320 protein-coding genes, 10 tRNA genes and 5 pseudogenes are annotated in these 348,246 nt (G+C 66.1%); 160 read left to right on the top strand and 175 right to left on the bottom strand.

The genetic code is table 11. From position 1 onward, the window contains the following. The 3 genes from ACXJJ9_RS12630 to ACXJJ9_RS12620 all read right to left on the bottom strand — a co-directional run. Window positions 1–197: hypothetical protein (locus ACXJJ9_RS12630; protein ID WP_457097489.1), on the bottom strand; the 197-nt coding region annotated here is incomplete at its 3' end. Window positions 198–369: 172 nt separating this feature from the next. After that, window positions 370–458 (bottom strand) — tRNA-OTHER (locus ACXJJ9_RS12625). Window positions 459–1,556: 1,098 nt separating this feature from the next. Beyond that, window positions 1,557–2,675, bottom strand: a complete 1,119-nt coding sequence (locus ACXJJ9_RS12620; protein ID WP_457097488.1) for a hypothetical protein — start codon at window positions 2,673–2,675, stop codon at window positions 1,557–1,559. Between the two features lie 525 nt (window positions 2,676–3,200). Between ACXJJ9_RS12620 and ACXJJ9_RS12615 the strand changes: the two genes are divergently transcribed. Further along, window positions 3,201–4,004, top strand: a complete 804-nt coding sequence (locus tag ACXJJ9_RS12615) for a hypothetical protein (RefSeq protein WP_457097487.1) — start codon at window positions 3,201–3,203, stop codon at window positions 4,002–4,004. An 899-nt stretch (window positions 4,005–4,903) separates the two neighbouring features. Here ACXJJ9_RS12615 and ACXJJ9_RS12610 read toward each other — a convergent pair. From ACXJJ9_RS12610 to ACXJJ9_RS12595, 4 genes are all read right to left on the bottom strand, one after another. Further along, window positions 4,904–5,362 (bottom strand): hypothetical protein, encoded by a 459-nt coding sequence (locus ACXJJ9_RS12610; protein ID WP_457097486.1) that lies wholly within the window; start codon window positions 5,360–5,362, stop codon window positions 4,904–4,906. A gap of 311 nt (window positions 5,363–5,673) precedes the next feature. After that, the gene (locus ACXJJ9_RS12605) at window positions 5,674–6,276 is read right to left on the bottom strand and encodes an HNH endonuclease (protein WP_457097485.1); all 603 of its coding nucleotides are present in this window, start codon (window positions 6,274–6,276) and stop codon (window positions 5,674–5,676) included. Further along, window positions 6,276–6,485: a hypothetical protein gene (locus tag ACXJJ9_RS12600; RefSeq protein ID WP_457097484.1), complete on the bottom strand. Its 210-nt coding sequence runs from the start codon at window positions 6,483–6,485 to the stop codon at window positions 6,276–6,278. Before ACXJJ9_RS12600 ends, ACXJJ9_RS12605 begins: the two co-directional genes overlap by 1 nt. A 158-nt stretch (window positions 6,486–6,643) precedes the next feature. After that, window positions 6,644–7,366, bottom strand: a complete 723-nt coding sequence (locus ACXJJ9_RS12595) for a hypothetical protein (protein ID WP_457097483.1) — start codon at window positions 7,364–7,366, stop codon at window positions 6,644–6,646. Window positions 7,367–7,587: 221 nt separating this feature from the next. On the opposite strand from ACXJJ9_RS12595, the gene ACXJJ9_RS12590 reads away from it, so the two are divergent. Both ACXJJ9_RS12590 and ACXJJ9_RS12585 read left to right on the top strand, forming a co-directional pair. Then, entirely contained in the window at window positions 7,588–7,725 is a 138-nt protein-coding gene (locus tag ACXJJ9_RS12590) for a hypothetical protein (RefSeq protein ID WP_457097508.1), read from the top strand. A 74-nt stretch (window positions 7,726–7,799) separates the two neighbouring features. Further along, a complete protein-coding gene (locus ACXJJ9_RS12585) occupies window positions 7,800–9,614 on the top strand; it encodes a hypothetical protein (RefSeq protein WP_457097482.1) in 1,815 nt (604 codons plus the stop codon). 5 nt (window positions 9,615–9,619) lie between these two features. Here the strand turns inward: ACXJJ9_RS12585 and ACXJJ9_RS12580 are convergent, their stop codons facing one another. Beyond that, the gene (locus tag ACXJJ9_RS12580) at window positions 9,620–10,852 is read right to left on the bottom strand and encodes a phage integrase (RefSeq protein WP_457097481.1); all 1,233 of its coding nucleotides are present in this window, start codon (window positions 10,850–10,852) and stop codon (window positions 9,620–9,622) included. A 64-nt stretch (window positions 10,853–10,916) separates the two neighbouring features. On the opposite strand from ACXJJ9_RS12580, the gene ACXJJ9_RS12575 reads away from it, so the two are divergent. Both ACXJJ9_RS12575 and ACXJJ9_RS12570 read left to right on the top strand, forming a co-directional pair. Beyond that, window positions 10,917–11,023: transfer RNA gene (locus tag ACXJJ9_RS12575), tRNA-OTHER, on the top strand. Window positions 11,024–11,439: 416 nt separating this feature from the next. Further along, complete coding sequence (locus tag ACXJJ9_RS12570; protein WP_457097480.1) at window positions 11,440–13,674, top strand: patatin-like phospholipase family protein; 2,235 nt, start codon at window positions 11,440–11,442, stop codon at window positions 13,672–13,674. Here the strand turns inward: ACXJJ9_RS12570 and argH are convergent. The 8 genes from argH to ACXJJ9_RS12530 form a co-directional block, all read right to left on the bottom strand. Next, window positions 13,671–14,963 (bottom strand): argininosuccinate lyase, encoded by a 1,293-nt coding sequence (gene argH, locus ACXJJ9_RS12565; protein WP_457097479.1) that lies wholly within the window; start codon window positions 14,961–14,963, stop codon window positions 13,671–13,673. The genes ACXJJ9_RS12570 and argH overlap by 4 nt on opposite strands. Before the next feature lie 9 nt (window positions 14,964–14,972). Further along, the gene (gene argC / locus ACXJJ9_RS12560; RefSeq protein WP_457097478.1) at window positions 14,973–15,932 is read right to left on the bottom strand and encodes an N-acetyl-gamma-glutamyl-phosphate reductase; all 960 of its coding nucleotides are present in this window, start codon (window positions 15,930–15,932) and stop codon (window positions 14,973–14,975) included. Then, window positions 15,925–16,494, bottom strand: a complete 570-nt coding sequence (locus ACXJJ9_RS12555; protein ID WP_457097507.1) for a GNAT family N-acetyltransferase — start codon at window positions 16,492–16,494, stop codon at window positions 15,925–15,927. Before ACXJJ9_RS12555 ends, argC begins: the two co-directional genes overlap by 8 nt. A gap of 43 nt (window positions 16,495–16,537) precedes the next feature. After that, entirely contained in the window at window positions 16,538–17,869 is a 1,332-nt protein-coding gene (locus ACXJJ9_RS12550; protein WP_457097477.1) for an acetylglutamate kinase, read from the bottom strand. Next, on the bottom strand, window positions 17,866–18,951 hold the full coding sequence (locus ACXJJ9_RS12545) for an acetylornithine deacetylase (RefSeq protein WP_457097476.1): 1,086 nt from the start codon (window positions 18,949–18,951) through the stop codon (window positions 17,866–17,868). Before ACXJJ9_RS12545 ends, ACXJJ9_RS12550 begins: the two co-directional genes overlap by 4 nt. 15 nt (window positions 18,952–18,966) lie before the next feature. Next, the gene (locus ACXJJ9_RS12540; RefSeq protein ID WP_457097475.1) at window positions 18,967–20,163 is read right to left on the bottom strand and encodes an argininosuccinate synthase; all 1,197 of its coding nucleotides are present in this window, start codon (window positions 20,161–20,163) and stop codon (window positions 18,967–18,969) included. A 298-nt stretch (window positions 20,164–20,461) separates the two neighbouring features. Next, window positions 20,462–21,478 (bottom strand): N-acetylornithine carbamoyltransferase, encoded by a 1,017-nt coding sequence (locus ACXJJ9_RS12535; protein ID WP_457097474.1) that lies wholly within the window; start codon window positions 21,476–21,478, stop codon window positions 20,462–20,464. Window positions 21,479–21,768: 290 nt separating this feature from the next. After that, window positions 21,769–22,212 carry a hypothetical protein gene (locus tag ACXJJ9_RS12530; RefSeq protein ID WP_457097473.1) on the bottom strand — a complete coding sequence of 148 codons (444 nt, stop codon included), beginning with the start codon at window positions 22,210–22,212 and terminating at the stop codon, window positions 21,769–21,771. A gap of 108 nt (window positions 22,213–22,320) precedes the next feature. Between ACXJJ9_RS12530 and cysS the strand changes: the two genes are divergently transcribed. From cysS to ACXJJ9_RS12515, 3 genes are all read left to right on the top strand, one after another. Next, window positions 22,321–23,688: a cysteine--tRNA ligase gene (gene cysS / locus ACXJJ9_RS12525; RefSeq protein WP_457097472.1), complete on the top strand. Its 1,368-nt coding sequence runs from the start codon at window positions 22,321–22,323 to the stop codon at window positions 23,686–23,688. Between the two features lie 80 nt (window positions 23,689–23,768). Further along, a complete protein-coding gene (locus ACXJJ9_RS12520; protein WP_457097471.1) occupies window positions 23,769–24,206 on the top strand; it encodes a SufE family protein in 438 nt (145 codons plus the stop codon). Continuing rightward, window positions 24,203–25,465: an MFS transporter gene (locus ACXJJ9_RS12515; protein WP_457097470.1), complete on the top strand. Its 1,263-nt coding sequence runs from the start codon at window positions 24,203–24,205 to the stop codon at window positions 25,463–25,465. The genes ACXJJ9_RS12520 and ACXJJ9_RS12515 overlap by 4 nt, the downstream gene beginning before the upstream one ends. Window positions 25,466–25,537: 72 nt before the next feature. Here ACXJJ9_RS12515 and dksA read toward each other — a convergent pair whose 3' ends face one another. Further along, window positions 25,538–26,620, bottom strand: a complete 1,083-nt coding sequence (gene dksA, locus ACXJJ9_RS12510) for an RNA polymerase-binding protein DksA (RefSeq protein ID WP_457097469.1) — start codon at window positions 26,618–26,620, stop codon at window positions 25,538–25,540. Between the two features lie 250 nt (window positions 26,621–26,870). Between dksA and yidD the strand changes: the two genes are divergently transcribed. The 3 genes from yidD to ACXJJ9_RS12495 all read left to right on the top strand — a co-directional run bounded on the left by yidD (window position 26,871) and on the right by ACXJJ9_RS12495 (window position 29,358). After that, a complete protein-coding gene (gene yidD / locus ACXJJ9_RS12505; protein ID WP_457097468.1) occupies window positions 26,871–27,179 on the top strand; it encodes a membrane protein insertion efficiency factor YidD in 309 nt (102 codons plus the stop codon). Further along, the gene (locus ACXJJ9_RS12500) at window positions 27,164–28,495 is read left to right on the top strand and encodes a dihydroorotase (RefSeq protein ID WP_457097467.1); all 1,332 of its coding nucleotides are present in this window, start codon (window positions 27,164–27,166) and stop codon (window positions 28,493–28,495) included. The genes yidD and ACXJJ9_RS12500 overlap by 16 nt, the downstream gene beginning before the upstream one ends. Before the next feature lie 71 nt (window positions 28,496–28,566). Then, entirely contained in the window at window positions 28,567–29,358 is a 792-nt protein-coding gene (locus ACXJJ9_RS12495; protein WP_457097466.1) for a M23 family metallopeptidase, read from the top strand. 91 nt (window positions 29,359–29,449) lie between these two features. On the opposite strand, the gene folE2 is transcribed toward ACXJJ9_RS12495, so the two are convergent. The 6 genes from folE2 to efp form a co-directional block, all read right to left on the bottom strand. Next, complete coding sequence (gene folE2 / locus ACXJJ9_RS12490; protein WP_457097465.1) at window positions 29,450–30,373, bottom strand: GTP cyclohydrolase FolE2; 924 nt, start codon at window positions 30,371–30,373, stop codon at window positions 29,450–29,452. Window positions 30,374–30,511: 138 nt separating this feature from the next. Beyond that, window positions 30,512–31,207 (bottom strand): phytoene/squalene synthase family protein, encoded by a 696-nt coding sequence (locus tag ACXJJ9_RS12485; protein ID WP_457097464.1) that lies wholly within the window; start codon window positions 31,205–31,207, stop codon window positions 30,512–30,514. A 7-nt stretch (window positions 31,208–31,214) separates the two neighbouring features. Further along, the gene (locus ACXJJ9_RS12480) at window positions 31,215–31,892 is read right to left on the bottom strand and encodes a phosphoglycolate phosphatase (RefSeq protein ID WP_457097463.1); all 678 of its coding nucleotides are present in this window, start codon (window positions 31,890–31,892) and stop codon (window positions 31,215–31,217) included. A 65-nt stretch (window positions 31,893–31,957) separates the two neighbouring features. Then, window positions 31,958–32,680: a bifunctional 2-polyprenyl-6-hydroxyphenol methylase/3-demethylubiquinol 3-O-methyltransferase UbiG gene (ubiG, locus tag ACXJJ9_RS12475; RefSeq protein ID WP_457097462.1), complete on the bottom strand. Its 723-nt coding sequence runs from the start codon at window positions 32,678–32,680 to the stop codon at window positions 31,958–31,960. Window positions 32,681–32,734: 54 nt separating this feature from the next. Next, entirely contained in the window at window positions 32,735–34,072 is a 1,338-nt protein-coding gene (locus tag ACXJJ9_RS12470) for a TRZ/ATZ family hydrolase (RefSeq protein ID WP_457097461.1), read from the bottom strand. Between the two features lie 73 nt (window positions 34,073–34,145). Next, window positions 34,146–34,712, bottom strand: coding sequence for an elongation factor P (gene efp / locus ACXJJ9_RS12465; protein ID WP_056130307.1), 567 nt, complete (start codon window positions 34,710–34,712; stop codon window positions 34,146–34,148). Between the two features lie 115 nt (window positions 34,713–34,827). Here efp and epmB point away from each other — a divergent pair, with 115 nt between their 5' ends. Beyond that, a complete protein-coding gene (gene epmB / locus ACXJJ9_RS12460) occupies window positions 34,828–35,847 on the top strand; it encodes an EF-P beta-lysylation protein EpmB (protein ID WP_457097506.1) in 1,020 nt (339 codons plus the stop codon). A 202-nt stretch (window positions 35,848–36,049) separates the two neighbouring features. Further along, on the top strand, window positions 36,050–38,134 hold the full coding sequence (locus ACXJJ9_RS12455) for an EAL domain-containing response regulator (RefSeq protein WP_457097460.1): 2,085 nt from the start codon (window positions 36,050–36,052) through the stop codon (window positions 38,132–38,134). A gap of 72 nt (window positions 38,135–38,206) precedes the next feature. Here the strand turns inward: ACXJJ9_RS12455 and htpX are convergent, their stop codons facing one another. Then, window positions 38,207–39,085 (bottom strand): protease HtpX, encoded by an 879-nt coding sequence (gene htpX, locus ACXJJ9_RS12450; RefSeq protein ID WP_457097459.1) that lies wholly within the window; start codon window positions 39,083–39,085, stop codon window positions 38,207–38,209. Window positions 39,086–39,203: 118 nt separating this feature from the next. On the opposite strand from htpX, the gene gluQRS reads away from it, so the two are divergent. From gluQRS to phaR, 3 genes are all read left to right on the top strand, one after another. Then, window positions 39,204–40,121 (top strand): tRNA glutamyl-Q(34) synthetase GluQRS, encoded by a 918-nt coding sequence (gene gluQRS / locus ACXJJ9_RS12445; protein WP_457097458.1) that lies wholly within the window; start codon window positions 39,204–39,206, stop codon window positions 40,119–40,121. A 38-nt stretch (window positions 40,122–40,159) separates the two neighbouring features. Continuing rightward, the gene (gene phbB / locus ACXJJ9_RS12440; RefSeq protein ID WP_457097457.1) at window positions 40,160–40,900 is read left to right on the top strand and encodes an acetoacetyl-CoA reductase; all 741 of its coding nucleotides are present in this window, start codon (window positions 40,160–40,162) and stop codon (window positions 40,898–40,900) included. A gap of 172 nt (window positions 40,901–41,072) precedes the next feature. Then, window positions 41,073–41,570 carry a polyhydroxyalkanoate synthesis repressor PhaR gene (gene phaR / locus ACXJJ9_RS12435; protein WP_310053061.1) on the top strand — a complete coding sequence of 166 codons (498 nt, stop codon included), beginning with the start codon at window positions 41,073–41,075 and terminating at the stop codon, window positions 41,568–41,570. Window positions 41,571–41,639: 69 nt separating this feature from the next. Here the strand turns inward: phaR and ACXJJ9_RS12430 are convergent, their stop codons facing one another. Both ACXJJ9_RS12430 and ACXJJ9_RS12425 read right to left on the bottom strand, forming a co-directional pair. Next, entirely contained in the window at window positions 41,640–42,572 is a 933-nt protein-coding gene (locus tag ACXJJ9_RS12430) for a M48 family metallopeptidase (protein ID WP_457097456.1), read from the bottom strand. An 80-nt stretch (window positions 42,573–42,652) separates the two neighbouring features. Beyond that, the gene (locus tag ACXJJ9_RS12425) at window positions 42,653–44,494 is read right to left on the bottom strand and encodes an SUMF1/EgtB/PvdO family nonheme iron enzyme (RefSeq protein ID WP_457097455.1); all 1,842 of its coding nucleotides are present in this window, start codon (window positions 44,492–44,494) and stop codon (window positions 42,653–42,655) included. Window positions 44,495–44,661: 167 nt separating this feature from the next. Between ACXJJ9_RS12425 and rnd the strand changes: the two genes are divergently transcribed. Continuing rightward, window positions 44,662–45,762, top strand: coding sequence for a ribonuclease D (rnd, locus tag ACXJJ9_RS12420; protein ID WP_457097454.1), 1,101 nt, complete (start codon window positions 44,662–44,664; stop codon window positions 45,760–45,762). Between the two features lie 39 nt (window positions 45,763–45,801). Continuing rightward, window positions 45,802–45,877, top strand: a tRNA-Ala gene (locus ACXJJ9_RS12415). Between the two features lie 203 nt (window positions 45,878–46,080). Here ACXJJ9_RS12415 and ACXJJ9_RS12410 read toward each other — a convergent pair. Both ACXJJ9_RS12410 and ACXJJ9_RS12405 read right to left on the bottom strand, forming a co-directional pair. Beyond that, the gene (locus tag ACXJJ9_RS12410; protein WP_457097453.1) at window positions 46,081–47,970 is read right to left on the bottom strand and encodes a S8 family peptidase; all 1,890 of its coding nucleotides are present in this window, start codon (window positions 47,968–47,970) and stop codon (window positions 46,081–46,083) included. 91 nt (window positions 47,971–48,061) lie between these two features. Then, window positions 48,062–50,140 carry a YadA-like family protein gene (locus ACXJJ9_RS12405; protein ID WP_457097452.1) on the bottom strand — a complete coding sequence of 693 codons (2,079 nt, stop codon included), beginning with the start codon at window positions 50,138–50,140 and terminating at the stop codon, window positions 48,062–48,064. Window positions 50,141–50,667: 527 nt separating this feature from the next. On the opposite strand from ACXJJ9_RS12405, the gene ACXJJ9_RS12400 reads away from it, so the two are divergent. Then, window positions 50,668–52,029: a sensor histidine kinase gene (locus ACXJJ9_RS12400; protein WP_457097451.1), complete on the top strand. Its 1,362-nt coding sequence runs from the start codon at window positions 50,668–50,670 to the stop codon at window positions 52,027–52,029. On the opposite strand, the gene ACXJJ9_RS12395 is transcribed toward ACXJJ9_RS12400, so the two are convergent. Both ACXJJ9_RS12395 and ACXJJ9_RS12390 read right to left on the bottom strand, forming a co-directional pair. Beyond that, window positions 52,026–52,733, bottom strand: coding sequence for a response regulator transcription factor (locus ACXJJ9_RS12395; RefSeq protein WP_457097450.1), 708 nt, complete (start codon window positions 52,731–52,733; stop codon window positions 52,026–52,028). The two genes, ACXJJ9_RS12400 and ACXJJ9_RS12395, sit on opposite strands and share 4 nt — an antisense overlap. Before the next feature lie 499 nt (window positions 52,734–53,232). Next, complete coding sequence (locus ACXJJ9_RS12390; protein WP_457097449.1) at window positions 53,233–58,620, bottom strand: amino acid adenylation domain-containing protein; 5,388 nt, start codon at window positions 58,618–58,620, stop codon at window positions 53,233–53,235. A gap of 488 nt (window positions 58,621–59,108) precedes the next feature. Here ACXJJ9_RS12390 and ACXJJ9_RS12385 point away from each other — a divergent pair, with 488 nt between their 5' ends. Then, window positions 59,109–60,215 (top strand): AI-2E family transporter, encoded by a 1,107-nt coding sequence (locus ACXJJ9_RS12385; RefSeq protein WP_457097448.1) that lies wholly within the window; start codon window positions 59,109–59,111, stop codon window positions 60,213–60,215. A 31-nt stretch (window positions 60,216–60,246) separates the two neighbouring features. Here the strand turns inward: ACXJJ9_RS12385 and ACXJJ9_RS12380 are convergent, their stop codons facing one another. Beyond that, a complete protein-coding gene (locus tag ACXJJ9_RS12380) occupies window positions 60,247–60,696 on the bottom strand; it encodes an ion channel (RefSeq protein WP_457097447.1) in 450 nt (149 codons plus the stop codon). 72 nt (window positions 60,697–60,768) lie between these two features. Between ACXJJ9_RS12380 and ACXJJ9_RS12375 the strand changes: the two genes are divergently transcribed. Next, window positions 60,769–62,841, top strand: a complete 2,073-nt coding sequence (locus tag ACXJJ9_RS12375) for a mechanosensitive ion channel domain-containing protein (RefSeq protein WP_457097446.1) — start codon at window positions 60,769–60,771, stop codon at window positions 62,839–62,841. Window positions 62,842–62,881: 40 nt separating this feature from the next. Here the strand turns inward: ACXJJ9_RS12375 and ACXJJ9_RS12370 are convergent, their stop codons facing one another. The 4 genes from ACXJJ9_RS12370 to ACXJJ9_RS12355 all read right to left on the bottom strand — a co-directional run bounded on the left by ACXJJ9_RS12370 (window position 62,882) and on the right by ACXJJ9_RS12355 (window position 67,571). Continuing rightward, window positions 62,882–63,898: a copper resistance protein B gene (locus ACXJJ9_RS12370; protein WP_457097445.1), complete on the bottom strand. Its 1,017-nt coding sequence runs from the start codon at window positions 63,896–63,898 to the stop codon at window positions 62,882–62,884. Then, on the bottom strand, window positions 63,895–65,769 hold the full coding sequence (locus tag ACXJJ9_RS12365; RefSeq protein ID WP_457097444.1) for a copper resistance system multicopper oxidase: 1,875 nt from the start codon (window positions 65,767–65,769) through the stop codon (window positions 63,895–63,897). Before ACXJJ9_RS12365 ends, ACXJJ9_RS12370 begins: the two co-directional genes overlap by 4 nt. A 123-nt stretch (window positions 65,770–65,892) precedes the next feature. Further along, a complete protein-coding gene (locus ACXJJ9_RS12360) occupies window positions 65,893–66,318 on the bottom strand; it encodes a CopL family metal-binding regulatory protein (protein WP_457097443.1) in 426 nt (141 codons plus the stop codon). A gap of 206 nt (window positions 66,319–66,524) precedes the next feature. Next, on the bottom strand, window positions 66,525–67,571 hold the full coding sequence (locus tag ACXJJ9_RS12355; protein WP_457097442.1) for a BON domain-containing protein: 1,047 nt from the start codon (window positions 67,569–67,571) through the stop codon (window positions 66,525–66,527). Between ACXJJ9_RS12355 and ACXJJ9_RS12350 the strand changes: the two genes are divergently transcribed. After that, the gene (locus ACXJJ9_RS12350; protein ID WP_457097441.1) at window positions 67,548–67,769 is read left to right on the top strand and encodes a hypothetical protein; all 222 of its coding nucleotides are present in this window, start codon (window positions 67,548–67,550) and stop codon (window positions 67,767–67,769) included. The genes ACXJJ9_RS12355 and ACXJJ9_RS12350 overlap by 24 nt on opposite strands. Before the next feature lie 159 nt (window positions 67,770–67,928). Here the strand turns inward: ACXJJ9_RS12350 and ACXJJ9_RS12345 are convergent, their stop codons facing one another. After that, window positions 67,929–68,834: a diguanylate cyclase domain-containing protein gene (locus ACXJJ9_RS12345; RefSeq protein WP_457097440.1), complete on the bottom strand. Its 906-nt coding sequence runs from the start codon at window positions 68,832–68,834 to the stop codon at window positions 67,929–67,931. A 193-nt stretch (window positions 68,835–69,027) separates the two neighbouring features. Then, window positions 69,028–70,020, bottom strand: coding sequence for an aldo/keto reductase (locus ACXJJ9_RS12340; RefSeq protein ID WP_457097439.1), 993 nt, complete (start codon window positions 70,018–70,020; stop codon window positions 69,028–69,030). A 259-nt stretch (window positions 70,021–70,279) separates the two neighbouring features. Here ACXJJ9_RS12340 and ACXJJ9_RS12335 point away from each other — a divergent pair, with 259 nt between their 5' ends. Further along, the gene (locus ACXJJ9_RS12335) at window positions 70,280–70,627 is read left to right on the top strand and encodes a hypothetical protein (RefSeq protein WP_457097438.1); all 348 of its coding nucleotides are present in this window, start codon (window positions 70,280–70,282) and stop codon (window positions 70,625–70,627) included. Window positions 70,628–70,775: 148 nt separating this feature from the next. Continuing rightward, window positions 70,776–71,219: an FHA domain-containing protein gene (locus tag ACXJJ9_RS12330; protein ID WP_457097437.1), complete on the top strand. Its 444-nt coding sequence runs from the start codon at window positions 70,776–70,778 to the stop codon at window positions 71,217–71,219. 28 nt (window positions 71,220–71,247) lie between these two features. Here the strand turns inward: ACXJJ9_RS12330 and ACXJJ9_RS12325 are convergent, their stop codons facing one another. Further along, complete coding sequence (locus ACXJJ9_RS12325) at window positions 71,248–72,657, bottom strand: aminotransferase-like domain-containing protein (RefSeq protein WP_457097436.1); 1,410 nt, start codon at window positions 72,655–72,657, stop codon at window positions 71,248–71,250. A 134-nt stretch (window positions 72,658–72,791) separates the two neighbouring features. Between ACXJJ9_RS12325 and ACXJJ9_RS12320 the strand changes: the two genes are divergently transcribed. From ACXJJ9_RS12320 to ACXJJ9_RS12275, 10 genes are all read left to right on the top strand, one after another. Beyond that, window positions 72,792–73,154, top strand: a complete 363-nt coding sequence (locus ACXJJ9_RS12320; protein ID WP_457097435.1) for a hypothetical protein — start codon at window positions 72,792–72,794, stop codon at window positions 73,152–73,154. Then, window positions 73,151–73,357 (top strand): twin transmembrane helix small protein, encoded by a 207-nt coding sequence (locus tag ACXJJ9_RS12315; protein ID WP_310053147.1) that lies wholly within the window; start codon window positions 73,151–73,153, stop codon window positions 73,355–73,357. Before ACXJJ9_RS12320 ends, ACXJJ9_RS12315 begins: the two co-directional genes overlap by 4 nt. A gap of 88 nt (window positions 73,358–73,445) precedes the next feature. Next, window positions 73,446–74,846: an oxygen-independent coproporphyrinogen III oxidase gene (hemN, locus tag ACXJJ9_RS12310; RefSeq protein WP_457097434.1), complete on the top strand. Its 1,401-nt coding sequence runs from the start codon at window positions 73,446–73,448 to the stop codon at window positions 74,844–74,846. Window positions 74,847–74,868: 22 nt separating this feature from the next. Then, window positions 74,869–75,633: a helix-turn-helix domain-containing protein gene (locus tag ACXJJ9_RS12305; protein ID WP_457097433.1), complete on the top strand. Its 765-nt coding sequence runs from the start codon at window positions 74,869–74,871 to the stop codon at window positions 75,631–75,633. 210 nt (window positions 75,634–75,843) lie between these two features. Next, entirely contained in the window at window positions 75,844–78,171 is a 2,328-nt protein-coding gene (locus tag ACXJJ9_RS12300; RefSeq protein WP_457097432.1) for a nitric-oxide reductase large subunit, read from the top strand. Window positions 78,172–78,282: 111 nt separating this feature from the next. Then, window positions 78,283–79,515: an NnrS family protein gene (locus ACXJJ9_RS12295; RefSeq protein ID WP_457097431.1), complete on the top strand. Its 1,233-nt coding sequence runs from the start codon at window positions 78,283–78,285 to the stop codon at window positions 79,513–79,515. Beyond that, a complete protein-coding gene (locus tag ACXJJ9_RS12290) occupies window positions 79,512–79,913 on the top strand; it encodes a SirB2 family protein (RefSeq protein ID WP_457097430.1) in 402 nt (133 codons plus the stop codon). The genes ACXJJ9_RS12295 and ACXJJ9_RS12290 overlap by 4 nt, the downstream gene beginning before the upstream one ends. 114 nt (window positions 79,914–80,027) lie before the next feature. Next, complete coding sequence (locus ACXJJ9_RS12285) at window positions 80,028–80,714, top strand: alternative oxidase (protein WP_457097429.1); 687 nt, start codon at window positions 80,028–80,030, stop codon at window positions 80,712–80,714. 5 nt (window positions 80,715–80,719) lie between these two features. Next, window positions 80,720–82,705 carry a pyridoxal phosphate-dependent decarboxylase family protein gene (locus tag ACXJJ9_RS12280; protein ID WP_457097428.1) on the top strand — a complete coding sequence of 662 codons (1,986 nt, stop codon included), beginning with the start codon at window positions 80,720–80,722 and terminating at the stop codon, window positions 82,703–82,705. Window positions 82,706–82,715: 10 nt separating this feature from the next. Continuing rightward, window positions 82,716–83,807: a PLP-dependent cysteine synthase family protein gene (locus ACXJJ9_RS12275; RefSeq protein WP_457097427.1), complete on the top strand. Its 1,092-nt coding sequence runs from the start codon at window positions 82,716–82,718 to the stop codon at window positions 83,805–83,807. Between the two features lie 68 nt (window positions 83,808–83,875). Here ACXJJ9_RS12275 and ACXJJ9_RS12270 read toward each other — a convergent pair whose 3' ends face one another. The 6 genes from ACXJJ9_RS12270 to ACXJJ9_RS12245 all read right to left on the bottom strand — a co-directional run bounded on the left by ACXJJ9_RS12270 (window position 83,876) and on the right by ACXJJ9_RS12245 (window position 87,065). Continuing rightward, a complete protein-coding gene (locus tag ACXJJ9_RS12270) occupies window positions 83,876–84,178 on the bottom strand; it encodes a DUF2249 domain-containing protein (protein WP_457097426.1) in 303 nt (100 codons plus the stop codon). Window positions 84,179–84,334: 156 nt separating this feature from the next. Beyond that, complete coding sequence (locus tag ACXJJ9_RS12265) at window positions 84,335–85,003, bottom strand: DsbA family oxidoreductase (protein ID WP_457097425.1); 669 nt, start codon at window positions 85,001–85,003, stop codon at window positions 84,335–84,337. A gap of 137 nt (window positions 85,004–85,140) precedes the next feature. Then, window positions 85,141–85,371, bottom strand: a complete 231-nt coding sequence (locus ACXJJ9_RS12260; protein ID WP_457097505.1) for a tautomerase family protein — start codon at window positions 85,369–85,371, stop codon at window positions 85,141–85,143. A 193-nt stretch (window positions 85,372–85,564) separates the two neighbouring features. Further along, window positions 85,565–86,476: a LysR family transcriptional regulator gene (locus ACXJJ9_RS12255; protein ID WP_457097424.1), complete on the bottom strand. Its 912-nt coding sequence runs from the start codon at window positions 86,474–86,476 to the stop codon at window positions 85,565–85,567. A gap of 141 nt (window positions 86,477–86,617) precedes the next feature. Then, complete coding sequence (locus ACXJJ9_RS12250; RefSeq protein WP_457097423.1) at window positions 86,618–86,806, bottom strand: tautomerase family protein; 189 nt, start codon at window positions 86,804–86,806, stop codon at window positions 86,618–86,620. 22 nt (window positions 86,807–86,828) lie between these two features. Continuing rightward, window positions 86,829–87,065 (bottom strand): tautomerase family protein, encoded by a 237-nt coding sequence (locus ACXJJ9_RS12245; protein WP_457097422.1) that lies wholly within the window; start codon window positions 87,063–87,065, stop codon window positions 86,829–86,831. A 569-nt stretch (window positions 87,066–87,634) separates the two neighbouring features. Here ACXJJ9_RS12245 and ACXJJ9_RS12240 point away from each other — a divergent pair. After that, a complete protein-coding gene (locus tag ACXJJ9_RS12240; RefSeq protein ID WP_457097421.1) occupies window positions 87,635–88,585 on the top strand; it encodes an enoyl-CoA hydratase/isomerase family protein in 951 nt (316 codons plus the stop codon). A 154-nt stretch (window positions 88,586–88,739) separates the two neighbouring features. On the opposite strand, the gene fabB is transcribed toward ACXJJ9_RS12240, so the two are convergent. From fabB to ACXJJ9_RS12220, 4 genes are all read right to left on the bottom strand, one after another. Further along, on the bottom strand, window positions 88,740–89,960 hold the full coding sequence (gene fabB / locus ACXJJ9_RS12235; protein WP_457097420.1) for a beta-ketoacyl-ACP synthase I: 1,221 nt from the start codon (window positions 89,958–89,960) through the stop codon (window positions 88,740–88,742). Continuing rightward, entirely contained in the window at window positions 89,960–90,475 is a 516-nt protein-coding gene (gene fabA / locus ACXJJ9_RS12230) for a 3-hydroxyacyl-[acyl-carrier-protein] dehydratase FabA (protein ID WP_457097419.1), read from the bottom strand. The genes fabB and fabA overlap by 1 nt, the downstream gene beginning before the upstream one ends. 208 nt (window positions 90,476–90,683) lie before the next feature. Continuing rightward, window positions 90,684–91,115 (bottom strand): putative zinc-binding protein, encoded by a 432-nt coding sequence (locus tag ACXJJ9_RS12225; protein ID WP_457097418.1) that lies wholly within the window; start codon window positions 91,113–91,115, stop codon window positions 90,684–90,686. Window positions 91,116–91,135: 20 nt separating this feature from the next. Beyond that, window positions 91,136–92,383 carry an alginate export family protein gene (locus tag ACXJJ9_RS12220; protein WP_457097417.1) on the bottom strand — a complete coding sequence of 416 codons (1,248 nt, stop codon included), beginning with the start codon at window positions 92,381–92,383 and terminating at the stop codon, window positions 91,136–91,138. A 194-nt stretch (window positions 92,384–92,577) separates the two neighbouring features. Here ACXJJ9_RS12220 and ACXJJ9_RS12215 point away from each other — a divergent pair, with 194 nt between their 5' ends. The 5 genes from ACXJJ9_RS12215 to azu all read left to right on the top strand — a co-directional run bounded on the left by ACXJJ9_RS12215 (window position 92,578) and on the right by azu (window position 96,221). Continuing rightward, window positions 92,578–92,742 carry a hypothetical protein gene (locus ACXJJ9_RS12215; RefSeq protein WP_457097416.1) on the top strand — a complete coding sequence of 55 codons (165 nt, stop codon included), beginning with the start codon at window positions 92,578–92,580 and terminating at the stop codon, window positions 92,740–92,742. Window positions 92,743–92,759: 17 nt separating this feature from the next. Continuing rightward, window positions 92,760–94,295: a copper-containing nitrite reductase gene (gene nirK / locus ACXJJ9_RS12210; RefSeq protein ID WP_457097415.1), complete on the top strand. Its 1,536-nt coding sequence runs from the start codon at window positions 92,760–92,762 to the stop codon at window positions 94,293–94,295. Between the two features lie 3 nt (window positions 94,296–94,298). Continuing rightward, window positions 94,299–95,072, top strand: coding sequence for a formylglycine-generating enzyme family protein (locus ACXJJ9_RS12205; RefSeq protein WP_457097414.1), 774 nt, complete (start codon window positions 94,299–94,301; stop codon window positions 95,070–95,072). Continuing rightward, on the top strand, window positions 95,069–95,668 hold the full coding sequence (locus tag ACXJJ9_RS12200; protein WP_457097413.1) for an SCO family protein: 600 nt from the start codon (window positions 95,069–95,071) through the stop codon (window positions 95,666–95,668). The genes ACXJJ9_RS12205 and ACXJJ9_RS12200 overlap by 4 nt, the downstream gene beginning before the upstream one ends. Before the next feature lie 94 nt (window positions 95,669–95,762). Continuing rightward, complete coding sequence (gene azu, locus ACXJJ9_RS12195; protein ID WP_457097412.1) at window positions 95,763–96,221, top strand: azurin; 459 nt, start codon at window positions 95,763–95,765, stop codon at window positions 96,219–96,221. A 165-nt stretch (window positions 96,222–96,386) separates the two neighbouring features. On the opposite strand, the gene ACXJJ9_RS12190 is transcribed toward azu, so the two are convergent. Beyond that, window positions 96,387–97,202 (bottom strand): universal stress protein, encoded by an 816-nt coding sequence (locus ACXJJ9_RS12190; protein WP_457097411.1) that lies wholly within the window; start codon window positions 97,200–97,202, stop codon window positions 96,387–96,389. 275 nt (window positions 97,203–97,477) lie between these two features. On the opposite strand from ACXJJ9_RS12190, the gene ccoN reads away from it, so the two are divergent. Genes ccoN through ACXJJ9_RS12140 form a run of 10 tightly spaced genes read left to right on the top strand, consistent with a single transcriptional unit; the run spans window position 97,478 to window position 106,549 of the window. Then, a complete protein-coding gene (gene ccoN, locus ACXJJ9_RS12185) occupies window positions 97,478–98,989 on the top strand; it encodes a cytochrome-c oxidase, cbb3-type subunit I (protein ID WP_457097410.1) in 1,512 nt (503 codons plus the stop codon). A gap of 9 nt (window positions 98,990–98,998) precedes the next feature. Next, window positions 98,999–99,634, top strand: a complete 636-nt coding sequence (gene ccoO / locus ACXJJ9_RS12180; RefSeq protein WP_457097409.1) for a cytochrome-c oxidase, cbb3-type subunit II — start codon at window positions 98,999–99,001, stop codon at window positions 99,632–99,634. Window positions 99,635–99,637: 3 nt separating this feature from the next. Beyond that, complete coding sequence (locus ACXJJ9_RS12175) at window positions 99,638–99,796, top strand: cbb3-type cytochrome oxidase subunit 3 (protein ID WP_457097408.1); 159 nt, start codon at window positions 99,638–99,640, stop codon at window positions 99,794–99,796. Further along, window positions 99,793–100,743 (top strand): cytochrome-c oxidase, cbb3-type subunit III, encoded by a 951-nt coding sequence (gene ccoP, locus ACXJJ9_RS12170; protein ID WP_457097407.1) that lies wholly within the window; start codon window positions 99,793–99,795, stop codon window positions 100,741–100,743. The genes ACXJJ9_RS12175 and ccoP overlap by 4 nt, the downstream gene beginning before the upstream one ends. A gap of 22 nt (window positions 100,744–100,765) precedes the next feature. Beyond that, window positions 100,766–101,086 (top strand): hypothetical protein, encoded by a 321-nt coding sequence (locus tag ACXJJ9_RS12165; protein ID WP_457097406.1) that lies wholly within the window; start codon window positions 100,766–100,768, stop codon window positions 101,084–101,086. Window positions 101,087–101,123: 37 nt separating this feature from the next. Next, window positions 101,124–102,665, top strand: coding sequence for a 4Fe-4S dicluster domain-containing protein (locus ACXJJ9_RS12160; RefSeq protein WP_457097405.1), 1,542 nt, complete (start codon window positions 101,124–101,126; stop codon window positions 102,663–102,665). Beyond that, the gene (locus ACXJJ9_RS12155) at window positions 102,662–103,177 is read left to right on the top strand and encodes a FixH family protein (protein WP_457097404.1); all 516 of its coding nucleotides are present in this window, start codon (window positions 102,662–102,664) and stop codon (window positions 103,175–103,177) included. The genes ACXJJ9_RS12160 and ACXJJ9_RS12155 overlap by 4 nt, the downstream gene beginning before the upstream one ends. A 6-nt stretch (window positions 103,178–103,183) precedes the next feature. Then, complete coding sequence (locus tag ACXJJ9_RS12150) at window positions 103,184–105,661, top strand: heavy metal translocating P-type ATPase (protein ID WP_457097403.1); 2,478 nt, start codon at window positions 103,184–103,186, stop codon at window positions 105,659–105,661. Continuing rightward, complete coding sequence (gene ccoS / locus ACXJJ9_RS12145) at window positions 105,658–105,837, top strand: cbb3-type cytochrome oxidase assembly protein CcoS (RefSeq protein ID WP_457097402.1); 180 nt, start codon at window positions 105,658–105,660, stop codon at window positions 105,835–105,837. The genes ACXJJ9_RS12150 and ccoS overlap by 4 nt, the downstream gene beginning before the upstream one ends. Then, window positions 105,827–106,549 (top strand): sulfite exporter TauE/SafE family protein, encoded by a 723-nt coding sequence (locus ACXJJ9_RS12140; RefSeq protein WP_457097401.1) that lies wholly within the window; start codon window positions 105,827–105,829, stop codon window positions 106,547–106,549. Before ccoS ends, ACXJJ9_RS12140 begins: the two co-directional genes overlap by 11 nt. 5 nt (window positions 106,550–106,554) lie before the next feature. On the opposite strand, the gene fnr is transcribed toward ACXJJ9_RS12140, so the two are convergent. The 26 genes from fnr to tpiA all read right to left on the bottom strand — a co-directional run bounded on the left by fnr (window position 106,555) and on the right by tpiA (window position 133,540). Further along, window positions 106,555–107,316: a fumarate/nitrate reduction transcriptional regulator Fnr gene (gene fnr / locus ACXJJ9_RS12135; RefSeq protein ID WP_457097400.1), complete on the bottom strand. Its 762-nt coding sequence runs from the start codon at window positions 107,314–107,316 to the stop codon at window positions 106,555–106,557. A 113-nt stretch (window positions 107,317–107,429) separates the two neighbouring features. Next, the gene (pnp, locus tag ACXJJ9_RS12130) at window positions 107,430–109,538 is read right to left on the bottom strand and encodes a polyribonucleotide nucleotidyltransferase (RefSeq protein ID WP_457097399.1); all 2,109 of its coding nucleotides are present in this window, start codon (window positions 109,536–109,538) and stop codon (window positions 107,430–107,432) included. Window positions 109,539–109,829: 291 nt separating this feature from the next. Continuing rightward, window positions 109,830–110,090, bottom strand: coding sequence for a 30S ribosomal protein S15 (gene rpsO / locus ACXJJ9_RS12125; protein ID WP_310053205.1), 261 nt, complete (start codon window positions 110,088–110,090; stop codon window positions 109,830–109,832). 223 nt (window positions 110,091–110,313) lie between these two features. After that, window positions 110,314–111,246: a tRNA pseudouridine(55) synthase TruB gene (gene truB / locus ACXJJ9_RS12120; protein ID WP_457097504.1), complete on the bottom strand. Its 933-nt coding sequence runs from the start codon at window positions 111,244–111,246 to the stop codon at window positions 110,314–110,316. A 141-nt stretch (window positions 111,247–111,387) separates the two neighbouring features. Beyond that, window positions 111,388–111,759, bottom strand: a complete 372-nt coding sequence (gene rbfA, locus ACXJJ9_RS12115) for a 30S ribosome-binding factor RbfA (RefSeq protein WP_457097398.1) — start codon at window positions 111,757–111,759, stop codon at window positions 111,388–111,390. A gap of 12 nt (window positions 111,760–111,771) precedes the next feature. Then, on the bottom strand, window positions 111,772–114,375 hold the full coding sequence (gene infB, locus ACXJJ9_RS12110) for a translation initiation factor IF-2 (protein ID WP_457097397.1): 2,604 nt from the start codon (window positions 114,373–114,375) through the stop codon (window positions 111,772–111,774). Between the two features lie 106 nt (window positions 114,376–114,481). Then, window positions 114,482–115,969 (bottom strand): transcription termination factor NusA, encoded by a 1,488-nt coding sequence (nusA, locus tag ACXJJ9_RS12105; RefSeq protein WP_457097396.1) that lies wholly within the window; start codon window positions 115,967–115,969, stop codon window positions 114,482–114,484. 6 nt (window positions 115,970–115,975) lie between these two features. Next, window positions 115,976–116,566: a ribosome maturation factor RimP gene (rimP, locus tag ACXJJ9_RS12100; RefSeq protein WP_457097395.1), complete on the bottom strand. Its 591-nt coding sequence runs from the start codon at window positions 116,564–116,566 to the stop codon at window positions 115,976–115,978. 243 nt (window positions 116,567–116,809) lie between these two features. Continuing rightward, window positions 116,810–116,886 (bottom strand) — tRNA-Met (locus ACXJJ9_RS12095). A 97-nt stretch (window positions 116,887–116,983) separates the two neighbouring features. Beyond that, window positions 116,984–118,429, bottom strand: a complete 1,446-nt coding sequence (gene nuoN, locus ACXJJ9_RS12090) for an NADH-quinone oxidoreductase subunit NuoN (protein ID WP_457097394.1) — start codon at window positions 118,427–118,429, stop codon at window positions 116,984–116,986. Window positions 118,430–118,463: 34 nt separating this feature from the next. Beyond that, the gene (locus ACXJJ9_RS12085) at window positions 118,464–119,975 is read right to left on the bottom strand and encodes an NADH-quinone oxidoreductase subunit M (protein WP_457097393.1); all 1,512 of its coding nucleotides are present in this window, start codon (window positions 119,973–119,975) and stop codon (window positions 118,464–118,466) included. A 16-nt stretch (window positions 119,976–119,991) separates the two neighbouring features. Then, complete coding sequence (gene nuoL, locus ACXJJ9_RS12080; protein ID WP_457097392.1) at window positions 119,992–122,151, bottom strand: NADH-quinone oxidoreductase subunit L; 2,160 nt, start codon at window positions 122,149–122,151, stop codon at window positions 119,992–119,994. A 177-nt stretch (window positions 122,152–122,328) separates the two neighbouring features. Next, a complete protein-coding gene (gene nuoK, locus ACXJJ9_RS12075) occupies window positions 122,329–122,652 on the bottom strand; it encodes an NADH-quinone oxidoreductase subunit NuoK (RefSeq protein WP_310053218.1) in 324 nt (107 codons plus the stop codon). Beyond that, on the bottom strand, window positions 122,649–123,275 hold the full coding sequence (locus ACXJJ9_RS12070; RefSeq protein WP_457097391.1) for an NADH-quinone oxidoreductase subunit J: 627 nt from the start codon (window positions 123,273–123,275) through the stop codon (window positions 122,649–122,651). The genes nuoK and ACXJJ9_RS12070 overlap by 4 nt, the downstream gene beginning before the upstream one ends. Before the next feature lie 7 nt (window positions 123,276–123,282). After that, window positions 123,283–123,771, bottom strand: coding sequence for a NuoI/complex I 23 kDa subunit family protein (nuoI, locus tag ACXJJ9_RS12065; protein ID WP_457097390.1), 489 nt, complete (start codon window positions 123,769–123,771; stop codon window positions 123,283–123,285). 7 nt (window positions 123,772–123,778) lie between these two features. After that, window positions 123,779–124,870, bottom strand: a complete 1,092-nt coding sequence (gene nuoH, locus ACXJJ9_RS12060) for an NADH-quinone oxidoreductase subunit NuoH (RefSeq protein WP_457097389.1) — start codon at window positions 124,868–124,870, stop codon at window positions 123,779–123,781. Continuing rightward, on the bottom strand, window positions 124,870–127,101 hold the full coding sequence (gene nuoG, locus ACXJJ9_RS12055; RefSeq protein ID WP_457097388.1) for an NADH-quinone oxidoreductase subunit NuoG: 2,232 nt from the start codon (window positions 127,099–127,101) through the stop codon (window positions 124,870–124,872). The genes nuoH and nuoG overlap by 1 nt, the downstream gene beginning before the upstream one ends. Beyond that, window positions 127,098–128,465: an NADH-quinone oxidoreductase subunit NuoF gene (gene nuoF, locus ACXJJ9_RS12050; protein ID WP_457097387.1), complete on the bottom strand. Its 1,368-nt coding sequence runs from the start codon at window positions 128,463–128,465 to the stop codon at window positions 127,098–127,100. Before nuoF ends, nuoG begins: the two co-directional genes overlap by 4 nt. An 11-nt stretch (window positions 128,466–128,476) precedes the next feature. Then, complete coding sequence (gene nuoE, locus ACXJJ9_RS12045) at window positions 128,477–129,004, bottom strand: NADH-quinone oxidoreductase subunit NuoE (protein WP_457097386.1); 528 nt, start codon at window positions 129,002–129,004, stop codon at window positions 128,477–128,479. Next, the gene (locus ACXJJ9_RS12040; protein WP_457097385.1) at window positions 129,001–130,296 is read right to left on the bottom strand and encodes an NADH-quinone oxidoreductase subunit D; all 1,296 of its coding nucleotides are present in this window, start codon (window positions 130,294–130,296) and stop codon (window positions 129,001–129,003) included. Before ACXJJ9_RS12040 ends, nuoE begins: the two co-directional genes overlap by 4 nt. Continuing rightward, entirely contained in the window at window positions 130,293–131,021 is a 729-nt protein-coding gene (locus ACXJJ9_RS12035) for an NADH-quinone oxidoreductase subunit C (protein WP_457097384.1), read from the bottom strand. The genes ACXJJ9_RS12040 and ACXJJ9_RS12035 overlap by 4 nt, the downstream gene beginning before the upstream one ends. 1 nt (window position 131,022) lies before the next feature. Further along, window positions 131,023–131,595 (bottom strand): NuoB/complex I 20 kDa subunit family protein, encoded by a 573-nt coding sequence (locus tag ACXJJ9_RS12030; RefSeq protein ID WP_310053230.1) that lies wholly within the window; start codon window positions 131,593–131,595, stop codon window positions 131,023–131,025. Beyond that, window positions 131,586–131,942 carry an NADH-quinone oxidoreductase subunit A gene (locus ACXJJ9_RS12025; RefSeq protein ID WP_457097503.1) on the bottom strand — a complete coding sequence of 119 codons (357 nt, stop codon included), beginning with the start codon at window positions 131,940–131,942 and terminating at the stop codon, window positions 131,586–131,588. Before ACXJJ9_RS12025 ends, ACXJJ9_RS12030 begins: the two co-directional genes overlap by 10 nt. 111 nt (window positions 131,943–132,053) lie before the next feature. Beyond that, window positions 132,054–132,138: transfer RNA gene (locus ACXJJ9_RS12020), tRNA-Leu, on the bottom strand. A gap of 141 nt (window positions 132,139–132,279) precedes the next feature. Then, complete coding sequence (gene secG, locus ACXJJ9_RS12015) at window positions 132,280–132,762, bottom strand: preprotein translocase subunit SecG (RefSeq protein ID WP_457097383.1); 483 nt, start codon at window positions 132,760–132,762, stop codon at window positions 132,280–132,282. A 31-nt stretch (window positions 132,763–132,793) separates the two neighbouring features. Beyond that, window positions 132,794–133,540 carry a triose-phosphate isomerase gene (gene tpiA, locus ACXJJ9_RS12010; RefSeq protein WP_457097382.1) on the bottom strand — a complete coding sequence of 249 codons (747 nt, stop codon included), beginning with the start codon at window positions 133,538–133,540 and terminating at the stop codon, window positions 132,794–132,796. A gap of 96 nt (window positions 133,541–133,636) precedes the next feature. On the opposite strand from tpiA, the gene ACXJJ9_RS12005 reads away from it, so the two are divergent. After that, window positions 133,637–134,317, top strand: a complete 681-nt coding sequence (locus tag ACXJJ9_RS12005; protein WP_457097381.1) for a DUF6445 family protein — start codon at window positions 133,637–133,639, stop codon at window positions 134,315–134,317. Window positions 134,318–134,381: 64 nt separating this feature from the next. On the opposite strand, the gene ACXJJ9_RS12000 is transcribed toward ACXJJ9_RS12005, so the two are convergent. From ACXJJ9_RS12000 to prmB, 11 genes are all read right to left on the bottom strand, one after another. Further along, complete coding sequence (locus ACXJJ9_RS12000) at window positions 134,382–135,335, bottom strand: isopenicillin N synthase family dioxygenase (RefSeq protein WP_457097380.1); 954 nt, start codon at window positions 135,333–135,335, stop codon at window positions 134,382–134,384. Between the two features lie 24 nt (window positions 135,336–135,359). Beyond that, the gene (gene glmM, locus ACXJJ9_RS11995) at window positions 135,360–136,721 is read right to left on the bottom strand and encodes a phosphoglucosamine mutase (protein WP_457097379.1); all 1,362 of its coding nucleotides are present in this window, start codon (window positions 136,719–136,721) and stop codon (window positions 135,360–135,362) included. Beyond that, window positions 136,718–137,608: an acetyl-CoA carboxylase, carboxyltransferase subunit beta gene (gene accD / locus ACXJJ9_RS11990; RefSeq protein ID WP_310053235.1), complete on the bottom strand. Its 891-nt coding sequence runs from the start codon at window positions 137,606–137,608 to the stop codon at window positions 136,718–136,720. Before accD ends, glmM begins: the two co-directional genes overlap by 4 nt. A gap of 135 nt (window positions 137,609–137,743) precedes the next feature. Further along, window positions 137,744–138,535: a tryptophan synthase subunit alpha gene (trpA, locus tag ACXJJ9_RS11985; protein WP_457097378.1), complete on the bottom strand. Its 792-nt coding sequence runs from the start codon at window positions 138,533–138,535 to the stop codon at window positions 137,744–137,746. Window positions 138,536–138,577: 42 nt separating this feature from the next. Further along, window positions 138,578–139,810, bottom strand: coding sequence for a tryptophan synthase subunit beta (trpB, locus tag ACXJJ9_RS11980; RefSeq protein WP_457097377.1), 1,233 nt, complete (start codon window positions 139,808–139,810; stop codon window positions 138,578–138,580). A gap of 79 nt (window positions 139,811–139,889) precedes the next feature. Then, on the bottom strand, window positions 139,890–140,546 hold the full coding sequence (locus ACXJJ9_RS11975) for a phosphoribosylanthranilate isomerase (RefSeq protein WP_457097376.1): 657 nt from the start codon (window positions 140,544–140,546) through the stop codon (window positions 139,890–139,892). Between the two features lie 37 nt (window positions 140,547–140,583). Further along, the gene (truA, locus tag ACXJJ9_RS11970) at window positions 140,584–141,435 is read right to left on the bottom strand and encodes a tRNA pseudouridine(38-40) synthase TruA (protein ID WP_457097375.1); all 852 of its coding nucleotides are present in this window, start codon (window positions 141,433–141,435) and stop codon (window positions 140,584–140,586) included. A gap of 122 nt (window positions 141,436–141,557) precedes the next feature. Next, window positions 141,558–143,333 (bottom strand): FimV/HubP family polar landmark protein, encoded by a 1,776-nt coding sequence (locus ACXJJ9_RS11965; protein ID WP_457097374.1) that lies wholly within the window; start codon window positions 143,331–143,333, stop codon window positions 141,558–141,560. Between the two features lie 145 nt (window positions 143,334–143,478). Beyond that, the gene (locus ACXJJ9_RS11960) at window positions 143,479–144,498 is read right to left on the bottom strand and encodes an aspartate-semialdehyde dehydrogenase (protein ID WP_457097373.1); all 1,020 of its coding nucleotides are present in this window, start codon (window positions 144,496–144,498) and stop codon (window positions 143,479–143,481) included. Between the two features lie 155 nt (window positions 144,499–144,653). Further along, window positions 144,654–145,826, bottom strand: coding sequence for a chorismate synthase (aroC, locus tag ACXJJ9_RS11955; RefSeq protein ID WP_457097372.1), 1,173 nt, complete (start codon window positions 145,824–145,826; stop codon window positions 144,654–144,656). A gap of 144 nt (window positions 145,827–145,970) precedes the next feature. Then, on the bottom strand, window positions 145,971–146,900 hold the full coding sequence (gene prmB, locus ACXJJ9_RS11950; RefSeq protein WP_457097371.1) for a 50S ribosomal protein L3 N(5)-glutamine methyltransferase: 930 nt from the start codon (window positions 146,898–146,900) through the stop codon (window positions 145,971–145,973). Between the two features lie 200 nt (window positions 146,901–147,100). Between prmB and ACXJJ9_RS11945 the strand changes: the two genes are divergently transcribed. The 3 genes from ACXJJ9_RS11945 (at window position 147,101) to ACXJJ9_RS11935 (ending at window position 149,144) form a co-directional block, all read left to right on the top strand. Then, a complete protein-coding gene (locus ACXJJ9_RS11945; RefSeq protein ID WP_310053247.1) occupies window positions 147,101–147,745 on the top strand; it encodes an SCO family protein in 645 nt (214 codons plus the stop codon). Beyond that, window positions 147,742–148,614, top strand: a complete 873-nt coding sequence (gene asd / locus ACXJJ9_RS11940) for an archaetidylserine decarboxylase (RefSeq protein WP_457097370.1) — start codon at window positions 147,742–147,744, stop codon at window positions 148,612–148,614. Before ACXJJ9_RS11945 ends, asd begins: the two co-directional genes overlap by 4 nt. Before the next feature lie 128 nt (window positions 148,615–148,742). After that, complete coding sequence (locus tag ACXJJ9_RS11935; RefSeq protein ID WP_457097369.1) at window positions 148,743–149,144, top strand: hypothetical protein; 402 nt, start codon at window positions 148,743–148,745, stop codon at window positions 149,142–149,144. Window positions 149,145–149,203: 59 nt separating this feature from the next. Here ACXJJ9_RS11935 and ACXJJ9_RS11930 read toward each other — a convergent pair whose 3' ends face one another. Together ACXJJ9_RS11930 and ACXJJ9_RS11925 are read right to left on the bottom strand one after the other, a co-directional pair. Continuing rightward, window positions 149,204–149,848, bottom strand: a complete 645-nt coding sequence (locus ACXJJ9_RS11930; RefSeq protein WP_457097368.1) for a lysoplasmalogenase — start codon at window positions 149,846–149,848, stop codon at window positions 149,204–149,206. Between the two features lie 79 nt (window positions 149,849–149,927). Beyond that, complete coding sequence (locus tag ACXJJ9_RS11925; protein ID WP_457097367.1) at window positions 149,928–151,481, bottom strand: transglycosylase SLT domain-containing protein; 1,554 nt, start codon at window positions 151,479–151,481, stop codon at window positions 149,928–149,930. 209 nt (window positions 151,482–151,690) lie between these two features. Between ACXJJ9_RS11925 and ACXJJ9_RS11920 the strand changes: the two genes are divergently transcribed. Continuing rightward, the gene (locus ACXJJ9_RS11920; protein ID WP_457097366.1) at window positions 151,691–153,238 is read left to right on the top strand and encodes a helicase HerA-like domain-containing protein; all 1,548 of its coding nucleotides are present in this window, start codon (window positions 151,691–151,693) and stop codon (window positions 153,236–153,238) included. 112 nt (window positions 153,239–153,350) lie between these two features. Further along, window positions 153,351–153,857: a copper resistance protein NlpE gene (locus ACXJJ9_RS11915; RefSeq protein WP_457097365.1), complete on the top strand. Its 507-nt coding sequence runs from the start codon at window positions 153,351–153,353 to the stop codon at window positions 153,855–153,857. A gap of 75 nt (window positions 153,858–153,932) precedes the next feature. On the opposite strand, the gene ACXJJ9_RS11910 is transcribed toward ACXJJ9_RS11915, so the two are convergent. Beyond that, a complete protein-coding gene (locus tag ACXJJ9_RS11910) occupies window positions 153,933–155,633 on the bottom strand; it encodes a transglycosylase SLT domain-containing protein (RefSeq protein WP_457097364.1) in 1,701 nt (566 codons plus the stop codon). Window positions 155,634–155,767: 134 nt separating this feature from the next. Here ACXJJ9_RS11910 and greB point away from each other — a divergent pair, with 134 nt between their 5' ends. Beyond that, entirely contained in the window at window positions 155,768–156,274 is a 507-nt protein-coding gene (gene greB, locus ACXJJ9_RS11905) for a transcription elongation factor GreB (protein ID WP_310053258.1), read from the top strand. Between the two features lie 144 nt (window positions 156,275–156,418). Here greB and ACXJJ9_RS11900 read toward each other — a convergent pair whose 3' ends face one another. Further along, window positions 156,419–156,805, bottom strand: coding sequence for a low affinity iron permease family protein (locus ACXJJ9_RS11900; RefSeq protein ID WP_457097363.1), 387 nt, complete (start codon window positions 156,803–156,805; stop codon window positions 156,419–156,421). Between the two features lie 229 nt (window positions 156,806–157,034). On the opposite strand from ACXJJ9_RS11900, the gene ACXJJ9_RS11895 reads away from it, so the two are divergent. Continuing rightward, window positions 157,035–157,463 carry a hypothetical protein gene (locus ACXJJ9_RS11895; protein WP_457097362.1) on the top strand — a complete coding sequence of 143 codons (429 nt, stop codon included), beginning with the start codon at window positions 157,035–157,037 and terminating at the stop codon, window positions 157,461–157,463. 73 nt (window positions 157,464–157,536) lie between these two features. Here ACXJJ9_RS11895 and ACXJJ9_RS11890 read toward each other — a convergent pair whose 3' ends face one another. Both ACXJJ9_RS11890 and rimO read right to left on the bottom strand, forming a co-directional pair. Beyond that, entirely contained in the window at window positions 157,537–158,052 is a 516-nt protein-coding gene (locus ACXJJ9_RS11890; RefSeq protein ID WP_457097361.1) for a hypothetical protein, read from the bottom strand. A 142-nt stretch (window positions 158,053–158,194) separates the two neighbouring features. Next, the gene (gene rimO, locus ACXJJ9_RS11885) at window positions 158,195–159,547 is read right to left on the bottom strand and encodes a 30S ribosomal protein S12 methylthiotransferase RimO (protein WP_457097360.1); all 1,353 of its coding nucleotides are present in this window, start codon (window positions 159,545–159,547) and stop codon (window positions 158,195–158,197) included. 126 nt (window positions 159,548–159,673) lie between these two features. Here rimO and ACXJJ9_RS11880 point away from each other — a divergent pair, with 126 nt between their 5' ends. Genes ACXJJ9_RS11880 through ACXJJ9_RS11835 form a run of 10 tightly spaced genes read left to right on the top strand, consistent with a single transcriptional unit; the run spans window position 159,674 to window position 165,947 of the window. Beyond that, window positions 159,674–160,342 carry a dienelactone hydrolase family protein gene (locus ACXJJ9_RS11880; RefSeq protein ID WP_457097359.1) on the top strand — a complete coding sequence of 223 codons (669 nt, stop codon included), beginning with the start codon at window positions 159,674–159,676 and terminating at the stop codon, window positions 160,340–160,342. Continuing rightward, complete coding sequence (locus ACXJJ9_RS11875) at window positions 160,339–160,764, top strand: HIT family protein (RefSeq protein WP_310053265.1); 426 nt, start codon at window positions 160,339–160,341, stop codon at window positions 160,762–160,764. Before ACXJJ9_RS11880 ends, ACXJJ9_RS11875 begins: the two co-directional genes overlap by 4 nt. Continuing rightward, window positions 160,761–161,450 carry a 5-oxoprolinase subunit PxpB gene (gene pxpB, locus ACXJJ9_RS11870; RefSeq protein WP_457097358.1) on the top strand — a complete coding sequence of 230 codons (690 nt, stop codon included), beginning with the start codon at window positions 160,761–160,763 and terminating at the stop codon, window positions 161,448–161,450. The genes ACXJJ9_RS11875 and pxpB overlap by 4 nt, the downstream gene beginning before the upstream one ends. Next, the gene (locus ACXJJ9_RS11865) at window positions 161,450–162,409 is read left to right on the top strand and encodes a 5-oxoprolinase subunit C family protein (RefSeq protein ID WP_457097357.1); all 960 of its coding nucleotides are present in this window, start codon (window positions 161,450–161,452) and stop codon (window positions 162,407–162,409) included. Before pxpB ends, ACXJJ9_RS11865 begins: the two co-directional genes overlap by 1 nt. Continuing rightward, window positions 162,406–162,570, top strand: coding sequence for a LiaI-LiaF-like domain-containing protein (locus ACXJJ9_RS11860; protein WP_457097356.1), 165 nt, complete (start codon window positions 162,406–162,408; stop codon window positions 162,568–162,570). Before ACXJJ9_RS11865 ends, ACXJJ9_RS11860 begins: the two co-directional genes overlap by 4 nt. A gap of 12 nt (window positions 162,571–162,582) precedes the next feature. Continuing rightward, a complete protein-coding gene (locus ACXJJ9_RS11855; RefSeq protein WP_457097355.1) occupies window positions 162,583–163,332 on the top strand; it encodes a 5-oxoprolinase subunit PxpA in 750 nt (249 codons plus the stop codon). Continuing rightward, window positions 163,329–164,027, top strand: coding sequence for a DUF969 domain-containing protein (locus tag ACXJJ9_RS11850; RefSeq protein ID WP_457097354.1), 699 nt, complete (start codon window positions 163,329–163,331; stop codon window positions 164,025–164,027). Before ACXJJ9_RS11855 ends, ACXJJ9_RS11850 begins: the two co-directional genes overlap by 4 nt. Further along, window positions 164,014–164,979 (top strand): DUF979 domain-containing protein, encoded by a 966-nt coding sequence (locus tag ACXJJ9_RS11845; protein WP_457097353.1) that lies wholly within the window; start codon window positions 164,014–164,016, stop codon window positions 164,977–164,979. The genes ACXJJ9_RS11850 and ACXJJ9_RS11845 overlap by 14 nt, the downstream gene beginning before the upstream one ends. After that, window positions 164,976–165,632, top strand: coding sequence for a pyroglutamyl-peptidase I (gene pcp, locus ACXJJ9_RS11840; protein WP_457097352.1), 657 nt, complete (start codon window positions 164,976–164,978; stop codon window positions 165,630–165,632). Before ACXJJ9_RS11845 ends, pcp begins: the two co-directional genes overlap by 4 nt. An 18-nt stretch (window positions 165,633–165,650) precedes the next feature. Continuing rightward, on the top strand, window positions 165,651–165,947 hold the full coding sequence (locus ACXJJ9_RS11835) for a hypothetical protein (RefSeq protein ID WP_457097351.1): 297 nt from the start codon (window positions 165,651–165,653) through the stop codon (window positions 165,945–165,947). 60 nt (window positions 165,948–166,007) lie between these two features. Here the strand turns inward: ACXJJ9_RS11835 and dcd are convergent, their stop codons facing one another. From dcd to ACXJJ9_RS11815, 4 genes are all read right to left on the bottom strand, one after another. Beyond that, complete coding sequence (gene dcd / locus ACXJJ9_RS11830) at window positions 166,008–166,577, bottom strand: dCTP deaminase (protein ID WP_310053276.1); 570 nt, start codon at window positions 166,575–166,577, stop codon at window positions 166,008–166,010. A 131-nt stretch (window positions 166,578–166,708) separates the two neighbouring features. Then, a complete protein-coding gene (locus ACXJJ9_RS11825; protein ID WP_457097350.1) occupies window positions 166,709–168,082 on the bottom strand; it encodes a S8 family peptidase in 1,374 nt (457 codons plus the stop codon). 145 nt (window positions 168,083–168,227) lie between these two features. Beyond that, the gene (gene apbC / locus ACXJJ9_RS11820) at window positions 168,228–169,241 is read right to left on the bottom strand and encodes an iron-sulfur cluster carrier protein ApbC (RefSeq protein ID WP_457097502.1); all 1,014 of its coding nucleotides are present in this window, start codon (window positions 169,239–169,241) and stop codon (window positions 168,228–168,230) included. Window positions 169,242–169,379: 138 nt separating this feature from the next. Continuing rightward, complete coding sequence (locus ACXJJ9_RS11815; protein ID WP_457097511.1) at window positions 169,380–169,721, bottom strand: hypothetical protein; 342 nt, start codon at window positions 169,719–169,721, stop codon at window positions 169,380–169,382. Between ACXJJ9_RS11815 and ACXJJ9_RS11810 the strand changes: the two are divergent. The 8 genes and pseudogenes from ACXJJ9_RS11810 to rnfB form a co-directional block, all read left to right on the top strand. After that, window positions 169,609–169,896, top strand: a pseudogene (locus ACXJJ9_RS11810) (TonB-dependent receptor plug domain-containing protein); the annotation flags it as partial. The gene ACXJJ9_RS11815 and the pseudogene ACXJJ9_RS11810 overlap by 113 nt on opposite strands. Window positions 169,897–169,963: 67 nt before the next feature. Further along, entirely contained in the window at window positions 169,964–170,242 is a 279-nt protein-coding gene (locus ACXJJ9_RS11805; RefSeq protein ID WP_457097510.1) for a hypothetical protein, read from the top strand. Next, window positions 170,239–170,772, top strand: a complete 534-nt coding sequence (locus ACXJJ9_RS11800; RefSeq protein ID WP_457097509.1) for a hypothetical protein — start codon at window positions 170,239–170,241, stop codon at window positions 170,770–170,772. Before ACXJJ9_RS11805 ends, ACXJJ9_RS11800 begins: the two co-directional genes overlap by 4 nt. Window positions 170,773–170,926: 154 nt before the next feature. Beyond that, window positions 170,927–171,451 carry an alpha/beta hydrolase family protein gene (locus ACXJJ9_RS11795; RefSeq protein WP_457097349.1) on the top strand — a complete coding sequence of 175 codons (525 nt, stop codon included), beginning with the start codon at window positions 170,927–170,929 and terminating at the stop codon, window positions 171,449–171,451. A gap of 171 nt (window positions 171,452–171,622) precedes the next feature. Continuing rightward, window positions 171,623–172,075 (top strand): DUF2147 domain-containing protein, encoded by a 453-nt coding sequence (locus tag ACXJJ9_RS11790; protein WP_310053280.1) that lies wholly within the window; start codon window positions 171,623–171,625, stop codon window positions 172,073–172,075. Between the two features lie 123 nt (window positions 172,076–172,198). After that, complete coding sequence (locus tag ACXJJ9_RS11785; protein WP_457097348.1) at window positions 172,199–172,633, top strand: DUF2147 domain-containing protein; 435 nt, start codon at window positions 172,199–172,201, stop codon at window positions 172,631–172,633. 57 nt (window positions 172,634–172,690) lie between these two features. Continuing rightward, window positions 172,691–174,775, top strand: a complete 2,085-nt coding sequence (gene metG / locus ACXJJ9_RS11780) for a methionine--tRNA ligase (protein WP_457097347.1) — start codon at window positions 172,691–172,693, stop codon at window positions 174,773–174,775. Between the two features lie 38 nt (window positions 174,776–174,813). Beyond that, entirely contained in the window at window positions 174,814–175,224 is a 411-nt protein-coding gene (rnfB, locus tag ACXJJ9_RS11775; RefSeq protein ID WP_457097346.1) for an Rnf electron transport complex subunit RnfB, read from the top strand. A 66-nt stretch (window positions 175,225–175,290) separates the two neighbouring features. On the opposite strand, the gene ACXJJ9_RS11770 is transcribed toward rnfB, so the two are convergent. The 6 genes from ACXJJ9_RS11770 to ACXJJ9_RS11745 form a co-directional block, all read right to left on the bottom strand. Further along, window positions 175,291–176,247 carry a TraB/GumN family protein gene (locus ACXJJ9_RS11770; RefSeq protein ID WP_457097345.1) on the bottom strand — a complete coding sequence of 319 codons (957 nt, stop codon included), beginning with the start codon at window positions 176,245–176,247 and terminating at the stop codon, window positions 175,291–175,293. After that, window positions 176,244–177,191, bottom strand: coding sequence for a DUF1684 domain-containing protein (locus tag ACXJJ9_RS11765; protein ID WP_457097344.1), 948 nt, complete (start codon window positions 177,189–177,191; stop codon window positions 176,244–176,246). Before ACXJJ9_RS11765 ends, ACXJJ9_RS11770 begins: the two co-directional genes overlap by 4 nt. Beyond that, window positions 177,191–178,990 carry a DNA mismatch repair endonuclease MutL gene (gene mutL, locus ACXJJ9_RS11760; protein ID WP_457097501.1) on the bottom strand — a complete coding sequence of 600 codons (1,800 nt, stop codon included), beginning with the start codon at window positions 178,988–178,990 and terminating at the stop codon, window positions 177,191–177,193. The genes ACXJJ9_RS11765 and mutL overlap by 1 nt, the downstream gene beginning before the upstream one ends. Before the next feature lie 102 nt (window positions 178,991–179,092). Then, the gene (locus ACXJJ9_RS11755) at window positions 179,093–180,640 is read right to left on the bottom strand and encodes an N-acetylmuramoyl-L-alanine amidase (protein ID WP_457097343.1); all 1,548 of its coding nucleotides are present in this window, start codon (window positions 180,638–180,640) and stop codon (window positions 179,093–179,095) included. Between the two features lie 130 nt (window positions 180,641–180,770). Further along, on the bottom strand, window positions 180,771–181,244 hold the full coding sequence (gene tsaE, locus ACXJJ9_RS11750) for a tRNA (adenosine(37)-N6)-threonylcarbamoyltransferase complex ATPase subunit type 1 TsaE (RefSeq protein WP_457097500.1): 474 nt from the start codon (window positions 181,242–181,244) through the stop codon (window positions 180,771–180,773). A gap of 38 nt (window positions 181,245–181,282) precedes the next feature. Further along, window positions 181,283–182,767: an NAD(P)H-hydrate dehydratase gene (locus ACXJJ9_RS11745; protein WP_457097342.1), complete on the bottom strand. Its 1,485-nt coding sequence runs from the start codon at window positions 182,765–182,767 to the stop codon at window positions 181,283–181,285. 22 nt (window positions 182,768–182,789) lie between these two features. Between ACXJJ9_RS11745 and queG the strand changes: the two genes are divergently transcribed. Continuing rightward, complete coding sequence (gene queG, locus ACXJJ9_RS11740) at window positions 182,790–183,866, top strand: tRNA epoxyqueuosine(34) reductase QueG (RefSeq protein ID WP_457097341.1); 1,077 nt, start codon at window positions 182,790–182,792, stop codon at window positions 183,864–183,866. Window positions 183,867–183,886: 20 nt separating this feature from the next. Here queG and pgi read toward each other — a convergent pair whose 3' ends face one another. The 6 genes and pseudogenes from pgi to pcnB all read right to left on the bottom strand — a co-directional run. Further along, window positions 183,887–185,398 (bottom strand): glucose-6-phosphate isomerase, encoded by a 1,512-nt coding sequence (pgi, locus tag ACXJJ9_RS11735; protein ID WP_457097340.1) that lies wholly within the window; start codon window positions 185,396–185,398, stop codon window positions 183,887–183,889. A gap of 10 nt (window positions 185,399–185,408) precedes the next feature. After that, entirely contained in the window at window positions 185,409–185,792 is a 384-nt protein-coding gene (gene panD, locus ACXJJ9_RS11730; RefSeq protein ID WP_056130033.1) for an aspartate 1-decarboxylase, read from the bottom strand. A 121-nt stretch (window positions 185,793–185,913) separates the two neighbouring features. Beyond that, entirely contained in the window at window positions 185,914–186,759 is an 846-nt protein-coding gene (gene panC / locus ACXJJ9_RS11725) for a pantoate--beta-alanine ligase (protein ID WP_457097339.1), read from the bottom strand. Window positions 186,760–186,793: 34 nt separating this feature from the next. Then, entirely contained in the window at window positions 186,794–187,609 is an 816-nt protein-coding gene (gene panB / locus ACXJJ9_RS11720) for a 3-methyl-2-oxobutanoate hydroxymethyltransferase (protein WP_457097338.1), read from the bottom strand. 4 nt (window positions 187,610–187,613) lie between these two features. Then, entirely contained in the window at window positions 187,614–188,108 is a 495-nt protein-coding gene (gene folK, locus ACXJJ9_RS11715; RefSeq protein WP_457097337.1) for a 2-amino-4-hydroxy-6-hydroxymethyldihydropteridine diphosphokinase, read from the bottom strand. After that, window positions 188,105–189,412, bottom strand: a pseudogene (gene pcnB / locus ACXJJ9_RS11710) (polynucleotide adenylyltransferase PcnB); the annotation flags it as partial. The pseudogene pcnB and the gene folK, both read right to left, overlap by 4 nt. 156 nt (window positions 189,413–189,568) lie before the next feature. On the opposite strand from pcnB, the gene ACXJJ9_RS11705 reads away from it, so the two are divergent. Together ACXJJ9_RS11705 and fdxA are read left to right on the top strand one after the other, a co-directional pair. Continuing rightward, window positions 189,569–189,644 (top strand) — tRNA-Glu (locus ACXJJ9_RS11705). 230 nt (window positions 189,645–189,874) lie between these two features. Next, on the top strand, window positions 189,875–190,198 hold the full coding sequence (gene fdxA, locus ACXJJ9_RS11700; protein ID WP_310053300.1) for a ferredoxin FdxA: 324 nt from the start codon (window positions 189,875–189,877) through the stop codon (window positions 190,196–190,198). Between the two features lie 85 nt (window positions 190,199–190,283). Here the strand turns inward: fdxA and ACXJJ9_RS11695 are convergent, their stop codons facing one another. Next, window positions 190,284–190,790: a hypothetical protein gene (locus tag ACXJJ9_RS11695; RefSeq protein ID WP_457097336.1), complete on the bottom strand. Its 507-nt coding sequence runs from the start codon at window positions 190,788–190,790 to the stop codon at window positions 190,284–190,286. Between the two features lie 25 nt (window positions 190,791–190,815). Next, on the bottom strand, window positions 190,816–191,715 hold the full coding sequence (gene dapA / locus ACXJJ9_RS11690; RefSeq protein WP_457097335.1) for a 4-hydroxy-tetrahydrodipicolinate synthase: 900 nt from the start codon (window positions 191,713–191,715) through the stop codon (window positions 190,816–190,818). A 137-nt stretch (window positions 191,716–191,852) separates the two neighbouring features. Between dapA and ACXJJ9_RS11685 the strand changes: the two genes are divergently transcribed. From ACXJJ9_RS11685 to ACXJJ9_RS11660, 6 genes are all read left to right on the top strand, one after another. Continuing rightward, window positions 191,853–192,491 (top strand): glycine cleavage system protein R, encoded by a 639-nt coding sequence (locus tag ACXJJ9_RS11685; RefSeq protein ID WP_457097499.1) that lies wholly within the window; start codon window positions 191,853–191,855, stop codon window positions 192,489–192,491. Window positions 192,492–192,553: 62 nt separating this feature from the next. Continuing rightward, the gene (locus tag ACXJJ9_RS11680; RefSeq protein ID WP_457097334.1) at window positions 192,554–193,024 is read left to right on the top strand and encodes a peroxiredoxin; all 471 of its coding nucleotides are present in this window, start codon (window positions 192,554–192,556) and stop codon (window positions 193,022–193,024) included. A 97-nt stretch (window positions 193,025–193,121) separates the two neighbouring features. Next, window positions 193,122–194,519: a PhoH family protein gene (locus ACXJJ9_RS11675; protein ID WP_457097333.1), complete on the top strand. Its 1,398-nt coding sequence runs from the start codon at window positions 193,122–193,124 to the stop codon at window positions 194,517–194,519. 5 nt (window positions 194,520–194,524) lie between these two features. Continuing rightward, window positions 194,525–195,205 carry a YoaK family protein gene (locus ACXJJ9_RS11670; RefSeq protein ID WP_457097332.1) on the top strand — a complete coding sequence of 227 codons (681 nt, stop codon included), beginning with the start codon at window positions 194,525–194,527 and terminating at the stop codon, window positions 195,203–195,205. Further along, window positions 195,172–195,999 (top strand): bifunctional hydroxymethylpyrimidine kinase/phosphomethylpyrimidine kinase, encoded by an 828-nt coding sequence (thiD, locus tag ACXJJ9_RS11665; RefSeq protein WP_457097331.1) that lies wholly within the window; start codon window positions 195,172–195,174, stop codon window positions 195,997–195,999. Before ACXJJ9_RS11670 ends, thiD begins: the two co-directional genes overlap by 34 nt. After that, window positions 195,992–196,837 carry an alpha/beta hydrolase family protein gene (locus ACXJJ9_RS11660; protein ID WP_457097330.1) on the top strand — a complete coding sequence of 282 codons (846 nt, stop codon included), beginning with the start codon at window positions 195,992–195,994 and terminating at the stop codon, window positions 196,835–196,837. Before thiD ends, ACXJJ9_RS11660 begins: the two co-directional genes overlap by 8 nt. A 34-nt stretch (window positions 196,838–196,871) precedes the next feature. Here ACXJJ9_RS11660 and ACXJJ9_RS11655 read toward each other — a convergent pair whose 3' ends face one another. The 9 genes from ACXJJ9_RS11655 to ACXJJ9_RS11615 all read right to left on the bottom strand — a co-directional run bounded on the left by ACXJJ9_RS11655 (window position 196,872) and on the right by ACXJJ9_RS11615 (window position 204,336). Next, on the bottom strand, window positions 196,872–197,813 hold the full coding sequence (locus ACXJJ9_RS11655) for a ribokinase (RefSeq protein WP_457097329.1): 942 nt from the start codon (window positions 197,811–197,813) through the stop codon (window positions 196,872–196,874). A 140-nt stretch (window positions 197,814–197,953) separates the two neighbouring features. Then, a tRNA-Arg gene (locus tag ACXJJ9_RS11650) sits at window positions 197,954–198,030 on the bottom strand. Between the two features lie 64 nt (window positions 198,031–198,094). Further along, window positions 198,095–198,187 (bottom strand) — tRNA-Ser (locus ACXJJ9_RS11645). Between the two features lie 57 nt (window positions 198,188–198,244). Continuing rightward, entirely contained in the window at window positions 198,245–198,448 is a 204-nt protein-coding gene (gene csrA, locus ACXJJ9_RS11640) for a carbon storage regulator CsrA (RefSeq protein ID WP_310053316.1), read from the bottom strand. Window positions 198,449–198,598: 150 nt separating this feature from the next. After that, window positions 198,599–201,262 (bottom strand): alanine--tRNA ligase, encoded by a 2,664-nt coding sequence (gene alaS, locus ACXJJ9_RS11635; protein WP_457097328.1) that lies wholly within the window; start codon window positions 201,260–201,262, stop codon window positions 198,599–198,601. A gap of 164 nt (window positions 201,263–201,426) precedes the next feature. Then, complete coding sequence (gene recX, locus ACXJJ9_RS11630; RefSeq protein ID WP_457097327.1) at window positions 201,427–201,921, bottom strand: recombination regulator RecX; 495 nt, start codon at window positions 201,919–201,921, stop codon at window positions 201,427–201,429. A gap of 19 nt (window positions 201,922–201,940) precedes the next feature. Continuing rightward, window positions 201,941–202,978, bottom strand: a complete 1,038-nt coding sequence (recA, locus tag ACXJJ9_RS11625; protein ID WP_457097326.1) for a recombinase RecA — start codon at window positions 202,976–202,978, stop codon at window positions 201,941–201,943. Between the two features lie 174 nt (window positions 202,979–203,152). Beyond that, window positions 203,153–203,779 (bottom strand): transcriptional repressor LexA, encoded by a 627-nt coding sequence (gene lexA / locus ACXJJ9_RS11620; protein WP_457097325.1) that lies wholly within the window; start codon window positions 203,777–203,779, stop codon window positions 203,153–203,155. Window positions 203,780–203,835: 56 nt separating this feature from the next. Then, on the bottom strand, window positions 203,836–204,336 hold the full coding sequence (locus ACXJJ9_RS11615; RefSeq protein WP_457097324.1) for a CinA family protein: 501 nt from the start codon (window positions 204,334–204,336) through the stop codon (window positions 203,836–203,838). A gap of 169 nt (window positions 204,337–204,505) precedes the next feature. On the opposite strand from ACXJJ9_RS11615, the gene mutS reads away from it, so the two are divergent. From mutS to ACXJJ9_RS11600, 3 genes are all read left to right on the top strand, one after another. Beyond that, window positions 204,506–207,106: a DNA mismatch repair protein MutS gene (gene mutS, locus ACXJJ9_RS11610; protein WP_457097323.1), complete on the top strand. Its 2,601-nt coding sequence runs from the start codon at window positions 204,506–204,508 to the stop codon at window positions 207,104–207,106. A gap of 106 nt (window positions 207,107–207,212) precedes the next feature. Then, a complete protein-coding gene (locus tag ACXJJ9_RS11605; protein ID WP_457097322.1) occupies window positions 207,213–208,715 on the top strand; it encodes a catalase in 1,503 nt (500 codons plus the stop codon). A gap of 146 nt (window positions 208,716–208,861) precedes the next feature. Then, a complete protein-coding gene (locus tag ACXJJ9_RS11600) occupies window positions 208,862–209,464 on the top strand; it encodes a DUF937 domain-containing protein (RefSeq protein ID WP_457097321.1) in 603 nt (200 codons plus the stop codon). Window positions 209,465–209,504: 40 nt separating this feature from the next. On the opposite strand, the gene ACXJJ9_RS11595 is transcribed toward ACXJJ9_RS11600, so the two are convergent. The 9 genes from ACXJJ9_RS11595 to ffh form a co-directional block, all read right to left on the bottom strand. Further along, the gene (locus ACXJJ9_RS11595) at window positions 209,505–209,924 is read right to left on the bottom strand and encodes an RNA-binding S4 domain-containing protein (protein ID WP_457097320.1); all 420 of its coding nucleotides are present in this window, start codon (window positions 209,922–209,924) and stop codon (window positions 209,505–209,507) included. A 25-nt stretch (window positions 209,925–209,949) separates the two neighbouring features. Beyond that, window positions 209,950–210,705 carry a Mut7-C RNAse domain-containing protein gene (locus ACXJJ9_RS11590; RefSeq protein WP_457097319.1) on the bottom strand — a complete coding sequence of 252 codons (756 nt, stop codon included), beginning with the start codon at window positions 210,703–210,705 and terminating at the stop codon, window positions 209,950–209,952. 165 nt (window positions 210,706–210,870) lie between these two features. Further along, complete coding sequence (gene rplS / locus ACXJJ9_RS11585) at window positions 210,871–211,257, bottom strand: 50S ribosomal protein L19 (protein ID WP_310053330.1); 387 nt, start codon at window positions 211,255–211,257, stop codon at window positions 210,871–210,873. Window positions 211,258–211,485: 228 nt separating this feature from the next. Continuing rightward, a complete protein-coding gene (trmD, locus tag ACXJJ9_RS11580; protein WP_457097318.1) occupies window positions 211,486–212,247 on the bottom strand; it encodes a tRNA (guanosine(37)-N1)-methyltransferase TrmD in 762 nt (253 codons plus the stop codon). Window positions 212,248–212,301: 54 nt separating this feature from the next. Beyond that, a complete protein-coding gene (gene rimM, locus ACXJJ9_RS11575) occupies window positions 212,302–212,820 on the bottom strand; it encodes a ribosome maturation factor RimM (protein WP_457097317.1) in 519 nt (172 codons plus the stop codon). Window positions 212,821–212,874: 54 nt separating this feature from the next. Further along, on the bottom strand, window positions 212,875–213,129 hold the full coding sequence (gene rpsP, locus ACXJJ9_RS11570; RefSeq protein ID WP_457097316.1) for a 30S ribosomal protein S16: 255 nt from the start codon (window positions 213,127–213,129) through the stop codon (window positions 212,875–212,877). Between the two features lie 199 nt (window positions 213,130–213,328). Beyond that, window positions 213,329–213,694 carry an NAD(P)H-dependent oxidoreductase gene (locus ACXJJ9_RS11565; protein ID WP_457097315.1) on the bottom strand — a complete coding sequence of 122 codons (366 nt, stop codon included), beginning with the start codon at window positions 213,692–213,694 and terminating at the stop codon, window positions 213,329–213,331. Then, complete coding sequence (locus tag ACXJJ9_RS11560; RefSeq protein WP_457097314.1) at window positions 213,655–213,873, bottom strand: hypothetical protein; 219 nt, start codon at window positions 213,871–213,873, stop codon at window positions 213,655–213,657. The genes ACXJJ9_RS11565 and ACXJJ9_RS11560 overlap by 40 nt, the downstream gene beginning before the upstream one ends. A gap of 139 nt (window positions 213,874–214,012) precedes the next feature. Then, entirely contained in the window at window positions 214,013–215,380 is a 1,368-nt protein-coding gene (gene ffh / locus ACXJJ9_RS11555) for a signal recognition particle protein (protein WP_457097313.1), read from the bottom strand. A 119-nt stretch (window positions 215,381–215,499) separates the two neighbouring features. Here ffh and ACXJJ9_RS11550 point away from each other — a divergent pair, with 119 nt between their 5' ends. The 5 genes from ACXJJ9_RS11550 (at window position 215,500) to ACXJJ9_RS11530 (ending at window position 221,196) form a co-directional block, all read left to right on the top strand. After that, window positions 215,500–216,285, top strand: a complete 786-nt coding sequence (locus tag ACXJJ9_RS11550) for a cytochrome C assembly family protein (protein WP_457097312.1) — start codon at window positions 215,500–215,502, stop codon at window positions 216,283–216,285. 145 nt (window positions 216,286–216,430) lie between these two features. Beyond that, window positions 216,431–216,892, top strand: coding sequence for a MarR family winged helix-turn-helix transcriptional regulator (locus tag ACXJJ9_RS11545; RefSeq protein ID WP_457097311.1), 462 nt, complete (start codon window positions 216,431–216,433; stop codon window positions 216,890–216,892). A 1-nt stretch (window position 216,893) separates the two neighbouring features. Further along, complete coding sequence (locus tag ACXJJ9_RS11540) at window positions 216,894–218,378, top strand: efflux transporter outer membrane subunit (protein ID WP_457097310.1); 1,485 nt, start codon at window positions 216,894–216,896, stop codon at window positions 218,376–218,378. After that, window positions 218,375–219,556, top strand: coding sequence for an efflux RND transporter periplasmic adaptor subunit (locus ACXJJ9_RS11535; RefSeq protein ID WP_457097309.1), 1,182 nt, complete (start codon window positions 218,375–218,377; stop codon window positions 219,554–219,556). Before ACXJJ9_RS11540 ends, ACXJJ9_RS11535 begins: the two co-directional genes overlap by 4 nt. Before the next feature lie 80 nt (window positions 219,557–219,636). Further along, entirely contained in the window at window positions 219,637–221,196 is a 1,560-nt protein-coding gene (locus ACXJJ9_RS11530; protein ID WP_310053344.1) for a DHA2 family efflux MFS transporter permease subunit, read from the top strand. A 76-nt stretch (window positions 221,197–221,272) separates the two neighbouring features. Here the strand turns inward: ACXJJ9_RS11530 and radA are convergent, their stop codons facing one another. The 8 genes from radA to murJ all read right to left on the bottom strand — a co-directional run bounded on the left by radA (window position 221,273) and on the right by murJ (window position 230,312). Next, window positions 221,273–222,664 (bottom strand): DNA repair protein RadA, encoded by a 1,392-nt coding sequence (radA, locus tag ACXJJ9_RS11525; RefSeq protein ID WP_457097308.1) that lies wholly within the window; start codon window positions 222,662–222,664, stop codon window positions 221,273–221,275. A 77-nt stretch (window positions 222,665–222,741) separates the two neighbouring features. After that, entirely contained in the window at window positions 222,742–223,002 is a 261-nt protein-coding gene (locus tag ACXJJ9_RS11520) for a hypothetical protein (RefSeq protein WP_457097307.1), read from the bottom strand. Between the two features lie 53 nt (window positions 223,003–223,055). Next, window positions 223,056–223,131, bottom strand: a tRNA-Thr gene (locus ACXJJ9_RS11515). 37 nt (window positions 223,132–223,168) lie between these two features. Further along, window positions 223,169–224,119, bottom strand: a complete 951-nt coding sequence (gene ispH / locus ACXJJ9_RS11510; protein WP_457097306.1) for a 4-hydroxy-3-methylbut-2-enyl diphosphate reductase — start codon at window positions 224,117–224,119, stop codon at window positions 223,169–223,171. Window positions 224,120–224,128: 9 nt separating this feature from the next. Continuing rightward, complete coding sequence (lspA, locus tag ACXJJ9_RS11505; RefSeq protein ID WP_457097305.1) at window positions 224,129–224,641, bottom strand: signal peptidase II; 513 nt, start codon at window positions 224,639–224,641, stop codon at window positions 224,129–224,131. A gap of 80 nt (window positions 224,642–224,721) precedes the next feature. Beyond that, window positions 224,722–227,550: an isoleucine--tRNA ligase gene (ileS, locus tag ACXJJ9_RS11500; protein WP_457097498.1), complete on the bottom strand. Its 2,829-nt coding sequence runs from the start codon at window positions 227,548–227,550 to the stop codon at window positions 224,722–224,724. A 71-nt stretch (window positions 227,551–227,621) separates the two neighbouring features. After that, the gene (locus ACXJJ9_RS11495) at window positions 227,622–228,599 is read right to left on the bottom strand and encodes a bifunctional riboflavin kinase/FAD synthetase (protein WP_457097304.1); all 978 of its coding nucleotides are present in this window, start codon (window positions 228,597–228,599) and stop codon (window positions 227,622–227,624) included. A 123-nt stretch (window positions 228,600–228,722) separates the two neighbouring features. Then, entirely contained in the window at window positions 228,723–230,312 is a 1,590-nt protein-coding gene (murJ, locus tag ACXJJ9_RS11490) for a murein biosynthesis integral membrane protein MurJ (protein WP_457097497.1), read from the bottom strand. 143 nt (window positions 230,313–230,455) lie between these two features. Between murJ and rpsT the strand changes: the two genes are divergently transcribed. Then, a complete protein-coding gene (rpsT, locus tag ACXJJ9_RS11485) occupies window positions 230,456–230,725 on the top strand; it encodes a 30S ribosomal protein S20 (protein WP_187711742.1) in 270 nt (89 codons plus the stop codon). A gap of 106 nt (window positions 230,726–230,831) precedes the next feature. Here rpsT and obgE read toward each other — a convergent pair whose 3' ends face one another. The 3 genes from obgE to rplU all read right to left on the bottom strand — a co-directional run bounded on the left by obgE (window position 230,832) and on the right by rplU (window position 232,649). Beyond that, window positions 230,832–231,929 carry a GTPase ObgE gene (obgE, locus tag ACXJJ9_RS11480; RefSeq protein WP_457097303.1) on the bottom strand — a complete coding sequence of 366 codons (1,098 nt, stop codon included), beginning with the start codon at window positions 231,927–231,929 and terminating at the stop codon, window positions 230,832–230,834. 135 nt (window positions 231,930–232,064) lie between these two features. After that, window positions 232,065–232,325, bottom strand: a complete 261-nt coding sequence (gene rpmA, locus ACXJJ9_RS11475; protein WP_310053372.1) for a 50S ribosomal protein L27 — start codon at window positions 232,323–232,325, stop codon at window positions 232,065–232,067. 15 nt (window positions 232,326–232,340) lie between these two features. Further along, entirely contained in the window at window positions 232,341–232,649 is a 309-nt protein-coding gene (rplU, locus tag ACXJJ9_RS11470; protein ID WP_386748936.1) for a 50S ribosomal protein L21, read from the bottom strand. Window positions 232,650–232,836: 187 nt separating this feature from the next. On the opposite strand from rplU, the gene ACXJJ9_RS11465 reads away from it, so the two are divergent. From ACXJJ9_RS11465 to ACXJJ9_RS11455, 3 genes and pseudogenes are all read left to right on the top strand, one after another. Further along, window positions 232,837–233,892, top strand: coding sequence for an OmpA family protein (locus ACXJJ9_RS11465; RefSeq protein ID WP_457097302.1), 1,056 nt, complete (start codon window positions 232,837–232,839; stop codon window positions 233,890–233,892). A gap of 176 nt (window positions 233,893–234,068) precedes the next feature. Continuing rightward, window positions 234,069–236,930: pseudogene (uvrA, locus tag ACXJJ9_RS11460) on the top strand (excinuclease ABC subunit UvrA); the annotation flags it as partial. 20 nt (window positions 236,931–236,950) lie between these two features. After that, window positions 236,951–237,358 (top strand): acyl-CoA thioesterase, encoded by a 408-nt coding sequence (locus tag ACXJJ9_RS11455; protein WP_457097301.1) that lies wholly within the window; start codon window positions 236,951–236,953, stop codon window positions 237,356–237,358. Window positions 237,359–237,387: 29 nt separating this feature from the next. Here ACXJJ9_RS11455 and ACXJJ9_RS11450 read toward each other — a convergent pair whose 3' ends face one another. Further along, window positions 237,388–237,819: a copper chaperone PCu(A)C gene (locus tag ACXJJ9_RS11450; protein WP_457097300.1), complete on the bottom strand. Its 432-nt coding sequence runs from the start codon at window positions 237,817–237,819 to the stop codon at window positions 237,388–237,390. 51 nt (window positions 237,820–237,870) lie between these two features. On the opposite strand from ACXJJ9_RS11450, the gene ACXJJ9_RS11445 reads away from it, so the two are divergent. After that, on the top strand, window positions 237,871–238,644 hold the full coding sequence (locus tag ACXJJ9_RS11445) for an enoyl-CoA hydratase/isomerase family protein (RefSeq protein ID WP_457097299.1): 774 nt from the start codon (window positions 237,871–237,873) through the stop codon (window positions 238,642–238,644). A gap of 39 nt (window positions 238,645–238,683) precedes the next feature. Here the strand turns inward: ACXJJ9_RS11445 and ACXJJ9_RS11440 are convergent, their stop codons facing one another. The 3 genes and pseudogenes from ACXJJ9_RS11440 to ACXJJ9_RS11430 form a co-directional block, all read right to left on the bottom strand. Then, on the bottom strand, window positions 238,684–239,529 hold the full coding sequence (locus ACXJJ9_RS11440; protein ID WP_457097298.1) for a sulfurtransferase: 846 nt from the start codon (window positions 239,527–239,529) through the stop codon (window positions 238,684–238,686). A gap of 60 nt (window positions 239,530–239,589) precedes the next feature. Further along, window positions 239,590–240,395, bottom strand: a pseudogene (locus ACXJJ9_RS11435) (CoA pyrophosphatase). Between the two features lie 126 nt (window positions 240,396–240,521). Further along, window positions 240,522–241,205: an FKBP-type peptidyl-prolyl cis-trans isomerase N-terminal domain-containing protein gene (locus ACXJJ9_RS11430; protein ID WP_457097297.1), complete on the bottom strand. Its 684-nt coding sequence runs from the start codon at window positions 241,203–241,205 to the stop codon at window positions 240,522–240,524. 201 nt (window positions 241,206–241,406) lie between these two features. Between ACXJJ9_RS11430 and ACXJJ9_RS11425 the strand changes: the two genes are divergently transcribed. From ACXJJ9_RS11425 to rnt, 13 genes are all read left to right on the top strand, one after another. Next, a complete protein-coding gene (locus ACXJJ9_RS11425) occupies window positions 241,407–242,213 on the top strand; it encodes an enoyl-CoA hydratase/isomerase family protein (protein WP_457097296.1) in 807 nt (268 codons plus the stop codon). Window positions 242,214–242,240: 27 nt separating this feature from the next. Then, window positions 242,241–242,627 carry a hypothetical protein gene (locus tag ACXJJ9_RS11420; RefSeq protein ID WP_457097295.1) on the top strand — a complete coding sequence of 129 codons (387 nt, stop codon included), beginning with the start codon at window positions 242,241–242,243 and terminating at the stop codon, window positions 242,625–242,627. A 98-nt stretch (window positions 242,628–242,725) separates the two neighbouring features. Then, complete coding sequence (gene nth / locus ACXJJ9_RS11415; RefSeq protein ID WP_457097496.1) at window positions 242,726–243,358, top strand: endonuclease III; 633 nt, start codon at window positions 242,726–242,728, stop codon at window positions 243,356–243,358. 176 nt (window positions 243,359–243,534) lie between these two features. Then, a complete protein-coding gene (locus ACXJJ9_RS11410; protein ID WP_457097294.1) occupies window positions 243,535–244,833 on the top strand; it encodes an OprO/OprP family phosphate-selective porin in 1,299 nt (432 codons plus the stop codon). A gap of 144 nt (window positions 244,834–244,977) precedes the next feature. Next, a complete protein-coding gene (gene pstS / locus ACXJJ9_RS11405) occupies window positions 244,978–246,054 on the top strand; it encodes a phosphate ABC transporter substrate-binding protein PstS (protein ID WP_457097293.1) in 1,077 nt (358 codons plus the stop codon). 276 nt (window positions 246,055–246,330) lie between these two features. Next, entirely contained in the window at window positions 246,331–247,299 is a 969-nt protein-coding gene (gene pstC / locus ACXJJ9_RS11400; protein ID WP_310053390.1) for a phosphate ABC transporter permease subunit PstC, read from the top strand. Continuing rightward, window positions 247,299–248,162 carry a phosphate ABC transporter permease PstA gene (pstA, locus tag ACXJJ9_RS11395; protein WP_457097292.1) on the top strand — a complete coding sequence of 288 codons (864 nt, stop codon included), beginning with the start codon at window positions 247,299–247,301 and terminating at the stop codon, window positions 248,160–248,162. Before pstC ends, pstA begins: the two co-directional genes overlap by 1 nt. Before the next feature lie 73 nt (window positions 248,163–248,235). After that, window positions 248,236–249,045 carry a phosphate ABC transporter ATP-binding protein PstB gene (gene pstB, locus ACXJJ9_RS11390; protein WP_457097495.1) on the top strand — a complete coding sequence of 270 codons (810 nt, stop codon included), beginning with the start codon at window positions 248,236–248,238 and terminating at the stop codon, window positions 249,043–249,045. Between the two features lie 154 nt (window positions 249,046–249,199). Next, window positions 249,200–249,904, top strand: a complete 705-nt coding sequence (gene phoU, locus ACXJJ9_RS11385) for a phosphate signaling complex protein PhoU (RefSeq protein WP_457097494.1) — start codon at window positions 249,200–249,202, stop codon at window positions 249,902–249,904. A 363-nt stretch (window positions 249,905–250,267) separates the two neighbouring features. Continuing rightward, entirely contained in the window at window positions 250,268–250,768 is a 501-nt protein-coding gene (locus ACXJJ9_RS11380; protein WP_457097291.1) for an HvfA family oxazolone/thioamide-modified RiPP metallophore, read from the top strand. 57 nt (window positions 250,769–250,825) lie between these two features. Further along, window positions 250,826–251,689 (top strand): HvfB family MNIO-type RiPP peptide maturase, encoded by an 864-nt coding sequence (locus ACXJJ9_RS11375; RefSeq protein ID WP_457097290.1) that lies wholly within the window; start codon window positions 250,826–250,828, stop codon window positions 251,687–251,689. Next, entirely contained in the window at window positions 251,676–252,455 is a 780-nt protein-coding gene (locus ACXJJ9_RS11370; protein WP_457097289.1) for an HvfC family RiPP maturation protein, read from the top strand. The genes ACXJJ9_RS11375 and ACXJJ9_RS11370 overlap by 14 nt, the downstream gene beginning before the upstream one ends. A gap of 45 nt (window positions 252,456–252,500) precedes the next feature. Next, a complete protein-coding gene (rnt, locus tag ACXJJ9_RS11365) occupies window positions 252,501–253,181 on the top strand; it encodes a ribonuclease T (RefSeq protein WP_457097288.1) in 681 nt (226 codons plus the stop codon). Between the two features lie 34 nt (window positions 253,182–253,215). Here rnt and sugE read toward each other — a convergent pair whose 3' ends face one another. The 3 genes from sugE to rnr form a co-directional block, all read right to left on the bottom strand. Next, window positions 253,216–253,533 (bottom strand): quaternary ammonium compound efflux SMR transporter SugE, encoded by a 318-nt coding sequence (gene sugE, locus ACXJJ9_RS11360; protein WP_457097287.1) that lies wholly within the window; start codon window positions 253,531–253,533, stop codon window positions 253,216–253,218. A 148-nt stretch (window positions 253,534–253,681) separates the two neighbouring features. Beyond that, a complete protein-coding gene (rlmB, locus tag ACXJJ9_RS11355; RefSeq protein ID WP_457097286.1) occupies window positions 253,682–254,431 on the bottom strand; it encodes a 23S rRNA (guanosine(2251)-2'-O)-methyltransferase RlmB in 750 nt (249 codons plus the stop codon). A 96-nt stretch (window positions 254,432–254,527) separates the two neighbouring features. Then, window positions 254,528–257,020, bottom strand: a complete 2,493-nt coding sequence (rnr, locus tag ACXJJ9_RS11350) for a ribonuclease R (protein WP_457097285.1) — start codon at window positions 257,018–257,020, stop codon at window positions 254,528–254,530. 147 nt (window positions 257,021–257,167) lie between these two features. Between rnr and ACXJJ9_RS11345 the strand changes: the two genes are divergently transcribed. Continuing rightward, a tRNA-Leu gene (locus tag ACXJJ9_RS11345) sits at window positions 257,168–257,252 on the top strand. A gap of 136 nt (window positions 257,253–257,388) precedes the next feature. Here ACXJJ9_RS11345 and ACXJJ9_RS11340 read toward each other — a convergent pair. Then, a complete protein-coding gene (locus ACXJJ9_RS11340; protein WP_457097284.1) occupies window positions 257,389–258,000 on the bottom strand; it encodes a carbonic anhydrase in 612 nt (203 codons plus the stop codon). Window positions 258,001–258,353: 353 nt separating this feature from the next. Here ACXJJ9_RS11340 and rnk point away from each other — a divergent pair, with 353 nt between their 5' ends. Continuing rightward, a complete protein-coding gene (rnk, locus tag ACXJJ9_RS11335; protein WP_457097283.1) occupies window positions 258,354–258,800 on the top strand; it encodes a nucleoside diphosphate kinase regulator in 447 nt (148 codons plus the stop codon). A gap of 30 nt (window positions 258,801–258,830) precedes the next feature. On the opposite strand, the gene ACXJJ9_RS11330 is transcribed toward rnk, so the two are convergent. Beyond that, window positions 258,831–260,081, bottom strand: coding sequence for a carboxylate--amine ligase (locus tag ACXJJ9_RS11330; RefSeq protein WP_457097282.1), 1,251 nt, complete (start codon window positions 260,079–260,081; stop codon window positions 258,831–258,833). A gap of 392 nt (window positions 260,082–260,473) precedes the next feature. On the opposite strand from ACXJJ9_RS11330, the gene parC reads away from it, so the two are divergent. Beyond that, on the top strand, window positions 260,474–262,717 hold the full coding sequence (gene parC, locus ACXJJ9_RS11325) for a DNA topoisomerase IV subunit A (RefSeq protein WP_457097281.1): 2,244 nt from the start codon (window positions 260,474–260,476) through the stop codon (window positions 262,715–262,717). 48 nt (window positions 262,718–262,765) lie between these two features. Beyond that, window positions 262,766–263,422: a thiopurine S-methyltransferase gene (locus ACXJJ9_RS11320; RefSeq protein WP_457097280.1), complete on the top strand. Its 657-nt coding sequence runs from the start codon at window positions 262,766–262,768 to the stop codon at window positions 263,420–263,422. 22 nt (window positions 263,423–263,444) lie between these two features. Here the strand turns inward: ACXJJ9_RS11320 and ACXJJ9_RS11315 are convergent, their stop codons facing one another. Then, a complete protein-coding gene (locus tag ACXJJ9_RS11315) occupies window positions 263,445–266,423 on the bottom strand; it encodes an EAL domain-containing protein (RefSeq protein ID WP_457097279.1) in 2,979 nt (992 codons plus the stop codon). An 82-nt stretch (window positions 266,424–266,505) separates the two neighbouring features. Beyond that, window positions 266,506–268,215, bottom strand: coding sequence for an asparagine synthase B (gene asnB / locus ACXJJ9_RS11310; protein WP_457097278.1), 1,710 nt, complete (start codon window positions 268,213–268,215; stop codon window positions 266,506–266,508). A gap of 322 nt (window positions 268,216–268,537) precedes the next feature. Between asnB and ACXJJ9_RS11305 the strand changes: the two genes are divergently transcribed. After that, window positions 268,538–270,907, top strand: a complete 2,370-nt coding sequence (locus ACXJJ9_RS11305) for a penicillin acylase family protein (protein ID WP_457097277.1) — start codon at window positions 268,538–268,540, stop codon at window positions 270,905–270,907. Window positions 270,908–271,034: 127 nt separating this feature from the next. Here ACXJJ9_RS11305 and dapE read toward each other — a convergent pair whose 3' ends face one another. Genes dapE through map form a run of 6 tightly spaced genes read right to left on the bottom strand, consistent with a single transcriptional unit; the run spans window position 271,035 to window position 277,301 of the window. Further along, window positions 271,035–272,162, bottom strand: a complete 1,128-nt coding sequence (gene dapE / locus ACXJJ9_RS11300) for a succinyl-diaminopimelate desuccinylase (RefSeq protein WP_457097276.1) — start codon at window positions 272,160–272,162, stop codon at window positions 271,035–271,037. An 11-nt stretch (window positions 272,163–272,173) separates the two neighbouring features. Next, window positions 272,174–272,548 carry a Spx/MgsR family RNA polymerase-binding regulatory protein gene (locus ACXJJ9_RS11295; protein ID WP_457097275.1) on the bottom strand — a complete coding sequence of 125 codons (375 nt, stop codon included), beginning with the start codon at window positions 272,546–272,548 and terminating at the stop codon, window positions 272,174–272,176. A 7-nt stretch (window positions 272,549–272,555) separates the two neighbouring features. Further along, window positions 272,556–273,017 carry a hypothetical protein gene (locus ACXJJ9_RS11290; RefSeq protein ID WP_457097274.1) on the bottom strand — a complete coding sequence of 154 codons (462 nt, stop codon included), beginning with the start codon at window positions 273,015–273,017 and terminating at the stop codon, window positions 272,556–272,558. A gap of 8 nt (window positions 273,018–273,025) precedes the next feature. Continuing rightward, window positions 273,026–274,012, bottom strand: coding sequence for a 2,3,4,5-tetrahydropyridine-2,6-dicarboxylate N-succinyltransferase (gene dapD, locus ACXJJ9_RS11285; RefSeq protein ID WP_457097493.1), 987 nt, complete (start codon window positions 274,010–274,012; stop codon window positions 273,026–273,028). Further along, window positions 273,913–276,528 (bottom strand): [protein-PII] uridylyltransferase, encoded by a 2,616-nt coding sequence (gene glnD, locus ACXJJ9_RS11280; protein WP_457097273.1) that lies wholly within the window; start codon window positions 276,526–276,528, stop codon window positions 273,913–273,915. The genes dapD and glnD overlap by 100 nt, the downstream gene beginning before the upstream one ends. After that, window positions 276,525–277,301, bottom strand: coding sequence for a type I methionyl aminopeptidase (gene map, locus ACXJJ9_RS11275; RefSeq protein ID WP_457097272.1), 777 nt, complete (start codon window positions 277,299–277,301; stop codon window positions 276,525–276,527). The genes glnD and map overlap by 4 nt, the downstream gene beginning before the upstream one ends. A gap of 389 nt (window positions 277,302–277,690) precedes the next feature. Between map and rpsB the strand changes: the two genes are divergently transcribed. The 15 genes from rpsB (at window position 277,691) to ACXJJ9_RS11200 (ending at window position 293,501) form a co-directional block, all read left to right on the top strand. Continuing rightward, window positions 277,691–278,500, top strand: a complete 810-nt coding sequence (gene rpsB, locus ACXJJ9_RS11270) for a 30S ribosomal protein S2 (RefSeq protein WP_457097271.1) — start codon at window positions 277,691–277,693, stop codon at window positions 278,498–278,500. A gap of 144 nt (window positions 278,501–278,644) precedes the next feature. Further along, a complete protein-coding gene (tsf, locus tag ACXJJ9_RS11265) occupies window positions 278,645–279,523 on the top strand; it encodes a translation elongation factor Ts (protein ID WP_457097270.1) in 879 nt (292 codons plus the stop codon). A 289-nt stretch (window positions 279,524–279,812) separates the two neighbouring features. Then, the gene (gene pyrH, locus ACXJJ9_RS11260) at window positions 279,813–280,544 is read left to right on the top strand and encodes a UMP kinase (RefSeq protein ID WP_310053418.1); all 732 of its coding nucleotides are present in this window, start codon (window positions 279,813–279,815) and stop codon (window positions 280,542–280,544) included. Between the two features lie 83 nt (window positions 280,545–280,627). Next, window positions 280,628–281,560, top strand: a complete 933-nt coding sequence (locus ACXJJ9_RS11255) for a cation diffusion facilitator family transporter (protein WP_457097269.1) — start codon at window positions 280,628–280,630, stop codon at window positions 281,558–281,560. A gap of 118 nt (window positions 281,561–281,678) precedes the next feature. Beyond that, window positions 281,679–282,236, top strand: a complete 558-nt coding sequence (gene frr, locus ACXJJ9_RS11250) for a ribosome recycling factor (RefSeq protein WP_310053421.1) — start codon at window positions 281,679–281,681, stop codon at window positions 282,234–282,236. Window positions 282,237–282,336: 100 nt separating this feature from the next. Beyond that, window positions 282,337–283,080, top strand: coding sequence for a polyprenyl diphosphate synthase (gene uppS, locus ACXJJ9_RS11245; protein ID WP_457097268.1), 744 nt, complete (start codon window positions 282,337–282,339; stop codon window positions 283,078–283,080). After that, window positions 283,077–283,949: a CDP-archaeol synthase gene (locus ACXJJ9_RS11240; protein WP_457097267.1), complete on the top strand. Its 873-nt coding sequence runs from the start codon at window positions 283,077–283,079 to the stop codon at window positions 283,947–283,949. The genes uppS and ACXJJ9_RS11240 overlap by 4 nt, the downstream gene beginning before the upstream one ends. A gap of 43 nt (window positions 283,950–283,992) precedes the next feature. Next, complete coding sequence (locus ACXJJ9_RS11235; RefSeq protein WP_457097266.1) at window positions 283,993–285,165, top strand: 1-deoxy-D-xylulose-5-phosphate reductoisomerase; 1,173 nt, start codon at window positions 283,993–283,995, stop codon at window positions 285,163–285,165. 34 nt (window positions 285,166–285,199) lie between these two features. Continuing rightward, entirely contained in the window at window positions 285,200–286,564 is a 1,365-nt protein-coding gene (gene rseP / locus ACXJJ9_RS11230; RefSeq protein WP_457097265.1) for an RIP metalloprotease RseP, read from the top strand. Window positions 286,565–286,709: 145 nt separating this feature from the next. Further along, complete coding sequence (gene bamA, locus ACXJJ9_RS11225) at window positions 286,710–289,226, top strand: outer membrane protein assembly factor BamA (RefSeq protein ID WP_457097264.1); 2,517 nt, start codon at window positions 286,710–286,712, stop codon at window positions 289,224–289,226. A gap of 16 nt (window positions 289,227–289,242) precedes the next feature. Beyond that, the gene (lpxD, locus tag ACXJJ9_RS11220; protein ID WP_457097263.1) at window positions 289,243–290,292 is read left to right on the top strand and encodes a UDP-3-O-(3-hydroxymyristoyl)glucosamine N-acyltransferase; all 1,050 of its coding nucleotides are present in this window, start codon (window positions 289,243–289,245) and stop codon (window positions 290,290–290,292) included. 86 nt (window positions 290,293–290,378) lie between these two features. Then, window positions 290,379–290,837: a 3-hydroxyacyl-ACP dehydratase FabZ gene (gene fabZ / locus ACXJJ9_RS11215; protein ID WP_457097262.1), complete on the top strand. Its 459-nt coding sequence runs from the start codon at window positions 290,379–290,381 to the stop codon at window positions 290,835–290,837. Next, entirely contained in the window at window positions 290,834–291,628 is a 795-nt protein-coding gene (gene lpxA / locus ACXJJ9_RS11210) for an acyl-ACP--UDP-N-acetylglucosamine O-acyltransferase (RefSeq protein ID WP_457097261.1), read from the top strand. Before fabZ ends, lpxA begins: the two co-directional genes overlap by 4 nt. A 14-nt stretch (window positions 291,629–291,642) precedes the next feature. Beyond that, window positions 291,643–292,812, top strand: a complete 1,170-nt coding sequence (gene lpxB / locus ACXJJ9_RS11205) for a lipid-A-disaccharide synthase (RefSeq protein ID WP_457097260.1) — start codon at window positions 291,643–291,645, stop codon at window positions 292,810–292,812. A 47-nt stretch (window positions 292,813–292,859) separates the two neighbouring features. After that, entirely contained in the window at window positions 292,860–293,501 is a 642-nt protein-coding gene (locus tag ACXJJ9_RS11200; protein WP_457097259.1) for a ribonuclease HII, read from the top strand. A gap of 36 nt (window positions 293,502–293,537) precedes the next feature. Here ACXJJ9_RS11200 and ACXJJ9_RS11195 read toward each other — a convergent pair whose 3' ends face one another. Next, the gene (locus ACXJJ9_RS11195) at window positions 293,538–293,855 is read right to left on the bottom strand and encodes a hypothetical protein (RefSeq protein WP_457097258.1); all 318 of its coding nucleotides are present in this window, start codon (window positions 293,853–293,855) and stop codon (window positions 293,538–293,540) included. A 40-nt stretch (window positions 293,856–293,895) separates the two neighbouring features. After that, window positions 293,896–296,127 (bottom strand): winged helix-turn-helix domain-containing protein, encoded by a 2,232-nt coding sequence (locus tag ACXJJ9_RS11190; protein WP_457097257.1) that lies wholly within the window; start codon window positions 296,125–296,127, stop codon window positions 293,896–293,898. Between the two features lie 144 nt (window positions 296,128–296,271). Between ACXJJ9_RS11190 and ACXJJ9_RS11185 the strand changes: the two genes are divergently transcribed. From ACXJJ9_RS11185 to ACXJJ9_RS11170, 4 genes are all read left to right on the top strand, one after another. Then, window positions 296,272–296,919, top strand: coding sequence for a hypothetical protein (locus ACXJJ9_RS11185; RefSeq protein ID WP_457097256.1), 648 nt, complete (start codon window positions 296,272–296,274; stop codon window positions 296,917–296,919). A 248-nt stretch (window positions 296,920–297,167) separates the two neighbouring features. Continuing rightward, window positions 297,168–297,827, top strand: a complete 660-nt coding sequence (locus ACXJJ9_RS11180; RefSeq protein WP_457097255.1) for a hypothetical protein — start codon at window positions 297,168–297,170, stop codon at window positions 297,825–297,827. 167 nt (window positions 297,828–297,994) lie between these two features. Further along, window positions 297,995–301,525 (top strand): DNA polymerase III subunit alpha, encoded by a 3,531-nt coding sequence (gene dnaE / locus ACXJJ9_RS11175; RefSeq protein WP_457097254.1) that lies wholly within the window; start codon window positions 297,995–297,997, stop codon window positions 301,523–301,525. 135 nt (window positions 301,526–301,660) lie between these two features. Next, on the top strand, window positions 301,661–302,620 hold the full coding sequence (locus ACXJJ9_RS11170; protein WP_457097253.1) for an acetyl-CoA carboxylase carboxyltransferase subunit alpha: 960 nt from the start codon (window positions 301,661–301,663) through the stop codon (window positions 302,618–302,620). 63 nt (window positions 302,621–302,683) lie between these two features. Here the strand turns inward: ACXJJ9_RS11170 and ACXJJ9_RS11165 are convergent, their stop codons facing one another. After that, window positions 302,684–303,838 carry an alpha/beta fold hydrolase gene (locus ACXJJ9_RS11165; protein WP_457097252.1) on the bottom strand — a complete coding sequence of 385 codons (1,155 nt, stop codon included), beginning with the start codon at window positions 303,836–303,838 and terminating at the stop codon, window positions 302,684–302,686. Between the two features lie 132 nt (window positions 303,839–303,970). Here ACXJJ9_RS11165 and tilS point away from each other — a divergent pair, with 132 nt between their 5' ends. The 5 genes from tilS to ACXJJ9_RS11140 all read left to right on the top strand — a co-directional run bounded on the left by tilS (window position 303,971) and on the right by ACXJJ9_RS11140 (window position 309,700). Further along, complete coding sequence (gene tilS / locus ACXJJ9_RS11160; protein ID WP_457097251.1) at window positions 303,971–305,272, top strand: tRNA lysidine(34) synthetase TilS; 1,302 nt, start codon at window positions 303,971–303,973, stop codon at window positions 305,270–305,272. A gap of 31 nt (window positions 305,273–305,303) precedes the next feature. Then, window positions 305,304–305,582 carry an exodeoxyribonuclease VII small subunit gene (locus tag ACXJJ9_RS11155; RefSeq protein ID WP_457097250.1) on the top strand — a complete coding sequence of 93 codons (279 nt, stop codon included), beginning with the start codon at window positions 305,304–305,306 and terminating at the stop codon, window positions 305,580–305,582. Further along, window positions 305,575–306,456, top strand: a complete 882-nt coding sequence (locus ACXJJ9_RS11150) for a polyprenyl synthetase family protein (RefSeq protein ID WP_457097249.1) — start codon at window positions 305,575–305,577, stop codon at window positions 306,454–306,456. The genes ACXJJ9_RS11155 and ACXJJ9_RS11150 overlap by 8 nt, the downstream gene beginning before the upstream one ends. Window positions 306,457–306,528: 72 nt before the next feature. Beyond that, complete coding sequence (locus ACXJJ9_RS11145) at window positions 306,529–308,340, top strand: CHASE2 domain-containing protein (protein ID WP_457097248.1); 1,812 nt, start codon at window positions 306,529–306,531, stop codon at window positions 308,338–308,340. Window positions 308,341–308,359: 19 nt separating this feature from the next. Then, a complete protein-coding gene (locus ACXJJ9_RS11140; protein ID WP_457097247.1) occupies window positions 308,360–309,700 on the top strand; it encodes a M48 family metalloprotease in 1,341 nt (446 codons plus the stop codon). An 84-nt stretch (window positions 309,701–309,784) separates the two neighbouring features. On the opposite strand, the gene ACXJJ9_RS11135 is transcribed toward ACXJJ9_RS11140, so the two are convergent. Continuing rightward, on the bottom strand, window positions 309,785–310,132 hold the full coding sequence (locus ACXJJ9_RS11135; protein ID WP_310053453.1) for a DUF4870 domain-containing protein: 348 nt from the start codon (window positions 310,130–310,132) through the stop codon (window positions 309,785–309,787). Between the two features lie 95 nt (window positions 310,133–310,227). After that, the gene (gene pmbA, locus ACXJJ9_RS11130; RefSeq protein ID WP_457097492.1) at window positions 310,228–311,595 is read right to left on the bottom strand and encodes a metalloprotease PmbA; all 1,368 of its coding nucleotides are present in this window, start codon (window positions 311,593–311,595) and stop codon (window positions 310,228–310,230) included. A 96-nt stretch (window positions 311,596–311,691) separates the two neighbouring features. On the opposite strand from pmbA, the gene yjgA reads away from it, so the two are divergent. Beyond that, window positions 311,692–312,288: a ribosome biogenesis factor YjgA gene (gene yjgA, locus ACXJJ9_RS11125; protein WP_457097246.1), complete on the top strand. Its 597-nt coding sequence runs from the start codon at window positions 311,692–311,694 to the stop codon at window positions 312,286–312,288. 7 nt (window positions 312,289–312,295) lie between these two features. Here the strand turns inward: yjgA and tldD are convergent, their stop codons facing one another. The 4 genes from tldD to ACXJJ9_RS11105 all read right to left on the bottom strand — a co-directional run bounded on the left by tldD (window position 312,296) and on the right by ACXJJ9_RS11105 (window position 319,947). Further along, entirely contained in the window at window positions 312,296–313,741 is a 1,446-nt protein-coding gene (gene tldD, locus ACXJJ9_RS11120; RefSeq protein ID WP_457097245.1) for a metalloprotease TldD, read from the bottom strand. Window positions 313,742–313,933: 192 nt separating this feature from the next. Next, window positions 313,934–317,776, bottom strand: coding sequence for a YhdP family protein (locus ACXJJ9_RS11115; RefSeq protein ID WP_457097244.1), 3,843 nt, complete (start codon window positions 317,774–317,776; stop codon window positions 313,934–313,936). Window positions 317,777–317,866: 90 nt separating this feature from the next. After that, complete coding sequence (rng, locus tag ACXJJ9_RS11110) at window positions 317,867–319,360, bottom strand: ribonuclease G (protein WP_457097243.1); 1,494 nt, start codon at window positions 319,358–319,360, stop codon at window positions 317,867–317,869. Then, window positions 319,357–319,947 carry a Maf family protein gene (locus ACXJJ9_RS11105; RefSeq protein WP_457097242.1) on the bottom strand — a complete coding sequence of 197 codons (591 nt, stop codon included), beginning with the start codon at window positions 319,945–319,947 and terminating at the stop codon, window positions 319,357–319,359. Before ACXJJ9_RS11105 ends, rng begins: the two co-directional genes overlap by 4 nt. Before the next feature lie 229 nt (window positions 319,948–320,176). Between ACXJJ9_RS11105 and ACXJJ9_RS11100 the strand changes: the two genes are divergently transcribed. Together ACXJJ9_RS11100 and ACXJJ9_RS11095 are read left to right on the top strand one after the other, a co-directional pair. Continuing rightward, the gene (locus ACXJJ9_RS11100; RefSeq protein WP_310053463.1) at window positions 320,177–320,917 is read left to right on the top strand and encodes an SIMPL domain-containing protein; all 741 of its coding nucleotides are present in this window, start codon (window positions 320,177–320,179) and stop codon (window positions 320,915–320,917) included. 138 nt (window positions 320,918–321,055) lie between these two features. Then, window positions 321,056–321,745, top strand: coding sequence for an energy transducer TonB (locus ACXJJ9_RS11095; RefSeq protein WP_457097241.1), 690 nt, complete (start codon window positions 321,056–321,058; stop codon window positions 321,743–321,745). Window positions 321,746–321,784: 39 nt separating this feature from the next. Here ACXJJ9_RS11095 and rlmH read toward each other — a convergent pair whose 3' ends face one another. From rlmH to leuS, 8 genes are all read right to left on the bottom strand, one after another. After that, window positions 321,785–322,255, bottom strand: coding sequence for a 23S rRNA (pseudouridine(1915)-N(3))-methyltransferase RlmH (gene rlmH, locus ACXJJ9_RS11090; protein ID WP_310053465.1), 471 nt, complete (start codon window positions 322,253–322,255; stop codon window positions 321,785–321,787). Between the two features lie 46 nt (window positions 322,256–322,301). Beyond that, window positions 322,302–322,865 (bottom strand): hypothetical protein, encoded by a 564-nt coding sequence (locus ACXJJ9_RS11085; protein ID WP_457097240.1) that lies wholly within the window; start codon window positions 322,863–322,865, stop codon window positions 322,302–322,304. Window positions 322,866–323,032: 167 nt separating this feature from the next. Then, window positions 323,033–324,613: an alkaline phosphatase gene (locus ACXJJ9_RS11080; protein WP_457097239.1), complete on the bottom strand. Its 1,581-nt coding sequence runs from the start codon at window positions 324,611–324,613 to the stop codon at window positions 323,033–323,035. Between the two features lie 158 nt (window positions 324,614–324,771). Next, complete coding sequence (gene rsfS / locus ACXJJ9_RS11075) at window positions 324,772–325,203, bottom strand: ribosome silencing factor (protein ID WP_457097238.1); 432 nt, start codon at window positions 325,201–325,203, stop codon at window positions 324,772–324,774. Between the two features lie 29 nt (window positions 325,204–325,232). After that, complete coding sequence (gene nadD, locus ACXJJ9_RS11070; protein WP_457097491.1) at window positions 325,233–325,916, bottom strand: nicotinate-nucleotide adenylyltransferase; 684 nt, start codon at window positions 325,914–325,916, stop codon at window positions 325,233–325,235. Window positions 325,917–325,940: 24 nt separating this feature from the next. Next, window positions 325,941–326,987 carry a DNA polymerase III subunit delta gene (holA, locus tag ACXJJ9_RS11065; protein WP_457097237.1) on the bottom strand — a complete coding sequence of 349 codons (1,047 nt, stop codon included), beginning with the start codon at window positions 326,985–326,987 and terminating at the stop codon, window positions 325,941–325,943. Window positions 326,988–327,013: 26 nt separating this feature from the next. Next, window positions 327,014–327,664, bottom strand: coding sequence for an LPS-assembly lipoprotein LptE (locus tag ACXJJ9_RS11060; RefSeq protein WP_457097236.1), 651 nt, complete (start codon window positions 327,662–327,664; stop codon window positions 327,014–327,016). A gap of 105 nt (window positions 327,665–327,769) precedes the next feature. Next, window positions 327,770–330,538, bottom strand: coding sequence for a leucine--tRNA ligase (leuS, locus tag ACXJJ9_RS11055; RefSeq protein ID WP_457097235.1), 2,769 nt, complete (start codon window positions 330,536–330,538; stop codon window positions 327,770–327,772). Between the two features lie 271 nt (window positions 330,539–330,809). Here leuS and ACXJJ9_RS11050 point away from each other — a divergent pair, with 271 nt between their 5' ends. Together ACXJJ9_RS11050 and ACXJJ9_RS11045 are read left to right on the top strand one after the other, a co-directional pair. Further along, window positions 330,810–332,120 carry an amidohydrolase family protein gene (locus tag ACXJJ9_RS11050; protein WP_457097234.1) on the top strand — a complete coding sequence of 437 codons (1,311 nt, stop codon included), beginning with the start codon at window positions 330,810–330,812 and terminating at the stop codon, window positions 332,118–332,120. Then, the gene (locus tag ACXJJ9_RS11045) at window positions 332,117–332,368 is read left to right on the top strand and encodes a SemiSWEET transporter (RefSeq protein ID WP_457097233.1); all 252 of its coding nucleotides are present in this window, start codon (window positions 332,117–332,119) and stop codon (window positions 332,366–332,368) included. The genes ACXJJ9_RS11050 and ACXJJ9_RS11045 overlap by 4 nt, the downstream gene beginning before the upstream one ends. On the opposite strand, the gene ACXJJ9_RS11040 is transcribed toward ACXJJ9_RS11045, so the two are convergent. Beyond that, window positions 332,359–332,994, bottom strand: coding sequence for a DUF998 domain-containing protein (locus ACXJJ9_RS11040; protein ID WP_457097232.1), 636 nt, complete (start codon window positions 332,992–332,994; stop codon window positions 332,359–332,361). The genes ACXJJ9_RS11045 and ACXJJ9_RS11040 overlap by 10 nt on opposite strands. A gap of 89 nt (window positions 332,995–333,083) precedes the next feature. Between ACXJJ9_RS11040 and trxA the strand changes: the two genes are divergently transcribed. The 6 genes from trxA (at window position 333,084) to ACXJJ9_RS11010 (ending at window position 340,490) form a co-directional block, all read left to right on the top strand. Continuing rightward, entirely contained in the window at window positions 333,084–333,956 is an 873-nt protein-coding gene (trxA, locus tag ACXJJ9_RS11035; RefSeq protein WP_457097231.1) for a thioredoxin, read from the top strand. A 96-nt stretch (window positions 333,957–334,052) separates the two neighbouring features. Then, on the top strand, window positions 334,053–334,547 hold the full coding sequence (locus ACXJJ9_RS11030; protein WP_457097230.1) for a DUF4442 domain-containing protein: 495 nt from the start codon (window positions 334,053–334,055) through the stop codon (window positions 334,545–334,547). 213 nt (window positions 334,548–334,760) lie between these two features. Beyond that, window positions 334,761–336,767, top strand: a complete 2,007-nt coding sequence (locus tag ACXJJ9_RS11025; protein ID WP_457097229.1) for a bifunctional serine/threonine-protein kinase/formylglycine-generating enzyme family protein — start codon at window positions 334,761–334,763, stop codon at window positions 336,765–336,767. Between the two features lie 69 nt (window positions 336,768–336,836). Further along, a complete protein-coding gene (locus ACXJJ9_RS11020) occupies window positions 336,837–337,520 on the top strand; it encodes a DUF502 domain-containing protein (protein WP_457097228.1) in 684 nt (227 codons plus the stop codon). 154 nt (window positions 337,521–337,674) lie between these two features. Next, window positions 337,675–338,409, top strand: a complete 735-nt coding sequence (locus tag ACXJJ9_RS11015; RefSeq protein ID WP_457097490.1) for a queuosine precursor transporter — start codon at window positions 337,675–337,677, stop codon at window positions 338,407–338,409. Window positions 338,410–338,672: 263 nt separating this feature from the next. Beyond that, window positions 338,673–340,490: a DUF885 domain-containing protein gene (locus tag ACXJJ9_RS11010; protein WP_457097227.1), complete on the top strand. Its 1,818-nt coding sequence runs from the start codon at window positions 338,673–338,675 to the stop codon at window positions 340,488–340,490. Window positions 340,491–340,571: 81 nt separating this feature from the next. Here ACXJJ9_RS11010 and ACXJJ9_RS11005 read toward each other — a convergent pair. Continuing rightward, window positions 340,572–341,577, bottom strand: a pseudogene (locus tag ACXJJ9_RS11005) (integron integrase). Between the two features lie 564 nt (window positions 341,578–342,141). On the opposite strand from ACXJJ9_RS11005, the gene ACXJJ9_RS11000 reads away from it, so the two are divergent. From ACXJJ9_RS11000 to ACXJJ9_RS10960, 9 genes are all read left to right on the top strand, one after another. After that, window positions 342,142–342,504 carry a hypothetical protein gene (locus tag ACXJJ9_RS11000; protein WP_457097226.1) on the top strand — a complete coding sequence of 121 codons (363 nt, stop codon included), beginning with the start codon at window positions 342,142–342,144 and terminating at the stop codon, window positions 342,502–342,504. A gap of 74 nt (window positions 342,505–342,578) precedes the next feature. After that, window positions 342,579–342,878: a hypothetical protein gene (locus tag ACXJJ9_RS10995; RefSeq protein ID WP_457097225.1), complete on the top strand. Its 300-nt coding sequence runs from the start codon at window positions 342,579–342,581 to the stop codon at window positions 342,876–342,878. A 71-nt stretch (window positions 342,879–342,949) separates the two neighbouring features. After that, window positions 342,950–343,570 carry a hypothetical protein gene (locus ACXJJ9_RS10990; RefSeq protein ID WP_457097224.1) on the top strand — a complete coding sequence of 207 codons (621 nt, stop codon included), beginning with the start codon at window positions 342,950–342,952 and terminating at the stop codon, window positions 343,568–343,570. Window positions 343,571–344,005: 435 nt separating this feature from the next. Continuing rightward, window positions 344,006–344,389, top strand: a complete 384-nt coding sequence (locus ACXJJ9_RS10985) for a YbjQ family protein (protein WP_457097223.1) — start codon at window positions 344,006–344,008, stop codon at window positions 344,387–344,389. Between the two features lie 545 nt (window positions 344,390–344,934). Then, complete coding sequence (locus tag ACXJJ9_RS10980; RefSeq protein ID WP_457097222.1) at window positions 344,935–345,600, top strand: hypothetical protein; 666 nt, start codon at window positions 344,935–344,937, stop codon at window positions 345,598–345,600. A 557-nt stretch (window positions 345,601–346,157) separates the two neighbouring features. Beyond that, entirely contained in the window at window positions 346,158–346,382 is a 225-nt protein-coding gene (locus ACXJJ9_RS10975; RefSeq protein WP_457097221.1) for a DUF7661 family protein, read from the top strand. A gap of 457 nt (window positions 346,383–346,839) precedes the next feature. Then, complete coding sequence (locus ACXJJ9_RS10970) at window positions 346,840–347,244, top strand: DUF6896 domain-containing protein (protein WP_457097220.1); 405 nt, start codon at window positions 346,840–346,842, stop codon at window positions 347,242–347,244. 399 nt (window positions 347,245–347,643) lie between these two features. Next, entirely contained in the window at window positions 347,644–347,991 is a 348-nt protein-coding gene (locus ACXJJ9_RS10965; RefSeq protein ID WP_457097219.1) for a hypothetical protein, read from the top strand. A 69-nt stretch (window positions 347,992–348,060) separates the two neighbouring features. Next, window positions 348,061–348,246: hypothetical protein (locus tag ACXJJ9_RS10960; RefSeq protein WP_457097218.1), on the top strand; the 186-nt coding region annotated here is incomplete at its 3' end.

Genomic DNA, 348,246 nt, shown 5'->3' with positions numbered 1-348,246 from the left:
ACCTCTGCGGTTATCGAAATGATGCCAGTGTCCACAGGTTCAATCACCGCACCGACATCCTCGAAGTAGCTTCCGATCTCTGCAAAGAAAAGATCGAGACGCCGGCCAGCCTCCTCGGGAGAAAGTTCGTCGCGCAAAGGTTGGGAATGGGTTTGACCGTTGTACTGATAATAGGGTTGGTACTGATAGTTGGGCATGCAAGTTCCTATGTAGCGCTAACGCCTGAATTAAGCCGAGCCGCGAAGCGGCTTCGGCTTGAATGAATTGTTAGGCGCAATGTACTGACCGAAGCCCGGCCCGGGCAAGGAAGGGCGGCCAGGATCTTCCGACTTGCAGGGAGGCCAGAAAGCAGGCGCGGGTGCTTGAGGGCGCCGACGGCAGGGATTGAACCTGCGCCTGCACGGGGAAACCCGTAAGGACTGCTGTGGCAGTACGTCTACCAATTCCGTCACGTCGGCAAAAAGCTGGGTTGCGCCCAACGCCTGAATTAAGCCGAGCCGCGAAGCGGCTTCGGCTTGAATGAATTGTTAGGCCTCTGGCGACGATGTGCTAGAGCCCGGCTTTGGGCGGAAGGCTACATGGAGAAGTAGCGCAAGACCGATTAGCCCAGGCAGTACGGCTTCTGACCGCTCCCGGCCTGCAGCGGAGAACTTGCCGGCGAGCCAGGACACCTCGGTGCCCATGACTGCCAAGACGGACCAACCAAGCAGAGCGAGGCCAGCGAGGGTCATTGCAAAGCTCACGACGTGTCGCAACACAACCTCCTGAGGCCTAACTACTGATTAGACGGACCGCGAGGTCCGGTTATACATTTGTGGCAGCGCAATGAACCACCCCGTGCAACCCCTTGATCAGACGGCAGATTAGCGACGCGACATCCGGCTAACAAGCTGGCGTATAGCCGGACCAAGCGGGACGGTCCAAGCGTCCGCCCTTGGGTCGGAAGCGGTCACTGAGGGCGCCCCCAACGGCTGCTCCATCTGCGCGCATTGAAGCGATAGGACCCGGGTGCTGGCGCGAGCGTCCCTGTCCACGTAGCTGTTTGATTGCCGTTGATTGTTTTTCTATCCGGCTCTGTTTTAGACGCTGCTAACCGGAATTGCTCCTCCCTAAACAATTCCCAAAAATCAATAATTGTTGCGATTTTGAACAGCGCTGCGGGACGAGCGGTCATAGGGCGAGAGCTCCAGACTTTTGCCCCCTCCCCGGGGGCTCAATTCCACGAATTTCTCACGTTGCTCAGCGTATGGTTTTGGTTCCGGCAACAGGTCGGATCTCGAAGAGGGGCGACACCATGTGCTATCGGCAGACTCCATCGCAGCACGCCCAAGATGCGGAACGCACCCCTCGCCAACAGGCTAAGGTGGACACAGAGCGCAAAGAGCGCACCGATCTTCAAGAGCAGCGGCAGACAGATACGAAACGCCATGTGGAGCAGGTCGAAGAGGCAGAAGTAGGCTAGCCCACACCACCAAGAAAAATGGCCGCTTCCGAGGCGGCCGTTTTTGTTCCCGCATTGCTTCCAGCACAGGGCCGTACTAAGGCGGCCCCTCCAGTTAACGCATCAAGTTCAGCATTGACTGGCGGAAGCCCTCGGTCCCGAATGTAAGGGACGGGTCGACCTCACTTGCGGCTATCGGGAAATCCAATTCAAGCCGCAGTTCATCGCCTTGCGCGAGTTGCAGCAGCTCCGTGGGAATCGCTGTGTAGGCGCCTTGCAGCACCCCATCCTGCCACTCCCATTGGGGCCCCTGCCGGAGTAGCGCGCAATGCACATTGCTGCACAGCCTCCCAAACGCCCCGGGCAGAGGAAGCATCGACGTCAGTGCCTGCACGTCGATGCTGTCCGGGACGTTCTCAAGTCTCACTAGCACCAGCGCCACAGTTGGTTGGTCTGGGGCGAGGCCAATCCCTACAACCTCTACCTTATCGCCGCCTGGTATTTGCTGGCGAACGCCAACAACAGACTGGCCATCCTCTAGTGCCCGTACTTCCCACCTAGCCAAAGGCGCAAGAGTGTTATCCAGCCGATATTGGATGGCACGGCTTCGAGGGACCTCGGTTATGCCATCAGCGGACGTGAGGCTTGCAACGTCCAGAAGCTCGCGATCGACCCCCATTTCCTTCATGTACTGGGAAATCATTGCCACCGCGACTTGGGTATCCGCCTGCGATGTTTCTGATTGACCCCCAAAGAACTGATGGACCCCGTAGCGACCTTCCTCCTCAAGAGTTCGCGACACTCCGCCCATGAATGCATACGCGCAAGCTGAAAAGCACACGGCATCCTTGGCAACCACGCGAAATTCAGTTGACGCCCCGTCAGTCGCAAACGCCTCTTCTTCATAGCTACTGGCAATGCGCGTATTGAGTCCCATGGCCCGAATCAATCGGCCAATTGCCAACCCCGACGTTAGGCTTCCACCGGGGCTGTCAAACGCGACGGTCCTGGCCGCTGGCTCTGCAACTAGAAGCTGCAGTAGTCGAATTGCCGCTTCATCATCAAACGTTCCCCGAGCAAGAATCTGGGGCGCGCAAAAAGTAGCCGTTCCAAGGCACGGCTGGAACACCTCAAATTGCATCGTCTCGGGGTAGTCTGCAGCCGCTGCCGCGCCAGCGAATACGTACAGGGCCAAAGTGGCGATGCCCCTTTTCACAGTTAGCAGCATCCCCATGTCGCTAGCCTCTCCCCGCTGAGCCTTCGAAAGGCTCGCCCAAGTTGAGGTGCGATGCAAGTCACGCTACCGGCTATAGTCCTGACACGAAGCGTCAGGGGGATGCGATGGGGACTGGGACGATGGGCTTGTGGATGATTTTGCTTTGCTTCTCGCTGTCCGGCTGTTGCCAAGATCCGAACGCAAAGCCGGAATATGGGGAAGACACTGGCCTACCTAAGAACTGCCGGGCGATTGTGCAAGCAAACATCGACGGGTACCGATCGCAGCAGTACACGGCTGATGAAGTGATGGACTCACTTGAGAGGAATTGCGGGGCGAACGGCCATAGCTGGGGGCAATGAATTGGACCGGGGCAGCACTACCAATCTTTGCTTCTGAAATCGGGCTGAGCGGCCCGGATAGGAGACCTATGCGTTACGGAACTGTGTTGCTACTGCTTGTAGCTGGAACTGCACTTGCTCCGACGGCAATTAAAGCCGCGATCATATCGGCGCCCGCGGCCCGAGCAAGGGAACGCTCACCATGGGCGCGGAATCGAGGCAAGGTGGTACGGTCCGCCTATTCCCTGGCGACAAATACTCCATTACCGCCGCCGAGTTCGCATTGGATGCCGAACTGTTTAAGGGCCAAATGGGCGCGGCTATCACCAATGAAATGAAGGACAGCCTTTTTGACCTAAGCATTCGGATCTTGTCGCAGCAACGACCTGGACAACTGACGCTCAACATGGGCATCAGATCCGCTGCGATCACAGGACGTCCAATCCAACAGCTTGATGCCCTCCGGCCTATTGGCACATGGGCCGAGCAAGTGGCGATGCAGCAATCCATATTCATGGAGCTGGATTTCATGGGGTCGCGTGCGCCAGCATCTGCGTCCGGCTTGGACTCGTTACGCCAATTCCTGCACTTTGCTCGCACAGTAAGCAGGCTCCACCTTGTTACCAGATCAATGAACTCGGCCTTCACCTTCCCCGCGGACTTTGAGATGTCGGCAGCGGATGTGGCCGATGTCGATCTGGCCTATGTCCTGCTGAAAGGTGAGAGGCACCCCGTCAAGCTTGGGCCGATCGAGTTTGAGCCTAGTCAGCCACTCATAGACGTAACCGGCCACAGCCTCTATTGCACCACGACGCTGTCGCTGGCGATTCTTGATCAGCCGCTTGGCGACATCCCGGTCGCAATCGAGTTTTCTGACTATGTTCTCGATGCGGTGCCAGGCACCAGCAAGATGCGGCTATCTGATGGCGGAACTGGACAAGCTTGGATTTCCTATGCCGAGCACGGAGACGAGGGAGTCTGCATTCGGCCAGCGAAGGACAAGTAGAACTGCCCAGCAGCCCCTGAAGGCCAGGGCTTGGCCTGGCTCGGCCGAAGCACTACCTTGACATGGTAGGAGACGGGCAACTTGCGTCGCCTTGGTTCAGATCTGCCAGGAACCGTTCCGCTCCATCGGCCAGCCAGCGCGCAAGCATGTCCTCAGCCAGCGCCCTGACCCTTGCGTAATTGTCCTTACGCGCGCGCAAGGACTTTGCCCTGGCGTCCACGGGCATAACTGGCTTGCGCCACATGATCCGGTGCATGGCATCCGTCACGGCTTCGTGGCCGTGCGGATGCCGCAGGGCTGCCATCGCATAGCGACGCACTTCAGGCCACCGCCCCAAGTCCTCGCAGCACACGAGCATTAGAAGGGGCTCCAAAGGCCCTTCCAGCTTTGCCATGGCCAGCGCCGCGCTTACGTCACAGCTTGTGCGGTGGCAGGGAAGCACGGCCGCCTTAGCCGACCTCACCCACGTACGCTGCTGCCGGACCCGAGAGCTGCCGCGAATGGACCTAGCTGCGCCGTCCTCAAGCTGGCCGCGCCACGCCACTGGCAGCCGGTCATTGGCCGCGTTCTGGGCGTCCTCTGGCGTTGTCCATTCGACCTCGGCGTTCCAAGCCATGCCTGTGCCCCGCCAGCGACAAAGATGGCGCGCCGCCTCCTCGACAACAGGGTTCAAGCCGACACCCCGTTACGAGTAACGCACGTGTAACGCTGCGAGCGTGACTCAGCGCGCGAGGGCCTCCGTACTTCAACAGCCCCTAAGAGCCATGGGCAGGCAGAGCAACAGCTCCCAAGTGCTCCGCCCTTGGTAGAAATAGAAAGGAGGCCCGTTATGGGGCAAGAGAAAGCGCCGTTTGGGGCGTGACTGGCCCTGTAGTGGGGCCAATGGCGACTGAAAAACATCATTGCTTGCCCTGCCACGGGGCCAAGTTGGCCCCATCAGAGGGCAACCCTTCCCGCGTCTCCCACAGTCGCGACGCCTTGTGCTCGGGGCGATACATCACGCCCTTGCCTACGTCGTCTATCGGCTCCCAGGTGATCGCGTAGAGGTTGCAGACGTTGCGGCTACCGTGCCGGGTAACCAGTGCGAACCCTGCTTCGACGGCTTCGGCCGCAGCTCGGTCACGCGTGCCGCCGCTCTTCCAGCCGCGCTCGATCGCTTGCCCGCGAGTGAAGGACAGGTCTCCGTTGTTGGAGCCATCGTAGGCTGCCGCCAACTCCACGAGGAACCTAACCGCATTGCCACTCAGCGCGCGCCATTGAGGAGACTTGATCACGTAGTGCGGCAACCGTAGGAACGTGTGCTCCGTTCGCCGCCCGCGATACTTCTCCCGCTTCCACTCGGGAATCTTCTTAGCCATTCCGCCCCCCGGCGCTCAGACGTGCTGGGAACCGCTGTCAGGCGGCCCCACAGACGATGGAGGTGCATGGGTGGCGGCCAGTCCCTCGGACACCCCTAGAACGCCCGCTCCGGCGCGTCTGGCGTCGGGTTGCAGCCAGAACCTACGGGCATCGCGGACCCAGCCAGCGGCAGTCAGTTCCTCGGCAGTCTGGCAGCGGCGGCCGGACGTGCCGATCTCACCTATCCGATGACGGTCGAATCCCCTATCGCTGCCGAAGTAGTCCAGACATACCGTGCATTGGCACCGACCGCCCGTAAGGCGCGGGGCGTTCATCGGCGCCTCCGGTTGCGGCTGGTAGTGCGCCTACTCCGCCCCGCAGACGTCCCGGTACTCGCGGCTGCCTTGGCACGTCCTCGCATCGGCACATGTCGCCAGGTCTTTCCCATGCGCGCATGGCGGATGGTCGTCTTCTCCACGCCGAGACGCCTTGCCCACTCGGCGTTCGTGACCACTCCTGCCGTGCTACGGATCTGCTGCACTAGCTCTTCAGTTAGCTTCGCCTCTGGACGCTGCGAGCCAACCGGCGCCAGGCCCTTCTTGATGGCCCGCCGCACGTTTTCGGACTTGGTGACGGCCTCAAGGTTGCGGGCACGGTTGTCTGCCTTGTCCCCGTTGAGGTGATCGATTTCGAGGCCATCGGGAATCGGCCCGTTGACGGTCTCCCACACCAGCCGGTGGGCGTACAGGTAGGTCTTGTCCCGGTAGCCGCCCAAGCGGACATACCCATCAGCGCATACGCCGCCGATTGCGCGCCCCAGCACCCCGTAAACAACGCCTGCCTTGGGGTCCACCAGGAGGCCGGACTGCTCGTGACGGATGACGCCCTTTATCCACGGGGTGTTAGGCGATACCCCAACGCCGAAGGGCAGCATCAGCGCACCGCCTTGGACTTGGCGGTGGCAAGCCCCAGTCGGGAGGGCAGCGTTTTGAGGCTGCCCAGGAGGACGTATCGCCTGGCGCCAATCTTGAAAGTATCTAGCTGGCCGTTAGCTGCCAGTTCGAACGCCACCGTACGGCTGATGCCGTGCTTTTCGCACTCTTCTACCAAAGGCCCGAAGGCCGGTTCTGCTTTGGTTCCCACTTGTCGCCCCGGTACCACACGAATGCGTGCGGCTTCGGAGAGCCATTCTTGGAATATGCGGCAGCAGGAATAGCCGCAGTGCGCTGCCCCCTAGTGGGCCAAGAACCCCGCACCTACTGCCGAAACGCAACGCCAGTAAGGCTTTGAGTTGGCGCGAGCTACTTTTTTCGCCGGGGACCTTTCGGGAGATTTTCGGCGCGCAGAATCGTGTCGATGTACTCGGCCGTACGCTCTGGAACATCGCGCGCCATCAGCCATTTCACGACTTCTACTTTGGTCTCAGCCGTATCGGGTTCGGCTGGGTCGTAGTTCTTCCAGAAGCGGTCCGCCGCGGCCGCAAGGTGGCGTAGCAATGAAGTCTCGTAGTCACCCCACGGCCAAGATCTGGGGCGCTCAGTCGCCGCGTCTGCCTTGAAGTGGTAGCCCACGGCTCGCTCGAGCTGGCGCCTAGACACTAGCGCAGCCTCCATGGGAAGCGAATAGCGATTGCCAATTTCCGGCCGGTCAAACCAGGCAATTCGGTCTGTTTGCGTATTGAGTGGGCGGTCAAAAAAGGTTCCGACCTTGCACGGCCCGTCGCCACAGTCTGTGTGATCGCGCACCCAAACTCTGTCGATAGTCGCCGACCCAGTGGTGAACACAAAAGGCCATTGCCTCCACGAAATCGGAAAGTGGCCGGTTAGCACTCGAGGAGGAAACGATTGCCACTCTTCGTCGGTTGGGGGTTTGGTCTGACCTAAAGGAGCAACTCTTACCGACTCACTGCTTAGGCGAGCAAAAACCATCAAGTCGCGCGCTAGCGCGATTTCAGTCAAAAGGTCGAAGTCACCTCCGAAATACTCATCGGCAGCTTGCGTGACCCGCAGGTACTTTGACTTCATTTCGTCTCGCCTTTCTTGAAGGCCGCGCCCAATGTTCGGATGGCCATCCTAGGCGCGGCTTAGTGATCCTATGCTGCCTGCTTCAGTGTTGCAGCAAAACCCCGCAGCCGCTGAATCTCTGCCTCAAGGGATCCCACCTCGGCTTGGTGGGGATCGAAAGCCCCCCTCCTCACGCGCGGCCATAAGGCCGAGGACGGCGTCCCGAAGTACTACAGTTCCGCCTGAGCAAGGGAGAGCGGAAGGATATGGAAGATGGAGCCGCAGCCTCAGGCGAGCAACTGACCGAGTTCGTCCGGGGGGCAGCACTGCAAAAGGCCGAACGCCTCAAAGGGAAGAGGGCCAAACAGCACAAGCCGTAGGCCAGGCATTTCTGGCCGCTTCCCGGCGTCGCTGACGTAGTCCAGAGCGAGCAACTGGACCTCGGAGAAGGCGGATGGGAATCGCCAATCGACACGCTGCGGCGTACTTCTTAGCTCTTTCCGCGTCTTTTGCATCGGCAGCAGTTTTGGCGGAGGACGCAGACGTACAAATTTCAGGACGTCTCTTTTGCACGGATGGCGACAACTTCATGCAACCGCTGGCATTCACCGTCGTCTCGATGTGGGACTCCGACTGCGACGGAAGCACGATTTGCGATGAATTTATGGCTCGGTCCCGGACCGATGCTGATGGGAACTTTTTCCTTTCGGGGCGGGAGGGCGATGTGGGCTCGAAACCCGACCCGTACATTCGCATCACCTATTCCGGCAATGGCGATGCGCCGGTAGGGACTGGGCCGTACGTCCTACTAAAGGACGATGTCGACCAGACTTGGTCGTACAACATTGACCCGCATGGCCATAACAATTCATCAGGCCATATTGACCTTGGCGGAAGGGTCGTCGGCACGAACCTGGATCCCGGCCAAGCTTCGAAATGCTCTGTATATCTTGGCGCCATGCGTGAGATGCACGCTCACCGCTCCAATAACATCGGCCTTCCGCAGCCGATCTATGTTAACTATCCGGCCTACCTGCCCGTCTACACGACCGAAACACCTTGGACCACTCGCAATACGATTCACTGGCGAACGTTCTACGACTGGCGCTGGACGATTGGACACGAGTTTGGCCACCTCGCTCGCCACTACAACGACGGCTCTGACGACCATTTCAGCTGGGACGCCACTAGATTCCGTTACGGACGGGGTCACGAGTACTGCAACAGCAAACACATGGCTGAGACCGATTACAACCGGCGCGCCTATGCCTTTAACGAAGGATGGGCTCACTTCAGCCAAGGATCCACGTGGGGCTGTGGAGTCTGCACAAACGCGGGCGCGCCATCGATTGACAACTGCTACCGCGCTAGCGATTGCAACAGTGCACCGGGCGTGTTCGATGGGGTTTGCGACGTTTCAGATACGAGCGTCGAAGGGAATGTTGGCCGCCTACTTTTCGATTTGAGCCAGTGCAGCGCCCTGCCTCCTTCTCAAGGCTACTGCGTGAATGACACCAAGCGGCAGCAACTTTGCAGCACCCATTCCAGTTGCAACAACACATCCCCAGCGGAATCGGGCACATGCGCGACTGGTACCTGGATCTTGGCCAAGCTGCTCATGGAAGAAGAAGAGAGCATCCACACATTTGAGGAGTTCGAGTCGAAGTTCAATGCAGAAACTGGCTGCGGTCTGGCCAGTCGCACTCTCCCTCTGTCTACCTCACCACCTCAGGTTCGCGTAATGGCGGCCAGCGTCCGCCCTACTTCCCCCAAAACACCCAAAGACTGGTACGCCAACGCTGCTAGCCAGTTGCAGGCGAGAGAACGCGCCGCCAGGATTGCGGCGGCTGGCATTAGGGTGTGCGAACACCCTGAGGACTGCGAAACTGCTGTGCAGACCCTGACTCGGCCGATTCTAATTCACGCGGAAATTGAGCTGCTAAGTCTCCGCGCCCAATTGGCAAGCGAGGCGGCGAGTTGGCCACGATCTGGCAAGGAAATGGTCGCCTACGAGAAAAGATCGCGCAGACGCGAAGCACGCTTCCGTCACGAAGCCGCGAAGGTTTACGGGCGCGCGCTGTTAACGGCTGCCAAAACGGTGCAACTGCTTGCAGAGCGTGACCGAACGGCGATCCCTTACGCCGAGGAGTTGATGGAGAAGGGCAAAGCCCTCCTGCAAAATGCCCCCCGCCCGGCGGACAATTCCGAGCTTCAAATACCTATCGGACTGGATCCCGAGGGGGCACCGGCAACGCCAACAAAGGGGTGACACCCTCAGTTTTGAGTTCTCCCGTGCCCTCCTGGGATTCTCCTTGCTACCAGGGCTGCGACCGCTTCAGCCTTGTGTTCTGGCGCCAGGTGGGCATAGCGGAGAGTCATCTTGATATCGCCGTGCCCCATCAACTCTCGCACGGTGTTGAGGTCGATACCGGCCATCACGAGATTGCTTGCAAAGGTATGCCGCAGGTCGTGGAAGCGGAAGTCCTCGATCTTGGCCTCTGCCGTGATGGCGTTCCATGCCTTGCTTACGGAAACCACGCCAAACAGGCTCCCCTTACCGCTGTGCTGCTTGCGGTAGGCCTTCAGCACGGCCATGGCCTCTAGGTTGAGCGGAATATGGCGAGCCTTGCCCGATTTTGCGTAGCCAGCGCGCACGGTCAGGATCTTCGCAGGGAGGTTGATGTCGTCCCAGGTTAGCTGGGTCAACTCCCCACGCCGCATTCCGGTGTTCAACGCCAGGAGCGTCATCGGCATGAGGTGATCTGAGTAGCCGGTGATGGCCTTTAGCAGCGCCTTGCCGCGAGCGGCCCTCCATTTGTTGCCACTCCCTCGGCGGGCCTTGGCCCTCGCCTCCCGCTCGCTCAAGGCCTTACGCAGTGCCTTTTCCTCTCTGGCCGTCAGATAGCGCACCCGATCCTCGATGCCCCGGGTGATGCGCTTCATTCCTCGCAAGGGATTGTCGGTCATCAACTCCCATTCGACTGCTTGCGAGAACGCCGCTTTGACTCGGTCCATGTCTCGATTGACCGTGGACGGGTGGATTCCGTCCTTCAACCGCTGCGCCTTAAAAGCGTCGAAGTCCGCCTTGGAGATGTCGGATAGCTGCCTGCTGTTCCAGGCTTCGAACTGTGCCTTGAGGGCGGCCACCGTTGCCGCACCTGCCTTGTTTACGGCACCGACGTGCGGGCCGTACTTCTTGGAGATGAAGTCGCCAAATGTGATTGGGCCGCGATGGGTCTTGTCCGCCAATGGCATGCCATGTTCGGCCACCTCGCCGAGGACGCGCCTCGCTGCCGTCCTGGCACCTTCCAGCGTCATGGCCCCATTCGTGCCGAGTGCGGTGGATTTGTTCCGGTCCCAATGCAGCTCATAGGTGCTTCGGCCGCTGGGAAGCACTCGCAGGGCCAGCCCGGGGACTTTGGCGTCCCACAGGCGGTACGGTCGGGCCTTGGGCCTCACCCCTTCGACCATGAGCTTGGTAAGGGTCTGGCGCTTGATTACCGGCATTGTGGCTACCCTGTCAGCACGCTGTCAGCAAACGCGAGCATACCGGGGAACTCCCAAGGACGCCTGGGGACGGTATTTCTAGGGGTCCCTAAAAATCCCCTTTCGCGACTATACGCCGTTTCTACGTTCGGGACGTAGAAGTCGCAGGTTCAAATCCTGTCTCCCCGACCAATCGATTCAGCAAAAGGCCGCCTTCGGGCGGCCTTTTTGTTACTGCGACAAGCGCGCAGTGGCCTGGCGCAAAGCCGTCTCACAGCAACGCCGCGGCGAGCTTGAACGCGCCCGGTCAGTGGCATCTGCACGATGACATGCGGCACATCGGTGCGCGCCTGATCGGGCAGCCCGCCGCCACTATCGCCCAAGCCTGCACCGCAACTGCGATTGTCTTGCGCGGGTCGCCTGGTGGTTCAGTCGATCCACTGAGCAGGGCACTCGCGGCGATGGCCGTTCCAGTGCTGGTTTCGCCGTATACCGAGGTGATGCCGGTCCGCGCCGTTCGGGGCGCGCTTTGCCGCCGCTGGGCCTGCAAACGCTGATGGCCGCGGTTTCCCGGGCCAACGCAGCCGGATGACATGGGAGGGGCGGTGATGCTGAAGCGTGCGGCGATCGGGGCCTTGGCGGTGTGGGCCAGCCTTCTGGCCCCCACAGCATCAGCCGCCGAACGCTCCAGCTGCGGCCTACGCACCCCGGATGATCATCGGCCACGCATCGGACTTGCGCTGGGCGGCGGCGGCGCACGCGGCATCGCCCACGTCAGCGTGCTGAAGGAAATCGAGCGCGCGGGCATCAAGGTCGACTGCATCGCCGGCACCAGCATGGGCTCGCTGGTCGGGGCCATGTATGCCTCCGGCATGACACCAGCCGAAATCGAGAAGATGGTCCTCTCGCTCGATTGGGACCAGTTGTTCGACGACTCGCTCGAACGCCAGAAGCGGAGCTACCGCCGCAAGGAAGAAGACCGCCAGGCGTTGACGCCGATCGGTGTCGGCTTCACGCGGGGAAGACTTCGGGTTGCGACCGGCGTGCTTGCCGGGCAGCGCATCCTGCTGCTGTTCGAGCGCGAAACCCTCCCGGTCAGTTCCATCAGCGACTTCGACCAGCTTCCGATTCCCTTTCGCGCGGTTGCCACCGACCTCAATACCGGTGAACCCGTCGTCATCGACCATGGCAATCTCGGCATGGCGATGCGTGCCAGCATGTCGTTGCCGGGCATCTTCGATCCGACCGAAATGAACGGCAAAGTGCTGCTCGACGGCGGATTGTCGAACCAGGTTCCGATCGACGTCGTGCGTGCGATGGGCGCGGACGTGGTGATTGCCGTCGATGTCGGCACGCCGTTGGAAACGCTCGGCCGTGACGCCAGCCTGGTCGAGGTCCTGGGGCAGATGACCGGAATGATGACCGTGGGCAATACCCGCGCGGCAATGCGCACCCTGGGCGAGCAGGACCTGCTGATCGTGCCGGCGCTCGGCAAGGAGGTCGGCAGCGGCGACTTCGACAAGGGCAAGGTAGCCCTCAAGATCGGCGACGCATCGGCATTGGCTGCGCGTGGACGGATCGAGGCGATCGCCGCCGCGAACGCGCGGCCTGCGGGCCAGCCGCCGTCGCCTGTCGCCGTGCGGTCGCTGGAGCCGCCGATCATCGACTTCTACCGGCTCGACAACCAGACCCAATACAGCGATGCGTACTTCGAAGCCCGGATCAACGTGCCGCTGGGTAAGCCGCTCGACGTCAAGGCCGTGGAAGAACAGGTCCAAGGGGTCTATGGCATCGAGAATTTCTCGCTCGTCAACTACGAGGTGGTGGAGGAAGGCGGGCGCACCGGTGTCCTCGTGCATGTCCTGCCAAACCCCACCGGGCCGAACTACCTGCTGGGAGGACTGCAGGCCAGTGACGATTTCCAGGGCGGCTTCGACGCCAACCTGCGCGTGGGAGTGAGAACGGCCCCACTTTCCCCCAATGGTGCCGAGGCCCGTCTCATCGTCCAGCTCGGCAGCGAGCCAAACCTGTCGGGCGAGTACTACCAACCCTTGGATCCTGGCAATCACAATGTGCTGTGGGCGCGCGGAACCATCGGGAAGAGTAACGTTCCCCTCTACGACACCGATGGCAACAACCTGGCCGACTACGGCGTCTATCTGGGAGCGATCCAGGGAGGCTGGGTCCGCCAGTTCGGCGAATACGGTGCCTTGGGAATCGGACTACGACGCGGCAAAGGGCATGCCGAATTGCAAACCGGCGATCCGGCCGCCCTGCCCGACTTCGACGTCGATGTCGGCGAAGCGCTCGCGATCCTGACCCTGGACCGTCTCGACAACCTCTACTTCCCGCGCGATGGCTATATCGCCCAGCTGGGCTACACGATGTCCAGGGAGTCGTTGGGTGCGGACGCCCAGTTCGACCAGGTGGATTTCGATGCGTTGTTCGCGAAAAGTTTCGGAAAGCACAGCGTGCAGGGGGGCCTTCGCTACCACAGCACGATCGATGGCACGGCCCCGGTGCAGAGCCTCTATCGCCTGGGCGGTCGCACCAAGCTGGCGGGCTTCCGGCACAACGAACTGACCGGCCAGGGCTATGTCGTGCTGATCGGCGGCTATCTCTATCAACTCGGAAGCGTGCTGGGTCGCAGCGCGTTCCTGGGCGGCACGCTCGAATACGGCAATGTCTGGCAGGAGCGCGACGACATGGATCTCGGCGACGGCATCGTGAACGGCAGCGTCTACTTCGGCTTCGATTCCTGGGTGGGCCCGCTGCTCTTCGGCTTCGGCCTGCGCGAGGGTGGCGAAGGCAACATGTTCCTGGAGATCAGCCAGCAGTTCTAGTCGCCCAGTGCCGCGAGCCGCTCGCGCAGCACGTGCAGGCGCGGGTCTGCAGCCGCGCCCGGGGAGACGCGCGCCGCAAGACTGCGCTGCGGATCGCCCTGCCCCCACAGCGCCGGATCGGCGGCCTGCTTGTAGGCGTCACGGAACGGGACGCCCTGGCGCGCCAGGTCGACCGCGAGATCGGTGGCATACATCGACGGATCGAGCGCGGCGCGCATCGCATCCGGCTTCCACTCGAGGTTGCGCAGCAGGTCGGGGAGCAGTTCCAGCGCGCCCAAGCCACGACCGAAGGCGTGGAAGATCGCGCCCTTGGAAAACTGCAGGTCGCGGTGGTAGCCGGACGGCAGCGACAACAGCTGCTCGATCTCGGTCCGCGCCGCTGCGGCAGCGGAATAACTGGCGCGCATCAGTTCGATCACGTCCGGATTGCGCTTGTTCGGCATGATCGAACTGCCGGTGGTGTATTCGGCCGGCAAGGCGACGAAACCGAATTCGGCGCTGGTGAACAGACTCAGGTCCCAGGCGAGGCGGCGCAGGTCCAACAGCGCCGAGGACAGCGCCTCGATCGCCGCCATCTCGAACTTGCCGCGCGAAAGCTGCGCGTACGCCGCCGAAACCTGCATGCGACCGAAGCCAAGCGCCCGGGTGGTGTGATCGCGCGCCAGCGGCAGGTTGACGCCATAGCCGGCAGCGCTGCCGAGCGGGTTGGCGTCGACCCAGGCGAGCGTCTGCCGCGCACGCAGCGCATCGTCGATGAACCCTTCCGCCCACGCCGCCCACCACATACCTGCCGAGGACACGACCGCACGTTGCAGGTGCGTGTAACCCGGCAGTGGCAGTGTGCTCTCGGCTTCGGCGCGTGCCAGCGCGACCTCCGCCGATTCGCGGCACAGCACTGCGACGCGGGCGAGCCGGTCCTTCAGCCACAGGCGCGTGGCGACGAGGATCTGGTCGTTGCGGCTGCGGCCGGTATGGATCCTGCGTCCGGCATCGCCGAGGCGTTCGATCAGGCGCGCCTCGATGGCGGAATGGCCGTCCTCAAAGCGCTCGTCGAGCACGAAGGCGCCGCTGCGGAAGTCGTCGGCGAGCGCCGCCAGTTCGCGCGTGAGCCCTTCGAGCTCCTGCGCATCGAGGATGCCGATCTGCTGCAGGCCCTCGGCATGCGCACGGCTGGCCTCGATGTCGAACAGGAAGAATTCGCGATCGAGGATCACATCCTCGCCGGCGAGGAATGCCTGGATGCGGGCATCGACCTTGACGCCGGGTTTTTGCCAGAGCAGATCGGACATGGGGCTTCCTTAAAGTGGGATCCCGGCGGTTTCTTCGAGATCGAACGCCAGGTTGAGGTTCTGCAGCGCCTGCGTCGCAGCGCCCTTGAGCAGGTTGTCTTCGGTCGAGACGACCACGAGGCGGCGGCCATCGTCGGAGATCGCGAAACCGCCGATATCGACGTGGTGCGCGTTCGCGATGGCGCTGACCCACGGGGCCTCGTCGGCGACCCGCACCAGCGGCTCGCGCGCGTAGCGCTCGCGATAGCATGCAACCGCTTCCTCACGCGTAACTGCACGGGCCAGGTGGAGGTTGGCGGTGATGGTCAATCCGCGGAAATGCGGGGCGACGTGCGGCATGAATTCCACCGCATGGCCGAGCTGGCGTGTCACTTCGCGCTCGTGCACATGGCCGGTGAGCGCGTAGGGCATCAGGTTGTCGCGCAGCTTGTCCGGATCGTTCTTGTCGGACGGCGTGGTGCCGGCGCCGGAATAGCCCGACACCCCGAAGCATTGCACCGCGCCTTCGAGCACGTCGCGCATCGGCGCGATCGCCAGCTGCATCGCCGTGGCATAGCAACCCGGATTGCTGATACGGCGCTGCGCTCGATAGTTGCCGCGCGTCAATTCGGGCAGGCCGTAATACCAGCTGTCGTCGAAGCGGTAGTCCGCGGACAAGTCGATCACCAGCGTCTGCGGCGTGATCGCATCCATGGCCGCAACGAAGGGCGCCGCCTTGCCGTTGGGCAAGGCCAGTACCAGTGCATCGACACCCTGCCCTGCCGCGGCTTCGGGACCATGGGCAACGTAGGCCAGGTCGCCGGCGTAGCCGGATTCGTGGTCTCGCAACCGTTCGCCCTCGCGCTCACGCGAGGAGACGAATGCCAGTTCGAAGTGCGGATGCGCGGCGACCAGGCGGATCAGCTCGGAGCCGACGTAGCCGCGGGCGCCGACGATGCCGATGCGTTTCCGTGCGGATGCGTCAGTCATGGCGCGCCAGCTTCCCTTGCAGGTTGACCTTCACCGCCGGCCATTCGTTGGCGAGGATGGAGAACACCACCGTGTCGCGCAGGGTGCCGTCGCGATGACGCATGTGGTTGCGCAGCACGCCGTCCTGCCTGGCTCCCAGGCGCGCGATGGCCGCACGCGATGCCAGGTTGAACCAGCTGGTCTCGAAACCGACGGCCGCGCATTGCATGGCCTCGAACGCATGCGCCAGCAGCAGGAGCTTCGCCTCGGTGTTGAGCCCGGTCCTTTGTACGCGCGTCGCGTACCAGGTGTAGCCGATTGCGAGTCGTGGCACGTTGCGGTCCAGCTGGTAATAACGCGTGGTTCCGACGACCGCACCCGCGGCATCGAGCACGGCGAAGACCAGTGCATCGCCCCTGGTCTGGGCGGCGAGTGCCGTGTCGATGTAGTCCTCGATCGCCTCGGGACGCGGCACGCTCGTGTACCAGAGCTCCCACAGGCGACCCTCGCCCAGTGCGTTGCGCAATCCGTCCGCGTGTTCGCGCCGCAAGGGCTCCAGTGACACGTGCGTGCCACGCAGCATGGGCGGCTGCTGCCAGGGGTCGATAGAATGCTCTGCGTTCACGTCAGTCCTTCAAGGTAGCCGGGCGCGTGCGGCAATGCTCGACGCAGTGCGCGATCTCGTCAAAATTCTGCAGGCCGTACCAGAACACCTTCCACTTCGGTTCCTTGATGCAGCCGTCGCTTTCGGAGAAATAGAACGTATTGACCGGATTGCCCCGGCGCGAGCGCCAGAACAGGCGCGGGTTCTCGTCGCGCATGACCTGCCACACGGCACGGCCGAGGCCCTCACCCTGCGCCTCGTCTAGCACGGCGAACTTGTCCAGGTAAGTGAACCCACCCTCGTCCGTGAGGATCACCGCCGCACGGTAGTTTTCGCTGACGTAGGCGCGATGCAGCTTCGTGCGCTCGAAGTAATCCGGCAGCAGCATGCGGCCGAAGGCGGATTCGATCAGGCTGCGCAGGCGCGCGAGGTCGAGCTGGTCCCAGCGCTCGACACTCAGCACGCGTTCGCCGCGGCGCACCAGCGTACCGGAACCGCGATGGGTGAACAGTTCCTTCGCCAGTTCCGCCGGCCGGGTGATCGACACCGACGACGACAGCGGCAGCACGTCCAGCAGGTCCTTGATCTGCTCGATCTTGACCTTCATGCCACCGTGGATCCAGGGCTGGGCAACCAGGTGCTCGTACTCGGTGGACAGGTTGATCGAATCGATCACCTTGCCGTTCTCGTCCAGCAGGCCGCCGGTGCCGGTGAGGAACACGATCTTGTACGGCTGCAGCGTCTTGATCAGCTCGTTCGCGGCCCAGTCCGCATTGACGTTGACGATCTGGCCGTCGGCGGTCTCCGCCAGGGACGCGATCACGGGAATCGATTCGACCTTGATTGCAGCCTGGATGCCGTCGGTGTCGACGCGCGTGACCTTGCCAACCAGCTCATAGACGTTGCGGTCGAGGAATTCGGCTTCGAATACACCCGACTGTATCGACGTCGCGCGCACGCCCTGCGCCTGCAGCGCCTCGACCAGCTTGAGGTTCTCCTCGCGCATCACCCGGCGCACGACCGACAGGACCGGACCATCGGTCACGCGCAGGTTGTTGACCGTGCGCTTCTCGATGCCCGCGCGCTTCATTTCCTCGTCGAGCTGCGGACCGGCGCCGTGCACGACGATGGGTGTCAGGCCCACCTGCTGCAGGAAAGCGAGCGACGACACCAGCGCGTCGATGTCGTCGCGCAGCACCGCGCCGCCGACCTTCACCACCGCGAAGCGGGATGCGTCGACCTGCGAGAAACGCTTGAGGTATTGCTGGATCTCCTTCGCGCTGGCCATGTTGGACAGTAGGCGGACGATCGTGTTGCGCATATCGGTCATTGTCGGTTGGAGCTCAGCGTTCATTGCGCCAATAGGCGCTGGTAGGTGGAAGCAGCGGTGGAAAGCTGGTCGAGTGCGACCCATTCGTCGGCGGTGTGGGCCTGGGCGATGTCGCCGGGACCGTAGACCATCGCAGTCAGTCCCGCCGCGGAGAACAGCGAAGCCTCGGTCCAGAAATCCACCGCGTTGCCGATGGGCAGTTCGAGCGCATCGGCGAGGTCGCGTGCCTCGAGGCGACGCTGCTCCGCACCGGCGATGTTGCCGCTGGGCAGCGAGGGGCCGTGGAAGGTTTCCTGGTAGGACTCGATCGCCGCCGAGCCGTGCAACGAGCGGAAATGCTCGTGCAACGCATCCATCGGCATCGAAGGCAGCGGCCGGAAACCGAAGCGCACCTCGGCACTGGGCGCGATCATGTTCGCCTTGATCCCGCCTTCGACGCGGCCGATGTTGAAGCGCAGGCCAGTGAGGCCGCCAAAGCGCTGGTGCGACTGCGACTCGACGAACTCCAGCGCGGCACCGCCCCAGCGCATGGCGTTGTGCAGCGCGCTGGCGTGGAGCGCGTCGGCGCCGGAGGCATGGCCGGCATGGCCGCGGAACTTCATCAGCACCGAAGCGATGCCACGGTGCGCCAGCACGGCTTCGCACTTCGTCGGCTCCGCGACGATGGCTTCGCGGAAGCCATGGTCCTTGCCCAGGAAGGCGGCGATGCAACGGGCGTCGTTGGCTTCCTCGTCGGTGCTGAAGAGGAATGCGGCGTCACCGCCGGTCCCCGCCGCGGCCGCGAGCAGCCCCGCCGCCGCGCCCTTGATGTCGCACGCGCCCAGTCCGATCGCGCGATCGCCGGTGAGGCGCAGCTTCAACGGATTCGCCGACCATGCCTCCGACGACGGCACCGTATCCAGGTGGACGTTGAACAACCGCGTCGGATTACCGCGCACGGCAAGCATCGACACCGCGCCCGCGCCGTGGTCGGTCACTTCGACCCGGAAGCCTTCGAGCTGCGAGCGCAGGTAGTCGAAGATGCCGCCGGTGCCGATGTCGCGCGGCGGATTGCGGGTGTCGAAGGACACCAGTGCTTCCAGGTGTTTGAGGACTTGATCGAGCATGTGCGTTCTGCCGGATCAGTTGCGGTTGACTTCGGCCCAGAGCGTGCTGCTCATGCCGAACAGCTTGATGAAGCCCTCGGCCTCGGCCACGCCCCAGTCCGCCGCCTGCGCGTAGGTCGCGCCCTTGGCGTTGAGGATGTGTTTCGACTCGATCGCGATTGCATTCACCGTGCCGCCCTGCGTCTCCAGTACGACGTCGCCGGTGACGGTGGATTGGCTCGAGGCCAGGAACGCTTCCAGGTCGGTCTTGAGCGGATCGTGGAAGAAGCCTTCGTAGACCAGCTCCACCCACTTGCGGGCAACTTCGGGCTTGAAGCGGTTCTGCTGCTTGCTCAGCACCGCTTCCTCCAGCGCGCGATGCGCGGCCAGCAGGGCGATCAGGCCCGGCGCTTCGAAGATGATGCGACCCTTGAGCCCGATCGTGGTGTCGCCGGTGTAGATGCCACGGCCGACGCCGTACTGGGCGAACAGGCCATTGAGCCGTGCCAGCAGCTTGTGTCCTTCAATCTTCTGGCCATCGATCGCAACCGCCTCGCCGTCGACGAAGCTGAGCCTGACCTGCAACGCCTGCGCCGGCCACTCCGCGCGCGGCTTGCACCAGCCTCTCGCGCCTTCGCCCGGCGCCTGCCAGCGATCGATCTCGCCGCCCGACATGGTCAGGCCGAGCAGGTTCTCGTTGATCGTGTAGGCCTTCTGCTTGGCGCGCACGCCAAAACCGCGCTCTTCCAGGTATTTCTGTTCGTAGGCGCGGACTTCGGTGTGTTCCTTCTGGATTTCGCGGATCGGCGCGACGATTTCATAGTCGCCCAAGGCCTTCACCGCCAGGTCGAAGCGCACCTGGTCGTTGCCCATGCCGGTGCAGCCGTGCGCAATGGCCTTCGTGCCCAACTCGTCGCAGCGCTTGAGCGCGGCATCGACGATCAGGTAACGGTCGGAGACCAGCAGCGGGTACTGGCCCTGGTAGCCCTCGCCCGCCCAGACGAACGGCTTGACGAAGCCTTCCCATATCGCCGGGCCGCCATCGACGGTGACATGCGAAGCCACGCCGAGTTCGGCGGCACGCTGTTCGATGAAGGCGCGCTCCTCGGCGTCGACGCCGCCGGTGTCGGCGAACACGGTGTGCACGTTCCAGCCACGCTCCTGCAGGTAAGGAACGCAGAAGCTGGTGTCGAGGCCGCCGGAAAAGGCGAGGACGATGTCTTTGGTGCTCATTCGAATCTCTCTCTGATCTAACCCCTCCCCCGCTTGCGGGGGAGGGTTGGGGTGGGGGGGAGGATGCGAGGCGCTGCTGCCCCCATCCCGACCTTCCCCCGCAAGCGGGGGAAGGAGAAAATCCTCAGGTGTCGAGGCCGCCGGAAAAGGCGAGGACGATGTCTCTACTGTTCATTCGAATCTCTCTCTGATCTAACCCCTCCCCCGCTTGCGGGGGAGGGTTGGGGTGGGGGTGAGGATGCGGGGCGCTGCTGCCCCCATCCCGACCTTCCCCCGCAAGCGGGGGAAGGAGAAATCCTCAGCTGACCAATGCCGACATGATCGCCTTCTGCACGTGCAGGCGATTCTCGGCTTCGTTGATGGCGATGCATCGCGGCGAATCCATCACCGCATCGGTGGCCTTGACGTTGCGGCGCAGCGGCAGGCAATGGCTGAAGACGCCGTCGTTGGTCATGGCCATCTTGGCTTCGTCGACGATGAAGTGCCTGTACTGGTCACGGATCGGCTTTTCCGGCGCCCAGTTGCCGAAGAACGGCAGCGCACCCCAGCTCTTGGCGTAAACCACGTCGGCGCCGCGGTAGGCGCTTTCGATGTCGTGGCTGACGATGAGCGAACCGCCGCTCTCGGCGACGTTCTGCTCCGCCCAGCCCATGTAGCGTTCATCCAGGATGTAGTCCGGCGTCGGGCACAGCAGCGTGACGTCCATGCCCATGCGCGTGGCGATGGTCAGTGCCGAGTTCGCCACCGCGGTGTTGAGCGGCTTGGGGTGGTAGGTCCAGGTCAACACGTACTTCTTGCCGCGCAGGTTGGTGGTGCCGAAGTGCTCCTGCAACGCGAGGATGTGCGCCAGCTCCTGGCACGGGTGGGTGATCGTTTCCATGTTGATCACCGGCACCGGCGAATATTTCGCGAAGCCGTTGAGCACGCGGTCCTGGCGATCCAGCGTCCAGTCGACGAACTTCGGGAAGGCGCGCACGCCAATCAGGTCAACGTAGCGTCCCAGCACCTGCGCCACTTCGGCGATGTGCTCCTCGGTCTCGCCATCCATCACCGTGCCCAGGTCGAATTCGATCGGCCATGCGTCCTTGCCCGGCTGCAGCACGATGGCGTGGCCGCCGAGCTGGAACGCGCCCAGTTCGAAGCTGGTCCGCGTGCGCAGCGAGGAATTGAAGAACACCAGGGCGATCGACTTGCCCTTGAGTTCGTCGCCGAACTTGCTGCGCTTGAAGATCGCGGCCTGCGTCAGCAGGGCGTCGAGGTCCGGGCGGGACCAGTCCTGGGTGTTGAGGAAGTGTCGGTTTGCAGCAGGCTTCATCGCGGTCTCCAAGAAACGAATCGGAAGATGTCGCTGGGCCGGAAAAGCAGAAAAGCCCAGCGCACAGGCTGGGCTTTTCGAGTGTCATGCCATCGTTGGAACGAAGGCGTGTACGCCGTTACCCAGCCAGAAGTGGCGGCAACGGTCGGCGCGCGCGCGAAGTCATGCCCGCCGCCATCCAGGCGGAGGTCATCACATCGGCGTCGGCGCGCAGGGGCTTCATGAGGGCGCGAATGCTCGCACGTGGGGGCCGCGGGCGCAACCGGCAGGCCGCGATCGGCCGGAATGGGTCAAGGCGTAGCGGCGCCGGGCACGGCCGGGGTGATGGCGATGCGGATGCGCAGGCGGTTGCCCGGGTCCTCGGGCAGGCGCGAGCGGAACTTGGCGCCCTTGTAGACGTAATCGACGTCGTAGGCGATGGGGCGGCGGAACTCGCGCTCCACGGACACCGACTTGCAGTTGGTCGCCTTGTCGTCCTCGCGGCGCAGGGCGTCCTTGATCGCCACGACGGCACGCGAGATGCGCGAATCCTTCTTCGCATCGGCCACGGGCTCGCAGCGCTGTTCGGTGCGGGAAGCCGTCAGGGTCTGGTAAACCGGGGTCACGCGAAGCACCTGCGCATAGTCGTAGCGCACGTTCTCCTGCTGGATGACCGTGTGCTGCGCAGCTACCGGACCGGCCGCGATGGCCTGGCAGATCAGCAGGAGGGGCAGCAACAGACGAAGACGGATCATCGCACTCGGGTTCGCGGGGACCGGGGGATTGTAGGCGACAGACGCCCCAAGGCCCTGAATCCCGGCTTTAGGCAGCTAGAATTGTCCGCAATCCCCGCGACATCCCCCATGAGCCTGCACCTCTTCAACAGCCTGACGCGCCGCGTCGAACTCTTCGCGCCGCTCGACCCCGCCCGCGTGACCATGTACGTGTGCGGGCCGACGGTCTACAACTACGTGCACATCGGCAATGCGCGCGGACCCGTGGTGTTCGGCGTACTGGCCGACGTGCTGCGCCGCCGCTATGGCGGGCTGGCCTACGCCCGCAACATCACCGACATCGACGACAAGATCAACAACGCCGCCGGCGAACAGGGCGTGCCGATCTCGGTCATCACCGACAAGTTCGCCGCCGCCTACCGCGAGGACATGGGCGCGCTGGGCGTGCGTGCGCCGGACCTGGAGCCCACGGCGACGGGCCATGTCGCCCAGATCATCGACATGATCGAGCGCCTGATCGACCACGGGCATGCCTATGCCGCGGAAGGCCATGTGCTGTTCGCCGTGGCCAGCTTCGAGGGCTACGGCAAGCTGTCGCGCCGCGATACCGAGGAGATGCTCGCCGGTGCGCGCGTGGAAGTGGCGCCGTACAAGCGCGATCCGGGCGATTTCGTGCTGTGGAAGCCGTCCACCGGCGACCTGCCGGGTTGGGATTCCCCGTGGAGCTACGGGCGCCCCGGCTGGCACATCGAATGCTCGGCGATGGCCGAGGCGCACCTCGGCGACACCATCGACATCCACGCCGGTGGCGTCGACCTGCAGTTCCCCCACCACGAGAACGAAATCGCGCAGAGCGAATGCGCGCATGGCGGCAGGCCATTCGCGCGCTGGTGGCTGCACAACGGCATGCTGAATTTCGGTGGTGCCAAGATGGCGAAGTCGGTCGGCAACATCCAGCGCGTGCACGACCTGGTGCGCGAGCACCCGCCTGAAGCGCTGCGCTTCTCCCTCCTGTCGGCGCACTACCGGCAGCCGCTGGAGTGGTCGGACGGGCTGATCGAACAGAGCATCCGCACGCTGGACCGCCTGTACGGGACCCTGCGCGACCTGGCGGATGTCGAAGCCGACGCCCGGATTCCCGCCAGCGTGGAGGCCGCCCTCGACGACGACCTCAACACCCCGTCCGTGCTGGCTGAAATCGCCCGGATCGCCGGCGAAGCGCGCAAAACTGAATCGGCGGGCGACCGGCAGCGCCTGAAATCCGAGCTGCTGGGCGCGGGACTGGCACTGGGCCTGCTGCAGCAGGATCCCGCGGCATGGTTCGCGCGCGGGACGTCCGGCGACGACGATGCGCGCATCCAGATGCTGATCGACGAGCGCAATGCCGCGAAGAAGTCCCGCGATTTCGCCCGCGCCGACGCCATCCGCGACCAGCTCGCCGGCGAAGGCATCGTGCTGGAAGACACCGCGCAGGGCGTGCGCTGGAAGCGTGGATGACCCGTGCAGGCGCAGGGGGCTTGCCCCTTCGTAGTGATCGCGCAAAGAAGTCGCGCGATCACACGCGGTAAAATCGCCCCATGGATGCCTCGACCTTCCCCCTCGAATCCAGCGCCATCGAAGCACAGGGCGCGATCCGCGACGAATTCGCCTTCTTCGGCGACTGGTCGGAACGCTACCAGTACCTCATCGACCTCGGCCGCAAGCTGCCCGCCTTCCCGGACGCATGGAAGACCGAGGAACACCGCCTGCTCGGTTGCCAGTCCATGGTCTGGATCGTGCCTTCGGGCAACGCAGAACGGCTCGATTTCCAGGCGATCAGCGACTCGGCCATCGTTTCGGGACTGGTCTACCTGGCGCTGCGCGTGTATTCGGGCCGCAGCGCGCAGGAGATCCTCTCTACCGAACCCGATTACATCGCCGACATCGGGCTTGCGAAGCACCTCTCGCCCACGCGCAGCAATGGCCTGGTCGCCCTGCTCGGCTTCATCCACGATCACGCGCGCAAGGCGCTGTGAGCGACACGGCAGCGGCCGGACCGGCTGGCATCTCGGCGCTGCTGGGCAATCGCGGCTTCACGGGCCTGCTCGGCTATCGCCTGCTGGCGCTGCTGTCCTACCAGATCGTCGCCGTAACCGTCGGCTGGCACGTCTACGAAATCACGCATGATGCCTTCGCCCTGGGCCTGATCGGCCTGGCCGAAGTCATCCCCTACTTCTGCTTCGCCCTGTTCGCCGGCTATGCGGTGGACCACCTGCCGCGCCGCAAGCTGGGCATGGCGGCCTGCACCGGCCTGCTGGCCACCACGCTGGCCCTGGCGGGCATTGCCGGCGGCGTGCTGCCCGCCGGCATCGGACGTTTCGGAACACTCGCCATCTATGCGGCGATCGCCGTCAACGGCGTGGTACGTGCCTTCCTGGCGCCGGTGTACATGTCGCTGTTCGCACGCGTGCTCAAGCGCGAGCAGTTTCCACGCGGCGCGGGCATCAGCAGCGTGGTCATGCAGACGGGGCTGGTGCTCGGCCCGGCGCTGGGCGGCATCCTGGTGGCCTGGGGCGGCAAGACCACGGCCTATCTGGTGGCGGCGGCCTTCGCTGCCGCCGCCGCCATAGCCGTCGCCACCCTGCGTGTCTCCGAGCCCCCGCTGCCCGCCGAGCGCGCGCCGGTGTTCAAGAGCATCGGCGAGGGCCTGCGCTTCGTCTTCAACACGCAGGTGGTGCTGGGGGCGCAGGCGCTGGACATGTTCTCGGTGTTGTTCGGCGGCGCGGTGGCTCTGCTGCCGGCCTTCATCAACGAGATCCTGCACCTGGGACCGGAAGCCCTGGGGCTGTTGCGCGCCTCGCCCGCGGCCGGCGCGGTGCTGATGGGACTCTACCTGGCCCGGCATCCCCTGCAACGACACGCAGGCCGTGTGCTCCTGCTCGCGGTGGCGGGTTTCGGGCTGTGCATCATCGGATTCGCACTGTCGCGGCATCTGTGGCTTGCAGCGTTGATGCTGATGCTGTCCGGGATGTGCGACGGCGTTTCCGTGGTCCTGCGTTCGACCATCCTGCAGTTGGCGACGCCAGACCACATGCGCGGCCGGGTGTCGTCGATCAACGGCATCTTCATCGGATCCTCCAACGAACTGGGGGCGTTCGAATCCGGCGTGGCCGCACGACTGCTGGGCCTGGTGCCCTCCATCGTTTTCGGCGGCTGCATGACGCTGCTCGTGGTTGCGGCGACATCCAGGCTGGCGCCGCGTTTGCGACGGCTGGACCTGCGCGAATTGCATTAGCGCATCCACTCTGCCGCACAAACGAAAAAGCCCCGCCGGAAGCGGGGCTTTTGCATGCGCAAGCCAGGGAAACTAGTCGCCCATCTGCTTCTGCATATGCTCCCAGCGCTCCTGCGCATCGATGGTGCGCTCGGCGGTGAGACGGGCTTCCAGGCGCTCCAGTCCGATTTCCTCGCCGGTGTCGACGCAGAAACCGTAGTCGCCCGAATCCACGCGCTTGAGCGTGCTGTCGATCTTGCTGATCAGCTTGCGGTAGCGGTCGCGCGTGCGCAGTTCCAGCGAGTTCTCGGTTTCGCGGGTGGCGCGTTCGGCTTCGTCGCCGACGTCGCGCACTTCGTCCTTGAGGTTCTCGATGGTCTGCTTGGATTCCTCGACCAAGTCACCGCGCCACTTGAGCAGGCGTTGACGGAAGTACTCGAGTTGCAGCGGGCTCATGTATTCCTCGTCCGCCGAAGGCAGGTAGCCCTTGGGGACGATCGGGCGGCCAGTGGCCTCATCAGTCTTGTATTCCACGATCTTGACCTTGCCGCGCGGAGCCGGGGCCTTGTCCTTGCTAGCGGCGACGGCAACGGCAACCTTGCCAGCCGGGCGTTGCGGCGGTGCGGGGCGCGCCGGGATTTCCGGCGAGCGAGTGGATGCGGATTTCACGGTATCGGTGGCCTTGGCCGCGGGTTTGGCAGGAGCGGCCGGCTTTGCGGGAGCGGCTGCCACGGGGACCGGGGCGGTCTTGGTCGCCGGACGCGGTGCCGGCTTCTTCACCACCGTGGCGGGCTTGGGGGCGGATGCCGGCGCAGCCTTGGCGGGGGCGGGCTTGGTGTTCTTGGCGGGGGCGGTCTTGACCGGAGCGGTCTTGACCGGAGCGGGCTTGGCCGTGGTCTTGGCGGGCGCCTTGCTGGTCTTGGCCGGCATAGCCTTCTTCGCAGCGGGCGCGGCCTTCTTGGCGGCGACCTTGGCGACCGGCTTCTTGACCGGGGCTGCCTTCTTCGCCACGACCTTCTTCGCGGCAGGCTTGCTCGTGGGCTTCTTGGCGGGAGCGGCCTTATTCGCCGCGGGCTTCGCGACAGGCTTTTTCGCCGCGGACTTCTTCGGGGCGGCCTTGGCAGCCGGCTTCTTGGTGGCCTTGGCGGCCTTCTTCGCGGGTTTCTTTGCTGCCACGAGCGGCGTGTCCTCTGTTCCTTCGAATGAACGCTCGAACATCCTGCAAGGTTGCTTAAACACCCATTGCACTTGGTCCGGACGGCCAGAGTTGGGGGCCAGGCTGGAAAAAGCAATCGCCTTTCGTCAGCCCCTACAGCGTGCCCCTGTATCTGGAAAGCGCGCTGTTATACCCTGCCCCGGCTACCGCGGCAACCGCGCACCACCGCGGTTTTCTGCACTTGAAGAATTACGAAACCGGCGCAAACCAATGCTCCCGGTGCATTGCCGCCAAGTAACTGCCTGCTGGCATGAAGGAATCGTGATAGATCGCCTCCTTATCCTGATGCTGCGAGGCTACAAACGCTGGCTCAGCCCCTTGCTGGGACCCGCCTGCCGCTTCCATCCCACCTGCTCGGTTTACGCGATGGAAGCCATTTCGCGCTTCGGCGCGATCAAGGGCAGCTGGCTTGCCGCGCGCCGGGTGCTGCGCTGCCATCCCCTGCACCCTGGCGGCCTGGATCCGGTGCCGCCGGCCAAACCATCACCTGACAGGAACGCCGAATGTCATCGACACTGATCGTCAACGCCCGCCTGGTCAACGAGGGTCGCGAATTCGACGGCGACCTGCGCATCGAGGGCGGTCGAATCGCCGAGATCGGCACAGGCCTGCGCGTACGCGGCAACGAAACCGTGGTGGATGCCAACGGCCGCCGCCTCCTGCCGGGCATGATCGACGACCAGGTCCACTTCCGCGAACCGGGACTCGAATACAAGGCCGACATCGCCACGGAATCCGCAGCGGCCGTGGCCGGTGGCCTGACCACCTTCATGGACATGCCCAACACGTCGCCACCGACACTCGATTCGGCGGCGCTGGAGGACAAGTACCGTCGCGCAAATGGACGGGCCTGGGGCAACTACGGGTTCTACATGGGCGCCAGCAACGACAACCTCGAGGCGATCCGGCGCCTGGATCCACGCAAGGCGCCGGGCATCAAGGTGTTCATGGGCGCCTCGACCGGCAACATGCTGGTCGACAACCCGCAGGTGCTCGACGCAATCTTCCGCGACGCACCGACGCCGATCATCACGCATTGCGAAGACACCCCGATGATCGAAGCCGAACTGGCCCGCTACAAGGCCAAGTACGGCGACGACATCCCGGTGGCCTGCCATCCGGACATCCGTTCCCGCGAGGCCTGCAAGAAGTCGACCGAACTCGCCATTTCGCTCGCGCGCAGGCACGGCACCCGCCTGCATGTACTGCATATCAGCACCGCCGACGAACTCGCGCTGTTCGACGCCGGCCCGATCGAAGGCAAGCGCATCACCGCGGAAACCTGCATCCATTTCCTGCGCTTCGATCGCTCCGACTACGAACGCCTCGGCAATTTGATCAAGTGCAACCCGGCGATCAAGGACGCCTCGGACCGCGAGGCGCTGGTCGCGGCGCTGGCGAGCGACGTGATCGACGTGCTTGCGACCGACCACGCCCCGCATACGCTCGAAGAGAAGGCGAAGCCCTACCTGCAAGCGCCATCCGGACTGCCGCTGGTGCAATACGCCCTGGTCGCCGCGCTGGAACTGGTGCACGAAGGCAAGCTCACTACCGCGCAGGTCGTGCAGAAGTTCGCGCACGCGCCCGCGCAGCTGTTCAACGTCAAGAATCGCGGCTTCCTGCGCGAAGGCTATGCCGCCGACCTGGTGCTCGTCGACGACACGCCGATGACCGTGCAAACCGACGACATATTGTCCAAATGTGGCTGGTCGCCGTTCGATGGCATGACCTTCCATTCACGCATCGCCTCGACCTGGGTGAACGGCGTGCTCGCCTGGGACGGCCGCCAGTTGCTCGGCGATGCGATGGGGCAGCGGCTGGAGTTCGATCGTTGAGGAGATTCGCGTCGGCGGCGCTCCTCGCGTCGCTTGCCGCGTGCGCAAACGGCGCGAACGTGAAAGCGCCTATGCGAGCTCCCGAACCGGCGCCGCCCACCGCTTCGGACCAGCGCGTGGTGTTTCCGGCCATCGTCTCGCAGGGAGCCTTGGTATTCGGCAAGGTACCGGCGGGCAGCACGGTGCTGTTCGGCGGACACACACTGCGTCCGACGCCCTACGGCACGGTGGTATTCGGCATCGGTCGCGATGCCACCGGCCCGCTGCAGATCGATGTGAGGCGCAGCGACGGCAGCCGTGAAACCGCGACGATCTCCGTGGCGCCCCGCGACTGGCCCATCGAACGCATCGATGGAGTCCCGCCGGACACGGTGAATCCACCGCCCGAAATCGCGGCACGCATCGAAAGCGAACAGGCACTCGTGTCGGCAGCCCGCGTCCGCGACGACGATCGTGCGGACTTCGCGCAGCCCTTCATCTGGCCGGTACAGGGTCGCGTCAGCGGTCGCTTCGGCAACCAGCGCATCTACAACGGCACGCCGAAGCCTCCGCATTCGGGCATGGACATCGCCGCCGCGCAGGGCACACCGGTACTGGCGCCCGCGGCGGGGATCATCACCTTTGCGAATCCCGGTCTCTATCTCACCGGGGGAACTGTCCTGCTGGACCACGGCCACGGCGTTAGCTCGAACTTCCTGCACCTGTCGCGCATCGACGTGAAGGTGGGCGACCGCGTTGCGCAGGGCCAGGTGATCGGCGCCGTCGGTGCAACGGGGCGCGCTACGGGGCCGCATCTGCATTGGGGGATGAACTGGTTCGACGTGCGTATCGATCCGCTGCTGGTGCTCGAACGCAAAAAATAAGTTGCTAGGCGTAGTTCGCCGGCACCGCGCCAGATGGAAATGCAATTGCCGTGATGATGAACGCGCCGCCGCGCGCGGCCCAACGCTCGCGTTACGCGCGACCTTCGCCTGAAACCCGGGCCACCGCGTCGTGTGCGTGCAGGCTCTCGAAATGCGACACCTGCGCGTCATAGCGTTCAACGCGCGAATCCGCCGACAGCGCGGCCGCGACGCGGCGCGCGGCGTCCTCGCAGAACATCAGGTTCTCGGCATTGAGACGGGCGAAGGCCTGTTCGTCCTCGCGCTTGACCGCGGTCTGCACCGGAGTACCGAGGGCGGCCTCGATCGCATCGACCAGCGAGGTCAGCGGCAATTCGTCGAAGGCGTGGCGTAACTCGACGTGCACATCGGCTCGGCTTCGCTGCGCGTGCGGCGTGGCCGCGAGCCCACGTTCGGACGCAAGCCATTCGTGGATCGCGGACGACAGCGGCCGTGCATCGGCAAAGTCTTCGGCGAAGCGCTCGGCATTGAGCTGGCGCGACAGTGCGGCGGAAGCCGGACAGGTGCTGGAGTATTCGACCGAAAACCGCAGACCCAAGCGCAGGTGGCCATCGATCAGCGATGCGTCGATCTCGACCGGATAGCGCTTCCAGCCCGAATGCTCGCTGGCCAGTGCGGGACGCAGCATGAGGTGCTCGTACCGCAGGACCAGGCGCGCCCGCGTGGACAGTCCACCTTGGGTGTCCACCAGCGTCTGCAGCACGCGGCGCAGACCGGCCGGGGTGACGGTTTCGCTGGCGAAAGCATGCTGCAGCTCGAGGTACAGCCGCGACATGTGGATGCCGCGTGCATTCGCGTCGCGCAGGTCGACGGAAACATCGACGGCAGCCGGCACCGTGATCGTCTCACCCGCCGACGCCACGCGCAGCGGCAGCGCAATGTTCGACATGCCGACCCAGTCCAGCGGACGCGCCAGGGCCGCGGCGTCGAAGGCCACGTCGGGAAGGCGTCGGGAGGGGTCTATGCGCGAAGTCACGGGGCTTGATGTGGGGTCTGGGGCGGGGATCGCAATGTGCGGCATTCTACCGGGCCTGCGCCCCCCGGCCTTCATGCAGGCGGAACGGACCGGTCCAGCGAGCGCCCATTGATCAGCACACTGGTTCAGCACGCTGATTCATTCGCGCGCGGCGCGCCATGAGGCCCAAAGGGCCTGCAGGGCCGGCACGGGTTGCACGGCTTCACCGCGACGCAATCTTGCACGCGCCAGGCCTGCCAAGAGGCGGCGGGGCCTCGTCGCGCCATGCGTGGGGATGCGCACGGCAAGCTGGCGGGTCCATTCCGCGATCGCGCCGCCCTCCCCGGCCATGGCCAGCACCTGCAGCGGCGCGGCATCGCCCGGGTGATGCGCGAGGCGCAGCTGCAGGAGGTTTGCAGCGATGACTTCGCGTGCCCCCGGACCTGCACCAAACAATCCCTGCTCGATCACGGCCACGGCTTCCACCACGGTGCCAAGTTGCGCAAACGCGTCTTCTGCATCCACGGGCCGCTCACGACTGCCGCGCAACGACGGCAGCGATGCCGCCAGCTGCATCCAGGGAGCGGGCGATTTCTGCAGCACCTGCCCCAGCGGATGCCGGCGGATACCGCGCGACCAGCCCTGCAGCTCCTCGACCCACCAGCCCAGCTTCGCTTCGCCGGGTCGCGGATCGCTGCCACCCCAGGCGGCATCGGTGAGTTCCTGCAACAAGGCCATCCACGCCAGCACGGGTTCGCGCTGTTCGCGTGGCACGAAGACTTCCGCGACCGACCACTCCGGCCAGCGCGCGCGCCACTTGTCGATGAAACTGTCGAGGGCTTCCTGGTCGCTCATGCGGTGACTAAGCGACGCCCGGCCAGGCAGCGGCCTCGCACAACTCGCCCGGTTCGTGGATCAGGACGTCGCCCTGCCAGGCAAACGGGTCGTCTTCATGCAGGCGGTAGCCCCACAGCGCCACCACCGACGGCATGCCCGCGGCGCGCGCGGCGACGATGTCGCGTTCGTCGTCGCCGACGTATGCGCATGCCTCGGCCGGGACCCCGATCACCTGCGCCGCGTGCAACAACGGCAAGGGATCGGGCTTGCGTACCGGCAGCGTGTCGCCACCGACCAGCACGGCGCAACGCGTCTGCCAGCCGAGCAGCGGCATCAGCTTTTTCGCGAGGTATTCGGGTTTGTTGGTGACGATGCCCCAGGTGGAACCGTTTGCCTCGAGCGCGGCGAGCATCGCTTCGATTCCATCGAACGGCTTGCCGTGCAGGCCAAGCTCGAGTTCGTAGAGATCGAGGAACTCCTGCACCCAGCGCTCACGTTCACTCGCTTCGACGTCGGGAAAACCTGCGCGGAGCATCGCCCGGGCGCCTTTCGAGACAACCGGACGCAGATCGTCCAGCGCCATTGCACCGCGACCACGATCGCTGCGCATGCGATTTATCACCGCGATGAAATCCGGCGCGCTGTCGACCAGGGTGCCGTCGAGGTCGAAGAGGACGGCTTTGGGGAAGCGGGATGGCTGCATGCGAATAGGCGGGGAAGTGATTTCTATCAGCGGCGCGCGCGGCGCAGACCCTGTCGGGTTTTGGGTTAATCGAGGGCGGGCTTTTGCGCGCACGCCAGGTAATTGACGTCGGTGCGCGAGACCACGCGTGCCGAATTGCGCCAGGGCTCGTACATCAGGCCGCTGACATTTTCGAGCTGCAGCCCGGCGGCGCGCAGCCACGCGGCGAGTTCGGACGGCTTGATGAAGTCACGGTACTGGTGCGTGCCCTTGGGAAGAACGCGTGCGATGTACTCGGCACCCACGATCGCCAGCGCGAATGCGGCCGGGGTGCGGTTGAGCGTGGACAGGAACAGGCGGCCACCGGGCTTCAGCATCGTCGCGCAGGCCTGGACGATCGCGGCCGGATCGGGGACGTGCTCCAGCATCTCCATGCAGGTGATCGCGTCGAATTTCCCGGGCATTTCCCCGGCCAGCGCTTCGGCGGACTGCAGGCGATAGTCGACGTCGATGCCGCTTTCCAGGCGATGGAGCTTGGCGACCTTGATCAACTCGGGGGCGAGGTCAAGCGCCGTCACCTGCGCGCCATTGCGTGCGAGCGCTTCGCTGAGCAGGCCCGCTCCACAACCCACGTCGAGTACGGCGGCGCCCTGCAACTTCACGCGATCGGCCACGTAACCCAGGCGTGCCGGGTTGAGCGCGTGCAACGCCTTCTGCGGGCCTTCCGGGTCCCACCAGCGCTGCGCCAGCGCACCGAACTTGTCGAGTTCGGCCTGGCTGAAGTTGTCGTTGGATGTAGTCGTGTTCATCCCAGGATTCTCTCAGTCCGTCATCCCGGCTTTCGCCGGGACGACGAACAAAACTCAGGAAATTCTTATCGCCGCGATGCGATCGCGCCACTGCCGCGCGTTGGCGACCAGCGCATCGGGGTCGATATCGACCAGCACGCGCTCCAGCAGCTTCGGCTTGCCGGCGATCCAGACATCGCTGACCTGATGGCGCCCGGCGGCATAGACGAGCTGCGAGATCACGTGGTGCAAGGGCTGCGTTTCCAGCTGACCGAGGTCGACGCAGGCCAGGTCCGCCTGCTTGCCAGTCACTATCGAACCGATCTGCGCCTCGAAACCCAGCGCGCGCGCTCCGCCCAGGGTCGCGGCCTGCAGGGCGCTGGCGGCGTCGAAGGCCGAGGCATCCCCGGCCACCGCCTTCGCGAGCAACGCGGCCGTGCGGGTTTCGCCGAACATGTCGAGGTCGTTGTTGCTGGCGCAGCCATCGGTGCCGAGCGCGATGTTCACGCCCGCCTTCTGCAGCTTGCCTATCGGGCAGAACCCGGACGCAAGCTTGAGGTTGGATTCCGGGCAGTGCACCACGCTGACGCCGCGTTCCGCGCACAGCGCGATCTCGGCATCGGTGAGCTGGGTCATGTGCACGGCGATGAGGCGGTCATTGACCAGGCCCAGGCGATCCAGGCGCGCCAGCGGACGCTGGCCCAGCTTCTGCTGCGATTCGGCCACTTCATGGGCGGTCTCGTGCGTATGCAGGTGCACCGGCACGTCGAGCTGGTCGGCCAGCATGCGGATGCGCTCGAAATTCGCATCGCTCACCGTGTAGGGCGCGTGCGGCGCGAAGGTGGTGGCCACGAGCGGGTCGTGCCGCCACTGGTCGTGCACCTCGGTGGCGCGGTCGAAGTACTCGTCCGCGGATTTCGCCCATGCGGTCGGGAAGTCGATGACCGGCAGGCCCACGCGCGCACGGAAGCCGTGCTGCTTGTAGACCGCGGCCTGCACGTCCGGAAAGAAGTAGTTCTCGTTGGCGCAGGTGGTGCCGCCACGGAGCATTTCGGCGATGGCCAGGGCGATGCCGTCGGCGACGAATCCGGGACCGATGACCGCGCCCTCGATCGGCCAGATGTGGCCCTGCAGCCATTCCATCAGCGGCAGGTCGTCGGCCACCCCGCGCAGCAGGGTCATCGGGTTGTGCGTATGGGCGTTGACCAGCCCGGGGATCAGGGCGCCGTCGGGACGCGATACGGTTTCCTTCGCCTGGTAGCGGGCCCGCGCCTCATGGATGGGCAGCAGGCCGAGGATCACACCGTCACGAATGGCAACGGCGTGGTTTTCGAGGACCACGCCGTGCGGCTCGACCGGCACCACGAAGCCGGCTTCGATGAGGAGGTCGCAGGCTTCGGGTTGGGTCGTCATTCGGTTTCCGTCATGCCGTTTGGTCCGAAGATTTGGCAAAGCCGTGGCCGCTAAGCGGCCACGGGCCAAATCGTCACTTGACGCGCGAAACGTACTCGCCGCTGCGGGTGTCGACCTTGATCACCTCATCCTGGCCGACGAACAGCGGCACGCGGACCACCGCGCCGGTTTCCAGCGTCGCCGGCTTGCCGCCGCCGCCCGAGGTGTCGCCACGGACGCCCGGGTCGGTCTCGGTGATCTTCAGCTCGACGAAATTCGGCGGCTGCACGGCGATCGGGGTGCCGTTCCACAGCGTGACCACGCACTCTTCCTCGCCCTTGAGCCACTTCTCGGCGCCGCCCATGCCGGCCTTGTCGGCCTGGACCTGCTCGAAGGACTCCTGGTTCATGAAGTGCCAGTACTCGCCGTCGGCGTAGAGGAACTGCATGTCGGTGTCGACCACGTCCGCCTGTTCGACGTTGTCGGTCGCCTTCATGGTCATTTCGACCACACGGCCCGACTTGATGCTGCGGTACTTGATGCGGGTGAAGGCCTGACCCTTGCCCGGCTTGACGTATTCAGTCTCGGTGATGATGCACGGGTCGTTATTGACCAGGATCTTCTGTCCGGTCTTGACGTCATTCATGCCCAGGCTGGCCATGGGTGTAACTCCTGAAAAAGTGATCGGTGCGCCCTGCCGCCGCGGGGCGGCGGAACGGCTAAAATATCGGGCTTTGCTGCGCGAGATCGGCAGCGCCGGAAAATCGCGATCCGACATGATACCCGTTGCCCCCGCCCTCAAACAGCGCACCCCGCCCCAGGCGCCCGGCTGGCAGCAACTGTGGCGCGAGGCCATCCGCGACCCGCGCGAACTCCTGGCGCTGCTGGGCCTCGAATCGGCGGCACTGAACATCTCGGATGCGGCGGCGGCCCAGTTCCGGCTGCGGGTGCCGCGCGGCTTCGTCGCGAAGATGCGGCATGGCGATCCCGGCGACCCGCTGTTGCGCCAGGTGCTCCCGCTCGACGACGAAATGCAGCCGAGGCCCGGCTTCGGCCTGGACGCGGTCGGTGACGGCGCGGCCAAGGCCGCCGACGGTGTGATCCGCAAATACCGTGGCCGCGCCCTCCTGGTCACCACCGGCAGTTGCGCGGTCCACTGCCGCTACTGCTTCCGCCGCCACTTCGACTACGCCTCCGAAACCGCCGCTGCGGGCAACTGGCGGCAAGCGGTCGAACTGATCCGCGCCGACCCGGACATCGACGAAGTCATCCTGTCCGGTGGCGATCCCTGGTCCCTGGCCACGGCCAAGCTGGCCGAACTCACCGATGCGCTGGCCCGGGTGCCGCACCTCAGGCGCCTGCGCATCCACACCCGCCTGCCGGTCGTGTTGCCCGAGCGCGTGGACGCCCCCCTGCTCACCTGGCTGCGCGGCCTGCCCTGGCCGGTGACGGTGGTCCTGCACGCCAACCATGCGGCTGAAATCGATTCCAGTGTCGAACAGGCCTGTTCAGCCCTGCGCTGCGCCGGCGCAACCTTGCTCAATCAGGCGGTATTGCTGCGCGGAGTCAATGACAGTGTCGAGGCGCTAAGCGCGTTGAGCGAACGCAGCTTCGAGGCAGGCGTGCTGCCCTACTACCTGCACCAGCTCGACCGGGTGCAGGGCTCCGCGCATTTCGAAGTCAGCGACGAGGAAGCCAAACGCCTTCACGCGGCACTAGCGGCGCGGCTTTCGGGCTACCTGGTGCCGCGCCTGGTGCGCGAAGTGGCGGGAGACCCGGGCAAGCGGCCGCTTTGATCGGCCGGAGGCGTTTGGACCTGATGGGCGCATCGCGTCCTCCAGGGGAATCGAAATGTCTTCGAAGCCAAAGCGAACTGCCGACCGCGGCACACCCGTGGCCAAGGTACGTGGACTCCAGCCGCGCCTTCATGTCATAAACCCGGATCACGGGGAACCTAGACGGGAAGCCGGAAGGCCGTCGCGAACGGAGGGTTTGGGGATGCAATTCGGCAAAGACATGGCTCTGCGACTGCTGATCGTCGACGATAGCGTCGAAGCCGCCGAGGCCATTGTCAGCGGGCTGCGCAACGCGGGCATCGCGGTACGCCCGTCGCGGCCGGAAACCGAGGACGAGTTCCAGTCGCTGATCGAATCCCAGCCGCAGGACATGGTGCTGGCCGCGCAGAACGCCGGCAGCGTGCCTCTCGCCAGGGTGATGGAGAAGGTCGATGCCAGTGGCAAGGACCTGCCCGTGCTGGTGCTCGTCAGCAGCCTGGACGAAACCGCGCTACTGAAGATGATGGCCATGGGCGCACGCCGGGTGGTCCTGCGCGAGCACATGGACCATGTCCTGCACGTGCTGCGCGCGGAATGGGTCGACCTGGAAGCACGCCGCTCCTATCGCCGCCTCGACGCGCAGATGCGCGAAATCGAGCGCCGCTGCGACGCGCTGATCGATTCCTCGCGGGACCCCATCGCCTACATCCATGAAGGCATGCACATCCGCGCGAATGCGGCCTACCTGGAAATGTTCGGCTTCGACTCCTTCGAGGACATCGAGGGCATGTCGCTGCTCGACCTGGTGGCTTCCAAGAAGGTCGATGAATTCAAGAAACTGCTGAAGCAGCTGTCCAAGGGCGAAGCTCCGCCGCCGCGCTACGAAACCGAAGCCGTCACCATCACCGGCAACCACTTTCCGGCCGTCATGGAGTTCACCCAGGCCACCTACGAAGGTGAAAGCTGCCTGCAGGTGGTACTGCGCAAGCAGGAGGAGGTCTTCGACCCGCAGGCGGCGGCGGAACTCGAACGCCTGCGCCAGCTCGACCAGGTCACCGGCCTGCTCAACCGCCCCACCTTCCTGCGCGCGCTCGAGGACGCGGTGGCGGAAACCGCAGCCAAGGCGACCTCGCACGGCCTGCTGCTGATCGAGCCCGATCATTACGCGCGCCTGCTGCAGGACCTCGGCCTCGACGCGGCCGACGACCTGGTTGCCGCGGTGGCGGAGCGCCTGCGCTCCACCGTAGGCGCGAACGACATCGTCGCGCGCTTCGGCGAGCACCAGTTCGCCGTGCTCACGCACAACAGCGACTATGCGCAGACCTCCAGGCTCGCCGAATCCCTGCGCGCCGCCTTCGCCGATACCGTCATCGAGGCGCGCAACCATTCGCTGAACATCACGCTCAGCATCGGCGGCGTGCAGGTCGGCGAAAAGATCGCCAACGTCGCCGCGATCCTGGGCAAGGCCAGCCAGGGGTTGCAATCCACGATTGGCGTGGGCGGCAACCGTTCCGAACTGCACGACCCCAGCGCAACCGACCGCGCGGAACTCGAACGAGTCGCAGCATGGGTCGCGCGCCTCCGCGAAGCGATCGCGACGGACCAGTTCGTCATCCATTTCCAGCCACTGGTGCCCCTGCACGGCGCGCCGGACGAGATGTACGAAACGCTGCTGCGCCTGCGTGGCGAAGACGGCGGGCTGGTGCAGCCGCTCACGTTCCTGCCGATCGCGGAGGAGCATGGGTTGCTGGGCGACATCGACCGCTGGGTCGTCGGCCGCTCGATCCGGCTGATTGCCGACCGCCAGCGCATCAACCGCCGCACCCGCCTCATGGTGAAGATCACGCAGGCCTCGCTGCAGGATGACAGCCTGCTGGCGTACATCGGCGAACAGCTCAAGATCCATGGCGTCGATGGCCGCCTGCTCGTGCTGCAGATCCCCGAATCCAAGGTCTTCACGAACCTGCGTGCCGCCCAGCAGTTCCAGGCCGGCGTGGCGGAGTTTGGCGTCCGCGTGGGCCTGGAACAGTTCGGCATCGGCCTCAACCCGTTCCAGCTGCTCACCCATTTCGACGCCAGCTTCATCAAGATCGACCGCTCCTTCATGAAGGACCTGGCCAGCACCCCCGAGCTGCAACAGCGTATCCGCGAGTTCGCGTCCAAGGCGCAGGAACTGGGCAAGCAGACCATCGCCGAACACGTGCAGGACGCCGGCAGCATGTCCACGCTGTTCAGCGCCGGAATCGACTACGCGCAGGGGCACTTCCTCGCGCCTGCGGGGCCGGAAATGGATTACGAGTTCGGCTGATGCCCTGATCGCGGCCGATGCGCCAATAAAAAAGCCCGCCAATCGGCGGGCTTTTTCTTGCAAGGCAGACCGTTACATCGAGCGCTGCAGCGCCGCAATGCGTTCTTCCAGCGGCGGATGACTCATCATCAGGCGGCGCATGCCATGGCCGACCGCGCCGCTGATGCCGAAGGCCTGGATCTGGCTGGGCAGCGAACTGTGGCCGTAGGTCTGGGACAGGCGGCGCAGCGCGGCGACCATCTTCTCGCGACCGGCAAGATCCGCACCACCGGCATCGGCACGGAACTCGCGATGGCGCGAGAAGGCCATCGCAATCATGCTGGCGAACAGGCCAAACACGATGTCCAGCACGAACACCGTGATGAAGTAGCCGATGCCGCCGCCACTGCTTTCACGGTTGCCGCTGATGAAGCCGTCGATCACGCGACCGACCACGCGCGACAGCACGATCACGAATGTATTCAGTACGCCCTGGATCAGCGCCATGGTCACCATGTCGCCGTTGGCAACGTGGCTGACCTCGTGGCCAAGCACGGCTTCGGCTTCGTCGCGGCTCATCGAACGCAGCAGGCCCGTGGACACGGCGACCAACGCATTGTTGCGGTTGGCGCCGGTGGCGAAGGCATTGATTTCCGGGGCGTCGTAAATGGCGACTTCCGGCTTGCCGATGCCTGCGCGCTCGGCCTGGCGATGAACCGTCGTGACCAGCCACTGCTCCAGCTCGTTGCGCGGCTGCTCGATCACGTGCGCACCGGTGCTGCGCTTGGCCATCCACTTGGATATCAGCAGCGAGATGAACGAGCCGCCGAAACCGAAGATCGCGGCCATCACCATCAGCTGTCCCTGGTTGCCCAGCCGGAGGCCGAACTTCTGCAGCACCGACATCACGATGCCCAGCAGGACCAGGACGGCCAGGTTGGTGGCGAGGAACAGGGCGACACGCTTGAACATTGGGGGACCTTTCGCGCAACCGGCGGCTGATGGTTTCGGAGCGAAGATGTGGCAGGCTCGATGGAAATTCAAGCCGAATGCTTTGCGCAAGCTGCCAGAAACCCACCCGAACAGCACCATGCCTCTTTCCGCTTCCGCCCCCTACCGTGGCCGCTTCGCCCCCTCGCCCACCGGCGACCTGCATTTCGGCTCACTGCTGGCCGCGCTCGGAAGCTGGCTGCTGGCACGGCATGCGCAGGGAACCTGGCTGGTCCGCGTGGAAGACATCGACCCGCCGCGCGAGGTGGCGGGGGCATCGCAACGGCAACTGGACGCCCTGGTCGCCTTCGGCCTGCATTCCGACGAAACCATCGTCCGCCAGAGCGCGCGCAGCGCCCTGTACGAAGCTGCCCTGCAGCGCCTGCTGGACGACGGCCGAGCCTTCGAATGCCACTGCAGCCGCAGCGACCTGGCCGCCGGCGGCGGCGTGCACCGGCAATGCGTCGCGAAATCGCGGCGGGCCGACCCCGCCATCCGCCTGCGTGTCCCCGACGGGACCGTCATCGCCTTTGACGACAACATACAGGGCCCCCAGCAGCAGGACGTCTCGCGCGAGGTCGGCGACTTCGTCCTCCGACGCACCGAAGGCTACTGGGCGTACCAGCTCGCCGTCGTGGTCGACGACGCCRCGCAGGACATCACCGATATCGTACGTGGCGCCGACCTGCTGGATTCCACGCCGCGACAGATCCTGCTCCAGCGCGCGCTGGGTCTGCCGACGCCGCGCTACGCACACCTTCCGCTGGTCGTGGACGCCAACGGGCGTAAGCTGTCCAAGTCCGATGCAGCCCTTCCCGTCGACGCGGCCGACCCGCTACCGGCACTGAAAGCGGCGTGGCGCGCACTCGGACAGTCCCCGGACGCCATCGCCGGGACCGACGGCGTCGCCGCCTTCCTGGCACGTGCACAGCCCGGCTTCGACCCCGCCCGCATTCCGCGCACCGGCGCGATCATGCTCGCCGCAGCGCACAACACAGGTTTCATATTTGCTCCATAGAATGCCTTCGGGCTTCCTTTCGCCTCATGGAGAAACAAATGCAATCTCGCATCGCACTCGTCACGGGCGGTACTGGCGGCATCGGCACCTCGATCGTCAAGCGCCTGGCCGGCATGGGCCACAAGGTCGCCACCAACTACCGCAACGAGGAAAAGGCGAAGGCGTGGCAGGCGCAGATGCGCGCCGAGGGCGTCGAGGTCGCGATCGCGCGCGGCGACGTCTCGACCGCCGCGGATGCCGAAGCGATGGTCCGCGACATCGAGCGCCAGCTCGGCCCCGTCGACATCCTGGTCAACAACGCCGGCATTACCCGCGACACCACCTTCCACCGCATGACCCCGGAGCAGTGGAACGACGTCATCAGCACCAACCTCAACTCGTGCTTCAACGTCACCCGCCCGGTGATCGAGGGCATGCGTGAGCGGAAGTGGGGTCGCGTCGTGCAGATCAGCTCGATCAATGGCCAGAAGGGCCAGTACGGCCAGGCGAACTACGCTGCCGCCAAGGCCGGCATGCACGGCTTCACGATTTCCCTGGCACAGGAGAATGCGAAGTTCGGGATCACCGTGAACACGGTGTGCCCGGGCTACATCGCCACCGACATGGTCATGGCCGTGCCGGAGGAGGTCCGCAACAAGATCATCACGCAGATTCCGACGGGCCGCCTTGGCTCGCCCGAGGAAATTGCCTACGCGGTGGCGTTCTTCATTCCCGACGAGGCCGGCTGGATCACCGGCGCCAACCTGTCCGCAAACGGCGGCCAGTACATGGGTTGGTAGCAGCCCGGGCTGGTAAGCGGCCCGCGGACAGCGCTTTGCTGCGCACAAAACCGCGCCGTACCGCCAGATTCAGCCAGCCCGGCCGTGACCGACGGCACATGACGGGGGCGAGTTGCAAGGCAACCGCCCCTGAGCCATGCTGCGCAGCACCACGATTTAGAGTCGGCGCTCGATGAGTTCGATCCGCATCATCAAGAAGTATCCCAACCGTCGTCTCTACGACACCGAGATCTCCAGCTACATCACCATCGAAGATGTGCGCCAGCTCATCGTCGACGGCGAGGATTTCGAGGTGCGCGATGCCAAGTCCGGCGATGACCTTACCCGCCAGGTGCTGCTGCAGATCATCGCGGAGCACGAGTCCGACGGTGAACCGGTGCTCTCCACGCAGCTGCTCAGCCAGATCATCCGTTTCTACGGCGATTCGCTGCAGGGCTTCATGGGCAACTACCTGGAACGTTCGATGCAGGTCTTCCTCGACCAGCAGCAGCAGTTCCGCACCCAGATCGGCGGCCTGCTCGGCCAGACGCCGTGGGCGATGATGAACCAGCTCACCGAGCGCAACATGGCCATGTGGAAGGAATTCCAGCAGAACATGTCCGGCAACATCGGGCCTGGCAGCATGGGCGCGAATCCGACATCGAAGCCTAAGGCCGATACCAAGCGTTGACGGGGCCTTCCCGCCGCAACAAAAAAGCCGGGTAACCCCGGCTTTTTTTGTGCCTGCCCAACGCATCCGTCATTTCAGCGGCGGCTGGCCCGGGCAGTACTTCGAATAGAACTCCAGCGCCGTCGGCATCAGCGCCTGCAGTGTCTGGATGCGGTTGGCCGGATCCGGGTGCGTCGATGCGAATTCCGGCGGGCGCTCACCACCACCCAGTTGCGACATGCGTTCCCACAACGGGATCGCCTCACGCGGGTCGTAGCAGGCCGCCGCGGCCAGCATCAGCCCGACCTTGTCGGCCTGCGTCTCGTGATTGCGGCCGTAGGGAAGGATGAAACCGTACTGGGCGCCGGCTCCGAGCGCCGCCATCACTGCCTGCTGCTGCTGCGGATCCATGCCACCCAGCGCGACACCGGCCGCCATCTGCCCCACCTGCACCAGCTTCTGCTGCGCCATGCGCTGGGACCCGTGACGCAACAGCGCATGGGCGATTTCGTGGCCCATCACGACTGCCATCCCATTCTGGTTCTCTGCGATCGGAATGAGTCCGGTGTACACCGCCATCTTCCCGCCCGGCAGGCAGAACGCGTTGGCCTCTTCCGACTGGATGACGCTGACGTCCCACTGGAAGTTCTGGTAATCCGTGGGTGCCTGCTGCTGGTTCATCGCGGCGAGATCGGCGGTCACCTGCGGCACGCGATTGACCAGGCGACTGGCGATCTCGCGGATCTGCTGGCTTACCTGGCTATTGGCCGGCAACAGCGCCCCCTGTGCCGAGGCGTCGCTTTGCACCTGCTGATAGGCCTGTGCGCCAAGTTCGACCTCCTCCTCCGGCGAGGCGCCGTAGTGCGCGGTTTCACCGGTGTACGGATCGGTTTTCGCGCTGCCAAACCAGGACCATGCCGCGTAGCCCGCGAACAGGAGCAGGATCAACCAGCGCATGCCGCCAAAACCAAAGCCGCGACGCTGCGGTGCTGCCTGCTGGTTACCCAAGGGATCAACTCTCATCGTGCCCTCCGTGATGCCATCGAGATGGCCACTGCTGTTCGGGGCGATCCGGGCCGGCCATCGCGCCCCAAGCAGACCCGTCAGATTTCCCGCACCACGCGGAACCCTACGCGCGCGCTTGTGTTGTTGGTGTCTGTGCCCTGCCGCGCAGCGGAGCGCGTGTGTGCGGGCGAACTCGCCCAGGACCCGCCCCGCACCGTCTGGTTCCGGCACCCCGGGTTCACCCAGGGCCGGCCATCGCGGGGCGCCCGGCGGAAATTGCCGTGCCAGCAGTCGTCGACCCATTCGCTGACGTTGCCCGCAAGGTCGTGCACGCCCCATCGGTTGGGCTGGTAGCTTCCCACCGGCGCCGGGCCCCAGGCGCCGTCACCATAGGCGGGGAACGCGTTGCTCCAACGCCGTCCCGAGGGCGAGACGTCGTTGCCTCCGGTGAAATTGCCGGATCGGGCCGGCGGCGCGCCATCGCCCCAGGGAAAGCGCGACTGCCCGCCCTCGCGCAGCACGTATTCGAATTCCGCCTCGCTGGGCAGCCGGTAACGCTGGCCGGTCTGCCCGGAGAGCCACTCCGCATAGCGCGTGGCGTCGCCGACGCTCACGTTCACTACCGGCATGTTGTCGCTGGCCGGGCGGCCCACGTAGTCCGACTGCCAGTCGACGTTGCCGGCGCGGACGAAATTGCCGCTGCGCTCGTCGTAGATCGTCGAATAGCCACGTCGCGTCGCGCGCGCGCGATACCTGGTCGCATTGACGAAGCGACGGAACTCGCCGACGGTTACCTCCGTACGCGCCATGGCGATGCCGCGATCGAAACGGATGTTACGTACCGGCCTCTCGGCGTCGCTGGAATCGGGTTCGCCTTCCAGCGCTCCCATGCGGAAAGCACCGTGCGGGACGACCACCATCTGCGGGCCGCGGCCACCATTCGACAGCGCATCAGTGAACGCCTGCCCTGCCCGGAACAAGCCGTAGTGGGCGGCGGTCTCGATCCGCGTGCGCAACTCCAGGACGGCGGGATCGCCCGTCGCAGCGATCCGCAACAGCTGCGCCAGCGTTTCCCGCGCGCGGCGCAGGCCCGGTGCGGTCGGCGTCGCGAGCTGCGCGATGCCTTCGTCGCGCAATCCGTTCACACGCGTGGCGCGCTGAATCGCGATGCGTTCGCGCGCATCCCTGATGGTGACGAAGCCCGGACGCACCTTGGCTGCCATGGCCAGCCATGAGGTAGCGCCGTCGTAATCGTCCCGGTCGGCCGCGGCTTCGGCGCGGCGGATCAGTGCACTTTCGGCGGCGGCAAGACCCTGCGCCGCCCGGCTGTCGCCGGGTCGTTCCCGCAGGGCCTCGCGGAAATAGGCGATCGCACCGTTCGCTTCGTTGTTCTCGCCAATATGTTCGGCATTGAGCGCAATCTCGCCGAGCCGGTTCGCCTGTGCGGCCTCGTCGGCGCGGTCGAGCCGGTCGAGGAAAGCTTCAACCCGAGGGTCCGCCGGCGCCACCACGCGCGCCACCGCCCCGACTTCGTGCGCATGGCGCAGTTCCTGCGCGTCGTAGTCGATGGCGTTCAGTGCCTTGCGACCCTCGTCGAGCAATGCGAGCAGGGATTCACGCAGGCCGTCGCGGATGCGCTCGTTGCCGGGCGAGTGCTGCTGCAGGGCCAGATAGAGAGGGATGGCCGCTTCGGCCTCCTGCTCGCCGCCATACAGGTGCCTGGTCTTGAGCGCCGCCGCGGCCTGCTTGCGTAGCGCCGTCGCGTTCGCATCCGTGACCGCTATTGCCGGCGCCCGCCAGGCGGGTACCGGCGACACCGACTGGTCCTGCCCGATGGTGACCAGCGGCTCAGGCGCGCTGGCCTTCTCCTCCTCCGCCTGCCTGCGGCCACAACCGGCTGCGCACGTCAGCGCGAGGCCCAGGCCCAGGGACCAGGCCATTCGTCGTAGGGGCCGCCAATTCGGATTCAAGCCACGCAACTCCCTGGCGTGCGACGCGAACGGTGTGGAACAGCAAGGACGGAAACGCCGTGGGGGTCCTTGGCGTTACCGGGGACGAAAGTAGGCTATTGTCGCCCGCCGCGGCAACCTGCCCTATCCTCCGATCCATGCACGTCTGGATTTCCGACCCCTCTGCGCTTCAAGCGCATTTCACCCATGTCCCCGCACGCATCGGCCTCGACACCGAATTCCTCCGCGAGCGGACCTACTGGCCGCAATTGGCTCTGGTGCAGATCGCGCTCGACGATGCGTCCGGCGAGCCTACCGTCCTGCTGATCGATCCGCTGGTGCCCGGCATGACGGCGGCACTGGCGCCGATCCTCGCCAACGAATCCGTCCTGAAGGTGATGCACAGTCCGAGCGAGGACCTCGTCGCCTTCAAGCATGCCTGCAACGTGGTGCCCAAGCCCTTGTTCGACACGCAACAGGCCGCCGCCCTTGCCGGCATTGGCGCCGGCGTCGGCTACCAGAAACTCGTCGAACAGCTCACAGGCGTGACGCTGGCCAAGGGCGAAACCCGTTCCGACTGGCTGCGCCGCCCGCTCTCGCCTTCGCAACTGGACTATGCCGCCGACGATGTCCGCCACCTTGACGCGATGCACGACGTGCTCGACGGCATGCTGGCGCAACTGAACCGTCGCGAATGGCTGTTAGAAGACGCGATCCGCACCGTGGCGAACGCCGAGAACGAAGGGCCCGAGCGCTGGCCGCACCTGTCGATACGCAGTGCGCAGTTCCTCGATGCGGACATGCAACGCCGCCTGGTGCGCCTGCTGCGCTGGCGCGATGCCTACGCTCGCGAGAACGACCGTCCGCGGACCTGGATCCTCGACAATGAGCTGGCCGTGGCGATCGCCCGCACCCCGCCACCGGACCGTGAGGGGCTGCAGTCGCAACTCGATGCGCATCCCAAGGCCCCGCGCAAACTCGGCGACGCCATCTGGCGTGCCCTGAGCACGCCGCTGCCGGATGAAGCCGACGCCCCCGATGCCAGCGTGGGCGAAACACGGGACAAGCAACGGCTGAAGAAGCTGCAGGATGCGGTGAGCAAGCGCAGCGCCGAGCTCGGGCTGCCCGACGGAGTACTCGCCTCGCGGCGGTGGCTGCAGGCGTTGCTCGACGATGGCAAATGGCCCAGCGCGCTCGCTGGCTGGCGCCGGGAAGCCCTCGAACCCAGCCTCGCGCCCCTGCTCGCCGCGCAGGACTAGCGCCTCCCTGTTGCGGTCGGTAGACTTTCGACCCTACGTGGGGCGGTAGCTCAGCTGGGAGAGCGTCGCGTTCGCAATGCGAAGGTCGGGAGTTCGATCCTCCTCCGCTCCACCAATAAATCCAGTGACTTACGACAAAGCCGGCCTAGTGCCGGCTTTTTCGTAACTGCCCTGGTGCCGGGCTCATCGAGCCCGGCACGTCAACTCCGTTAGCCAGCAATCAAGGTTGCCGGCCATGAATCTCCCGGCCAACTCGCGACGCGAAGTTACTGACGAGTTGGAGCGGGATGCTGCGTAGCGACGCAGGCCTGATCACAGTCAGTAGGAGGCCAGCACCGTTACACCGCTGGAAGCGACGTTTGCCTGCACGCGCACGTAATAGACCCCCGCTGCGGGCTTGTTGAGCGCCAGTGCCTCCGTCGTGCCCGGCCTGATGGACGCCGCGGCGTAGCTGGAGGTGGTAGGCACGTAACCACGCGCAACGTAAAGGGACACATCGCCCGAGCCGCCGTAGGTACGCAGCGTCAGGCTGCCCACGTTGGCGGGAACATCGACGCGGTAATAGAGCGCGTCGCCCGCCGCGGCGCCCTGGCCCGCGAGCGGCATGCGGTTGGTGAGTGGCAGGGTCAGGTCCCCTTCGCCGATTCCGGCCGTCGCCGCGGCGACGACGGCGGCGGCATCGACGATGCCCGTACCAACCGGCGTAGCGGGCGCAGGCGCGAGGACGAATGGCTTGACCTTGGCCTTCAGGAGCGCTTTCACCAAGGCCGGCGTCAACACTCCGTGTCCCGCCTCGACTGAAGCGCTCTGCATCAGCGCCACCACGCCCGCCACGTGCGGCGCGGCCATGGAAGTGCCGATCATGCCCCGCAGCACATCGCCCGCGGGGCTGGGCACCGGCGCGTGGCTGCCGCTGTTGCCGAGCGACCAGATCCACGCGTTGTTGCCGTCGGTGCCGGAGTGCGCGTTGCCGCCCGGTGCGGCCACGGTGACCACCTGACCATAGTTGGAGTAATAGGAGCGTCCGCCATCGACGCCGGTAGCGCCCACGGTGATCACACCGGGGCAACTGGCAGGCGAAAACTGCGCTGCGTTCATGTTGTTGTTCCCCGCCGCCACCACGACGGTGACACCGCGACCGATCGCGCCGTTGATGGCGTCCTGCATCGCCGGGTCGGCGCTGCACGCGCCATAGCCGCCGAGGCTCAGGTTCAGCACTTCCGCCGGCGTTGCATTCGCCGGCACTCCGGCGACCGTACCGCCCGACGCCCAGGTGACGCCGTCGGCGATGTCCGATGTCAGGCCCCCGCAGTGGCCCAGCACGCGTACCGGCTGCACCTTGGCCTTGTGCGCTATGCCGGCGATGCCGAGGGCATTGTTGGTCACCGCCGCGATGGTGCCGGCCACGTGCGTTCCATGAAACGAGCTGTCGGCGACGATGCCGCTGCAGAATCCCTCGGAGCCGTCCAGCCAGTCGCCGGGATCGTGCGCGTCCGCGTCGCGACCGTCGCCATCACCGGCGACGTCGGGATAAGTCTGGTTGTCCTGGAACTGGCCGTACCAGCTGATGAAGTCATAACCGGGCACGATGTTCGCGGTGAGGTCGGCGTGGTCGAGATAGCCGGTGTCGATCACCGCGACGACCAGGCCTTCACCGCTTGAGCGGTCCCAGGCGGCTGGCGCGCCGATGCCCGCTGCTGCATCGGTGAGGTCCCACTGCAGGTCGACGAAGTGCGTATCGTTCGGAATCACGTCCTGCTTGAACTTGATGTAGTCCGGTTGCGCATAGAGCACGGCGGGATCGGCGCGCAGCTGCTCCAGGAATGCCGCGGTTTCGACTGGATTGAGCGGACGCGACGAACGCACCACATGGCTTCCCACCGCCATCTTGCGGACGTAGCGCAGGGAGACAGGCGCCGCTGCGCTCGAGGACGCGCGCGTCGTCAACCCAGCGCGGCGGGCGGCTGCATCGACGCTGAGCTGGACGGCGGTGCTGCTCGATCTTGCGGCACTGCTGTCGCGGTACTTGACGATAAAGCTGTTGAAGCTGCTTTGCACCGGCGGCCGGTCGGGATGGTACTGGACCGAGGGGCCGCGCATGGAGGTCTTGGTGGCGTCGCCGACGCCGACGAAGGAGGCTGCGGCCAGGCTACCGGTCACTGCGGTGGCCAGCACGCCGGCGATCAGCGAGCAATGAATGCTTTTCACGATGGATATCCCACGATTGATGGTGAGGCCGGGTCCCGCGATGGCGGGATGGCATGCAAGTCCGGGCGGCGCGATGTGCCGCCGGAGATGGTCAGAGGTCGATGCCGAAACCCACGCCGGCCGATTGCTCGTCGTTGGTGAACGAGCCACCGAAGCTGAAGGACGCACGCTCGCCGATGGATTTGGAGTAGCCCACCGCCAGGGCGCTCTCGCCGTTCTGCCAGCCTGCGCCCACCGCGACGCGGCCGCGCGGACTGCGGCTGCCGGCCGCGTTGATCGCCATGCTCATCATGGCCGAGCTCATCGCGCCCATCTTGTCCATGTGCTTGTCCTGTTCGGCCAAGCGGTAGTCGACATCGCGGGTGAACTGAGTGAACTCGTCGTTGAGCGCCTGCATGCGGGTGTCCGTATAGGCTTTGGCGGACGTCAACGTCTTGGTCGCGGTCGTGTCCGTGTAGGTGTTTGCGGTCGACAGCGTCGTGGCGTCGCCAGCATCCATCTGGCCCTTGTTGACGGCGTCCGTAGCCGTCACACCATTAGCGACATTCTTGACCTGCGTGCCGTTGGCACCTGCGAGGGTCAAGCTGCCCTTGCCGGCATCGTCGTACGCGAGATCACCCGCGGGACCCTGCGGACCCTGCGGACCCTGCGGACCTTGCGGACCCTGCGGACCCTGCGGACCCTGCGGACCCTGCGGACCTTCGGGGCCTTGCGGACCTTCGGCCGGTGGTATGGCGCCGATGCCATCGATTGCGCTCTGCAGGCTGCTCAGCTTCCCGTCCACCGCGGCGAATGCGGCGCCCACGTTGTAGTAGCTGGTTCCCTGGATCGAATAGTTGGGCGCATTGAGGACGCCTGACGACATCGAGGCGCCGCCACCCAGGGCCGTCGCGAATTGCCCCAGCTGGGCCACGATGACCACATCGTTGTCTTCAGTACCGGCCGCGACGTTGACGATCTGGCGGGTAAACGCCGCCACGTTCCCGCCGCCCATGCGCAACCAGTCGGAGGACGCACCCACCGATACGGTGTTGTCGCGATCGGTCATCGAGCCGGCGCCCAGGGCGACACTGTTTTCTGCAAGGGTGAGGCTGTGGTATCCCAGCGCCATGCTGCCGGTGCCGAAGGCCTGCGCCTGCTGCCCGAACGCCATCGCGAAGGAGGGTTGCTCGGGCCCCGCGTACCGCCACCCGATACCGACGCCACCGCAGTCCTGCGTGTTCGGATCGCAGGGAGGTGGCAACTCGGACAGGGGCCGGTCACCGCCGGTCTGGGCCTGGTAGCCCAGGGCGATGGTGCCCTCGCCCCAGGTATGTGCCTGATAACCGAGGGCCGTGGATCCGTCGCCGTCGGCGAGCGCGGCATTTCCCAAGGCCATCGATTGCGGCCGCCACGCCCAGGCGGCGAAGCCGACCGCCGTCGACTGGTCAGCGTGGGCGACTGTGCCCGCGCCCAGCGCCACCGCTCCCATGCCGTGGCTTTCGGAATACTCGCCCACGGCGACCGAGGACTCACCGATCGACTTGCTGCCGGGCCCCAGCGCGACACTGAAGGCACCGCTGGCCTTGGACCAGGTRCCGATCGCAACCGATAGGAGATCGGCCTGCGCGCGATAGCCGAACGCCATGCTGAGATCGCCAGAGGCTTCCGCGCCCAGACCGATCGCTGTGGATCCTTGCCCGCTCGACTGGGCACCAGGGCCGATCGCCGTCGACAGCAAGCCGTCGGCACTCGTCACGAAGACGGCTGTGGTTCCGTCGCCCACCGGCAGGGTCACCTCGTTGCCGATCGCGATGGAGCCGTCGCCATTGCTGCTGGCCTTGTAGCCGAACGCCATCGAGGTATAGCCGCTGGCGCTGGAACCGTAGCCCAGCGCGGTGCTGAAATCGCCGAGTGCGGTGGTGCCGAAACCGAAGGCGGACGAGCCCTGCCCCAACGCCAGTCCGAACGCACCGACCGCCGTGCTGTCGGCGCCGAAGGCGGCCGCGCCGGTACCGAAGGCGGAGGAGTTGTCACCCGCGGCGACGCTGGAAGCGCCCGCGGCAGTCGCATTGCTGCCCGTCGCCACTGCGGCATCGCTGCCATCCATCGCGCCGTTGCCCTGGAAATACTGGTCGGCCGAAGCGATGTCGGTGATGCCGACCAGCGATTCATCTGCATTCTCCTCCACGGCAGCGTCCGTCTTCGCGACATCGGTGGCGGGGACTGCCTTCGCTGGTTCGGTAGGCTGTACTGCTTCCCGCTTCTGCGATGCTTCTGTCGCGATGGCCGGCGCCGTAAGCAGCATGCCGATCGCACACGCCAGACTGCACGAAATGAGTTTGTGACGACCTGCTACGTCCTGCATTCCCGACGTTGCCGGAGCATCCGGTGCCGACGCCAACGCCTTGCCCCCCACGAGCTTGCTGCGAATCTCTTTCATTGACCCCATCCGACTGAATTGTTGTTTGCGCAATCGGGCGACTGAAGCGCGCACTCGTTCATGCACGCGCTGGCGGCCCATTGAGTTGCCGACTCCGTCGGCGAAACGGTGCGGGCGCCGTCACGTTTGTGACCCCCTACACAAATCAGCTGATCCGCAAGAACACTAAGTTGCAGTCGTGTGACTTGCACGCACGCCACCTACCCACAAACTCACCGACTTCTCACGGCGCTTAATGCCGCGATAATCCCTGTCAGCAAGCTTCCGGATCCGACATGCGTTCCTTTGTCCACACCGCGCGTGAATTGATGAAATCGTTGGTTGCGTGGCTCGGGCGCGTGCCAATTGACGACCCGATCGATCGACGCAATGCGCCCACCATGCAACTGCTGTTCTTCGTGATCGGCACGACGCTACCGATCAGCTGGGCGCGGCACCTGGCCGTGCTGACTTTCCCGCCCGGCTGGGGATGGGTGATCGCCATGGACATGGTTACGTCGACGCTGGCTTTCGTGGGCATCTTCCTGATCCGGCGCGGCCATTTCCGCAGGGCAGTCACCCTGTTCCTGGCCACCCTACTGGTGGGCCTGCAGGTCGACTATTTGAATGTCGGTTTCCGGGCCCTCCTGCCCGACCAGACCTCGCAGATGTTGTCGCTGGTGATAGGCGGACTGGTGCTCGGCAGGCGATGGCTATGGCTGGTGTTCGCAGCGCTGATCGTGATGTTCCTCACCGGATTCTGGGTGGACGCACAGCGCGTCGGTGCATCCGTAGCGCATGCATTCCATAACCTGCCCTCGGTGACCTTCAGCTATTTCGTGATCACCCTGGTTCTGGACAGAACCCTCACCTCATTGCGCGAGAGCCTCAACGACGCTGAAACGCGAGGCCATCAGTTGGAGCGTGAAATGGCTGAGCGCCAACGCACGCAAACGCAGCTGGTTCACTCGCAGAAGATGGAAGCCACGGGTCGTTTGGCCAGCGGTGTCGCCCACGACTTCAATAACATCCTCTCCGTGGTGATGGGATTCACCGCAGAGCGTCACCGGCTGGATGATCCGGATTCCGACCCGCGACGCGATGCGCTCGCCCTGGCGGAGGCGCTGGAGGGCATAGAGGGAGCTGCGCAGCGTGGCGTCACCCTCATCAGGAAACTGCTCTGCTTCGGCAGGCGGGATTCGGCCAACGCGGAAGTATTCGACGCAGGAGATGTGATTACTGAACTGAGGCCGATGTTGCGCCAGCTATTCCCCTCGGACGTGTTGCTGGAGATGGAAATGGGAGAGGACCCATTGCCAGTCTTCATCGATAAGGCTCAGTTCGAATTGATGATCCTCAACATCGCTTCGAACGCGCGCGATGCGATGCCCGATGGCGGATTATTCAAGGTCATAGCGAGACGCGACGAGGCATCACGATCGGTTGACATCCTGCTGTCGGACACTGGACAGGGCATAGACGAAGACACTCAGCAACGCGTCTTCGAACCATTCTTCAGCACCAAGCCCACGGGCGAAGGCAGCGGCTTGGGCCTGGCTGTCACGTATACACTGGTTACCGGCGCGAATGGCGATATCGTTCTGACCAGTGTTCCCGGTGGCGGCTCCACGTTCCACATCCGTCTTCCGCGGCCCTAATTCCTACGCTTCAACACATAGCCTTGGTAGGGGACGGAGGTCAACGGAAGCGAATCTTCGCAGGCACTCGCGACCTTCTTCCTGAGTCGGTGGATGAGCGAATCCAGTCGATGGGGATCGAAGTCGAAGACATTACTCGTCATCGCTGCAATCAGTTGCTCACGCGTAACCAGCTTTCCGGCCGCTGAGAACAACTGCATGAGCACGCGTCTCTCCGTAGCGGTCAAGGCGGCGCTCCGCCCGGACGGCGAGAGCAAGCACCAGCCATCGACATCCAGACGCCAATGGCCACTAGCCGTCGCGTTACCTGCCGCAGAAAGTACCCGTCTCGCGACGCTATGCAGCGTCGCTGCCAGCAACGCGATCTCCACGGGCTTGGACAGGTACGCATCCGCTCCATCACTCAGCCCGCGTATCCGGTCGGAAATTTCACCCATCGCAGTAAGCATCACGATGCCGATTTCCGGAAAGCGAGCACGCAGTTGGCGCGCGACGGAAAATCCGTCCTGATCGGGCAGCCCAACGTCCAGCACGACGATTTCGGGGATTTCCGATTCGAGGTGCGCATGCAGGCCGGCCGCGACCGGAAACCCCGTCACAGCAAAGCCATACTCGGACAGGCGTGGAATGAGCACGCGATCACGCAATAATTCATCGTCTTCAAGCAAGGCGACGCGCAAACGATCATAGGCAACGGCATTCATCCGGTTACCAGGACGACGGCATTGTTGATATCCACTGTGTGCGCCATGTTCAATGTGCTCGGTCGACGATGCAGGGGGAGCGGCCTACCTCGCTGATCGAGGTCGGTCGGAAAGGTAGCAGCATTACTATTTTAGAGCGGGCGCCGTATTCCATGTTGGCGACGGCGTGGCGCTTGTCGATGCTGTGGCTGTCCCGGAAAGGTATTGCCGTCCGCGGACGGAAGAGGCCTGGAAGGTTCTCGGAACCCCGATGATCACACCAAAACTGCAACGGATCGTTACGCCCACGAAAGGCAGCATCATCAATGCCTGAAGACAAAAACTAGGTAGCCCGCCGCCCACCAACAGGAATCAAAAGTCTCACGCCGACTTTGTAAACAGCGGTAGCCAGCGGGCAGCGCGAGGACGACGCCTCACCTCAGCCGGAGACCGTAGAGCCTATCGATGAACAAAGTCCGCCTGCGCGGACCCTTTTTTGTTTCAGGGACTTCCAACCTGATCAGAAACCTACCTTGAGATAGCTGCCCGGCCGGTCTGGATTGGGCACGAACCACGCGGGCTGCCCATCCGGTGCGCGGCCGATGCGGGCGCCGGGGACCAGGGGATGCCGGGGGTCCATCAATGCTCCCAATCGTGTCGTGGATGAAGAGGCGATAGTGACGACAGCAGTGACCTGTGCCGACGCAGCGACCAAGGCTGCTGGATCGTCACTGGTCTGCGACGAATGCGTTTGCGATGCCGGCCCTGATATCGACTGCCCGATCAGTTGGAGGAGGACTGCATTGTCCGCAGGAAGCGAGGATACGGCCGGCACGGATGGCGGCACCGGCGCCTCCGCCACGGGGGAGGACGCCACCATGGATGCCACGACGGGCGCGGCGGGCAACAGCTCGTCGATCATCCGGGACAAGCTGTCCAGGCTGGAGCAATCGCCCATCAGCTGGCGGAAGGTGACAGGCACGGCAAAGGCCTTCTGCAACCGCATGGAAATCTGGGTGAGCATCAGGCTGTCGAGGCCGAGCTCGATGAAGTTTGCCGCCACGTCGGCGGTCGCCATGTCGAAGCCGGTGATGTCGCCGAATGTCTGCCTGAGTTCGGCGAGCACGCGCGTACGGCGGTCGCTATTGGCTGCATCGAGTGCGCCCACTGGCGTCACCTTCACCGTCACCGACGTGGCCGGGACCATGTACGGCACCGCCACCGGCGCGGCGGCGATGTTCACGACATTGGAAGCGCGCGCCTCTACCCAGCAGCGCTGGCGCTCGAATGGATAGGTCGGCAGCTGCATCCGCTTGCGGCTCTGGCGACGGTCGAACTGCGCAAGATCGATCGTCACGCCGTGGCACCACAGTTGCCCGGCAGCCTTGCGCAGGCTCGTCGCCTCGAGGCCGGGCGCATCCGCCAATGAGGGCACGGCGACGACATCGGCCTTCTGCACCGCGGGATGCTGTCGCGCAAGCAGGCTCAGCGTCGCGCGCGTACCGATCTCGAGCAACGCACTCGCAGGCGCATCGGTAACCACCTGTGCCAGCGCAGCGGCGAAGCGCACCGGCTGGCGGAGGTGTTGCGACCAGTAGTCGGCCGACATTGCGCTTTCGGCAGCCAGCGGTTCGCCCGTCACCGTCGATACGATCGGCAGCCTCGGCGCCGAACGCGGCACCGCTTCAACGGCCTCCCGGAATGGCGCGATCACGGGTTCCATCATCGCCGAGTGGAATGCATGCGATGTGCGCAGTGCACGGCAGGCGATGCCCTCGGCTTCGAGCTGCGCCTGGAATTCGGCGACGGCCTCGATCGGCCCGGCGACGACGCAGGCGCCGGGTGCATTGTCGGCCGCCAGCGACACGCCGGCCGGCAGCCGCCCAAGCAGGGTGTCCAGCCCGATGCGTATCGACAGCATCGCGCCGGCGGGCTGCGCCTGCATGAGCGCGCCTCGCTTTGCCACCAGGCACACGGCATCGGGCAACGCGAAGACGCCGGCCAGGGTCGCCGCCACGAATTCTCCGACGCTGTGGCCGATCATGGTCGAGGGAACGAGACCCTGGCTCATCCACCACCGTGCCAGTGCATATTCGACCGAGAAGATCGCCGGCTGCATCAGCGCGGTCGGCCACAGTGCATCGGGCTCGTCGCTGAAAAGGGTTCGACGCAGGTCCAGCCCGAATCCGGAGCGCAATGCATGCAGGCACTGGTCGAGCGCCGCGGCGAATTCCGGCTCGGTCTCGTACAGGTCGCGGCCCATGCCCGGGTAATGCGAGCCTTGCCCGGGGAAGGCAAACACCAGGTCCCGATGTCGCGCCGGACGGCTGCGCCCGATGGCGGCCACGGTATCGGCATTGCGCAACTGGCTGATCGCTTCTGTTGCATCGCTGGCAACCACCGCGGCTCGATGGGCAAAGGACTTGCGACCCGCCGCCAACGTCCATGCCACGTCCGCAAGGTTCAGGGGTTTGATCGCTTGCGGGCTGTCGATGTCTTCCCGCTTGGCTCGTTCCAGATCGGCCTGCAGGAAATCGCCCAGGCGCTCCGTGGCCTGGGCCAAGGCCTGTGGCGAGCGCGCGGACAGCACCAGCAGGTGCGGCCCGCGCCCCTCTTCGGAGTCGGGCAATGCTGGCGCCTCTTCAAGCACGACATGGGCGTTGGTGCCGCCCACGCCAAATGAGCTGACGCCCGCGCGGCGTGGTCCATCCTCATTCGTCCACGCGCTCGACGCGGCATTGACCACGAACGGAGAGCCGGAGAAATCGATCGCCGGATTGGCCCGGTCGAAATGCAGGCTGGCTGGAATGATCCCTCGCGCCACCGCCAGGGATGCCTTGATCACGCCGGCGGCGCCAGCCGCGATCACCAGGTGGCCCACGTTGCTCTTGACCGAGCCRAGCCTGCAGAAGCCGACATCGGACGTGCCGCGGCCAAAGGCCTTCACCAGTCCTTCGACCTCGATGGGATCGCCCATCGGCGTCGCGGTCCCGTGCGCTTCCACATAGCCGATGCTGCGCGGCGAAACCCCGGCATCGGCCTGCGCCAGGGCAATCACGGCGGCCTGCCCCTCGCTGCTGGGCGCGGTGAAGCTGGCCTTGCCGCCGCCATCGTTGTTGACGGCAGCGCCGAGGATCACGGCGTGGATCGTATCGCCGTCCCTGATCGCATCCGACAACCGCTTGAGCAGCACCACGCCGGCGCCATCGCTGAAGACGGTTCCCCGCGCCTGGGCATCGAAGGTGCGCGTGTGGCCGTCGGGCGAGAACATCGCGCCTTCCTGGTAGCGATGGCCCCGGCGCGGTGGACAGACGATGGAGGAGCCTCCCGCCAGCGCCATGTCACAGGCACCCGCGCGCAGGCTTGTCAGCGCCTGGCAGATCGCGACCAGCGACGTCGAGCAGGCCGTGTACATGCTGATGGCCGGACCGGTGAGATTGAGTTTGTGCGCGATGCGCGTGGCGATGTAGTCCTTCTCGTTGTCCAGGACCACCTGGTAGGCGCCGATGTTTTCCACGAGATCGGGGTGGGCCTCCACATGGCGTCGCAGGTATGTGGAGTGGTAGGTGCCGGCAAAGACACCGACCGGGACACTCGTTGCATCGGGCACGTGTCCAGCCCGCTCCATGCATTCCCAGCACAGTTCGAGAAAGACCCGATGCTGCGGGTCCATCAGTTCGGCTTCGCGTGGAGTGATCCCGAAGAATGCGGCGTCGAAATCCTCCACGCCCTCGATGATCCCGCGAGCCGGCACATAGGCCGGATCAAGGCGGTCCGCTTCGGCGATCGAAGGGTCGAGCTGATCGGGCTCGAATACCGTGATCGACTCCCGCGACGCGCACAGGTTGTCCCAGAACTGCTCCACGTCACCAGCGCCTGGAAAGCGCCCCGCCATGCCGATGATGGCAATGGCCTCTTTCGCCGGCGCATGACCCACGGCAGCGGATGCGCCTGCGGCCGCAGGGACAGGACGATGCGCGCGCGGCAACCGGTGCGCCTGGATGTCGCCGTCGGCATCCTGCGCGAGCGCCACCGCGAGACTGGCTGGTGTCGGATTCCGGAAAATCAGCGTGCCCGGGACCGCCTTGGCCGCGCCCTCCTGCAGCCGCGCCAGCAGGCTCATCGCCAGCAGCGAGTTGCCGCCGAGGTCGAAGAAATTGTCGTGGCGGCCTACGCCCTCGACGCCCAGGACCGCAGCGAACGCTTCGCACAGCCGCGCCTCGTCCGGTCCAATCGGCGGCGCATAGGCCACCGCTTGCTCCGGGCGACTGGTTGCGGGGGCCGGCAAGGCCCCGCGATCAAGTTTTCCGTTGGCGGAAAGCGGCAGGCTCTCGAGCGCGACGTACAGCGCGGGCACCATGAAGGTGGGGAGCAGATCCGCCAGGTGCGCGCGCAGTTCGGGCGCCGAGACAACCGCGATATCGGTCGATGACGAGCGCGGCACGTAGTACGCGACCAGGCGCGTGTCGCCCGGACGATCCTCCCGGGCCAGCACCACGGCCTCGCGCACGCGAGGGTGCTCCTGCAACCGGGCTTCGATCTCACCCAACTCGACCCGGTTGCCGCCTATCTTCAGTTGGAAGTCCTTTCTCCCGACGAAGCGGAAATTGCCGTCCGGCAGCACCCGCGCCAGATCACCGGTCCTGTAGATCAGGTCATCCGTTGCCCCGTTGAAGGGGTTGCGGATGAAGGCCGATTCCGTCAGCTCCGGCGCGTCGTAGTAGCCCAGGCTCCGGTACGGCGTCCTGATGAATATCTCGCCCAGCTCTCCTTGCGCGCACGGCGCAAGCTTGTCGTCGAGGAGGACGGCTTCCGCCCCGGGGATGGGCCTGCCGATGGGGACGAACGTATCGGCAATGGGTGTCGCCGGAAGCCGATAGAAGAACTTGGCAAGCGTCGTCTCGGTGGGGCCATACAGGTTCACCAGCCGGATCCGTTCGCCGAAGCAGGCTATCCACGCATTCGCATCGGCCGGCGGCAGGGTTTCTCCTGCCAGCAGGACGAACTTCAGCGCCGGAAATTTTCCCGGAGCAAGGTCCTGTCGCAACAGCAGGCGGAAGACCGAGGGCACGCAGTGGATCAGCGTGATTGCTGCCTGCTCTATCCAGCGCGCCAGCAGGACCGGATCCAGAATCCCCGGCGTCGGAGGTATGCACACCGTTCCCCCCGAGCACAGGGGAGCGAAAACGTCGCGCAGGTACACGTCGAACGAAGGCCCGGTGAGCTGGCTCACCCGCGATCCGGGCCCCAGCGAGAAGGCCGCCATTTCCCACTGGATGAAGTGGGCGAGCCCGCGGACCCTCCCAAGGATGGCCTTGGGCGTGCCGGTCGATCCCGACGTGAAGTAGATGTAGCAGGGGTCGTCCGGCAGCGTGGGACGCAGGATCCTTTCGGCGCTGTACCCGGCCACCTGATGGACACCGACGGGCGGGGCAACCGCAGCCTCGTCGCGCCCCCCGCTCATCACGAGGACCGTGGCGGCCGCGCCTGCGGTGACCCCTTGATCCGGGAAAATCCCGTGCGTCGATGCTTCCAGGATCACCCAGCCGGCCCGGGTGGCTTCGAGCATGTGGCGCAATCGCTTCGCCGGATGGGACGCATCCAGGGAAACGAAGACACAGCCTGCTTTCATGCATCCCAGGGTTGCCGCGATCTGCCTGATCCGATCGGTCAGGAAGATGGCGACGATCGCCCCCTGCAAAGCACCGTTGGCGATCAGTGCGCTGGCGACCTGGCTCGACAGCTCGTCGAGCTCGCGATAACTGATAACGGTGTCGTTATAGGAAACGGCGGGGGCCGACGGATTGGAATCGACCCTGCCGCAGAACAGGGCGAGCACGTTGTCCGCCTGTTGCGGGACCGCCAGCTCGGCATCGGTGAAAGGCGGATTGACATGTCCCGAGCCCATAAGTCCCATCCCAGCCGATCGACGTTGAGTCGTCCTGCGTTTTTCGTGGACGAACTGCAATTGCAACAACGCCAATTCAAGCCGGGATTGGCCAATGCCTCGGCCAGGCAATCGCGCCGGAGACCCACGACGCTCGGGCCCGGCCAGGAACCAGCGTATTCGCCCTCTTCCCGACCAGGGATTCCTGCCAGGCAGGCTCCCCAGCGCGGATCCTCGCCTTTTCGGGGGGCAGCAGCGTTTCCCGCTTCATGTTGGCCCAAGGGCCAATTGTCCATACCACCACGGGCGCGGGAGGATGGCGACGTCCGCCAGCGTGTCTGGCGCGCATCCGACCAGGCAAACGTTCCCTCAACGCTCGATGAGCCGCAACGGCTCTACATAGTCAGCTGCAAGGTGTGCCCCTGTCCGGCGTACTGGACGACAGTCGCCCGGGGGTTTTAACCACAGATCGGGCCCGTGCTACCCGATGGGCCCCAGGGAGACGCGACATGCTGCCTGATCCGAATACGGAACGTTCCTGGCCCCAGACCCTGCTCGACGTCCTGCTCCGGGTCGGCCTGATCGCGCTGCTGCTGGTCTCCTGCTTCCGGGTGTTCCAGCCCTTCCTGAGCCTGATGCTGTGGTCCGTCATCCTGGCGGTCACGCTGTATCCACTGCATCTGAAGCTGAGACCCAAACTGGGCAACAAAGACGGCCTGACGGCGACGCTGATCACCCTCGTGATTGCGCTGGTCCTGGCGGTGCCGGCGTACCTGCTGTGCATGTCGCTGGTGGCGTCATCCATGGACGCCATGGAGACGCTCAAGGGCAACAAGATCCAGATCCCGGCCCCGTGGCCGTCGGTCAACGATATCCCGGTCATCGGGCCGAGGTTGCACGAGGCCTGGCAACAGGTTGCAAACGACCCGCACGCGGCAATGGAAAAACTGGGCCCACAATTCAAGCCCAAACTGCTCAAGCTCCTCAGCACTGTGGCCGGCTTCGCCACCGGATTCCTGCTCTTCATGGCGGCCCTGCCGATCACCGGGATCATCATGGCGTTCGGTGCGCGCGGAACCGACAGCGCCGTCCGTATCGCCTCGGCATTGGTTGGCCCCGTGCGCGGACCGCCGATGGTTGCCCTGTGCACGGCCACGGTACGCGCGGTGGCGCAAGGCGTGATCGGCATTGCGTTCATCCAGGCCTTGCTGATCGGCGTGGGTCTCGTGCTGCTGGACGTGCCGGGCGCCGCTTTGCTGATACTCGCAGTGCTGCTGCTGGGCATCATGCAAGTGCCTGTCACCCTGGTCACCATTCCGGTGATCATCTACGTCTTCGCCACGCGGGATGCATCGCTGGGGAACATCGTGCTCGCCATCTACATCTTCCTGGCCGGCCTTTCAGACAACGTGCTGAAGCCGCTGCTGCTGGGGCGTGGCGTCGCGGTGCCAATGCCGGTCGTGCTGATTGGTGCGCTTGGCGGCATGATCACCGGTGGCCTGCTCGGGCTTTTCATCGGTCCGGTGGTGCTGGGCATCGGGTACCAGCTGTTCTGGCAATGGGTCGACGACCATTCGCCAGCCACGGCAAGCAAACCTGACATTCCCCCAACCTAGGCCACTCCCGGCCCGGTCTGCTGGTCGCGCCTCAATCCTTTTCGGAGTCCACCTTGATCCCATGCCAACGGGTGATGGCGTGTTGCAGGAGGATCATGAAAACCGCGGAGGTGACGCCGAACATCACGAGGCCATCAGACGCTTCCATCACCGCGAGGAAGCGCCCCCTGCCCTCGAGGGTCACGTCGCCATAACCCAACGACGTGAAGGTAACGCCCGAAAAATAGATGGCCGTGTGGAAATCGGGGAGCTGGTCCAATCCAAGGTACAGCGCGGCCCAACTGGTCATCTGTATCAGGCTGGAAACCAGCAGCACAACCATGACTGCCGCGAGCTGGCGAAACACGGAGAGAAGTGGCCGCGCCCCCATCGGTTGCCCTGAGACCTTGGCGTAATACCGGACCACGCCGAGCACGGACACTATCTGGACCGCGAGGCACGCAATCATCACGGCCAGTCCAACGGAGATGATCAGAATCATGGCGTCGATCCGATGCTTCCCAGTGACCGCACGATAACAGGACTTTGCCGGCCTCGACAGGCGAAGGGCGGCATGACGCGCCGATGCCTCCTGCGGGTGTTGGCGGCCATCATGGGGCTATGCCTTGCATGCTCGGCGGTGGCGCAGGGATCGCTCGCGGCCCGTGCCCAGGCACTGCGAGCGACGTTGGGGCCGCCATCGGATTCGCTCACCGAGGACCGTGCCGATTTCCTGCGCCGGCAGTTGCTGGCGTCGCTCGAGCGGCGGCAGGACCTGGATCGCGCGCGATCCGAGATCGCACGCCTGGCCGAACAGACCGACACTGCCGCTCTGCCCCCACCCGACACGCTGTTGGCCCTGGACGATCTTCGTCGCGACCTGCAGCAACTCGATGCCACGCTGGCTAGCGGTGAGCGTCGCCGGACCATCCTGGCGCAGGAACGCAGCGCCATCGCCGCACAGCTGGTCGATCGCGTTGCCACCCAGCGTGCGCTGATCGACGCGGGCGGTGCGGGTGAAAAGCTCGAGATAGCCAAGCTGGAAACCGAATTGACCGAATCGGCAATCGCCGAGATCGATGTGATGCGGCGCCTGGTCGACGCGCAGCAGGCTGCCTGGATCCGCCAGCGCGGGGTGCTCGCCCGTCGCCTGGCCACCGCGACGCAACGCCGATCGGTGAAGGTCACTGCACGCGATACGGCCGCGATCGACCAGCGCCTGCGCGTTCGCGCCAACGAGCTGCGCCGGCGTCTGGCAGCCGCGGCGGCGACGCGTGAACGCATCCGCACCGAGCTGCAGCAAGCCCCTTCCCTCCCATCCACGGCACGCAACAAGCTGCTGACGGAACAACTGGCCAATGCCGATCTCGACACCGAACTGGCACGTGAAGCACTCAGCAATGTCGCCACTGAGCAGATCGCCTGGCAGGTCACGCTGCGCTATCACCGCGATCGCGATACCAGCGCAGCCGTGGAGGTGCGCGAGGAAGCGCCAGTCCTGTTCGACCGGCTCAAGCGCCGCCACGAGTTCCTCGCCGCCCTGTCGGAACAGATCCGCATCCAGCTCGGCGCCCTGGCCGCCGACCCCACAAGCCCGCCCACCTCACCCGAGGCCGAGGAGCGGCGCGCCCTGCGCGCGCTGTACGAGCAACGCCTGGCACTGGTGCAGGCGGCGATATTCGACGAGAGCCAAACCAACGACCTGCTCGAACGCCTGCGCGACGACTTCGACCAGCGCATAGGCATGTCCAGCTGGAGCGATCGCGCGAAGCTGGCCGCCGCGAGTGTCCGCGCATGGATCGTGCGCGGATGGAATTCCGAGCTGTTCACCGTCAACCAGACCCTCGAGGTGGACGGCCGCAAGACCACCGTGCCGCGCGGTGTCACCGTCGGCAAGTTGGTCAAGGCCCCCCTGCTGCTGGTCCTCACCCTCTGGGCGGCGTTTCGCCTCACGCGCTGGGGCGAACGCCGGCTGGTCACGCGCCACAACGTCGACGAAGGCAGCGCGCGCCTGACGCGGCGCTGGATACTGGCACTGCTGATCGCGGCCTCGGTACTGATCAGCCTGGCCCTCGCGGGCATTCCCCTCGCGGCCTTCGCCTTCATCGGCGGCGCCGTCGCGATCGGCATCGGCTTCGGCATGCAGGACCTGATCAAGAACCTGATCAGCGGTGTGCTGGTGCTGATGGAACGGCCGTTCCGCCTGGGCGATGTCATCGAAGTGAATGGGCTGCGCGGCACCGTGGTCGACATCGACCTGCGTACTTCGGTGGTGCGCGATGGCGACGGCGCCGAAACGCTGATTCCGAACTCGGCACTGATGGAACAGAACGTCAAGAACCTGACCTTCCACTCGCGCCTGAGCAGGCAAGCCCTCGCCGTCGTGGTCGATGGCGCATCCGATCCGCGCACGGTGGTCGACACGATGTGCGCCACCGCCGCCAGTCATGGCCAGCTGGCGGAATCGCACGAACCGACCGTGCTGCTGGACGAGTTCGCCGACAATGGCCTGCGCTTCGTGCTGCATTACTGGATCGAGCTGCGTCCCGGCATCGACCAGCGGCGCATCGCCAGCGACTTGCGCCAGATGGTGCTCAGCGCATTCGAGGAAGCCGGCATCCGGCTCGCGCCGCCGCCGCTGCGGTGAATCCGCATGTCATCCGCGCGCTACTCCGCTTTAATGCATCTCAGAACCAGATGCGTGCCCCCACGACAATGCGGGTGTCGTTGACGGCTTCGTCATCTTCGCGACGGAAATCCGCCGTGCGCCCGAACGTCCATTCACGGACCAGGCCCACGTACGGCGCGAACTGCCGGGTGATCTCATAGCGAAGGCGCACACCGGCTTCGGCACGACTCAACCCGGAACCGATCCGGCGACGCTCGTCGTCCTGCCCATGGAGGTTGAGTTCAACCAGCGGCTGCAGCACCAGGCGGTTGGTCAGCAGTGTTTCGTACTCGGCTTCGAGGCGCGCGCTTGTCTGTCCGGAACTGCCGATGTATGCCGTGGCGTCCACTTCGAACTTGTACGGCGCCAGGCCCATCACACCGAGGGCGGCGAAGTCCTGCGACGGGCCGGGTTTGAAGTCGTGGCGAATGCCCGCCACCACGTCCCACCAGCGCGAGACCGAGCGTCCATACATCAGCTCCAGATCCGCGGCTTCGGTTTTTCCGTCAACCCGTTCGCCCTCGCTGCGCAGCCACAGCTTGTTGATGTCCGTGCCGAACCACGCCTGCGCTTGCCATTCCAGGCCCGTGCCTGCATCGGCATCGAATGCTTCGAGGCGATTGAAGAGCACGAAGCTCTGGATCGAGTTGTCGTGCACGGGATGGGCGTTCGGTGGCGGCAGTGCCGCAGCCCGGTCCGCATCGGTCAGCACCGGGATGGGGGTGATCGGTTGATCCGCCGCCGGATGCATGGCGTGGCCCATCGCCGCGTGGTCGATAGCTTCCCCGGGTGCCGGTTCCGGCATCGCGTGCCCCATGGCCGCGTGGTCCATCGCCGGATGTGGCATGGCGACTTCGGACGGCGGTGCGGCTGCTTCCGGTCTGGCCGCTTTTTTCCGGGACTTGGGCTGAGGCTGCGAGTGCTCCAGCGCTGCAGGCATCGGCATCTGGTGCTGGGAATGCTCCTGGGCGTTTGCGCCGTACGACAGCAACCAGCCCGCCGCGAGTGGAGCAACGGAAAGGAAGCGCGCCTTCATTCGACCACCCTCACTTCGCGCATCATCCCCGCCTCCATGTGGAACAGCAGGTGGCAGTGGTAAGCCCAGCTGCCCAGCGCATCGGCACGCACGCGATAACTGCGCCGGCTTCCGGGAGGCATGTCGATGGTGTGTTTGCGCACGAGGAAGTTGCCCTGCTCGTCTTCCAGGTCGCTCCACATGCCGTGCAGGTGGATGGGATGCGTCATCATCGTGTCGTTGACGAGCACGATGCGCAGGCGCTCGCCGTAGTTGAAACGCAGCGGCTCGACTTCCGAGAATTTCTGGCCATTGAAGCCCCAGGCGAAGCGCTCCATGTGCCCCGTGAGGTGGAGCTCGACGTCGCGCCCGGGATCGCGCCCGTCCGGATCGTCGAATGTGCTTTTCAGCATCGCGTAACTGAGCACCTTGCGGCCGTTGTCGCGCAGGCCGATGCCGGGATCGTCGAGCCTGGGCACGGGCGCCATGGTCTGCATGTCGACCAGCGGATTGCCGTCTTCGCTCGCCGGGTGCTGCTGCATGCCACCCGCGCCGTGATCCATGCCTGCCATCGAGCCGCTGCCGCTGCCCATCGACGCCATGTCGTGGTCCTGCATCTTCGACATGTCGTGACCGTCCATGCCGGCCATGCACATGGCGGCGCCGCACCCGCCTTCCATGCCCTTCATGCCCTTCATGTCGTGTCCCTTCATGCCGTGGTCCATCCGGCCGTGCCCCATGTCGGCCATGGTCAGTATCGGGCGCGGGTCCACTGCGGGCACCGGCGCGCGCAGGCCTTCGCGCACGGCCAGCGTGCCGCTGACATGGCCGGTACGTCCCATGTCCTGCGCGAAGATGGTGAACGCGTCCTGCCCGCTCGGCGCGACGACCACGTCGAAGGTTTCCGCGGTGGCGATGCGGAATTCATCGACCGTCACCGGATGCACGTATTGGCCGTCGGCGGCGACCACGGTCATCTTCAGGCCGGGGATGCGCACGTCGAAATGCGTCATCGACGACCCGTTGATGAAACGCAGGCGGACCTTCTCGCCGCTGCGGAACAACCCGGTCCAGTTGCCGAGCGAGGTCGTGCCGTTCATGAGATAGGTGTAGGTATTTGCATTGATGTCCGACAGATCGGTCGGCGTCATCCGCATTTCGCCCCACATCCTGCGGTCGTCGATCGTGGCAGCGAGCCCGTTCCTGCGGGCGTCGCGCATGAAGTCGCCGACGGTGCGCCTGGAGTGGTTGTCGTAGCCCGACATCTTCTTCAACCGCGAGAACAGCGCCGCCGGATCCATGTCCGTCCAGTCGGTGAGCATCACCACGTAGTCGCGGTCGTACGCGAACGGCGCCGGGTCGATCGGGTCGATCACCAGCGGGCCGTACAGCCCGGCCTGCTCCTGGTAGCCGGAGTGGCTGTGGTACCAGTACGTGCCGCCCTGGCGCACGGTGAACCGGTAGTGGTAGGTCTCGCCGCGATGGATGCCGCCGAAGCTCAGGCCTGGCACGCCATCCATGTTCGCGGGCAGCAGGATGCCGTGCCAGTGGATCGAGGCTTCGTGGCCGTGGACCGAGCCGGCGGGCAACGCGTTGGTGACACGCAGGTTCACCGTCGTGCCCTCCTTCCAGCGCAACAGGGGCGCGGGAATCGAGCCGTTGACGGCGATCGCCGTGCGCGTGCGCCCGGTGAAGTTCGCCGGGGTCTCGCCAATGACGAGATCGAATTCGGTCCCTGACAGCACGTTCGCCTGACCCGGCGATGCCAATGCCCAACTGGCCCTGGGCCACAGGCCAAGGCCCGCGGCCGCGCCACCGGCGGCCAGGCCCTGTACGAAGCGGCGACGCGACGGCATGGACAAGCCGTTGCGGCCGAAAGAATCAGAAGACATGAAAACTCCGAACAAACATCAAGGAGGCGATCAACGCGCGGCGTCGATGCCATGCCTGCGGCACGTTGCGTGGCACGCGAACGCGGCGCAGCGGAAACCGGCGCGCGACGGCGCCGGCAACACCTAAACGATCGGAGGTCGGATCAAGTGGGATATCGCCGGGGACGCATGCACCGGCGACACATGGCGCGCCAGCTCTGCGTGCGCGATCCGGACAGGCGCAGACACCGCCACGGGAACGGCCGCCTGCGCATGCTGCACGCAGTCGCACCGGCAACTGCCCGATTTGCAGCAGTCCCGGACGGCGTGCCTGGCTTTGTCAGTCGTTTCAGCAGACGCCGCCATCGGCGCGGCGTGGGATGCGCCCGCCTGCGAGTGGTGATGGCATGGCATGCCCCCCGCTTCCGACACGGAAGACGCCGCTTGCGGCGTAGCGTTCCGCTCGAGGGCCACCGGCTGCACGTGGGTCCCGGCAACAGCCGCCGTTACCCCGTTCAGCACGAGGGTCAGGCACAGCAGCAATCGCAGGAGGACGGCGCAGACGGACATGTGCGTACTTTAACCGGCGTCCACCCGACGCGGGTACGGGGGCGTTTCGCCATTCGTATCGCACGGGACGCGCCGCGGGGTCCCTGGCAGGCCGCCTTCCCTCTCTCCCGACCAGCTCCTGGCGGGAGAGAGTCCCGTGGCAAGTCGCTACGGTCTCAATGCGCTTCATACGCCCGCGGTTGCGCCGGCGTGCATGGATGCAGACGTCAATGCGGCGTGGTTCCGCCCGTCCCGCCCGGTGTGCCGGTTGTGGTGCCGGTCGTCTGCGATGGGCGGGCACCCAAGCCTCGCGTGCCAGCGTCCGGTTCCAGCCTGCTGCCCGATGTGACCTGGATGCGGTTGTCGACTTCCTTCACGCCAGTGCATGCGTCGGCAATGTCTTCCGCGCGATGCTTCATCCAGCGCTGGTCGACATGACCCTCCAGCGTGACCTTGCCGTCCGCCACGCGGACCATGATCTCGCTGGGATCGAGATCGTCGTCGTCGGTTAGGCGTTCGTTGATGTCTTCCGTCAGGCGCGCGTCCGAGCGCGTGTAGTTCTTCGGCCCGACACCGCGATAGCCGCGGCCATACACACCGTAGCGGTACTGGCCCGGCGCCGTGCCGTAGCGATCCGACGCGCTGCCATATTGCGGCGAACCCGCCCTGCCATAACCCGACATCTCGCCCTCGTCGAGATAATCCTGGCTGCCCGATTGCAGCGGGCTGCGATAGCCCTGGCTGCCACTCCACTGGCTTCCCTGCTGGCTGCGAGGCTGGTTCGAGCGCGTGTAACCCGACCCCTCGCCGTAACTCTGGTTGCGGCCATACGTGTTGTATTCGCTGCCATACGATCCCTGCGCGCCGTAACCCTGACGGCCACGGTAGTAATCGCTGCTGCCCCTTCCCTGGCTGCCGTATTCGCGCTGGCTGCCGTAGGCGGAGCGTCCGCCCGACTGGCGGCCTGCCTGCTCCCGATATGCCTGCCCCCGATTTGCCTGTTCAGTGCCCTCGCCGTAGCCAGTGGCGCTGTAGCGTTCCGGCCCACCTTCGTAGTCCCAACTGCCGCGCTCCTCGTCCCAGCTGGCACCTTGCGCGCGCTCGGAGAACTGGGAGCCCCCGTAATACTCGCCGCGGCCAGTCGTCCCCTGACCCTGCGCCTGCTGCCGGGTGCGGCCGCCCTCCGAGTGATCGCCATAGTCGTATCGCGTACGAGCCTGGCCGTACTGGCCGGGCCGACGCTCGCGATCATGGTCGTCATTGCGGTTGTTCATTTCATCTCTCCTCTCATTCAGCCAATCGCGACCCGCCTGCACGCATCGCTCGCCAAAGCGCACGACTTCCTGCGCCATGTCTTTCAGTTCATGCCCGATGTTCGATTCACGCATTCCGGAGCCTCCTCTCGCTTGCTAGCCGGAACGGCCGCAGGTTTGCCGCCGATCCTGGAAAGCAGATCCAAGAAAGCAAAATGACAATCGGGCCGTTATGCGCGCGTGCCTGCCACGCGACGAAGATGAAAAAACGCTCGTCGACCCGCAACGCGCGAGTGCCATGAACGCGTCATCGGCCTGTGCGATCTGGCGCCCGTTGCATGAATACGTTGCGATGCGGGCCAAGGGCCCAATCGCTCCCTATACGGACCGGCGCTTCTGCCTCGCCTCGTAGACCTTGTACTGGTTGCGCCCGGCCGCTTTCGCCTGGTACAGCGCGATATCGGCGTTGCGCATCAGATGCTCCATCTGCATGGCGTCGGTCGGATAGGCGCTGATCCCGATGCTGACCGACACATGGGCCTGGGAGCCCTCGATGTCTACGGGGAGCGCGAGGCGCTCCAGCAGTTTCCGGGCAACAACGATCGCGTCATCCGGGCTATGGCCCCCGGGCTGCAGGATCGCGAACTCATCGCCTCCCAGGCGGGCAAGGTGATCGGTCGTTCGCAGCAGGCCGCGCATGCGGTGCGCCACTTCGACGAGGAGTGCGTCTCCCGCCGGATGCCCCAGGGAATCGTTCACTTCCTTGAAATGGTCGACATCGACCAGGTGCAGGACCAGCAGCTCGCCGTGCCTCTGTGCCGAGCCGATCATGTCGACGAGACGACGATCGAACTCGGCCCGGTTCGGCAGTCCGGTGAGCGCGTCCACGAACGCCATGCGCTCGTGCTCGTCCTCGCGCAGTTTCTGGGCGGTCGCGTCGCGGAGGATCTTCATGTAACCGATGTCGGCCCCGTCGAGACGCACCGGATACATCATTCCGTCGGCCCAGAACGCGGTCCCGTCCTTGCGGACATGCCAGCGGAAGTCCCCCGCGCAGCCGTCCTTGCTCGCCGTTGCCATTTCCTTGTGGGGAACGCCCTCCTTGCGGTCGTCCGGCTCGAACAGCCGCTCGGCGCTCGTGCCGACGATTTCCTCCGAGGAATAACCGAAAATGCGTTCCGCACCGTGGTTCCAAAGGAGGATCCCACCGTCCAGATTGGTGACCATGATCGCGTGCCTGCTGGGACTGTCCAGCAATGCCTGTAAGAGTGCCCGATCATCCATGTGATTGGCTCCCGATCAGTTTCCTTATGCTTCCCTCAAGGCAGCAATGGGAATGTGAAACGCGCTGAACAAAAATGAATGTTCAGGGTCAATGCCAGCGCAATCCGGACAAACACGGCCGCCACGAGCCCGCGCCGCCCGTTTGTCGCGGCACGTTGTCGCCGCGATGTGAAGGGCTCGCTATGGAAGTGACTCAGCGATCGATCATGCGCTCCGCGCTTTCCGAGTAGCGGGCGCCCTGCACGGCAATCCGGGATGCCATGTCCGCGAGTTCGGACAGATCGCTTGCGGTGAGTTCGACCGAGGCCGCAGCGACGTTCTCCCGCAGGCGTTGCAGCTTGGTCGTGCCGGGAATCGGGACGATCCACGGCTTCTGCGCGAGCAGCCAGGCGAGCGCGATCTGCGCCGGCGTCGCGTGCTTTCGCTCCGCCAGGCGGCCGATCAGATCAACCAGCGCCTGGTTGGCCTTGCGCGCTTCCGGCGCGAAGCGCGGAACGGTGTTGCGGAAGTCGCTGCTGTCGAACGTGGTGTTCTCGTCGATCTTGCCCGTGAGGAAACCCTTGCCCAATGGACTGAAGGGGACGAAGCCGATTCCGAGCTCCTCCAGTGTGGGCATGACCTTGGTTTCGGGCTCCCGCCACCACAGCGAGTACTCGCTCTGCAATGCAGTGACGGGCTGCACCGCATGGGCACGCCGTATCGTCTGCGCTCCCGCTTCCGATAAACCGAAGTGCCTGACCTTGCCCTGCTGGATCAGGTCCTTGACTGCTCCCGCAACCTCTTCGATCGGAACGTTAGGATCGACACGGTGCTGGTAGAAAAGGTCGATGGTGTCGATGCCCAGCCGCTTGAGCGAGGCCTCGGCGACCTCCCTGATGTGTTCGGGCCGACTGTCGAGCCCAGTGCCGCGTTGCCCGCTGGCATCGATCTCGAACCCGAACTTGGTGGCGATCACCACCTGGCCACGAACGGGCGCGAGCGCCTTGCCCACCAGTTGCTCGTTCGTGAACGGACCATAGATCTCGGCGGTGTCGAAGAACGTCACGCCGAGATCGACGGCCGAGCGGATCACGCCGATCATGTCCTGCTCGTCGCCAGCCGGGCCGTAGCCGAAGCTCATGCCCATGCAGCCCAGGCCGATGGCCGAGACCTCCAGGTTGCTGTTGCCCAGCTTGCGCTTCTGCATGTCTGTCTCCGGAGTCTGGCGGACGATGTCCGCACTGCAAAACCAACATCGCGCGAGCCTACTCCCACGAAGGTCCGGGGAGTGGTGCGCGCCCGCGGGTGTCGAACGTCATTTCACTTCGACAAGGTCGTACTCGTGCTGCGCATCGCATGAGCAGCGACACCGGTTGTCTTCGTCGCGCCCTCCCGACACGCGTGGAGTGGCCGCATTCGCGTGTTCAGTTATTCAAAAAGCGGCATGGCTAACGGAGAGCTGAATCGTGGAGCGCTCCGTCGGACGCCAAGGGATTTCGCTGCATGGCCTTCACCCGGGCGTCGATAGCATCGCCTCCAACAACGCCGCACGAGATCTCCCCGTGTTCTGGTATTACGTCGCCCCGTTCGCGTACGACAAGTGGAACATCCTGTTCGAGAACCAGCCGCGGTCGCTGGTGTACGCCACGAAACTCGATGCCCTCAGGGCAGCGGTGCGGGCGGCGGAAAACAACTTCGACGACAAGGGCCAGCCATCGGGCGTCAAAGTCGAACAGGACGGACACTGGCGCAACGCCCTCACGTTTGGCCAGCAGGAAGCGTCATCCATCGATTCTTCCAGCGGCCAGCGGTGATCCTTCCAGCTTCCCCCGGCAGTGATCCGGGCTAACCCGGCGTCAGCAGACCCTGCCCCGCTGGCCCGGGACCCCCGGGCGGAGAGCGTTCCCCGTGGCCGCGTGCTAGCCTCCCGGCCCGACGACGTTCCCCGTTCCCAAGACCGCCATGAGCAACCTGCCATCGGACCCGGAGTACGTGCTGCGCGGTGTCGCCGGCATTGTCTTCGGGCGCACCTACCACCTCCTCGCCCCGACTACGGTCGGACGTGCGCCGGAGTGCGACATCTCCCTGGACAGTGCGGGTGTTTCGCGCCGCCATGCGCGGTTGCGTCCGCGCGAGTACGGGGTGGAAATCGAAGACCTCGGATCTTCGAATGGCAGCTTCCTCAATGGGCAGCGGGTCGGAACAGGCATCGCCCGTGTCGGCGACGAGATCGCGTTCGACCAGTTGCGCTTCCGCATCAGCGCCGCGCCACGTTCGGCGCGACAGGCCAGCGTCGCCGACGTTCCCGCCAGGACCGAATCACCGCATCGCCGATGGCCGTGGGTGGTCGCGGGCGTGGCGATCGGCGCCGCCCTTGTCGCGCTTGCGGCACGCTGGCCGCGCTAGTGCCGTCGCGCGACTAGCTTCGCGCCAGCTAGCTTCGCGCCAGTATTCCCAGTTCCCCCAACGCCGCTTCGATCCGCGCATCCAGCGGATGCCCGCAGTTGAGCCGCAGGCAATTGCCGAAGCCGCGGCTCGCCGAGAACATCGGTCCGGGCGCGAGGCTGATGCCCGCGGACGCAGCCCGGCGCTGCACGCGCAGCGCGTCGACACCTTCGGGCAGTTCCAGCCACAGGAAATAGCCGCCCGCGGGACGGGTGACGCGCGTGCCCGGCGGAAACGCCTCGGCAATCGCGGCGATGTAGCGCGCCTGCTGTTCGGCCAGGAGGCGGCGCAGGCGGCGCAGGTGGCGGTCGAAGCCGCCGCGTTCGAGATAGCGCGCGAGCGCGATCTGCGCAGGCACATTCGTGTTGAGGGTGGACGTGAGCTTGCGACGGGCGATGTCCCGGGCGTGGCGACCGGCGGCAACCCAGCCGATGCGGTAGCCGGGGGCGAGGCTCTTGGAGAACGACGAGCAGTGCATGACCCGTCCGTCGCGGTCGAACGCCTTGGCAGGCAACGCACGCCTGGGGCCGTAATGCAGTTCGGCGTAGACGTCGTCCTCGAGCAAGGGGATGTCGTGGCGCGCGAGCAGCTCGACGAGGGCGCGCTTGCGTTCCTCCGGCATCGTGCTGCCGAGCGGGTTCTGGAACGTTGGCATCAACCAGCAGGCGCGCGGGCCGTGGCGCGCAATGGCCCCTTCCAGGGCATCCAGGTCGATGCCATCGCGCGGATGGGTTGGTACCTCTATCGCGCGCAGGCCGCTGCGTTCGAGTGACTGCAGGCAGGCGTAGAAACACGGCGATTCCACCAGCACTGCGTCGCCGGGCCGGGTTACGGCGGCGATGCACAGGTTGAGGGCTTCGAGTGCGCCGTTGGTGATGACGATCTCGTCGATGCTGACGTCCATGCCGTCGATCAGGTACCGCAGCGCGATCTGCCGGCGCAGCGCGGCACTGCCGGGCGTGAGGTCGTCGACGGTGCTCCACGGGTCGAGGTGCAGCGCGGCCGTGGCCATGGCGCGACCGACGCGGTCGAGTGGAAAGTGCGTCGGACTCATGAAGGCGGAGCCGAGCGGGACGACGTTGCGGTGCATCGACGATTCCAGGATCTCGAAGACGAGTTCGCTGACGTCGACGGCGCGGGATTCGCCGTCGGGACGGGACGCGGTTTCGGGTTCCGGCGGCAGCGCGGCGGCGGTGCGGGTGACGTAATAGCCGGAGCGGGCCCGCGATTCGACCAGGCCTTGCGCTTCCAGCAGGTAGTACGCCTGAAAGATCGTGGCGGGGCTGAGCTTGCGGGCGGCACTGGCCTGGCGCACGGACGGCAGGCGCTCGCCGGGCTTGAGCAGGCCGGCGCGGATGGAGCGGGCGATGTCGTCGGCCAGGGCCTGGTAGCGCTTCATCGTGGCGTCCTGCGGGCGGAGCCGGACCGGCGTCGGCCTGACTGATATGGTTTTTTTCCTCGATTGTGATTCTAGGACGACTGATCCGGTCGGCCTAGCATGGCGACACCTCCCCATTCCCTGTCGCTGCCCCCATGAATCCGCAGGTCGAGCTGAACCTGGCACTGATCCTGTTCCTCCCCTGGTTCACGATCCTGGCCGTGCTGTACTGGAAATACCCCCGCGCGCCCCGCGGCTGGGCCCGCACGCTGTTCGATGCGACCAGCCTGCTGCTGGCCGTGGCCGCCGCCGCCGCCGGCATGTACTGGAGCATGGCCAACGCCGACCGTTCGTTCGGCCACATGTGGCAGCAGGTGCTGGCGAGCTCGGTGTCGTACGGCCTGTTCCTGGGGGTGATCACGGTGGCCCTGGTCGTGCGCTGGCACTGGCTGCGCCGCCTGCGTGTCCGTCCCCCTTCCTCCACTGCGGCCGACACGGCCACGGGTGCGCTTTCATGAAAACGCTGGTGATCCTCGCCTTCCTCGGCCTGATCCTCTACAACCTGGGTGCCGGGCTGTACTACATGCTGGTCGACATGGGCACGACCAAGCGCACCGTGAATGCGCTGACCAAGCGCATCGCGCTGTCGGTGGTGCTCATCCTGCTGGTGGCGGCCGGGATCGCGACCGGGGTCATCGAACCCCACGGGGTCGGCTCCTGACGGATCGCGCGCACCGAAATGTGTGAACAGGGAGCGCATTTGACCTCAGTCAAGGCGCGCCCCCCGACGCACTTCTACCGTGCGAGCCATGGCAACCGACACCATGGCTTTCGACTCCGAGCTGCTGCGCCGCTACGACCGGCCCGGGCCGCGCTACACGTCCTATCCGACCGCGCCGCAGTTCCACGCGGGTTTCGGCGAGGCGGAACTGCGCGATGCAGCCACCGCGAGCAACGGCGATCCGATCCCGCGACGGCTGTCGCTGTACGTGCACGTGCCGTTCTGCGCGAGCCCCTGCTTCTACTGCGGCTGCAACCGCATCATCACCCGCGACAAGGCGCGCGGCGAGGCCTATCTGGCGCGCCTGTATCGCGAGATCGCGCTCACCGCGCAGATGTTCGATCGCGACCGCGAGGTGATCCAGCTGCATTTCGGCGGTGGCACACCCAATTTCCTCTCGCCGGGCCAGTTGCGCGAGGTCGTGGAAACGCTGCGCAGCCAGTTCCGCTTTTCCGACTCGCGCGAGCGCGACATCTCGATCGAGCTGGATCCGCGCTTCGTTTCGCCCGCGGACATCCTCGAGCTGGCAACCACCGGCTTCAATCGCGCGAGTTTCGGCGTGCAGGACTTCGATCCGGCGGTGCAGGAAGCGGTGAACCGCATCCAGAGCGTGGAGGAAACCCGCGCCGTGGTCGATGCATGCCGCGCGACCGGCTTCCGTTCGGTCAACGTGGACCTGATCTACGGGCTGCCGAAGCAGACTCCTGACGGCTTCGCGCGCACGCTCGACATCGTCACGGACATGCGGCCCGACCGCATCGCGGTGTACAGCTATGCGCACATGCCGCAGTTGTTCAAGCCACAACGGCAGCTCAATGCCGACGACCTGCCGGACGCGGAAACCAAACTCATGCTGTTGCAGCTGGCGATCACGAAACTGACCGCCGCGGGCTACGTGTACATCGGCATGGATCATTTCGCACTGCCCGACGACGATCTCGCGATCGCGCAGGCGCGCGGCGGCCTGCATCGCAACTTCATGGGCTACACCACCCACGCCGACAGCGACCTCATCGGCCTGGGCGTGAGCGCGATCAGCCACATCGGCGACAGCTTCAGCCAGAACCCGCGCGACCTGCCGAGCTGGCAGATCGCACTCGATGAAGGCCGTCTGCCGGTATTCCGCGGCATGCGCCTGGATGAGGACGACCAGCTGCGCGCGGACCTGATCCAGGAGCTGATGTGCCAAGGCGAGGTGCCGGTGCGCGCACTCGAACGGCGCTACGGGATCGATTTCGCCGAGTACTTCGCCCAGGCGTTCGACAAGCTGCGGCCCCTGGCCGAGGACGGCCTGGTCAGGATCGAGCCGGACCGGATCGCGGTCACCTCGCGCGGGCGGCTGCTCTTGCGTAACATCGCCATGTGCTTCGATCGCTATCTCGAGCAGCCTGCCACCGTGGCCGCACCGCGCTTCTCGCGCGCGATCTGAGCCGGCCCGAGCCGAGTCACACATGGAGCCCTGCGTGAACCAGGTGGCTTTCCCGCGCAACGATGCGAGCACGCTGTCGGACGACGGCGACACGCTGAGCTTCTGCTCGACCTGTGCGTTCTCGCAGGCCTGCCTCGCCGAAGGCATGGACAAGCGCTCGCTGATGGACCTGCACGTGCTGGTCGAGCATGTCGGCCCCTTCCATGCCGGCGAACACATCTTCCGCGAAGGCGATCCGTTCGAGGCCATCGCCGCGGTCCGCGCGGGGACGGTGAAGACCTACGTGATCGATCGCGACGGGCACGAGCATGTGCTCGGCTTCCATCTTCCCGGCGAAGTCATCGGCTTGAACGCGATCGACGGCGACCACTATCCGTGCAATGCGATCGCGTTGGACACGGTGATGCTGTGCCGCTTCTCGTTCCCGAAGATCGCGGTGCTCGCGGCGAAACTGCCGGGCCTGCAGCGCCAGTTGTTCCGCCTGCTCAGCCGCGACATCGGCCGCGCCGCGCTGCTCGCGGGCGACTGGTCGGCGGACCAGCGCATGGCGGCGTTCCTGATCGGCCTGTCACGGCGGCTCGCGGCGCGCGGCTTCTCGCCCAACCGCTTCCAGCTGACGATGGCGCGCACGGATATCGCCAACTACCTGCGCCTGGCGCCGGAAACGGTCAGCCGCGTGCTGCGGCGGTTCCAGGAAGAAGGATTGCTGCACGTGGAGCGGCGCGAGCTCGAACTGACCGGGCGTGACGCCCTGGAAGCGTTGGCGGCGCCGATCCTGCGCGTCTGATTTCCCGGCTCGGTCAATCGTCGCCAGGCCTTGACCGACCGCCACATAAGCCCGGCGCGCTTCCTGCGCCGCTGCCTGTCCGCCATGCCTGCGTGCGCCCCGCCACTTGCCGCGCCCCACTGACTGCGACGCGGTCCACAGCTTGATTTGTATCAAGGCAGTTCCCTGCAACCAGGCGGACCATTCCCGCCACGCAATGGGAGAAATGTCATGAGCAGCACGAGGAAGTTGTGGCTGGGCCTCGCGGCCCTGCTCATCGTCTCGTTCGGCGTACTGCTGTGGGCCGGAACGGAGATCTTCCGCACCGCCCCGCCCGTACCCGAACGCGTGGTGAGCGAAAGTGGACAGGTCATCTACACCAAGGCCGACATCGAGCGCGGCCGCCAGGTCTGGCAGTCGATGGGCGGCATGCAGTTGGGCTCGATCTGGGGCCACGGCGCCTACGTCGCGCCCGACTGGAGCGCGGACTGGCTGCATCGCGAAGCGGTAGGCGTCCTCGACCTGTGGGCGCGCGCCGACGACAGCGCGGCGACGTACGAGCAGCTGCCGGCTGAGCAGCAGGCCGGGCTTCGCGGCCGCCTCCAGGAAATGATGCGCACCAACACCTACAACGCGGCGAACGGCACGATCACGCTGCCGAACGATCGCGTTGCCGCCTTGTCGAACGTGGCCGCGCACTACGAGAGCCTGTTCGGCAACGACCCGGCCACGCAGAAGCTGCGCGAGGCCTACGCGATGAAGAACGACACGGTGCCCGATGCGGAACACCGCCGTGCGCTCACCGCGTTCTTCTGGTGGACGGCGTGGGCCGCGACCACCGAACGCCCGCGCGAGCCCGGCGACGCGATGGTGCCCAACCAGGCCGGCGTTCCCGACAAGCAGGTGACCTACACCAACAACTGGCCGAGCGAGCCGCTGGTCGGCAACACGCCGGCCGCGCCGCTATGGCTGTGGTCGGCCTTCAGCGTGCTGTTCCTGATCGCGGGCATCGGCCTGCTCGGCTGGCACCACGCCCGCACGCACGGCGAGGAAGGCCCGGTGAAGCTACCCGCGACCGATCCGCTCGCCGCGCTGCGCATCACGCCATCGATGCGCGCCACCGCGAAGTACTTCTGGGTCGTGCTGGCACTGTTCCTGGTGCAGATCCTGCTCGGCGCGATGACCGCGCACTACCAGGTCGAGGGCCAGGTCGCCTACGGTTTCAACCTGTCGAACATCCTTCCGTACTCGATCACGCGTACCTGGCATACCCAGTTGGCGGTGCTCTGGATCGCGGTGGCATGGCTCGCCACCGGCCTGTACATCGCGCCAGCATTGAGCGGGCATGAGCCGAAGTTCCAGCGCCTGGGCGTGAACTTCCTGTGGGTGTGCCTGCTGGTGATCGTGGTCGGCTCGTTCGCGGGCCAGTGGCTGGCGGTGATGCAGAAGCTCGGCCTGGACCTGAACTTCTGGTTCGGCCACCAGGGCTGGGAATACGCCGACATGGGCCGCTTCTGGCAGTGGTTCCTGTTCATCGGACTGCTGCTGTGGCTGACCCTGGTCGGGCGTGCGCTCTGGCCGGTGCTGCGCGGGCCGCAGAGCGACACCAAGGCCATCGTTGGCCTGCTGTTCCTGTCCACCGTCTGCATAGGGCTGTTCTTCGCCGCGGCGCTGATGTGGGGCGAGCACACCCACATCTCCGAGGTCGAGTACTGGCGCTGGTGGCTGGTGCACCTGTGGGTGGAAGGCTTCTTCGAGGTCTTCGCCGCGGCGGTGATGTCGCTGATCTTCGTGAAGCTCGGCCTGGTCAATGCCAAGTCGGCAACGACGGCGGTGCTGTTCGCCACCATCATCTTCATGTCCGGCGGCGTGCTCGGCACCCTGCACCACCTGTACTTCGTCGGCACGCCGACGGCCGTGGTTGCGCTGGGTGCGAGCTTCAGCGCGCTGGAAGTAGTGCCGCTGGCCTACATCGGCTTCGAGGCTTACCACACCTACAAGCTGGGCAAGGCGACACCCTGGATGGCGCGCTATCGCTGGCCGATCCTGTTCTTCATCGCGGTCTCGTTCTGGAACCTGGTGGGCGCGGGCCTGTTCGGCTTCCTCATCAACCCGCCGCTGTCGCTGTACTACATGCAGGGCCTCAACCTAACCCCGCTGCATGGCCACACTGCGCTGTTCGGCGTGTACGGCATGCTCGGCATCGCGCTGGTGCTGTTCTGCATGCGCGGCCTGCGCGGGCAGATGGTGTGGGACGTGCGCCCGCTGAAGGTCGCCTTCTGGTGCTTCAACATCGGCCTGGCAATGATGGCGGTATTCACGCTGCTGCCGCTGGGCACGATGCAGCTGCTGGCCGCGATCGAACACGGCTATGCGTATGCACGTTCTGCCGAGTTCATGCAGAAGCCCATCGTCGACATGCTGGTATGGATGCGCGTGCCGGGCGACACGGTGTTCAGCGTGGGCGCGCTGGCCCTGTGCTGGTTCGTGTTCCGCCTGTGGGTCGCGCCGAAGCCGGTGCCGGTCGGCGGCGCCGAGATCGAACACTTCGATAGCTGAGTGATGGCTGGTCTCGGGTGGGGCGGTTCTCGCCCCACCCGTTTTTTTGGAACGGCCGAGCGCCTGACCTGGATCAATTCATCCCACCCGCGAGACCGCGACAATCCGCGCATGGACAAACCGCGAGCAACCACGCCCAAGGCCCTTTCGCCGCAACTGCTGGCACAGGCCCCTCATCGGCTGATGTTCTTCGTCGGTGCCAGCAACGTGCTGCTGGCGATGCTTTGGTGGGCCGCCTGGCTGGTGTCGTCGCGCTGGCCGGTGTTCGCCATGCCGCAACCGCAGCCCTATGCGGGCTGGCTGCATGCCTTCGTGATGCAATACCAGATGCTGTCGAGCTTCATCTTCGGCTTCCTGCTGACGGTGTTCCCGCGCTGGATGGGGCTGGCCGACTTCGAACGCTGGCGGTACGTGCCGGTCGGACTCGGACTGTTCGGCGGGCAGCTGATGACGCTGCTGGGTGCGATGGGCTGGAGCGCCGGCATCGTGGTCGGGCTGCTGATGACGCTGGGCGGCTGGGTCGCCGCGCTGGTGACGCTGGCACCGCTGCTGTGGAAAGAGAAAGGCACGACAGGGCATGCCCGCTCGTGCTTCGCCGCCCTGCTGCTGGGCCTGATCGGATTGCTCGCATGGGTCGCGTTCGTGCTCGGCGCGCCGCCGATCTGGGCGTTCGTCAGCATCAAGCTGGGCAGCTTCGGACTGCTGCTGCCGATATACGTGACCGTCGCGCACCGCATGTTCCCCTTCTTCGCCGGCAACGCGGTGCCGGGCTACGCGCCGTGGCGACCGCTGTGGCTGCTGGGGGCGTTGTGGGCGCTGGCGCTGCTGCACCTCGCGCTGGAACTCACCCACGCCTACGCCTGGCTCTGGATCGCCGACGTGCCGCTGTTCCTGCTTACGGCGACGCTGTGCCTGCGCTGGTGGCCCAGCGGTCCGAAACCGGGGCTGCTGGCGGTGCTGTTCATCGGCCTGGGCTGGCTGCCGGTCGCCTTCGTGCTGTATTCGGCGCAAAGCATCGGCTATCTGTTCACCGGCGTGTATGCGCTGGGCCGGGCGCCCGCGCACGCGTTGTTCGTCGGCTTCTTCGGCAGCGTGCTGGTGGCGATGGTGACGCGGGTGACGCAGGGCCACTCCGGGCGCGCGCTGGTCATGCCCAAGGTGGCCTGGTATGCCTTTGTCGCGATCCAGCTCGTCGCCGTGATGCGCATCGGTGCGGAGTTCGCGCGCGATCCGATGCAATGGCAGGCCATCGCGGCGGTGGGCTGGCTGGTGGCGCTGCTGCCGTGGGTGGCACGGGTCGGCCGCATCTATCTTTCGCCACGCATGGACGGTAAGCCGGGATGATCGAGTTCTATCCCCAGATCAGGCAGTTCCACATCTTCGTTGCGTTGTTGAGCGGCTCGCTGTTCGCCCTGCGCGGCGCGTTCCTGCTGGCCGGTGCACGCTGGCCGCTTGCGCTTCCGGTGCGCTGGCTCAGCTACGCCGTCGACACCGCGTTGCTGACGGCGGCGCTGATGCTGCTGACCATCCTGCCCGGCGCGGTATTCGCCAACGGCTGGCTGGCGGTGAAGGTGACCCTGATGGTCGTCTACATCGTGCTGGGCGTGTTCGCGCTCAAGCGTGCGAAGACGCGGCGCGGGCGGCTGGGGTTCTACCTGGCGGCGCTGGTGACATTCCTGGCGATCTACGGGATCGCGCGCGCGCACCATCCGCTGGGCCTGTTCACTTACTGGTTCAGCTGACCTGGCTGAATCGTTGCGCTTTGCCAGCGCTGAATTGACCCAGGTCAAGGGCGGCCGGCCTCATCGGCGTAGCGTTGTCGCAGCAGAAAACAACGCCGCGCCACGGAGGCCGTCATGAACACCGCCCTGATCACCCCCTTCGTCCAGACGCCCGCGAGCGTGGAACTGGACACCCACCACGGCACGCGAGACTGGTCCGACCGCATTGCGCTCGGCATCACCCGCGGCCTGCGCTTCCTGGCCGACACCTTCTTCGCCAAGCGCTACGGCAACCGCGCCATCGTCCTGGAAACCGTGGCCGCGGTGCCTGGCCTGGTCGGCGCCGCGCTGATCCACCTGCGTTGCCTGCGCTGGATGAAGCACGACCACGGCTGGATCCGCGCGCTGATGGAGGAAGCCGAGAACGAGCGCATGCACCTGATGACCTTCATCGAGATCGCGCGTCCGAACTGGCTGGAGCGCGCGCTGGTGCTGGTCGCGCAGGCCGGCTTCTTCACCTTCTTCCTCATGCTGTACCTGCTGTCGGCGCGTACCGCGCATCGCCTGGTCGGCTACTTCGAGGAACAAGCGGTGGTGAGCTATACCCAGTACCTGCAGGAGATCGACAGCGGCCGGGTCGAGAACGTGCCGGCGCCGAAGATTGCCCGCGACTACTGGCAACTGGCGGCCGACGCCCGCCTGCGCGACGTGGTGCTGGCGGTGCGTGCCGACGAAGCCGGCCATCGCGACATCAACCATGACTTCGCCGACCAGTTGCGACCGGCGCAGGGGCGATTTGCGATGGGCCGTGGCGGACAGTGATGGCAATGAACAGTTCTCTCGCGATTCCGCGCGATTTCCTCGTGAACACACCCCTCGATAGCAGGCCCCTCGATAGCAGGCCCGAGGCTCTCGACCGCAGCACACTCGATGCCTGCTTCCTCGGCCCGTACGGCGAGAACGACTCGCTGCTGGAAAAGCTGGTCGTGGAATTCCTGCGCGACCATGTGTACTGGCGGCGCAACTTCCATCCGGAGGATCCACCGGTCATTCCCACGCGCGCGACGCAGCAGCCTGGCTACCAGGCCTTCGAGGCGCGCATGCGGCGCGAGTTGCATTCGCTGTCGGCGGCGCTGAAGAAGTCGGTTCCGTTCCACAGCCCACGCTACATCGGCCACATGGCCTCGGACCTGCTACTGCCCGGCCTGGCCGCGCAGCTGCTGACCCTTCCCTACAACCCCAATAACGTCAGCGAGGATGCCGCCCCCGTCACTGTCGAGATGGAAGTGCGCGCCGGCCTGCAACTCGCGCGGATGCTGGGGTATCCCGACGACCCGGCGCGCGACGACTGCGCGTTCGGACACCTCACGTCCGGTGGCACGCTCGCCAACTACCAGGCGCTGCGGCTGGCTTTGGCGCTGAAGGCGTTCCCGGTGGCATTGCGCGCAGCGGGCGTTCCGGACATCGACCTGCCGCCCGACGACTGGAGTGCATTCAACACCGGCACCACGGCCGGCATCGCCCTGCTCGACCGCTGGCAACGCTGGCTCGCGAACCAACCGGCGGACCAGCGCCGTGCCTGGCGCGCACGCGTGCAGGCGCAACGGATCGAGACGCTGGGGCTGGTCGAGTTCTTCGCGCGCCATGCGCAACTCAGCCCGCCGCGCGTGCTTGCGCCGGTCACCGCGCACTACTCGTGGAGCAAGGGCCTGAAGCTTCTCGGGCTGGGCCGCGCGCACCTGGAACTGCTACCCGAACGCAACATGCGGCTCGACGCTGAGGCATTGCAGGAGGCACTGGAACGCTGCCTGCGCGAACGCCAGCCCGTGTTGATGGTGGTCGCGGTGCTGGGTACCACCGAGTACGGCACGATCGACCCGGTCGACCGCGTGGTCGCCGCACGCGACACCATGCACGCACGTGGACTGGACTTCAGCGTCCACGTGGACGCTGCATGGGGCGGCTACCTGGCCACGTTGTTCCGCAATGCCGACGGCAGCCTGCGCAGTCGCGCCGAAGTCGGCGCGGACTTCGCGCATTTCCCGCAACCGGAAGTGCATGCCGCGTTCGCCGCGCTCGGCGGCACCGATTCGGTCACCGTCGATCCGCACAAGCTCGGCTACCTGCCCTATGGCGCGGGTGCCTTCATCTGCCGCGACCACCGCGCGATGGCGCTGCTCGCCGAGGAAGCCGATTATGTGTTCGACGGCGAAGGCGCGGACGACTACATGGCGCGTTATCGCCGCCTCGGCCAGTTCACTCCGGAAGGTTCCAAGTCCGGCGCGGCCGCGGCAGCGGTCTATGTCACCCATCGCGTGTTGCCGCTGGACCACGCGCACTTCGGCATGCTGCCCAGGCAGACCGTGCTCGCCGCCGAGGCGTTCCATCAGCGCGCACAGCGCTTTGCCGCCGAGCTTGCGGACAGTGTCCATGCCTGCATCCCCTTTGCGCCCGACAGCAACCTGGTCTGCCTCGCACTGAACCCAGCCGGCAATCGCGGCGTCGGCCATGCGAATGCCTTCGTGCGCCGGCTGCACGAGGAACTGCGCTGCGATCCGCAACGCCCGCTGCAGATGAAGGAGTTCTTCGGCTCGATGACCACGCTGCGACCGGATGTCCTCGGCGCGGCCGAAATGCAACGCATCGCCGCGCAGCTACGGCTCGACCCGGCGACCTTCGACGATGCCGCCGACCGCCTGGTGATCCTGCGCCACACGCTGATGAACCCGTACCTGATCGACCGCGAGAACGGGATCAGCTACATCGACCGCTACTTCGACTACCTGGCCATGCGCGTACGCGCGCTGTGCTGAGGGAGTGCACATGCCCACTGCCGCGACCGCAACTGTCTTCGCCGACCACGACGTCCAGCGTGACTGGTGCCTGGCCGCACTCGCGAAGCTGCAGCAGGAGGCCGCGCGATCGGCCGACACCCATTTGTTGAAGATCGATCTGCCCGGTTTCCCCGGCATCGGCTTCTACTTCAAGGACGAGGCCGCGCACCCGACCGGCAGCCTCAAGCATCGCCTCGCCCGCTCGCTGTTCCTGTATGCGCTGTGCAATGGCCGCCTGCAGGCCGGGCAGCCCGTCGTCGACGCCTCCTCGGGCAGCACGGCGATTTCCGAAGCCTGGTTCGCGCGACTGCTCGGCTTGCCGTTCACCGCGGTGATGCCGGCCTGCACCGCGCCGCGCAAGATCCGCGACGTCGAAGCGCTCGGCGGCGTGTGCGACCTCGTCGACAACCCGGCCGACGTGCACGCACGCGCCGCGTGGCACGCCGCGCGCGGCGCCTGCCACCTCGACCAGTTCGGGCTCGCCGAACGCGCCACCGACTGGCGCGGCAACAACAACATCGCCGAATCCATCCTGCAGCAGATGAGCCGCGAACCCGATCCGGAACCCGCCTGGATCGTATGCGGCGCCGGCACCGGCGGCACCTCCGCGACCATCGGCCGCTACCTGCGCTATCGCGGCCTGCACACGCGGCTTTGCGTGGCCGATCCCGCGGGCAGCGGCTTCGTGAACGGCTGGCGCGCGCGCGATCGCGCCGCGCTCGCCACGCAGCCGACACTGATCGAAGGCATCGGCCGGCCGCGCGTCGAGCCGGGCTTCGTGTTCGAGGTCGTCGACGAAGTGGTCGAAGTGGCGGACACCGCGTCGATCGCCGCCGCGTGGCTGCTGGAGGACCTGCTGGGCCGGCGCTACGGCGGTTCGTCAGGCACCAATTTCGTCGCCTGCCTGCAGCTGGCGGAGGCGATGCGCGCACGTGGCGAGCGCGGCAGCATCGTCAGCCTGCTGTGCGATCGCGGCGAGCGCTACGAGCAGACGCTGTTCGACCGCGACTGGCTGCGGGCGCAGGGGGTCGATCCCGCTGCGGCGTTCAAACGGCTCGCGGCCCGCCTCGCGCTCGGCTAGCGCATTCCAGCATGGGAAGCAGGAGGCGGCGCCCCTGCTCCCCTTGCGGCCGCGCGCATCACTCCGCGTCAGCCGCAACTGCCGCAGCAGCCGCAGTTCTCCGCTTCGTCGGCGTCGGCGCCGGCCACGACGAAATCGATCACGATCGCGCCCGGTTCGCGCTGGCGATACTGGATATCGAGTGTGTCGCCGTAACGCTGCAGCAGTTGCGCCAGCAGCGGCAACGGATCGTGGTCGTTGACGAAGCGCATCGTTTCACCGGGCTGCAGCGCATCCAGTGCGCCGAAGATCGCCGCGTGGCGGAAGCGCTTGGCGATGCCACGCGCGTCGAAGGGGTGCACCTGCTGGGCCAGGGTGTTGGAAGCAATCATGGCGGCTCGTCCGGACTTGGGGACGCCAGCATGCAGGCCGCGGTCGCGGCCGCCATTGACCTGGATCATGCCCGGTATGGATCGGGCGGCATGCGTTTCCGTCCGTGGACGTGCTGCTGCACTTGACCGGCGTCAGTGCGGCAGGCGGCCGCGCGATTAGCGTGCGCAAGCCGCCGCGCTCGAAAGGCGTTCCACGTAGCCCTGTACGTCCTGCGAACCGCTGAACAGCAGTTCGCCGTCGACGAGGTAACTGGGCACTCCGCTCACACCACGCGCCTTGATTCTCACGTCGAACGAGCGGATCTCGTCTTGCGCCAGAAGCGACCGGCGCAGCGCATCCGCCTGCATCCCGGCTTCTTCGGCGATGCGCTCAAGCACGGCGTGGTCGCCGATGTCCTTGCCCTGGGTGAAGTAGGCAGTGAACAGTGCATCGATAACTTGATCCTGCAGCACCGCACCGCCTTCGGCATGTGCCAGCCGTGCGAGGGCGTGAGCCGCCACCGTGTTGGGCGTGCGCGTCTGGAGCTGGTAATTGAACTCCGCGCCAAAACGACGACCGGCCTCGATGGCGCGTGCGTCCATGGCCAGCGAGTTCTCCCAGCCGAAGCGCATCGTGCGGAACTGCTTGCGGTCCATGCCTTCCGTCGGGATGGTGGGATTGAGCTGGTAGGGAAGCCATTCGATCTCGACGTCCACGCCCTGCTCGGCGAGTGGGCCCAGCGCCAGGTCGAGGCTGCGCTTGCCGATGAAGCACCACGGGCAGATCACATCGGCGACCACCTGCAGGCGCAGCAAGGCGCGGTTGGGCAACGTGGGGTTGTGCATGACGTTCAAAATCCTGTCCTTCGTTGTTTACAGAGTGATTGATCACGCATGTGCCCGCGCGATGGCACTGGATCCCGGGAATCGCACGCGGCACAGGATGGCCATCCAGAGCGGATGGCCACCCGCATCGGGACCTGCTACTTCTTTCCGGCCTGACGCTGCCGCCGGAATTCGGGCACGGGCAAGCCGCCCCAGCCCCAGTTATCCAAGGGAACCTCCTCGATCACGACAAAGGTCGAGTCGAGTGGCTTGTTGAGGACGTTCAGCAACACTTCGCTGATTCCCTTGATCAGCGCCGCCTTCTCTTCCGGCGTGGGCGCATCGCGATCGGGGCTGGTCCCTTCACGCGTGATCTGGACATTGACCATAGGCACGGTTGCACTCCTGGCTAATCCGGGGCGTGGAATGCCCTCGAAGACTGTGGGGGAAAGCCGGTAGGGCGCCGATACGGTCGGCGCTTCCGACAGCCACTAATCTAGGAGCGGAACATGGCCTTGCGAATCCACGACGTCCGGCAGACATTCTTCCGCGCCGCGGTGCAATCGCTGGGCGCGTCTGCGCCTACGTGTTCAGCTTGGCGAAGATCGCACGCAGGCGCGGCGTGGCGAAATCGACGAACGCACGCACCTTCGGCACCGACAGGCGCCCGTAGGGCGAGACCAGGTGTACCGGGAGCGGCGCCGGCTCCGCATCGGCCAGGACGATGCGCAATGCATCCTGCTCAAGTTCGGAAGCGACGTGATACGACAGCAGTCGGGTCACGCCGTGTCCTTCCACCGCCGAGGCCCTTGCCGCGTGCACGTTGTTGACGACCAGACGTGGAGTAAATGGAATGGATTGATGAATCGAAGATCCTTCCGTTGGCGGGAAGCTCCACGAATCCAGACCCATGTGCGACATCGTGATGATCTGGTGCGCACTCAGGTCGGAGGGTTGCTTGATGGCTGGATGTGTCGCCAGGTAGCGCGGCGATGCCACGATCACGCGCCGAGCCTCGCCGATGCGAGTTGCGACCAGCGTCGAGTCGGCCAGAGGGATAACGCGCAACGCCAGGTCCATGCCTTCGTCGATCAGGTTGACTGGTCTTTCCAGCAGGTGCATCCGCACGTTGACCGTCGGGAATTCCTCGATGAAGGCATCGACGATCGGACGTAGCAGTTCCACGCCAATAAACATGGTGGAGGTGATCGTCAGGGTGCCGCGTGGCACCGAGCGCTCGCCGGCGGCCTGCCGGTCCGCCTCCTCGAGGTCCGTGAGCACTTTCCTGCAGGCGGCGGCGTATCGCTCGCCGGCTTCGCTCAGCTTGATGGAGCGTGTGGTCCGGTGCAGCAGCGGCACGCCGACATGCGCCTCGAGATAGGCGACGGCCCGGCTCACCGCGGCGGGCGAGCGACCGGTCCTGCGGCTTGCGCCGGCGAGGCTGCCCTCGTCGAGGGCGGCGATGAAGATCTTCATGGCCTCGATGCGATCCATCTGCGCCACCGTACTCTTTAGCGGAGCCGAACCGGCCTGGTCCGGTCGCATTTGACCACCGCGCAGGTGGACGCGTCGAGGACCACCGCCAGGCGTCGCTGTCGCCCCGGCTTCTGGTGAATCAGCGGCCGCCCCATCGCGTCACCCTGGGGCGCGCGAGACGAAATCGAGCTCGCGGATATTGGGCGCCTGGTGTTCATGGAGGATGACGGTAATGGTTTTCGGGTCGGCATTCAGTGTGTTGACAGTGGCCTCAACGAGGTCCGTCACCAGCGACCGCTTCTGTTCCGTCGACAGAGGCGTGGAGAGATGACATTGGATCAGTGGCATGGCGGCGTCTCCAGGACTCGGCCTATCGTTCGGGCGTCGGCTTCGCGAAATCCGGCAGGTGTTGCCCGTTCTCGACCAGGTTGATGCCAGGATTCTCGTGGATGATCAGGTGCACGTTCTCGCGCGGCTCGCCCGTGGCCCGGTTGACCGCATCGAGAATGGCCGTCGCAAACCTGCGCTTCTGCTCGTCGCTGCGACCGATGCGCATGTCTATGGTGAGTATCGCCATCGTGGGGTTCCTCGCTTGAGTGGGTGACATCACTACAGCCGCACGGGCGCAAACGGAAGGCCGCCGGAGATCACGCGGCCTTGACCTGTGCTCCAAGTTCGGTCAAGGACGTCTTGGCGTGCCTCGTACCGTTGTGCATTCCAAGCTCGGAAGCGGCCGCATCGACTGCTTCAGTGGGGCGAGGAATGTACGCGTTCCTCTTCATGCCCAGAAAGCATGCTCCGCGGAAGTCAGCCTTCCAACGCACGAAATAATCGTATCGGCGGGCCGCTGCCGTTGCCTGGAAGCGCGTCGGCGGGGGCGTCGAATATAGGCCGATACAGACCGATGCAGAGGCTCGATTTGGCAAAGACCCATTCTTCCATCGCGTGGAAGAAAGTATTTCGCCATGCAGTCTTTCTTGCGCCCCATCGACGCGAGTAACTTCGAATCGCAGGCCATTCTCCAAACGAGCGCGCTTGCCGCCACTCCCCCGGTGCACCACCCGGGAGGTGTGGGGGCATCGGGTGTAGAAGGTCAAAGATCGCTGGAACATCCTGCTCCTGCCCGACGCGTAAACCACTATCCACATTCGTCACCTCCCCCACTGGAACTCCACCATGAAGCTCAACTTGCTCGCCACGGCATTTCTTGCTGTCGGCATCGCGTTCACCGCTCCCGTGTTTGCCCAGGAGGCCTCGGCTCCCAAGGCCACCAAGCCGCAGCGGGCCACCGACGCCCCGGACCAGATCCGGCTCACCAAGGTCACGCCCGAGTATTGGCGCGTCACCTTGCACAACCCCCCGTACAACCTCTACGGCCCGAACACGATGCCGCAGTTGAACAAAGTCGTGACTGCGATGGAGTCCGATCCGAACGTCAGGGTGGTCGTGTTCGAGAGCGACGTGCCGGACTTCTTCATGACCCATTACGACTTCGTGCCACCGCTGGCCGAGTCCACCAGCCTGCCGCCGGGCAAGACCGGCCTGCCGCAGCTGCCGGACATGCTGGTGCGCATCAGCAAGGCGCCGGTCGTGTCGATCTCGAAGATCCGCGGCCGCGCCACCGGCGTCGGCAGCGAATTGGCGCTGGCCACCGACATGCGCTTCGCCAGCCGCGAGAAAGCCAAGCTGTCGCAGTTCGAGATCGGCGCCGGCTTCGCGCCGGGCGGCGGGCCGTCGGCGCGCCTGCCGCGCCTGATAGGCCGCGGTCGYGCGYTGGAAGTGCTGATGACCGGCAGCTACCTCGACGGCGAACTCGCCGAGCGCTACGGCTACGTCAATCGYGCGCTGCCCGATGCCGAGCTGGACAAGTTCGTCGACACGATGGCSCGYCGCATYKCCGGGTTCGACAAGCAGACCATCGCCGACATCAAGCGCCTGGTCGATGCCAGCAGCCTGCCGACCAACGAACAGATAGGAGCGGAGTGGGAGGCGTTCCTCACCTCGGTGCAGCGCCCGGCCGCGCAGCAGCGCATCGGCAAGTTGATGCAGCAGGGCCTGCAGACCAACACGGACCTGGAAAGGAACCTGGACGTGTACACCGGCAAGCTCAACGAAGTGTCGAAGTGACCGTTGGCCACACGGCGCCGGATTCGACCGGCGCCTGTGGCGTTTCCTCGAACCATGGGCATCACCCGTTCCGGCTGGAGGACCGTCTTGAGCTAAAGGTCCCCGGCCGCAACGCGGGGCAATTCTTGTTGTGTTGAAGCCTGCCCGGCCGCGCTCAAATTCCGCGGAACACCAGCGTCGCGTTGGTGCCGCCGAAACCGAAGCTGTTCGACATCACCGTACGCAACGCTGCCTCGCGCGACGCGCGCAGGATCGGGAAGCCTTCGGCACGCGTGTCCAGTTCGTCGATGTTCGCCGAGCCCGCCATGAAGCCGTCGCGCAGCATCAGCAGGCTGTAGATCGCCTCGTGCACGCTGGCTGCGCCCAACGAATGGCCCGTGAGCGCCTTGGTCGAGGACAGCGGCGGTACCGCGTCGCCAAAGGCCGCGCGCACCGCCTCGAGTTCGACGATGTCGCCGAGCGGGGTCGAGGTCCCGTGGGTGTTGAGGTAGTCGATCGGGCCGACGCCCTGCCCGTCCAAGCCCGCCATCGCCATGCGCATGCAACGCATCGCGCCCTCGCCATTCGGCGCCACCATGTCGGCACCGTCGGAGGTGACACCGTAGCCGGTGAGTTCGGCATGGATGCGCGCGCCGCGTGCCTTGGCGTGTTCGTAATCCTCCAGCACCAGCATGCCGCCACCGGAGCCGATGACGAAGCCATCCCGGTTCGCGTCATAAGGACGCGAGGCGCGTTCGGGCGTGTCGTTGAAATGAGTCGACAGCGCGTGCATGGCATCGAACTGGCAGGTCATGCCCCAGTGCAGTTCTTCGCCGCCGCCGGCGAAGACGATGTCCTGGGCGCCGTGGCGGATCAGGTCGGCGGCAGCGCCGATGCAATGCGCCGAGGTCGCGCAGGCGGCGGAAAGCGCGTAGCTGACCCCGCGGATGCCGAAGGCAGTGGCAAGGTTCGCTGACACGGTCGAACCCATCGTGCGCGGCACCATGTACGGGCCGACCTTGCGCACGCCCTTCTCACGCAGCAGGTCGCCGGTTTCGATCTGCCAATGCGGCGAGGCGCCGCCGGAACCGGCGATCAGTCCGGTACGCGCATCGCGCACCGCGTCGTCGGACAGGCCCGCGTCGGCGATCGCGTCGCGCATGGACACATATGCGAAGGCCGCCGCATCCCCCATGAAGCGCTTGAGCTTGCGGTCGATCGCGGCGTCGAGATCGATGTCGCATACGCCGGCGACCTGGCTACGCAGGCCATGCGCGGCGTGTTCGGGCGCCGCGCGCAGGCCACTGCGGCCCTCGCGCAGTGCGCTGGAGACGCTGGCCGCGTCGTTGCCCAATGGCGAGACGACGCCCATGCCCGTAACGACGACGCGACGCATCAGAAGCCCTCCGTCGATTGGAACAGCCCGACGCGCAGGCCTTCGGCTTCGTAGATCAGGCGATCGTCGACATAGGTGCGACCATCGGCGATGACCATGCGCAGCTTGCCGCGCAGCACGCGCTTCACGTCGATCTCGTAACGGACCCGCTTCGCGGTCGGCAGCACCTGACCGGTGAACTTGACCTCGCCCACGCCCAGCGCGCGGCCGCGACCGGGCTCGCCCAGCCACGGCAGGAAGAAACCGGCGAGCTGCCACATCGCGTCGAGGCCGAGGCAACCGGGCATCACCGGATCGCCTTCGAAGTGGCAGGCGAAGAACCACAGGTCCGGACGAATATCGAGCTCGGCGACCAGCTGGCCCTTGCCGAAGGCACCGCCGTCCTCGGTGATGCGGGTGATACGGTCGAACATCAGCATCGGCGGCGCCGGCAGGCGGGCGTTGCCGGGGCCGAACATCGTGCCCTGGGCGCATTCGAGCAGCTGTTGGGTGTCGAGTGAGGCGGGTCGCGACATGGGAAGAACCGTGATGGGGAGGGAAGCGGCGACGCAGCTGGCTGCGACGCGGACCGGTGCACATGAGCTCATGAAACACCCCCCATGCGATAGCGCACGGGAAGTTGGGCGCTATCCGGATAATGGGCGTCCGACCCCGGGTGCGTCGACTCCCCGCATTCAGCAAACTCGGCGCGGCCGGCCGTGGGGGACGCAGGAGCCGGGCGGTTCACGCCGCCTCGTCCGGCGTTTGCGCTCCCGCACCGCCGGCACTCGCGACGTATGCATGGTCGCGGCCAGCCAGACCGAGCGCCGCGGGCAATGCCTGGCGTACGTAGACCTCGGCGGCCAGCACCTCGTCGAAGCCGACATGACGGCGCTTCTTCACTCCGTATTCGGAGAGCAGCAGGTGTTTGTCCGCGGTGACGCCGGCGCGGGCCAGGCAGGCCGACACGCAGGCCAGCGCGCAGCCGTCGAGCGCCACGATCGGCCTGCCGCCCTGTGCGGTCTTCACCAGCGCAGTCACGCCACCGCCGACGCCGGCGATGCACGACATCTCCGCGGCGCCGTTGCGGTCGAGCCAGACGGCGATCTGGTTGGCCATCTGCGCGGCACTGGAACAGCCCGAGCACGAATAGACCAGGGGAATCTTCCTGCTCATGCGATTGTCTTCCCCGGAACTCATGGCTGCGCCCATTCGAGCTGCAGCCACAGCTTGGTCGTGTCGCGCGCGAAGCCGTCGCTGCGGTAGTCGGCGAGCTTGGCCAGTCCACTCAGCTTGCCGTGTACCGGGAAGCCCAGCGACGCATTCCACTCCTGGCCGTAGTCCTGGCTTCCGCTGTCGGCACGATAGTCGTGCCAGGCCAGCGCCCATTTGAGCTTCGACAGCGAGGCTCCATGTCCGAGCGCGGCGCCAGCCGCCAGGTAGCGATCCTCCAGCCCCGCCGGCGGCGTGACCAGGAACTTGTCGGCCCAGCCATTGAACGCGTGCAGCGTCGCCAGCGGCGTCTGCAGCGCGTGACGTCCGTTGCCGCCGAGGTGTTCCCAGCCCGCGCGCCAGGTGATGCCGTTGCGGGTGAGCGCGGGTTCGACCAGCCAGTACTGGTGCGAGAACGACAGCGGGTTGTCGGCGTAGTCGCCTTGTTGCGCCCACTCCAGCGCCAGCCCCCAGCCGTTGCCGTCGCGCACCGTGTCGGTGAGCGCGCGCAGGCCCCAGGTCGCGGTCGATGCGGTGGCGACATCGCGGTCGTCGTGCAGGTGGGCGTAGCCCACCACCTGCTGCACGCCATGCTTCCATGCGAGGTTGAACGCATGGCTATCGAGGTTGCGTTCGCGCGCCAGCACGTCACGCGCCTGGTCGCCGTTGACGCGATGCACGCGATCCAGCCATGCGTAGCGCGCGGTCAGGCCAGGCCGCAATCCCACGTCGAACGCGACTGCATCGAAGGTCTGCTCGTTCTGGCGCCAGCCGCTGTTGCCGATCCAGCGCTGGTTGTCGAACAACAAACGCTGCCGCCCCAGCGTGGCGCCGGCATGCCCGCCCTTCCAGGCCAGGTAGACCTGGTTCAACTCGGCGCCTTCGGGATCGGTGATCGCCGGGCGCGTGGTGACGCCATTGGCGCCGCTGTTGTAACGATCCCCGGCGCTGGCGATCCCCTCGCCTTCCAGCAACGCACTGAAGCCATGCGCCCAACGCATGCGCAGGCCGGCACGCAGGCGCAGCGTGGTCGCGTTGGACGTGCTTGCGAATGCATCATCGTCGACGAACTCGTTGCGCAGGCGCGCATTCCATTCGAACCCGATTGACGTGGATGCTGGCGAGGGTGCGGACGAGGGGACGGGGGACGAACCTGGCTCGGCGGCGACCGCGCAGGCCGGGGCTGCCAGCGCGGCGACGATCACGGCGGACGGCCATACGGGGGGTAACATCGGGCGGCTCCTCCTGTGGTTACGGATAGGCTCCCCCCCGTGTAGCGCTGCCGCCTTGACCTCGATCAACCCGCAGAGTGCGCAGGTGATCGTGTTCACCCGGCTTGACCCAGATCAGATCAGGGACTTCGCCACACGCTCAGACTGCGTTGCATCGGAAACCCATCCACGATGCAAACGTCCAGGAGTCCGCAATGAATGCCGATGATCGTTCCCGTCCGGCGCTATTCCTCGCCATCGCCATCGCAGCGTTGATCGCTGCCGCGCTCACCGCATATGCCGTGACTACCACCGACACAACCGACGCCGGTCCACAGGCAGTCGCGATCCAACCCACGGGGATGTCCGTCCCGTTCTGAAGGCTAAGGAGTTGGCAATGAAGACAGTGATCTGGAATCACCGTTCGTTGGTCCTCGCCGTTGCGCTCGCCGCGCTCGCCCTCACCGGATGCAAAGCCGACAGGAGCGACAAGGGTGACGCGGCCAAGACATCGGCCGCCGCGACCGACACGGGCGGCTCGCAGAAGGGCGACTTCGGTCCGCCACAAGGCGCGGAGATCAAGGCCGTGCTGACCTCGCCTCCCAACGTGCCCCCCGCCACCGGGCGCAAGGCGCCGGCGAAAGTCATCGTCGAACTCGACGTCGTTGAAAAGGAGATGCCGATCTCCGAAGGCGTGACCTACACCTTCTGGACCTTTGGCGGCACCGTACCGGGCAGCTTCATCCGCGTGCGCCAGGGCGACACCGTCGTCTTCCACCTGCGCAACATGCCCGACAGCAAGATGCCCCACAACATCGACCTGCACGGCGTCACCGGCCCCGGTGGCGGCGCCGCGTCGAGCTTCACCGCGCCCGGCCATGTCTCGCGCTTCACCTTCAAGGCGCTCAACGCAGGCCTGTTTGTCTACCACTGCGCGACCGCCCCGGTCGGCATGCATGTCGGCAACGGCATGTATGGCCTGATCCTGGTCGAGCCGCCGGAAGGCCTGCCCCCGGTCGACCGCGAGTACTACGTGATGCAGGGCGACTTCTACACGTCCGGCAAGTACCGCGAAAAAGGCCACCAGCCCTTCGACATGGAGAAGGCGATCGAGGAGCACCCGACCTACGTGTTGTTCAACGGCATGGAAGGCGCCCTCACCGGCGACAAGGCGCTTACGGCCAAGACCGGTGAAACGGTGCGCCTGTTCGTCGGCAACGGCGGCCCCAACCTGGTGTCGAGCTTCCACGTGATCGGCGAGATCTTCGACAAGGTCTGGTTCGAGGGCGGTACGCGCTTCCAGGAAAACGTGCAGACCACGCTGATTCCCTCGGGCGGCGCGGCGATCATGGACTTCCACCTGGAAGTGCCGGGCAGCTACGTCCTCGTCGACCACTCGATCTTCCGCGCCTTCAACAAGGGGGCGCTGGCGATCCTCAAGGCCGACGGTGCCGAGCGCAAGGACATCTACTCGGGCAAGGAAGTCGATGCGATGTACATCGGCGACCGCGCACAGCCCAACCTCGCCGCCGTCACCCAGGCAGCCACCGCGGCTACGACCGGCGCGCTGACCGCCGAAGACCAGATCAAGGCCGGCCAGGCACTGTTCGCCGGCACCTGCTCGACCTGCCACCAGCCCAACGGCGAAGGCATGGAAGGCGTATTCCCGCCGCTGGCGAAGTCGGACCTGATCAAGGCCAATCCCAAGCGCATCGTCGACATCATGCTGCATGGCCTCACCGGCCCCGTGACCGTGAACGGCAAGGACTACAACTCGGTGATGCCGCCGATGTCGCAGCTCACGGATGACGAAGTCGCCAACATCGGCACTTACGTGCTCAACAGTTGGGGCAATCCGGGCGGCAAGATCGACAAGGACGAAGTCGCCGCGCGTCGCAAGGCGGGCGGGCCCGCCGCAGCGGCGGAGCACTGAGCCATGCGCCGCGTGTCCGCCCTGCTGCTGCTCGTACTTCCCGTCGCCGGCCTCGCCGCCGCCGCCGGGTTGTTCGCGCCGATGCCGGGCGGCACGTTCAAGTCGGCGCTGCAGTACGAAGACGCGAAGGGCGGCGTGCGCATCGCGCCCTTCGCGCTGATGCGCAAACCGGTCACCAATGCGGACTTCCTCGCGTTCGTGAAGACGCATCCGCAGTGGCAGCGGGATCGCGTCGCCCGCGTGTTCGCGGAACCGCGCTACCTGTCGCACTGGCAGGGCGCGACCGAACTGGGCCCGAAAGCGGAGCCGGGGCAACCGGTCACCTGGGTCAGCTGGTTCGCGGCGAACGCCTACTGCGAGTCGATCGGTACGCGCCTGCCGACCTGGTCGGAATGGGAGTACGCCGCCGCGGCCGACGAAACCCGCAAGGACGCACGCAAGGACCCGGCCTGGCGCGAACGCATCCTGACCTGGTACTCGCGCCCTTCCAATCAAGCCCTTCCCCGCGCCGGCCTGCAGGCGCCCAATGCCTGGGGCGTGCAGGACATGCACGGCCTGGTGTGGGAATGGACCGACGACTATTCATCGCTGCTGGTGTCGGGCGACAACCGCAACCAGGGCGATGCCGACAAAACCAAATTCTGCGGTGCCGGTGCACTGTCGATGGACGACCGCGAGAACTACGCGGTGCTGATGCGAGTGGCGATGCTGTCCTCGCTGGAAGGCAGTGACGCCACCGCCAACCTCGGATTCCGCTGCGCGAGGAGCGCTCGATGAAAAAATTCAGGAACCTGGCAATTGCCGTCTGCACGGGAGCGCTGCTCACGCTGCTGAGCGCCGCCACGCTGGCCGCACCCACAACGCCGCCACCCTTACCGCGCGATTCGGTCTATCAGTTGCCGCTGCTGCTGACCAACCAGGCCGGCCAGGCCAGCGACTGGCGGCTGCGGCGCGGCAAGCCGCAACTGGTGTCGATGTTCTACACCTCCTGCAAATACATCTGCCCGCTGATCGTCGACTCGGGCAAGGCGATCGAGAAGAACCTCACGCCAGCGCAGCAGCAGCAACTGGGCATCCTGCTCATCAGCATGGATCCGGCGCGCGACGATGCCGCCGCGCTCAAGGCCATCGCCGACAAGCGCAACCTAGATACGCGACGCTGGACGCTGTCGGCGCCGCCTGCCGCTGACGTGCGCACCGTCGCCGGCGTGCTGGGCATCCGCTTCCGCCAACTCGCCGACGGCGAGTTCAACCACACCAGTGCGCTGGTGCTGCTCGACAAGGATGGCCGCATCCTCGCGCGTACCGAGCAGGTAGGCACCCGCCCCGATCCCGAGTTCCTCGCCGCCGTACGCAAGGCCACCCAGCCGTAAGCGGATTGCGGGCGAACAAGACGGAACACTGCCCGTCAATCGCGTCCGCATGGCGGGTTTGAAATCCGCACCCCCCAAGTCAGAGAGTGACACCATGAAATCCACTTCGAAAGCACTGCTCGGCCTGGCGCTCCTGGGCGCCGCTTCCCTCGTCCACGCCGCCCCCAACTGCACGCTCAAGCTGACGGGCAACGATGCGATGCAGTACGACCTGAAGACCGCCACGGTTTCCGCGTCCTGCCCGAAGATCACCATCGAGCTCACCCATGTCGGCAAGATGCCCGCGCAGGCGATGGGCCACAACGTGGTCATCAGCCAGACGGCGGACATGAACGCGATTACCGCCGCGGGCACGAAAGCCGGTGCCGCGGCGGGCTACGTGCCCAAGGGCGATGCCGAGGTGATTGCCGCCACTCCGGTCGTCGGCGGCGGCGCCAGCACGAAGGCCACGTTTGCCGGGAGCAAGCTCAAGGCGGGCGGTGACTACACCTTCTTCTGCTCCTTCCCCGGTCATTCGGCATTGATGAAGGGCAAGCTGGTGGTGACGAAGTAACGCCACGCCGGCGTTGCTTCACTCCACCCGGCGTCCTTCGACTCTGCCACGCGCGGATCGAAGGGCGCGCGCGTTCAACGCCAGCGATGGCGGGCTCGGCAGCGCGCGATCGGACAGTCGCGATCACCGCGGAACGACCCCGCGCGATGCGACGCCGCTGCAACGTCAATGCCGCATCAACAAGGGCAGGTCGGCTTTTTCCAGCATGAAGCGCGTCACGCCGCCCAGGATGCGTTCGGTGAAGCGCGTATGGCCGTAGGCGCCCATCACCAGCAGGTCCGCATAGGCGGCATGCGCGGCTTCGAGAATCGGTGCGCCCTGGTCGGCGGTGGCGTCCAATACCTCGAATTCGACCGGCAGTTCGTGCCGGCGGCACCATTGCTCAAGTGCGAACTCCGGCACCCGCACGGGTGGCAGTATCGCCTTGCGCGTGCCCGTCAACAGCACGATGCGCTTCGCGCGCCGCAACAGCGGCAGCGCGCCATGCAGGGCGCGAATGGCCTCGATCGAGCCGTTCCAGGCAACGACGACGCAGTCCAGGCCGAGCGCCTGGTGCCCCGGCGGCACGACCAGGCACGGCAGGCCCGCGTGCAGGATGATCGAAGCCAGCGCGGCGGGGCCGCTCCACATCTCGTCCGCATCCCTGGCGAGCACGAGCAGGTCGTGCCAATTGCTGGTGAAGCGCAGCGCATCGCCGACATGGCCCCGGGCCACCAGCCAACGCGGGAAGACGGCCCCGCTGGATTCGGCCCAGGCTTCGAACACGGGCGCGGCCTTCTCCGCGTCGCGCACCTGTTCGTCGATGGCGGCGGCGTATTCAGCCAGAAGCAACCCGGAGTCGTATTCCCACACCGGGGGAATGCCGCCCTGCACCACGTGCAGCCCGGTCAGACCGGTGCGCAACTGCCCCGCCAGGCGTGCCGCGAAGGCGACGCCGGCATCCCAATCCGGATAACGCGTGGCGCGAACCAGCAGATCCATGGCGATCTCCTCGATAACCGGCGATTGCGGGAGTTGCATCCTGCACCCGTGCGGGGCCCGGCGCCTTGATCCAGCTCAATTCCCCGGGCAATTTGCCTTGGCCCATGGGCCTATTGCCCTGCGCCCGGGATGAGAGGACAAAGGCATGTTGGCAGTGAACGCGCCCATGCGATGTTCGCCCGATGGTCGCGGCGCCGATTGATCTGATTGATCCGGATCAAGAATGGGTTTCCCCGGAAACCCAAAATACGAGACGTCGAAGCGAGCCTCCTCCCATGACCTCCAATGACGCGATTCCCGCCGGACCCACCGCAGGTGGCGCCCCGGCGTCCAACCCCGCTCCTGCCGCCGACGCACGGTACGGTTTCTACAACGACAAGGTAGTCCTGCAGTTCTCCATCGCCACCGTGGTGTGGGGCATCGTCGGGATGGCGGTGGGTGTGCTGATCGCCGCGCAGCTGTACTGGCCGACGATCGGCGAGGGCATTCCCTGGCTCAGTTACGGCCGCTTGCGTCCGCTGCATACCAATGCGGTGATCTTCGCCTTCGGCGGCTCCGCTCTGTTCGCCACCTCGCTCCACGTCGTGCAGCGCACCTGCCATGTACGGCTGATCTCCGACAAGCTCGCCGCCTTCGTGTTCTGGGGCTGGCAGGCGGTGATCGTCGCCGCCGCCATCACGCTGCCCCTGGGCATGACCCAGGGCAAGGAATATGCCGAGCTGGAATGGCCGATCGACCTGCTGATCACGGTCGTGTGGGTCGCCTATGCGGTGCTGTTCTTCGGCACGATCGTCAAGCGCCGGGTCAACCACATCTACGTGGCGAACTGGTTCTACGGCAGCTTCATCCTCACCATCGCCCTGCTCCACATCGTCAACAACATGGCCATGCCGGCGGGGCTTACCAAGTCCTATTCGGCCTACACCGGTGCGGTCGACGCGATGGCGCAATGGTGGTACGGCCACAACGCGGTGGGTTTCTTCCTGACCGCCGGTTTCCTCGGGATGATGTACTACTTCGTGCCGAAGCAGGCGCAGCGTCCGATCTACTCGTACCGCCTTTCGATCGTGCACTTCTGGGCCCTGATCGCCGTCTACATGTGGGCGGGCCCGCACCATCTGCAGTACACCGCCCTGCCCGACTGGGTGCAGTCGCTCGGCATGGTGTTCTCGCTGATCCTGCTCGCGCCGTCGTGGGGCGGCGCTCTGAACGGCATCCTCACGCTGTCGGGCGTGTGGCACAAGCTGCGTACCGACCCGATCCTGAAGTTCATGATCGTCGCGATCAGCTTCTACATGATCGCCACCTTCGAGGGGCCGATGATGTCGATCAAGACGGTCAACTCGCTGTCGCATTACACCGACTGGACCGTCGGCCACGTGCACGCGGGCGCGCTGGGCTGGGTGGCGATGATCTCGATCGGCGCGATCTATTCGCTGCTGCCGCGCCTTCTTGGCCGTGAATCGATGTACTCCACCAGGTGGATCGACACGCATTTCTGGCTGCACACCTTCGGCGTGCTGCTGTACATCGCGGCGATGTGGATCGCTGGCGTCATGCAGGGCCTGATGTGGCGCGCGACCAACGCCGACGGCACCCTCACCTACAGCTTCGTCGAGGCGCTCAATGCCACGTATCCCTACTACCTCGTGCGCCTGGGCGGCGGTCTCGTCGTGCTGTCCGGCATGGGACTGATGGCCTTGAACATGTGGAAAACGTTCGCGATGGCACCGGCGCGCGCTCCGCAGCCGGTACTCGCCCCCGACATCAGCGATGCGCGCGCCTGAGGAGCCGAGATGAGCGACAAGAAAGAATATGGCGGCAACGCGCACCAGAAGATCGAACGCAACGTCGGCCTGATGGCGGTGCTGATCGCGGTGGTGGTGTCCTTCGGCGGCCTCGCGGAGATCGTGCCGCTGATGTTCCAGGCGGAGACCATCAAGCCGCTGCCGGGCGTGAAGCCCTACCCGGCGCTGCAGCTGGCGGGTCGCGATGTGTACGTGCGCGAGGGCTGCTACAACTGCCATTCGCAGATGATCCGGACGCTGCGCTTCGAGACCGAGCGCTATGGCCACTACTCGCTGGCGGGCGAGTCGGTGTACGACCACCCCTTCCAATGGGGCTCCAAGCGCACCGGCCCCGACCTGGCGCGCGTCGGCGGCCGCTACTCGGACGACTGGCACCGCGTGCACCTGACCAATCCGCGCGACGTCGTGCCGGAGTCGAACATGCCGTCGTTCCCGTGGCTCGAGAAGAACGAACTCGACGGCGCCGAAGTGACCGCCCACATGCGCGCGCTGAAGCGGCTGGGCGACCCCTACACCGAAGCGGAGATCGGCAAGGCGGCGCAGGACGTGGCCGGCAAGACCGAACTGGACGCCGTCGTCGCCTACCTGCAGGGCCTCGGCAAGCACGCACCGCGGGGAGGCTGAGCCATGGTTTCCGGAATCGTCACTGCAATCCTGCTGGTCGTGTTCCTGGGCGGATGGGCCTGGGCATGGAGTCCGCGCCGCCATCGGGATTTCGAGGAGGCGGCGCAACTGCCGCTGGATGAAGACATGCGCGTGGAAGGCACCCGGGAGGACGAACGATGAGCACCGCGTGGTCGTGGTATGTCATCGCCATCATCGTTCTCAACATCGTCGGCTGCGCGTGGCTGCTGTGGTGGACGGCCAAGCGTCGTCCCGGCGATCCCAAGCCGGAGGACACCAGCCACATATGGGATGGCGACATCACCGAGTACAACAAGCCGCTGCCGAAATGGTGGATCAACCTGTTCTGGATCACCCTGATCTTCGGCATCGGATACATCGCGTGGTTTCCCGGGTTCGGCAACTTCGCCGGCTACGGCAAGTGGACGTCGCAACAGGAACACGCCCAGAGCAAGGCCGCGTATGACGCGAAGCTGGAAGAGACGTTCGCGCCGTTCAAGGGCCAGCCGATCAATGTGCTTGCGGCCAACGGCGACGCCGTGAAGCTGGGCCGCTCGATCTTCAACAACACCTGCGCCACCTGCCACGGGTCGTCCGCGACGGGAGCCATCGGCTACCCCAACCTGACCGACGACATCTGGCATTGGGGCGGTACGCCGGACAAGGTCCTGGAAACGGTGCTCGATGGCCGCGAAGGCGTCATGCCCGAATGGGGCACGGTGCTCACCGGCATGGGCGGCGAAAACGCGGTCGACTACGTTGTCGCCTACGTGCGCACGCTCTCGCATCCCGACAAGTCGCTGTACAACGATTACATGGCCTCGCAGGGCAAGAAGCTGTACGAAGGCATCTGCGTCGCATGCCACGGTGTCGATGGCAAGGGCAACCAGGCCATGGGCGCACCCGACCTGACGGACGACTACTGGCTCTACGGCAACAGCAACGAGGCGCTGCACCAGACGATCGCCAAGGGCCGCCACGGCTCGATGCCAGCGCACCGCGCGCTACTGGGCGAAACCCGCGTACGGCTGGTTGCCGCATACGTCTGGTCGTTGTCGCACAACAAGCCCGGCGCGGGCGCGGCACGCACGGGCAAGGCCGCGAAATGACGGCATTCACGGCGGAGAGCGCATGAGCGAAACCCCGCAATGGCAGCCCCGCAAGCCGGACTTCATCGAACCCGGCTTCGACCACCCGCCCCGTCCGCTCGCGCAACGTGTCGGCGCGATCCTGTGGCCGAGCTTCTTCGCGGCGGGCGTGGCGACGATGGTGTTCTTCGCCTTCGTCGATCCGCTGGAGCTACGCGACCTCACGTTCCCGTCGCTACCGCTGACCCGCGAGCTCGGTTACACCGTGGGTTTCTTCATGTTCTGGCTGGCAACGGCGGCCTCCAGCCTGTTCACCTGGTGGCTGCTGCGCCCGTCCAGCCGCTTCAACCGCCGGCTGCACTGAGCGGCAGCGTGGCCGGAATTTCCCGAGGGATCCGCAGTTGAGCAAGTCCATCGACATTGCACTGGCCGACGAGGAGCGCTCGTTCTACGTCAGCGAACGCAAGGTCTACCCACGCGACGTCACCGGCCGCTTCGACCGCCTGCGCACGGCGGCGGTGTTCTGGCTGCTCGGCATGTTCTATGCGTTCCCATGGCTGCGCTGGGACGACAGGCAGGCGGTGCTGTTCGACCTGCCGGCGCGCAAGTTCCATGTCTTCGGCCTGACCTTCTGGCCGCAGGACTTCCCGCTGCTGGCGCTGCTGCTGATCATCGCCGGCGTCGCGCTGTTCTTCTTCACCGCATTGGCCGGACGCCTGTGGTGCGGGTATGCCTGCCCCCAGACCGTGTGGACCGAAACCTTCCTGTGGATGGAGCGCTGGACCGAAGGCGACCGCAACGCCCGCATGAAGCTCGACGCCGCGCCATGGTCGGGCAATAAATTGCTGCGCAAGGGCGCCAAGCACGCGTTGTGGCTGGTGTTCGCGTTGTGGACCGGATTCACCTTCGTCGGCTTCTTCACCCCGATCACGGAACTCGGCACGCGGCTGGTGTCGTTCGAACTGGGCGGCTGGGAAACTTTCTGGATCCTGTTCTATGCCCTGGCCACCTGGGGCAATGCCGGCTTCCTGCGCGAACAGGTGTGCAAGTACATGTGCCCCTATGCGCGCTTCCAGAGCGCGATGTTCGACCGCAACACGTTACTGATCGCCTACGACCCGATGCGCGGCGAACCGCGCGGCCCGCGCAAGCGCGGCCTGGGCGGCGTGATCGCGCGCGGCCGCGGCCTGCTCGACAAGGTCGCCGCCTACGACTACGTGTTCCGCGCCAGCCGCCATCCCAGCGCCGCCGACGCGCGCCTGCAGGCGCGCGGCACCATCACCTTCGATGCCGGCAAGGAGTCCGAACCGCTGCCGAAGTTCCCGCCGGAGCAGTTGGGCGACTGCATCGACTGCACGATCTGCGTGCAGGTCTGCCCGGTCGGCATCGACATCCGCAACGGCCTGCAGTACGAATGCATCGCCTGCGGTGCGTGCGTGGACGCCTGCGACGAAGTGATGGACAAGGTCGGTTTTCCGAGGGGCCTCATCCGTTACACCACGCAGAACGCGCTCGATGGCCAGCGAACCCGCGTGCTGCGGCCCCGCGTCTTCATCTACGGTGCGCTGCTGGTCCTGCTGCTGGGCGGCTTCGCGGTCGGCGTCGCCCTGCGCACGCCGCTGATCGCGGAAGTCCTGCGCGACCGCAATGCGCTCTATCGGCAGACCGACACCGGCATCGAGAACGGCTACACGCTCAAGCTGGTCAACAAGACCGCGCAGGCGCAGCGTTACATCGTGACCCTGGCCGGCGGCAAGGATGGACTGGTGCTGGGCGACATGCCGGCGATAGTGGTGCCCGCCAGCGATGTCGCCTCGGTGCCGCTCACCATCACCGCGCCAGCGGGCACGCACGGGCGCCACGAAGTGCGCTTCGACGTGCGTTCGGCCGATGGCCGCGTGCGCAAGACCGTGGAAAGCAGTTTCTTTGGACCAACGCAATGATGACGCTCGACAATCGCGTGAAGCGCAGCGCCTGGCGCGAACCGATGGTGTGGCTGGTGGCGGCGATCCCGGCCGCGGCAGTAATCGCGGCGATCGCCCTGCTGGTGGTGGCGGAGCGGTCGTCGGGCAACAACGACCTGGTCGCGGACGAGGTCCAGCGGACCGCCCAGGTGCAGGTGGCCGACCTCGGACCCGACGCGGCCGCGCAGCAACTCCAGCTCAGTGCGGTCGTGCGTACCGGCAAGGGCATCGTCGAAGTGCTGCCGGTCGATGGCGGCTTCGACCGCAACGCCAGGCTGGTCCTGGCGCTGCACCATCCTGCGCGCGCCGCGCTTGATCGCGACATTGCCCTCCTGCCCGTGAAAACAGGCTGGCGCAGCGACGGCGAGATCGACCTCAGCCACGACTGGAACGTGGAGCTGCGCCCCGCCGATGGCGCCTGGAGGCTGCGGGGCCGCTGGCACTCGGGGCAACAGGCCACGTACCTGCGACCCGCGTTGGCGGGGGAATGAAGCGGCATGACCGCCACGCCCGCCACGATTGCCCGGGCCACGCGCGCTGACGGCGCGATCCAAGTCGCTGCGACGGACTGTTTCCACTGTGGCGAACCGTTGCCCGCCGTCCCGGCCCGCCTGCGCCTCGACAGCGCGGAGCGCGCCTTCTGCTGCGACGGCTGCGCGGCGGCGGCGCAATGGATCCGCGACGCGCGCCTCGACGACTACTATCGGCTACGCAGTGAATTGGCCACGCGCGTGTCCGTCGATCAGTCCGACATCGCCCTGTGGGACCGCGCGGAAGTGCTGGACGAACACGCGCGCAACGTTCCGGGCGGGCGCGAGCTGACCCTGCTCACCGACGGCATGCGCTGCGCCGCGTGCGCCTGGCTGATCGACCGCGCGCTCACGCGCGAGCCGGGGGTGCTCGAAGTCAACGCGAATGCCGTTACCGGCCGCATCCGCATCGCCTGGGATCCTGCGCGCACGTCGTTGTCCTCCCCGCTGCGCCGCCTGATGGCGCTGGGGTACCGGCCCTATCTCGCCACCGGCGAAGCCCGCGAACGCGCGCGTCGCAGTGAACGCAACCGTTGGCTGCTGCGACTGGGCGTCGCCGGGCTGGGCGCCATGCAGGCGATGATGTTCGCCGAGGCGCTTTACCTGGATACGTCCGGATCGATGTCGCACGCGATGCGCGACTTCCTGCGCTGGGTGACCTTCCTGGTGGCAACGCCGGTGGTGTTCTACGCGGGTTGGCCGTTCCTGGCCGGTTGCGCGCGCGAGTTTCGCCATCGCCGCCCCGGCATGGACACCCTGATCGCGACCTCGACCCTGCTTGCCTATTTCGCCAGCCTGGTCGAAACCCTGCGCGGCGGTCCGCAGGTCTGGTACGACGCCGCCGTGATGTTCGTCTTCCTCCTGCTCGCAGCGCGGATGCTGGAACAGCGCGTGCGCAACGTCGCGACCGCGCAGGTGGATGCGCTGGCGCGGGCGCGCCCGGCGTTCGCCACGCGCGAGCGCGAGGATGGTTCACGCGAACTCGTCCCGCTCGCCACGCTCGTGGTCGATGACGTGGCCTGCATTGCGGCGGGCGAAGCCGTGCCCGCCGACGGCGTGCTGCTGGACGGAGAGGCCGGCTTCGAGGAATCGCTGCTCACCGGCGAAGCGCACGCGGTGCACAAGACCGCGGGCATGCCGGTATTTGCGGGGACTGTTTGCCGCGAACGTCCTGCGCGCATACGCGTGACCGCCACCGGCTCCGCCACCCGGCTGTCGCAACTCGCGCGCCTGGTCGAACAGGCGCAGGCCCATCGTCCACCACTCGCGCAGGCCGCGGACCGGATCGCCTCGTGGTTCGTATTCGCGATGCTGGCAGCTGCGGTCCTGACCTTCCTTGCATGGCGCGTCCATGAACCGGCCCGTGCCTTCGAGGTCGCCCTGGCCGTGCTCGTGATCAGTTGTCCCTGTGCGCTGTCGTTGTCGGTTCCCGCCGCATTGGCGGCCGCGAACGGCGCGCTGGCGAAACTGGGCGTGCTGCCGCTGCGTCCTGACGCCCTGGATCGGCTGGCGCGCGCGAGCGACGTGGTCTTCGACAAGACCGGCACGTTGAGCGATGGCAAGCCGTGGCTGGTGGAAGCGGACACATTCGGCGGCATGGACCGCGCCCGCGCGCTGCGGATTGCCGCGGCCCTGGAGCGCGACAGCGGACACCCGCTCGCGCAGGCGTTTTCCGATGCCGTGCACGCCGAAGCGGAGTCGGCGAGCAACCTCATCGCCATCGCCGGCCATGGCATCGAAGGCACGCTCGGAGCCGACCGCTGTCGCCTCGGCCATGCGCCGTACGCGTGCGGGGGCAAGGACGATGGCGCGCTCTGGCTTGGCGACGGCCGGCAAGCATTCGCACGCTTCGTAGTCCGCGAACGCGAGCGCATCGATGCGCGCGCAGCGCTGGATGCGCTCCGGCGCGAAGGCATCGCCGTGCATCTGTGCAGCGGCGATGCGCACGCGGCCGTGGATCGGCTGGCCACGACGCTCGGCATCACCGAGGCAAACCCACGCCAGACGCCCGAAGCCAAGCTCGCCTACGTGCGGCAGCTGCAGCAGCAGGGTCGTCGCGTCGCGATGGTTGGCGACGGCCTCAACGATGCGCCAGTGCTCGCTGGCGCCGACGTGTCGATCGCGATGGGTGAAGGCGCCGCGCTGGCGCAGCGCGCGGCCGACCTGGTGCTCGCCTCTCCCGCACTCACCCGCATCCCCGCCGCGATCGCGCTCGCGCGCGACACGCGGCGCATCGTCCGCCAGAACTTCGGCTGGGCACTTGGCTACAACCTGCTGGCCTTGCCGCTGGCCATGGCCGGCATGGTGACGCCATGGATCGCCGCGCTCGGGATGGCGTTGTCCTCGCTGGCGGTCACCCTCAATGCGCTGCGGCTCGCGCGCGGCACTGCGCCTTCCGTGGAGCCACCGCTGCGCGATGGCGTCGCCGCGGAGGTGCGCGCATGAACATCCTCCTGCTGCTGGTGCCACTGAGCCTGATGCTGCTGCTGTTGGCGATCGGCGCCTTCGTGTGGGCGGTGAAGCGCGGGCAGTTCGACGACCTCGACACGCCGGGACTCGACATCCTCGTCGACGACGACGAGCCGCCGGCCTCCGGGCAGGAGGAGCGCGATGCCGATTGACTGGCTGGTGATCGGCGGCGCCCTGCTGAGCGGCCTGCTCGGCGGCGCGCATTGCGCGGCGATGTGCGGTGGAATCGCCGCCGGCCTCTCGGTGCAGCAGCGCGGCGGCTGGTGGATGGCGCTGCAACCGAACCTCGGCCGCGTCCTGGGCTACACGCTCGCAGGCGCGATCGTGGGCGGCGTCGGCCACCAGCTGCTCGACATCGCACGCATGCCGGAACTCACGCTTGCGTTGCGCGCGACGGTGGGCCTGGTCCTGATCGTGGCCGCGTTGCGCCTGCTCGATCGCCAGGGGCGCCTCGCCTTCCTTGGCGCGCCCGCCGGCCGCCTCTGGCAGTGGCTGCGGCCATTGCAGCGGCGCCTGCTGCCTGCGGACACGGTGGGCAAGCGCATGGCGCTCGGCGTGTTGTGGGGCTGGATGCCGTGCGGTCTCAGCACGACCCTGCTTGCGGCCGCGTGGCTGCAGGCCAGCGCCTTCCACGGCGGATTGACGATGGCGGCGTTCGGGCTGGGCACGTTGCCGGTGATGCTGCCGCTGACCTGGGCCGGCGCTCGCTTCGGGCAACGCCTGCAGCGCGGCGGCTGGCGCACGGCGATGGGGCTGGCCGTGTTGTTCGCGGGTGTCCTGACCCTCGCCGCGCCGCTGCTGATGCAGGCGCCGGCGGTGCATGGGCTGTTGGCGGCGCTGGGGTGCCGCAGCCTGCCGGCGTAGCCGCGTCAGGCCCTGGCGCTGCGCCGGGGTTCCTCGTGCTCGGCGCTATGCGCGAGCCGGCTCAGTTCGGCGGGGTTGCGGATGTCGACGCGACGGCCCGCGAGATCGATCACACCATCCTCCTGCAGCCGGGTGAAGCCGCGGCTGACGGTTTCCAGCGCCAGCCCGAGGTAATGCGCGATGTCCTCGCGGCTCATCGGCAGTTTGAACTGCGTCGCCGACTGGCCAATGTTGCGATAGCGCTCCGAGAGTCCGTGCAGGAACAGCGCGATGCGTTCACCGGCCTGGCGCCGCACGAGCATGCCCAGGTGATCCTGGTCGCGGCCCACGCTCCGGCCAATGACGCGCAGCAGCTGGTGCTGCAGGCTCGGCAATTGCGCGGCGATGGTGGCGAGCTGGTCGAAGGGCACCTCGCACACGTTCGCCGAGGTGAGCGCGACGGCTTCGCAGCGGTGCGTACCGGCGCCCAGTGCGTCGAGGCCGATCAGTTCGCCCGGCAGGTGGAAGCCGACCACCTGCTCCTCGCCTTCCTCGCTGATGCTGACCGTCTTGAACGCCCCGTCGCGGGCGACGTACACGGCCGTGAGGGCGTCGCCGGGCCGGTACAGCCGCTCGCCGCGCGCGACGGGCCGCCGGCGCCTGACGATGTCGTCCAGTTGCTGCAATTCCGTTGGATCGATGCCGGCGGGCAGGCACAGCTGCTGCAGCGAACAATGCGCACAGCCGTGCCGGATGGTCGCGAGATCAAGAACGGGGGCATCGGACATGCAGATATGGTGCCATGAATGAGCGCAATGACCGGGCTACACCGGGCCTTTGGCCTGATAAGGAAAAAGCGGGCCGAAGCCCGCTTTTTCAGTGGCGCACGGAACGCGACGGCTTACTCGGCCGTCACGCCCTCGCCTTCTTCCACGGCCTTGATCGACAGGCGGATGCGGCCCTGCTTGTCGACTTCCAGCACCTTGACCTTGACCACATCGCCTTCCTTGAGCTTGTCGGAGACCTTCTCGACGCGCTCGCTGGAGATCTGCGAGACGTGAACGAGACCGTCCTTGCCCGGCAGGATGGTGACGAACGCACCGAAGTCCATGATCTTGGCGACCTTGCCTTCGTAGATGCGGCCCGGCTCGACGTCCGAGGTGATCTGCTCGATGCGGGCCTTAGCGGCCTGGGCAGCGGCGGCATTGACCGAGGCGATGACGATCGTGCCGTCGTCCTGGATGTCGATCTGGGTGCCGGTTTCCTTGGTGATGGCCTGGATGGTCGAACCACCCTTGCCGATCACTTCGCGGATCTTGTCCGGGTGGATCTTCATCGTCAGCAGGCGCGGGGCGAACTCGCTAAGCTCGCTGCGCGGCGTGGTGAGGGCATGCGCCATCTCGCCGAGGATGTGCAGGCGACCGGCCTTGGCCTGGGCCAGTGCGGTCTTCATGATCTCTTCGGTGATGCCCTGGATCTTGATGTCCATCTGCAGGGCGGTCACGCCCTCGGCGGTGCCGGCGACCTTGAAGTCCATGTCGCCCAGGTGGTCTTCGTCACCCAGGATGTCGGACAGCACGACGAAGCGGTCTTCTTCCTTCACCAGGCCCATGGCGATGCCGGCGACCGGTGCCTTGATCGGCACGCCCGCGTCCATCAGCGCCAGCGAGGAACCGCAGACCGAGGCCATCGACGAGGAGCCGTTCGACTCGGTGATCTCCGAGACGATGCGGATGGTGTACGGGAATTCTTCCATCGACGGCATCACTGCCAGCACGCCGCGCTTGGCAAGGCGGCCGTGGCCGATCTCGCGACGCTTCGGGCCCATCATGCGGCCGCACTCGCCGACCGAGTAGGGCGGGAAGTTGTAATGGAACAGGAAGTGTTCCTTGTACTCGCCCGAGACGGCGTCGATGATCTGGCCGTCGCGCGCGGTGCCCAGCGTCGCCACGACGATCGCCTGGGTCTCGCCGCGGGTGAACAGCGAGGAGCCGTGGGTACGCGGCAGCACGCTGACCTTCGAAGCGATCGGGCGCACGGTGTCGAGCGCGCGGCCATCGATGCGGACCTTGGTGTCGAGCACCGAGCCGCGCATGGTCTGGTACTCGAGCTCGCCGAATTCCTTCGACATCTCGCCCGAATTCCAGCCTTCGGATTCGGCACGACCGGCCAATCCGGCCATCACGTCCTTCTTGATCGCCGAGATGGCGTCGCGACGCTGCAGCTTGTCGCGGACCTGGAAGGCCTGGGCGAGCTGGCCGCCGACGGCTTCCTTCAGCGCGCCGATCATGCCGGTGTTCTTTTCCGGAGCGGTCCACGTCGACGGCTTGGTGCCGGCTTCGACGACGAGCTCGTTGATGATGTTGATGACCTTCTGCATCTCGCGATGGCCGAACATCACCGCGCCGAGCATCACGTCTTCCGAAAGCATCTTCGCTTCGGATTCGACCATCAGCACGGCGTTGGAGGTGCCGGCGACAACCAGCTCGAGCTCGGAATCAGCCAGCTCGGTGGCGGTCGGGTTCAGCAGGTACTGGCCGTTCTTGTAACCGACCTTGGCGGCGCCGATTGGGCCCTGGAACGGGGTGCCAGCCAGCGCGAGCGCGGCGGACGCGCCAATCAGGGCAGGGATGTCACCGTCGACTTCCGGGTTCAGCGACATGACCGTCGCGATGATCTGGACTTCGTTCTTGTAGTCCTCCGGGAAGAGAGGACGGATCGGGCGGTCGATCAGGCGCGAGATCAGCGTTTCCTTCTCGGTCGCACGGCCTTCGCGCTTGAAGAAGCCACCCGGGATGCGGCCACCGGCGTAGAACTTTTCCTGGTAGTCGACGGTGAGCGGGAAGAAGTCCTGGCCTTCACGCGCCGACTTGGCGGCGACGGCGGCGACCAGCAACACGGTGCCATCGACGGAAACCATGACGGCGCCGCCGGCCTGGCGGGCGATCTCGCCGGTTTCGAGGGTGTAGGTCTGATTGCCGTACTGGAAGGTCTTGGTAATTTTTGCCACGTTGAATATTCCTGTTTTCTGATTCGTTCCGTCCGGGCCCCTGCCCGTGCGGTTTGGCTGTGTGCAGCCAGTGTCTGGGTTCGTCGCTTACGACAGCGGCGACTGTTTACGCCTTAGGCGGTTAAAGCCGGGTAGTTCACCATCATCAGCCGCTGCGGCGGCTTTGAATCTTCCACAACTTCATTTCGATCGCGGCGCGGCTTCGAGTGTTCCGCAACTTCATTTCGACCGCGGCGCGGCGACCTGCAAAAAAAACCGCGGCGCATCGCTGCGCCGCGGTTGGTGTTTCGTTTATCGGCGCAGACCGAGCTTCTCGATCAGGGCCTTGTAGCGCTCGTTGTCCTTGCGCTTGAGGTAGTCAAGCAGGCTGCGACGGCGGTTCACCATCTGCAGCAGGCCACGACGGCTGTGGTGATCCTGCTTGTGCACCTTGAAATGGCCGGTGAGCTGCTCGATGCGGGCGGTCAGGAGGGCGACCTGGACTTCCGGGGAGCCGGTATCGCCCGTGCCGCGCTTGTGTTCTTCAATGATCTTGCTGGTGTCGATGGACATCGTTTATTTGCCTTGTAGATGCGAGGCCTGCAGAACGCGATTCGGCATTGGAAATGCCGACGCACCGCCTGGTCCGCCGCTTGCTTGGGAGATGCTTTCCAAAGTCCTTGAAAAGCCTGCGGATTGTAGCGCGCCGCGGGGAACCCGGGCAATGACAACGTCCAACGCGCCGCAGCGCGTGGGGAACCGAGGCAGCCGGCGAGCCCAGCCACTACCGCCCTGTCTACGCCTGACGACCGCCGGCTGCCGCCTCGGTGGTCCAGGTGAACAGGCGGCCGGGGCGCAGGATCAGGTCGGAATCGATTTCACCCAGGCCCAGGATGCGGCCTGTCTCGTCATGGATCGCGACCAGCTCGGCAGGTGTGACGCCATCCAGGCGCAGCCGCTGCCCCTGCCCCAGGCGGTGCGCCTGTGCGGCATCGACCACGACCCGAGGGAAGCCGGCCAGGCCGGTTTCGATCGGCAGCAGGCAGGCGTCGAGGGCCGTTTCCCCCTGTCCTTCGGCCAGCGCCTGCAGTTCCTCGAGGCGGTACATGCGCGGGGCCGTGAATGGATCGACCCACTGCCGCCGCAACGTGGCGACGTGGGCGCCACAGCCCAGGTGTTCGCCCAGGTCACGGACGAGGCTGCGGACGTAGGTACCGGAGCCGCATTCCACCTGCAGGCACAGGCGGTTGCGGTCGCGGCTGAGCAACCGGAGGTCATGAACGACGACGTCGCGCTCGGGCGCTTCGATCGTCTCGCCGCGGCGTGCCTTGGCGTACAGCGGCTCGCCGCCCTGCTTCAGTGCGGAAAAGATCGGGGCGCGCTGACGGATCGGGCCGCGCAGGGGCGCGAGTGCGGCTTCGATGCGTGCATCGTCGAGTTCAGGCACGTCGCGCTGCAACAGCGGTGCGCCGTCGGCGTCGTCGCTGTCGGTGGTCAGGCCGAGTTCGGCCGTGGTTTCGTAGGCCTTGCGCGATCCCAGCAGCAGGCCGGCGATCTTGGTGGCTTCGCCGAAGCAGACCGGCAGCAGGCCGGTGGCGAGCGGATCGAGGCTGCCGGTATGTCCGGCCTTCTCGGCGCGGAACAGGTGGCGGACGCGCTGCAGCGCCTGGTTGGAGCTGAGCCCCTGCGGCTTGTCCAGCAGCAGGATGCCGTCGAGCTTGCGGAACATCCTTTTGACGGCGGGCCTTTTGACGGCGGGCCTTTTGACGGCGGGCGTGCGGGGCTTCTTGCTCATCGGGAGATGGTGGACGGACCCGGGCCCGCCAATGGTTGCGTCGAAACGTCGGTGGGCCGTGGCCCACGCTGCGCCCTACCCGGCGTCGCTGTCGTCGGAGGTGGGCGGATTGTCCCGCAGCAGGTTGTCGATGCGCTCGCCGCGATCGACGGAATCGTCGTAATGGAAATGCAGTTCGGGCACATGGCGCAGCTTCATCGAGCGGCCCAATGCGTACCGCAGTTCGGGCGCGATGGCCTTCAACGCCTTCATCGCTTCCTGCGAACGCTCGGGCTGCAGCGCGGTCACGAACACCTTGGCGTGGGCCAGGTCGCGGGTGACTTCCACGTCGGAGACGCTGATCGACGGCAGGCCGTGCTCGCGCACGGCCGTGTGCACGATCGTGCCCAGCTCACGGCGGAGCTGGGCGGAAACGCGATCGGTACGATGGAACGACTTGGTCGGCATGGCGTCGGCACCTTACAGCGTGCGCTGGACCTCGATGCGCTCGAAGCATTCGATCTGGTCGCCCGGCTTGACGTCGTTGTACGCCTTGACGCCGATACCGCATTCGGTGCCGTTGCGCACTTCGTCGACGTTCTCCTTGAAGCGGCGCAGCGATTCCAGCTCGCCCTCGAAGACGACGGTGTTGTCGCGCAGCACGCGGATCGGCTTGTGGCGCTTGACCACGCCCTCGACCACCATGCAGCCGGCGACCGCGCCGAACTTGGAGCTGCGGAACACGTCGCGGACCTCGGCGGTGCCGATGATCTCTTCGCGGATTTCCTTGCCCAGGACACCGGAAGCGATCTGCTTCACCTGGTCGATCACGTCATAGATGATCGAGAAGTAACGCAGGTCGACGCCGTTGCCTTCGATCACCTTGCGGGCCGAAGCGTCGGCACGGACGTTGAAGCCGATGACCGTGGCCTTCGACGTAGCGGCAAGCGTCGCGTCGGATTCGGTGATGCCACCGACGCCGCCGCCGATCACGTTGATGCGGATCAGGTCGTTGGACAGGCCGGTCAGGGCCTCGCGGAGCGCCTGCACCGAACCATGCACGTCGGCCTTGACCACGAGGTTGAGCGTCTGCTGGCCGGCACCCTCGCCCATCTGGGCCATGATGTCTTCCATGCGGTTGCCCGCCTGCGCGACGAGGCGCGATTCGCGGCGCTTGGTGTCGCGCTGCTGCGCGACATCCTTGGCCAGGCGTTCGTCCTCGACCACGACGAAGTCGTCGCCGGAATCGGGCACGCCCGACAGGCCGAGCACCTGCACCGGGATCGACGGACCGGCCTTTTCGACCTGCGAGCCGGTTTCGTCGAACAGCGCGCGCACGCGGCCGTACTGCACGCCGCACACGAGGTAGTCGCCCTTCTTGAGTTCGCCCTGCTGCACGAGCACCGTCGCAACCGGGCCGCGGCCCTTGTCGAGCGAGGATTCGATCACCACGCCGGTGGCGCGGCCGGTCGGCACGGCCTGCAGGTCGAGCACTTCGGCCTGCAGCAGGATCGAGTCGAGCAGATCGTCGACGCCAGCGCCGGTCTTGGCGGAGAGTTCGACCATCTGCGTGTCGCCACCGAAGTCTTCGGCCACGACCTGCTCGGCCAGCAGCTCGTTCTTGACGCGCAGCGGGTCGGCATCCGACTTGTCGATCTTGTTGATGGCGACGATCAGCGGCACCTTCGCCGCCTTCGCGTGCTGCACGGCTTCGCGCGTCTGCGGCATCACGCCGTCGTCGGCGGCCACGACCAGCACCACGATGTCGGTGAGTTTTGCGCCGCGCGCACGCATCTGCGTGAACGCCGCGTGGCCCGGGGTATCGAGGAAGCTGACGACGCCCTTCGGCGTCTCGACGTGGTAAGCGCCGATGTGCTGGGTGATGCCACCGGCCTCGCCGGAGGCGACCTTGGTGCGGCGGATGTAGTCGAGCAGCGAGGTCTTGCCGTGGTCGACGTGGCCCATGATGGTGACCACCGGCGGACGCGTGACCTTGTCGCCCTGCGTTTCCTCGACGTGCGCCAGGAGTGCGTCTTCGGCGGTGTTCTCGCTGGCCTTGACCACGGTATGGCCGAGTTCTTCGGTCACCAGTGCGGCGGTGTCGTGGTCGATGCTCTGGGTGATGGTGGCCATCACGCCCATCTTGAACAGCGCCTTCACCACGTCGCCGCCCTTCAGCGCGAGCTTCTGCGCCAGGTCGGCCACGGTGATGGTTTCGCCGATGGCGATTTCACGGATGACCGGCGCGGTGGGCCGCGAGAAGCCATGCGCACCACCGCCGGAACGGGCCTGTTCCAGCTGACGGCGCGGCTTGGGCTTGCCGCGGGCGCCGGTCGTGCGACGCGCGCGTTCCTGCGCACTCAGGTGCAGCTGGCCGGCAAAGCGGCTGGCGGCATCGTCGTCTTCCACGCCCGCAACCATCGCGTGCGAGCCGCGGGTCTTGTGCTTGGGCGCATTGCGGTCGTCGACGCGTGGCGCGACGGCCGGAGCGGGATGCTTGGGGTGGCCATGACCGTGGCTGGTCGCCGGCTTGCGCGGGGTCTCCTCTTCGGGGACCGCTGCTGCCGCGGCGGCGCGGGCTTCCTCGGCCTTGAGGCGTGCGGCCTCCTCGGCTTCGAGGCGGGCGCGCTCGGCTTCCTCGGCGCGACGCTTGTCGACTTCGGCCAGCTTCTGCTGCTCGGCGGTATTGCGCTGCCTGGATTCCTCCAGCTTGCGCAGGATCTCGGCACGCTCATCGGTCACCGGCCCGCCCGCTCCCGCCTGCTCGGCGGTCGGCTTGACCAGCGTGACCTTCTTGCGCACGACCACATCGACCGTGGCCTTGTTCTTGCCGCCGCCGACGGTGAGTTCTTCCTTGCGGCTGCGGTTCAGCGTGATCTTCTTGGGCGCTTCGCTGGTGTCGGCGTTGTCCGCCTTGCCGTGCGACCGCTTCAGGAAGCCAAGCAGCTTGACCTTCTCGATGCTGGTCACGACCTGATCGGGGCCGCTGAAGCTCATGCCGGCCTCGGCCAGCTGCTCCAGCAACTTCTCGACCGGTGTATTCACCAGTTCAGCGAGCTTGCGGATGGTGGTTTGCTGCGACATTCGGTTCCGTGTCCTCGTGGCGCGGGACGTGTCCCGCACATGATGGAGCGATTCTAACTTGTGGCTTCCGGAGGGCCGTTAGCGGGCCGTCCCGGTCATCCCTGGGTTACTCGAACCAGTGCTTGCGCGCTTCCATGATCAGCGCCTTGGCACGGTCCTCGTCGACGCCTTCGATGTCCGTCAATTCGTCGGTGGCGAGGTCGGCGAGGTCGTCCCGCGTGACCACGCCGCGCGCGGCGAGCGTGTACGCAAGTTCCTCGTCCATGCCTTCCAGCCCGAGCAGGTCGGCCGACGGCTGGTGCTCGTCGAGCTCCTCTTCGGCGGCAAGCGCTTCGTTGAGCAGTGCGTCGCGGGCGCGCGAACGCAGCTCCTCGACGATGTCCTCGTCGAAGCCCTCGACGGCGAGCAGCTCGCCGACCGGGACGTAGGCGATTTCCTCGACGGTGTTGAAGCCTTCCGACACCAGGATCCCGGCGATTTCCTCGTCGACTTCGAGCTTGTCCATGAACAGCTGGCGCGCGGTCGTCTGTTCGGCTTCCGACTTCGCCGTGACCTGGTCCTGCGTCATCACGTTGAGCTGCCAGCCCGACAGGCGGCTGGCGAGGCGCACGTTCTGGCCGCCCTTGCCGATGGCCTGGGCCAGGCGGTCTTCGGCGACCGCGAGGTCCATCGAGTGCTTCTCTTCATCGACGATGATGGACTGCACTTCCGCCGGCGCCATGGCGTTGATGACGAACTGGGCCGGGTTGTCCGACCACAGCACGATGTCGACGCGCTCGCCATTGAGCTCGTTCGACACCGCCTGCACGCGCGAACCGCGCATGCCGATGCAGGCGCCGATCGGATCGGTACGGTTGTCGTGCGCCTGCACGGCGATCTTGGCGCGGTCGCCCGGGTCGCGGGCGCAGGCCTTGATGGACACCAGGCCCTGGCCGACTTCCGGCACTTCGAGCTTGAACAGTTCCATCATGAATTCCGGGGCGGCGCGGCTGATGAACAGCTGCGGGCCACGCGGTTCGGTGCGCACATCGAACAGGTAGCCGCGGACGCGGTCGCCGGCGCGCAGCACGTCGCGCGGGATGCCCTTGTCCTTGGGGATGATCGCCTCGGCATTGCCGCCGAGGTCGACGTAGATATTGCCGCGCTCGGCGCGCTTGACGATGCCGGTCACGAGTTCGCCGACGCGATCCTTCCACGCGTCCACGACCTGCGCGCGCTCGGCTTCGCGCACGCGCTGCACGATCACCTGCTTGGCGGCCTGGGCGGCGATGCGGCCGAACTCGGGGTTCTCGATCTGCTCTTCGATGTAGTCGCCGATCTCGACGCCTTCGGCTTCGTCGATGGCATCCATCATGCGGATCTGGCGGTCCGGCGACTCCATGACCACGTCATCGGCCACGACTTCCCAGCGGCGGAAGGTTTCGTAGCTGCCGTCCTTCGAGTCGATCGCAACGCGCACCAGCACATCCTGGTCGTGATAGCGCTTCTTCGCGGCGGAGGCCAACGCAGCCTCGATCGCCTCGAAAATCACTTCACGCGGCACGCCCTTTTCATTGGCTACCGCATCAACGACCAGCAACAGTTCCTTGCTCATCTTTGCTTACTCCGCACGAGACGGCTTCTTCGCCGCCGGCTTTTGGTTGGATTTCTTGTCTTTTGCCGGGGCCTTGCCCGGCTTGGTCTTTTCGGCGCTCAGGCCCAACGCGGCCCAATCGGGAACCAGGCGCGCCTTTTCGATGTTGTCCGCACGCACGACGAACTCGTTGCCGTCGACGTCGAACGTGATGTTCTCGCCCTCGACGCGCGCGATCCGGCCCTGCATGCGGCGGCGGCCGTCCTGCGGCAGGCGCAGCGCGACCTTGGCCGATTCCCCGGCGAATCGCGCGAATTGCGCGGCGCCGAACAATGGGCGGTCGATGCCGGGCGAAGACACTTCCAGCGTGTAGTGGCTGCTGATCGGGTCCTCGACATCGAGCTGCGCGGAGACCTCGCGACTGACGGCTTCGCAGTCCTCGATGGTCACCGCACGCGGTTCGCCATCCGCGCCCACCGCATCGGCCGGCACGTCGATGTACAGGCGCAGCATTGCGCCGCCCGGTGAGGGCAGGTATTCGGCGCCGAGCAGTTCCAGGCCGAGCGACGTTACCGTCGGGCCCAGTAAAGCAGCGATTTCGTTGGCCTTGTCCGTCATGTCTTCCGTTGAAAGTCCCGCCAGGCGGGCCACTTGCAGGAGTGCGAAGAAACTGTGGTGCTTTGCGCGGAGCTGATCGGGAAACGCAGAATCAGGAAACGCAAAAACAACAAGGGGCCCGACGGGCCCCTTGTCCGTTACAACTGGATTTCGGTGCGGCGACCCGTTACTGGCGTCACCGCAAAGCCCGAGCCTTGCGACTAAAAAGAAAAGCCTCCTGAGAGGCCTTCCTCCAGCCGAAGCTGGTAGCGGGGGTAGGATTTGAACCTACGACCTTCGGGTTATGAGCCCGACGAGCTGCCAGACTGCTCCACCCCGCAGCAGGAGCGGAATTATGACGGCTTACCAAATTCCTTGCAAGCCGAAAGTTGAACAAATGTTTGGGTTTCGCAAAAACCCTTGGAAAACCAGCGCTTTTCAGACCCCGAACGCGTACTTGCACCACGCCATGATCGGGTTCCAGGCGAAACCCAGCGCCAGCAGCGCCAGGGCATTGACGCCAAACACGATGCGGAGCGGACGGTCCATGTTGGGGGCATGCAGCTCCCCCTGCGGCTCCTCGAAGTACATCGCCTTGACCACGCGCAGGTAATAGAACGCACCGATCACCGCGAAGACGAGGCCCACCAGCGCCAGCCACCACATGCCGCCTTCGAACGCCGCACGCAGGACAGCCAGCTTGGCCCAGAAGCCCAGGAACGGCGGGATGCCGGCCAGCGAGGCCATGACGCACAGGATCAGGCCAGCCAGCCACGGACTGCGGGCGTTCAGGCCGCGGTAGTCGTCGATGTTGTCGGCCTCGAAACCGCGCCCTGCCAGTACCACGATCGCACCGAAAGCAGCGGCCGACATCACCGCGTAGCTGATCGCGTAGAAAAGCGCCGCCGCCATGCCCTGCGGTCCACCGCCGGCAAGGCCGAGGAACAGGAAGCCGACGTGCGACACCGTCGAGTACGCCAGCAGGCGCTTGAAGTTGCTCTGCACGAGCGCGCTGAGATTACCGATCACGAGCGAAGCGACGGCCAGCGCCGCCAGCAGCAGGCGCCAGCGGTCATCCAGCGGACCGGCACCGGTTACCAGCAGGCGATAGACCATGCCGAAATAGGCAAGCTTGGGCGCGGAGCCGATGAACAGCGTGATGGGGGTCGGTGCGCCGTGATAGACGTCTGGCAGCCACATGTGGAAAGGCGCGGCACCGAACTTGAAGGCGATGCCGGCAACGGCAAAGACCACGCCGGTGAGTAGCAGCGTCGTCTGCGGGGTCGAGCCGGCCGCGGCACCGATCGTGGCGAGGTCGAGCGAGCCGGTCGCGCCATAGATCAGCGACAGGCCGTACAGGACCAGGCCCGAGGCGAGCGAACCCAGTACGAAATACTTGATGGCCGCTTCCGAGGCGATCGGGCTGTCGCGGTCGACGGCGACCAGGGCGTACGAGCACAGCGCCAGCATTTCCAGGCCGAGATACACCATCACCAGGCTGCCCGCCGACACCAGCAACATCATTCCGGCGATCGCGAACAGCATCAGCACCGGAATCTCGCCCTGGTAGAGGTTGCGCTGGCGCAGGTACGGCCAGCCATAGACCAGCGCGAAGGCACTGACGCCGCAGATCGCCACCTTCATGACGTCGGCCGCGGTATCGCGCACGAACATGCCATTGAGGACCGTGCCCGGCCCGCCCACGCCGGCCGCGATCATGGCGATCACCACCACCAGCGTCGCGATCGAGAGCACGTGCGTGATCACGCGCTGGCGCGAATCCAGGAACAGGTCGAGCATCAGCCAGGCGAATGCCGCGCCGACGAGCACCAGCTCGGGCAGCAGTGGCATCAGGTCGGCGGCGGTGGGCATGGTCATCTGCATGTCTGGATCTCTGGCGGCAGTCGCGCGACGCGCGTTACAGCTTGGAAGTGGCGATCTGGGTCGCCAGGTTGGCGATCGACGGTTCCATCAGGTCGATCAGCGGCTTGGGGTAGATGCCCAGTACCAGCACGCCGGCGGCGAAGACGCCCAGCACGATCGCTTCGCGGAAGTTGATGTCTTCCATCTCCGCTACGTGCGCGTTGCCGACCTCGCCCCAGATCACGCGCTTCACCAGCCACAGCGTGTAACCGGCGCCGACGATAAGCGTGGTGGCCGCCGCGAAGGCGATCAACGGGTGCTTCTGGAAGCTCGACAGGATCACCATGAACTCGCCGACGAAACCCGACGTGCCCGGCAGGCCCGAGTTGGCCATCGCGAACAGCACGAAGAACGTCGCGAACCACGGCATCACGTTCACCACGCCGCCGTAATCCTTGATCATGCGGCTGTGCATCCGGTCATACAGGACGCCAACGCAGGTGAACATGGCGCCAGAGATGAAGCCGTGGCTGATCATCTGCACCATCGCGCCCTGCAGGCCGAGGCGCGCGGCATCGTAGTTGCCGTAGTCGCGCACCAGCGCGAAGGCGACGAACGTACCCAGGGTGACGAAGCCCATGTGCGAGACCGACGAGTACGCGATCAGCTTCTTCATGTCGTCCTGCACCAGCGCGACCAGGCCGACATAGATCACCGCGATCAGGCTCAGGGCGATCACGAACGTCGCCCACTCGGTACCGGCATCCGGCACGATCGGCAGGGTGAAGCGCAGGAAGCCGTATCCACCGATCTTGAGCATGATCGCGGCCAGGATCACCGAGCCGGCGGTCGGTGCCTCCACGTGCGCATCCGGCAACCATGTGTGGACCGGGAACATCGGCACCTTGACCGCGAACGCGGCGAGGAAGCCCCAGAAGATCCACATCTGTTCCTGGGCCGTCAGCTGCAACGCATACATGTCCGCGATCTGCCAGCTACCGCCCTTCAGGTACATGTAGATCAGCGCGGCGAGCATGAACACCGAACCGATGAACGTATAGAGGAAGAACTTCACCGCCGCGTATACGCGGCGCGGGCCGCCCCAGACGCCGATGATCAGGAACATCGGGATCAGCATGGCCTCGAAGAAAACGTAGAACAGCATCGAGTCGAGCGCGGAGAACACGCCGATCATCAGCCCTTCGAGGATCAGGAACGAGGCGTAGTACTGGCTGACGCGCTTGTCGACCGACCCCCATGCGGAAATCAGCACCAGCAGCGAAGTCAGCGTGGTCAGGCCGATCAGCGCGACCGAGATGCCGTCCACGCCGAGGCTGTAGCGGATGTCGTAGGCAGGGATCCAGGCATGCTCTTCGCCGAACTGCATGCCGGGATTCGGCTGGTCGAAGCCGGTGAACAGCAGGACGCTGGCCAGCAACGTCACCGCGGCGACGGCGAGGCCGAACCAGCGGGCAGAGTTCGCGCGCTCGTTGCCGAATGCGAGGGTGAGGAAGCCGCCGATGATGGGCAGCCAGATCAGCAGGCTAAGCAAGGGCCAGGAAGTCACGTTGCGAGGTCCTTAATCAGCGCCAATAACGGATGAGAACGGCCAACGAAGCGATCAGGCCGACGATCATCGCGAAAGCGTAGTGGTAGAGGTAACCGGTTTGGCCGCGCCGGACGACGCGGGCAGTGAGGTCGGTGATGCGGGCGCTGGCGTTGACGGCGCCGTCGATCACGTTGGTGTCGAACCAGCGCGAGAACTTGCCGACGAGGACGCCGCCACCGGCGAAGCCGTTGATCCACAGCGTGTCCATGCCGTACTTCTCTTCAAGCACGCGCACCGGCCATGCGAAGAACCTGCGAGCCTTGTCTGGCAACTCTGGCTTCCACACGTACATCACCGTCGCCAGCAGGAACCCGGAGAAGGCCAGGATGAACGGCCACTGGAGGAATCCATGCAGCGCCATGGCCAGCGGACCGTGGAACTCTTCCGCCACCTTGCCGACCGTATCCTGCGCCGGGGGAACATCGATCGCCCCCAGGAAGAACCGCGCCTGCTCGGCATGGCCGAGCATGTCGGTGCCGAACAGCATCGGACCGACGGTGACGAAGCCGATCAGGATCGACGGGATCGCCAGCAGGACCAGCGGCAGCGTCACCACCCACGGCGATTCGTGCGGCGTATGCGCATGATCGTCATGGCCATGATCGTCGTGGTCGCCGTGGGCCTCGTGCTCATGCGCAAGCGCGTCTTCCCGTTCGGTCGAATCCGCTTCCGGCGCCACGTAATGATCCGGCACCGGGTCATGGAAGTGCTCCTTCCCGTGGAACGTCATGTACAGCAGGCGGAAGCTGTAGAACGAAGTCACGAAGGCGCCCAGCAGCACGGCCCAGTAACCGTAGGTCGCCACCCAGTTGTGCGCTTCATGCGCATGCTCCGCCGCGGCCTCGATGATCGTGTCCTTCGAGTAGAAGCCACTGAAGAATGGCGTGCCGACCAGGGCCAGCGTGCCGATCAGCATGGTGATGTAGGTGATGGGCATGTACTTCTTCAGGCCACCCATGCGGCGCATGTCCTGCTCGTGGTGCATGCCGATGATCACCGAGCCGGCACCCAGGAACAGCAGCGCCTTGAAGAAGGCATGGGTCATCAGGTGGTAGACCGCGGCCGAATATGCCGAGACGCCGAGCGCGACGGTCATGTAGCCCAGCTGCGACAGCGTCGAATACGCGATCACGCGCTTGATGTCGTTCTGCACGACGCCGATCAGGCCAGTCCAGAATGCCGTCGTGGCGCCGATGAACAGCACGAAGTTCAGCGCGGTCTCGCTCAGCTGGAACAGCGGCGACATGCGCGCGACCATGAAGATGCCGGCGGTGACCATCGTCGCTGCGTGGATCAGCGCGGAGATCGGGGTCGGGCCTTCCATCGAGTCGGGCAGCCACACATGCAGCGGCACCTGGGCCGACTTGCCCATGGCACCGATGAACAGGCAGATGCAGATCAGCGTAATGACGGACCACTCCCAGGGAGAGGTCAATACCCAGGTCTTGCCAAATACATCGAGCGCGCCCGACCAGATGATCGTGAGCTTCGAGGCGATCTCCGGATCACCTGTCTTCGCGAATACCGTGGCGTAGTCGAGGGTGCCGAACCAGAGCAGTACGCCAGCGATGCCGAGCAGGAAGCCGAAGTCACCCACGCGGTTGACCAGGAACGCCTTGAGATTGGCGAACACCGCCGTCGGGCGCTTGAACCAGAAGCCGATCAGCAGGTAAGAGACCAGGCCCACCGCTTCCCAGCCGAAGAACAGCTGCAGGAAGTTGTTGCTCATCACGAGCATCAACATCGAGAACGTGAACAGCGAGATGTAGCTGAAGAAGCGCTGGTAGCCCGGGTCTTCTTCCATGTAGCCGATGGTGTAGACATGCACCAGCAGCGAAACGAAGGTCACCACGACCATCATCATCGCGGTCAGCTTGTCGATCATGAAACCGACGTGCGCGTCTATCCCGCCGACCTGGAACCAGGTGTAGACGTTCTCGTTGAACGGCGCGGCACCCTGCCCGACCAGTTGCCAGAGGACGTACATCGACAGCGCGCAACTGATCGCGACGCCGCCGATGGTGACGGTATGCGCCCCGGCGCGGCCGATGCGACGGCCGAACAGCCCGGCGAGGATCGCACCCAGCAGGGGTGCGAGCACGATGATCAGCAGATGGGTTTTGGAGATTGCCATTTGTTATCCGTTGATCGAACCGTAAAGCGCGGATCGTTAGCGTTCTTGTTTTCGCGACTATTGCAATCTGTTGCCGCCATCCGTAGCGAAACCTCACGGGCTTTCGGTTAGCCCTGCCCGGACATCCTGTCCGGGCGTTCGTCGATGCGCGAGCCAGTGGCTCGCAAGCGCATCAACTCACCCCTTCAACGAATCGATCTGGGTGACGTTGATGGTGCGTCGATTGCGGAACAGCGTGACCAGGATCGCCAAGCCGATCGCGGCTTCCGCCGCGGCCACTGTCAGGATGAAGAACACGAACACCTGCCCGGCCGGGTCGCCGAACTGGCGCGAAAATGCAACGAAGTTGATGTTGACGGCGAGCAGCATCAGCTCGATCGACATCAGGAGGATGATCACGTTCTTGCGGTTGAGCACGATGCCCGCAACGCTGATGCAGAACAGTGCGGCGCCGAGCGCAAGGTAGTGACCCAAAGCGACGCCTTCACCGAGCAGAGTCATGGCTGCACCTCTTCGCCAGTGGCCGGAGCTTGCGGCTTCACGGCGTCCATCTTGACCATGCGGATGCGGTCGGCCGCGCGGACGCGGGCCTGCTCCGAAGGGTTCTGGTGCCGCGCACCCGGCCGGCGACGCAGGGTGAGCATGACGGCGGCGATCACCGCGATCGTCAGGATCACCGCGGCCACTTCAAACGGCAGCATGAAATCCGTGAACAGCGCGCGCGCCAACCAGGTGGTGTTGGGGACATCCGCGACGTTGTCGGCGAAGGGCGTGGCGCTCGCGGCCCTCACGCCGATCAGGGTCAGCATTTCCGCCAGCATGACCACGGCAACGATGAGTCCCAGCGGCAGGTACCGGACGAAGCCTTCGCGCAATGGCGCGACGTCGAGGTCCAGCATCATCACCACGAACAGGAACAGGACCATCACCGCGCCGACATAGACCAGGACCAGCGCGATGCCGAGGAATTCGGCGCCGGAAATGATCCAGGTGCAGGCGACGGAGAAGAAAGTCAGCACCAGGCACAGCGCGGAATGCACCGGGTTGCGGACGGTGATCACGCCCAGCGCCGCCATGGTGGCCATGGCGGCAAAGGCGAGGAATGCGAGTTTCACGAAATCCATGGCGACCTCAGCGGAACGCGGCGTCGGTAGCGCGACGCTCGGCGATTTCGGCTTCGAGCCGGTCGCCGATCGCCAACAGCTGCGGCTTGGTGACGATGTTCTGGCCGCGCTTCTCGAAGTGATATTCGTGGATGTGCGTCTCCACGATCGAATCGACCGGGCAGGACTCCTCGCAGAACCCGCAGAAGATGCACTTGAACAGATCGATGTCGTAGCGCGTGGTGCGGCGGGTGCCGTCCGCGCGCTTTTCCGAATCGATGGTGATCGCCAGCGCGGGGCACACGGCCTCGCACAACTTGCAGGCGATGCACCGCTCCTCCCCATTCGGGTAACGGCGCAGCGCATGGATGCCGCGGAAGCGCGGCGACTGCGGTGTCTTCTCCATCGGGTACATCAGCGTGTACTTCGGCTTGAACAGGTACTTGAGCGTCAGCCCGAGTCCCTGCAGCAGCTCGACGAGCAGAAGGCTCTTGAAGTAGGAAACGATGCGAGTCATGCCTTTCTCACTGCCCCGGCGTGAACACGTTGAAGTACGCCAACAGCGCGGTGACGCAGATCCACGCGATGGTCAGCGGAATGAACACCTTCCAGCCCAGGCGCATGATCTGGTCGAAGCGGTAGCGCGGGAACGATGCGCGGAACCAGATGAAGCAACTGGCGAAGAAGAACACCTTGATCAAAAGCCACGGCCAGCCGCCCTTCCAGATCCAGTTCACCAGCCCATTCACGTCACCGTCGTAAAGGCCCTGGAACGGGCTGAGCCAGCCGCCAACGAAGAAGATCGAGACCAGGAAGCTGATCAGGATCATGTTCGCGTATTCGGCGAGGAAGAACAGCGCGAACGCCGAACCCGAGTACTCGACCATGTGGCCGGCGACGATTTCCGACTCGCCTTCGACCACGTCGAACGGCGCGCGATTGGTTTCGGCCACGCCCGAGATGAAATACACCACGAACAACGGCAGCAGCGGCCACATGAACCACTCGAACGCGCCAGCGTCGCCCGCCTGCGCCATCACGATGTCGGTGAGGTTGAGGCTGCCCGCCGCGATCAGCACGCCGACCATGGCGAAGCCCATCGCGATCTCGTAGGAGACCATCTGCGCCGCGGCGCGCATGGCGCCGAGGAAGGCGTACTTCGAGTTCGAGGCCCAACCAGCGAGGATGATGCCGTACACGCCCATCGAGGTCATGGCGAGCAGGTACAGCAGGCCCGCATTGGCGTTCGACAGCACGAGCTTGGCATCGAACGGCACCACCGCCCAGGCGGCGAACGCCGGCGCCAGCGCCAGCAGCGGCGCGAACTTGAACAGGAACGGCTGCGCGCGCGTCGGCTGGATGACTTCCTTGAACAACAGCTTGAACACGTCGGCGAAGGCCTGGAGGATGCCCTTGCCCACGTACATCGGACCGCGGCGCACGTGCATCCAGCCGATCAGCTTGCGTTCCCACACCACGTAGAACGCAACCGTGATGATCACCGGCATGGCGATCAGCAGGACCTTGAGCACGATCCAGGCGACGTTGCCGCCGGCGCCGAAGTCGAGCATCCAATCGCGGAAAGTATCGACAGCCTGAAACATACCGTCTGACATCACGCCCTCCCCGCCTGCACGCGGCCCGCACCCAGCGGCGCGGTGGCGCCGTGGCCGCTTTCGATCCACACCGTGCCGCGCGCAACCTTGTCGCTGATGACCACCGGCAAGGTTGCGGTGCCCGCTGCCGCGGTGAACTTGCCGACCACGCCTTCGCGGAAGCCGAGCGCATCCGCATCGGCCGGATGCAGTGCGGCATGCGGTTCGACGTTGAGCGGATGCGATTGCAGGCTGGCCGCGCGGCGCACGACGGCATCGCTGCGATAGATCGCGGTGCTCACGGCCAACTCAAGGCCTTCGCCCGTGACACCCGGCGCCTGCCCGGCGGCAGGCTGCATGTCCTGGCGATGCACGTCGGCACGCAGGCCGGCGAGGTCGGTGAATTCAAAACCCGCGACAGCGAGTTCGCCGCCCAGGGCGCGCAGCACGCGCCAGCCGGCGCGTGCATCACCCGGCAACTTGCCGCCGGCAACCGTCGCCTGGTCGAGGCCTTCCAGGTTGGTCAGGGTCGCTTCGATTTCAGGCAGCGCTCCGATCGGCAGGATCACGTCGGCCACCGCGCGCGTGGAGCGGCAGGCGAAATGGCTGAACGCGACGACCTGGGCCGAAGCCAGCGCCTTGTTGGCTGCGGCGGTGTCGGCGAAATCCAGGCCCGGTTCGATGCCATAGATCACGTATGCCGAACGCGGCTGCACCAGCATCGCCTGCGCATCGCGCGAGCGCGGCAGCACGCCGTGCTTCGACAGACCGACGGCGTTGGCGCCCTGCGGGATGCGGCACACGCGGGCGTTGGTCGTCGCGGCGAATTCTGCCGCCGCCTTGCGGATGGCCGCTGCGTACGGGCTGCTCTCGGCGACACCGCCGACGATGACGACGGCGCGCGTCGCATCCTTCAGCGCATCGCGCAGGCCGGCGTCGGCCAGCGCCGCGGCGATCTGCGACGGGGCAACGATGCGGCTGCTCGCGGTCTTGAAGGTGAAATCGAAGTCGACCGGATTGACGACATGCACCTTGGCGCCACGCGTCCATGCCTTGCGCACGCGGGCATGCAGCAGCGGGACTTCATGGCGCAGGTTGCTGCCGACGATCACGATCGCATCGGCATTGCTCAGATCGGCGACCGGCATGCCGAAGGTTTCGGCGACGGCGGCGTCGGACAGATCGCGCTGCGAGATGCGGTGGTCGATGTTGCCGGTGCCCAGGGCTTCGGCGAGGCGGGCCAGCAGTGCGCCCTCTTCGTTCGACGTGGCCGGGTGGACCAGCACGCCGAGGTTGTCGGCGCCGTTGTCGCGCAGGATCTGCGCGGCCTTGGCCAGCGCCTCTTCCCACGAGGCTTCACGGAAATCGGCGCCTTCCTTGATCAGCGGCCGGGTGGCGCGATCGGCAGCGTACAGGCCCTGGTGCGAATAGCGATCGCGATCCGACAGCCAGCATTCGTTGACTGCTTCATTGTCGCGGGGCACCGTTCGCAGCACTTCGCCGCGACGCACGTGCAGGAACAGGTTGCTGCCCAACGCGTCGTGGTAGCCCAGCGATTCGCGCGCGGTCAGTTCCCACGGACGCGCCTTGAACTGGAACACCTTGTTGGTCAGCGCGCCCACCGGGCAGACGTCGATGACGTTGCCGGACAGCTCGGTCGTGAGCGGCTTGCCGTCGTAGGTGCCGATCTGCAGGTTCTCGCCACGGTACATGCCGCCCAGTTCGTAGGTGCCGGCGATGTCCGCGGTGAAGCGCACGCAGCGCGTGCACTGGATGCAGCGGGTCATCTCGGTGGCGACCAGCGGACCGATGTCCTCGTCCGGTACCACGCGCTTGCGCTCGGCGAAGCGGCTGACCGAACGGCCATAGCCCAGCGACAGATCCTGCAGTTCGCACTCGCCGCCCTGGTCGCAGATCGGGCAGTCGAGCGGATGGTTGATCAGCAGGAACTCCATGACGTTGCGCTGCGACTTCAACGCCTTTTCGCTGCGCGTGACGACCTTCATGCCTTCCATCACCGGCGTGGCGCAGGCCGGCGCCGGCTTGGGCATCTTCTCGACTTCGACCAGGCACATGCGGCAGTTGGCCGCGATGGCGAGCTTGTCGTGGTAGCAGAAGCGCGGAATGGCGATGCCGGCCTTGTCGGCGGCCTGGATGATCATCGAGCCCTTGGGCGCGGTCATCGGCACGCCATCGATCTCGATCGAGACGTGGTCCGGCGGAACGTTCGGGTTGACGGGCTGTGCACTCATGCGGCCACCTTCTCTACGACGGTGCCGGCGCGCTGATCGTCGACCAGGAAACGCTTGTTCACGATCGCGTACTCGAACTCATCCCAGAAATGACGCAGGAAGCCCTGCACGGGCCAAGCGGCGGCTTCACCAAACGCGCAGATGGTGTGGCCTTCGATCTGGCCCGCCGCAGCGCGCAACATCTGCAGGTCCTCGAGAGTGGCCTGCTTGTCGACGATGCGTGTCAGCATGCGGTACATCCAGCCAGTACCTTCCCGGCACGGCGTGCACTGGCCACAGCTTTCCTTGAAATAGAAGCGCGCGATGCGCTGGCAGGCGCGCACCATGCAGGCGGTTTCGTCCATCACGATCACCGCGCCCGAGCCCAGCCCGGAACCGGCCTTCTGGATCGAGTCGTAATCCATGGTCAGACCCAGCATGGTCTCGCCCGGCAGCACCGGCATCGAGGAGCCACCGGGGATGACCGCCTTGATCTTGTGGCCGTTGCGGATGCCACCGGCCAGTTGCAGCAGGTCGGCGAACGGCGTGCCCAGGCGGATCTCGTAATTGCCCGGACGGGCGACATGGCCCGATACCGAGAAGATCTTCGGGCCACCGTTGTTCGGCTTGCCCAGGTTGAGGAACCAGTCCGCACCGTTGCGGATGATCGCCGGCACCGACGCATAGGTCTCGGTGTTGTTGATCGTGGTCGGCTTGCCGTACAGGCCGAAGTTGGCCGGGAACGGCGGCTTGTAGCGCGGCTGGCCCTTCTTTCCTTCCAGCGATTCCATCAGCGCGGTTTCTTCGCCGCAGATGTAAGCGCCCGCGCCGAGCGCGTTGTACATGTCGACGTCCACGCCGGAGCCGAGGATGTCCTTGCCCAGCCAGCCATTCTTGTAGGCCTCGGCGAGCGCTTCCTCGAGGTGCTCGAACGGCTCGTGGTGGAACTCGCCGCGCAGGTAGTTGTACGCCACGGTCGAACCGGTCGCGTAGCACGCGATCGCCATGCCTTCGATCACCGCATGCGGGTTGTAGCGCAGGATGTCGCGGTCCTTGGCGGTGCCCGGCTCGGACTCGTCCGAATTGCACAGGATGTACTTCTGCGTGCCCGAACCCTTGGGCATGAAGCTCCACTTCAGACCGGTCGGAAAGCCCGCGCCGCCGCGGCCACGCAGGCCGGACTGCTTGACCATCTCGATGACGGCGGCAGGATCCATCTTCTCGCTGAGGATCTTGCGCCAGGCGCTGTAGCCACCCGTCTTCAGGTAGTTCTCGTACGACCAGGGCTTGTCGAAGTGCAGCGTCGTGTAGACGACGTTGTGCTCCTGCGGGACAGGACCGACCGGGCCGTGCGGCTCTGAATGGCTATGGTCTTGATGTGCCATGTCGTGCGGTCTCACTTCAACTCGTCGAGGAGTTCCTCGACGCGCCTGGCGTCGAGCTTCTCGTGGTAATGCCCGTTGATCACCACCACCGGCGCGCCACAGCAGGCGGCGACGCACTCTTCCTCGCGCTTGAGGTAGATGCGGCCATCGGCGGTGGATTCACCCAGCTTGCAGCCGAGCTTCTGCTCGGCGTGGCGGACGAGGTCTTCGGCGCCGTTGAGCCAGCAGCTGATGTTGGTGCAGAAGGCGACGTTGTTGCGGCCGACCTTCTCGGTCTCGAACATCGAATAGAACGAGGCGACTTCGTAGGCCCATACCGGCGGCAGATCGAGGTACTTGGCGACGGCGGCGATGAGTTCATCGCTCAGCCAACCGCCATTCTGTTCCTGCGCCGCATGCAGCCCCTGCAGGACGGCAGAGCGCTTGCGGTCCGCCGGGAACTTGGCGACCCAATGGTCGATGTGCGCACGCGTGTTGTCGCTGAGCGCCACCAGCGGGTCGACGTTGCGCGCGTTTTCGAAATTGCCCGTGGCCTTCATCGATCGATCTCACCAAACACGACGTCGTAGGTACCGATCATCGCCACCACGTCGGCCAGCATGTGACCCCTGACGATCTCGTCCATCGACGAAAGGTGCGCAAAACCCGGCGCACGCAGCTTGCAACGGAACGGCTTGTTGGCGCCGTCGGAAACCAGGTAGCAGCCGAACTCGCCCTTGGGCGCTTCCACCGCGGCGTAGGTTTCGCCGGCCGGCACGCAATAGCCCTCGGAGAACAGCTTGAAGTGATGGATCAAGGCTTCCATGTCGTCCTTCATCTCTTCGCGCCTGGGCGGCGCGACCTTGAAGTTGTCGACGATCACGGGGCCAGGATTGGCCTTCAGCCACTTCACGCACTGCTGGATGATGCGGTTGGACTGGCGCATCTCGGCGACGCGGACCAGGTAGCGGTCGTAGCAATCGCCAGCGACGCCGACAGGAATGTCGAAATCGACTTCCGCGTACTTGGCGTACGGCTGCTTCTTGCGCAGGTCCCAGGCAAGGCCGGAGCCGCGGACCATCGGACCCGTCATGCCCCACGCCATCGCCTGCTCCGGCGAAACCACGCCGATGCCGACGGTGCGCTGCTTCCAGATGCGGTTGTCGGTCAGCAGCGTCTCGTACTCGTCGACGCGCTTGGGGAAGTCCTCGGTGAAGCGCTCGAGGTAGTCCAGCAGCGAGCCTTCACGCCATTCGTTGAAGCGCTTGAGCTGCTGGCCCTTGCGCCACGGCGATTCCTTGTACTTTGACATGCGCTCGGGGAGGTCGCGGTAGACGCCGCCCGGGCGGTAGTAGGTTGCGTGCATGCGCGCGCCGGAGACCGCTTCGTAGCAGTCCATCAGCTCTTCGCGCTCGCGGAACGCATACAGGAACACGGCCATCGCACCGAGATCGAGCGCATTCGAACCCACCCACATCAGGTGGTTCAGGATGCGCGTGATCTCGTCGAACATCGTGCGGATCCACTGCGCGCGCTCCGGCGCCTCGATGCCGAGCAACGTCTCGATCGCACGCACGTAGGCGTGCTCGTTGCACATCATCGACACGTAGTCCAGGCGATCCATGTAGCCGATCGACTGGTTGAACGGCTTGGACTCGGCGAGCTTCTCGGTGCCGCGATGGAGCAGGCCGATGTGCGGATCGGCGCGCTGCACTACTTCGCCGTCCATCTCGAGGATGAGGCGGAGCACGCCGTGCGCGGCCGGATGCTGCGGGCCGAAATTCAGCGTGTAGCTGCGGATCTCGGCATTCAGCAGGCCCGAGCCGTTGGAATTCGAAGGCACGGCGCTCACTTCTTCACCTCGCCACGCTGGGCAGCCTCGCCCGCAGCGGTTTCATAGCGCGCGTCGTCGCGGATCACGCGCGGCACGAGCACGCGCGGCTCGATCGACACGGGTTCGTAGACGACGCGCTTCTTCTCGGCGTCGTAGCGGACTTCGACGTTGCCGATCAGCGGGAAATCCTTGCGGAACGGATACCCGACGAAACCGTAGTCGGTCAGGATGCGGCGCAGGTCGGGATGGCCCTCGAACACGATGCCGTACAGATCGAAGGCTTCGCGCTCGAACCAGTTCGTGCCCGGCCATACCGACGTCAGCGAGGACACGACCGGAAGGTCGTCGTTCTCGGCGAACGTGCGCAGGCGCAGGCGCTGGTTGTGCTGGTAGGACAGCAGGTGCGCGACCGCGGCGAAGCGACGCTCCGGTGAATTGGCGGCGCCATTGGGCGACTCGCCCCAGGCGAAACGACCCGCGCCCTTGCCTTCCACGCCTCGGGAGAACCCCTCGGAGGACACGTCGGTGTCCCATTCGTCGCTGCCGTAGCTCAGGTAGTCGACGCCACTGACGTCGACGCACTGTTCAAAACCAAACTCGTCGCGCAGTGCCAGCGCGGCGGCGAGCCAGGCGCCGGCGGCGACGTCGATCGTGATTTCGCCGCGTGGTTCCGCAACGGAAACCATCGCGTCCGCGAAGCGGGAACGCAGGCGATCGGCAAGTGCGGATGCGGTCGCGACCATGTCAGCGCACACCCTGCTTGTTGTCGCCGAAGTTGGTGCCGCGGCGGATCTTCTTCTGCAACTGCAGGATGCCGTAGATCAGTGCTTCGGCGGTCGGCGGGCAACCCGGCACGTAGATGTCGACCGGCACGATGCGGTCGCAGCCGCGCACGACGGCGTACGAGTAGTGGTAGTAACCGCCGCCGTTGGCGCACGAGCCCATCGAGATCACCCACTTCGGGTCGGGCATCTGGTCATAGACCTTGCGCAGTGCCGGGGCCATCTTGTTGACCAGGGTACCGGCCACGATCATCACGTCGGACTGGCGCGGCGACGGTCGGAACACGACGCCGTAGCGGTCGAGGTCCAGGCGCGCTGCGCCGGCGTGCATCATCTCGACCGCGCAGCAGGCCAGACCAAAGGTCATCGGCCACATCGAACCGGTACGTGCCCAGTTCCACAGCGTGTCGAGGTTGGTGGTGACGAAGCCCTGCTGCATCACCGGGTTCTGGTCTTCGGGCAGCAGCAGGTCGTCCAGCCGCCCTTCCGGCAGCGGATTGTGCATCAGGCCCGAAATAGTCTGGATCACTCCCATTCGAGCGCGCCCTTCTTCCACACGTAGACGAAACCGATCACCAGGAGGGCGAGGAACACGCCCATCTCGACCAGGCCAAAGATCCCGAGTTCACGGAACACCACCGCCCATGGAAAGACGAACGCGATTTCCAGGTCGAAGACGATGAACAGGATGGCGATGAGGTAGTAGCGCACGTCGAACTGCATGCGCGCGTCCTCAAATGCAGCAAAGCCGCACTCATAGGGCGAGAGCTTCTCGACAGAAGGGCGCTGGGGGCCGAGCACGCGGCCCACTACCAGCAGGGCGACGCCGATGCCACCGGCGACGATCAGGAACAGCAGGGTCGGCAGGTATTCGGCCAGCACTCGCGTTCTCTCGGCTATGGCCGCGTTGCCGCGGCGTTGGCTCGGCATCTGGGTGCCGTTGTTGGCTCATACCGAAGAGGCCGCACTTCCGTGCGAACCCCTTCAGAAGACTGGTGCCCAAGGGGGGACTCGAACCCCCACGACCTAAGTCGCTACCACCTCAAGGTAGTGCGTCTACCAATTCCGCCACCTGGGCTGAAACGTTTTGGCCTTCCCGGCCGCTTCCCGTACCTGCAGACCGGGTCGCTTCCGGTCGTTGCCGAAACTTCGGCGCCGACCGGCACCCGGCGGTCCGTGCCGGGCTGGAAAGATGCTTATGGTACCGCGTTTGCTGCGATCAACCGCCAGAGGACGGCTGTGCCGGAACTGGCTGTTGCTGCGTGGCCGGCTCGGAATTCGCCGGCGGCGGCGCACTGGGCGCACTGCCTGCGGGAGCGGCGGGAGCCGTCGATGCGGGCGGCGTCGAGGCCGGAGCGGCCGGAACCGAAGCGGGCGCCGCCGGAACGGTCGCGCCACCCGAGGCCGGAGCCGCCGGCACTTCCGACATCAGACCCTTTTCCTGGGTCGTTGCCTTGGCGCCTGCGCCACTGCTGTGGCCGGCATTCCAGGCCATGAACAGGCTGATCACGAAGAAAGCAACGGCGAGCCACTTCGTCGACTTCGACAGGAAGTTGGAGGCGCCGCGCGAACCGAACACGGTGCCCGACGCACCCGCACCGAACCCCGAGCCCGCCTGCGCACCCGCGCCGCGTTGCATGAGGATCAGCGCGATCATCGCGATCGCGATCAGCACATAGATGACGTTGAGGAACAACAGCATCGTGGGGAACTCTTGAGTAAACCGGTTGAAATCAGGCCGCCGCGGCAACGATGGCGTTAAAGTCGGCAGCGACCAGAGAGGCCCCGCCTACCAGGCCACCATCGACGTCCGGCTGCGAAAACAGCGCGGCCGCATTATCGGCCTTCACGCTGCCGCCGTACAGGATCGGTAGCGAGCCAGCGATTCTAGCATCGTATTGCGCGATTTCGCCACGGATGAATGCGTGAACCTGCTGCGCCTGTTCCTGCGTGGCGGTCTTGCCGGTGCCGATCGCCCAGACCGGCTCGTAGGCGATGATCGCGCCGTCGAGCGCAGCTGCGCCTTCCTTCAGCACCGGGGCGAGCTGCTCCTGCAGGCGCCATTCGGTCCGACCGTCCTCGCGCTCGCTGAGGGTCTCGCCGATGCACAGGATCGGCGTAAGGCCGGCGGCCTTGGCCGCAAAGAACTTGCGGGCCACGAGCTCGCTGCTTTCGTGATGGTACTGGCGACGTTCGGAATGACCGACCAGGCCGTAGCGCGCACCTACGTCGAGCAGCATCGCAGCCGCGACCTCACCGGTGTAAGCACCCTTCAGGTTGGCGCTGACGTCCTGCGCACCGAACTGCAGGCCTTTCGATTCGTAGCGCTCGGCCAGCTCACCCAGGTACGGCAGCGGCGGCAGGATGATGCGCTCGACGCCGGCCGGCGCACCTGCGGCAACCAGGGCATCGAGCAACTCGAAGGCGAACTTGCGGTCGCCGTGCAGCTTCCAGTTTCCGGCGACGATCTTGCGGCGCATCGGTTGAATCCATGAACGCGTAAAGCGCGCAGTTTAGCAGCACGAGTGATTCCTCGACCGCCTCAGGAATCGAACTGCGCCATACTTGGCCTCGCCATGAGACCCGGTTCGACCGCCCCCCGCCTTCCCCTCCTGCCCTATCGCAAGCCCACCGAAGGGCGCGATTACTGGGTATTGGACAACGCACTCCCGAATGCCGATGAGGTGCGTGCACGATCGCTGGCCCGCACGGACTGGTACGAAGGCTATCCGCACAAACCCGAAAGCTGGCCGGGCATGCGCGCGATGCCGGCGCTGGAGCCCGACGAACTGACCCATCTGGAAACCTGGGTCAGGAAGGTTACCGGCGCCAGCAGGCTCTGGGTGCAAGCCGCCACCGCCGATGGCGAAACGCTGAACCACAACTGCGTGCAGGTGGTCGGATACAACGAGTGCGAGCCGCGGCCGCACACCGACTCCCGAGCGCTGTGCCGGTACGCCGCCGTGCTTTACCTAAATCCGCATGTACCCGACAGCTGCGGAACCACCTTCTACCGCCAGCGCCTGCCGGGCGGCCAGCGCGGCGGGAACACGGTGCAGCCACCCCACCACAACCTGGCCGAGGCACTGGGCACCCGCTACGTCCCGGGCGACTCCTTCGTCGAGGATGTCGAAATACCACACCGCTACAACCGCCTGCTCGTCTATCGCGCCAACATGATCCATAGCGCGACGGGCTATTGGGGCCAGACGCTGGAGACCAAGCGCATGGCCGCGGTGTTTTTCTGGATGGCGTGAGCCACCCAGCCCCAGAAAGGGCTTTCGCAGTGCGGTGTTTCTACACCCCGCGCCCGCCGGCCGACTACTTCAGCTTGATCTCGGCCAGGCGCTCTTCGAGGTAACCGTGCGCGGTGATCGGCTCCGGGTACCGGCTCGGGTTCTCCGGCGTGATGCACGAGGGCAGCACGTCGATCACGAAATCCGGATTCGGATGCAGGAAGAACGGCGTCGAATAGCGTGGCTGGCGCGCCTTGTCACCCGGCGGATTGACCACGCGATGCGTGGTCGACGGGTACACGTGGTTGGTGAGGCGCTGCAGCATGTCGCCGATGTTGACCACGATCGTGTCTGCGTCGGCGGTGAACGGCACCCACTCACCCTTGCGCGACTTCACTTCCAACCCCTCCGAACTGGCGCCGACCAGCAGCGTGATCAGGTTGATGTCCTCGTGCGCGCCGGCGCGGACGTTGGGGATGTCGCCGGTGGTGATCGGCGGGTAGTGGATCGGACGCAGGATGGAATTGCCGTAGTCGGTCTTGTCGGCGAAGTAGCTTTCCGGCAAGCCGATGTGCAGCGCGAGCGCACTGAGCACGCGCGACCCCAACTGATCCAGCGCCTCGTAGAGACCGTAGGCGTATTCGCGGAACCCGGCGATTTCCTCCGGCCACAGGTTCGGCGGCATCACGCCTGCATGCTTCGAATCGCGGGGGATTTCGCGGCCAACGTGCCAGAACTCCTTGAGATCGAAGTACTTGGAGTCCTTGGCGGTCTCGATGCCGAACGGCGTATAGCCGCGCGCACCACCGCCGCCCGGGACGTGGTATTTGCGCTTCACGTCTTCTGGCAACGCGAAGAAGCGCTTGAACACGTCGTAGGAACCGTCGATCAGGGATTGCGGGATGCCGTGGTTGCGGATGCCGGCGAAACCCCACTCGCGATAGGCCGCTCCGAGCTCGGTGACGAAAGCTTCGCGGTCGCTGCTGTTGGACGGCGCGGTGAAACGACGTATGTCTAGGGTCGGGATCTGCGACGCCATGGTCCTGCTCTCTATGTGTTTTATCTATTGCGCGGCCGCGCGCACGGCGTCGGCCAGCGCATCCAGCGTGCCTTGCATCAACGCCGCATCATCGGCTTCGACCGTCACGCGGACGACCGGCTCCGTACCCGAGGGACGCAGGAACGCGCGGCCACGACCGGCAACCGCGGCCTGTGCGTTCGCCAGCGCCGCCTGCACCGTGGGCGATTCCACCGGCATGGTGGCGCCGACGGCGTAACGCACGTTGATGGTCCGCTGCGGCACGCGCTCCAGTCCCTGCAAGGCGTCGCGCAGCGAAATGCCCCGACGGCGCAGTGTTTCCAGCACCTGCAAGGCGCTGACGATGCCGTCACCGGTACCACTGCGATCCAGGCACAGCATGTGGCCCGACGCCTCTCCACCGAGCACTCCGCCGTTCGCCACCAGTTGCTGGTGCACATAGCGATCGCCGACCTTGGCGCGGATGAAGTCGATGCCCTCGCGCTGCAGCGCACGCTCCAGGCCGTAGTTGGTCATCAGCGTGCCGACTATCGGACCGGCAAGGCGGCCGCTGAGCTTCCAGTCGCGCGCCAGCACGTACAACAGGTCGTCGCCGTCGCGCACGACACCGTCGCCGTCGACGAACATCACCCGGTCGCCATCGCCATCGAAGGCGATGCCAAGGTCGGCGCCGGTTTCGCGAACGCGGGCCGCCAGCGTATCCGGGTGCGTCGAGCCGACGCCATCATTGATGTTCAGGCCATTGGGATCGATGCCGATCGCATCGACGCGCGCGCCCAATTCGCGCAGAACCAGCGGGCCGAGCTGGTAGGTCGCGCCATTGGCGCAATCCATGGCGATGCGCATGCCCCCAAGGTCAAATCCCTTGGGAACCGAATTCTTGCAATGTTCCACGTAGCGGCCGAGGGCATCGCGCGTACGCACGGCCTTGCCGAGCTGCTCGGATGAGACCGTGTGGAATGGCTGTTCCAGCGCGGCCTCGATGGCCAGCTCGGTGTCGTCGTCCAGCTTCTCGCCTTCGGCAGAGAAGAACTTGATGCCGTTGTCGTAGTGCGGATTGTGCGAGGCGGAAATCACGATGCCGCCGTCCGCGCGCATCGAGTGGGTCAGGTGCGCGACGGCAGGCGTCGGCATCGGGCCCATCAGCTGCACGTCCACGCCCGCCGCGACGAGGCCGGCCTCCAGGGCCGCTTCGAACATGTAGTTCGAAATGCGCGTGTCCTTGCCGATGATCACCTGCGGCTTGCGCCAGTCGCGGTGGCCTTCATATGCCTTGGTCAGTGCATGGCCGTACGCGTTGCCCAGGCGCAGGACGAAGTCCGCCGAGATCGCGCCTTCACCGACGCGGCCACGGATGCCATCGGTACCGAAGTACTTGCGGCTCAAGCAACAACCTCACTGTCGTCCTGCGGCATCGGCTGCTTCATCATCAATGCGAGCAAGTGCGCAAGACGGTCGCGCATTTCGCGACGATCGCAGATCTGGTCCACGGCACCGTGTTCGACGAGGAATTCGGAACGCTGGAAGCCTTCGGGCAGCTTCTCGCGGACGGTCTGCTCGATCACGCGCGGGCCGGCGAACCCGATCAGGGCTTCGGGCTCGGCCATGTTGATGTCGCCGAGCATCGCGAACGATGCCGACACACCGCCGGTAGTCGGGTGGGTCATCACCGAGATGTACGGCAGGCCCTTGGCGCGCAGGCGGGCCAGCGCGGCCGAGGTCTTTGCCATCTGCATCAATGAGAACAGGCTTTCCTGCATGCGCGCACCGCCACTGGCGGAAAAACACACGAAGGGACAGCCGATGTCGGCGGCGCGTTCGGCGGCCAGGGTGAAACGCTCGCCCACCACCGAGCCCATCGAGCCGCCCATGTAGGCGAAGTCGAACGACGCGGCGACCAGGTCGCGGCCCTTGAGCTTGCCCTGCATGGCGATCAGTGCATCGCGCTCGCCGGTGGATTTCTGCGCGGCCTTGATGCGGTCGGAATACTTTTTCTGGTCCTTGAACTTCAGCACGTCGGTCGGGCCGAGTTCGGCGCCGATTTCGCTGGTGCCGTCAGGATCGAACAGCGACGCCAGCCGCGCGCGGGCCCGGATCGGCATGTGGAAGGCGCACTTCGGGCAGACCTCGAGGTTTTCCTCGAGCTCGGGGCGGTACAGCACGACGCCGCAGCGATCGCACTTCTCCCAGAGGCCTTCGGGCACGCTGCGACGCTTGGCCGCGCCGGATTCGGTCCGGATGCCGGAGGGCATGAGTTTCTTCAGCCAGGACATGCGTTGCGTATTCCCCTGTTCAGGCACTAATGGCGAACGATCAGTTTACCGCGAGCCGGGCCCTGCCCGCTTGGGGCGGGTTTTCGGGGCGAACGTCGCGAGAATCCCGGGGACAGGCCAGGATCACCGTGCGTACTAGCGGTCCAGCGCCGAGCGCAGCGGCAGCAGGAACTCGCCGGCTCTGGTGGCCGGGTCGCTGGCGCCATCGAGCGCCGCGACGAGTGCGCTGCCGACGACGACCCCGTCGGCTCCGGATGCCATGGCCCGCGCCGAAGCGGCGTCCTTGATACCGAAACCAGCCACCACCGGCACGGCGCTGTGGCCGCGGATCGCGTGCAGGCGTTCGGTGGCCACCGAGGTGTCGAGGCGGTCGGCCCCGGTCACGCCGGCGAAGCTGACGTAGTAGAGATAACCGCTCGCCTGCTCTCCCAGGAGCGCCAGGCGTGCATCGCTGGTGGTGGGCGCGGCCAGCAGGATCAGGGTCAGGCCCTCCCGGGCAAAGGCGCTGCGGAATTCCGCCGCTTCTTCCGGCGGCAGGTCGACCAGAAGCACCCCGTCCACCCCGGCGGCAACCGCCTGCTGGGCGAAGCGGCTGGCACCACGGATCTCGATGGGATTGAGGTAGCCCATCAGCACGACCGGGGTTTCGGCGTCACGCTCGCGAAAGCTGCGCACGCATTCGAGCACGTACGACAGGCCCGCACCGCGGCCCAGGGCGCGCTCGGAGCTGCGCTGGATGGTGGGGCCGTCGGCCATCGGATCGGAAAACGGCACGCCCAGTTCGATCACATCGGCGCCGGCAGCAGTCAGCGCATGCATCACCGGCACGGTCGCCTCGAGCGAGGGATCGCCCGCGGTGAAGAAGGGAATCAGCGCCTTGCGGCCTTCGGCCTTCAGCCTGGCGAAGCGGGTATCGATGCGGTTCATCGGTGTCGTCGGATTGGATTGGCGTCGCGGCAAGGACCGGAACTAGAACGTGATGCCTTCACGGCCGGCGATCGTGTGCACATCCTTGTCGCCGCGACCGGACAGGTTGCACAGCACGATCGCGTCCTTGGGCATGTCGCGCGCCAGCTTCATGGCCTGGGCGATCGCATGACTGGACTCCAGTGCCGGCAGGATGCCTTCGGTACGTGCGAGCTGGTGGAAAGCCGCGAGCGCCTCGTCATCGGTCACGCCAACGTACTCGGCGCGGCCGGTGTCCTTTAGGAATGCGTGTTCCGGGCCCACGCCCGGATAGTCGAGGCCCGCCGATACCGAGTGCGTCTCGATGATCTGTCCGTCGTCGTCGCAAAGAACATAGGTGCGGTTGCCATGCAGCACGCCCGGGCGGCCTGCGGCCAACGACGCCGCGTGGTGACCGGTGGCGATGCCCTCGCCTGCCGCCTCGGCACCGACGATGCGCACGTCGCGATCATTGAGGAAGGCGTGGAAGATGCCGATCGCGTTGCTACCTCCGCCGACGCAGGCCGTCACCACATCAGGCAGGCGTCCGTATTCGGCCAGCATCTGCGCGCGCGCCTCGCGACCGACCACGGCATTGAAGTCGCGGACCATGCGCGGGTACGGGTCGGGGCCGGCGACGGTGCCGATGATGTAGAACGTGTCCTGCACGTTCGTCACCCAATCACGCATGGCTTCGTTGAGAGCATCCTTGAGCGTGGCCGAGCCGCTGGTCACCGGCACCACCGTCGCCCCCAGCAGTTTCATGCGGTAGACGTTGATCTTCTGGCGCTCGATGTCGGTGGCGCCCATGTAGACCACGCATTCCAGGCCAAGCCGGGCCGCGACCGTGGCCGACGCGACGCCGTGCTGGCCCGCGCCGGTCTCCGCGATGATCCGGGTCTTGCCCATGCGGCTGGCGAGCAGTGCCTGGCCGATGGTGTTGTTGATCTTGTGCGCGCCGGTGTGATTCAGGTCTTCGCGCTTGAGCAGGATGCGCGCGCCGCCGACTTCGCGGCTGAGGCGTTCGGCGAAGTAGATCGGGCTGGGACGACCGACGTAATGCGCCAGGTCGGCTTCGAACGCGGCGATGAAGGCCGTATCGACCCGCGCCTCGTCGTACGCCCGGGCGAGTTCCTCCAGCGGGCCGATCAGTGTTTCGGCGACGAAGCGGCCACCGAAGCGGCCGAAGTGGCCGGCGGCATCGGGGTAGGCGTGGAAGTCGGTGACGGATTCGACGGCGGGGGTTTCAGCGGACATCGGCACGAACCAGGCGGGGGACATCGCCCTTTGCGGCGATGGGGCGCCAGTCTAGTGCAACGCGGAACCGGCAGACGCCTTATTCGTGATGACAATCCGCGCGGCGGACTTCCTCGACGAAGTGCCGCATCCGGTCGCCGTCCTTCAGGCCGGGCGAAACTTCGATTCCGCTGGAGACGTCGACGCCCCATGGCCGCGTGAAGATCACGGCATCGAAAGCGTTCTCGGGTGTCAGCCCACCGGCGAGCAACCATGGTTTGCCAGGGTCCGATGGGATGCGCGACCAGTCGAAGGTCTTGCCGCTCCCACCTTCCCCGCCCGGCGAATGACTGTCGAACAGGAACCCCGCAGCATTCGGATAACGCGCCCGGAGCGGTTTCGCGGCGGCCTGGCCATCATCGCCACCCATTGCCACCGCCTTGAGATAGGGGACGCCAAAGCCGCGGCAGAACGTATCGTCCTCGTCACCGTGGAACTGCAGCAGGGTCGGGCGCACGTGGCGCACGATGTCGCGCACTTCCTCCTGCGGGTTGTCGCGGAACAAGGCCACGGAGTCGACGAATGGCGCCAGTGCGGAGCGCATCGCGCGGGCTTCTTCCGGCTCGACGCGGCGCTTGCTCTGGTGCGAAAACACGAAGCCGACCGCGTCCACGCCCAGTTCGCTGGCCAGGCGCACATCGCCGGCACGGGTCAGGCCACAAAACTTGATGCGGGTGCGGAAGAAGTTCGGCTTCACGGCTTCACTCCAGTTCGATTGCGAGCAAGTGGGTCGCTCATAGCCGGATGCTGGCGGGCAAGCCAAGGCGCTCGACGACATCGGCTGGATAACGGGGGCCAAGGAACACCAGCCCGCTGGCTGGCGCGGTGGGCCCCGCCTTGGTGCGGTCTAGGCCGGCGAGCAACCCGGCGATCCATCCTTCCGGAGCATCGCCGCGTCCGACCACCAGCAAGCTTCCAACAATGTTGCGCACCATATGGTGAAGAAAGGCATTGGCCTGCACTTCGACCGTCACCACGTCGCCGTCACGCGAAACGGTGATTTCCTGCAACTCGCGGCGCGCATGCGGTGCCTGGCACTGCACGGTGCGGAAGGCGGAGAAGTCGTTTTCGCCCAGCAGGGCCTGCGCCGCCCGGTGCATCGCCGCGGCATCGAGGGGACGGCGTTCCCAGGTGAGGACCTGACGCCCCAGCGCGGGCCGGACCGTGCGATTGAGGATCGCATAGCGGTACCGGCGCGCGCGGGCCGAAAAGCGGGCGTGGAATTCTTCCGGGACTGGCACGCACCAGAGTGCGCCGATCGCTGGTGGCAGTTTGCTCGTCGTACCCAAAACCCAGCCACGCGGATCGCGGCGCACCGGGCTGTCGAAGTGGATGACCTGGCCGGCTGCGTGGACGCCCGCATCAGTGCGGCCTGCGCAGATGGTCGCGATCGGCGTACCCGCGACGAACGTCAACGCATCCTCGATCACCGACTGCAGGGTGAGATAGCCCTCGGGATCGCTTTCACCGTGCTTGCTCAGGCGCTGCCAGCCACTGAACCCGGTACCGTCGTATTCGATGCCCATCGCATAGCGATGCACGGATGGCGCAAGGGCATCGGACAACGCTGGCGTGGCTTGCGGCATGGGTTCCGTGGCGCCGGCGGGCCCGGCACATGCTTTTCAACGACGTCGCCTGCTTCGCGAGTTTGCGAAGCGGCGACGGAGGCGGGCGATACGTAGCGGGACCTGTCCGCGCTACGGCGGGGTCACTCCAGTTCGCGCAGCATCCGCGCCGCCTGCTGGCGGGCGGCATGGTCGCCGTTGATCACCACTTCGCCCAGCAGCTGGCGGGCACCGGGGAGGTCACCGAGGTCGAGATAGGCGCGAGCGAGCTCGAGTCGTTCATGGGCAGCCTGCGCCGCCGGATCCAGCAGGTCACGCTGCATGGCGCCGGTGTGCCAGGCGGGCACGGCGCGCGCGGGCGGTTCGGGCGCGCGGGCTGGCGCGACGGCGCCAGTTCCCGCCGGGCTAATGATTTCGGTTTCGATTTCGGTTTCGATCTCATCTTCGAAATCGATGCCAGCCAAGCCCGCGCCATCCAGGCGCGGCGCGAACGCGTCGGCGATCGAAGGTGCCGCGGAAGCCGTCACTGCACGGAAGCTGGGCTTGGCGGCATCGCGACGACGCAGGAACCAGGCGATCAGGCCGCCCAGCACCAGCGCGCCACCCAGCGCGACCACCCAGGGCATTGCCGACGTCTGCGGTTGCTGCTTCTGGTTCTGGGCGAGGCGCTGCTGCGCCGCGGCCAGTTCGCTGTCCTTCATGGCGATCAGCTGCTGTTGTTGCTGCTGCAGCTTCTCGAGCTCGGCGACGCGGCTCTTGAGGTCCTGCGTCTCGGCCTCGCGTGCCGCGAGGGTTTCCTTCGTCTGGGTCAGTTCCTGTTGCAGCATCGCACCCTCGCCTCCGGCACTGATGCCGGATTGTGTGCCCGCCTTGGTCGCATCGCTTGCGCCGGGCGGGACGATTTCCAATCGCGCATCGGCAACGCGCGGAGCCTTGGTCGCCGAAGCCTGTGCAGGCTTCGAGACGGGCGCCGCCGTCGCGTTGGCCGCCGACACCTCGGCGTCGGCCGGCTGTGGCGCGGCGCGGCGCGATGCACGCCATTCCTGGATCTGTGCATGGACGATGGCATTGGCCTGCTGCGCATCCAGCTCGGTCATCGCGACACCGGCCGGAGCACGCAATACCGTGCCCGCCTTGAGACGGTTGATGTTGCCGCCAATGAACGCGTCCGGATTCGCGCGCAACAGCGCAATCATGGTCTGGTCGAGCGAGCCTGGGCCCGCAACGTGCGCGGCGATGGCGGACAGCGTGTCGCCGCTGCGCACTTCGTAGTCGCCACTATCGGGCAGCGGGCGCGAAACCGGTGCCGGCGCCGTTGCCACCTGCGGCGGCGGTGCGACGGGCTGCGGCGGCGTGGGCGTGGGCGTGATCGCCTGGGCGTCCGGCTGCGTGCTGTCGCTGGGTGCGGGTTCCGGCTCGGGCTGCGCGGCCACGGTTTGGGCGGGCTCGGCCGGACGCTCGATGATCGCGGGCGCTTCCGTCGTCGGTGCGGCAATTTCCGGCTGCAGCGGCGCGGACACCGTGCGTGGCGTGTCGATCAGCGCGGAGTATTCACGGACCAGCCTGCCCTGCCCCCAGTCGACCTCGACCAGGAAGGTCAGCAAGGGTTCGTCCACCGGCTGCTGGCTGGTGACCCGGATCACCGGGTTGCCGCGGGCATCCAGCGCCTGGGTGAACTGAAGGCCAGCAATAATGCCGATGGGAGGACGCAGGCCAATGCGGGAGAAGGTTTCCGGCGAAGCCAGGCCGGCCTGCAGCTGTTCCAGCTCGGCCGGATCGCTGGTGATGATCGGAATCTCGGCCACCAGAGGCTGGCCGATCTTCGACTTGACCTCGATCTGGCCCAGCCCCAGCGCGGACGCGCCAAAGCTGGCGGAGACCGCCAGCAGCGCCAATACGGTTCCCGCGATTCTTTTCACGACAGGTCTCACGCCACTCCCCTGCATGACTCTAGCCCCCAGTGCAGGCGGTTTGCAATGAAGCTGCCGCAAATGGCTGAGCGGATTCAGATTTCTAACCGGTCAAGGACGGGCCGCGGCGCAAACCGCGGTCCCGAGCCGCCGGTCAGCGCTCAGCGATGACCAGTTCCGCCAGCTGCACGGCGTTGGTCGCGGCGCCCTTGCGGATGTTGTCGGCCACCACCCACAGGTCGAGGCCGCGCGGGTGCGAGACGTCCTCGCGCACGCGGCCGACGTAGACCGGGTCGGTGCCGGAGGCGTGGGTCACGGGGGTCGGGTAACCGCCGGCCTTGCGCTCGTCGACCAGCTCCAGCCCGGGCTGTGCCGCCAGCAACTCGCGCGCCCTGTCGACGCTGATCTTCTCGCGGGTCTCGATGTGCACGGCTTCGGAATGGCCGTAGAACACCGGCACGCGCACGACGGTGGCGTTCACGAGGATGTTGTCGTCGCCGAGGATCTTGCGGGTCTCGGTGACCAGCTTCCACTCCTCGGTGGTGTAGCCGTTGTCGAGGAAATCGCCGCCGTGCGGGATCACGTTGAACGCGATCTGCACCGGATACACCTTGGGCTTCACGTCCTGGAAGTTGAGCAGCGCGGCGGTCTGCCGGCCCAGTTCCTCCATCGCCTTCACGCCGGTGCCGGACACCGACTGGTAGGTGGCGATGTTGATGCGTTCGATGCCCACGGCGCGATGGATCGGCGCCAGGGCGACCATCAGCTGCATGGTCGAGCAGTTCGGATTGGCGATGATGCCGCGCGGACGGTTCTTCATGGCTTCCGGGTTCACTTCGGCCACGACCAGCGGCACGTCGGCATCGCCACGGAAGCTCGAGGAATTGTCGATGACGACCGCGCCTGCGGCGGCGAACTTCGGTGCATATTCCTTCGAGACCGAGCCGCCGGCGGAGAACAGGGCGATATCGACACCCTTGGGGTCGAAGGTCGCGAGATCCTCGACGACCAGCTGGCGTGCGCCGAAGTCGATCTTGCTGCCGGCCGAGCGTTCGCTCGCCAACACGTGCAGCTTCCCGATCGGGAATTGGCGCTCGGTGAGCACCTTCAGCATGGTTTCGCCGACAGCGCCGGTGGCGCCGACTACTGCAACGGTGTACGTGGTCTTGCTCATTGTTGCGATGGTCCTGTGATGTGGCGGCCGGGCAGCGTTGGGAATTGTGCGCCTTGCCGGTCGCGGAATTGGGTTGGCGGGCGAAACGGACGCGCGGCGCGGCTGCAACAGGGGCTTCCGGAACCCGATCCCGGGAAGCTGCAAGCAACCGGCCGCTATCGTTTGCCAAAGTCCGGTTTGCCAGAGTCCGGTTTGCCGGAGTCAGGTTTTTTCGGGGCCGCTTTTGCCGGAATGCGCGGGCTCACCTCGCCCACGTCGCCACACTGCGCGCGATGGCGCAGGGCCTGGTCCATCAGCACCAGCGCCACCATGGCCTCGCAGATCGGCGTGGCGCGGATGCCGACGCAGGGATCGTGGCGGCCGGTGGTCACGACTTCGACCGCATTGCCCGCCGTATCGAGGCTCTGCACCGGCAGGCGCAGGCTCGAAGTCGGCTTGAATGCGGTCGAGCAACGCAAGTCCTGGCCGGTGCTGATGCCACCGAGGATGCCGCCGGCGTGGTTGCTCAGAAAGCCATCGGCGCTGATTTCGTCCCGGTGCAGGCTGCCCTTCTGGGCGACGGAGGCAAAACCGTCGCCGATCTCGACACCCTTCACCGCGTTGATCGACATCAGGGCAGCGGCCAGTTCGCCATCGAGCTTGCCGTAGATCGGCTCGCCCCAGCCCGGCGGCAGGCCATCGGCGATCACGTCGACACGCGCGCCAACGGAATCGCCGGACTTGCGCAGGGCGTCCATGTAGCTTTCCAGCTCGGCGACCTGCGTGGCGTCGGGCCAGAAGAAGGGATTGGATTCGACGACGGCCCACTCGACGTTGTCGACGTCGAAGGCACGTGGGGTGACGTCGCCGATCTGCGCCAGGTACCCGCGCACCTGCACGCCGTACTTTTCGGCCAGCCACTTCTTCGCAACGACCGCGGCCGCCACGCGCATCGTGGTTTCGCGCGCGCTGGAGCGTCCACCGCCGCGCGGATCGCGGATGCCGTACTTCTGCCAATAGGTGTAGTCGGCGTGGCCGGGGCGGAACTGCGCGGCGATGTTCGCGTAGTCCTTGCTGCGCGCATCGGTGTTGCGGATCAGCAGCGCGACCGGCGTACCGGTGGTGACGCCTTCGTAGACGCCGCTGAGGATCTCGACTTCATCCGCCTCGTGCCGCGCCGAGGTGTGGCGGGTCCTGCCGGTGGCGCGACGCTCCAGGTCGTGGTGGAAGTCCTCCGGTGCGATCGCGAGGCCCGGGGGGCACCCGTCGATGACGCAGCCGATCGCCGGACCGTGGCTCTCGCCGAAGGTCGTCACTGCGAACAGCTTGCCGAAGGTGTTGCTGGCCACGTGGAGTCCTGGAGCCGCTGCCCGCAACGGGACGTTCGGCACGGGGTGAAGTGGGTGGGTTAAGGCCTTGAAATATACGGGAAACCGGCTGGGGCGTAGCGGCCAGGCTCATGCGATGTCACTAGGCGGCTGCCCCGGAGGAAATCAGCCGCGCGCGTCCGCGAGCTGTTTGATGCGGGCATGGTGCTCGACCAGGTCGTGGCGTTCGACCACGAAGATGCCCATTTGCCCGACTTTGAACTCGACCCATGCCATCGGCAGCTCCGGCAGCAGGTCGGCCAGGGCCTGTTCGGCCTCGCCGACTTCGCAGATCAGCAGACCGTGCTCGCTCAGGTGTTCAGGCGCATCGCGCAGGATCTTCAACGCAAGGTCGAGGCCGTCGTCGCCCGCGCGCAGGCCCAGTTCCGGCTCGTACGAATATTCCTTGGGCAGCGCATCGGTTTCGGCGTTGGTGACGTAGGGCGGATTGGTGACGATCAGGTCGTAGACCTCACCCTTCAGGCCATTGAACAGGTCCGACTTGCGCAGCGTGACATTGGCCGCATGCAGGCGTTCCTTGTTCTCCCCGGCGAGCGAAAGCGCGTCGTCGTTGATGTCGGCACCGTCGACCTGCCAGTTCGGATGGTAATGCCCGGTGGCGATGGCGATGCAGCCCGAGCCCGTGCACAGGTCGAGCACGCGCTCGACGTCACGACCACCCAGCCAGGGCTCGAAGCCGGCAATGATGAGTTCAGCGATCGGCGAACGTGGCACCAGGGCGCGGCGGTCGCTCTTGAAGTTCAGGCCCGCGAACCATGCCTCGCCCGTCAGATACGCCGCCGGCACGCGTTCGCTGACGCGGCGCTGGAGCAGCGCCAGCACCTTCGCCTTCTCGTCCGCCGTGACACGCGCGGGGCCGTACACCGGACTGAGGTCGTGCGGCAGGTGCAGCGCGTGCAGAACCAGCTGCGTGGCCTCGTCCAGGGCGTTGTCGTAGCTGTGGCCGAACGTCAATCCCGCCTCGTTGAAGCGGCTGCCGCCGTAGCGGATCAGGTCGATGATCGAGACCTGTTCGAAAGCGGGGGATTCGGCCACGGGGCGGGTTCTGCGGGAAAAGGGGCACCGATTATACGGGCGGCCGCGGGCGGGGCTGCCCGGGGGATTGCGGCCGGACCTGGCATCCAGGTGAAGCATCTGCGGTCGACCACGGCTGGCCGCGGGCGCGGTTCTGACGGTGGTGTCTTGGGATTGGCCGCGGGCCAGTACCATGTGCGCGCATTTCGAAGGAATCCCAGATGTTCAACCGCACCACCCTCTATGTCCTGATCGCCGCGGTGGCCGCCGCGCTGGGCCTGCTGGCCGCCCAGACCTGGTTCACCCACGCGCCGGCGGGATCGCGCCCGGCCCTGAAGGCCGCGCGCCTGTTCGATCCGCCGCGCGAAATCCCGTCGTACTCGCTGCGCCAGTCCGATGGCACGCCGCTGGTCCCGGGCGAGCTGAAAGGCCACTGGACCCTCGTATTCCTCGGCTTCACCCATTGCCCGGACGTCTGCCCCACCACGCTCGCGCAACTGGCCGCTGCTCAGAAGCAGTGGGCGGCGCAGCCGGAAGCGACGCGGCCCCGCGTACTGTTCGTGTCGGTCGATCCCGAACGCGACACTCCCGATGCCATCGGCGAATACGCCCACGCCTTCCATCGCGACACGCTCGCCGCGACCGCCGACGTGCCGGCGCTGGAAACGTTCGCGCGGTCGCTGAGCATGGTCTTCGCCAAGGTGCCCGCGCCCGCAGGCGCTCCCGCCGACCAGTATTCGGTGGACCACAGCGCCTCGCTGGCGGTGCTCGACCCGCAGGGCCGGCTGACCGGCTTCATCCAGCCCCCCTTCGACCCCAAGGACATCGCGACCGACATGACCGCCCTCAGCGAGGCCAGCCAGTGAGCCCGATCACCGCACTCACCTATGTCCTGCCGCATCGCCTGCTGTCGTCGCTGGCGCGCAGGCTGGCCTATTCGCGCAACCCCGCCATCAAGCAGTGGCTGATCGACACGGTGACGCGCAAGTTCGGCGTGAATCTCGGCGAAGCCGCCAATCCCGACCCCACCAGCTATCCGACCTTCAATGCCTTCTTCACGCGCGCATTGAAGCCGGGTGCCCGCGTGGCCGACGCCGATCCCCACACGATCCTCATGCCGGCCGACGGCAAGATCAGCGAATGCGGCCACATCGGCCGCGCCGACGAAGGCGTGCTGCACGAGGATTCGGGCCACATCTTCCAGGCCAAGGGCCACGGGTTCACCACGGCGGAGCTGCTGGCCGACGAGGAGGCCGCGCGCGCGTTCGATGGTGGCGTGTACGCGACGGTGTACCTGTCGCCGAAGGACTACCACCGCGTGCACATGCCCTGGACCGGAACGCTGCGCGAAACCGTGCACGTGCCGGGGCGCCTCTTCAGCGTGGGTCCCGATGCGGTGGGTTCGGTGTCGCGCCTGTTCGCGCGCAACGAGCGCGTGGTGTGCCATTTCGACTGCGACTTCGGGCCGATGGCGGTGGTGATGGTTGGTGCGTTGTTGGTATCCGGCGTCGAGACCGTGTGGGGTGGCGTGGAGATTCCACCCTATGGCGGTCCCGTCACGGTGAAGGACTATCGCGGCCAGAACATCGTGCTCGAGCGCTTTGCCGAAATGGCGCGCTTCAACTACGGCTCGACGGCCATCGTGCTGTTGCCGAAGGGTGTTGCCGAACTGCATCCTGCATTGCGGGCGCAGTCGCCCGTACGCTTGGGTGGGCCGCTCGCAACACGGATCTGATGCCGATCTTGCAAGGGCGATCTTGCAAAGGCGATCCTGCAAAGGCGATCCTGCAAAGGCGATCCTGCAAAGGCGATCCTGCAAGGGGCCATGCCTGTCCGTCCTGCCGTATTCCCTGGAGACCGCTGATGCGCCAGCTTTTCACCGTGAGTACCGCTGTTGTTATCGCCAGCCTCGCCCTGTCCCTGTTCTGTTCGACCGCCAACGCCCAGGCGCCTGCCCCCGCCGCAAAGAAGGGCATCATCGTCCAGGGTGGCCGGGAAGCGATCGGGCCGAAGCAGGATGATCCCCGCGCCGTGACCGACAACGACTGCACCGAAAACCCCATCGCGCAGGGCGGGAAGCCGGGCACTGATGATCCCGCCGCGAAACAGGGGATCGTCGTCCAGGGTGGCCTGGAAGCCATCGGGCCGAAACAGGACGACCCGCGCAGCGCAGCCGCCAGCACCACCTCGATGCGCGCCATTGGTCCCAAGCAGGACGACCCTCGTGCGGCTACGGGCTGCCAGCGCAAGAAGACAAAGACCTGAAGGCCGAATAGTTGAAAGGGAAAAAGGCGGCCGAGGCCGCCTTTTTCACGCGCGGCCGATCACGCGCGCCGGCCCGCACCGCATGCGGACAATCCGATCAGGGCCTGCGCGATCCAGTAGGTTGCCAATACGACCACCACCGCAGCGGGAAACGGTGCGACGAAACGGTCAATCGCAAGCGTCGCGTCCGAAGCCACGAAAAACGCGCCCCCCAGTGCGGCCGATGCGGTGGCACGACCGGGAGACCGCGCCCACACCGCGGCGGCCTGTGCAGCCATGGCCGAGAGGATCAACACGTAGGCATACACGGGCCAACGCAGGGGCTCCGGCAGACGCGGTGCCAGCACGGCGGACACAGCCACGGCCACGACGGCATAGAGGGCAAACGGCCACCAGCGGGCGAACAGCCGGGCCCGGCAGCAGAAGGCATACAGATAGGCGACGTGTGCACACAGGAAGCTGGCCAACCCGAACACGAACCAGTCCGGTCCTTGGGGCGTGGGCACGAGCATGAGGAAGACATCGCCGAGCATCGACAGCGGCAGCCCGATCAGGACCGCGCCCCGGTAACGCGCATCGACGGAAGGGGAGACGACCACCATCCCCGCAATGAGCAAGGTGGCCAGCGGTTTGCACGCGTAGTGCAACCAGCGCAGCTCGGGCGACACCGCGCCCGCAATGGCCAGCACCGCGAGCGCGCACACCGCCACGATCCAGCGCGTGCGGGCTCCGCGTGGGGCCGTCAACGATCCTGTCACCATCCCCTTCCCCCTTGCCTATACGTCAGTCGGCGGCGCAGCCCTTGAGCTTCAGCCTCTGGCCGGGCCGGATCGCGTAGCGCGGCGCCTTGATCTTGTTGTCCTTGGCGAGATCGTCGATATCGCACTGGAACTTCCGCGCGATGGCGATGAGTGTCTCGCCCCGCTCCACGCGATGATCGCGCGGTTTTGCTGCCTTCGGCTTTTCCTTCTTCGCGGGCCTCGGCGGCAACGTCGCCAGCGCCGGTTCGCCCTCGGTCTCCGCCGCGCCTGACGCTTCATTCATGCCGACCGTCGTCACCGGCCCCGTACGCACGATCGCGTTGTTGGGGTTGCTGAGCACCAGCGTGCGCGCAAGCTCGGCACGCGGTCCCGAAGTGCACCAGCGGTTGTAGAGGCCGACGATCTTGGTGGTCGCATTGATCGTGGTACCCGCCGACAGCGAGCTTTCGGCCTGGTAGCGCGGATTGAGGTTGCGCAGCGCGCGCATGTAGCCCTCGCGTTCGCCGCGGTTGCCCAGGCAGATCGTCAACTGGTAGATCGAGCTGGGCTGCGCCAGGCGCAACGGCGCCGGCTTGGCATCCACTTTCGGGAAGGTCAGTCCGTATTCGTTGGGATGCAGGAACAACCACGCCGCGGCAATCACCATCGGCACGTAATCCTGCGTTTCCGACGGGAACTGGTTGTAGACGTCGGCTTCCCAGAAACTGCGCCCGCCGCTGCCCTGGTACACACGCAGCGCGCGGCCCTCGCCGCCGTTGTAGGCGGCCAGCGCGAGCTCGATGCTGCGGTTGAGCTGGCCCATGCGCTCGTTGAGGTACGACGCGCTGGCCTCGGCGGCGGCCCGCGGGTCGTAGCGTGTGTCGAATCCCGTCCCGTCGTCGCCCAGGCCGAAGCGGCGGCCGGTGCCATACATGAACTGCATGGGCCCGGCGGCGCCGGCGCGCGAGGTCGAATGCACCTTGCCGTTGGATTCCTTGGCCATGATGCCGAACAGCAACGCTTCCGGCAGGCCGGCACGCTGGTACTGCGGCCACATCAGGTGGCGCATGTACTGGTAGTTCTCGTAGCTGTTGACCAGCGGACCGCGCATGTCGGTGAGCCAGCGACGGATACCTGCCTGCACGGCGGGGTTGAACTGGACCATCTTGTCGAAACGGTGGTCGTCCGCCAGCAGCTTCGCGGCACGCGCCGCCTCGGGCACATCCGCCGTGAGCGGACTGGCATGGTCGTCGCCGTCCTCCGCTTCCTCGTCCGATGCATCCGCCTCGGCATCGGCATTGAGCTTCAGCAGGCGCTTGTACGTGCTGAGCATGGTCGGCACGGAACAACCTTTCTGCTTCATGCAATTGGCGATCACGTCTTCCATGTCCTCCAGCGCCGTGTCGCTCTGTGCCTGCCCGGCCGGGTCGGCATTGCCGATCTTCACCATGGCGTCGCGGTATTTGCTTTCGGCATCCAGCATGCGCTGGGTGAGCGCGTCGATACTGGTTTGGTCGCGGCGCGACAGCGCGGCGGCGTTGCCGGAAAGGATTGCAAGGACGGCAACGGCGAGGATGGAACGGAACATCTGGGGCATCGGGCGGGCACACGTAGGGGTAATGGCAGGGTAGAGGGCGATGCTGGCGACCGCAATGGCGAAAAATGCGCCACCTCGTCCGCATTGATCATCCGTTGTGGCGGAACTTTGACCGAGGCAACGAATTAACTTCCGGAATTGGTGTTCGCCCCGGAAGGAAAGTTCGGTGCTGGCATAGAATCCCGGCAACCAACCCTCCGGCCCCACCCATGGCAGACAACGTGCTTCCCGGCAACGCGATCCTGATCGGCAAGTCGGTCACCTCCCCGGATTCCCTGCCGGAAACCCACGGCCAGGTCTTCCTGCAGGGGCGCCTGGGCAATCGCCACGGCCTCGTCGCCGGTGCCACCGGCACGGGCAAGACGGTCACGTTGATGACCATCGCGGAAGGCTTCTCGCGCATGGGTGTGCCGGTGTTCCTCGCCGATGTGAAGGGCGACGTCGCCGGTCTCGCCATGCCCGGTGCGCCCAGCGACAAGCTGCAGGCGCGGATCAAGGACATCGGCATCGCCGATTACGCAAACGAAGCCAACCCGGTCGTGTTCTGGGATCTGTTCGGCAAGAACGGGCACCTGGTGCGCACCACGGTCAGCGAGATGGGTCCGACCCTGCTCTCGCGCATCCTGGAACTCAACGACACCCAGAGCGGCGTCCTCGACATCGTCTTCAAACTCGCCGACGACCGTGGCCTGCTGCTGCTCGATCTCGAGGACCTGCGCGCCCTGCTCGGCCTGGTCGCCGAGGAACGCAAGGACGTCTCCACCTCGTATGGCCTGGTCAGCACGCAGTCGATCGGCGCGATCCAGCGCTCGCTGCTGCGCCTGGAGCAGGAAGGCGGCGACATGTTCTTTGGCGAGCCCGCGCTGGAACTTGCCGACCTGATGCGCACGACCCCCAATGGCCGCGGCGTGGTCAACATCCTGGCGTCGGAGCAGTTGATCCTGAAGCCGCGCCTGTATTCGTCGTTCCTGCTGTGGCTGCTTTCGGAACTGTTCGAGCAGCTGCCGGAAGTCGGCGACCTCGACAAGCCCAAGCTGGTGTTCGTGTTCGACGAAGCGCACCTGCTCTTCGATGACGCGCCGGCCGCCTTGCAGCAGCGCGTCGAACAGGTCGTGCGCATCATCCGCTCCAAGGGCGTCGGCGTGTACTTTTGTTCGCAGTTCCCCGACGACGTGCCGGACGACATCCTCGGCCAGCTCGGCAATCGCGTGCAGCACGCTCTGCGCGCCTTCACGCCGCGCGACCAGAAGGCGGTGAAGACGGCGGCCGAGACGTTCGTGCCCAATCCCAGGCTCGATGTCGCCACTGCGATCTCGCAACTCGGCACCGGCGAAGCGCTGGTGTCGACGCTGCAGGACAAGGGCATCCCGATGCCGGTCGAACGCACACTGATCGCCCCGCCGCGTTGCCGCATGGGCGCCATCACCGATGCCGAACGCGCGCAGGTACGGGCCGGCAGCCCGGTCGGCGCGAAGTACGACAAGGCCATTGATCGCGAATCCGCGGCGGAAATGCTGGCAAAGAAGGCCGAGGCGGCCACGACCACGGCCGATGCGCCCGCTGCCCGCACCCGCGAGCAGGACGACGCCGAGGACAGCGGTTTCGGCCAGGCGGTGAAGGACGCCGTGTTCGGTACCCGGCGACGCCAGGGCATGGTCGAAGCCATGGCCAAGCAGACCGCCCGCACCGTCGGCAACCAGATCGGCCGCCAGATCCTGCGCGGCGTACTCGGCGGGATCTTCGGAAAGCGACGCTGATCGTCATTGCACGTTGTCGCTGCGCGTCCTTTTGCTGCAGCGCAGGTTGACGCTGCCCGCGCCTTCACCTCGAATGCGCATCCTTTGCCCTTCATCCCACAGGAATGTCCCGATGAACCGGAAGTTGCTGCTACTTGCCGTCGTTGCCACGCTCGCCGTCGCGGCGTGCAAGCCACAGGCCCCTGCTGAACCCGTCGCTCCCACGGCGCCGGCCGAACCTGCGGCTCCCGCTGCGGCGGCACCGGTCGCCGTCGAGTCCGCACCTGCAATGACTGCGGCCGATGTGCCGTTCGACATCAAGGGGTTCGCGGGCACTTTCACCGGCACCCTGCCCTGCGCCGACTGCCCGGGCATCGACACCCGGATCATGCTCAATGCCGATGGCAGCTACGCGCTGCACGAGGCCTACCAGGGCAAGGGCAATGGTGTCGATGGGGATGGCACCTGGACGGCCGAGGAAAACGGCAAGCGCATCCGCCTGGATCCGAACTCGAAGAGCCAGCAGGATCGCCTCTATGCGGTGACGTCAGCCGACCAGATCGACGCACTGGACTCCGCTGGCATGCCGATCGAAAGCACGCACTCGACCACGCTCAAGCGCGAGGCGGCGAAGCAGTAAGCCGGCGCGTACCGTAGAGGACGCTCCGTAGAGGATCGGGCCGCCCGCATCGCGGGTTGCCCGGTCCCGGGTCGCTCAACCTTCTCCCTGCTTGCCCTGCCCGGGCCGTTTGCCCTGCTCGATCCGCTCGCGTGCGCGGCGCCGCGACTCGTCTGCCTGCAACAGCAATTTGTAGGCGCAGTAGTACTTGTAGATGTTGCGCACGTACGTGGTGGTCTCGATGCCGATTTTTTCGGCGGTGACGACCTCGACATTGTTGAACCACTTGTCCGGATTCAGCCCGCGGCTGGCCGCTTCGCGTCGCATCCGGGCGATGTTGCCGGGGCCGGCGTTGTAGCTGGCGAATGCGAACAGTGGCCGCACCTGTTCGCTGAAATGCGCGTCCTTGAAATAGCTTGTCATCAGCTGGTCCATGTACTTGGCGCCGGCGTGGATGTTCGGCTCGACGTCGCGGATATTCCCCACTTTCAGCTGGGCACCGGTGGCCGGCATGATCTGCATCACACCGACGGCGCCGACATGGCTCTTGGCGTCCTGGTGCAGGCGCGACTCCTGGTAGCCCTGGGCCGCGAGCATCAGCGGATCGAAGTCGTACTGGCTGCCGTACTTGCGGAACAGCGCGATCACCTGTTCGAACTGCTTGCGTTCGCTATCGGCGGTGTTGTTGCCGATCTGCCTGATCTGCTTGTGGAACTGCGCCAGCCGGTAGTCGATGACGCCCTGCTTCCTGGCGTAATTGCGATAGAAATCGTCGAGGGCAGCTGTCAGTTGCGGGCTGTCCTTGCGGATGGCCCAACCGACGTAGCCCTGCTCGCGCAGCACCAGGTCAGCGCGCACCTTTATCGCCGGCAATACCTGCGCCCAGAGCTGCGCTTTCCAGTCATCGACGACCGCATATTCGAGCAGGCCGGCATTGAGCATCTCGAGGATGTCCTCGTCCTCGAGCTCATCCGGCAGCGGCACGATCCGGATCGCCGGTTTGCCGGCCTTCACCAGCCGCTCGCTGAGCGCCTTCACGCTCTCGTGGTAGCTGGAGGACGGGCGCACATACACGCTCCGACCGGCCAACTCGTCGAGGCTCGCGATCGCGGGCGAAGCCGGACCGGTGACGAGCAGCTCGCGGACCGGCTTGCGGTCGCGTGGCGCCACGAAGTCGACCGTCCTGAGCCGCGCTTCGGTGACGGTCAGGTTGCCCGCGGCGATATCGCCCTGCCCCGCTGCCACGCCTGCCAGCAGGCGATCGCGGGTGGTCGGGATCAGGTAGAACGTCACCGGGCGCTTGCCCAGCCGGCTGGCCAGCTTCTTGTTGATGTAGTGCTCGAAGTCGCGGACCAGCTCAGCCGTCATTCCACGTTCGCGACCCTTGTCAACGAAATAAGGGGTGCGGCTGTACGGCACCAGCACGCGGATCATCCGGCGTTCGACCATGGCGTCGAAGTCGCCTTTCCAGGGCTTGTTCTCCAGGCTGAGCGTGCGCCCGGCGTACGGGGCGGCCGCGGTATCGCCTTCGGGCTGGGATTCCGGGGCGGCTTCCTCGGGCGTCGTTTCGGCCGCAGTTTCGGCGGTGGTTGCAGCGGGAGTTTCCGGCACGGCCGTCGTGGGAACGGGCGCTGCCGGTGTGGCCTGCGACGCTGGCGGCGACGCCGTCGACCTGGCGGGAGCTGGTTGCTCGGTCTTCCCGCATGACGACGTGCCCAGCAGCGTCGCAGCGGCCAGCAGGCAGGTCATCGCCGCGCGCAACCGCGCGCGGGCGGGAATCGCGACGGGGCTGTTCATGGAGCCTCCTGCGTGCCGACTCAACGAAAGGAAACGGTGCAGCATCGGGTGCGCGGTCGCCTCGTCCGGCGCCGTCCCTGAAACGGCGGTCATGCCGCCCTAAGATAGGTGGCAACTCCATACTCGTTGCTGCCATGTCCCGCTGGCGCCCTCCCGCAGAGAAAAGCACCGCGTTGATCACGCGCGAAGGCCACGCGCGGCTGAAGTCCGAGCTCGACGAGCTGTGGCGCGTGCGGCGACCGGAAGTGGTCAAGGCGCTGGCCGCCGCCGCGGCCGAGGGCGACCGCTCCGAGAACGCAGAATACACCTACCGCAAGAAGCAGCTCGGCGAGATCGATCGGCGCGTCCGGTACCTCTCGAAGCGGCTTGAAGTGCTGCGCGTGATCGGCGACATGCCCGCCGATCGTGAAGCCGTGTTCTTTGGCGCCGTGGTGGAAGTCGAGGACGTCAGCAGCGGCGAAACCCACCGCTACCGCATCGTCGGCCCCGATGAAACCGATGCGAAGCTCGGTTTCATCAGCATCGATTCGCCGCTGGCACGGGCGATGCTCAAGAAGCGCCTGGACGATGAATTCGAGGCGTTGCTGCCCGGTGGTCAACAACGCTTCGTGATCGTGTCGGTCGAGTACGCATCTGCCTGAAGTCACGCATCGCCATCGGTGCCGAATACCGCTTCTGATCCGGACTGACTGATCGAAGCCGCAGCGCGACGGCCACCTCCGGGTGGCCGTTGTCTTTTCAGCGACCCGGGATCGGCGACTCCGCAATGGCGGGCAGAGCGGACATCAGCGGCCCTTCTCGCCATCGTGGCGCGCGTGTTTCGCGATGTCTTCGTATTCCGTGCGCAGCTGGTCCAGTTCGCCTTCTTCGCGCTCCTCCAGGTCCATCATCCGGTTGTGCGCGCCGCGGGTCGCACGGATCAGCTCGTCGAGCTTGAGCTGCATCGCTTCCGTATCGCGGTTCTGGGTGTTCTGGATCAGGAACACCATCAGGAAGGTGATGATGGTCGTGCCGGTATTGATCACGAGTTGCCAAGTATCGCTGAAACCGAACAGCGGGCCGCTGATCCCCCATGCGGCGATCACGGCCAGGGCGAGGCCGAAACAGACCGGCCGCCCCGTGAAGCGCGAAGCCGCCTTGGCCAGATGCGTGAATCCGCGTGTCTGATGCATGTCTCCACCTTTTGGGTTACCGGACACCAAGAGTATGCGCAGCCATGGTGAGCAGGCGTCGTTGGCGACCGGGCACGCAGGTGGTGGCATGGCCGCTCTGGCTGAGCGCCACCGTTGAACGGTGCGGATGTGCTGCACCGTACGGATACTCGACCGAGGAGCACTGCCGGCCTCCCCGGCTGGCCCAAGCGCCGGCGACCTCCGGGCATCGCCCGACAAAGGAAGAGCCATGAACCGTCCCAACCGCCTCGCAGCAAAGCTGCTGGTCCCCATGCTGCTTGCCGTCACCGCGCTGATCCCGGCCACGTCCGCCGCCCAGGAGCCCGGCAAGGTGATCGTATCCATCTACCGTGTCGCCCCGGGCAAGCAACTGGAATTCCTGCGCTGGCAGGCCGCGCGCGATGCCGTGGCGACCGAGACGGGCATCGGGGCGACCCAGTGGTATGTGCATACGGATGGCGACAGCTGGGACTACGTAGGCATCAGCCCGGTAACCACTGATGCCCAGGACGACAAGATGGATGCTCTCAGCAAGAGCAGGAACCTGACGACCGGCTTCAAGGCGTCACTTGAATTCCGCACCATGATCGCATCGCACACCGACACCTACGCGCGCGGGCCGACTACGGCGGCCGCGCTGGTCGAAGCTGCCAAGTGATCCGCTGCGCTGCCAACCGGTGACCGCGTCCCGTGCGGTTACCGGTTGATCGGGCCCACGGACGTTATCTCCGTCAACCTGCGGGGGTCAGGTCGTGGTCGTGTGAGGCCCAATGGACATACGTCGCGCCCAGCACTGCGCCAAAAACGACGTGCGCCAGGGCCGCTCCCCAGTTGCGCGCTTCGGCGAACCACGGGAACAGTGTCGTGAACCCGTAGAAGTTCAGTGCGTACAGCAACAGGCCGTACCCCGCACCGATCAGCGTGGCGGACTGGAGCGAGCGTCCCTTGGCGAAGAACGCAAAGAAGAGCGCATACACCAGCGACATGACGAAGTGCAGGATCACGGCGGCCAGGGTGACCGATACGTCGGCAGTGACAGGTGGCGCCAGCATCGCGCTTCCCTGGGTGATGGCGGCGATCATCCGGATCATCACGCCGGGATTGACTCCCATGACGAAGCGCGTGACCAGCAGTTCGAGCACCAGGAAAATGGCGCCGGCGGCAAGTCCGGCCCACACGACAGCCTTGCCGGAGATGTGTGAGCCCGGGACGGTGAAATGAGGGCGGTGGGCGATGGTGGCAGGCATAAATCCTCCTGCGTGCGGCATCGCGGTGGCGACCAAGGCATCAAACCCTGCGTCGGCCAGCGCCGCACGCAGGAGCACTACAGCACAGGCTTTGTAAAAGGCCTGTTCAAAGGCCGGGCGCCCGGGACGCGCCCGACCGGCTTCAATCGGCGAATTGAACCTCGCCGTAGAGGTCGTGCTCGTCGCTGCCCATGATCTCGACATCGACGAATTCACCCGGCTTGAGGCCGGCCTCGAAACCGTTCTGGATCTGCACCAGGCCATCGATTTCCGGTGCATCGGCCATCGAGCGCGCGATCGCCAGTTCGCCATCGAGCGCATCGACCAGGCAGCGCTGCACGCTACCGACCTTGGCCTCGAGCTTGGCGGTGGAGATCTCGGCCTGGCGCTCCATGAAACGGGCCAGGCGCTCCTGCTTCACTTCTTCCGGCACCGGATCGGGGAGATCGTTCGCCGCCGCGCCTTCGACCGGTGAATAGGCAAAGGCGCCGACACGGTCGAGCTGCGCTTCGTCGAGGAAGTCCAGCAGCTCTTCGAACTCGGCTTCGGTCTCACCCGGGAAACCGACGATGAAGGTCGACCGGATGGTGATGTCCGGGCAGATGTCGCGCCACTTGTGGATGCGCTCGCGCACCTTGTCCACCGCTCCGGGACGCTTCATCAGCTTGAGCACGCGCGGGCTGGCGTGCTGGAACGGGATGTCGAGGTACGGCAACAGCTTGCCTTGGGCCATCAACGGAATGATCTCGTCGACATGCGGATACGGATACACGTAGTGCAGGCGCGTCCACATGCCCAGTTCGGACAGGCCTTCGCACAATGCCTTCATCCGTGTCTGGTACTGCCGGCCGCGCCATTCGCGCTCGGCGTACTTCACGTCGACGCCGTAGGCACTGGTGTCCTGCGAGATCACCAGCAGTTCCTTCACCCCACCCATCGCCAATTTCTCGGCTTCGCGCAGGACCTGGTCGACCGGGCGCGACACCAGGTCGCCGCGCATCGACGGGATGATGCAGAAGCTGCAGCGGTGGTTGCAGCCTTCGGAAATCTTCAGGTAGGCGTAATGCTTCGGCGTCAGCTTGATGCCGACATCGCTGTCGTCGACTGGGCGACGGGGCACCAGGTTGATGAAGGGGTCGTGCTTGGGCGGCAACGCCTTGTGCACGGCTTCCATCACGCTGGCGTAGTCCTGCGGACCGCTGATGGAAAGCACGCCCGGATGCGCCTCGCGGATGATTTCCTCGCGCTTGCCGAGGCAGCCGGTCACGATGACCTTGCCGTTCTCCGCCAGCGCCTCGCCGATCGCGTCCAGCGATTCGGCCACGGCCGAATCGATGAAGCCGCAGGTGTTGACCACGACGACATCGGCGTCGTCATAGGTAGGCACCAGGTCGTAGCCTTCGACCTTGAGCTGGGTGAGGATGCGTTCGGAATCGACCAGCGCCTTCGGGCAACCGAGGCTGACGAAACCGACTTTGGGATTGGCAAGGGACATGGCGACCGCAAATTCGAGAAAAAACAAGCAATTATACCGGGCCGGCACGACCCGGACCGGTGGCTTGCGGTGCGGGGCCGCGAAGCGGTTAATAACCACTTACCCGCCCTCGCCCGCACCCTGCCCATGAGCCGCTGGATCGACCTGAACACGCCTCATGGACCGGTCCAGGCCTGGCGCGCCGACCCGCCGGGTCCCTCACGCGGCGGCGTCGTCGTGCTGCAGGAGATATTCGGGGTCAACCCTCACATCCGCAGCGTGGCCGATCGGCTGGCGGCCGCCGGGTTCGTGGCCCTGGCGCCCAGCCTGTTCGATCCGGTCGAACCCGGGATCGAACTGGGTTACGGCGAAGCGGAGGCGCAACGGGGGGTGGAGCTGCGCAACCGCGTCGGATTCGACCGCGCCGTCGACGTGGTCGAGGCCGCCGCCAACGAACTGCAGGCGGAAGGCCTGCGCACTGGCGTCGTCGGCTTCTGCTGGGGCGGCAGCGTGAGTTTCCTCGCCAATACGCGCCTGGGCCTGCCCGCGGTGAGCTACTACGGCGCGCGCAGCGTGCCGTTCCTCGACGAAGTCGCGCGGGCGCCGCTGATGTTCCACTTCGGTGCGCGCGACAAGAGCATCCCTCCGGGCGACATCGAGCTGCATCGCGCGAAACAGCCAGCCGCCAAGGTCTTCGTGTACGAAGACGCGGACCACGCCTTCAACCGCGACGTCGACAACAGCCACCACCACGCCGCCAGCGCTACTCTCGCCTGGCAGCGCACCCTGGACTTCCTCGCGGAGAGCCTGCGATGAACCGCTCGACGCAACTCGTAGGCTGGCACCTGCATCCGCAACTGGCCGACGATACACATCCCGTCGCGCACTTCGCCCTGAGCGACCTGCAACTGATGGACGACGCCAACCATCCCTGGCTGATCCTGGTGCCGCGGGTGGAAAACGCGGTGGAATGGTCGGACCTGGACGACGCCCAGCAGGCGGAGCTCACCCGCGAAATCAACCGCGCCTGTCGCCTGCTGCAGGCCGAGTTCAAGCCGAACAAGCTCAACGTGGCCGCGCTGGGCAACATGGTGCCGCAGTTGCACGTGCACGTGATCGCGCGCTTCCACGAGGACATCGCGTGGCCGCGGCCGGTATGGGGCATGGCCACCGCGCAGCCGTATTCGCCCGAGGAACTTGTCCGCCGCATCGAGCGATTGCGCGCGGCGCTGGCATGAAGCCAGACAAGACCCGCCCCCTCGAAGCCATCCAGGTGGAATCCCTCGCCGACGACGCCCTGTTGATGCGGCTGGGCGACCGCATCGATTCCGCGACCAACGCGCGCGTACATGCGCTATGCGAACGCATTCGCGTGCGGCCGCCGGCGTGGCTGCGCGACCTGGTGCCGGCCTACGCAAGCGTTGGCGCGTTCTTCGATCCGCTTGCCGTCGAAGCCGACCACGTGGGCCGCTGGCTGCGCGCGCAGCTCGAGGCATTGCCCATCGACATCGTGGCGACACGCGATGCGCGGACCGTGGAAATCCCGGTCACTTACGGTGGCGAAGCCGGACCCGACCTGGAAAGCGCCGCTGCCGAACTCGGCATGACGCCAACGCAGCTCGCGCGACGCCATGCGGCAGGCGAATACACCGTGGCGATGATCGGCTTCGCACCTGGCTTTCCCTACCTGCTGGGCCTCGATCCCGCCCTCGCCCTGCCGCGCCTGGCGACGCCACGCACCGTGGTTCCCGCCGGGAGCGTCGGCATCGGCGGCGCACAGACCGGCATCTATCCGCGCGAAAGTCCCGGTGGCTGGCGCGTGATCGGACGCACGCCCCTGGCCCTGTTCGATCCCACGCGCGAACCGCCGGCGCTGCTGGCGCCCGGCGATCGCGTGCGCTTTGTCTCGGTGGAAAGGTCCTGATGCTGCAGGTGGTTTCGCCCGGACTGCTCACCACCATCCAGGATGGCGGCCGCTCAGGTTGGCGCCACCTCGGCGTTGCGCAGTGCGGCGCGCTCGATGCCGTCGCTGCGGCGCTGGCCAATCACCTTGTTGGCAACGCCGCTGGCGAGGCGGTGCTGGAACTCACACTGCAAGGCCCGACGCTCCGCTTCGAGCACGCCGTGCGCCTGGCTATCTGTGGCGCCCGCGTGCAGGCGCGGTTCGAATCCGCCTCCGGCGCGATGTACACGATCGAATCCGGTCGCCCGATCGAACTGCCCGCCGGCACCCTGCACATCGGCGCACTGCGCGATGGCGCACGTGCATGGCTCGCGGTCGCGGGGAGCCTCGACGTGCCCATGGTGCTGGGTAGCCGCAGTACCGACCTGCGTGGCGGGTTCGGTGGCTGGGAAGGGCGCGCTGTGCAAGCGGGAGACCGCCTCGTGCTGCGCGATCCGCCATCGATCGCATGCACGCAACCGCGCATGCCGAAGTGGTGGATCGATCCCGCCTTCGATGAGCGCGGCATGCCGATCCGCTATGTGCCATCGCCACAGGCAGGCGCCACGCTGGACGATCGCGCCTGGCAGGTCGGCAATCGCAGCAACCGCCAGGGCGTGCGGCTCGAGGGTGCATCGCTCGAGGTCGCGCGCCATGAGGAGATTTCCGCGCCGGTCGCACCGGGCACGGTGCAGTTGCCCCCCGACGRCCAGCCCATCGTGCTGCTGGCCGACGCCCAGACGGTGGGTGGTTATCCGCGGCTGGGCCACGTCATCGCGGCCGACCTGCCCCGCCTGGCGCAACTCCGGCCGAGCGATACGGTGCGTTTCCAGTCGTGCAACACGCAAACCGCGACACGCCTCGCTTGCGCGGCGCGTGCGCGGGTCGCCAGAATCGCGCTGATGATCGACCAACAACTACCCAGGGGAAATTTCGGATGAAGGGCAACATCATTGCAGCGCTCGTGCTGATCATCGTCGGCACGCTGTTCCTGCTGCGAAACCTCGGCTTCAACGTTCCAGGCCTCGGCAACCTGATCTCGACGTGGTGGCCGGCAATCCTGGTCGTGGTCGGCCTCGGATTGCTTTTCAACCGCAAGTAACGCCACGGTATCGTGCGCATCGACTTCAACTGCGATCTGGGCGAAGGCTGCGGCGATGACGCCGCGATCATTCCCCTGATCACGTCCGCCAGCATCGCCTGTGGCGGACATGCCGGCGATGAAGCGACGATGCGCACCACCTTGCGTTTGTGCCGCGAGCACGGTGTCGCCGCCGGTGCGCACCCGGGCTACCCGGACCGGGAAAATTTCGGCCGCCATGAAATGCCGCTTGCGGCCGCGCAGATTGGCGAACTGGTCGAACACCAGCTCGCCACGCTTGCAGGCATTGCCGCATCCGAAAATATGCGGCTTGCGCACGTGAAGCCACACGGCGCGCTCTACAACCTTGCCGCACGCGACCGCAGTGTCGCCGAGGCGATTGCCGCGGCGATCGTGCGTTTCGATCCGCGGCTGGTCCTGTTCGGCCTGTCCGGCTCGCGGTTGACCGCGGCCGGCGAGGCGGCGGGCCTTCGCGTCGCCCACGAAGTCTTCGCCGAACGGCGCTATGAGGCCGACGGCACCCTCACTCCGCGAAGTCGCGCGGACGCGGTGATCCACGATCTCGACGAAACCATCGCCCAGGTGCGCGGCTTCGTTCGCGATGGGGGCGTGACCGCAAGAACCGGCGAACGCCTGGCGTTGCGCGCCGACACCCTGTGCCTGCATGGCGATCGCGCCGACGCGGCCGCCTTCGCGCGATCGATCCGCGACGCGCTGGAATCGGACGGAATCCGCATCCTGCCGGTGGGAGCAAGCGCATGAACTACTGGCCCCTGCTGGGCATTGCCGTGGTCGTGGCCGGGTTCGTACTGCGACTGAATCCGGTGATCGTCGTGGTCACGGCCGGCATCGTGAGCGGCGTGGCCGCGGGCATGTCCCTGCCCGACCTGCTCGCGCTGCTGGGCGAAAGCTTCGTCTCCAACCGCGCCCTGCTGCTGTTCGCCTTCACCCTGCCCACGATCGGGCTGCTCGAACGCGCGGGCCTGCGCGAGCATGCGCTGGCATGGATCGGACGCCTGCGCGGCGTCACCCTGCCGCGCCTGCTCACGACTTACCTCGGCGTACGCCAGTTATTGGGCATGGCGGGGCTGGTCGACATCGCCGGCCACGCGCAGACCGTCCGCCCGCTGCTGGCGCCGATGGCCGAATCTGCCGCCGAGAAAGCCCACGGCAAGCTGGACCGCGCACATGTCCAGCGCGTGCACGCACTGGCGGCGGCCACCGACAACGTCGGGCGCTTCTTCGGTGAGGACGTGTTCCTCGCCTTCGGCGCGGTGCTGTTGATCCAGAGCTTCTTCAACGAACACGGCATCACGTTGCAGCCTATGGAGATCGCCCTGTGGGCGCTACCGACGGCGATCGCAGCCTTCGTGATCCACGCTATCCGCATCGCATGGTTCCAGCGCAACCTCGTGCGCAGCGCCGAACCAGCGGGAGCCAGCCATGCTGCGGATTGAGCATTTCTACTGGGTGCTGGCGGCGTTCCTGCTGTTCGCGGGCTGGCGCAACCTGCGCGAGGGGCGCTTCGCGCATGCGCTGTTCTGGAGCCTGATTGCCGTGTTGTTTGCGAGCGGCGAAGCCGTGCTCGCCGCAAGCAAGGCCGGCAGCCGGCTCCCCGCCCAACTCGCAGGCGTCGCGGTCATCCTGCTGGCCCTGCTGGCGACCAGGATGCGCCGCGAACACATCGCCGAAGCACCAGAGGAACAGCGTCGTGCGTCCGCCGAGCGCCTGGGCCATCGCCTGTTCGCGCCGGCCCTGCTCATTCCATTGGTCACCGTGCTGATCGTGTTGGTCGGCGCGAAGCTGCGAATCGGCGCAACCCCGTTGTTCGCCGAGGGCAACATCACCCTGCCCGCGCTTGCCCTGGCAGGCATCATTGCCGCGGTGGCCGCGATCGTCGTCACGCGCGAACCTCCGATCCGGGCCGCCCTCGAAGGCCGGCGCCTGCTCGACACGATGGGCTGGGCCGCGTTGCTGCCCCTCGTGCTTGCGACACTGGGGGGCGTGTTTGCGGCCAGCGGTGTCGGCGAAGCAGTCTCGGCGCTGGTCTCTGCCGTGATCCCCGCCGACAGCCGCGTGGCGTGCCTGCTGGCGTTCGGCCTGGGGATGGTGCTGTTCACCGTCATCATGGGCAATGCGTTCGCGGCATTCCCGGTGATGATGGCGGGCATCGGCCTGCCGCTGCTGATTCACCGACATGGCGCCGATCCCGCGGCACTGGGCGCGATCGGCATGGTCACCGGCTACTGCGGCACGCTGATGACGCCGATGGCGGCCAACTTCAACCTGGTGCCCGCCGCCCTGCTCGAACTCGACGACCCCAATGCCGTCATCCGCATGCAACTGCCTACTGCAATCCCGCTGATGCTGGTGAACCTGCTGCTCATGTATTGGCTGGCGTTCCGGTGAGCGCGACGAAACAACCCACGGTGCTGCTGACCGGTTTCGCCCCGTTTGCAGGCGAAAAGCTCAATCCAAGCTGGGAGGCGGTCCGCATGCTGCGCGGCCGGCGCATCGGTGGACACCGCATCGTGGCGCGCCAGCTGCCGGTGGAGTTCGGCACCGCGTTGAAGGAGCTGCGCGCGGCCATCCGCGACACCCGGCCGTCGCTCGTGCTGTGCGTGGGCCAGGCCGGCGGCCGCGCGTCGATGTCGCTGGAGCGGGTGGCGATCAATGTCGACGACGCGCGCATTCCCGACAACGCCGGCGCCAGCCCGATCGACCTCGAAATCGTCAGGGGCGGCCCGGCCGCCTATTTCACCGGCCTGCCGATCAAGGCGATGCTGGCCGCGCTGCGCGACGCGGGAATTCCCGTAGAGGTGTCACAGACCGCGGGCACCTACGTCTGCAACCATGTCTTCTATGGGCTGATGCATGCGCTGCGCAACCGCAAGGTGCGTGGCGGCTTCGTGCACATCCCCTACTCGCCCGAACAGGCCGCGCTCCATCCCGGCGCGCCGAGCCTGCCGGTCGAGACCGTTTGCCACGGCCTGCGCATCGCATTGCAGGTCGCGCTCGCTACGGGCGTCGACCACAAGCTTGGCGCAGGCGCCGAACACTGAAAATCACGAGGAGTCTGCATGCGCACCCTTTCGCTCGCCGTCGTTGTCGCCCTGGCCACCCTGGCTGCCCCCGTGCAGGCAGGCTTGTTCGAGAAGAAGCCCGAACTCTCCGCGCAGGAGGCAGCCACCGCGAACCTGCCCGCCGTGACGATCTGGGTGGACGCCAGCTGGGGCTTCCGCAACCAGGGCGCGGCAAACAACCTGACCAAGGCGCATTCCGCCTTCGCGGCGCGCGGCTACAAGGTGCAGAGCGTGCAGCCGTATATCGAAAACGGCGACCTTCAGGGCTTCTTCGTTACCTACCAGAAGCCCTGATGCGACAAGGGCGTGCCGTTTCGGCACGCCCTTGGAAGCATCCAGCAGCGTCCTGCGCGATCAGGTACGCGGCAGCGTCACGCCGACCTGGCCCTGGTACTTGCCGCCGCGATCCTTGTATGAGGTTTCGCACACTTCGTCCGACTGGAAGAACAACATCTGCGCCACGCCCTCGTTGGCGTAGATGCGCGCCGGCAGCGGCGTGGTGTTGGAGAACTCCAGCGTCACGTGGCCTTCCCATTCCGGTTCCAGCGGCGTGACGTTGACGATGATGCCGCAGCGCGCGTACGTGCTCTTGCCCAGGCAGACCACCAGCGTGTCGCGCGGAATGCGGAAGTACTCGACCGTGCGCGCCAGCGCGAACGAGTTGGGCGGGATGATGCAGACGTCGGATTCGATGTCGACGAAGCTGCCGCTGTCGAAATGCTTGGGATCGACGATCGTCGAGTTGATGTTGGTGAAGACCTTGAATTCGCGCGAGCAGCGCACGTCGTAGCCGTAGCTGGAGGTTCCGTAGCTGACGATGCGGTGGCCGTCGGCGGCGGTCTTGACCTGGCCGGGTTCGAACGGCTCGATCATGCCCTGCTGTTCGGCCATGCGACGGATCCAGCGGTCGGACTTGATGCTCATGCGGGTACGGGGTTCGGGGCAATAGGAAGGCCGATTCTAATGGAAGCGCGAACCGGGCCGCTCAATGTCCTGACCGGAAAAGCGAAGGCCCGGCATGAGCCGGGCCCTCGGTGCTGCGATGACGCGCTGGATCAGAAGCCGCTGACGTTCAGGCGACCACCCGTGACGACCTTGTTGGTTAGCGAGGGAGTCGGCACGGCCGAACCCAGGATCGCCGCCTTGATGTCGGCTGCGGTCGCGCCCGGATGCGACGACTTGTACAGCGCCGCGGCGCCGGTCACGTGCGGAGTGGCCATCGAGGTGCCGTTGTAGCTGGCGTAGCCGGAAACGACCTGGCCCTTCGAGCTCACCGGCACCGTCGACCAGATGCCCGAGCCCGGCGCACCGATGTCGACCGTGGTCCTGCCCCACTGCGAGAAGCTCGACAGCGCGCCCGTGTTGGTGATCGAAGCCACGGCGATGACGTTGGCGTTCGGGTAGTTCGACGGATAGCTGGCGGTGGCGTCGTTGTCGGTGGCGCTGTTGCCGGCCGCCGCAATGAACAGAATGCCGGCAGCATCGGCGCGGCCGATCGCGTCCTGCATGGCCTGCGAGAAGCCACCACCGCCCCACGAGTTGTTGGTCGCGACGATGTTCATGCCGTGACGCGTCTTGAGGTCGGTGATGTAGTCCACCGCGGCAATGCCGTTGGCGGTGGTGCCGCCGCGACGGCCGAGGAACTTGGCGCTGATGACCTTCACGCCGCTCCAGCACACGCCGGCCACGCCCTTGCCGTTGCCGCCGACACCGGCGATGGTGCCGGTGACGTGCGTGCCGTGGTCGTCATTGGCGCCGCCCGAGTTGATGTTGTTGCTGCCGCCGTCGAAGTCCCAGCCGTGGGTGTCGTCGATCTTGCCGTTGCCGTCGTTGTCGATCCCGTCGACCGGATCGTACGGGTTGGTCCACACGACGTTGGTCAGGTCTTCGTGGTTGAAGAAGATGCCTTCGTCGATCACGCCGACATAGACGTTGCTGCAATCGGTGTGACCCGCGCCCCAGGCTTCGGCAGCCTGCGAGCCGTACTGGTTGGTCGGCGTCGAAGCATCGCCGTACATGCCCCAGAGCGAGCCGTTGGCGGCATAGGTGTCGTTGGCGACCGCGTTGTGCTGGTAGGTCCAGTTCGGCTCGGCGTATTCGACGGCCGGATTGGAACTCAGCGTGCGCACGGCAGCGGCGAGGTCCTTGCCGGCGGGCAGGCGCAGCAGGGCGAGTTCACCCTTCTTCGCGTTGCCGGCGCGGACGGTGTCGAGCTTTTCAGCGCCGAGTCCCTGGCGGATGGCGGACTGCTGCGAGACGGTGGAACCGTCGCGGAACTTCACCAGCAGTTCGCCGGCTTCGTGTGCCTTGCCGGCCTTCAGGCCCGCCAGCACGAGATCAGGACGGCCAGCCGCAGCGGCGGTGGCGGACAGACCCAGCGTGGCGATCACGGCGGCGGATAGCGCCGCGGTGCGGAACGGATGCTTCATTGGTCGGACCCTCAAAAGGACTATGACGGCGCGGCCGGCCCAGGGCCGCGCACAGATACGCGGCCGTGAGGCCGCGTTGGGTCCGAATGTAGTTTGCCGAATCCGTGCTGCGCATGTTGCGGCGCAACAAATAGCAAGGACTGAATCAGCCCAGAAGCGACACCGCAAGCGGCCGCGCCACTTGCCCGCGCTTTGCCAGTTCGATTGCAACCCGACGAGCGGTCATCTGAAAATGATGAGCGGTGGCCGAATTCCCCCCCGCTGCAACAATCGGGACGCCGGCGTCGCCCTGTTCGCGCACGCTGGCTTCCAATGGCAGACTGCCAAGCAGCGGCACCCCGTACTGCGCCGCCATCCGCTGGCCGCCGCCCTCGCCGAAGATGTGTTCGGCATGGCCGCAGTTCGAACACACGTGCACCGCCATGTTCTCGATCAGGCCCAACACCGGCACGTCGACCTTCTCGAACATCTTCAGCGCCTTGCGCGCGTCGAGCGTGGCCACGTCCTGCGGCGTCGTCACCACCACCGCACCCGCAACCGGGATCTTCTGCGCCATGGTCAGCTGGATATCACCCGTGCCCGGCGGCAGGTCCAGGATCAGGTAATCCAGATCGCCCCAGCGGGTCTCGGTCAGCAGCTGCGTCAGCGCCGACGTCGCCATCGGACCGCGCCAGATCATCGGCGTGTCCTGGTCGACCAGCAGGCCGATCGACATGGCTTCCACGCCGTGCGCCCGCATCGGCTCGATGGTCTTGCCATCGGGACTGTCGGGGCGGCCATGCAGGCCAAGCATCAGCGGGACGCTGGGGCCATAGATGTCCGCGTCCAGCACGCCGACGCTGGCACCGTCGGCGGCGAGCGCAAGCGCGAGGTTCACCGCCACGGTCGACTTGCCGACGCCGCCCTTGCCCGAACCCACCGCGATGATGTTTCGCACATTCGGCAGCGGCGAAAGCTTTTCCTGCACGGCGTGGGTGGCGATGCGGGAATTCACGGTGAGGCTGGCGATGGCGAGCCCGGCTTCGGCAGCGAGGCGATCGGCTGCGTCACGCAGCCACGGCTCGAGCCAGCGCGAGGGAAAGCCCACGCTTACCTCGACGGCCGCCCTGCCCTCCAGTTCGGCGACGCGGATGCGTGCCCCCGCCTCGGCAAGGGTCACACCCAGACCGGGCAACGGCAGGGCAGCCAGGCGGGATTGCAGCAGATCGTTCAAGGAAGACACCGAAGAGGGGCGCGGCGCGCATGCCGCTGTGCAGCATTTTAAGGACGGAATCGAAGCGACCCAAACGGTTCAGCACTACCGTGCAATGCAGCGCCGAACTGTTGTGAACTGTGACTTCATTGTTAACCCCTTGTTAAGTCGCTGCTCCTGACCGCGAACGCGGCGATGGCGCGGGAAACCACAGAAACCAAGCCCGCCGACGCCCAGCCCGCGAGCGCGGCAAGCGAGAAGAAGGACGAAGCCACCGAACTCGGCGCGATCACCGTCACCGGTTTCGCGCATTGCCCGCGACACGTTCAGCTCGGTGTCGCCGGTCCAGGTGATCACTCGCGAAGAGTCCACCATCGCCGGCTTCGCCTCGACCGCCAGCCTCCTCCAGGGCACCGCCGTCACCAGCGGCGCGGCACAGATCAACAACGCTTTCGGCGGCTTCGTCGTCGACGGCGGCCCAGGCGTCAACACCCTGTCGCTGCGCGGCCTGGGTGCGTCCCGCACCCTGATCCTGCTCAATGGCCGCCGCGTGGCGCCCGCCGGTTCGCGCGGCTCGGTCGGTTCGGCCGACCTTAACGTCCTACCGAACGCGATGATCGACCACGTCGAAGTCCTGAAGGACGGCGCCTCGTCGATCTACGGTTCGGACGCGGTGGCCGGGCAGGCCGATGATTCCGGCGAACCTGCAGGCCAGCACGTTCCAGACCGCCCCCAGCGCGATCACCAATGGTCCGGTCGGCGTGCGCGCGTTCCTCGGCTATGGCAACGACAAGAGCGAACAGGAAGTCAATTACTGGAAGGGCGTGGCCGGCCTGAAGGGCGACTTCATCTGGGCGGACTGGAACTACGACTTCAATCTGAGCTATGCCGACTCGGATGCCCGCTGCACGCAGCAGTCGTGGCTGACCGATCGCGTCAAGCAGAGCCGGACCACATCCTGGTGGTGAACAACGTCGGCATGGCCGCGGGCGACGTCTACAAGGTCAACATCCGCACCTTCAAGGCTGACCGCATCCAGCGCACCGAGGAACGCGTCTCCGGCTACGTCGCCGATTTTGAGGGCAACCTGCGTGCGCGCCTGCGCGCCGACATCGATGCGTCGGGCGCCTACGTCGCGGCCGAATTCCGCGACCTGCAGACGGGGCAATGGCAGGAGCACTTCCGCTCCTACGTCAAGAATCGCAATCAGGTCGAGGTCTTGGGTTTCGCCGAGGATCCAAACATCGCCTTCATTCTGTGGGCCGGGACAAGGCGCATATCTACGAGTACGACATCGTCACGCGCACGAAGAAGGAGGTCCTGTTCGAACGTCGCTTCTTCGATGCCAGCAACGTCGTCATCAACCGTTACCGAAACGGCGGCGGCGTACGCCCGGGTGAAATCCTCGGCGTCAGCTACGAAGGCCCGCGCGGCGCCGACATGCAGTGGGTCGCGCCGCAATTCCAGGCCCTGGACAAGGGGCTGCGGCCCGCGCTGAACATCGCCACCACCCCGACCACGTTCGTCGATCCAGCCACGGGCGCCAGCGCCAGCGCCAGCGCGGGCTACGACACCGCGGCGGGATATCGCCTGGTCGACTACACGCCGGACATGAAGTCGTTCGTCGTGTCGGTTGGGGCCGCAAGCTATGGATGGCAGGCGACGCGGAATGGGGCCAGAAGATGCAGGACGACAAGGATGACGGCGTCAAGTGGATGGTGGAACAGAAGATCGCCCAGCCCGGACGCGTCGCGATGTTCGGCTTCTCCTACGGCGGCTATGCGGCATTCGCGGCATCCGTCCGTCCCAATGGCCTGTACAAGTGCGCGATCGCTGGCGCGGGCGTATCCGACATCCACAAGATCTGGTCGAAGTTCTACACCAACCCGTTCTTCCGCGAGGCGCAGGCACCTACCGTGGACGGCCTCAATCCGCTGGACCATGCCGACAAGATCCAGATCCCGATCATGATCTATCACGGCGATCGCGATCAGACCGTACCGATCGAGCAATCGGAGTGGTTCAACGCGGCGGCAAGGAAGTCCGGCCAGCGGGTGGACTATTACCCGATCGATGACTATGCCCACGGGCCGGCATGGACGCGCGAGATCTTCGGCAGCCAGCTGCAGCGGATCGAGGACTATCTGCTCAAGGGTTGCGGCGGCAGCGGACTCTGAACGGAGTCGGCTCCATCGCACTTTTCGGATGCAGGAGCCCGGCGCAAGCCGGGCTTCTTTTTGCCGGCTGAATGAACGACGCCCCGCACTTCCGTACGGCTCCGGATGCGGTATAAAGACGCCACTCCCGCGCCGTCGCGCGGACGTATCAACTGAGTCCGGAGGGGACCCATGCGCAACAAGTCCATGCTTGCGAAGTTTGCAGCCCTGCTGATTGCCCTGCCGCTGCTCGCCACTTCGGCCGCAGCATTCCAGCAATCCGCGTCGCCGGTCGGGCGCTGGAAGACCTACGACGAGGACACCGGCAAGCCGCGCCTGATCGTCGATGTCTACGAAGCCAAGGGCGGCACCATCGCGGCCAAGGTCGTCGAGACGCTGTTCGCGCCGAACGCCGTATGCACCGAGTGCAACGGTGCAGCCAAGAACAAGCCGATGAAGGACATGCCGATCCTGTGGGGCCTCAAGCGCGACGGTGACGAATACACCGGTGGCACCGTGCTCAAGCTCGCCAACGGCAAGACCTACAAGTCCAAGGCCAAGCTGCTCGATGGCGGCAAGAAGTTCGAGGTCTCCGGCTGCCTTGGTTTCATCTGCAAGCACCAGACCTGGACGCGCGAGAACTGACCGCTCCGCGCAACCAACGCAACACGAAACGGCCCGTACATCGGGCCGTTTTTATTGAAGTCCGTTCCATCGAGGCCCGTGCTTCGATCCGGCCCCGAGCAACCAGCTGCCTGGAGTTCTGCGATGTCCTTTCGCGTCATGGTGCTTTCCTGCCTGCTTTTCCTGCCCGCAATCGCGAGCGCGCAACAATCGCCGGTGGGGCGCTGGCGGACCATCGACGACGACAACGGCAAGTCCAAGTCGATCGTGGAGGTCTACCAGGCCCGCGACGGCAGCTATGCGGGCAAGGTCGTGGAGATCCTGGACATGAAGGATGGTCCCAACCCGCTCTGCGTCAAATGCCGGGGCGCCAGCAACAACAAGCCGATCAAGGGCATGGTGATCCTGTGGGGACTCAGGCCGGGAGGCGCGGGCTGGAGCGGCGGCACCGTGCTGGACCCGGAAAAGGGCAAGACCTACAAATCCAGGGTGGAACTGCGCGATGGCGGCCGCAAGCTCGGGGTGTCGGGTTGCATCGCCTTCATCTGCCGCTCGCAGGACTGGCTGCGCGAACCCTGACCGGGTCGCGCGCGAGGCGCATGCGATAATCGCGCTCCCCTCGCATCCGCTGTCCCCATGTCCCGCGATCTCCTCGTCACCTTCGCCCTGCCCTACGCCAACGGTGTGCTGCACCTTGGCCATCTGGTCGGTTATATCCAGGCCGACATCTGGGTGCGCGCGCGGCGCATGGCGGGCGACACGGTGCGCTTCGTCAGCGCGGATGACACCCATGGCACGCCGATCATGCTGGCGGCCGAAAAAGCCGGGATGACGCCGGAAAACTTCATCGCCGGCATGCAGGAGTCGCACGAGCGCGACCTGCAGGCCTTCGACGTCCGCGTCGACCACTACGATTCGACCAACTCGGCGCACAACCGCGCGCTGACCGAAAGCTTCTACCTCAGGCTCGAAGCCAACGGCCACATCCAGCGCCGCGCGGTGGCGCAGCTGTACGACCCGGTCAAGGGTATGTTCCTGCCCGACCGCTACGTCAAGGGCATCTGCCCGAACTGCGGCACGCCCGACCAGTACGGCGACAACTGCGAGAACTGCGGCGCCACCTATTCGCCGAGCGAACTGAAGGAACCGCGCTCGGTGCTCAGTGGCGCCACGCCCGAGATCCGCGAGTCGGAACATTTCTTCTTCGAAGTCGGCGACTTCAGCGACTTCCTGCGCGGCTGGCTCGCGGGCGACGTGGCCACGCCGGGCGTGAAGGCCAAGCTGCTGGAATGGCTCGATGCGGAAGGCGGGCTGCGCGCCTGGGACATCTCGCGCGATGCGCCCTACTTCGGCTTCGAGATTCCCGGCCACCCCGGCAAGTTCCTGTACGTGTGGCTGGATGCGCCCATCGGCTACCTCGCCAGCTTCAAGGCGCTGAGCGAACGCGAGGGCATCGACTTCGATCGCTACCTCACGCCGGACAGCGCGACGGAGATGCACCACTTCATCGGCAAGGACATCGTCAACTTCCACGGCCTGTTCTGGCCGGCGGTGCTGCACGGAGCCGGCCATCGCGCCCCCACCCGCCTGCACGTCAACGGCTACCTGATGGTGAACGGCGAGAAGATGTCGAAGTCTCGCGGCACCTTCATCATGGCGCGCACGTTCCTCGACCACGGCCTGGCGCCGGAAGCGTTGCGCTACTACTTTGCGACCAAGACCTCGGGCGGCGTGGACGACGTCGACCTCAACTTTGCCGACTTCACCGCGCGAGTGAACTCCGACCTGGTCGGCAAGTTCGTGAACCTCGCCAGCCGTTGCGCCGGCTTCATCGAGAAGCGCTTCGACGGCATGCTCGCCGCGGAGTTGCCGGATCCGGCGATGTACGCGCATTTCACCGCGCAGCTGGCCTCGATCGCGGAAGCCTATGGCCGCAACGAGGCAGCCACCGCCCTGCGCCTGGCAATGGTGCTGGCCGACGAAGCCAACAAGTTCATCGACGAACACAAGCCGTGGGTGCTCGCCAAGCAGCCAGACAGCGATGCGCAACTGCAGGCCGTGTGCACGCAGGGCCTGAACCTGTTCCGCGTGCTGGCCGCGGCGCTCAAGCCGGTATTGCCGCGCGTCGCCGAGCAGGCCGAAGCGTTCCTCAACGCACCGCTCTCTGGCTGGAACGACGTCGACACGCCACTGCTGGCGCACCGCATCGCCGCCTACACGCCGCTGTTCACCCGCATCGACCCGAAACAGATTGAAGCCATGATCGAAGCCTCGAAGGAAAACCTGCAGTCCACCGCTCCCGCCGCCGCCAGCGCACCCGCCAAGCAAGCCACTCCCGTCGCCGCGCCCACCGCCAACGAAGCGGCGCCCTCCACGACGACGCCCTCCACGACGATAGGCATCGACGACTTTGCCAAGCTCGACCTGCGCGTCGGCAAGGTCCTGGCGTGCGAATTCGTCGACGGCTCGGACAAGCTGCTGCGCTTCGAGCTCGATGCCGGCGAACTGGGCAAGCGCCAGATCTTTTCGGGTATCCGCGGCTCGTACGGCGAACCGGAAAAGCTGGTCGGCCGCAGCGTGGTGTTCATTGCCAACCTCGCGCCGCGCAAGATGCGGTTCGGCCTGAGCGAAGGCATGATCCTGTCGGCCGGTTTCGACGGCGGTGCGCTGCATCTGCTCGACGCGGATGGCGGCGCCCAGCCGGGCATGCCGGTGCGTTGAGCCGGCGCCCTGGAGGCAGGGCCTGACCACTGCGAGCAATGAACGCTGATCTCGTCGAACGCCTCGACCGCCTGCTACCGCAGACCCAGTGCGGTCAGTGCGGCTACGCGGGGTGCCGCCCCTACGCGGAAGCGATGGCGCGGGGCGAGGCCGGTGTCGACCACTGCCCACCGGGCGGCGATGCCGGCGCGCGCGCATTGGCCAAGGTGTTGGGCGTTCCCGCCCGGCCCTACGACCGCGCTCGCGGCGAGCACAAGCCGCTGCAGGTCGCGCTGATCATCGAAGCCGACTGCATCGGCTGCACGAAGTGCATCCAGGCGTGTCCGGTCGACGCCATCATTGGTGGCTCCAAGCACATGCACACCGTGATCGAGCCGCTGTGCACCGGCTGCGAGCTATGCGTGCCCGCCTGTCCGGTGGACTGCATCGAGCTGGTGGTGGCTGCCTGAGCAGCCTCCGTGGCGGCGGTCCTCGCCGCCTGGATCACGCCGCCTGATCACGCCGCCTGGATCAGGTCACTTGTCGCAGGCCGTGCAGATGCGCTCGACGCGGTAACCCTTCGCGCGCAGTTTCTCCACGACTCCATCCTTGCCCAGCAGGTGCATCGCGCCGACGACCACCAGCGTGTCGTCCTTGGACGGACCATCGAGCATCTGCCGAAGCTGCGGCACCCACGCGTCGTTGCGTTCGACGTTGATGATGCGATAGGTCACCGGCGTTTCCTTGCGCACCTCGTCGATCACCAGCGCGTTCAGCCTGGCCACGTCGCCATCGCGCCAGGCTTCGTGCGTGTCGGCCAGTAGCTTCGGAACTTCCGCGGGATCGTTGAAGAAGTCCCGCAGACCGGCGATCTGCTCCTCCATCGGCGAAGCGTCGAGAACCTGGAGTTGCTCGCTGGCGGTCTCAAGGCCGGATACAGGCTTGTTGGCAGCCACGGCACGGCGGGCGAGATGCATGTCCACGCCCTGGTCCGCCTGGAAACCCATCTGCTGCGAGACGCCGATCAACAGCCCCAGGTTGATGTACCAGGGCTCGATCGCGTCGAGTTGCGCAAGCCGCTCCGCGCCGATTGCCTGCTCCATCTTCGCGCGGACATCGGCGGGCAACACCTTGCTGAGGCTGCGGCCATCGCTGAAGCCGGCCATCTGCTGCATTTTCTGCCCCAGCGACGGATCGCCCAGCTCCGCGGGCGGCACTTCGAAGACCACCTTTTCCGCATCCGCAAACGCCTTGTCGACATCCTTGGACAGTGGATAGTCATCGGCCTTGAGCAGGTGGAAGGAACCGAGCAGGTAGATCGAGTTGTCGCTGTCCGACACCTTCCACAACAGCGGCTTGGGGGCCGTCTTCGCGGGCGCGGAGGTCGGCGCTGCCGCGGGTGGCGTCCACGCGTACACGGCCGGCGCGACCAGCACGCATGCCAGGACCGAGAGCGCGACGGACTTGCCGCGGCGAAGGATGGCGTGGTTCATGAGTGCTTGGGTTCCTCGAAGTGATAGGCCTTCTCGCCGGCGACGACCTCGAGGTCCAGGCGATTCTCCGGCGGTGGTAGCGGGCACGTGGCGAATGGCGTGAACGCGCACGGCGGGTTGTAGCTCTTGTTGAAGTCGACCACGACATTGCCCTTCGCATCGGGCATCGGCGCGTCGAGGAAGCGGCCCGCGGGATAGCTGCCATGGCCGCTGGTGCGGTCGGCGAAGACCAGGGACAACACGCCATCGCCCTCGTCCAGGGCCTCGATGCGGTAGGTCTTGCCATCGCGCTGGAACTCGACAGCGCCGGGATTGGGGACATCCTCGGTGATGCCGATGATGTTCGCGACCGGAATGGCCTTGCCGGGCGCGTTTGGCACGAACCGGGCCTTGACGATCCAGTCTTCACCACCCGGCCAATATTCGATGCCCTTGAAGTCGGTGCGCGTGGGCGCATCGGCGTGCTTGATGCGCAGCGCGTAGCGGTCGCCGCGCTTGATCACCGTGATCACGCCCTTGCCGTCGTCGAAGCCGAGCTTGCTCGGACCCAGGTCATCCGCATCGCTGCGCAGCGTTGTCGCGCCTGCAAGCGGCTGGCCGTCCAGGGTCAGGAGCGCGCCCTTCTCGGGCACGAAGCGCAGGCGGTCGCCCTTGCGGGAAATCATCCCGACATGCGCCGGACCGGCGGCGAGCCGGATGCCATTGTCGGCATCGCTGCCGAAGTAATGCTCGCCCTCGTCGATCCAGTGCAGGCCGACGAGGCTGGTCCAGCCATCGGGCTGCGTCAGCTTTGCGCGACGCTCGTCGCGCCAGGCCTGCTGGCTGGCGGCGAAGGCTCGCGCCTTGGCTTCCGCGGCCTGGTGCGTGGCTTCCTTGTCCTTGCAGCCCGTCGCCACCAGCGCCAGGAGCAACAGCAGGAACAACTTGGTCGGCAGTCGGCGCATCAACGTCCTCGCAGGAACCAGCGATCGATCTCGGGCAACGAGAAACGCGCCCAGGTAGGACGGCCATGATTGCACTGCCCGGAGCGCTCGGTCACTTCCATTTCGCGCAGCAACCCGTTCATTTCCGGCAAAGTGAGACGTCGGTTCGCTCGCACGGCGCCATGGCAGGCCATGGTCGCCAGCAGTTCGTCGCGGGCGGCGGCGACACGCCGGCTCTCGCCGTGCTCGCGCAGGTCCGCCAGCACATCGCGCACCAGCGCCTCGATGTCGCCGTGCGCGAGCAATGCCGGCACCGAACGCAGCACCAGGGATTGCGGGCCGCTGCGGTTGAGCTCGAAACCGAGCGTCGCCAAGGTATCGACCTCGCGCTCGGCTACGTCGGCCTCGCGCTCGGAAACGGCGACGGTCAGTGGCACCAGCAACGGCTGCGTGCGCAGGCCTTCACCATCGTGCGCGTACTTCAACTTCTCGTAGCCGATGYGCTCGTGTGCGGCGTGCATGTCGACAACGATCAGGCCATCGGCATTTTCCGCAAGGATGTAGATGCCATGCAGTTGCGCGATGGCGTAGCCCAGCGGCGGCATGGAGGCGTCCTGGCTGGTGGGCAGCGGCGCGGACGCCAGCGCGACAGGCGTCGAAGCGGACACCTGCGGCGCGCCCGTTCCATACAGGACGGCATAACCTGCGCGGATATCGGCGACCTGTTGCAGGCCCAGCGGCGATTGTGGCGCCGCGGCGTTCCACCCGTACCGCACGTCCGCGGTCGCGGTTTCCGGCGCGGAGAGCGGCATCGGTGCGCTGCCCGCCCGCGTTTCCGCCAACGCTTCGTGGAGGGTGCGATAGACGAAGTCGTGGATCAGGCGCGCATCGCGGAAGCGCACTTCGTGCTTGGCCGGATGCACGTTGACGTCGACGCGCCGCGGATCGAGCTCAAGGAACAATACGTAGGCCGGCTGGCGGCCATGGAACAGCACGTCGGCGTACGCCTGCTTCACCGCATGGGCCACGCTGCGATCGCGCACGGCACGGCCGTTGACGTACAGGTACTGCTGGTCGGCGCTGGCGCGGTTGTACACCGGCTGTGCGATCCAACCATGCAGGCGCAGGCCGGCAGCGCTGTGGTCGATGCGCAGGACGTGGTTGGCGAATTCCTCGCCGAGCGCCTCGTGCAGGCGCACTTCCGAAAGCAGGTCGCCCTCGCCCTTCCAGCGCCGCGACGGCTTGCCGTTGTGCGACACGCGCAGTTCGACGTCCGGCCGCGCCAACGCCAGTTGCCGCAACCATTCCTCGATATGGCCGAGCTCGGTGCGTTCGGCCTTGAGGAACTTGCGCCGCGCGGGCACGTTGAAGAACAGGTCGCGCACCTCGACCGTCGTGCCTTGCGGGTGCGGTTTCGGCATCACGTCCCCGAGGCGGCCACCCTCGATCTCCAGCGACGAGCCATGCGCGGCTGCGGGATGGCGCGACATGAGCGCGAAGCGGCTGACCGAGGCGATGGAGGGCAAGGCTTCACCGCGGAAGCCCAGCGTCGCCACCCCTTCGAGATCGTCGAGCGAAGCGATCTTGCTGGTGGCATGGCGCGACACCGCCAGTGGCAGATCCTCGGCGGGAATGCCGCCGCCATCGTCACGGATGCGGATCAGGCGGACCCCGCCTTCCTCCAGGTCGATGTCGACCCGCCGCGCGCCGGCGTCCAGGGCGTTTTCGACCAGTTCCTTCACCACGGAAGCGGGTCGTTCGACGACTTCGCCTGCGGCGATCTGGTTGATGAGGGTGTCGGGTAACTGTCGTATCGCCACGGCGGCCGCAACGGCGTCGCGCGCCGTAAATGTCATGAGCCGGGATGATATGCGGCGCGGGGCGTTTATCCCACCGCGCAAAGACCGCCTGCCGCTAACGGTTCACTTGCCGCCGCCACCCGCGCCGGCCAGTCCCGGCATGTCGGCGGCCGCCTGGGCGGCGTAGAGCGTGCCCGGCGGTGGCTGCCGCAGGAAATAGGTATTGACGCCATCCAGCACCGCGCGGGCCAGCTGGCGCTGGTAAGCGGGCTCGCTGAGGCGACGCTCTTCTTCCGGGTTCGAGATGAATGCGGTTTCCACCAGCATCGCCGGCATGTCCGAGGTGCGCAGCACGGCAAAGTTGGCGCGCTCGATGTGCGGCTTGTGGTTGCGGCCGATGCGGCTGAGGCCGTCGAGCACATGCGCGGCGGCGTCCTCGGACGCCTTCATCTGCCCACTCTGGGTCAGATCGATCAGCACGGAGGCGAGCGTGCCGCTGGTCTTTTCCAGGCGCACGCCGCCGATCAGGTCGGAGGCGTTTTCCTTGTCGGCCAACCAGCGCGCGCGCTGCGAAGACGCGCCCTTCAGCGATAGCACGTACACCGAAGACCCGTTCGCGGCGCGGTTTTCCGCGGCATCGGCATGGATCGACACGAACATGTCCGCACGCGCCTGCCGCGCGAGCTGCGCGCGCTGGTTGAGCGGGATGAAGACATCGTTGTCGCGGGTGAGATACGCCTTCAGGCCGGGGGTTGCGTTGATCTGGCGCGCCAGTTCGCGCGCGATCGCCAGCGTGACGTCCTTTTCGCGCTTGCCGCTGAGACCAGTCGCGCCGGGGTCCTGTCCGCCGTGGCCGGCGTCGATGGCGATGACCAGCGGACGCATGCCGCGGCCGCGCATCAGGTCCTTCATCGTCTTGACCGCATCCGCCGGGGGAGCGACGGTCGCCGCCGCCGGGGGCGGGGGCACGGATGTCGTGACTTCGGGTGAAAGCGGCGCGGGAACGCCCGGGGCGGTGGTCGTGCCGCTGGCGATCTTCTGGATTGTTCCTGGCAGTCCGGCGGCATTGTCGGCCACCGTCGCGCCCGAAACCGGAGGCCGGGACACGGCCGTGGTCTGCGCGCTGTCGAACTTCTTGACCTCGCCGCGCGCCGCCAATTCGGAAATCAGACGGGTCGTGGCGGCGTTGGAAGCGGCCAGGTCTTCACCCCGCGGCTGCCCGGCAACTGCCACTTCCGATGGCGCCGATGCGGCCGCGGAGGGCGGCGGCTGCACAGGATTGATGGTCGCAACGGGAGCCGCCGCTTCACCATCGTCCGGCCATTCGAGCACCAGGCGGGGACCGCCAGCACCCTGTTCGATGCGCGGCCTCAGCACGGCTACCGGTTGGGTGAGGTCGAAGACGATGCGGGCCGTGCCGGCTTCGGGCTGGCCCGTACGTACCGACTTGATCACGCCCGCGCCCGCCGGCATGGCGACACCGGAACGGATCCGGGTGGCGGGGAGATCGACGACCAGGCGATCGGGACCAGACAGGCGGATGAGCTTGAATTCGGCCGTCTGATCGAGCGCGATCTCGGCACGGGTTCCCGTGGCACCACTGCTCAGCTGCAAGCCATTGATTTCACTGGCATGCACGAGATTCCAGGCCAGCGCCGAGAGCAGCGCCATGCCCAACAGGAATTTCTGAAAGGTAGCCCCCGATACGCGCATGAGCCGTAGTCAAGCACCGGCCACCGCCAACTGTCAAGCACTTTTCCCTTATGAATCCGATACCTGCCAGCCCTTTCTTCGAAATCATTCAGGAATCGGCTGCAACTGGGGTTGGCTTTACGGCCTGCAAACGCTCCAGCCATGCGCGGCCGCCTTCCGTGACGGCTATCACATCCGCCCGCCGGCCGAGGCCCGCCACGTCCAGATCCACGCGCAGGTCGGGGACGGGAAGATAGCCGCCTCCGCGCTCGGGCCATTCCACCAGCCAGAGGGTGGCTTCATCGCTGTCGAGTCCGAGGAATTCCAGTTCGCCGCCGTGACCGATGCGGTAGAGATCGAGGTGCCAGGCCTCGCCACCCGCCGCGAGCGGATAGCGCTCCACCAGCGTGTAGGTGGGGCTGCGAATGGCGCCCGTCACGCCCAGCGCGCGCAACAGCGCGCGGGCGAGCGTGGACTTCCCGGCGCCGAGGTCGCCATGCAAGTGGAGGACACCGCGCGGCGGGCGCGTGCGCGCAAGGGCGGCGCCCAATGCGTCGGTCGCGTCGGCATCTTCGAGCAGCATCGAAATCACATCGTCACTCATCGAAATCACTTCATCGATCACTTCATCATTTCCGGATTCGCCAATCGCCGCAGCCATGGCATCAAGTCCGATGGCAGCAGCCCGCGTTCGCCGTTGCCGGCTGCAGCGTCGCCCGCGGCAGCATGCAGCAGTGCACCTGCACTTGCAGCATCGAATGCCTGCAACCCCTGCGCGCGCAGGGCCGCGATGGTGCCGGTCAACACATCCCCCATGCCACCCACGGCCATTCCCGGATTCCCCGCGGCAATCACGCGCGGAGGGCAATCGGGCGACGCAACGATGCTGCCGGCGCCCTTGAGCACCACGGTGCAGCGATAACATTCACTCAAATCCCGCGCCGCGCGGTAGCGGTCGCGCTGCACCTCGGCAGTGGAACAAGCCAGCAGGCGCGACGCCTCGCCCGGATGCGGCGTGATGATGGAATCCGCGGGCAACGGTTTTGTCGTACCTGCGGCGAGATTCAGCGCGTCCGCGTCGAGCACCAGCGCCTTGCCGGAAGCCATCGCGCGCTGATGCAGTTCACTCCCCCACGCCTGCTGGCCCAGCCCTGGCCCAAGGGCGATCACATCGGCACGTTGCAGCAGTGCGTCGAAGCCCGCCACGTCGTCGTCGAGCGCGTGCGCGAGCGCTTCCGGCGTCCGTGCAAGCAGCGCGGACACGTGCCGGCTCCGGGTGCCGACGTCGACCAGTCCGGCTCCGCTGCGCAGCGCCGCTTCCGCGCACAACAGGATGGCGCCACCACTGCCGAAATCGCCACCGATGCAGAGCACGCGTCCGTTGCTGCCCTTGTGCGTATCCCGCGATCGCGGCCGCAGCCAGTTGGCCAGCGCGGCGGGTTCGAGCAATTCCGCGCTGGCCGGCACGTCCGCGACGAGTTGCGCGAGGTCCAGCGGGGCCAGCGCCGTCACACCGACGTGGTTGAGCGCAGCCCCGGTGCGCAATCCGGTCTTGGGTGCAATGAACTCCAGCGTGCGCGATGCGCGCACCGCCGCGCCCGGCGCACTGCCACGATCGCAGTCGATCCCGCTCGGCGCATCCAGCGCGAGCACCGGAGCCGGATGCGCATTGATCGCATCGATCAGGGCAGCACTGTCGGCATCCGGCGCGCGTGCCAGGCCGATGCCGAAGAGCGCATCGACGACCAGGTCGGCGTCCGCAAGCCGTCCGCTGAATGCGTGCACGCTTCCGCCGGCCGCTTCGAATTCGCCGCAGGCGCGGCGGGCAAGGTCGGTGCGCGGTTCATGCCGGGCCAACCGCACCACCTGCACCTGGCGTCCGGAGGCCACGGCGTGGCCTCCCAGCACGTAGCCGTCGCCGCCATTGTTGCCCGGGCCGCACACCACGACGATGCGCTGCGCCTGGGGCCAATGGCCCAGCAGCTCCCGCCAGGCAGCTGCTCCAGCGCGCCGCATGAGGCAGGCGTCTGCTCCCTCCGACGCCGCGGCGCGTGCCTCGATACCCCGCAGGGCCGTCGCGTCGAACAAGTGGCAAGTGCCGGGCATCCCGCGATTTTATACTTGGGCCATGAGCCGCCCCGCCACCCGTTCCGATCCGGACCATGCCGCCCTGGCCCTGCGGATCCGCGCCCTCGCGCGCGAATTCGGATTCCAGCGCTGCGGCATCACCGGCATCGAACTGGGCGACGACGAAACCCACCTGCGCGACTGGCTTGCGCAGGGCCTGTACGGCTCGATGGATTGGATGGCGCGCCACGGCGATAAGCGCGCTCGGCCCGACGACCTGGTCCCGGGCACTCTGCGCGTGATTTCGGTCGGCCTCGACTACGGACGTCGCGACGACGAAGAAGCGTGGGACACGCTGGCCGATGGCGAACGCGCCTATGTCGCACGTTACGCATTGGGTCGCGACTACCACAAGCTCATGCGCCAACGCCTGCAGAAACTCGCCGACCGCATCGCGGAGGAAGTCGGGCCATTCGGCCACCGCGTGTTCGTCGATTCCGCCCCCGTGCTCGAGCGCGCACTGGCGCGCAATGCGGGGCTCGGCTGGATCGGCAAGCACACCTGCCTGATCGATCGCGACGGCGGCTCCTGGTTCTTCCTGGGCGAAATCTACGTCGACCTGCCGCTACCGGTGGACGTATCCGCGACAGCGCATTGCGGCACGTGCGTACGCTGCATGGACATCTGCCCGACCCAGGCGATCGTCGCGCCCAATCGCCTGGATGCGCGGCGTTGCATCTCCTACCTCACCATCGAGCACGAAGGCGCGATCGACGAGGAACTGCGTCCACTGATCGGCAACCGCATATTCGGTTGCGACGACTGCCAACTCGTGTGCCCGTGGAACAAGTTCGCCAAGCGCACCGATGAACCCGATTTCCGCGCCCGCAACAACCTCGACCGGGCGACGCTGGCGGAACTGTTCGCCTGGGGCGAGGAGGAGTTCCTGCAGCGCACCGAAGGCACGGCGATCCGGCGCAGCGGCCACGAGCGCTGGCTGCGGAACATCGCCATCGCCCTGGGCAACGCGCCCACGACGCCCGACGTCATCGCTGCGTTGCAGTCGCGTCGCGACATCGACAACGCCGTCGTGCGCGACCATGTGGAATGGGCGCTGGCCAGGCACGGCGTCGCCTGACCGGCAACGCCGCCAGCGGTTTAACTGTGTAATTCAGCCAGCAGCGCGCGGGTGACGGGATCGTCGGCCTGGACCTCGCCCTGCACGGCCGGCAGCAGCTTGTTCGCTACCTGCTTGCCCAGTTCCACACCGAACTGGTCAAAGGGATTGATGCCCCAGATCACGGCCTGCAGGTAAACGCTGTGCTCGTACAACGCGAGCAGCGCACCGAGCGAACGCGGCGTAAGCGAATCCAGCAGGATCATGGTGCTGGGCCGATTGCCAGGATAGGCGCGATGCGGATCGGCATTGCCCTGCCCGTTCGCCAACGCTTCGGCCTGTCCGAACAGGTTCGACAGCAGCGCTGCATGGTTCTCGGCATACGGGTCGTCGCCACGCATCACACCGATGAAATCCACCGGCACGAGCTGCGTGCCCTGGTGCAGCGCCTGGAAGAAGCTGTGCTGCGAATCGGTGCCGACGCCACCCCACCACACCGGCACCGTCTGCGCCACGACAGAAGTACCGTCGAGCCGTACCGACTTGCCGAGGCTTTCCATCACCAGCTGCTGCAGATAGTCCGGCAGCAGCTTCAGACGCTCGTCGTACGGCATTACCGCCTGCGTGGCCAACCTGCGCGCATTGACGTTCCACACCGCGGTCAACGCATGCCACGCGGCAAGGTTCTCGCGCGGTGCGGCATCGAGGACATGCGCGTCCATTTCCGCCGCACCGGCCAGCAGTTCGTCGAACGCGTCCGGACCAACGGCAAGCGCGATCGGCAACCCGACTGCGGACCACAACGAGTAGCGCCCGCCGACCCAATCCCACATCGGCAGGATGCGTTCGCGAGGAATGCCGAACACCGACGCGGCGCGTTCGCCGTTTGCCGTGATCGCATACAGGCGCGAGTCGTCGCCCAGCCATTGCCGCAGGACCGCGCCGTTGAGCAGCGTCTCCTGCGTGCCGAAACTCTTGGAGATCAGCAGTACTGCGGTATGCGCGCGATCCAGCCCGGCCAGCGTCCGCTGTACGGCGGCGCCGTCGACATTGGAAAGGAAGTGCACGCGGAAGCGGCCCGGCATGGGCGCCGACAACGCATCCACCGCCAGTCGCGGACCGAGATCCGACCCGCCGATGCCAACGCTGACGATGTCGGTGACATCGCTCGCCGCGAGGCTGGCGATGAGCTCGCGCATGCGTGCGCGGGCGCCCTGCGCCTGTGCATGGGCCTCGCGCACGGTCGGCGTTTGCGACAGATCGCCGCGCAGCGCGGTATGCAGCGCCGGACGCGCTTCGGTCGGGTTGACGGTGTCGCCGGCGAACATGGCGTGGAGGCGGCCCGGGCCATCCGCCGCGGCCAACAGGTCAAACAATGCTTCCAGCGCCGCCCGGTCGTACCCCTGGCGCGCGAAGTTGGCGCAAATCGGACCCGCCCGTACGGCGAAGTCCCCTGCCCGGGCCGGATCGGCCTGCAGCATCGATTTCAGATCCACTTCCGCCAGACGCTCGGCCTGGGACTTGAGTTGCTCCAACCGATGCTTTGCGGGCATGGCGCTCCTATCAGGCCGCGGCTTGCTGCGGCATCGAGTGGTTGGTGTGGGTCAGCTGGTTCTGGCGGTCGACGTAGACGCAGGTCGGCTTGTACTTCGCCGCCTCGGCCTCGTCGCAGACGCCGTAGGCGCAGATGATCACCAGGTCGCCCGGCTGCGCGCAGTGGGCGGCGGCACCATTGACGGAAATCACGCCGCTGCCTTCCTCGCCACGGATGGCATAGGTGACGAAGCGGGCGCCGTTGTTGACGTTGTAGATGTGGATCTGCTCGTACTCACGGATCCCCGAGATGTCGAGCAGGCGGCCGTCGATCGCGCAGGAGCCTTCGTAATGCAGCTCGGCGTGGGTGACGCTGGCGCGGTGGATCTTGGCCTTGAGGACGTTCAGTTGCATGTTCGGGGGTCTCCGGCCGCCGGGCTTGGCAGCGAGAAAACAAAAGTTTACCAGCGCATGGCGCGGTGCAACATGGAACGGGGCGTCCTGTTACCGGCTATTTAGCCCGGGGCAAAGCCCCTCAGGCCTCGAATTCGAGGTTGTCGATGAGCCGCGTCCGTCCCAGGCGGGCCGCGACCAGCGCAACCCGCGGGCCGTGGCCTGCCGCCGGCAGGCCGAGTTCCCGGTCGCGTACCGCCGTGTAATCGACGACGAAGCCCGCTGCGGCCAGGCGATCGGTCGCCTCGGCCTCGACCTGCTCGCGGGGCCGGCCGGCGCAAATGGCTTCACGCATGGCCTGCAGGGTCTGGCTGATGTGCGCCGCCCGCGGGCGTTCTTCGGCGGAGAGGTATTGATTGCGCGAACTCATCGCCAGGCCGTCGGCCTCGCGGCGCGTTTCCGCGGCGATGATGTCGAGCGGAAACGCCAGGTCCCGGACCATGTAGCGGATCACCGCCAGTTGCTGGTAGTCCTTGCGCCCGAATACCGCCGCGTCCGGCTGCACCTGGTTGAACAGGCGCGCCACCACCGTCGCCACCCCATCGAAATGGCCGGGGCGGTGCGCTCCTTCCAGCGTTTCGGTAACGCCGGGCACGCTGACGCGCACGGTGGCATCGACGCCATGCGGGTACATCGTTTCCACCGAGGGCAGCCACAACAGGTCGCACCCGGCTGCCTCCAGCCCGGCGGCGTCGGCCTCTGGCGTGCGCGGGTAGCGGCTGAAGTCCTCGCTCGGGCCGAATTGCGTCGGGTTGACGAAGACACTGGCGACGACGCGATCGGCGTGCCGAAGTCCCAGTTGAATCAGCGAAAAATGGCCCGCGTGCAAATTGCCCATCGTGGGCACGAAGGCGACGCGCTGGCCGTCCTGTTTCCATTTGCGGATGTGGCCGCGCAGGGCGGACAGGTCGTGGATGACGTCGATCATCGCGGTATGCGTACCGGTATGCGGCGGACGGTGGTCAGTCGTAGGAATGGGCGGCATCGGGAAAGCGACCTTCGCGCACGGCGGCGGCGAAGGCTTCGGCGGCGCCGGCCACGGAGCCGCCTTCGGCGAGGAAGTCCTTCACGAACTTGGGCCGGCGATGGCCACTGTTGACGCCCAGCAGGTCATGCAGCACCAGCACCTGGCCGTCGCAATGCGGGCCGGCCCCGATGCCGATGGTGGGAATCGACAGATCCGCGGTGATCGCCTGCGCAAGAGCGGTCGGTACGCATTCCAGGACGAGCAGCGTGGCGCCGGCCGCCGCGACGGCGCGCGCGTCGGCACGCAGTTTTTCGGCAGTGGCGTCATCGCGCCCCTGCACCCGATAACCGCCCAGGCGCAGCACCGACTGCGGCGTCAGGCCCAGGTGCGCGCACACCGGAATTTCCCGTTCGACAAGGAAGCGGATGACGTCGAGCTTGTGGCCGGCACCTTCCAGCTTGACCATCGCGGCGCCCGCCTGGAGCAGCCTGGTCGCCGCGTCCAGCGCGCGTTCGGGCGTGGCGTCTGCCTGGAACGGCAGGTCGGCGATCAGCAGGGCCTTCGACAGGCCACGGGCGACGCAGGTGACGTGATACACGGTGTCGTCGACCGTGACCGGCAGCGTGCTGTCGTGCCCCTGCACCACCATGCCCAGCGAATCGCCAACCAGGATCAGATCGGTGCCGGCGCTGTCCAACGTCCGCGCGAAGCTGGCGTCGTAGGCCGTGAGCATCACCAGCCTGCGCCCGTCGCGCTTGGCGTCGGCGAGCATCGGCACGGTCCAGGGTTTGTCCTGCGTGGAGGTGTACATGCGGCTAGCCTAGCGCTTCGATGCCGGAAGGTTCCATCGCCGCCAGCGCAGCGCGCGCGGGCCCGATGCCGGGAATCATGGCGTCCGGCGCGATTTCGACCAGCGGCACCAGCGCAAAGCTGCGTTCATGCAGGTGCGGGTGTGGCACGTGCAGGCCGGGCTCGTCGATCACGGCATCGCCATAGAGCAGGAGGTCGAGGTCGAGCGTGCGCGGCCCCCACCGCTCGTCGGCGTGGCGTTCACGCCCGGCTTGGTGCTCGATTCCGAGCATCGCATCCAAGAGTTCTCGCGCGCCCAGGCCGGTTTCGATCATCGCCACGGCATTGATGAAATCGGGCTGGTCGATGCGGCCCCAGGCCCGGCTGCGGTACAGCTTCGAGGCGCGCAGCAGGCGGGTGTGGGCCAGCGCGTCGAGATCCTTGAAGGCATGGCGGAGCGTCGCCGCGGCATCACCGAGATTGCCGCCCAGACCGATCAGGGCAACGGTTTTCGCGTTCACTCGCCGGATGCTGCAGATCCGCCGCGGCGGCGGCGGCGACGACGTGGCGCGCCGTTGGCCCCGGCTTCGGCCGCGGGCGAATGCGCGTCGAGCTGTACTGCCAGGGCATCGCCCGGCTGGGTCTGCGCCTCGCGCCAGAACGCAACGTCATCGGCGTGTTCATTCGACGCCGCAAGGCGCAGGTTGAGGAAATCGAATGCGGCGCGGAATCGCGGATGTGCCAGCAGACGGAAGACGCGCTTGCGCTGGCGCAGCGAGAAGCGCGACTGCAGCAGCCAGATTTCCTGCATTGGCAGGGAGAAGCGGCGTGGCAGCGCGATCGTGTTGAGCTGGTGCACGGTGACTCGGTCGGCGGCGCGGCGCTCGGCTTCCGCCGCATGCATGCCACCCTGCTGCAGTTGCGCCAGAGAGCGGCAATACGCGGGCCACAACAGCAGCGCAAACAGGAAGGCGGGCGAAACCGGTTCGTCGTTGGCCACGCGCGCATCGGTGCTGCGCAAACCGGCGATCAGCATGCGTCGCAGGGCGCCACTGCGATTGGCCTGCAGGGCGGCGGCGGACTCGGGGAACAGGGCATCGAGCAGGCCGTGGCGCTCCAGTCCCTCGAAACTGGCAACGGCACGCCCCGTCAGGAAGAGCTTCAGGCATTCTTCGAACAGGCGCGCCGGAGCGGCCTCTGAAAGCAATGGCGCCAGGCGTGGAATGGGTTCCGCCGTGGCGGTTTCGATCTCGAAATCCAGCTTCGCGGCCAGGCGCACCGCCCGCAGCATGCGCACCGGATCCTCGCGATAGCGCGTGTCCGGATCGCCGATCAGGCGCATCAGCCGGTTCCGCACGTCCTCGAAGCCACCGACGTAATCGCGGACGGAGAAATCCTCGATCGCGTAATACAGCGCGTTGGCGGTGAAATCGCGCCGGACCGCATCGTCCTCGATCGAACCGAAGACGTTGTCGCGCAGCACCCGCCCGCCTTCGTGGGTCTCGCGGTCGCCGCTGCCGTCATCGGCATTCGCGCGGAAGGTCGCGACTTCGATGATCTCGCGACCGAACACGACATGGGCCAGGCGGAAACGACGCCCGATCAGGCGACAGTTGCGGAACAACTGCTTGACCTGCTCGGGAGTCGCGTCGGTGGCGACGTCGAAATCCTTGGGATGGCCGCCGACCAGCAGGTCGCGTACCGCGCCGCCAACCAGGTAGGCGCCGAAGCCTGCTTCGCGCAGGCGATACAGCACCCGCAGGGCATTGGGACTGATCTCCCGCCGCGAGACGTTGTGCTCTTCGCGCGGGATCACCCGCAGCGGATGGATGGTCTGGAGTTCGGACATCTGGGTCGTGCCGCAGTCCCTGTCGGACGGTGAAAAACTGTTCAAGCGGCCAATTGCCCGGCGGCATTGGCGCTGCGTATACTAGCAGTCCGCGTTCAGGCCGAAGCCTGGCGCGCCGAAGCAAGCAACTCTGCTCCCTTCGTCTAGAGGCCCAGGACGTGGCCCTCTCAAGGCTAAAACACGGGTTCGAATCCCGTAGGGAGCGCCAATTCGCAAGGCCCGATTTTGAGATAGGGTCTTGAACAGCAAACCCGGCCCGCGCCGGGTTTTTTGTTGGCCCACGACAGACTTCGAGTTACGCCCCGCGGCTGATAAAGGCAAACGACGACCCCCCTCGCTCCGACTTCGCGAAGCTGCCGTGTCCCATCACCCGGACCATTTACGCAGAGGCGAGCGCTAAACTACGCCCAGCCAAACCAGCCACGGAAGCCGCCGCTCATGCCCTTCGTCGTCACCGAGAACTGCATCAAGTGCAAGTACACCGACTGCGTCGAGGTGTGCCCGGTGGACTGCTTCCACGAGGGCCCGAACTTCCTCGTGATCGACCCGGACGAGTGCATCGACTGCACCTTGTGCGAGCCCGAATGCCCGGTCAATGCGATCTATCCCGAGGACGACGTGCCGGCGGGACAGGAGGCGTTCGTCGCACTGAACGCCGAGCTGGCGCAAGCCTGGCCGGTGATCACGACACGCAAGGACGCCCTGGCGGATGCCAAGGAGTGGGAAGGCAAGCCGGGCAAGCTGGACCTGCTGGAGCGCTGAGCCAACGGGAACACGAAACAAAGAACGGGCGCCAGGGCGCCCGTTCTTGTGTCGGCTGTTGCCGGCGGGATTCGCGGTGGGGAGGTCAGTTACCGCCCAGCGCCGCCTTCACTGCCGCGATCACCTTCATGGGCGCCTCGCCCGTGGCCGGCTCACCGCGCGGATCGACCGCGGACACGTAGACCCCCGCTTCGACCGTGCTCACGCGAACGAGGAAGTTGCTGCCCTCGACGCTGACGTCGTACGCACCCAGCGCCGGCGCGCGGCTGGCAATGGTCAGGCCTTCGACCTTGCCCAGCGCGTCACCGACCTTGGCGTAGACATCGTCGCGGCTGCCCGCAACTGTGAACCCGTTCGCCACCTTGGGGGCCGAAGCCGTGGCCGAGCCGGCCACAGCCCCGCCCGGAATCGCCATGGCGCCCTCGGTCTGCGGCAGGTCCAGATCCGGCGGTACTTCCAGCGGCCGGCTCATCGGGTCGCCTGCATAGAGCTTGTTTTCCTTGTGGAACCAGCTGCAGCCCGACGTCGCGAGGACGGCAGCGAGCACGAAGGCGGTGGTCGCGAAGCGGCTCGCGGATTGTTTCAGGCGCATGGGGTTCTCCTGGGAAATCGTGAAATCAAGCGGCGTGGGCACAGGCACTTTCAAGTTCCCGTACGGTAGCCGCAATGGATGAAGCTGCATCGGAATAAGCCTTGGACAGCGGCAGTAGGGGCAGGCGCAGGCCGCGCCCGATACCCTGCAGTTCCAGCAAGGCCTTGATCGGAATCGGATTGGGTTCGACGCCCAGGAAATCGAACGAGGACTGCAGCTGCGCGTCCAGCTGGCGCGCCGGATCTGCATTGCCCGCACGGGCGAGGTCGCACAGGCGGCGCATGGCCGCCGGCAAGACATTCGACGCCACGGAGATCACGCCATCGGCACCGGCGAGCATTGCGCGGCATGCGGTCGGGTCGTCGCCACTGAGCACGGCGAAATCGTTGGCCTTGAATCGCAACAACGCATCCATGCGCTCGGGTTCGGCACGCGCTTCCTTGATGCCGATGATGCGCGGGTGGCCGCACAACTCGGCCACCGTCTCCGGCAGCAGGTCACCGCCGGTGCGCCCCGGCACGTTGTAAAGCACGACAGGCAATGCGCCGTCGTCGGCGATGTCGAGGTAATGGGCGATCAGGCCCGCCTGCGTGGGACGGACATAGGGAGGCGACACGATCAGCGCCGCGTCGGCGCCCAGCACGGCGGCGCGGCGGGTCTGCTCGATCGTCTTGGCGGTGTTGGACAGGCCGGTGCCCGCCAGCACCGGGATGCGACCGGCAATGAATTCGACGGCGCTGCGCAGGAGCAGGTCGAATTCGGCGTCGTACAGCGCTGCGGCCTCGCCGGTGGAACCGGCGACGACGACAGCCTGCGTGCCCCCATCGAGCTGCTGCTGGAGCAGGCGCTCCCAGGCGTCGAGATCGAGTTCGCCAGCGACGTCAAACGGTGTCGCCAGCGCGGTGATGCTGCCAGAAAGTCGCAAATCGGTGGCCTTGGTTGTTGATGCGGTGAAATGGGGGGCAGGCCGCGGAGATCGCGCCGTACTGGGCCGTGGAAGACGGCGAACAGGCCCGCAAAATTCACGTGGATGTTACTTGCGGCCCGAAACCGCGGGCAAGTATGCTGGCCGCGAGCCGCCAGCGATGGCAGCGTAGCTCCAACGATCCGGGCATCTTGCCCCAAGAGCCAGGCGCCGCCTTGACCGATACCGCTTCCCGGCCGTCGCCGAACGAAAACCACCTGTTGATCAACGCCTACACGACGCATCCGGAGTCACCGCTGCTGTCAGTGACGCGGCGGATCACGGACAGCGGCTGCAACCTGGTCGACGCGCGACTGTCCACGGTCGGCCGTGACGTATCCGTCACAGCGCTGGCAGTGGGGCCATGGGACGCCGTCGCCAAGCTCGAGGCCATGCTGACCCGGCTCGAGCGCGAGGAAGGCCTGAAACTCAACTGGTACCGGACCGGCGCCAAGCAGGTTCAGTCCAACCTGCTGCCCTACGTGGTCGAAGTGGTGGCCGCGGACAAGCCGGGCATCCTGTTCCAGCTGGCGGATTTCTTCGACCGCCAGGGCATCACCATCGAGAGCCTGCATTGCTCGCGTTATCGCGCGATGCAGACCGGTGCGGACATGTTCTCGGCACAGGTGACCATCGGCGTGCCGGCGAGCATGCATATTGCTGCGCTGCGCGATGACTTCCTCGAGTTCTGCGACCACCTTAACCTCGACGCGATCATGGATCCGATGAAGTTCTGACGGATCCGCCGCGGGCAAACAGCAACACAAGCCGGGAAACCGGCGCTACAACCGAGAGACCGATGCTGGACACTGGCGACAAGATTCCCGATCTTCCCATCGCGCTTTCAAGCGGCACCCATGGCCGCCTCTCCGACTACAAGGGCCACTGGCTGGTCCTCTACTTCTACCCTAAGGACAGCACCCCGGGCTGCACCACCGAAGGCATCGACTTCAACGCGCTGCTGCCGAAGTTCAGGAAACTGGACGCCACGGTGCTCGGCGTCTCGCGCGACTCGATCAAGTCGCACCAGAACTTCTGCGCCAAGCAGGGCTTCAAGTTCGACCTCGTCAGCGACGCCGACGAGAAAGTCTGCAACGCATTCGGCGTGATCAAGCCGAAGAAGCTCTACGGCCGCGACTACATCGGCGTAGAGCGCAGTACGTTCCTGATCGATCCCAAGGGCGTCATTGTCCAGTCATGGCGCCCGATAAAAGTCCCCGGCCACGCCCAGACCGTGTACGACCAGCTGAAGGCTGTCGCAACGAAGTGATCATCCAGCGTTCCAATAACCCCACCACCCCGCCCCGCGGGCTTGTGGTGGTTTGCCTATGCCCGGTTTTTAAACAGCTCGCATCCAGGAAAGCATGATGACCCGAAGCAAGCGCATCTACGTCCTCGACACCAACGTGCTGATGCACGATCCAACCGCGCTGTTCAAATTCGAGGAGCACGATGTCTACCTGCCGATGCAGGTGATCGAAGAGCTGGATAACGGCAAGAAGGGCACCAGCGAAGCCAGCCGCAATGCGCGGCAAGTGAGTCGCTTCCTCAACGAACTGGTCGAGAGCCACGGCACCAGATCCATTTCCGAGGGCATTCCCCTCACCCGTCCGCAGGGCCTGCAGCTGCGCGGGGCGCAGAGCATCGGCAGGCTGCGCTTCCAGACGCGCGACTTCGATTCAGGCAAGCGTTTTGGCGCGGTCATCCCGGACAACCACATCCTCGGCGCCATCCTCGCGCTCAAGGAGGCCGAACCGGGCGTGCCCGTGGTGTTCGTCTCCAAGGACATCAACCTGCGCATCAAGGCATCGATCGCCGGCATCGATTCCGAGGATTACGAAAACGACCGTGCCCTGGACGACTTCAGCCTGCTGTATACCGGCTCGACCGCGCTTCCGGAGGATTTCTGGCAGCGCTACGGCAAGGACCTCAGGTCGTGGACGGAAAAGGGGCGGACTTTCTATGAAATCCGCCGCGGCGAAAGCGACGACTGGTACCCGAACCAGTTCCTTTACCTGCCCGGCGACGACGAAGCGGAAATGAAGGTCGCGCACGTCGAGGGCGAACGCGTGATCCTGCAGATCGTCGACGACTACCGCCACAACCAGCACGCCGTATGGGGCATCACCGCACGCAACCGCGAGCAGAACTTCGCGCTGAACGCGCTGATGGACCCGGACATCGACTTCGTGACCCTGCTTGGCACCGCCGGCACCGGCAAGACGCTGCTCGCGCTCGCCGCTGGCCTGGCCCAGACGATGGACCAGCAGCGCTATCGCGAAATCATCATGACCCGCGCGACGGTGAGCGTCGGCGAGGACATCGGCTTCCTGCCCGGCACGGAAGAAGAAAAGATGACGCCGTGGATGGGCGCCCTGACCGACAACCTGGAAGTGCTCACGCATAACCCCGAGGGCGGCAGTTGGGGACGCGCGGCCACGAACGACCTGCTGGCTTCACGCATCAAGATCCGGTCGCTCAACTTCATGCGCGGCCGCACCTTCCTGAGCCGCTGGCTGATCCTCGACGAAGCGCAGAACCTCACGCCCAAGCAGATGAAGACGCTGATCACGCGTGCGGGTCCGGGCACGAAAATCGTGTGCCTCGGCAACGTCGAACAGATCGACACGCCCTACCTGACGGAAACCACATCCGGCCTGACCTATGCGGTGGATCGCTTCAAGGGATGGGGGCACAGCGCGCACGTGACGCTGCGTCGCGGCGAGCGTTCGCGCCTGGCGGATTACGCGTCCGAAGTGATGTAAGGCAGATGGGGGTGCACCTGCCACGCTGGGTATGGATCGGCGCGGGTTCGCTTGCCTGCATCGCGGGCATGGTCAACGTGGTGGGTTACCTGGGCTTCGAGCACCAGGCGGTGACGCATCTCACCGGAACCACCACGTTGCTCGGCGCTTCGGTGGCGGCCGGCGATATCCGCGCCGCCCTGCAGCTGCTCGGCGTGGCCGTTGCCTTCATGGCAGGCGCGGCGCTGAGCGGCCTGATCGTCCAGGACAGCACGTTGCGCCTGGGTCGCCGCTATGGCGCCGTACTGGCGATCGAGTCTTTCCTGCTGGTGCTGGCCGTGCCGATGTTCCAGCGCAACCAGATCAGCGGCGCCCTGCTCGCGGCGATGGCCTGCGGATTGCAGAACGCCATGGCCACGACGTACAGCGGAGCGGTCATACGCACCACGCACCTGAGCGGCATGTTCACCGACCTCGGGATCGGGCTGGGCCATGCGTTGCGCGGCTTGCCGCTGCAGCGCCGACGCCTGCTGCTGTGCGGGCTGATCATCGCGTGCTTCCTGGCAGGCGGCATCGCGGGGGCATTTCTGTTCTCGCGCATCGGCTATCGCGCGCTGCTCCTGCCCGCAACGCTGACCGGGCTGACAGGCGTGGGCTATGTCGTCTACCGTCAATGGCAGTCATTCAGTGGAGGCAAGCCGGCGTGACGCCCTGCGCACTCACCATAGCGGGCTCGGACTCGGGAGGAGGTGCCGGCATCCAGGCCGACCTCAAGACATTCGCGGCGCATGGCGTGCACGGGCTGAGCGCGATCGCCGCGCTGACGGCACAGCACACGCGCGGCGTCACCGCGGTCGAAGTGCCGACGGTTTCCTTCCTGCGCGCCCAGATCGACGCCTGCTTCGACGATTTCCGCATCGGTGCGGTGAAGCTGGGAATGCTGGCGACAACAGACGTCATCCATGCGGTCGCTGGAGCACTCGAGCAGCATCGCCCGCCGCACATCGTGCTGGACCCGGTCATGGTTGCGACGTCCGGCGCGCGCCTGCTCGACCCTTCGGCGCTCGATGCCCTGCGCAACCGCCTGCTGCCGCTCGCCACGCTGGTCACGCCGAACCTGCCTGAAGCCGAACTCCTGCTCGGTACCAGGATCGATAGTCGCGTTGCGATGCGCGCGGCTTGCAACGCTCTCCTCGATGCGGGCGCGCGGGCGGTGCTGTTGAAAGGCGGCCACCTGCACGACGGCGGCGACATTGTCGACCTGTTCGCCGATGCCTCTGGCACCGTCGAGTTCCCGCACCCTCGCCTGCAGCTGGAGGCACACGGCACCGGCTGCACGCTCGCCTCCGCCGTCGCCGCCAACCTGTGCCTCGGACTCCCGCTCGCCGGCGCCTGCCGCGCCGCCGGCGAGTACGTGCACGCCGCATTGCTGCGCGGCTACCGGCCGGGACGCAGCGAGATAGTCGTACTCGATCATTTCGGCGCCGCGCGCCGTGACTGAATTTTCCGCGCAGGCGATCGATGTGCAGGCCCGGGATGGCCACCGCTGGCAGTTGCTGGCTGTCACTCCCGGCCAACCCCGCGCACGACTGTTCTGRCTGCCTGCCATGGGCGTCGCGGCGAAACACTACCTGCCATTCGCGCAGGGCCTGGCGGCCGCGGGAATCGCGGTCTTCATCCACGACTGGCGCGGCAACGGATCAAGCAGCCTGCGTCCCGCGCGCAACTCCGACTGGGGTTATCGCGAACTGCTCCAGCACGACCTGCCCGCCAGCGAGGCAATGGTGGCGCAGGTGCTCGACGGCGTTCCGCGCATCGTCGGTGGCCACAGCCTCGGTGGCCAGCTCGCGTGCTGCCATCTCGGCATGGCGCCGGAAAGCGCATCCCAGCTGTGGCTGGTAGCCAGCGGTTCGCCGTACTGGCGCGCCTTTCCGTTGCGCACCCGCTGGTGGCTGCCGATGGCATACCGCTTCCTGCCGTGGCTGGCGGACCGCCGCGGCTTCCTGCCGGGCCACAGCATCGGCTTCGGCGGCAATGAATCGCGCACCCTGATCCACGATTGGGCACGCAGCGCGCTGAGCGGACGGTACGCGGCGCGTGGCATCGACACGGATATTGAAACCGCGATGTCAGGCGTCGCGGTGGAAGCGCGCGCGGTGACGCTGGCGCAGGATTGGCTGGCCCCCCCTGGTTCAACGCGGTACCTGCTCTCCAAGCTGCCGCAGTCACGCCATCGCATCGACACGCTGGACATGCAGGCGTTGAAGACGCGCGCAGATCACTTCGGCTGGATGAAGCAACCCGGGCCGGTCATCGAATCACTGTTGCGACCGGACTAGGCTTCAAATCGGGGCTTCAAATCAGGGCTTCAAATCAGGCCAGGCCGCAGAGGCGCCTGAGTTCATCCTGCAAGGACGACTCGCGCCCATTGGCAAGCATCTCCTCGATTTCCACCGCTTGCGGCACCGCTGCCTGTGCGCCCATTCGCGTGCACGCCAGGGATGAGGCCGCCGAGGCGCGCCGCAATGCAACGGCAAAACCATGCCCCTGCGCCAGCGCGRCCACGAGCGCCCCACAGAACGTGTCGCCCGCCCCGGTCGTGTCCACCGCGTCGACCGCAAATGCAGACTGCACCAGCCATACGCCGTCGATGTACGCGCAACTGCCGTGCGCTCCCAGCGTGACGACGACATTCGCCTTGCCGAGCTTCTCGACGGCGGTCGCAATCGAGCCGGGCTCGCCGGAAATTGCGGCCAGTTCGCCTTCGTTGACGACGAGCACATCGATGGCGGCCAGCAATTCCGCAGGCAGCGACCGTGCGGGGGCTGCGTTCAGTACCGTGCGCACCCCAGCGTTCCGAGCGGCCAAGGCCCAGCCGGTGACGGCTTCCAGAGGGGATTCCAACTGCATCAACAGATGCGACGTATCGGACAGATCCGGAAGGTCGTCCGCCTGCAGGCGTGCATTGGCCCCGGGCGCCACGGTGATTGCATTCTCCGCATCCGCGGCAAGACAGATGAAGGCGACACCAGTGGCGGCGTCTGCGATACGCACGACTCGCGCATCCACGCCCGCCTGGCGCAGCGACTGCTCCAGTGGCGCGGCGAAGTCATCCGTCCCCAGCGCGAGCAGCATGCGCGTCGGCACTCCGCCTGCGCGCGCACAGGCGACCGCCTGGTTGGCACCCTTGCCGCCCGGAAAAGTCAGGAAGTTGCTCCCCAGCACCGTCTCTCCCGGAGCGGGGATGTGGGGTACCCGCACGACGAAGTCGAGGTTCGCCGATCCTGCGACAAGGACAGTGTTGCGTAGGGTCATGCCTGCTCCGGACAAGTCGCGGCGACCGCCGCTGGCGCTGAACATAACGCATGCGAACTAAGGGACAACGGCATTGCGCCATGCACCGCGGGCGCGAAAAAGAAAAAGGGCCGACGGAAACCGTCGACCCTTTTGCTTTATGGCGCGCCCGGAGAGATTCGAACTCCCGACCACCAAGTTCGTAGCCTGGTGCTCTATCCAGCTGAGCTACGGGCGCATAAGCTAGAAGCGGAATTATGCTTCAGTTGTTATCGCCTCGTCAAACACTCGGCGTTAAAAACTGGCGGAGACTGAGGGATTCGAACCCTCGATGGAGCTTTTGACCCCATACTCCCTTAGCAGGGGAGCCCCTTCGGCCTCTCGGGCAAGTCTCCGCTGGAACTTCGCGGGGCGCAGAGCATAACGGCTCTGCGCATGCGCGGCAAACTTTTTTAGCTGCCGTCTGCCTTTCGATCCTGTTCCGAGGTCCCTTCTCCCCGCTGTATGCGCTGGTAGATTTCCTCGCGATGGACCGCGACATCCTTGGGCGCGGTGATACCGATGCGCACCTGGTTGCCCTTCACACCGAGCACGGTGACTGTAACGGAGTCACCGATCATCAAAGTCTCGCCGACGCGACGCGTCAGGATAAGCATGCAAATCTCCTCGATACCGGCCAAGATCGCCGGTCAGGGCGCCCCTTCCCTCCAAGGGCGCCTTGCTTCCTAAAAACAAACGCCGGCGTTCTGTGGACCGCGGTGCGGCCCAGAAGTTCAGCGTCCCCCTGTCACATACCACGTTCAGAATCATGCCAGTTTTTGCGCCACCCAGTCCGTGACGCCGGACAGTGCCTGCTGCAGCGCCGGGCCGTCATCACCGCCGCCCTGCGCCATGTCCGGGCGACCGCCGCCCTTGCCATTGATCTGTGCGGCTACGTGGGACAGTAGCTCCCCTGCCTTGACCTTGCCAGTGAGGGAGTCGCTGACCCCGGCAATCAACGCGGCCTTGCCACCATTGGCTCCGGCGAGCAGGACCACGGCATTGCCGAGTTGCTGCTTGAGGCGGTCGACCGCATCCCGCAGTGCCTTTGCGTCGAATCCCTCCAGCCGGGACGCCACTACCTTCACACCACGCACGTCGACCGCGGAACCGGCCAGATCCGCCGTGGCGCCGGAAGCCGCCTTGGCCTTCAGCGATTCGAGCTCGCGCTCGAGTTTTTTCTGCCGATCAAGCAATGCACGCAGCTTCTCGTTCACGTCCGCCGCGTTGCCGCCCAGCATGTTGGCGGCCTCGTCGAGGCGGCGCTCCTCCTCGGCCACATAGTCCAGCGCGCCCTGCCCGGTCAGAGCCTCGATGCGGCGCACGCCGGCCGAGACACCGCTCTCGGACACGATCTTGAACAGGCCGATATCGCCGGTGCGGGTCACATGCGTGCCGCCGCAAAGCTCCGTCGAGGTGTCGCCCATGCGCAGCACGCGCACGCGTTCGCCGTACTTCTCGCCGAACAAAGCCATCGCGCCGAAATCCAGCGCTTCCTGCATATCCATGTGGTGCACTTCGGCGGCATGGTTGCGCCGTACTTCGGCGTTGACCTGGCGTTCTATCTGCGCGAGTTCCGCGGCCGTGACCGGCTGGAAATGCGCGAAGTCGAAACGCAGGCGCTCCGGCGCGACCAGCGAGCCCTTCTGGGTTACATGCGTGCCCAGTATGTTGCGCAGCGCCGCGTGCAGCAGGTGGGTCGCGCTGTGGTTGAGAACCGTCGCCGCGCGGCGTCCATGGTCCACGGYAGCGACCAGATGGTCTCCCCGCTTGAGCGCGCCCGCGGTCAACGTGCCCACATGGCCATGGAACTGGCCCGCGAACTTCTGCGTATCGCTGACGGCGAACATCACGCCCTGCTCCGCCAGCTGGCCGGTGTCGCCCACCTGGCCGCCGCTTTCGGCATAGAACGGCGTCTTTTCGAGGAAGACAATGGCTTCGTCACCCGCACCGATCGCGTCAACCGGCTTGCCGTCCTTGAGCAGCGCGACGACTACCAGGCCGCCGGCCTCGAGGTTCTCGTAGCCGGCGAACTCGGTCGGCTTCAGCTGTGCGATGAGTTCGGCCGGCAAAGCCGCACCGCCGCCGAACTTGCCGGCGGCGCGCGCGCGTTCGCGCTGCTGTTCCATCAGACGCTCGTAGTCGGCCATCGCCGCCGGCGAGAGTTCGGTGCCTTTTTCGCGCAGGATGTCGGCAACCAGGTCGGGCGGACAGCCATAGGTGTCGTGCAGCTGGAACAGCTGTTCGCCGTCGATCACGCCATTGCTCTGAGCCAGGTAGGACTCCAGGCGTTGCATGCCGGCATCGAGCGTCTGCGAGAAAGCGGCTTCCTCGGCTCTGAGTGCGCGTTCGACCAGCTCGCGCTTCTGCACGAGTTCCGGATAGGCCTCGCCCATGACGTCGATCAGCGGCGCGACCATCCGCCAGAAGCTTCCTTCGGTGCTCAATGCACCCAGCTTCCAGAAATGGCGCACGGCGCGGCGGATGATCCGTCGCAGCACATAGCCACGGCCTTCATTGCTCGGCAGCACTCCGTCGACGATGAGGAAGCTGCAGGCCCGGACGTGGTCGGCGATGACACGCAGCGACTTGTGTTCGAGGTCGCCCGTGCCGGTGATCGCGGCTGCCGCCTTGATCAGGTGCTGGAACAGGTCGATTTCATAGTTGCTGTGCACGTGCTGGAGCACGGCCGAAATGCGCTCCAGGCCCATGCCCGTATCGACGCACGGTGCCGGCAGCGGCAGCAGCGTGCCATCGGGCTGGCGATCGAACTGCATGAAGACGTTGTTCCATATCTCGATGAAGCGATCGCCGTCTTCATCCGGCGAGCCCGGAGGACCGCCGGCGATGTGCGCGCCGTGATCGAAGAAAATTTCAGTGCACGGACCGCAGGGACCGGTATCGGCCATCTGCCAGAAGTTGTCCGATGCGTAGGGCGCGCCCTTGTTGTCGCCGATGCGGATGATGCGCTCGGGCGGCAGACCGACCACCTGGTTCCAGATCTCGAAGGCTTCGTCGTCGGTGTGGTAGATCGTGACGAGAAGCTTCTCCTTCGGCAGCTTCCACGTGTCGGTCAACAGCTCCCAGGCCCAGACGATCGCATCCTTCTTGAAGTAGTCGCCGAAGCTGAAGTTCCCCAGCATCTCGAAGAAGGTGTGATGACGGGCGGTGTAGCCGACCTGGTCGAGGTCGTTGTGCTTGCCGCCGGCGCGAACGCAACGCTGCGAACTGACGGCGCGGGAGTAGCTGCGCTTCTCGGCACCGAGGAAGACGTCCTTGAACTGGACCATGCCGGCGTTGGTGAACAGCAGGGTCGGGTCGTTCCCGGGCACAAGCGAACTCGAGGGGACCACGGCATGGCCCTTGGAGCGGAAGAATTCGAGGAAATCGCGGCGGATTTCGGTGGTACTGATCTGGCGAGGGGTATTCATGCCTGGCACGCTTGAAAGGGACTGGGCAGGTCGCGGCGGCTGCCTTCCGGCCAAAGATGGCGGCGGAAGACCGAGCAGGCAACCCAACAGGAAAGCTTTCTAGCGTAACAGGGGTGGCGCGGCCGCTACAGGCTGCGCGGGACTCCGGGCTCGTGCCCGTAGCCCTAGTCGGAGTCGGAACGCGTAGCCGCGCGAATGCTGGCGGAATCGAATCCGCGCCGAAGCAGGAAATCCGCGGCCTTGCGCCGCTGGTTCAGGTCGAGGGCGGCGACTGGGCCGTAGCGCCGACGGACGAGGTCGGAGGCGATTTCGGCCCAGTCGCCATGGAAAGTGTTCAAGGCGGCGGCGATGGCCTCGCTGTCGAGGCCGTGGGTGGCGAGCTCTGCACGGACCCGAGCCGGGCCGTACCCGCCCGAGCTGCGGGCACGAACCAGGCTTTCAGCGAAGCGGCCGTCGTCCTGCCAGCCATCACGAGCCAGGTTCGCCACCGCGACTTCCACTTCGGCGGCTTCCATGCCGCGCGAAGTGAGCTTGCGGGTCAATTCCTTCCGGGAGTGCTCGCGGCGGGTCAGCAGACCCAAGGCACGCTGCGTGGCACTGAGCTCCCTCGCCTTGCGGCGACTGGTCCCTGGTTCGACGTCGAGCGTCGCCTCATCCACGCGGGCGGCCCTGCAATGCTCAGTCGTCGCGTGCTTCGTCCGCGACTTCGTCGCGACGCGCCTCGGCCGGCTTGAACTTCTCGCGCAGCGCGGCTTCCAGCTGCACGGCGAGATGCGGGTTGTCCTTGAGGAACTGGCGTGCGTTTTCCTTGCCCTGGCCGATGCGCTCGCCGTTGTAGCCGTACCAGGCGCCCGACTTCTCGACCAGCTTGGCCTCCACGCCCATGTCGATGAGTTCGCCTTCGCGCGAGATGCCTTCGCCGTACAGGATTTCGGTGACGACCTGCTTGAACGGCGGCGCCATCTTGTTCTTGACCACCTTGATGCGGGTCTGGTTGCCGACGATCTCGTCGCCCTTCTTCACCGAACCGATGCGGCGGATATCCAGGCGCACCGAGGCGTAGAACTTGAGCGCGTTGCCGCCGGTCGTGGTTTCCGGACTCTGCCCAGGCATCATGATGCCGATCTTCATGCGCAGCTGGTTGATGAAGATCACCATGCAGTTGCTGCGCTTGATGTTGCCGGTGAGCTTGCGCAGGGCCTGGCTCATCAGGCGCGCCTGCAGGCCGGGGAGCTGGTCGCCCATCTCGCCTTCGATTTCAGCCTTGGGAGTGAGCGCGGCGACCGAGTCGATCACCACCATGTCGACGGCGTTGGAACGCACCAGCATGTCGGCGATTTCCAGCGCCTGCTCGCCGGTGTCGGGCTGGCTGACCAGCAGGTCATCGACGTTGACGCCGAGCTTGGCGGCGTAGGTCGGGTCGAGCGCGTGCTCGGCATCCACGAAGGCGCAGGTCCCGCCGGCCTTCTGGCACTGCGCGATGGTCTGCAGGGTCAAGGTGGTCTTGCCCGAGGATTCCGGACCGTAGATCTCCACCACGCGGCCCTTGGGAAGGCCGCCGATGCCCAGCGCGATGTCCAGCATCAGCGAGCCGGTGCCGATGACCTCGGCCGGTTCGGCCACCTGGTCGCCCATGCGCATGACCGCGCCCTTGCCGTACTGCTTCTCGATCTGGCCCAGGGCGGCCGTGAGGGCGCGCTTCTTGTTCTCATCCATCGTGGCGGTTCCTTGGTTCGTGTTTGTGTGCGTTGGCATCAGGTTAGTCGGGGCGTATCGCAGAGACTGAGACCCGCGGACCGCGTGCAGAAAAGTTTTGCCGGGACGCGGAGAAGAGGGAAAGCGGCAAACCGCGCAGATCCAGGTAGGGGAAGTCCGCGCCCATGGCCGCGCTCACCGGTTGGGCCTCACCAGGCCGCAATACAAGCCCTCGATGGCGAAGTCCTGGTCCGGCAGCACCTCGATCGGTGCGTAATCGGGATTGCGTGGCAGCAGGCGGATACGGTCCTTGCCGATCTTCAGCAGCTTCACGGTGACCTCGTCGTCGATGCGCGCGACCACGATCTGACCGCTGCGGGCGTCGGAGGTGCGGTGCACACCGATGAGGTCGCCATCGAAAATGCCCTCGTCGCGCATCGAGTCGCCCTTGACCTTGAGCAGATAGTCGGGAGCCGGCGCGAAGAAGTTCTTGTCCAGCAGGACGTAGTCGTCGGGCTCGAGGCCTGCGCCGGAGCCTATGGGGGCGCCTGCTGCAACACGCCCGAGCACGGGCAGCCGCAGGGCGTCGTCGTTCGCCGCGGGACGCCCCTGCGCCTGGACCAGGCGGATGCCGCGGGCCTGACCCGGGACGCGCTGGATGGCCCCTGCCCGTTCGAGGGCTTCCAGGTGGTACTGCGCCGCGCGGACGCTGCTGAAACCGAAGGCCGACGCGATTTCGGTCTGCGACGGGGGCACGCCCTCGCTCTCGATCCGCTTGGTGATGAGCGCCAGGATGGCGCACTGGGTGTCGGTCAGGTTCATTAGTAGCAATACTACTAACGAAGTTTTTCGAAAAGCAACCCCCGGACCGCGAGCGCTTACCCGACCAGGCGCACCAGCCCCTGCAGGGCGGCCTCCACCGTCCGCCGCCGCACGGCCTCGCGGTCGCCGTCGAAGTGGAAGACTTCGGCGGTGGCATAGCCGCCGCGCCGCTTCCAGGCGATCCAGACCGTACCAACCGGCTTGCCCACGGTGCCGCCGGAAGGGCCGGCGATACCAGTCACCGCCACGGACAGCGTCGCACCAGAGTGCACGAGGGCGCCCGATACCATTTCCAGCACCGTTTCACGGCTGACGGCGCCATGGTGTTCCAGGGTCTCGGGGCGCACCCCGAGCAGGGCCTGCTTGGATTCGTAGCTGTACGCGGCGATCCCGCATTCGAACCAGGCCGAAGAGCCCGCGATGTCGGTCAACACCTTGGCGATCCAGCCGCCGGTGCAACTTTCCGCGGTGACCAGCATGTGGTGGCCCGCCTGCGCGGCGGCGCCGAGTCGGTACGCGAGTTGCTGCAGGCTGGCGTCGGACGTGGTTTCGCTCATGCGCGCACTATAACGGCGAGGCCGGAAAAGCCGGCGCCCCGCCGAACCGGCAGGCCCTCGCCTCGAACACGCGGAAGGTCAGGCCGAGGTACGCGGGGCCCGCCCACAACTCCCCACCCGCGGCTGTCATCATGTCGTGCATTGCACGCGCCGCCCGCGCCCGGAATCGATGGACAGCAAGCCCCACATGCACGGCAATTCACCTGGCCCCGCGCCCGAACATACCCCGCTGATGAAGCAGTTCTTCGCCGCCAAGGCAGAGCACCCGGACGTGCTTCTGTTCTTCCGCATGGGCGACTTCTACGAGCTGTTCTACGACGACGCCCGCAAGGCGGCGCGCCTGCTCGACATCACCCTGACCCAACGCGGTTCCTCCGCAGGCCAACCGATCCCCATGGCCGGGGTGCCGCACCATGCCTGCGAGGGTTATCTCGCGCGCCTCGTCGCCCTGGGCGAATCGGTGGCGATCTGCGAACAGATTGGCGATCCGGCGCTGTCGAAGGGACTGGTCGAGCGCAAGGTCGTCCGCATCGTCACGCCGGGCACCGTCACCGACGAAGCCCTGCTCAACGAACGCCGCGATACCCTGCTGCTTGCCATCGCTCGCGGCAAGAACGGTTACGGCGTGGCCTGGGCGGACCTCGCCGCCGGCCGCCTGCTGGTGAATGAAGTCGGCAACGAAGACGCGCTGGAAGCCGAACTCGCGCGTCTGGAACCGGCCGAAACGCTCATCGCCGACGAGGACGGCTGGCCTGCCTTCGCCGCGACCCGCAATGGCGTTCGCCGGCGCGCGCCATGGCTGTTCGACGCCGACAGCGGCCGCCGCCAGCTGCTGCGCTTCTTCGGGCTGCACGACCTGTCGGGTTTCGGCATCGACGACAAGCCACTGGCCGTCGCCGCCGCAGCGGCCCTGCTCGGATATGTCGAGGAAACCCAGAAGCAGCGCCTGCCGCACCTCACGTCGATTGCCGTCGAATCCGGTGACGGCGCGATCGCGATGAATGCAGCTACCCGCCGGCACCTGGAACTCGACAGCCGTGTCGACGGCGACACCCGCACTACCCTGCTCGGCGTGCTGGATTCGACGATCACGCCGATGGGCGGCCGCCTGCTGCGCCGCTGGCTGCACCGCCCCTTGCGCGACCGTTCCACGCTGCGCTTGCGCCACCAGGCCGTGGCCACGCTCGTCGAGTCCGGCGTGGCCGAGCGCCTGCGCGAGACCTTCCGCGCCCTCGGCGATCTCGAGCGCATCCTCTCGCGCATCGCGCTGCGTTCGGCGCGGCCACGCGACCTCTCCACACTGCGCGATGGCCTCGGATTGCTGCCAGCCGTGCGCACGCAGCTGCAGCCGCTGGATTCACCGCGCCTCGCCCAGCTGGCCAGCGAACTTGGCGAACACGACGCGCACGCGCATCTGCTGGCGTCGGCGATCGTGCCGCAGCCACCGGTGCTGGCGCGCGACGGCGGCATCTTCGCCGAAGGCTACGACGCCGAACTGGATGAACTTCGCACCCTGTCGACCAACGCCGACCAGTTCCTGATCGACCTCGAGGCGCGCGAACGCGCCGCCACCGGCATCGCCACGCTCAAGGTCGGCTACAACCGCGTGCACGGCTATTACATCGAGATCAGCAAGGGCCAGAGCGATAGGGCGCCCATGCACTATTCGCGCCGGCAGACGCTGACCGGCGCCGAGCGCTACATCACCGAGGAACTGAAGCAGTTCGAGGACAAAGTGCTGTCCGCGCGCGAACGTTCCCTCGCCCGCGAACGGCTGCTGTACGAGCAGTTGCTGGATGCACTGAACGAACGCCTGGAGCCACTCAAGCACTGCGCCGCCGCGCTGTCGGAGCTGGACGTGCTGGCCTGCTTCGCCGAGCGCGCGCAGGGCCTGGACTGGTCGCAACCGGAGCTCGTGGACGATGCCGGCATCCGCATCGAACGGGGCCGCCATCCGGTCGTGGAAGCGGTGCGCAGCGAGCCGTTCGAGCCCAACGACCTCGTGCTGCACGAAGACCGGCGCATGCTGGTCATCACCGGGCCGAACATGGGCGGCAAGTCGACGTACATGCGGCAGAACGCGCTGATCGTCCTGCTCGCGCATATCGGCGCGTTCGTGCCGGCGGCGCGCGCGGTGCTGGGCCCGATCGACCGCATCCTCACCCGCATCGGCGCCGGCGACGATCTCGCGCGCGGACAATCGACCTTCATGGTCGAGATGAGCGAGACCAGCTACATCCTGCACCACGCGACTGCGCAGTCGCTGGTGCTGATGGACGAGATCGGCCGCGGCACCTCGACCTACGACGGCCTCGCCCTCGCCGACGCCTGTGCGCGCCATCTCGCGCATGGCAATCGCGCGTACACACTGTTCGCCACGCATTACTTCGAACTCACCGCGCTCGCCGAGCCGGGCAGCGGCATCGCCAACGTGCACCTCGACGCGGTCGAACACGGCGATGCCCTCGTGTTCATGCACGCGGTGAAGGACGGCCCCGCCGACCGCAGTTTCGGCCTGCAGGTCGCCGCCCTCGCCGGCCTGCCCAAGTCGGTGGTCAGGCAGGCACGCGGGCGGCTGGCGGAACTGGAGCAACAGCAGCGCGATGTCCCGGTGCCGCCGCTCACGCCGGTCGCGCTGGACCAGCCGCAGCAGTTCGGCCTGTTCGCGCCCAATTCGGCGGCGCTGGAAGCCCTGGCGTCCATCGATCCCGACGAACTCACGCCCAAGCAGGCACTGGAAGCCCTGTACCGCCTCAAGGCGCTCGGTTGAGCGCCAGTCGATAGCCCGCCGCTATCGGCTTGGTTGGAACAATCGATTTCATTTGTCACTGGCGCGGGCCTAAGGTCGGGGTTCCCCCGACCTGCAGGAGCCCGCGATGGACAAGCCTTCCGACCCGCCCAAGAAGTGCCCGCTGACGACTGCCTTTGGTGCCCCGGTCGTCGACAACCAGAACAGCATGACGGCCGGCCCGCGCGGCCCGCTGCTCATGCAGGACGTCTGGCTGATCGAAAAGCTCGCAAACCTCAACCGCGAGATCATTCCCGAGCGCCGCATGCATGCCAAAGGCTCCGGCGCATTCGGCACATTCACCGTCACAAACGACATCACCCGCTACACGCGCGCGAAGATCTTCAGCGCAGTGGGAAAGCAGACGGAGATGTTCGCGCGCTTCACCACGGTCGCCGGTGAACGCGGTGCGGCCGATGCCGAACGCGACATCCGCGGCTTCGCGCTGAAGTTCTACACCGAGGAAGGCAACTGGGACCTGGTCGGCAACAACACGCCGGTGTTCTTCCTGCGCGACCCGCGCAAGTTCCCCGACCTCAACAAGGCCGTGAAGCGCGACCCGAAAACGAACATGCGCAGCGCAACCAACAATTGGGATTTCTGGACCAGCCTGCCCGAGGCGCTGCACCAGGTCACCATCGTCATGAGCGACCGCGGCATTCCCGCCAGTTACCGGCACATGCACGGGTTCGGTTCGCACACCTACAGCTTCATCAATGCCGGCAACGAGCGGTTCTGGGTCAAGTTCCACATCAAGACGCAGCAAGGCATCCGGAACCTGACCGACGCCGAAGCCGCGGAACTGATCGGCCGGGACCGCGAGAGCCACCAGCGCGACCTGTTCGACGCGATCGAGCGCGGCGATTTCCCGAAATGGACCCTGTACGTACAGGTCATGCCGGAGACCGATGCGGAGAAGGTGCCCTACCACCCCTTCGACCTGACCAAGATCTGGCCGAAGAAGGACTATCCGCTGATAGAAGTCGGCGTGATGGAGTTGAACCGCAATCCGGAAAATTTCTTCGCCGACGTCGAGCAGAGCGCCTTCGCGCCGAGCAACCTCGTGCCCGGCATCAGCGTTTCGCCCGACAAGATGCTGCAGGCGCGCCTGTTCGCGTACTCCGATGCGCAGCGTTACCGGCTGGGCGTCAACCACCACCAGATCCCGGTCAACGCGGCGCGCTGCCCGGTCCATAGCAACCACCGCGACGGCGCGATGCGCGTCGACGGCAACTACGGTGGAACGCTGCACTACGAGCCCAACAGCTTCGGCCAGTGGCAGGAACAACCCGAATACCGCGAACCACCGCTGAAGATCAGCGGCGACGGGGATTTCTGGAACTTCCGCGAGGATGACGCCGACTACTATAAGCAGCCGGGCGATCTGTTCCGCCTCATGACACCAGCCCAGCAACAGGTGCTGTTCGACAACACCGCGCGCGCGATGGGCGATGCGCCGGAGTTCATCAAACGCCGGCACATCGGCAACTGCACCAGGGCCGATCGGGCCTATGGCGCGGGCGTGGCCAAGGCGCTCGGACTGGATATCACCGTGACTCCGGGCGAGCGCGAGCAGGCCGGCGCGGGCTGAATCGGCCACATCCCTGGGGACAGGCAACGCCCGACGAAAGCAACGTCCGGAAGTGCCTTCCTGGCGAACGCGCTGTTCGCACGCATCAACTCGTCACGGCGGTTGAACAGGACTAGCATCGTTTTCTCACCCAAGGGAGCACCGCCATGAATGCCACGCTTACCGACGACCTGCTCAACCAGCTGCAGGGACCGCAACTGGCCCAGATCGGCCAGCAACTGGGGCTGTCGCAACCGCAGGCGAGCGATGCCGTGTCCGCGGCACTGCCATTGTTGCTTGGCGCGCTTGGGAGCAACGCCCGCCAGCCGCAGGGAGCGGAAGCACTGTTCGGCGCACTACAGCGTGACCACGCCGGACTCGACCTGGGCAGCGTGCTTGGCTCGGTAATGGGCGGTGGCGGCCAGGGAACGGAAATCCTCGGCCACATTTTCGGCGCCCGCCAGAACAATGCGACGCAGGGACTGGGCGCGGCCACCGGACTGGGCGGTGCACAGGCAAACACGTTGCTGAAGATGCTGGCGCCGATCGTGCTCGCTTACCTCGCCAAGCGCATGTTCTCGCAAGGCAACGCCACGACGCCGCAGGCACTCGGCCAGGCGCTCGGTGACGAGCACGAGCAGATCCGCCAGCAGGGCGGTCTCGGTGGCGGACTGCTTGGCGCGGTACTGGATCGCGATGGCGACGGCGACACGGATTTCTCGGATCTGATCGGGCTTGCGGGATCGGTATTGGGCGGCGGACGCCGTTGATGTCATCGACCGCCCTGCGCCTGCTGCGCGCGGTGTCCAACTAGGTGGCGTCGATATCGCCCAGCGCCCGGATCAGGCGGCGCGCCCGCTTGTCCGGTTTGCTTTCGGGCGCGCGGTAACCTGCACGCTCTGCGGCGCGCGCCGCGCGAGCGGACTCGCGACCAAGGCGCGACGCCTCTGTTTCGGCATATAACGCCTGCGCGATGCCCGCCGGGCCACGCACATCGCTGAGCGCCCTGACTTCGACCTCGAAGACTTCCTCGCCGCGCTCGATCCTCAGCGCATCGGCAACACGCACTCCGCGCGCGGGCTTGGCACGCTGCCCGCCGATCTCGATCTTGCCGGTTTCGATGGCCTGCTTGGCCAGTGCGCGTGTCTTGAAGAAGCGTGCCGCCCACAACCACAGGTCGAGCCGCACGCTGTCGCGGGATTCGTCGGACGCTGGCGCGGGATGTTTCATCACGGCGCGATTTTATCGCGAAGCCTCAGATCGATACCCCAACCTCCGCCAGCCGCTGCCGCAGACGCGTGAGGTGGCTGCCTGGCCAGTACAGCTGGCCGCAACCCTGGCACTGGCTGAAGCCGCCGCGAGGGTGCGTGATGGTGCTGTGCGCGATGAATGGCGCAACTCCGTCGCGCAAGGGTTCGACCGCGCCGTTGCAGCGCGCGCAGCGGGTGAAGGGTGCGATCCGCGCATCAAGCTGGAAGCGGTCGCACACCTCGCGCAGTTGGCGGCGGGGATCCGTGGCATGCAGGAATGCACCGTGGGTCAACGCTGCCCGCTTCAGCAGGCCCGTGTCGCGGCTCAACAGGATGCGATGCTGGTCACGCGAGATCGACAACAGTTCCTCATCGCCGTAATCGTTGCGATAGAGACAGTCGAATCCGAGCAGGCGCAGATAGGCCGCAAGCCGGCCGAGATGCACGTCGAGCACGAACCGCGGTTCGCGCAGCGGCTGTGGCCGCAGGCGCGGGAAGGCGCCGAGTTCGAAGCATTCGAACATCGGATAGACCGCTACCCGCTCGCCGCCCCTCAGCTTGTGCATGAAACCGACGGACAGTCCGTCGACCAGGATCAGGTCGACCTCGGTGTGCGGCACGCCCAATGCTTCGATCCGGTCCTTGACCGCGGGGGTACCGTAGAATTCGTGGATGAAACTGCACCTACGCCGTTCCGGCGGCAGGAAGTCGCCCAGTTCCTCGTAGAAGCGGAATTCGCACTGGTGCAGCGCGCTCGCCATTTCCCGTCTTGCCCTTGCCGCCAATGGCCCGAGCTTACGCCGCAGCGCGCAGTCCGACGTGCACAGCCATTACGACAACACGGATGACCTTTCGCCCGCCCAAAAACAAACGGCCGCCCGATGAGGGGCGGCCGTCGCGGCGCTTGCGCGCTCGTGTTGCGCTGATTACTGGGCCTTGGCCTTGGCGTAGGCAGCCAGGTCTTCCTTGATGCGGGCCTTCTTGCCTTCCAGGCCACGCAGGTAGTACAGCTTGCCGGCGCGGACCTTGCCGCGGCGCTTCACTTCGACCGAGTCGATGATTGCGCTATGGGTCTGGAACACGCGCTCGACGCCATAGCCGTGCGAGATCTTGCGCACGGTGAAGGAGGAGTTCAGGCCGGCATTCTTGGTGCCGATCACCACGCCTTCATAGGCCTGGACGCGTTCGCGGTTGCCTTCCTTGACCTTCACGTTGACGACGATGGTGTCGCCCGGGCCGAAGTCCGGCAGCTTGCGCTGCACCTGTTCGGCTTCGAAATTCTGCAGGAGCGTATGGAGCGAGGGCTTGTTCATGGCTATGGCCTGTTGGATTAGTTGTAGCGCGAGTGCACGTGGACCCGCGTCTGGCATCGGTGAAGCTGGGTGGAGGAAGCCGCGTATTTTAGCGGAACTTTTCCTTGCGGGGCAAATGGTTAGCGCCCTCCATGGCCTGCCGCGCAAGGGATCGCTCCAGGGTGGCTCGTCGCTTTGCGGATCCGGGAAGCCCTCCCGGAACCGGCTCTTGCGGCCGAACCCCAGGAATCAGCCGTCGGAATCGTCGCCAACTTCGGCGAAACGGGCGCGATATTCGTCCAGAAGCTTGTGATCGGCCTTGGTCAGCGACGATTCGTCCAACAAGTCGGGACGCCGTTGCCAGGTCCGGCCCAGGGATTCCTTCCGGCGCCAGCGGGCGATATCGGCGTGATTGCCCGACAGCAGGACGTCCGGGACCCGGCCCAGCTCATGCTCGACGGGGCGGGTGTAGTGCGGACAGTCCAGCACGCCGCCTTCGAAACTGTCCTGCTCGGCGGACTCGGAGTCGCTGAGCGCCCCTTCCTGCAGCCGGGCCACGGCATCGACCACCACCGCCGCCGCCAGTTCGCCGCCCGACAGGACGTAGTCGCCGATCGAGAGCTCCTCGTCGACCTCGGCTTCGATCAGGCGCTCATCGATGCCTTCGTAACGGCCACACAGCAGGATCACCCGCTCGCGTGCGGCAAGCTCACGTGCCTTTGCCTGCGTCAGCGGCGCGCCTTGCGGGCTGAGGTAAATGACCTGGGCGGGCACCGGATCGGCTGCGCGCGCCGCTTCTATTGCCGCACGCAGCGGATCGATGAGCATGACCATGCCGGGGCCGCCACCGAACGGGCGTTCGTCGACACGACGATAGTTGCCTTCGGCGTAATCGCGCGGATTCCAGGCGTGCAGCGCCACCAGGCCGCGCTCGCCCGCCCGGCCGGTAACGCCAAACGCGGCGCATTGCGCTATGAAGTCGGGAAACAGGGTGATGACGTCGATGCGCATGGCCATCCTGGAGGCTGGCGGCATGCAGCGGGGCTGCCGCCGGTGGTGCGGATTCTAGAACTCGGGATCCCAGTCCACCGTGACCACGCCGGCGTCGAAGTCGACGCCAGTCACGTACTGGGGTTGCACGAAGGGAATCAGGCGTTCGCGCTCGCCATCGCGCGCGACCAGCACGTCGTTGGCGCCGGTGGCGAACAGGTGCGACACGGTGCCGAAGTCGACACCCTCCACGTTCACCACACGCAGGCCTTCCAGGTCGACCCAGTAGTACTCGCCGGGGCTCGGCGGCGGCAAGGCAGAGCGGGGAACATAGATCTCGGTGCCGCGCATCGCATCGATGGCGTCGCGATCGGTCACGTCAGGGAACGTGGCGACGATGCTCTTGCCGCTTTCCTTGCCGCGCACGCCGCGCAGTTCGCGCTCGTTGCCTTGCGGGTCGCGCAGGATCCACGGCTGGTAGCGGAATATGGCGGCGCGCGGCTCGGTCCAGGACTCGAGTTTCGCCTCGCCCCGAACGCCAAAGGCGCCGGCCACCCTGCCCAACAGGATGCGGCGCCCTTGATCGTTGTTCATTGCGAACGCGCTGTTTGAAAGCGTGGCCGTGAAGGACTCGCGCGCGGCAGGCAATCAGGCCGAGACGGCCTTGCCGGCTTCCTTGTAGAGCACGGCGACCTTGTCGGTCAGCTGCGCACCCTTGGAAACCCAATGCTTGACGCGCTCGAGGTCGAGCTCGACGCGCTTTTCCGCACCCTGCGCGACCGGGTTGTAGTAACCCACGCGCTCGATGTTGCGGCCGTCACGGGCGCTGCGGCTGTCGGTGACGATGATGTGGTAGAAGGGGCGCTTCTTGGCGCCGCCACGGGTAAGGCGGATCTTGACCATTGCAGTTTCTCGGTGTTGCCCAGCTGCCGGAATGGCAGGGTAAGCCGATAATTGTAAGCCATTGATTCGGCCAAGGAAACCGCGCGACCCCAAAAAATGGCGTCGAAGGGCTATCCGCGCCGCCGCGCGCCCGAAAAAACCGGCGTCCGGCGGCTTTTTCGGCCGCATCAACCAAGAGCACCCGGGTGCGCTAACGGAACTACGCAGCGGCCTGGGCCAGCAGGAACCGCTCAGCCCGGGCTACGGCCTCCGCATCCTGGGCCACGTCGCCCGGCCGGTTGCCGTACCCGGTCAGCATGCCCCGCCACTCCATGCCCATGTAGCCGGCGGTGAGTTCCAGCATCCGCGCGAAGGGCTCGGCCACGCTGAAGTCCTCGTCGCTTACCACACAGACGGCGTGCAGGCGCTTGCCCGCCATCTGCTGCTTGAAATCCAGGCCGGGCACTCGCAGCCACGCGCTCCAGTAATCGAAGTACAACTTCACGCTTGCGGGCACGCTGTACCAGTACAACGGCGCGGCAATGACTATGTCGGAGGCGTCCAGGGTCGCTTCGGCAAGCACCATTCGTTCCCCTGCGGCGGCGGATAGAGGCCGACGGAATGGCGAATATCGCGGAAGGCCGGCAACGGATAGTCGTCCAGATGCAGGGTGCGATGGCTCGCCGATGCCGGCAGCGCTGCGGCCATGCGCTGAGCGAGGAACTGGGCATTGCCGCCTTCGCGAGCGCTGCCGAGCAGGAACAAGACGTTGTGACTGTTAGCGGACATGACGTACTCGCCGCGAGGAGACGCCCGAACTCTAGGCCAAACCCCGCGGCGTGCCGCCATTGGCGACGGCACACATCATTCCACTGCGTCATTCCATCGAATGGCGCGCACCCGATCAGCGGAACGGCATCCCGCCGCGCCCGCCCATCATGCCCTTCATCCCGCGCATCAGGCCCTTCATGCCGCCGCCGGAGAGCTTGCTCATCATCTTTTCCATCTGCTGATACTGCTTCATCAGCTTGTTCACGTCGGCCGGGCTCAGGCCGGCGCCCTTGGCGATGCGGGCGCGACGCGAGCCATTGAGCAGGTCGGGATTGCGGCGTTCCTTAGCGGTCATCGAATTGATGATGGCGACCATGCGCGGCACTTCCTTGCCGGTGACCTGGCTCTTGACCGAATCCGGAACCTGCCCCATGCCCGGCAGCTTGTCCATCAGGCCATGGATGCCACCCATGTTCTGCATCTGCTCAAGCTGGTCCTTCAGGTCGTTGAGGTTGAACCGTTTGCCCTTGGCAACCTTCTCCGCGAGCTTCTGCGCCTTGTCCTTGTCGACCTGCTGCTCGACCTGCTCGACCAGCGACAGCACGTCGCCCATGTCGAGGATGCGGCTGGCGATGCGGTCGGGATGGAACACATCGAGTCCGTCGGGCTTCTCACCCACGCCGATGAACTTGATCGGCTTGTGGGTGATGTAGCGGACCGACAGCGCGGCGCCGCCGCGTGCATCGCCATCGGTCTTGGTCAGCACCACGCCGGTGAGGGGCAACGCTTCGGCGAAATGCTTGGCGGTGACGGCCGCGTCCTGGCCGGTCATCGAGTCGACCACGAACAGGGTCTCGACCGGATTCACCGCGCCGTGCAGGGCCTTGATCTCGGCCATCATGGCTTCATCGATCGAGGTGCGACCGGCGGTGTCGACGATCAGCACGTCGACGTACGACTTGCGCGCATCTTCGATCGCGGCCTTCACGATCGCCTCGGGTTTCTGGTCAGCGCTGGACGGGAAGAACAGCACGTCGACCTGCTGCGCCAGCGTCTTCAGCTGCTCGATGGCAGCCGGACGGTACACGTCCGCCGAGACCACCATCACCTTCTTCTTGCGCTTTTCCTTGAGGTGCTTGGCGAGCTTGGCGACGGTGGTGGTCTTGCCCGCACCCTGCAGGCCAGCCATCAGGATCACGGCGGGCGCCGGCACGTTGAGGTTCAAGTCGCTGGCGGTCGAGCCCATGACCGCGGTGAGCTCGTCACGCACGACCTTGATCAACGCCTGGCCGGGCGAAAGCGACTTCAAGACTTCCTGCCCGACCGCGCGCACCTTGATGCGCTCGATCAGCGCCTGCACTACCGGCAGCGCGACGTCGGCTTCGAGCAGCGCGATGCGCACTTCGCGCGTGGCTTCGCGGATGTTCTCCTCGGTCAGGCGTCCGCGGCCGCGCAGGCGGTCGATGGTGCCGGAGAGTCGCTGGGTGAGGGATTCGAACATGCGGGCAGCCTGCGTGCGGAAAACCGAAAACGGGCGCGAATTATACGGGCTGCAGGTGCGAGCCCGATGCCGGGACCAGGGCGCAGTCGCTGAACCCGCCTGTATGCGACACTCCGGCGATGACAATCGTTCTCATCGCCATCGTTCTTTACCTCGTCGCCGCGGGCTTGCTGGTCTCACAACTGCGGCAGGAACGAGGGCATGGCTTGCGCTGGGTGATCCCTGCCCTGCCGGCGGTGGTCCTGCATTTCATGGCGCACGCCATGACCTGGCGCATGGCCGGCGGCGCGGACCTGCACTTCTTCGCGGCGCTGTCCCTGGTCGGGCTCGGCATGGCGACGATGACGACGCTGTATGGCGCGACCGGGCGCCTGGCGGCGCTGGGCGTCGTGGTCTTCCCCATCGCCGCGGCGACCTTGTTCGCGTACGCACAGTACGGTCACGTGAACGCGGAAGCGCTGGATTGGCGCCTGCAATTGCATGCCTGGTGCGCCCTGCTGGCCTACGCGACCCTCGCCATTGCCGCCCTGCTGGCAATCACATCGTGGCTGCAGGAGCGCGCGCTGCGTCGCCGCGAATTCCACGGCTGGCTGCGGGCGCTGCCACCGCTGGTGGAACTCGAAAGCCTGCTGTTCCGCACGATCACGGTGGGCTTCATCCTGCTCACGGCCACGTTGCTGACCGGCGTGCTCTTCGTCGAGAACCTGTTTGCCCAGCACCTGGTGCACAAGACGGTGTTGAGCGTGCTGTCCTGGCTGGCGTTCGGCGCCCTGCTGATGGGACGCTGGCGGCGCGGCTGGCGCGGCGCCACAGCGGTGCGTTGGACGCTGACCGCGATGGCGCTGCTGGTGCTCGCCTTCTTCGGCAGCAAGTTCGTGCTGGAGCTGATCCTCGGGCGCAGCTGATGCGGGTCTTGGCGCCGCTGGCCTCGCCCGAGAAGGAACTCCGTCCAGATTTCCTGAACGGGCCATTGGCCGGGTGTCTGCATTCCACCGGGGCAACAATGTTTGCATTGACAAATATTGCACTGATCAGCATATTTGCCCCCCCATGCACACCCCCACCCCCCCGTCGCCCCCTTGGGGCGGTTCGACGCTGGCCCTGTTGCTGCGCGAAATCCGCGCGGCTTTCTGGACCCAGATGGAAGCCGAGCTGCGCGCCGCCGGCCACGAACTCAACTTCAGCCAGTACATCACCCTGAAGCATCTGGCCGACGGCAGCGCCAGCGTCACTGACCTCGCCGGCGTCGCCCAGTTGAACCCGGGTGCCATGACGCGCCTGCTGGACAAGCTCGAGCAACGCGGCATCGTCGCCCGCGTCGCCGACCCTAACGATCGCCGCGCGCTGCGCATTCACCTCACCGAGGCCGGCGTTGCGATCTGGAACGACATCAACCATTGCGGCCAGGGCGTGCGCGAACGCGCAACCCGCGGCATGAGCGATGCGGATAGCGAAACCCTGATTCGCCTGTTGACGCAGATCCGCGACAACCTTTCACCTTCGGAACGCTGACATGTCCCTTGCCTCCACCCGCCGGATGCGGGCCCCGCTTGCACTGGCGCTGACCCTGTTGGTCGCCGCCTGCGCAAGCTCGCGCGGACTCGAGCCCGAAGGCCAGCCATTGAATGCCGATTCGCTGGCCGCATCCCGCAGCCTTGCCGGCGCGTCGGATGCCGGATTTCCGCAGCGCGACTGGTGGAAGGCGTTCGGCGACGCGCAGCTCGATGGCTTGATCGGCGAAGCACTCGCCGGCACGCCTTCGCTGGATGCCGCCGATGCGCGCGTTCGCCAGGCCATCGCGCAGGCGGGCCTGGCCGAGGCCGCGGGCAAGCCCACCCTCGGCGCGACCGCGCTGTATTCGGGCGTGCAGATTCCCGAAACCGTCGCCCGCCCCCCACTCGGTGGCGACTACCTGGGCGTGACGCTGATCGGCCTGCAGTTCGCCTACAGCCCCGATCTCTGGGGCGGGCATCGCGCCCGCACCCAGGCCGCACTGGGCCAGGCGCGCGCAGCCGAAGTCGACGCCCAGGCCGCGCGGCTGATGCTGTCTTCGAACATCGCGCGTGCCTACGTCGCGCTGGCACAGGCGCACGACGCCGCCGAGGTCGCACGCGCCGACGAGCAGCGCGCATCGCAACTGCTGGATCTCGGTCGCCAGCGCGTCAAGGCAGGCCTCGACAACCAGTTGCAGATCCGCAACGCCGAAACCGCCGTGGCCAGCGCGCAGCAGCAGGGACAGGCAGCGCAGCAGCAGGTCGATGCGACGCGCAATGCGATCGCGGCGTTGCTCGGCCAGGGACCGGATCGCGGCCTCCAGATTGCCCGGCCCGCGTTGCTTTCCGCGCCGGGGCCTGGTGTTCCGGCCGTGGTGCAAAGCGAACTGCTGGGCCATCGCCCGGATGTGGTGGCGGCACGCTGGCGCGTGGAAGCAGCGCGCCATGGCATCAAGGCGAGCAAGGCCGAGTTCTATCCGACCGTGAACCTGACGGCGCTGGTCGGCCTCGCCGGCGGCAACCTGTCGGACCTGTTCTCCAGCGATGCCCTGCTGGCGTCGGGCGGCCCGGCCATCAGCCTGCCGATCTTCGACGGCGGCCGCCTTCGCAACAATCTCGCGAAGAGCGATGCGGAATACGACCTCGCTGTCGCCAACTACAACCAGGTACTGGTGGGTGCGCTGCACGAGGTCGCCGATGCGTTGCAGGGAGCGCGCTCGCTCGACGCGCAGATCGCTGCGGCCAGCCGCGCGCGCGAATCCGCGCAGGCGGCATGGCAACTCGCCACAGCACGGTACAAGGCCGGGCTCGGCACGCAACTGGATGTGCTCACCGCACAGCGTCCTTTGCTGCAGCTCGAGCAACAGATCGCCGCATTGCGTGCGCAACGCCTGGGCGCTTCGATCGACCTCGATCGCGCGCTCGGCGGCGGCCTCGAATTCGCGGCTCCGCAATCCGTCGCCGCCCAGAACACCAACGACATCACCCAGGCCCCCACGCCATGACTACCGAAATCAATCCCCAAGCCGCCGCGGCGCAACCGCCCACGAGCAAGCGCAAGCGCGCCCTGATGATCCTGGCCACCGTGGTCGTCGTCGCCGGCATCGCATGGGCCTTGTGGTACCTGCTTGTCGGGCGCTGGCATGAAAGCACCGACGATGCTTACGCGCAGGGCAATGTCGTCGCGATCACGCCGCAGGCCGCCGGCACCGTGGTCAGCATCGCGGCCGACGACGGCATGAAGGTCGATGCCGGCCAGGTGCTGGTGCAGCTCGACCCGAACGACGCACAAGTCGCCTACCAGCAGGCCGTCGCCAACCTCGCCAACACCGTGCGCCAGGTGCGTGGCTTGTACAGCACCGTCGAAGCCGGGCAGGCCGATCTCGCCGCGCGCCGCGTGTCGGTCGAGAAGGCGCGCGCCGACGTGCAGCGCCGCGAAGGCCTGGTCGCCACCGGCGCGGTGTCCGCGGAGGAGCTTGCCCACGTGCGCGATGAACTGACAGCTGCACAGGCGGCGCTGGCCGCCTCGGGCGAGAACCTCTCGCGCAATCGCGCCCTCGTCGATGCCACCACCGTGATCGACCAGCCGCAGGTCGAGGCCGCCGCGGCGCAGCTGCGCCAGGCGTATCTCAACGCGCAGCGCATGGCGATCGTCGCGCCGGTGTCGGGCCATGTCGCCAAGCGCAGCGTGCAGCTGGGCCAGCGAGTGCAGCCGGGCACCACGATGATGACGATCGTTCCACTGGAACAGGTCTGGGTCGAAGCCAACTTCAAGGAAACGCAGCTGGCGAAGATGCGCATCGGCCAGCCGGTCAAGCTGCATTCCGACCTCTACGGCGACGACGTGGAATTCGATGGCAAGCTCACCAGCCTCGGCCTCGGCACCGGCAGTGCCTTCGCCCTGCTGCCGGCGCAGAACGCCAGCGGCAACTGGATCAAGATCGTGCAGCGCGTGCCGGTGCGGATCGAGATCGATCGCAGGCAGCTGGCCGCACATCCGCTGCGGATCGGCCTGAGCATGCACGCCGACGTGGCGCTGCGCGACCAAGGCGGCGCCGTGCTGGCCACCGTACCGCAGGAAAAGCCCGTGCTCACCACCCAGGCCTATGCGAAGCAGTTGGCAGACGCCGACGCGCTGATCCAGAAAATCGTCCGCGAGAACCTGGCGCAAGGCCACGGCTGACGCTCGCGCATCGAACGAAACACTGATGCTCCCGCGGCACGGCCGCGGGCGTGATAAAGCCGCTTCGAGGCAACACCCGCATGTCGTCCCCCGCCCCCGCCAATCCGGCACCCGCCAATGGTTTCCGGCCGCCCAACGTGGCGCTGACCACGCTCGGCCTGGCCCTGGCGTCGTTCATGCAGGTGCTGGACCTGACAATCGCGAACGTGTCCCTGCCGACGATCTCCGGCAACCTCGGCGGCAGTGCCAACCAGGCAACGTGGGTCATCACGTCCTTCGCCGTCAGCAATGCGATCGCGTTGCCGCTCACCGGATGGCTGACTCGCCACTTCGGCGAACGCAAGCTGTTCATATGGGCAACGTTCCTGTTCGTCATCGCCTCCCTGCTGTGCGGCCTGGCCAGCAGCATGGGCCTGCTCGTGGCGGCACGCGCGCTGCAGGGATTCGTCGCTGGCCCGATGTATCCGATCACGCAGGCGCTGCTGATCTCGATCTATCCCGCGCACAAACGCGGACAGGCGATCGCGCTGCTGGCGATGGTGACGGTGGTCGCGCCGATCGCCGGGCCGATCCTGGGCGGGTGGATCACCGACAACTACAGCTGGGAATGGATCTTCTTCATCAACGTGCCGATCGGCCTGTTCTCCAGCTTCATCGTCGGCCGCCAGCTGCGCGGTCGCCCGGAGCGGCTGGAGAAGCCGAAGATGGACTACGTCGGCCTGATCACCCTGGTGATCGGCGTCGGCGCGCTGCAGGTACTGCTCGACCTGGGCAATGACGAGGACTGGTTCCGCTCGCAGCTGATCGTGTGGCTCGCCATCATCTCGTCGATCGCGCTGGCGGTGTTCGTGATCTGGGAACTCACCGACAAGGACCCGATCGTCAACCTGCGCCTGTTCCGCCATCGCAACTTCAGCGCGGGCACGGCGGCGATGGTGGTCGCGTATGCCGCGTTCTTCAGCGTCGGCATCCTTGTGCCGCTATGGCTGCAACGCAACCTTGGGTTCACGCCCATCTGGGCGGGGTTTGCCACGGCTCCGATCGGCATCCTGCCGGTGATCCTCACCCCCTTTGTCGGGCGCTATGCACACAAGTTCGACCTGCGCATGCTTGCCACCATCGCCTTCATCGCGATGTCGGCCACCAGTTTCATGCGCTCGGGATTCAACCTCGACGTCGACTTCCGCCATATCGCGCTGGTGCAGTTGTTCCAGGGCTTCGGCGTGGCGCTCTTCTTCATGCCGGTGCTGCAGATCCTGCTGTCGGACCTGCAACCGCATGAGATCGCGGCAGGGTCGGGGCTGGCCACGTTCATGCGCACACTGGGCGGCAGCTTCGCCGCGTCATTGACAGGCTATGCGTGGTCCGAGCGCGGCGCGGTGCACCACGCGCATCTCACCGAAAAGCTGGCGGCGACCGATCCGAACACGATAGAAACGGTCACGCGCCTGGGTGGCGGCGACCTCCAGCGCGGCGCCTTCGTGCTCGAACGCATGATCTCCAACCAGGCCGCGCAGATCGGCTTCAACGAGATCTTCCATCTGCTCGGCATCATCTTCCTGGTGGTGATCGCATTCGTATGGGTGGCCAGGCCGCCATTCGTCGCGAAGGCGGGCCCGGAAGCCGCCGGCGGCCACTGACCGCCGCTCGCGGTCAGGCACGCCTTCGATCAAGCACGCCTTCGATCAAGCGTGCCTTCGATCAAGCGCGCTTCGATCAAGCATGTTCCAACGCCTCCGCGAGGCGTTCCACGCCTATCACCTGCATCTCGCCGACACGCCCGCCCCTGGGCGCGTTGGCCTTGGGCACGATCGCGCGCTTGAAGCCATGGGTAGCGGCTTCCTTCAGGCGCTCCTCGCCATTGGGCACGGGCCGGATCTCGCCCGACAGGCCCACTTCGCCGAACGCGATCGTCTGCTCCGCCATCGGCCTGTCGCGCAGCGAGGACAGCACGGCCAGCAGGACCGGCAGGTCGACCGCGGTTTCCTGCACGCGAATGCCCCCCACCACGTTCACGAACACGTCCTGGTCGCCCACCGCTATCCCGCCATGGCGGTGCAGCACCGCCAGCAGCATCGCCATGCGGTTGCCTTCCATGCCGACCGCGACGCGGCGTGGATTCGACAGCGGCGAGGAATCTACCAGCGCCTGCACTTCGACCAGCAGCGGCCGCGTGCCTTCGCGGGTGACCATCACGCAGCTGCCAGGTTGCGGCGCGCTGTTGCCGGACAGGAAGATCGCGGACGGGTTGGGCACTTCGCGCAGGCCCTTGTCGCCCATGGCGAACACGCCCAGCTCATTGACCGCACCGAAGCGGTTCTTGAATGCGCGCAGCACGCGGAACCGGCTGCCGCTCTCGCCCTCGAAATAGAGCACGGCATCGACCATGTGCTCGAGCACGCGCGGGCCGGCGATGCCGCCCTCCTTGGTCACGTGGCCCACCAGGAACACGGCCGTGCCGGTTTCCTTGGCGAAACGCACCAGCCTTGCGGCGGATTCGCGCACCTGGCTCACCGACCCGGGAGCCGCAGTCAACGATTCGGTCCAGATCGTCTGTATCGAATCGGCGACGATCAGCTGCGGGCGCATCGCCGCGGCATGTTCGAGGATGCGCTCGACGCAGGTTTCCGCCAACGCATGCACGCCGTCCAGCGGCAGCCCCAGGCGCGCCGCGCGGCCCGCCACCTGCGCGAGCGATTCCTCGCCGGTGACGTAGAGGCCGGGCATCGTCGCTGCCAGTTTCGTCACCGCCTGCAGTAGCAGCGTCGACTTGCCGATGCCGGGATCGCCACCTACCAGCACCACCGAGCCCTGCACCAGGCCGCCGCCGAGTACCCGGTCGAGTTCACCAATGCCGGTTGAAGCGCGCGCGTCTTCGTGATGCCGTACGTCCCGGAGCGCGGTGACCTTGGGCGCCTCGCTGGCGCCGGCCCAGCCACTGCGCCGACTCGCGGCCACGCTCCTGGCCTCAGGCGCGGATTCGAGGACGACTTCGCTCAACGTGTTCCAGGCGCCGCACTCGCCGCACTGGCCCTGCCATTTGTTGTAGTCCGCGCCGCATTCGCCGCAGACATGGGCCGTGCGTGCCTTGAGGGAGCTTTTCGCCATTACCGGGTCGTACCACTGGGAAGTGGCACTACTCTATCCGGCTGTCATCGCACGCGGCGAGACCGCTGCGGGTCGCATCAGCTTTCCGGCGCCTCTTCTCCCTCGCGCTGCTCGCGGATCTTCGCCGCCTCCGCATCCGCGGCCACGCGGTGCTGGAGCGACTTGCACAGCTCGATTCCCGCCGTGGTCAGGTGTGGCTCGTCGCCACCCTCCTCAACAAGTCCGCTCTCGACCAGGCGCTTGTGCATTTCGGCATCGCCCGCGGACAGGGGGGCGCGCTGGTCGAGCCGCTGCAGCACCTCGAGCAGGGCGAGGTCTTCCAGGGAAATGGGGTCCATGCGCAGGCCCGGGCCGGGGACACACGGCCGATCTTGGCACGTTTCACGGAGGGTGGTGCCGGAAACAGGAGTCGAACCTGCGACCTACGCATTACGAATGCGCCGCTCTACCAACTGAGCTATTCCGGCGAAGGGGCGGAATTGTAGGCTTTGGGCCGCGCTAGGGTCAATCGACCAGCTGCACCCGCAGCTCCTTGGGCAGGGCGAAAACCATGTCTTCCGGCTCGCCGGAAAGTTCGGCGACGTGCGCGGCGCCCAGTTCCCGCAGCCGCTCGATCACGCCGCGCACCAGCACTTCCGGAGCGGACGCGCCGGCCGTGATGCCGACGCGCTTGCGGCCCTGCACCCACTGCGGGTCGATCTCGATGGCGCCATCGATCAGATAGGCCTGGACGCCCTCGCGCTCGGCAAGCTCACGCAGGCGGTTGGAATTGGAACTGTTGGGCGAACCGACCACCAGCACCAGGTCGCATTGCGCCGCGAGCTCGCGCACGGCGTCCTGACGGTTCTGGGTGGCGTAGCAGATATCGTCGTTCTTCGGCCCCTGGATCGCCGGGTATTTGGCCTTCAGTGCCTCGATCACCGCACGGGTGTCATCGACCGACAGCGTCGTCTGGGTCGTGTAGGCGAGGTTGTCGGGCTGGCTGACTTCGAGCGCGAGCACATCCTCGATGTCTTCGACCAGATAGATCTGGCCCAGGCCCGCTTCCCGCCTCCACTGCCCCATCGTGCCTTCGACTTCGGGATGGCCGTCATGGCCAATCAGCACCACGTCGCGACCGGCGCGGCAATTGCGCGCGACCTCGAGATGCACCTTCGTCACCAGCGGGCAGGTCGCGTCGAACACCTTCAATCCGCGCCGTCCCGCTTCATTGCGTACCGCCTGCGAGACGCCGTGGGCGCTGAATATCACGGTGGCGTTGTCGGGCACTTCATGCAGCTCTTCGACGAAGATCGCGCCGCGGTGCTTGAGGTCGTCGACGACAAAACGGTTGTGCACGACTTCGTGGCGCACGTAGATCGGGGCACCCAGCGTTTCCAGGGCGCGCTTGACGATTTCGATGGCGCGGTCGACACCGGCGCAGAAACCGCGGGGATTGGCTAGCAGGACGTCCATGGGGTGATTTTAACCCCGGCGCCCGGCGTCGGCGGACCGCTTGTTGCCGCCCACCAGGCCGAACAGGGCGATGCCCACCGCACCGGCCACGATGGCCGAGTCGGCGATGTTGAATGCAGGCCAGTAATGGTCGCGCCAGTACCACTGGATGAAGTCGATCACCTTGCCGTGGATGAGCCGGTCGATGACGTTGCCGACGGCGCCGCCTATCACCAGCGCGTAAGGCAGGGCCGTGCGCCACTCGCGCCGCGGCGTGCGCGCGAGCCAGTAGCCCAGCAGGCCGCTGATGCCGAAGGCGAGCACGGTGAAGAGGTATTTCTGCCAGCCGCCCGCATCGCTCAGGAAGCTGAACGCCGCCCCGGTGTTGTAGGTGCGGTACCAGTTCCAGAAGCCGTCGATCACGGGAACCGCGGTGAACTCCGGCAGCGAAGTCACTACCCAGTTCTTGCTCCACTGGTCGAGCACGATGACGACCACGGAGAGCAGCAGCCAGGAAAGGGCGTTGGGTTTGCTATTGGACATGACCTACCGCGAGTGTGGTGCGGGCTTCCGCACGCTGGTTGTTATTCCTCAGGACCGGAACGCTCCGGCGCACGTGGTACTCAGAACCAGCGGCGATCCTCGCCCGGCCCTTCGACATTGCCGACGCAGCGTGCGCACAACTCCGGATGCTCCGCATCCGTGCCGACGTCGCCACGGTAGTGCCAGCAACGTACGCACTTGCTCTTGCGCGTGCGCGTCGCGAGCACGGCAATGTCTTTGGCCGCGTCATCGGCCAGCACCTCCACGTCGCCACTGATGAACAGGAACCGCAGTTCATCGGCCATCGGCACGAGCCAGTTCTGGTCCGCGGTGCTGCAACGCAGGCCGATCTCGGCTTCCAGCGCAGCACCAATTTCGCCCGCGGCGCGCATGGGCTCGAGCGTCCGGCTGACTTCCTCGCGCAACGCCAGCAGGCGGTCGAAGTCGGCCGCGGAGAGCGGTGCACCGTCCGACAATGGCGCCAGGCCGTCGTACCAGGTCGCGAACAGCACGTTGTCCTCGCGCCGGCCATCGCCGGTAACAGCAGGCAGGTACCGCCACATCTCGTCGGCGGTGAAGCTGAGGATGGGCGCGATCCAGCGCACGAAGGCTTCCGAGATCCGGTACATCGCGCTCTGCGCCGACCGACGGCCGCGCGAGTCCTCGCGCATCGTGTAGAGGCGGTCCTTGGTGACGTCCAGGTACAGCGATCCCAGATCGACGCTGCAGAAATTCGACAGCGCCTGCACGATCGCGGCGAAGTCGTAGTCCTCGTAGGCCTTGGCGATCTGCTGCTGCACCTGGAACGCGCGGTGCACGATCCAGCGGTCCAGCGCGACCATGTCGTCGAGCGGGCGCAGGTGCTGCACCGGATCGAAGCCGTTGAGGTTGGCGAGCAGGAAGCGCGCGGTGTTGCGGATGCGCCGGTATACGTCGCCGCTTCGCTTGAGGATGTTGTCGGAGACCGACATCTCGTTGCGGTAGTCGGTAGACGCGATCCACAGGCGCAGCACGTCCGCGCCCATGGCGTTGATCACCTTCTGCGGCTCGACCGTATTACCGATCGACTTGGACATCTTCTTGCCCTGTTCGTCGACGGTGAAGCCGTGCGTGAGCACCTGGCGGTACGGCGCCTTGCCGTCCATCGCCACGGCGGTGAGCAGCGAGCTGTGGAACCAACCGCGGTGCTGGTCGGAGCCCTCCAGGTACAACTCGGCCGGTTTGTGCAGGCCGTCCTGCGGACGCTGTGCGAGCACGCATTCATGGGTCACGCCCGAGTCGAACCAGACGTCGAGGATGTCGGTGACCTTGTCGTACTTCGCCGCCTCGTCGCCCAGCAGCGAAGCCGGATCGAACGAATACCAGGCGTCGACACCTTCGCGCTCGACCACGTCGGCGACGCGGCGCATCAGTTCGGACGCACGCGGATGGGGTTCCTGGGTTTCGCGATCGACGAACAGCGCGATCGGAACGCCCCAGGTGCGCTGGCGGCTGACGCACCAGTCCGGACGGCCTTCGATCATGCCGTAGATGCGTGCTTCACCCCATTCCGGGATCCACTTGACCTGGCCGATTTCGTGCAGGGCATCGCGGCGCAGGTTGGCCTGCTCCATCGAGATGAACCACTGCGGCGTGGCGCGGAACGCCACCGGCGTCTTGTGGCGCCAGCAGTGCGGATAGCTGTGTTCGAGCTTGGCGTGAGCGAGCAGGTGGCCACTGGTGCGCAGCACTTCGATGATCGCGTCGTTCGCCTTCCAGATATGCAGGCCGGCGAGCGTGAGCCCCTCGCCTGTCCCCACCTGGGCGGGCGGCGTCGACGGCAGGTACAGACCGCGCCCGTCGACCGGGTTCATCTGCGCGGCGGTGTACTTGTCGAGCAGGCCGTAGCGCTGTCCGACGACAAAGTCTTCCTGGCCATGCCCCGGCGCCGTGTGCACGACGCCGGTACCCTCGTCGGCGGTGACGTGTTCGCCCACCAGCACGGGAATGTCGCGCTCCGGATAGAACGGATGCTGCAGGTGCTGCCCTTCGAGCTCGCTGCCATTGACGTTGCCGAGCACGACGACATCGGCGACGCCATAACGAGCCAGCGCCTTCGTCGCCAGCGCTTCGGCGAGCACGAGCAGGCGGCGACGGCCGTCGGCGTAAGCCGGGCCCTCGACCAGCACGTATTCGAGGTCGGGACCGACCGTCACCGCAAGGCTTGCCGGCAACGTCCACGGCGTGGTCGTCCAGATCGGCATCGCGACATCGATGCCCTCCTCCACCGACACGCCGAACACGGACGCCAGCTTCTGCGGGTTGCGTGCGCTGTAGGCGACATCGACGGCCGGCGACACCTTGTCGGCGTATTCGATCTCCGCCTCCGCCAAAGCCGAACCGCAATCGAAGCACCAGTGCACCGGCTTGGCGCCACGCACCAGGTGGCCACGTTCGATGATCTTCGCCAGCGAACGCATGATCCCGGCTTCGGTGGCGAAGTCCATGGTGCGGTAAGGGTTTTCCCAGTCACCGAGCACGCCCAGGCGCTTGAAGTCGCGGCGCTGCAGGTCGATCTGCTCGGCGGCGTATTCACGGCACTTGGCGCGGAATGCAGCGGCGTCGAGCTTGTCGCCGACCTTGCCGAACTTCTTCTCCACCGCATGCTCGATCGGCAGGCCGTGGCAGTCCCAACCCGGCACGTAGGGCGCGTCGAAGCCGGCGAGCAGCTTCGACTTCACGATCACGTCCTTGAGGACCTTGTTGACCGCGTGGCCGATATGGATCGCACCGTTGGCGTACGGCGGGCCGTCGTGCAATACGAAACTCTTATCGCGGCCGCCGGTTTTCTCGCGAATCCGCTGGTACAGGCCCTCGCTTTCCCAGCGGGCCAGGGTTTCCGGCTCGCGCTTGGGCAGGTCGCCGCGCATCGGGAATTCCGTCGCGGGCAATTGCAGGGTGGACTTGTACCTGCTGGTGTCTGGGCTGGTTTCTTGGTCGGTCACAGCGGGGCGCTCTGGCGAAGGCTCGTCGAGGAGGCGTTGGAAAAACCGGAGGACAGGATCGCACGTGCCTGCGCTGCGTCGCGATGCATCTGTCCGGTGAGGGAATCGAGGTCGGGGAACTTCAGCTCATCGCGCAGCTTGGCGACGAATTCGACCTCGATGCGGCGGCCATACAGGTCATCCGCGAAGTCGAACAGATGCGCTTCGAGCAGAGGCTCCACGCCGGCGACCGTAGGCCGAGTGCCGAGGCTGGACACCGAAGCCCGGGGCCCGCTGCCGACGCCATGCACCCAGGTCGCGTAGATGCCGGACAGCGCGGGCATCTTGCCGGCGAAACGGATGTTGGCCGTAGGGAAGCCGAGTTCACGGCCCAGCTGCCGGCCGCGCACGACATGGCCGCCGATCGAATACGGGCGCCCCAGCAGGCGCGCGGCGCCAGCGAAATCGCCCGACTGCAGCGCGATACGGATTCGAGTGCTGGAGACGCGCTCGCCATCGAGTTCGACCGGGGCGATTTCATCGGCTGCAAAGCCGAGTTCCGTGCCCACGCGCCGCAACACGGCGATGTCGCCCGCCCGGCCCTTGCCGAAGCGGAATTCGGGGCCGACCCAGACCTCGCGCGCCGACAGGCGCTGTCGCAGCACGACGCGCGCGAAGTCCTCGGCGGCGAGGCTGCTGAGCCGACTGTTGAAACGGAGCAGGCCAACCTGATCGACACCCAGCGCCAGCAGGCGCGCCACCTTCGCGTGCGGCAACAGGAGGCGCGGGGGCGGATTGCCCTTCGCAAAGAACTCGCGCGGCAACGGTTCGAAGCTCAAGGCCACCGCAGGCACGTCCAACTCGCGCGCACGCTCGACGGTGCGGCGCACCAACGCCTGATGCCCTAGGTGCAGGCCGTCGAAGGCGCCGATGCAGACCACACTGCCGTGCGGGCAACGGGGCCCGCCTTCGACGTCGCGAAACAGCCTGCTCATGGAATCTCTGTGGGGCCCGGCGCACTCGGCCGGGCTTTCAGCCGAAGCCCGGCAGGGCCGGGCTTTTCAGATCAAATCTGCGGATCGACCGCATCACTGAAGTATAGCCGGCGTGGCCCGGTCTCAATGCTCGCGCAGATCGCGCGGGCGGAACCCGAGGGCCACCAAGGCCCCCAGGTACACCGCGCCGCCACCGCCGACCAGTGCGGCCAGGTAACCGATCCGCTCCCACTTGCCGATCACGGTGAAGTCGGGAATCCAATGCAATGCCACGAGCAGCGCAATCGCCATCGCGGCGCAGGCCAGCCCAAGTCGGGTCAAATGGCGCGTCCAGCCCGGCTGGCGCTGGTACACCCCCGCCTTGCGCAGCCAATGCCAAAGCAGCATCAGGTTGAGGTAGCTCGCCAACGCGCTGGCCAGGCCAATCGCCAGGTGCAGGCCAGGCGTGCTCGCCAGGCCCTGCATGACGTTGCCCTGCTTGTCAGCCGGGACCATAAGCACGAACAGGATCGCGAGGAACACGACGTTCAGGACCATGTTGGCGACCAGGGACGCCACGCCTGCGCGCACTGGCGTACGCGTGTCTTGGCGCGCGTAGAACGCCGGCAGCACGATCTTCACCAGGGCGAAGGCCGGCAGGCCGAAGCTGAGCCCGAACACCGACATCGCTGCCATCCGCGTGTCGAACGCGGTGAATTGCTTGTGCTGGAACAGCGTCGCGACCAGCGGCTGCGACAACAGCATCAGCCCGAGCATCGCCGGCAACGCGATCAGCAGGGTCGTGCGCAGGCCCCAGTCGAGCGCTTTGGAGAACCCTTCGTGGTCGGTATTGACGTGGTGGCGCGACAGCGTCGGCAGGATGACCGTGCCCAGTGCGATACCGAATACGCCCAGCGGCAATTCGAGGAAGCGGTCCGCCTGGGACAACCAGGTCTGCGAACCGGTGTACAGCAGCGCCGCGATCACCGTGTCGAACAGCAGGTTGATCTGCGCGATGGAAGAGCCGAACAGCGTCGGCACCATCAGCTTCATCACCTTGCGCACATCGGGATGGTTCCACCCCCACTTCGGCAGGGTCAGCAGATCCAGCCCCCGCAATGCCGGCAACTGGAACAGCAGCTGCAGGATGCCGCCCGCCAGGATGGCCCAGCCCAGCGCCGTGATCGGCACCTGCAGGTGCGGCGACAGCCAGAGGGCACCCGCGATCATGCAGAGGTTGAGGATGACCGGCGTCAGCGCTGGCATGCCGAAGCGGTGGAAACTGTTCAGCGCGCCGCCCGCGAGCGCCGTCAGCGACACGAACAGGATGAACGGGAAGGTCAGCCGCAGCAGGTCGACGGTCAGGCCAAACTTTTCCGAATGCGCCTCGCCGCCCAGGTTGAACAACCACGCGACCTGGGGGGTGAAGAGCAGGCCCAGGGCCGTCACCACCAGCAGGACGCCGCCCAGCGTGCCCGAGACCCGGGCCATGAGCTCCTTGAGGTCGGCGTGGGGCCGGGTTTCCTTGATCTCGGTGAAAACCGGCACGAAGGCGGTCGAGAACGAGCCTTCGGCGAACAGTCGGCGCATGAAGTTGGGAATGCGGAAGGCCACCCAGAAGGCGTCCGTGGCGGCATTGGCACCGAAGGTCGAGGTGATCGCGATGTCGCGGATCAGCCCCAGGACCCGGGAGACCATGGTCATGCTGCTGAACGAAAGCAGGCCCCGGATCATCTTCGGGCGGCTCATGCGCCCCTCCCCTGGGACTTTCCGGAACCGTGGATATGCAGGTTGTTGACGCAAGCTACTGAATCGCCCATAATTTTCTGTCTGATTTTCCCAAAACCCTTCAACACCAGTTTCCAGGATTCCCTGTCGTGGCCAATATCAAGTCCGCCAAGAAGCGCGCCAAGCAGACCGTCGTGCGCAATGCCCGCAACGCCGCTCAGCGTTCGATGCTCCGCACCGCCGTCAAGAAGGTCCTCAAGGCACTCGACGCCAACGACGCCGCCGGCGCCCAGGCCGCCTTCGTCGTGGCCCAGCCGATTCTCGATCGTTTCAGCTCGCGTGGCCTGATCCACAAGAACAAGGCTGCCCGTCACAAGAGCCGTCTGACCGCGCGCATCAAGGCGCTGTCGGCTGCCTGAGGCAAGCGTGCTTCGAGCAGGCGCCACGAGCGCCTGCTGAAAAAGCCCCGCCAAGAGCGGGGCTTTTTTGTTGCCGGCGAAGGCGCTATCCGCGCGGGCAGCGACGTCAGACGGCATCGTCGACGTGGCCTGTCCCGGCCTGCGCACGATAGGCCGCTTCATCAGCAGCTTCCTGCGCTGCCTGCTTGAGCTGGTCGAAGAAGCTCATGACCTCAAGCATGATCGGCCAGGTGTTCTCACGGCCAATCGCCGACACGAGGTACCAGCGATCCTTCCAACCGAGCGCGTCGATGATCGCCTGCGCCTCGGCCTGCTGCTCTTCTTCCAGCAGCAGGTCGGCCTTGTTCAACACCAGCCAACGCGGCTTCTGCAGCAGCTCGGGATCGTGCTTTTCCAGTTCGCGCTCGATCGCGCGCACCTGCTCGGCCGGACTGATGCCTTCGACGCCACCTTCCATCGGAGCGATGTCGACAAGGTGCAGCAGCAAGCGCGTGCGCTGCAGATGCTTGAGGAACTGCGTTCCCAAACCCGCGCCCTCCGCCGCGCCTTCGATCAGGCCGGGGATGTCCGCAATCACGAAGCTGCGATGCGGCTCGACGCTGACCACGCCGAGGTTCGGATACAGCGTGGTGAACGGATAGTCCGCGACCTTCGGCGTAGCCGCCGACACCGCGCGGATGAAGGTGCTCTTGCCGGCATTGGGGAAGCCCAGCAGGCCGACGTCGGCGAGCAGCTTCAGCTCCATCTTGAGCGCGCGCTCTTCCCCGGGCAGGCCGGGCAGCGCCTTGCGCGGCGAGCGGTTGATCGAGCTCTTGAAGTGCATGTTGCCCAGGCCGCCCTTGCCGCCCTTCGCAACAAGCAGGCGATCGCCGTGCCGGGTGAGGTCGCCGATCACCTCGTCGGTTTCGACGTTGGTGACCACGGTTCCGACCGGCACGGTGATGGTGAGGTCGTCGCCGGCCTTGCCGTACATCTGCCGGCCCATGCCGTTCTCGCCACGCCGGGCGCGGAACTGCTTCTGGTGGCGGAAATCGACCAGCGTGTTGAGGTTCTCGTCGGCGACCAGCCAGACGCTGCCGCCATCGCCACCATCGCCGCCATCGGGGCCGCCGAGCGGAATGAACTTCTCACGGCGGAAGCCAACGCAACCGTTGCCGCCGTCACCTGCGATGACCTGGATTTCGGCTTCGTCGACGAGTTTCATGGGAAGGAATTAGATAGGAAGGCGTGACGCTTCACAACGAAACGTATCGCATGGGCGGAGACCTGCATTCGCAGGTTCCTGAAATACAAAGCCCCGCCTGCGGCGGGGCTTCGCGGGGCTGCAGACGTCGCTCGATTACTCGGCAGCGACGACGCTGACCGTGCGGCGCTTCTTCAGGCCCTTGGTCGAGAACTCGACCTTGCCGTCGATCAGCGCGAACAGGGTGTGGTCGCGGCCGAGGCCGACGCCCGAACCCGGGTGGAAGTTGGTACCGCGCTGACGCACGATGATGTTGCCGGCCTCGATGGCCTGGCCGCCGTAGATCTTGACGCCCAGGTACTTCGGGTTGGAGTCGCGGCCGTTGCGCGAGGAACCTACGCCCTTTTTGTGTGCCATGGCTGCTTCTCCTGCTTAGCCGGCAATGCCGGTGATTTCGATTTCGGTGTAGTGCTGACGGTGACCCATCTGCTTGCGGTGGTGCTTGCGGCGACGGAACTTCACGATGCGCACCTTGTCGGCGCGGCCGTGGCCGATGACCTTGGCACTGACGGAAGCGCCCTTGAGCGCGTCGCCGAGCTTGACGGTTTCGCCGTCGCCGAGCATCAGCACGTTGTCGAGCTTGATCTCGCTGCCGGCTTCGACATCGAGCAGTTCGACGCGGAGCGTCTCGCCCTTCATTACGCGGTATTGCTTACCGCCGGTGAGTACAACTGCGTACATGACCAGATTCCTCTGTAGTTATTTTGGTCGCCTGCCGCACCCGGATCGGGCGGACAGAAGCGGAATTCTATAGGTTTCAGCGAGTTAGGGTCAACTGCCCCTCTCACCGAAAAGCTGGCACACCCTTAACGGACCCCGTGCTGTAGTCCGGCGGCCGCCAGTTGCGGTGCTTCATTCGGAGGACACCATGTTCGACCGCATCGTTGAACAGGCGGCCGGCCGGTTCGGTTTGGCCCCGGACAAGGCCAAACAGCTCCTGGGCCTGCTGATCGGGCTGATCTTCAACGCCAAGAGCGGGGGGCCGGCCGGATTCCTGCAGGCTTTCCGCAGCCAGGGCATGGGCGACATGGTCCAATCCTGGCTGGGTAGCGGCCCCAGGCAGCCCATCAGCCCAGGCCAGCTCGAAGGCGTGCTCGGCGCGGACGCCCTGGGTGGCATCGCCAGCAAGCTGGGATTGCCTCAGGCCACGGTGAGCAACGCCGCCGCGGCGATGCTGCCGGACGCGGTCAACGAGTTGAGTGATAACGGCCAGCTCCCGATGAGCCTGCCAGACCGGTTGAGCGGCTGGCTGGGGGGCTTGGGGGGCCTGGGCGCCGCCACCATGGCGGCGGGCACCCGGGCCGCGGGCGCGGGTGTGCGACAGGCCGATGCCGTGGCGCGAGGTGGCATGGGCCGCCTGCTGCCCTGGCTGGCGCTGGCTGCGCTGGTGATCGCCGGGTTCCTGGCCTTCAAGAGCTGCAAGCGTGAGGAGGTGGTCGCGCCTGCGATGACCCCGCCCGCCAAGACCGCCGCACCCACGGCGGCCATGCCGGACCTCGGTCGGGCAATGGAACGCTCCACCGAAGCGGCCGCCGCAGCGCTGGCGAAGCTAACCGCCGGCTTCACCGCCGACGATCTGGTCAAGGCACTGAACCTGATGGTGGTCCATTTCGACACCGACAGCGCCAACATCTCCGCCGACAGCCAGGACATCCTCAGCAAGGCCGCGGACGCAATCAAACGGGCGCCCGCCGGCACCCGCATCGAGATTGGCGGCCACACCGACAACACCGGCGACGCCGCCGCCAACCAGAAATTATCGGAAGCCCGCGCTGCCGCGGTGGCGAAGCGGCTGGTCGAACTCGGCGTGGGTGCCGACATGCTGACCAGCAAGGGCTATGGCCAGGACATGCCGGTAGCGGACAACAACACCGAGGAAGGCCGCGCGCAGAACCGGCGCATGGAATTCACCGTGATGAAGTGATTGCCCGGATCGCGATAGGCACGACAAAAACGGGGGCTTCGGCCCCCGTTTTTTGCTGCGGGCACCCGAACTGAACACTGCTCCCGCAGCGCACTGGGCGAGGCTGGCAATACGGCGATTTGCCCCAACCTCTTCCCCTCGCTACGCTCCCCTGTTCGCCCCCGGATTCCGACTCAATGGCGCTGGATTTCATCCGCATCCGCGGCGCGCGGACGCACAACCTCAAGAACATCGATCTCGACCTGCCCCGCGAGAAGCTGATCGTCATCACGGGCCTGTCGGGTTCAGGCAAGTCCTCGCTGGCTTTCGACACGATCTACGCCGAGGGCCAGCGCCGCTATGTCGAGTCGCTGTCGGCTTATGCGCGCCAGTTCCTCAGCGTGATGGAGAAGCCGGACGTCGACCACATCGAGGGCCTGTCGCCTGCGATCGCGATCGAGCAGAAGGCGACCTCGCACAACCCGCGCTCCACCGTCGGCACCATCACCGAGATCTACGATTACCTGCGCCTGCTGTATGCGCGCGTGGGCACGCCGCGCTGCCCCGACCACCACTATCCGCTGGAAGCACAGACGGTCAGCCAGATGGTCGACCAGGTCCTCACCCTGGATCCCGAGCAACGCTACATGCTGCTCGCCCCCGTCGTGCGCGAACGCAAGGGCGAGCACGCCCAGATATTCGAGCAGCTGCGCGCGCAGGGTTATGTGCGCGTGCGCGTCGACGGCGCCCTGTACGAAATCGATGCGGTGCCGCCACTGGCACTTCGCGTCAAGCACACGATCGAGGCGGTGATAGACCGCTTCAAGCCGCGCGAGGACATCAAACAGCGGCTGGCCGAGTCCTTCGAAACCGCGTTGAAACTCGGCGACGGCATGGCCGCCGTGCATTCGCTCGACAAACCTGAAGCCGAGCCCCTGCTGTTCTCGTCCAAGTACAGCTGCCCGGTCTGCGACTACTCGCTGCCGGAACTGGAGCCGCGCCTGTTCTCGTTCAACTCGCCGGTCGGCGCCTGCCCGACCTGCGACGGCCTGGGGGTGGCTCAGTTCTTCGATCCCGCACGCGTGGTCGTGCACCCGGAGCTTTCCCTGGGCGCGGGCGCCGTGCGTGGTTGGGATCGCCGCAACGCCTACTACTTCGCCCTGATCCAGTCGCTGGCCAAGCACTACAAGTTCAGCGTCGACACGCCATGGCAATCGCTGAGCGACCCGCAGCGCGATGCCGTGCTGTTCGGCAGCGGCGACGACCTGATCAACTTCACCTACACCAGCGAAAGCGGCACGCGCCACCAGCGCAAGCACCGCTTCGAGGGCATCGTCCCCAACCTCGAGCGCCGCTACAAGGAAACCGAATCCGCCGCGGTCCGCGAGGAACTGGCGAAGTACATCAGCGAACGATCCTGCACCGAATGCCATGGCGCCCGCCTCAACCGCGCCGCGCGCAACGTGTTCGTCGCCGACAAGCCGCTCCCGCACCTCGTCGTCCTCCCGATCGACGAGGCCCTGAACTTCTTCAGGACACTCAACCTGCCGGGCTGGCGCGGCGAGATCGCGATCAAGATCGTCAAGGAAATCGGCGACCGCCTGCGCTTCCTCGTCGACGTCGGCCTCGATTACCTCACCCTGGAACGCAAGGCCGATTCGCTTTCCGGCGGCGAGGCGCAGCGCATCCGGCTGGCCTCGCAGATTGGCGCCGGCCTCGTCGGCGTGATGTACGTGCTGGACGAACCCTCGATCGGCCTGCACCAGCGCGACAACGAGCGCCTGCTCGGCACGCTCACCCGCCTGCGCGACCTCGGCAACACCGTGATCGTGGTCGAGCACGACGAGGACGCGATCCGCCTCGCCGACTACATCGTCGACATCGGCCCGGGTGCCGGCGTGCACGGCGGCGAGATCGTCGCGCAGGGGCAACTTGCCGACGTACTGAAGGGGCCACGCTCGCTCACCGGGCAGTATCTCAGCGGCAAGAAGCGCATCGAGATTCCGGCCAAGCGGCACAAGCCCGACGCGAAGACCACGTTCCACCTGCATGGCGCCAGCGGCAACAACCTGAAGGATGTCGACCTCGCGATCCCGGCGAGCCTGTTCACGTGCGTCACGGGCGTATCCGGTTCGGGCAAGTCGACGCTGATCAACGACACCCTGTTCGCGCTTGCCGCCAACGAACTGAACGGCGCCTCGCACACGCCGGCAGCGCATCGTTCGCACGAAAACCTCGACCTGTGGGACAAGGTCGTCGACATCGACCAGTCGCCGATCGGCCGCACCCCGCGCTCCAACCCGGCGACCTACACCGGTCTGTTCACCCCGCTGCGCGAGTTGTTCGCACAGGTACCCGAAGCGCGGGCGCGCGGCTATTCGCCGGGCCGTTTCAGCTTCAACGTGCGCGGCGGGCGCTGCGAGGCGTGCCAGGGCGACGGCCTGATCAAGGTCGAGATGCACTTCCTCCCTGACGTGTACGTGCCCTGCGACGTATGCGGCGGCAAGCGCTACAACCGCGAAACGCTGGAAGTCCTTTACAAGGGCTACAACATCAACGACGTGCTCGAGATGACCGTCGAGGACGCGCTGAACCTGTTCGAGGCGATCCCGTCGATATCGCGCAAGCTCGAAACCCTGATGGACGTCGGCCTGAGCTACATCAAGCTGGGGCAGTCGGCGACCACGCTGTCCGGCGGCGAAGCCCAGCGCGTGAAATTGTCGAAGGAACTCTCGCGCCGCGACACCGGGCGCACGCTCTACATCCTCGACGAGCCAACCACCGGCCTGCATTTCCACGACATCGAGCATCTGCTCGCGGTGCTGCACCGCCTGCGCGACGATGGCAACACGGTGGTGGTGATCGAACACAACCTCGACGTGATCAAGACCGCCGACTGGGTGATCGACCTCGGCCCCGAGGGCGGCCATCGCGGTGGCACCATCCTCGCGACCGGCACGCCGGAGGAGATCGCGAAGCTGCCGCATTCGCATACCGGCCGCTTCCTCGCCCCGCTGCTGGGCATCACTCCCGGCGAATCCACGCGCAAGGCGAAGCCGCAGAAAAAGAAGTCCGCCGCATGAACGACGACAGCAGGCCCGTATTGTTCCGCATGCCGGTTGCGTTGCGCTGGCGCGACCTGGATGCGTTCAACCACGTCAACAATTCCAATTTCCTCACTTACCTCGAAGAGGCGCGCATCCGCTGGTTCGCCAGCTGGAATGGCGAGTGGGTGAATGATGTGATGGCGCCCCTGTTGGCGGCGGTGCAGTTGAATTACCGGATGCCGATCCCCTATCCGTCCGACGTGGTCGTCGAACTCCTCACCGATCGCATTGGCGGCAGCAGCGTGACCATCGGCCACCGGATCAAGTCCGAGGACGGTGCGACGCTCTATTGCGACGGCCACGTGGTCGTGGTGTGGATCGATCGCGCCAGCGGCCGCCCCATTGCCTTGCCCGACACCGTGCGTGCCGCAATGACTTGACGTGGGCGCCGGGGCCCAGCGCCGCGGCGTCAGGGCTTGCGCACTTCCAGTTCACCGCGCAGGACGCGACCGTCCTTCAGCGCGAATTCGACAGCGACACGGCTGCCCTCTTTCAACCCGGTACGCGGCTGCATCAGCATCAGGTGCATGCCGCCCGGCTTCAATACCGCCGCCCCATCAGGCCCGATGCGCAGCTCGGACAGCTCGCGCATGCGGCTGACGCCATCCACGATGCGCGTCTCGTGCAGTGATGCATCGCCAAACGCGGGACTGCTCACGCCGGTGATCGTCACCGGACTCGGGCAGTGATTCTCGATGCGGCCGAAGCCGGCCATCATCGGCATCTTCACCGGCGCCAGCCGGACCCAACCATCACGCACCTGCGGGAGGCACTCGCGCGCGCACGCGGGGAGGACGGCGGCAAGGCCGAGCGCCAGGGTGCTGGCTAGAAGCAGGTTCATGCGCCTATGCATGCGCCTATGATAGCGGCTGTTTGCAGGATGACTTCACGCATGGCCATCGAAACCATCCGCCACGACGGCGACATCGTCGAGATCCGCCTCGCCCGTCCGCCCGTGAACGCGCTCGACCCCGACCTGTGCCGCGCTTTGCAGCGTGCGGTCTCCGAGTCCGTTGCGCAGGGGGCACAGGGACTGGTCCTCTCCGGTAACCCGAAGGTGTTCTCCGCCGGGCTCGACGTGCCACACCTTGTGTCGTTGGGCGACAACCGCACTGCCTTGATGACGGACTGGGGTGCGTTCTTCGACGCCGCGCGCGCAGTGGCGAATTCGCCCGTGCCCGTGGTGGCTGCGCTCACGGGCCATGCGCCTGCCGGCGGCTGTGTGCTCGCGCTGTGCTGCGACTACCGCGTGATGGCGAAGTCCGATGATCCGGCGCGCCCGTTCCGCATTGGCCTCAATGAGACCCAGGTGGGCCTGGTCGCACCCGGCGGCATCCAGCAGCTGATGGCACGCACCGTCGGCAAGCATCGCGCCGGCGTATTGCTTGCTACCGGCGAACTGGTGGACGCCGAACGCGCGCTGGCCCTCGGCCTCGTGGACGAACTCGCCGACGGCGAGCAGGTGGTCGCACGCTCCGTCGCCTGGTTGCAGTCACTGCTCAAGCTCCCGCGCCAACCGGTGCTCACGACACGTGCCATCTCCCGCGCCGATCTCGTCGCGGCAATGTCGGCCGAGAGCATCCAGCTCGCGCGCTTCATCGATGCATGGTCGGAACCGGACACCCAGGCGGGATTGAAGGCGCTCGTCGCGCGGCTTGGAAAGTAGCGGCGGCGAATGCCGGGCTGCATGCCCGGCACCGCTGCATCACCCCTGCGCCACCGGTCGCGACGGATCCTCGATCCAGCCGCTCCACGAGCCGGTGTAAAGCTTCGCGCCACCCAACCCCGCACGCTCCATCGCCAGCAGGTGATGGCATGCAGTGACCCCGGATCCACACATCATGATGGCCTGCTGCGGCGAGCGTCCGTCCAGCGCGGCCCGGAACTCGGCAGCCAGCTGCACCGGGGTCTTGAAGCGGCCTTCATGCAGGTTCTCCGCATACGGACGACTGACTGCTCCCGGCACATGGCCGTGCACGCGGTCCATGAAGTCGTTTTCGCCGCGGAAGCGATCCGCGGGCCGCGCATCCACCAGCAGCCCGCCCTCCGCGAGCCGCGCCTGCACCTGGGACGCATCGAGCAGCCGCGCCCCGTCGAACTGGGCCGTATAAGTCGTGGGCCGACGCCGGACGAGGTCCGAATTGAGCGGCAGGCGCATGCCTTCCCAGCGCTTGAACCCGCCATCGAGGACGGCGACCTTCTCGTGCCCGAGTGCCCGCATCAGGAACCAGAAACGCGCAGCCATCGCGCCATCGGCATCGTCGTAGGCGACGACCTGGTGGTGCGGCAGGATGCCCCACCGCCCCAGCTTCGCGGTGAACGTGGCGGCGTCGGGCCAAGGGTGGCGGCCATTGCCCTGCCCCCGGCGCGCCATGTCTGACAGATCACGCTCCAGGTGCGCATACACCGCGCCGGGGAGGTGCGAATGCTCGTAAGCGAACTCGCCGGCCCCGGGACTGGATGAAGAAAAGCGGCAATCGACGATGACCAGGTCGGGACGCTCCAAGGCAATTGCCAGGGTCTCCGCGGGCACCAGCGTGTTCCAGCCCATCTAGAATCCTCCTCAGTGGATGCCGGGATTTTAGGCGTCCCGTAACCTGCCTCTACGCGCTCACTGGACGGCAGCGGCCAGGCGCTCGCGCAGGTTTACCACGATCGCGGCGGTCACGCCCCAGATGCGTTGGCCCGGATAGCTGAACTCCCACACCTGGCGCGCACGGCCGCGATGCTCCAGCGACAGGCTGGCCAGGTTGGCCGGATCGAGAAGGAACGCGAGTGGCACTTCGAATACCTCCGCCACTTCGTTCGCATCGGGCCGGGCGACGTAGTCGTTGGCGATGGTTGCCACCACGGGCAGCACGCGGAAGCCGGTAATGGTGGTGAAGGCGTCGAGGTAGCCCAGCGGCGTGATCAGCGAGGCCGGGATGCCAACTTCCTCGAAGGTTTCGCGCGTCGCCGCCGCCACGGCGTCCGCATCGTCCGCCTCCAGGCGCCCTCCGGGGAAACTTACCTGCCCCGCGTGGTTGCGCAAGGCATCCGTGCGACGCGTGAGCAGCACCTGCATGCCTTCCTCGCGCCGGATCAGGCCGACCAGCACGGCCGCCTCGACCAAGGCACGCCCTTCCGGCAGCAGGTCGATGATTTCCGCATGGTTCCAACCCTCGCCCGCCGGCGCGTCCGTCAGCGGATGCAGGGCTGCGGCGATGCGGTCGATCGGAAACATGCCTTCGCTCACCCGCGTTGCGACTCGCGCTGGGGCAATACGGCTTCCATCAGGTGCAGGCGCTCGTCGTCGTTCATCTGTGTCCAACGGGCGATTTCCATGCCGGTGCGGTGGCAGCCGGTGCACAGACCATCGTCGCCCAGGAAACAGACGCCGACGCAGGGACTTAGCACGGCGCGAAAGTTGGTCGTCATTGCTGCGATTTTACGGTTTCGTGGGCCCCAAAAGCATTGCGCCGGCATGAGCCGGCGCAATGCGTTCACATCAGTGTGTCCACATCGGGACCAGTCGTGGGCGCCATGCGCACCACGACGCAATGATCACTTGACGCTGACCAGCTTGATTTCGAACTGCACCGCGACGTTCGGCGGGAAGCGGGTGTTCGGGTCTGCGCCCATGTACTTGTCGGCGGGCAGCGTGACTTCCCACTTCGAGCCAGCCGGCATCTGCTGCAGCACTTCACGCATCGCGGCCACTTCGATCTCGCTGAGCTTGATGCCGGGGACCTGGCCGGCCGGACGCGCCGGATTCGGGCGTTCGCCGAACGGATACGGACCCGCGACTTCGAGCTGCACGGTGCTGGCCATGGTCGGCTTGGCGCCGGTACCGGTTTCCATGACGCGGTATTGCACGCCACTCGGCAGGCTCTTCACGCCGGCCTTGGACTTGTTCGCGGCGACGAAGCTGTCGCTCTTGGCCTTGTTGGTGGCGGCGGCCTTGTCCCACTCGGCCTTGGCCTTCTCCGCCTGGCGCTTCTGCATGTTCTGCACGGCGGTGCGGAGCTGGTCGACCGGAACCGACGGCTGCTTCTTGGCGACGCCGTCCTGCAGGCCCTTGATGATGGCGTTGACGTCGACCTGCTCGCCGCTCTCGACGGCATTGCGGCCCAGGTCATAGCCCAGCGCGTAGCTCAGCTTGCCCTTTTCGGTAGAAGTATCCTGCGCGACAGCATTGCCGGCGAGGAGCAGGGCCGCTACGGCGGCAGCGATCAGACGCAACTTCATTCGATGAAACCTCAATTATGAAAAGAAGGCGGCATGTGCCGCCCGGCAACTGATGCGCTCTGCCGCCGCACCGATAACCAGGCTGGTTGACCGGAAGAGCGCGCTAGGATAACGGCGACAGGGCTTAACCGCCACTGACACCATCCACTGACCTCCCTGCCGGCCCGGAGTTCCGCGCCGGCACAAAATTCCCAGGCCGACATGTCGCAAAACACCCATTCAACCGCCCCCGCGCCCCCCGTCAGCACCGCCGACCATGGCGCCATCCGCGTCATCACGGTCAACCGGCCGGACAAGCTGAACGCGCTCAACGGAGCCACCCTGGATGCCCTCCATGTCGCCTTCGACGCCGCTGCGGGCGACCCGGCCGTGCGCGTGGTGGTCCTGACCGGCGCGGGGCCGAAGGCCTTCGTCGCCGGCGCCGATATCGCCGAGATGAACCTGCTCACGCCGGTGCAGGGCCGTGACTTCTCCCTGCGCGGCACCCGCATGATGCGAAGGGTCGAACGCACGCCCAAGCCGGTGATCGCCATGGTCAACGGCTTCGCCCTCGGCGGCGGCCTGGAACTGGCGATGTGCTGCCACCTGCGAATCGCAGCGGACACCGCGAAGGTCGGCCAGCCGGAGATCAACCTCGGCCTGATTCCCGGCTTCGGCGGCACCCAGCGCCTGCTGCGCCTGGCCGGACGGGCGGCCACGCTGGAACTCTGCCTCACCGGCGCGCCGATCGATGCGGCTCGGGCGTGGCAGCTGGGGATCGTGAATCGCGTGGTGGCGGCTGCGGATCTCGAAGCCGAGACCATGAAGCTGGCCGAGCAGCTGGCCAACGCGGCGCCGCTTGCCCTGCGCGGCATGATCGACTGCATCAACATCGGCGGCGAGTGCGGCATCGAGGAAGGTCTCGAATACGAGTCCGCGCAGTTCGGCCTCATGTTCGCCACGCAGGACATGCGCGAAGGCACCGCGGCTTTCCTTGAACGCCGCAAGCCCGCGTTCAAGGGCGAATGATCCGGATCGCCTGAGCTGCCGCCTCCCATGACTTCGCCCTGTCCCATCTGCGGCTGCAACGAGCGCCGCAGCGTGGTCGCGCATGCGATCGCCGCTGCGGTGGCGGAAGACGATCTCGATCGCGCCATCGAACTCGGCCTGCTGGAGGTCGCGCCCTGCGAACACTGTGACGCTGCCTGCAGCGCCCGCGTAATGGCCGCGCGCGATGAACGACTGGCAGCGCTCGGCGCGCGCGAGCGCTATCGCGCACGCCAGGCACGCCTGCAACGCCGCGCGCAGGAGCGTGTGGCGGCACGTGCGACGCCTGCACCAGCAGCGACGAATACCGCGGAAGCAGTCTCCAGCCTGCCCTCCGCGGCCGCGGCCGCTCTCGCACGTGCCAGGGCGCGTGCGGCGGAGCGCCGCAAACCATGAGTCCCGCAGTGAAGAAACAAACAAAGAAGGCCTCGACCACCAAAGCAAGGAAGGCCGCGCGCAATCCGCAGCGCCTGTCGCCTGCGGAGATCGAAGAGATGTTCTCTCGGCTGGCCGAGTTGAACCCCACGCCGACCACCGAACTCGAATACTCCACTCCCTACGAACTGCTCGTGGCCGTCACCCTCTCGGCGCAGGCGACCGATGTCGGCGTGAACAAGGCGACGCGCAAACTGTTCCCGATCGCCAACACGCCCAGGCAGATGGCCGCGCTCGGCGTGGAGGGCCTGAAGCCATACATCGCCACCATCGGCCTGTTCAACACCAAGGCCGCCAATGTCGTGGCGATGGCGCATCAGCTGCTCGAACGGCACGCAGGCGAAGTGCCGCGCGATCGCTCGGCCCTGGAGGCGCTACCCGGCGTGGGCCGCAAGACGGCGAATGTCGTGCTCAACACGGCCTTCGGCGAACCCACCATCGCCGTCGACACCCATATCTTCCGCGTCGCCAACCGCACCGGCCTGGCGCCGGGCAAGGACGTGCGCGCGGTGGAAGCAGGGCTCGAGAAAGTCATACCCGTGCATTACCTGCAGGACGCGCATCACTGGCTGATCCTGCACGGCCGTTACGTATGCAAGGCGCGCAAGCCGGATTGCCCGCATTGTGCGATCCGCGATCTGTGCCGGTTTCCGGACAAGACACCGGGTGAACCGGTTCCCGCAATTCGCTGAGCAGACATACATGAAGCTGCAACACGAGCTGCGTCCGCATTGCAGCGCGCACCGTAGTGCTGGCCATCGTCATCGGACAGTCATCGCTGCGAAATAAGTCAGCGCTGTCACATTTACGCAATCTTTACTACTTAGCCTGCGCGGGTCCTCTCCAACCCGCCCTAAGGGCTAATCCCATGAAACTGTCCCGCAGTACCCTTTCCGTTGCCCTGCTGGCCGCACTATTCGCGCCCGCTGCCCATGCCGAAATCGCGCTCGACGTCATCGGCGGCTCGGAAATCTCGTTCGAAGGCCTGGTCCAGGCCGAAGGCAACTGGTACGACAACGACATCGTCGATCTCAACTCGGCAGGCACCGGCGGCACGGCGGCCAGCGCCGGCGCCAACGGCGGCGACAGCGAATTCGCCATCCGCCGCGCGGAAATCATCCTCAAGGGCAAGGGCCCGGGCAATTTCGAGTGGACCCTCGGCTACGATCCTAGCGCGCAGAAGTCGGTCGCGGTGGTCAACGAATCCAATAACGGTGCCACCAACGTCACTTCGACCGTGAACTCCGGCGGCAAGTGGCTCGACGTCAACGCCAAGTACAAGATCGGCGGCAATGCCAACCATTACGTGCAGGTGGGCCAGTACAAGCAGCCCAACAGCTTGGAAGAATTGTCGAGCACCCGCTTCAACGACTTCATCTCCAAGGCCGCGGTGACCAACACCTACGCCGTGGCGCGCCGTACCGGCGTCGCCTACAGCTACGGCGACGTCAACTGGAGCGTCACTGGCGCCTATTTCGGCCGCGAGCTGACCCGCAACCTCGGACAGGGCCAGGGCTTCGGCCTGCGCGGCACCTGGGCGCCGATCAACGAAACCGGCAACATCCTGCACGTCGGCCTGGCTTACGTTGACTACGACACCGACGCCGACACCTTCCGCCTGCGCTCGCGTCCGGATGCCGACCTGGCCACCCAGCGCCTCGTCGACAGCGGCGACATCAGGGACACCGACCGCATCGGCATCGGCAGCGCGGAAGGCCTCTGGGTGCATGGCCCGTTCAAGGTGCAGGGTGAGTACTACCAGGCCAACCTCAAGCGCTATGGCACCGGCCACAGCGACTACAAGTCCGACGGCGGCTACATCAGCGGCGTCTGGAACGTCACCGGCGAAACCTGGGGCTACAAGGCCGGCGTTCCGGTCACCAACCTGCCGGAAGATCCGGGTGCCGGCATGTGGCAGCTGGGCCTGCGCTACGACACCCTCGACCTCAACGATGGCAGCGGCAATCCCACCACGGGTGCGGTCGCCGGCGTGCTGGGCGGCAAGCAGAACATCTGGACCGCAGGCGTGAACTGGTACTGGCGCTCCAATTTCAAGTTCGCCCTGAACTACGTCATGGTCGACACCACCAAGTGGTCGACCGCGGCCCGCGGCGAAGTCGACGACAACCCGAACATCATCGAAGGCCGCGTCCAGTTCTACTGGTAAGCCTGAAGACTCCTCTCCCTCTTCAGGGGCGCGGTGAAAACCGCGCCCCTTTTTTTGCCTGCGCGTGGCTGAACGACAGGCAGGCAAAGCCCGCGATGTCATCCAACTGAAATATTTGTGACCTGCTGCTGTCATCGAACCGTTATGGAATGCACGCGGAACGGGCCATGCCCGTCGTTTCTCTCCAGGAGCCTATCCGTGTTCAAGTCCCTCAAGTTCCGTGTCGCCGCGCTGGCGGTTGCCACTACGTTTGCAGCAGCCAATGCGTTCGCCGCCGACGTCACCGGCGCCGGCGCTTCGTTCGTCTACCCGATCATGTCGAAGTGGTCGGCCGAGTACGCCAAGACCACCGGCAAGAAGGTCAACTACCAGTCGATCGGCTCGGGTGGCGGTATCGCCCAGATCAAGGCCGCGACGGTGGATTTCGGTTCCTCCGATGCCCCGCTCAAGCCGGAAGAGCTGGCCAAGTTCGGCCTGGCCCAGTTCCCGTCCGTCATCGGCGGCGTGGTGCCGGTGATCAACGTCCCGGGCGTGGCCTCGGGTGCGCTGAAGCTCGACGGCCCGACGCTCGCGGACATCTTCCTCGGCAAGGTCGCCAAGTGGAACGATCCGGCGATCGTCGCGCTCAACAGCGGCGTGCAGCTGCCCGACACCAAGATCACCGTCGTGCATCGCTCGGACGGTTCGGGTACGACTTTCAACTTCGTCAACTTCCTGTCCAAGGTCAGCCCGGAGTGGCAGACCAAGGTCGGTGAAGGCACGGCGGTGAAGTGGCCGACCGGCATCGGCGGCAAGGGCAACGAGGGCGTCGCCGCCTACGTGAAGCAGATCAAGGGTGGCATCGGCTACGTCGAACTGTCCTACGCGCTGCAGAACAAGATGGCCTACTCGCGCATGAAGAACGCCGCCGGCAACTTCGTGCTGCCCTCCGACGACAGCTTCGGCGCCGCTGCAGCCAACGCCGACTGGGCGAATGCCAAGGATTTCTACCTGGTGATGACCAATGCCCCGGGCGAGAAGTCCTGGCCGATCACCGCGACCAACTTCATCCTGATGTACAAGCAGCCGAAAAACGCCACCGGCGCCAAGAACGCCAAGGACTTCTTCACCTGGGCCTATGCCAACGGCGACACCCAGGCCAAAGCGCTGGACTACGTGCCGCTGCCGGACGCGCTGGTCAAGCAGATCGAGGCCTACTGGGCCCAGAACCTGAAGTTCTGAGTTCCCAGCTGAATGTGGATACGAAGAGGCGGGCCCTTCCGGGCCCGCCTTTTTCTTGACACCCCAAAAAGAGCTCAACCCTTGCGGCGGCGCGCTGGACGAAGTCGGCCGCCGGGCGCTATGGCCGCGATGTCATGCCCCTGTAACAAAAACATCATTTCATGGCGGCACCCGCTGGCCCTCCCGGCCGCCCCGCCTGAATCGCGCCATGAAAACCCTGCCAGCAGCCGCGCGGTGCCAATCGGCCCCCTGCGCCCATTGCCAAACGCGGATCCGATGAACACCACCGCCCTGCCCCTCACGACCACCAGCAGCCGCGACGTCGCCGACGCGCGCAACGACAAGCTGTTCCGCTGGGTGCTGACCGGCACCGCGCTGTTCGTGCTGATCGCGCTGGCCGGAGCCGCGCTGTCGATGCTCTGGGGCGGCCGTGCCGCGCTGCAAGTCCAGGGCATCAGCTTCTTCTTCTCTTCCGACTGGAATCCGGTCGAGGACAAGTACGGCGCGCTCGTGCCGATCTACGGCACGGTCGTCACCGCGGTCATCGCGATGCTCATCGCCGTGCCGGTGAGCTTCGGCATCGCCTTCTTCCTGACGGAAGTCGCGCCGCGCTGGCTGCGCGGCCCGGTGAGCTCGGCGATCGAGCTGCTCGCCGGCGTGCCCTCGATCATCTACGGCATGTGGGGCTTCTTCATCCTGATGCCGGTGATGCGCGAATCCATCGTGCCCTGGCTCAACGACCATGTCGGCACCTGGCCGGTGGTGGGCCCGCTGTTCCAGGGGCCGCCGATCGGCGCCGGCATCCTCACGTCGGGCATCGTGCTGTCGATCATGGTGATTCCGTTCATCTCCTCGGTGATGCGCGAAGTGTTCCTCACCGTGCCGACACGCCTGAAGGAATCGGCGTATGCCTTGGGATCCACCAAGTGGGAAGTGAGCTGGGACATCGTCCTGCCCTACACGCGCTCGGCAGTGATCGGTGGCGTATTCCTCGGCCTCGGCCGCGCGCTGGGCGAAACCATGGCGGTGGCGTTCGTGATCGGCAACAGCGTCGGTTTCACCAAGTCGCTGCTGGAACCCAGCACCACGATCGCGGCGCTGATCGCCAACGACTTCGGTGAAGCGACCGAAACCTACCGCTCCGCGCTGCTGCTGCTCGGCTTCGTGCTGTTCATCGTCACCTTCGTCGTGCTCGCCATCGCTCGCCTGATGCTTGCGCAGCTGGCCCGCAAGGAGGGCAACTGATGACCGCCGCCGCACATTCGCTCTACCTGCGCCGTCGCATCACCAATGGCATTGCCATCGGCCTGGCCACGGTGGCGGCCCTGTTCGGCCTGTGCTTCCTCGGCTGGATCCTGTGGACGCTGGTTTCCAAGGGCATCGGCGGCGTCAACTGGGCACTGTTCACCCAGGACCAGCCCCCGCCGCTGGAAGAAGGCGGGCTCAAGAACGCCTTCTTCGGCAGCGCGGTGATGTGCGGGCTCGGCATTCTGATCGGCGCGCCGCTGGGCATTGCCGCGGGTACATGGCTCGCCGAATACGGCAACAACAGCAAGCTCGGCACCACGGTGCGTTTCGTCAACGACATCCTGCTGTCGGCGCCGTCGATCGTGCTTGGCCTGTTCGTCTACGCCGTGTTCGTGATGCAGACCGGGGGCCAGTTCTCCGCACTGGCCGGCTCGCTCGCGCTGGCCTTCATCGTGCTGCCGGTGGTGGTGCGCACGACCGATGAAATGCTGCGACTGGTGCCGGCGCAGATGCGCGAAGCCGCGCTGTCGCTGGGCGTGCCGCAGTGGAAGGTGACCGTGCAGGTGCTGTACCGCAGTGCCTCAGCCGGCATCGTCACCGGCATCCTGCTGGCGCTGGCCCGGATTTCCGGCGAAACCGCGCCGCTGCTGTTCACCGCGTTCGGCAACGAGTTCTGGAGCACCGACCTGACCGGCGCGATGTCCGCGGTTCCGCTGGTGATGTACAAGTTTGCCGGCAGTGGTTTCGCCAACTGGGAGGCCCTCGCCTGGGCCGGCGCGCTGGTGCTCACGGTATTCGTGCTGCTGGTCAGCCTGTTCGCGCGCACGTTCCTGTTGCGCAACAAGATCTCCCATGACTGAGGAACGCATGCCCATGCAGCTCGCCAACGTTCCCGATATCACCACCCTATCTCACAGCCGACAGTCCACCGCCATGAATGACGCCCGCCTCAACCTTGCCACCCCCGAGCGCGCCAGCGTCGCGGCGGCGCCGGTCAAGCTCGCCGCGCGCGGCCTGGACTTCTACTACGACAAGTTCCATGCGCTGAAGAGCATCAACCTGGAGATTCCGGAAAAGCGCGTGACCGCGCTGATCGGCCCCTCCGGCTGCGGCAAGTCGACGCTGCTGCGCGTGTTCAACCGCATCTACGCGCTGTACCCGAAGCTGGAAGCCAAGGGCCAGGTACTGCTGGATGGCGAGAACATCCTCGACCTCAAGTACCCGATGAATCGCCTGCGCAGCAAGGTCGGCATGGTGTTCCAGAAGCCCGTGCCGTTCCCGATGACCATCTTCGAGAACGTGGCGTACGGCATCCGCCACCACGAGAAACTCTCCAGGTCGGAAATGAACGACCGCGTCGAAAGCGCGCTGCGCCAGGGCGCCCTGTGGGACGAAGTGAAGGACAAGCTGGGCCAGAGCGCCCTGGGCCTTTCCGGCGGCCAGCAGCAGCGCCTGTGCATCGCCCGCGCCGTCGCATTGAAGCCGGACGTGCTGCTGCTCGACGAGCCGACTTCGGCGCTCGATCCGATTTCGACCAGCCGCATCGAGCAGCTGATCGAGGAACTGAAGAAGGACTACACGATCGCGATCGTGACCCACAACATGCAGCAGGCCGCGCGCGTCTCCGATTTCACCGCCTTCATGTACCTGGGCGACCTGGTCGAACACGGCGCGACCGAGACCATCTTCTCGCAGCCGACCAAGCAGCAGACCGAGGACTACATCACCGGCCGGTTTGGGTGAGGGTGAGGGAGCGCAGCAGATGCCCTATCGGCATCTGCTGCGCTCCCGAACGCCCGGCCATGGATGGCCGGGCCGGACCATCCGAAGGCGACATAGTCCCGCCATGGACGGCAGCAACGACTTCGCGCAGAGCAACCGAAACAAGACAACAGGTATGAACAACATGCACGACCACATCGTGAAGAGCTACGACGACGAACAGCAGCGCCTGCTCAAGGAAACCCTGCGCATGGGCGAAATGGCCGCCGCGCAGCTGGAAGCCGCACTCGACGTGGTCCAGCGCCGCGACGACAGGGCGGCCGAACGCATCATCGCCAACGACGAGGCCATCGACGCCATCGAGCACGAGGTCAGCCACGACGTGATGAAGCTGGCGCTGCGCGGCCCGATGGCGCGCGACCTGCGCCAGATCCTTGCTGCGATCCGGATAGCGGCTGACATCGAGCGCATCGGCGATCTCGCGGCCAACGTCGCCAAGCGCTCGCGCGCGTTGAACCTGGCCCCGCCGCTGCCGCACATCGCCGGCCTGCACGCCCTGGGCATGCTGGCCGTGCAACAGGTGCGCGATGCCTTGGCCGCCTATCGCGACAGCGACATCGAACAGGCCCAGCGCGTGCGCGCCCGCGATGCCGAGATCGACATCGCCTATACGGGCCTGTTCCGCGAGCTGCTGACCTACATGATGGAAGACGCGCGCAGCATCACTGGCTGCACGCACCTGCTGTTCATGGCCAAGAACATGGAGCGCGTCGGCGACCACGCCACCAACATCGCCGAGAACGTCTGGTTCCTGGTCAAGGGCGAGGAATCGCTGCCTCCGCGCGAGAAGCGCGACGAATCGATCTCGACGGGCACCTGACCCGCCCGACACGGGCCCTGACCTTTCTTGGCGGGGTTCCGATCACGCAGCCGCCGGGCTAAACCATGGCTGAATATTGGCGTGAAGGCCGGCTTCACGACCACACCTGATCCGGCCTCCCCCCACTCTTGGGATATGCACGCGCCATCGGTCGCGCGCATTCTCCCAACCCGCGCGGGATGACCGGACATGGAACTACTGGTCGAGGACACCGTGAAATCGCGGCCGCATCGCGCGCGGATAGTCGCCCGCCAATACCTGTCTTCCTGAGCAACCTGCATCCTTTTCCACTGCCGTTCCGTACATACTCGGCCGGCCATTACCCGCGGGCTTTGCCCGATCCCCTGAAACCAGGAGCACACCATGTCCAGCAAGCAGATCAACAAGCCGCTCGCCCTCGCCGTCGGCGCTGCCCTCGTCGGTGGCCTCGCACTGTCGGCATCCGCCTTCGCCATGACCGATCTCGGCAGCGGTTACATGGTGGGTGCCAGCACCGCCGGCGCCGCCAAGGCCGGCGACAAGCAGGCTGAAGCCAACTGCGGCGCCGACAAGCAGAGTGCCGAAGGCAAGTGTGGAGAGGGCAAGTGCGGCGTTGATGTCATGGACACGAACAAGGACGGCAAGGTCTCTTCCGCCGAGTTCGGCGCCAACCACAACGGCGACACGGCCATGTTCGCGATGCACGACACCAACAAGGATGGCTTCATCACCGCCGAGGAAATGAAGGCCCACAAAGAAGCTGGCGAGGCCAAGTGTGGCGCCGACAAGAAGGCGACCGACAAGCCTGCCGCCGACAAGCCCGCTGGCGAGAAGGCCAAGATGGAAGGCAAGTGCGGCGAGGGCAAGTGCGGCGGTTCGGCCTGACCTGACGGCACGATGGATGGGGACCGTCGGGTCCCCATCCACTACCTGCTTCCCGACATGCATCCCCTCGCCCCACAAAGCACCGGCCTGGGCCTGCGCCGCGCTCTGCTCGACGAGCTGCAGTCGGCGCCCGCCGGCGATTTCGATTTCCTCGAATGCGCACCAGAGAACTGGATCGGTGTCGGCGGCAAATTCGGCGACGCGCTGGAAAAGCTGGCTGCGAAACACCCGCTCGTCTGCCACGGACTGTCGCTGTCGCTGGGCGGCTTCGCCCCGCTGGATGAAACCTTCCTCGGTCGCGTGCGCCGCTTCCTCGAGCGCCACGACGTGGCGCTGTACAGCGAGCACCTGAGCTACTGCGCCGACGACGGCCAGCTCTACGACCTGCTGCCGATCCCCTTTACCGAGGAGGCCGTGCACTTCGTGGCCGCCCGTATCCGGCAGGCGCAGGACATCCTGGGTCGACGCATCGCGGTGGAGAACGTCTCCTACTACGCTGCGCCCCATCAGGCGATGCGCGAGATCGACTTCATCAATGCAGTGCTCGCCGAGGCCGACTGCGACCTGCTGCTCGACGTCAACAACATCCATGTCAACGCGATCAACCACCGCTACGACGCCCATGAATTCCTGTCGCGGCTACCGGGCGAACGCATCGCCTACATCCACGTTGCCGGTCATTACGACGAAGCCGAAGACCTGAAGGTCGATACGCACGGCGCCCCCGTGAAGGACGCCGTGTGGCAATTGCTCGGGGCGGCGTACGCGCAATTCGGCCTGCGCCCGACACTGCTCGAACGCGACTTCAACATCCCGCCCTATGCCGAACTGGTGGCCGAGCTCGACACTATTCGCTCCGTCATGCGCTTGAGGGGCTCCGCAGCGGCAGGTTCCGCACAGGCACCCCATGTCCGCGCCTGAGACCCGGGCGATGGCGCCCGCGCGCCTGCGCGAGCAGCAACTGGAACTCACGCGCCACCTGCGCGATCCGCAGCATGTACCTGCGCCGGAAGGGCTCGAGGATCGCCGCATCGGCATCTATCGCGAGCTGCTGTTCAACAACATCGAGAGCCTGCTGGGCGGCAACTTCCCGGTGATCCGCACGCTGCTGGCGGAGGCCCGCTGGAAGGCGCTGGTGCGCGACTTCTATCGCGACCATCGCAGCCAGACGCCGCTGTTTCCGGAGATCGCGCGGGAGTTCATGCGCTATCTCGAATCGCTGCCGGAACTCGATCCTCCCTTCCTCGGCGAGCTCGCGCACTACGAATGGGTCGAACTCGCGCTGCAGATTTCCGAGGCGCGCATCGACGACATCGCGCACGACCCCACGGGCGACCTGCTCGCCGGAGCACCCCTGCTGTCGCCACTCGCCTGGCCTTTGGCCTACCGCTGGCCCGTGCATCGCCTGGGCCCGCAGTTCCAGCCCGCCGTGCCGCCGGACGCACCCACGCTGCTGCTGTTGCGGCGCGAGGCCGATGGCGACGTGCGGTTTGCCGAACTCAGCCCGCTCGCGTTCCGCCTGGTCCAGCGCCTGGGCGAGGAACCCTCGCTGGACGGCCGCGCGCAGTTGACCGCGCTCGCCGGCGAGGCCGCTGCGACGGACGTCGACGGCTTCGTGGCCGAAGGAGCGCACTTGCTGCTCCAGCTCCGCGACAGCGGCGCGGTGCTCGGTACTCGATCGCCGTAGCCTCTCGTCCCGTCATCCGGCGACTGGCCCGGCTACACTGCGCGGATGTCAGATGCCGCGAAGAAGCCCGTTTCCCCGCTCGCCACGCGTTTTCGCGGCTTCCTCCCGGTGGTCGTGGACGTGGAGACCGGCGGTTTCGACTGGAACCGCCACGCCCTGCTGGAAATAGCGGTGGCGCCGATCGATATCGACGACAGCGGCCAGCTGTTCGTTGGCGAACTCACCAGCAGCCATGTCATCCCGGCGACGGGAACCCAGATCGATCCCAAGTCGCTCGAAGTGACCGGCATCATCCTCGACCACCCCTTCCGCGACGCGAAGTCCGAGCGCGCCGCGCTCGACCTGGTCTTCGCGCCGGTACGCGAGGCCATGCGCAAACACGGTTGTACCCGCGCGATCCTGGTAGGACACAACGCGCACTTCGACCTCAACTTCCTCAACGCCGCGATCGCGCGCGTTGGCCACAAGCGCAGTCCGTTCCATCCCTTCAGCGTGTTCGACACGGTGACGCTCGCGGGCGTGGCCTACGGCCAGACCGTGCTGTCGCGCGCGGTGCAGGCGGCCGGGCTGGAGTGGCGCAGCGAAGATGCGCATTCGGCCGTCTACGACACCGAGCGCACGGCGCAGCTGTTCTGCCGCATTGTCAACGGATGGCCGATGCTTACGGCACCGGTCGACGCCGAGCCGCTTCCCGCGCCGACCGAGATCGACCCGCACACCGTGTAGACGCGCTGCGTCTCGCGGTCAAGCCAGGCGCGCGCTACGGCGTCGCGAGCTTGAGCCCGACCAGGCCGGCAACGATCAGCGCCACGCTGGCAAGCCGCAGTGCATTGGAGGGTTCGTCGAACAGCACGATGCCGAGGATGACCGTCCCCACCGCGCCAACGCCTACCCACACCGCGTAGGCCGTGCCCACCGGCAGCGATTTCATCGCGACGCCCAGCAGGCCAAGGCTGACGGCCATGGCCGCGATCGTGCCCACGGTCGGCCACAGGCGCGTGAAGCCTTCGGTGTACTTCAGGCCGATGGCCCAGCCCACTTCGAACAGGCCGGCAAGGACGAGGATGATCCAGGGCATGAATGTTCTCCGGATTAGTGGGGTCGTCCCCGGATGAACTGGAGTGGCGGTCGTCCGCCCCTCCCCAAACTACACGAGTCAGGTCAGCCAGTGCCGCGGCGGCGGCTGCGAACAATAAATCGCCAGCACGCCTTTCGCACACCCGCCCTCAGGCCGTGCGTTGCCTTACCGCTTCGAACAGGGTGACGCCACTGGCGACAGAGACATTGAGACTCTCGACATCGCCGCCACCGGGCATCGGGATCTTCACCAGCTGGTCGCAGTTCTCACGGGTGAGGCGACGCAGGCCGTCGGATTCGCCGCCCAGCACCAGCGCGACGTTGCCGCGCAGGTCGACCGACCAGAACGACGCGTCGGCTTCGCCGGCCAGCCCGTAGATCCACACGCCCATCTGCTGCAGGTCGCGCAGCGTGCGCGACAGGTTGGTGGCGGGAATCACCGGGATGCTGTCCGCCGCGCCCGCCGAGGTCTTGCGCACGGTCGCATTGACCTGCACCGCCTTGTCCTTGGGGAAGATCACCGCGGTCGCGCCTGCGGCCGCCGCACTGCGCAGGCAGGCCCCGAGGTTGTGCGGGTCCTGCACGCCGTCGAGTACCAGCACCAGCGCCTTGCCCTCGGCGGCTTCGACGAGGCCTTGCAGGTCGCCCTCGCTGTAGGTCTTGGCCGCGGCATAGCGCGCCACCACGCCCTGGTGGCGCAGGTTGCCGACGACGCCGTCCAGGGCCTGGGTGGCCACGCGGCGCACGTCGATGTCCTTGCGGCGCGCCTGCGCCTCGATCTCGGTGATGCGCGGGTTCTTCGCGCCTGCCTCGATCAGGATTTCACGTACGTTTTCCGCGTCGTGCTCGACGGCGGCCGACACCGCGTTGATGCCGGCGATCCATTGTTTTGTGCTCATGCGGGCATTGTCCCCTTCCCCCGCTCGCGGGGGAAGGCTGGTTGAGGAAACGCACCCCCACCCCAACCCTCCCCCGCGTTGCGGGGGAGGGAGTAGTTAGTACTTCTGCTTGACGCGCTTGGCGGGCTTGCCGCGCGGCGGCGGTGGTTTCACCCCGCGTTCCTCGACCAGCCGGAAATCGATCTTCCGCTCCTCGACGCTCGCCTTGAGCACGATGATGTCGACGCGGTCGCCGAGGCGGAACTCGCGCCCGGTGCGCTCGCCGGCCAGTGTCTTGCGGATCGGGTCGAAGTGGTAGAAGTCACTGGGCAGCTGGGTCACATGGACGAGGCCGTTGACCTTGGAGTCGTCCAGCTCGACGAACAGGCCGAAGCTGGTGACGCCGCTGATCACGCCGGAGAACTGTCCGCCCACGTGCTGCTCCATCCACGCGGCGCGGAAGCGCTCGTCGACTTCGCGCTCGGCTTCATCGGCCCGCCGCTCGCGTTCCGAACATTGCAGCGCCAGCGCGGTCATCGCGCTGGGCGGGTACTTGAACGACTCGACCCGCGCGCCGCTGAGCGCATGCTTGATCGCGCGGTGCACCAGCAGGTCGGGGTAACGACGGATCGGCGAAGTGAAGTGCGCGTAGGCCTCCAGCGCCAGGCCGAAGTGGCCGACGTTGTCGGGCGAGTACACCGCGAGCGACTGGCTGCGCAGCAGCACCGATTCCAGCAGCGCGGCGTCGGGCCGCTCGCGGATCTTCTTCAGCAGCGCGGTGAAGTCGCGCGGCTGCACCTTGGCCCACGGCGGCATGCGCAGGGCGAATTCCTTGAGGAACTCGAGCAGGTCGGCGTATTTGGCTTCCGGCGGGCGCTCGTGGATGCGGTACGGCGCCGGGATGTGGTGCGAGAGCAGGTATTTCGCGGCCTCGACATTGGCCGCGATCATGCATTCCTCGATCAGCTTGTGCGCGTCGTTCCGCTGCAGCATGCCGGCCTGGACCACTTCGCCCTTCGATCCCAGCACGAAGCGTACTTCGCTGGTTTCGAACTCGATCGCGCCGCGGCGTTCGCGCGCCTTGGCGAGGACGCGGAACAGCTGGTGCAGGTGCTCGATATGCGGCATCAGCGAGCCGATCTGCCCCTGCGCATCCTCCCTGGCCTCGTCGGTGACATCACCGACGGCATTCCACACCAGCGTGTAGGTGAGCCGTGCATGCGAGTGCATCACTGCTTCGTAGAACTTCGATTGCGTGACTTCGCCGTCGCGGTTCACCTGCATGTCGCAGACGAAGCACAGGCGGTCGACCTTGGGCATCAGCGAGCAGATGCCGTTGGACAGCGTCTCCGGCAGCATCGGCACGACGAAGCCGGGGAAATAGACGGACGTCGCGCGCTTCTGCGCCTCGTCGTCCAGCGGTGTCCCGGGCCGGACGTAGTTCGAGACGTCGGCGATCGCGACCACGAGACGGAAGCCGTCGCGGTTGGGTTCGCAATACACCGCGTCGTCGAAGTCCTTGGCGTCTTCGCCGTCGATGGTGACCAGCGGCAACTGGCGCAGGTCCACGCGCGCAGCCGCGGTCGCCGCGTCCACGGCAAGCGGCACGGCGGCGGCTTCGGACAGCACTTCCTGCGGGAATTCGTGCGGCAGGTCATGGCCGTGGATCGCCGCCTGCACCGCCAGCGAAGCGGTCAGGCGCTCACCGAGAACCGTGAGCACGCGGCCGATCGGCGGACGCCAGGAATCGGCGGCCTGCGTGATCTCGGCGACGACCAGCTGGCCGTGCTTGGCATCGCCACGCGCGTCGGGGGGAATCTGCACGTTGCGCTGGATGCGACGGTCGTCCGGCACGACGTAGCTGATGCCGGACTCGAGCTCGAAGCGACCGATCAGGCGATTGAGGCGACGCTCCAGCACTTCGACGATGGCGCCTTCGCGACGGCCACGCCGATCCATGCCGGTGACGCTGGCGAGCACGCGGTCGCCATGCATCGCCTTGCGCATCTCGAATGGCGGCAGGAACAGGTCGTCGCCGCCGCCCTTGTCGGGACGCAGGAAACCGAATCCGTCGGGATTGGCGATGACCGTGCCGGCGATCAGGTCCAGCCGTTCGGCAGGTGCGAATTCGCCGCGTCGGTTCAGCAGCAGCTGGCCGTCGCGCAACATGGCGGCGAGGCGTTTGTTGAGCGCGTCGAAGCGGTCGGGCGCGGCGAGATCGAGGCGCTGCGCCAGGGCATCGGCCGACAGCGGACCCTCGCCGAGCAGGCGCAGGATCAATTCGCGGCTGGCGATGGGCTGCTCGTAGCGGCTGGCCTCCCGCTCGGCGTGGGGATCATGGGACGCCTCGGGCCGCTCGCCGCGGGTCGCGGCATGGCCGCGGGACGGCGGTCGGGCGGCGGGCTTCGGTACGAACCCGCGCGGCGGCGGTTCGGGCATCCAGCCGGGACGCGCGGCGGCACTCTTCGGTCGGGCCGCGCCCTGCTTCCCGCCTCTGCTCGCGCCGCCTCTACTCGCAGATTCCGCGGAACCGGCTGTCCGGCCGGAACCGGACTTCGGGCCGGGGCCCTTGCCTGTGGATTTGCGACCACCCGTGGTCTTCTTTTTCATCGCGGCATGGTCGCACATCACCATGAAGACGCGGTCGGGATGAACAGGGAAACGACTGCGTCGCAAAAGGACGCGGCCGGTCGTTGACAAGCGTGCCGCCGCACCGCAACATACGCGGCCTCGCAACGGCGCCAGCCGCAACGCGAAGCCCAGGTGGCGGAATTGGTAGACGCACTAGTTTCAGGTACTAGCGGGTAAAACCGTGGAGGTTCGAGTCCTCTCCTGGGCACCACTACATCGTTTCAGGAAGTCCCCAGGACCTCCCGAAATCTGCACAAAACCCCGCCCCGAGCGGGGTTTTTTGTTTCCATATCCCGAAGCGCCGACACGCTGGGCCGGGGAAGCGTTGGCCGTGCGTTGATCGGCGCTCATGTCAGGAAGCGGACATGCCCGGTATCAAGGTCGTACACGGCGCCTACTGCCTTCGTATTTCCGCTTTCCGCCCACTCCCGCCATTCGGGCGATTCGGTGATTCTCCTGAGCGTCCAGCGCACGTTTGCCTCGATACCCGCATTGAGCAGCTCCGTGGAAGGCAGTTTCGGGTCGAGCGTCCCGAGCGCTGAAATGATGTCCGCAAGCAGCAATGCGATCCGGCTGCGATGCCTGACCCCATGGAACTTCTCGGCGATCGCGGCTTCGACGGCACCGCAACCCTCATGCCCGAGGACGATCAGCAGCGGTGTGTGCAGGTGGACGCCGGCGTATTGCAGCGTTCCCGCAACGGCGGGCCCAAGGACGTTGCCCGCAACCCGGATCACGAACAGCTCGCCGAACGAGGCATCGAACACGAGTTCCGGTGGCACCCGGCTGTCGCTGCAGCCGAGGATGGTGGCGAACGGGTGCTGGCCCTTGGCGAGATCCGCCAGAACTTCCTTCTGCACGGTCGGGAAGCGCGCATGACCCGCAACGAAGCGGGCGTTGCCCTCCTTCAAGCGAGCCAAGGCCTCGTCTGCCGTGTACGCCAGCTGCTCTCCGCTCATTGTCGCGCCTTAGCCTTCGACCACCAGATCGCCTGGTGAAGTTTCGAGAGTCGGCGAATGCCGCTCCTGGCTCTGCAGCGGCCGGCGGCTTGCCGGGTAGTTGTGCAATGCGAGCACCATTCCGGTAAGCCGGCGTGAAATCGATGCCCCGAATTCAACGCGGCGCGCGCCCCGCCAGCACTGTTCGTACCAATATCGGCACGGAAAAAGCCCCGAATACCCGTGGCTTTCCGGCGCTGTCAGGCTACGTGTTGTCGCCTCCGCCGCCGTTCGCAGCTATGGTCGGCCCACATCCCGTCCGCGGGCGGCGCATCCGATCCGGTGCGCTGCCCGTTTCCTTTTTTGGAGCTCCCATGAACACAAGACGCCTGAACGAACCGATCTCCGCAACCTCGACAGCAACTGCCTCCCTGCTCATTTCCCGCCTCGACTGCGAACGCATCGAAGCGCTGCTCGATTCTCCCGTCGCGCAATCCGTCGACACATCCGCGTTGCGCGCCGAAGTGGACCGCGCCGACGTCATCGAACCGGCGCGTGTGCCGCCGGACGTCATCACCATGAATTCCACCGCGCGCTTCGCCATCGAGGGAAGCGACGAGGTCCGCGAAGTCACCCTCGTCTATCCGCGCGACGCCGACGGCAGCGCCAGCAGGGTCTCGATACTGGCGCCGGTCGGCAGCGCATTGCTGGGCCTGCGCGTGGGAGACGCCATCCGCTGGCCAGTCCCTGGCGGCCATCTCGGCCTGCGTGTGCTCTCGCTCGACTACCAACCCGAAGCGGCCGGCGAATTCCACCGCTGATCGCCCCACGGGGCCGCGTCGACGACGCCGTTACAAGCGTTCCCCGGACTTTCCCGGGGTGCGCACCACGCCATCAGCGGCACCCGCGCGGCCCATGCGCTCCCACACAATGGACAGTGCCGGCCCCGGATCGTCCCAGCGGAACACGTGGTGGTGCGCGTTGGCCCAGTTGCCCAGCGCCTGTCCAAGCGTGACCGTGACCGAGCCGCGCCTGCGTTCGGCCAGCACCGACTTGAGGTCGCGATAGAAGTTCACGCATCCGGCGCCGACGGGATAGTGGCCGGGAGCCGCGGCCACCGGTGCTTCCTGTGCATCCTCGTAGGCCATCCGGCACACGTTCATGCCACACCGCGCGGCGAATTCGACATACCACCAGGCGCGCGTGTTGACTTCCAGTATCCGGAATTCGCCATCCCTGGCATCGCGCTTGAACTCCGCGCTGAAGATGCCGCGGTACTCCAATGACTTCAGCAAGCGGGTGAGATGCCCGACCGCGGCGCCGGTCTCGGCCAGCGGAATGCTCTCGCAATAGGAGCTGTTGCCGAAATCGGGGGGATAGATCCGCCGCCTGCGGCGCGCGAACATCGCCTTCAGGTTGCCATCGCGGTCGCGGAATCCGTCGATGAAATAATGGTCGGAACTTTTGCCGGGAACGTATTCCTGCGCCAGTACCTTGTAGCCCTGCGCGTCCAACCTGGCCCAGATCTCCTCGAACTCGGCCCGCGTCTCCGCCCAGATGCCCTTGACCCCCAACTCGCGGCGGAAGTTGTGCGAATCGGCCGGCTTGATGAAAACGCGATCCAGGTCCTGGAATGGAATGGCATCGATGTCCGCCCGCGACTGGACCGTGAAAGTGCGCGGGTGCGGAATGTCGGTCCGTGCCAGGAACTCGCCAAAACGCGCCTTGTCCTGCAGGATCTCCAGCGCTTCGCGTGAACTGGAACTCACCCGGAAGCGCTGCGAATGCGGGCCCCGCGCGAGGTCGGCGAGCCACAGGGCAAGGTCGTCGCGTGCCGCGATCATCACCGCACGCGGGAACGGCAGCGCGTGCAGCACGTCGTCGATATCGGCGCGTACTTCGCCATCCCAGGACACATTGCCCGGCAACGGGCGGTACCAGCGCGAACGCGTCACCAGGTCACCGGGGGGACAGGCGACGTAGGCGGGAATGCCCGCCATCGCCAGGGACCGCAGGGTGCCCAGTCCGGTATAACCCCGACCCAGCACTATTGCTGGCACCTTCGGTGGCTTCCTTTCATCGAAGTTGCGCATGGCGTTCACTGGGCATGCTCCGGCGGTTCTCACGTCGTGGCCGATCGGCTCACGATTCCACGACGCGTGGTCGTTCAGGCAAACCGACATAACAGTGAAGAAACAACGTCCGCCACGGCTCGGTGACGGCGCGGACGACAATGGACCCGTTCAGGTCATGATCGCGTGATGCACGTCCGCCGCCGCGCGGGAGGCGGAACAGACGAGCGACTTGCCCCGGCACGGTCCGTGCGAACGCAGTGCTTCGGAGGAAAGCGCTGCCCGATTCGCAGATTGGCGCGGGCCTCCTTGCCCTTCTGCGAATTGAACCCGGCAAGCAGCTCGCGGCGGTTCTGCGTTGGACCGCATCGCGGCACCGTTACAATCGCTCCCCAGACTTTCCCCAAGGCTCGCACCACGCCATGAGCGACCCCGTACGTCCGGTTTTCCACGGTTTCGAACAGATCCCCCTGCGCGAATACGCCGAACGCGCCTACCTCGACTATTCGATGTACGTCGTGCTCGACCGCGCCCTGCCCTTCCTCGGCGACGGCCTCAAGCCGGTGCAGCGCCGCATCATCTATTCGATGAGCGAGCTCGGCCTCAACGCCGGCGCCAAGCCGAAGAAGTCCGCGCGCACCGTCGGCGACGTGATCGGCAAATACCACCCGCATGGCGACAGCGCCTGCTACGAGGCGATGGTGCTGATGGCGCAGCCGTTCTCGTACCGCTATCCGCTGATCGAGGGCCAGGGCAACTTCGGTTCCAGCGACGACCCCAAGTCGTTCGCGGCCATGCGCTACACCGAGTCGAAGCTGACGCCGATCGCGGAAGTGCTGCTGGGCGAGCTGGGCCAGGGCACGGTCGACTGGGACCCCAACTTCGACGGCACGCTGGAAGAACCGACCTGGATGCCGGCGCGCCTGCCGCACCTGCTGCTCAACGGTACTACCGGCATCGCCGTCGGCATGGCCACCGACGTGCCGCCGCACAACCTCAATGAAGTGGTCAGCGCCTGCGTGCGCCTGCTCGACGATCCCGACGCGACCACGCGCGACCTGTGCGAACACATCCTCGGCCCGGACTACCCGACCACGGCCGAAATCATCACGCCACGCGCGGACCTGCTCTCGATGTATGAAACCGGCCTGGGCAGCGTGCGCGCCCGCGCCGTGTTCGAGAGGGACGGCGCCAACATCGTCATCACCGCGCTGCCCTACCAGGCGTCCCCGAGCAAGGTGATCGAGCAGATCGCCACGCAGATGCGCGCGAAGAAGCTGCCGTGGCTGGAGGACATCCGCGACGAGTCCGACCACGCCAATCCCACGCGCATCGTGCTGGTACCGCGCTCCAATCGCGTCGATGCCGAGCAGCTGATGGGGCATCTGTTCGCCACGACCGACCTGGAAAAGAGCTTCCGCGTCAACTTGAACATCATCGGGCTCGACGGCCGCCCGCAGGTGAAGGGACTCAAGGCGTTCCTTGGCGAGTGGCTGCATTTCCGCACCGATACGGTGACCCGCCGCCTCAGGCACCGCCTCGACAAGGTCGAGCGCCGCCTGCACCTGTTGGAAGGCCTGCTGATCGCGTTCCTCAACCTGGATGAGGTGATCCGCATCATCCGCAGCGAGGACGAACCCAAGCCGGTGCTGATGCAGCGCTTCAAGCTCAGCGACGACCAGGCCGACTACATCCTGGAGACCAGGCTGCGTCAGTTGGCGCGCCTGGAGGAAATGAAGATCCGCGGCGAGGAAGCCGAGCTCGAAACCGAGCGCGACCGCATCATCGCGACGCTGGACAGCAAGGCCAAACTGAAGAAGCTGGTGAAGGACGAGCTGATCGCAGATGCCAAGAAGTTCGGCGACGCGCGCCGTTCGCCGCTGGTCGCGCGCGGCGCCGCGCAGGCCCTGTCGGAAACCGAACWGGTCGCCAGCGAACCGATGACGATTGTCCTGAGCGAAAAGGGCTGGGTGCGCGCGGCCAAGGGCCACGACATCGATGCCTCGACACTGAGCTATCGCGACGGCGATGGCCTGCTCGCCGCCGTGAAGGGGCGCAGCACGCAGCAGGTGGCTTTCCTTGATTCCACTGGCCGGTCGTATTCGACCGTCGCGCATACGCTGCCTTCGGCACGCGGCAACGGCGAGCCACTGACTGGCCGGTTCTCGCCGGTATCGGGCGCGTCGTTCCAGGCCATCGCCTCGGGCGAGAACGACACGAAGTTCGTGCTCGCCTCGTCGCATGGCTACGGTTTCACTACCCGTTTCGAGAACCTTACCGGCCGCAACAAGGCCGGCAAGGCCATGCTGTCGCTCACGCCGAACGCCAAGGTGCTGCAGCCCGCACTGGTCACCCCGGGCGCCAACGATAGAGTCGTCGCCGTGACCAACGTCGGCCACCTGCTCGCGTTCCCGGTATCGGAACTGCCCGAACTCGACAAGGGCAAGGGCAACAAGATCATCGACATCCCCAAGGCCAAGCTCGGCACCGAACGCGTGGTCGCCGTTGCCGTGGTCGCGCCGGTTTCGACCCTGGTGGTGAAATCGGGTGCGCGCACGATGTCCCTGTCGTTCAAGGACCTCGAACCGTACGTTGGTGCGCGCGCAACGCGAGGCGGTTTGTTGCCGAGGGGTTGGCAGAAGGTGGAAGGGCTGGATGTCCAGTAACTTCCTCTTCCCATGCGCTGCGGCGCGTGAGTTGGCGCGGGTCGAATAATGGAACCCGACTTCTGGCACCAGCGCTGGCAGGACAACCAGATCGGCTTCCACCAGGACAAGCCGACGCCGCTGCTGGTCAAGCATTGGCCGGCGATCGGCATGCCGGTGGGCGCGAAGATATTCGTCCCGCTGGCCGGAAAGTCGCTGGACATGGTCTGGTTCGCCTCGCGGGGATACCGGGTACTGGGCGTGGAACTGTCGACGCTGGCGATCGGGCAGTTCATCGCGGGACACGGCGTCGTGCCAGAAGTACGGGAGTCGAAGTACGGCACGCACTACCTCGCCGGCGCTATCGAAGTGATCTGCGGCGACGTGTTCTCGCTGGATGCGCAGGCGCTGGCCGACTGCAGCGTCGTATTCGATCGCGCTGCGCTCATCGCGCTGCCGCCTGAACTGCGCAGGCGCTACGTGCGCGAACTCTACTCGCTGCTGCCGCAAGGCTGCCGCGGACTGCTGATCACGCTCGAGTATCCCGAAGGCGAGAAGAATGGACCGCCCTTCAGCGTGAGCGAATCCGAGGTGCGCGACCTGTACGGCCCGGACTGGGATGTCGAAGTGCTCGAGCGACGCGACATCCTCGCGCAGCAGCCTGCCTTCATCGCGGAAGGCGTGACCCGGCTGGACACGGTGGTCTATCGGCTGCAGCGGCGCTGACAGGCCAAAGGATGGCCCGGCGTCAGTGGGCGCGCCGCGCCGCCCATTCGGCAACCGGCCGCGCGCGGGAGAACAGGAAGCCCTGCCCCAGCTCGCAACCCATTTCCAGCAGGCACTCGCGCTGCTCGACGGTCTCCACGCCCTCGGCGATCACATCCATGCCCAGGGTGCGCGCCATCGCCAGTACCGCGCGCACTACCGGCGCGCTGCCACCGCGATCCCCACGCTGCAGGGCGCTCACGAACGAGCGGTCGATCTTCAGTGTGTGCAGCGGGAAACGGTGCAGGTAGCTCAGCGAGGAATAGCCGGTACCGAAGTCGTCCAGCGCGGCCACGACCCCGGCGGCGCGTAGCGCTTCCAGAGTGACGCGCACCTGTTCGGGATTGTCGAGCAGTGCGCCTTCGGTGACCTCCACCCGGACACGCTCATGCGGCAGGTCGTAAGTATCGAACAACTCGATCATCTGTCCCGCCAGCACGGGCGAGCGGAAGTGCCGGGGTGACACGTTCAGGGTGACGTAAGTGCTGTCGTCACCCAGCATCCCGATTTCACGACAGGTGCGCTCGAACATCTGCCAATCGATCTGCTCGACGCTGCCGTTTTCCTCCGCCACCCCCAGGAACTCGCCCGGCGCCACCAGGCCGCGTCGGGGATGGCGCCAGCGTATCAGCGCCTCGTAGCCAACGACGTGCTCGTCGGACAGGCGCACGATCGGCTGGAAGTGCGGCTCGAACTCATAGCGCTGGATGGCACGGCGCAGGTCGCTCTCCAGCTCGAGCAGCTTGAGCGCTTCCTGGTGGAGGCGCTCGTCGAAGATCTCGAAGCGCTGGCGGCCGTGCGCCTTGGCGCGGTACATGGCCACGTCGGCATCGCGCAGCAGTTCCTCCGCCAGGCGGTAACGCGAATTGCCCAACGCGATGCCGATACTCGCCGAAGTGAACAGCTCCTTGCCGCCGATGTGCATGGGCTCGCTCAGCGATTGGATCGCCCGTTCCGCCACGTGGATTGCGTCCTCGGGCAGGTTGACGTCCTCCAGCAACACCGCGAACTCGTCCCCGCCCAGGCGCGCCACGACATCGAAAGGCCGCACGCAGGCAGCCAGCCTAGATCCCGCCTCCTTGAGCATTTCATCGCCCGCCAGGTGCCCGACGCTGTCGTTGACCACCTTGAAACGGTCGAGATCGAGGAACAGCACGGCGAAGCGATGGCTCGGATTGCGTTCGAGCCGCGCGAGCGACCGCTCGATTGCCCCATACAGGTAACTGCGATTAGGCAAGCCGGTGAGCGAGTCATGCATGGTCTCGTGCATCAACTGCTGTTCGGCCCGTTCGCGCTCGCCGATCTGCTCGCGCAGTTCGCTCACGGCCTGGGCCAGTTCGCCCGTGCGCGCGGCCACGCGATGCTCGAGTTCGGCCTGCGCCTGCTTGCGGTCGAGCGCCGTCAGGATGTGCTGGGCCACGTAGGCCAGCAGGGCGCGATCCTCGGTGCCGTAGCGCTCGTTGGCGTCATAGCTCTGGACCAGCACCGCCCCGCGCACCTTGCCCTCGGTCACCATCGGCACGCCAAGAATGTCTTCGAAGGCGGCGCCTACGAGCGCGCCTTCGCGGATGCCGAGCTGCCGCGTTACCTGCCCGGGGCTACCCATCACCATGTGACCACTGCGGATCACTCCGAAGGTGATGCTGTCGCGCATGTCCGCTTCCGGGATCTCCACTTGCGGATCGACGATGCCCGGGTCCTTCTCGTCGGCGTGGTAGATGAACCGCAGCGTCTCACGCTCGGCGTCGTACAACGCGATGATGAAGTTCCGCGCGTACATCAGTTCGCCGACCACTCTGTGGATGCGTCGCAGCATCCTGTTCATGGCCAGGTCGCTGCTGGCGAGGTCGGCGATGGTGTAGAGCGCGGACTGCAGTTTTTCGCCGCGCTGGCGCTCCACCACCTCCGCCATCAGCGCGCTCGTCCGTTCCTGCACCCGATGTTCCAGTTCTTCCTGCGCCTGCTTGCGTCGCAATGCGGTCAGGATGTGCTGGGCGACGAATCCCAGCAGGGCGCGATCCTCTTCGTCATAACGGCTCGCGCGGTCGTAGCTCTGTACCACCACGGCGCCGAGAACCACGCCCTCGGCGACCATGGGCACGCCCAGCCAGTCGGCGCTGTCCGGGCCCAGCTTGCCGGGCGGTCCCAGGCCGAATTGCTCCCGCAGTTGTGCGGACGGCCCCATCGCCGGCAGGCCACTGCGGATCACCGCCAGCGTCAGGCTGTTGGGCACGCCGGCCGTGGGAACCTCCTCGCCCACCTCCAGCCCACGCAGTCCCTTCTCATCCGCGGCATACACGAATCGCAGGGTGTCGCGGTCCGGGGCATGCAGGGCGATCAGGAAGTTCTGCGCGTACATCAGGCCGGCCACCACCGCATGCGTGCGGCGGAGCATCTCCTGCATGTCGAGTTCGCTGCTGGCGAGATCGGCGATCGAATACAGCGCGCGCTGCAGTCGTGCCGCCTTGCCCATGCGTCCGGTGGCGTGGTGTGCCGCCACGAGTTCGATCTCGGCGCGCATGCGCGCGGCGAGCAGGGTAAGAAAATCGAGCAACCCCGGGGGCGTGCCGCCTGCCCGGGTGCACGCCTCGGGCCATTCCGCGACAAACACGGCCCGCGCATAGTCCAGTGCGTGGGCAACCCGCACCCAGCCATCGCGGACGATGCCGCCGGTGACGCTCGCGTGACGGTGCTGGGCCGCTTCGATCAGCAACGCCTCTTCATGCGACAACGGCGTCGTGGGCCACTGGTGCCGACGCAGATGCCCCTCCGGGGTCGTGCCGGAAACCCACACCAGGCGCACGTCGCGGCAGCCGAACATGGTTTCGGCCAGACGCAGCACGATCGCGTCGACTTCTCCCGGCCTCGTCGGCGCCTCGGGGATCGATACCCCCTCCAATACGCGCGCGGAAGCGGACGCGGAATTTCCGTGCCCACCCGACATCTGGAATGACTTGGCCATGCCACCCATACCAACGCCGCAACGGGCGTGAAGCGGCCTCTTCCGAGCGGCCGATCCAGCCGTCGGTGCCCATGCTCCGATGCTACGCCAATGCGGCCTGGTGCACTCCCGCCACCGCCCGTCCCGATGGATCCGCCATCGCCGCGAACGCCGCGTCCCACGCGATCGCGGCCGGCGAGGAACACGCGATCGACTTGCCGCCCGGCACCGTCTGCGCGCAGGCCACGCCCGGGAAGAACTGCTCGAAGATATGCCGGTACAGGTAGGCCTCCTTGCCCTGCGGCGGGTTGACCGGGAAGCGGCTCGCGGCGGCGGCAAACACGCGGTCGCTCACCTGCGCCTGGGCGTGCGTCTTGAGGCCATCGATCCAGCCGTAGCCGACCCCGTCGCTGAACTGCTCTTTCTGCCGCCACAGGATCGAATCGGGCAGGTAGCCCGCGAAGGCCTCCCGCAGGATCGCCTTTTCGATGCGCCGCGCGCCGCGGGCGTCGACGCCCGCCATCTTGAACCGGGCGTCCATCCGCATCGCGACATCGAGGAATTCACGGTCGAGGAACGGAACGCGCGGCTCCACGCCCCAGGCCATCATCGATTTGTTGGCTCGCAGGCAATCATGACTGTGCAGTGCGTCGAGCTTGCGGATGGTTTCCTCATGGAACTCGCGGGCGTTCGGCGCCTTGTGGAAATACAGGTAACCGCCGAACACCTCGTCGCTGCCCTCGCCCGACAGCACCATCTTCACGCCCATCGCCTTGATCCGGCGCGCCAGCAGGAACATCGGCGTCGAGGCGCGGATCGTGGTGACGTCGTAGGTCTCGATGTGCCGGATCACTTCCGGCAGGGCGTCGAGGCCCTCCTCGAAGGTGTACGTGAAGCCGTGGTGCACCGTCCCGAGCGCCGCCGCGGCGACTTCCGCCGCGGCCAGGTCCGGCGATCCGTCCAGGCCGATCGCGAAGGAATGCAGGCGCGGCCACCACGCTTCGGCCCGGTCGTCGTCCTCGACGCGACGGCGCGCATAGCGTGCCGCGACCGCGGCGACCAGTGACGAGTCCAGTCCGCCCGACAGCAGCACGCCGTAGGGCACGTCGGTCATAAGCTGGCGATGCACCGCGCGCTCGAAGGCCTCGCGCAGTTCCTGCTTCGCCACTTCCACACCTTGGGTCACGGCGTAATCGCGCCACGGCGCGACGTAGTAGCGCACCGGTTCGCCCCTGGAACTGTCGAAGTAATGACCCGGCGGGAACTGCGCGACATCGGCGCAGGTGTCGGCCAGGGCCTTCATTTCCGAGGCCACGCACAGGCGGCCCTCGGCATCGTGGCCCCAGTACAGCGGACATACGCCGATCGGATCGCGTGCGATCACGTAGCGCTGCCGCGGGCGGTCCCACAGGGCGAAGGCGAAGATGCCATTCAACGCGTTGAACCATGCGCCGATGTCGTCGCTGGCACTGCTTGCACCGGCTGCGTACAGCGCGTTGATGACTTCGCAGTCGGAGCCGGTCTGGAACGCATACGGCTTGGCCAGCTGCTGCTCCAACTCGCGATGGTTGTAGATCTCGCCGTTGACGGCCAGCACCAGCCCGCCATCTTCCGAGCGCAACGGCTGCGCGCCGCCGGCGGGATCGACGATCGCCAGGCGTTCGTGGACGAGGATCGTGCCTTCGTCCTGGTACACCCCGCTCCAGTCCGGTCCACGATGGCGCTGGCGTTGGGACAGCTCCAGCGCGCGTCGGCGCAGGACGTGGAGATCGTCGCCGGCCTGCAGGCCGAAAATGCCGAGGATGGAACACATGGAGGACTCCTTTGTTTTCCTGGGTTTTGAAGGGACGAAACGAAGAAGCCCGCGCTTTTGGCGCGGGCTTCGTGAGCGATTGAGCGGTCTGTAACGCGCGCTAATCGCCGGCCCGCGGGAGGCTGGCGTTATTGCGGTTGTTATTGTTCAGGCGGGCCACGGGCATGCGGCCGCGCAGCGCGGCGAAGGACATGCGATCAGGGGCCTGCAGGGATGTCATGGATCGATCCTGCTTGAGGCGGGCGCCGCTTGCAAGCGATCGTTTCTGGTGCAACGGCGGCGACGGCCACTTCGGCTAAGCTTCGTCGCGGAGGGAACACCCATGATGAAGTGGATCCGGCGGGGGCTGCTCGCCCTTTTGCTGTTGCTTGTTGTCCTGGCGGTGGCGGCCTGGTGGCTATTGCGCGGGAGCCTGCCCAAGCTCGATGGCGAACTGTCGCTGACCGGCCTGTCCGCGCCCGTGACGGTGCAGCGCGACAAGCTCGGCGTGGTCACCATCGAAGCGGCGAACCAGGCGGACGCCATGCGCGCACTCGGTTACGTGCATGCGCAGGAACGCTACTTCGAGATGGACCTGCTGCGCCGCACCGCCGCGGGCGAGCTCGCCGAACTGTTCGGCCCCATCGCGGTCGATCTCGACAAGCAACACCGCATCCATCGCTTCCGCGCCCGCGTGGACGCGAACCTCGACGAAATCGTCGGCACGCACCGGCCGCAGATGCAGGCCTATGTCGAGGGCGTCAACGCCGGCCTGGGCGATCTCAAGGTCCGGCCATGGCCTTACCTGCTGCTGCGCACGCAACCCAAGCCGTGGCGACTCAGCGATTCGCCGCTGGTCGCCTATGCGATGTACTTCGACCTGCAGGATGGCGAGAACGCACGCGAGCTGGCGCTGTGGAAGATGCGCCCGCACCTGCCGCCCGCGCTGTTCAAGCTGCTCACGCACGACGGCAGCCGCTGGGACGCGCCGTTGACAGGCGGACCACGCGGCGACGCGGCGCTGCCGACGGCGGACGAAGTCGACCTGCGCAAGCTCCCCCACCCTGCAAAGCAGGGTGAAGCGAAGCCCATGCCGCGGGTGATCGGCAGCAACAACTTCGCCGTGTCCGGGGCAGTCACCCGCGATGGCCGCGCGATCGTCGCCGACGACATGCACCTGGGCCTGCGCGCGCCGAACATCTGGTTCCGCGCGCAGTTGCATTATCCCGACGCGCAGGCCCCCGGCGGGCGCGTGGACATTGGCGGCTTCACCCTGCCCGGCCTTCCGTTCACGGTCGTGGGCAGCACTGGCCACGTGGCATGGGCTTTCACCAACAGCTATGTCGATACGCTCGACTGGGCGGTGCAGGACGTGTGCGCCGGAAAAGCGACCTCGTCGTGCGTTCCGTCGGTGCACCACGCCGAGAGGATCGCAGTGGCCGGTGCGAAGCCGGTCGACTACGACGTCGAGGAAACCGACTGGGGTCCGGTCATGGCGCACGACGCGCGCGGCCGCGCGCTGGCGTTGCGCTGGGCGGCGCACCTGCCCGGATCGCTGAACCTCAACCTGGTCGAACTGACGCACGCGCAGTCGCTGGCAGACGCCGTGGCGATCACCCGCAACGTCGCGATTCCCGCGCAGAACATGCTGATCGCCGACAGCCAGGGGCAGATCGGCTGGCGCTGGCTCGGGCCCATCCCGGTGCGCGATGCCGCGTGCGACGCGGCGCAACCCGTCGAATTCACCGGTCCGGTTTCCGCGTGTCCGGCGTGGCCCATCAGCACCTCGCGTGCGCCGCTGCTTACACCGACGCATGGACGCCTGTGGACCGCCAACAATCGCGTTGCCGGCGATGAAGTACTGAAGATGGCAGGCGATGGCGGCAGCACGCTGGGCGCGCGCGCGAAGCAGATCCGCGACGACCTGTTCGCGAAGTCGCGACTGGACGAACGCGACCTGCTCGCGGTCCAGCTCGATGACCGCGCGCTGTTCCTGCAGCCGTGGTGGCAGCTGCTGCGCGACGAAGCCGCGCGCACCAGGGCGCCAGCGATCGGCGAACTGGCAGCCGCGGCCGCGACGTGGCAGGGCCGTGCGAGCACCGATTCGGTGAGTTACCGCATCACGCGCGCCTGGCGGAGGGCCGTGAGCGATCGCGTGGTCGATGGGTTGACCGCGCCCGCGCAGGTCGCACTGGGCAAGGACTTCGTGTTGCCGGGATTGCAGCAGCAGGAAAGCTTCGTCTGGCCGCTGGTGACGCAGCGCCCCGCGCACCTGCTCTCGCCGCGCTATGCGGACTGGGATGCGCTGCTGGAAGATGCCGCACGCGAGGTGCGCGACACCCTGGAGCAGCAGGGCCCGCTGTCCGCGCGCACCTGGGGTGAACAGAACACGGCGAAGATATGCCACCCGCTGGCACGGGCCCTCCCCTCGTTCGCCCGCGGCGCCCTGTGCATGCCATTCGAATCGCTCGCGGGCGATGTCGCCATGCCGCGCGTGCAGGCGCCCGACTTCGGCGCATCCGAACGCATGGTGGTGTCGCCCGGCCACGAGGCCGACGGCATCATCCACATGCCCGGTGGCCAGAGCGGCAATCCACTGTCGCCGTTCTGGGGCGCGGGACATGACGACTGGGTGCACGGACGGCCTACACCTTTCCTGCCCGGCGCCACGCAATACAGCCTGCGAATGCGACCCGCCCCCCACACCCCCTGAGCGCCCGATCAGAGGAATGCCGCGCGCGCGGCTTGCCAAGGCGAACGACGGGGAGCGCGCTTCGTGATCAATTAAAAAGGCGGGCAAAGGCCCGCCTTCTTGTCTTCGCAATGGGGCAACCCATTCCTTACGCGAGCACCTTCTCGATCAGCTCGAGGTACAAGTCCGGCAGCCTTTCCAGGTCCGCCACGGCCACGTGCTCATCGACCTTGTGGATGCTGGCGTTCACCGGTCCGATCTCGATGCACTGCGTGCCCAGCGGCGCGATGAAACGCGCATCCGAGGTACCGCCGCCCGTGCTTTCCTCCGGCGCGGCACCACCGAATTTCTCCAGCACGTCGCGCGCCGCGGCACGCAGCGGTCCTTCCGGGGTGTGGAACGGTTCGCCACCGCGGTGCCACTGCGCCTCGAATTCCAGGCCATGCGCGCGCAGCACGGTCTCGCATTCCTGCTCCAGCTGCACCGCGCGCCAGTTCGGGTTGTAGCGCAGGTTGAACAGCACCCGCAGCTCGCCGGGAATCACGTTGTTGGCCCCCGTGCCGGCATTGATGTTGCTGATCTGCAGGCTGGTCGGCGGAAACGTCTCATAGCCATCGTCCCAGCGACGCGCGGCGAGTTCGGCCAGCGCCGGCATGGCCTGGTGGATGGGATTGCGCGCCTTCTCGGGATAGGCAACGTGGCCCTGGATGCCACGCACCGTCAGCGTCGCCGACAGCGTGCCGCGACGGCCGACGCGCAGCAGGTCGCCCAGCTTCGCCTTCGACGAGGGTTCACCGGTGATGCACCAGTCGATGCGTTCGCCGCGCTCCCGGAAGAGGTCGGCGACCTTGCGGACGCCATCGACCGCATCGCCTTCCTCGTCCGAAGTCAGCAGCAGTGCGACGCGACCGCGGTGGTCCGGATGCCTGGCCACGAAGCGCTCCAGCGCGATCACGAACGCGGCCACACTGCCCTTCATGTCAGCGGCACCGCGCCCATACAGCAGTCCGTCGCGGACTTCCGGGACAAACGGGTCGCTGGCCCAGGCCTCGCGCGGGCCCGGCGGCACGACATCGGTGTGGCCCAGCAGCACCAGGGTTTCCGCGCCTGCTCCATGCGTCGCCCACAGGTTGTCGACTTCACCGAAACGCAGGTGTTCGCAGGCAAAACCCGCGCGTCGCAGCCGCTCGGCGATCAGCCGCTGGCAGCCGGCGTCGTCCGTCGTGATCGACGGCCGGGTGATCAGTTCCTTGGTGAGGTTGACGACTTCACTCATGCCGGTCGCGCTCACTTGCCAGCCTTCATGAGGGATGTACCGAAACGCAGCTTGAAACCGTTGTCGCTGAATCCCTGCGTGATCGCTCCGTCATCGGTGACCACGACCGGACGCCGGATCAGCTGCGGATACTCCTTCAGCAGCAGTTTCCATTCCGCGTCCGAACCCGGTGCCTTGCGGTTGTCCGGCAGGGTGCGCCAGGTGGTCGACGACTTGTTGATCATCGCGTCCCAGCCGCCGAGCCTGTCCTTCCATTCGACCAGCGTTTCCGGCGACTGCCGGTTATCGCGGTAGTCGACAAACGCGTGCGCGATGCCGAAGCGGTCGAGCCACTTGCGCGCCTTCTTGCAGGTATCGCAGTTGTTGAGGCCGTAGAGAGTTGTCATGTCGGTTTCAAGTCGGGTGGCGCAACCGGTCGATGCGCAGGATCAACGCCTCGGCCACGGGATTGCGCGCGAAGGGATTGAGCTGGAACGAGGTTTTCGGAATGAATACGATCTGGTCGCCCAGCTTGCTGGCCGAACGCAGGCGCAGAGTGATGCGCCGCGGATTGGTGAACTGGCTTGAATCCACGTTCATCACACTGGCCAGCGCAATCCTATCCTCGACGCTTCCTCTCCTGACCAGCAGGTAATTGCCGCCGTCACGGACTTCGTCGGCGAGATCCCAGAGCAGCTTGCGGAACAGGAAGAACCCGAAGGCAGCCATCAGCAGCGGCTGGATCACGAACATCGGCCCCTTCCTCCATGCCCCCGTCGCTGCCCCGATTACCAGGGACAACACGAGGATTCCGAACCAGAAGGCAGGAAATATCCGTTTGATGAAGAAAGTCTGTCCCGAAGAAATTCGTTCCATGGTTTCCCTTACTCGGCCAGCCCGCGCAGCAATTCGTTGATCGAGGTCTTGGAGAGCGTCTTCTTGTCCACCTGTTTGACGATGACGGCGCAGTACAGCGAATGCGATCCGTCCTTCGCGGGCAGTTGTCCGGAAACGACCACGCTGTAAGGAGGCACGGAACCGTAGCTGATCTCGCCCGTGGCGCGGTTGTAGACGCGCGTGCTCTGGCCCAGGAAAACACCCATGCCGATCACGCTGTGATGGCCGACAACGAAGCCTTCCACCACCTCCGAACGCGCGCCAATGAAGCAATGGTCCTCGATGATCGTCGGCGACGCCTGCAGCGGTTCCAGCACGCCGCCGATGCCCGCACCGCCACTGAGGTGGCAATGCTTGCCGACCTGCGCGCAGGACCCGACCGTTGCCCACGTATCCACCATCGTGCCCTCGCCAACGTGCGCGCCGATGTTGACGAAGCTCGGCATCAGCACCACGTCCTTGCCGATGTGGGCGCCGCGGCGCGCGATCGCGCCCGGCACGATGCGGGCGCCGAGCTTGCGGAAATCGCTTTCACCGAAGCCCTCGAAGCGCGCCGGGACCTTGTCCCAGAACGGCGCCGGCTGCGCATCGACCAGCTGCATCTCGTTGACGCGGAAGTACAGCAGCACCGCCTTCTTCAGCCACTCGTTGACCTTCCAGCCACCCTTGCCATCGGGCTCGGCCACGCGGAACTCGCCTTTTTCAAGTCCGGCGATCACGCGCTCCACCGTTGGCCGCGTGGACCCGTCGATCTCGTCGAGGCTGAGCATGGCCCGGCGCTCGAATGCGCTTTCGACCATGAACTTCAGTTCTTCGACGCCCGGGCTCTTCGGTGCGGCCTTCTTAGTCACCTTGCGGGCCGTCTTCTTCTCATTCATTGCTTTTCTCCATCGAGGCAGGCGAGCAGCGTTTCCCGCAGCGCCTGCTGTTGCGTTTCGTCCAGCGGCTGGTCGCGCCGGTCGGTGATCTGGAATACGTCCTCGGCGCGTTCGCCGAAGGTGGCGATGCGCGCATCGTGCACACGCAGCCGATGCTGGCGCAGCGCCTGGGCGACATCGGCGAGCAGGCCGGGGCGGTCGGTGCAGACGAGGCTCAGCATCGTGCGCTCGGCGCTGCCGCCGGCCACGCGGTCGAAACCGATGTGCGCGGCAATGCGGAAATGGCGCAGATGCCGTGGCTGTGCACGCCGCGTCGGACGGATGTCATCGAGCGAGCCGGCCAGTGCGTGGGCCAGGCGCAGTTCGACCTCTTCAGCGCTCGGCGTCTGGCGCGGATCGGCCGGCATGACCTGGAAGCTGTCGAACACCATGCCGTGCGGACCATCGAGCACGCGGGCCTGCTGGATGGCGAGGCCGAGGCGATCGAGCGTGGCCACGATCGCGGCGAACAGGCCGTCGCGGTCGGGGGAATGGACAAACACTTCCAATGCACCCTCGCTGCCGCTGACCGGACGGGCGCGCACGCAGCCCTCGCCCACGGCAAGTTCGCGCAGCGATGCCGCCTGCCAGGCGATCTGGTCCGGGCGGCCGCGCTCGAAGCCGATCTGCGGCATGCGCGCGAACAGCGCGTCCACCTCGGCATCACTGCTGCCAAACGCCGTGAGCGTGGCACGCGCGCCGTTGCGCGTTTCCGCGCTGCGTTCCCCGACCGCGACGGGATTCTCCAGCCCGCGACGCAGGGCCAGGCGCGTGGCGGTGTACAGGTCGGCCATCAGCCGGTCCTTCCACGCGTTCCACAGTTTCGGTGACGTGCCGGCGATGTCGGCGCAGGTCAGCAGGTACAGGTTGTCCAGGCGTTCGCGATCGGCAACGCGCGTGGCGAAGCGGTGGATTACCTCGGGATCGGCGATGTCCTGCTTCTGCGCGGTCATCGACATCAGCAGGTGCTGGCGCACCAGCCATTCCACCAGGGCGGTGTCGCCTTCGGACAATCCGTGCGCTTCGCAGAACTCGCGCGCATCGACGGCGCCCAGTTCGGAGTGGTCCCCGCCACGGCCCTTGGCGATGTCGTGGAACAGGCCTGCGAGCAGCAGCACTTCCGGCTTGCGCAGTCGCGGCCACACCTGGTGCGCGAGTGCGAAGCGCTCATCAGGCTCGCCGGAGGCGAACGCGGCGAGGTTCTTCAGTACCGCGAGCGTGTGCTGGTCCACCGTGAACACATGGAAGAGGTCGAACTGCATGCGCCCGGAGACACTCGCGAACGCGGGAATCCAGCGCCCCAGGACACCCAGGCGCGCCATGCGCTTGAGGGTCTCCACGGCCTGTGGACCGCGCAGCAGGCGCATGAATCGCTGGCGCAATGCGGGGCTCGCTTCGTTGTAGGCCGGAATGAGCGGCAGGGCCTCGGCGAGTGCACGCGCGGTGCGCGAATGCAGGCCGCGCGCATCCTCGCGCGCTGCCCAGAGCGCGAACAGGGCGAAGACATGGCCTGCGTCGTGTGGCCACGCCGCATCGCGCGCAGCGAGGTACCCGCGACGCAGTTCGAACAGGTCGTCGATCGCTTCGGGCGTGGCCTCGCCCTCCGACTGCTCCTCGAAACGCTGCAACAGCCGGTCGCCGATGCGCAACACCAGCGCGGCGCTGCGGTAGAAGCCCTGCATCATCTGTTCGACGGCAAGATTATCGGCGCTGTCGACGTGGCCAAGGCGTGCGGCCAGCAGTTTCTGGTAGTCGAAGCGCAGGCGCTCCTCGCGCTTGCCGGCCACCAGGTGCAGGCCGAAGCGCAGGCGCGACAGAGCGCGGCGCTCGCGTTCGAGCGTCGCGAATTCATCGGCGCCCAGCTGGCCGATCGCCATCAGCGAATCGGGATCCCAGGTGCCGATGATGCGCAGCGCCATCCAGCGGAATGTCTGCACATCGCGCAGGCCGCCCGGGCCTTCCTTGAGGTTCGGTTCGAGGTTGTCCGCGGTGTCGCCGAACCGGGCATGGCGCGCGCGCTGCTCTTCGCGCTTGGCTGCGTAGTAATCGCGCGGCGGCCAGATCAGCTGGGGAGAAACCGCGGCAGCCAGTTGCGACGCCGCGTCGAGATCGGCGGCCAGCACCCGCGCTTCCAGCAGGGCCGTAAGTACGGTGATGTCCTCGTGCGCGGCGCGCGTGCACTCGGCTGCGGAACGCACGGCATGGCCGACCGGCAGTCCGGCATCCCATAGCAGGGTGAAGAAACGGGCGAGCGCGTCCGCATGCCCGGCCTGCGCATCGGCCTCGCCAAGCACCAGCAGGTCGATGTCCGATTGCGGGAAGAGTTCACCGCGGCCATAGCCGCCCACCGCGAACAGCGACAGGACGGCATCCTGCGGCAGGCAGTGCGACCACGCCTCGCGCACCACGGCATCGACTTTCTGCGCGCGCGCAGCGAGCAGGCGGTCGATATCACCGTTGTCGTCGAAGCGCGCGGCCAGTGCGGCGTCGTTCTCGGCGATCGCGCTGCGCGTCGCCGCGGCCCACTGCGCATCGGCGACCGGATCGTGCTGGTCGGTCGCCGGTGTGCTCACAGGTCGTTGTCGTCGCCCGGCAATCGCGTGAGGATCTCGACGCCGGTTTCGGTCACCGCCACCGTGTGCTCCCATTGCGCGGACAACTTGCGGTCCTTGGTGACCACGGTCCAGCCATCCGGCAACAACTTGGTATGGCGCTGGCCTTCGTTGATCATCGGTTCGATCGTGAAGGTCATGCCCGGCTTCAACACGAGTCCTTCGCCCGGGCGGCCGTAATGCAGCACCTGCGGATCCTCGTGGTAGACCTTGCCGATGCCGTGTCCGCAGTACTCGCGCACGACGCTGAAGCGTTCGCCTTCCGCGTACTGCTGGATGGCGTTGCCGATATCGCCCAGGGTCGCACCCGGCTTGACCGTGCGGATGCCGCGGAACATGGCCTCGCGGGTGACGTCGACCAGCCGCTTCGACATCACCGACGGCATGCCGGCGATGTACATGCGGCTGGTATCGCCGTGCCAGCCATCCTTGATCACGGTGACATCGATATTGATGATGTCGCCGTCCTTGAGGATCTTGGCCTCGCTCGGGATGCCATGGCAGATGACGTTGTTGACCGACGTGCAGATCGTCGCCGGAAAGCCCTTGTAGCCGACGTTGGCCGGTATGGCGTTCTGGACCTTGACGATGTGGTCGTGGCAGATGCGGTCGAGCTCGGCCGTGGACACGCCGGGCTTCACGTGGGGGGCGACGACCTGCAGCACTTCGGCGGCCAGGCGGCCAGCGACGCGCATCTTCTCGATCTCGTCCGGGGTCTTGATGGTGATGGGCATCCGTGAATTATCGCCCATGTAGGGCCAGGCTTGGCCCGCCCCCGCGGCAGGTGGGCCTAGTGAAGGGACCTTTCGACCTCCGGGAGGACCGATCCGGCGGGCTCCCGGGCCATCGTTGGCCGCGAGGTTGCCCGGGACCGGCGGGACCGGCATAATTCCGCGGCTCTGTGGCCTGCCACGGACCGCCACGCCGGGCGACACCGGCGAATACACACCCGCTGCCACAGCCCGTGCCGGGGTGCTCCAGGTCCAACAGGACCGGAGTTCGGCCACGGAAGCAGCGGGGAGGCCCAACCCCGGAACCGTCGCCTTCAATGGCGAGCCGTCCTTAGATGTGTCGCTCATCCTGAGCCCATCGAAGGAGGCCGGTTCCTCATCGGAGTAATGCAATGCCCCAGATCACCATGCGCCAGATGCTGGAAGCCGGCGTCCATTTCGGCCACCAGACCCGTTACTGGAACCCCAAGATGGGTCCGTACATCTTCGGTGCCCGCGGCAAGATCCACATCATCAACCTCGAGAAGACCGTTCCGCTGTTCAACGACGCGATGAACTTCATCTCGGGCGTTGCGCAGAAGCGCGGCGTCATCCTGTTCGTCGGCACCAAGCGCTCCGCGCGCGACGCGATCAAGGAAGAAGCCGAGCGTTGCGGCCAGCCGTTCATGACCCAGCGCTGGCTGGGCGGCACCCTGACCAACTTCGCCACCGTGAAGAAGTCGGTCGCCCGCCTGAAGGAACTGGAAGCCGCTGAAACCGACGGCACCTTCCAGAAGCTGGTCAAGCACGAAGTGCTGACCCTGCGCCGCGAGCGCGAGAAGCTGCAAGCCTCGCTGGGCGGCATCAAGGAAATGAACCGCCTGCCCGACGCCCTGTTCGTGATCGACGTCGGCCACGAAGACATCGCCATCAAGGAAGCCAAGAAGCTCGGCATCCCGGTGATCGCGGTCGTCGACACCAACTACGATCCGGAACTGGTCGACTACGCCATCCCGGGCAACGACGACGCCATCCGCGCCGTGCAGCTGTACGCCCGCGCCGCCGCCGACTCGGTGCTGGAAGGCAAGGCCGCCGCCCCGCAGGCCGCTTCGGTCCGTGAGGAAGAGTTCACCGAAGCCGCTGCCGAAGGCGACGACAAGGCCCCGCGTGGCCGTGCCCCGGCCAAGAAGGCCCCGGCCAAGAAGGCCGAAGCCGCCGAGTAAGACTCGCCGGCTTCACAACCAGCGAGTTGCGGSCGCGCCAAGCTGCGCGGCCGCAACAATCGCATTCGCGTTGCGCGGGCCATGGCCTGCCACGCCATTCCGGCAAGCCGAGGCTTGCCCTACAAATTTTCCGAGGTAACCCCCATGGCAGAAATCACCGCTTCCCTGGTCAAGGAACTGCGCGAGCGCACTGGCGCCGGCATGATGGAGTGCAAGAAGGCACTCACCGAGAACAACGGCGACATCGACGCCGCGGCCGAATGGCTGCGCAAGTCGGGCCTCGCCAAGGCCGACAAGAAGGCCAGCCGCGTCGCCGCCGAAGGCCGCATCGCGGTCGCCCAGGATGGCGGCAAGGCCGTGCTGGTCGAGATCAACTCGGAAACCGACTTCGTCGCCAAGGACGTCAACTTCATCGGCTTCGCCGATGCCGTCGCCAAGGCTGCGCTGACGTCTGGCGCCGCCGACGTCGACGCCCTGAAGGCCGCCAAGCTGCCGTCCGGTGAAACCGTCGAGGAAACCCGCGCTGCCGCCATCGCCAAGCTCGGCGAGAACATCCAGGTGCGTCGCATGGCCACCATCAGCACCGGCAACAACGTCGCCGCCTATGTGCACGGCGGCAAGATCGGCGTGCTGGTCGAGGTCAAGGGCGGCGACATGGACCTGGCCCGTGGCATCGCGATGCACATTGCCGCGATGAACCCGCCGTACAACAAGGCGGCCGACGTGCCGGCCGAGTTCGTTGCGAAGGAAAAGGAAATCGAGCTGGCCAAGATGTCCGACAAGGACAAGGCCAAGCCGGCCGAGATCCTCGAGAAGATCATCAGCGGCAAGATCGCCAAGATCGTCAACGAGGTCACCCTGTACGGCCAGCCGTACGTGCTGAACAGCGACCAGACAGTCGAGCAGGCGGTGAAGGCCGCCGGCGCCGACGTCGTCGGTTTCCAGCGCCTGGTGGTTGGCGAAGGCATCGAGAAGGTGGTTGAGGATTACGCCGCCGAAGTCGCCAAGGCGATGCAGGTCTAAGCGACCCGGCCATCGTGGTTCGATCACGAGAAACCCGCGGGAAACCGCGGGTTTCTCTTTTTTCTACTCCCCACTTGCGGGGAGAAGATGCCCGCAGGGCAGAAGAGGGGGAGCGAGCGTAGCGAGTTGCTCTTCGCTTGCGGAGCAAAGGCAACAGCTACAGCAGCTCGCTGCGCTCGCCTCCCCTCACCCGCCCTGCGGGCACCCCCTCCCCGCAAGCGGGGAGAGGGACCTGGCATCGGCTACAATTCCGCCGTTTGCATCCCGCGCCGCCAACCCCGAGGTCGCCATGTCCCAGCTCGCCTATCGCCGTGTCCTGCTGAAACTGTCCGGCGAGGCGCTGATGGGGAACGAGGATTACGGCATCGACCCGGTGGTGCTCAACCGCCTTGCGCGCGAGGTGATCGAGGCGCAGCAAGCCGGGGCCGAAGTGGCGCTGGTGATCGGCGGCGGCAACATCTTTCGCGGCGCGGGCCTCGCGGCCGGTGGCATGGACCGCGTCACGGGCGACCAGATGGGCATGCTGGCGACGGTGATCAACGCACTGGCGATGCAGGACGCCCTCGAAAAGCTCGGCGCCAAGTGCCGGGTGATGAGCGCCATCAAGATCAACGACGTGTGCGAGGACTACATCCGCCGCCGCGCCGTGCGCCATCTCGAGAAGGGCCGCCTGGCCATCTTCGCCGCCGGCACCGGCAACCCCTTCTTCACTACCGACTCGGGCGCAGCGCTGCGCGCGATCGAGATCGGTGCCGACCTGCTGCTCAAGGCGACCAAGGTCGATGGCGTGTACGACAAGGATCCGAAGAAGCACGCCGATGCGGTGCGCTTCGACAAGCTCACCTACGACGAAGTCATCGCCCGCAACCTGCAGGTGATGGACACCGCGGCCTTCGCACTGTGCCGCGACAGCGACCTGCCGCTGCGCATCTTCGACATGAGCCAGCCGGGCGTGCTGCTGCGCATCCTGCGCGGCGAAAACATCGGCACGCTGGTGCGCGGACGCAACGCCGGCCTGTAACGGGCGGACGCTTTCCCCATACAGGTCCGGATGCGAATCCGGCCGCAATAGTGTTGCGGCCCTGCCGCATGACAGGATCGGGCATGGGCCTCGGACACCACCACGACCACGACGGGCATGGCAATGGCCATAGCCATGGCAGCAGCACACGCGCCTTTGCCGTCGTCACCCTGATCAACCTCGCCTACACGGTGCTGGAGGCCGGTTACGGCTTCGCCACCAATTCGCTGGCGCTGCTCTCCGATGCGCTGCACAACCTGGGGGACGTCCTGGGGCTCGCACTGGCCTGGGGCGCTGCCGTCATCGCGAAACGCGCCCCTACCGCGCGCCACACCTACGGCTGGCGCCGCGCCACCCTGCTGTCGCCCCTGGCGAATGCGCTGTTGCTGGTAGCGTTTTCCGGCGCGCTGGGCTGGGAAGCGATCCGGCGTTTTTCCGCACCGCCGGAAATCCCCGCCCTGCCGGTGATCATCGTTGCCGCGATCGGCATCGCGGTGAACCTGGGCGCCGCGTGGTTCGTGCGCGATGGCCACGACCATGACCTCAACCGTCGCGGTGCCTTCCTGCACCTGGTCGCCGACGCCGCGGTTTCGCTGGCCGCGGTGTTCGCCGGTACGGGCATGCTGTGGCTGGGCTGGGAATGGCTGGATCCGGTGACCGCACTGCTCATCGGCGCCGTAGTCGCGCTGGGGGCTTTCGGGCTGCTGCGCGAGAGCTTCAACGCCGCGATGGATGCGGTTCCGCGCGGCATCGACCAGGCCGAAGTGCAGGCCTACCTCGCTTCGCAACCGGGCGTTGCAGCCGTGCACCACCTGCACATCTGGTCGCTGGGCGCGGGCGAGGTCGCAATGACCGCGCACCTGGTTCGCCCCGACGACCGCGACCACGACGCCTTCATCGACCGCATCAACAGCGAGCTGGACGACCGCTTCGGCATCAACCATCCCACGCTGCAGGTCGAGCGAGGGGCGGGATGCGAGCACGACCGCCACGATCGCGCGCCGCACGCCCACTGAAGGCGGCCCCGCCTGCGGATTTCCGCGGAATTTCGGCCCACCGCCTTCCCGCCGCTATAATCCCGCGCCTATCGATGCGCCTCCGGGCGCACCATCCACTACAGGACCGGAGCCGGCGATGCTCAACGAGATCAAGAAAGACGCCCAGACCCGCATGGCCAAGAGCGTCGATGCGCTGCGCCACGACCTCGTGAAGGTACGCACGGGCCGCGCTTCGGCCGGACTGGTCGACTCGATCAAGGTGAACTACTACGGCTCCGAGATGCCGCTGAGCCAGGTCGCCAGCGTCGCCGTCTCCGACGCACGCTCGCTGACGATCACGCCGTGGGAAAAGCAGATGGTCAGCGCGGTCGAGAAAGCGATCCTGGCTTCGGACCTGGGCCTCACCCCCAACACCGCCGGCACCGTGATCCGCCTCAACCTGCCCGCCCTCACCGAAGAGCGCCGCAAGGAGCTCTCCAAGCATGTGCACGGCGAGGGCGAGGATGCCAAGGTCGCCATCCGCAACATCCGCCGCGACGCCAACAGCCAGGTCAAGGAACTCCTGAAGGAAAAGAAGGTGACCGAGGACGAGGCGACGCGCACCGAAGGCGAGATCCAGAAGATCACCGACAGCGCGATCAAGGACGTCGACGACGTGGTGAAGGCGAAGGAACAGGAACTGATGGCGGTCTGACGGTTCGCCGGAACTGGAATGGGGACGGCGCATCGACCACGGCCGTCCTGCCCATGAGCGCCCCTGCGATCACCCGTTCCCACCTGCCACGCCCAGCTTGATGAGCACGATTCCCCGCCATCTCGCCGTCATCATGGACGGCAACGGCCGCTGGGCGCAGCGACGCCGCCGGCCACGCATGATCGGCCACCGCGCCGGCGCGCGTACGGTCAACCTGTGCATCGATTTCTGTCTCGAAACCGGCATCGAGGCGCTCACCCTGTTCGCGTTTTCCAGCGAGAACTGGGGACGTCCTGAGGACGAAGTCGGTGCATTGATGAAGCTGTTCCTGGGTGCGCTCGAACGCGAGGTCGACGAACTCGACCGTCGCGGCGTGCGCATCCGCTTCATCGGCGAGCGCGAACGCTTCGCCGAAGCCATCCGTGCGCGCATGGCCGCCGCGGAAGTGCAGACCGCCGGCAACACGCGCCTGCACCTGACCATCGCCGCCAGCTACGGCGGCCGCTGGGACATCGCACAGGCCGCACGTTCCCTCGCCCGCGACGTCGCCGCCGGTCGCCTCGATCCCGAAGCGATCGACGAAACCCTGCTCGCCGCCCGTGTCGCCCTTGCCGACCTGCCCGCGCCCGACCTGTTCATCCGTACCGGCGGCGATACGCGGGTCAGCAACTTCCTGTTGTGGCAGCTGGCCTATACCGAGTTGTGGTTCACCGAAACGTTGTGGCCGGAGCTGGATGCCGCCACACTGCGACGCGCCCTGGACGACTATGCCAGCCGCGAGCGCCGATTCGGCCTCACCGGTGAGCAGGTCGCGGGCATGCAGCCACGAGAGAACAACGAATGACGAAAACCCGCCTGCTGGCTGCCCTGATCATGGCTCCGGTCGCGATCGCCGCGATCCTGCTTCTGTCGACGCCGTGGATCGTGGCGTTGGCGGCCGTGATTTTTCTCGCCGGCCTGTGGGAGTGGTTCGAACTCGCGGAGATCGAGGACACTCTCGCCCGCACTGTATTGCTGGTTGCGCACCTGGCGCTGATGGTGGCGATCGTGTGGGCGTCGCGATCGGTGGGAGGTTACAGCTACTTCCTGTTCAAGCTCGCAAGCGTGATCGGCGTGGTGTGGTGGTTCTTCGCGCTGCTGTGGCTGCGCAACTACAACTTCGCCAGCAACCACCAAACCTGGGCGCGCTTCTTCAAGCTGGCTGCGGGCGCACTGGCCGTGCTGCCTGCCTGGTGCGCGCTGGCGTGGCTCCATTCCGGCGAACCCAGGAGTCCCGGCAGTGGCAACAATGGCCACATCTGGTTGTTCACCGCGCTGGCGATCGTGTGGGCCGCCGACAGCGCCGCATATTTCGCTGGCCGCCACTACGGCGGCACGCTGTTCAAGGACCGCAAGCTGGCGCCACGGGTTAGTCCGAACAAGACCTATGAGGGCCTGATCGGTGGCGTGGTGGGCGGCGTGCTGGTCGGGGTCTGCGGATCGCTGCTGGCCGGCGCGACCGGCGCGCAGCTGCCGCTGGTCGCCCTGGTCGCGCTGGCGGCCGTGCTCGCCTCGGTCATCGGCGACCTGTACGAGAGCCTGCTCAAGCGCCATGCGGGCGTGAAGGATTCGGGCCACCTGATTCCTGGCCATGGTGGCATCCTCGACCGCATCGACGGCGTGCTGGCCGCCCTGCCCGTGTTCGCGGTGGGCAAGGCGATGTTTGGCTTCTGAAGCCGTGCCGAACGCGCGTTCGGCATGGCGGTGATCTGATCCGATGTCCCAGCTTCCTGCCCGCAACATCGCCGTGTTCGGCGCCACCGGTTCGATCGGGGCGTCGGCGCTGGACGTGATCGCGCGCCACCCCGATCGCCTGCGCGCCACGGTGCTCGCCGCCGGCAGCAAGGTCGATGCACTGCTGGCGCTGTGCCGCACGCATCGTCCGCTGCACGCGGTCATTGCCGATGCCACGCAGTTCGACGCCCTGCGCACGGGACTTCGCGAAGCCGGGCTCGACACGCAGCCGCACGCGGGCGAACAGGCCCTCGAGGACCTCGCCGCCAGCGAGCATTGCGACACCGTGGTCGCGGCGATTGTCGGGGCCGCGGGACTGCCTTCGACCCTGGCCGCGGCAAAGGCAGGCAAGCGCCTGCTGCTCGCCAACAAGGAATCGCTGGTACTCGCGGGCGAACTGCTGATGCAGGCCGCCCACGACAGCGGCGCCGTGATCGTGCCGATCGACAGCGAGCACAACGCGATCTTCCAGTGCCTTCCCGACGCCCATGCACATGCCGGCCTCAAGCGCATCGTGCTCACCGCGTCGGGCGGGCCGTTCCGCGGCCGCCATCGCGCGGAACTGGGCAGCGTCACTCCCGAACAGGCCATCGCACATCCCAAATGGTCGATGGGCCCGAAGATTTCCGTCGATTCGGCCACGTTGATGAACAAGGGGCTCGAAGTCATCGAGGCGCACCACCTGTTCGGCGCGCCGCGCGAGTCCATCGACGTGCTCGTGCATCCACAGAGCCTGGTGCATTCCCTGGTCGAGTTCATCGATGGCTCGACGCTCGCGCAGCTCGGATTGCCCGACATGCGCACCGCCCTGGCCGTTGGTTTCGCCTGGCCGCAGCGCATCGCCTCCGGCGTGCAGGGCCTGGACCTGCTGCAGCATGGCCGCCTCGATTTCGAAGCGCCCGACCTCGATGCCTTCCCCTGCCTGCGGCTTGCGTTCGAAGCCCTGCAGGCCGGGGGAACCGCGCCCGCGATGCTCAACGCCGCCAACGAAGTTGCCGTTTCAGCCTTTCTTCAGCGGCGGATCGCTTTCCTGTCCATTCCCGCACTGGTGGAAGCTACCCTTGATGCGTTGCCCGCCACCGCCGCCAACTCGCTGGACGTCCTGCGCGAAGCCGACGCGGCCGCACGCCGCCATGCCAGCGCGGCGGTAGCCTGATGCACGCGTCCCACCGCCACGCGAGGTGCCGATGATGAGTGAGGTCATTGGCTCGATCTGGTGGCTGCTGGTAAGCCTGGGCGTGCTCGTCACCTTCCACGAATTCGGCCACTACTGGGTCGCGCGCCGCTGCGGCGTCAAGGTGCTGCGCTTCTCGGTAGGCTTCGGCAAGCCGCTGTGGCTGCACCGCGGCAAGGACGGCACGGAATACGTGATCGCGGCGATCCCGCTGGGCGGTTACGTGAAGATGCTCGGCGAACACGACCCGGATACGCCGGTTCCCGCCGACCAGCTGGCGCAGTCGCACGATCGCCAGCCGGTGTGGAAGCGGATGGCCATCTCCCTCGCCGGCCCGGCGGCGAACCTGATCCTGTGCGTGCTGCTGCTGTGGGGCATGTTCGTTCTCGGCCGCCCGGATTTCGCGCCGGTGGTGGGCGCGGCCGAAGGCATGGCCGCCGCCGCGGGGCTGCATCGGGGCGACGAAATACTGAGCGTGGACGGGCGCGACACGCCCACGTGGAGCGAGGTCAGCATGGGCCTGCTTGCCGCCGCGCTGGACCGCAAGGACACCACGGTCCGTGTGCGCGAGCCTGGCGGCACCGAGGCCGAGCGCATGTTCCGGCTCTCACGCCTCCCCCGCGACTTCGACGAAACCCGCGCGTTGCAGCAGTTGGGGTTGCGCGGCCGGCACGAAGCCGTCGCGCCCGTGATCGGCACCGTGCTTCCTGGCAAGCCCGCCTGGGGCGTGCTGGCCGAGGGCGACCGCATCACCGCCATCGACGGCGAGCCGACGCTCTCGTACGAGGACATCGTCCGGTTGGCGCAGCGGCTGGGCGAGGAGAAGCGCGAAGCGATGGTGGAAGTGCAGCGCGGCGAGGACCGCCTGGCCTTGCCGCTGCAGCCGGCCCTGATCCGGACCAGGGATGGCAAGCCGCAGTGGGGCTTCGGCGTGGAGTTGGTGGCATCCGAGCCAAAGAAGGACGCGGTGCTGCGCTACGGCCCGGTCGCCGCGATCCCGGCGGCATTCTCGGAGGCCGCCCACCAGACCCACGAACTGTTCGCGACGTTCACCCGGGCCTTCCGGGGCACGGTTTCAGCCCGCAATACCGTCGCGGGCCCGATCACCATCGCGCGGGCCAGCAACTACTTCGCGCAACAGGGACCCGCGCACTTCCTGATGTTGCTTGCCCTGCTTTCGCTCAGTCTGGGCATCCTGAACCTGCTGCCGATCCCAATCTTGGACGGCGGTCACCTGCTGTATTACCTTATCGAGCTGGTCAAAGGCAGCCCGGTCAGTGAGCGGGTGATGGCCGCCGGCAATTTTGTCGGCCTGGCCTTGATCGCCGGCCTCATGGGCCTGGCGTTCTACAACGACATCGTGAACAACCTGGTGCGGTGATGCTGACGGCGGTGAAGGAAACCGCAGAGGGATCTACCCGGCCGGGAACCAGTTCAGGAAGGACTTGTCCGACCAACGATTCGATGACCAACGCTTCTACCGCGATGCCCATCCAGGGCACCCGCACCCCCAACCGGATTTGATGATGACGCGACTTCCCAATCGCCGCCTGCTTGCCCTTGCCCTCACTGCAGCGATGGCGCCGGCACTTCCCGCGCTGGCACAGTCGGCCGATCCGTTCGCGCCAGCCGAAGCACCCGCGGCGAATTCGCCGCTGGCTTCCGCCGGCGCGTTCACCGTCAGCGACATCCGCGTCGACGGCCTGCAGCGCATCTCGGCGGGTACCGTCTTCACCTACCTCCCGATCGAGCGTGGCGACACGGTCGACTCGACCAAGGCCGCCACCGCCATCCGCGCGCTGTACAAGACCGGCTTCTTCGACGACGTCCAGATCGACCGCCAGGGCAGCATCCTGGTCGTTACCGTGCAGGAACGTCCGGCGATCAACAAGCTCACCGTCACCGGCAACAAGGACATCAAGACCGAGGACCTGATGAAGGGTCTGAAGGAAAACGGGATGGCTGAAGGCGACACCTTCAACCGCCTGGTGCTGGACAAGATGAGCCTGGAGCTCACCCGCCAGTACCAGAACCGCGGCAAGTACAACGTCGAGATCACTCCGTCGGTGTCGCGCCTGGACCGCAACCGCGTCGATGTCACCATCACGGTGAAGGAAGGCAAGGCCGCGCGCATCCAGCACATCAACCTGGTGGGCAACGAGAAGTTCGCCGACAAGGACATCCTGGACTCGTGGGAGTCCGGCGAGCACAACTGGCTGAGCTGGTACCGCCGCGACGACCAGTATTCGCGCGAAAAGCTCTCGGGCGACCTGGAAAAGCTCAACAACTACTACCTCGACCGCGGCTACATCGATTTCAACATCGATTCCACGCAGGTCTCGATCAGCCCCGACCGCCGCGACATGTTCCTCACCGCCGGCGTGAGCGAGGGCGACCAGTACAAGGTGTCCTCGGTCCAGCTGACCGGCGACACCGTGCTGCCGAAGGAAGAGTTGCAGTCGATGGTGCTGGTCCACGAAGGCCAGATCTTCTCGCGTCGCCTGCTGGAACTGACTTCCGACTCCATCGTCGCCACCCTGGGCAACGTCGGTTACGCCTTCGCCCAGGTCAACCCGGTGCCGGATGTCGACCGCGAGGCCAAGACCGTGGGCATCAGCCTCCAGGTCGTGCCGGGCCCGCGCGTCAATGTGCGCAGCGTCGTGTTCAAGGGCAATACGCGCACCAGCGACGAGGTCATGCGCCGCGAGATGCGCCAGTTCGAGGGCAGCTGGTACTCGCAGGCCGCCATCGACCGCTCCAAAATCCGCCTGCAGGGCCTGGGCTACTTCGAGACGGTCGATATCGAGAGCAAGCCGGTAGAAGGCACCAACGACAAGGTCGACGTCGTCGTCAACGTCAAGGAAACCTCGTCGGGCAGCTTCGTCTTCGGCGTGGGTTACTCGCAGCTCAGCGGCCTGAGCACCCAGATCCAGCTGTCGCAGGAAAACTTCCTCGGCACCGGCAACCGCGTGTCGGTACAGGCCCAGCGCAGCTCCTACCAGTCGCGCTACGACTTCTCGTTCCTCAACCCGTACTTCCTCGATAACGGGATGACGCTGGGCTACAACGTGTGGTGGCGCTCGCTCGATTACTCCGACTTCGGTACCGCGCAGTACAACAGCGACAGCGGCGCCGGCCAGGTGGTACTGGGCTTCCCGATCAGCGAGACCGATACGATTTCCGGCCTGTTCGGCATCGACACGAACAAGATCAACATCACAAACAGCACGCCGGCACCGATTGTCGATTACCTCAAGGCACTCGACGCCGAAACGTTCCACGCCTGGCGCGGGGAACTGGGCTGGTCGCGCAATTCGCTGGACAACCTGCTGACGCCCTCGCGCGGCATGCAGCAGCGCATCTGGCTGGAAACCACGCTGCCGGGTTCGACCGTCGAGTACTACAAGCTCCAATACAACATTTCGAAGTTCTGGCCGCTGTCGCGCCACCTCGTGCTCAACACCCGCGCCGAGCTCGGCTACGGCGACAGCTACGGTAACGCCACCACCCGCAACCTCTGCTTCCAGAGTCTGCCCCCGGCGCAGGACACGGATGGCGACGGGAAAGTGGACTTCCAGCCGCCGCGTCCAGCACCGAGCGACCCGTGCATCACCTCGTCGCCCGACTTCGAAAAAACGGTCACCGCCGACGGCCTGCCCTTCTTCGAGAACTTCTACGCCGGTGGCGTGCGCTCGGTGCGCGGCTTCCGCGACAACACGCTGGGCCCGCGTGAGGCGCCGTTCGCCGGCAGCACGTTCCTGCAGCCGGTCGGCGGCGCGGTGAAGACCACCGGCGCGCTGGAAATGTACTTCCCGACCCTGCTCGACACGCCCGCGGCCCGCGCCTCGGCGTTCGTCGACTTCGGCAACGTCTTCAAGGACGTCGACAGCTGGGATGCGGGCGAACTGCGCGCTTCCACGGGCCTGGCGCTGATGTGGCGCTCGCCGATGGGACCGATCTCGATCAGCTACGCCTTCCCGCTGCGCAAGGAAGACAACGACGAGATCGAGCGCCTGCAGTTCACCTTCGGCGGTACGTTCTGACCTGGCGCTTGCCGACGTGGGCCAGCCTTCCTACAGCGCGGCCGAACTGGCCGAGCGTTTCGGCCTCGAACTGAAGGGTGATGGCGCCGTGCGCGTGCACGGCGTCGGCACGCTGGCCCGCGCGCAGGCCGGGCAGCTCGCCTTCCTGGCCAACAGCAAGTACCGCAACCAGCTGGCCGAATCGCAGGCGAGCGTGATCACGATGCGCGCGGAAGACGCGACCGGCCACGCGGGCACGGTCCTGGTCGCGCGCGATCCATACGCTGCGTTCGCCCGGATGTCGGCGCTGTTCGAACCCAGGCCGCTGCGTCCCGCGGGTATCCACGCATCCGCCGACATCGCCGCCGACGCGCATGTCGACCCCAGCGCCCATGTGGGCGCGTTCGTCAGCATCGGTCCGCGCAGCCGCGTGGAAGCGGGCGCCGTGATTGGTCCCGGCTGCGTGATCGGCGATGACTGCGTGGTCGGCGCCGGCAGCGAACTCGTCGCGCGCGTCACCCTGGTCACGCGCGTGCGCCTGGGCCAGCGCGTGACCGTGCATGCTGGCGCGGTGCTCGGCGCCGCAGGCTTCGGCCTGGCGATGGAAGGCGGCAAGTGGTTGAACGTGCCGCAACTGGGTGGCGTGGCCATCGGCGACGATTGCGAGATCGGCGCCAACACCACGATCGACCGCGGCGCGATCGAGGACACCGTGCTCGAGGAAGACGTGCGCCTCGACAACCAGATCCAGATCGGCCACAACGCCTTCATCGGCGCGCATACCGCGATGGCGGGCTGCGCGGCCGTGGCCGGAAGCGCCAGGATCGGGCGCTACTGCCTCATCGGCGGTGGCGCGGGCGTGCTGGGCCACCTCGAAGTCTGCGACAAGGTCATGGTCACGGCGATGAGCCTGGTGACCCACTCCATCCGCGAGCCCGGTGAATACTCCTCCGGCACCCCGCTGATGGACAACCGCAGCTGGCGCAGGAACGCCGCGCGCTTCAAGCAGCTGGATGCCCTTGCCCGCCGCATCGGGCGGGGACAAGTCGGGAAGGACCCGGAAGACCCGGACGATCAATCGCGCTAATCTGCGCGCCATACGGACGCGCATGTGACGCCGAAGCGGGATAATTGCAGATTCGCTTCGCGCCTTCCGTGCGCCAGGAAATGATGATGACCCAGCCCGTGCAACTACCGGTCGACGTGACCACCATCCAGAAGCTACTGCCGCACCGCTATCCGTTCCTGCTGGTGGATCGCGTGGTGGAGCTGGAGCCGCACAAGCGCGTGCTGGCGTACAAGAACGTCACCTGCAACGAGCCCTTCTTCAACGGCCATTTCCCGGGCCATCCGGTGATGCCGGGCGTGCTGGTCATCGAGGCGTTGGCGCAGGCCGGCGGCCTGCTCACCCAGCTGTCGGGCCATGACACCAAGGGCAACCTGTTCTACCTGGTCAAGGTGGACAACGCCCGTTTCGCCAGGATGGTGGTGCCCGGCGACAGGCTCGAACTCGACGTCACGCTCAAGCGCACCATCCGCAACATGGCGTTGTACGTCGGCGTCGCCCGGGTCGATGGCGAGGTAGCCGCCAGCGCCGAGATCCTTTGCGCCGAGGTCAAGAACGAGGCATGACCGCGACGACTCCGCCCGTGGTCCATCCCACCGCCGTCGTCGAAGCCGGCGTGAAACTTGGCGCGGGCGTGCGCGTCGGTCCGTTCTGCTACATCGGCGAAGGCGTCGAAGTCGGCGACAACACCAGCTTCGGCCCGCATTGCAGCGTGCTGGGTCCGACCAGGATCGGCCGCGACAACCGCTTCATGGGCCACTGCGCGATCGGCGGCGAACCGCAGGACAAGAAATACGCGGGCGAACGCGTGGAACTGTCCATCGGCGACCGCAACGTCTTCCGCGAGTTCTGCACCGTCAACCGCGGCACCAGCGGGGGTGGCAACACCACCAGCATCGGCAACGACAACTGGTTCCTCGCCTATACGCACGTCGCGCACGACTGCCACGTCGGCAACCACTGCGTGTTTTCCAACAACGCCACGCTGGCCGGCCATGTGACCGTGGGCGACCACGTCATCCTCAGCGGCTTCGCCGGCATCCACCAGTTCTGCCGCATCGGCGCGCATGCGTTCATCGGCATGGGCGCGTTCGTCAACGGCGACGTGCCGCCCTATCTGATGGTCGCCCAGGAAGGCTATGGGAAGCCGCGGGGCATCAACAGCGAAGGGCTCAAGCGCCGCGGCTTCGACAGCGACCGCATCGGTGCGATCAAGCGCGCCTACCGGGCGTTGTACATGTCGGGCAGCACGCTCGACGAAGCGCGCGCCAGGCTGGCGGAGATCGCCCGCGACAGCGCCGACGTGCGCGCGTTCCTGGACTTCATCGAAAGCGGCGAGCGGCCGCTGCTGCGCTAAGAAGAGGACTCCTGATGCGGATCGCCCTCGTCGCAGGCGAAGCCTCCGGCGACCTCCTCGGCGCCGGCCTGATCGCCGAACTGCGCAAGCGCTACCCCGATGCGCAATTCGCGGGCATCGGTGGCGATGCCATGCGGGCTGCGCGCATGGACACCTGGTTCGACGACTCCGAACTCGCGGTGATGGGGCTGTCCGAAGTGCTCAGGCACCTGCCTCGCCTGCTGCGCGTTCGTCGCGCGCTGCGCGAACGCGTGCTGGCATGGAAGCCGGATGTGTTCATCGGCATCGACGCCCCGGATTTCAACCTCGGCGTGGAGAAGTGGCTGAAGAAGCGCGGCATCCGCACGGTGCATTACGTCAGTCCCTCGGTCTGGGCATGGCGCGAGGGCCGCGCGGCGAAGATCGGCCAGTCGGCCTCGCGCGTGCTGTGCCTGTTCCCGATGGAACCGCCGATCTATGCGAAGCATCGCGTCGATGCACGCTTCGTCGGCCACCCGCTCGCGGACGAAATGCCCCTCGATCCCGATCGCGCCGCGACGCGCGAGCAACTGGGCATCGATCCCGACCGCCCTGTGCTCGCATTGCTGCCGGGCTCGCGGGTCGGTGAAATCGAGCGGCTGGCGCCGACCTTCCTCGCCGCGGCAGCCCGCGTACTGGAAGAGGTGCCGGACCTGCAGGTGGTGGTGCCGATCGCGAACTCGCCGACGAACCTCGCCTTCCGCAAACTGCTCGGCGCGCATCGCGACTACGAAAGGCTGCGGTCATCCATGCGCATCCTCGTCGGCAACGCGCGTCGCCTGATGATCGCCAGCGACGTGGTGCTGCTGGCTTCGGGCACCGCCACGCTGGAGGCGATGCTGGCCAAGCGGCCCATGGTGGTCGCCTACAAGGTCGCGCCGGTCACCTATGCCCTGGTGAAGGGCCTGGGGATGCTGAAGGTCAGGAACTACTCGCTGCCCAACGTGCTGGCCGGTGAGCGCATCGTTCCCGAACTCATGCAGCGCGACTGCACGCCGGAGAAACTGGCGGAGGCGACGTTGGCGATGCTGCGCGATACCGAAGCGACGGCGCGGATCCAACCCCGCTTCCGCGAGCTGCACCTGCAGTTGCGCCAGGACGCCTCGGCGCGCGCCGCCGACGCGGTTGCGGAACTGCTGCCGGCGCGCCCGGCCACGCTTGCGTGAATGTGCACCGACCGCGCACGCTCGCCGCGACGCCCCGGTAAGCCACGATGCTGATCGACCCGCCTGCCTCGCCGATCGAATCTTCACCGCTCGCGCCGCGCACCCCGCGCATCGCCGGCATCGATGAAGCCGGACGCGGTCCGCTGGCCGGGCCGGTCGTGGTCGCCGCGGTGGTATTCGCGCCCGGGCGCACGCCGGTCAACGGGCTGGACGATTCCAAGCAGCTCGATCCCGAACGCCGCGAAGTGTTGTTCGAACGCATCGTGCAGCGCGCCCTGGCCTACCGCATCGAATTCATCGAGGTCGAGGAAATCGACCGCATCAACATCCTGCAGGCCACGCTCACGGGCATGCGCCGCGCCCTCGAAGGCGTGGCGCATGCCGCCGATGCCGCCCGCATCGACGGCAACATCGTGCCGCCCGGCCTGTGCCGCCCGGGCGAGGCCTGGATCGGTGGCGACGCGCGCGACCGCGCGATCATGGCGGCTTCGATCCTCGCCAAGGTGTCGCGCGACCGCTACATGCGCGAGTTGCACCAGCAATGGCCGCAGTACGGTTTCGCCGAGCACAAGGGCTACTCCACGCCCGCCCATCTGGCCGCGCTGAAGACGCACGGCCCGTGCCCGCACCACCGGCGCAGCTTCATGCCGGTCAGGCTCGCGCAGGCGGATCTGTTCGAAGCGTCCTGAGGGGTCGAGCCGCAGGACGCCCGGACAAGCAGCGGCCTACTGGTTTGATTTCGGCCCGATGATGACGTCCGGATCCACTTCCTGGTCGCCGACCTTGATGCCGTAGGAGTACCGGCCGTTGATCGCGCCGGCGGTGACTTTCAGTTCGTGCTTGTCGCCCGCCTTGCCCGACTTCTTCAAGACCCGCTCGTTCGCCCAAAGGAGCTTGAGGATGATCTCGAACGGCTCCGCGCTGGTCCAGACGATCGTGCCGTTGGGGCTGACCCAGGCGCTGTCGGGCTTCGCGCTTGGCTTGCCGGTCGCTGCATCCACTTGAATCGCGATCGACGTCTCGGACGGGGGCATATTCTTCATTTTTGTTCTCCTATTCATGCCCGTCCGCTGGGCCAGGGGGTCAGCGGTCTTTCCCAACCGTCTGCTGTCGTGGCGTTATGCCGGCCAACAAGGGTTTGAGCAGCGGCGAAGCTTCCAACCGCTGCGTATTGATCCCGCCGTCGCAGGCGCGCTGCGCCCACGTGCGGGCACCATCCGGATCGCCGAGCAGGGCCAGCGATTGCGCCGCCCAGAACGCGACCTCCCCCTCTTCCACATTCAAGGCATTCGCCCGCTCGATCAGCCTGCGCGCCTCCGGTTCCTGGCCGAGGTTCGCGCGGTACCAGGCGAGCACGGCGATGGCATGCGCATCGCTGGGCTTGATGTCGACGTACTCCTGCGCCATGCGCGCGGCACGTTCGTAGGGTGCGCGCGCCTGCGAGGCGGTGGCCGGCACCGCGGACAGCGCGTCGCCGAGGTTGCCCCAGGTCCGATAGTCGCTGCTATCCATCAGGGATGCGCGCTGGTAGAGGTCCGCGGCTTCGGCATAGTGGCCCTGTTCGTAGCGCAGGGAACCCAGGTTGGCCAGCGCCACGTAGTTCGGCTTGATCTTCAACGACCGCGTATAGGCATCGGCGGCGCGGGCGGCGTCTCCGCTGACCATGTAGAGGCCGCCCAGGCTGGCCCAGATGTCCTCGTCGTCGGGAGCGAGCGTGGCCGCCGTCGCGAATCCTGAAATCGCCTTGGGCATGTTGCCCTGCACGTAGTGTTCGAAGCCGAGCGCGCGATAGGTATTCGGGTCGCCCGGACGCAACTGGCGGGCGCGCTCGAAGTAGTCGAGGGCGACATCGTTGTTGCCCTGCGCCGATTCCGCGCGCGCGAGCCCGACGTAGGCATCGGGCCGCAAGGCGAGCGCGTCCAGGGCCTTGCCGTATTGCTCCACCGCCTGCGCGTTGTCGCCGCGCGCCCGGTACAGGTCGCCCAGTGCCAGGCTCACCTCGCGCAGGCTGGGGTCCATCGTGGCCGCCCGCTGGCAGGCGGCCTGCGCGCGCTCGAACGCGGCGGCGTCATGTGCGCCTTCGAACTCGATGATTTCCGCGCGGCAGATGCCGGCCTGCGCGCGGGCGAAGCTGGGATCGGCCGCCAACGCCTCACTGAAGAAACCGATCGCGCGGGCACCGCCCTTGCCATCGCTGTCGTCGCGGTGTTCCAACTGCTGCACGCCGTGCAGGTAGGCGTCGTAGGCGGCGACATTGCGCGTCGGTGCGAGCCGTTGCGCCAACGCCTGCGTGTCGCGCTCCCGCGGCAGCACCCCCAGCAACGATTTCACGACGTCACCGGCCAGTTGGCTCTGCAGGGCGAAAACCCCGTTGAGCTGCCTGTCATAGCTGCCCGACCACAGCGTGTAGCCCGTACGGGTGTCCGTAAGCCGCGCATTCACTCGTACCTGCCGGCCCTCGCGGCGCACGTCCGCATCGAGCACGGTCGCCACGCCCAACAGCTTGCCGAGCTTGCGGGCATCGGCGCCGCGCATGCCGCAGGCGCTGCGCGCCCGGCATGCGGCCACCTTGAGCCCCGGTACGCCCGCGAGCGCGCTGTGCAGTTCCACTGCCAGGCCTTCGGCGAAGTAGCTGTCGTCCTGGTCCTGACTGAGGCTGGTGAAAGGCAGGACGGCGATCGACGCCTCGCTCGGGAGCGTGGGCGCACGCGGCGATACGCGATAGAGAATCCAGCCGCCCGAACCGGCCAGCAGCAGTGCGGCAAGCAGCCATGCGCGGCGCCAGCGCCTGCGCGCCGGAACGCGGACAGGCCTGGGCAGGGCCGCCGTTGCCGTCGATGCGGAGATATCCACCGTCGCCGCCTGATGGGTGTCACCCGCCATCCCGTCCTCGCGGACTCGCGCCGGTTTGGTTTCTGCTGCGGGTGCGACCGTGGCGTGCGCGGGCGGTCCATCCGCCTCGGGCCAGGACCTGAGCTCACCAATGAAGCGGTATCCCAGACCGTGCTGGGTCTGGATGTACTGGGGATGGTGGGAGTCGTCGTCGAGCACATGCCGCAGTTGCGCGATCGCCCGCGTGAGCACGCCGGGCGTGACATGGCGATGTCCCCACACCGCATCCAGCAGCTCGTCGTGCCTGACCAGTTCACCGGCGTGGCGGAGAAGGTGCAGCAGCACCGCGAGGGCCTTGGGCTCCAGCGCCTGCAACTCGCCGTCGCGCGTCAGCGTGTATGCCGCGGCATCCACCAGGAACGGGCCGAAACGGTAGCCGTCGCCCCCGTTTTTGGCGCCTGCCGCATGCCCTCCTGCATCCATCAGCAAAACCTCATGAATGCCTCGGCAACCTCGCCGAAGCTTGCGACACGGGTCTTACGAGCGTCATGACCGGGTTGCAGCACAGACGGATGCTGGCCCCACGCCGAAAACGCGGCGTGCCCACATCCCCACGGAGCCTTTGCCATGAACGCCATGCTTACCGCCACGATTCCGCTGCCTGCCATCCTCGACCAGCCGTCGCCGATGGCACCGGGCCGTCGCCACTGCATAGACAACTTCCATTTGACCGCGGCGTCGGTCGACCGCTTCAACGCCCTGCTTGCCCGTCTGGGCCGTCGGGCCGCTCCATTGGACTGCGACCGGCTCGCAACGGCCGCGCGTGAACTGCGCGACAGCGCAGCGGGAACCGGCGAGCCAGCCTGCATCCTGCAACGCATGAAGCGCCTCGAAGCGGCCGCCCGGATGCTCGACGACGTCCAGTGGCAACCCGTCGACGACGCCGGCAATGTCGCGTCCCTGATGGTGCATTACGCCACCGGCCGCTACCAGTTACTGCCCAACACGCTGCCGACGGTAGGACACCTGGACGACGCCATCGCCGTGGAGGCCGCCTGGCCATCGTTGCAGTACGAGGTCGCGTCCTTCCTCGACTATTGCCGGGTGCGCTCGATGGAAGCCTCCCTGCGCGGCCGGGACATCGGCGGCTTCAATTTCTCCCGCGATGACTGGGAGGATGCCCGCCAAGCCGAGTATGTCCTCGAAAAGCAGCGCCGCTGCATTCGCGAAAGCAGCTACCTGCCCCAGCTGGCAACCCGATTCATCGTCCACTGAACGTGGGCAGCCAGGGACGGCGCCAATGAGGCCGCCTTCACCGGCGGCCTCGCTTTTTCTCCGGGGAGGGCATCCGGCGTAGTCAGCAAGGCATAGCCCTGCTGAACCGTCCGTCGGAGGTCGCTTCCCTGCCCGCCGCACTGGCGCATGATTTCCGCATCCCCGGACAGGGGCCGTGCAAGCACCGGCCGCAGCGCGGCTCCGCGAGGGAGACTCCCGTCGGACATGGCCGGAAGCGAGGTGCCCCCATGCGCATGCCTCATCCCACACCCACCGCCCATCCCCTGCCGTTCGAACACTTCCGCGGCGGTCTCGTCGACGACCTGGGCGCGCCGGCGGGCTTCCCCGAAATGGCGCTGTCGGCGCCTGCGGTCGCTCGATTCGATGAACTCGTCCACGACCTCTACCCCGATGCCGCCCGTGTCGATCCACCACGCCTGCAGCAACTCGCGGCATGGCTGCTGTCGTTGCCGGAGGAAGAGGCGCGCGAGGAACTCGATGCACGCCTGAACCGCATGGACGAACTGCGCGCGCTGCTCGACGACCCCGCATGGGACTGCGATGACGCCACTCGCCTGCGGATCAACAAGCTGCTGGCCTACATCGATCGCGAGGACGACCTGATCCCTGATCGTCTGCCCTTGCTCGGGCGCCTCGACGACGTGCTGCTGATCGAACTGGCGTGGCCCACCTTCGCCGGGGAAGCCGACGAATACCGCGACTTCTGCCAGTACCGGCAAACCGAGCACCCCGCAGGCACCCCGGAACAGCAGCGCAATGCCTGGCTGCGCGACCGCCTGGCCGAAATCGAACTGCTGCGACAGAACACGCGCATGGAGGACGAGCATTTCGCCAATGGGCGCACCCCGGAAGGACCGTTGCGCGTAACCGGGTCTCCTCTCCCCTAAAGGCGGCGCGGGGGTCCGGCCAGCGGCAATGGCTGTCGCGCACGTGATTGCGCCGCATCCCCGCGCGCCGTGGGAGAGCGCGCCGTGGGAAAGCCGGGCTCGAAAGTCAAATCTCGTCCGCTCGCGCCCCGGCTGTTAACCTGCGGGACCAGTTCGTTCCGGCCCGCATGTCCGCACGTTTCGTCCACCTCCACCTGCACAGCGAGTACTCGCTCGCCGACTCGACGATCCGCATCGGCGAGCTGGTGAAACGCTGCGCGAAGCTCGGCCAGCCGGCGGTGGCGATCACCGACATCGACAACCTGTTCGCGGCGGTCAAGTTCTACAAGGCGGCCGAGGGCGCGGGCCTCAAGCCGATCATCGGCGCCGATGTCGGCCTGGCCGACGGCAACGAGAGCCCGGCGCGGATGACCCTGCTGTGCCGCGACCGCAGCGGCTACCTGACCCTGTCGCGCCTGCTCTCCCGCGCATGGATGGAAGGCCATCGCATCGACGGCGTGGCGCTGCGCCCGGAATGGCTGCGCGAAGACAACGGCGGCCTGTTCGCGCTGGTCGGCCGCAAGAGCCTGGCGGGACAGTTGGTCAGCACGCATCGCCACGAGCTGGCCGAGGCCGCGCTGGCGGACTGGCGCGAAGTATTCGGCGACCGCCTGCACCTGGAGCTGACCCGCAGCGGCCGCGAAGGCGAGGATGCGTTCAACGCATTCGCCGTGCATGCCTCGACGCGCCGCGGGATCCCGCTGGTCGCGAGCAACGACGTGCGTTTCCTCGATGCCGAGGGCTTCGAGGCCCACGAGGCTCGCGTGTGCATTGCCTCCGGCCGCGTGCTCGACGACCCCAAGCGGCCGAAGGAATACAGCGCCGAGCAGTACCTCAAATCGTCCGAGGAAATGGCGGTGTTGTTCGCCGACATTCCCGACGCGATCGACAACGCGGTCGCACTGGCGACGCGCTGCAACGTCACGATGAAGCTGGGCGAGTACGCACTGCCCGCATTCCCGGTGCCGAGCGACCATACGATCGAATCGTGGCTGCGCAGTTCCGCGCGCGAAGGCCTGGCCGAACGACTGGAAAAGAATCCGCTCGCGCCTGGCAAGAGCCGCGAGGTATACGACGCGCGCCTGGAAACCGAGCTGGACGTCATCATCAAGATGGGGTTCCCCGGCTACTTCCTGATCGTCGCGGACTTCATCAACTGGGGTAAGGCGCAGGGCATCCCGGTCGGTCCGGGACGCGGCTCGGGCGCCGGCTCGCTGGTGGCGTGGGCACTCGGGATCACCGACCTCGATCCCCTGCCGTACGACCTGCTGTTCGAGCGCTTCCTCAACCCCGAACGCGTGTCGATGCCCGACTTCGACATCGACTTCTGCATGGACCGCCGCGACGAGGTCATCGACTACGTCGCGCGCAAGTACGGCCGCGACCGCGTCTCGCAGATCATCACCTACGGCACCATGGCCGCGAAGGCGGTGGTGCGGGACGCCGGGCGCGTGCTCGGCCACCCCTACGGCATGGTCGACGGCATCGCCAAGCTGATCCCGAACACGCTGGGCATCTGCCTAGACGATGCGCTGGGCGAGTCGGAGGCCGCGAAGAAGGACAGCAACCTCGCCTCGGCCGAGCTGATCCAGCGCTACCACGCCGAAGACGACGTCCGCGACCTGCTCGACCTGGCGCGCAGCCTCGAGGACCTGACCCGCAACGCCGGCAAGCACGCCGGCGGCGTGGTGATCGCGCCCTCGCCGCTCAGCGACTTCTGCCCGCTGTTCGCCGAACACGACGGCGAAGGCCGCGGCAGGAATCCGGTCACCCAGTTCGACAAGGACGACGTCGAAGCCGTCGGTCTGGTGAAGTTCGACTTCCTCGGCCTGCGCACGCTCACGATCATCGACTGGGCGGTGAAGGCGATCAACGTGCGCCGCGCGCGCGAAGGCCTCGAAGCGCTCGACATCACCACGCTGCCGCTCGACGACAAGCCGACCTATGAGCTGTTCGCGCGCGGCGATTCGGTGGCGGTGTTCCAGTTCGAATCGCGCGGCATGCGCGAGCTGCTCAAGCGCGCGAAGCCCGACACCTTCGAGGACATCATCGCGCTCGCCGCGTTGTTCCGTCCCGGCCCGTTGGGTTCGGGGATGGACCGCGACTGGGTCGACCGCAAGCATGGCAACGCCGCGGTCACCTATCCGCACGATTCGCTGGAGCCGGTGCTGGCGCCGACCTACGGCGTCATCGTGTACCAGGAACAGGTGATGCAGATCGCACAGGTGCTGGCCGGCTACACGCTCGGCGGCGCCGACATGCTGCGTCGCGCGATGGGCAAGAAGAAGCCCGAGGAGATGGCGAAGGAACGCGCCAAGTTCGAGGAAGGCTGCCTGGCACGCGGCATCCCGGCGCGACAGGCGAGCCCGATCTTCGACCTGATGGAGAAGTTCGCCGAGTACGGCTTCAACAAGTCGCACTCGGCGGCCTACGCGCTGGTCGCCTACCAGACCGCATGGCTGAAGGTGCACTACCCGGCCGAGTTCATGGCCGCGGTGCTGTCGTCGGACATGGACAACACCGATAAGGTCGTGGGCTTCCTCGACGAAACCCGCGTGATGGGCCTGACCGTGCTGCCACCGGACGTGAACGCGTCGGCGTACATGTTCGAGGCAACGACACCCGACACCATCCGCTACGGCATCGGCGCAGTGAAGGGCGTGGGCCGCGGCGCCTGCGAGGCGATCGTCGAGGCGCGCCGTGCCGGCGCGGCTTCAAACGGGCGTTTCACCGACCTGCTCGATTTCTGCAAGCGCGTCGACAGCAGCAAGCTCAACAAGCGCGCGCTCGAAGCGCTGATCCAGGCCGGCGCACTCGACAAGCTCGGCCGCAACCGCGCCAGCCTGATGCTGCAGATGCCGGAGGTGGTGAAGGCGACCGAGCAGCTCGCGCGCGAACGCGAAGCCGGGCAGAACTCACTCTTCGGCGGCATGGAAAGCGCGGCCCCCGCGCTGCACATCGAATTGCGCGAAACCGACGAATGGCCGCTGGTGCAGCTGCTGGGCGGCGAACGCGACACGCTCGGCCATTACCTCAGCGGCCACCCCTTCGATCCGTATCGCGACGAACTGCGCGCGCTGGTCGGCCACGACCTCGGCGACCTCGAACGCATCTGGGAATCGCGCCCGGAAAGCGCACGCAGCGGCTGGCGCCCGGAACTTGAAACGGTCGTGGCAGGACAGGTCGTGGGCCTGCGCAAGAAAGGCGACAGCCAGATGTTCGTGCAGATCGAGGACGGCCGCGGCCGCCTCGAGTGCGCCTTCTTCGCCGAGACCTACAACGAGTTCGCGCAGCTGATCGCGCGCGACCGCCTGCTGATCGTGCAGGGCGGCCTGCGCGAAGACGCCTTCAGCGGCGGCTTTGCCTTGAAGGCACAGCGCTGCTGGGACTATTCGCAGCTCTGTCCGAAGCATGCGCAACGCCTGTCGCTGCGCCTGGACCTGCGCGTACCGGGCACCTGGTCGCGCGTGGACGCATTGCTGGCCAAGCACCGCCCCGGCTCCACGCCGCTGCGCCTGGACCTGCTGCGCGAGGGCGTGGCCGGCATGCTCGACCTCAACGGAACGCATTCGATCCGCGTCGATGCCGACCTCCCCGGCGCGCTGCGCTCGCAGCCCGGCGTGCGCACGGTGAAGCTGGCGTTCTCCCGCCCCTGGTAACAGACCTCCCAAACAGGCGCCGCAGCGCCGTGCTGCGTCACAGTTCGCGCCGGGAAGCGGCCCCCAGACACCCCCGTACGGCCCCTTTCGCCGACCTCGGCTAAACTTGCCGCCTTCACCGGCCCCGGCCAACGCATGAACCCGAACTACCTCGACTTCGAACAACCCATCGCCGACCTGGAAGCCCGCATCCAGGAAGTGCTGCACGCCAGCCATGGCCCGGCGGTCAATGTCGATGCCGAAGTGCATGCGCTGCGCGAAAAGCTGCGCCTGCGCACCGCCCACATCTTCCGCGACCTGACCCCGTGGCAGGTCTCGCAGCTGTCGCGCCATCCCTCGCGTCCCTACACGCTGGATTACCTGCGCGTGATCTGCGACGAGTTCCAGGAACTCGCCGGTGACCGCGCCTTCGCCAACGACAACGCGATCGTCGGCGGCCTCGCCCGCATCGACGGCCGCAGCGTGGTCGTGATCGGCCACGAGAAGGGCCGCGACACCAAGGCCAAGGTCAGGCGCAACTTCGGCATGCCCAAGCCCGAGGGCTACCGCAAGGCGCTGCGCCTGATGAAGCTGGCCGAGCGCTTCAGGCTGCCCATCCTCACCTTCATCGACACCGCCGGCGCCTGGCCGGGCATCGATGCCGAGGAACGCGGCCAGTCCGAAGCCATCGCCCGCAACCTGCTGGAGATGTCCGAACTGAAGGTGCCGATCATCTGCACCGTGATCGGCGAAGGCGGTTCCGGCGGCGCGCTCGCGATCGGCGTCGGCGACCGCACGCTGATGCTCGAATACAGCACTTACTCGGTGATCACGCCGGAAGGCTGCGCGTCGATCCTGTGGAAGACCGCGGAGAAAGCGAAGGACGCCGCCGAGCAGCTCGGCATGACCGCCAAGCGCTTGAAGGAACACGGCCTGATCGACAAGATCGTGCGCGAGCCCATCGGTGGCGCGCATCGCAATCCGACCCAGATGGCCAAGCGCCTGAAGGCCGTGCTGATGAATGAGCTCGACGCGCTGGAACAGGTGCCGGTCGCCGAACTGCTGGATCGCCGCTACAAGCGCCTGCGCAGCTACGGTGCCTACGAAGCCGCCTGATCGTCGGTGACGGATCCAGGAGAAAGCCGTCGGTTTCGCAACCGGCGGCTTTTTTCATGCGCCTTACTCTGCTGCCGGCTCGTCCGGCGGCGCATCACCCGCACGCACGGCCAGCGGACGCACGTCGTTGACCAGGTGCATCAGGAACCGCCCCGGCTCCTCCTGCATCATCATGTGCGCCGAATTCTCGAACCAGAACATGCGCTTGGTTGGCGCTGCCACATGCGCGAACCAGCCTGCCGCGACTTCGTGTGACGTCGAATAGTCATGGCGGCCGTTGAAGAGGAAGAACGGGCAATCGAGTCGCGTCACCTTCGCATAGTCGATCGACTCCAGCGGTGGCAGCAGGTAGGTCAGCGAGAACAGGCTGCCCTTGTCGATCGCGACCACTTCCTCGTCGCTGTAATCGGGTGACAGCTTCCGCGCGTCGTCGAACGGCGTGAAGTCCTTGCGCCCCCAGGCCAGGCCGCCGTAGTACATCACCCATTGCCGCTGCGCGCCGATGCGCTCGATCGTCAGCTGCCCGCTGGGCCCCGGATACGGCGCCAGCGCTTCCAGGTCGCGGATCGCCTCCGCGTTGTTCTCGGCGCGGGCCTGCGCGAGCGCCCAGCGATAGCCGACCGCCTCGCTTTCGCGCTGGTTGGCGATCTGGCCAGCGCCAAGGTAAGCGTGCAGCCACTCCGGATGCCGGCGGGCGATTTCCAGGCCCACCACGCTGCCCCAGGAGTGGCCGAGCACGAAGATCTTCTTCTTGCCGTAGGTGCTCATCAGATAGCGGATCACCGCCTCCGCATCGCTGACCATGCCGTCGATGGTCATGCCCGGCGCCATCGCCTCGGGCGCATTGGATGCATAGGTCTTGCCGGCGCCACGCTGGTCCCATTGCACGACGGTGAAGAAGTCCTCCCATGGCCGCTGATAGCCGTAGGACTCCACCATTTCCGCAGCGCCAGGGCCGCCGTGCACGTACAGCAGGATCGGATTGCGCCGATCGTTGCCACGGACCGAGATCCATTGCTTGATGCCGTTGATCTCGGTCTGCTTCAGCTCTTCGATGCCCAGCGGCGAGACGATCCTGCGGCTCTGCGCCACGATGGCGCGGGCGGCGTCGCGGCTGAAAGGCCTGGGGCCGGATGGCGTTGCATCGGCGGCCTTTGCGGGCGTCCCCATGCCGGCAACCGCGATCAGAGCGATGAAGACAAGTCCGTATAGCCGCATATGCTTCCTCCTGGAGTTTGTACGACCATTCTGTCGCGTCCGCGCCGCCGGCCGACGTGTCATCGGTCACTGCAACCCATTCCGTCCGTGCGGCAACGGTGATCCATGCCTGCGGCGCGATACGATGCGGCGATGACAGCCACGCCGCTCATTCCGGCCTCCGCACTGCCCCAGACCGGTGACGCCGCACTGGTCGTTGGCCTGAGCGGCGGACTGGATTCGATGGTGCTGCTGCATGCACTGGCGATCCTGCCGGACGCGCGGGCGCGCGGCCTGCGCGCCCTGCACGTCCACCACGACCTGCATGCCGACGCCGATGCCTGGATGCTTCATTGCGAAGCGGAATGTGCCGCGCTGCAGGTGCCGCTGCGCAGCGTGCGCGTCGAGGTCAGGCGCGACGATGGCATGGGTCCGGAAGCCGCGGCCCGCGACGCCCGCCACGTCGCCTTCGCCGCCGAACTGGGCGACGACGAAGTGCTGGTCCTCGCCCATCATCGCGATGACCAGGCGGAAACCTTCCTGCTGCGCGCCCTGCGTGGCTCCGGCGTCGATGGACTGGGCGCGATGCGCCCGTGGCGCCGCTACTCCCGCGGCTGGCTGTGGAAACCCCTGCTCGCCTGTTCGCGCACGGAACTGCTCGCCTACGCCCGGGCACACGGCCTGCGCTGGATCGAGGATCCCAGCAACGCCGATGTGAGTTTCGACCGCAATTTCCTGCGCCGGCACGTACTGCCGCTGTTGCGCGAACGCTGGCCGAACGTCGACGTGGCGTTCGCGCGCTCCGCCCTGTTGAGTACCGAAGCGGCCGACCTGCTTGCGAATGAGGACGACCGCGGCCTGGCGCAGGCCCGCACGGCCGATGCGCAGGTGTTGTCGAAGGATGCGCTTCTCGCCCTGCCCGCAGCGCGCCGCGCACGCGTCCTGCGCCGCTGGATCGAGGCACTCGGCCTGCCGTCGTTGCCGGCCGCAGGCATCGCGCGGATCGAAGCCGAACTCCTGGCCGGCCGCATCGATGCCGAGCCGCGCTTCCAGTGGCAATACGCTGAAGTCCGGGCATGGCGCGACCTGCTGTACGCCGGCACGGCCCAACCACCGCTGCCAGACGACTGGCAGCAGGCCTGGGACGGCGCCGCGCCGCTGCTGCTGCCGGATGGTTCGCGGCTCGCCCTGGCCGGTGCACCCGGCCTGGACGCGCCGTGCATCGTGCACGCGCGCCGGGGCGGCGAACGCATCACCCTGCCGCGACGGGAGCATTCGCACGCCCTCAAGCACGTCCTGCAGGATCTGGGCGTGCCGCCGTGGGTGCGCGATCACCTGCCGCTGCTGTCCAGCTCTGCGGGGGAACTGCTGGCGGCCGGGGACGTCGCGTATTCCGCCGGCTTCGACGCGTGGCTGCGCGAGCGCGGCGCCCGGCTGGTGTGGCAGCGCGATTGACCCGCCTGCACCCGGCCCTCAAACTTTCGCCATGGCCGCCCAGAAAACCCCTTCCGACACGACTGCCGCTTCGTCGGTTGCCGTTTCTCCCGTCGCTGCCTTCGAGCAATCGCTGGACGCGCTCGAGCAACTGGTCGAGCAGATGGAACGTGGCGACATGAGCCTGGAAGAATCGCTGGCCGCGTACGAGCGTGGCGTCGGCCTCTACCGCAAATGCCAGACCGCGCTGGAACAGGCCGAACTGCGCGTGCGCCTGCTCAGCGATCCGCAGGACCCGGCCAGCGCCGAGCCGTTCGCGCCCGATGCCTGATCCGTCCTTCGCCGCGTGGCGGCTGCGGATTGAAGCCGTGCTCGACCGCGCGCTCCCACTCGCCACCGATCCACCGCAGCGGCTGCATGCCGCCATGCGCCATGCGGCGCTCGATGGCGGCAAGCGGATGCGGCCACTGCTGGTGTACGCCACCGGCACGGCGTTTGGCGCGAGCGAAACCGAACTCGATGCCGGAGCGGCGGCGGTCGAGCTGATCCATGCGTACTCGCTGGTCCACGACGACCTGCCGGCGATGGACGACGACAGCCTGCGCCGCGGCAAGCCGACCGTGCACGTCGCATTCGACGAAGCCACCGCCATCCTCGCCGGCGATGCCCTGCAGTCGCTCGCCTTCGAACTGCTGGCCGATGCCCCCGTGGGTGCGGACGCGCGCGTGGCCATGCTGCGCGAACTGGCGATCGCCAGCGGTCCCCGGGGCATGTGCGGCGGACAGGCCCTCGACATCGCCGCGACCGGCAATGCGGATGCGATGCGCATCGAGGACCTGCAACGCTTGCACGCGCTCAAGACGGGAGCGTTGCTGCGTGCATCGGTGCGGCTCGGCGCCCTCGCCGCCGCGGTCGATGCGGACACCCTGCAGCGCCTGGACCGGTTTGGCGATGCCCTCGGCCTTGCCTTCCAGATCCGCGACGACCTGCTCGACCTCGAGGGCGACAGCGCCACCCTCGGCAAGACCGCGGGCAAGGACGCGGCCCAGGCCAAGGCGACGTTTCCGTCGCTGATCGGCATCGAGGCGTCGCGTGCGCGCCTGCACGAACTCGCGCAGGCCATGCGCGATGCATTGGCGCCGCTGGGATCCCGTGCCGGCAAGCTCGAAGCGCTCGCTAACCAGGTAATCCAGCGCGACCGTTAATCGCTTGACACCTGCTTGAAGCAGCGTCGATGCTCAGCCGCATAGTGCACACCAGCGCTTCCGGGGCATGGTTTGCGGAAATCGATCTTCCAGCGCATCGAGTCGCTGTTCGAAGCCGCAATGGCGCGGCTCGGGCACTCGTTCATCGATTTCTGGGGGGCGATGCAGCAGCGCTATCGGCGCGTGTACGCGCTGGTCGCGCTGCGCCTGCGCTACGCCTTCTTCCCGCTGCTGGCGCTGGGTGCGCTGGGATGGCTGGCCTGGGACTGGCAGCATGACCGCCAGCTCGCTTCCGCCGAGGATGCGATCTTCGACCAGATCATCGGTTTCCGCCCGTGGGAACCCAAGCCGTCGCGCAAGGTGGTCGTGGTCGAGATCGACGAGTGCTCGATCCAGTACATGCGCGAACAGGGCGCCGGTGGTTGGCCGTGGAGCCGGCAACTGCATGCGGACCTGATCGACGCCCTCGATCGCGCCGGTGTGCGCGCGGTCGGATTCGACGTGCAGTTCGCCGACGCGTCGGCCCAGGACCCGCTGGGCGACACCACCCTCGATGCCATCGCCGAAGGCGGGGCGGGCCGCTTCGTGTTCGGCACGACCCGATTGCATCCGGACTACGATCCGGGTTCGCGGCTGCACGCTTCGCAGGCACCGTCGTCGTATCCGCTGGTAGCGTCACCGCGCAACGATCCGCCGGTTGCGCTGTTGCTGCCCTATGGCAAGGCCATGGCAAAAAACAGCGCCTTGCTGAACGTGGCGCGCGGACGCGATGGCGTGCTGCGCGACGTGCCGCTGCACGAGCGGGTGGGTGACTGGGCGCTGGCATCGATGCCGCTGCGGTTGGCCACCGGCGGCAACGCGAAAGCGATGGCGGCGTTTCCCGACAGCGTCCGCATCGACTGGCGCACGCGCAGCAAGCTGCCCTTCGTGAGCGCCGCCGACCTGCTCACGGGCCGGCCCATCTGCCGCCCTCCATCCGAACCCCTGCCCGCGCTGTCTGGCCGCACCGTGCTGGTGGGCTACACCGCGGCCGGACTGAACGATGCCAAGCCCACGCCCGCGGGATTGATGCCGGGCGTCGAGGTGCATGCGGAAGCCACCGAGGCGCTGCTGGCGGGAAGCGCGATCTGGCTGCCCCCGGCGTGGCTCAAGTACGCGCTGGCGGCGCTGCTGCTGCTGTTGACCACGTTTGCCTTCTTCCGCGGTGAACCGGCCTACGAGATCGACGACGTCTTCGTTGCCACCAACCTGGTGCTGCTGGTTGCGGCGTTCGTGGGACTGACCGCATTCCGCGTGTTCTTCGACATCTTCGCCGCGATCGGCTTCGTCAGCCTGTACTTCGGCCTTTGCCGGCTGTACGCAGCCGTGCAACGCGGACGCGCCATCGGCAACAACGACTTCCGCAAGCAGTTCGATCCCGCCCGCGATCGCGTCCTGGCCTTCGCGCGCGTGCGATTCGTGCCCGACCCCCACGTGAATCCCCGCGCACTGGAGCGGCGCCTGCGCGAATATCGCCGCCGGCTGCGCCGTTACGTGCACGGCGGCCTCGACGCGGTGATGCTGGACGGCGTGGTCGAGCGCAAGAGCTGGCTATGGGAGGCGATGGAGGACGTGACCGTGCTCGTCTGGTCGGCGCCCGACCGGGTAACCGCGGCAGCCGCCGCGGAACGCGAACTCGACGGCCTGCATGCGCACCTGATCGCACACGACGACGTACTGCCCGATGACGGCAGCGTGCATGTGGCCATCTTGTTCAGTGAAACAGGCGATCGGGACAAGGATTTTTTCGACGCGCGCGCGAAGGTGCGTGGCACGCTCGGCAGGTTGCTGGCGGAACGCACGGAATGGCCGCTTTCGGCGCGGAATACGTTGTCCTCCAGGTAGCCTGGAACGGAGGAACGCGATGCGCCTGTTCATGCCGCTGTCGCTGTGCGCCGGCTTCGCAATCGCCGCAACACTCGCCGCAACACTCTCCGCAAGCGGCGTCACGGGAATGTCGGCGGTGGTGCACAAGCCCAAGGTGAGCGTGCATGCCAAGCCGGATTTCGCCTCGCAGGAAGTGACATCGCTTGCACGCGACACGCAGGTGCGGATCGATGGCCAGGAGGGGCTCTGGTACCGCGTCACGCTGGCGGGCGGCGGCACTGGATACGTACGCGTCAACGAGCTGCGCATGGCGGCCACCGCTCCAGTGCAGGGCGACGACGCCGGCGCGCTGGTGACGGGAAAGGCCGGCAAGGGACGCGTCAGCGAAACCGCGGGCGTGCGCGGCATCGACGAAAGCGATCTGCGTGGCGCCGGCTTCGATGGCGCGCAGCTGGCGGCCATGGAGGGACATCGCGTCACTTCCGATGCAGCGGCGGCATGGGCCGGTGGCAAGGGATGGCAAGCCACGCAGGTGGCGTACGCCGCCGAGGGCCAGGCGGCCAAGGGCCAGGGCACCGCCACCCAGGCCGAAAAGCGCGCTGGCACCTCGGCCGTCGGCGGACTGCTCGGGCGCTTGAGCAGCGCCGCACAATCCATGCTGGGCATCGCGGACAAGGCGGCATCGAAGTCCGAGGGCGAACTGTTCGACGAAGAACTGGCGCTTGGACCCCAGATCGCCGGCCGCATCCTGGGCGCGCGACCGCTATGGTCCGACGCGGCGGCGCAGCAACGCACCAATACCATCGGCCGCTGGGTGGCCTCGCAGACCGTGCGCCCCGAATTGCCCTGGACCTTCGGCGTGATCGACACGCCGGAAATCAATGCCTTCGCCGCACCGGGCGGCTATGTACTGGTGACGCGTGGCATGTACGAACTGGCGGGCAGCGACGAGGAACTCGCAGGCGTGCTCGCGCATGAGATCAACCACGTCGTGCATCGCGACCATTACACGGTGATACGCCAGCAGGAACTCCAGGAGGCGGGAAAGGACCTCATCGCCTCCCAGGTCAGCACCGGTGGCGGCATCGCCGGCAGCATGGCGCGCAGTTACGTCGAGAAGCACGGCGCGACGATCATGATGACCGGGCTGGATCGCGAGGCGGAGTACCGCTCGGACGAAGTCGCCCAGATCTACCTGGCGCGTTCCGGCCTGAACCCGCTGGCGTTGTACGCCGTGCTGCAGAAGATGGCGGCCATGGGCGGAAGTGCGAGCGGGCTCGCGCAGTTGTACAAGACCCATCCGCCGCTGGATGAACGCCTGGAGCGCCTCGATCGCTATGGCGACGGTGCGCTGGCGCAGTACGAGCAGCGCAACTGAAGCAGGCGCTGCCCGCCAATGCAGGCCTCCAGACGAAAACACCGGCCAGTGGCCGGCGTTCTCTCATGGGACGGGATGTGCGTGTCAGCTGATCAGTCGCAGTGTGAAGGGATAGCGATAAGCCACGCCCTTGTTGGCCTCGATGCAGGCCAGGATGGTCAGCACCAGCCAGCCGGCGGCGACGACGGCGATCAGCAGGAAACCGATGAGGACGAACATCAGGATGCAGCTGATGATCGCGGCAATCGCGACGGTGATGTTGAAGTTCAGCGCTTCCTTGCCCTGGTCGGCGACGAAGGGCATCGTGTCCTTCTTCACCAGCCACACCACCAGTGGGCCAAGCACGTTGCCGAACGGGATGATGAAGGTGGCCAGTGAAGACAGGTGGGCAAGCATGCCCCAGGTCTTCTCTTCCTGAGCGATATCGTTCATTGCCAGCGTTCCCCTAACAGGACGGCGTCATGCCGTCGGACGGATGATGCCTGCACTCTCCCGCGCCCCTCCGGCCACTGTCAAGGGACGGCATCTCAGCTTTCGCCGGCCACCGTCATGCGCCCGACCAGGATGGAACCGGTGCGGATATGCGACCTCGGATCGACGTCGGTGCCCACCGCCTCGATGGCGGAGAACATGCTGCGCAGGTTGCCGGCGATGGTGATGCCATCGACGGCATAGGCGATCGCGCCGTTCTCGATCCAGAAACCGGCGGCGCCGCGCGAGTAGTCGCCGGTCACCGTGTTCACGCCCTGCCCCATCAGTTCGGTGACCAGCAGGCCCCGTTCCATCCCGCGCAGCATCTCATCCAGGCCGCCGGCATTCGCGGCCACCTGCAGGTTGTGCACGCCACCGGCATTGCCGGTGGTACGCAGGCCGAGCTTGCGCGCCGAGTAGCTGCCGAGCACGTAACGCTGCAGCACGCCGCCCTGGACCAGCGGCGCTTCGCGCGTGGCCACGCCTTCGGAATCGAAGGCGGAAGAGCGCAGGCCGCGCGACAGGAACGGGCGCTCGTCGATCGCGAACCAGTCCGGGAACAGCGCCTTGCCCGCGCTGTCGACGAGGAAGCTGGCCTTGCGATACAGCGCGCCGCCGGACACGGCCCCGACGAGGTGGCCGATCAGGGAGCGCGCGACTTCGGCGGAGAACAGCACCGGATACGCGCCCGTCGGCACCTGCCGCGGGGCCAGACGCGACACCGCGCGCTCGGCGGCGCGGCGACCGATGGCCGCGGCCGATTCCAGGTCCTCCGCGGCCAGCGCATAGCTGTACCAGCCATCGCGCTGCATCGCCTCGCCACGCCCCGCGATCAGGGCGCAGCCGATGCTGTGGTTGGTGCTGCGTTCGCGACCGAGGAACCCGTGCGAATTCGCATACACGCTGAGGCTGCTGCCGCTGCCCAGCGAGGCGCCGTCGGAATTCTCGATGCGCTTGTCCAGGTCGCGACCCGCGGCTTCGCACATCAGCGCGAGATCGATCGCGTGGTCGGCCTCGATGGCCCACGGATGCCAGCCGTCGAATTCGCGCAGGTCGGTGGCCATGAGTTCGCGATCGGCCAGGCCGGCCGCGTCGTCGTCCTCGGTGTGGCGCGCGATCGCACAGGCCTGCTCGACGGTGGAATCCAGGCTGTCCTCGCGCAGGTCGGCGGTGCTGGCGCTGCCCTTGCGCTGGCCGAAATAGACGGTAACGGCGATGCCGCGGTCGCGCGTGGCCTCCACCGTCTCGACTTCGCCCATGCGCACGTTGACGTTCAGGCCCGTTTCTTCCGAGCAGGAGACTTCCGCCTGGCTCGCGCCCTGCGCACGGCAGCGCTCGAGCAGGCGCTGGGCGATGTCGGCGAGGCGGTCGAGCCGGGGCTGGCTGTCGTCCGTGGTGACGGGGGCGCCGTTGGCGGGAGTGATCGTGTTCAATGCTTTATCCTTGTTTTCCTGGCCGGGTTGCCCCGGAAGCAGTATTCGAAGTGCGCCAGCGCGGCGCTAAGACACGGGTGATGTGCGATGCGTGGTCGTGACGAGGACACCGGCGAATTCCTGAGCCCCAGCCGCAGCCAGCAACGGCGTGAAGCGCTGGAGGTGCTGGCCCTGGGCGAGAAGCTGGTTTCGATGACCGAGGCCCAACTCGCCAAGCTGCCCGTGCCCGAATCGCTGCTGCCGCACATCCGCGAATGCAAGCGCATCACGGCGCAGATCGCGCACAAACGCCAGTTGCAGTACCTGGCCAAGCAGATGCGCCGCGAGAGCGACGAAGCCCTGGAAGCGCTCCGGGACGCGCTGGACGAAAAAGGCGACGCGGCCCGGCGCGAAGTCGCGGCGATGCACCGCGTCGAGACCTGGCGCGAACGCCTGATCGACGGCGGCGACGCGGCATTGGCACAGTTGCTGGACGAACATCCTGCTGCCGACCGCCAGCTGCTGCGGCAGCTGGTGCGCAACACGCTGGAAGAACGCAAGCGCAACAAGCCGCCGCGCGCGTTCCGCGAGCTGTATCGCGAACTGCGCGAACTGCTGCTGCAGGGCGAGGATGCATTCGCCGACGACGAAGGCGATGCGGAAGCCGGGAGCGATCAGGGCGGTCATGGCCAGGGGCGCGACTGACCCGTGATCACGCGGCCTGCGTGCCGCCTACCGTCAGCGCTTCGATCAGCAGCGACGGCTGACCCACGCCCACCGGCACGCTCTGCCCGTCCTTGCCGCACACGCCCACGCCCTCATCCAGCGCGAGGTCGTGGCCGATCATCTTCACCCGCTGCATGGTCTCCGGGCCGTTGCCGATCAGCGTGGCGCCCTTCACCGGCGCGGTGATCCTGCCGTCTTCGATCAGGTAGGCCTCGGTCGCCGAGAACACGTATTTGCCCGAAGTGATGTCGACCTGGCCGCCGCCGAAGTTGACCGCGTACAGGCCCTTCGACACGGAGCGGATCATCTCTTCAGGATCATGCGTGCCGGCGAGCATGTAGGTGTTGGTCATGCGAGGCATCGGCAGGTGCGCGAAGGATTCGCGCCGCCCATTGCCGGTCGGTTCCATGCCCATCAGGCGCGCATTGAGGGTGTCCTGCATGTAGCCCACGAGGACGCCGTCCTCGATCAGCGTCGTGCAGTTGGTCGGCGTGCCTTCGTCGTCGACATTGAGCGAACCCCGGCGACCCGGCAGCGTGCCGTCGTCGACGATGGTGACGCCCGGCGACGCCACGCGCTGGCCGATGCGGCCGGCATAGGTGGACGTGCCCTTGCGGTTGAAGTCGCCTTCCAGGCCATGCCCCACGGCTTCGTGCAGCAGCACGCCGGGCCACCCGGAACCGAGCACCACCGGCATCACGCCGGCGGGTGCATCGATCGCTTCCAGGTTCACCAGCGCCTGCCGGACCGCTTCCTTGGCCAGTGCTTCCGGCCTGCCGCCACCGAGCAGTTCCGCGTACGAGTAGCGGCCACCGCCGCCGGCATAGCCGCTTTCGCGGCGGCCGTTCTGCTCGACGATCACCTGCACGTTGAAGCGCACCAGCGGACGCACGTCGCCGGCGAGCACGCCGTCGCTGCGCGCCACCAGCACGGTATCGACGCCACCCGACAGGCTCACCACCACCTGCTGCACGCGCGGATCCGCGGCGCGCACGTAGCGGTCGATGCGGCGCAGCGCTTCGACCTTTTCCTCGTTGCCCATCGAATCGATCGGATCGTCGCTGGAATACAGCGAGCGGCCATTGCCCCGTACCAGTGCGTGCGCATTCCGGGCCGACCCGTCGCGGGCGATGGCGCGTGCCGACTTCGCGGCCTCCAGCAGCGCCGCGGTATTGATCTCGTCGGAATAGGCGAAACCGGTCTTCTCGCCGCTGATCGCGCGCACGCCCACGCCCTGCTCGATCGAGTGCGCGCCTTCCTTGACGATGCCGTCCTCCACCGTCCAGCTCTCGCGGCGCGCGTGCTGGAAATACAGGTCGCCGAAGTCGATGCCCGGTCCGAGCAGCGTGCCGAAAGTGCGTTCGAGGCCGCCGGTGTCGAGGCCTGCGGGCAGCAGGAGGCGGGACTCGGCGAGTTGGATCGGTAGGGTCATAGAAAGGAGCCGGAGTGGGGGGATCAGACGAGAGCGTCTTCACACAGGCGAGTTGCAACTTGTTGGCCAGGAAGGCCGGTGCCGGCGCGTTGTGCCCGCGGGTGCGGTGACGACCTGATGGGCCGCCCGCGATCTGGCGCGGACACCCATCATGGACCAGATGGAGGCGATGGCGGCCGAATCCAACCGGCCTCAGCCCTGCGGCACCCTGGCGGTGGCCTCCGCGCGGCTCTCCTCGTGCGTAATCACTTCGACCTTCGGTTCCTTCCACGGCCCGGTCACGCGATACGTCTTGGAAGCCAGCGAGCCCAGCGGCTTGTTGAGCACGACATTCGCCGCCGCGCCAATGGCCGCTCCGACCGGGCCACCCGCCACCGCCCCGATCGCAGTCAGCAGGTTGCCGGTCTTGGGCCGTACTTCGATGGTCTGGTCGAAACTCTGCGCGTGCAGGTTCGCGGCGCCGCTGATGTCGATGGTCGCCGCTGGACCGTCGATCACCAGCTTGTCGCTGCGCGCCTGGCCATTGCCGAAATGCACGGCGCCCTTGAGTTCGTTGAAGGCGAAGCCCTTGGAGAAGAAGTCGCGGAAGTCGAGGGTCAGGCGCCGCGGCAGCTGCGCGAGGCTGAGCAGGCCCAGCACGCGACCGGCGCCGGGCTCGATCTCCAGCAGGCGGCCTTCGCGCACATCGAGCGCCAGGCTGCCTTCAAGGCCATCGAGCTTGAATTCGACCGGCTTGCCCGGCCAACTCGCTTCGAACGTCACCTTCCCTTCGCCGCCGCCGAGCCGGCTCGCCATGCCGAAGCTGGCCAGCAGCGCCCCGAAATCGTCGCTGCCGACGTCGAGTTTCAAGTGCGTGTTCGCGGCCGCGCCCTTGCCGCTCCAGTCGCCGCTCAGGTCGATGCGCTGCTTCGGCGAGCGCGTCTGCAACTGGTCGATGCGCATGCCCACGGCCGTCGGCCGCGTGCGCACCTTGGCGACGCCGAGCTTCGCATCGCCCAGGCGCAGCTCGTCGATATCGAGGGTCAGTGCCGGAATCTTCGCGGGATCGACTTCGTCGCGGACCGTCGTCGTCGCACCTGCGTTGTCCGTGCTCGCCGGAGCCGGCGCCGGAGCCGGCGCGGGCCGCCAGTACGCACGCTCCAGGCGTCCGGCAATCGTGTCCTTTTCGCCCGGCGGCACGAGCACCGCGCCCTGCAGGGCGGCGCCTTCGGCCTGGATGGCGATCGCGCCGCGCGCGGCCGGCGCGACGACGAGATGCGTGTCCGGGAAAGTACCGCCCAGCATCTGCAGGTGCTGCGCGGTGACGTCGATCCGTTGCAGCGCGACCTTGCCTCCGCCCTCGCCGCCGAGCGTGAACGCGATCCAGTCGATCGCCTCCAGCGTGTCGGCGCGACCGGTGGCGATCAGTCCCGAGGCCGGCGCGGCCTCATCGACGTGATCCGCACCCAACGCCACGCGCACGCCGGTCTGTCCCTGGTGGCTGCGGGCACGCAACGCCATCACGTTGCCCAGGCCGACGAGGATGTCGCCGCTGCCCAGCGGCAACGGCGTCTGGATCGATGCCGCCAGCGGCGTGGCGGCCGCCTTGCGCATCGGTGCAGGCAAGGTGATCGCAGTGCCAACCAGGTTGGAATTCAACTGCAACAGGGTCTGCGTCGTGGCGCCCGGTTTGGCGTGCGGGATGGCGACGCCGATCGTCCACTGCGAACGACCCGACAGATAGGGCTTCAACCAGCCCAGGTCTTCCGCGCGATCGATCAGTTCCACCGCGCCCAGGCTCGCGTCCAGCCCGGCTTCGAACACGTGACCCGGGTCGCGCACATAGCGGGTGCCGGCGCGCAGTGACAACTTGCCCGGCTCGCCCTCTTGGCGAACCGCAAGCCCGTCCGCCTTGAAACCTCCGTTCGAATACACCGCCTCGCCGTTGACCTGGTCGAAGGCGAGCTTCCAGCGTGGATCGGCGAGCTTGGCATTCTTCAACGCAACCGTGCCGCTGATTTCCACGCCCTTGCCATGCGCCAGCGGCAGCTTCAGGCCAAACCCCACATCGGCGGGACCACTCGCGCGGACGTTGGCGAAGGTGTCGGCGTTTTCCTTCTGCAAGGGACTCTGCTTGAGCACGGCGAGAAGCTGGTCCGCGTCGCCGTCGCCGTCGGCCTTCACCGTCAGCGCGCCGCCGCGATAGTCGTCGATGCGCGCCTCGATGTGGCGGATGCCGACGTCGCCGAGGCGGCCGGTTCCCACCACGTCGAAGCCGATGCCGGTGAACCGCGCGTCGGCTTCAAGCCCCTGCGCTGCCGGCCATTCCTCGTTGAAACGGATCGTCGCGTCGCTGATGTGGCCCGTGGCCTCGAACACGCCGGTGTTGTCGCGGAACGGCCAGTCGTCGAGGTCGCCCGATATCACCGCGCGGCCGCCCTGCAACGTACCGTCCACCAGCCCGGTGTCGAGCCAATGCACCGCGCTGGCCGGCATGTCCTTGCGCAGCCAGAAACCCTTCGCCGCCGGCAGGCGGGTGTCGTCGATCTCCGCGGCGATGTCGATCCACGGTCGCGTGCCATCGCCCTGCCACCACAATCCACCGCGCGCAATCGCTCCAATGGCGCCGTACACGCTCTGCCCGTCGATGCGCAACGCGGTGGTGCCCACGCGCCAGCCCGCGCCTTCGCGCCAGCCACCGGCCTGGCCGCGCAGCTTCACCGTGTGCACGACACCGAAGCCTTCCGGCCAGTCGAAGCCCACTTCAGCCTGCGGATCGAAATCCAGGGTGAAGCCGTTGCCGTCGCCGTCGATCCGGCCGCTTAGGCCGTGCACACCCGGCGACTTGCCGACCGGATCGAAACCGAGATCGCGGATGACCGCGTGGGCACGCAGGGCACCGCCGCGGCGACCGGCGATTTCCACGTCGTGCAGCGACACGACCGGCTTGGCGGCCTGCAGCCAGTGGCGCAGGCCGGGCGGGATCTTGTCGCTGAGAGCGAGGGCAGCGAGCAATGGACCGCCGTCGACTTCCTTCGCCTGCACCGCGTACTGTTCGCCGCCCGCGATCAGCAGGCCGTCAAGCTTCTGCTCTTTGTCGCCGCGCCCGATGCGCAGCAGGGGCGCATCCACGCGCCAGCCACTCTTGATCAGCTGGTACCGCCCGCGCGCCTGGACATGGTCGAAGCGGCGGCGCGGCGGCACCGCAGCGGCGTCGAGGGAAGTTCCGCGCAATGCCACGGCATCGAGGGTGCTATCGACGGTGACGGTGGCCACGCGATTGCCGCGCAATTCGGCCCAGGCTTCGGCACGGCCGAGGCCACTTTCGACGCTCACGCCCTGCACCTTCAACAGTGCCGACCATGCCCCGAGATCGATCCGCTTCGCCCCGGCGTAGGCACGGCCGTCGCCCTTCTTGCGGTCGAAGTCGAGCACCGCGTCGAGCGGGGTCGCATCCAGTCGCGGCCATGCGCGCACGCCGGCACGGACCCGGTCGCCGTCCACGCGCAGGCGCACGTGCACCTTGGGTATGTGCGCATCCACGCCCAGCGAGGGAGCGAGCACGGCGAGCTTGCCGCCGATCACCTGCAACTCGCCCAGCCCCTGCAGCGCGGAGAACGGATCACTGCCCGCCTTCTGCTGGCCCGGCAATCCGCGCACCTGCCAGCGGCCGTCGTCGGCGCGCTCGAGGGTGAGATCGAGGCCACGCAGGCGCAGCTCCGAGAATGCATGTCCCGGCAGCAGGCCGGCATACAACGACACCAGCATTTCGGTGTCGCCGATGGTGAAGCCCTTCTCGCCCTCGCCGATGCGCAGGTTGTCCAGCTTCAGCAGCGGGCCGCGCCGGGTCCATTCGGTCTCGACGCGATCGAAGGCGACCGGTCGACCGGCGCGTTCGCTCAGCCACGCGGCGATGCGGTCGGGGTGCCGTTCGACGAGCGGCAGCACCTGGCTGGCCACGCCCAACAGCAAAGCGATCATTACGAGCACGATCGCGCCCGTGTAGCCGAAGCCACGACGGGCCATGCGCAGGCGGCGGCGCATAGGAGTGGGCATCAGGCTGCTTCACTCACGAAAATGCGGGATTCGCGCTCCAGCGTCGGCAAGCTCGGCAATGATGTACGACGCCTGCGAGCCCCGGCGCTTTCAAAGCAGCACGACATCGAACTGCTCCTGCGCGTACTGCTCGTCCGCCTGGAAGCGGATGGACTTGCCGAGGAACTCCTCCAGCTCCGCGACCGAAGCGGATTCCTCGTCGGTGATGCGCGCGACGACCTTGGGCGAGGCGATGACGAGCAGCCGCGCGGCGTCGAACTGCCGTACCTGGCGCACGATCTCGCGGAAGATTTCATAGGTCACGGTTTCAGGCGTCTTCAACGTGCCGCGACCGCCGCATTCGTGGCAGGGTTCGCTGAGCTGGCGCTCCAGGCTTTCGGTGGTGCGCTTGCGGGTCATTTCGACCAGCCCCAGCGGCGAGAATTCGTACACGGTGGTCTTGGCGTGGTCGCGGGTGAGCGACTTCTCCAACTGACGCAGCACCTGCCGGCGGTGCTCGGCATCGGTCATGTCGATGAAGTCGATGATGATGATGCCGCCTAGGTTACGCAGGCGGAGCTGACGGGCGACCGACTGCGCGGCCTCGAGGTTCGTCCGATAGACGGTCTCCTCGAGGTTGCGCTGTCCCAGGAATGAACCCGTGTTCACATCGATGGTCGTCATCGCCTCGGTCTGGTCGATGACGAGGTAGCCACCGGACTTCAGCGGCACTTCCTTCTCCAGTGCGCGCTGGATCTCGTCCTCGACCCCGTACAGGTCGAATATGGGGCGCGCGCCGGTGTAATGCTCGATCTTCTCTGCGAGGCCGGGCATGTACTGCGCCGCGAACGTGCGCAGGCGATCGCAGGTCTCGCGCGAATCGACCTTCACCTTCTCCACGTCCTTGCGCATCAGGTCGCGTACGGCCCGCAGCGGCAGGCTCAGGTCCTCGTACACGCGCTCGCCAACGCGGGCGCTGGCGGACTTTTCTTCGATCAGCGCCCAGGCGCGGTTCAGGTAGGCGATGTCTTCGGCCAGCGCCTCTTCCGGCTGGCCTTCGGCGTTGGTGCGCACGATGTAGCCATGGTGGGCACCGGCCGGCGACAACGCGGCGACATGCGTCTTCAGGCGCGCGCGCTCGGCCTCGTCCTCGATGCGCGCCGACACGCCGACCACGCGTGTGCGCGGCAACAGCACGAGATAGCGCGAGGGGATGCTGAGCTGCGTGGTGAGCCGCGCGCCCTTGCTGCCGATCGGGTCCTTCACGACCTGGACGATGATGTCCTGGCCTTCCCGCAGCAGCTCGGCGATCGGGCGGGTCGGCGTCGGCGGCAGGGGCGCGGCATCGCCCTCGCCTTCGCCCTCGACGACCTGGGACAGCTTGACGATGTCGGCCGCATGCAGGAAGGCCGCACGGTCCAGGCCGATCTCGACGAATGCCGCCTGCATGCCCGGCATCACGCGCTGCACGCGCCCCTTGTAGATGTTGCCCACCACGCCACGACGCCAGCCGCGCTCGATGTGGAGCTCCTGCAGCATGCCGTTCTCGACCACGGCCACGCGGGTCTCGCGCGGGGTGACGTTGACAAGGATCTCTTCGCTCATGGCGTGGCCACCGTCGGTACCGGTTCGAGTCCGAACTGGCGCAGCAGCGCCGCGGTTTCGTGCACGGGCAGCCCCATCACGCCGGAATAGCTGCCGCTCAGGCGGGTGATGAAGGTCTCGGCGAAGCCCTGGATCGCATAGGCGCCGGCCTTGCCCTGCCACTGGTCGCCCGCCAGGTACGCCTCGATCTGCGCCTGCGTCAACGCGGCGAAGCTGACGTCGGAAATCGACACCGTCTGCATTTCGCGCGAGGGCGATACGAGCGACACCGCCGAGATCACCTGGTGGGTGCGGCCCGACAGCCTGCGCAGCATCGCGGCTGCGTCCGCGGCGTCGCGCGGCTTGCCGAACACCTCGTCATCGAGCACGACCTCGGTGTCGCTGCCCAATACCACGGCGGTCGGGTTGCCCATCACCTGGAGCAGACCGGCACCGGCCTTCTCGCGGGCGACGCGGCGCACGTAGTCCTCGGCGGGCTCGCCGGGCGCACGCTGCTCGGGCACATCGAGGTCGATGATGCCGAACGACAGGCCCAGGCGGCCCAGCAGTTCACGCCGGCGCGGGGATTGGGAGGCGAGATAGAGCATCGGGACCTTGCTTGGAGGCCCGTGGCGCGCTCGCGCGCGACCCGGGCGCGTTCTTATTGGCGACTGATTCGCTGGTGCCGGAAGGATAACCCGCGCTGACTGGACCCCACCCCGGTGGCGGTCACGTAACCCTGAACCGGCTCACGAATCGTTTACCGTACCCGCGCGGCACATCGTGCCCAATGCACAGCCGGCGCTTCCCCCACCGTCCAACAGGAGTCAGACCCCCATGCCCCAGCTGTCCCGCTTCGCCCTGCGCCCCCTTGCGCTGGCCGCCTTCCTCGCCTTTGGAGTCTGCTCGCCAATGTCCTCGAACGCCCAGACAACGCCTTATGTCGCCACCGATGGCACCCTGCTGAACATCTCGGCCCAGGGCGAAGCCAAGCGGGTCCCGGACATCGCCACGATGTCGACCGGCGTGGTCACGCGCGCCCCCGATGCCAATGCCGCCATGCGCGCCAATGCCGAACAGATGGCCAAGGTCGTGGCCGCGATCAAGGCCGCGGGCATCGCCGACAAGGACGTGCAGACCAGCGGCATCAACCTCAACCCGACCTACCAGTACCGCGAGAACCAGCCGCCCACGATTACCGGCTACGAGGCCAACAACACGGTAAGCATCGTTGTCCGCGACATCGCCAAGCTCGGCAAGATCCTCGACACGCTCGCGTCGGTCGGCGCCAACCAGATCAACGGCCCCAGCTTCGACGTAGACAAGAAGGACGAGGCGCTGGACGAGGCCCGCCGCAAGGCGGTCGCGAGCGCGCAGGCGCGCGCCGACATGTACGCGAAGACACTGGGCATGAAGGTGCGCCGGATCGTCAGCATCAGCGAGAGCGGCCGCTTCGCCCCGCCGATGCCGATGGCGCGCGGCATGGTGGCGATGAAGGCGGAATCCGATACTTCAGTGTCGCCCGGCGAGAACACATTGAGCATCAACCTGGACGTGGTGTTCGAACTCGCCCGCTGAGTTGTCGCCGCAACCTCAAGCGAAGGCCCGCACCTGCGGGCCTTCTTCATTTCGCCGGCAGGAATTTTTTCGAGGATCAAACCCCGCTCGCCACGACCGGGCGTTGTCATCCATGCACGACAACCCATGAGGTGGCACATGGCTCACACCCTCGCTCTTCACACGCATCGCTTCCAGATCGGGAAGCTGGACTTCGCCCGCCTGGACTTCACTCGTATTTCCGCCGAGGCCGGGGCGATAGCGATCAATCTCGCAGCGCTGTTGTTGCTGCTGGCACCGTTGAGTGCCTATGTGCCGCCGATGGCCGAGTCTGACGTTCCTCCCATCATCATTCCCATTGATCCGCCGACGCCGCCGCCCGTCATACCGGTGACGCGCCACGAAACTCCCACGCCTCACGTCGTGCCGACAACGCCCGCGGTAATGCCCCAGAAGATCGAACTGGAGTTGCCACCCGTGGTCGACCCGCTGCCGGGTGACATCGCAATCGATGCCGATCGGATCGCGAAGGTCGACACCGGCCTGGGTGGTGCGGTCACCCGACCGCTGGTGGGCGCACATCTCGGATACGAAACCGCCCCACCCCCGCGCTACCCGATCGAAGCGATCCGCGAGTCGCTCACCGGCACGGTCACGCTGCGCGTGCTGGTGGATGTCGATGGCAAGCCGATCGACGTGCAGGTCGAACGCAGCAGCGGCCACCGCGTGCTCGATGCGGCGGCGAAGCGGCAGGTGCTGGCGAAGTGGCGCTTCAAGCCCGCGATGCAGGACGGCCGGGCCGTGCAGGCCATCGGCCTGGTCCCGGTGGAGTTCAACCTCAACCAGTAACCTGCAAACGACGCTGGCCCGGCATCCGGGCCAGCGTTCTTACGCCCGGTGATAGGGATGGTTGGCCAGCAACGCCGCGGCGCGATACAGCTGCTCGGCCAGCACCAGCCGCACCAGCATGTGCGGCAACGTCAGCGGGCCCAGCGACCACTGTTCGTCGGCACGCGTGATCACCTCGGGCGAATGCCCCTCCGGTCCGCCGATCAGGAAGGCAAGATCGCGTCCCTGCCCGCGCCAGTGTTCCAGCCGTTGCGCCAGCTGTTCCGATGACCACGTCCTGCCGCGGCCGTCCAGCGCGACGACGGTCGCCTGCTTCGGCAACGCCGCCAGCACGCGCGCACCTTCGTCCTGGGTCGCGCGCGCGGCATCACGGCCCTTGCCGCGCAGGCCCGGTTCGATCTCGACCAGGTCGAGCGGCAACCAGTGCGACAGGCGCTTCTGGTACTCGCCGAACCCTTCGGCTACCCAGCGCGGCGCGCGTTCGCCGACGGCGATGAGTTTCGCTTTCATCACCGCATGGTAGCTGCCCGCACCCGCAGTGTGCCTGCGACTGTCGTCAGTGACCTGCGTCAGCGTGGCCCGCGCCTTCACGGATGTACTGGCGCGCGAACGGATCCAGCTCCATGTCACCGATGTCGGCGTAGTCGATCTCGCGCAATCCCTCTGTGACCGTGAAGGCCTGCGCGACAGGCATCTGCCGCAGCGAGCGCAGCTCGACCGCGAACAGGGTCTTGCCCTGGCCGCTGCGATACGTCGCGGGCAGGTCGGCGGCAACCAGCCAGTCCAGCTCCACCGGCACGCCGTGGGCCTCGCCCCGGTAGCGCGTGGCTTGTGCATCGTCCGCGGCACGCACCTTTGCCACTCCACGCTCGCCCAGTTGCGCGCGCAGGTCCGGATCGACCAGGTGGCTCAGCTGCGGCCAGCCGGGAGTGCGGCCCAGCGCGCGCAGGTCCCCAGGGGCATAGCTCACCACGCGGCCGGCATCGAGGAACACTTCGCGATGGAAGAGGCCGTCGGCCACTTTTGCCCAGACGCGGACTGGCTCGCCCGCCAGGCGGTATTCGACTCGGTCATCGCCGCGCACCAGCACCAGGGTGCGATCGCCCTGGGCGTCGTGCACGCGGTATTCGGCGAGCCATGCCTGTGAAATCTGGGCCTGTGAAATCGGGGCCTGTGAAATCGGCGCCCCTGCAACCGCAGCCGGTGCCGCTGGTGATTCCGTGGCCGCAGAGCCGGCCCACGCGGGGCCGGCTCCAAGCAGACACGACAGAAGCAGCATGCGGCGCATCACCGACCGCGCCTGGCCATGCCCGCGAGCAGGTCGCTGACCATCAGCGGCGGCGCGACTTTCTTGCCCTTGCCACAGTTGCCATACAGGTTGCAGAGGAAGCCGCTCACGCCCTGCTCGGATTGCGCCATCACGTGGAAGATCGTGTTCTGCTCGACCACGCCCCGGAATGCGTGCGCGCCCGGACCGCGTGCATAGATCGCGACGTCTTCGGCGGCATGGGTCTCCGACTCCAGCGGCACGGCGGCTTCCTGCAGGAAGGCCGGCGCGGTGGTATCCACGGCGGTCAGGTCCGGGCGCGGACCCGGAGCACGATAGCCCGGGCCATTGGCATAGCCGAGCGTGGTGTACGGCTTGCCGTTGGCGTCGCGCGCGACCTGGCCGCCACTGACCACCTTGCCGAGGATGTCGTTGCCGCGATCCGGATAACCGGCCACGGTGAAGACGTGGCTGTGGTCGGCGGTAACTATCATCAGCGTGTCGGCGGCGGATGCCTTGCTCTGTGCCACGCGCACCGCATCGGACAACTCCATCGCATCGGTCAGCGCGCGGAACGCGTTGCCGGCGTGGTGCGCATGGTCGATGCGGCCAGCTTCGACCATCAGGAAGTAGCCCTTCTTGCCGCTGGCGTTGAGGACATCGATGGCCTTGCCGGTCATCTCGGCGAGGCTCGGTTCCTTGCCTGCGTCGGTCGGCCGGTCGTACTCATATTCCATGTGCGAGCGCTCGAACAGGCCGAGCAGATGGCGCGTGCGGCGCGGATCGATCGCGTCGAACTGCGCCTTGTTCCAGACATACGCCGACTGCGGCTTGCCCGCCCATTCCTCGGCGAGGTTGCGGCCGTCCTTGCGGCGGCCCTTGCTGCCGGCGTCTTCCGGATCGTTGCTGGTATTGGGCAGGAAGTAACTGCGGCCACCGCCGAGCGCGACTTCGATGCCGTCGCCGAACGGGAATTCGACCAGCTGGCGCGCGATGTCCTTGCAGCCGTTGGCCTTGGCTTCCGCGCTGAGTTCGGCGTCGCTTTCCCAGTCGCGGTTGGGCGTGTGCGAATAGGTGGCGGCCGGTGTCGCATGGGTCAGTCGTGCGGTGCTGACCACGCCGGTCGCCAGTCCCATGGCTTCGGACATTTCCAGCAACGTCGCCACGCCCTGTCCGCGCGCGGAGGCGCAGTCGTTGTAGCGCGTGGCCTGGGTCACGCCGATCACGCCCTGGTTGGTCTTGATGCCCGTCATCATCGCGCTCATGGTCGGCGCGGAATCCGGCGTCTGCCCATCGACCGAATAGGTCTTGGACAGGCTCACGTAGGGGAAGCGCTCGAAGCTCAGCGAATTCTCCTCGCCGGTGTGACCGTTGAGCTGGCCTTCGAGGATGCGCGCGGCCGCCACCGTGGACAGGCCCATGCCATCGCCGACGAACAGGATCACGTTCTTCGCCGGACGATCGTTGGCGCGCAGCATGGCGCCATCGTGCGCGGCACGCGCACCGTCCTCGTACCACTGCTTCGGGCTCTCGGCAAAGCTCGGCGCTGCAACGAGTGCGGTTGCGGCCGCACAGGCCAGCATCAATCGGGATTGGCGCATCGGGGGATCTCCGTCCTGGGAAGGCGGCCATCCTGCGTGCGGGATGTTGCGGAGAGATTGCGCGGATGCGACGCAACGTGGCGCGTACACACCAGGCCTCACTTGTTCGCAGACGAAGACGGCGCCTCAAGGGCGCCGTCAGGGTCCATCGTTGCGAATCAGAACCGGCTTCGGACGCCGGTTTCGGCTTCGTCGGCCTCGCGGTGCGGTGGCGGCTGGTCGCCCACCGTCCACAAGCGCTCCAGCGCATAGAACTCGCGCACGCGCGGCAGCATGATGTGGACGACGACATCACCGAGGTCGACCAGCACCCATTCGGCTTCGCGCTCGCCTTCCACGCCCAGCGGCTGGACGTCGAGGTTCTTGGCGAACTTCACTACTTCATCGGCGATCGACTTCACGTGGCGCGTCGAAGTGCCGGATGCGATCACCATGAAATCGGTGACGCTGCTCTTGCCACGTACGTCGATCTCGACCACGTCCCGTGCTTTGAGTTCTTCGACCGCCGCGTGGACTGTCTTCAGCAATGCGTCGGCCGGCGGGGGGGGATTGGGAAGGCGGGTCTTGATGACTTGGGCTTGGCTGGTCAAGGGCGGAACTCTGTTTGATTGCCTGGGAATCATAGGGAACCCGAGTTTTGCCGGGCTGTCGAGTACAAATGGTGACGAACGATGTAACTGGCGACGGACGGCGGCGTCCAGCCCTGCCAGCCGTCGCCCGCGGCAATGTGACGCCGCAATTCAGTCGAGGATTCCGGGCGCAATTCTTGCAAGGGCAACACGGCCAGCCCACCGGCCGGCGTGGATCGCAGTGCATCGAGCGGGCGCCAGCGCGATGCCACTTCCGCGGCCACCTGCGGCGCGGCGCTGCCCAGCGCCCCCGCGTCGATGTGCGAACCCGGCCGCTGCACGGCCAGGATGTGGGCGTGCTCGAACAGTTCCTGCCAACGATGCCAGGTATGCAGCTGGTTGAGCGAATCCCCGCCGACCAGCCACGCTATCGGCAGCTCGCGGCCGGTTTCGGCGCGCAATTCCAGCAGCGTGTCGATGGTATAGGACGGACCGGCACGGCGTAGTTCGCGGCGATCGACCTTGAGGCCCGGCTCGCCCGCGATGGCAAGGTCGAGCATGCGCGCGCGCTGCTCCGCATCGGCGTGCGTCGGCCCCTTGTGTGGCGGATCGGCGGCGGGCAGCAGGAATACCTGCACCGGGCCGTGCGCCTGCATGGCGTCGCGCGCGGCGCGGGCGACGGCGAGATGGCCGTTATGCACCGGATCGAACGTGCCGCCGTAGCAGATCATCATCGTCACGGCCCCAATCCCACTTGCTCAACTACGCACGTGCAGCAGGCGTGAGGCACGCGGTTCGGCAATGGCGAGCAGCAACCGCTCGAGTGCCACCCAGGCATCCACGGGTTCCTGTCCGGGACGCGGGCGCCCCTTGGCGATGCTGTCGACCCGGCCGGCCTGCGCAAGGAACGCATCCCAGCGCTTTGCGTCATGGCGTTGCAGCGCGCGACGGTACATCGGCTGCTTCGAATCCCACACGCGCTGCGCCTTGAACGCATTGGCCAGGTTGCCGGCGCGCGCCAGCGCGGAGGCGGTCTGCAATTCCTTGATCACCATGCCCAGCAACGCGGGCACTGCCTCGCCTTCGCCGCGCAGGCCACGGATCATGCGCGATACCTGCGCGCCCTGTCCGTTGAGCGCGGCGTCGATCAGGCGGAACACGTCGAACCGCGCGGCATCGGCGACGAGGTCCTCCATGCGCGCGACATCGAGGATGCCCCCATCCGAAAGCAGTTTGAGTTTCTCGATTTCCTGCGCGGCCGCGAGCAGGTTGCCTTCGACGCGGTCGGCCAGCAACTGCACGGCGTCGCGATCGGCCTTCAGGCCGCGCGAACGCAGGCGGGCTTCGATCCAGCCAGGCAATTCATGCGGTTTGACCGGCCATGCGACGGCGATGCAGCCGATGCGGCCGATCGCTTCGCTCCACTTGCCGCCGTGCTGCCTGCTCCACTCGCCGGCGGTGACCAGCAGGGTGATGTCGTGGGGCGGATTGGCGCAGAACTCGCTGATCACGCGTGCGCCTTCGGTGCCGGGCTTGCCGGTGGGCAGCCGCACTTCGAACAGGCGCCTGCTGGCGAACAGGCTGGGGGCCTGGACGCTGGCTTCCATCGCGGCCCAGTCGGGCTCGCGCTGGTTGCCTTCGGCTTCGAAGATCTCGCGTTCGCCGATGCCCTGCGCACGCGCGGCCGCGCGCACGGCGTCGGCGGCTTCGAGGACGCGCAGCGGTTCGGGGCCGGCGATCAGGTAGGCGGGGCGCAGCGGGCCCGCTTGTACCTGCGCGGCCAGCTGCTCCGTCTTGAGTTCCATCATTCCGCGGCCTGTCTGACAGGCCTTCAGCGCGGCTGCGGCGGACTGGCCGGCGTCGCTTCGGTGGACGGTTCGTCGGTGGCCGGTTCGTCGGGTGGCGGATTCGCATCGGCGGCTTCGAGGGCGGCCTTGGCGGCATCCTCGGCGACCGGCTGGTCCAGGCGCGAAGCCGGTGCAGTCAGCTCGCCCGAGCGGGCAACGGCACCGAGGCGGCGGATGATCGAGGCGGCCATCTCGCGACGCAATTCCTTCACCAGTATCTCGCGCTCGCCTTCGGTGCCGATGGCGTTGACCGGGTTGGAGATGTAGTCGCGCGAAAGCTCGACCGCCTGGCGCGGTACCGGCTTGGTGCCGTCGGCCCTGCGCACCTCGAACACCACCGCGTAGCGCAGGCTGAGTTCCTGGGCGCGGCCGAGCTCGTCGACGCTGATCGGCGTATCGCCCCAGCGCTCGGACAGCAGGTCGACCACGGTCGCACTCTCATCGGTCGGCAGGGCGATGGTTGCGCCTGCACGGCGGATCGACTGCGACAGCGAATCGGCCAGCGGGCTGTAGCGATCGACCGATGCCACGCGCACCGGACCGAGGTCACCCGAAAGCACGAGTGGGCTGCGCAGATGGAAACCGCAGGCCGAAAGGGCCAGCGCGAGGACGATAGGCAGGCTGCGACGAATCATGCGGGGAGTCTGGACGAGGTCGGGGCAGGCGGCAAGCCGGAGCGTTCAGGCAGCACGCGGCATCGGCGGCAGCCAACTCGCGCCCGGGCAGTCACGCGCCTGCGACTACCCGACGACGATGTTGACGATCTTGCCCGGCACCACGATCACCTTCTTCACCGCCTGGCCGGCGATGAACTGCGCGACGCCGGGTGAAGCCAGGGCGAGGCGTTCGGTCTCTTCCTTCGCCACGTTGACCGGCACTTCTATCGTGCCGCGCAGCTTGCCGTTGACCTGCACCGCCAGGGTGATGCTGTCGCGGGCCAGTGCGGCCGGGTCGGCGGCCGGGAACGGCAAGTCCTCCAGCAGCGTTTCCGGGTGGCCCAATGCCTGCCACAGCGCGTGGCAGACGTGCGGCGTGACCGGATTGAGCAGCAGCACCATCGCCTGCAGCGCCTCATGGCGGACGGCGCGGCCCTGGTCGCTCATGTCGGTGAACTTCGACACGTGGTTGAGCAGCTCCATCAGCGCAGCGATCGCGGTGTTGAAGCTGTGGCGACGGCCGTAGTCGTCGCCGACCTTCTGGATCGTCTCGTGCAACTGGCGCCGCAGGGTCTTCTGCGCGGCGTTGAGCTGGGCGGCATCGACTTCCGGATGGTCCGGCTGCAACACATGCGTCAGCACTTCGCGCCAGAAACGGCGCAGGAAGCGGGCCATGCCCTCGACACCGGCTTCGTTCCACTCCAGCGACTGTTCCGGGGGTGCGGCGAACATCGAGAACAGGCGGACGGTGTCGGCGCCGAACTTGCCGACCATCAACTGCGGGTCGACGCCGTTGTTCTTCGACTTCGCCATCTTCTCGGTGCCACCGATGTGCACCGGCTGGCCATCGGAGGTCAGGCGCGCGCCGATGATGTGGCCGCGCGCGTCGCGCTCGACCTCGACATCGGCGGGATTGAACCAGTCCTTCGATCCGTCGGCCTTCTCGCGGTAGAAGGTCTCGGCGATCACCATGCCCTGGCACAGCAGGTTGACCGCGGGCTCGTCCGAATTCACCAGGCCCTGGTCGCGCAGCAGCTTGTGGTAGAAGCGGAAGTACAGCAGGTGCAGGATCGCGTGCTCGATGCCGCCGATGTACTGGTCGACCGGCGTCCAGTACCTGGCACGTTCGTCGACCTGCTGCGATGCGCCCGGCGAGGTGTAGCGCGCGTAGTACCAGCTCGACTCCATGAAGGTGTCGAAGGTGTCGGTTTCGCGTTCGGCCGCACCGCCGCATTGCGGGCAGGTGGTCTTGCGCCACTCCGGGTCGGCCTTGATCGGCGAGGTGACCGCGCCGGCTTTGGCATATGCGTCCTCGACATCCTCCGGCAGCACCACCGGCAACTGCTCTTCGGGCACCGGCACGTCGCCGCACTTTGCGCACAGGATCACCGGGATCGGGCAACCCCAGTAGCGCTGGCGGCTCACGCCCCAGTCGCGCAGGCGGAAGTTGACCCGGCGCTGGCCGCGCTCCTGCTGCGCAAAACGATCGGCAAGCGCGTCGAACGCCTGCTGGAAATCCATGCCGTCGAATTCGCCGGAGTTCACCAGCCAGCCGCGCTCGGTGTAGGCGCCCTCTTCGGCGATGGTGCGCTCGAACTCCTCGACCACCTGCACCGCGGCGCCAGTGTCGTACGCATCGATCGCGCGATCTTCGCCCAGCGCGCTGCCCATCGAAGTGCCGTGGCGGGCGACGTCGCGGCTGATCTCCTCGATCGCGTCGCGTACCTCGGTCGGGACGATGACCATCCTGATCGGCAGCTGGTAGGACCGGGCGAACTCCCAGTCGCGCTCGTCGTGGCCCGGGACCGCCATCACCGCGCCGGTGCCGTAGTTCATCAGCACGAAGTTGGCGACGTAGACCGGCACCTGTTCGCCGGTCACCGGATGCAGCGCGCGCAGGCCGGTATCGCGGCCGCGCTTCACCTGTGTTTCCAGTTCGGCCTCGGACACTCCGCCCTGGCGCAGGTCGGCGATGAACGTGGCCAGTTCCGCATCCGTCTTCGCGGCGTGCTGCGCGAGCGGATGCTCGGCGGCGATCGACACGAAGGTGACGCCCATCAGCGTGTCAGGGCGCGTGGTGAAGACGCTCAATGGCTCCACGGCGTTGCCGTTGCCGTCGACCACGTCGAAGCGGATTTCCAGGCCCTCGCTGCGGCCGATCCAGTTGCGCTGCATGGTCTTGACCGCATCCGGCCAGCCCGGCAGCGTGTCCAGGCCATCCAGCAGTTCCTGGGCGTAGTCGGTGATCTTGAGGAACCACTGCGGGATCTCGCGCTTCTCCACCAGCGCGCCGGTGCGCCAGCCGCGGCCATCGATGACCTGCTCGTTGGCGAGCACGGTCTGGTCGACCGGGTCCCAGTTCACCACCGAGTTCTTGCGGTAGGCCAGGCCCTGCTTCATCAGGCGCACGAACATGCGCTGCTCGTGCACGTAATACGACGGCTGGCAGGTGGCGAATTCGCGCGACCAGTCGATGGCGTAGCCCATCTGCTGCAGCTGCGCCTTCATGTGCGCGATGTTGGCGTAGGTCCACTTCGCCGGCGCGGTGTGGTTCTTGATCGCGGCGTTTTCCGCCGGCAGGCCGAAGGCGTCCCAGCCCATCGGCTGCAGGACGTTGAAGCCGGTCATGCGCTTGTAGCGGCTGATGACGTCGCCGATGGTGTAGTTGCGCACGTGACCCATGTGCAGCGCACCCGACGGGTACGGCAGCATCGACAGACAGTAGTACTTGGGCTTGGCCGACGCCTCGTCGACCTCGAACGCCTTCGTTCCCGTCCAGAAGCGCTGCGCGGCGGCCTCTACGGTTTGCGGATCGTAGGCGGCGGATTCGGTCTGGACGGGTTCGGTGGACACGATGGCGGGCAGGAACTCGGGGAAAGACCTGAAAGCCTACCGCAGCGCACAAAACACCGCCATGCGCGCGCGAATGGGCCCGCCGCGGGCCGCCCCGGCCCCGAATGGCGATCCAGCGGCGCCGGCCGCTGGCGAGACCGGCACGCCGCCGCCCGCATCGCCCCTGTCTTGAACCGCCCGAAGCCGTAAAGCCCGCGCCGCGCGGGCTGTGTCTAGATCGGCTGTGTCTAAAATCGCCGTCCAACCCGCCGCAGCAAGCCCTGGAGGCTTCGTGACCCGACTGTCGATCGCCCTGCTGACCCTGTTGTCCGCCGCGCCGGCCTGCGCTGCCGAACCCGTCGCCCTGCAATGCGGGCACCTGTTCGATTCGCGCAGCGCCCGCCTGCTGGATGCCCGTACCGTGGTGGTGCGCGATGGCAAGGTCGCCGACGTACTGGCCGGGCGCGTCGATGTGCCGGGCACAAAGGCGGTCGACCTGTCCGGCCACACCTGCACCCCGGGGTGGACCGACCTGCACGTGCACCTGGGTTCGCAGAGCAGCCCGAAAAGCTACGAGGAGGAATTCCGCCTCGACGAGACCGACTTCGCCTTCCGTTCGGTTGGCTACGCGAAGAAGACCCTGCTGGCCGGCTTCACCAGCGTGCGCGACCTCGGTGGCGACGTATCGCTGCACCTGCGCAACGCGATCAACCAAGGCCTGGTCGACGGTCCGCGCATCTGGGCCGCGGGCAAGATCATCTCGACCACCGGCGGCCATGCCGACCCCACCAACGGCTACAACGCCGAGCTCTCGCACCTGCTCGGCCCGCCCGGCCCCAGCGACGGCGTGGTGAACTCCGTCGACGACGCCCGCCAGGCCGTGCGCCAGCGCTACAAGGAGGGCAGCGACGTCATCAAGATCACCGCCACCGGCGGCGTGCTGTCGTATGCGAAATCGGCGGACGCGCCGCAGTTCACGGTCGAGGAGATCAAGGCGATCGTCGATACCGCCAAGGACTACGGCTATCGCGTTGCCGCCCATGCGCACGGTGCGGAAGGCATGAAGCGCGCGGTCCTGGGTGGCGTCACCTCGATCGAGCACGGCACGTACATGAACGATGAGATCATCTCGCTCATGAAACAGAAGGGAACCTGGTACGTGCCGACCATCTCGGCCGGCCGCTTCGTCGCCGACAGGGCGAAGATCGATGGCTACTTCCCGGACATCATCCGGCCCAAGGCCATCCGCGTGGGCGCGCAGATCCAGGAAACCGCGGGCAAGGCCTACCGCAACGGCGTGAAGATCGCCTTCGGCACCGACATGGGCGTCGGCCCGCATGGCGACAACGCACGCGAATTCCTCTACATGGTCGAGGCCGGCATGCCGGCGGCCTTCGCCCTGCAGGCCGCCACCTTCAACGCCGCGCAGGTGCTCGGGGTGGACGACCAGGGCGTGATTGAAACCGGCAAGCGCGCGGACATCGTCGCGGTGCCGGGCAATCCCGTCGAGGACATCAAGGCCGTGCTCGGCGTCGACTTCGTGATGAAGGATGGTGCGATCTACAAGTCGCCGGAAAACGCGCAGCCGGGCGCCGCGCAATGACCGGGGAATGGATGGGGTACGTGGCGGCCATCCTCACCACGCTCTCCTTCGTGCCGCAGGCGGCCAAGACCATCCGTAGCAAGCAGACAAATGGCCTCTCGCTGCTGATGTACCTGACCTTCACCGTGGGGATCGGGTTCTGGCTGGCCTACGGCATCTACCTGATGTCGTGGCCGATGATCATCGCCAACATCGTCACCCTCGCGTTGTCGCTGACGATCCTCGGCCTGAAGCTGCGCTACGGCTGAGGCGCCCGGCTCACCGCAAGGCCGGCATGGATCGCCCAGGCGAACCACAGCGCGAACGCGAGCCGCTGCGCGATTCCCGCCGGCAACAGGTTCGGCAACACCAGCGCGCACAGCGGCACCAGCACGGCAGCGAGCAGCGATGTCGACGCGATCGCCCGCCAGCCGCCTGCACCGCGCAGGCCGCGCGCAAGCAACAGGCCACCGGTCGCGAACGCGATCCACCACACCATCCAGGCGGCGGCGTGGCGGGCGCTGTGCACGCCGTCGAGATCGCCCGCATCCAGCGGCAACACGCCCTGCAGCGCGAACGCGAGCGCCGACAGCAACAGCAATTGCGCGCCGATCCGCGCCGGCCAGCGCGCCATCGCCGGCAACAGGGCGCGCAGGCGCCAGGCCACCCACGCGACCAGTGCGCCCGGCAGCACGAACGCCAGCAGGTTGAACAGGCCGGCGCCCGGCAACGGCTTCGCGCCCAGCAGGGCCAGCGGATGCAGCACGTGCGAATAGCCCTCGATCCGGTCGGCCATGACCAGTGCCGACCCCGTGAAGAGCAGCGCAGCCACTACCGCCGCGTACCGGGAGACCCGGGATGCCAGGCGCGAAGCAAGCGAAAAGGGAGCCTTCATGCCGCCATGCTAGCGTGCGCGCCGGCAACGCTTGCGTCCTGCCGGCTCCGCCCCCATTTCGCTGCCATTCCGCACTCCGGCGCCCGCTGATGACCCTCGATACCACCAAGCCCCATGTATTCGACGCCACTGCGGCGAACTTCGACGCGGACGTGCTGCGCAAGTCGCTGGAAACGCCGGTCCTCGTCGATTTCTGGGCGGAATGGTGCGGGCCGTGCAAGCAGCTTGGACCGGTTCTCGAAAAGCTGGCCAGCGAATACAACGGCGCCTTCGTGCTCGCGAAGGTCGATGTCGACAAGGAACAGGAGCTCGGCGCCGCATTCCAGGTGCGTTCGATCCCCACCGTGTTCCTGGTCAAGGGCGGCCAGCTCGTCGATGGTTTCCCCGGCGTATTGCCGGAGGGCCAGCTGCGCGAATTCCTCAAGCACCACGGCATTGAACCGGCCGCTGCCGCCGAACCCGCGGCAGCGGAAGCCGAAACCGCGCCGGTCGATCCGCATGCCGAGGTGATGCGCCTGCGCAGCGAATTGGCGGCCGCTGCCGACAACGACAATCTCAAGCTCGATCTCGCCCTCGCGCTGCTGAAGACGGGTGCCGCGCACGAAGCCGAACAGCTGCTCGATGCCCTGCCCGCCAATCTCGCCCACGACGATCGCGCGATCAGCGCCCGTTCGCGCCTGGGCTTTGCCGCGCTGCTCGACAACGCCCCACCGGTCGAAGTGCTGGAAGCCGCCATCGCCGGCAATCCCGACGATCTGCGCGCGCGCCATCTGCTGGGCGTGCAGCGCATCGTCGCCGGCGAGGCGCAGCAGGGCCTTGAGCAGTTCCTGGAGATGCTTCGCCGCGACCGCAGCTATGAGGACGGCCTGCCGCGCAAGTCGCTGATCGATGCCTTCCGCATCATCGAGGACGAGGACCTGGTCGGCACCTACCGCCGCAAGATGTCGTCGCTGCTGTTTTGAGACCAGCGGCCCGTCCAGGGCCGTGAACCCCTTGACTGTACGCGTGCGTATGGCGAAGCTGCCCCCGCTTTCCCCCTCCGCGTGTGCGTGTCATTCATGAAGAACAGCATCAGGCCCGGCACGTTGCGCCGGGTCCTCAACCTGTGGCCGCCGTTCCTGTTCAGCGGCATCCGCGTCACCGACATCGCCTCCGACTGGCTCAGCGCACGCGTCGAGTTGCGCGCGCGCCCGTGGAACCGCAACTACGTCGGCGTCCACTTCGGCGGCAGCCTGTTCGCCATGACCGATCCGTTCTGGATGCTGCTGACCATGCACGCGCTCGGTAACGACTACATCGTCTGGGACCAGGCCGGCTCGATCGAATTCGTCAAACCCGCCCGCGGCACCGTGCACGCACGATTCCAGCTCGACGACGCCGTGCTCGCGCAGCTGCGCGCCGCGACCGCCCACGGCGGCAAGCACCTGCACTGGTTCGAGACCGCGATTGTCGATGCCACCGGGGAAACCGTCGCCCGCGTGCGCAAGCAGGTCTACGTGCGGCGCAAGCGCGACCGCCGCCCCAGGGCCGAGGAACGCGGCCTGGCCGCCTAGCCGAGCCTCGCCGATATGGCGGCGCCGGCCCGGGAATACGCGGCCACGACATCCCCTGCACGACGATGGCACCGCCAATCAAGGGTGACATGGCGATGACGATCACAGTCCCCGGGCGTATTCAGCGGGCCTGGGCGTGCCCGCACGCGCAAACCGGCGTATGCGGCGCCGCCGCGCGGTATGCTTGGCCGGCCACAGGGGGCGCGGAACAACATGGCTGAAGAGCCGAAACACGACGACGGAACGCCGTTGCCGGAAATCACCGGCTATCGACTGCTGCGGGTCATCAACCACGGCGGCATGTCCACCGTTTATCTCGCGCGCCAGCACACGCTCGGACGCGACGTCGCGATCAAGGTGATGTCGCCGCAGGCCCTCATCGACGAGACCAGTCGACGCCGCTTCGAGAACGAAGTGCGCATCATCGCCCGCCTCGAACATCCGCACGTGGTGCGCATCCACGAAGTCGGCCGCACGCTCGATGGCCTGCCCTATTACGCGATGCCCTACATGGCGCGCGGCCACCTGGGACAGCGCAACTTCGGCAAGAGCGAGCGACGCGTCGTCGAGATCGCCAACATCCTGCTGTCCGTGCTCGGCTACGCCCATGCCCGCAACATCGTGCATCGCGACGTCAAGGCCGAGAACGTCCTGTTCGACGACGCCGACCGACCGCTGCTGGCCGACTTCGGCATCGCGCTGCGCAAGGACTGGGGCGGTGCGCGCATGACCGCCACCGGGCTCGCCGTCGGCAGCACCGCCTACATGGCGCCCGAACAGGCACGCGGCGAAGTGGTCGATGGCCGCGCCGACCTGTATGCCCTCGGCGTGCTGATCTGGGAAATGCTGACCGGCCGGCTGCCGTTCGAGGCGCCCGATGCCTTGTCGATGGCGGTGATGCACGCGCAGGACCCGGTGCCGAAACTGCCCGCGCACCTGGCGCACTGGCAGCATTTCATGAACCGGGCGCTGGCCAAGCAACCGGCGCAGCGTTTCGAGGATGCGGCGCAGATGCGTGCGGGCATCGAGTCGGTCATGCAACGCAGCGTCATGCCGGCGTTGCGCGACCGCCTGCAACGGCTCGCGCCGATGCAGCAGTACGCCAAGCCGATCTGGGCCGTCTGTGCCTTGCTGGCCTTCATCGGCGTGGGCGTGCTCGGCGTGGAATACCTGGCGCGGCATCGCGCCACGGACGCAGCGGTCGCCCGCAACGAAGCCGCCGCGACCGTCGTGGCGCACAACCAGGTCACCACCGCGATGCTCCAGCCGTTGCCGGAGTCCCCGGCTCGGCAGGCGATCGATGCGGCGCGCAAGCAGATCGCCGCCGGCCACCTGACGACTCCGCTCGACACCAACGCCTATACCAGTGTGCTGGAAGCGTGGAACTCCGACGGCGGCAACGAGGAGGTGATCGAGGTGGTCGCCGACCTCACCGATGCCTTCGCCAATGCCATTGCTGCCCAGGTACGCAATGGCAACGACGCCCGCGCCCGCGAGATCCACGCCATGGCGACCGCGCTCGCCGAGCAGACCGGCACGTCTGGCTCGCCCGAATACCTGCGCCTGCGCAAGAAAACCGAGGCGGCAGTGAAAGCCCGGTTCGAGGACGCCGCAAAGCGCCACGACCACGACGCGGCCCTGCGCACGGTGCAACTCGTCACCGACTTCGGGCTGTCGCCGCGCCTGGCCGCCGACTTCAACAGCCGCGTCGCGAAACTACCGAGTCAAGGCGCAGCGCCGGCCGCCGCAGGCGGGGTAAGCGAAGACAACAACAAGGCCACCGTCGCGGTCAGCCGCACGCCGGTCACGCGCGGCGATTACGCGCGTTTTGCCGATACCACCAAGCGCACCGCGGCGTTGTGCCGCGAGCGCGTCTCCCTGCTGCGCGTCATCGCCCCACGCGACTGGCGTTCGCCGGGCTTCAGCCAGAACGACAGCGAACCCGTGGTGTGCGTATCCCTGCAGGATGCGGAGGCCTATGCCGGCTGGTACAGCCACAAGACCGGCCAGCGCTGGCGCCTGCCCACCGCGGAGGAAGCGCACGAGACCCCGGCACAATCCGGCAATCGCGCGGTGTCGCTGTGGTCGCGCGATTGCGCCGCGGGCTGCGGGCGCCGTTTCGCCAGTGGCACGTCTTGGCGCAGCCCCAGCCCGCAACGCCCGCTGCTGGCCAATCGCGGCTACGACGACGTCGGTTTCCGCCTGGTGCGCGACCGGTAGCAGGCGCTTCGATGTGAAGCAGGACGCAGCGCGCGGGTTTGAACGCCAACGCTGCGCCTACAATGTGGCATGACCACGACTCCCCGTCCCGGCCCGCAGCGGCCCAGCTTCCAGCGTCTCTTCCTTACCGGCCTGCTTACCCTGCTGCCGATCTGGCTGACGTGGGTAGTGATCAAGTTCGTGTTCGTCCTGCTCTCGGGCATCAGCCAGCCGCTGATCGGCCCGCTGCTGCAGGGGCTCGCCGCGACATCGCCGCAGACCCTGGGCTGGATCGCCGAGCCGTGGGTGCAGACCGCGCTGGCCCTGCTGGCGACGCTGGCGGTGATCCTCCTGTCCGGGGTGATGGCCCGCATCGTCATCGGCCAACGCATGCTGCGCTGGTTCGAGGCGCTGATCCGCCGCATCCCGCTCGCCAGCACGATCTACGGCAGCGCGCGCCAGCTGCTCGACATCCTGCAGACCAAGCCCGACGGCACCCAGCGCGTGGTGCTGATCGACTTCCCGCATACCGAGATGAAGACGCTCGGCTTCGTCACCAAGGTGATGCACGAGCACGGCACCGGTCGCGAACTCGCCGCCGTGTACGTGCCGACCACCCCGAACCCCACCTCCGGGTATCTCGAGATAGTGCCCGTGGAGAAGATCACGCCGACCGACTGGACCGTCGACCAGGCGATGAGCTTCATCATTTCCGGTGGCGCGGTATCGCCGGATACGATTCCGTTCACGCCGCCGCGGCGCGACAACGTTTGATCGACGACGCGGCTGATGCCGCCGCAGCGGCCGGCCATGGCAAACAACCACTGCGAACGACGCGCGCAGGCCGAGGACCACACGAGTGAATGACGCAAGTTCGCCAGCACTATCCGCCCCCGTGAGCCGCCTCCTCGACGACCGCGCCGTGCACATGTTCGTCATGCTGGCGGCTTTCTTCTGCGTCAACGCGGTGCTGGCCGAATTCATCGGCGTCAAGATCTTCGCGCTGGAAGACACCCTGGGCATCGCGCCGTTGCAGTGGAACCTGTTCGGCCAGAGCGGCTCGCTCTCCTTCACCGCCGGCACGTTGCTGTGGCCGGTGGTGTTCCTGATGACCGACGTCGTCAATGAGTTCTACGGCCGCCGTGGCGTGCGCCTGATTTCCTGGCTCGCCGCCGGCCTGATCGCCTATGGCTTCCTTTTCGCCTTCGCCGCCATTTCGCTGGCACCGGCGGACTGGTGGGTCAAGGCTGCCCAGCCGCAGGGCGTGGCCGACTACCAGGCCGCATTCGCCGCGGTGTTCGGCCAGGGACTGTGGACCATCGGCGGCTCGCTCGTGGCGTTCATGCTGGGGCAGCTGATCGACGTCGCGGTGTTCCACCGCATCCGCGACGTCACCGGCGAGAAGCATGTGTGGCTACGCGCGACCGGCTCGACCGCGGTGTCGCAGCTGGTCGACAGCTTCGTCGTCCTCTACATCGCCTTCGTGATCGGTCCGCAGCACTGGCCGACCTCGCTGTTCCTGGCCGTCAGCACGGTCAACTACGGCTACAAGATGCTGGCGGCGGTGGTGATGATCCCGCTGCTGTACGTGATGCGGCGCGCGATTACCGGCTACCTGGGCGAAGCGCGCGCGGAGCAGTTGCGGCTTGAGGCGGCGCAATAGGGCTTGAACCGGTAGCCATACGTTCCCGTGCGTTGGGGGCGCATCAGGCAACTCGTTCCGCAAAAGCCAATAGCCGGCTGTCCCCACGCGCGGCGGCGCGCTCGACATCCCGATATGCGAGTCCTGTCGCGGCGCCCCACGCGCGGCGGCGCGCTCGACATCCCGATATGCGAGTCCCGTCGCGGGGCCCCATGACTTCCGACCGGGTCGCAGGCAGCGCGGATCGGCCATGCTGCGGGATCAACCAATCTCCCGGAGCCTGCATGACCCTGCGCCCGCTTGTCCTTTCCGCTGCCCTGCTGACCGCCCTCGCTGGTTGCGCCGGCAAACCCGTCGCCGAGGCGCCCGTTCCGACCGCCGCACCGCAGGCGGCCACCCAGGACAAGGCCGCGCAGCTGGATGCTCTGTACGCGCAGTACTGGGAAGAAGCACTGCAGCTCAATCCGGTCCAGGCCACCTTCCAGGGTGACCCGCGCTACAACGACCAGCTGCCCGACTTCTATTCCGCGCAGTTCCGCCAGCAGTCCCACGACTTCACCCAGCGCTGGCTCGACCAGATCCAGGCGATCGGCCCGGATGGGCTCACCGGCCAGGACCTGGTCAGCTACCAGATCTTCGTGCGCGACGCGAAGAATTCGCTGGAAGGCGAGCAGTACCCCGGCTGGATGCTGCCGGTCGACCAGATGGGCAGCATCGCCACCTTCACCGCACAGCTGGGCGCCGGCACCGGCGCGCAGCCGTTCAAGACCGTCAAGGACTACGACAACTGGCTGGCGCGCGGCAACCGCATCCCGGTGCTGGTCGACAGCATCATCACCGACATGCGCGCAGGCATGCAGGCCGGCGTCGTACAACCGCGCGCGCTGATGATCAAGGTGGTGCCGCAGTACGACGCCATCATCAAGGCCAAGCCCGAGGACAGCGTGTTCTGGGGCCCGATCGCCAAGATGCCCAAGGACTTCAGCGAAGCCGACAAGACGCGCCTGACCGCGGCCTACCGCGACATGATCGGCCAGCAGATCATGCCGTCGTTCCGCAAGCTGCGTGATTTCATCGCCACGGATTACCTCCCGGCCACGCGCGACACCGTCGGCATGGACAAGCTGCCCAACGGCGCGGCGTGGTACGCCTTCAACGTCCGCACCACGACCACCACCGACCTGAGCCCGGCGCAGATCCACCAGATCGGCCTGGATGAAGTCGCGCGCATCCACGGCGAGATCCGTGGGGTGATGCAGCAGGTCGGCTTCAAGGGCTCGCTGCAGGACTTCTTCAAGTCCATGCGCACCAGCAAGAAGTTCGAGTTCAAGTCCGAGGACGCCCTGCTCGCGTACTTCCGCAGCCTGGAAGCGCGCATCAACGCGCGCGTGCCCACGCAGTTCTCGCTGCTGCCCAAGGCAGGCTTCGAGATCCGCCCGGTCGAGGCGTTCCGCGCCAAGTCCGCAGCGGGCGGCGAGTACCAGGGCCCCAGCGAGGACGGCACGCGCCCGGGCATCTTCTACGTCAACACCTATGACCTGCCCTCGCGCAAGCAATGGGACGCGGAAGACCTGTTCCTGCACGAAGCCATCCCCGGTCATCACTTCCAGATCGCGCTGCAGCAGGAGCTCCAGGGTGTGCCGGCGTTCCGTCGCTTCGGCGGCAATACCGCCTATGCCGAAGGCTGGGGCCTGTACGCCGAGTCGCTGGGCAAGGACCTGGGCGTCTACGAGACCCCGTACGACTACTTCGGCTACCTGCAGAACGAACTGTGGCGCGCCATCCGCCTGGTGACCGACACCGGCCTGCACAGCAAGGGTTGGACCCGCGAGCAGGTGATCAAGTACATGCTCGACAACTCGGCGGCCGGCGAGACCGATGCCACCGCCGAGGCCGAGCGTTACATCGCCTGGCCGTCGCAGGCGACCGCCTACAAGATCGGCGAACTCAAGATCCAGGCACTGAAGAACAAGGCACGCGCGGCGCTCGGCGACGGCTTCGATCCCCGCGAATTCCACGCCGAAGTGCTCAAGGACGGCCCCGTGCCGCTGTCGGTGCTGGAGGACAAGATCGACCGCTGGATCGCGACGAAGAAGGGCTGACCGGACACGGCGCGCCGCGCCGCGCTCCACCGCGAGACCAAAGGGCCGGCAATTGCCGGCCCTTTTCGTTGCTGGATCGTTTCAGCGATCCAGCGGGCTGACCACCCCACCCGCCCCGCGGTTGAGCACATGCGTGTAGATCTGCGTCGTCGCCACGTCCTTGTGGCCGAGCAGTTCCTGCACGGTGCGGATGTCGTAGCCGGCTTCGATCATGTGCGTCGCGAACGAATGCCGAAGCGTATGCGCGGACACCGGCTTCACGATCCCGGCGCGCTTGCACGCCGCCTTCAACGCCCGCGACAAGGTGCCGTCATCGAAGTGATGCCGGCGCTCCACGCCATCGCGTGGGTCGATCGCGCGTCGGGGCGACGGAAACACGTACTGCCAGCCGAATTCGCGTTCCGCATTCGGATACTTCCGCGCCAACGCGTGCGGCAGGTTCACACCGCCCAGGCCCTGCTGCAGATCCGCCGCATGCAGCGCCCGCGCCCGCTCCACCTCGCGCTGCAGCGGCTCCACCAATGTCTTCGGCAATACGGTCCGCCGATCCTTGCTCCCCTTGCCATCGCGCACCGTGATTTCATTGCGCGCGAAATCGACGTCCTTCACTCGCAGGCGCAGGCACTCCATCAACCGCAGCCCGGTGCCGTACAGCAGGCTGGACAACAGCCACGGCCGCCCATCGAGCTGCGGCCAGCAGGTCCTGCACCTCCCCCCGCGACAACACCGTCGGCAGCCGCCGCGGCCGCTTCGCCCGGGTCACGTCCTCCATCCAGGGCAGCTCGATGCCGAGCACCTCCTTGTAGAGGAAGAGCAACGCCGACAACGCCTGGTTCTGGGTACTGGCCGCCACCTGCCCATCCACCGCGAGCGACGAGAGGAACCGCTCCGCCTCCGGCGCCCCCATCGCACGCGGATGTCGCCGGCCATTGACCAGGATGAAGCGGCGAATCCAACCCAGGTACACAACTTCGGTACGCATGCTGTAGTGCTTCACCCGCAACACCCGACACACCTCATCGAACAACCGCGGTCCACTACCCCTTCCATCCGCCTCTGGCTCCCGGACCCGGAAACCGAATCGCATTACCGCGGATTGCAAGGAATAAAACATAGCGCCTCGTATCGTCAGATATGCACAGACAATCATGCGCGCCACGCGTGCAAGGCGGGGTCAGATAAGTCAGTGACCTTCGATAGGATTTCTCCCTTGACGCCCACACAGGATCAACGTGAATATCCCGTCCATATCCCTGTTTTTGTGGTCTACTAAGCGTTAGGCGGCATGGAAAGTTCACTGAGACTTACAAAAGCGGTTGCCTGGTTCTGCTTGGGCACTTCGTTGGTGTCGTTTTGCGCCGGGATCGCATTGGCGAACCTGTATCTCTGCGGGATGCCCGGACCGTTGGCCTTCCTAGCCAGCCTTGGCCTTGGCCTTGTCGCCGCATCGGCGCTGCTAGTTGCAGCTTGGCTTAATCGCTCATGGCGCCTTGTACTTGGGGCACTAGCTGACGCGGCACTCGCCTTCGTGCTCCAATTCTTGAGCTCGGCGGTAACGCTCCCAGGCTGTTCGGGTGTCTGAGCCGCCTAACAATTCATTCAAGCCGAAGCCGCTTCGCGGCTCGGCTTAATTCAGGCGTTAGACGTGCAGATGGCTTTCAAGGCAACCGGAAACTGGCTAAAGGGCAACTGGCCCTTCATTGCGCTGATTGCTCTGGTGTTCGCTGCCAAGATCATTCAGCACGGACCCTTGCGGGGCGCGTGGGCGGCTGGCGCTCTCTGCTACGTTATTTCGGTGATGGTTTTTTGTTCCGTGGCGGTTCCGGCTTTGGTTCTTCGTACTGTCTTGTCCCTGGGGGAATGGTCGCTTCTTGCGTTTGCCGGCGCCTTTGTCTTGCTGGCTTACGCCCTAGGCCATCCAGAACTGATAGAGGTTGGCTTGCTGGGCCTTGTCACGGGGCTGGTTCTAGGGCTGTTCTTTCTGTTCTTTGCATGGCGCCGGCGCGCAAGGTAAGTGGGCAGCACGTCTAACAATTCATTCAAGCCGAAGCCGCTTCGCGGCTCGGCTTAATTCAGGCGTTAGGCCTCATGACAAGACTTCTCGCCACCTGCGCGCTTGTTCTCTCACTAGCCATTTGCGGGTGTAGTTCGGCGCCCGTCCAGAGCACTGCGCCGGCCATTCCTGTCGAGCTGATTCCGCTTGAGCAGGCCAAGACCTTGATTACCTCGGGGCAAGTCAAAGAAATATTCCAGCCGCACTATGGGTGCGTGGTCCTCACGCTTCAAAATGGCGAGTACCTGTCCTTCGATCAGCCGCACCTAGATTGGGTACTGACGTTCGTGGAGGAGGCCGGGCTTGCCAAGCAAATACCTATCTCCATCGAGTAGGCTGAGGCCTAACAATTCATTCAAGCCGAAGCCGCTTCGCGGCTCGGCTTAATTCAGGCGTTAGGTATCGCATGGCAGATGACTCGTGGTTTCGAAATGCAGACTGGAATGAAGCCATTGCAGTTGCCTTTGACCAGAAGCTGAAGCGCGCTCGTCAAAAGAGCCAGTACCTACGCATACAGGCGTGCACTCTTGCCCGTAGCCACCCTCGGGTTGCGCTAGAGCTCCTAGATAGGTATTTCGCACTCGGCGATGACTTCGATCACGCCCAAGCGCACGTAGACCGGGCGACCGCCTACCTCGCGCTTGGTGATATTGATTCAGCCATCCAGTCTTATGAGGCGGCGCTGGAGCGCGAGCGGGCCTTCCCCAACCTGCGTACCGGAGCTTCCTTAGACCTGCCGTATCAGATTGCACTCAATGGCATTACCAATCGCTTTGACCAAGCTATTGCAATGCTATCTGAGTCTGAGAAACGCCTCATGTTCCCCGTAGATCGCTTCAAGCACCATACTGCCCGGGCAGTTATCTTGGCTAAGAGCGACCCGTCCGCCGCGCGCGTTGAGGCCAAAGCCGCATTAGAGGCGGCGGCATTGGATCACTCGGGGTTCCGCTATCATCCAACCGTCGGCTTGGTTTCTGAAAGGCATGCACAAGCGCTGCTCAAGCTCCGTGGGCTTTGCGATGCCTAACAATTCATTCAAGCCGAAGCCGCTTCGCGGCTCGGCTTAATTCAGGCGTTAGGCCCCACATGAATCTTCTCCTGCTCCTGTTTGCTCTCACGGCAACGCCCCAGCCCCAGCTTCCTCAGGACGTTGAGGCGTTTGTCGTAGAGCGAGATGCTTGCGATCATTTTCGCGGCGAACCAACCGAAGGCGATTCGCCGGACCAGGTGGAGCGCCGCGCGTTTGTTGAAGAGAGCTTGGAGATCTACTGCTCCGGCACGGACCGTAGATTGGCCGCGCTCAAGAGACGCTACTCTGGCAATGCYGCGGTCACGTCCGCGCTCGGCAAATATGAGCCGGTCATTGAGGGGCCTCGGTGTGGGCCCTAACAATTCATTCAAGCCGAAGCCGCTTCGCGGCTCGGCTTAATTCAGGCGTTAGGCGCCTGATCAAGGAAAACCAATGACTGATCCATACAATTCCTCGGCAGTCCGTCCGGCGATTTCACCTCTGAATGATTCGATGGTTACGACGGCACTAGAGCTCCCTGGTTACCGGATCGCTCGCAACCTTGGCCTCGTGCGCGGCATTACAGTCAGATCCCGCTCGATCGTTGGCAACTTTCTTGGCGGCCTGCAGACCCTATTCGGCGGCAATATCACCATTTACACGGAGCTCTGCGAACAGGCTCGCTACGAGACCTATCGAGATATGGTGCTGCACGCCAGACAGCTAGGCGCCAACGCCATTATTGCTGTTCGGTATGACGCCACCGAACTCATGCCCGGTCTTACGGAGGTGCTGTGTTATGGCACAGCGGTTGTTGCCGAGCCGCACGGCGCCTAACAATTCATTCAAGCCGAAGCCGCTTCGCGGCTCGGTTTAATTCAGGCATTAGGGCTCAATAGTGGCATCACCAGATCTCGACCAATTGTTTAACCAGGCGCTCGGCTTTGCCGAGTACATGCTTATCTCACATGGGGAGTTCATTCCCTTCGGAGTTTCTATGGATCCGAGCGGGGAGATTTCTCAGGCCTCTGGATACCTTGGTACTGAGCACCCAGCATCCGCAGAATTGGTGGAGTTTCTGCAAAGCGCTTTTAGGGATTCTGCCTCTGGCGGCACGATTCGAGCAGCCGGTGTCTGCTTGGATATGTACGTTGTTCCCCCGGGGCAGACTGAAAAGTCAGATGCAATATGTGTTCGGTTAGCGCACACCTCTGGCGAGACAGTTGCCGTCTACGTCCCCTATGCTAAGGACCCACAAGGGGCATACACGTTCGGCCAAACGTTTGCCACAAAGGGCACTTCGTTTCGCTTGGTTGAGCCCTAACAATTCATTCAAGCCGAAGCCGCTTCGCGGCTCGGCTTAATTCAGGCGTTAGGTATCAATGCAAACATTCCTAGCAATTTGCCTTCTCTTTCTGGCGGTCCCCGGCTTCGCCGCAATCCGCGGACCAGCGCCTGTATCAAAAGGTGCTGGCTCGATTTATTTCGGCAGCTATGAACCGGTTGAGCCTGAATCCTTAGCTGAAGTCCCGCTTGCTACTGGAGAGCGTCTTGTTGCCCATCTCAAGGACCGATTGGGCGATTCGTTCTACAGTCGCCTGCGATTTGCTGGCGGTCAAATCATAGATTTCGCCAAGTTGCTTCAAATGGAGCCGGACTCGAAGGACTACCAATGGGAAGTCCCCGCCTACGTTCTCAATTTCGAATTCCGCATGAAGGAAATTGGAATAGGTTCATATACCGCGCAGATTGAGCTACGGGAAGACGGCAGCGTCATTAAGGAGATAGACATCCCTTGTGTTACATGCGATCCAACTAAGCTCAACCTGATTTCACTGGAGAGCGCTTTTAAGCTGGCCATTGCGCAGGGGTTTGCCCCTGACAAAGCTGTTGCCGAGATCGGTTACAACAAGGAGGCGGATGCCTTTGTTTGGAGCTTCGTTGAGGAGATTTCCGACGACGGATTGGTCATTACGAGCAAAAAGCTCGAGATACACGCCAACACTGGCCAGGTGCTGAGCTTTGGGAACTCGGAGGCAATCCGTTGATACCTAACAATTCATTCAAGCCGAAGCCGCTTCGCGGCTCGGCTTAATTCAGGCGTTAGGCGCAACGGACATGACATCGCTAACCCGCGCCATAGTTCGTCACGATCTGGAGGGCATTGAATCGACCCTTGCCGACGATCCGTCGTTAGTCAACGTCCCGGAAACGGGCTGGCTGCCCATCAGGTGGGCTCTCACCGGGGGCAACATCGTTACCTTGGCGCGCTTCCTGCGGGCGAGCCGGCTCCAAGATCCTTCGGTAGACCCCACAGGCCTTCTCCGCCGGTACGTCGAAATGCTCGCCGCGGATGAGTACGAGCCGTACGCTTTTGGTCAAGCCGTTACGGCGCTCTGGCATGATCTCTATGAGGGCACAACGCACCTGGTCGGACGGTTCAAGCGCCCATTAGTTCCCAGCCTGGGGCAGGCAGACGACTTACGTTTCCTTATCGGTTGGTGCGGAGCAAGTAGTGCGGATATGTTGTATCGCAGGCTCTGCGCCTAACAATTCATTCAAGCCGAAGCCGCTTCGCGGCTCGGCTTAATTCAGGCGTTAGACCGTGGAAACAAGTGAACTGCGACTTGATGTGTTCGGGCGGCGCATGACAGCCGTACAGGCTCATGGCCGCTGGTCGCTCTTTCTTTTAGGCCCTGATGGCAAACGTCGTCCTGCGGATATCTCCATCCCGTCTGATCTGTCGCGTGACGAGATCCCTGGATACCTTGCGGATATCTTTCACGAGATTGCGACGCCTCGGCATAATCAAGTACGAGTGCTACCTTAGCCACGCTGGCCGAGGTGTGGCAGCCACGGTCTAACAATTCATTCAAGCCGAAGCCGCTTCGCGGCTCGGCTTAATTCAGGCGTTAGAGCTCACGATGCCAACTAATCCGCTCGTTGTTGTTAGCCTCGCTGCGTTCATTCTCTTCACAACTCTGTTCAACGTCCTCTATTTCACTTTCATCTTGCGAAGACTTGACAAAAATGGGCTACGCATTGGTGCCGACGCATCTTTTAACTTCGGTCAGAGGCGGTACGTAAAGGCATATCTTCTGCTGCTTTCTGAGAATGAAAAGAAGAGGTGGTACAACCAATTGATCAAGCACTCCTTTCCAATTGCCGTGGCTCTCATGGCTTTGGTCGGAGTGTCAGTCCTCTCCTCAGTTGCAAGGGGTGAGCTCTAACAATTCATTCAAGCCGAAGCCGCTTCGCGGCTCGGCTTAATTCAGGCGTTAGGCCGCATGAACCAGAATCTCGCACGCCTAATTTCGGACTATCAAGCCAGCGTCCGCGCTGCCGTCCAGCTTATGGAGGAGTCCGGCATACCTCTCCCTGCGTCACCCACTGACTGGGTGAGTGCTGATATTCCGCACCGTGGCAAACTCACCGGCGACATTCAATACTTTAAACACGGCTTTGGCTGTGCGGTCCAATTGCCAGGCGGATCCGTCGACTTCGATTTCGGGGAGCGCGGCCAGATCGATGGATTCGATGCCTGGCGACTAGTTGGCTTTGCTGGTTCTCGGCTGCGAGAGTACGGCTTTGCAAGTGAGGCTGAACTCAAGGAGTGCTTCAAAGCAGAGGTGGCGGCGGGGTCGCTGGTTTTCTCAGGCTACATCCTTCATTACATCGCGGATGCGGCCTAACAATTCATTCAAGCCGAAGCCGCTTCGCGGCTCGGCTTAATCCAGGCGTTAGGCGTGGGTGCAATCGATAGCAGCTCGCTGTCGCTGACAGTCACCGGGAAAGCCCCACAGCCCGCATTCGATGCAATGCTTTCGCGCCGCTGGCCTTCGGTCAGTCCGCGCTCCGGCAAGCAATCGCCCCGGCGGCATCTCTCCCCGGAGATGCGGCGCCATCGGCTCCGGTGTTCCGGCCCCACACTCTCCCCGGATCGCAGACTGATTCCTTGCTCCCGATCTCGCCGGGGGCCGTTGCACTCGCCCGCTTCGCCACTTACCGTGGCGCCTAACAATTCATTCAAGCCGAAGCCGCTTCGCGGCTCGGCTTAATTCAGGCGTTAGGCCGCTCTTGGGATTCCCAGCATGTGGAAGTTCTGGAAAAGGCGGGCATACCGCATCGAAAGGATTGGATGCAAATCCAAGCAAGAGATTTTTGAGCATCTTGCCTACATGGTGAATCACGCTCCAGACTTTCCCGCCGAGGACAAGATGGATCTTGATCTGGCGTTTGATTGTCTTGAGTTTGGGCTCAAGCGGATTGAGGAGCTTGATGGGCGGCCTGCTGTTGTCGCAATGATCTCTAAGCTTCGCGCCGAGTTCGCCAATTCGCGCAGCCTGTTCCAGGCGGGAGAAATCACTCCCGCTCGCCACAGCCTTCAAGATGCGGAGGACATGTTGAGGCCGGTTCGGGTAAAGGCGGTTGTTGCCTAGGCAGCAGCCTAACAATTCATTCAAGCCGAAGCCGCTTCGCGGCTCGGCTTAATTCAGGCGTTAGGCCGCATGGGACAGAGCACCCAATCTGCACGTAAAGCCGCATGGCTAGATGTCAGCGCTGCCGCTGTATTCGCCTGTCTATTCGTTCTCTTCTATCGTCACGGCAACATCTCGACCGCCGTAGACGCTGGCGCATACGGCCTTGTTATCGCCGTCATTTACTTTGCCCCCGCTGCTATTCTCTTTTCGTTA

The sequence above is a fragment of the Lysobacter sp. P5_B9 genome, assembly GCF_054049835.1.
The sequence above is the reverse complement of the archived record's forward strand: the minus strand, read 5'-3'. Positions and strand labels throughout refer to the sequence as shown.

What these genes read in the sequence shown, in the direction of transcription:
- ACXJJ9_RS12620 (WP_457097488.1), bottom strand. Translation starts at nt 2,675, where the DNA reads ATGGGGATGCTGCTAACTGTGAAAAGGGGCATCGCCACTTTGGCCCTG.
- ACXJJ9_RS12615 (WP_457097487.1), top strand. Translation starts at nt 3,201, where the DNA reads ATGGGCGCGGAATCGAGGCAAGGTGGTACGGTCCGCCTATTCCCTGGC.
- ACXJJ9_RS12610 (WP_457097486.1), bottom strand. Translation starts at nt 5,362, where the DNA reads ATGGCTAAGAAGATTCCCGAGTGGAAGCGGGAGAAGTATCGCGGGCGG.
- ACXJJ9_RS12605 (WP_457097485.1), bottom strand. Translation starts at nt 6,276, where the DNA reads ATGCTGCCCTTCGGCGTTGGGGTATCGCCTAACACCCCGTGGATAAAG.
- ACXJJ9_RS12595 (WP_457097483.1), bottom strand. Translation starts at nt 7,366, where the DNA reads ATGAAGTCAAAGTACCTGCGGGTCACGCAAGCTGCCGATGAGTATTTC.
- ACXJJ9_RS12585 (WP_457097482.1), top strand. Translation starts at nt 7,800, where the DNA reads ATGGGAATCGCCAATCGACACGCTGCGGCGTACTTCTTAGCTCTTTCC.
- ACXJJ9_RS12580 (WP_457097481.1), bottom strand. Translation starts at nt 10,852, where the DNA reads ATGCCGGTAATCAAGCGCCAGACCCTTACCAAGCTCATGGTCGAAGGG.
- ACXJJ9_RS12570 (WP_457097480.1), top strand. Translation starts at nt 11,440, where the DNA reads ATGCTGAAGCGTGCGGCGATCGGGGCCTTGGCGGTGTGGGCCAGCCTT.
- argH (WP_457097479.1), bottom strand. Translation starts at nt 14,963, where the DNA reads ATGTCCGATCTGCTCTGGCAAAAACCCGGCGTCAAGGTCGATGCCCGC.
- argC (WP_457097478.1), bottom strand. Translation starts at nt 15,932, where the DNA reads ATGACTGACGCATCCGCACGGAAACGCATCGGCATCGTCGGCGCCCGC.
- ACXJJ9_RS12555 (WP_457097507.1), bottom strand. Translation starts at nt 16,494, where the DNA reads ATGCTGCGTGGCACGCACGTGTCACTGGAGCCCTTGCGGCGCGAACAC.
- ACXJJ9_RS12550 (WP_457097477.1), bottom strand. Translation starts at nt 17,869, where the DNA reads ATGAACGCTGAGCTCCAACCGACAATGACCGATATGCGCAACACGATC.
- ACXJJ9_RS12545 (WP_457097476.1), bottom strand. Translation starts at nt 18,951, where the DNA reads ATGCTCGATCAAGTCCTCAAACACCTGGAAGCACTGGTGTCCTTCGAC.
- ACXJJ9_RS12540 (WP_457097475.1), bottom strand. Translation starts at nt 20,163, where the DNA reads ATGAGCACCAAAGACATCGTCCTCGCCTTTTCCGGCGGCCTCGACACC.
- ACXJJ9_RS12535 (WP_457097474.1), bottom strand. Translation starts at nt 21,478, where the DNA reads ATGAAGCCTGCTGCAAACCGACACTTCCTCAACACCCAGGACTGGTCC.
- ACXJJ9_RS12530 (WP_457097473.1), bottom strand. Translation starts at nt 22,212, where the DNA reads ATGATCCGTCTTCGTCTGTTGCTGCCCCTCCTGCTGATCTGCCAGGCC.
- cysS (WP_457097472.1), top strand. Translation starts at nt 22,321, where the DNA reads ATGAGCCTGCACCTCTTCAACAGCCTGACGCGCCGCGTCGAACTCTTC.
- ACXJJ9_RS12520 (WP_457097471.1), top strand. Translation starts at nt 23,769, where the DNA reads ATGGATGCCTCGACCTTCCCCCTCGAATCCAGCGCCATCGAAGCACAG.
- yidD (WP_457097468.1), top strand. Translation starts at nt 26,871, where the DNA reads ATGCTCCCGGTGCATTGCCGCCAAGTAACTGCCTGCTGGCATGAAGGA.
- ACXJJ9_RS12500 (WP_457097467.1), top strand. Translation starts at nt 27,164, where the DNA reads ATGTCATCGACACTGATCGTCAACGCCCGCCTGGTCAACGAGGGTCGC.
- ACXJJ9_RS12495 (WP_457097466.1), top strand. Translation starts at nt 28,567, where the DNA reads ATGCGAGCTCCCGAACCGGCGCCGCCCACCGCTTCGGACCAGCGCGTG.
- ACXJJ9_RS12485 (WP_457097464.1), bottom strand. Translation starts at nt 31,207, where the DNA reads ATGAGCGACCAGGAAGCCCTCGACAGTTTCATCGACAAGTGGCGCGCG.
- ACXJJ9_RS12480 (WP_457097463.1), bottom strand. Translation starts at nt 31,892, where the DNA reads ATGCAGCCATCCCGCTTCCCCAAAGCCGTCCTCTTCGACCTCGACGGC.
- ubiG (WP_457097462.1), bottom strand. Translation starts at nt 32,680, where the DNA reads ATGAACACGACTACATCCAACGACAACTTCAGCCAGGCCGAACTCGAC.
- ACXJJ9_RS12470 (WP_457097461.1), bottom strand. Translation starts at nt 34,072, where the DNA reads ATGACGACCCAACCCGAAGCCTGCGACCTCCTCATCGAAGCCGGCTTC.
- efp (WP_056130307.1), bottom strand. Translation starts at nt 34,712, where the DNA reads ATGGCCAGCCTGGGCATGAATGACGTCAAGACCGGACAGAAGATCCTG.
- epmB (WP_457097506.1), top strand. Translation starts at nt 34,828, where the DNA reads ATGATACCCGTTGCCCCCGCCCTCAAACAGCGCACCCCGCCCCAGGCG.
- ACXJJ9_RS12455 (WP_457097460.1), top strand. Translation starts at nt 36,050, where the DNA reads ATGCAATTCGGCAAAGACATGGCTCTGCGACTGCTGATCGTCGACGAT.
- htpX (WP_457097459.1), bottom strand. Translation starts at nt 39,085, where the DNA reads ATGTTCAAGCGTGTCGCCCTGTTCCTCGCCACCAACCTGGCCGTCCTG.
- phbB (WP_457097457.1), top strand. Translation starts at nt 40,160, where the DNA reads ATGCAATCTCGCATCGCACTCGTCACGGGCGGTACTGGCGGCATCGGC.
- phaR (WP_310053061.1), top strand. Translation starts at nt 41,073, where the DNA reads ATGAGTTCGATCCGCATCATCAAGAAGTATCCCAACCGTCGTCTCTAC.
- ACXJJ9_RS12430 (WP_457097456.1), bottom strand. Translation starts at nt 42,572, where the DNA reads ATGAGAGTTGATCCCTTGGGTAACCAGCAGGCAGCACCGCAGCGTCGC.
- ACXJJ9_RS12425 (WP_457097455.1), bottom strand. Translation starts at nt 44,494, where the DNA reads ATGGCCTGGTCCCTGGGCCTGGGCCTCGCGCTGACGTGCGCAGCCGGT.
- rnd (WP_457097454.1), top strand. Translation starts at nt 44,662, where the DNA reads ATGCACGTCTGGATTTCCGACCCCTCTGCGCTTCAAGCGCATTTCACC.
- ACXJJ9_RS12400 (WP_457097451.1), top strand. Translation starts at nt 50,668, where the DNA reads ATGCGTTCCTTTGTCCACACCGCGCGTGAATTGATGAAATCGTTGGTT.
- ACXJJ9_RS12395 (WP_457097450.1), bottom strand. Translation starts at nt 52,733, where the DNA reads ATGAATGCCGTTGCCTATGATCGTTTGCGCGTCGCCTTGCTTGAAGAC.
- ACXJJ9_RS12385 (WP_457097448.1), top strand. Translation starts at nt 59,109, where the DNA reads ATGCTGCCTGATCCGAATACGGAACGTTCCTGGCCCCAGACCCTGCTC.
- ACXJJ9_RS12380 (WP_457097447.1), bottom strand. Translation starts at nt 60,696, where the DNA reads ATGATTCTGATCATCTCCGTTGGACTGGCCGTGATGATTGCGTGCCTC.
- ACXJJ9_RS12375 (WP_457097446.1), top strand. Translation starts at nt 60,769, where the DNA reads ATGACGCGCCGATGCCTCCTGCGGGTGTTGGCGGCCATCATGGGGCTA.
- ACXJJ9_RS12370 (WP_457097445.1), bottom strand. Translation starts at nt 63,898, where the DNA reads ATGAAGGCGCGCTTCCTTTCCGTTGCTCCACTCGCGGCGGGCTGGTTG.
- ACXJJ9_RS12365 (WP_457097444.1), bottom strand. Translation starts at nt 65,769, where the DNA reads ATGTCTTCTGATTCTTTCGGCCGCAACGGCTTGTCCATGCCGTCGCGT.
- ACXJJ9_RS12360 (WP_457097443.1), bottom strand. Translation starts at nt 66,318, where the DNA reads ATGTCCGTCTGCGCCGTCCTCCTGCGATTGCTGCTGTGCCTGACCCTC.
- ACXJJ9_RS12350 (WP_457097441.1), top strand. Translation starts at nt 67,548, where the DNA reads ATGGTCGTCATTGCGGTTGTTCATTTCATCTCTCCTCTCATTCAGCCA.
- ACXJJ9_RS12355 (WP_457097442.1), bottom strand. Translation starts at nt 67,571, where the DNA reads ATGAACAACCGCAATGACGACCATGATCGCGAGCGTCGGCCCGGCCAG.
- ACXJJ9_RS12345 (WP_457097440.1), bottom strand. Translation starts at nt 68,834, where the DNA reads ATGGATGATCGGGCACTCTTACAGGCATTGCTGGACAGTCCCAGCAGG.
- ACXJJ9_RS12340 (WP_457097439.1), bottom strand. Translation starts at nt 70,020, where the DNA reads ATGCAGAAGCGCAAGCTGGGCAACAGCAACCTGGAGGTCTCGGCCATC.
- ACXJJ9_RS12330 (WP_457097437.1), top strand. Translation starts at nt 70,776, where the DNA reads ATGAGCAACCTGCCATCGGACCCGGAGTACGTGCTGCGCGGTGTCGCC.
- ACXJJ9_RS12325 (WP_457097436.1), bottom strand. Translation starts at nt 72,657, where the DNA reads ATGAAGCGCTACCAGGCCCTGGCCGACGACATCGCCCGCTCCATCCGC.
- ACXJJ9_RS12320 (WP_457097435.1), top strand. Translation starts at nt 72,792, where the DNA reads ATGAATCCGCAGGTCGAGCTGAACCTGGCACTGATCCTGTTCCTCCCC.
- ACXJJ9_RS12315 (WP_310053147.1), top strand. Translation starts at nt 73,151, where the DNA reads ATGAAAACGCTGGTGATCCTCGCCTTCCTCGGCCTGATCCTCTACAAC.
- hemN (WP_457097434.1), top strand. Translation starts at nt 73,446, where the DNA reads ATGGCAACCGACACCATGGCTTTCGACTCCGAGCTGCTGCGCCGCTAC.
- ACXJJ9_RS12305 (WP_457097433.1), top strand. Translation starts at nt 74,869, where the DNA reads ATGGAGCCCTGCGTGAACCAGGTGGCTTTCCCGCGCAACGATGCGAGC.
- ACXJJ9_RS12300 (WP_457097432.1), top strand. Translation starts at nt 75,844, where the DNA reads ATGAGCAGCACGAGGAAGTTGTGGCTGGGCCTCGCGGCCCTGCTCATC.
- ACXJJ9_RS12295 (WP_457097431.1), top strand. Translation starts at nt 78,283, where the DNA reads ATGGACAAACCGCGAGCAACCACGCCCAAGGCCCTTTCGCCGCAACTG.
- ACXJJ9_RS12290 (WP_457097430.1), top strand. Translation starts at nt 79,512, where the DNA reads ATGATCGAGTTCTATCCCCAGATCAGGCAGTTCCACATCTTCGTTGCG.
- ACXJJ9_RS12285 (WP_457097429.1), top strand. Translation starts at nt 80,028, where the DNA reads ATGAACACCGCCCTGATCACCCCCTTCGTCCAGACGCCCGCGAGCGTG.
- ACXJJ9_RS12280 (WP_457097428.1), top strand. Translation starts at nt 80,720, where the DNA reads ATGAACAGTTCTCTCGCGATTCCGCGCGATTTCCTCGTGAACACACCC.
- ACXJJ9_RS12275 (WP_457097427.1), top strand. Translation starts at nt 82,716, where the DNA reads ATGCCCACTGCCGCGACCGCAACTGTCTTCGCCGACCACGACGTCCAG.
- ACXJJ9_RS12270 (WP_457097426.1), bottom strand. Translation starts at nt 84,178, where the DNA reads ATGATTGCTTCCAACACCCTGGCCCAGCAGGTGCACCCCTTCGACGCG.
- ACXJJ9_RS12265 (WP_457097425.1), bottom strand. Translation starts at nt 85,003, where the DNA reads ATGCACAACCCCACGTTGCCCAACCGCGCCTTGCTGCGCCTGCAGGTG.
- ACXJJ9_RS12260 (WP_457097505.1), bottom strand. Translation starts at nt 85,371, where the DNA reads ATGGTCAATGTCCAGATCACGCGTGAAGGGACCAGCCCCGATCGCGAT.
- ACXJJ9_RS12255 (WP_457097424.1), bottom strand. Translation starts at nt 86,476, where the DNA reads ATGGATCGCATCGAGGCCATGAAGATCTTCATCGCCGCCCTCGACGAG.
- ACXJJ9_RS12250 (WP_457097423.1), bottom strand. Translation starts at nt 86,806, where the DNA reads ATGCCACTGATCCAATGTCATCTCTCCACGCCTCTGTCGACGGAACAG.
- ACXJJ9_RS12245 (WP_457097422.1), bottom strand. Translation starts at nt 87,065, where the DNA reads ATGTCACCCACTCAAGCGAGGAACCCCACGATGGCGATACTCACCATA.
- fabB (WP_457097420.1), bottom strand. Translation starts at nt 89,960, where the DNA reads ATGCGTCGCGTCGTCGTTACGGGCATGGGCGTCGTCTCGCCATTGGGC.
- fabA (WP_457097419.1), bottom strand. Translation starts at nt 90,475, where the DNA reads ATGTCGCGACCCGCCTCACTCGACACCCAACAGCTGCTCGAATGCGCC.
- ACXJJ9_RS12225 (WP_457097418.1), bottom strand. Translation starts at nt 91,115, where the DNA reads ATGAGCAGGAAGATTCCCCTGGTCTATTCGTGCTCGGGCTGTTCCAGT.
- ACXJJ9_RS12220 (WP_457097417.1), bottom strand. Translation starts at nt 92,383, where the DNA reads ATGTTACCCCCCGTATGGCCGTCCGCCGTGATCGTCGCCGCGCTGGCA.
- ACXJJ9_RS12215 (WP_457097416.1), top strand. Translation starts at nt 92,578, where the DNA reads ATGAATGCCGATGATCGTTCCCGTCCGGCGCTATTCCTCGCCATCGCC.
- nirK (WP_457097415.1), top strand. Translation starts at nt 92,760, where the DNA reads ATGAAGACAGTGATCTGGAATCACCGTTCGTTGGTCCTCGCCGTTGCG.
- ACXJJ9_RS12205 (WP_457097414.1), top strand. Translation starts at nt 94,299, where the DNA reads ATGCGCCGCGTGTCCGCCCTGCTGCTGCTCGTACTTCCCGTCGCCGGC.
- ACXJJ9_RS12200 (WP_457097413.1), top strand. Translation starts at nt 95,069, where the DNA reads ATGAAAAAATTCAGGAACCTGGCAATTGCCGTCTGCACGGGAGCGCTG.
- azu (WP_457097412.1), top strand. Translation starts at nt 95,763, where the DNA reads ATGAAATCCACTTCGAAAGCACTGCTCGGCCTGGCGCTCCTGGGCGCC.
- ACXJJ9_RS12190 (WP_457097411.1), bottom strand. Translation starts at nt 97,202, where the DNA reads ATGGATCTGCTGGTTCGCGCCACGCGTTATCCGGATTGGGATGCCGGC.
- ccoN (WP_457097410.1), top strand. Translation starts at nt 97,478, where the DNA reads ATGACCTCCAATGACGCGATTCCCGCCGGACCCACCGCAGGTGGCGCC.
- ccoO (WP_457097409.1), top strand. Translation starts at nt 98,999, where the DNA reads ATGAGCGACAAGAAAGAATATGGCGGCAACGCGCACCAGAAGATCGAA.
- ACXJJ9_RS12175 (WP_457097408.1), top strand. Translation starts at nt 99,638, where the DNA reads ATGGTTTCCGGAATCGTCACTGCAATCCTGCTGGTCGTGTTCCTGGGC.
- ccoP (WP_457097407.1), top strand. Translation starts at nt 99,793, where the DNA reads ATGAGCACCGCGTGGTCGTGGTATGTCATCGCCATCATCGTTCTCAAC.
- ACXJJ9_RS12165 (WP_457097406.1), top strand. Translation starts at nt 100,766, where the DNA reads ATGAGCGAAACCCCGCAATGGCAGCCCCGCAAGCCGGACTTCATCGAA.
- ACXJJ9_RS12155 (WP_457097404.1), top strand. Translation starts at nt 102,662, where the DNA reads ATGATGACGCTCGACAATCGCGTGAAGCGCAGCGCCTGGCGCGAACCG.
- ACXJJ9_RS12150 (WP_457097403.1), top strand. Translation starts at nt 103,184, where the DNA reads ATGACCGCCACGCCCGCCACGATTGCCCGGGCCACGCGCGCTGACGGC.
- ccoS (WP_457097402.1), top strand. Translation starts at nt 105,658, where the DNA reads ATGAACATCCTCCTGCTGCTGGTGCCACTGAGCCTGATGCTGCTGCTG.
- ACXJJ9_RS12140 (WP_457097401.1), top strand. Translation starts at nt 105,827, where the DNA reads ATGCCGATTGACTGGCTGGTGATCGGCGGCGCCCTGCTGAGCGGCCTG.
- fnr (WP_457097400.1), bottom strand. Translation starts at nt 107,316, where the DNA reads ATGTCCGATGCCCCCGTTCTTGATCTCGCGACCATCCGGCACGGCTGT.
- rpsO (WP_310053205.1), bottom strand. Translation starts at nt 110,090, where the DNA reads ATGTCCATCGACACCAGCAAGATCATTGAAGAACACAAGCGCGGCACG.
- truB (WP_457097504.1), bottom strand. Translation starts at nt 111,246, where the DNA reads ATGTTCCGCAAGCTCGACGGCATCCTGCTGCTGGACAAGCCGCAGGGG.
- rbfA (WP_457097398.1), bottom strand. Translation starts at nt 111,759, where the DNA reads ATGCCGACCAAGTCGTTCCATCGTACCGATCGCGTTTCCGCCCAGCTC.
- infB (WP_457097397.1), bottom strand. Translation starts at nt 114,375, where the DNA reads ATGTCGCAGCAAACCACCATCCGCAAGCTCGCTGAACTGGTGAATACA.
- nusA (WP_457097396.1), bottom strand. Translation starts at nt 115,969, where the DNA reads ATGAGCAAGGAACTGTTGCTGGTCGTTGATGCGGTAGCCAATGAAAAG.
- rimP (WP_457097395.1), bottom strand. Translation starts at nt 116,566, where the DNA reads ATGACGGACAAGGCCAACGAAATCGCTGCTTTACTGGGCCCGACGGTA.
- nuoN (WP_457097394.1), bottom strand. Translation starts at nt 118,429, where the DNA reads ATGCAGATGACCATGCCCACCGCCGCCGACCTGATGCCACTGCTGCCC.
- nuoL (WP_457097392.1), bottom strand. Translation starts at nt 122,151, where the DNA reads ATGGCAATCTCCAAAACCCATCTGCTGATCATCGTGCTCGCACCCCTG.
- nuoK (WP_310053218.1), bottom strand. Translation starts at nt 122,652, where the DNA reads ATGACTCTGCTCGGTGAAGGCGTCGCTTTGGGTCACTACCTTGCGCTC.
- ACXJJ9_RS12070 (WP_457097391.1), bottom strand. Translation starts at nt 123,275, where the DNA reads ATGGATTTCGTGAAACTCGCATTCCTCGCCTTTGCCGCCATGGCCACC.
- nuoI (WP_457097390.1), bottom strand. Translation starts at nt 123,771, where the DNA reads ATGACTCGCATCGTTTCCTACTTCAAGAGCCTTCTGCTCGTCGAGCTG.
- nuoH (WP_457097389.1), bottom strand. Translation starts at nt 124,870, where the DNA reads ATGTCAGACGGTATGTTTCAGGCTGTCGATACTTTCCGCGATTGGATG.
- nuoG (WP_457097388.1), bottom strand. Translation starts at nt 127,101, where the DNA reads ATGAGTGCACAGCCCGTCAACCCGAACGTTCCGCCGGACCACGTCTCG.
- nuoF (WP_457097387.1), bottom strand. Translation starts at nt 128,465, where the DNA reads ATGGCACATCAAGACCATAGCCATTCAGAGCCGCACGGCCCGGTCGGT.
- nuoE (WP_457097386.1), bottom strand. Translation starts at nt 129,004, where the DNA reads ATGAAGGCCACGGGCAATTTCGAAAACGCGCGCAACGTCGACCCGCTG.
- ACXJJ9_RS12035 (WP_457097384.1), bottom strand. Translation starts at nt 131,021, where the DNA reads ATGGTCGCGACCGCATCCGCACTTGCCGATCGCCTGCGTTCCCGCTTC.
- ACXJJ9_RS12030 (WP_310053230.1), bottom strand. Translation starts at nt 131,595, where the DNA reads ATGGGAGTGATCCAGACTATTTCGGGCCTGATGCACAATCCGCTGCCG.
- secG (WP_457097383.1), bottom strand. Translation starts at nt 132,762, where the DNA reads ATGCTGTTGTTCCTCAACGTCATCTATGTGCTGATCGCGATCGCGATG.
- tpiA (WP_457097382.1), bottom strand. Translation starts at nt 133,540, where the DNA reads ATGCGCCGCAAGATCGTCGCCGGAAACTGGAAGCTGCACGGCGACCGC.
- ACXJJ9_RS12005 (WP_457097381.1), top strand. Translation starts at nt 133,637, where the DNA reads ATGAGACCCGGTTCGACCGCCCCCCGCCTTCCCCTCCTGCCCTATCGC.
- ACXJJ9_RS12000 (WP_457097380.1), bottom strand. Translation starts at nt 135,335, where the DNA reads ATGGCGTCGCAGATCCCGACCCTAGACATACGTCGTTTCACCGCGCCG.
- accD (WP_310053235.1), bottom strand. Translation starts at nt 137,608, where the DNA reads ATGTCCTGGCTGAAGAAACTCATGCCCTCCGGCATCCGGACCGAATCC.
- trpA (WP_457097378.1), bottom strand. Translation starts at nt 138,535, where the DNA reads ATGAACCGCATCGATACCCGCTTCGCCAGGCTGAAGGCCGAAGGCCGC.
- trpB (WP_457097377.1), bottom strand. Translation starts at nt 139,810, where the DNA reads ATGTCCGCTGAAACCCCCGCCGTCGAATCCGTCACCGACTTCCACGCC.
- truA (WP_457097375.1), bottom strand. Translation starts at nt 141,435, where the DNA reads ATGCCGCAAGCCACGCCAGCGTTGTCCGATGCCCTTGCGCCATCCGTG.
- ACXJJ9_RS11960 (WP_457097373.1), bottom strand. Translation starts at nt 144,498, where the DNA reads ATGAGCAAGACCACGTACACCGTTGCAGTAGTCGGCGCCACCGGCGCT.
- ACXJJ9_RS11945 (WP_310053247.1), top strand. Translation starts at nt 147,101, where the DNA reads ATGTTCAACCGCACCACCCTCTATGTCCTGATCGCCGCGGTGGCCGCC.
- ACXJJ9_RS11935 (WP_457097369.1), top strand. Translation starts at nt 148,743, where the DNA reads ATGCGCCAGCTTTTCACCGTGAGTACCGCTGTTGTTATCGCCAGCCTC.
- ACXJJ9_RS11925 (WP_457097367.1), bottom strand. Translation starts at nt 151,481, where the DNA reads ATGCCCCAGATGTTCCGTTCCATCCTCGCCGTTGCCGTCCTTGCAATC.
- ACXJJ9_RS11920 (WP_457097366.1), top strand. Translation starts at nt 151,691, where the DNA reads ATGGCAGACAACGTGCTTCCCGGCAACGCGATCCTGATCGGCAAGTCG.
- ACXJJ9_RS11915 (WP_457097365.1), top strand. Translation starts at nt 153,351, where the DNA reads ATGAACCGGAAGTTGCTGCTACTTGCCGTCGTTGCCACGCTCGCCGTC.
- ACXJJ9_RS11910 (WP_457097364.1), bottom strand. Translation starts at nt 155,633, where the DNA reads ATGAACAGCCCCGTCGCGATTCCCGCCCGCGCGCGGTTGCGCGCGGCG.
- greB (WP_310053258.1), top strand. Translation starts at nt 155,768, where the DNA reads ATGTCCCGCTGGCGCCCTCCCGCAGAGAAAAGCACCGCGTTGATCACG.
- ACXJJ9_RS11900 (WP_457097363.1), bottom strand. Translation starts at nt 156,805, where the DNA reads ATGCATCAGACACGCGGATTCACGCATCTGGCCAAGGCGGCTTCGCGC.
- ACXJJ9_RS11895 (WP_457097362.1), top strand. Translation starts at nt 157,035, where the DNA reads ATGAACCGTCCCAACCGCCTCGCAGCAAAGCTGCTGGTCCCCATGCTG.
- ACXJJ9_RS11890 (WP_457097361.1), bottom strand. Translation starts at nt 158,052, where the DNA reads ATGCCTGCCACCATCGCCCACCGCCCTCATTTCACCGTCCCGGGCTCA.
- rimO (WP_457097360.1), bottom strand. Translation starts at nt 159,547, where the DNA reads ATGTCCCTTGCCAATCCCAAAGTCGGTTTCGTCAGCCTCGGTTGCCCG.
- ACXJJ9_RS11880 (WP_457097359.1), top strand. Translation starts at nt 159,674, where the DNA reads ATGAGCCGCTGGATCGACCTGAACACGCCTCATGGACCGGTCCAGGCC.
- ACXJJ9_RS11875 (WP_310053265.1), top strand. Translation starts at nt 160,339, where the DNA reads ATGAACCGCTCGACGCAACTCGTAGGCTGGCACCTGCATCCGCAACTG.
- pxpB (WP_457097358.1), top strand. Translation starts at nt 160,761, where the DNA reads ATGAAGCCAGACAAGACCCGCCCCCTCGAAGCCATCCAGGTGGAATCC.
- ACXJJ9_RS11860 (WP_457097356.1), top strand. Translation starts at nt 162,406, where the DNA reads ATGAAGGGCAACATCATTGCAGCGCTCGTGCTGATCATCGTCGGCACG.
- ACXJJ9_RS11850 (WP_457097354.1), top strand. Translation starts at nt 163,329, where the DNA reads ATGAACTACTGGCCCCTGCTGGGCATTGCCGTGGTCGTGGCCGGGTTC.
- ACXJJ9_RS11845 (WP_457097353.1), top strand. Translation starts at nt 164,014, where the DNA reads ATGCTGCGGATTGAGCATTTCTACTGGGTGCTGGCGGCGTTCCTGCTG.
- ACXJJ9_RS11835 (WP_457097351.1), top strand. Translation starts at nt 165,651, where the DNA reads ATGCGCACCCTTTCGCTCGCCGTCGTTGTCGCCCTGGCCACCCTGGCT.
- dcd (WP_310053276.1), bottom strand. Translation starts at nt 166,577, where the DNA reads ATGAGCATCAAGTCCGACCGCTGGATCCGTCGCATGGCCGAACAGCAG.
- ACXJJ9_RS11825 (WP_457097350.1), bottom strand. Translation starts at nt 168,082, where the DNA reads ATGAAGCATCCGTTCCGCACCGCGGCGCTATCCGCCGCCGTGATCGCC.
- ACXJJ9_RS11805 (WP_457097510.1), top strand. Translation starts at nt 169,964, where the DNA reads ATGATTCCGGCGAACCTGCAGGCCAGCACGTTCCAGACCGCCCCCAGC.
- ACXJJ9_RS11795 (WP_457097349.1), top strand. Translation starts at nt 170,927, where the DNA reads ATGGCAGGCGACGCGGAATGGGGCCAGAAGATGCAGGACGACAAGGAT.
- ACXJJ9_RS11790 (WP_310053280.1), top strand. Translation starts at nt 171,623, where the DNA reads ATGCGCAACAAGTCCATGCTTGCGAAGTTTGCAGCCCTGCTGATTGCC.
- ACXJJ9_RS11785 (WP_457097348.1), top strand. Translation starts at nt 172,199, where the DNA reads ATGTCCTTTCGCGTCATGGTGCTTTCCTGCCTGCTTTTCCTGCCCGCA.
- metG (WP_457097347.1), top strand. Translation starts at nt 172,691, where the DNA reads ATGTCCCGCGATCTCCTCGTCACCTTCGCCCTGCCCTACGCCAACGGT.
- rnfB (WP_457097346.1), top strand. Translation starts at nt 174,814, where the DNA reads ATGAACGCTGATCTCGTCGAACGCCTCGACCGCCTGCTACCGCAGACC.
- ACXJJ9_RS11770 (WP_457097345.1), bottom strand. Translation starts at nt 176,247, where the DNA reads ATGAACCACGCCATCCTTCGCCGCGGCAAGTCCGTCGCGCTCTCGGTC.
- ACXJJ9_RS11765 (WP_457097344.1), bottom strand. Translation starts at nt 177,191, where the DNA reads ATGCGCCGACTGCCGACCAAGTTGTTCCTGCTGTTGCTCCTGGCGCTG.
- ACXJJ9_RS11755 (WP_457097343.1), bottom strand. Translation starts at nt 180,640, where the DNA reads ATGGCGCTGCTCTCGGCGCTGGCCTGGAATCTCGTGCATGCCAGTGAA.
- tsaE (WP_457097500.1), bottom strand. Translation starts at nt 181,244, where the DNA reads ATGCTGCTCGAAGATGCCGACGCGACCGACGCATTGGGCGCCGCCCTT.
- ACXJJ9_RS11745 (WP_457097342.1), bottom strand. Translation starts at nt 182,767, where the DNA reads ATGCCCGGCACTTGCCACTTGTTCGACGCGACGGCCCTGCGGGGTATC.
- queG (WP_457097341.1), top strand. Translation starts at nt 182,790, where the DNA reads ATGAGCCGCCCCGCCACCCGTTCCGATCCGGACCATGCCGCCCTGGCC.
- pgi (WP_457097340.1), bottom strand. Translation starts at nt 185,398, where the DNA reads ATGCCCGCAAAGCATCGGTTGGAGCAACTCAAGTCCCAGGCCGAGCGT.
- panD (WP_056130033.1), bottom strand. Translation starts at nt 185,792, where the DNA reads ATGCAACTGAACGTCCTCAAGGCCAAGATCCACCGCGCCAGCGTCACC.
- panC (WP_457097339.1), bottom strand. Translation starts at nt 186,759, where the DNA reads ATGATCGACGTCATCCACGACCTGTCCGCCCTGCGCGGCCACATCCGC.
- panB (WP_457097338.1), bottom strand. Translation starts at nt 187,609, where the DNA reads ATGTACACCTCCACGCAGGACAAACCCTGGACCGTGCCGATGCTCGCC.
- fdxA (WP_310053300.1), top strand. Translation starts at nt 189,875, where the DNA reads ATGCCCTTCGTCGTCACCGAGAACTGCATCAAGTGCAAGTACACCGAC.
- ACXJJ9_RS11695 (WP_457097336.1), bottom strand. Translation starts at nt 190,790, where the DNA reads ATGCGCCTGAAACAATCCGCGAGCCGCTTCGCGACCACCGCCTTCGTG.
- ACXJJ9_RS11685 (WP_457097499.1), top strand. Translation starts at nt 191,853, where the DNA reads ATGCTGGCCGCGAGCCGCCAGCGATGGCAGCGTAGCTCCAACGATCCG.
- ACXJJ9_RS11680 (WP_457097334.1), top strand. Translation starts at nt 192,554, where the DNA reads ATGCTGGACACTGGCGACAAGATTCCCGATCTTCCCATCGCGCTTTCA.
- ACXJJ9_RS11675 (WP_457097333.1), top strand. Translation starts at nt 193,122, where the DNA reads ATGACCCGAAGCAAGCGCATCTACGTCCTCGACACCAACGTGCTGATG.
- ACXJJ9_RS11670 (WP_457097332.1), top strand. Translation starts at nt 194,525, where the DNA reads ATGGGGGTGCACCTGCCACGCTGGGTATGGATCGGCGCGGGTTCGCTT.
- thiD (WP_457097331.1), top strand. Translation starts at nt 195,172, where the DNA reads ATGGCAGTCATTCAGTGGAGGCAAGCCGGCGTGACGCCCTGCGCACTC.
- csrA (WP_310053316.1), bottom strand. Translation starts at nt 198,448, where the DNA reads ATGCTTATCCTGACGCGTCGCGTCGGCGAGACTTTGATGATCGGTGAC.
- recA (WP_457097326.1), bottom strand. Translation starts at nt 202,978, where the DNA reads ATGGATGAGAACAAGAAGCGCGCCCTCACGGCCGCCCTGGGCCAGATC.
- lexA (WP_457097325.1), bottom strand. Translation starts at nt 203,779, where the DNA reads ATGAACCTGACCGACACCCAGTGCGCCATCCTGGCGCTCATCACCAAG.
- ACXJJ9_RS11615 (WP_457097324.1), bottom strand. Translation starts at nt 204,336, where the DNA reads ATGAGCGAAACCACGTCCGACGCCAGCCTGCAGCAACTCGCGTACCGA.
- mutS (WP_457097323.1), top strand. Translation starts at nt 204,506, where the DNA reads ATGGACAGCAAGCCCCACATGCACGGCAATTCACCTGGCCCCGCGCCC.
- ACXJJ9_RS11605 (WP_457097322.1), top strand. Translation starts at nt 207,213, where the DNA reads ATGGACAAGCCTTCCGACCCGCCCAAGAAGTGCCCGCTGACGACTGCC.
- ACXJJ9_RS11600 (WP_457097321.1), top strand. Translation starts at nt 208,862, where the DNA reads ATGAATGCCACGCTTACCGACGACCTGCTCAACCAGCTGCAGGGACCG.
- ACXJJ9_RS11595 (WP_457097320.1), bottom strand. Translation starts at nt 209,924, where the DNA reads ATGAAACATCCCGCGCCAGCGTCCGACGAATCCCGCGACAGCGTGCGG.
- ACXJJ9_RS11590 (WP_457097319.1), bottom strand. Translation starts at nt 210,705, where the DNA reads ATGGCGAGCGCGCTGCACCAGTGCGAATTCCGCTTCTACGAGGAACTG.
- rplS (WP_310053330.1), bottom strand. Translation starts at nt 211,257, where the DNA reads ATGAACAAGCCCTCGCTCCATACGCTCCTGCAGAATTTCGAAGCCGAA.
- trmD (WP_457097318.1), bottom strand. Translation starts at nt 212,247, where the DNA reads ATGCGCATCGACGTCATCACCCTGTTTCCCGACTTCATAGCGCAATGC.
- rimM (WP_457097317.1), bottom strand. Translation starts at nt 212,820, where the DNA reads ATGAACAACGATCAAGGGCGCCGCATCCTGTTGGGCAGGGTGGCCGGC.
- rpsP (WP_457097316.1), bottom strand. Translation starts at nt 213,129, where the DNA reads ATGGTCAAGATCCGCCTTACCCGTGGCGGCGCCAAGAAGCGCCCCTTC.
- ACXJJ9_RS11565 (WP_457097315.1), bottom strand. Translation starts at nt 213,694, where the DNA reads ATGGTGCTTGCCGAAGCGACCCTGGACGCCTCCGACATAGTCATTGCC.
- ffh (WP_457097313.1), bottom strand. Translation starts at nt 215,380, where the DNA reads ATGTTCGAATCCCTCACCCAGCGACTCTCCGGCACCATCGACCGCCTG.
- ACXJJ9_RS11550 (WP_457097312.1), top strand. Translation starts at nt 215,500, where the DNA reads ATGACAATCGTTCTCATCGCCATCGTTCTTTACCTCGTCGCCGCGGGC.
- ACXJJ9_RS11545 (WP_457097311.1), top strand. Translation starts at nt 216,431, where the DNA reads ATGCACACCCCCACCCCCCCGTCGCCCCCTTGGGGCGGTTCGACGCTG.
- ACXJJ9_RS11540 (WP_457097310.1), top strand. Translation starts at nt 216,894, where the DNA reads ATGTCCCTTGCCTCCACCCGCCGGATGCGGGCCCCGCTTGCACTGGCG.
- ACXJJ9_RS11535 (WP_457097309.1), top strand. Translation starts at nt 218,375, where the DNA reads ATGACTACCGAAATCAATCCCCAAGCCGCCGCGGCGCAACCGCCCACG.
- ACXJJ9_RS11530 (WP_310053344.1), top strand. Translation starts at nt 219,637, where the DNA reads ATGTCGTCCCCCGCCCCCGCCAATCCGGCACCCGCCAATGGTTTCCGG.
- radA (WP_457097308.1), bottom strand. Translation starts at nt 222,664, where the DNA reads ATGGCGAAAAGCTCCCTCAAGGCACGCACGGCCCATGTCTGCGGCGAA.
- ACXJJ9_RS11520 (WP_457097307.1), bottom strand. Translation starts at nt 223,002, where the DNA reads ATGGACCCCATTTCCCTGGAAGACCTCGCCCTGCTCGAGGTGCTGCAG.
- ispH (WP_457097306.1), bottom strand. Translation starts at nt 224,119, where the DNA reads ATGGACGTCCTGCTAGCCAATCCCCGCGGTTTCTGCGCCGGTGTCGAC.
- lspA (WP_457097305.1), bottom strand. Translation starts at nt 224,641, where the DNA reads ATGTCCAATAGCAAACCCAACGCCCTTTCCTGGCTGCTGCTCTCCGTG.
- ileS (WP_457097498.1), bottom strand. Translation starts at nt 227,550, where the DNA reads ATGCGCGGCGACCTGCCCAAGCGCGAGCCGGAAACCCTGGCCCGCTGG.
- ACXJJ9_RS11495 (WP_457097304.1), bottom strand. Translation starts at nt 228,599, where the DNA reads ATGAGCAGGCTGTTTCGCGACGTCGAAGGCGGGCCCCGTTGCCCGCAC.
- murJ (WP_457097497.1), bottom strand. Translation starts at nt 230,312, where the DNA reads ATGATCCGGGGCCTGCTTTCGTTCAGCAGCATGACCATGGTCTCCCGG.
- obgE (WP_457097303.1), bottom strand. Translation starts at nt 231,929, where the DNA reads ATGAAACTCGTCGACGAAGCCGAAATCCAGGTCATCGCAGGTGACGGC.
- rpmA (WP_310053372.1), bottom strand. Translation starts at nt 232,325, where the DNA reads ATGGCACACAAAAAGGGCGTAGGTTCCTCGCGCAACGGCCGCGACTCC.
- rplU (WP_386748936.1), bottom strand. Translation starts at nt 232,649, where the DNA reads ATGTACGCAGTTGTACTCACCGGCGGTAAGCAATACCGCGTAATGAAG.
- ACXJJ9_RS11465 (WP_457097302.1), top strand. Translation starts at nt 232,837, where the DNA reads ATGTTCGACCGCATCGTTGAACAGGCGGCCGGCCGGTTCGGTTTGGCC.
- ACXJJ9_RS11455 (WP_457097301.1), top strand. Translation starts at nt 236,951, where the DNA reads ATGAACGACGACAGCAGGCCCGTATTGTTCCGCATGCCGGTTGCGTTG.
- ACXJJ9_RS11450 (WP_457097300.1), bottom strand. Translation starts at nt 237,819, where the DNA reads ATGAACCTGCTTCTAGCCAGCACCCTGGCGCTCGGCCTTGCCGCCGTC.
- ACXJJ9_RS11445 (WP_457097299.1), top strand. Translation starts at nt 237,871, where the DNA reads ATGGCCATCGAAACCATCCGCCACGACGGCGACATCGTCGAGATCCGC.
- ACXJJ9_RS11440 (WP_457097298.1), bottom strand. Translation starts at nt 239,529, where the DNA reads ATGGGCTGGAACACGCTGGTGCCCGCGGAGACCCTGGCAATTGCCTTG.
- ACXJJ9_RS11430 (WP_457097297.1), bottom strand. Translation starts at nt 241,205, where the DNA reads ATGAAGTTGCGTCTGATCGCTGCCGCCGTAGCGGCCCTGCTCCTCGCC.
- ACXJJ9_RS11425 (WP_457097296.1), top strand. Translation starts at nt 241,407, where the DNA reads ATGTCGCAAAACACCCATTCAACCGCCCCCGCGCCCCCCGTCAGCACC.
- ACXJJ9_RS11420 (WP_457097295.1), top strand. Translation starts at nt 242,241, where the DNA reads ATGACTTCGCCCTGTCCCATCTGCGGCTGCAACGAGCGCCGCAGCGTG.
- nth (WP_457097496.1), top strand. Translation starts at nt 242,726, where the DNA reads ATGTTCTCTCGGCTGGCCGAGTTGAACCCCACGCCGACCACCGAACTC.
- ACXJJ9_RS11410 (WP_457097294.1), top strand. Translation starts at nt 243,535, where the DNA reads ATGAAACTGTCCCGCAGTACCCTTTCCGTTGCCCTGCTGGCCGCACTA.
- pstS (WP_457097293.1), top strand. Translation starts at nt 244,978, where the DNA reads ATGGAATGCACGCGGAACGGGCCATGCCCGTCGTTTCTCTCCAGGAGC.
- pstC (WP_310053390.1), top strand. Translation starts at nt 246,331, where the DNA reads ATGAACACCACCGCCCTGCCCCTCACGACCACCAGCAGCCGCGACGTC.
- pstA (WP_457097292.1), top strand. Translation starts at nt 247,299, where the DNA reads ATGACCGCCGCCGCACATTCGCTCTACCTGCGCCGTCGCATCACCAAT.
- pstB (WP_457097495.1), top strand. Translation starts at nt 248,236, where the DNA reads ATGAATGACGCCCGCCTCAACCTTGCCACCCCCGAGCGCGCCAGCGTC.
- phoU (WP_457097494.1), top strand. Translation starts at nt 249,200, where the DNA reads ATGAACAACATGCACGACCACATCGTGAAGAGCTACGACGACGAACAG.
- ACXJJ9_RS11380 (WP_457097291.1), top strand. Translation starts at nt 250,268, where the DNA reads ATGTCCAGCAAGCAGATCAACAAGCCGCTCGCCCTCGCCGTCGGCGCT.
- ACXJJ9_RS11375 (WP_457097290.1), top strand. Translation starts at nt 250,826, where the DNA reads ATGCATCCCCTCGCCCCACAAAGCACCGGCCTGGGCCTGCGCCGCGCT.
- ACXJJ9_RS11370 (WP_457097289.1), top strand. Translation starts at nt 251,676, where the DNA reads ATGTCCGCGCCTGAGACCCGGGCGATGGCGCCCGCGCGCCTGCGCGAG.
- rnt (WP_457097288.1), top strand. Translation starts at nt 252,501, where the DNA reads ATGTCAGATGCCGCGAAGAAGCCCGTTTCCCCGCTCGCCACGCGTTTT.
- sugE (WP_457097287.1), bottom strand. Translation starts at nt 253,533, where the DNA reads ATGCCCTGGATCATCCTCGTCCTTGCCGGCCTGTTCGAAGTGGGCTGG.
- rlmB (WP_457097286.1), bottom strand. Translation starts at nt 254,431, where the DNA reads ATGAGCACAAAACAATGGATCGCCGGCATCAACGCGGTGTCGGCCGCC.
- rnr (WP_457097285.1), bottom strand. Translation starts at nt 257,020, where the DNA reads ATGAAAAAGAAGACCACGGGTGGTCGCAAATCCACAGGCAAGGGCCCC.
- ACXJJ9_RS11340 (WP_457097284.1), bottom strand. Translation starts at nt 258,000, where the DNA reads ATGAGCGGAGAGCAGCTGGCGTACACGGCAGACGAGGCCTTGGCTCGC.
- rnk (WP_457097283.1), top strand. Translation starts at nt 258,354, where the DNA reads ATGAACACAAGACGCCTGAACGAACCGATCTCCGCAACCTCGACAGCA.
- ACXJJ9_RS11320 (WP_457097280.1), top strand. Translation starts at nt 262,766, where the DNA reads ATGGAACCCGACTTCTGGCACCAGCGCTGGCAGGACAACCAGATCGGC.
- ACXJJ9_RS11315 (WP_457097279.1), bottom strand. Translation starts at nt 266,423, where the DNA reads ATGGCCAAGTCATTCCAGATGTCGGGTGGGCACGGAAATTCCGCGTCC.
- asnB (WP_457097278.1), bottom strand. Translation starts at nt 268,215, where the DNA reads ATGTGTTCCATCCTCGGCATTTTCGGCCTGCAGGCCGGCGACGATCTC.
- ACXJJ9_RS11305 (WP_457097277.1), top strand. Translation starts at nt 268,538, where the DNA reads ATGATGAAGTGGATCCGGCGGGGGCTGCTCGCCCTTTTGCTGTTGCTT.
- dapE (WP_457097276.1), bottom strand. Translation starts at nt 272,162, where the DNA reads ATGAGTGAAGTCGTCAACCTCACCAAGGAACTGATCACCCGGCCGTCG.
- ACXJJ9_RS11295 (WP_457097275.1), bottom strand. Translation starts at nt 272,548, where the DNA reads ATGACAACTCTCTACGGCCTCAACAACTGCGATACCTGCAAGAAGGCG.
- ACXJJ9_RS11290 (WP_457097274.1), bottom strand. Translation starts at nt 273,017, where the DNA reads ATGGAACGAATTTCTTCGGGACAGACTTTCTTCATCAAACGGATATTT.
- map (WP_457097272.1), bottom strand. Translation starts at nt 277,301, where the DNA reads ATGCCCATCACCATCAAGACCCCGGACGAGATCGAGAAGATGCGCGTC.
- rpsB (WP_457097271.1), top strand. Translation starts at nt 277,691, where the DNA reads ATGCCCCAGATCACCATGCGCCAGATGCTGGAAGCCGGCGTCCATTTC.
- tsf (WP_457097270.1), top strand. Translation starts at nt 278,645, where the DNA reads ATGGCAGAAATCACCGCTTCCCTGGTCAAGGAACTGCGCGAGCGCACT.
- pyrH (WP_310053418.1), top strand. Translation starts at nt 279,813, where the DNA reads ATGTCCCAGCTCGCCTATCGCCGTGTCCTGCTGAAACTGTCCGGCGAG.
- ACXJJ9_RS11255 (WP_457097269.1), top strand. Translation starts at nt 280,628, where the DNA reads ATGGGCCTCGGACACCACCACGACCACGACGGGCATGGCAATGGCCAT.
- frr (WP_310053421.1), top strand. Translation starts at nt 281,679, where the DNA reads ATGCTCAACGAGATCAAGAAAGACGCCCAGACCCGCATGGCCAAGAGC.
- uppS (WP_457097268.1), top strand. Translation starts at nt 282,337, where the DNA reads ATGAGCACGATTCCCCGCCATCTCGCCGTCATCATGGACGGCAACGGC.
- ACXJJ9_RS11240 (WP_457097267.1), top strand. Translation starts at nt 283,077, where the DNA reads ATGACGAAAACCCGCCTGCTGGCTGCCCTGATCATGGCTCCGGTCGCG.
- ACXJJ9_RS11235 (WP_457097266.1), top strand. Translation starts at nt 283,993, where the DNA reads ATGTCCCAGCTTCCTGCCCGCAACATCGCCGTGTTCGGCGCCACCGGT.
- rseP (WP_457097265.1), top strand. Translation starts at nt 285,200, where the DNA reads ATGAGTGAGGTCATTGGCTCGATCTGGTGGCTGCTGGTAAGCCTGGGC.
- bamA (WP_457097264.1), top strand. Translation starts at nt 286,710, where the DNA reads ATGACGCGACTTCCCAATCGCCGCCTGCTTGCCCTTGCCCTCACTGCA.
- fabZ (WP_457097262.1), top strand. Translation starts at nt 290,379, where the DNA reads ATGACCCAGCCCGTGCAACTACCGGTCGACGTGACCACCATCCAGAAG.
- lpxA (WP_457097261.1), top strand. Translation starts at nt 290,834, where the DNA reads ATGACCGCGACGACTCCGCCCGTGGTCCATCCCACCGCCGTCGTCGAA.
- lpxB (WP_457097260.1), top strand. Translation starts at nt 291,643, where the DNA reads ATGCGGATCGCCCTCGTCGCAGGCGAAGCCTCCGGCGACCTCCTCGGC.
- ACXJJ9_RS11200 (WP_457097259.1), top strand. Translation starts at nt 292,860, where the DNA reads ATGCTGATCGACCCGCCTGCCTCGCCGATCGAATCTTCACCGCTCGCG.
- ACXJJ9_RS11195 (WP_457097258.1), bottom strand. Translation starts at nt 293,855, where the DNA reads ATGAAGAATATGCCCCCGTCCGAGACGTCGATCGCGATTCAAGTGGAT.
- ACXJJ9_RS11190 (WP_457097257.1), bottom strand. Translation starts at nt 296,127, where the DNA reads ATGGATGCAGGAGGGCATGCGGCAGGCGCCAAAAACGGGGGCGACGGC.
- ACXJJ9_RS11185 (WP_457097256.1), top strand. Translation starts at nt 296,272, where the DNA reads ATGAACGCCATGCTTACCGCCACGATTCCGCTGCCTGCCATCCTCGAC.
- ACXJJ9_RS11180 (WP_457097255.1), top strand. Translation starts at nt 297,168, where the DNA reads ATGCGCATGCCTCATCCCACACCCACCGCCCATCCCCTGCCGTTCGAA.
- dnaE (WP_457097254.1), top strand. Translation starts at nt 297,995, where the DNA reads ATGTCCGCACGTTTCGTCCACCTCCACCTGCACAGCGAGTACTCGCTC.
- ACXJJ9_RS11170 (WP_457097253.1), top strand. Translation starts at nt 301,661, where the DNA reads ATGAACCCGAACTACCTCGACTTCGAACAACCCATCGCCGACCTGGAA.
- ACXJJ9_RS11165 (WP_457097252.1), bottom strand. Translation starts at nt 303,838, where the DNA reads ATGCGGCTATACGGACTTGTCTTCATCGCTCTGATCGCGGTTGCCGGC.
- tilS (WP_457097251.1), top strand. Translation starts at nt 303,971, where the DNA reads ATGACAGCCACGCCGCTCATTCCGGCCTCCGCACTGCCCCAGACCGGT.
- ACXJJ9_RS11155 (WP_457097250.1), top strand. Translation starts at nt 305,304, where the DNA reads ATGGCCGCCCAGAAAACCCCTTCCGACACGACTGCCGCTTCGTCGGTT.
- ACXJJ9_RS11150 (WP_457097249.1), top strand. Translation starts at nt 305,575, where the DNA reads ATGCCTGATCCGTCCTTCGCCGCGTGGCGGCTGCGGATTGAAGCCGTG.
- ACXJJ9_RS11140 (WP_457097247.1), top strand. Translation starts at nt 308,360, where the DNA reads ATGCGCCTGTTCATGCCGCTGTCGCTGTGCGCCGGCTTCGCAATCGCC.
- ACXJJ9_RS11135 (WP_310053453.1), bottom strand. Translation starts at nt 310,132, where the DNA reads ATGAACGATATCGCTCAGGAAGAGAAGACCTGGGGCATGCTTGCCCAC.
- yjgA (WP_457097246.1), top strand. Translation starts at nt 311,692, where the DNA reads ATGCGTGGTCGTGACGAGGACACCGGCGAATTCCTGAGCCCCAGCCGC.
- tldD (WP_457097245.1), bottom strand. Translation starts at nt 313,741, where the DNA reads ATGACCCTACCGATCCAACTCGCCGAGTCCCGCCTCCTGCTGCCCGCA.
- ACXJJ9_RS11115 (WP_457097244.1), bottom strand. Translation starts at nt 317,776, where the DNA reads ATGCCCACTCCTATGCGCCGCCGCCTGCGCATGGCCCGTCGTGGCTTC.
- rng (WP_457097243.1), bottom strand. Translation starts at nt 319,360, where the DNA reads ATGAGCGAAGAGATCCTTGTCAACGTCACCCCGCGCGAGACCCGCGTG.
- ACXJJ9_RS11105 (WP_457097242.1), bottom strand. Translation starts at nt 319,947, where the DNA reads ATGCTCTATCTCGCCTCCCAATCCCCGCGCCGGCGTGAACTGCTGGGC.
- ACXJJ9_RS11100 (WP_310053463.1), top strand. Translation starts at nt 320,177, where the DNA reads ATGCCCCAGCTGTCCCGCTTCGCCCTGCGCCCCCTTGCGCTGGCCGCC.
- ACXJJ9_RS11095 (WP_457097241.1), top strand. Translation starts at nt 321,056, where the DNA reads ATGGCTCACACCCTCGCTCTTCACACGCATCGCTTCCAGATCGGGAAG.
- rlmH (WP_310053465.1), bottom strand. Translation starts at nt 322,255, where the DNA reads ATGAAAGCGAAACTCATCGCCGTCGGCGAACGCGCGCCGCGCTGGGTA.
- ACXJJ9_RS11080 (WP_457097239.1), bottom strand. Translation starts at nt 324,613, where the DNA reads ATGCGCCAATCCCGATTGATGCTGGCCTGTGCGGCCGCAACCGCACTC.
- nadD (WP_457097491.1), bottom strand. Translation starts at nt 325,916, where the DNA reads ATGATGATCTGCTACGGCGGCACGTTCGATCCGGTGCATAACGGCCAT.
- holA (WP_457097237.1), bottom strand. Translation starts at nt 326,987, where the DNA reads ATGGAACTCAAGACGGAGCAGCTGGCCGCGCAGGTACAAGCGGGCCCG.
- ACXJJ9_RS11060 (WP_457097236.1), bottom strand. Translation starts at nt 327,664, where the DNA reads ATGATTCGTCGCAGCCTGCCTATCGTCCTCGCGCTGGCCCTTTCGGCC.
- ACXJJ9_RS11045 (WP_457097233.1), top strand. Translation starts at nt 332,117, where the DNA reads ATGACCGGGGAATGGATGGGGTACGTGGCGGCCATCCTCACCACGCTC.
- ACXJJ9_RS11040 (WP_457097232.1), bottom strand. Translation starts at nt 332,994, where the DNA reads ATGAAGGCTCCCTTTTCGCTTGCTTCGCGCCTGGCATCCCGGGTCTCC.
- trxA (WP_457097231.1), top strand. Translation starts at nt 333,084, where the DNA reads ATGACCCTCGATACCACCAAGCCCCATGTATTCGACGCCACTGCGGCG.
- ACXJJ9_RS11030 (WP_457097230.1), top strand. Translation starts at nt 334,053, where the DNA reads ATGAAGAACAGCATCAGGCCCGGCACGTTGCGCCGGGTCCTCAACCTG.
- ACXJJ9_RS11025 (WP_457097229.1), top strand. Translation starts at nt 334,761, where the DNA reads ATGGCTGAAGAGCCGAAACACGACGACGGAACGCCGTTGCCGGAAATC.
- ACXJJ9_RS11020 (WP_457097228.1), top strand. Translation starts at nt 336,837, where the DNA reads ATGACCACGACTCCCCGTCCCGGCCCGCAGCGGCCCAGCTTCCAGCGT.
- ACXJJ9_RS11015 (WP_457097490.1), top strand. Translation starts at nt 337,675, where the DNA reads ATGTTCGTCATGCTGGCGGCTTTCTTCTGCGTCAACGCGGTGCTGGCC.
- ACXJJ9_RS11010 (WP_457097227.1), top strand. Translation starts at nt 338,673, where the DNA reads ATGACCCTGCGCCCGCTTGTCCTTTCCGCTGCCCTGCTGACCGCCCTC.
- ACXJJ9_RS11000 (WP_457097226.1), top strand. Translation starts at nt 342,142, where the DNA reads ATGGCTTTCAAGGCAACCGGAAACTGGCTAAAGGGCAACTGGCCCTTC.
- ACXJJ9_RS10995 (WP_457097225.1), top strand. Translation starts at nt 342,579, where the DNA reads ATGACAAGACTTCTCGCCACCTGCGCGCTTGTTCTCTCACTAGCCATT.
- ACXJJ9_RS10990 (WP_457097224.1), top strand. Translation starts at nt 342,950, where the DNA reads ATGGCAGATGACTCGTGGTTTCGAAATGCAGACTGGAATGAAGCCATT.
- ACXJJ9_RS10985 (WP_457097223.1), top strand. Translation starts at nt 344,006, where the DNA reads ATGACTGATCCATACAATTCCTCGGCAGTCCGTCCGGCGATTTCACCT.
- ACXJJ9_RS10980 (WP_457097222.1), top strand. Translation starts at nt 344,935, where the DNA reads ATGCAAACATTCCTAGCAATTTGCCTTCTCTTTCTGGCGGTCCCCGGC.
- ACXJJ9_RS10970 (WP_457097220.1), top strand. Translation starts at nt 346,840, where the DNA reads ATGAACCAGAATCTCGCACGCCTAATTTCGGACTATCAAGCCAGCGTC.
- ACXJJ9_RS10965 (WP_457097219.1), top strand. Translation starts at nt 347,644, where the DNA reads ATGTGGAAGTTCTGGAAAAGGCGGGCATACCGCATCGAAAGGATTGGA.